Annotated in this window: 420 protein-coding genes, 4 tRNA genes and 4 pseudogenes (2 of these 428 cut by a window edge); 178 read left to right on the top strand and 250 right to left on the bottom strand. The window is 63.0% G+C overall.

All coding sequences use genetic code 11. From position 1 onward, the window contains the following. The 8 genes from KY494_RS22645 to KY494_RS22610 form a co-directional block, all read right to left on the bottom strand. Nucleotides 1–724, bottom strand: partial view of a zonular occludens toxin domain-containing protein gene (locus KY494_RS22645; RefSeq protein WP_219888316.1) — the 5' portion only. 431 nt of this gene lie to the left of the window's left edge; only the first 724 of its 1,155 coding nucleotides appear in the window; it begins with the start codon at nt 722–724; its stop codon lies off the left edge, out of view. Nucleotide 725: 1 nt separating this feature from the next. Continuing rightward, nucleotides 726–1,028: a hypothetical protein gene (locus KY494_RS22640; protein WP_070346274.1), complete on the bottom strand. Its 303-nt coding sequence runs from the start codon at nt 1,026–1,028 to the stop codon at nt 726–728. A 9-nt stretch (nt 1,029–1,037) separates the two neighbouring features. Further along, nucleotides 1,038–1,469 carry a hypothetical protein gene (locus tag KY494_RS22635; RefSeq protein ID WP_219888315.1) on the bottom strand — a complete coding sequence of 144 codons (432 nt, stop codon included), beginning with the start codon at nt 1,467–1,469 and terminating at the stop codon, nt 1,038–1,040. Between the two features lie 2 nt (nt 1,470–1,471). Next, nucleotides 1,472–3,001, bottom strand: coding sequence for a hypothetical protein (locus KY494_RS22630; protein ID WP_219888314.1), 1,530 nt, complete (start codon nt 2,999–3,001; stop codon nt 1,472–1,474). A 67-nt stretch (nt 3,002–3,068) separates the two neighbouring features. Then, nucleotides 3,069–3,284 carry a major coat protein gene (locus KY494_RS22625; RefSeq protein ID WP_070346272.1) on the bottom strand — a complete coding sequence of 72 codons (216 nt, stop codon included), beginning with the start codon at nt 3,282–3,284 and terminating at the stop codon, nt 3,069–3,071. Nucleotides 3,285–3,581: 297 nt separating this feature from the next. After that, nucleotides 3,582–3,668, bottom strand: a complete 87-nt coding sequence (locus KY494_RS30195; RefSeq protein ID WP_219891698.1) for a tail virion protein G7P-2 — start codon at nt 3,666–3,668, stop codon at nt 3,582–3,584. A gap of 195 nt (nt 3,669–3,863) precedes the next feature. Further along, the gene (locus KY494_RS22615; protein WP_070346270.1) at nt 3,864–4,199 is read right to left on the bottom strand and encodes a hypothetical protein; all 336 of its coding nucleotides are present in this window, start codon (nt 4,197–4,199) and stop codon (nt 3,864–3,866) included. A 29-nt stretch (nt 4,200–4,228) separates the two neighbouring features. Continuing rightward, nucleotides 4,229–5,626: a replication initiation factor domain-containing protein gene (locus KY494_RS22610; protein ID WP_258194371.1), complete on the bottom strand. Its 1,398-nt coding sequence runs from the start codon at nt 5,624–5,626 to the stop codon at nt 4,229–4,231. Nucleotides 5,627–5,976: 350 nt separating this feature from the next. Here KY494_RS22610 and KY494_RS22605 point away from each other — a divergent pair, with 350 nt between their 5' ends. Both KY494_RS22605 and KY494_RS22600 read left to right on the top strand, forming a co-directional pair. Further along, nucleotides 5,977–6,501 (top strand): hypothetical protein, encoded by a 525-nt coding sequence (locus KY494_RS22605; protein ID WP_219888313.1) that lies wholly within the window; start codon nt 5,977–5,979, stop codon nt 6,499–6,501. Continuing rightward, complete coding sequence (locus tag KY494_RS22600; protein ID WP_258194370.1) at nt 6,498–7,538, top strand: tyrosine-type recombinase/integrase; 1,041 nt, start codon at nt 6,498–6,500, stop codon at nt 7,536–7,538. Before KY494_RS22605 ends, KY494_RS22600 begins: the two co-directional genes overlap by 4 nt. 56 nt (nt 7,539–7,594) lie before the next feature. Here the strand turns inward: KY494_RS22600 and KY494_RS22595 are convergent. From KY494_RS22595 to ybiB, 8 genes are all read right to left on the bottom strand, one after another. Further along, nucleotides 7,595–7,673 (bottom strand) — tRNA-Ile (locus KY494_RS22595). Nucleotides 7,674–7,784: 111 nt separating this feature from the next. Next, the gene (gene rpoD, locus KY494_RS22590; protein WP_219888312.1) at nt 7,785–10,025 is read right to left on the bottom strand and encodes an RNA polymerase sigma factor RpoD; all 2,241 of its coding nucleotides are present in this window, start codon (nt 10,023–10,025) and stop codon (nt 7,785–7,787) included. Nucleotides 10,026–10,489: 464 nt separating this feature from the next. Further along, nucleotides 10,490–12,286, bottom strand: a complete 1,797-nt coding sequence (gene dnaG, locus KY494_RS22585; protein WP_096237713.1) for a DNA primase — start codon at nt 12,284–12,286, stop codon at nt 10,490–10,492. A gap of 130 nt (nt 12,287–12,416) precedes the next feature. After that, a complete protein-coding gene (locus tag KY494_RS22580) occupies nt 12,417–12,869 on the bottom strand; it encodes a GatB/YqeY domain-containing protein (RefSeq protein WP_219888311.1) in 453 nt (150 codons plus the stop codon). Between the two features lie 201 nt (nt 12,870–13,070). Beyond that, nucleotides 13,071–13,283, bottom strand: a complete 213-nt coding sequence (gene rpsU / locus KY494_RS22575; protein WP_008451879.1) for a 30S ribosomal protein S21 — start codon at nt 13,281–13,283, stop codon at nt 13,071–13,073. Between the two features lie 155 nt (nt 13,284–13,438). Further along, on the bottom strand, nt 13,439–14,044 hold the full coding sequence (locus tag KY494_RS22570) for an FxDxF family PEP-CTERM protein (RefSeq protein ID WP_219888310.1): 606 nt from the start codon (nt 14,042–14,044) through the stop codon (nt 13,439–13,441). A 150-nt stretch (nt 14,045–14,194) separates the two neighbouring features. Continuing rightward, nucleotides 14,195–15,409: an NAD(P)/FAD-dependent oxidoreductase gene (locus KY494_RS22565; RefSeq protein WP_219888309.1), complete on the bottom strand. Its 1,215-nt coding sequence runs from the start codon at nt 15,407–15,409 to the stop codon at nt 14,195–14,197. 56 nt (nt 15,410–15,465) lie between these two features. Beyond that, entirely contained in the window at nt 15,466–16,458 is a 993-nt protein-coding gene (gene ybiB / locus KY494_RS22560) for a DNA-binding protein YbiB (protein WP_219888308.1), read from the bottom strand. A 357-nt stretch (nt 16,459–16,815) separates the two neighbouring features. Here ybiB and KY494_RS22555 point away from each other — a divergent pair, with 357 nt between their 5' ends. After that, nucleotides 16,816–17,877: a 3-deoxy-7-phosphoheptulonate synthase gene (locus tag KY494_RS22555; protein WP_219888307.1), complete on the top strand. Its 1,062-nt coding sequence runs from the start codon at nt 16,816–16,818 to the stop codon at nt 17,875–17,877. A gap of 78 nt (nt 17,878–17,955) precedes the next feature. On the opposite strand, the gene KY494_RS22550 is transcribed toward KY494_RS22555, so the two are convergent. After that, on the bottom strand, nt 17,956–18,363 hold the full coding sequence (locus KY494_RS22550; protein ID WP_219888306.1) for a nitrite reductase (NAD(P)H) small subunit: 408 nt from the start codon (nt 18,361–18,363) through the stop codon (nt 17,956–17,958). A gap of 209 nt (nt 18,364–18,572) precedes the next feature. Between KY494_RS22550 and tsaD the strand changes: the two genes are divergently transcribed. Next, complete coding sequence (gene tsaD / locus KY494_RS22545) at nt 18,573–19,613, top strand: tRNA (adenosine(37)-N6)-threonylcarbamoyltransferase complex transferase subunit TsaD (protein ID WP_219888305.1); 1,041 nt, start codon at nt 18,573–18,575, stop codon at nt 19,611–19,613. Here the strand turns inward: tsaD and eutC are convergent, their stop codons facing one another. The 21 genes from eutC to ybaK all read right to left on the bottom strand — a co-directional run bounded on the left by eutC (nt 19,614) and on the right by ybaK (nt 40,820). Then, nucleotides 19,614–20,387 carry an ethanolamine ammonia-lyase subunit EutC gene (gene eutC, locus KY494_RS22540; protein ID WP_219888304.1) on the bottom strand — a complete coding sequence of 258 codons (774 nt, stop codon included), beginning with the start codon at nt 20,385–20,387 and terminating at the stop codon, nt 19,614–19,616. It abuts the gene before it with no gap. Between the two features lie 9 nt (nt 20,388–20,396). Next, a complete protein-coding gene (locus tag KY494_RS22535) occupies nt 20,397–21,785 on the bottom strand; it encodes an ethanolamine ammonia-lyase subunit EutB (protein WP_219888303.1) in 1,389 nt (462 codons plus the stop codon). A 36-nt stretch (nt 21,786–21,821) separates the two neighbouring features. Next, nucleotides 21,822–23,285, bottom strand: coding sequence for a TIGR01777 family oxidoreductase (locus KY494_RS22530; protein WP_219888302.1), 1,464 nt, complete (start codon nt 23,283–23,285; stop codon nt 21,822–21,824). After that, the gene (locus KY494_RS22525) at nt 23,282–23,926 is read right to left on the bottom strand and encodes a DUF4166 domain-containing protein (RefSeq protein WP_219888301.1); all 645 of its coding nucleotides are present in this window, start codon (nt 23,924–23,926) and stop codon (nt 23,282–23,284) included. The genes KY494_RS22530 and KY494_RS22525 overlap by 4 nt, the downstream gene beginning before the upstream one ends. After that, complete coding sequence (locus tag KY494_RS22520) at nt 23,923–24,477, bottom strand: GbsR/MarR family transcriptional regulator (RefSeq protein ID WP_219888300.1); 555 nt, start codon at nt 24,475–24,477, stop codon at nt 23,923–23,925. The genes KY494_RS22525 and KY494_RS22520 overlap by 4 nt, the downstream gene beginning before the upstream one ends. 67 nt (nt 24,478–24,544) lie before the next feature. After that, nucleotides 24,545–25,660: an acyl-CoA desaturase gene (locus tag KY494_RS22515; protein WP_258194369.1), complete on the bottom strand. Its 1,116-nt coding sequence runs from the start codon at nt 25,658–25,660 to the stop codon at nt 24,545–24,547. Beyond that, on the bottom strand, nt 25,657–26,772 hold the full coding sequence (locus KY494_RS22510) for a sterol desaturase family protein (protein ID WP_219888298.1): 1,116 nt from the start codon (nt 26,770–26,772) through the stop codon (nt 25,657–25,659). Before KY494_RS22510 ends, KY494_RS22515 begins: the two co-directional genes overlap by 4 nt. Then, nucleotides 26,769–27,392 carry a phosphatase PAP2 family protein gene (locus tag KY494_RS22505; protein ID WP_258194367.1) on the bottom strand — a complete coding sequence of 208 codons (624 nt, stop codon included), beginning with the start codon at nt 27,390–27,392 and terminating at the stop codon, nt 26,769–26,771. The genes KY494_RS22510 and KY494_RS22505 overlap by 4 nt, the downstream gene beginning before the upstream one ends. An 11-nt stretch (nt 27,393–27,403) precedes the next feature. Further along, a complete protein-coding gene (locus tag KY494_RS22500; protein ID WP_219888296.1) occupies nt 27,404–28,699 on the bottom strand; it encodes a F390 synthetase-related protein in 1,296 nt (431 codons plus the stop codon). Further along, nucleotides 28,696–29,526: an MBL fold metallo-hydrolase gene (locus KY494_RS22495; RefSeq protein ID WP_219888295.1), complete on the bottom strand. Its 831-nt coding sequence runs from the start codon at nt 29,524–29,526 to the stop codon at nt 28,696–28,698. Before KY494_RS22495 ends, KY494_RS22500 begins: the two co-directional genes overlap by 4 nt. Beyond that, a complete protein-coding gene (locus KY494_RS22490) occupies nt 29,519–30,556 on the bottom strand; it encodes an NAD(P)-dependent oxidoreductase (protein ID WP_219888294.1) in 1,038 nt (345 codons plus the stop codon). Before KY494_RS22490 ends, KY494_RS22495 begins: the two co-directional genes overlap by 8 nt. Nucleotides 30,557–30,566: 10 nt before the next feature. Further along, entirely contained in the window at nt 30,567–31,547 is a 981-nt protein-coding gene (locus KY494_RS22485) for a 3-oxoacyl-[acyl-carrier-protein] synthase III C-terminal domain-containing protein (RefSeq protein ID WP_219132845.1), read from the bottom strand. Between the two features lie 57 nt (nt 31,548–31,604). Further along, the gene (locus tag KY494_RS22480) at nt 31,605–32,513 is read right to left on the bottom strand and encodes an ion transporter (protein WP_219132844.1); all 909 of its coding nucleotides are present in this window, start codon (nt 32,511–32,513) and stop codon (nt 31,605–31,607) included. Nucleotides 32,514–32,605: 92 nt separating this feature from the next. Continuing rightward, complete coding sequence (locus tag KY494_RS22475) at nt 32,606–34,357, bottom strand: cation:proton antiporter (RefSeq protein ID WP_219132843.1); 1,752 nt, start codon at nt 34,355–34,357, stop codon at nt 32,606–32,608. A 110-nt stretch (nt 34,358–34,467) separates the two neighbouring features. Beyond that, entirely contained in the window at nt 34,468–35,700 is a 1,233-nt protein-coding gene (locus KY494_RS22470) for a metal-dependent hydrolase (RefSeq protein ID WP_219888293.1), read from the bottom strand. A 102-nt stretch (nt 35,701–35,802) separates the two neighbouring features. After that, nucleotides 35,803–37,464: a GDYXXLXY domain-containing protein gene (locus KY494_RS22465; RefSeq protein ID WP_219888292.1), complete on the bottom strand. Its 1,662-nt coding sequence runs from the start codon at nt 37,462–37,464 to the stop codon at nt 35,803–35,805. Next, on the bottom strand, nt 37,461–38,426 hold the full coding sequence (locus KY494_RS22460; RefSeq protein ID WP_219888291.1) for a DUF2157 domain-containing protein: 966 nt from the start codon (nt 38,424–38,426) through the stop codon (nt 37,461–37,463). Before KY494_RS22460 ends, KY494_RS22465 begins: the two co-directional genes overlap by 4 nt. A 37-nt stretch (nt 38,427–38,463) precedes the next feature. Further along, complete coding sequence (locus KY494_RS22455) at nt 38,464–38,754, bottom strand: DUF427 domain-containing protein (RefSeq protein ID WP_219132839.1); 291 nt, start codon at nt 38,752–38,754, stop codon at nt 38,464–38,466. Nucleotides 38,755–38,824: 70 nt separating this feature from the next. Beyond that, nucleotides 38,825–39,496: a DsbA family oxidoreductase gene (locus KY494_RS22450; protein ID WP_219888290.1), complete on the bottom strand. Its 672-nt coding sequence runs from the start codon at nt 39,494–39,496 to the stop codon at nt 38,825–38,827. A 90-nt stretch (nt 39,497–39,586) separates the two neighbouring features. Beyond that, on the bottom strand, nt 39,587–40,231 hold the full coding sequence (gene plsY, locus KY494_RS22445; protein WP_242428268.1) for a glycerol-3-phosphate 1-O-acyltransferase PlsY: 645 nt from the start codon (nt 40,229–40,231) through the stop codon (nt 39,587–39,589). Between the two features lie 97 nt (nt 40,232–40,328). Further along, nucleotides 40,329–40,820, bottom strand: coding sequence for a Cys-tRNA(Pro) deacylase (gene ybaK / locus KY494_RS22440; protein WP_219888289.1), 492 nt, complete (start codon nt 40,818–40,820; stop codon nt 40,329–40,331). A gap of 37 nt (nt 40,821–40,857) precedes the next feature. Here ybaK and KY494_RS22435 point away from each other — a divergent pair, with 37 nt between their 5' ends. Further along, nucleotides 40,858–41,820, top strand: coding sequence for an endonuclease/exonuclease/phosphatase family protein (locus tag KY494_RS22435; RefSeq protein ID WP_219888288.1), 963 nt, complete (start codon nt 40,858–40,860; stop codon nt 41,818–41,820). On the opposite strand, the gene KY494_RS22430 is transcribed toward KY494_RS22435, so the two are convergent. After that, a complete protein-coding gene (locus tag KY494_RS22430) occupies nt 41,817–44,351 on the bottom strand; it encodes an EAL domain-containing protein (RefSeq protein ID WP_219888287.1) in 2,535 nt (844 codons plus the stop codon). The two genes, KY494_RS22435 and KY494_RS22430, sit on opposite strands and share 4 nt — an antisense overlap. Nucleotides 44,352–44,746: 395 nt before the next feature. On the opposite strand from KY494_RS22430, the gene KY494_RS22425 reads away from it, so the two are divergent. The 4 genes from KY494_RS22425 (at nt 44,747) to KY494_RS22410 (ending at nt 50,500) form a co-directional block, all read left to right on the top strand. Beyond that, nucleotides 44,747–45,985, top strand: a complete 1,239-nt coding sequence (locus KY494_RS22425; RefSeq protein WP_219888286.1) for an efflux RND transporter periplasmic adaptor subunit — start codon at nt 44,747–44,749, stop codon at nt 45,983–45,985. Between the two features lie 3 nt (nt 45,986–45,988). Next, nucleotides 45,989–49,102: an efflux RND transporter permease subunit gene (locus KY494_RS22420; protein WP_219888285.1), complete on the top strand. Its 3,114-nt coding sequence runs from the start codon at nt 45,989–45,991 to the stop codon at nt 49,100–49,102. Between the two features lie 364 nt (nt 49,103–49,466). After that, on the top strand, nt 49,467–50,189 hold the full coding sequence (locus tag KY494_RS22415; protein WP_375143389.1) for an MgtC/SapB family protein: 723 nt from the start codon (nt 49,467–49,469) through the stop codon (nt 50,187–50,189). Then, nucleotides 50,189–50,500, top strand: a complete 312-nt coding sequence (locus KY494_RS22410; RefSeq protein ID WP_219132832.1) for a hypothetical protein — start codon at nt 50,189–50,191, stop codon at nt 50,498–50,500. The genes KY494_RS22415 and KY494_RS22410 overlap by 1 nt, the downstream gene beginning before the upstream one ends. On the opposite strand, the gene KY494_RS22405 is transcribed toward KY494_RS22410, so the two are convergent. Then, the gene (locus tag KY494_RS22405) at nt 50,492–51,889 is read right to left on the bottom strand and encodes a cell wall metabolism sensor histidine kinase WalK (protein WP_219888284.1); all 1,398 of its coding nucleotides are present in this window, start codon (nt 51,887–51,889) and stop codon (nt 50,492–50,494) included. The genes KY494_RS22410 and KY494_RS22405 overlap by 9 nt on opposite strands. After that, nucleotides 51,882–52,562 (bottom strand): response regulator transcription factor, encoded by a 681-nt coding sequence (locus tag KY494_RS22400; RefSeq protein WP_219888283.1) that lies wholly within the window; start codon nt 52,560–52,562, stop codon nt 51,882–51,884. The genes KY494_RS22405 and KY494_RS22400 overlap by 8 nt, the downstream gene beginning before the upstream one ends. Nucleotides 52,563–52,800: 238 nt before the next feature. Between KY494_RS22400 and KY494_RS22395 the strand changes: the two genes are divergently transcribed. From KY494_RS22395 to KY494_RS22385, 3 genes are read left to right on the top strand one after another with little or no spacing between them, the layout of a single operon-like run. Continuing rightward, complete coding sequence (locus tag KY494_RS22395; RefSeq protein WP_219132829.1) at nt 52,801–53,925, top strand: efflux RND transporter periplasmic adaptor subunit; 1,125 nt, start codon at nt 52,801–52,803, stop codon at nt 53,923–53,925. Then, nucleotides 53,918–57,022: an efflux RND transporter permease subunit gene (locus KY494_RS22390; protein ID WP_219888282.1), complete on the top strand. Its 3,105-nt coding sequence runs from the start codon at nt 53,918–53,920 to the stop codon at nt 57,020–57,022. Before KY494_RS22395 ends, KY494_RS22390 begins: the two co-directional genes overlap by 8 nt. After that, a complete protein-coding gene (locus KY494_RS22385) occupies nt 57,009–58,286 on the top strand; it encodes a TolC family protein (RefSeq protein ID WP_219888281.1) in 1,278 nt (425 codons plus the stop codon). Before KY494_RS22390 ends, KY494_RS22385 begins: the two co-directional genes overlap by 14 nt. Nucleotides 58,287–58,411: 125 nt before the next feature. Here KY494_RS22385 and KY494_RS22380 read toward each other — a convergent pair whose 3' ends face one another. From KY494_RS22380 to KY494_RS22350, 7 genes are all read right to left on the bottom strand, one after another. After that, complete coding sequence (locus KY494_RS22380; protein ID WP_219888280.1) at nt 58,412–59,497, bottom strand: acyltransferase; 1,086 nt, start codon at nt 59,495–59,497, stop codon at nt 58,412–58,414. A 358-nt stretch (nt 59,498–59,855) separates the two neighbouring features. Further along, entirely contained in the window at nt 59,856–60,062 is a 207-nt protein-coding gene (locus KY494_RS29870) for a hypothetical protein (RefSeq protein WP_071075595.1), read from the bottom strand. Between the two features lie 80 nt (nt 60,063–60,142). Next, entirely contained in the window at nt 60,143–61,060 is a 918-nt protein-coding gene (gene xerD, locus KY494_RS22370; RefSeq protein ID WP_375143388.1) for a site-specific tyrosine recombinase XerD, read from the bottom strand. Continuing rightward, nucleotides 61,057–61,557, bottom strand: a complete 501-nt coding sequence (locus tag KY494_RS22365) for a methylated-DNA--[protein]-cysteine S-methyltransferase (RefSeq protein ID WP_219888277.1) — start codon at nt 61,555–61,557, stop codon at nt 61,057–61,059. The genes xerD and KY494_RS22365 overlap by 4 nt, the downstream gene beginning before the upstream one ends. A 425-nt stretch (nt 61,558–61,982) precedes the next feature. Beyond that, nucleotides 61,983–63,263 carry a TRAP transporter large permease gene (locus KY494_RS22360; RefSeq protein ID WP_219132822.1) on the bottom strand — a complete coding sequence of 427 codons (1,281 nt, stop codon included), beginning with the start codon at nt 63,261–63,263 and terminating at the stop codon, nt 61,983–61,985. After that, on the bottom strand, nt 63,260–63,832 hold the full coding sequence (locus KY494_RS22355) for a TRAP transporter small permease (RefSeq protein ID WP_219132821.1): 573 nt from the start codon (nt 63,830–63,832) through the stop codon (nt 63,260–63,262). Before KY494_RS22355 ends, KY494_RS22360 begins: the two co-directional genes overlap by 4 nt. 115 nt (nt 63,833–63,947) lie before the next feature. Beyond that, a complete protein-coding gene (locus KY494_RS22350; protein ID WP_375143494.1) occupies nt 63,948–64,940 on the bottom strand; it encodes a TRAP transporter substrate-binding protein in 993 nt (330 codons plus the stop codon). A gap of 136 nt (nt 64,941–65,076) precedes the next feature. On the opposite strand from KY494_RS22350, the gene KY494_RS22345 reads away from it, so the two are divergent. The 3 genes from KY494_RS22345 to KY494_RS22335 all read left to right on the top strand — a co-directional run bounded on the left by KY494_RS22345 (nt 65,077) and on the right by KY494_RS22335 (nt 68,942). Then, on the top strand, nt 65,077–67,089 hold the full coding sequence (locus tag KY494_RS22345; protein WP_257571955.1) for a PAS domain S-box protein: 2,013 nt from the start codon (nt 65,077–65,079) through the stop codon (nt 67,087–67,089). 32 nt (nt 67,090–67,121) lie between these two features. Next, nucleotides 67,122–67,706 (top strand): response regulator transcription factor, encoded by a 585-nt coding sequence (locus KY494_RS22340; RefSeq protein ID WP_219132819.1) that lies wholly within the window; start codon nt 67,122–67,124, stop codon nt 67,704–67,706. A 228-nt stretch (nt 67,707–67,934) separates the two neighbouring features. After that, nucleotides 67,935–68,942, top strand: a complete 1,008-nt coding sequence (locus tag KY494_RS22335) for an IS110 family transposase (RefSeq protein ID WP_375143353.1) — start codon at nt 67,935–67,937, stop codon at nt 68,940–68,942. An 81-nt stretch (nt 68,943–69,023) separates the two neighbouring features. On the opposite strand, the gene KY494_RS22330 is transcribed toward KY494_RS22335, so the two are convergent. Together KY494_RS22330 and KY494_RS22325 are read right to left on the bottom strand one after the other, a co-directional pair. Continuing rightward, complete coding sequence (locus KY494_RS22330; RefSeq protein WP_219888275.1) at nt 69,024–69,851, bottom strand: siderophore-interacting protein; 828 nt, start codon at nt 69,849–69,851, stop codon at nt 69,024–69,026. A gap of 22 nt (nt 69,852–69,873) precedes the next feature. Further along, entirely contained in the window at nt 69,874–70,380 is a 507-nt protein-coding gene (locus tag KY494_RS22325) for a PadR family transcriptional regulator (protein ID WP_219888274.1), read from the bottom strand. On the opposite strand from KY494_RS22325, the gene KY494_RS22320 reads away from it, so the two are divergent. Together KY494_RS22320 and KY494_RS22315 are read left to right on the top strand one after the other, a co-directional pair. Next, nucleotides 70,372–70,512, top strand: coding sequence for a hypothetical protein (locus tag KY494_RS22320; RefSeq protein ID WP_219888273.1), 141 nt, complete (start codon nt 70,372–70,374; stop codon nt 70,510–70,512). The genes KY494_RS22325 and KY494_RS22320 overlap by 9 nt on opposite strands. A 122-nt stretch (nt 70,513–70,634) precedes the next feature. Further along, nucleotides 70,635–71,012 (top strand): DUF3052 family protein, encoded by a 378-nt coding sequence (locus KY494_RS22315; protein ID WP_219888272.1) that lies wholly within the window; start codon nt 70,635–70,637, stop codon nt 71,010–71,012. Between the two features lie 7 nt (nt 71,013–71,019). Here KY494_RS22315 and queG read toward each other — a convergent pair whose 3' ends face one another. Further along, nucleotides 71,020–72,111, bottom strand: coding sequence for a tRNA epoxyqueuosine(34) reductase QueG (gene queG, locus KY494_RS22310; RefSeq protein ID WP_219888271.1), 1,092 nt, complete (start codon nt 72,109–72,111; stop codon nt 71,020–71,022). A gap of 78 nt (nt 72,112–72,189) precedes the next feature. Here queG and tsaE point away from each other — a divergent pair, with 78 nt between their 5' ends. The 3 genes from tsaE to KY494_RS22295 are packed head-to-tail and all read left to right on the top strand — an operon-like array spanning nt 72,190 to nt 74,889. Further along, the gene (gene tsaE / locus KY494_RS22305; RefSeq protein ID WP_219132813.1) at nt 72,190–72,678 is read left to right on the top strand and encodes a tRNA (adenosine(37)-N6)-threonylcarbamoyltransferase complex ATPase subunit type 1 TsaE; all 489 of its coding nucleotides are present in this window, start codon (nt 72,190–72,192) and stop codon (nt 72,676–72,678) included. Then, nucleotides 72,642–74,039, top strand: a complete 1,398-nt coding sequence (locus KY494_RS22300) for an N-acetylmuramoyl-L-alanine amidase (protein WP_141170659.1) — start codon at nt 72,642–72,644, stop codon at nt 74,037–74,039. The genes tsaE and KY494_RS22300 overlap by 37 nt, the downstream gene beginning before the upstream one ends. A 13-nt stretch (nt 74,040–74,052) precedes the next feature. Further along, complete coding sequence (locus KY494_RS22295) at nt 74,053–74,889, top strand: D-hexose-6-phosphate mutarotase (protein WP_219888270.1); 837 nt, start codon at nt 74,053–74,055, stop codon at nt 74,887–74,889. Here the strand turns inward: KY494_RS22295 and KY494_RS22290 are convergent. Beyond that, nucleotides 74,886–75,875, bottom strand: a complete 990-nt coding sequence (locus KY494_RS22290; RefSeq protein WP_375143387.1) for a carbonic anhydrase — start codon at nt 75,873–75,875, stop codon at nt 74,886–74,888. The genes KY494_RS22295 and KY494_RS22290 overlap by 4 nt on opposite strands. A 206-nt stretch (nt 75,876–76,081) precedes the next feature. Beyond that, nucleotides 76,082–76,732 carry a VTT domain-containing protein gene (locus KY494_RS22285; protein WP_071075583.1) on the bottom strand — a complete coding sequence of 217 codons (651 nt, stop codon included), beginning with the start codon at nt 76,730–76,732 and terminating at the stop codon, nt 76,082–76,084. 248 nt (nt 76,733–76,980) lie between these two features. Here KY494_RS22285 and KY494_RS22280 point away from each other — a divergent pair, with 248 nt between their 5' ends. The 6 genes from KY494_RS22280 (at nt 76,981) to KY494_RS22255 (ending at nt 82,886) form a co-directional block, all read left to right on the top strand. Next, a complete protein-coding gene (locus KY494_RS22280) occupies nt 76,981–77,919 on the top strand; it encodes a peptidylprolyl isomerase (RefSeq protein WP_219888268.1) in 939 nt (312 codons plus the stop codon). A gap of 69 nt (nt 77,920–77,988) precedes the next feature. Then, a complete protein-coding gene (gene mutL / locus KY494_RS22275; protein ID WP_219888267.1) occupies nt 77,989–79,890 on the top strand; it encodes a DNA mismatch repair endonuclease MutL in 1,902 nt (633 codons plus the stop codon). A gap of 79 nt (nt 79,891–79,969) precedes the next feature. Beyond that, the gene (gene miaA / locus KY494_RS22270; protein ID WP_219888266.1) at nt 79,970–80,917 is read left to right on the top strand and encodes a tRNA (adenosine(37)-N6)-dimethylallyltransferase MiaA; all 948 of its coding nucleotides are present in this window, start codon (nt 79,970–79,972) and stop codon (nt 80,915–80,917) included. 91 nt (nt 80,918–81,008) lie between these two features. Next, nucleotides 81,009–81,085: transfer RNA gene (locus KY494_RS22265), tRNA-Met, on the top strand. A 59-nt stretch (nt 81,086–81,144) separates the two neighbouring features. Then, nucleotides 81,145–81,221 (top strand) — tRNA-Met (locus tag KY494_RS22260). Between the two features lie 471 nt (nt 81,222–81,692). Beyond that, nucleotides 81,693–82,886, top strand: coding sequence for a hypothetical protein (locus tag KY494_RS22255; protein ID WP_219888265.1), 1,194 nt, complete (start codon nt 81,693–81,695; stop codon nt 82,884–82,886). Nucleotides 82,887–83,154: 268 nt separating this feature from the next. Here KY494_RS22255 and KY494_RS22250 read toward each other — a convergent pair whose 3' ends face one another. Together KY494_RS22250 and KY494_RS22245 are read right to left on the bottom strand one after the other, a co-directional pair. Then, nucleotides 83,155–83,568: a hypothetical protein gene (locus KY494_RS22250; RefSeq protein WP_219888264.1), complete on the bottom strand. Its 414-nt coding sequence runs from the start codon at nt 83,566–83,568 to the stop codon at nt 83,155–83,157. 127 nt (nt 83,569–83,695) lie between these two features. Beyond that, complete coding sequence (locus tag KY494_RS22245; protein ID WP_219888263.1) at nt 83,696–84,349, bottom strand: hypothetical protein; 654 nt, start codon at nt 84,347–84,349, stop codon at nt 83,696–83,698. A 306-nt stretch (nt 84,350–84,655) separates the two neighbouring features. On the opposite strand from KY494_RS22245, the gene KY494_RS22240 reads away from it, so the two are divergent. The 4 genes from KY494_RS22240 (at nt 84,656) to KY494_RS22225 (ending at nt 90,412) form a co-directional block, all read left to right on the top strand. Then, entirely contained in the window at nt 84,656–85,183 is a 528-nt protein-coding gene (locus KY494_RS22240) for a sigma-70 family RNA polymerase sigma factor (protein WP_219888262.1), read from the top strand. Beyond that, nucleotides 85,180–86,172: a FecR domain-containing protein gene (locus KY494_RS22235; RefSeq protein WP_219888261.1), complete on the top strand. Its 993-nt coding sequence runs from the start codon at nt 85,180–85,182 to the stop codon at nt 86,170–86,172. Before KY494_RS22240 ends, KY494_RS22235 begins: the two co-directional genes overlap by 4 nt. Before the next feature lie 83 nt (nt 86,173–86,255). Then, the gene (locus KY494_RS22230; RefSeq protein ID WP_219888260.1) at nt 86,256–88,730 is read left to right on the top strand and encodes a TonB-dependent receptor; all 2,475 of its coding nucleotides are present in this window, start codon (nt 86,256–86,258) and stop codon (nt 88,728–88,730) included. A 110-nt stretch (nt 88,731–88,840) separates the two neighbouring features. Further along, nucleotides 88,841–90,412, top strand: coding sequence for a histidine-type phosphatase (locus tag KY494_RS22225; protein ID WP_219888259.1), 1,572 nt, complete (start codon nt 88,841–88,843; stop codon nt 90,410–90,412). 67 nt (nt 90,413–90,479) lie between these two features. Here KY494_RS22225 and KY494_RS22220 read toward each other — a convergent pair whose 3' ends face one another. From KY494_RS22220 to KY494_RS22195, 6 genes are all read right to left on the bottom strand, one after another. Beyond that, entirely contained in the window at nt 90,480–91,766 is a 1,287-nt protein-coding gene (locus KY494_RS22220; RefSeq protein ID WP_219888258.1) for an MFS transporter, read from the bottom strand. A gap of 556 nt (nt 91,767–92,322) precedes the next feature. Next, on the bottom strand, nt 92,323–92,643 hold the full coding sequence (locus KY494_RS22215) for a thioredoxin family protein (protein ID WP_375143493.1): 321 nt from the start codon (nt 92,641–92,643) through the stop codon (nt 92,323–92,325). 21 nt (nt 92,644–92,664) lie between these two features. Then, entirely contained in the window at nt 92,665–93,360 is a 696-nt protein-coding gene (locus KY494_RS22210) for a fumarylacetoacetate hydrolase family protein (RefSeq protein WP_219888256.1), read from the bottom strand. Nucleotides 93,361–93,451: 91 nt separating this feature from the next. Beyond that, nucleotides 93,452–94,654 carry a 3-oxoadipyl-CoA thiolase gene (pcaF, locus tag KY494_RS22205; protein WP_219888255.1) on the bottom strand — a complete coding sequence of 401 codons (1,203 nt, stop codon included), beginning with the start codon at nt 94,652–94,654 and terminating at the stop codon, nt 93,452–93,454. Nucleotides 94,655–94,698: 44 nt separating this feature from the next. Next, nucleotides 94,699–95,340, bottom strand: a complete 642-nt coding sequence (locus KY494_RS22200) for a 3-oxoacid CoA-transferase subunit B (protein ID WP_257571954.1) — start codon at nt 95,338–95,340, stop codon at nt 94,699–94,701. A 10-nt stretch (nt 95,341–95,350) separates the two neighbouring features. Continuing rightward, nucleotides 95,351–96,049, bottom strand: coding sequence for a 3-oxoacid CoA-transferase subunit A (locus tag KY494_RS22195; RefSeq protein WP_219132799.1), 699 nt, complete (start codon nt 96,047–96,049; stop codon nt 95,351–95,353). A 165-nt stretch (nt 96,050–96,214) separates the two neighbouring features. On the opposite strand from KY494_RS22195, the gene KY494_RS22190 reads away from it, so the two are divergent. After that, entirely contained in the window at nt 96,215–97,042 is an 828-nt protein-coding gene (locus KY494_RS22190; protein ID WP_219888254.1) for an IclR family transcriptional regulator C-terminal domain-containing protein, read from the top strand. Here the strand turns inward: KY494_RS22190 and KY494_RS22185 are convergent, their stop codons facing one another. Genes KY494_RS22185 through KY494_RS22170 form a run of 4 tightly spaced genes read right to left on the bottom strand, consistent with a single transcriptional unit; the run spans nt 97,043 to nt 99,158 of the window. Next, nucleotides 97,043–97,900, bottom strand: a complete 858-nt coding sequence (locus tag KY494_RS22185; protein ID WP_219888253.1) for a ChaN family lipoprotein — start codon at nt 97,898–97,900, stop codon at nt 97,043–97,045. Between the two features lie 42 nt (nt 97,901–97,942). After that, entirely contained in the window at nt 97,943–98,371 is a 429-nt protein-coding gene (locus tag KY494_RS22180) for a YeeE/YedE family protein (RefSeq protein WP_219132796.1), read from the bottom strand. After that, nucleotides 98,368–98,796 (bottom strand): YeeE/YedE family protein, encoded by a 429-nt coding sequence (locus KY494_RS22175; RefSeq protein WP_219888252.1) that lies wholly within the window; start codon nt 98,794–98,796, stop codon nt 98,368–98,370. The genes KY494_RS22180 and KY494_RS22175 overlap by 4 nt, the downstream gene beginning before the upstream one ends. An 8-nt stretch (nt 98,797–98,804) precedes the next feature. Beyond that, nucleotides 98,805–99,158, bottom strand: coding sequence for a helix-turn-helix transcriptional regulator (locus KY494_RS22170; protein WP_071075569.1), 354 nt, complete (start codon nt 99,156–99,158; stop codon nt 98,805–98,807). A gap of 331 nt (nt 99,159–99,489) precedes the next feature. On the opposite strand from KY494_RS22170, the gene KY494_RS22165 reads away from it, so the two are divergent. Next, a complete protein-coding gene (locus tag KY494_RS22165; RefSeq protein ID WP_219132794.1) occupies nt 99,490–99,867 on the top strand; it encodes a hypothetical protein in 378 nt (125 codons plus the stop codon). 61 nt (nt 99,868–99,928) lie between these two features. Here the strand turns inward: KY494_RS22165 and KY494_RS22160 are convergent, their stop codons facing one another. The 3 genes from KY494_RS22160 to KY494_RS22150 are packed head-to-tail and all read right to left on the bottom strand — an operon-like array spanning nt 99,929 to nt 102,290. Then, nucleotides 99,929–100,108: a hypothetical protein gene (locus KY494_RS22160; RefSeq protein ID WP_219132793.1), complete on the bottom strand. Its 180-nt coding sequence runs from the start codon at nt 100,106–100,108 to the stop codon at nt 99,929–99,931. 19 nt (nt 100,109–100,127) lie between these two features. Then, nucleotides 100,128–100,709, bottom strand: a complete 582-nt coding sequence (locus KY494_RS22155; protein WP_219888251.1) for a DUF1697 domain-containing protein — start codon at nt 100,707–100,709, stop codon at nt 100,128–100,130. 15 nt (nt 100,710–100,724) lie between these two features. After that, nucleotides 100,725–102,290, bottom strand: a complete 1,566-nt coding sequence (locus KY494_RS22150) for a sensor histidine kinase (protein WP_219132791.1) — start codon at nt 102,288–102,290, stop codon at nt 100,725–100,727. A gap of 207 nt (nt 102,291–102,497) precedes the next feature. Here KY494_RS22150 and KY494_RS22145 point away from each other — a divergent pair, with 207 nt between their 5' ends. Beyond that, entirely contained in the window at nt 102,498–102,836 is a 339-nt protein-coding gene (locus KY494_RS22145) for a hypothetical protein (protein WP_257571953.1), read from the top strand. Beyond that, nucleotides 102,833–103,678, top strand: coding sequence for an HDOD domain-containing protein (locus KY494_RS22140; protein ID WP_219132790.1), 846 nt, complete (start codon nt 102,833–102,835; stop codon nt 103,676–103,678). Before KY494_RS22145 ends, KY494_RS22140 begins: the two co-directional genes overlap by 4 nt. 141 nt (nt 103,679–103,819) lie before the next feature. Here KY494_RS22140 and KY494_RS22135 read toward each other — a convergent pair whose 3' ends face one another. Then, nucleotides 103,820–104,146: a hypothetical protein gene (locus tag KY494_RS22135; RefSeq protein ID WP_034746769.1), complete on the bottom strand. Its 327-nt coding sequence runs from the start codon at nt 104,144–104,146 to the stop codon at nt 103,820–103,822. 648 nt (nt 104,147–104,794) lie between these two features. Here KY494_RS22135 and miaB point away from each other — a divergent pair. The 11 genes from miaB (at nt 104,795) to KY494_RS22080 (ending at nt 116,388) form a co-directional block, all read left to right on the top strand. Then, a complete protein-coding gene (miaB, locus tag KY494_RS22130) occupies nt 104,795–106,162 on the top strand; it encodes a tRNA (N6-isopentenyl adenosine(37)-C2)-methylthiotransferase MiaB (protein ID WP_219888250.1) in 1,368 nt (455 codons plus the stop codon). Beyond that, on the top strand, nt 106,159–107,223 hold the full coding sequence (locus KY494_RS22125; RefSeq protein ID WP_219888249.1) for a PhoH family protein: 1,065 nt from the start codon (nt 106,159–106,161) through the stop codon (nt 107,221–107,223). The genes miaB and KY494_RS22125 overlap by 4 nt, the downstream gene beginning before the upstream one ends. After that, the gene (ybeY, locus tag KY494_RS22120) at nt 107,207–107,677 is read left to right on the top strand and encodes an rRNA maturation RNase YbeY (protein ID WP_219132788.1); all 471 of its coding nucleotides are present in this window, start codon (nt 107,207–107,209) and stop codon (nt 107,675–107,677) included. Before KY494_RS22125 ends, ybeY begins: the two co-directional genes overlap by 17 nt. A 171-nt stretch (nt 107,678–107,848) precedes the next feature. After that, nucleotides 107,849–108,268 carry a DUF4259 domain-containing protein gene (locus tag KY494_RS22115; protein ID WP_219132787.1) on the top strand — a complete coding sequence of 140 codons (420 nt, stop codon included), beginning with the start codon at nt 107,849–107,851 and terminating at the stop codon, nt 108,266–108,268. A 117-nt stretch (nt 108,269–108,385) separates the two neighbouring features. After that, nucleotides 108,386–109,264 carry an HlyC/CorC family transporter gene (locus KY494_RS22110; RefSeq protein WP_034746750.1) on the top strand — a complete coding sequence of 293 codons (879 nt, stop codon included), beginning with the start codon at nt 108,386–108,388 and terminating at the stop codon, nt 109,262–109,264. A gap of 79 nt (nt 109,265–109,343) precedes the next feature. Beyond that, complete coding sequence (gene lnt / locus KY494_RS22105; RefSeq protein ID WP_219888248.1) at nt 109,344–110,870, top strand: apolipoprotein N-acyltransferase; 1,527 nt, start codon at nt 109,344–109,346, stop codon at nt 110,868–110,870. A 146-nt stretch (nt 110,871–111,016) separates the two neighbouring features. After that, on the top strand, nt 111,017–111,934 hold the full coding sequence (gene glyQ, locus KY494_RS22100) for a glycine--tRNA ligase subunit alpha (RefSeq protein WP_099762190.1): 918 nt from the start codon (nt 111,017–111,019) through the stop codon (nt 111,932–111,934). Nucleotides 111,935–111,973: 39 nt separating this feature from the next. Then, the gene (gene glyS, locus KY494_RS22095; protein WP_219132785.1) at nt 111,974–114,076 is read left to right on the top strand and encodes a glycine--tRNA ligase subunit beta; all 2,103 of its coding nucleotides are present in this window, start codon (nt 111,974–111,976) and stop codon (nt 114,074–114,076) included. Further along, on the top strand, nt 114,076–114,663 hold the full coding sequence (gmhB, locus tag KY494_RS22090) for a D-glycero-beta-D-manno-heptose 1,7-bisphosphate 7-phosphatase (RefSeq protein ID WP_219888247.1): 588 nt from the start codon (nt 114,076–114,078) through the stop codon (nt 114,661–114,663). The genes glyS and gmhB overlap by 1 nt, the downstream gene beginning before the upstream one ends. A gap of 16 nt (nt 114,664–114,679) precedes the next feature. After that, nucleotides 114,680–115,420, top strand: coding sequence for a 1-acyl-sn-glycerol-3-phosphate acyltransferase (locus KY494_RS22085; RefSeq protein WP_096237795.1), 741 nt, complete (start codon nt 114,680–114,682; stop codon nt 115,418–115,420). Nucleotides 115,421–115,464: 44 nt separating this feature from the next. Beyond that, on the top strand, nt 115,465–116,388 hold the full coding sequence (locus KY494_RS22080) for a M48 family metallopeptidase (protein ID WP_219891694.1): 924 nt from the start codon (nt 115,465–115,467) through the stop codon (nt 116,386–116,388). Between the two features lie 136 nt (nt 116,389–116,524). Here KY494_RS22080 and waaA read toward each other — a convergent pair whose 3' ends face one another. The 4 genes from waaA to KY494_RS22060 all read right to left on the bottom strand — a co-directional run bounded on the left by waaA (nt 116,525) and on the right by KY494_RS22060 (nt 120,634). Further along, complete coding sequence (gene waaA, locus KY494_RS22075) at nt 116,525–117,799, bottom strand: lipid IV(A) 3-deoxy-D-manno-octulosonic acid transferase (protein ID WP_219888246.1); 1,275 nt, start codon at nt 117,797–117,799, stop codon at nt 116,525–116,527. Between the two features lie 17 nt (nt 117,800–117,816). Further along, nucleotides 117,817–118,839: a lipopolysaccharide heptosyltransferase I gene (waaC, locus tag KY494_RS22070; protein WP_219888245.1), complete on the bottom strand. Its 1,023-nt coding sequence runs from the start codon at nt 118,837–118,839 to the stop codon at nt 117,817–117,819. A 4-nt stretch (nt 118,840–118,843) separates the two neighbouring features. Further along, nucleotides 118,844–120,226, bottom strand: a complete 1,383-nt coding sequence (locus KY494_RS22065) for a phosphomannomutase/phosphoglucomutase (protein ID WP_219888244.1) — start codon at nt 120,224–120,226, stop codon at nt 118,844–118,846. 99 nt (nt 120,227–120,325) lie between these two features. Further along, nucleotides 120,326–120,634: an H-NS family nucleoid-associated regulatory protein gene (locus KY494_RS22060; RefSeq protein WP_219888243.1), complete on the bottom strand. Its 309-nt coding sequence runs from the start codon at nt 120,632–120,634 to the stop codon at nt 120,326–120,328. Between the two features lie 384 nt (nt 120,635–121,018). Between KY494_RS22060 and KY494_RS22055 the strand changes: the two genes are divergently transcribed. The 7 genes from KY494_RS22055 to KY494_RS22025 all read left to right on the top strand — a co-directional run bounded on the left by KY494_RS22055 (nt 121,019) and on the right by KY494_RS22025 (nt 127,445). Further along, nucleotides 121,019–121,858, top strand: coding sequence for a symmetrical bis(5'-nucleosyl)-tetraphosphatase (locus tag KY494_RS22055; RefSeq protein WP_219888242.1), 840 nt, complete (start codon nt 121,019–121,021; stop codon nt 121,856–121,858). A gap of 89 nt (nt 121,859–121,947) precedes the next feature. Then, complete coding sequence (locus KY494_RS22050; RefSeq protein WP_219888241.1) at nt 121,948–122,868, top strand: AraC family transcriptional regulator; 921 nt, start codon at nt 121,948–121,950, stop codon at nt 122,866–122,868. 118 nt (nt 122,869–122,986) lie between these two features. Next, entirely contained in the window at nt 122,987–123,541 is a 555-nt protein-coding gene (locus KY494_RS22045) for a carboxymuconolactone decarboxylase family protein (RefSeq protein WP_070222110.1), read from the top strand. 1 nt (nt 123,542) lies between these two features. After that, nucleotides 123,543–124,625 carry an acyl-CoA dehydrogenase family protein gene (locus tag KY494_RS22040; protein ID WP_219888240.1) on the top strand — a complete coding sequence of 361 codons (1,083 nt, stop codon included), beginning with the start codon at nt 123,543–123,545 and terminating at the stop codon, nt 124,623–124,625. Further along, nucleotides 124,622–125,416: an ABC transporter ATP-binding protein gene (locus tag KY494_RS22035; RefSeq protein WP_219132775.1), complete on the top strand. Its 795-nt coding sequence runs from the start codon at nt 124,622–124,624 to the stop codon at nt 125,414–125,416. Before KY494_RS22040 ends, KY494_RS22035 begins: the two co-directional genes overlap by 4 nt. A gap of 17 nt (nt 125,417–125,433) precedes the next feature. Next, nucleotides 125,434–126,678, top strand: a complete 1,245-nt coding sequence (locus KY494_RS22030; RefSeq protein ID WP_219132774.1) for an ABC transporter substrate-binding protein — start codon at nt 125,434–125,436, stop codon at nt 126,676–126,678. A gap of 2 nt (nt 126,679–126,680) precedes the next feature. Further along, nucleotides 126,681–127,445 carry an ABC transporter permease gene (locus KY494_RS22025; RefSeq protein WP_219888239.1) on the top strand — a complete coding sequence of 255 codons (765 nt, stop codon included), beginning with the start codon at nt 126,681–126,683 and terminating at the stop codon, nt 127,443–127,445. Here KY494_RS22025 and KY494_RS22020 read toward each other — a convergent pair. From KY494_RS22020 to KY494_RS21995, 6 genes are all read right to left on the bottom strand, one after another. After that, entirely contained in the window at nt 127,442–128,188 is a 747-nt protein-coding gene (locus KY494_RS22020) for a 1-acyl-sn-glycerol-3-phosphate acyltransferase (RefSeq protein ID WP_219132772.1), read from the bottom strand. The two genes, KY494_RS22025 and KY494_RS22020, sit on opposite strands and share 4 nt — an antisense overlap. A gap of 148 nt (nt 128,189–128,336) precedes the next feature. Then, nucleotides 128,337–129,638: a dihydroorotase gene (locus KY494_RS22015; RefSeq protein ID WP_099762175.1), complete on the bottom strand. Its 1,302-nt coding sequence runs from the start codon at nt 129,636–129,638 to the stop codon at nt 128,337–128,339. Between the two features lie 24 nt (nt 129,639–129,662). Further along, entirely contained in the window at nt 129,663–130,628 is a 966-nt protein-coding gene (locus tag KY494_RS22010; protein WP_034746695.1) for an aspartate carbamoyltransferase catalytic subunit, read from the bottom strand. Beyond that, on the bottom strand, nt 130,621–131,145 hold the full coding sequence (gene pyrR, locus KY494_RS22005; RefSeq protein WP_219888238.1) for a bifunctional pyr operon transcriptional regulator/uracil phosphoribosyltransferase PyrR: 525 nt from the start codon (nt 131,143–131,145) through the stop codon (nt 130,621–130,623). The genes KY494_RS22010 and pyrR overlap by 8 nt, the downstream gene beginning before the upstream one ends. A gap of 39 nt (nt 131,146–131,184) precedes the next feature. Further along, nucleotides 131,185–131,583: a Holliday junction resolvase RuvX gene (gene ruvX, locus KY494_RS22000; RefSeq protein WP_257571952.1), complete on the bottom strand. Its 399-nt coding sequence runs from the start codon at nt 131,581–131,583 to the stop codon at nt 131,185–131,187. After that, the gene (locus KY494_RS21995) at nt 131,580–132,182 is read right to left on the bottom strand and encodes a YqgE/AlgH family protein (protein ID WP_219891693.1); all 603 of its coding nucleotides are present in this window, start codon (nt 132,180–132,182) and stop codon (nt 131,580–131,582) included. Before KY494_RS21995 ends, ruvX begins: the two co-directional genes overlap by 4 nt. 386 nt (nt 132,183–132,568) lie before the next feature. Between KY494_RS21995 and KY494_RS21990 the strand changes: the two genes are divergently transcribed. Further along, a complete protein-coding gene (locus KY494_RS21990; protein ID WP_219888237.1) occupies nt 132,569–134,032 on the top strand; it encodes a deoxyribodipyrimidine photo-lyase in 1,464 nt (487 codons plus the stop codon). A 155-nt stretch (nt 134,033–134,187) separates the two neighbouring features. Here KY494_RS21990 and KY494_RS21985 read toward each other — a convergent pair whose 3' ends face one another. The 6 genes from KY494_RS21985 to KY494_RS21960 all read right to left on the bottom strand — a co-directional run bounded on the left by KY494_RS21985 (nt 134,188) and on the right by KY494_RS21960 (nt 143,456). After that, nucleotides 134,188–139,473: an Hpt domain-containing protein gene (locus KY494_RS21985; protein WP_219888236.1), complete on the bottom strand. Its 5,286-nt coding sequence runs from the start codon at nt 139,471–139,473 to the stop codon at nt 134,188–134,190. A gap of 40 nt (nt 139,474–139,513) precedes the next feature. After that, on the bottom strand, nt 139,514–141,751 hold the full coding sequence (locus tag KY494_RS21980) for a methyl-accepting chemotaxis protein (protein ID WP_219888235.1): 2,238 nt from the start codon (nt 141,749–141,751) through the stop codon (nt 139,514–139,516). Then, entirely contained in the window at nt 141,751–142,371 is a 621-nt protein-coding gene (locus KY494_RS21975) for a chemotaxis protein CheW (protein WP_306823173.1), read from the bottom strand. The genes KY494_RS21980 and KY494_RS21975 overlap by 1 nt, the downstream gene beginning before the upstream one ends. A gap of 11 nt (nt 142,372–142,382) precedes the next feature. Beyond that, a complete protein-coding gene (locus tag KY494_RS21970; protein ID WP_219132766.1) occupies nt 142,383–142,748 on the bottom strand; it encodes a response regulator transcription factor in 366 nt (121 codons plus the stop codon). Nucleotides 142,749–142,796: 48 nt separating this feature from the next. Continuing rightward, on the bottom strand, nt 142,797–143,219 hold the full coding sequence (locus tag KY494_RS21965; protein ID WP_306823172.1) for a response regulator: 423 nt from the start codon (nt 143,217–143,219) through the stop codon (nt 142,797–142,799). A gap of 84 nt (nt 143,220–143,303) precedes the next feature. Then, on the bottom strand, nt 143,304–143,456 hold the full coding sequence (locus tag KY494_RS21960) for a rubredoxin (protein WP_010401308.1): 153 nt from the start codon (nt 143,454–143,456) through the stop codon (nt 143,304–143,306). 96 nt (nt 143,457–143,552) lie between these two features. Between KY494_RS21960 and KY494_RS21955 the strand changes: the two genes are divergently transcribed. Both KY494_RS21955 and hemL read left to right on the top strand, forming a co-directional pair. After that, complete coding sequence (locus KY494_RS21955) at nt 143,553–144,410, top strand: hydroxymethylpyrimidine/phosphomethylpyrimidine kinase (protein WP_219132765.1); 858 nt, start codon at nt 143,553–143,555, stop codon at nt 144,408–144,410. A gap of 59 nt (nt 144,411–144,469) precedes the next feature. Next, the gene (gene hemL / locus KY494_RS21950; protein WP_219888234.1) at nt 144,470–145,759 is read left to right on the top strand and encodes a glutamate-1-semialdehyde 2,1-aminomutase; all 1,290 of its coding nucleotides are present in this window, start codon (nt 144,470–144,472) and stop codon (nt 145,757–145,759) included. Nucleotides 145,760–145,765: 6 nt separating this feature from the next. On the opposite strand, the gene KY494_RS21945 is transcribed toward hemL, so the two are convergent. From KY494_RS21945 to mpl, 9 genes are all read right to left on the bottom strand, one after another. Next, complete coding sequence (locus KY494_RS21945; RefSeq protein WP_219888233.1) at nt 145,766–146,482, bottom strand: HAD family phosphatase; 717 nt, start codon at nt 146,480–146,482, stop codon at nt 145,766–145,768. Between the two features lie 277 nt (nt 146,483–146,759). After that, a complete protein-coding gene (gene corA, locus KY494_RS21940) occupies nt 146,760–147,725 on the bottom strand; it encodes a magnesium/cobalt transporter CorA (RefSeq protein ID WP_034746658.1) in 966 nt (321 codons plus the stop codon). Nucleotides 147,726–147,946: 221 nt separating this feature from the next. Then, nucleotides 147,947–148,693 carry a monofunctional biosynthetic peptidoglycan transglycosylase gene (gene mtgA / locus KY494_RS21935; RefSeq protein ID WP_375143492.1) on the bottom strand — a complete coding sequence of 249 codons (747 nt, stop codon included), beginning with the start codon at nt 148,691–148,693 and terminating at the stop codon, nt 147,947–147,949. Further along, on the bottom strand, nt 148,675–149,502 hold the full coding sequence (aroE, locus tag KY494_RS21930) for a shikimate dehydrogenase (protein WP_219891692.1): 828 nt from the start codon (nt 149,500–149,502) through the stop codon (nt 148,675–148,677). Before aroE ends, mtgA begins: the two co-directional genes overlap by 19 nt. A gap of 11 nt (nt 149,503–149,513) precedes the next feature. Next, entirely contained in the window at nt 149,514–150,371 is an 858-nt protein-coding gene (locus tag KY494_RS21925; RefSeq protein ID WP_219132949.1) for an energy transducer TonB, read from the bottom strand. Nucleotides 150,372–150,508: 137 nt separating this feature from the next. Beyond that, the gene (locus KY494_RS21920; protein ID WP_219132762.1) at nt 150,509–152,578 is read right to left on the bottom strand and encodes a ribonuclease catalytic domain-containing protein; all 2,070 of its coding nucleotides are present in this window, start codon (nt 152,576–152,578) and stop codon (nt 150,509–150,511) included. Nucleotides 152,579–152,580: 2 nt separating this feature from the next. Then, nucleotides 152,581–153,195 carry a chorismate lyase gene (locus KY494_RS21915; protein ID WP_219888232.1) on the bottom strand — a complete coding sequence of 205 codons (615 nt, stop codon included), beginning with the start codon at nt 153,193–153,195 and terminating at the stop codon, nt 152,581–152,583. Then, complete coding sequence (locus tag KY494_RS21910; RefSeq protein ID WP_219888231.1) at nt 153,192–153,776, bottom strand: YqiA/YcfP family alpha/beta fold hydrolase; 585 nt, start codon at nt 153,774–153,776, stop codon at nt 153,192–153,194. The genes KY494_RS21915 and KY494_RS21910 overlap by 4 nt, the downstream gene beginning before the upstream one ends. Further along, on the bottom strand, nt 153,773–155,113 hold the full coding sequence (mpl, locus tag KY494_RS21905; protein ID WP_258194968.1) for a UDP-N-acetylmuramate:L-alanyl-gamma-D-glutamyl-meso-diaminopimelate ligase: 1,341 nt from the start codon (nt 155,111–155,113) through the stop codon (nt 153,773–153,775). Before mpl ends, KY494_RS21910 begins: the two co-directional genes overlap by 4 nt. Nucleotides 155,114–155,263: 150 nt before the next feature. Here mpl and KY494_RS21900 point away from each other — a divergent pair, with 150 nt between their 5' ends. The 8 genes from KY494_RS21900 (at nt 155,264) to KY494_RS21865 (ending at nt 162,182) form a co-directional block, all read left to right on the top strand. Further along, nucleotides 155,264–155,902, top strand: a complete 639-nt coding sequence (locus KY494_RS21900) for a hypothetical protein (RefSeq protein ID WP_219888230.1) — start codon at nt 155,264–155,266, stop codon at nt 155,900–155,902. A gap of 19 nt (nt 155,903–155,921) precedes the next feature. Then, nucleotides 155,922–156,476, top strand: a complete 555-nt coding sequence (locus tag KY494_RS21895; protein WP_219888229.1) for a TlpA disulfide reductase family protein — start codon at nt 155,922–155,924, stop codon at nt 156,474–156,476. 82 nt (nt 156,477–156,558) lie between these two features. Continuing rightward, complete coding sequence (gene aroQ / locus KY494_RS21890) at nt 156,559–156,996, top strand: type II 3-dehydroquinate dehydratase (protein WP_071075522.1); 438 nt, start codon at nt 156,559–156,561, stop codon at nt 156,994–156,996. A gap of 90 nt (nt 156,997–157,086) precedes the next feature. Beyond that, on the top strand, nt 157,087–157,545 hold the full coding sequence (gene accB / locus KY494_RS21885; RefSeq protein WP_096237829.1) for an acetyl-CoA carboxylase biotin carboxyl carrier protein: 459 nt from the start codon (nt 157,087–157,089) through the stop codon (nt 157,543–157,545). Between the two features lie 101 nt (nt 157,546–157,646). Then, nucleotides 157,647–159,062 (top strand): acetyl-CoA carboxylase biotin carboxylase subunit, encoded by a 1,416-nt coding sequence (gene accC, locus KY494_RS21880; protein WP_102119631.1) that lies wholly within the window; start codon nt 157,647–157,649, stop codon nt 159,060–159,062. Then, a complete protein-coding gene (gene prmA, locus KY494_RS21875; RefSeq protein WP_219888228.1) occupies nt 159,059–160,003 on the top strand; it encodes a 50S ribosomal protein L11 methyltransferase in 945 nt (314 codons plus the stop codon). The genes accC and prmA overlap by 4 nt, the downstream gene beginning before the upstream one ends. 8 nt (nt 160,004–160,011) lie before the next feature. Continuing rightward, nucleotides 160,012–161,232 carry a DUF3426 domain-containing protein gene (locus tag KY494_RS21870; protein ID WP_219888227.1) on the top strand — a complete coding sequence of 407 codons (1,221 nt, stop codon included), beginning with the start codon at nt 160,012–160,014 and terminating at the stop codon, nt 161,230–161,232. 11 nt (nt 161,233–161,243) lie between these two features. Further along, nucleotides 161,244–162,182, top strand: a complete 939-nt coding sequence (locus KY494_RS21865; protein ID WP_219888226.1) for a carbohydrate kinase family protein — start codon at nt 161,244–161,246, stop codon at nt 162,180–162,182. A 117-nt stretch (nt 162,183–162,299) separates the two neighbouring features. On the opposite strand, the gene KY494_RS21860 is transcribed toward KY494_RS21865, so the two are convergent. The 16 genes from KY494_RS21860 to KY494_RS21785 form a co-directional block, all read right to left on the bottom strand. Then, nucleotides 162,300–162,833 carry a YggT family protein gene (locus KY494_RS21860; RefSeq protein WP_227742044.1) on the bottom strand — a complete coding sequence of 178 codons (534 nt, stop codon included), beginning with the start codon at nt 162,831–162,833 and terminating at the stop codon, nt 162,300–162,302. An 83-nt stretch (nt 162,834–162,916) separates the two neighbouring features. Further along, the gene (locus KY494_RS21855; RefSeq protein WP_219888225.1) at nt 162,917–164,119 is read right to left on the bottom strand and encodes a hypothetical protein; all 1,203 of its coding nucleotides are present in this window, start codon (nt 164,117–164,119) and stop codon (nt 162,917–162,919) included. Nucleotides 164,120–164,857: 738 nt separating this feature from the next. Then, a complete protein-coding gene (locus KY494_RS21850; protein ID WP_100874451.1) occupies nt 164,858–166,009 on the bottom strand; it encodes a ribonucleotide-diphosphate reductase subunit beta in 1,152 nt (383 codons plus the stop codon). 118 nt (nt 166,010–166,127) lie between these two features. Next, nucleotides 166,128–169,082: a ribonucleoside-diphosphate reductase subunit alpha gene (locus KY494_RS21845; protein WP_219888224.1), complete on the bottom strand. Its 2,955-nt coding sequence runs from the start codon at nt 169,080–169,082 to the stop codon at nt 166,128–166,130. A 382-nt stretch (nt 169,083–169,464) separates the two neighbouring features. Beyond that, on the bottom strand, nt 169,465–170,076 hold the full coding sequence (gene ampD, locus KY494_RS21840; protein WP_219132948.1) for a 1,6-anhydro-N-acetylmuramyl-L-alanine amidase AmpD: 612 nt from the start codon (nt 170,074–170,076) through the stop codon (nt 169,465–169,467). After that, nucleotides 170,076–171,146, bottom strand: coding sequence for a sigma 54-interacting transcriptional regulator (locus KY494_RS21835; RefSeq protein WP_219888223.1), 1,071 nt, complete (start codon nt 171,144–171,146; stop codon nt 170,076–170,078). The genes ampD and KY494_RS21835 overlap by 1 nt, the downstream gene beginning before the upstream one ends. A gap of 118 nt (nt 171,147–171,264) precedes the next feature. Beyond that, a complete protein-coding gene (locus tag KY494_RS21830; RefSeq protein WP_219888222.1) occupies nt 171,265–171,522 on the bottom strand; it encodes a PP0621 family protein in 258 nt (85 codons plus the stop codon). Then, nucleotides 171,519–172,322 (bottom strand): inner membrane protein YpjD, encoded by an 804-nt coding sequence (locus tag KY494_RS21825; protein WP_219132750.1) that lies wholly within the window; start codon nt 172,320–172,322, stop codon nt 171,519–171,521. Before KY494_RS21825 ends, KY494_RS21830 begins: the two co-directional genes overlap by 4 nt. Nucleotides 172,323–172,553: 231 nt before the next feature. After that, nucleotides 172,554–173,543, bottom strand: a complete 990-nt coding sequence (locus tag KY494_RS21820; RefSeq protein ID WP_375143384.1) for an ABC transporter substrate-binding protein — start codon at nt 173,541–173,543, stop codon at nt 172,554–172,556. Between the two features lie 142 nt (nt 173,544–173,685). Beyond that, nucleotides 173,686–175,680: a MacB family efflux pump subunit gene (locus KY494_RS21815; protein WP_219888221.1), complete on the bottom strand. Its 1,995-nt coding sequence runs from the start codon at nt 175,678–175,680 to the stop codon at nt 173,686–173,688. 5 nt (nt 175,681–175,685) lie between these two features. Then, the gene (locus KY494_RS21810) at nt 175,686–176,873 is read right to left on the bottom strand and encodes an efflux RND transporter periplasmic adaptor subunit (RefSeq protein WP_219888220.1); all 1,188 of its coding nucleotides are present in this window, start codon (nt 176,871–176,873) and stop codon (nt 175,686–175,688) included. Nucleotides 176,874–176,964: 91 nt separating this feature from the next. Further along, nucleotides 176,965–177,306 carry a DUF3325 domain-containing protein gene (locus KY494_RS21805; RefSeq protein WP_219888219.1) on the bottom strand — a complete coding sequence of 114 codons (342 nt, stop codon included), beginning with the start codon at nt 177,304–177,306 and terminating at the stop codon, nt 176,965–176,967. Further along, nucleotides 177,303–179,006, bottom strand: coding sequence for a PepSY domain-containing protein (locus tag KY494_RS21800; protein ID WP_219888218.1), 1,704 nt, complete (start codon nt 179,004–179,006; stop codon nt 177,303–177,305). Before KY494_RS21800 ends, KY494_RS21805 begins: the two co-directional genes overlap by 4 nt. Beyond that, entirely contained in the window at nt 179,003–179,281 is a 279-nt protein-coding gene (locus KY494_RS21795) for a hypothetical protein (RefSeq protein WP_219888217.1), read from the bottom strand. Before KY494_RS21795 ends, KY494_RS21800 begins: the two co-directional genes overlap by 4 nt. A gap of 227 nt (nt 179,282–179,508) precedes the next feature. Then, nucleotides 179,509–180,501 carry a FecR domain-containing protein gene (locus tag KY494_RS21790; protein ID WP_219888216.1) on the bottom strand — a complete coding sequence of 331 codons (993 nt, stop codon included), beginning with the start codon at nt 180,499–180,501 and terminating at the stop codon, nt 179,509–179,511. Further along, nucleotides 180,498–181,007, bottom strand: coding sequence for a sigma-70 family RNA polymerase sigma factor (locus KY494_RS21785; RefSeq protein ID WP_219888215.1), 510 nt, complete (start codon nt 181,005–181,007; stop codon nt 180,498–180,500). The genes KY494_RS21790 and KY494_RS21785 overlap by 4 nt, the downstream gene beginning before the upstream one ends. 238 nt (nt 181,008–181,245) lie before the next feature. Here KY494_RS21785 and ffh point away from each other — a divergent pair, with 238 nt between their 5' ends. Beyond that, nucleotides 181,246–182,613 (top strand): signal recognition particle protein, encoded by a 1,368-nt coding sequence (gene ffh / locus KY494_RS21780; protein ID WP_096237853.1) that lies wholly within the window; start codon nt 181,246–181,248, stop codon nt 182,611–182,613. 436 nt (nt 182,614–183,049) lie between these two features. Next, on the top strand, nt 183,050–183,445 hold the full coding sequence (locus KY494_RS21775; RefSeq protein WP_099762133.1) for an SWIB/MDM2 domain-containing protein: 396 nt from the start codon (nt 183,050–183,052) through the stop codon (nt 183,443–183,445). 135 nt (nt 183,446–183,580) lie between these two features. Here the strand turns inward: KY494_RS21775 and KY494_RS21770 are convergent, their stop codons facing one another. Further along, entirely contained in the window at nt 183,581–184,207 is a 627-nt protein-coding gene (locus KY494_RS21770) for a lytic transglycosylase domain-containing protein (RefSeq protein ID WP_219888214.1), read from the bottom strand. Next, a complete protein-coding gene (locus tag KY494_RS21765) occupies nt 184,204–185,943 on the bottom strand; it encodes a proline--tRNA ligase (protein ID WP_219888213.1) in 1,740 nt (579 codons plus the stop codon). Before KY494_RS21765 ends, KY494_RS21770 begins: the two co-directional genes overlap by 4 nt. Before the next feature lie 204 nt (nt 185,944–186,147). On the opposite strand from KY494_RS21765, the gene KY494_RS21760 reads away from it, so the two are divergent. Further along, entirely contained in the window at nt 186,148–186,780 is a 633-nt protein-coding gene (locus tag KY494_RS21760) for an RNA pyrophosphohydrolase (protein ID WP_219888212.1), read from the top strand. A 99-nt stretch (nt 186,781–186,879) separates the two neighbouring features. On the opposite strand, the gene mqo is transcribed toward KY494_RS21760, so the two are convergent. Beyond that, nucleotides 186,880–188,469 carry a malate dehydrogenase (quinone) gene (gene mqo, locus KY494_RS21755; protein WP_375143381.1) on the bottom strand — a complete coding sequence of 530 codons (1,590 nt, stop codon included), beginning with the start codon at nt 188,467–188,469 and terminating at the stop codon, nt 186,880–186,882. Nucleotides 188,470–188,911: 442 nt separating this feature from the next. On the opposite strand from mqo, the gene KY494_RS21750 reads away from it, so the two are divergent. After that, nucleotides 188,912–189,334, top strand: coding sequence for a DUF1841 family protein (locus KY494_RS21750; RefSeq protein ID WP_034780276.1), 423 nt, complete (start codon nt 188,912–188,914; stop codon nt 189,332–189,334). A gap of 5 nt (nt 189,335–189,339) precedes the next feature. Here the strand turns inward: KY494_RS21750 and KY494_RS21745 are convergent, their stop codons facing one another. Genes KY494_RS21745 through nirK form a run of 3 tightly spaced genes read right to left on the bottom strand, consistent with a single transcriptional unit; the run spans nt 189,340 to nt 193,816 of the window. Further along, nucleotides 189,340–191,610: a nitric-oxide reductase large subunit gene (locus tag KY494_RS21745; protein WP_219888211.1), complete on the bottom strand. Its 2,271-nt coding sequence runs from the start codon at nt 191,608–191,610 to the stop codon at nt 189,340–189,342. Nucleotides 191,611–191,624: 14 nt separating this feature from the next. After that, on the bottom strand, nt 191,625–192,302 hold the full coding sequence (gene ytfE, locus KY494_RS21740) for an iron-sulfur cluster repair protein YtfE (protein ID WP_219888210.1): 678 nt from the start codon (nt 192,300–192,302) through the stop codon (nt 191,625–191,627). 29 nt (nt 192,303–192,331) lie between these two features. Continuing rightward, a complete protein-coding gene (nirK, locus tag KY494_RS21735; protein ID WP_219888209.1) occupies nt 192,332–193,816 on the bottom strand; it encodes a copper-containing nitrite reductase in 1,485 nt (494 codons plus the stop codon). Between the two features lie 150 nt (nt 193,817–193,966). Here nirK and norR point away from each other — a divergent pair, with 150 nt between their 5' ends. Beyond that, nucleotides 193,967–195,523: a nitric oxide reductase transcriptional regulator NorR gene (gene norR / locus KY494_RS21730; RefSeq protein ID WP_219888208.1), complete on the top strand. Its 1,557-nt coding sequence runs from the start codon at nt 193,967–193,969 to the stop codon at nt 195,521–195,523. A gap of 12 nt (nt 195,524–195,535) precedes the next feature. On the opposite strand, the gene KY494_RS21725 is transcribed toward norR, so the two are convergent. After that, nucleotides 195,536–195,877, bottom strand: coding sequence for a cytochrome c (locus KY494_RS21725; protein ID WP_071075485.1), 342 nt, complete (start codon nt 195,875–195,877; stop codon nt 195,536–195,538). Nucleotides 195,878–195,888: 11 nt separating this feature from the next. After that, nucleotides 195,889–196,218, bottom strand: coding sequence for a cytochrome c (locus tag KY494_RS21720; protein WP_092796428.1), 330 nt, complete (start codon nt 196,216–196,218; stop codon nt 195,889–195,891). 233 nt (nt 196,219–196,451) lie between these two features. Between KY494_RS21720 and KY494_RS21715 the strand changes: the two genes are divergently transcribed. From KY494_RS21715 to KY494_RS21685, 8 genes and pseudogenes are all read left to right on the top strand, one after another. Next, complete coding sequence (locus KY494_RS21715; protein ID WP_219888207.1) at nt 196,452–197,321, top strand: MoxR family ATPase; 870 nt, start codon at nt 196,452–196,454, stop codon at nt 197,319–197,321. A 9-nt stretch (nt 197,322–197,330) separates the two neighbouring features. Further along, entirely contained in the window at nt 197,331–197,981 is a 651-nt protein-coding gene (locus tag KY494_RS21710) for a GNAT family N-acetyltransferase (protein ID WP_219888206.1), read from the top strand. Beyond that, nucleotides 197,975–199,144 (top strand): VWA domain-containing protein, encoded by a 1,170-nt coding sequence (locus tag KY494_RS21705; protein ID WP_219888205.1) that lies wholly within the window; start codon nt 197,975–197,977, stop codon nt 199,142–199,144. The genes KY494_RS21710 and KY494_RS21705 overlap by 7 nt, the downstream gene beginning before the upstream one ends. Before the next feature lie 313 nt (nt 199,145–199,457). Then, nucleotides 199,458–200,645: a cation:proton antiporter gene (locus tag KY494_RS21700; RefSeq protein WP_219132729.1), complete on the top strand. Its 1,188-nt coding sequence runs from the start codon at nt 199,458–199,460 to the stop codon at nt 200,643–200,645. Beyond that, a complete protein-coding gene (locus KY494_RS21695; RefSeq protein ID WP_219888204.1) occupies nt 200,646–201,776 on the top strand; it encodes a YbdK family carboxylate-amine ligase in 1,131 nt (376 codons plus the stop codon). Between the two features lie 236 nt (nt 201,777–202,012). Beyond that, nucleotides 202,013–202,495, top strand: a pseudogene (locus tag KY494_RS29865) (sigma-70 family RNA polymerase sigma factor); the annotation flags it as partial. An 81-nt stretch (nt 202,496–202,576) separates the two neighbouring features. Beyond that, on the top strand, nt 202,577–203,329 hold the full coding sequence (locus tag KY494_RS29860) for a FecR family protein (protein ID WP_258194964.1): 753 nt from the start codon (nt 202,577–202,579) through the stop codon (nt 203,327–203,329). Between the two features lie 94 nt (nt 203,330–203,423). Then, nucleotides 203,424–205,895: a TonB-dependent receptor gene (locus KY494_RS21685; RefSeq protein WP_219888202.1), complete on the top strand. Its 2,472-nt coding sequence runs from the start codon at nt 203,424–203,426 to the stop codon at nt 205,893–205,895. Nucleotides 205,896–205,908: 13 nt separating this feature from the next. Here the strand turns inward: KY494_RS21685 and KY494_RS21680 are convergent, their stop codons facing one another. Continuing rightward, nucleotides 205,909–206,988 (bottom strand): alginate lyase family protein, encoded by a 1,080-nt coding sequence (locus KY494_RS21680; RefSeq protein WP_219888201.1) that lies wholly within the window; start codon nt 206,986–206,988, stop codon nt 205,909–205,911. Next, nucleotides 206,985–207,986: a gamma-glutamyl-gamma-aminobutyrate hydrolase family protein gene (locus tag KY494_RS21675; protein WP_219888200.1), complete on the bottom strand. Its 1,002-nt coding sequence runs from the start codon at nt 207,984–207,986 to the stop codon at nt 206,985–206,987. Before KY494_RS21675 ends, KY494_RS21680 begins: the two co-directional genes overlap by 4 nt. Nucleotides 207,987–208,206: 220 nt before the next feature. Between KY494_RS21675 and KY494_RS21670 the strand changes: the two genes are divergently transcribed. The 3 genes from KY494_RS21670 to KY494_RS21660 are packed head-to-tail and all read left to right on the top strand — an operon-like array spanning nt 208,207 to nt 210,063. Beyond that, nucleotides 208,207–208,515 (top strand): hypothetical protein, encoded by a 309-nt coding sequence (locus tag KY494_RS21670; RefSeq protein WP_243136064.1) that lies wholly within the window; start codon nt 208,207–208,209, stop codon nt 208,513–208,515. Next, nucleotides 208,512–209,543, top strand: a complete 1,032-nt coding sequence (gene dapA / locus KY494_RS21665) for a 4-hydroxy-tetrahydrodipicolinate synthase (RefSeq protein WP_219888199.1) — start codon at nt 208,512–208,514, stop codon at nt 209,541–209,543. Before KY494_RS21670 ends, dapA begins: the two co-directional genes overlap by 4 nt. Then, a complete protein-coding gene (locus KY494_RS21660) occupies nt 209,521–210,063 on the top strand; it encodes a ParA family protein (RefSeq protein WP_219888198.1) in 543 nt (180 codons plus the stop codon). Before dapA ends, KY494_RS21660 begins: the two co-directional genes overlap by 23 nt. Before the next feature lie 56 nt (nt 210,064–210,119). Here the strand turns inward: KY494_RS21660 and KY494_RS21655 are convergent, their stop codons facing one another. From KY494_RS21655 to kdpF, 7 genes are all read right to left on the bottom strand, one after another. Beyond that, nucleotides 210,120–210,866, bottom strand: coding sequence for a TorF family putative porin (locus KY494_RS21655; protein ID WP_219888197.1), 747 nt, complete (start codon nt 210,864–210,866; stop codon nt 210,120–210,122). 133 nt (nt 210,867–210,999) lie between these two features. After that, nucleotides 211,000–211,698, bottom strand: coding sequence for a two-component system response regulator KdpE (gene kdpE, locus KY494_RS21650; protein ID WP_071075474.1), 699 nt, complete (start codon nt 211,696–211,698; stop codon nt 211,000–211,002). Continuing rightward, complete coding sequence (locus KY494_RS21645) at nt 211,695–214,436, bottom strand: DUF4118 domain-containing protein (RefSeq protein WP_219888196.1); 2,742 nt, start codon at nt 214,434–214,436, stop codon at nt 211,695–211,697. Before KY494_RS21645 ends, kdpE begins: the two co-directional genes overlap by 4 nt. Nucleotides 214,437–214,615: 179 nt before the next feature. Further along, nucleotides 214,616–215,191: a potassium-transporting ATPase subunit KdpC gene (kdpC, locus tag KY494_RS21640; protein WP_219888195.1), complete on the bottom strand. Its 576-nt coding sequence runs from the start codon at nt 215,189–215,191 to the stop codon at nt 214,616–214,618. Nucleotides 215,192–215,201: 10 nt separating this feature from the next. After that, on the bottom strand, nt 215,202–217,280 hold the full coding sequence (gene kdpB / locus KY494_RS21635) for a potassium-transporting ATPase subunit KdpB (RefSeq protein WP_219132719.1): 2,079 nt from the start codon (nt 217,278–217,280) through the stop codon (nt 215,202–215,204). A gap of 9 nt (nt 217,281–217,289) precedes the next feature. Then, nucleotides 217,290–219,095: a potassium-transporting ATPase subunit KdpA gene (gene kdpA, locus KY494_RS21630; RefSeq protein WP_219888194.1), complete on the bottom strand. Its 1,806-nt coding sequence runs from the start codon at nt 219,093–219,095 to the stop codon at nt 217,290–217,292. Next, nucleotides 219,095–219,184 carry a K(+)-transporting ATPase subunit F gene (kdpF, locus tag KY494_RS21625; RefSeq protein ID WP_034746483.1) on the bottom strand — a complete coding sequence of 30 codons (90 nt, stop codon included), beginning with the start codon at nt 219,182–219,184 and terminating at the stop codon, nt 219,095–219,097. Before kdpF ends, kdpA begins: the two co-directional genes overlap by 1 nt. A gap of 463 nt (nt 219,185–219,647) precedes the next feature. Here kdpF and KY494_RS21620 point away from each other — a divergent pair, with 463 nt between their 5' ends. The 5 genes from KY494_RS21620 (at nt 219,648) to KY494_RS21600 (ending at nt 227,934) form a co-directional block, all read left to right on the top strand. Next, nucleotides 219,648–221,645, top strand: coding sequence for a DNA topoisomerase IV subunit B (locus KY494_RS21620; protein WP_219888193.1), 1,998 nt, complete (start codon nt 219,648–219,650; stop codon nt 221,643–221,645). Further along, on the top strand, nt 221,645–223,354 hold the full coding sequence (locus KY494_RS21615; RefSeq protein ID WP_308836392.1) for a molecular chaperone HscC: 1,710 nt from the start codon (nt 221,645–221,647) through the stop codon (nt 223,352–223,354). Before KY494_RS21620 ends, KY494_RS21615 begins: the two co-directional genes overlap by 1 nt. A 12-nt stretch (nt 223,355–223,366) precedes the next feature. Beyond that, entirely contained in the window at nt 223,367–225,157 is a 1,791-nt protein-coding gene (locus KY494_RS21610; protein ID WP_219888192.1) for a J domain-containing protein, read from the top strand. 48 nt (nt 225,158–225,205) lie between these two features. After that, on the top strand, nt 225,206–227,560 hold the full coding sequence (parC, locus tag KY494_RS21605; protein ID WP_219888191.1) for a DNA topoisomerase IV subunit A: 2,355 nt from the start codon (nt 225,206–225,208) through the stop codon (nt 227,558–227,560). A 185-nt stretch (nt 227,561–227,745) separates the two neighbouring features. Continuing rightward, the gene (locus KY494_RS21600) at nt 227,746–227,934 is read left to right on the top strand and encodes a helix-turn-helix transcriptional regulator (RefSeq protein WP_219888190.1); all 189 of its coding nucleotides are present in this window, start codon (nt 227,746–227,748) and stop codon (nt 227,932–227,934) included. Here the strand turns inward: KY494_RS21600 and KY494_RS21595 are convergent. The 13 genes from KY494_RS21595 to KY494_RS21535 form a co-directional block, all read right to left on the bottom strand. Then, on the bottom strand, nt 227,931–228,278 hold the full coding sequence (locus KY494_RS21595) for a hypothetical protein (RefSeq protein WP_219888189.1): 348 nt from the start codon (nt 228,276–228,278) through the stop codon (nt 227,931–227,933). The two genes, KY494_RS21600 and KY494_RS21595, sit on opposite strands and share 4 nt — an antisense overlap. 34 nt (nt 228,279–228,312) lie before the next feature. Beyond that, nucleotides 228,313–230,649 carry a M43 family zinc metalloprotease gene (locus tag KY494_RS21590; protein ID WP_219888188.1) on the bottom strand — a complete coding sequence of 779 codons (2,337 nt, stop codon included), beginning with the start codon at nt 230,647–230,649 and terminating at the stop codon, nt 228,313–228,315. Nucleotides 230,650–230,815: 166 nt separating this feature from the next. Next, entirely contained in the window at nt 230,816–231,292 is a 477-nt protein-coding gene (locus KY494_RS21585) for a hypothetical protein (protein ID WP_219132712.1), read from the bottom strand. Nucleotides 231,293–231,508: 216 nt separating this feature from the next. After that, nucleotides 231,509–232,729, bottom strand: coding sequence for an acetate/propionate family kinase (locus KY494_RS21580; protein ID WP_219888187.1), 1,221 nt, complete (start codon nt 232,727–232,729; stop codon nt 231,509–231,511). Further along, on the bottom strand, nt 232,726–234,141 hold the full coding sequence (locus KY494_RS21575) for a bifunctional enoyl-CoA hydratase/phosphate acetyltransferase (protein WP_219888186.1): 1,416 nt from the start codon (nt 234,139–234,141) through the stop codon (nt 232,726–232,728). The genes KY494_RS21580 and KY494_RS21575 overlap by 4 nt, the downstream gene beginning before the upstream one ends. Before the next feature lie 9 nt (nt 234,142–234,150). Next, complete coding sequence (locus KY494_RS21570) at nt 234,151–236,427, bottom strand: DUF3141 domain-containing protein (RefSeq protein ID WP_219888185.1); 2,277 nt, start codon at nt 236,425–236,427, stop codon at nt 234,151–234,153. A gap of 49 nt (nt 236,428–236,476) precedes the next feature. After that, complete coding sequence (locus KY494_RS21565) at nt 236,477–237,601, bottom strand: ABC transporter permease (protein ID WP_219132708.1); 1,125 nt, start codon at nt 237,599–237,601, stop codon at nt 236,477–236,479. A gap of 4 nt (nt 237,602–237,605) precedes the next feature. Continuing rightward, on the bottom strand, nt 237,606–240,350 hold the full coding sequence (gene rbbA, locus KY494_RS21560) for a ribosome-associated ATPase/putative transporter RbbA (protein ID WP_219132707.1): 2,745 nt from the start codon (nt 240,348–240,350) through the stop codon (nt 237,606–237,608). A gap of 2 nt (nt 240,351–240,352) precedes the next feature. After that, on the bottom strand, nt 240,353–241,426 hold the full coding sequence (locus KY494_RS21555) for an HlyD family secretion protein (protein ID WP_219132706.1): 1,074 nt from the start codon (nt 241,424–241,426) through the stop codon (nt 240,353–240,355). Between the two features lie 18 nt (nt 241,427–241,444). After that, nucleotides 241,445–242,896 (bottom strand): efflux transporter outer membrane subunit, encoded by a 1,452-nt coding sequence (locus KY494_RS21550; RefSeq protein WP_219888184.1) that lies wholly within the window; start codon nt 242,894–242,896, stop codon nt 241,445–241,447. Between the two features lie 13 nt (nt 242,897–242,909). Next, entirely contained in the window at nt 242,910–243,695 is a 786-nt protein-coding gene (fabI, locus tag KY494_RS21545) for an enoyl-ACP reductase FabI (protein WP_219132704.1), read from the bottom strand. Next, a complete protein-coding gene (locus KY494_RS21540; RefSeq protein WP_219888183.1) occupies nt 243,692–243,877 on the bottom strand; it encodes a hypothetical protein in 186 nt (61 codons plus the stop codon). Before KY494_RS21540 ends, fabI begins: the two co-directional genes overlap by 4 nt. A gap of 427 nt (nt 243,878–244,304) precedes the next feature. Beyond that, nucleotides 244,305–245,744 carry an IgA Peptidase M64 gene (locus tag KY494_RS21535; protein WP_219888182.1) on the bottom strand — a complete coding sequence of 480 codons (1,440 nt, stop codon included), beginning with the start codon at nt 245,742–245,744 and terminating at the stop codon, nt 244,305–244,307. Nucleotides 245,745–245,945: 201 nt separating this feature from the next. Here KY494_RS21535 and KY494_RS21530 point away from each other — a divergent pair, with 201 nt between their 5' ends. Next, nucleotides 245,946–246,548, top strand: coding sequence for a TetR/AcrR family transcriptional regulator (locus KY494_RS21530; protein ID WP_219888181.1), 603 nt, complete (start codon nt 245,946–245,948; stop codon nt 246,546–246,548). A gap of 8 nt (nt 246,549–246,556) precedes the next feature. After that, complete coding sequence (locus tag KY494_RS21525; RefSeq protein WP_258194364.1) at nt 246,557–247,765, top strand: DUF418 domain-containing protein; 1,209 nt, start codon at nt 246,557–246,559, stop codon at nt 247,763–247,765. Here the strand turns inward: KY494_RS21525 and KY494_RS21520 are convergent. The 3 genes from KY494_RS21520 to KY494_RS21510 form a co-directional block, all read right to left on the bottom strand. Beyond that, nucleotides 247,756–249,009 carry a cyanophycinase gene (locus KY494_RS21520; RefSeq protein WP_219132699.1) on the bottom strand — a complete coding sequence of 418 codons (1,254 nt, stop codon included), beginning with the start codon at nt 249,007–249,009 and terminating at the stop codon, nt 247,756–247,758. The genes KY494_RS21525 and KY494_RS21520 overlap by 10 nt on opposite strands. A 145-nt stretch (nt 249,010–249,154) precedes the next feature. Then, a complete protein-coding gene (locus KY494_RS21515) occupies nt 249,155–251,956 on the bottom strand; it encodes a TonB-dependent receptor (RefSeq protein ID WP_219888179.1) in 2,802 nt (933 codons plus the stop codon). Between the two features lie 35 nt (nt 251,957–251,991). Continuing rightward, the gene (locus tag KY494_RS21510) at nt 251,992–252,990 is read right to left on the bottom strand and encodes a MurR/RpiR family transcriptional regulator (protein ID WP_219888178.1); all 999 of its coding nucleotides are present in this window, start codon (nt 252,988–252,990) and stop codon (nt 251,992–251,994) included. 202 nt (nt 252,991–253,192) lie between these two features. Here KY494_RS21510 and KY494_RS21505 point away from each other — a divergent pair, with 202 nt between their 5' ends. Next, on the top strand, nt 253,193–254,329 hold the full coding sequence (locus KY494_RS21505) for a succinylglutamate desuccinylase/aspartoacylase family protein (protein ID WP_219888177.1): 1,137 nt from the start codon (nt 253,193–253,195) through the stop codon (nt 254,327–254,329). A 9-nt stretch (nt 254,330–254,338) separates the two neighbouring features. Then, nucleotides 254,339–255,727 carry a YfcC family protein gene (locus KY494_RS21500; RefSeq protein WP_258194363.1) on the top strand — a complete coding sequence of 463 codons (1,389 nt, stop codon included), beginning with the start codon at nt 254,339–254,341 and terminating at the stop codon, nt 255,725–255,727. A gap of 24 nt (nt 255,728–255,751) precedes the next feature. On the opposite strand, the gene KY494_RS21495 is transcribed toward KY494_RS21500, so the two are convergent. Both KY494_RS21495 and KY494_RS21490 read right to left on the bottom strand, forming a co-directional pair. After that, on the bottom strand, nt 255,752–256,177 hold the full coding sequence (locus KY494_RS21495) for a GNAT family N-acetyltransferase (RefSeq protein WP_219888175.1): 426 nt from the start codon (nt 256,175–256,177) through the stop codon (nt 255,752–255,754). Nucleotides 256,178–256,342: 165 nt separating this feature from the next. Then, on the bottom strand, nt 256,343–256,543 hold the full coding sequence (locus KY494_RS21490; protein WP_219888174.1) for a hypothetical protein: 201 nt from the start codon (nt 256,541–256,543) through the stop codon (nt 256,343–256,345). A gap of 265 nt (nt 256,544–256,808) precedes the next feature. Between KY494_RS21490 and argH the strand changes: the two genes are divergently transcribed. Further along, nucleotides 256,809–258,206 (top strand): argininosuccinate lyase, encoded by a 1,398-nt coding sequence (gene argH, locus KY494_RS21485; protein ID WP_219888173.1) that lies wholly within the window; start codon nt 256,809–256,811, stop codon nt 258,204–258,206. A gap of 52 nt (nt 258,207–258,258) precedes the next feature. Here the strand turns inward: argH and KY494_RS21480 are convergent, their stop codons facing one another. Beyond that, nucleotides 258,259–258,915 (bottom strand): hypothetical protein, encoded by a 657-nt coding sequence (locus KY494_RS21480; RefSeq protein ID WP_219132690.1) that lies wholly within the window; start codon nt 258,913–258,915, stop codon nt 258,259–258,261. A 672-nt stretch (nt 258,916–259,587) separates the two neighbouring features. Between KY494_RS21480 and KY494_RS21475 the strand changes: the two genes are divergently transcribed. From KY494_RS21475 to KY494_RS21420, 12 genes are all read left to right on the top strand, one after another. Beyond that, nucleotides 259,588–262,119, top strand: coding sequence for a M4 family metallopeptidase (locus KY494_RS21475; protein WP_219888172.1), 2,532 nt, complete (start codon nt 259,588–259,590; stop codon nt 262,117–262,119). A 248-nt stretch (nt 262,120–262,367) separates the two neighbouring features. Next, on the top strand, nt 262,368–263,561 hold the full coding sequence (locus KY494_RS21470) for a type II secretion system F family protein (RefSeq protein ID WP_219888171.1): 1,194 nt from the start codon (nt 262,368–262,370) through the stop codon (nt 263,559–263,561). Between the two features lie 10 nt (nt 263,562–263,571). Continuing rightward, the gene (locus tag KY494_RS21465; RefSeq protein ID WP_219888170.1) at nt 263,572–265,269 is read left to right on the top strand and encodes a GspE/PulE family protein; all 1,698 of its coding nucleotides are present in this window, start codon (nt 263,572–263,574) and stop codon (nt 265,267–265,269) included. After that, nucleotides 265,256–266,044 (top strand): hypothetical protein, encoded by a 789-nt coding sequence (locus KY494_RS21460; RefSeq protein WP_219888169.1) that lies wholly within the window; start codon nt 265,256–265,258, stop codon nt 266,042–266,044. The genes KY494_RS21465 and KY494_RS21460 overlap by 14 nt, the downstream gene beginning before the upstream one ends. Further along, a complete protein-coding gene (locus KY494_RS21455) occupies nt 266,035–266,577 on the top strand; it encodes a hypothetical protein (RefSeq protein WP_219132685.1) in 543 nt (180 codons plus the stop codon). The genes KY494_RS21460 and KY494_RS21455 overlap by 10 nt, the downstream gene beginning before the upstream one ends. Further along, nucleotides 266,565–267,185, top strand: a complete 621-nt coding sequence (pilO, locus tag KY494_RS21450; RefSeq protein ID WP_219888168.1) for a type 4a pilus biogenesis protein PilO — start codon at nt 266,565–266,567, stop codon at nt 267,183–267,185. The genes KY494_RS21455 and pilO overlap by 13 nt, the downstream gene beginning before the upstream one ends. Next, entirely contained in the window at nt 267,182–267,718 is a 537-nt protein-coding gene (locus KY494_RS21445) for a hypothetical protein (protein WP_219888167.1), read from the top strand. The genes pilO and KY494_RS21445 overlap by 4 nt, the downstream gene beginning before the upstream one ends. Before the next feature lie 17 nt (nt 267,719–267,735). Then, the gene (locus KY494_RS21440; protein WP_219888166.1) at nt 267,736–269,604 is read left to right on the top strand and encodes a general secretion pathway protein GspD; all 1,869 of its coding nucleotides are present in this window, start codon (nt 267,736–267,738) and stop codon (nt 269,602–269,604) included. A 29-nt stretch (nt 269,605–269,633) separates the two neighbouring features. Next, the gene (locus KY494_RS21435) at nt 269,634–270,071 is read left to right on the top strand and encodes a type IV pilin protein (protein ID WP_219891688.1); all 438 of its coding nucleotides are present in this window, start codon (nt 269,634–269,636) and stop codon (nt 270,069–270,071) included. Further along, a complete protein-coding gene (locus KY494_RS21430) occupies nt 270,071–270,460 on the top strand; it encodes a type IV pilin protein (RefSeq protein ID WP_375143379.1) in 390 nt (129 codons plus the stop codon). The genes KY494_RS21435 and KY494_RS21430 overlap by 1 nt, the downstream gene beginning before the upstream one ends. Then, a complete protein-coding gene (locus KY494_RS21425; RefSeq protein ID WP_257571941.1) occupies nt 270,447–270,983 on the top strand; it encodes a type II secretion system protein in 537 nt (178 codons plus the stop codon). Before KY494_RS21430 ends, KY494_RS21425 begins: the two co-directional genes overlap by 14 nt. Nucleotides 270,984–271,028: 45 nt before the next feature. Then, on the top strand, nt 271,029–272,252 hold the full coding sequence (locus KY494_RS21420) for a Xaa-Pro peptidase family protein (protein ID WP_219888164.1): 1,224 nt from the start codon (nt 271,029–271,031) through the stop codon (nt 272,250–272,252). An 88-nt stretch (nt 272,253–272,340) separates the two neighbouring features. On the opposite strand, the gene KY494_RS21415 is transcribed toward KY494_RS21420, so the two are convergent. From KY494_RS21415 to paaA, 20 genes are all read right to left on the bottom strand, one after another. Continuing rightward, a complete protein-coding gene (locus tag KY494_RS21415; protein ID WP_219888163.1) occupies nt 272,341–273,891 on the bottom strand; it encodes a methyl-accepting chemotaxis protein in 1,551 nt (516 codons plus the stop codon). Nucleotides 273,892–273,951: 60 nt separating this feature from the next. Continuing rightward, entirely contained in the window at nt 273,952–274,359 is a 408-nt protein-coding gene (locus KY494_RS21410; protein ID WP_219888162.1) for a hypothetical protein, read from the bottom strand. A gap of 10 nt (nt 274,360–274,369) precedes the next feature. Further along, nucleotides 274,370–275,632, bottom strand: coding sequence for a hypothetical protein (locus KY494_RS21405; RefSeq protein WP_219888161.1), 1,263 nt, complete (start codon nt 275,630–275,632; stop codon nt 274,370–274,372). A 413-nt stretch (nt 275,633–276,045) separates the two neighbouring features. Next, a complete protein-coding gene (paaZ, locus tag KY494_RS21400; protein WP_219888160.1) occupies nt 276,046–278,097 on the bottom strand; it encodes a phenylacetic acid degradation bifunctional protein PaaZ in 2,052 nt (683 codons plus the stop codon). A gap of 96 nt (nt 278,098–278,193) precedes the next feature. Further along, the gene (paaY, locus tag KY494_RS21395) at nt 278,194–278,808 is read right to left on the bottom strand and encodes a phenylacetic acid degradation protein PaaY (RefSeq protein ID WP_219888159.1); all 615 of its coding nucleotides are present in this window, start codon (nt 278,806–278,808) and stop codon (nt 278,194–278,196) included. 100 nt (nt 278,809–278,908) lie between these two features. Next, nucleotides 278,909–279,640, bottom strand: a complete 732-nt coding sequence (locus KY494_RS21390) for an ABC transporter ATP-binding protein (protein WP_258194961.1) — start codon at nt 279,638–279,640, stop codon at nt 278,909–278,911. Then, a complete protein-coding gene (locus KY494_RS21385) occupies nt 279,640–280,395 on the bottom strand; it encodes an ABC transporter ATP-binding protein (protein ID WP_086137156.1) in 756 nt (251 codons plus the stop codon). Before KY494_RS21385 ends, KY494_RS21390 begins: the two co-directional genes overlap by 1 nt. A gap of 1 nt (nt 280,396) precedes the next feature. Next, on the bottom strand, nt 280,397–281,380 hold the full coding sequence (locus tag KY494_RS21380; protein WP_219888158.1) for a branched-chain amino acid ABC transporter permease: 984 nt from the start codon (nt 281,378–281,380) through the stop codon (nt 280,397–280,399). Then, nucleotides 281,377–282,255: a branched-chain amino acid ABC transporter permease gene (locus KY494_RS21375; protein WP_219132674.1), complete on the bottom strand. Its 879-nt coding sequence runs from the start codon at nt 282,253–282,255 to the stop codon at nt 281,377–281,379. The genes KY494_RS21380 and KY494_RS21375 overlap by 4 nt, the downstream gene beginning before the upstream one ends. Before the next feature lie 72 nt (nt 282,256–282,327). Next, nucleotides 282,328–283,479 (bottom strand): ABC transporter substrate-binding protein, encoded by a 1,152-nt coding sequence (locus tag KY494_RS21370; protein WP_219132673.1) that lies wholly within the window; start codon nt 283,477–283,479, stop codon nt 282,328–282,330. A gap of 85 nt (nt 283,480–283,564) precedes the next feature. Continuing rightward, nucleotides 283,565–284,770 (bottom strand): 3-oxoadipyl-CoA thiolase, encoded by a 1,206-nt coding sequence (gene pcaF, locus KY494_RS21365; RefSeq protein WP_219888157.1) that lies wholly within the window; start codon nt 284,768–284,770, stop codon nt 283,565–283,567. A 22-nt stretch (nt 284,771–284,792) separates the two neighbouring features. Continuing rightward, complete coding sequence (paaK, locus tag KY494_RS21360) at nt 284,793–286,121, bottom strand: phenylacetate--CoA ligase PaaK (protein ID WP_219132940.1); 1,329 nt, start codon at nt 286,119–286,121, stop codon at nt 284,793–284,795. Nucleotides 286,122–286,189: 68 nt separating this feature from the next. After that, nucleotides 286,190–286,636 (bottom strand): hydroxyphenylacetyl-CoA thioesterase PaaI, encoded by a 447-nt coding sequence (paaI, locus tag KY494_RS21355; RefSeq protein WP_219888156.1) that lies wholly within the window; start codon nt 286,634–286,636, stop codon nt 286,190–286,192. Then, nucleotides 286,626–288,206 (bottom strand): 3-hydroxyacyl-CoA dehydrogenase PaaH, encoded by a 1,581-nt coding sequence (gene paaH / locus KY494_RS21350; protein ID WP_219888155.1) that lies wholly within the window; start codon nt 288,204–288,206, stop codon nt 286,626–286,628. The genes paaI and paaH overlap by 11 nt, the downstream gene beginning before the upstream one ends. Nucleotide 288,207: 1 nt before the next feature. Next, nucleotides 288,208–288,999: a 2-(1,2-epoxy-1,2-dihydrophenyl)acetyl-CoA isomerase PaaG gene (gene paaG, locus KY494_RS21345; protein ID WP_219888154.1), complete on the bottom strand. Its 792-nt coding sequence runs from the start codon at nt 288,997–288,999 to the stop codon at nt 288,208–288,210. A gap of 129 nt (nt 289,000–289,128) precedes the next feature. After that, nucleotides 289,129–290,208, bottom strand: coding sequence for a 1,2-phenylacetyl-CoA epoxidase subunit PaaE (gene paaE, locus KY494_RS21340; protein ID WP_219888153.1), 1,080 nt, complete (start codon nt 290,206–290,208; stop codon nt 289,129–289,131). Nucleotides 290,209–290,248: 40 nt separating this feature from the next. Further along, nucleotides 290,249–290,764 (bottom strand): 1,2-phenylacetyl-CoA epoxidase subunit PaaD, encoded by a 516-nt coding sequence (paaD, locus tag KY494_RS21335; RefSeq protein WP_219888152.1) that lies wholly within the window; start codon nt 290,762–290,764, stop codon nt 290,249–290,251. 11 nt (nt 290,765–290,775) lie between these two features. Next, nucleotides 290,776–291,528 (bottom strand): 1,2-phenylacetyl-CoA epoxidase subunit PaaC, encoded by a 753-nt coding sequence (gene paaC / locus KY494_RS21330; protein ID WP_219888151.1) that lies wholly within the window; start codon nt 291,526–291,528, stop codon nt 290,776–290,778. A 14-nt stretch (nt 291,529–291,542) separates the two neighbouring features. After that, complete coding sequence (gene paaB / locus KY494_RS21325) at nt 291,543–291,827, bottom strand: 1,2-phenylacetyl-CoA epoxidase subunit PaaB (RefSeq protein ID WP_034746356.1); 285 nt, start codon at nt 291,825–291,827, stop codon at nt 291,543–291,545. Between the two features lie 28 nt (nt 291,828–291,855). Further along, nucleotides 291,856–292,845 (bottom strand): 1,2-phenylacetyl-CoA epoxidase subunit PaaA, encoded by a 990-nt coding sequence (gene paaA / locus KY494_RS21320; RefSeq protein ID WP_219132666.1) that lies wholly within the window; start codon nt 292,843–292,845, stop codon nt 291,856–291,858. Nucleotides 292,846–293,112: 267 nt separating this feature from the next. On the opposite strand from paaA, the gene paaX reads away from it, so the two are divergent. Beyond that, nucleotides 293,113–294,042 (top strand): phenylacetic acid degradation operon negative regulatory protein PaaX, encoded by a 930-nt coding sequence (paaX, locus tag KY494_RS21315; RefSeq protein WP_219888150.1) that lies wholly within the window; start codon nt 293,113–293,115, stop codon nt 294,040–294,042. 97 nt (nt 294,043–294,139) lie between these two features. Here paaX and KY494_RS21310 read toward each other — a convergent pair whose 3' ends face one another. Further along, on the bottom strand, nt 294,140–294,394 hold the full coding sequence (locus KY494_RS21310) for a hypothetical protein (protein WP_219888149.1): 255 nt from the start codon (nt 294,392–294,394) through the stop codon (nt 294,140–294,142). Between the two features lie 141 nt (nt 294,395–294,535). On the opposite strand from KY494_RS21310, the gene KY494_RS21305 reads away from it, so the two are divergent. Continuing rightward, the gene (locus KY494_RS21305; protein WP_219132663.1) at nt 294,536–295,660 is read left to right on the top strand and encodes a M14-type cytosolic carboxypeptidase; all 1,125 of its coding nucleotides are present in this window, start codon (nt 294,536–294,538) and stop codon (nt 295,658–295,660) included. A 375-nt stretch (nt 295,661–296,035) separates the two neighbouring features. Then, entirely contained in the window at nt 296,036–297,745 is a 1,710-nt protein-coding gene (locus KY494_RS30050; protein ID WP_219888148.1) for a methyl-accepting chemotaxis protein, read from the top strand. Between the two features lie 40 nt (nt 297,746–297,785). On the opposite strand, the gene pmbA is transcribed toward KY494_RS30050, so the two are convergent. Next, nucleotides 297,786–299,138: a metalloprotease PmbA gene (pmbA, locus tag KY494_RS21295; RefSeq protein ID WP_219888147.1), complete on the bottom strand. Its 1,353-nt coding sequence runs from the start codon at nt 299,136–299,138 to the stop codon at nt 297,786–297,788. 92 nt (nt 299,139–299,230) lie between these two features. Here pmbA and yjgA point away from each other — a divergent pair, with 92 nt between their 5' ends. The 3 genes from yjgA to KY494_RS21280 all read left to right on the top strand — a co-directional run bounded on the left by yjgA (nt 299,231) and on the right by KY494_RS21280 (nt 301,244). Further along, nucleotides 299,231–299,830: a ribosome biogenesis factor YjgA gene (gene yjgA / locus KY494_RS21290; RefSeq protein WP_219888146.1), complete on the top strand. Its 600-nt coding sequence runs from the start codon at nt 299,231–299,233 to the stop codon at nt 299,828–299,830. Nucleotides 299,831–299,949: 119 nt separating this feature from the next. Next, a complete protein-coding gene (gene mog, locus KY494_RS21285; protein WP_219888145.1) occupies nt 299,950–300,579 on the top strand; it encodes a molybdopterin adenylyltransferase in 630 nt (209 codons plus the stop codon). Continuing rightward, entirely contained in the window at nt 300,576–301,244 is a 669-nt protein-coding gene (locus KY494_RS21280; RefSeq protein ID WP_219888144.1) for an alpha/beta hydrolase, read from the top strand. The genes mog and KY494_RS21280 overlap by 4 nt, the downstream gene beginning before the upstream one ends. Before the next feature lie 56 nt (nt 301,245–301,300). Here the strand turns inward: KY494_RS21280 and KY494_RS21275 are convergent, their stop codons facing one another. From KY494_RS21275 to KY494_RS21255, 5 genes are all read right to left on the bottom strand, one after another. Further along, nucleotides 301,301–302,860 carry a S1C family serine protease gene (locus KY494_RS21275; RefSeq protein ID WP_258194360.1) on the bottom strand — a complete coding sequence of 520 codons (1,560 nt, stop codon included), beginning with the start codon at nt 302,858–302,860 and terminating at the stop codon, nt 301,301–301,303. Nucleotides 302,861–302,951: 91 nt separating this feature from the next. Next, nucleotides 302,952–303,518 (bottom strand): carboxymuconolactone decarboxylase family protein, encoded by a 567-nt coding sequence (locus KY494_RS21270; protein WP_219132657.1) that lies wholly within the window; start codon nt 303,516–303,518, stop codon nt 302,952–302,954. Then, the gene (locus KY494_RS21265; RefSeq protein WP_096237933.1) at nt 303,518–304,366 is read right to left on the bottom strand and encodes a fumarylacetoacetate hydrolase family protein; all 849 of its coding nucleotides are present in this window, start codon (nt 304,364–304,366) and stop codon (nt 303,518–303,520) included. Before KY494_RS21265 ends, KY494_RS21270 begins: the two co-directional genes overlap by 1 nt. Further along, nucleotides 304,311–305,657, bottom strand: coding sequence for a nitrate/nitrite transporter (locus KY494_RS21260; RefSeq protein ID WP_219888143.1), 1,347 nt, complete (start codon nt 305,655–305,657; stop codon nt 304,311–304,313). Before KY494_RS21260 ends, KY494_RS21265 begins: the two co-directional genes overlap by 56 nt. Before the next feature lie 2 nt (nt 305,658–305,659). Continuing rightward, nucleotides 305,660–307,024, bottom strand: a complete 1,365-nt coding sequence (locus tag KY494_RS21255; protein ID WP_258194359.1) for a KamA family radical SAM protein — start codon at nt 307,022–307,024, stop codon at nt 305,660–305,662. A 283-nt stretch (nt 307,025–307,307) separates the two neighbouring features. Between KY494_RS21255 and KY494_RS21250 the strand changes: the two genes are divergently transcribed. Beyond that, on the top strand, nt 307,308–307,766 hold the full coding sequence (locus KY494_RS21250; protein WP_071075415.1) for a cache domain-containing protein: 459 nt from the start codon (nt 307,308–307,310) through the stop codon (nt 307,764–307,766). Between the two features lie 68 nt (nt 307,767–307,834). Beyond that, nucleotides 307,835–309,541 (top strand): methyl-accepting chemotaxis protein, encoded by a 1,707-nt coding sequence (locus tag KY494_RS21245; protein ID WP_219888142.1) that lies wholly within the window; start codon nt 307,835–307,837, stop codon nt 309,539–309,541. On the opposite strand, the gene KY494_RS21240 is transcribed toward KY494_RS21245, so the two are convergent. Then, a complete protein-coding gene (locus KY494_RS21240; RefSeq protein WP_219888141.1) occupies nt 309,538–310,116 on the bottom strand; it encodes a DNA-3-methyladenine glycosylase in 579 nt (192 codons plus the stop codon). The two genes, KY494_RS21245 and KY494_RS21240, sit on opposite strands and share 4 nt — an antisense overlap. A gap of 288 nt (nt 310,117–310,404) precedes the next feature. On the opposite strand from KY494_RS21240, the gene KY494_RS21235 reads away from it, so the two are divergent. After that, a complete protein-coding gene (locus KY494_RS21235) occupies nt 310,405–311,271 on the top strand; it encodes an HDOD domain-containing protein (RefSeq protein ID WP_100874542.1) in 867 nt (288 codons plus the stop codon). 106 nt (nt 311,272–311,377) lie between these two features. Then, nucleotides 311,378–312,586 carry a hypothetical protein gene (locus tag KY494_RS21230; RefSeq protein WP_258194358.1) on the top strand — a complete coding sequence of 403 codons (1,209 nt, stop codon included), beginning with the start codon at nt 311,378–311,380 and terminating at the stop codon, nt 312,584–312,586. A 14-nt stretch (nt 312,587–312,600) separates the two neighbouring features. On the opposite strand, the gene KY494_RS21225 is transcribed toward KY494_RS21230, so the two are convergent. Together KY494_RS21225 and KY494_RS21220 are read right to left on the bottom strand one after the other, a co-directional pair. After that, complete coding sequence (locus KY494_RS21225) at nt 312,601–313,113, bottom strand: DNA-deoxyinosine glycosylase (protein ID WP_219891683.1); 513 nt, start codon at nt 313,111–313,113, stop codon at nt 312,601–312,603. Between the two features lie 66 nt (nt 313,114–313,179). Continuing rightward, nucleotides 313,180–314,208, bottom strand: a complete 1,029-nt coding sequence (locus tag KY494_RS21220; protein WP_219888140.1) for a tellurite resistance TerB family protein — start codon at nt 314,206–314,208, stop codon at nt 313,180–313,182. Between KY494_RS21220 and KY494_RS21215 the strand changes: the two genes are divergently transcribed. From KY494_RS21215 to KY494_RS21200, 4 genes are all read left to right on the top strand, one after another. Next, the gene (locus KY494_RS21215) at nt 314,207–314,635 is read left to right on the top strand and encodes a DUF962 domain-containing protein (protein WP_219132651.1); all 429 of its coding nucleotides are present in this window, start codon (nt 314,207–314,209) and stop codon (nt 314,633–314,635) included. The two genes, KY494_RS21220 and KY494_RS21215, sit on opposite strands and share 2 nt — an antisense overlap. A 137-nt stretch (nt 314,636–314,772) precedes the next feature. Next, a complete protein-coding gene (locus tag KY494_RS21210; RefSeq protein WP_219888139.1) occupies nt 314,773–315,222 on the top strand; it encodes a glycine zipper domain-containing protein in 450 nt (149 codons plus the stop codon). Between the two features lie 320 nt (nt 315,223–315,542). After that, nucleotides 315,543–316,487 carry a DMT family transporter gene (locus KY494_RS21205; protein WP_219888138.1) on the top strand — a complete coding sequence of 315 codons (945 nt, stop codon included), beginning with the start codon at nt 315,543–315,545 and terminating at the stop codon, nt 316,485–316,487. Continuing rightward, the gene (locus tag KY494_RS21200) at nt 316,484–316,990 is read left to right on the top strand and encodes a GNAT family N-acetyltransferase (RefSeq protein WP_219888137.1); all 507 of its coding nucleotides are present in this window, start codon (nt 316,484–316,486) and stop codon (nt 316,988–316,990) included. Before KY494_RS21205 ends, KY494_RS21200 begins: the two co-directional genes overlap by 4 nt. A gap of 196 nt (nt 316,991–317,186) precedes the next feature. Here the strand turns inward: KY494_RS21200 and KY494_RS21195 are convergent, their stop codons facing one another. Both KY494_RS21195 and KY494_RS21190 read right to left on the bottom strand, forming a co-directional pair. Continuing rightward, on the bottom strand, nt 317,187–317,324 hold the full coding sequence (locus KY494_RS21195) for a hypothetical protein (protein WP_157751284.1): 138 nt from the start codon (nt 317,322–317,324) through the stop codon (nt 317,187–317,189). Nucleotides 317,325–317,352: 28 nt separating this feature from the next. Beyond that, nucleotides 317,353–317,541 carry a hypothetical protein gene (locus KY494_RS21190; RefSeq protein ID WP_219132648.1) on the bottom strand — a complete coding sequence of 63 codons (189 nt, stop codon included), beginning with the start codon at nt 317,539–317,541 and terminating at the stop codon, nt 317,353–317,355. A 14-nt stretch (nt 317,542–317,555) separates the two neighbouring features. Between KY494_RS21190 and KY494_RS21185 the strand changes: the two genes are divergently transcribed. After that, nucleotides 317,556–317,735, top strand: coding sequence for a hypothetical protein (locus tag KY494_RS21185; protein WP_034746290.1), 180 nt, complete (start codon nt 317,556–317,558; stop codon nt 317,733–317,735). 11 nt (nt 317,736–317,746) lie between these two features. Here KY494_RS21185 and KY494_RS21180 read toward each other — a convergent pair whose 3' ends face one another. The 9 genes and pseudogenes from KY494_RS21180 to KY494_RS21140 all read right to left on the bottom strand — a co-directional run bounded on the left by KY494_RS21180 (nt 317,747) and on the right by KY494_RS21140 (nt 329,033). Beyond that, nucleotides 317,747–319,192, bottom strand: a complete 1,446-nt coding sequence (locus KY494_RS21180; protein ID WP_219891682.1) for a glycine betaine ABC transporter substrate-binding protein — start codon at nt 319,190–319,192, stop codon at nt 317,747–317,749. A 117-nt stretch (nt 319,193–319,309) separates the two neighbouring features. Then, a pseudogene (hutI, locus tag KY494_RS21175) lies at nt 319,310–320,500 on the bottom strand (imidazolonepropionase); the annotation flags it as partial. 12 nt (nt 320,501–320,512) lie between these two features. Then, nucleotides 320,513–321,088, bottom strand: coding sequence for a HutD family protein (locus tag KY494_RS21170; protein ID WP_219888136.1), 576 nt, complete (start codon nt 321,086–321,088; stop codon nt 320,513–320,515). Beyond that, nucleotides 321,088–322,476, bottom strand: a complete 1,389-nt coding sequence (locus tag KY494_RS21165) for a formimidoylglutamate deiminase (protein ID WP_219888135.1) — start codon at nt 322,474–322,476, stop codon at nt 321,088–321,090. Before KY494_RS21165 ends, KY494_RS21170 begins: the two co-directional genes overlap by 1 nt. Then, nucleotides 322,461–323,249 carry an N-formylglutamate deformylase gene (gene hutG, locus KY494_RS21160; RefSeq protein ID WP_219888134.1) on the bottom strand — a complete coding sequence of 263 codons (789 nt, stop codon included), beginning with the start codon at nt 323,247–323,249 and terminating at the stop codon, nt 322,461–322,463. Before hutG ends, KY494_RS21165 begins: the two co-directional genes overlap by 16 nt. Before the next feature lie 20 nt (nt 323,250–323,269). Beyond that, nucleotides 323,270–324,829: a histidine ammonia-lyase gene (gene hutH / locus KY494_RS21155; RefSeq protein WP_219888133.1), complete on the bottom strand. Its 1,560-nt coding sequence runs from the start codon at nt 324,827–324,829 to the stop codon at nt 323,270–323,272. A 19-nt stretch (nt 324,830–324,848) separates the two neighbouring features. Next, a complete protein-coding gene (gene hutU / locus KY494_RS21150) occupies nt 324,849–326,552 on the bottom strand; it encodes a urocanate hydratase (protein ID WP_219888132.1) in 1,704 nt (567 codons plus the stop codon). Nucleotides 326,553–326,678: 126 nt separating this feature from the next. After that, on the bottom strand, nt 326,679–328,352 hold the full coding sequence (locus KY494_RS21145; RefSeq protein WP_219888131.1) for an amidohydrolase: 1,674 nt from the start codon (nt 328,350–328,352) through the stop codon (nt 326,679–326,681). Nucleotides 328,353–328,418: 66 nt separating this feature from the next. Continuing rightward, a complete protein-coding gene (locus KY494_RS21140) occupies nt 328,419–329,033 on the bottom strand; it encodes an N-acetyltransferase (RefSeq protein ID WP_219888130.1) in 615 nt (204 codons plus the stop codon). Between KY494_RS21140 and KY494_RS21135 the strand changes: the two genes are divergently transcribed. The 6 genes from KY494_RS21135 to KY494_RS21110 are packed head-to-tail and all read left to right on the top strand — an operon-like array spanning nt 329,021 to nt 332,740. Then, on the top strand, nt 329,021–330,220 hold the full coding sequence (locus tag KY494_RS21135) for a hypothetical protein (RefSeq protein WP_219888129.1): 1,200 nt from the start codon (nt 329,021–329,023) through the stop codon (nt 330,218–330,220). The two genes, KY494_RS21140 and KY494_RS21135, sit on opposite strands and share 13 nt — an antisense overlap. Then, nucleotides 330,162–330,674, top strand: a complete 513-nt coding sequence (locus KY494_RS21130; protein WP_219888128.1) for a hypothetical protein — start codon at nt 330,162–330,164, stop codon at nt 330,672–330,674. The genes KY494_RS21135 and KY494_RS21130 overlap by 59 nt, the downstream gene beginning before the upstream one ends. Before the next feature lie 13 nt (nt 330,675–330,687). Then, nucleotides 330,688–331,203, top strand: coding sequence for a hypothetical protein (locus KY494_RS21125; protein WP_219888127.1), 516 nt, complete (start codon nt 330,688–330,690; stop codon nt 331,201–331,203). Between the two features lie 26 nt (nt 331,204–331,229). Then, entirely contained in the window at nt 331,230–331,706 is a 477-nt protein-coding gene (locus KY494_RS21120; protein ID WP_219888126.1) for a hypothetical protein, read from the top strand. 7 nt (nt 331,707–331,713) lie between these two features. Continuing rightward, nucleotides 331,714–332,223 (top strand): hypothetical protein, encoded by a 510-nt coding sequence (locus KY494_RS21115; RefSeq protein WP_219888125.1) that lies wholly within the window; start codon nt 331,714–331,716, stop codon nt 332,221–332,223. 13 nt (nt 332,224–332,236) lie between these two features. Continuing rightward, on the top strand, nt 332,237–332,740 hold the full coding sequence (locus tag KY494_RS21110; protein WP_219888124.1) for a hypothetical protein: 504 nt from the start codon (nt 332,237–332,239) through the stop codon (nt 332,738–332,740). 42 nt (nt 332,741–332,782) lie between these two features. Here the strand turns inward: KY494_RS21110 and KY494_RS21105 are convergent, their stop codons facing one another. From KY494_RS21105 to ada, 3 genes are all read right to left on the bottom strand, one after another. Continuing rightward, nucleotides 332,783–334,462: a mechanosensitive ion channel family protein gene (locus KY494_RS21105; RefSeq protein WP_219888123.1), complete on the bottom strand. Its 1,680-nt coding sequence runs from the start codon at nt 334,460–334,462 to the stop codon at nt 332,783–332,785. Nucleotides 334,463–334,536: 74 nt separating this feature from the next. Next, nucleotides 334,537–335,226: a 2OG-Fe(II) oxygenase gene (locus KY494_RS21100; protein WP_219888122.1), complete on the bottom strand. Its 690-nt coding sequence runs from the start codon at nt 335,224–335,226 to the stop codon at nt 334,537–334,539. After that, entirely contained in the window at nt 335,223–336,278 is a 1,056-nt protein-coding gene (ada, locus tag KY494_RS21095) for a bifunctional DNA-binding transcriptional regulator/O6-methylguanine-DNA methyltransferase Ada (RefSeq protein WP_219888121.1), read from the bottom strand. The genes KY494_RS21100 and ada overlap by 4 nt, the downstream gene beginning before the upstream one ends. A 192-nt stretch (nt 336,279–336,470) precedes the next feature. On the opposite strand from ada, the gene hutC reads away from it, so the two are divergent. The 8 genes from hutC to KY494_RS21055 all read left to right on the top strand — a co-directional run bounded on the left by hutC (nt 336,471) and on the right by KY494_RS21055 (nt 347,026). Next, entirely contained in the window at nt 336,471–337,190 is a 720-nt protein-coding gene (hutC, locus tag KY494_RS21090) for a histidine utilization repressor (RefSeq protein ID WP_219132631.1), read from the top strand. A gap of 330 nt (nt 337,191–337,520) precedes the next feature. Next, nucleotides 337,521–340,844 carry a PAS domain-containing hybrid sensor histidine kinase/response regulator gene (locus tag KY494_RS21085; RefSeq protein ID WP_219888120.1) on the top strand — a complete coding sequence of 1,108 codons (3,324 nt, stop codon included), beginning with the start codon at nt 337,521–337,523 and terminating at the stop codon, nt 340,842–340,844. 72 nt (nt 340,845–340,916) lie between these two features. Beyond that, entirely contained in the window at nt 340,917–341,375 is a 459-nt protein-coding gene (locus KY494_RS21080; RefSeq protein WP_219132629.1) for a response regulator, read from the top strand. A gap of 302 nt (nt 341,376–341,677) precedes the next feature. Next, nucleotides 341,678–342,004 (top strand): thioredoxin TrxA, encoded by a 327-nt coding sequence (trxA, locus tag KY494_RS21075; protein WP_219132628.1) that lies wholly within the window; start codon nt 341,678–341,680, stop codon nt 342,002–342,004. Between the two features lie 156 nt (nt 342,005–342,160). After that, the gene (rho, locus tag KY494_RS21070) at nt 342,161–343,423 is read left to right on the top strand and encodes a transcription termination factor Rho (protein WP_034746249.1); all 1,263 of its coding nucleotides are present in this window, start codon (nt 342,161–342,163) and stop codon (nt 343,421–343,423) included. Nucleotides 343,424–343,703: 280 nt separating this feature from the next. Next, complete coding sequence (locus KY494_RS21065; protein ID WP_010401544.1) at nt 343,704–343,973, top strand: type B 50S ribosomal protein L31; 270 nt, start codon at nt 343,704–343,706, stop codon at nt 343,971–343,973. 152 nt (nt 343,974–344,125) lie between these two features. Continuing rightward, on the top strand, nt 344,126–345,850 hold the full coding sequence (locus KY494_RS21060) for a glycosyltransferase family 39 protein (RefSeq protein ID WP_219888119.1): 1,725 nt from the start codon (nt 344,126–344,128) through the stop codon (nt 345,848–345,850). A 195-nt stretch (nt 345,851–346,045) separates the two neighbouring features. Then, the gene (locus KY494_RS21055; RefSeq protein WP_219888118.1) at nt 346,046–347,026 is read left to right on the top strand and encodes a choice-of-anchor A family protein; all 981 of its coding nucleotides are present in this window, start codon (nt 346,046–346,048) and stop codon (nt 347,024–347,026) included. A gap of 75 nt (nt 347,027–347,101) precedes the next feature. Here the strand turns inward: KY494_RS21055 and KY494_RS21050 are convergent, their stop codons facing one another. Further along, on the bottom strand, nt 347,102–348,781 hold the full coding sequence (locus KY494_RS21050; protein ID WP_219888117.1) for an AMP-binding protein: 1,680 nt from the start codon (nt 348,779–348,781) through the stop codon (nt 347,102–347,104). Between the two features lie 133 nt (nt 348,782–348,914). On the opposite strand from KY494_RS21050, the gene KY494_RS21045 reads away from it, so the two are divergent. The 12 genes from KY494_RS21045 to KY494_RS20990 all read left to right on the top strand — a co-directional run bounded on the left by KY494_RS21045 (nt 348,915) and on the right by KY494_RS20990 (nt 361,610). Further along, entirely contained in the window at nt 348,915–351,278 is a 2,364-nt protein-coding gene (locus KY494_RS21045; protein ID WP_219888116.1) for a DNA polymerase II, read from the top strand. A gap of 260 nt (nt 351,279–351,538) precedes the next feature. Next, the gene (locus KY494_RS21040) at nt 351,539–352,855 is read left to right on the top strand and encodes an enoyl-acyl carrier protein reductase FabMG (protein WP_219132623.1); all 1,317 of its coding nucleotides are present in this window, start codon (nt 351,539–351,541) and stop codon (nt 352,853–352,855) included. A 315-nt stretch (nt 352,856–353,170) separates the two neighbouring features. After that, nucleotides 353,171–353,257: transfer RNA gene (locus KY494_RS21035), tRNA-Leu, on the top strand. Nucleotides 353,258–353,432: 175 nt separating this feature from the next. Beyond that, nucleotides 353,433–354,650 (top strand): integrase arm-type DNA-binding domain-containing protein, encoded by a 1,218-nt coding sequence (locus tag KY494_RS21030; protein ID WP_219888115.1) that lies wholly within the window; start codon nt 353,433–353,435, stop codon nt 354,648–354,650. Nucleotides 354,651–354,740: 90 nt separating this feature from the next. Continuing rightward, nucleotides 354,741–355,367 (top strand): hypothetical protein, encoded by a 627-nt coding sequence (locus KY494_RS21025; RefSeq protein WP_219888114.1) that lies wholly within the window; start codon nt 354,741–354,743, stop codon nt 355,365–355,367. Nucleotides 355,368–355,475: 108 nt separating this feature from the next. Then, on the top strand, nt 355,476–355,679 hold the full coding sequence (locus KY494_RS21020; protein WP_219888113.1) for an AlpA family transcriptional regulator: 204 nt from the start codon (nt 355,476–355,478) through the stop codon (nt 355,677–355,679). After that, complete coding sequence (locus KY494_RS21015; protein ID WP_219888112.1) at nt 355,676–356,263, top strand: hypothetical protein; 588 nt, start codon at nt 355,676–355,678, stop codon at nt 356,261–356,263. The genes KY494_RS21020 and KY494_RS21015 overlap by 4 nt, the downstream gene beginning before the upstream one ends. Then, entirely contained in the window at nt 356,260–356,913 is a 654-nt protein-coding gene (locus tag KY494_RS21010) for a hypothetical protein (RefSeq protein ID WP_219888111.1), read from the top strand. Before KY494_RS21015 ends, KY494_RS21010 begins: the two co-directional genes overlap by 4 nt. Then, nucleotides 356,910–359,363, top strand: coding sequence for an AAA family ATPase (locus KY494_RS21005; RefSeq protein ID WP_219888110.1), 2,454 nt, complete (start codon nt 356,910–356,912; stop codon nt 359,361–359,363). The genes KY494_RS21010 and KY494_RS21005 overlap by 4 nt, the downstream gene beginning before the upstream one ends. Next, nucleotides 359,360–359,872 carry a hypothetical protein gene (locus KY494_RS21000; protein WP_219888109.1) on the top strand — a complete coding sequence of 171 codons (513 nt, stop codon included), beginning with the start codon at nt 359,360–359,362 and terminating at the stop codon, nt 359,870–359,872. The genes KY494_RS21005 and KY494_RS21000 overlap by 4 nt, the downstream gene beginning before the upstream one ends. Beyond that, nucleotides 359,869–360,081, top strand: coding sequence for an AlpA family transcriptional regulator (locus KY494_RS20995; protein ID WP_219888108.1), 213 nt, complete (start codon nt 359,869–359,871; stop codon nt 360,079–360,081). The genes KY494_RS21000 and KY494_RS20995 overlap by 4 nt, the downstream gene beginning before the upstream one ends. A 92-nt stretch (nt 360,082–360,173) precedes the next feature. Then, nucleotides 360,174–361,610: a phage major capsid protein gene (locus KY494_RS20990; RefSeq protein ID WP_219888107.1), complete on the top strand. Its 1,437-nt coding sequence runs from the start codon at nt 360,174–360,176 to the stop codon at nt 361,608–361,610. A 1,069-nt stretch (nt 361,611–362,679) separates the two neighbouring features. Here KY494_RS20990 and KY494_RS20985 read toward each other — a convergent pair. From KY494_RS20985 to KY494_RS20975, 3 genes are all read right to left on the bottom strand, one after another. Then, a complete protein-coding gene (locus KY494_RS20985; protein ID WP_219888106.1) occupies nt 362,680–362,925 on the bottom strand; it encodes a hypothetical protein in 246 nt (81 codons plus the stop codon). A 384-nt stretch (nt 362,926–363,309) separates the two neighbouring features. Continuing rightward, complete coding sequence (locus tag KY494_RS20980) at nt 363,310–363,888, bottom strand: NnrU family protein (RefSeq protein ID WP_219888105.1); 579 nt, start codon at nt 363,886–363,888, stop codon at nt 363,310–363,312. Nucleotides 363,889–363,957: 69 nt separating this feature from the next. After that, complete coding sequence (locus KY494_RS20975; protein ID WP_219888104.1) at nt 363,958–364,350, bottom strand: Imm10 family immunity protein; 393 nt, start codon at nt 364,348–364,350, stop codon at nt 363,958–363,960. Between the two features lie 147 nt (nt 364,351–364,497). Between KY494_RS20975 and KY494_RS20970 the strand changes: the two genes are divergently transcribed. From KY494_RS20970 to KY494_RS20955, 4 genes are all read left to right on the top strand, one after another. After that, complete coding sequence (locus KY494_RS20970; protein ID WP_258194356.1) at nt 364,498–364,914, top strand: GNAT family N-acetyltransferase; 417 nt, start codon at nt 364,498–364,500, stop codon at nt 364,912–364,914. A gap of 7 nt (nt 364,915–364,921) precedes the next feature. After that, nucleotides 364,922–365,668 carry a M56 family metallopeptidase gene (locus KY494_RS20965; RefSeq protein ID WP_219888103.1) on the top strand — a complete coding sequence of 249 codons (747 nt, stop codon included), beginning with the start codon at nt 364,922–364,924 and terminating at the stop codon, nt 365,666–365,668. Between the two features lie 64 nt (nt 365,669–365,732). Beyond that, nucleotides 365,733–366,233, top strand: coding sequence for a hypothetical protein (locus KY494_RS20960; protein WP_141170825.1), 501 nt, complete (start codon nt 365,733–365,735; stop codon nt 366,231–366,233). Between the two features lie 309 nt (nt 366,234–366,542). Further along, nucleotides 366,543–367,379, top strand: a complete 837-nt coding sequence (locus tag KY494_RS20955) for a universal stress protein (protein ID WP_219888102.1) — start codon at nt 366,543–366,545, stop codon at nt 367,377–367,379. A 58-nt stretch (nt 367,380–367,437) separates the two neighbouring features. On the opposite strand, the gene KY494_RS20950 is transcribed toward KY494_RS20955, so the two are convergent. From KY494_RS20950 to KY494_RS20935, 4 genes are all read right to left on the bottom strand, one after another. Next, a complete protein-coding gene (locus KY494_RS20950; RefSeq protein WP_219132609.1) occupies nt 367,438–369,756 on the bottom strand; it encodes an NADP-dependent malic enzyme in 2,319 nt (772 codons plus the stop codon). Nucleotides 369,757–369,948: 192 nt separating this feature from the next. After that, nucleotides 369,949–370,308: a hypothetical protein gene (locus KY494_RS20945; RefSeq protein ID WP_219888101.1), complete on the bottom strand. Its 360-nt coding sequence runs from the start codon at nt 370,306–370,308 to the stop codon at nt 369,949–369,951. Beyond that, nucleotides 370,301–370,894: an SMI1/KNR4 family protein gene (locus tag KY494_RS20940; RefSeq protein WP_219888100.1), complete on the bottom strand. Its 594-nt coding sequence runs from the start codon at nt 370,892–370,894 to the stop codon at nt 370,301–370,303. Before KY494_RS20940 ends, KY494_RS20945 begins: the two co-directional genes overlap by 8 nt. A gap of 40 nt (nt 370,895–370,934) precedes the next feature. Next, on the bottom strand, nt 370,935–372,122 hold the full coding sequence (locus KY494_RS20935; protein WP_219888099.1) for an MFS transporter: 1,188 nt from the start codon (nt 372,120–372,122) through the stop codon (nt 370,935–370,937). A gap of 122 nt (nt 372,123–372,244) precedes the next feature. On the opposite strand from KY494_RS20935, the gene KY494_RS20930 reads away from it, so the two are divergent. After that, complete coding sequence (locus tag KY494_RS20930; RefSeq protein WP_219132606.1) at nt 372,245–372,766, top strand: MarR family winged helix-turn-helix transcriptional regulator; 522 nt, start codon at nt 372,245–372,247, stop codon at nt 372,764–372,766. Here KY494_RS20930 and KY494_RS20925 read toward each other — a convergent pair. Then, complete coding sequence (locus tag KY494_RS20925) at nt 372,763–373,371, bottom strand: hypothetical protein (protein ID WP_219888098.1); 609 nt, start codon at nt 373,369–373,371, stop codon at nt 372,763–372,765. The genes KY494_RS20930 and KY494_RS20925 overlap by 4 nt on opposite strands. An 89-nt stretch (nt 373,372–373,460) precedes the next feature. Here KY494_RS20925 and thiL point away from each other — a divergent pair, with 89 nt between their 5' ends. Beyond that, a complete protein-coding gene (gene thiL, locus KY494_RS20920; protein WP_219888097.1) occupies nt 373,461–374,441 on the top strand; it encodes a thiamine-phosphate kinase in 981 nt (326 codons plus the stop codon). 3 nt (nt 374,442–374,444) lie between these two features. Here the strand turns inward: thiL and KY494_RS20915 are convergent, their stop codons facing one another. From KY494_RS20915 to KY494_RS20905, 3 genes are read right to left on the bottom strand one after another with little or no spacing between them, the layout of a single operon-like run. After that, complete coding sequence (locus KY494_RS20915) at nt 374,445–377,021, bottom strand: EAL domain-containing protein (RefSeq protein ID WP_219888096.1); 2,577 nt, start codon at nt 377,019–377,021, stop codon at nt 374,445–374,447. Beyond that, nucleotides 377,018–379,048, bottom strand: coding sequence for an ATP-binding protein (locus KY494_RS20910; protein WP_219888095.1), 2,031 nt, complete (start codon nt 379,046–379,048; stop codon nt 377,018–377,020). Before KY494_RS20910 ends, KY494_RS20915 begins: the two co-directional genes overlap by 4 nt. A 2-nt stretch (nt 379,049–379,050) precedes the next feature. Then, the gene (locus tag KY494_RS20905; RefSeq protein WP_219132601.1) at nt 379,051–379,668 is read right to left on the bottom strand and encodes a YfiR family protein; all 618 of its coding nucleotides are present in this window, start codon (nt 379,666–379,668) and stop codon (nt 379,051–379,053) included. 222 nt (nt 379,669–379,890) lie between these two features. Between KY494_RS20905 and KY494_RS20900 the strand changes: the two genes are divergently transcribed. Beyond that, on the top strand, nt 379,891–380,373 hold the full coding sequence (locus KY494_RS20900) for a CinA family protein (protein ID WP_219888094.1): 483 nt from the start codon (nt 379,891–379,893) through the stop codon (nt 380,371–380,373). Here KY494_RS20900 and KY494_RS20895 read toward each other — a convergent pair. Continuing rightward, the gene (locus KY494_RS20895) at nt 380,363–382,135 is read right to left on the bottom strand and encodes a diguanylate cyclase (protein ID WP_258194354.1); all 1,773 of its coding nucleotides are present in this window, start codon (nt 382,133–382,135) and stop codon (nt 380,363–380,365) included. The two genes, KY494_RS20900 and KY494_RS20895, sit on opposite strands and share 11 nt — an antisense overlap. A 212-nt stretch (nt 382,136–382,347) precedes the next feature. Here KY494_RS20895 and KY494_RS20890 point away from each other — a divergent pair, with 212 nt between their 5' ends. From KY494_RS20890 to KY494_RS20880, 3 genes are all read left to right on the top strand, one after another. Then, on the top strand, nt 382,348–383,076 hold the full coding sequence (locus KY494_RS20890) for a hypothetical protein (protein ID WP_219132599.1): 729 nt from the start codon (nt 382,348–382,350) through the stop codon (nt 383,074–383,076). After that, a complete protein-coding gene (locus KY494_RS20885; RefSeq protein ID WP_219888093.1) occupies nt 383,077–383,445 on the top strand; it encodes a hypothetical protein in 369 nt (122 codons plus the stop codon). Between the two features lie 66 nt (nt 383,446–383,511). After that, nucleotides 383,512–386,340 carry a pitrilysin family protein gene (locus KY494_RS20880; RefSeq protein ID WP_219888092.1) on the top strand — a complete coding sequence of 943 codons (2,829 nt, stop codon included), beginning with the start codon at nt 383,512–383,514 and terminating at the stop codon, nt 386,338–386,340. Nucleotides 386,341–386,346: 6 nt separating this feature from the next. On the opposite strand, the gene KY494_RS20875 is transcribed toward KY494_RS20880, so the two are convergent. The 3 genes from KY494_RS20875 to KY494_RS20865 all read right to left on the bottom strand — a co-directional run bounded on the left by KY494_RS20875 (nt 386,347) and on the right by KY494_RS20865 (nt 388,401). Next, nucleotides 386,347–386,748 (bottom strand): DUF2809 domain-containing protein, encoded by a 402-nt coding sequence (locus tag KY494_RS20875; RefSeq protein WP_219888091.1) that lies wholly within the window; start codon nt 386,746–386,748, stop codon nt 386,347–386,349. A 171-nt stretch (nt 386,749–386,919) separates the two neighbouring features. Continuing rightward, complete coding sequence (gene cysK, locus KY494_RS20870; protein ID WP_219888090.1) at nt 386,920–387,852, bottom strand: cysteine synthase A; 933 nt, start codon at nt 387,850–387,852, stop codon at nt 386,920–386,922. Between the two features lie 84 nt (nt 387,853–387,936). Continuing rightward, nucleotides 387,937–388,401, bottom strand: a complete 465-nt coding sequence (locus KY494_RS20865) for an FKBP-type peptidyl-prolyl cis-trans isomerase (RefSeq protein ID WP_219132594.1) — start codon at nt 388,399–388,401, stop codon at nt 387,937–387,939. A gap of 94 nt (nt 388,402–388,495) precedes the next feature. Between KY494_RS20865 and thpR the strand changes: the two genes are divergently transcribed. Continuing rightward, nucleotides 388,496–389,014: an RNA 2',3'-cyclic phosphodiesterase gene (gene thpR / locus KY494_RS20860; RefSeq protein ID WP_219888089.1), complete on the top strand. Its 519-nt coding sequence runs from the start codon at nt 388,496–388,498 to the stop codon at nt 389,012–389,014. Here thpR and KY494_RS20855 read toward each other — a convergent pair. After that, complete coding sequence (locus KY494_RS20855) at nt 389,011–389,868, bottom strand: tRNA threonylcarbamoyladenosine dehydratase (RefSeq protein ID WP_258194353.1); 858 nt, start codon at nt 389,866–389,868, stop codon at nt 389,011–389,013. The two genes, thpR and KY494_RS20855, sit on opposite strands and share 4 nt — an antisense overlap. Before the next feature lie 113 nt (nt 389,869–389,981). On the opposite strand from KY494_RS20855, the gene pdxH reads away from it, so the two are divergent. Together pdxH and KY494_RS20845 are read left to right on the top strand one after the other, a co-directional pair. Then, on the top strand, nt 389,982–391,190 hold the full coding sequence (gene pdxH / locus KY494_RS20850) for a pyridoxamine 5'-phosphate oxidase (RefSeq protein ID WP_219888088.1): 1,209 nt from the start codon (nt 389,982–389,984) through the stop codon (nt 391,188–391,190). A 127-nt stretch (nt 391,191–391,317) separates the two neighbouring features. Beyond that, nucleotides 391,318–392,553 carry a cyclopropane-fatty-acyl-phospholipid synthase family protein gene (locus KY494_RS20845; protein WP_219888087.1) on the top strand — a complete coding sequence of 412 codons (1,236 nt, stop codon included), beginning with the start codon at nt 391,318–391,320 and terminating at the stop codon, nt 392,551–392,553. 18 nt (nt 392,554–392,571) lie between these two features. Here KY494_RS20845 and msrA read toward each other — a convergent pair whose 3' ends face one another. Beyond that, nucleotides 392,572–393,105 carry a peptide-methionine (S)-S-oxide reductase MsrA gene (msrA, locus tag KY494_RS20840; RefSeq protein ID WP_258194352.1) on the bottom strand — a complete coding sequence of 178 codons (534 nt, stop codon included), beginning with the start codon at nt 393,103–393,105 and terminating at the stop codon, nt 392,572–392,574. A 244-nt stretch (nt 393,106–393,349) separates the two neighbouring features. Between msrA and KY494_RS20835 the strand changes: the two genes are divergently transcribed. Then, the gene (locus tag KY494_RS20835) at nt 393,350–393,766 is read left to right on the top strand and encodes a hypothetical protein (RefSeq protein ID WP_219888086.1); all 417 of its coding nucleotides are present in this window, start codon (nt 393,350–393,352) and stop codon (nt 393,764–393,766) included. Between the two features lie 106 nt (nt 393,767–393,872). Continuing rightward, nucleotides 393,873–394,379 carry a flavin reductase family protein gene (locus KY494_RS20830; RefSeq protein ID WP_096237985.1) on the top strand — a complete coding sequence of 169 codons (507 nt, stop codon included), beginning with the start codon at nt 393,873–393,875 and terminating at the stop codon, nt 394,377–394,379. Between the two features lie 39 nt (nt 394,380–394,418). Here the strand turns inward: KY494_RS20830 and KY494_RS20825 are convergent, their stop codons facing one another. From KY494_RS20825 to KY494_RS20775, 11 genes are all read right to left on the bottom strand, one after another. Continuing rightward, nucleotides 394,419–395,105 (bottom strand): OmpW family protein, encoded by a 687-nt coding sequence (locus tag KY494_RS20825; RefSeq protein ID WP_219888085.1) that lies wholly within the window; start codon nt 395,103–395,105, stop codon nt 394,419–394,421. Nucleotides 395,106–395,198: 93 nt separating this feature from the next. Beyond that, nucleotides 395,199–396,614 (bottom strand): esterase, encoded by a 1,416-nt coding sequence (locus KY494_RS20820; protein WP_219132588.1) that lies wholly within the window; start codon nt 396,612–396,614, stop codon nt 395,199–395,201. Between the two features lie 242 nt (nt 396,615–396,856). Then, complete coding sequence (locus tag KY494_RS20815) at nt 396,857–397,876, bottom strand: L-threonylcarbamoyladenylate synthase (RefSeq protein WP_219888084.1); 1,020 nt, start codon at nt 397,874–397,876, stop codon at nt 396,857–396,859. Further along, complete coding sequence (locus KY494_RS20810; RefSeq protein ID WP_219888083.1) at nt 397,873–399,069, bottom strand: 5-(carboxyamino)imidazole ribonucleotide synthase; 1,197 nt, start codon at nt 399,067–399,069, stop codon at nt 397,873–397,875. Before KY494_RS20810 ends, KY494_RS20815 begins: the two co-directional genes overlap by 4 nt. Before the next feature lie 15 nt (nt 399,070–399,084). Beyond that, on the bottom strand, nt 399,085–399,582 hold the full coding sequence (gene purE, locus KY494_RS20805) for a 5-(carboxyamino)imidazole ribonucleotide mutase (protein WP_219132585.1): 498 nt from the start codon (nt 399,580–399,582) through the stop codon (nt 399,085–399,087). A 1-nt stretch (nt 399,583) separates the two neighbouring features. Further along, nucleotides 399,584–400,477, bottom strand: coding sequence for a phosphoribosylaminoimidazolesuccinocarboxamide synthase (locus tag KY494_RS20800; RefSeq protein ID WP_219888082.1), 894 nt, complete (start codon nt 400,475–400,477; stop codon nt 399,584–399,586). A 108-nt stretch (nt 400,478–400,585) separates the two neighbouring features. Beyond that, on the bottom strand, nt 400,586–401,650 hold the full coding sequence (fba, locus tag KY494_RS20795; protein WP_071075342.1) for a class II fructose-bisphosphate aldolase: 1,065 nt from the start codon (nt 401,648–401,650) through the stop codon (nt 400,586–400,588). Between the two features lie 79 nt (nt 401,651–401,729). Then, complete coding sequence (gene pyk / locus KY494_RS20790; RefSeq protein ID WP_219888081.1) at nt 401,730–403,178, bottom strand: pyruvate kinase; 1,449 nt, start codon at nt 403,176–403,178, stop codon at nt 401,730–401,732. Between the two features lie 110 nt (nt 403,179–403,288). Next, entirely contained in the window at nt 403,289–404,500 is a 1,212-nt protein-coding gene (locus KY494_RS20785; protein WP_219132584.1) for a phosphoglycerate kinase, read from the bottom strand. A 77-nt stretch (nt 404,501–404,577) separates the two neighbouring features. Further along, nucleotides 404,578–404,928 carry an AzlD domain-containing protein gene (locus tag KY494_RS20780; RefSeq protein WP_219888080.1) on the bottom strand — a complete coding sequence of 117 codons (351 nt, stop codon included), beginning with the start codon at nt 404,926–404,928 and terminating at the stop codon, nt 404,578–404,580. After that, entirely contained in the window at nt 404,921–405,667 is a 747-nt protein-coding gene (locus KY494_RS20775) for an AzlC family ABC transporter permease (protein WP_219888079.1), read from the bottom strand. The genes KY494_RS20780 and KY494_RS20775 overlap by 8 nt, the downstream gene beginning before the upstream one ends. A gap of 259 nt (nt 405,668–405,926) precedes the next feature. On the opposite strand from KY494_RS20775, the gene KY494_RS20770 reads away from it, so the two are divergent. Genes KY494_RS20770 through KY494_RS20755 form a run of 4 tightly spaced genes read left to right on the top strand, consistent with a single transcriptional unit; the run spans nt 405,927 to nt 408,213 of the window. Beyond that, a complete protein-coding gene (locus KY494_RS20770; protein ID WP_070220739.1) occupies nt 405,927–406,121 on the top strand; it encodes a zinc-finger domain-containing protein in 195 nt (64 codons plus the stop codon). A 58-nt stretch (nt 406,122–406,179) separates the two neighbouring features. Further along, nucleotides 406,180–406,605, top strand: coding sequence for a nuclear transport factor 2 family protein (locus KY494_RS20765; RefSeq protein WP_219888078.1), 426 nt, complete (start codon nt 406,180–406,182; stop codon nt 406,603–406,605). Continuing rightward, nucleotides 406,605–407,576, top strand: coding sequence for a YheT family hydrolase (locus KY494_RS20760; protein WP_219888077.1), 972 nt, complete (start codon nt 406,605–406,607; stop codon nt 407,574–407,576). Before KY494_RS20765 ends, KY494_RS20760 begins: the two co-directional genes overlap by 1 nt. Nucleotides 407,577–407,622: 46 nt before the next feature. After that, nucleotides 407,623–408,213, top strand: coding sequence for a DUF2946 family protein (locus KY494_RS20755; protein ID WP_219888076.1), 591 nt, complete (start codon nt 407,623–407,625; stop codon nt 408,211–408,213). A 3-nt stretch (nt 408,214–408,216) separates the two neighbouring features. Here the strand turns inward: KY494_RS20755 and KY494_RS20750 are convergent, their stop codons facing one another. Further along, complete coding sequence (locus tag KY494_RS20750) at nt 408,217–409,803, bottom strand: M48 family metalloprotease (protein WP_219888075.1); 1,587 nt, start codon at nt 409,801–409,803, stop codon at nt 408,217–408,219. A gap of 196 nt (nt 409,804–409,999) precedes the next feature. Here KY494_RS20750 and moaC point away from each other — a divergent pair, with 196 nt between their 5' ends. After that, on the top strand, nt 410,000–410,506 hold the full coding sequence (moaC, locus tag KY494_RS20745) for a cyclic pyranopterin monophosphate synthase MoaC (RefSeq protein WP_219888074.1): 507 nt from the start codon (nt 410,000–410,002) through the stop codon (nt 410,504–410,506). On the opposite strand, the gene KY494_RS20740 is transcribed toward moaC, so the two are convergent. Continuing rightward, the gene (locus tag KY494_RS20740; protein WP_219888073.1) at nt 410,507–410,887 is read right to left on the bottom strand and encodes a DUF6713 family protein; all 381 of its coding nucleotides are present in this window, start codon (nt 410,885–410,887) and stop codon (nt 410,507–410,509) included. It lies immediately after the preceding gene. Nucleotides 410,888–411,050: 163 nt separating this feature from the next. Here KY494_RS20740 and KY494_RS20735 point away from each other — a divergent pair, with 163 nt between their 5' ends. Continuing rightward, nucleotides 411,051–411,773 carry a flagellar brake protein gene (locus KY494_RS20735; protein ID WP_219132575.1) on the top strand — a complete coding sequence of 241 codons (723 nt, stop codon included), beginning with the start codon at nt 411,051–411,053 and terminating at the stop codon, nt 411,771–411,773. A gap of 21 nt (nt 411,774–411,794) precedes the next feature. Here KY494_RS20735 and KY494_RS20730 read toward each other — a convergent pair whose 3' ends face one another. From KY494_RS20730 to recA, 11 genes are all read right to left on the bottom strand, one after another. Then, the gene (locus tag KY494_RS20730) at nt 411,795–412,259 is read right to left on the bottom strand and encodes a pilin (protein WP_219888072.1); all 465 of its coding nucleotides are present in this window, start codon (nt 412,257–412,259) and stop codon (nt 411,795–411,797) included. 127 nt (nt 412,260–412,386) lie between these two features. Beyond that, nucleotides 412,387–415,479 (bottom strand): efflux RND transporter permease subunit, encoded by a 3,093-nt coding sequence (locus KY494_RS20725; RefSeq protein WP_219888071.1) that lies wholly within the window; start codon nt 415,477–415,479, stop codon nt 412,387–412,389. Continuing rightward, complete coding sequence (locus KY494_RS20720; protein WP_219888070.1) at nt 415,469–416,632, bottom strand: efflux RND transporter periplasmic adaptor subunit; 1,164 nt, start codon at nt 416,630–416,632, stop codon at nt 415,469–415,471. The genes KY494_RS20725 and KY494_RS20720 overlap by 11 nt, the downstream gene beginning before the upstream one ends. Next, nucleotides 416,629–417,930 carry a TolC family protein gene (locus KY494_RS20715; RefSeq protein ID WP_219132571.1) on the bottom strand — a complete coding sequence of 434 codons (1,302 nt, stop codon included), beginning with the start codon at nt 417,928–417,930 and terminating at the stop codon, nt 416,629–416,631. The genes KY494_RS20720 and KY494_RS20715 overlap by 4 nt, the downstream gene beginning before the upstream one ends. 34 nt (nt 417,931–417,964) lie before the next feature. Further along, on the bottom strand, nt 417,965–418,324 hold the full coding sequence (locus KY494_RS20710) for a hypothetical protein (protein WP_219888069.1): 360 nt from the start codon (nt 418,322–418,324) through the stop codon (nt 417,965–417,967). 259 nt (nt 418,325–418,583) lie between these two features. After that, the gene (gene sucD / locus KY494_RS20705; protein ID WP_065306949.1) at nt 418,584–419,465 is read right to left on the bottom strand and encodes a succinate--CoA ligase subunit alpha; all 882 of its coding nucleotides are present in this window, start codon (nt 419,463–419,465) and stop codon (nt 418,584–418,586) included. 13 nt (nt 419,466–419,478) lie between these two features. Next, nucleotides 419,479–420,648 (bottom strand): ADP-forming succinate--CoA ligase subunit beta, encoded by a 1,170-nt coding sequence (sucC, locus tag KY494_RS20700; protein ID WP_096238002.1) that lies wholly within the window; start codon nt 420,646–420,648, stop codon nt 419,479–419,481. A gap of 75 nt (nt 420,649–420,723) precedes the next feature. Continuing rightward, nucleotides 420,724–421,215 carry a DUF2889 domain-containing protein gene (locus tag KY494_RS20695; RefSeq protein WP_375143378.1) on the bottom strand — a complete coding sequence of 164 codons (492 nt, stop codon included), beginning with the start codon at nt 421,213–421,215 and terminating at the stop codon, nt 420,724–420,726. Between the two features lie 358 nt (nt 421,216–421,573). Beyond that, the gene (locus tag KY494_RS20690) at nt 421,574–423,103 is read right to left on the bottom strand and encodes a class I SAM-dependent methyltransferase (RefSeq protein ID WP_219888068.1); all 1,530 of its coding nucleotides are present in this window, start codon (nt 423,101–423,103) and stop codon (nt 421,574–421,576) included. A 95-nt stretch (nt 423,104–423,198) separates the two neighbouring features. Beyond that, on the bottom strand, nt 423,199–423,654 hold the full coding sequence (recX, locus tag KY494_RS20685) for a recombination regulator RecX (RefSeq protein WP_100874617.1): 456 nt from the start codon (nt 423,652–423,654) through the stop codon (nt 423,199–423,201). 203 nt (nt 423,655–423,857) lie between these two features. Next, complete coding sequence (gene recA / locus KY494_RS20680) at nt 423,858–424,967, bottom strand: recombinase RecA (protein ID WP_219132566.1); 1,110 nt, start codon at nt 424,965–424,967, stop codon at nt 423,858–423,860. A gap of 249 nt (nt 424,968–425,216) precedes the next feature. Between recA and KY494_RS20675 the strand changes: the two genes are divergently transcribed. From KY494_RS20675 to KY494_RS20645, 7 genes are all read left to right on the top strand, one after another. Further along, a complete protein-coding gene (locus tag KY494_RS20675; protein ID WP_219132565.1) occupies nt 425,217–425,951 on the top strand; it encodes a response regulator transcription factor in 735 nt (244 codons plus the stop codon). Continuing rightward, nucleotides 425,948–427,480: a sensor histidine kinase gene (locus tag KY494_RS20670; protein WP_258194351.1), complete on the top strand. Its 1,533-nt coding sequence runs from the start codon at nt 425,948–425,950 to the stop codon at nt 427,478–427,480. The genes KY494_RS20675 and KY494_RS20670 overlap by 4 nt, the downstream gene beginning before the upstream one ends. Then, on the top strand, nt 427,473–427,787 hold the full coding sequence (locus KY494_RS20665) for a DUF4212 domain-containing protein (protein WP_219888067.1): 315 nt from the start codon (nt 427,473–427,475) through the stop codon (nt 427,785–427,787). Before KY494_RS20670 ends, KY494_RS20665 begins: the two co-directional genes overlap by 8 nt. Next, nucleotides 427,784–429,832, top strand: coding sequence for a sodium:solute symporter family protein (locus tag KY494_RS20660; protein WP_219888066.1), 2,049 nt, complete (start codon nt 427,784–427,786; stop codon nt 429,830–429,832). Before KY494_RS20665 ends, KY494_RS20660 begins: the two co-directional genes overlap by 4 nt. Nucleotides 429,833–429,948: 116 nt before the next feature. Further along, on the top strand, nt 429,949–431,178 hold the full coding sequence (locus tag KY494_RS20655) for a 6-phosphofructokinase (protein WP_219888065.1): 1,230 nt from the start codon (nt 429,949–429,951) through the stop codon (nt 431,176–431,178). A gap of 100 nt (nt 431,179–431,278) precedes the next feature. Then, nucleotides 431,279–432,613 (top strand): AAA family ATPase, encoded by a 1,335-nt coding sequence (locus tag KY494_RS20650; protein WP_219888064.1) that lies wholly within the window; start codon nt 431,279–431,281, stop codon nt 432,611–432,613. Further along, nucleotides 432,613–432,891 (top strand): hypothetical protein, encoded by a 279-nt coding sequence (locus tag KY494_RS20645; protein ID WP_219888063.1) that lies wholly within the window; start codon nt 432,613–432,615, stop codon nt 432,889–432,891. Before KY494_RS20650 ends, KY494_RS20645 begins: the two co-directional genes overlap by 1 nt. Before the next feature lie 620 nt (nt 432,892–433,511). Here KY494_RS20645 and KY494_RS29845 read toward each other — a convergent pair. After that, nucleotides 433,512–433,965 (bottom strand): annotated as a pseudogene (locus KY494_RS29845) (IS3 family transposase); the annotation flags it as partial. A 233-nt stretch (nt 433,966–434,198) separates the two neighbouring features. Next, entirely contained in the window at nt 434,199–435,242 is a 1,044-nt protein-coding gene (purM, locus tag KY494_RS20635) for a phosphoribosylformylglycinamidine cyclo-ligase (protein ID WP_071075316.1), read from the bottom strand. 188 nt (nt 435,243–435,430) lie between these two features. On the opposite strand from purM, the gene KY494_RS20630 reads away from it, so the two are divergent. From KY494_RS20630 to panB, 6 genes are all read left to right on the top strand, one after another. After that, a complete protein-coding gene (locus KY494_RS20630) occupies nt 435,431–436,513 on the top strand; it encodes an AI-2E family transporter (protein ID WP_219888061.1) in 1,083 nt (360 codons plus the stop codon). Nucleotides 436,514–436,589: 76 nt separating this feature from the next. After that, nucleotides 436,590–437,258: a DnaA regulatory inactivator Hda gene (gene hda, locus KY494_RS20625; protein WP_034788687.1), complete on the top strand. Its 669-nt coding sequence runs from the start codon at nt 436,590–436,592 to the stop codon at nt 437,256–437,258. Then, a complete protein-coding gene (locus KY494_RS20620) occupies nt 437,258–437,929 on the top strand; it encodes an HAD family phosphatase (protein ID WP_219891674.1) in 672 nt (223 codons plus the stop codon). The genes hda and KY494_RS20620 overlap by 1 nt, the downstream gene beginning before the upstream one ends. Further along, nucleotides 437,922–439,295: a polynucleotide adenylyltransferase PcnB gene (gene pcnB / locus KY494_RS20615; protein WP_219888060.1), complete on the top strand. Its 1,374-nt coding sequence runs from the start codon at nt 437,922–437,924 to the stop codon at nt 439,293–439,295. The genes KY494_RS20620 and pcnB overlap by 8 nt, the downstream gene beginning before the upstream one ends. Then, nucleotides 439,295–439,771 (top strand): 2-amino-4-hydroxy-6-hydroxymethyldihydropteridine diphosphokinase, encoded by a 477-nt coding sequence (folK, locus tag KY494_RS20610; RefSeq protein ID WP_219888059.1) that lies wholly within the window; start codon nt 439,295–439,297, stop codon nt 439,769–439,771. Before pcnB ends, folK begins: the two co-directional genes overlap by 1 nt. Nucleotides 439,772–439,879: 108 nt before the next feature. Then, complete coding sequence (gene panB / locus KY494_RS20605; protein ID WP_219888058.1) at nt 439,880–440,755, top strand: 3-methyl-2-oxobutanoate hydroxymethyltransferase; 876 nt, start codon at nt 439,880–439,882, stop codon at nt 440,753–440,755. A 147-nt stretch (nt 440,756–440,902) separates the two neighbouring features. Here panB and KY494_RS20600 read toward each other — a convergent pair whose 3' ends face one another. The 7 genes from KY494_RS20600 to KY494_RS20570 all read right to left on the bottom strand — a co-directional run bounded on the left by KY494_RS20600 (nt 440,903) and on the right by KY494_RS20570 (nt 449,239). After that, nucleotides 440,903–442,390, bottom strand: coding sequence for an aldehyde dehydrogenase (locus KY494_RS20600; protein ID WP_219888057.1), 1,488 nt, complete (start codon nt 442,388–442,390; stop codon nt 440,903–440,905). 30 nt (nt 442,391–442,420) lie between these two features. Then, complete coding sequence (locus KY494_RS20595) at nt 442,421–443,272, bottom strand: ABC transporter permease (RefSeq protein ID WP_219888056.1); 852 nt, start codon at nt 443,270–443,272, stop codon at nt 442,421–442,423. Continuing rightward, nucleotides 443,269–444,198: an ABC transporter permease subunit gene (locus KY494_RS20590; protein WP_219888055.1), complete on the bottom strand. Its 930-nt coding sequence runs from the start codon at nt 444,196–444,198 to the stop codon at nt 443,269–443,271. Before KY494_RS20590 ends, KY494_RS20595 begins: the two co-directional genes overlap by 4 nt. A 7-nt stretch (nt 444,199–444,205) precedes the next feature. Next, on the bottom strand, nt 444,206–445,354 hold the full coding sequence (locus KY494_RS20585; protein WP_219132554.1) for an ABC transporter ATP-binding protein: 1,149 nt from the start codon (nt 445,352–445,354) through the stop codon (nt 444,206–444,208). Nucleotides 445,355–445,571: 217 nt separating this feature from the next. Then, complete coding sequence (locus KY494_RS20580) at nt 445,572–447,032, bottom strand: aspartate aminotransferase family protein (protein ID WP_219888054.1); 1,461 nt, start codon at nt 447,030–447,032, stop codon at nt 445,572–445,574. 11 nt (nt 447,033–447,043) lie between these two features. After that, entirely contained in the window at nt 447,044–448,414 is a 1,371-nt protein-coding gene (locus KY494_RS20575) for a glutamine synthetase family protein (RefSeq protein WP_219888053.1), read from the bottom strand. Nucleotides 448,415–448,474: 60 nt separating this feature from the next. Next, complete coding sequence (locus tag KY494_RS20570) at nt 448,475–449,239, bottom strand: gamma-glutamyl-gamma-aminobutyrate hydrolase family protein (RefSeq protein WP_219888052.1); 765 nt, start codon at nt 449,237–449,239, stop codon at nt 448,475–448,477. Nucleotides 449,240–449,524: 285 nt separating this feature from the next. Here KY494_RS20570 and KY494_RS20565 point away from each other — a divergent pair, with 285 nt between their 5' ends. Next, nucleotides 449,525–450,670, top strand: coding sequence for an MFS transporter (locus tag KY494_RS20565; protein ID WP_099761972.1), 1,146 nt, complete (start codon nt 449,525–449,527; stop codon nt 450,668–450,670). A 4-nt stretch (nt 450,671–450,674) separates the two neighbouring features. On the opposite strand, the gene KY494_RS20560 is transcribed toward KY494_RS20565, so the two are convergent. The 5 genes from KY494_RS20560 to KY494_RS20540 form a co-directional block, all read right to left on the bottom strand. Further along, nucleotides 450,675–451,481, bottom strand: a complete 807-nt coding sequence (locus tag KY494_RS20560; RefSeq protein ID WP_219888051.1) for a hypothetical protein — start codon at nt 451,479–451,481, stop codon at nt 450,675–450,677. Next, nucleotides 451,478–452,035: a sigma-70 family RNA polymerase sigma factor gene (locus tag KY494_RS20555; RefSeq protein ID WP_258194350.1), complete on the bottom strand. Its 558-nt coding sequence runs from the start codon at nt 452,033–452,035 to the stop codon at nt 451,478–451,480. Before KY494_RS20555 ends, KY494_RS20560 begins: the two co-directional genes overlap by 4 nt. Before the next feature lie 49 nt (nt 452,036–452,084). Then, complete coding sequence (locus KY494_RS20550) at nt 452,085–453,953, bottom strand: beta-propeller domain-containing protein (protein WP_219888050.1); 1,869 nt, start codon at nt 453,951–453,953, stop codon at nt 452,085–452,087. A 96-nt stretch (nt 453,954–454,049) separates the two neighbouring features. Next, nucleotides 454,050–454,673: a trimeric intracellular cation channel family protein gene (locus KY494_RS20545; protein ID WP_070220436.1), complete on the bottom strand. Its 624-nt coding sequence runs from the start codon at nt 454,671–454,673 to the stop codon at nt 454,050–454,052. A 4-nt stretch (nt 454,674–454,677) separates the two neighbouring features. After that, nucleotides 454,678–457,116, bottom strand: coding sequence for a penicillin-binding protein 1A (locus tag KY494_RS20540; protein ID WP_219888049.1), 2,439 nt, complete (start codon nt 457,114–457,116; stop codon nt 454,678–454,680). Nucleotides 457,117–457,254: 138 nt separating this feature from the next. Here KY494_RS20540 and KY494_RS20535 point away from each other — a divergent pair, with 138 nt between their 5' ends. Beyond that, on the top strand, nt 457,255–458,148 hold the full coding sequence (locus KY494_RS20535) for an HTH-type transcriptional regulator ArgP (protein WP_219888048.1): 894 nt from the start codon (nt 457,255–457,257) through the stop codon (nt 458,146–458,148). 3 nt (nt 458,149–458,151) lie between these two features. Here the strand turns inward: KY494_RS20535 and KY494_RS20530 are convergent. The 4 genes and pseudogenes from KY494_RS20530 to KY494_RS20515 form a co-directional block, all read right to left on the bottom strand. After that, nucleotides 458,152–459,021, bottom strand: a pseudogene (locus KY494_RS20530) (ABC transporter permease); the annotation flags it as partial. Then, the gene (locus KY494_RS20525) at nt 459,018–459,863 is read right to left on the bottom strand and encodes an ABC transporter ATP-binding protein (RefSeq protein ID WP_219888047.1); all 846 of its coding nucleotides are present in this window, start codon (nt 459,861–459,863) and stop codon (nt 459,018–459,020) included. The gene KY494_RS20525 and the pseudogene KY494_RS20530, both read right to left, overlap by 4 nt. Before the next feature lies 1 nt (nt 459,864). Continuing rightward, the gene (locus KY494_RS20520) at nt 459,865–460,878 is read right to left on the bottom strand and encodes an ABC transporter substrate-binding protein (protein ID WP_219888046.1); all 1,014 of its coding nucleotides are present in this window, start codon (nt 460,876–460,878) and stop codon (nt 459,865–459,867) included. Nucleotides 460,879–460,911: 33 nt separating this feature from the next. Beyond that, nucleotides 460,912–461,373 carry the 3' portion of a TauD/TfdA family dioxygenase gene (locus KY494_RS20515; RefSeq protein WP_219888045.1) on the bottom strand. Its footprint extends 423 nt past the window's final position, so the window shows 462 of its 885 coding nt (coding positions 424–885); its start codon lies beyond the right edge, outside the window; its stop codon occupies nt 460,912–460,914.

The raw sequence follows: 461,373 nt of genomic DNA, 5'->3' as shown, positions 1-461,373 counted from the left end.
CATGCGGGTAGCTATCACTGAACACCTGCGTGGTGTTGTAGACGTTATTGAGGTCGTCGCCGCGGAAGTGCCAACGGTCAGCGACGATGCCGTCAGGAGAACTACCCAGACGCACAACACCAATGTGCAAGCGCGGCATAGACCCATTGCTATAACCGGCTGTGAGTAGTTGGACACCTGCCGAAACGAAAGGGATTTTCATACGATCAAGGCGACTCATACGCACGACGTACTCAAATAACGACTGACGCAATTGTTTGTCGATCTGGTCAATATTCTGGCAAATAAAGTAGACATCCCAACCGTACTTACGGGCGTGAATACACCATTCCAGAATAGACTTGCGGCCCTTTTCCTGAAAGTCACGAGTGTTCAACCAGGACGCGCACTCATCAAGAAATAAGGCACCGTTGTGCGACTCATCGAAACCAACCAGCAGCTTGGGTGATGGTGGAACGTACTCGAAGACTTTGTCACACGATTTGACAATAGGCTCAAACTCAATGAAACGGTTGCCGGAACCAATAGCGTACAGATCGGCCACATCCGGCTTGTCGGGCATCCTTATAACAGTGGCACAGGACTGACCTGGCATCATGTGCTCAAGGAATACATCGCAATTTGTGGCAACCCGCTTACCTGAGCGCAAATAGTCACGTAGGAGCTTCATCGCGCCCTTACCCTTGCCGGAGCCGAGCTTACCGGTAATAGCGTAGACGGCCATATCAGACCAGCTTATCCAGGATGGTCTTCTTATACGTGTACAGGGCGCAGGCGGCCCACACGCTGCAATACACACTGGCGAGTGTGTATGTGACTGGATTAAACGCCAGGGACAGGCCCACAGCAAAGTTAGGATGCGACTGGCTGATGCTCTGAATGACGGGACCACAAACAACGTTTGCGCAGACCTGGCCCGCTGCCCACAAAGCAGCGACCATGGCTGTGAGCGTGGTGACAGCCCAAACGCGCATGCCAACTTTGGCGGTGTTCTCGAAGCCAAGATAACCAATGAGAGTTGCCCACATGATGTACTCCTAGTTGACGGCCAGTGCGGCCCGAATTTGCTGGACACAGCCCAGCAGACAGAAGAAAGCCAGGACGCCATTAATGAACGTCTGGAAGGTAGCAAGCGGCGAGCAGACATCCATCATCACTGCCCCGGAACCATTAGGGCTGTCGATCATGGGATTGACGCAAGCGGTGGTCGGAATTTTCGGTATGAACGACCAATTGAAGCGGTCCGATACGACATTAATTAGCGACTGCGAGGAGGTGTTTTTACTGCTGATGCTATCTGTGTAGTACCGTGTCAAATCAGTAGTAGCCTGATCGACAGGGGCAGTAATTTGGCATCGCGGTTGCGAGGAGCCACCGCATGCCGTGCTGGCGGTCTGCGCAGATGCAGGTGCTGGAAGAGCGGAGCACACCGCCCCCATTACCAGCAGAAAGGAAAGAGATCGTTTCATGGTCAGTCCCGAATGGCAGATTGAATCTGATTGACAGAACCATAGATACAAAAAACACTCAGAACAGCGTTAATAAAAAAGCTAAGGCGGCCGAACCACGTGCAAATGTCCATGTTCACGGTAACGTTACCGATAGGACTTTTAAGAGATGGATTCTTGCAAGATGCTGTGGGGATGGAAGGAATGAACGACCAGTCAAACTGACCTGAACTGATAGAATCAATCTTTCCCTTCATACCTGTGTCCGCTGTCCGGTTGGTCGAACTGGTGTCGTTCGACTTGATCCACGTCGGATTGTCCCCGCCCTCTTGAACGTTGCAAAGTCCTTGACCTGGACCACCACAGCCCATTCCACTATCAGAATTCGGAGGCGGTGTAATATTGACGTGAACAATCACATAACCGCCAGAACCCGGATCATAAACACCGGTATCTAGGCCAGTTTTACTGCCGTCCTGCTTGGTAATGCCAATGTCGAAACCATTACCAGCGTTCATGCCGACTTCGACCGTTTTAGAGCCATCTTTGGACGACAATGTGAGTTTTGCTGCATCAGTAATACCGTCACAGGAAGGATTAGCCCTATCCGTCATAAACAACTTTGTATCGGCATCAAACAGCACTTCGCACGTGGTGTCAGTGGGCTTTTTAACTAAGGCTGCGTTTGTAAGTACGCATCGCCGTTCGCCTGCGATACTGGCTCCACTTAATGCGTATCCGGGATCACAATTAATCGTCACATCCTTAGCTTGGTCATAAAAGATCACCATATATGTATAGCGCGAAACACCATCTACTTTAGGAGAGAGCCCCGACCTCTCATAGTAGTAACGCTGTGAGTTACCATAGGCCATTACATGTGCACGCGCCTGACTTTGTTGGTTGCTGCACGCGGCAACCTCTTCACGGGTATCACCAGTTAAAGGAAGTACGCATGTCACTGCCTCTGCAACGAAAGGAAACGCACGATCAGGATGCCCTGGCTGTTTAACAATAATCACACCCGCCACAAGCGCGCCACCACGAGCTGCCGACTGATCATAGGTCATCTGAAACGTATCATCTGATGTTGGTCCACCTTGTGTACTCAGTGGACTTTGCTCATATACTCCCACACTGAGCGGACCAGACGGTACAGGGGGTGGACCGATACCATCTGCGGGAAGCTCCTCCTTTGGGGTTACATCACGCTTTCCACGTGCGGGATCGTTAAACTTTTTCGGATTAGGATTCTCTCTCTTGGTATCAGGCTTGAGGCTGACCGTAATAGCAGGCTTCGGCTGCTGTGTAGAAGCAATAGGCGTCTTACTAGTACAAGGCGCACTCAAGGCAAACTTATTACAATCCCACCATAAGATCGCACTAATGATACCTGTCTGCCCTGCAACCAGGTCGCCGATCAGGATAGAGCCACCAGTCAATTCAAGTAGCCAAGCGGCAATAACTGGAACAATAGCCTGAGACCGCATAGGAATGATCACGAGTGCGGCAGAAACAAGAGTGACAGCGATAATTCTCGTAATAGACTTCATAAAATGGGGTCCATGAAAAACGGCCAGAGTCGTTAAACGCTGGCCGTAGGTGAAACGCGGAAAGGGGTTAACCAGCTTTACTGAAAGCTTTCTTCATCATCTTGATGCCCCAGAAGCCGCCAGCCACCAACACGGCGACGGCAAACGCAGCAGTGATGTAGGTTTGCGCTTGGGTAGACAGCGCAGTGATGGCGTCAACGCCTGGGTCACCAGCGGCGAAGGCTGCACCGGTAGCCGCCATTGCAGAGGTAGCGACCAAGGCTTTTTTGATAATTGCTTTCATGTGTATCTTTCTGAAAAATGCCATTGATGAAACCCCGGTTTGGCAATGCCGGGGAGTACTGCAAAATTTTTTGCGTGAACACTTACCTATTCCAGAGCCTCAATGGCCTGGCGAGCAATGCGCCGAATAGCGCCGCCTGCATAGCCAAGTCCGAAAGCGGTGAGACAGTAGCCAATTACCTGATAGATGCTCATTTATGATCCACAATGCGATGGATGATGTACTTGATGAGATAGACGACGACCACAAATAGTCCAGTCAGAAACAGCACCGGTCCGAGAGACTTAATCAAAGCAATCACCTTTGGCCCCCTGCAATCCATCCGAGTGCAAAGAGCACCACGACAGAGATGCTGATCAGTATTTCTGGCGTTACTGAATCCATTTACACACCTCAATGCATAGAACCTGTGACACAAAATATCCTTCGTGGCAGTTCACGGAGGCGGTATCGCAAGCTTCGTCGTACCCATCAAATTTTCCGGCTTCGTGAAGCCATCGAGTAAATCCAACGTCGCCATGGATAGGAAGCAAAAAGCATCCTGATTCCTTGTCCTGGACTACGAACTTAACCGCCGCCTCATGCGCTAGCATGCTTGGCACCCGGCGTAGCAGCCTTGGCTGCCTCAAGCGGGCGCAGCGAGTGAATTACAGTTTTTTGGAGCTTGCCGTTCGTGACGATTTCCATTTCGGCCGATGCCATGAAAGGAAACGCATCGGCGAGGTGCTTGTATTTCTGGTACTCGTCTGCTTTGCCCAAGCCATACTCTGCGCAAGCAGTTCCCATGGCAGAGTCCTTGCTGTTGTCCAGCGCCGTCTCGACATACACTTTGGTGCTGTCGTAAGACTGGCCGTTCTCCATGGTGCCCTTGCTGAACTTCATGCCAGTTACTTTGAGTGTTGAGCTAAATTTCATGTTTTATCCTAGATATTTTTTGAGACGGCCTACAGACGAGCCCGTTCCCCATTGAGGCCAAAAAATGGGGGGCTAGATGGAAAATGAGCGAAATCTGAAACGACTGGTTTTGCCTGCTTATGGATCGGGACAGGCCCTGAATCGTGAAAACTCAGGAACGGTTTCATACGCTTAGGAAATGCGTTTTCGTCTTTGTTAGTGATCAGGTCAAGCGTCTCCAGATCACCAAATAAGGCACGAAACACGCGAATGTATTTGCCAAATTGACGTTTTGTGATCGCAATCGAATCATCGACAGTAATGTGCTGTGCACGAGCTTTTACCGCCATACGTTCTGGCGTTTCCGTAGTACGGAAGGCGGTAAAGCATGGATATGCGCCGACGAAAAATTTGCTAGGATTTAGCAAAATCAGTGGGTTAATAACGGTATTGGTGTTCTTGAACTCCACTTCACAGCGACACCAACTCGATTCCTTATCGCCTTCTTTTTTACCTTTTTCATAGAAGCGACAAAACTTAGATGACACACGTTGACCAATGGTCAGCGTCCGCCCTTTTCCACTAGGGCGATCCCAGTTGCCAAGCTTCTGAATTTCAGGCGGACGACCGCCTTTTTTGAAGCTACAGCCGCCATCTCTCCATTGCTGGTAAGCCCAATCCACCGACAAGTACGAGCCGTCAAAGTCGTCATGTGCGAGGTCGATTCGAGAAATCGAGGGCCGGATGGCCACTTGAGTTATAAATTCATAAAGACGCTTTTCCCAGTCTGCAAGTGCATTCGTGCAGCCTTGTCCTGATAGCATGATCAACATGGTCCGGTTTTGCTTTCCGAAGCAGACAAAACCCATGCCATCGCCCAGGACCCACGAATCGGCATACCAGTTCAACTTCATACCTCTATGCGTGGTAACGCCGAAACCAAAAATTTTCTCAAGTTGGCGACTGGCCTCTTCGACATACTCTTCATCGGTAATTAGTGTTCGTCCTGCTGTCTTTGACCACGTGTCTTCTGATACTGTGAAATTTAACCAGTCAATCACGCAGCACTGAGCTGATGACGGAAGACGGACCAGCAAGGTCTTGGTTTCCCCCTTCCCAGTCAGCACCAGTTCCACCTCACCAAAATCTTCCTCACAAACGCTTTCCCAGTGCTCAGGTTGGGCGCCCACTAGGTTTTTCCCCATGTTATTAAAGGGGCAATATTCTGCGGCGCTTACATGCGCTATTTGCGGCACTAACTGGGCGTTTTCGGCACTCGCGCTGCTCCGCACCGGCAGCGCTGGCGCGCTGTCGGCACGGTCAGCGCGACCAGGAGAAGGTTCGCCGACGCCAGGTAATCCGGATTTCAAATTTCGAGCCGAAGACCGACCAGAAGCATCAATGTATGCCTGCACAGACGCATCAAAATTGCTGAACTTTGTGCTCATGAGAACTGAGCCTCAACACATCTTTGCTGAAGGAGCGCAATATTGATCAGTGACCGCTTACCGATCTTTATGCAAGGAAGATACCCTCGCGCGACCATCGCTTCTACAGTGTCTAAGGTAAGCCCAACCACTTGTGCAAACTGTCGACGATCCATTACGGGACAAAAAGCCACGGTCATTGGCGCCAGATTCTGAATGTTCGGGATGCTGCCCATATGCTAATTCCCTGCTCAACAAAGATGTTTTAATGGATAATCTTCACTGCACGCTCAATCATGCCGTTTGGCACTACTATTCGTGTCAATTGCTACGCACAATAGTTTCATTTGAGAAAAATGTCAAGGATTTCAATGTCAAAAATTACCGAACGCCTGAAGCACCTCATCGGCCACGTCACATCTGAAGCAAAAAAATTCAAAGAGCTTGAAGCTGCTACCGAGATAACAAGCGGGACATGGCGAAGTTGGTGGAACCGGAGTGGCTCTCCTAGCGGCGAGATGATTGAAGCGGTATCAACCGCTTGGCCTGAATATGCTTTTTGGCTAGCAACAGGCAATGACGATCCCATGCATGGGCATCATGCTCCTGGCTTGAATAAACACATTCGAACGAGGAGCGCAGCTAGGGACTTGTTCTTAGCTCAACAAGAACTCGGCAACTGGATCGCCATCAACAAGTTCGGGTACAACGAATTCGCAGAGACAGTCAAGCTTGATCAAAATTTGGACGACGAGAACAACCGCAAAGTAAGGGAGTTCAATAAACTGAGGATAAAGGTCGAAGCGCTAGAGTCGATCCGTAACGAGCAAGAGGCATCCCTACGCAAATTTGAAGAAGAAGAATTCATGAAAGAATTTTTCGGCTACACAGAATGACTGTGCGTAAGACAGCTGATGGCTGGATAGCCGACAGTCGGCCAGATGGCGCGAACGGGAAGCGATATCGCAAGACTTTTGATACGAAACGCGAAGCATTGGAGTATGAGGCATGGCTGAAGACAAACGCTACGCAAACACCCGGATGGCAACCAGCAAAGCGTGACGTTCGTAGGCTTCTTGAACTGATTGAAATTTGGCACAACCAGCATGGACGCCAACTGTCCTCTGGCGAAGATACCTACAGTCGCCTAAAGAAGATGGCAGAGGCAATGGGAAACCCTTATGCAGACAAAATGACAGGGGAGCTATTTGCGCAGTATCGTGCAGTTCGTATTGAGGCGGGTATTTCAGCAAGCAGCATGAACAGGGAGAAGAGTTACCTGCAAGCCATGTTCAATGAACTCGCTCGGCTGGACATATGGAAGGGAGAAAATCCGCTTCAAAAGGTCAGGTCATTTAAGATCCCGGAGCGAGAACTGTCCTTCCTCACATACGATCAGATCGACTTGCTATTTGCTGAGCTTAAGAAGGGTCGCAACGACCACGTGCACATGATTTCGCAAGTATGCCTGGCGACTGGTGCCAGGTGGAGCGAGGCCGAAACACTGAGACGTCCACAGGTGCGAAATGGACTGATTCAGTTTGCGCTAACAAAATCTAAAAAAGTCAGAGCAGTACCGATTGATGCGCATCTTGAGGCAGAACTTAACGGTCACTATCAGAAACACTCTTCAACAATTGGAGACGAGCGCTTCTTCAGTACAGCTTACTCAGCGTTTATTGAAGCATTGGACAGGACAAGCATAATCCTTCCAGCGGGACAGGCTACACACGTGATGCGGCATACCTTTGCCAGCCACTTTATGATCAACGGCGGCAACATCTTGGTCCTGCAAAAGATACTTGGTCACAGCTCATTGGCGATGACCATGAGGTATGCGCATCTGGCGCCGGACCATCTGAATGAAGCAAGAGCACTCAATCCACTGACGAAGTGGAGAAGTAATGGACAAAAAGTGGACAGTGCTTTGTAGGGAAGAAATGAAAAAGGGTTAGCGCGAAGCTAACCCTTTGTTTTTACTGCAAATTCTGGTGGGCCTCCCGTGAGTCGAACACGGCACCAACGGATTATGAGTCCGCTGCTCTAACCAAGCATGAGCTAGAGGCCCAAGGGGGACTGCGGCGTGGCGGCGCTGTTGATGCCCGCCTCGCGCGGCCGTTTTGGAAACGGACACGCGAGGATAGGGGTATCAGGGGCGTACGTCAAGCCCTATTGGCTTCTAGTTGCCTTCCAAGAAGCTTTTCAGCTTGTCGGAGCGCGATGGGTGGCGCAGCTTGCGCAGCGCCTTGGCTTCGATCTGGCGGATGCGCTCGCGCGTCACGTCAAATTGCTTGCCCACTTCTTCCAGCGTATGGTCGGTGGACATCTCGATGCCGAAACGCATGCGCAGCACTTTCGCTTCGCGTGGCGTCAGGGAATCGAGCACGTCCTTGACCACGCCCCGCATGGACGCGTGCAGCGCTGCGTCGGCCGGCGCCAGCGTATTGTTGTCCTCGATGAAGTCGCCCAGGTGGGAATCGTCGTCGTCGCCGATCGGCGTTTCCATCGAGATCGGTTCCTTGGCGATTTTCATGATCTTGCGGATCTTGTCCTCGGGCATTTCCATCTTGATCGCCAGGGTGGCCGGATCGGGTTCCGCGCCCGTTTCCTGCAGGATCTGGCGGGAAATCCGGTTCATCTTGTTGATCGTTTCGATCATGTGCACGGGAATGCGGATCGTGCGCGCCTGGTCGGCGATCGAGCGCGTGATGGCCTGGCGAATCCACCAAGTCGCATAGGTCGAGAACTTGTAGCCGCGGCGGTACTCGAACTTGTCGACGGCCTTCATCAGGCCAATATTGCCTTCCTGGATCAAATCGAGGAATTGCAGGCCCCGGTTCGTGTATTTCTTGGCGATCGAAATAACCAGGCGCAAGTTGGCCTCCGTCATTTCGCGCTTGGCCTTGCGCGCTTTCATTTCACCGGCCGCCATCTGGCGGTTGATGTTGCGCAAGTCCGGCAGCGGTAGCACGACGCGCGCCTGCAGGTCGATCAGGCGCTGCTGCAGTTCCTTGACGGTCGGAATGTTGCGGCCCAGGATGGCGCTGTACGCGTGTCCTGCGTTGACTTCGCCATCGACCCAGTCGAGGTTGGTTTCATTGCCGGGGAAGACCTTGATGAAGTGGGCGCGCGGCATGCCGCAGCGGTTCACGGCCACGTCGAGGATCTGTTTCTCGATATGGCGCACTTCGTCGACCTGGCCGCGCAGGGTGTCGCACAGTTTTTCCACCACCTTGGCCGTAAAGCGGATGCCCAGCAACTCTTGCGAAATGGCTTCCTGCGCCTTGGCGTAGGGCTTCGAGTTGTAGCCTTCCTTTTCGAAAGCGCGGCGCATCTTGTCGAACTGCTGCGAAATGACGGCAAATTTTTCCAGCGCCGTGCGTTTCAGCGTTTCCAGCTGCTCGGCGGAGAAGCCGGCAGCGCCAGAAGCGTTCGCCTCTTCCTCTTCTTCGACTTCCTCTTCTTCCGCTTCGCCTTCTTCCTCGTCTTCTTCGACGGGAGCGACCACGACAGGAGCGGCGGCGACCGGTTCGCTTTCATCGACGAGGCCGTCGACGATTTCGTCGATCTTGATCTCTTCGTTGGCGATGCGGTCGGCGGCGGCGATGATTTCGGCAATCGTCACGGGACAGGCCGAGATGGCCTGGATCATGTCTTTCAAGCCATCTTCGATGCGCTTGGCAATCTCGATCTCGCCTTCGCGCGTCAGCAGCTCGACCGAGCCCATTTCGCGCATGTACATGCGCACGGGGTCGGTGGTGCGGCCAAAGTCGGAGTCGACGGTCGACAATGCGGCCTCGGCCGCCGCTTCCGCCTCATCATCGCTGGTGACGACGGCAACGTTATCGGACAGCAACAACGTTTCCGCATCAGGCGCGTGTTCGTAGACGGCGATGCCCATGTCATTGAAGGTACCGATGATGCCTTCGATGGCTTCCGGATCGACGATGTTTTCGGGCAAGTGATCGTTGATTTCCGCGTAGGTCAGGAAACCGCGTTCCTTGCCGAACTTGATCAGGGTCTTGAGTTTCTGGCGCCGGCGCTCGAGTTCCTCCTCGCTCGCTTCCGTATCGGACGAGAAGGCGTCTTTCAGCAGCGCGCGCTCTTTCGCCTTGCGGTCTTTGGCCTTGGCCTTGTCGACGGCCTTCAGTTCGGCCCGCTCGACGGCGTTCAGGGCGGCGACTTCATCATTTTCTGGCTGGAATTCTTTTGGCTTGCGGCCGCGGCGGCCTGGCACTTTTACCGACGGCAAGACATAACCGGACGTATCGATGGCCGCCAGAGTGGCGGCGTCGGTGGTCTGGCTGACCACGGGCGCGCTGGTGACGCGCGCTTCTGGCCGATCGAGCGCCTTTTCGGCTTTCGTGGTAACTTTAGTGGGCTTTGCAGCCGCTTTGGATTCGGGTTTCTTGATTGGCACAGGCGCTTTCGATTACACAACGACTTGCTTTACGGTGGATTAGGATAAAGTTTGCTGCCAGTTCCCTGTCTACCTGCGGGAACCACCATCTTCGAACCTGCCGACAACGCAAATCCGACACTGTTACGTTACTTACACCTCATCGGCCACGATCCGCGGGAAGCGCAGCAATTCCTGTCCACCGGCTGTTGCCAGCCGCCTCGGCAAAAATTCCTGCATCGACCGCGTTGGGAGCGAGAGCCTGGCGCGGCTTGCCAGCGTCTGCGAGCCTTGCCCGCAACGCCGAAAACGCCAGTTGGCCCTGGCTGCCGACACGATCCACCGCGCCGATCAAGAGCCTAACTTACTGAAAACAAATACTATTTACGAAACAGAACTAGCTTGCCAAAGCACACAATACTTAGCATTTAATTATAGCACGCGAAAAATGTTTTTCCAGTGCGCGCCATACCCTCAGAGCAAGATTAGCGATTCACCAACTCGGCATCGCGTTCGCGCTCCAACTCGCCTTGCTCCTGCGTGATTTCGCGGTAGCGTACACCAATTTTCTCGGATGGCAAACCCGACGCAAACAATTGCTGCAATTCCGCCTTCAAGGCATTCAATTTGATCTCGCGGATGGTGCTCACCAGCCACGACAATTCGCTGTCGTAATCGGATTCCGTGCCGGCCGCGATCTCGCCGATGATCTCGTCGTATTCGCTGCCCAGCTCCTTCAATTGCTGCGCCAGCGCGGCAAAACTGCCATGCTCGCCCAGCGCCTGGCCCACAGCCACCAGCTGCCCCAGGCTGTGGGCCGCATCCGGCCCCAGGTGCTGGAAAGCGGTCAGGGCGGCCTCGTCGATGCGCAGGCTCAGGGGCGGATGCGCCACCAGCATGCGCATGATCTTCAATTCCAGTCCCACGGGCACGGGGCGGCCCGATTTCGGCGGCGCGCGGCGCGCCACGGCAACGGGCTTCGCCAGCTCGAACAGGGCTTCGATCTCGGCCGGCGTGGATTGCGTCAGCTGCGCCAGGCCACGCACGATCTGCAGGCGCAGGGACGACGGCGCCATCAGTTGCAGCAGGGGCTTGGCGTCGAACTGCACGCGGGCGCGCCCTTCCGGTTCCGACAGATCATGCTCGCCCGACACTTCTTTCAGCAAGAATTGCGACAGCGGCATGGCTTCATGCACTTGCTGTTCAAAACCTTCGGTGCCGAATTCGCGGATATAGCTGTCCGGATCATGTTCCGACGGCAAGAACAGGAATTTGATCGTCTTGTTATCCGACACGTGGGCCAGGCTCGCCTCCAGCGCGCGGCGCGCGGCGCGGCGGCCGGCCTTGTCACCGTCGAAGCTGAAAATCACGTTATCGGTCTGGCGCAGCAGTTTTTGCACATGGGTGGGCGTGCACGCCGTGCCCAGGGTGGCCACCGCTTGCGGGAAACCCATCTGCGCCAGCGCCACTACGTCCATGTAACCTTCCGTCACCAGCACATAGCCGGCGTCGCGGATGGCCTGGCGCGCCTCGAACAGCCCATATAGTTCGAAACCCTTGGAAAACAAGGGGGTTTCCGGCGAGTTCAGGTATTTCGGTTCACCATGGTCGAGCACGCGGCCGCCAAAGGCGATGACCTGGCCCTTGGTATTTCGAATCGGAAACATGATGCGCTCGCGGAAACGGTCGTAGCGCTTGCGGTTATTACCCTCTTCATCGACCTTGTCGATCACGAGACCGGCCTCGGCCAGGGCCGTCACGTCGTAATCGGGGAAGACGGAACGTAAATTGTCCCAGCCGCCGGGCGCAAAACCCATGCCGAAGCGAGCGGCCACTTCGCCCGTCAAGCCCCGGTTCTTCAGGTAGGCGATGGCTTCCGGTGCGTGGCGCAGCTGGCCACGGTAGTAATCGCAGGCCTGCGTCATGGCGTCGGACAGGGCCATGCTTTGCGCCTGGATCTGCGCGCGCTGTGCCGGCGGGATCTTGTCATCCGCTTCCGGCACGACCATGCCCACGTTCTGCGCCAGGTCCTTGACGGCATCGACAAAGCCCATGCCCGAGTACTCGATCAGGAAGCCGATCGAGGTGCCATGCGCGCCACAGCCGAAGCAGTGATAGAACTGCTTGGTGGGGCTGACGGTAAAGCTCGGCGATTTTTCACTGTGGAACGGGCACAAGCCCATGAAATTGGCGCCACCTTTTTTCAGTTGCACATAGCGGCCCACGACATCGACGATATCGACGCGGTTGAGCAAATCGGAAATGAAGGATTGAGGTATCACTGGCTAGGGCGGGTCTTGTTATAGGTCAGACTATACTACCGCACGTGGCCGGAGGTTGAGCCAGGTCAACGTGTGGGCGATTTGAGCGGCTGCCAGCATGGGCCGGCAGCCGATTACTACTATTGCATGCTTACGCTGCCGGCGTCAGGGCTTTCTTGACCAGGGCGGAAACCACCGTCATGTCGGCGCGACCGGCCAGCTTCGGCTTGACGATGGCCATGACCTTGCCCATGTCTTGCGGACCGGCGGCGCCCGAGGCGGCCACGGCGGCAGCCACTTCAGCCGCCACTTCTTCATCCGACAGGCCGGCAGGCATGTAGCCCGCCAGGTGCACCAGCTCGGCTTTTTCGATGTCGGCCAGGTCGGCACGGCCACCCGCTTCGAACTGGGTGATCGAATCCTTGCGCTGCTTGATCATTTTTTCCACGATGGCCGTCACGTGGGCATCCGTCAATTCGATGTGCTCGTCGACTTCCTTGCGCTTGATTTCCGCCAGCAACAGGCGAATCGTGCCCAGCTTGCCCGCTTCCTTGGCGCGCATGGCGTTTTTCATGTCTTCGGTAATTTGTTCTTTCAAGCTCATGGCAATCCTCGTGTTGGTAAGTGGTAATGGGGCTCGATGCTCGTGGGCGCAGGCTAAGCAGGCGGCCACAAAAGCGAAAACCCGCTGCGGCGAACCGGAGCGGGTATGCGACTCATCTGAAGTATCACTCCAGGCGAATCAAAACAAAACCCGTGGCGAACAATGCGCCGAACTACCCGGGTTGGTTCTGACTGAACAGTCTTAGAATAATTTTTTCGGCAGTTGTTGGCTGCGGATGCGTTTGTAATGACGCTTTACAGCAGCTGCCAGCTTGCGCTTGCGCTCAGCTGTTGGCTTTTCGTAGAATTCGCGTGCGCGCAATTCGGTCAGCAGACCCGTTTTTTCGATGGTGCGTTTGAAGCGACGCATTGCGACTTCGAACGGCTCGTTTTCTTTAAGGCGAATAGTGGTCATGTAAAATTCAAACCGTTGAGGTGGTGTATAGGAAGAGATAGATAGTAGCAGCTTTTATTCGGAAAGGGAAGCCCCGCCCCCACTTGCGTGCGGCTTGTCGTCTGAGATTGCCGCCCGGTTGTGGCGTAAACCACGCATCCGGACGGCAGCATCGCTTAAACGGCCATCTTGCGGCGGCGCGCCATGAAACCCAGCAAACCCAGGCCAGCCAGCAGCATGGCATACGTGCCGGGTTCGGGCACGGCGCTGACATTCATGCTGACGCCGTCCAGGAAGGCCGAGGTATCGCGGGCATTGCCCGGATTGGTGCCGGCAAAGCTCAAGGTATGGCTGCCTGCGCCGATATTGAGCGCATTCACATTGAAGCTGGTCCAGCCCGTGTTGCTCACGCCATACTGGCCCAGCTGCGTGCCGTCCAGGCTGACCGTCACGGACTGGCCCTGGTCGTAACCAGGGCGCAGCGCCAGGTTGAAGGCGAAGGTGTAATTGGCCGCGCCCGCGCTGACGAAGCTTTGCGAGATCGACGCCGTGTTTTGCAGGAACGCAAAGGCGTTGCCTTCCTGCGCCACGCCATTCCAGGCCGTGTAGCTGGCCGACACGCCGGCGCCACCGGTGAAACTCCAGCCCGGCGCCACGTCGCCATAGACATAGCCGCCACCGACGGTATTGTTTTCAAAACCGCCATTGCTCAGCACGGGCGTGCTGGCAAAGGCGCTGGTGCTGAGCAAGGCAACTGCAGCGGCGGCGATCAGGCGTTTCATGATGACTCCAGGGTAATGTTTATTTAATTGCCATCAGACACAGAAAATGTCTGGAAGTCAATTTACATGCCAAGTATTCAACACCGTTTCATTGAAGTCAAGAAAATTATCACCTGTGGTCACAAACTGCGGCCACGCAACAACCAAGTATTACTGTAAGGCAATTCCTGCCGCCACGCCCGAGGCCCAGGCCCACTGGAAGTTATAGCCGCCCAGCCAGCCCGTCACATCGACCGCTTCGCCGATGAAATACAGGCCCGGCACCTTGTTGGCCATCATGGTCTGCTGCGACAACTCGCGCGTGTCGATGCCGCCCCGTGTCACTTCGGCCTTGCGGTAGCCTTCGGAACCGTTCGGCACGATGGACCAGGCATTGATGGCCTGCCCCAGCTTGCGCAGCTGCGCGTCGGGCATGTCGGCGATGCGCGCATCGGGCGCCAGACCATTGACGGCCAGCAAGCAGTCCGCCAGGCGCTGCGGCAGCCATTGCGCGACGATATTGCCCAGCTGCTTCTTCAGGGTGCCCTTGCCTTCGATCAGGGTCTGCGCCACGTCCACTTCCGGCAGCAGATTGATGACGATGGGCTCGCCCGGCAGCCAGTAGCTGGAAATTTGCAACATCGCCGGACCGGACAGGCCGCGATGGGTAAACAGCAAATCTTCGCGGAAACGCGCACCCGTTGCCTTGCGGCCTTTCAGGCTGCCCGTTTCCACATCCACTTCCAGCGCGATGCCGGACAGTTCCGCGAACGGCGCCCAGTTGTCCGCATCGAACGTCAGCGGCACCAGGGCCGGACGCGGCTCGACCATCATCAGATTGAACTGTTTGGCGATGCGGTAGGCAAAATCCGTGGCGCCGATCTTCGGGATCGACAGGCCGCCCGTGGCGATGACGATGCTGGCCGTCTCGATGTCGCCGCCATCGGTCTGCAGCACGAAGCCGCCATCATCTTGCTGGACAACATTGTCGATCTTGCACGGCATGCGCCAGTGCACGCCGCCAGCGGCGCACTCGTCTTTGAGCATGTCGATGATCTGCTCGGCCGATTCATTGCAGAATTGCTGGCCCTTGTGCTTTTCGTGGTAGCCGATGCGGTATTTTTTCACCAGCGCGAGGAAATCCTGCGGCGTGTAGCGCGACAGCGCGCTTTTGCAGAAATGCGGGTTTTCCGAAAGGAAATTTTGCGGGGTGGCGTTAATATTCGTGAAATTACACCGCCCACCACCCGAGATGCGGATCTTTTCGGCCAGCTTGGCCGCGTGATCGATCAACACCACGCGCTTGCCTTGCTGGGCGGCAACAGCCGCACACATCATGCCGGCCGCGCCCGCGCCGATCACTGCCACATCAAATTGTTTTGCCATAAGAATTCCGGTCACCGCTGATTACAAAGACGCCATTGTAAACTGCGGCGACGCGGCTAGCGCGGCCGTGCTGCAATCTGCCGCGATGCCATCAGGCATTGCTCCACCTGCTCGGCGATCGACGGCGGCACGGGCACCTCGCCGCGCAGCACGGCGGCGATCCAGGCGGCCGTGGTGGCCGCGTCGCGCTCGGCTGGCAAATGTGGCAACGCTTCCACCAGCAACTGCTTTTCCACCAGCACCGTGCGCTCGCTCCCGTGAAACCAGTCGATCTGCTGCGCCTTGTTGGCATTGGCCACCGTCTCGCCTTCCGTGCCGCGCATCAGGAAAGCGTCGCCGCGCGCGGGATCAGAAGCGGTCAGGAAATATTCACCGAGCATTTCCAGGTATTCCGGGTGCGTGTACGACACCAGGCGCAGGGCCGGCCCCGCGAACGGCTGCATGATTTTTACGAGGGTATGCGTGGAATTGCGCACGCCCAGCACGCGCCGCAGCGACAGCATGTACGCCAGGCGCGGCGCCAGTGATGCTATGGGCAGGAAGGCGACTTCCCCGCGCGCCATGGCGGCCTCGGCTTGCGCATGATCGGGCGAGGCAGGCACGCCCAGCGCGGCCAGCACTTCGGCCGTCGTGATGCGGCCCGGGTCGCTCGTCACGCCATGCACGAGCACGGGGGCGCCCGCACGCGCCAGCAGCAGCGCCAGCAAGGCCGTCAGATTGGCCATCTTGCGCGCGCCGTTGTAGCTGGGAATGATGATCGGGGCAAATTCACCGGCCGGCGCGGCCAGCGGGGCGAACGAGGCTTCGGCAGCGTCGAGGAAACCGGCGATCTCGTCCACGGACTCACCCTTGATGCGCATCGACAACAAAATGCCGCCCAACTCCAGGTCCGACACGCGGCCCTCAAGCATGGCGCGGTACAGGGCGCGGGCATCCATGCGCGTCATGCTGCGCGCGCCGTTCTTGCCGCGTCCTATTTCTTTGATGAAACGTGCAGCTGGAAATGGCTCACCGGCCACATCGGTATGGGAGATGGAAACAGTCGTCATGGCGCCAGCTTACACGGATTGGCGCCGATGCAACAGCCGGGCAAGCGGAAGCGGGGGTGTGGTGACCTAAGTAGGGCGTAATAAATTATTGTGATTTCTGACTTCCATAACCGGCACTCTGCGGCGTTGCCCGCTGCTAGCAGTGCTCGCACTGCGTCGCAGCGGGCGCCTTGCAGAGCATCCGGTTCTGTTTGTCATAACTTCATAATAATTTCCCACGACCTACTTAGGAAGCGGCCAGCCTGCCACAATAACAACTCATCCGCTGCCATTTGGCGGCCAGCCACGCCGCCAGGCCGCATTTCCGCTACACTATTGCCTCTTAAAGTACGCAATAGCGAAAGCCGAGCCAGAATCATGAATACGCCAGACATCGAAAATATCAACGTCACCTCCTTCGCGCCCATGCCGACACCGGCCGAACTGCACGCCAAACTGCCGCTGTCGGAGAGTGCCTTCGACACCGTCAGCCGCGGCCGCGAAGCGCTGCGCAACATCATCGACCGCAAGGACCAGCGCCTGTTCGTCGTCGTCGGCCCGTGCTCGATCCACGATCCCGTCGCCGGCCTCGATTACGCGCGCCGCCTGAAAGCGCTGCAAGAGGAAGTCAAGGACACGATGCTGCTGGTGATGCGCGTGTATTTCGAAAAACCGCGTACCACCACGGGCTGGAAAGGCTATATCAACGACCCGTACATGGACGATTCGTTCAAGGTCAACGAAGGCATGGAAAAGGCGCGCCAGTTCCTGCTCGACGTGTGCGAACTGGGCATGCCTACCGCCACCGAAGCGCTGGACCCGATCTCGCCGCAGTACCTGGGCGACCTGATCGCCTGGACCGCCATCGGCGCGCGCACCACCGAATCGCAGACGCACCGTGAAATGTCGTCCGGCCTGTCGACGCCAGTCGGTTTCAAGAACGGCACCGATGGCGACATCAGCATTGCGGTGAACGCGATCCTGTCGTCGGCGCACCCGCACTCCTTCCTGGGCATTAACGCCGAAGGCAATGTCGCCATCGTGCGCACGCGCGGCAACGCGTATGGCCACGTGGTGCTGCGCGGCGGCGACGGTCGTCCGAACTACGATTCGGTCTCGATCGCCATCGCCGAACAGGCACTGGCCAAGGCCAAGCTGCCGGCCAACCTGGTGGTCGACTGCTCGCACGCGAACAGCTATAAAAAGCCGGAACTGCAGCCACTGGTGATGGCCGACGTGGTCAACCAGATCCGCCAGGGCAACCGCTCGCTGGTGGGCGTGATGATCGAATCGAACATCGTCAGCGGCAACCAGAAGATCCCGCAAGACCTGTCGCAACTGACCTACGGCTGCTCCGTCACCGACGGCTGCATCGACTGGGACACGACGGCGACCATGCTGCGCGATGCGCATGCGCATTTGTTGAACCGCCCAAAATAATGCCGGCGATGTTGTCGGATTACGGCGCTTTGCGCCTAATCCGACCTACGAATTGAGCCGACACCACCACGAGGCATATCACGCCATCAGCACATGCGGCAGCACGGCGTACGATCCGGCCAGCGCCTGCTCGGCCTTGCTGGCCGGGATATTGAGTTCATTGACGTCCAGGTAGATGCGCCCGTCCAGAATGCGCACGGCGTATCGGCGCGCCAGGCCCTGCACGGGCGCCACCAGGCGGCCCGAATCGAGCTCGATGATCCAGCTGTTCTTCGGCCCCATCAGATTTTTCTCCATCAGCACCCCGTGCGCCAGCGGGCCGCCCAGGCAAGGCACCGTGTCGAGCAGCGCGTACACCGTGTCGTCCGCCGCGCGAAACAGCGCCACGCCCGGCAAATCCTGCCACGCCAGTCCCCGCTGCACCATGCGCGCGCCCGCCAGCGGCATGTCCTTCAGGCGGCAAATCATTTTCCATTGTTCCGGCATTGCTAGCTCCTTGAAAAAGGCACACGCCTGTCTAAGCAAGAGCGGTGCCAGTGCCGTTCCCGGCGCAAAGCAGCCAGAATCCCGTGCAAAACCGCCCCGCGCCGCACTGCGCAAGTGCACACTGCCGCCGAAATGGTGCGCCGGCCGCACGGTGTAGTGCCCTGCTTTCCTTTACAATGGCGGATTACTCCTCCCTATTTAGCACCTTCATGATTGTTCTTGGCGTCGAATCCTCCTGTGACGAAACCGGCCTGGCCTTGTACGACACGCAACGCGGCCTGCTGTCGCACGCCCTCTATTCGCAAGTCGCCATGCACGAGCAATATGGCGGCGTAGTACCGGAACTGGCGTCGCGCGACCATATCCGCCGCGCCATCCCGCTGCTGGAAGAAACGCTGGCCAAGGCCGGCATCACCCTGCCCGAGATCGACGCCATCGCCTACACGCAAGGTCCGGGTCTCGCCGGCGCGCTGCTGGTCGGTTCCTCCGTGGCCTGCAGCCTGGGCCTGGCCATCAACAAGCCGGTGCTGGGCATCCACCACCTGGAAGGCCATTTGCTGTCGCCATTGCTGGCGTCCGAGCCGCCGGAATTCCCGTTCATCGCGCTGCTGGTGTCGGGCGGCCATACGCAGCTGATGCGCGTCGATGGCGTGGGCCAGTACACCATGCTGGGCGAAACGCTCGACGATGCGGCCGGCGAAGCGTTCGACAAGTCGGCCAAGCTGCTGGGCCTCGGTTATCCGGGCGGCCCCGCCATTTCGCGCCTGGCCGAATTCGGCGACCCGCTGGCGTATAAACTGCCACGCCCGATGCTGCACTCGAAGGATTTCAATTTCAGTTTCTCCGGTTTGAAGACGGCCGTGCTGACGGTGGTGAAGAACCATGAAGAAAAAGTCATCGCGAATATCTGCGAACAGGACAAGGCGAACATCGCGCGCGGCTTCGTCGACGCCATCGTCGACGTGCTGACGGCCAAATGCGTGGCGGCCCTCAAGCACACAGGATTGAAACGCCTGGTGATCGCCGGCGGCGTGGGCGCCAACGCGCAGCTGCGCGCCTCGCTCAACGCGGCCGCCGTCAAGAAACGCTTCAAGGTGTATTACCCGGAGCTGGAATTCTGTACCGACAACGGCGCCATGATCGCCTTTGCCGGCGCCATGCGCCTGCAGATCAACCCGGACGCCGCCAAACACGATTACTCGTTCAATGTGCGCCCGCGCTGGCCGCTGGACGAAATCCGCGAAGTCTGATCACGCCAGCAGGAAGTTGCGCGTGCCCGCCAGGGCCGCGCCCTCTTCCACCGTCTCATCCTTCAAGTCCACGCCCGACAACTGCCTGGTAAATGCCTGCGACAGCAGGTAGTGCAGCCGGTAGGCAGCCGGCGCATACGCCAGCCCCTCGGGGCGCACGTTCGAGATGCAGTTGCGGCGCTCGTCCAGCAAGCCGACTTTCGGCGCCCAGGTCAGGTACAGGCCCAGGCCGTCCGGAGAACTCAAGCCTGGCCGCTCGCCGATCAGTACCAGCACGGCCCGCGCTTTTATCAATTCCCCCACCGCGTCGCCGATGGCCACCCTCCCCTGCGCCACGACGTACACCGGCGACAGCGTCCAGGCTTCCAGCGCCAGCCGTGCGCGCAGGGCGGCCAGGAACGGCGCCGCGTGGCGTTGTATCGCCAGCGCCGACAGGCCATCGGCCGCCACCAGCGCCAGGTCGACTCCCGTAGCACCGGCCACCAGCCGCGCGCGTGAAACGTCGTCGAGCCGGCGCCCCAGGTCGGGGCGCTGCAGATACTCGGCGCGCGTGATGGCGGCGCTGTGCAGCTGCACGCAGTCTTGCCCTTGCGCGGCCAAGTCGCGCGCCAGGGCCTCGCCATCGAGCGCCAGGTGCACGGCGTCGCGCGCCTGCGCGTGCGCCAGCTGGAACGCCAGCTGCGCGCTGGTCGGCACGCTCACGCCGCAGCGTCCCAGCGCGATGCGCGCCGCCGTATGCGCGCGCAGCGCCTGCCACGGTTTTCTCTCGTCCATGTATCCTCCCTAACCGTCCAGGCGCAGCAGGGCCGCCTGGAAGGCCGGCGCCAGCGCCGTGTTCAGGTTCCCCTGCGCATCCGTGATGTGCATGCGCGCCAGCCAGGCCGCGAATTCGGGCGCGGGGCGCAAACCCAGCACGCGGCGCGCATACAGGGCGTCGTGGAACGAGGTGCTCTGGTAGCCGAGCATGATGTCGTCCGCGCCCGGCACGCCCATGATGAAATTGCAGCCGGCCACGCCCAGCATGGTCAGCAAGGCGTCCATGTCGTCCTGGTCCGCTTCCGCGTGGTTGGTGTAGCACACGTCGCAGCCCATGGGCAGCCCCAGCAGCTTGGCGCAGAAATGGTCTTCCAGCCCCGCGCGCAGGATCTGCTTACCGTCGTACAGGTACTCGGGGCCGATGAAACCCACCACCGAATTGACCAGCAGCGGCTGATATGCGCGCGCCACCGCATACGCGCGCGCCTCGCACGTTTGCTGGTCCATGCCGTGGTGAGCGCCGGCCGACAGGGCGCTGCCCTGGCCCGTCTCGAAATACATGACGTTGTTGCCCAGCGTGCCGCGCCCCAGCGACAGGGCCGCCGCCTGTCCCTCGGCCAGCAGGGACAAGTCGATGCCGAAGCTGCGATTGGCCGCCTGCGTGCCCGCCACCGACTGGAACACCAGATCGACGGGCGCGCCGCGGCGGATCGCCTCGATCGTGTTGGTGATGTGCGTGAGCACGCACGACTGCGTGGGAATCTGATATTGGTCAATGACGGCGTCGAGCAGGTGCAGCAGCGACACCACCTGCGCCACATTGTCGGTGGCGGGATTGATGCCGATCACGGCATCGCCGCTGCCCAGCATCAGGCCGTCGAGCATCGACGCCGCGATGCCCGTGGCGTCGTCCGTCGGGTGGTTCGGCTGCAATCGCGTGGACAGGCGGCCGTCCAGGCCCAGGGTATTGCGGAAAGCCGTGACGACACGGCACTTGCGGGCCACCAGCACCAGGTCCTGCAGGCGCATGATTTTTGAGACGGCGGCCGCCATTTCCGGCGTGATGCCGGCTGCGGCCTCGGACAGCGCTCGCGTATCCGTCGCGTCGTCCAGCAGCCAGTCGCGAAAGTCGCCCACGCACAGGTGCGCGATGGGGGAAAACGCGGCGCGCTCATGGCTATCGATGATCAGCCGCGTGACTTCATCGTCTTCATACGGCACCAGCGCCTCGTTGAGGAACAGCGATAGCGGCACTTCCGCCAGCGCCAGCTGCGCCGCCACCCGTTCCCGCGCGCTGGCGGCCGCCACACCGGCCAGCACGTCGCCCGAACGCAGCGGCGTGGCCTTTGCCAGCAGCTCCTTCAAGCTGGCGAACTGGTAAACATGGCTGTCTATCGTATGGCTGAAGCGGGGCATGGTTCGGTTCCTCCAAGGCCCTCATCTTACGCCAACTTATAAACTGCGCAGCGCCCCTTCCAGTTGCGGATAGCGGAAGACAAAACCGTCGGCCAGCAGGCGGCGCGGGGCGACCCTTTGACCTTCCACCAGCAAGTCGGCCTGCTCGCCCAGCAAGGCGCGCATGACGAAGGCTGGGGTGGGCATGACGCTGGGGCGGTGCAGCACGGCGCCCGCCACCTGGGCAAAGCGGCGCTGTTCGATCGCTTCCGGCGCGCAGAAGTTGTACGCGCCATTCACGGCTCCCTGTTCGCTGCGGCGCGCCAGATGGGCGATGCCGCGGAGGACGTCGCGCACGTGCACCCACGTGACCCACTGCTTGCCGCCACCGAGCGGGCCGCCCACGCCGAAGCGGATCGGCAGCAGCATCTGCGGCAGCGAACCCTGGTGGCCGAAGACGAGGCCGAAGCGCATGCAGCCCACCTGCACGCCAAATTTCTCCGCCTGGCGCGCGGCCGCTTCCCATTCCTGGCACAGCTGCGACATGAAGATGGCTTGCGGCGCGCTCTCCTCCGTCAATTCCGCCGCGTCGCCCTGCGGCTGCACGCCGTAATAGCCGATGGCCGACGCCGACAGCAGCACGCGCGGCTTGTGCTGCGCGCGGGCGATCCACGCCACCAGTTCCTGCGTCAGCGCCACCCTGCTGCGGCGCAAGGCCGCCTTGCGCGCGTCCGTCCAGCGCTTGCCGACGATGCGCGCGCCGGCCAGGTTGACCACCATGTCGATGCGCCGCGCATCCGCCAATTCATCGAAGGACTGGATGCAGCGCACCTGGCCGTCGAAGGTCCACGCGGCCTGCTTCGGCTGGCGCGTCAGCACTGTCACCGCGTGGCCGTCGGCCAGCAGGGCGCTGACCAGTTGCTGGCCGATGAAACCCGTGGCGCCCGTCACCAGCACGGATTGCGGCGCGGCGGCAAAGCGCAGGTGCTCTTCTTGCTCTGCCGTCTCTTGCACCTTGCGCCGTCCCAGCTGCCACACGGCGTACGCGTCGCGCAGGCCGGACAGGCCCACGCCCACGCCGCACAGGGCCAGGAAGACGCTGAGCCAGCCATACGGCTGCCACACGAGGGCCGTCGGCAGGCTCGCCCACTGGCTGCTGTTCAGGGCCAGCAGCGCGATGAAGGCGCCCGCGTTGATCGCCAGCACCGTGTGCGTGACCCGCTCCGTGGCGGGCAAGAGACGGGTCTGGTCCTCGACGACGAAGTCCCACAGGGTCAGCACGATTTCCACGCCAAACACGATCACCAGCACCCAGGCCCAGGCGCCATGCCATTCCCAGGCCGCCAGACCGACAAACAGCAGGCTGTAGATCAGCGCGCGCGTGGCGTGGATGGTCAGCTCCAGGCGCGCCGAGGCCTTTTGCGGCAGCGCTTCCGTGATTTCATGGTGGTAGATGGTGTCGAAGGCGCCCAGGCAGCCTTGCGCCGCCATCAGTTGCAGGGCCAGCAGATGCGTATTCATGGTGTCTCCTTGTGTAGGGCGGGCGCGGCGCTTTCGCGGAACACGCCGACCTGGGTAAACGTGGTGCCGAACAGGGCGTGGCGGATCTCGATGCGGATGTTGAACTGCTGCGGCGTGTCATTGCGGTGGCACAGATAGGTCTTGCCGGGCGTGAGCACGCCGGGCAGCGGCATCCGCCAGCCGAAAAGATCGAGAAAATAGCCGTCGCTGGTGAAGTGCAGGTTGCCATCCTCGACGTGCAACAGCAGCTTCATGCCCAGGCCCATGCCCACGTATTCGAGCACTTCGCCTTTTGCGCTTTCGGCCATGTAGGACGTGAAGCGGATCGGCGCGCGGCCATGCAGGCGGTAAGTGCGCTGCTTGAAGATGAAGGGGCAAGCGGGACGCGAATAGACTTCGATATCCACGGGGAAGTCATGATCGTCATACGGGATCAAGGCGCCATCGATGAAGGGGCGCGTCAGCCATCCCAGGACCTTGCCCAGGCGCGAGCTGGTGAGTTCACTGAGTTCGCCCCGGTAGTACAGGGGCTGGCCCGGCGCGGGATTTTTCTCGAAGCGGCGGCGGATATCCGGGTGCAGGGTGAGCCACTGCGCGCCCATCACCTTCCTGAACAGCTCTCCTTCGGACGGGCCGTTCATGATTTGCCGCGCTTGCCTGGTTTTTCTTCCGGGCTGAGGAACTTGGCCACCTTGCCGCCCATGGACAGCATGCGCTGCAGGGTCGCCGGCGGCAGGTTTTTATAGTCGCTGTAGGTGGCGCTGAGCATTTCCAGGAAGGCCAGCACTTCGCCCATGCGCGCCAGCGTTTCCGGCGGTATCGCCGCATCGTGTTCGCCCTCGATCGCGCATTCGCGCAGCACTGTCAGGGTGGGATCGATCTCGCGCCGCTTGCGCTCTTCCATGATGCCCCTGAAGATTTCCCACACATCCTGCAGGGCGACGAAATGGTCGCGCCGGTCGCCCATCACGTGCGTGATGCGCGCCAGGCCCCAGCTTTGCAATTCCTTCAGGCTGTTGCTGACATTCGAGCGGGCCACGTTCAGGCTGGCCGCGATGTCTTCCGCCGTCAAGGGTTCGTTGGCCAGGAACAGCAGTGCGTGGATCTGCGCCACGGTGCGGTTGACGCCCCAGCGGGTGCCCATCTCGCCCCAGTGCAGAATGTACTTCTGCGTCGTCGGACTCAGTTCCATGATTTTCTCTTATTTCTGTCGTTACAGAAATGTAAGACGAAACAGAATCCCAGTCAAGCGCGATTCGTCAGGACTGTGCCGGCGGCTGGCCCATGGCGCGCAGGAAGGCTTGCTGCGAGGCGTGCAGCTGGCCATAACCAAGTTCGCGGTAGACGAGGCCGTGGCGCGGCGCCAGCTCGGCGATGATGGACGCCAGCGCCGGGTAGTGGCGGTGGTTCCAGGTGGGGAACAGGTGGTGCGTGAGGTGCAGATTCAGGCCGCCGAGCCAGTAGCCGAGCCAGCGCAGGCGCCGCGGTTGCGGCGTCCAGTCGCAGGCCGTATAAAACGTGTGCTGGTACCAGTCGTGCGGCAGGGTGCCGTCCTGGCCCGGCTGGAAAAACTCCACTTCGGCCCAGTGCGTGCCGAGGATCAGCGCCACCAGCGCGCACGAGGCGAGCATCTGGCCCACGAAATACGCGCCCAGCACCACGCCCCAGCCGATGCCATGCTGCTGCAGCACCCACATGGGCAGCGCCAGCACCAGCGCCACGTGGCCCAGCTTCCAGCCCAGGAAAGACAGCCAGCCGCGCCAGCCCTGCAGGCGGCTGCGCGCGGCCACGGGCGTCTTGCCGAAGCGGTCCAGCCAGTCGCCATACCAGTTCAGATACGGCAGCGACAGGGCCGCCACCACGGGCCAGTACAGGTATTGATAGCGGTACTGGGGCGACCAGCGTTGGAACGGCGTCTGGCGCAAAAACGGATTCGGTTCCGTGTCGAGGTCATAGCCTTCCACGTTGGCATACGTGTGATGGAAGTGCACGTGGCGGATGGTCCAGAAATCCGTGTCCACGCCCACGGGCAAGCCCACCAGACGGATCAGCATGCGGTTCAGGCGTCCCTGACGGAAGACGGCGCTGTGGGCCGCATCGTGCAGGGTATTCATGGCCAGCACCATGGCCGCGACCAGGCAGGCGACATAGCTGGCGACAAACGGCCAGGTGCTGTCGGCGTTCAAGGCCAGCGCGTACAGCCCCACCGTCAGCACGGCCAGGAACACGGCTTTCGCATGCAGGCGCAGGTCGCCAAAGCGGTGTTTTCCCTCGCTGGCGAGGTAGGCATCGGCACGCGCGCGCAGTTCGCGGCGGAAGGCCGAATCGCGGGCTGGCTGGAAGCGCAGCGGCGGCAAAGGAGGCACAGGCGTCACGCGCGCGTCCCCGCAGTAGCCGGCCACCACAGGCGGCGCGCGCCATCGAGGCCGTGCGCCAGCAGCGCGGCCAAAAACACCATGCCCCACGCATCGCGGGGGCCATACCAGCCCAGATACAGGGCCGGCATGGCCAGCGCGATGGCGACCCAGGCGATGGCGCCCCAGCGCCGTGCATCGGACAGGCCGCCCAGCGCCAGCGTGCCGCCAAAAATCAGGGCGAACAGGATGGCCTGCTGCGCGCCGGCCAGCGCCGCTTCGTGGTTGACGTAATAGATCACCAGGCCAAACAAAATCACGCCGCCGCTACCGATGAACAGTTCGGGCACCTCGAAAGTGCCGCGCGACTGCCAGTGGGGAAAGCGCGCGCGCAGCCACTTGAACAGTTTGCCGTTGCTGGCCAACAGGGGGTTATGCGTGGGTGTCATGCCCTTCACGCCATAGCGCATTTCCACGCCATCGAGTTCGGGCTGGAAGCTGCCGAACAGCCTGTCCCACAGCAGCAGGGTGCCACCGAAATTGCGGTTGATGTAGCGCTTGTCGGTGCCGTGGTGCACGCGGTGGTGCGAGGGCGTGACCATGAACTTGTCCAGGATGCCGGACTTGTTCACCAGCGCATTGTGGTTATACAACTGCACCGTGTAATGCAGCGACGAGACGACGAGGAAGATTTCCAGCGGCACGCCCAGCACGGCCAGGATGGCGATGAACGGGAAATTCGTCAGCGACGAATACCAGGAATTGCGCACGCCCAGCGACAGGTTGAAATGCTCGCCCTGGTGATGCACCACGTGCACGGCCCACAGCAAAGGGATTTTGTGGTGCAGCCGGTGCATCCAGTAAAAGCACAGGTCCCAGGCAAAAAAAGCGAACACCCATTGCGCCACCACGGGCCACTGGTCGACGATGTGCAGGTTCACATGGCGCAGCAGCAGGGCAAACGCGGCCACTTCCACGCCGCGGAATACCCACATCAGGATATGGCCGGAATTGAGGTTGAAAATCACGTCTTTCCACGGCACGGGGGTCTTGCGCACCCATTTCAGGATCAGCAGTTCGGCCAGCACGAAGGCCAGCATGACAAGGAAAGACAGGGCAAAGGGGTTCATCATGATGCGGTTTCAGTGGAAATGGCGCGGCGAGCCGTCCAGAATACCTGCATTTTCGCCAACATGCCGCCCGCCACGCCCACGCCCAGGCCGGCGGCCAGGTCGATGCTCACGTGCCGGCGCAGCGCGATGATGGCGTAGCAGATGGCCACGCCCAGCAGCACGACCAGTGCGGAGCGCAGCAGGTGGCGTTTGTCGCACAAGGCCCACACACATAATAATGTCAGGGCGCCGTGCAGCGAGGGCAGGCAGTTTTGCGTGGAGTCCGCCGACTGCAGCATGCGCAGCGCCTGCGTGCTCCAGGCACTGCCGTCACCCACGGGCGGATACGCAAGCGTGGTCGGGTACAGCAGGAAGACCACGCCGCAAGCCAGCGCGGAAAGCGCCATGGCGCGCGCCAGCCAGCGCACTCTCGCCGCATCGGCCGCCAGGTAGGCGTACGGGATCAGGATGAAGAAGGACAGATACAGCCAGATGGCGGCATCCGTGTAGGGAATGGCGCGGTCCAGCGCCGTTTCCGGCAAGAGTACCCCCTGCCCTTGCAGCACATCGCTGGAAAAATACACGAGGCCGACGCTGCCCCAGCCGGCCAGCAGGTGCAGCAGGCGGCAAGGTAAAGTCATGGAAGAAGGGTTCATGCGCTCGCAAGGCGCCGGATGCGGCGCCGTTTCATGGTGGGGTCAAAGGGAGGCAGTTCGCCGCTCACCGTCCAGGCCAGGCCGTCGACGGCCACGCCCAGGCCGCGCAGCACCGTTGCCAGGTGATCGCGCAAGGCGGCCAGGCCGGCGGCGTCGAGGGACGCATGCAGCTGCAAGGCGCTGTCGCCCTGCTGCACCAGGCGGTAATCGGCGTCCGCCGGCAAGGCTTGCGCGAACGCGCGCGTCAGCACGTCGGCAAACACGGCGACGGGGGCGCCGCCGCGCACGGACGGTAGCAGCAGAAGGTCGTCGCAGCGCCCTTCGATGCCATCGATGGCGCGCGTGGCGCGGCCGCACGGGCATGGCGTGGCGCGCGCGATCAAAATATCGTCGAGGCGGTAGCGCACGATGGGCTGCGTCATGCGCGTGAAGTCCGTAATCACGGGCACGAAACGACGCTCTTCAGCGTCGAGCCATTGCGGTTCGATGTGCACGTATTCCTCGTTCAGGTGCAGCACACCGTGTTCGCAGCTGCTGGCAAGAAAACCCTCGGTGGCCTGGTAGATTTCATGCACGGCGCCGAACGCCTGCACGATCAGCGCGCGGTCCTGCGCTTCCAGCACTTCGGCCACCGAGATGACTTTTTTAGGCGCCAGCGCCAGGCTGCCATCGATGACGCGCAAGGCCAGCTGGCGCAGCACCTGGGCCGGCGCGACGATGACGGAAGGTTGATAGCGCGCCAGCTGCGCGCACAGGCTGTCGAACGGTGCGAACAGGTCGTAGAAGGAAAACGTGAGCCACGGCGAACGCACGGCCGTGTACAGATTGCTGTTCGCGCGCAGGAACAGGGCAACTCTTTCGCCGGAAAACAGGCCGTCAGGCAGCGCCTTGGCCAGCATCACGCCCGCCCATTGGGCCTTTTCGCGGGGGCTGACGGTAAATACGGCGCGCCGCGACGAGGTGCCCGACGACAGGCCCACCGTGATGTCGCCCACGGCGGGCGTAAAGTCGCGGCTATGCTCGGCCGCCATGGCCGCGTCCATCGCCTGCGCCAAGGTGACGCCCTCGGTGTTCATGGCGTCGAAATGCTCGAGCATCAGCGCCTTGTTCATGGTGGGCCACTGTGCCAGCGGCAGCGCGCGATAGGGAGCGAAATAGCGGCTGCGCGCGCACAGCACATCGATGAAACGCGCCAGCTGCTTGTGCTGGTAGGCGTCCAGCTGCGCGCGGCTTGTGAAACGCAGGCGGCGCGTGCGCCAGTACGACAGCAACAGCCAGAAAATTCGCTTCACGGGTGGCCCGCCACCGGCAAATAATCGTTGCTGTCTTCATGCGTGATGCGGATCTGCGCATTGCCCGACTGGTGCAACTGGTGCAGCCGCTTCAGGGTGGCGTAATACGGCGCGCGCTTGTGCTGGATGAGGAAGGACAGTTCCGACGGCCCGCGCAGCTGCTGAAAACTTTCCGGCACCCAGGCCGCGTCCGACGCCAGCAAGGTCCAGCCGCCATCCTGCAGCACGAAGGCACCCAGATGACCGACCGCGTGGCCGGGCAAGTCGACGATGTAGATTTCGCCCGTGCCGCTGACGTCGCGCCCGTGCGTGAATGGCAGCAGGGCTGCCGGCAAGGCCGTCTCGGGCACACTTTCGACGAAATCGAGGCGGTCGGCAATATCATTCGGCAGCAGCTCGGGCACGAAAGCCTGGCGCACGGCGGCCACGCCGGATAATCCCCGCACGGCGTCCCAGCCCGTTTTGGAAGCCATCAGCCGCGCGCCGGGAAAGTCGCGCAGGCCGGCGATATGGTCGGCGTGGAAGTGCGACAGCAGCAGGGTGTGGATGTCGCCGGGCGCCACGCCCTGCGCGCGCAACTGTCCCTGCAGCGATTCATTGTCGTCAAACGAAATCGGCGTCACCCACGCATACAGGCGGTACACGCCTTTCGACGTGGCGGCGCGGAAGTGCTCGGCGTAACCGGTGTCCCACAGGTACAGGCCCGCGCGCGTTTCGATCAGGTAGGCGCGCGAGGGGAAGCAGCGGCTGGCCAGCCCGCTGCCTTTCAAGACCATGCAAGAGGGATGCGTGCAATGGCCGACGCGAAACGCGGTGATGCTAGCCATTGCGCTCCTTGCCCACCTTGTGCGCCGCCGCTTCCTGGCGCATCCACTGCGCCGTCAGGGCGATGCCTTCCTGCAGGCTGACGATGGGACGGTAGCCGAGCACCTTGCGCGCCTTGGCGTTATCGAGCGTCATGTCGAAACTGAGCGCGCCGATGCTGTAGGGCGTGAGCGACGGTTCGCGGCGCGTAAAACGCGAAGCGAACTGCATCAGGCGCGCCGCCAGCGCCAGCACGCGATAGGGCACGCTGACGATCCGGAACGGCTGCTGCAGGTGCTCGCAAAACAAGGTACGCAAAATGTCGCACAGGCGCGCCGGTTCGCCATTCGTGATGTTGAAGGCGGCGCCAGACTGCACGGTCTTGTGCACGGTGGCCAGCCACATCGCATGCACGACGTTGTCGACATAGGTGACGTCGATGGTGACCGCGCCGCCGTTGGGCAGCGGCAGCTTGCCGCCGCGCTGTTCCAGCACGCGCGCCAGGCGCGGGATCAGCACCTGGTCGTGCGGGCCGAAGATGGCGCGCGGGCGCAGGATCACGCACGTCATGCCGCGATGGCGGTCGACCGACTCCTGCACCAGCTTTTCCGCCATCGCCTTGGAGCGCGCATAGGCGTTGACGAAAGCGTCGGGGCGGAAGGTTTCCGGCACGTCGTAGCGGTTGCGGTAATCGAAATACATGGCCGGCGTGGAGATGTGCACGAAGCGCGCCACGTGCTGGCTGGCGGCCGCGCGCAGCAGCTGGCCCGTGGCCGTGACGTTGGCGGCGATGAAGTCGCGCTCGGCGCCCCAGGGCGAAGACAGCGCGGCGCAGTGCCAGACGGTGTCCATACCGCGCACCAGCTCATCGACCTGGCGCGGCGATGCCTGTGCCAGATCGAGCGGCACGAATTGCGCGCCCATGCGCTCCAGTTCGCGGCCCACGGCAGCGTTGCGGCCCGTGGCGCGCACTTCCACGCCCTGCGCCAGCAGGGTGCGCACGGCATTGCGCCCCAAGCCCCCCGTCGCTCCCGTGACCAGTATCCGCCTCATCACACCACCTTCACAGGTCAAGAATCATGCCGCCGATGGTCAGGCCTGCGGCCGTGCCCATCATCAGCAAACGCTGGCCTGCCACGGCCCGCCCCGTCATCACCGCCTCGTGCAGAGCGGTGGGCAAGGAGGCGGCCACCTGGTTACCGTGCGTTTCAAAGATCTTGATGATTTTAGCATCGGGAACGTCGAGGATGCGCGCCGCATGCGCGAGCCCCAGCGGGCTGGCCTGGTGCGGCACGACCACATCGACTTTCTCCAAGCCGGCGCCCGATTCCTGCATGAGTTCCGCGAGGAAATCCGGCATCACCTTGACGGCCAGGCGGAACACGGCCTTGCCATCCATGCGGAACAGGTAATCGCCCGGTTCGCAGCCGTTGCGCGGATTGCGCTCGGTGCCGCCGCCGCGGATTTCGCAGTAGCGCCGCCCTTCCGGATACGTGCCCATCTTGTAGGCGCGGATGCCGGCGCTGCCGTCACCGCGCTCGACGATGACGGCGGCGGCGCCGTCGCCAAAGATCATCGACGCTTCCGGCTCGCTCCAGTCGACGCCGCGCGAAGCGAGGTCGGAGGAAACGATGGCGATGCGCCGGTAGGCGCCGCCGGCCAGCATCGAGGCGGCCACGCGGAAAGCGGCCATGAAACTGAGGCAGCTGGCATTGACGTCGAAGCTTTGCGTACCGGGCGGCAAGCCCGCGTGTTCGGCAACGAAGCAGGCCGTGTTCGGCAACGCTTGCTCGGGCACGCCGCAGGCGCAGATCAGCAGATCGATATCGGCCGGACGCAGGCTGGCGTTCTTCAGCGCGTCGAGCAGGGCGGCGGCGCCCAGCTGGCTTTGCGATTCATCGGGCGCGGCGACAAAGCGCGACAGCACGCCGCTCTTGCGCAGGGTGTAGCCAGCCGGATGGCCCAATTTCAGGTCCAGGCTGGCGGAGGTGACGCTGTGCGAGGGCACGGCTTTGCCCGTCGCGATCAGGCGAACTGGAATCATGTTTGCCTTTATGTAAATGTAAGTTAAATGCGAAAAAACACGGTTAATGGAGGCCGCTCAATCGAGTACCAGCGGCGGCAGCTTGACGCCGCAACTCTTGCAGAAACTGGCATCGTCATCGAGCCCTTCTTTCAGGCACGTGGGACAGGTACGCGTGGTGACCAGCTTGGAACTGCGCTGTACCGTCATTTCGGCACTGATAATGCCGGTAGGCACTGCCAGGATCCCCCAGCCGAGCAGCATCATCAGCGAAGCGATGGTGCGCCCGATGTCGGTGCGCGGCGTGATATCGCCGAAACCCACCGTGGTCATGGTGCTGATGGCCCAGTATATCGACGTCGGAATACTGCTAAAGCCGTTATCCGGCCCTTCCACGACATACATCACAGTACCCAACAGAAAGACCACCATCATGACAAAAGACAAGAAAATGAGGATCTTGCGCCGGCTGGCCAGCAAGGCCCGCCCCAGCACCGTGTATTCATGCACATAGGACGTGAGCTTGAGGATACGGAACATGCGCAGCAGGCGCAAAATGCGCACGTCGATCAGCACGTGCGCGCCCGGCAACAGCAAGCCGATGTAGGTCGGCACGATGGCCAGCAAGTCGATCACGCCGAAAAAACTCTTGGCGTAGCGCACCGGATGCTGCAGGCACGCCAGGCGGGCACAATATTCGATGGTAAACAAAATGGTGAAGAACCATTCCAGCGCCGTGAGCCAGGTGCCATAGCGCTCGGCCATGGAGGCGACACTGCTGAGCACGACCACCGTCACGCTGATCAGGATGGCGGCGATCAGCAACAGGTCGAAGGCGCGGCCCGTGCGTGTTTCCGCCTCGAAAATGACGGTGTACACTTGCTCGCGCCAGCCCCGCTCGGGCTTGCCAAATTTTTGCTGCGTTTCCTGTGCCGCCAATTGCTGCGGCGTCAAGGGTGCCGCGCCGCTCTTCGTCGCGGCTTTCATGTGGGTAGTGTGCTCATATATTATTATTGTATAGATAATTTACAAAGCACGGCGACACGCACGGTTGCGCTACAGCTTTCACTACAACAACACTACGACAGCTTTTTCGCCAGCAACACGGCATTACGCCGGTCGCGTTCGGCTTGCACGATGTCCGTCGTGCGCGCTTCCGAGATGCCCACCGTGTGCAGCACGGTGGCCGTCAGTTGCAGCGCCGACTCCAGCGCCTCGGGCACGACCAGGGTGGCGCCCGCCTGGATCAGGGCCACCGCATGCGCCTCGTCGCGGGCGCGCGCATACACGGGCAGCTGCGGATATTCACGGCGGATCGATTTCACGGCATGCAGCACGGAGGCCGCGTGGTCCATGGTCAGCACCACGGCGGCAGCCCGGTCCGCATTGACTTTTTGCAACAGTTCCGCGCGCGACGCATCGCCGAAATACACGGGAAAACCGCGCGGATGCAGGGTCGTCACCAGGCGCGCATCATTCTCGATCGCCACATACGCGATATCCTGTTCCGTCAGCACCTTGGCCAGCAACTGCCCCACGCGGCCAAAACCGGCGATGATGACGGTGCTGCCCTGCGGCGGCGGCGCGCCGTGCGCCAGGTCGGCCAGCTGATGGTGGTGGCGCTTTTCCCACCAGTTGCCGAACGCGCGCGCCGCCTTGGCCAGCGCCGGCGTGGCGAACAGGCTCAGGCCCACCACCAGCATGACGAACTGCGCCACCTGCGGGCCGATCAATTTCGTGCCCAGCGCATACGCGACGACGATGAAGGCGAATTCGCCGCCCTGCCCCAGCAGCACGCCCGTTTCCACGGCGCGCCCCCAGTGAAAGCCGCCGATGCGAAAAATCACGCTGATGACCAGGGTTTTCAGCGCAAACAGGCTCAGCACGGCCAAGGGGATCAAAATTGGCGACTTGAGGATTTCGCGCACGTCGATCTGCATGCCCACCGACATGAAGAACAGACCCATCAGCAAACCTTTGAAGGGCTCGATCGTCACTTCCACTTCGTGGCGAAATTCCGTCTCCGCCAGCAGCAAGCCGGCCAGCAAGGCGCCCAGCGCCATCGACAGGCCCGCCAGATACGTCAATCCCGCGATGCCCAGGGTGCTGAGCAAGGTCAGGGCCATGAACACGTCAGGCTGGCGTTTCTTGACGAAAAACTGGAACAGCGGACGGATCACGCGGCGCCCCAGCAGATAGATCAGCAGAATGGCGCCCGCCGATTTCACGGCCGCAAAGCTGAGCAGATACGCCAGGTCGTCGCTGCGCCCGCTGGCGAACACGTCGATCAGGATGAACAGCGGCACCACCATCAGATCCTGGAACATCAAAATGGAAAAGCCCGCCTGTCCGCTTGGGGTCTGCAGCGAGCGCTGGTCGGTCAGCAGTTGCATCACCACGGCCGTGGACGACAGCGACAGCACCAGGCCCAGCACGATGGACGCTTCCAGCGACAGGCCGAAGTAATACGCGACGCCGCCGATCAGGCAGGCGCTGACGGCCACCTGCCCCACGCCCGCGCCGAATACCCAGCGCCGCAGCGCCCACAGCCGTTCCGTCGACAGTTCCAGGCCGATCATGAACATCAAAAACATCACGCCCAGCTCGGCCAGTCCGCTGACTTGCTCGGCACGCACGAACGAGAAATACGTCAGCCACGTGAAATCACCGGCCCACAGGCCGAAGCCGAACGGGCCGAACAGGCAGCCGACGGCCAGGAAACCAAGCACCTGGTTGACTTTCAGGCGTTGCAATAGCGGAATAAAAATCCCGGCCAGGGCGAGAAACAGCAGGGTTTCCCGCAAATACGGTAAGGCGTGTTGCTCTTCCAAAATAGTCCTAACTAAATATCATTCTTGCTGAATTGGTAGTGTCGCATGCTGGGCCACGGCGAAGCAGACCCACACGCGATATTTTTTCCTAAGAGCAACACATCCGTTCTCTATTTCGGCGGCGCCAGCATATCGGCACGGGGGCGGTCCCAGCCCGGCACGTAGGCGGGACACGGGCGGCTGCGGAACTGCTGCAGTTCCACGGTGGTGAAATTGGGCAGCATGCCGGGATTGAAGCGCACGTCCGTCAGCTTGTCCGCATGCAAGCGGGGCATGCGGGCAAAGCGGAACCAGGCGTCGGCATAGCAATTGTCCGCCTGCAAGGTGCGCAAGGCGGCCAAGCTACCTGCCGCCTGCGCGGAGACGGCGATGCCGGGCGCCAGTTGCTGTTCCCGCTTGCCCGTCTCGGCCAGCCCGGCCGGGCAGGCAGCGGGCGCCAGCGAGGCGGGCAGCAGGCTCAGGGTGCCGCGCCGCAGGGTGTACACGTCTGTCTTGCTGTCGAGCGACACATAGATCCAGCACAATGGATTACTGGGAAACGCCGTCATCGCCACATCCCACACGCGCGTGCCGGGGTCCAGGCGCTGCACGGCCGCCTCGATGCGGCCGCGGCCGATGGACGAGGCCACGCCCTGCGTGCCGATGAAAGTGGCCGCCAGCGCGAAAGCCAGCAGCAGCGCTCCCCGCCCCCGCTCGCCGGCCCGCCCTTGCAGCACGGCCAGCACCACGCCCAGCCCCAGCAGAACCGCCAGCGAAGCCGGCGCCAGGTAGGTTTTATAAGTGAAGAAGCACAAAGCCGCCGCCAGCGCGGCCAGCAGCACGCCTTTGACGATGCCGTAGCGCAAGGACATGATCACGGGCACGCCCAGCAGCACCCAGAACATGGGTTCGACAATGAAGGCCATGTCGCCATACAGCCAGCGGCTGTCAAATGGATAAAACGGGTGCAAGCCATAGGAATTGAGGAAATCCATGCCCATGTGCAAGCAAAATCCCAGCAGCAGACAGGCCGCCAGGCCGATGCGGGCGGGCACGCTTTCCTTCAGCAGCCGGCGCGCGCCGGGCCATAGCAGCCACAGCAGGGCCAGCAACAGCAGCGCCTGCGGCAAGGCCAGCAGCAAGGTATGCGTATGGCCACGGTGGTGCAGCATGTAGCCAAACGGGCGCGGCAGCAGCCTGGTCAGCACCAGGTCCAGGTCGGGCGCATTGCTGGCAAACCAGGCCGTAAACAGAAACAGCGCACGCCGGGTGCGCTGGGCGGGGGCTTGCGGCTCGGGCGGCAGGCTGCGATGTAGCAGTTCACCGACCCCGAGGCCGATGACCGAATGCGTAATATTATCCATCGGGCAATTTTACAGGATGCGGCCACCCCAAGAGCAAAGGCTGGGGTCGTACCCTCAGGGTACGACCCCGGATTCTGCCATTGGGTTTGTTCAATCAAGCGGTTACAGTGCCTGTAAATCTTCCCCGCGCATGCCCACCAGCAAGGCGCGACCATCGGGCAGCACGCGGAACTCGCCATAGCGGGCCTTTTCCCAGCGCGCCGCCTCGCCCTCCTTGAAGAACCAGGCATCGCTGACCAGCACCCAGTTACCACCCTTCGGCGTCAGTTCGAGCAGGAATTCGCCGGGCGCCAGCACCTCTTTGGTGTACGGGCGCAGCAGTTCTGCCACGCCGCGCGCATCGCGCCTGGCCACCACGAGGGGCCGGCCCGGCGCCCTGTCCACGCTGGCCAGGGTGCTCAGGACGCCGAGGCCCTGGAAATTGAGGCGCATATAATCGCCCTGCATCAGCGAACGGGGATCGACGGGCGCCAGTTCCACGAACACAGGCTCGCCCTTGGCAATCAATTGCTCCTTTTGCCAGATGCCACCGTTGGCGACCAGCAACACCAGCAGCAAGCCGCCCAGCACGCCCAGGCGCACGGCGCGATGTTCGGCCGCCACGCCCGCCGGTTTGCTTTCCACCAGATGCAGCACGGCGCCGCGCGTAGCCAGCCACGACAATGCGCACAGCACGGCGCCGGCCACGGCCAGCAGCGCCGCCTTGCTGGCCAGCGGCCAGGCCAGCTGGTAATAAAAGCTGCCGATGATCCACGCCGCCGCCAGCGCGGCCGCCACGGCCACGCGCAAACGCGCGCTCGTCACACAATACGCGAGGATCAGCAGCACGGGACCGAGCGCCGGCATGAACCACGCCAGCACGACCAGCACCAGCGCCACGCCGATGGCGGGCAACTGGCGCAATGCCGGCCAGCGCCATCCCGTCCAGGCAGCGGCGGCCGTGGCCAGCACGAGCGAGACGCCATTCAAGGCCTGTGCATACCAGGCGCCGGCCTGGTGCCGGCTCACTTCGCGCGCCACCTCGCCCGTGAAGCCGCCACCCAGCGCACCGCCCAGCATGAAGGTCATGCCGGACCAGAAGACCAGTCCCAGCAAGATGGCCAATACCCACCCGGTCGACAGCGACTCCAGGAAGGCGGCGACGGGTGCGCCGCGGCCATCGTTGAAGGCCTGCTTCTGCAGCCAGTGGGCGGCCAGCCAGAGTGCCAGGGCCAGCATCCAGGCCAGATACAGTTGCGTGGGATCGTTCTCGAAAATCCAGTCGCGCGTGCTATCGATGATGCCCAGCGCCAGCAAACCGCAGGCGACCAGTCCCAGCAGCACGCGCAGCCAGTCGCGCGGCAAGGCGGCGGCCACCACCAGGCATACCAGGCACAGCAGCAGCGAGGCCGTCTGCGTGGAGCAATCGCGGAACAGGGCATAACCGAGCAAGCTGCCGCCCACCAGCAGGCAGGGCACGGCCAGCTGCTCGACAAACAGCGCCACGCCGCGCATGCGGATCAGCAGTACGGCCACCACCAGCACGATGGCGGCCACGATATACGCGCCGGGACCGTGGCGCACCACGCTTTCCAGGCCCACACCCAGCGCCAGGACCAGGGGGATGGCGGCCAGCCAGGCGCCGAAGGCCGTCATCAGCACCAGCGGCCACGGCCGGACATCCTGCACGGGCCGGCTGGCGTTGGGCGGCAACAAACCGGCGCGCGTGGCGTCGTCGATCAGGGCGGCGAGCGCATCGTCGCGCTGAGTGTTGATATTGCTCATGGTGCCTCCTGGCGCGTGCGCCACAAAATGCCTTGCACGGTCAGCGCCAGCAGCACGGCAGCGACCAGGCCCAGCATCACCAGCCTGCCGACGCCATCGCCATTGCCACCGCCATTGAACAGCATGTATCCCAGCCCCCACACCAGCAAGGTGTTGACGCCCAACGAGACGGCACTCAGGCCGAACACATCAAAGTAGCGGCGCGTGGCCAGCAGGACGCCGGCGACAGCCAGCAAGCCCAGCCCGGCCCAGTACGGCGATTCGACCTCGCTGCCGAACAGGGCGCTGACAGCCGTGCCCGTGATGAGGATGGTGGCCAGCACCAGGCCCAGGCGCAAGGCCCAGTTGCCCGCGCCCGTCCAGCGCGCCAGCAGGGGCGAGACAAACGCACAGGCCAGCAGCACGGCCAGCCAACCGCTGATGAAAATGCTCAGATCGGCCGAATTGATGCGCCAGCTGTGGTGCGCATGCGCCTGCATCCACAGGGCGGCGGCCGTCGAAAAAATTAGCATCCACGGCGTCCACAGCACGTCGCTGCGCGCCACCAGGCACAGGGGCAAGGCCAGCGCGGCCCACAGGGCGAACAGCTGCCACGGATCGGCGCCCGTCTGGTAGGTCTGGCCGAAATACGCGAACAGGCCGCCGATGGCCAGCAAGGCCATCAGCAACAGCGGTATGCGCGCCTTGGGTACGGCGAAGGCGCCCACGCAGGCGGCGGCCAACACGCCTTGCAGCAGGGCAAAGCGGCCCATGCGACCCAGGTCTTCCCAGTTGGCGGCGACCCAGCAGATCAGGCCCATGCCCAACAAGGCGGCGCCCAGCACGGCCACGCCGCGCGGCAGCCAGTAGGCCAGGCGCGCCGGTTCGCGCTGGAAGCCGGCCACTTCCTGCAACTGCCGGGTTTGTTGGGCATCGAGCGCATGGGCCGAGGCGAGTTGGTACACGGCGAGGCGTAAATCCATCGTCTGCTTTCTTTGTCAGGAAATAGGGGGAGTCAGGTCAGCGCTCGACGCTCACGCCGCGCCAGAAGGCGACGTGGCCGGCAATTTGCTTGGCGGCATCCTTGGGCTGGGGGTAATACCAGGCGGCGTTGGCATTCGTCTGGCCATCGACGACGACATCGTAATAGCTGGCCGTGCCCTTCCACGGGCAGATGCTGGTGTGACTGCTGGGACGCAGGTACTCCTGCGTCACCTTGGACAAAGGAAAATATATATTGTTTTCAACGACTTGCACCTGCGCATCGGTCGCTTGCGCGATGACGGCGCCATTCCAGCTGGCTGTTGGCATTTGACTATCCTCCTTCTGCGCCGAGTGTAGCGCAAAAAGTCTGCCATGGCGCGCGCCATTGGCGCCTGGCTTAAGCGCCGCTGATGATCTGGCGCAAGGCTTGCTCAAACACTTCAGGAGGCTGGCCGCCGGAAATCAGGTGGCGCTCGTTGATGATGACGGCAGGCACCGAGTTGATGCCGTTCTGCTGGTAGAACCGCTCCTGCGCGCGCACTTCGTCCGCATAGGCATCGGAGGCCAATACCTCGGCCGCTTTCGCGGTATCGAGACCGACGTCGCCCGCGACTTTCAGCAGCACCTCGTGCGAGGACGGATTCTGGCCCTGCGTGAAGTAGGCATCGAACAGCGCCATCTTGAGTGCCTTCTGGCGTCCTTCGATCCCGGCCCAATGCAGCAGCCGGTGCGCATCGAACGTGTTGTAGATGCGGCCGCGCTTGTCCATGGCGAAAGTAAAGCCCAGCTGCTCGCCGCGCGCGCGGATCGCTTCGCGCGACTGCGCCATCTGTTCCGGGGTGGAACCGTATTTGCGGGCGATGTGTTCGCCGATATCCTCGCCTTCGACCGGCATATTGGCGTTCAGCTCGAAGGGCTGGAAGTGGATCTCGGCCTGGACGGTGCCGTCCAGCTTGTCCAAGGCTTGCTCCAGCGATTTCAGGCCGATCACGCACCAGGGGCAGGAAACGTCGGAAACGAAGTCGATACGGAGGGGAACGGGTGTGGCGGAGGAGGTGGGGACAGTCATGGTGGGCAGCCTTTGCGCGAGTCGGTGGCGGCCGCACCGCGCGGCGCCGCAAGCACAGCATATGCGTGCGGGCCGCGGGAAATCAAGCGCCTACTTTTTCTTCACGGGCGCCTTGGCCCCATCCTTCTTGCCGCCGATCTTGCTTTCCTTGCCAGAGAGCAAGTTCGCGATGTTCTGGCTGTGGCGGTAAGCCAGCAGCACGCTCATGACGATGACAGCCAGCAAGATCGGATCGACGCCGAACAGCAAGCCATAGTAAAACGGCGCGAACAGGGCCGCCACCAGCGCTGCCAGCGAGGAATAGCGAAACGCGTAGGCGATGATCAGCCAGGTGGCCAGGGTCGCCAGGCCCAGCCAGGGATTAATCCCCAGCAATACGCCCAGGGCCGTGGCCACGCCCTTGCCGCCGACAAAGCGGAAGAACACGGGCCACAGATGGCCGAGGAAGACGGCGATGGCCACCAGCGCCACGGCCGTGTCGCCCACGCCCAGGGCGCTGGCAAAATGGTCGGCCAGGAACACGGCCAGCCAGCCCTTGGCGCCATCGCCCAGCAGCGTCATGACGGCCGCGCCCTTGTTGCCGCTGCGCAGCACGTTGGTGGCGCCCGGATTTTTCGAGCCATAGGTGCGCGGATCGGCAATGCCGTAGACCTTGCTCATCACCACGGCAAACGATATCGAGCCGAGCAAGTAAGCGGCCACTGTCATTGCCACGGTTGTGATTACTGGATTCATTTCTTCCCTTTATTATGTTTATTGCACCAGCGTCGAGGCTGGCGCAGCAGAATATACACCATGCTCCATGCCCCGCAACAGGCTTTGGACGATTTCCTTAATCCTGCAGCGCGCACTGCACCGGCTTGGCCTTGAGCAAATCAATGAGCACCTGCGGCGCCAGCGAGACGAGAAAACCGCGCCGCCCGCCATTGATATAGATGCGTTCGAGCGCCAGGATGGATTGCTCCACGTACACGGGCATGGCCTTCTTCGTGCCGAACGGCGAGGTGCCGCCGATCATGTAGCCGGAATGGCGCTGCGCCACTTCGGGCTTGCACGGCTCGACGGACTTGCAGCCGATGCCACGCGCCAAATTCTTGGTCGACACCTTGCAATCGCCATGCATGAGCACGATCAGCGGCTTGGCCGCCTCGTCCTGCATCACCAGGGTCTTGATCACCGCGTGCTCGGGCACCCCCAGCTCGCGCGCCGAGACGCTGGTGCCGCCGTGTTCTTCATACGGATACGGGTGTTCTTCAAAGGAAACGTGATGCTTGCGCAGCAGCTGCGTCGCCTGGGTTTCGGAAATATGCTCTTTTTTAGCCATGCGTGATACGCTGATCGTTCAGTGAGGAGTGCTAATTATGCAGCAAGAAATCCGCTTTGCCACATTCAATGTCTGCAACCTTGCCCCCGCCGGGGCGAAATTGTATGACAACCTGGAACCGTTGAGCCCGGCGCAATACGAGGCCAAGGCGGAATGGACGGCGCGGCAGATCGACCTGCTCGACGCCGACGTGATCGGTTTCCAGGAAATTTTCTCGCAAGCGGCCCTGCGCGACGTGCTGTCGCGCACGCGCCATTACCGCGCAGCCGCCCTGGCCGGACACGATGCGATGGACGCCGCCGGACGCATGCTGCCCACGGTGGCGCTCGTGTCGCGCCTGCCGCTGGCCGGCGCCGGAGTTGCCTGGACGAATTTCCCGGCCGGCGTGAGCGTGTCCGCCGATGACAATGTCTGCCGCTTCGCCCGCGCACCGCTGCACGTGCAGGTCATCTTTCCGGGAGGACAACTCACCGACGTGGTCGTGGTGCACTTGAAATCGCGCCGGCCCGACTACCGCCACGGCGACGGCAACGATGCCATCGCCTACGCACTGGCCAACCTGCGCTCGCTGCAGCGGCGCGGCGCGGAAGCGGTGGCCCTGCGCGTGCTGGCAAGCGAACTGTGCCACAGCAGCCGTCCCCGCATCGTGCTGGGCGACTTCAACGACATCGCCAATGCCGTCACCACGTCCATCGTCATGGGCGCGGGCGCACCGTGCGAACCAGGCATGGAAATGCGAGAACGCCTGTATGACGCCAACGCCATCGCCCTGCGCCAGGATGCGGCGCGCCACGCGGGCTACACGAACATCCACGACAGCGCCTACATGACGATCGACCATATCCTCGTATCCGAACATTTTCATCCCGCCTCGCCGCGCGCCATCGGCGTGCTGCAGGACGTGACTTATCTCAACGACCATTTGCTGCTGGGCCTGCCATATGCGTCCGACCATGGCCAGGTGCTGGCGCGCATCAAGCTGCTGGGAAACATTACCTAGTTCAATAACTTCGCCAGAACACTGCCCGCGACTTGCGCGCTGGCATAGCGCCCCTGGTATTGCTGGCAGCCCTGTGCCCGCAGATACGCCAGTTGCTGCGCCGTTTCCACGCCTTCGGCAATCACCGTCAATTGCAGCTCGCGCGCCATGGCGATGATGGTGGCGGCGACCATCGTGTCGGCTTCGCCTGCCGTGCCATCCGCCGCGGCGGGCAGGAAGGATGGGTCGATCTTGAGTTTATCCACCGGGTAATGGCGCAGATTGGCCAGGCGCGAATAGCCGGTGCCGAAATCGTCGATGGCCAGCCTGACGCCCAGCGCGCGCAGCTGCGCCAGCACGCCGGCCAGGCGCGCGCCGCCCTTCATCAGCAATGACTCCGTCACTTCCAGTTCCAGGCAGGCGGCGGGCAAACCCGACACGGCCAGCGCCTCTTGCACGCTGAGCAATAAATTATTGTGCAGGCATTGCGCCGGCGACAGGTTCACGGCCACGCGCCAGGCCTGGCCCGCATCGTGCCAGGCGCGCGCGCGTCGGCAAGCTTGCTGCAGCACCCAGTTGCCAATCGACACCATCAAGCCGCACTCCTCGGCCACGGCGATGAAGCGCTCGGGCGGCAGCACGCCCAGTTGCGGGTGGCGCCAGCGCAACAGCGCTTCGGCGCCGACGATTTGCCCGCTAGCAACATCGAGCGCGGGCTGGAACTCCAGCACGAATTCATCGCGACCCAGCGCGGCGCGCAAGCCCTGCTCCAGGCTGGCCCGCTCGATGATTTGCGCATTCATCTCGGCATTGAAAAACTGGAAATTGTTACGCCCGCCTTCCTTGGCATGGTACATGGCGATATCGGCGTTGTGCACGAGGGCCTCGATGCTGTCGCCATCGCTGGGAAAGATGGCCACGCCGATCGAGGTCGATACCTGCAGTTCGTATTCGCCCAGCTGATAGGGCTGCGTGACGGCATGCAGCAGACTCGACGCCACATGGGCCACCTGGTCGATGCCGCCCACCTCGGCCAGGATGATGACGAACTCGTCGCCGCCATGCCGGCTGACCGTGTCGACGCCGCGCACGCAGCGCACCAGGCGCCGCGCCACTTCCTTGAGCAGCAAATCGCCCACATGGTGGCCCATGCTGTCATTGATGTGCTTGAAATGATCGAGGTCCAGGTACAGGATGGCCAGCATGCTCAGCTTGCGCCGCGCGGTCGCCAGCGCCAGCGACAGCCGGTCCAGCAGCAGCACCCGGTTCGGCAAGTCGGTCAGGAAATCGTGCTCGGCCAGGTGGCGCGTGTGCTCCTCGTTTTTCTTGCGCTCGCTGATATCGTTGAGGATGGCCAGGTAATTGCTCAATTGCCCCTGGCTGTCGCGGATGGCCGTCAGCGACAGCCAGGCCGGGTAGCGCCCGCCCGCCTTGCGCTGGCCCGTGATATCGCCTTGCCAATAGCCGTTGGCCTCGACTTCGTCCCACACGTGGTCAAAAAACGCCGGCGCGTCCGGCTCCACGCCGTGCTGGACGAAAGGCTTGCCCAGCATGTCGTCCAGGCTGTAGCCGCTGATTTCGCTGTACGCGGGATTCATGCTGACGACGCGCTGCTGCGGGTCCATCACGACGATGGCCACACTGGCATGCTCGATGACCTGTACCGACAAATACAGGGCCCGCTCGGCCAGTTTGCGCGAGGAAATATCGCGGATCACGGCGTAAAACAGATAGGTGTGGTCGAGCGTGACGGAAGTGAGCAGCACTTCGCCCCAGAACAGCTGGCCCGCGCACGTCTGATAGCGCCAGTCGTAGCGGCAGTTGCCGTCGGCGTGGGCCTGTGCCGCCAGCTGCGTGCCGCGCAACGACGACAATTCGCCATCGGGCTGGCGCAGCGGCGAAAAGTCGCTGAGGCGGCGCCCCAGCAGCCGTGGCCGGTCTTCACATTGAAACAGGGTAATGGCGGCCGGATTCGCTTCGGCGATGTACTCGTCGCGCAGCAATACGATGGCGTCGGCGGACTTGTCGTACAGCTGGCGGAAATTGTCGCCCATCAGCAGCAAGGCACCCTGCGCGGCGCCATCCTGGCCGCTGGCCGTGATGTCGACATCGATGCACACCACTTGCCGCACACGTCCGGACTGCATGACGGGAAACACGGTGGAACAGATGCAGCGCGGCGCGGCGCCGTCGGCGTCCAGCTTCCACAGGCGCATGCCGCGCGCCTTGCCGCTCTCCCACACGGCGGCCAGTTCGCCGGCGACATCCTCGGCCAGGCTGGCGGCATCCGGCAGCGAAGCGGCCACCCTGGCCCACGGCTGGCCCAGCGCCAGCTCGGCCGCCACGCCGTACAGGCGCGCCGCGCCAGCGCTCCAGTAGCGCACGATGCCGTCGCGGTCGATGCCACGCACGGCCAGGCCAGGCGCCTGTTCGACGGCGGCAACAATGATGGACAGCAAGTCCAAGGCCTTGCCGGCCGGCCCCGCCTGCGGTTCGGCAGCGGCAAGCAAACGGCCCGGCGACGGCGCGGCTCCGACAATCCGATCAGACATCAGGCCCCCGTGGCGCGGCCGCGCGGCAACCGGCGGGCGTGTGGCCTGTCCGGTGGCGCAACCATCCCGACCATTCTTGCGCGCCGGCGAATCGGCTTCTTGAGGAGGCGCAAGCATCGTGACGTGCGCGGCGGGCATCCTTACTGTGGTCTCCGGTCGCCGTTTTTTGCATTCCAGCCCCGATTTTGTGCAATCTGTCGCATGGCGATGGCGGCCGGACTTGAATCTTCCTAAAGTGGCAACATGCGTATCGCCGTGAACGGCCGCAGCGGCAGGCGTGCTGCCTGCGGCCGCCACGGCGATGCGCTACCCGAATTCCCTCCCGGCCAGCGACAGGCCGGGTCCGCACCGAGACCTGGCGCCGAGCCCCTGCGCCGCTCCTGACTAAAAAACCTATGAAAAACGAGACCCTGCCCCCCGCCTCTCCCCTTGCCGCCACGCGCCGCCGGCGCTGGCGCACCCCCGTGCTGATCCTCGTCGTACTGGGTCTGGCCGGGGGCGGATGGACCGTCATGCAATCGAAGCAACAGGCGGCCAAGGCTGCCGAATTGCAAGCGAGCAAGAAGAAGGAGCAGGCAAAGTCCCCCGTGCATGAACTGGCGCAGGGCGACGTGGCCGCCATCGATGCGCGCGCGCTGACCATCAGCCTGCCCCTGTCCGGCTCGCTGGCGCCCGTGACCCAGGCCACCATCAAGGCCAAGGTCTCGGGCGTCATCCAGGAAACGACCTTGCAGGAAGGCCAGCAAGTGGCCAACGGGCAAATCCTCGTGCGCCTGGATGCGGCCGACCTGCGCGCCCGCCTGACACAGCAGCAAGCCATGCTGGACGAAGCGCAGGCGCGCCTGTCCATGGCGGCCAAGAACGAGGCGAACAGCCAGGCCCTGCTCAAGCAAAAATACATTTCGCAAACGGCCTACGACACGACGCAAAACTCGGTCGACCTGGCGCGCGCCAACGTCAAGTCCGCCGCCGCCATGGTCGATATCGCCCGCATCGCGCTGGCCGACACGGTGATCCGCGCACCGATGGCCGGCATCGTCAGCAAGCGCCACCTGCAGGCCGGCGAAAAAGTCTCGCCCGACATGCCCGTCTACACCATCGTCAACCTGGCCCAGCTGACCCTGGAAGCGCCCGTGCCCAGCGCGGAGATTCCCCGCATCAAGCTGGGGCAAGACGTGCACTTCAAGGTCGACGGCTTCGGCGCGCGCGACTTTGCCGGCAAGGTCACGCGCATCAACCCCACCACCGAGAGCGGCTCGCGCGCCATGCTGGTCTACATCGCCGTCGACAATGGCGATGGCGCGCTGCGCGGCGGCATGTTCGCCAAGGGCAGCATCGTCACCGAGCGATCAATCGTGGCGCCGCTGGTGCCGTTGACGGCCGTGCGCAATGAAAAGCAGGGCGCCGTCGTGTACGCGCTGGTGAACAACAAGGTGGTCGCCCAGCCCGTCACACTGGGACTGCGCAACGAGGATGAAGGCTATGCGGAAGTCACATCCGGCCTGGTGCCGGGCGCCAAAGTCATCATCGCCAGGCTCGATGGCGTGAAACCTGGCCACAGCGTGACCTTCGCCGCGCCCGCCACCGCACCCGCCCCAGCTGCACCGGCGGCCGTGCTGGCACGGAAGGACTGAGCCATGTGGATGACCAAAGTCAGTATTCAAAACCCCGTCTTCGCCACCATGGTCATGGTGGCGCTGGTGGTGCTCGGTATCTTCTCCTACCGGGGCCTGGGCGTGGAGAGCATGCCCAGCGTGCAGTTCCCGTTCGCCGCCATTGAAGTGAACTACCCGGGCGCCTCGCCGGAAGCCGTGGAAAACGACATCACGCGCCCCATCGAGGACGCCGTCAACACCGTCAGCGGCATCAAGACCATCCGCGCCAACTCGTGGGAAGGACGCGCCGGCGTCTACCTGGAATTCGAGCTGTCGACCAACATGGACAAGGCCATGCAGGACTTGCGCGACAAGGTGGCGCTGGTCCGTCCGCGCTTCCCGAAGGAAGCCAAGGACCCGTTCATCGCGCGCGCCGAAGGCGACAACGAACGCCCCATCGCCACCATCGTGCTCACATCCACCGGGCATGACCTGCGCTCGCTGTCGACCATGACGGAGCAGATCATCAGCAAGCGCTTCCAGGGCGTGGCCGGCGTGGGACAAGTCAAGCTGCGCGGCCTGCGCGCGCGCCAGATCCTCATCAGCATGAAGCCGATCGAGCTCAATGCCCAGGGCATCGGCGTCGATGAAGTCATCCGCGCCATCCAGGCGACGAATACCAATTTGCCGGCCGGCTCGATCAGCCATGGCGCGGCCGAACAGCTGGTGCGCGTGGAAGGCAAGATCAAGGATGCGCGCGAATTCGGCAAGATCATCGTCGCGCGCCGCGCCGTCGGCCCCGTCTACCTGGACCAGGTGGCCACCGTGGTCGACGGCGAGCAGGAAGAACTGTCGATTTCGCGCATGAACGGCCAGCAAGCCGTGACCATGGAAATCACCAAGGTGCAGGACGCCAACGTGGTCGAAGTGGGCACCGGCATCCTGAAAGTGGCGGCGGACCTGCAAAAGACGCTGCCGCCCGATATCAAGCTGCGCGTGCTCGACGACGAATCGGAACGCATGCAAAGCCAGCTCGATAACGTCAAGCGCACCATCATCGAAGGCGCCGTGCTGACCATGGTGATCGTCTTCCTGTTCCTGCACTCGTGGCGTTCGACCATCATCACGGGCTTGACCCTGCCGATCTCCGTGCTGGCCAGCTTCATCGCCATGAAGGCGTTTGGTTTTACGCTGAACTTTTTGACCCTGATGGCGCTGTCCTTGTGCATCGGCCTGTTGATCGATGACGCCATCGTGGTGCGCGAAAACATCGTGCGCCACCTGGGCATGGGCAAGAGCCACTACCAGGCGGCCAACGACGGCACCAATGAAATCGGCCTCGCCGTGATGGCCACCACGTTCGCCATCGTCGCCGTGTTCGTGCCGGTCGCCTTCATGGACGGCATCATCGGCCGCTTCTTCCTGCAGTTCGGCATCACCGTGGCCGTCGCCGTGCTCGTCTCGCTGTTCGTCAGCTTCACGCTCGACCCCATGCTGTCGTCCGTCTGGCGCGACCCCGTCAAGGACCGCTTCAAGTACGCGCCGTGGCTGGGCCGCTTCATGGCCTGGATCGAGACGGGCATCGACCGCCTGCACGTCTGGTACGGCAAGGTACTGGGTATTGCCCTGCGCTGGCGCAAGACGACCTTGGCCACGGCCTTCGCCCTGTTCGCGGGCAGCCTGATGCTCGTGCCCATGATCGGCGGCGAGATGTTCCCCGAGACGGACCAGGGCTGGGTCAACCTGCGCTTCAAGACGCCCGTCGGCTCCAGCCTCGAATACACGGACAGCAAAGTGCGCCAGATCGAAACGGCCTTGAAAGAATTTCCCGAGATCGACAGCCTGGTGGCCAATATCGGCACGCCCGATGGACGCAACGCGGCCGAAGTGAACCTGAAGCTGACGGACATCAAGACGCACAAGCGCCGCTCGCAGCAGGAACTGGAAAAACTGATCCGCGAACGCCTGGCGCCGATTGCCGGCATTACCCTGTCGGTCGGCAACCGCCCCATCTTCATCGCCATCCTGGGCACGGACGAAGGCAAGCTCGATGCGGTGGCACACCGCCTGATGGACAAGATGCGCACCATCAAGGGTCTGGCCGACATGGAGTACAGCCAGGAAGGCGCCAATCCGTCGACCACCGTGAAGATCAACAACGAACTGGCCAGCGACCTGGGACTGTCGGTGCAGCAGATCGGCAATGCCCTGCGTCCGTTCGTGGCGGGCGACACGGTCAGCCACTGGCTGGCGTCCGACGGGCAAAACTATGACGTCAACGTGCAGCTGCCCAAGTCAGGCCGGCAAAAGGTGGCCGACCTGGCCGACCTGTCGCTGGCATCCAGCAAGTTTGACGCGAACGGCAAGCCCATCATGATTCCGCTGCGCCAGGTGGTCGAATTCGTGCCCTCGTCCAGCCCGCAAGTGCTGAAACGCCAGGCCTTGCAGCGCCGCGTCGCCATCTATGCGGGCGTGCAGGGCCGCCCTGCCGGCGACGTCGACGCCGACGTGCAGAAAGCCATGAAATCCATCGACCTGCCGCCCGGCGTGCGCTTCGACGTGGCCGGCAATGCGCAGCAGATGGCCGAAACCATGGGCGGCGCGATGATGGCGCTGGGGATCGCCGTGATCTTCATCTACCTGGTGCTGGCGTCGCAGTTCGGCAGCTTTTTGCAGCCGATCGCCATCATGGTGTCGTTGCCGCTCTCCTTGATCGGCGTGCTGCTGGCCCTCCTCATGACGGGCAGCACCCTGAACATTTTCTCCGTGATCGGCTTCATCATGCTGATGGGCCTGGTCACCAAGAATGCGATTTTGCTGGTGGACTTCACCAACCAGCGCCAGCGCGAAGGCCTGGGGCAGTTTGAAGCGCTGATGGAAGCGGGGCAAGTGCGCTTGCGCCCCATCCTGATGACGACCCTGGCGATGGTCTTCGGCATGCTGCCGATGGCCATCGGCATGGGCGACGGCGGCGAATCGCAGGCGCCCATGGGCCGCGCCGTCATCGGCGGCGTCATCACCTCGACGCTATTGACGCTGGTGGTGGTGCCCGTCGCCTACACCTACCTCGACAGCCTGGGCAAGCGCGCCGCGCGCTTTTTCGGTGGCGGCGAGCATGCCCATGCCGACGCTGACCAGGCACCCGCAGCCCATTAAGTTTCCACCGGTCGCCTTCACCGTCCCCGCATTGGCGGGGACGACGCGGCGGCTTCCTGAAGAGAGCTTCAGTTGACTAAAGCGGCCCCACTGGCTAGACTGTCCCCCGTTATCAATGATATGGAGTGACTCGTGGGTGCTTGTTCCAGTGACAGTAGTCGATTGACCATCGGCGATCGGCCTTAGGCAAGACGCGCGCATTCCGCCCGCCTGGCCCATGGCAAGGTGCGGTTTTACCAGCGGCGATGTCCATTCGCCGCCACTTCCCTCCTCATCGTTCCACCGTTATCGTCTGCTGCCCCCTTTCGGGGCGAATTGTCTTCGCCCTTGCACTCGCCTGTTCCTCCCCAGCCGGGAGAAACTGATGGTGGTATTTGATTTTTCGCTGCGCGTTGCCGCGGCATTGACCCTGGGCGCCATGATCGGCGCCGAACGCCAGCTGCGCCAGCGCATGGCGGGCCTGCGCACGAACGCGCTGGTGTCCGTCGGCGCCTCGCTGTTCGTGATGGTTTCCGTACTCGAAGGCGATCCCGATGGCCACCTGCGCATCGCCGCGCAGGTGGTGTCGGGCATCGGCTTTCTCGGTGCCGGCGTCATCATGCGCGAGGGCATGACCGTGCGCGGCCTGAACACGGCCGCCACCCTGTGGTGCTCGGCCGCCATCGGCGTGCTGTGCGGACTCGGTTTCGCGCTGGAAGCGGCCATCGGCACGGGCTTCGTGCTGGTCGCCAACCTGGTGCTGCGCCACCTGGCGCAACGCATCAACGCCCACGGCAGCGAGGCGGGCATCGAGACGGAAAGCATCTACCGCGTGACGGCTGTGTGCGAGGCGGAGCAGGAAGTGCAGGTGCGCAAGCTGATGCTGCGCCTGATCAGCGGCATGCCGGCGCTGATGCTGCAATCCCTGCACAGCGAAGACGCGGCGCAGGCCGGGCGCATCGAAGTGCGCGCCGACCTGCTCACGCCCTTGTCCAGCCTGGGATTGCTGGAGCAGATCGTCAGCCAGGTCAGCCTGGAAGGCAGCGTCTCGGCCGTGCGCTGGGCGCTGGTGAACAACGCGGAATTTGTCGCCGAACGGGGAGTCTGATGATGAAAAAATGGATGCTGTGGTTCGTACAACGGGGGCCGGCCGTCGCCACCTACCGCCTGACCGTCACTTGTCCGGCGGCGCAGGCCGACCACGTGGTGCGCCTGCTGCTGGCCGAATTGAAAGGCGCGGGCCTGGCGCCGTCGCAGATGCTGCGCAGCTGGGACGAGGCCAGGCAGGTGGTGCAGCTGATCGCCACGGTGCTGTGCCTGGCCGTGCAGCGCGCCGTGCTGGTGCGCTTCGTCAACCGCGCGGGCGCCTGGCCGCAAGTGCGGCAGGTGCGCTGGGAAGGCGTCGCGCCTTCAGCTTGAAGCGGGCAGGCGCATGAGGAACAGCGCGCCGCCTTGCGGGCGGTTCCGCGCCTCGATACTGCCGCCATACGCGTGCACGATGGCTTGCGACAGGGCCAGGCCCAGGCCGAAGCCCGGCGCCTCGCCCGCGCGCGCCTGGGCGCCCCGGTAAAAACGCTCGAACAGATGCGGCAAGTCTTCCACGCCGATGCCCGGTCCCGCATCGGCCACGCCGACGATCGCATGTTCGCCATCGCGCGCCACGTACACGGTGATGACGCTGTCGGGCGGCGAAAACTTCACGGCGTTATCGAGCAGATTGGCCAGCACCAGGTCGACGGGGCCTGCCGCCACCCGGGCCTGCACGGCCATACTGTCATCAAAGACGATGCGGATGCCGCGCTGCGCCGCCGCCTTTTCCAGCCGCTGCGCGGCCGCCCGCGCGAGCGGATTGAGCGCGATGGTTTCCACGGCATTGCGCTCCTGGCCCACGTCCAGGCGCGTGAGCATCAGCAATTCTTCCACCAGGGTCGTCAACCGCTGCACTTCATCGAGGCAGGACGCCAGCGCATCGACATACTCGGGCGTGTCGCGCGGGCGGCGCAGGGTGATTTCGATTTCCGTGCGCAGGCGCGACAGGGGCGAGCGCAATTCATGCGAGGCGTCGGCCGTGAAGCGGCGCTGCGCGTCATAGCCGTGTTCCAGGCGCTCCAGCATGGCGTTCAGGGTATCGACCAGGCGGCCGATTTCATCGGGCGTGCCGGGATGCGGCAGGCGCCAGCCCAGGCTGGCCTCGCCGATGCAATGGGCTTGCCGCACCACGTCGTCGATGGCGCCCAGCACGCGACGCGTGAGCATTTCGCCGGCCAGCCCGACGGCGCCCAGCAAGGCCAGCGCCATGGCGCCAAACAGCACGGTGGCCGCAGCCAGCACGTGATTGACGTCATCGAGCGAACCGGCCACCTGCACCGCCAGGCGCAAGCCGGACGCGGGTACGGGGATGGAAACCATGCGCAGCGGCTCCTCGCCGAACTTGGGCAGGGTTTCGAAGACGGTCTCGCCGGCCGCCAGGCGCGCCAGCAGGATGGGTGACACCGGCAACTGCGCCGCCTCCAGGTTACGGCTGCGCGCCAGCACGCGGCCTTCGCCATCGATGATCTGCACCAGGCGGTCCAGCCGCATCAACGACGGCGGCGCCAGGCCCGACGCCACCTCGTGCACCTGCACGGGCTGGCGCGGGGCGGCCGGCAGCATGGCCATTTCCGTCTCGGCCAGCGCCAGCAGGGCCGCATCGAGCTGGCCATGCACGGCGCGCGACAAGCCCCAATAGCCGGCCAGCGCGGTACAGGCGACGATGGCAAGGATGACGGCCAGGTGCACCCGCAGCAGGCGCTTGCGGAAGCTAGCCACCGTTGTTTTCCGCCAGGCGGAAACCGCGTCCACGCACCGTGTGGATCAACGGCGGCAGGCCCGGCGCATCGACCTTGCCGCGCAAATTGCGCACGTGGACGTCGATCAGGTTGTCGATGCCGATCAGGTCCGCCTGCCAGATCTGCTCGGCCAGGCGCGCGCGGCTGACCACCTCGCCCGCCTGGCGCAGCAGGATCAACAGAATCGCGTATTCCTTGGGCGTGAGCACCAGCGGCGCGCCGGCCCGCGTCGCTTGGTGGCTGACGGGATCGAGCGTCAGGTCGGCCAGCGCCAGCACCAGCGGGCGGCTGATGTCGGAGCGGCGCAGCAGCGCGCGGATGCGCGCCAGCAGCTCCTCGAATTCAAACGGTTTGGTGAGGTAATCGTCGGCGCCCATGTTCAGGCCCGCCACGCGGTCGGCCGTGGCGTCGCGCGCGGTCAGCATCAGCACGGGCGTCTGGATGGCGCGCGCGCGCAAATCGCGGCAAAAGTCGATGCCCTGTTTGCCCGGCAACATCCAGTCGAGCACGATCAAGTCGTAAGCGACGGCATAGCTTTCGTCCTCGCCCTCTTCGGCGCTGTGCGCCACGTCGACGACGAAGCCCTCTTCCTGCAAGCCCCGCGCCAGCAGCCGCGCCGCCTTGCGGTCATCTTCCACCAGGAGGATTCTCATGCCTGCCTTTCCCATTGTGCTGCGTTTTCCCGCATTTTCCATCCTTGCATTTTACCGCGCCGTGGCCTGCGCGCACGGAACCTGAAGAATGATTCAGGCGTTCTTGGGAGCTTCTTCAGGACGACATTGCTATGCTTTTCCGGCGCTGTCATATCGCTGCCCGCGCTCCCCTCTGACCGCCCGCCTGGGCACGGCATCCACGCATGCCCCATCACCATCAATAACAAGGAAACACGGGATGAACACGACCACCCGCAACGCCCTGGGCGCCAGCTGCGCCCTCGCTCTCGCCTGCTCGGCCCTGGCCGGCTGCGCCAAACCGACGGCGGCGGCCACGCCGCCCGTCCAATCGATGCATCTGGACGACGGCACCATCACGGTGCCGAAAACGTCGCCACTGCGCCAGCGCCTGCAGATCGCGCCGGCGGAAGAACAGGATATCGCCACGCAGACCGATGCGCCGGGCAGCATCGAAGCGATGCCGGAAAAGCTGGTGAAAATCACGCCGCCCCTGTCGGGGCGCATTACGCGCCTGCAGCGCGCCCTGGGCGACAGCGTCAAGGCCGGCGATGCCCTGTTCACCCTCGATTCGGCGGAGCTGAGCGCCGCGCACGCGGACGATAGCAAGGCCAGGTCCGCCCTGCTGCAAGCGCGCCAGGAACTGCAGCGCCAAAAAACCCTGTTCGAGGCGGAGATCGCCGCGCACAAGGATTACGAGGCTGCCCAGGCGGCCTTCGACCAGGCCAATAGCGATGCGCATGCCAGCGCCGACAAGCTGGCACAGTACGGCGCCAGCGCCGGCGGCTCGCGCCGCGACTACGTCCTGCGCTCGCCGATCGCCGGCACCGTGATCGAGATGAGCGGCGCCCAAGGCGGCTACTGGAACGATATCAACGCGCCCATCATGACGGTGGCGGATCTCTCCACCGTGTGGCTGTCGGCCAACGTGGCCGAAAGGGACCTGGCGCAGGTGGCCGTCGGCCAGGCGGCCCGCATCACGCTCGACGCCTGGCCCGGCAAGGATTTTGAGGGCAAGGTCGCCTATGTGGGCGCCGTGCTCGATAGCGAGACGCGCACCGTCAAGGTACGCGTGGCCATCGACAACCGCACCGGCATTTTCAAGCCGGGCATGTTCGCCCACGCCGGTTTCGCCGGCGCCACCCGGCGCGGCCTGATGGTGCCTGCGGCGGCGCTGCTGCAAAGCGGTCTGGTGACGCGCGTGATGGTCGAACGCGGCCCGCTGCGTTTCGAACCGCGCGTGGTGCAGGTGGGCGCCAGCCGGGGCGACCAGGTGGAAATCGTCTCCGGCCTGAAGGCGGGCGAACGTATCGTCGTCAAGGAAGGAGTGCTGCTCAATGGTTGATCGTTTCATCGCCACCTGCTGCCAGCGGCGCGGCATCGTCTGGCTGGTACTGTTGTGCGTGACCCTGTACGGCGTCTATTGCTGGAAGCAGCTGCCCATCGAAGCCTATCCCGACATCGCCGACGTCACCTCGCAAATCGTCACACAGGTGCCGGGCCTGGGCGCCGAGGAAATCGAACAGCAGATCACGATACCGCTGGAGCGCGCCTTGCTGGGCACGCCCGGCATGCATGTGCTGCGCACGCGCAGCCTGTTCGCGCTGTCGCTGATCACGGTCGTATTCGAGGATGGCAGCGACGGCTACTTCACGCGCGAGCGGCTGCAGGAACGCCTGGCCAGCGTGAACCTGCCGTACGAGGCCAAGCCGGGGCTCGACCCCTACACTTCGCCCACGGGCGAGATCTACCGCTACACGCTGGAATCAAAAACACGCTCCCTGCGCGAACTGTCGGAGCTGCAGTTCTGGACGGTCATCCCGCGCCTGCAAAAGGTACGCGGCGTGGCCGACGTCAGCAATTTCGGCGGCCTGACGACGCAATTCATGCTGGAACTCGATCCCGCAAAACTGGACAGCTACGGCCTCTCGCTGGCGCAGGTGAAGGACGCCATCAACGCCAACAACATCAGTGGCGGCGGCAGCGTGATCGACCGCGGCCAGCAATCGTACGTGGTGCGCGGCGTGGGCTTGCTGCACTCGCTCGACGACATGGGCAACGTGGTCGTCAGCAGCAAGAATGGCGTACCCGTGCTGGTGAAGGACCTGGGCAAGCTCGCCTACGGCAACGTGGAGCGGCGCGGTATCCTGGGCAAGGACAACAATCCCGACACCATCGAGGGCATCACCCTGCTGCTGAAGGATTTCAATCCGTCCGAGGCGCTGGCGGGCATCCATGCGGCCGTCGATGACCTGAATGCCAACGTGCTGCCGAAGGACGTCAAGGTGGTCGCCTACCTGGATCGCAGCTCGCTGATCGACGCCACCCTGCACACGGTGGGATTTACCTTGGGCGAAGGCATGCTGCTGGTGGCCCTAGTGCTGCTGCTGTTCCTGGGCAGCCCGCGCGCGGCCGCCATCGTGGCGCTGACGATTCCGCTGGCCCTGCTGATCGCCTTCATCTTCATGCACCATTTTAAAATTCCCGCCAATTTGCTGTCGCTGGGCGCGATCGACTTCGGCATCCTCGTCGACGGCTCCGTAGTGGTGCTGGAAAACATGCTGCGCCGTCGCGAACGCGAGCAGGAGCGGCCGCTCACCATCGATGACGCGATCGAGGCGACCCTGCAGGTGGCGCGCCCCATCATGTTCGGCATGGCCGTCATCATCGCCGCCTACCTGCCCCTGTTCGCCTTCCAGCGCATCGAATACAAGCTGTTCTCGCCGATGGCGTATGCGGTCGGCGCGGCACTCGTGGGCGCGCTGGTGGTGGCGCTGGTGCTGATCCCTGGCCTGGCCTGGCTGGCATTGCGCAAGCCGCGCCGCACCTTCCATAACCGCGTGCTGGAACAACTGACGGCAGCATATGGCCGCTTCCTCGATCGCATGGTGGGCAAGAGGCGCTGGGTGGCCGCCGTCTGCGCCGCCTCGCTGGCAGGGTTGGCCCTGCTGGGCGGCAGCATCGGGCGCGACTTCCTGCCCTATCTCGATGAGGGCTCGCTGTGGCTGCAAGTGCAGATGCCGCCCGGGATCACCCTGGACAAGGCGTCCGAGATGGCCAGTGAACTGCGCCGCGCCGCGCTGGAGTTCCCGGAAGTGTCGACCATCGTCACGCAGACGGGGCGCAACGACGACGGCACCGACTACTGGACGCCGTCGCACATCGAGGCCAGCGTGGGCCTGCATCCCTATAAAAGCTGGAAGTCGGGCATGAACAAGCAGCAGCTGATCGCCAAGATGAGCGAGCGCTTCGCGCGCATGCCCGGCTACACGGTGGCCTTCATGCAGCCGATGATCGACGGCGTGCAGGATAAATTGTCGGGCGCGCACAGCGACCTGACGGTGAAGATCTTCGGCGACGACCTCGACGAAGTGCGCGGCATCGCCGGCAGGGTGGCGCAAGCGCTGAAAACAGTCCGTGGCGCCTCCGACGTGGCGGTGGACGTGGAGCCGCCGCTGCCCAACCTGAAGGTGGAACTGGACAGGGCAAAGGCGGCCCGCTACGGCATCAACGCGGCCGACGTGGCCGACCTGATCTCGACCGGCATCGGCGGCGCGCCCATCGGCCAGGTGTACGTGGGCGAGAAGAGCTACGACATCGCCGTGCGCTTCCCCACCGAGGTGCGTTCCAGCCCGGACGCCATCGCCAAACTGATGCTGACGGCCGCCAACGGCGCCAAGGTGCCGCTGGCGCAGGTGGCGCAGATCAGCACCACCTCGGGCGAAAGCGTGATCGTGCGCGAAATGGGACGGCGCCACATCATCGTACGCCTGAACGCCCGTGGACGTGACCTGGCCGGCTTCCTGGCCGAAGCGCGCCCGCTGGTGGCCAAGACCGTCGCCGACGAGCACCAGCGCATCGGCGTCGAATGGGGCGGCCAGTTTGAAAACCTGCAGCGCGCGGAAAGCCGCCTGGCCATCATCTTGCCGATGACCCTGGGCGCCATGTTCCTGCTGCTGTTCGGCCAGTTCCGCAACCTGCGCCAGCCGGCCCTGGTCTTGCTGGCCGTGCCGCTGGCCATGCTGGGCGGCCTGGCCGCGCTGCACCTGCGCGGCATGACCTTGAATGTCTCAAGCGCCGTCGGCTTCATCGCCCTGTTCGGCGTGGCCGTGCTGAACGCCGTGCTGATGCTGGCGCAGATCAACCGTTTGCGCGCCGACGAAGGCAAGAGCCTGCGCGATGCCGTGCTCGAAGGCGCGCGCGACCGCATGCGCCCCGTGCTGATGACGGCCACCGTGGCCGCGCTGGGCCTGACGCCGGCCATGCTGGCCACCGGCCTGGGCAGCGACGTGCAGCGCCCGCTGGCCACCGTGGTGGTGGGCGGCCTGGTGACGGCGACGGCGCTGACCCTGCTGCTGTTGCCGGCCCTGTATTACCTGATCGAGGCGCACGTACAACAACGCCGGATCGACACCGAAGGAGTAAACCATGACACGTTTTAATGTACTGCTGGCGGCCTGGCTGATGACGCCATGCGCCATAGCCGCGCCCCTGAGCTTCGACACCTACCTGAGCGCCGTGGAAACGCACAGCCTGGAGCTGAAAGCGCAGAACGAGAGCATCGGCTCGGCCAGGGCCGGCATCGGCATCGCCGGCCTGCGCCCCGATCCGGAATTGACGCTGGGCGCCGCGCGCGAAACGCCGCGTTCGATCGAACGCCGTCCCATCACCTGGACGCCAGCCATCAGCATGGCCATCGAGACGGGCGGCAAGCGCGCCGCGCGCCTGAAAGCGGCGCGCAGCAATGTCACCGTGGCCGAGGAAACGGTGGCCGGCTTCAGGAACGAACTGTACGCCACTGCGGCGGCAGCCTACACGGAAGCGTGCCGCACGCGCGAGGTACTCGTGCGCAAGGAGCACACCTTGGCGGCCCTGTCGAAAGTGGTCGAGGCGAACGTGGTGCGGCGCAAGGCGGGCGACGTGGGCGGCATCGAGCTGCTGCAGTCGCGCGTGGAACGCGACCAGTTCCAGGCCGAACTGGCGCAGGCACGCAGCGAGGCGCAGGGCGCCATGCTGGAACTGTCGCCGCCGCTGGGGCGCCAGCTCGATGCGCTGTTTCCCGACGCGCAGCTGGCATGCGACTTCACCGCCTTTGCGGGCGGCGAAACCGCCACCCTCGTGCCGCAGGCGCTGCGCGAGCGCAGCGATGTGCGCATCGCCCGCGCCACGCTCGACAATCTGCGCGATGGCGCCGCGCTGGTGCGCGCCAACCGCTCCGTTGATCCCACCGTGACGCTGGGCCTCTCCGCCGTGCGCGGCTACCACGACGGCATCGATGCCCATGGCGAACCGGTGGACGGCTCGCCCCGTTCGCGCGCGCTGTCCATCTCGCTGGCCATCCCCATCCCGCTGTCGCGGCGCGACAAGGGCGACGTGGTGCAGGCCGAGGCCGGCGTCACGCAAGCGATGCTGGCCTTGCGCCAGGCCGAGTTGAAAGCGGAAACGGACGTGCGCGCGGCGCAGCTGCATCTGCGCACGGCGCAGGAGCGGCTGGCGCGTTACCGCGACGGCGTGCTGCTCGATGCGCAAAAGGTCGTTGACGGCATCCGCCTGTCCTACTTCAGCGGTAATGCCTCGCTGCTGGAATGGCTGGCCGCGCAGCACTCGGCCGACGACGCCTACCAGGGCTATCTGCAGGCGCGCGCCGATGTGGCCATCGCCAGCACACAGCTGCAACTGGCCATCGGCCAGCGGCCCACCCTGTAGCGGAAGGTAGGCGTGACAGCCTCGAAGCCTGGAAGGCAACGTCTCGGCCGTGCGCTGGGCGTTGGTGAATAATGCGGAATTTGTCGCCGAGCGGGGGGTGTGATGACGTCCTTCAAATCGCCGTACTAGCCAAAGCTGAAACGCGTCCCGACGCGCAGCAGCACCTGCTTCGTCAGACGCTGCAGGGCCGGCTCGGCATGCACGGCCACCAGCCATGCGCCACACAGGGAAAAGAGCAGCGCGCCGCCCAGCGCGACCCAGCGCCCGGCACCGGCTTGCACCAGGCTGCTCATCAGTTGCGCGCCCGCCACCTGGTGCAGCAAGTACAAGGGAAATGTCATCATGCCGGCCGTTTTCAACCAACGCAAAAACCACTGCGGCAGCGCATGCACGCGATGATTCTTGCGCACGGAAAGCACCACCCAGACCAACGCCCCCAGCCAGAACAGCACTGGCGTCCAGGCTGAAAAGGCACTGCCCGTCGTCTGGTTCGTCGCCGCCGCAGTGAGGGCAATCTGCAGGCAGCCGGCGGCGCAAAAGAATACGCACCACAGCTGGTTTTCGCGGCTGCGGTGCTTGACCAGCGCCAGCCACAGAAAAATGCCGAGAGCAAAGAAGATACCGTGATGTACCAGCAACAACGCCAGGATTCTGGAGCGGCGCAATTGCTGCATCAGCTGGGCGAACGGCCCTGCGTCCCCAATGCTCGCCATCCATGCCATCAGCCAGAACAGGGCGCTGACCAGGCCGACAACAATGGCGAGGCGATTGATCCAGACAAATTTCCCGCGCAAGACCAGCAGGAAAACGAGCGAGTAAAAGACGATTTCGATGCCCAATGTCCAATAGGCGTAATCGATCCAGGGCGCGACCGGGATAAACAATACGCTATGCAAATAAGCCCGCAGCGTGTGGTAGACACTCCATTCGCCGCCGATCAGCACGGCCACAAGGGTCGCGCTAGCGCATATCCATACGCCGGGCCCGAGGCGCACCACACGACTGACCAGAAACGCATACGCGCCTGCCCGTTCGCCGGAAAACGCGATCACAAAGCCGGAAATGACAAAAAATATTTGCACGCCGACCCAGCCGAAATGGGTAGAAGAAAACAGTTCAGGGAAGGAAATCAGATTCTGCAGGCCGGGCGAGGAAACGGGCGACGGATCGACCCAGAACCAGAAACCGTAGTGGTAGGCCACCACCAGCATGGCGGCAATGAAGCGCAGCGCATCGAGTCCGATCACATGACGGGGATTAAGCTGGGTGCGAGTATTCATTAGCCGTGCATCTTATTGAAATATAGTACACGGATGGTAACATTACCACATGTCCGCCTGATTACAAATTGGATAACTGTTGTCCATGCGCCTCATCCTGCCTTCCAGCTGGCGCCAGCGCAAGCGCGACGATGTGTTGCAGACCGGAAACGGCGTCACGCCAGAGCTGCGGGCAGTGGCGACGATACCTGCCAAGGCAGGTTGCAGGCGCGCTTATAGCAGGAGGGGGAAAGGTAGAACGAAGAGATGCCGGCGCGGCGGTGCCGCACCGGTCATCAGGAACGGGCAATTACTGCGGCTGGGCGGGCGCGTCGCCTTCGGCCGCCGCATCTGCGGCGTCATCGGCATCGTCTGCATCTGCTTCTTCGCCTTCAGTGCCATCGGCAGCCTTGGGATTGTTTTTCGCTTCCAGCTTGCGCCTGGCTTTTTCCTCGGCTTTCTTCTTCTTTTCCAGCTCTTTTTGCCGTTTTTCGTATTGGAAATTTGTCTTGGCCATTTACTACCTCTTTAGTTTTTAGATGTTACAGATAAGCACATAAGGCACATTATGACGTAATTGGACCAAACACCAAATGTTTAGCCTCGCGGATGATGCTGCGCATGCAGCAGTTTCAGCCGTTCGCGGGCCACATGCGTGTAAATCTGCGTGGTGGAAATATCGGAGTGTCCCAGTAACAATTGCACAACACGCAAGTCCGCGCCATGGTTCAGCAAATGCGTGGCGAACGCATGGCGTAGCGTGTGCGGCGACAGCGGCGCCGTGAGGCCCGCGTTCAGCGCATGTTTCTTGATGATGACCCAGAACATTTGCCGCGTCATGGCGCCCCCGCGCCGCGTGACGAACAGCGCGTCGTCCATCTGGCCATCGAGGATGACGCCGCGTGCTTCCTTCAGGTAGCGCTCGATCCACAGCCGCGCCTGCTCACCGAACGGCACCAGCCGCGTCTTGCTGCCCTTGCCCGTGATGCGCAGCACGCCATCGTTCAGGCTCAGCTCCACGGATTTCAAGTCCACCAGTTCCGACACGCGCAAGCCGCTCGCATACATGAGTTCCAGCATGGTGCGCTCGCGCAGGCCCAGCGGCGTGCTCACGTCGGGCGCCGCCAGCAGCGCTTCCACCTGCGCTTCGCTCAGGGTATGCACGAAGCGCGCGGGCTGCCTGGCCGAGACCATCTTCAGGCACGGGTCAGCCGCGATATGCTTGTGCCGCAAGGCCAGTTGGTAAAAACGCTTGAGCACGGACAGCCGGCGGTTCGACGACGTCGCCTTGCTCTCGTCGTGGCGGGCGGCGAAATACGCCTCGATGTCGGCCGTGGATACCTCGTACAGGCCCTCGCGTCCGGGTCGCGCCACTTCCAGCCAGCGGGCGAACAGGCGCATGTCGCGCCGGTAGGCGTCCAGCGAGTTTTTCGACAGGCCGTCTTCCAGCCACAGGCTGTCGCAGAATTCATCGATCAGGGTCGTGTTGTCGGGCGTTAGCAGGCTGTTCATCATCGGTACGCTTCCACGCCTTCATGCGCCAGCAGCCAGCGCTTGACGCCCAGGTGAAAACCGCTGGCATCGTCGTGGTGGGCAAAGCCGCCCAGGCCGCCGGCAGCCGTGACGCGGTGACACGGTATGAGCACGGGATACCAGTTGGCGCCGCAGGCCTGGCCCACGGCGCGCGGCGCCGAGCCGATGAACCGCGCCACATCGCCATACGTGCGCACCTGGCCGCGCGGGATGCCCGCGATCGCCGCCCATACGCGTTGCTGGTAGGCGCTGCCCAGTTCGGCCAGCGGCAAATCAAAGACATGATCAGGGTCGCGGAAATAGCGCGCCAATTGCTGGCACGCTAGCTCGGAGACGGCATCCTGCGCCGCCTTTTCGGCGAAGTGCGGCGGCAGGTAGACCAGTTCGCGCAACTGGCCGTCCTGCGCGCGCACGCCCATGGCGCCGAACGGCGCGGCCACGATGGCACTGAACAGCTCACTTCCCTGTTGTTTTTTCATCTGCTGATCATTATTCAAGTGTGGCAAATATACAACCTGCAGGTACCCCATAGTGCATTCTGGCGATTATGCACCGTCTTCGGACAGGTGGGCGGACGTTTCCCGCACACGAAAAAAAAGCGCACCAGCCGGTGCGCTTCAAATATTGCTTCACGTTCCCGGTCGTTTGGGTCCGCCGGTGCCGACTTGTTGCGACAGACAGCGATGACTCAACAACTTCTGTGAAACGTGTGTCTCCTCAATATATCCCCGGTATCAATACCGTTTTTATAGACTACTCCCCCACCAACTTTGTTACCAATTCTGTCTTTCAGCCTTGCTACCAGGGCGTATAAGCATATACGTGTTTCCCCTTAAGGCTGCCCATCATAGCGCATTTATTCGGCCGGATCGACTTTTTTTGCAGCATGACGGGGACAACTGTTTTAGTTGTAAATTAAATTTGGCAGCCACAGCGAGATTTGTGGTACGTAGGTAATCAGCATCAGGAAGGCCAGCATCGTCAGCAGCCACGGCATCACGGCCACGGTCAGCTCCGAAATGCCCATCTTGGTGATGCCGGACGCCACGTACAGGTTCAGGCCCACGGGCGGATGGCACATGCCGACCTCCATATTGACCACGATCAAGATGCCGAAGTGCACAGGATCGATGCCCAGCTTCATGGCCACGGGGAACAAAATCGGCGCCATGATCAGCACGATCGACGATGGTTCCATGACGTTACCAGCCAACAACAGCAAGACGTTGACCACAAGCAAGAAGCTGATCACGCCCAGGCCCTTGCCCGTGATCCACTCGGCCATCGCTTGCGGGATGTTTTCGCTGGTCATCAGGAACGAGAACAGCACGGCATTGGTGATGATGTACAACAGCATCGCCGACATGGCGGCCGAATCGAGCAAGACCTTGCCCACTTGCTTGATCTTCAAGTCCTTGTAGACGAAGACGGCGATGATGAAGGCGTACACGGCAGCCATGGCGGCCGCTTCCGTGGGCGTAAACGCGCCCGAGTAGATGCCGCCCATGACGATGACGATCAGCAGCAGGCCCCAGGCGCTCTTCTTGAAGGTGACGAAGCGCTCGCCCCAGCTGGCCTTCTTCATGCGCGGATAGTTGTTCTTGCGCGCCAAAAACCACGTGGTCAGGCCCAGCAGCATGGCCAGCATCATGCCGGGAATTACACCCGCCATGAACAGCTTGCCCACCGAGGTATTCGTGCTGACGGAATACATCACCATCACGATCGACGGCGGAATCAAAATGCCCAGCGCGCCCGAGGTGGTGATGACGCCGGCACCGAAGCCGCGTGGATAGCCCTGCTTGACCATGGCCGGCAGGATGATGGAGCCGATCGCCACGACGGTGGCGGGGCTGGAGCCGGAAACGGCGGCAAACAGCGCGCACGCCATCACGCCGGCCAGCGCCAGGCCGCCATGCCAGTGGCCCACCATGGAGCTGGCAAAGTTGATCATGCGCCGCGCCACCCCGCCATGCGTGAGGAAATTGCCCGCCAAAATGAAGAAGGGGATGGCCATGATCTCGAATTTCTCGATGCCCGTGAAGATCTTCAGGGCCACCGATTCGATGGGCACGCTGGTCATGGTAAACAGGAACGTCAATACCGTCAGGCCCAGCGAGATGGAGATCGGCATGCCGGTCAGCATCAGCGCCAGCAGCAACACAAAAATGATCAGCGCGTTCATGCCTTGGCTCCTTTTTCTTCCGCCGTCAATTCCTCTTCCAGCCCCTCGACGTGCGAGTGGTCGTGTTTCGGCAAGGCGCCCGTCTTGATGAAGTGCACCATGACCTGCAGGAAGCGGAAGCACATCAGGTAAGAACCGAGCGGCACGGCCAGGTAAACCAGCCACATCGGCACTTCCATGTCGGCCGAAGTCTGCTCCGTGTGGCCGATCGACCACACGAAGCTGGCGCCCAAAGTACCCACGATGCCCGTAAACAGGGCGCCGGCGGCCAGGCCGAAGACGATGAAGCGGTCGCGCCAGCGCGGGTTCATGCGGTTGATCAAGACGTCGACGCCCACGTGGATGCCGGTGCGCACGCCATACGCGGCGCCGAACTTGGCCATCCAGACGAACATGTAGATGCACAGTTCCTGGGCCCAGCTGGTATTGATTTGAATCAGGAAGTCCTGCACGACCGGTATCGGCAAGCCTGCCAGGTAGCGGTGCACGACCGCGACGAAGATGATGAAGGTGGCTGCGCCCATCAGGGACGCGATCAGCCACTCTTCCAGGTGATCCAGAAATTTCATGGTGGACTTTCAAAGAATGCGGGTACGCTGGCACCCGCGCAGGACGCGCAGGTGCCGTTGCTACAGAAAGACAGGATGTCCCTGACAGCCGCGCCCGGTGGCGCGGCCAGCGCGATTACTTCGCGCTTTCCTTGTTGATGGCCGAGATCAGATCCTTGCCGATGCGCCCTTCCATGGCCTTCTGCACGGGCGCCAGCGCGCGGCGCCACTCGGCCTGTTCCTGCACCGTCAGGGTATAGATCTGCGTCTTGCCCGCTTTCTTGATGGCCTCGAGGGCCTGGTCGTTGTCGCGCTGGGCGATGGCCTTTTCAAACGTGGTCGCCTCGCGCATGGCTTTTTCCAGCTGGCCGCGGATATCGGGCGGCAAGCCATCCCAGAATTTCTTGTTGACGATGACGGCATAGCCCAGGTAACCGTGGTTCGATATGGTCACGTGCTTTTGCACTTCATGCATCTTTTGCGTGTACATATTCGATGGCGGATTTTCCGTGCCGTCGACCACGCCCGTCTGCAGTGCCTGATACACTTCCGAGAAGGCCAGCACTTGCGGATTGGCGCCCAGCGCGCGCATCTGCGCGTCGAGCACCTTGGACGACTGGATGCGCATCTTCAGGCCCTTGAAGTCGGCCGGATTGTGCAGCGGCTTGTTGGCCGACATCACCTTGAAGCCATTGTCCCAGTAAGCCAGGCCCGTGATACCCTTGGGTTCCAGTTTTTTCAGCAGGCTCTTGCCGATTTCGCCTTCGGTGACGTTGTACAGCGCCGTCTTGGTGGGGAAGATGTAGGGCAGGTCGAACGCTTCGAATTCCTTCACGCCCAGCGGGCCGAACTTGGCCAGCGACGGCGCCAGCATCTGCACGGCGCCCAGCTGCAGCGCTTCGAGTTCTTCCTTGTCCTTGTACAGCTGGCTGTTCGGGTACAGTTCGACCTTGACCTTGCCATTCGTGGCTTTTTCGGCCAGCTGCTTGAAACGTTCGGCGGCCTGGCCTTTTGGGGTGTCCGTGGCCACGACGTGGCTGAACTTGATGACGATGGGGGCTTGCGCGTAAGCGTGGACGCCGGCGGTGGCGCCGATGGCCGCGCACAGCGCGACGAGCGTGGTTTTCATCTGCATTCTTGTCTCCTGAGTGGTTTTTTTAAAAACTTTGTTATTTGTCTACTTGGATATTGTGCCAAAGAAACTGCCTCGGCTATTGTGGTTAACCACAATAGCCGCCTCCCGATAAGCCGCTACCCTGCCAGCCATGCCGACTCCCCCCACCCTTGCACGCCGCGTCAAGCTATCGAGCCCGATGCGCTGGCTGCTGCCCGTCATCCTGCTGCTGCTGTTCCTGTCCATCCTGTTCTGGCTGCCCTGGCAGGCGCGCCAGATGGAAAGCAACGAGCGCCAGGAACAATTGATCGCCGATACCCTGTGGGTGGAGCAGACCATCCGCTTCCAGCTGGCGCGCAACGAGGAAAGCCTGTTCAACCTGGGGGTGGACATCGCCAGCAGCTCCCTGTCGGCGGAAAAAGTGCACGAACGGCTGCAGCAGATGCTGCGCAATGGCCGCGAACTGCAGCGCGTGCTGTGGCTCGACACCAGCGGCAAGGTGCTGGCCAGCAGCGACAGCAATCTGCCGCATGCGCTGTCGTTTTCGCCCGCCTCGCTGACGGCGGCCGACAATGCGCGCCGCCTGCATCGGGGCCAGTACGCCCAGCCGTCGCAGCAAAGCGGCTTTCCCGACGCGCCGCCGGGCGCCATGCTGATGGATTACCACCAGCCCCTGTTCGATGGCCAGCGCTATGTGGGCAGCCTGGTGGCCACCTACCAGATCAGCAGCCTGCTCGATGAAATGGTGCCGTGGTGGTTCGCCCAGGATAACCAGATTTCGCTGATCGACCGCGACGACAAGGTGCTGGCACGGCGCGCCGCCGCCGGTCCCGGCCACGGCGTGTACACGCACAAGCGCGCGCTCGACGTGCCCGGCGCCACCATCACCCTGTTTACCGACAGCGTGAAAAGCCAGCCCAAGCTGCTGCCCAATTTGCTGGTCGGCTCCGTCATCGCCCTGTCGCTGGGTTTGCTGTGGAGCTTGCTGGCCCTGTGGCGGCACATCTCGCGCCGCCTGGTGGCCGAAGGGGCGCTGCGCCAGCAGATGCTGTTTCGCACGGCGATGGAAAACTCGCTGGTGACGGGCATGCGCGCGCGCGACCTGGAAGGCCGCGTCACGTACGTGAATCCCGCGTTCTGCCAGATCGTCGGCTATCCGGCCGAGGAAATCCTGGGCCGTTTGCCGCCCATGCCCTACTGGGTGCCGGAAGCACTGGAGGAATACCAGCAGCGCTTCGTCAAGGCGCTGGCCGGCAATCCCACGCCGCAGTTCGAAACCTATTTCCAGCGCCCGGACGGCACGCGCGTGGCCGTGCTGATCTTCGAAGCGCCGCTGGTGGACAAGAATGGCAAGCAGACAGGCTGGATGGGTTCCGTGCTCGATATCTCGGACCGCAAGCGGGTCGAGGAACTGAATCGCCAGCAGCAGGAAAAGCTGCAAACCAGTTCGCGCCTGGCCACCATGGGCGAGCTGGCTTCGATGCTGGCGCATGAACTGAACCAGCCGCTGGCGGCCATCTCCAGCTACACGACGGGCGCCTTGAATTTGATCCGCCGCGCCATCGAGCATGACGCGCCCGTCGATCCGAACACCCTGAAGCCGGCGCTGGAGCAGGCCGGCGCGCAAGCGCAGCGGGCCGGCCAGATCATCCGCAGCGTGCACGATTTCGTGCGCAAGAGCGAGCCGCAGCGCCAGGATATCGCCATCCGCACCCTGATCGACGGCATCCGCGCGCTGATCGACCTGCAGGCGCGCAAATACTATGTCACCATCCAGGAAGAAATCCCTGCCGACCTGCCGCTGCTGCGCGCCGACCCCGTGATGATCGAACAAGTACTGCTGAACCTGACGCGCAACGCCATCGAGGCCATGCAGGACGCGGCGCCGGGACGGCGTATCATGCGCCTGCGGGCCAGCCACGACGCGCAGCAGGGCATGGTGACGGTGGACGTGATCGACCATGGCCACGGCATTGCGCAAGATGTGGCCGAACGGCTGTTTTCGCCGTTTTTCTCGACCAAGTCCGAAGGCATGGGCATGGGCCTGAACATCTGCCGCACCGCCATCGAATTTCACGGCGGCGCACTGACCTTCGGCGCCAACCCCGCTGGCGGTACCATCTTTACATTCAGCGTGCCGGCCGCGCCGCGCACTAAGCACTAACCAATAACCAATAACGACGAGCCGGAGACACCATGCTACACATCATCGACGACGAAGAAGTCGTACGCGACTCGCTGTCCTGGCTGGCCGCCTCGCGCAGCATCGAGGCGCGCAGCTACGCCAGCGCCCAGCAATTTCTCGATAGCCTCGACGGCAACTTCGACGCCGCCGGCGACTGCGTGCTGCTCGACGTGCGCATGCCCGACATGAACGGCATCGCCCTGTTCGACCAGCTGGTCAAGCGCGACCTGACGGCGCGCCTGCCCGTGATTTTCCTTACCGGCCACGGCGACGTGCCGATGGCCGTCGACAGCCTGAAACGGGGCGCCTTCGATTTCTTTGAAAAGCCATTCAACGACAACGACCTGATGGACCGCGTGCAGCAGGGCCTGGCCAACTCGCGCCAGGCGGGCGAGCTGGCCGCCGTGCACGCGCGCCTGGCCACGCTGTCGACGCGCGAACGCGAAGTGCTGGACCTGATTTTGGCGGGCAAGATGAACAAGGTGGTGGCCGACAAGCTGGGCATCAGCATGCGCACCGTGGAAGTCCACCGCGCGCATATCTTCGACAAGATGCAGGTCAAGACGGCGGTGGAGCTGGCGGGGTTGTTGAAGTGATGCTGCGGGTGATGTCGGATTACGCTGCGCTAATCCGACCTTGTATTATTCCCCTCATGCCGTTCGTGGTATTGCGAACGGCATCGACCGCTGTCAAAATCTTGGTAGGCATATCAAGACCGGGTAACTGGATGCCGTATCCGCCCTTAGGCCCCGAGCCAGCTCCGTAGATCTCGCACCAGTTACCCATCCTCCATGTCAAGATCGGACAGTATCTTTGGCACCGGCATGCCGGTTAGCCCGCATTTGCAAGGTAGATCGCAAGAGGAACACAGCATGTTTAATTTAGGAATCGACGTTGCCAAGGCCAAGCTCGACTGCGCGCTGCGCCTACCCAACGGCAAGCATCGTAACAAGGTTGTCGAGAACAACCACACAGGATTCACTGCACTCAACGCATGGCTGCTGAAGCACGCTGCCGGCAACCCCAGGGTGTGCATGGAAGCGACTGGCACCTATTGGGAAGGGGTGGCCGAATATCTCGCTGGACTTGGCATGGTGGTCAGTGTCATCAATCCGGCCCAGATCAAGGCCTTCGGCGCTTCGCGCCTGGTGCGCACCAAGACCGACAAGGTCGACGCACAACTGATCGCCGACTTCGCCCACGAACGCCAGCCAGAGCCCTGGCTGGCGCCATCGCCCGCCGAGCAATCGCTGCGCGCGTTGGTGCTGCGCCTGGATGCCCTGCAGGCGATGCGCCTGCAGGAAAGCAACCGGCTTGAAGTCGCGCGCGCGGCGGTACGCCAGGGTATCGAGGATCATATTGTCTGGCTCGACGCCGAGATCAAGGCGCTGATCCTGGCGATCCGCCGTCATATCGATGACGACCCGGATTTACGCGACAAGCGCGAACTGCTCGATAGCATCCCTGGCCTGGGCGAGCGGACGATTCCGGTACTGCTGTCCTACTATGCCAATCCGGACCGCTTCGACAGCGCCAAGCAGGCGGTAGCGTTTGCGGGACTCGACCCGCGCCAGCACGAGTCGGGTTCCAGCGTGCGTGGCAAGCCACGCATGTCGAAGGTCGGCCACAGCTTCCTGCGCAAGGCACTGTACATGCCGGCCATGGTGGCAGTCCATAAGACGTCTTGGGGCAAGCGCTTCGGTCAGCGCCTGCGTGACGCCGGCAAGGCGCCCAAGCTGATCATCGGCGCCATGATGCGCAAGCTGGTGCATGTGGCATTTGGTGTGCTCAGGTCGGGAAAAATATTTGATCCGGCCTTGCATGCCGCTTGACGGGGATAACAGTATCTACGATCTCATTCGCAGCGTAGGTCGGGTTAGCGCAAAGCGCGTAACCCGACACCACCACCAGCATCACTCATCGTGATGCTCATGGTGCTCCGCCGCCCCATGCTTCCAGTAACTGGCCACATGCAGGTGCTGCTTCGGCACCCCGGCTTCAATGAAATGCCCGCGCAAGCCCTGTACCTGCGCATGCTCGCACGCCACCCACACGTAGCCGTCGCCCTCTGACGGCAGCGCGATCTGGCGCAAGGCGTCCAGCAGCAGCGGCCCCTTGCGGCCATTGCGCGCCACCCAGCGCACGTCCAGCTGCGCCGCGCTATCGAGCGCGATCTGTTCGCCGTCTTCGACGATCTCGATCACGGCAATCGCCCGCGCCGTGGCCGGCAACTGCTCCAGGCGGCGGGCGATCGCCGGCAGTGCCGTCTGGTCGCCCACCAGCACATACCAGTCGAAGTCGAGCGGCACCAGCATCGAGCCGCGCGGACCACCGACGCCCAGGGTCTGCCCCGGCGCAGCTTGCGCCGCCCACAGCGATGCAGGCCCGTCGCCATGCAGCACGAAGTCGATTTCCAGCTCGAGCCGTTCGGCGTCATGACGGCGCGGCGTGTAGTTGCGGGCGATGGGACGCGCCCCCTCGGCATACTGGATGGGATTGGCGCCATTGCCCAGCACGGGAAACACGGGGGTAGTCTGCCCCGGGGCGGGGAAGAACAGTTTCACGTGATCGTCGTGCGCGGGCGAGACAAAGCCGTCCAGATCGTCGCCGGCCAAGGTGATGCGGCGCATGTGCGGCGTCAGCTGCTCGGTGCGCACGACGGTGAGCACGCGCAGTTTCAATTCATGCCGCACGCGCTCGATGGCATGCGGGCGTGGTGTTGCTGGTGATGCGTTAGTCATTGCTGATCCTTGTAAAGTGGGCTCAGTGGCCGTCGACGATGGCGTTTGCCGCCTGTTCCAGCACGGCGGACACGCGTTCGGCTTCCGCCTCGCTCCAGTTGGTCTTGTTCAGTAACAGCGCATGCTTGAGGGTGTGCATGGCCTGGTGCACGCGCTCGGGCAAGGCCTTGCGGGCCTGGACGCGGGCGAACATGTCGAGGCGGGCCAGGATGCCGTCCACCTGGGCGCGGTTCTCGTCGAGATAGGCGCGCCCCAGGTCCGTGATCGTGTAGAGCTTCTTGCCGCTGGCGCTTTCGGAGGACGTCACATGGTCCTGCTCTTCCAGCAAGGTCAAGGTCGGATACACGGCGCCGGGGCTGGGGGCGTAGGCGCCGCCGCAACGCTCTTCGATGGCCTTGATGATTTCATAGCCGTGGCGGGGGCTGATTTCGATCAGCGCCAGCACGATCAGCGGCAAGTCGCCGCGACCGAAGACGCGCTCGGCCCGTTCGCCGCGCCCGCCCCTGCCACCGGGGCCGCCATGACCCATGCCGTCGCCGCGCTCGTCGAAGCCGCGTGGGCCACGGCCGTGCATGAAGTGTTCAGGGTTGTGTTCGTGGCGATGCTCGCCGTGATGGTGGTGGTGATGTTGGCCGCAATGGCCGTGTTCTGCGTGGTGTGAGTTTCTCATGTTTTCCCTTTAAAGATATATCGTTAGTAGATATCGCTAGTTTATAACGATATATCGATAAGTCAAGGGGAAATTTGTTATGCTCGTCTTTTCCCAATCGACACGCCCATGCCATGCCTGAACAAACCGTTGCAGAAAAGATGTACGTGAAAAATGCCAGGGCCCTGGCCGTGCTCAATGACGGCGGCGAGCATGCGCCCCTGCTGGCGCAGTTGCCGCCAGAGCGGCGGGTGAGTGAAGGGGAAAGCGCCGACTGGATACTGCTGTTCGCGCGCAGCCGCGCGGAACTGGAGCAGTACCTGCCGACGGCGCGGGCGCGCCTGGCGCCCGGCGGCGCGGTCTGGGTGGCGTACCGCAAGGGTGGCATAAAAGCGGGCAGCGACATCCACCGCGACGATATCCGCAGTTTTGCGCCAACAATAGGACTCGACAGCGTGGCGATGATCGCCATCGATAGTGAGTGGTCGGCGCTGCGCCTGAAGCAGGTTTGAGGACTGTCTAAGCGATGCCGTGCAGCGCCAGCGCCCATTCGACGTGCTCGCGCACGATGGCCGACGGGTGCGCGCGGCGCGACAGCAGGGCCGCGACGATATCGGCCTGGCCACGGGCCTTTGTCGCCGCGTTGCCCATGCCGACGGCCAGGTTGCGCAGCCAGCGTTCGTGGCCGATGCGGCGAATGGCGCTGCCTTCCATGCGGCGGTTGAACTCCTCTTCCGTCCAGGCGAACAGCTCCACCATGCCGGCGCGGCCCAGGCTGTGGCGCTCGTCGAAGTCGGGCACGACGGCGCGCTGGGCGAACTTGTTCCACGGGCAGACGGTCTGGCAATCGTCGCAGCCGTACACCTTGTTGCCGATCAGGGGGCGCATCTCGACGGGAATCGCGCCTTTCAGCTCAATCGTCAGGTAGGAGATGCAGCGGCGCGCGTCGAGCTGGTACGGCCCCAGGATCGCTTGCGTCGGGCACACCGTGATGCACGCCGAGCACTGGCCGCAGCGCGGGGTCTCCGGCGGATCGACGGGCAGCGGCACGTCGATGAGGATCTCGCCGAGAAAAAAGAAGGAACCGCCCTGGCGGTTGATCAGCAAGGTGTGCTTGCCGCGCCAGCCCAGCCCTCCCTTTTGCGCCAGCTCGACTTCCATCACGGGCGCCGAGTCGCTGAAGACGCGGTAGCCGAAGTCGCCGATCTCGCCCTTGATGCGCTCGGCCAGCTGCTGCAGGCGCGAGCGCATCACCTTGTGGTAGTCGCGGCCCCGCGCATACACGGAAATGACGGCCGCCGACGGATCGGCGTCGCGCGCCGCCTCGTGCGCGCGCCAGTCGGGGCCCAGCGCAGGCGGCAAATAATTCATGCGCGCGCTGATGGCGCGCACCGTGCCCGGCACCAGTTCGGCCGGGCGGGCGCGCTTCATGCCGTGACTGGCCATGTAATCCATTTCGCCGTGATACCCTGCAGCTAGCCACGCTTGCAAGGGCGCTTCCATGTGCGACAGGTCCACGTCGGCGATGCGCACCTCGGCAAAACCCAGCTCGCGCCCCCATTCTTTAATGGTGCGCGCCAGGACGGCGAGATCGGTGACGGTGGCGGACATAGGGAACTTTACGGAAAACGGCAGGCGCGCGGGCGGTTACAATGACAGCAGCCTCCATTTTATGCGATACCGAAGATCATGACCGAACACTTCAAAGCCCACCTCCACGACGAAGCCGGCACCGCCGCGCTGGGCGCCGCGCTGGCGCGCGCACTGGCGCCCGGCCTGGCGATCTATCTGCACGGCGACCTGGGGGCCGGCAAGACAGCCCTCACGCGCGCGCTGCTGCACGCGGCCGGCCATGCGGGCCACGTGAAAAGCCCCACCTATACCTTGTCCGAACCGTACACGGTGCAACTCGATGGCCAGAGCGTCAACGTCATCCACTTCGACCTGTACCGCATGGGCAGTGCCGAGGAATTTCTCGATGCCGGTTTTCGCGAAGACTTCGACGGGCGCAATATCTGCATCGTCGAATGGCCCGAGAAAGCCGACCCGGTGCTGCCACCGGCCGACCTGAATATTTATTTGAACGTTGCGGGTACAGGACGTGATGTAGAATTGCAAGCGTCTTCTGAATTGGGTCTGTCATGCCTTCACCGTCTCAAATTCGCCCCGAACCTTTGATTTCCTCGCCCATCACCCGGCGCACGGTACTCAAGGCCGGCGGCACCCTGCTGTTGTCCGTGTTCGCGCCCATGTCGGCGATGGCGGCGCAAATTCTCGCCGTGCGCGTCTGGCCGGCCGAGGACTACACGCGCGTCACCCTGGAAAACGACAGCATCCTCAAGGCGACCCACTTCATCGTCAAGGACCCGGAACGGCTGGTGGTCGACATCGAAGGACTCGAGCTCAATCCCACCTTGAAGGGCCTGGTGGCGAAGATCCAGTCGAACGACCCGTACATCAAGCAGGTGCGCGTGGGCCAGAACCGGCCCAACGTGGTGCGCCTGGTGTTCGACCTGAAAGAAGAAGTCACGCCGCAGCTGTTTACCCTGCCGCCGGCCGGCTCCTACAACCACCGCCTGATCTTCGACCTGTATCCCGTGCACGAGCCGGACCTGATCGCGCAGATGATCGAAAAGGGCGACTGGTCGAGCGATCCCGCCAAGCCCTTGATGTCCGACACGCATACGCCGCCGCCCGCGCTGCCCCTGCCCGACAGCGGCAAGCCGCCCGTGGCCGTCGCGCCGCCGGTGGCGTCCATCGTGCCGCCCGTGCCAGATATCCGCCCGGAACAGCGCCCCGAAGCGCGCCCGCTGCCGGGCCAGAAAGTGGTGCGCATGATTACCATCGCGCTCGACCCTGGCCACGGCGGCGAAGACCCGGGCGCCATGGGCAGCCGCGGCAGCCGCGAAAAAGACGTGGTGCTGGCCATTGCCAAGCGCCTCAAGACCAAGCTGGAACTGCAACCGAACATGCGCGTCATGCTCACGCGCGACGCCGATTTCTTCGTCCCGCTGGGCATGCGCGTGGAAAAGGCGCGCAAGGTGCAGGCCGACCTGTTCGTCTCCATCCACGCCGATGCGTTCATCCAGCCGACGGCGCGCGGCTCGTCCGTCTTCGTGCTGTCCGAAAAGGGTGCCACCTCGACGGCCGCGCGCTGGCTGGCCAACAAGGAAAACCAGGCCGACCTGATCGGCGGCGTGAACGTGAAAAACCACGACAAGCAACTGGCCAGCGTGCTGCTCGATCTGTCGACGACGGCGCAGATCAATGACAGCATGAAGCTGGGCAAGGCCGTGCTGCGCGAAATCGGCGGCATCAACCGCCTGCACAAGGGCTCCGTCGAGCAGGCCGGCTTCGCCGTGCTGAAAGCGCCCGACATCCCGTCCATCCTGATCGAGACAGCCTTCATCTCGAATCCGGAAGAAGAAGCCAAGCTGACCGACAATGGCTACCAGGACCAGATGGCCGACGCCATCGTCACGGGCATCAAGAATTACTTCGCCAAGAATCCGCCGCTGGCGAAAAGCCGTCTGACCTGACAGGGACATCCGCATGAACAAGAGTACTTTTGGCCAATTGCCGGCCGTGACCATCCGCGCCTCCGATGGCGCGCAGGCCACCGTCACCCTGTACGGCGGCCACCTGGTCGCGTGGCAGACCAGCGATGGCCAGGAGCGCCTGTTCTGCAGCCGCGATTCCGCGCTCGACGGCAGCCGCGCCATCCGTGGCGGCGTACCCGTGATCTTCCCCCAGTTCGGCGCGCGCGGCACGGGCATGCGCCACGGCTTTGCGCGCGTGGCGACCTGGCAGCTGGAATCGACGGGCGACGCCGATGGCGCCGCATGGGCGCAATTCATCCTGCATCACACGGACCTGCCGGACGCCATCGCCACCACTTGGCCCTGGGCCTTCACCCTGCGCCTGCGCGTGGCCGTCAAGGCGCGGTCGCTGGAGTTGAACCTGTCCGTGCACAACACGGGCGAGCAGGCGTTTCCGTTCTCGGCCGCCCTGCACAGCTATTTTGCGATCGATCAATTGAGCGAAGCGCGCATCAAAGGCCTGCAGCGCGTGCGCTATTCGGACGAGACGCCGCAAGATGCCTTGCAGGCGGAAGAGGAGCTGCAATTTTCGGACAAGCTGGACCGCATCTATTACCAGCTGCCGGGCGCCTTGCACCTGCAGTCTGGCGGCCACACCTTGCGCCTGGAGCAGCAGGGTTTTACGGATGCCGTCGTGTGGAACCCCGGCGCGCAGGACGCGGCCGCCCTGCCCGACCTGGCCGACGACGAATACCAGCGCTTCATCTGCATCGAACCTGCGCTGATCCAGCCCGATATGCTGGCCGCCGGCGCCGCATGGAGCGGCCGCCAGCGCCTGAAATTCGTTTAATTCGATTCCTTGATGATGCGTCCATTACCGGCTTGCACCGGACGCGCATTGAGCGGATACAAACGGCTGAACAACGCCATCTGCGCCGGCGACGCCTGCACCGGCTGCTTCATCACCAGCCACAGCACGCCCTCGCTGCACGGCGGCGAAGTCAGCGACCCCATATACGTGTAGTAATCGCGCCGCGCCGGCAGCATCTCGGCCGGATCGAGCAGGATGGTCGGTTGCATGGTCTCGAATTTTTCCAGCGGCAGGTTATTCCACACCGTCTGGATGGTCGCTTGCGGCGCACCGCGTTCCAGCAGCAGGGCCAGCACGGCCAGCCGGCCTTCCGCATCGCGGTGCACCAGGTGCACCACCATCTCGAATGCCTTGCCATTGATGCGCTCTTCGGACGGGCGATGGAAATGGAATTGCTGCAGCTCGAACATGCGGTTCTGCACCGTGATGTAATTGCCGCCACTCACGCCCACCTGCACCGTGTGGCCATTGTCGACCACATTGAACGATGACGGGTGGTAGTCAAAGCTGATCTGCTCGAGTTCCACTTTCATGCCATCGCGGATATCGATCGGCGACTGGCGGCTGCCATTGCCGCACTTGGCCCAGTCGACATTGATCTTGCTCCAGTTGACCGGGCCGCTGTCGCCCTCGTACGACCAGTGCGTGCCGCGCGCCACAGGAAGTGGTGGTGGTGGCGCGGCCTTCACCACCGCGGCGCGCTTGGCGCGGGCGGCGGCGCGGGCCGCCTGGGTGGCGCGCATTTCCGCCAGGCGCACCGCGATACGTTCGGACAGGTCGACTTCAGCCGCTTCTTCCTTCTCGCGCGCCGTAGGCGCGACGACGACAGGCGCCTTGACCTCCTTGCCCTCCTTCCCCTTCACCGATTCGGTCAGGGTTTTCATGGCGGCCGCGCGCGCCGACGCCGACATCGGCGCGGATGCGCTGGCGCTCGCCGCAGCGGGGGCATCTTTGGCGCTTGCCATGGCCGTCATCGCGGCAAGGCTGCAAGCTAACAGGGCGCTCAAATGTCGCATGGAAATCCAGAAAGTGAGAATACCCTCTTGTTTACGGCTGGTAAGCAAGAAAACTTGAATCAGCGGGGGAGTAAAACAGAAATGCGGAGAAGAAAGTTAATCCAGGGCCAGCTGCGGACGGCGCCGCAGCGTGCTTGCCCTGGATCGACGCAGCGTCAGGCCGACTTGCCGACCATGCGCTTGTAGAGTTTCCACATGCCGCCCAGTACCACCGGCACCACGGCGGCGCCGACACCGATCAGCACGATCAAGGTCAGGTGGTCGCGGATCCACGGGATATTGCCGAAGAAGTAGCCCGCCGTCACCAGACCGACCACCCATAACAGGGCGCCCGTCACGTTGTACATCTGGAAGCGCGCATGCGTCATGTCGGAAATGCCGGCCACGAAGGGGGCGAAGGTGCGCACCACCGGCACGAAACGGGCCAGGATGATGGTCTTGCCGCCATGCTTTTCAAAGAATTCATGCGTGCGGCGCATGGCATCCTTGTTGATCCAGCGGTAATCATGGGTAAACACCCTTTGCCCGATGGCCTCGCCTATCCAGTAATTGAGCGTGTTGCCCGTCACGGCGGCCGTCACCAGCAAGGCGATCAGCAAGCCCAGGTGCATCTGTCCCGTCGCACAAAACGCGCCGGCGATAAACAACAAGGTATCCCCAGGGAAGAAGAACAGCACCACGAGGCCTGTCTCGCAAAAAATAATGGCAAACAGCACTGCATACACGAGGGTACCGTACTGCTCGATCAAGAGACCCAGCGTCTTGTCGACATGCACGATCATGTCGAGGAATTGCACAAAATCCATATATTTTTCCCTAAAGGTAGCGGCGGAATCATACACCACCCGGCCAGCGCAACGGCAGTCCCCGGCCCGATATTTCAGGATTAATTATGTGCCGCCCTTGCGCGCGTGGCAATTTAAGTAAAGGTTAAGGAAACGCCGCAGTGGCGGGCTACTCTCAGGATTACGATGTGCAATGTTTTTCCAACGAAATATTGCCATTCCGGTATACACTTTCTGACCGGTGCAATCCGCGCCGACCAGGAGAGAATATGTATTTGCATTCACTGAGCGGCCTGACCCTGGCCACCGTGCTGGGCCTTGCCCAGCTGTCCGTCCACGCGGCGCCTGTCCAGATCAAGGCGCCCGCCGAACTGCCCCCCAAGGCGACCTTGGCCGACGTGATCAAGGCCTCGAAACCGTCCGACTGGCGTGCGCTGGACCCGGACAACACCCTGTACATGGACATCCCCTCAGGCCGCGTGGTGATCGAACTGGCGCCCGACTTCGCGCCGAAGCACGTGGCCAATATCAAGGCCCTGGTCGCCGAACAGTATTACGACGGCCTGGCCATCACGCGCGCGCAGGACAACTGGGTGGCGCAGTGGGGCGATCCGAACGAGAAAAATCCCAAGCCGATCCGGCATGCCCGGCGCACCCTGCCCGGCGAATTCACGGTCCCTTTGACAAACATCAAGAGCTTCACGCGCCTGCCGGACGTCGATGGCTATGCGCCGCAAGTGGGCCATTCGAACGGCTTCCCGTCCGCGCGCGATCCGAAAACCGGCACGGCCTGGCTCACGCATTGCTATGCCACCGTCGGCGTAGGCCGCGACAGTGCCAGCGACAGCGGCGGCGGCACCGAGCTGTATGCCGTCATCGGCCAGTCGCCGCGCCACCTGGACCGCGACATCACCGTCGTCGGCCGGGTCGTCGCCGGCATGCCATTGCTGTCGACCCTGCCACGCGGCACGGCTCCCATGGGTTTTTATGACAGCCCCGAGAAAAACGTGCCGATCAAGGCCATCCGTCTGGCCGCCAGCGTGCCGCCCGAGCAGCGCGCGAACCTGGAAGTGATGCGCACCGACAGCGCCGCCTACCAGGCCGTGCTGGAAGCCCAGCGTCACCGCGGCGGCCCGTGGAGCAAGGTCACGGCCGGCCACGTCGACCTGTGCAATGCGCCGATACCGGTGCGGGAGGTGGGGAAGTAGGCCAACTTTTAGCCCAAGAACAAGGGCTGGGGTCAGACCCGACGGGTCTGACCCCGGTATAATTACCGCATGAACGCTCCCATCACGCCCCACCGCCCGATCCAGGCCCTGCCTGACCAGTTGATTTCGCAAATCGCCGCCGGCGAGGTGGTCGAGCGGCCATCGGCCGTGGTCAAGGAGCTGCTGGAAAACGCGCTCGATTCGGGCGCCACGCAGATCACCGTGCGGCTGGAAGAAGGGGGCGTGAAACGCATCGCCATCACCGACAACGGGCGCGGCATCGATAAAGACCAGCTGCCGCTGGCCCTGGCGCGCCACGCCACCTCGAAGATCACGTCATTAAGCGACCTGGAAAACGTGGGCACCCTGGGCTTTCGCGGCGAGGCGCTGGCCTCGATCGCCTCGGTGGCCGCCGTCACCTTGACCTCGCGCACGGCGGACGCCGCCCATGCGTGGGAAATCGTCGGCTCGCACAACGGCAGCGTCTCGCCGTCGTCGGGCGCGCACGGCACCACGGTCGACGTGCAAGACCTGTATTTCAACACGCCCGCGCGGCGCAAGTTCCTCAAATCCGAGCAGACGGAATACGGCCACTGCGCCGAAGTCGTGCGCCGCATCGCCCTGGCGCGACCGGACGTGTCGTTCTCGCTGTCGCACAACGGCCGCACCATCGACCAGTGGAATATCTGCGAACTGGCCAAGCGCAGCGCCCACATCCTCGGCAATGACTTCGCCGAGGCGCGCCTGGCGCTGGACGAGTCGGCCGGCACGCTGCGCATTCACGGCTTTGCCGGCTTGCCGACGGCCTCCAAGGCGCGCGCCGATGGCCAGTTCTTCTACGTCAATGGCCGCTTCGTGCGCGACAAGCTGCTCGTGCATGCCGTGCGCATGGCGTATCAAGACGTGCTGCACGGCGACCGCTTCCCATCCTACGTGCTGGCGCTCGACCTCGACCCGGCCCTGGTGGACGTCAACGTGCACCCGTCGAAGATCGAAGTGCGCTTCCGCGACAGCCGCTCCGTGCACCAGTTCGTCTTCCATGCGGTGCAGCGCGCGCTGGCGCAAACCTCGGCCACGGCCTTCGGCAGCGTGCCGGCACCGCTGCCGGCCGCCTCCACCCTGAGTGGCGACAGCGGCTCGGGCACGGGCAGCCCAGGCATCTGGCGCCGCGAACAGACGCAAACCTCGTTCGGCGCGCAATTCACGAATACCTTTGCACCAGCCTCGCCCGGCGCGGCCCGCCCCTTCTTTGCCGACGCGCCCGGCGTGGGGCAAGACACGGCGGCCTACGGCGCCCTGTTCGGCGGCGGCGCCAGTTCTCCGGTCACGCAGGTGGAGCCCTACATCGCCTCGCCCGAAGCGATGGCGCGCGAAGAATATCCGCTGGGCTTTGCCCTGGCCCAGCTGCACGGCATCTACATCCTGGCGCAAAACACCAAGGGCCTGGTGCTGGTCGACATGCACGCCGCGCACGAGCGCATCCTGTACGAACAACTGAAGAACGCGCTGCAGGCGCAGGTCTCGGGCCAGGACATGCAGGTGCAATCCTTGCTGATCCCCGTGACGTTTTATGCCGATGCCATCGAGGTGTCGACGGCAAATGAAAACCAGGACACCTTGAAAGCGCTGGGCTTCGACATCGCCGCCCTGTCGCCCACCACCCTGGCCGTGCGCTCCGTGCCGACCCTGCTGAAAAACGCCGACGCGCAAACCCTGGCGCGCGACGTGCTGCGCGACGTGCGCGAATACGGCGGCTCGCGCGTGCTGATCGAGCGCCAGAACGAATTGCTGGGCACCCTGGCCTGCCACACGGCCGTGCGCGCCAACCGCATTCTGTCGGTGCAGGAAATGAACGCCCTGCTGCGCCAGATGGAGAGCACCGAACGCGCCGACCAGTGCAACCATGGCCGACCGACCTGGGTGCAGGTCGAGATCAACGCGCTCGATAAACTGTTCCTGCGCGGGCAATAAAATTCCGGGGTCAGACCCGCCGGGTCTGACCCCAGCCTTTGCCTTGGGGTCCCCATCGCAAGCACATCAAAAAAGCATCATGACAAATACCCATACCCTCCCCCTGGCCGTCGCCATCATGGGCCCCACGGCCAGCGGCAAGACGGCCAGTGCGCTGGCCATCGCGCAAGCCATTCCGTCCGAGATCATCTCCGTCGATTCCGCCCTCGTCTACCGGGGCATGGATATCGGCACGGCCAAGCCGTCACAAGAAGAACTGGCCCAGGTACCGCATCACCTGATCGACATCATCGACCCGCTCGATGCGTATTCCGTGGCGCAGTTCCGCAACGATACCTTGCGCCTGGTGAGCGAGATCACGGCGCGCGGCAAGCTGCCGCTGCTGGTCGGCGGCACCATGCTGTACTTCAAGGGCCTGGCCGATGGCCTCGACGATTTGCCCGGCGCCGATCCCGTGCTGCGCGCCCAGCTGGAAGAAGACGCGGCCGCCATCGGCTGGCCCGCCATGCATGCGCGCCTGGCGCAACAAGATCCCATCACGGCCGCGCGCCTGGCGCCGCAGGACGCGCAGCGCATCGGCCGCGCGCTGGAAATCATCGCCCTGTCCGGCCAGCCCATGTCGGCCCTGCTGGACCGCCGCGAAAAAACCGTGCTACCGTTCCGGCTGCAGTCGTTCGCGCTGGAACCGTCCGACCGCGCCGTGCTGCATGCGCGCATCGCCACGCGTTTCGACCTCATGCTGAAGAACGACGCCCTGCTCGATGAAGTGGAGCAGCTGCGCCGGCGCGGCGACCTGCATCCGGGCCTGCCCTCGATGCGCTGCGTGGGCTATCGCCAGGCCTGGGAATACCTCGATGGCCGCATCGACCGCGCCGCCTTGCGCGAGACGGGCATCATCGCCACGCGCCAGCTGGCCAAGCGGCAGCTCACCTGGTTACGCTCGATGCCGGAGCGCAGCGTCGTCGATTGCCTGGGACGTGACCCGGCCGCGGCCATGCTGGCGCAGATCCAAGCGTTGCTGAAATAGTCACGTCAACAATCCACCACGAAAAAACCGCACATTTTTTTGCGCCAGCATTGACAAGGAAATGCGAAGACTGGATAATGCTCGGCTGTTGGGTGATATAGCTCAGTTGGTTAGAGCACAGCATTCATAATGCTGGGGTCGGTGGTTCAAGTCCACCTATCACCACCAAAGAACATCGATCAGGTTTCGCCTGGTCAAAACCAGCATCCGGTCTGACCGGTCTGTTTGGTGATATAGCTCAGTTGGTTAGAGCACAGCATTCATAATGCTGGGGTCGGTGGTTCAAGTCCACCTATCACCACCAAGAATTATTCTTCCAGCTTATTCGGAAGTTAAGAAAACCGCAGCTCTCTGTTCGAGGCTGCGGTTTTTTTGTACGCACAGATTTTTCCAGTTTTCGTTGATGTCTGACTTTTTTGGACACACACCATGCTGACACCAAAGGCAGCGACCGGATGGCTCCACAATATCCAACTTCGGCTCACCTTTCCTGCTGACCTCGGCACTAAAAGCGAAAGCGCAGGAGAAATCACACAAGCTGCGACGATAGCAGCCTCTACCTCGCGGCAACGCTCATCGGACAGCATACGCTGATATCGCATCCCATATGCGCAACGGCGGCAAGCAGAAGTCGATGATCACTCTTTCCGAACTACCACAACAGCAATCTCCATCCTTAGGACGTGAGCGCTTCTTACATTTTCTACGACATCGCTAGATTACGTGATAGTTTACTCAGAACTATCCAATAAGAAACTCACACTGAGGTTGAAAAATGATTGAGAAAAAGTTACCAGAAGCTTCTAAGCCAGCCGAAGAAGTCACGCCAAAGGCGGCAAAAAAAGTCAGGAAGCCAGCTACTAAACGAACCATATTGAAAACACAAAGTGCGTCGAAATCACGATCAAGCAAAGCGCCTGCAAACAAGTCTGCGCCCGCAAAACAAACAAGGGCGAAGAAACCGTTCCCAACAGTTACATTAGAAGAAGCAGTCCTGATTCCACAAAAAATTAAGGAACTCAATGGCGGAAATCCTTGGCGCCCTGCTGATGTTGCAAAGTCGATTGGAAGAAGCGAGAAAACTAGTGCCTTCTTCTATCTAGCTGCTGGAGCCAGAGACTATGGACTTACCGATGGAACTCGTGACACAGAGAAAATTTCCATTGCACCTATTGGGCGTGAATTCGTATATGCGGGTAACCGAGACGAAGAAAGGGAGAGTCTGCAAAAAGCTTTTTTTAACGTCGGAATATTTAAAGACGTATACAACCACTACAAAGGCTCCACCTTACCTGAGCTAAAATACTTGGGAAATACTCTAATTTCAGAATTTGGTTTAAATTCCGAGTTTCATGAAGACTTCCATCGTTTATTTCAGGAAAACTGCCGTTTCATTCAAAAATACGGCGATCTTTCTGATAACGAAAATTTCTCAAAAAAGGCAAATCAAAGTGAAAAGGAAATTAATGGAGTTATTACTTTGGCGACACCGACAAAAGCCACAAAATTGCGGATTTTTGTAGCCCTTCCATTTTCAGAAAAACGAGGAAACTTCCCCAAGGGATTTTTTAGTGAAGTCCTTAATGCACTTATTACTCCCGCAGGCGTTAATGCTGGATTCCGAGTTGAAACAGCACGAAAGGAAGGTTCCGACATCATTCAAGCAACAATTGTTAATGATCTATTAAATTCAGACTTAGTGGTAGCTGATCTTACTGATCATAATCCGAACGTCCTTTTTGAGCTTGGCATGCGAATGGCATTTGACAAACCGGTTGCGCTTATACGAGCTGAAGGAACTGGGCCAATTTTTGATGTCGACAGTATGTTAAGGGTATGGGAATATAGTCCTAATCTATGGAGATCTTCACTAGAGAGCGACATTCCAGCTTTAACACTTCACATCAAAGGAGCCTGGGAGGCAAGAAATTCTGCGAAGAGCTATCTTACGCTTCTCAAAGAGCAATAGACCGAAAAGCAATACAGCGGGTAGCTCGCACAACTCCCAAAGTTTAGAATTTTCCACTCTATACCCGTGAACTAGTCCCTGCTGAGTTCTCAATGGGGCAACTGGTGAAGCTACGCAATGCCATGGACTTAAACGCCCCGTCCGAATCAGATGGGCGTCCTGACAATTCGAGATGAAAAGTGGACGAAAAGGCTGTCAGCCGGGTTAATAAATGGCCGGCCTGATACACTACTCTACGACTACAATTGAAAAACCGATCAAACAGACTCTACCTTTTAGCGCCGGAATTAGTTTTATTTACCTTATTCTCCGCAGCCCTCATGCGCTTAATTAGTTCTAGTTGTTCTGACATTGCCGAAATCGACTTTTTCCGATCATCAGTAAATTTTTCCTCTAGAGCAATACGGTCAGAGTGAGCCGATTCTGACATTGCAGTGAACTGCATTCTTTGCTCTTTCGCCAGTAGATCAAGCTGTTCCGCTGTTGGAGAAAGCTTGGCGTAGTAAATAGAAAACCCACCAGCAATCACTGCAATAAATATACTAAAGACTGCAACCCACATGGATCGTCGCGCATGTCGCTCAGCCTGAGCGGAATTATCGTTAGCAAATGTTTGTGCTGCCAATGTAGTATCGGTTAGCGTCTGAATTAGTTCTGCTGCCCGAATGATCGTAGGCTGCATTGCCTCTGTATAAGACTGCTGCTTTCGAAGCAATTTATTCGTTTCCAAAATTGGATTAGGCTGAATATGTGGCGGCTCAAACGTTATAGCCAGAGGCTCTACCGGCATCGCAAAACTATTTGTACCATTATTCGATGCCCGTAGGGCAGCGATCGCCCCCCCCTAGATTGTCCGATGCGTTTACAGTCCTGAGCGCAGCTTCCAATACCGATTCTTTAAGCGTATGACGCTGCAACTGCTCAGCAATAGTTGAGCCCGAGCGAAAACCTTTCACGGCATCGCCGATGGCACTTTTACCAATAGCATCAAATGCAGTTCTACCTAAAATACTACTTCGAGCCTGACCAAGGAATCTTTCCATCTGAGCGCGTTGAGAATCCGTATGAGCAATGATCGCTGGGCCAAGGCCAGCACAGCCAGTCATTATCGATTCTTGGTGGTGATTGCCCTGCTTCGAGTCGTGTCGCGAATCTATACTTACCCTAAGCCTCAGTGTTACGAATTTATCACAAAAATCATCTAACTCGGACTTTGAAATTAACGATACTTCACTCTCTATTATAGATGGGCCGCCTGCTATTGCATCCACATCGGCATCTCCAGTCAATTTATGGCCAATGGCCAAAACCAATGCGCGCGCTAACTCCGCGCCATCCACTTCGCCGCGGGCCATCTTGTCAAATTTTGATAATTCATTGTCCAGAGGGCCACAGCGAAGCTCTCCTAAAGCATTGGTATTAAAGTTGAAGTCACCAACGTGAGCCAGCGATTGAAAATCCATAGTTGACGTGTCCGTTATGATTGCAATTATGAAATTATATTTCAGATAACTTCATTTCTAACAGCAATTTTTAGCTTGCCGAATTAGAGCATTGTAGGTCTTTGGTTAGCCAACATGTTCTATACCACCAACCATATGGTTCCCGCCAATCCTAAAGTCGCGAAATTTTCGGCTAACGTACATGGCCCGTGCAGCGCCACGCAACATCTGTGCAACAACTACAACTACTTCCGGCATAGGGGATTGTGGCAAAGCATAACTGTGGCTTAAAATGAGAATAATTCTCATTTATATTATTCATCCCCCATGTCCACCATTCAATCCAGCCTGCAACAGCAAGTGCAGTCGCTCTACAGCGAGCATCACGGCTGGCTGGTCGGCTGGCTGCGCAAGAAACTCAGCTGCCCGCATGGCGCGGCCGATGTGGCGCAAGATACATTCGTGCGCATCATCGCCTCGCGCGACGCGTTGTTCGGCATGCGCGAGCCGCGCGCCTATCTGTCGACGACGGCGAAGCGCTTGCTGCTCGACCGCGCGCGCCGCCAGATACTCGAGCGCAGCTACCTGGCGGAACTGGCCCTGCTGGCCGACAGCCTGCCCGGCGCGCCGTCGCCGGACGAGATCCTGATGGCCGTGCAGGCGCTCGATCAGATCGCCATGGCGCTGGCCGGCTTGTCCGCCAAGGCACGCGATGCCTTTTTGCTGCACTACCTGGACGAGCAGCCGCAGGCCGCCGTCGCCGCGCGACTGAACGTCTCGACGCGCATGGTGCAAAAATACCTGGCGCAAGCCTTGCTGGCCTGCCGCCACGCCTGTCCGGCCATGGCGGCATGAATCGCCCCCGCACCGATATCGCCGCCGAGCAGGCCGCGCACTGGATCGTGCGCCTGAGCGCCGACGACCCGGCCGAGCGCGACACCGCGCAGGCCGGCTTCGCCGCATGGAAAGCGGCCGACCCGCTGCACGCGACAGCGGCCGCCGGCATGGAAAACCTGCTGCGTCAGTTGCACGCCGTGCGCGAGCCGGCCGGCGGCGACCATCGGCCCGCGCGCGCCGCCCTGGCCGCCATCGCCCCCAAGCGTCCCCGCCCGCGCCTGCGCCAGCTGGCCGCGGCCAGCGCCGTCGCCGTGCTGGTGCTGACAACTGCCATGCTGGCCAACGAACGCCCCGCCTATCTGCTGGCCGACCTGCGCAGCCCCACGGGGCAATGGCAGTCACACACTCTGGCCGATGGCAGCCGGATTACCCTGGCCGGCGACAGCGCCGTCAATGTGCATTTCAATGCGGGCGAGCGGCATGTGGAGCTGGTACGTGGCGACATCCTCGTCGACGTGGCCAAGGATGCGCAGCGCCCCTTCATCGTCGACAGCGGCCAGGCGGCGATCCGCGCGCTGGGCACGCGTTTTACCGTGCGCAGGGACGATGGCGCCACCATCCTGAGCATGCTGGAATCCAAAGTGCTGGCGCAGGTGCCGCAACATCCGGCCGTCGTGGTGCAGGCGGGCCAGCGCGCACGCATCACGGACGATGGCGTCGGACCGCTAACAAGCATCGATGCGGCCAGCGTGCGGGATGCGTGGCGCGCGCGCCAGCTGGTGGTCGACGACTTGCCGCTGGCCGAGGTGCTCGACGAGCTGGCGCGCCACCGCCCTGGCCAGCTGCATTACGACCGCGCGCAGATCGCGGGCATCCGCGTGGCCGCCGTGCTGCCGCTGGACGACACGGACAAGGCGCTGCAGCTACTCATCGACAATTTCCCGCAGCTGCGCATCCGCATGCTGACGCGCTATCTGGTGATGGTGGACGCTCCGGCCAGAAAATAGTGCGAATTATTTTGCGTGCGCGGTTCCACTTTGCGCATCTCGTGCGTCAAGGCAGCTGAGATCATTCAAAAAAGGCTGTCACCATGTCCGTTCAAGTCCTTGCCGTTTCATCCCCGAACACCGTGCGCACGCGGCTGCGCCCGCTGGCCCTGGCGGCCATGCTGCTGGCCGGCGCCGGCCTGCATGTCCAGGCTACCGCCCAGGCTGCACCGGGCGTCGCCAGCTACGCCATCCCCGCCGGTCCGCTGGCCGGCGCCCTGAACCGCTATGCCCAGCAGGCGGGCGTCTCCATCGCCATCGACGCTGCCAAGGTGCAGGGTTTGACCAGTGCCGGCCTGCAGGGCAGCTACGCCATCGATGACGGTTTCGCCGCGCTGCTGCGCGGCAGCGGCTACGCCATCGGCAAGACGTCCACCGGCTATGTGCTGGTGGCCGCGCCGGCGTCCACGCCCACGGCGGCGGCCAGTGCCGCCTCGGCATCCGAGCGCACCATGCCCTCGATTACCATCGTCGGCCAGGCCGAGCAAGGCGCCGCCACGGAAGGCAGCGGTTCCTACACGGCGCGCAAGATCAGCATCGGCAAGGGCGAGCAAGCGATGAAGGACATTCCGCAATCGGTCAGCGTGCTGACGCGCCAGCGCCTGGACGACCAGGGCATCACGGACTTGCGTGTCGCCGTCAACAACGTCACCGGCGTGGTGGGCGTGCATGGCGTGGGGCCGGGCGTGGTGATCACGGCGCGCGGCTTCCAGATCGATCAATGGCAGTACGACGGCGTGCCGATCGACCGCAACACCTATGCGCTGGGTAACTGGGGCCAGGAAAACATGGTCATCTACGACCGCCTGGAAGTGCTGCGCGGCGCCTCCGGCATGCTGGTCGGCACGGGTAGCCCCGGCGGTTCCGTCAGCCTGGTGCGCAAGCGCCCGACCGCCACGCGCAGTGTCAGCATGACGGCGCGCGCCGGCTCGTGGGACCATGTTGGCGCCCAGCTCGACGTCAGCAGCCCCTTGAACGCGGACGCCAGCCTGCGCGGACGCGTGATTGTCGATGAAGACGATACCCACTCCTTCGTCGACCGGGTGTGGAGCAAGAACCGCACCCTGTACGCGGCGCTCGACTATGACCTGGGACCGGCCACCACCCTGGGTCTGGCCGTCAGCAACGTCAATGACCATGGCCGCCCCACCTTCATCGGCCTGCCCCGCTATGCGGACGGCAGCGCGCTGAACCTGCCCCGCTCCACCTTCACGGGCGCCGACTGGAACCGCAGCGAAGCCAGGCAAACCAACGTGTATCTCGACCTGGAACACCATCTCAACAGCCAGTGGAGCCTGAAGGCATCGGCCGTGAGCATGAAAGAAAACACCAGCTCCGTGCACCAGCGCGTGGCCATGCCCATCAATCCCGACGGCAGCGGCGCGCGCTATGGCGACTTTGGCATGGATTTCGACAACCGCAAGCGCGGCATCGATGCCTACGTGCGCGGCAAATTCGACGGCCTGGGCATGGCGCAGGAAGTCCTCGTGGGCGCCAGCTATGTCACGCTGGCGTCGGACGACGTCTATGCCCGCGCCTGGGAATCCGGTGCGGACGTCTTCAACATCAGGCATAACCGCCCATGGCAAGATATCGACAGCATCGCCGCGCGCGGCGTGCGGCCCGTCAGCACCTACGAAATACGCCAGAAGGGTCTGTATGGCAGCTGGAACGGCCAGTTGACCGGCAAGCTGAAAGCCGTGCTGGGCGGACGTTTCAGCTGGTATGACTTCGTATACGCGACGCCCACAGGTCCCGAAGAGCAGCTCAACGCCAGCGCCAGGTTCACGCCATCGGCGGCACTGATCTACGCGCTCGATCCGCAATGGTCGGCCTACGCCAGCTATGCCGACATCTTTACGCCGCAAAGCATCCGCGATGCGCAAGACAAGGTACTCAAACCCGTCACGGGCACAAACTACGAGGCGGGCATCAAGGGTGAGCTGATGGATGGCAAGGTGAACACCTCGCTGGCCGTGTTCCGCTACGACCACAAGAACCGTGCCGTCACCGACTATGAGGCGGGCATGGTGTGCCCCGACGGGTACTGCTCGCGCGCCTCGGGCAAGGTGCGCAGCCAGGGCCTGGAAGCGGAAGTGTCCGGCGAAGTGGCGCGCGGCCTGCAGCTGTCGGCCGGCTACGCCTACACGACGACGACGTATCTGAACGACCCGGACAATCAGGGCAAGGTCTTTTCCACCTGGACGCCGAAACACATGCTGCGCGTGTGGTCCAGCTACACGTTGCCCGGCGCCTGGGACAAGTTCAGCGTGGGCGCCGGCGTCAACACGCAAAGCCATACGCTCGATACCGCGTACAAATTCAAGGTTGCCGGCTTCTCGCTCTGGAACGCGCGCCTGGCCTGGCAAGCCACGCCGCAGGTGGCCCTGTCGGTCAACGTCAACAATGTGCTCGACAAGCGCTATATCATCCCGGCCTACAACACCACCGGTTCGAACAATTACTATGGCGACCCACGCAACGTGCAGTTCACCTTGAAGTACACGCCGAAGTGGTAGGCTGACGCGCTGCGCTGACAGCACAGGCGGGCCGGCATTCAGCCGTGCCCGCCTTTTTTTTCGTTCAGTGCTAGGCTTGTATTCGAGAAATTATCCACCGAGAAAAAACCATGTCGCCACCGTTTCCCCTGTCCCGCATGCTGCTGGCCCTGGCCTGCTGCGCCAGTCCTGCCCTCGCCTTCGACGGCGACTATCAAACCAAGACGCCGTACGCGCCGCAGCAGGACCCGGCCACGTATGCCGCGCCGCCGGCCGGCTTCCAGCCCATCTTCACGCAACTGGTGGCGCGCCACGGTTCGCGCGGGCTGACCGGCATGAAGGGCGACGCGGCCCTGTACGCGATGTGGCGGCAGGCGGCCGCGCAGGATGCCCTGACGCCGCTGGGACGCGAACTGGGTGCCGATATCCTGGCCCTGATGCGGGCCAACGCCCTGCTCGGCCATGGCGTGGCCGGCATCGAATCACCCGGCTATGGCAACCTGACGCAGACGGGCATCGACGAGCACCGGCAACTGGCCGCGCGCCTGCTGGCGCGCCTGCCCACCCTGTTCGCGCAAGTGGGACAGGATGCGGCCACGGCGCCGCGCCAGCTCGTCACCATCCATTCCGGCGTGGACCGCGCACGCGACAGTGCGCGCTTCTTCACGCAATCGCTGCTCGAACACGCACCCGCGCTGGCACCCTTGCTGACCCTGCCGCCCGCGCCGGCGCCGTACCCGCAGGGTCGCACGCCCGCAGTACAGCCGATATTACAAGCGGATGGCGTCAACCGTTTCCTGCTGTACGCGCACAAGCTGGCGCCGCGGATGGATCTGGTCGCCGATCGCGCCAACCCGTATTTCACCACCTATGCCGCCAGCCAGGCTTACCAGCGCTACGAACGGACCAAACAGCTGCATGCGCTGATGGACGCTCCGGCCAGGGAACCGGCAGCGGCCGCGCATGCGCGCCATGTACTCGAACGGCTGTTCACACCGGCCTTCCTGGCGCAGTTTAACGGCGGCGCCACCAGCTACGCGGACACGGGAAGCTACACTTTCACCAGCGCGGACGGCAAACTCACGCGCACCATCACGGGCAGCGGCAAGACCGTCATCCGCAGCCCGAATGCCGCCGCGACGAAATTGTATGAGCTCTACGCGATCGCCGCCGGCATGCGGCATGAGGTGCCGGCCGATTTCAGCCGCTACATGCCGGCCGAGGATGCGCGCTATTACGCGTCTGTCGCCGACCACGAGGATTTTTATCAGAAGGGACCGGCCACCACGGAAAGCAGCGGCGTGACCTGGCGCTTCGCGCTGGCCTTGCGCGAGGATTTTTTCAATGAAGTCGATGCGCTGGCGGCTGGTGACCTGCGCCACGCGGCCAAGCTGCGCTTCACGCACGCCGAGATGATCATCCCGCTCGCTTCGGCCATGGGCTTGCAGCAGCCGCTGCCGGCTTCGGCCAGCTATAGTTATGACACTAATCCATGGCGTGGCGAGAGCGTCTCGCCGCTGGCGGCCAACATGCAGTGGGACGTGTACCGCAACGGCGATGCTCAGCTCATCGTGCGCCTGCTGTACAACGAAAAGGAAACACCGTTCCAGCCAGCGTGCGACAGCGCCCGCATCGCGCCGGGCAGCGTCTTCTACGACTACACGGGGCTCAAGGCCTGCTACGGCCACGCGGCGGCGCAATAAAAAAAGCCGCCAGCTGGGCAGCTGGCGGCTTGTGGGGCACTCAGATGGTGCGTGCGCGTTGACTCGTTTATTCCCAGGCTTCCTTGCCTGCGCGTGGCTTGCCCACCATCAGCAGCGCGCCCAGGGTCAGCACGGCCGCCAGCGACAGGTAATAGCCCACGTATTGCAAGCCATGGTTGGTGGCCAGCCAGGTGGCGATGTACGGCGCCAGCGAGGCGCCCAGAATACCCGCCAGGTTGAACGTCAGCGAGGCGCCCGTGTAACGCACTTCGGGCGGGAACAGCTCGGACAGCATGGTGCCCAGCGGTCCGTAAGTCATTCCCATCAGGCCCAGGCCGACAGCCATGAAGACGGTCACTTCCCACGTCACGCCCGAGCCGAACATGGGCGCGAGCACCAGGCCGAAGACGGCGATGGCGACGGAGACCCAGATCATGGTGGCGCGGCGGCCGCGGCGGTCGGCCAGCACGGCCGAAAACGGAATCGTCAGGGCGAAGAACAGCACGGCAAACAGTTGCACGACGAGGAATTCCTTGCGCGTGAAGCCCAGCTTGGTCGTACCCCAGCTCAAGGCAAACACCGTCATCAGGTAGAACAGCACGAAGGTGGCCAGGGCGATGATGGTGCCCAGGAACAGCATGCGGCCATGCTGGCGGAACACGGTGGCGACGGGCAGTTTGACGACTTCGTTCTTGTCGATGACTTTCTGGAAGTCCGGCGTTTCCGTGATCTTCAGGCGCACATACAGGCCGACGATGACCAGCAGCGCGCTGGCCAGGAAGGGGATGCGCCAGCCGTAGCTGAAGAATTGCTCATCGGTCAGGGTTTCGCTGAGCAGCAGGAAGATGCCGCCCGACAGGAAGAAGCCGATCGGCGCCCCCAGCTGCGGGAACATGCCGTACCAGGCGCGTTTGCCCGGTGGCGCGTTCTCGGTTGCCAGCAGCACCGCGCCGCCCCATTCGCCGCCCAGGCCCAGGCCTTGGCCGAAACGGCACAACGCCAGCAGCAGCGGCGCCAGGGTGCCGATGGCGGCATAGGTCGGCAGCAAGCCGATGATGACGGTGGAGATACCCATGGTCAGCAAGGCCGCCACGAGGGTGGCCTTGCGGCCGATGCGGTCGCCGAAGTGGCCGAACACGGCCGAACCGATGGGGCGGGCGAAGAAGGCGATGGCGAACGTGGCCAGCGACTGCAGCACGGCGGCCGACGGGTCGCCGGCGGGGAAGAACAGTTTCGGGAACACCAGCACGGCGGCGGTGGCGTAAATATAAAAGTCAAAGAACTCGATGGTGGTGCCGATCAGGCTGGCGAACAGCACCGTGCCGGGGGAATTTTTCTTGGGGGGGATGCTCATTTACTGCGCTCCTTGGGGAGGGTGTCTAAAGGCCATTCTCTGGATGTTTTTTCAGGCAGCAGCACAGCACGTTGTCTCCGTGTCGTTCGCATATCATAGCCGTGCGCGAGGGCATTTGCCGCGCATTTGCTATTAAATTTACAAACAAAAAACAACGGTTTTTGTTGCCGTAGCGAACTGCCGGCAACGCGCGCTAACACGCCGTGATCGGTGCTGATTTAGAGAAACAACGGTCGTGCGCCATCCGGTTACCCGGGGCACGGCAGGAAAGGCGTCAGGGGATGGGCGACGTGTATCAGGCCCGGCGTATCGCCAGGCATTCCGTACCAGACCCGCGCGTCGGCATCGCGGCATCGGTCATTTGTGGTGAATCCTTGCCTGCGGCCCCTCCGGGTGGAGCGGGCCGGCGATGATCGCGCTGCATCACGAAGGATGCGGTTGATCTTGCTGTAAGCGGCTTATCATACGCGCAGTGGTGCGGTGCGGCAAGAAGTTGTGATGGTGCATGCCTTGCGGTGGTGTCGGCTTACGCTGCGCTAAGCCGACCTACGCCGATCTACGCATCAATCAATACAAAAGTCTGCTCGATCTCGCGACTATCGAGCGGGCGCACGAGGCGCGCCACTTCCTGGCCATCTTTCAAAAAGATCAGGGTCGGCCACAGCTTCACGCGGAACGAGCGTCCCAGGGCACGGCCGGGGCCGTCTTCCACGCGCAGGTGCGACACCCCGGGGTGCTGCGCCAACGCGGCGGCCAGCGGCGCCTCGGTGGCGCGGCAATGGCCGCACCAGCCCGTGCCGAATTCCAGCAGGGCCGGCCCCGCCAGGGCGTCGATCTCGGCGCGCGTGGGTTGCGCTACAGCATAAGTATCGCTCATCATGCCAGTCTCCTTGTCAGCTCAGACCACTTTCACGCGCAAGGTGCCCAGGCCATCGATGGCTCCCAGCAGCTCGTCGCCGCGCTGCACGGCCGCCACGCCGGCCGGCGTGCCCGTGTAGATCAGGTCGCCTGGCTGCAAGGTGAAATAGGTCGACAGGTCGGCGATGGTTTCGGCCACGTTCCAGATCAGCATGTCGACGCTGCTGCCTTGACGCAACGCACCGTTCACGTGCAGGGTGATGGCGGCATGGCTGACGTCGCCCGCCAGCGCGGCCGGCGTGATGGGGCCGATGGGCGCCGAGTGCTCGAATGCCTTGCCCGTTTCCCACGGGCGGCCCTGCTTTTTCGCCGCGCCCTGCACATCGCGGCGCGTCATGTCCAGGCCGATCGCATAACCCCACACGTGGCTCAGCGCATCGGCCACGCCGATATCGCTGCCACCCTTGCCGATGGCCACCACCAGTTCCATCTCGTGCTGGAAATCCTGCGTTTGCGCCGGATACGGCAACTCGCCCGTCGTGCCGGCTGGCACGGGCAGCACGGCGTCGTTTGGCTTCATGAAGAAAAACGGCGCCTCGCGGCCCGAGTGGCCCATTTCCTTGGCGTGGTCGACATAGTTGCGGCCCACGCAATAGATACGGTGGACCGGGAAAGTATCAACGCTGCCGGTGACGGGAACGCTGGGCTGGATGGCTGCGGGAATGACATACGACATGAAGACTCCTGATCGGCACGATAAAAAGGCGGTGATGAAAAAGGGGACACCGCAGTGTCCCCCATTTTACGGTAACTTTATTTCAGCAGGGTCAGACGCGTTCCAGCACCAGCGCGATGCCCTGCCCCACGCCGATGCACATGGTGCAGAGCGCATAGCGCCCGCCCGTGCGGTGCAGCTGGTTGACGGCCGTCATGGCCAGGCGCGCACCCGAGGCACCCAGCGGATGACCGAGGGCGATGGCGCCGCCGTTCGGGTTGACGCGCGCATCGTCGTCGCGCACTCCCAGCTGGCGCAGCACGGCCAGGCCCTGTGCGGCAAACGCTTCGTTCAGTTCGATGACGTCGAAGTCGGCCAGGGTCAACCCCGTCATGGCCAGCACTTTCAGGGTGGCGGGCGCGGGGCCCATGCCCATGATGCGCGGCGCCACGCCGGCCGTCGCCATGGCCACCACGCGGGCGCGCGGCGTCAGGCCAAAGCGGGCCGCGTTCGCCTCGTCGGCCAGCAGCAGGGCCGCCGCGCCATCGTTGACGCCGGAAGCGTTGCCGGCCGTAATCGTGCCATCCGCGCGCACGACGGGTTTCAATTTGGCCAGGGTGTCCAGCGTGGTGGCGCGCGGATGCTCGTCGCGGGAGACGACGATGGGCTCGCCCTTCTTTTGCGCGATGCTGACGGGACAGATTTCGCTGTCGAACACGCCTGCCTGCTGCGCCGCCAGCGCCTTGACCTGGCTGGCCAGGGCGAACGCATCCTGGTCCGCGCGGCTGATGCCAAAATCGCTGGCCACGTTTTCCGCCGTTTCCGGCATCGAATCGACGCCGTACTGCGCCTTCATGAGGGGATTGATGAAGCGCCAGCCGATGGTCGTGTCTTCCATTTTCATGCCGCGCGCAAAGGGGCTGTCCGCCTTGCCCATGACAAACGGTGCGCGGCTCATGCTTTCCACGCCGCCGGCGATCAGCAAGCCCGCCTCGCCGCTCTTGATGAAGCGCGCGGCGCTGCCGATGGCGTCCAGGCCCGAGCCGCACAAACGGTTCAGGGTGACGCCCGGCACGCTGTCGGGCAATCCCGCCAGCAAGGCGGCCATGCGCGCCACGTTGCGGTTGTCCTCGCCCGCCTGGTTGGCGCAGCCGTACAGCACGTCCGTAACAGCAGTCCAGTCGACGTGCGGGTTGCGCGCCATCAAGGCACGGATGGGCACGGCGCCCAGGTCGTCGGCGCGCACGCCGGACAGGCTGCCGCCGTAGCGGCCAAAGGGCGTACGCTGGGCGTCGCAGATAAACGCTGCAGTCATATTGTTTTCCTCCAAGAAATATTTATGTGAACATTGCTGGCTTGCTAACGTCCGTCCAGCAGTGAAACCGGCGTCAACGCTTGCAGCTGCGCAAAACTCAAGCCATCGGCCAGCTCGACGACGGTAGCGCCAGCCGGTCCCAGGTCGAGCACGGCCAGGTCGCTGTAGATGCGGCTGACGCACCCGATGCCCGTCAGCGGATACGTGCAGGCCTGCACCAGCTTGCTTTCACCCGTCTTGGTCAGCAATTCCATCATGACCCAGGTTTTTTTCGCGCCGATGGCCAGGTCCATGGCCCCGCCCACGGCGGGAATGGCGTCCGGGGCGCCCGTGTGCCAGTTGGCCAGGTCGCCCGTGGCGGACACTTGAAACGCGCCCAGCACGCAGATGTCCAGGTGGCCGCCGCGCATCATGGCGAAGCTGTCGGCGTGGTGAAAATAGCTGCCGCCGGGCAGCAAGGTGACGGGCTGCTTGCCCGCGTTGATCAGGTCGTAGTCTTCCTCGCCTGGCGCCGGTGCGGGGCCCATGCCGATGACGCCGTTCTCGCTGTGCAGGATGATCTCCGCGCCGGCCGGCAAGTGATTCGCCACCAGGGTCGGCAAGCCGATGCCCAGGTTCACGACAGCGCCTTCATGAATGTCGGCAGCCACCTTGGCCGCCATTTGATCTCGATTCCATTTGTTCACTTGATACTCCTCAGGCAACTTTGAAGCCGGCGGGGCCGGTGGCCGTGCGCGGCACTTGCACGATGCGCTGCACGAACAGGCCCGGCGTGATGACGTGTTCAGGGTCGATGCTGCCCAGCTCAGCAACTTCATGCACGGAAGCAATGCTGACTTTCGCGGCCATGGCCATGATGGGACCGAAGTTGCGCGCCGTCTTGCGGTAGGTCAGGTTGCCCCAGCGGTCGCCCTGCTCCGCCTTGATCAGCGCGAAATCGGCGTGGATCGGCGACTCGAACACATACATGCGGCCGTCGATCTCGCGTGTTTCCTTGCCCTTGGCCAAGTCCGTGCCATAGCCCGTGGGCGTGAAAAAGCCGCCGATGCCGGCGCCGGCGGCGCGGATGCGCTCGGCCAGGTTGCCCTGCGGCACCAGTTCCAGCTCCAGCTTGCCCGCGCGGTACAGCGCGTCGAAGACGTGGGAATCGGCCTGGCGCGGAAACGAGCAGATGATCTTGCGCACTTGCCCGTTTTTCAGCAGGGCGGCCAGGCCCGTATCGCCATTGCCCGCATTGTTGTTGACGATGACGAGGTCGCGCGCGCCTTGGGCGATCAAGCCGTCGATCAGCTCGGCCGGCTGGCCCGCGCCGCCGAAGCCGCCAATCATGACGGTGGCGCCATCGTGGATATCGGCCAGCGCATCAAGCACGCTGGAACGCAGTTTGTCGATCATTGCTGTCTCCTCCCAATCAAATTCATCAGTCATTTGTTCGTATGCAGAACAAATATTCGTATTTAGAACTTATTCGTGAGAATATGCCTGATCGGGGCGCTTGTCAATTTGCCGTTTTCACCAGCGCCATGGCTATAATTGCCACCTTGACCCATTGGAATCACCATGACCGACCGCCGCAGCACGCCCGTTTCCGCCGAAGAACTCCCTGATGCCGATGGCGCGCCCCGTCCCGGCGACAGCTATGTGCAATCGTTCGCACGGGGCCTGGCCGTGCTGCGCAGCTTTGGCGCGGAGGCGCCGCAACAGACCTTGAGCGACGTGGCGGAACGGGCGCAGCTGACGCGCGCGGGCGCGCGGCGCATCCTGCTCACCCTGCTGCATCTCGGTTATGTGGAAGCGGACGGGCGCTTGTTCCGTTTGACGCCCAAGGTGCTCGACCTGGGCTACGCGTATTTATCGTCCTTGCCCGTGTGGACGCAGGCGCAACCGCTGCTGGAAGAATTGATGCAGACCTTGCGCCAGTCGTGCTCGGCCACCGTGCTCGATGGCGACGACATCGTGTACGTCGTGCGCCTGTCCGCGCACCGCACCATGTCGATCAACCTGGGCATCGGCAGCCGCCTGCCCGCCTACTGCACCTCGATGGGACGTGTCTTGCTGTCGGGCCTGGCGCCCGAGGCGCTGCGCGAACGGCTGTCGAAGATGGCATTGCTGAAAATCACGCCGGCGACCAAGGTCGATATCGAGGTCTTGATGGAAGAGATTGCGCAAGTGCGGCGCCAGGGCTGGTGCCTGGTGCAGGAAGAGCTGGAACAGGGCTTGATCGCCCTGGCCGCGCCCGTGTTCGACCGGGCGGGCAAGGTGGTGGCGGCGATCAATGTCAGCGGCCAGACGGCGGGACCGTCCGTGGCGCATTTGCTGGAACACAGCCTGCCGAAACTGCTCGATACGGCAAGCCGGGTCAGCGCCCTGGTGCGGGTGCAGCAGTGATTACTTGTTAAACTTCGCGCACGGGTCCGGGCGCGGCTGCGCCGGCATCGTTTGCGTCAGGTCGAACGTACCCTGGTAGCCGCTGCCGCCCTGCTCCAGGTAGCCGATGCTGCGCACATTCAGTTGCGGGTCGGCCAGCTTCAGCCAGCGGGGCACGCCGATATCCTTGCGCACATGCTCATTGCCGGCGATCAGCACCACGTCGCGCGGCGCCTGGTCGCGGATCAGCTTGGCCATCCAGATATCGCGCGCCACCTGGGCATTGACGACACCGCTCACCATCATGTCGGGCAGCATATTGCAGCGGGCCGCCTGCACTTCCTTCTGTTGCCCTTCCAGAATGTCGGCCGGCACGGGCGCGGCCAGGTAAGTGGCGACCATGGCGGGCGGCATCGCCCATTGGATGCCGTCGCGCACGATGCGCGACGCGTCGGCCGGCGACAGGTTGCCAGCGACCAGGGTCAGCTGGTAGCTGATGACGAGGTCGAGCACGGGCCGGTACAAGCTCCAGTCCCAGCGCGGCTGCTCCATCACGCGGATGATGCAATCGGGGTCGGCGCAATCGCGCGCGGCGCGCGTCAGCAAGGCCTGGTTTTCGCGATCGAATTGCTCCATGACGATCACGGGACGCCAGCCAGCCGCCAGGCGGCGGCGCAATTCCTCGACGCGCAGGCGCTGGCCTTGCGCATTGTCATGCACTTCACCGAGCAGTAATACTTGCGGATTGGGCAAGGCGTCGGCCACGGGCGCGGGAGGGGGCGGTGCTTCCTTCTTCAGCAAGCCGCCGCAGGCGGCCAAGGCCAGCACGCTGCACAGCAGGGCGGCGCGCGCGCCGGCGCGGAAAATCACGGTCTTCATGTAAGCAGTATCCAAAGTGGCGATGCGCCAGATTGTACCGTCTCAGGCCGGCGCAGGCAGCTTGCGGCGCTCCAGCACTTCAAAGAGAAGCATGCCGGCCAGCATGGCGCCGACAAACAGCCACGCCTTCGGCTGGCCCGCCAGCAGCGAGACGAGGGCGGGACCAGGACAAAAACCGGCGATGCCCCAGCCTGCGCCAAAGGCCAGGCTGCCCAGCAGCAAGCGCCGGTCGATGCGCCGCGACGTGGGCAATTGCATGGGCTCGCCCAGCAGCGCCGTGCCGCGCCGGCGCGCCAGCCAGAAGGCGGGCATGGCCACGCCGATGGCGCCGCCCATCACCAGTGCCAGCGACGGATCCCAGGCGCCGGCCAGGTCGAGGAAACCGAGCACCTTGGCCGGGTTGCTCATGCCGGAAACGATCAGGCCCAGGCCAAAGACGAGGCCGCTCAACAGGGAAAACAGGATTTTCATGATAGGTGGCGCAACAGATACACGGTGAGGAAACCGGCCGCCATGAAGACACACGTGGCGGCCAGCGAACGCGGTGACAGGCGCGACAGGCCGCACACGCCGTGGCCGCTGGTGCAGCCGGCGCCATAGCGCACGCCCACGCCCACCAGCAAGCCCGCCACGAGCAGGGCCAACGTACCCGCCTCAATCTGCACGGGCGGCAAGACTTGCCACAACTGCCACAGCAGGGGCGTGCCGATCAGGCCGGCAAGAAAGGCGATGCGCCAGCCCAGGTCGCCCTGGCGCGGGCGCAGCAAGCCGCCGACAATGCCGCTGATGCCGGCGATCCGGCCATTGAACAAAATCAGCAGCGCAGCGGCCAGGCCGATCAGCATGCCGCCCGCCAGCGAGGCCCAAGGCGTGAAGTGCTGCCAAGCAATCGTCATGGTCGGCCTCAGTCCGCTTCGTCGTTGAACGGCAGACGCGGCGCGCAGAATTGCGCGTACAGCACTTGCAGCACGGCCAGCACGGGCGCGCTGGCGACGCGATAATAAATCTGCTTGCCATCGCGCCGCGTGGCCACCAGCATCTCTTCGCGCAGCACACCCAGCTGCTGCGACAGGGTCGGCTGGCCGATGCCCACTTTTTGTTCGAGGTCGCTGACGCAATGCTCGCCCTGCGATAGCTGGCACAGCAGCATCAAACGGTCGGCATTGCCCATGGCCTTGAGCAGCGAGCTGGCCTTGTAGGCCGAGCCACGCATGGCGTCGAGGTTGTATTCGGCGTGTTGTGTTGCAACTGTCTCCATCTTGCCCTCCCACAGGCGGTCATATTGATCATCATGCGATAAACAATATACTAATCAATATATTGTTTTCCTGCTGGCGATTCGCACCAAAAAACAACAGTATTTTTCAGTGATAGCGTGCTCATGCCAAGTGTGCGGCAGCGATAGCCTTCATGCTATCAAAATGATAAATATTCGTAATTTAAAGCAAATATACGTAGCAAAATTGCCACGATTTGTGCTGTAATAAGACCTCATCAGAAAAATTGTGATACGCCCCCGTACAGGCGCATTATCCGTCCAGGCGCAGGCCGGTTTCGGCCACGCCGCACGGTGAACCAGGGAGTCAACGATGAAGATCTTTCAGCCGCTATGTGTGGCCGTGCTGGCGCTGTCGGCGTATGCCGGCAATGTGGCCGCCAGCGCGCCTGTCGTGAGCGACGACAGTCTCGGTTTCACCAGCACCAGCGACAATCTCGGCTGGGAAACACCGGACTTGCCGTATGCGCGCCTGCTGACGCAGGCCTCGACACTCAATGCGGCCCCGCGCTGGCGCAGCGCCGGTGTGCGCCACGGCGCACTGCCCGCAGCCGCCACCGCCCCTGCGGTACAGCTGGTGAACGTGCCGCCGCCCGTGCCCGAAGCGAGCATGGTCTCGATGCTGCTGGTCGGACTGGGTTTGCTGGTCGTGAGCATGCATGGTGAAAAACAGGAAAAATTCGATAGCTGACCTTACTTCGGCGGCCGATGCCGTTGCATAAAAAAAAATTCCGCCTTGCGCGGAATTTTTTTTACTTGTCCAGCAAACGGCACACCCTTTCGATATTGCCCACCGGAATACCCGACTTCAGGGCGCGCGCGATGCAGCCCGCCTTGTCAGGGCCCGAGGCGGACATGAGCACGAAGGCCGTGCCCAGGGCGCCGACGGCGAGCAGCAGGATCAGCACGCCCTTGACGATATCCCAGTTCATGGCGTCTCGATGACAGGCATCAGTGCTCCTTGGCCGATGTGGCTGCCGCTTCGGGCCCGCTCAGCAGTGCCTGTAATTTTTGCATGGTGGCCCAGTTGCGCGAGGTGACGCCATCACCCAGCAGTACACCCAGTGACGCCACCACCTTGCTGGCCAGCACGCCATCGGGACACCAGGCATACGCGGCCCATTGCCCCAGCGCCAGCGCTTCCGGCTGCCACGGCCGCTGCAACAGCGGCGCCAGGCGCTGGACATCGGCCGGATTGTTCAGCACCAGAGTCAGCAGACGGGCCGCATCGGCCGTCGGCGCCAGGGTGTTTTGTTCGATCACCTGGGCAAACTGACTGGCCGACAGCACCGTCACCCGGGCCGCTACGCCCAGTTTCAGCACCAGCGCTTCCTCGATGCGGGCAGCGGCCTCGGCCGGCGCCACCGCCCCCCCGTCATACACGACGTTGCCGCTGTTGAGTACCGTGCGTACCTGCGCAAAACCCAGGTCGCCCAGCAGCTTGCGCAGATCGGCCATGGCCACGCGCTTGGCGCGGCCCACATTGATCCCGCGCAAAAGCGCCACTTGCTGACTGTTTTCTAGCTGTGCCATGTCTCTTCTCCTTGCCTATGCCGGGCTGCTGGTGCTGTCCGGCAACGGCGTCACCGTGGGCAGGCGCAGCAGGAATGTCGCGCCCTGTCCCAAGGTGCTGCTGACCGTGATGGTGCCGCCAAACTGCTTGGCAATCAAGTTGAACACGATATTCAAGCCCAGGCCCGTGCCGCCCTGTCCCCGCCGCGTGGTGACAAACGGGTCAAACACGCGGTCGAGCATGTCGGGCGCGATGCCGCGGCCGTTATCGCGCACCTGCATGGCGATCCACTCGCCGTCGCGACGCACGCCGATATGGATGTTGCCGACCGTGTCCGCATCGAAGGCGTGCTCGACACAGTTCAACACCAGGTTGGTCAGCACCTGCGCCAGCGCCCCTGGATAGCTGTCGAGCATGATGTCAGGCGGGCAATCGATATCGATGCTGATGCGCGTCTTTTTCAGGGTCGGCTGCAGGCTCGATATGACTTCCCCGATATAGTCGCGCAATTCGAACAAACGGCGCGCCTCGCTGACCTGGTCCACGGCGATCTGCTTGAAGCTGTGGATCAGGTGCGCGGCGCGATAGGCATTGTTCATGATCAGCCGCGCGCTCTCGCCGGCCGTTTCCAGGTAGCGCACGATATCGGTCTTCTTCACGCTGCCGCCGGCCACCGCCGCGCTGATGTGATCGGTCGCTTCCTTCAGCACCGAGGCACTGGTCAGCGCGATGCCGACCGGGGTGTTGATTTCATGCGCCACGCCGGCCACCAGGCTGCCCAGCGAGGCCAGGCGTTCCGACTGCAGCAACGATTCCTGCGCGCGGCGCAGCTCGTCCATCGCCTGCGCCGTCTCCTGCTGCGAGCGGCGCGCCATGTCTTCCGCCTCGCGGCTGCCCTCGATGATGGACTTGAGCTTGCGCTGCACGGCATTGAAGCCGCGGATCACGTCGCCCAGTTCGTCGCGCCGGTTTTCCGGCAGTTCTTCGACCTCGTCGCTGCCGCGCGTGGCCAGGTCGATCAAGCCGTCGCGCAACTGTTTCAAGGGCCCGAAGACGATGCGCAGGCTCAGCGCCAGGGCACCCACCAGGATGATGTCAAGCAGTAATACTTCCAGCACCTTGCGCCGCACTTCGCCGCGCAGGGCCGCATCGATCTGCGCGCGGCTGAAATTGACGATGACCTTGCCGACGATCACCGGCTTGCCGCCCGTGGCCGCCGCCACGGCGTCGCGGAACACGAGCGGCGCCTCGACGGGAGTGCCGCCCATGGCCACGTCGGAGGTCAAAGGCACCAGGGTGCCGGCCGCGTCGCGCACTTCGCCGGCGAACAGACCCACGGAAGCGTCGTAGACGCGGATGCCGACCAGTTCCGGCGGCAGCATTTCGGCCGCGACAATGCTGTCAACCTTGGATTTGTCGAGATCCCACAGGGCCGAAGGCAAGCTGGTCTGCAAGCGCGTGAGCACGCCGCTGCGCAGGCGCGCGCTGCCCGATTCAAGTTCCTGGCTCAGTGTATATTGGGTATAGCTGCCAGAAATGCCCAGCACCAAGGTGACGATCACGACAAAAAGCAGGGTCAGCCGGACTTGGATACTCACCATCGATCAACACTCCCCGGGCCAGGCCAGCCGCCGGCCCGCGGCGCGGGCACAGATACGTCAGCAATGCAACAGCCTGAAGCAAATGTACGGTATGACATGCTTATTGGCAAGATTTACAGCGCCCCCGTTTTCGACAGGGGCCTTGATACAGGTTGAGACATTGCGTCATGGCAATGGTAATATCCCGCAATCATCTAAGGAGTCGTCATGGCGGTCATACATCAACATCTACCCCTGGAACAAGTGCGTCCTGGCATGGTCTTGTCGGATGTCTTGCTCGACGCGCATGGACAAGTGCTGTTGCCGCAAGGTGCGGTACTGACGGAAAACATGCTGTCCCTGATGCCGCGCCACGGCATCACCATGCTGCCGATCCAGGCGCCGCCCCCTTCGCCAGAGGTAGTGGCCGCGCAGCAGGCGGCCGATAGCGAACGGCTCGATTACCTGTTCCGCAAGCATGATCCGGACGATCCCGAAGATGCGGCCACCACCTTGCTGCGCAGCTATGTCACGGCGTATCGTCTGGGCACGGGAGAGCCAGCATGAGCACCCAGCTGACGCTCGACGATATCGTCGCCCACCTCGATGACCTGCCTTCGCTGCCCGCCGTCGTCATGGAGCTGCTCAACAGCATAGACCAGGAAGACGTCGATATTTCCGTGCTGGCGAAAAAAGTCTCATACGACCAGGCGCTGACGGCGAAAACCCTGCGCCTGGCCAACTCCTCGCAATATGGCTTGCAAGTGAAGGCCACCACCATCCAGCAGGCGATCACCTATCTGGGTTTCCAGACCACGCGCAGCCTGATCACCTCGGCCGCCATCACGGGCTGCTTCCCGGAAGGTCGCTGCCCCGGTTTCGACGACAAGGCCTTCTGGCGCCATTCGGTAGCGACTGCCGCCTGCGCCAAGGTGCTGGCGCGGCAGATCCGCTTCAACCAGGATTACGCCTTCACGGCCGGCTTGCTGCATAACATCGGCCGTCTGGTGCTGGTCAGCAGCTTTCCCGCGCAGTATGCGCAAGTCATCGCGCACCAGGCGGCGCACGATTGCAGCCTGCTCGAAGCGGAACAGGCCGTGCTGGGCGTGGACCACGTGCAAGCAGGCGTGGCACTGGCCGAGCACTGGAATTTTTCCGACACCATGCGTCTGGCGCTGGGCAATTACTTGCAGCCGGAAACGCCGGGAGCCGGTTTCCTGGCGGCACTGATCCATGTGGCCAATGCCATCGTCTGTGCGCTCGACCTGGCGCAGGCGGGCGACGACATGGTGCCGCGCGTCTCGCCGGTGGCCTGGGATGCGCTGGGCCTGAGCGAAGAAACGTATCTGCAACTGTTCCGCGAAACGGAGTTGCGCTACGATGAAATCACCTCGGCACTGCTGAGCTAAACGCCCCGCCAAATGCCAACGGCTCTCGCCGCGAAGCGAAAGCCGTTATGGGTACTGCGGTGTATCCATGCCGCCCGGTCCACACCAGCCTGTTGCCGCCAGCAGTGAAGCAAGCGGCACAGTCAGCGTGCAACCGCCACATCAGTGCGCGTAATTCGATTCTTGCGCATCGCCGCGGTCTTCCGCTTTTGGACGGCCCTGGGCGTCGGACAGACGATATTTGGTGCGGCGGTCGCCCATCAAATCGCGCAGGTCACGGATGCTCATGCCCGTCACTTCGTGCATGCGGATCAGCAGCGAGGCGCCGACCGGCAAGCGGTGATGGCGGATCTTGCTGATGACGGGCGGCGCCACTTCGAGCAAGCGCGACAGGGCTGCGTCGTTTTTCAGCTGCATCTTGCTCAGCAGAATATCCAGCAGGTGATTCGGGTTGTAACTCTCTTGCGATGCTAATGCATGATGTGCCATGATTTTTCCTCGTCTAGTGAATGTTGAAAGAATGCCGATACGAACTTAAGGCTGGCTTAGAGTGTTTAAATAAACGTCTTTCCATCGGATTCAGCCCCCCTCCGCCTTCCCTCCTTGTCGCACTGCCTGCACAGGACTCGCACAAGCAACGTGCGCAGCTTGCCGCGTGAGTAAAAGCACTGCAACCCATCGAAATGAATTGCATATAAAACAATATACTAGTCCAAACAGGCCGCATCTGCGCCTCGCGCAAACTTCCTGATTGTTAAATATCAATCAAGCTGCTAGTTGGCTTGCCAACGATGCTATTTCAACACATTAGGATGCCAGCGGCCGCACACAAGGCTTTGCAGCAACTTGTTACAAATCAATGGTGTCGCACGGCAATAAATGCTCTGCGGCATCGCCGTGCCGGGCGCCGTATTCACGCTGCAATCTTGTCGGCATGCTCGGCACAACATGGCCCGTCCCGGCGATTTACGCTAAACTATGGCCTGAACTTGCAGCGAACCTGCCACCGGGCAGCCAGAGGCACCCGGCCGGTGATCCACCGCCTCCCGCCCCGGGCGGCGCACGGCGCAAGCCCTGCCCGGCTTATTTGCCGCCACACTTGTTTGCCGCCACATTTACCGATAAGCATCCGACTCCATGCAGAAAAAAGTATTCATTAAAACCTTCGGCTGCCAGATGAACGAGTACGACTCGGACAAGATGGCCGACGTGCTGGGCGCTTCCGACGGCCTGGTGCGCACCGACACGCCGGAAGATGCCGATGTGATCCTGCTCAACACTTGCTCCGTGCGCGAAAAGGCGCAGGAAAAAGTGTTTTCCGACCTGGGCCGTCTGCGTGAGCTGAAACTGGCCAAGCCGCACCTCTTGATCGGCGTGGGCGGCTGCGTGGCCTCGCAGGAAGGCGACGCCATCGTCAAGCGCGCGCCGTATGTCGACATGGTGTTCGGCCCGCAAACCCTGCACCGCCTGCCGCAGATGATCGAGTTGCGCCGCTCCAGCGGCGCCCCGCAGGTGGACATCAGCTTCCCGGAAATCGAAAAGTTCGACCACATGCCGCCGGCCAAGGTGGACGGCGCGTCGGCGTTCGTTTCCATCATGGAAGGCTGCAGCAAATATTGCAGCTATTGCGTCGTGCCCTACACGCGCGGCGAGGAAGTGTCGCGCCGCTTCGAGGACGTACTGACGGAAGTGGCTGGCCTGGCCGCCCAGGGCGTCAAGGAAATCACGCTGCTGGGGCAGAACGTGAACGCCTACCGTGGCGCGATGGAAGGCGGAGACATTGCCGACTTCGCCCTGCTGCTCGAATACGTGGCCGACATTCCCGGCATCGCGCGCATGCGCTTCGTCACCAGCCACCCGAAGGAATTCACGCAGCGCCTGATCGACGCCTATGCGAAGATCCCGCAGCTGGTCGACCATTTGTACCTGCCGGCGCAGCACGGTTCCGACAAGATCCTGGGCGCCATGAAGCGCGGCTACACAGGCCTCGAATACAAGTCCATCATCCGCCGCATCCGCGCCGTGCGCCCGAACATGGCCATTTCGTCCGACTTCATCGTGGGATTTCCCGGCGAGACGCAAGCCGACTTCGACGCCATGATGAAGCTGATCGCCGACGTGGGGTTTGACAACAGCTACAGCTTCATCTTCAGCAAGCGCCCCGGCACGCCGGCCGCCAGCCTGGCGGACGATACGCCGCATGAAGTGAAACTGGCCCGGCTGCAGCAGTTGCAGGCGGCCATCGACGCCAACACGCGCAAATACAGCCTGGCCATGGTGGGCAGCGTGCAAACCATCCTCGTCGAAGGCCGTTCGAAGAAGGACACCGATGACAGTGAACTGCAAGGCCGCACGGAAAACAACCGCGTCGTCAATTTCGACGCCGGCCCGGACGGCTTGCAACTGATCGGCCAGTTGGTCGACGTGCGCATCACCGAAAGCCATTCCTACACCCTGCGCGGCGAACTCGTCGCCAGCGCCCCCGCATTGAAAAGAGCCAGTTGAAAACCAAAGCCCCGATACAGCCGCATTACTTCATCCCCGAGCCGCTGGACAACACGCGCCTGGCGCATCTGTGCGGGCCGCTCGATGAAAACCTGCGCCAGATTTCCGCCGCCCTCGACGTGACGATCTTCCGCCGCGGCGAGAAATTCATCGTCGGCGGCAGCAATGCCGAACGGGCCGTGGAAATCCTCGACCAGTTCTACGCCATCGCCAACAAGGTCGTGCCGCTGGAAGAAGTGCAGCTGGCCCTGGTGGAGCAGCGCGCGGGACTGTCCGCCGCCTCGGAACACCATGTCAACGCCCCCATCAGCACCTTCGTCGAGCCGGACATCGCCAGCCCCGTGCTGAAAACGCGGCGCACCGACCTGCGCGGGCGCACGCCGCACCAGATCGCCTACCTGCGCGACATCCTCGAACACGACATCAGCTTCGGCGTGGGTCCGGCCGGCACCGGCAAGACGTATCTCGCCGTCGCCTGCGCCGTCGACGCGCTCGAACGCGACGCCGTCAAGCGCATCATCCTGACGCGCCCCGCCGTCGAAGCGGGCGAGCGCCTGGGCTTTTTGCCGGGCGACCTGGCGCAAAAGGTCGACCCGTATCTGCGTCCCCTGTACGATGCGCTGTACGATTTGCTGGGCTTTGACCGCACGCAAAAGCTGTTTGAAAAACAGGTGATCGAGATCGCCCCGCTGGCCTATATGCGCGGACGCACCCTGAACCACGCCTTCGTCATCCTCGATGAAGCGCAAAACACCACCGTCGAACAGATGAAGATGTTTTTGACGCGCATCGGCTTCGGCAGCAAGGCCGTGGTGACGGGCGACGTGACGCAAGTCGACCTGCACAAGAGCCAGACAAGCGGCCTGATCGACGCCGTGCACGTGCTGAAAGACGTGCGCGGCATCGGCTTTACGCAATTTAACAGCACCGACGTGGTGCGCCATCCGCTCGTCGCGCGCATCGTCGATGCCTATGAAACGGCGCAGGCGGCCGGCGCCAACGCCGCCCAGTTACTGCCCTTATTGAAACCAGCTGCCGCCAAAAATGTCCGAAAAAAATAAACTGTCCTTGTCCGTGCAATATCCGGACGCCCGCCTGGAAAGCCTGATCACGCGCCCCAAAGTGCGCCGCTGGGTCAAGGCGGCCCTGTTCGCGCCCGCCGAATTGACCATCCGCTTCGTCGACGCGGAGGAAGGCCGTACCTTGAACCGCGACTACCGCGAAAAGGACTACGCCACCAACGTGCTGACCTTTGCCTACAACGAAGGCGAAGAGTTGGCTGAGGACGAGCCGACGCGCGCCGACATCATCCTGTGCACGGACGTGCTGGAAAAGGAAGCGGCGGAGCAAAAGAAAAGCGTGGAAGAGCACACGGCCCACCTGATCGTGCACGGCGTGCTGCATGCGCAGGGCTACGACCACATGGATGACGAGGAAGCCACCGAGATGGAGGGCCTGGAAACGGAGATCCTCGCCAAACTCGGCATTACCGACCCGTACGCGGACCCCAAATAAACCGCGCAGATCGGGTAGGTCGGGTAGGTCGGGTTAGCCCGCAGGGCGTAACCCGACAACACCCAACAACGTAAGCGGAGTCGTAGGTCGGGTTAGGCGATACGCCGTAACCCGACAATACCCCACATGCCACAATAGCGCCATCAACCACACACGTAACAAGGACACATTATGGGCACTTGGGCCACTGACGCCTTCGGCAACGACTACGCCATGGATTGGGCGCAGGACTTGCACGAATATAAAACCCTGGAACTGGTCGAGACGACGCTCGACAACGTCATCGACAGCCAGGAAACGGAGCTGGAAGCGCCGTTCGCCGCCGAGGCGCTGGCCGCGCTGGAAGTGATCGCGCGCCTGCAAGGCAAGCCGGGCGAGGACGACCCGGCCACGGCGGAAGTGGACGAATGGGTGGCCGCCTGCAAGAAGAAAGTCACGCCGCCGCTGCTGGAAAAGGCGCGCCTGGCCTTCGACCGCATCATGACGGAGTCGTCGGAACTGCGCCAGCTGTGGCAGGACAGCGAGCATTTTACGGACTGGCAGGCGGACGTGGCGGCCTTGCGCGCGCGCGTGCTGGGCCAGGACGCCTGAAACGTCGGGCAACGGCGCACTTCAACGTATTAAATTTGCATCAAAAGCGGGGAATTCCGGTATTGCCCCACTTTTGGTGTATCCTATATCCCTTCGCAACAACGGCTCACGCCTCCTATGCCCGAGCATCCTAGTGGCGTCAGAACTGACGTCAAGCCCCACCGGTCACTGTTTGAACGCCTGACCGCACTCATATCCCCCGAGCCAGAGAACCGTGCAGAATTGCTCGAAGTTCTACACGATGCGCATGAACGCAAGCTGATCGACGCCGACGCCCTGTCGATGATCGAAGGCGTGTTTCAGGTATCGGATCTCTGTGCGCGCGACATCATGATTCCCCGTTCGCAAATGGATGTCATCGACATCAGCAAGCCGATCGAGGAATGGATGCCGGAAGTCCTGTCCACCGCCCACTCGCGCTTCCCCGCGATCGAAGGCGAGCGCGACAAGGTCATCGGCATCCTGCTGGCGAAAGACTTGCTGCGTTATTACGCAGAAGAGACTTTCGACGTGCGCGACATGCTGCGCCCCGCCATCTTCATCCCCGAATCGAAACGCCTGAATGTGCTGCTGCGCGATTTCCGCGCCAACCACAATCACATGGCCATCGTCGTCGATGAATACAGCGGCGTCGCCGGCCTGATCACCATCGAAGACGTGCTGGAACAGATCGTCGGCGATATCGAGGACGAATACGACTTCGACGAAGCCGAGGACAACATCCTCTCGCTCAAGGAAGGCCAGTTCGGCCCCCGCTGGCGCGTCAAGGCGCTGACCGAGATCGAACAGTTCAACGAGGAAGTGGGCAGCCACCTGGTGGACGACGACGTCGACACCATCGGCGGCCTGGTCTCGAAGTACCTGGGCCGCATGGCGCACAAGGGCGATATTTTCGACCTGGGCAATCTGCGCTTCGAGGTGCTGCGCGCCGATGCGCGCCAGGTGCACGTGCTGCTCGTCGAGCGCCTGCCCAACGTGCCGGAACTGGAACTCTGACATGCGCGTGCTGTAGATGCGTTTCAGACGCTTAGATCCCAACGCCCCCGCCAAACCGCCCCGCAGCACGTGGGCGCGCATGCTGACTGCCGCCATCGCCGGCGCCGTCGCGGTGCTGGCGTTCGCCCCTTTCGGCTACTGGCCGCTGCAAATCCTCAGCCTGGGCGTGCTGTTCTACCAGGTGCTGCGCGCGGCGAACGTCAAGGCCGGCGCGCTGATCGGCTGGGCCTACGGCTTCGGCTGGTGCGCGGCCGGCACGCACTGGCTGTACATCTCGATGCACCGCTATGGCGACATGGCCGCGCCGATCGCCGCCATCGCCGTGGCCTTGCTGGCCCTCTTGATGGCCATTTACGTGGCCCTGGCCATGGGCGCGGCGGCCTGGCTGCGCCAGCGCTGGGTGCTGTCCCTGCCCGCCATGACCCTGCTGGTGCTGCCCGCCACGTGGACGCTGTTCGAATGGACGCGCGGCTGGCTGTTTACGGGTTTCCCGTGGCTGGCCACCGGTTACGCCCACAATGCCAGCCCGTTGGGCGGCTTTGCCCCCATCGTCGGCGCGTATGGCCTGGGCTGGCTGGCGGCGCTGTCGGCCGGCGCCCTGCTCTTGCTAGTCCACCCCCTGCACCGCACGCGCTGGTTTGCGCTGGGCGGCGTCATCGCGCTGTACGCGGCCGGCATCGGCTTGCAATATGTGAACTGGACCCATCCGGTCGGGCGCCCCATCACCGTGCGCCTGTTGCAGGGCAATGTGCCGCAACAGCAGAAATTCGACCCCGGCTTCGTGCTGGGCGCCCTGCAGATGTACCAGAGCGCCATCACCAGTGCCCCGGCCGACCTGATCGCCACGCCGGAAACGGCCGTCACCGTGCTGCCGCACCAGCTGCCGCCCGGCTATCTGGATAGCCTGGGCACGTATGCGCAGCAGACAGGCAGCACGATTTTGCTCGGCATGCCCGTGCTCGACGAGCAGCAGCGCTTCTACAATGCGGCCGTGGGCATCACGCCCAACGGCACGCCGGGACCGTACTACCAGTACCGCAAGCACCATCTGGTGCCGTTCGGCGAATTCGTGCCGCCCGGCCTGCACTGGTTCGTCGCCATGATGGCCATCCCGCTGGGCGACATGGGCCGCGGCGCGGAAGTACAAGCGCCTTTGCCCGTGCGCGACCAGCTGGTGCTGCCGAATATCTGCTACGAAGATTTGTTTGGCGAAGAAATCGCGGGCCAGCTGGCCAGCGCCCACCGCCATGGCAAGCAATCGGCCTCGGTGCTGCTGAATATCTCGAACCTGGCCTGGTTTGGCGACTCGATCGCCATCCCGCAGCATCTGCAGATTTCGCAGATGCGCAGCCTGGAAACGGGCCGCCCCATGCTGCGCTCGACGAATACGGGCGCCACCGCCGTCATCGACGGCAAGGGCGTGGTGCAAAGCCTGCTGCCGCCGGAACAGCAAGCCACGCTGGCGGCCAAGGTGCAAGGCATGGGCGGCATGACGCCGTACATTCTGTATGGCAATAAACTGGTGCTGGCCCTGGCCGCGCTGGCCTTGCTGACGGCTTTCCTGCTGTCGCGCGCCGCGCGCCGTGGCCGCGCCGTGCAGCAATAAGCGGCCGATATTGCCCGAAGAGTCACAGTGGGCCCGTAAAAACCGCTAAAATTAGCAAAATCCCGGCCCGGACGCACTTGTTGGCAGCGTGCGGGCTTCAAGCAAACCTTAACAAAGCGCAGCCTCCCGCGCGGCGAACTCATACGATGCTCACATTTCAACAAATTATCCTGACCTTGCAAACCTATTGGGACAAGCAAGGTTGCGCCCTGCTCCAGCCTTACGACATGGAAGTCGGCGCCGGCACTTTCCACACCGGCACCTTCCTGCGCGCGATCGGCCCGGAACCCTGGCGCGCCGCGTATGTGCAGCCGTCGCGCCGTCCGAAGGATGGCCGCTATGGCGAAAATCCGAACCGCATGCAGCACTACTACCAATACCAGGTGGTCTTGAAGCCGGCGCCGGAAAACATCCTCGACCTGTATCTGGGTTCGCTGGCCGCCCTGGGCCTGGACTTGCAGCAGAATGACGTGCGCTTCGTCGAAGACGACTGGGAAAGCCCGACCCTGGGCGCCTGGGGCCTGGGCTGGGAAGTCTGGCTGAACGGCATGGAAGTGACCCAATTTACCTACTTCCAGCAAGTGGGCGGCCTCGATTGCAAGCCCGTGCTGGGCGAAATCACCTACGGCATCGAACGCCTGGCCATGTATTTGCAAGGCGTGGAAAACGTGTATGACCTGGTGTGGACCGAGTGGGAAGAGAATGGAGTCACGAAAAAACTGACCTACGGCGACGTCTTCCACCAGAACGAAGTGGAGCAATCGACCTACAACTTCGAGCATGCGAATACGGACCTGCTGTTCGAACAGTTCGGCAACTACGAAGCGGAAGCGAAGCGTTTGATCGAGCTGCAACTGACCCTGCCCGCCTACGAGAAAATCATGAAGGCTTCGCACAGCTTCAACATGTTAGATGCGCGTGGCGCCATCTCGGTGACGGAACGCGCCGCCTACATCGGCCGCGTGCGCACCCTGTCGCGCCTGGTGGCGCAAGCGTATTACGACTCGCGCGAGCGCCTCGGTTTCCCGATGCTGCCCGCCGCAGACCAACCCGCCGCCGCTTGATCGCCTAGCTCACACACCGCCGTACCAGACAAGAACACCATGAACCAAACACTGCTCATCGAACTGCTGACCGAAGAACTGCCGCCGAAAGCGCTGGCCAAACTGGGCGCCGCCTTCACCGCCGGCATCGTCAATGGCCTGAAAGCGCGCGACTTCCTGGAAGCCGACAGCGTCGCCACCAGCTACGCCTCGCCGCGCCGCCTGGCCGTCTCCATCACCAATGTGCGCGAAGTCTCGCCCGATAAATCCATCCGCGAAAAAGTCCTGCCCGTCTCCGTGGCGCTGGACGCGAACGGCAACGGCACGCCGCCGCTGGCCAAGAAACTGGCCGCGCTGGGCTTCCCCGACCTGACGCTGGCCGAACTGGAACGCGCCGTCGACGGCAAGGCGGAAAGCTTCTTCTACACCTACACGGCGCCCGGCAGCCAGCTCGCCAGCGGCGCGCAGGCGGCATTGACGGAATCGGCCGCCAAGCTGCCGATTCCAAAACTGATGAGCTATCAGCGCCCGGACGGCACCACCGTGCAATTCGTGCGCCCGGCCCACAGCCTGCTCGCCCTGCATGGCATCAATATCCTGCCTCTGACCCTGCTGGGCTTGACGGCCGGCCGCACCACGCTGGGCCACCGCTTCCTCACCGACGGTACGCCGATCACCATCGCGCACGCGGAAAACTATGCGCCGTCACTGATCCTCAACGCCAGCGTCATCGCCAGCAACGAGGAGCGCAAGGAGCGCATCCGCGCCCAGCTGCTGGACAAGGCCGGTGCCGACCAGGTGCTGATGCCCGAAGCGCTGCTCGATGAAGTGACGGCCCTGGTCGAATGGCCGGTCGTGTATGAATGCCACTTCGAGGAAGAATTCCTGGCCGTGCCGCAGGAATGCCTGATCCTCACCATGCAGACGAACCAGAAGTATTTTGCGCTGACCGACAGCGAAGGCAAGCTGCGCTCGCGCTTCCTGATCGTCTCCAACATCGAGACGGACACGCCAGAACACATCATCGGCGGCAACGAGCGCGTCGTGCGCCCGCGGCTGTCCGACGCCAAGTTCTTCTTCGAGCAAGACAAGAAGAAGACGCTGGCATCGCGCTTGCCGCTGCTGGCCAACGTGGTCTACCACAACAAGCTGGGCACGCAAGCGGCCCGCACAGAGCGCGTCAAGTCGCTGGCCGGCGCCATCGCCGCCAAGCTGCAATATGACGTCGCTCTGGCCGAACGTGGCGCCCTGCTGGCCAAGGCCGACCTGCTGACCGACATGGTGGGCGAATTCCCTGAGCTGCAAGGCATCATGGGCACGTATTATGCGCGCCATGACGGCGAGCCGGAAGAAGTGGCGCTGGCCGCCTCCGAACACTACCAGCCGCGTTTTGCCGGCGACAGCCTGCCGTCGACCGCCACCGGCACCGCCGTGGCCCTGGCCGACAAGCTCGAAACGCTGGTCGGCATCTGGGCTATCGGCCTGGCGCCGACGGGCGACAAGGACCCGTTCGCGCTGCGCCGCCACGCGCTGGGCGTGCTGCGCATGCTGCTGGAAAAACGCCTGCCATTGTCGATCCGGGGCTTGCTGGCGGATGCCGCCGCGCAGTTCGCGTCGGTGCCCGGCTTCAAGGACCCCGTCGCGGATGTGACCACCTTCATGCTCGACCGCCTGCGCGGCATCCTGCGCGAGCGCGGTTTCTCGCCGAATGAAATCGAAGCCGTCGTGGCGCAAAACCCGGACCGTCTGGACGACATCGTGCAGCGCCTGGAAGCCGTGCAGGCGTTTGCCGCCCTGCCGGAAAGCGCCTCGCTGGCCGCCGCCAACAAGCGCATCACGAACATCCTGAAAAAGAACGAGGAGGCGGTCAGCCTGGTCGCCGCCGGCGGCGTCAACGTGGCGCTGCTGCAGGACGAAGCGGAGAAAAAACTCGCCGCCGCCGTCTCGCGCGTGCAGCCGGAAGTCGATGCGGCCTTCGCCAAGGGCGACTTCACCAGCACCCTGCAAACCCTGGCGCAGCTGCGCGACGACGTCGACGGCTTCTTCAACGACGTGATGGTGATGGCCGAGGATGTCGCCCTGCGCAACAACCGCCTGGCCTTGCTGTCGTCGCTGCACGGCATGATGAACCGCGTGGCCGACATTTCCAAGCTGGCGGCATAATGGGCACTCCGGCGCTGAAACTGATTATTCTCGACCGCGACGGCGTCATTAATCATGACTCGCCGGATTTCATCAAGTCGCCGGCCGAATGGCTGCCGATCCCCGGCTCGCTCGAAGCGATCGCCCGCCTGAACCAGGCCGGCTATCGCGTCGTCGTCGCCTCGAACCAGTCGGGCATCGCGCGCGAATACTTCGACATGACGGTGCTCAACGCGATCCACCAGAAGATGCATACCCTGGCGCAGCAGGTGGGCGCCGACATCGACGCCATCTTCTTCTGCCCGCACGCGGGCGCGGACAATTGCGACTGCCGCAAGCCGAAACCGGGCATGTTCCATGAAATCTCGAAGCGCTACAACACCAGCCTGAAAGGCGTGCCCACCGTTGGCGATTCGCTGCGCGACCTGCAGGCAGGTTTCATCAGCGGCTGCGTGCCCTACCTGGTCTTGACGGGCAAGGGCAAAAAAACCAATGAAACGGGTGGCCTGCCACCCGGCACCCAGGTCTTCCCCGACCTGGCCGCCGTGGTCAGCCACCTGCTCAAGGCGCCAGCGGCGCCAGCGCCCACCGTGGCATTCAGTATCTAATTTTCGGAGAACCGCATTGCGTAATATTTCCCTGTTCCTGCGATCCCTGCTGTTCATGACCATCATGATCGTGGCCACCATCGTCTGGGCCTGCGTGTGTTTTTTTGCCGCGCCATTGAGCTACAACAAGCGCTATTGGGTCACCTCGCGCTGGAACGTGTTTATCCTGTGGTGTGCCAAGGTCATTTGCGGCATCCGCTATGAAGTCAAGGGCGCCGAGAATTTCCCCGACGCGCCGGCCATCGTGCTGTCAAAGCACCAGTCGGCATGGGAAACCATCTTTCTGCTGCCCAGCCTTCCCCGTCCGCTGGTGTATGTGTTCAAGAAGGAGATTCTGTACATCCCGTTCTTTGGCTGGGCCATGGCGCTGCTGCGCATGATTCCCATCGACCGCAAGCAGGGCAAGCACGCGTTCAAGAGCGTGGTCGCGCATGGCAAACGCCGCCTGGCCGACGGCCAATGGATTATCATGTTCCCGGAAGGCACCCGCATCCCGGTGGGCCAGGCGGGCAAGTACAAGAGCGGGGGCACGCGCCTGGCCATCGCCACGGGCGCCGTGGTGGTGCCGATTGCGCATAATTCAGGCGAATGCTGGCCCAAGCAGTCATTCCTCAAACGCCCGGGACTGATCACCGTCTCGATAGGCAAACCGATTTCGCCGGAAGGGCACACCCCGGACAGCATGATGCAACAGGTGGAAAATTGGATAGAATCAGAAATGCGCGTCATTTCGCCTCACGCCTACAACGCTGGCTAGACGGCATCAGCGCGGTCATCCAGGAGCCGACCCTGCGCCAGCAGATGAAGACCATCAAGGTCGGCGACCAGCAACTGGATTTGTTCGCGCATGACGTCTCGACCAGCACGCCCCCGGCGGTGCGCCCCACGGCACCGCCAGCGCCGCCCGTGGCGCCACCGCCAGTGGCACCCGCGCCCCCCATCGTTCGCCCCGCCCCTTTGCCCCTGCCGTCCCCGCCGCGCCCTGCCGATGGCCCTCCGCTGCGCCAGCTGCAGCTGGGCAGCCACCTGGTCGAATTCGCCCTGCGCCGCTCCACGCGCCGTTCCATCGGCTTCATGATCGACGATAACGGCTTGCGCGTGACCGCGCCCAAGCGCGTCACCCTGGCCGAGATCGACAACGCCATCCGCGCCAAGCAAGGCTGGATCGTCTCGAAGCTGCTGGAACGGGGCGAGCGCAAGGTGCAGCGCCAGCAGCGCCCGCCCGTGGCATGGGTCGATGGCGCCGCGCTGCCCTACCTCGGTGGCGAAATCACCCTGCGCCTGCACCAGGCGCCGCGCCACCGCGCCAGCTTCCAGCGCGAGACAAATGAGCTGCACGTATGGGTCACGCCCACGGGCAGCGAACAGCAGTTGAAGGACAAAGTGAAGGGCTGGTTCCAGCACGAGGCGCGCCAGCTGTTCGAAGCGCGGCTGGATTTGTATGCGCAAAAGCTGGGCGTAAGCTACGATTCGCTGTCGCTGTCGTCGGCCGGCACGCGCTGGGGCAGCTGCACCATCGAGCGCAAGATCCGCCTGAACTGGCGCCTGATCCACTTCGCCCTGCCGCTGATCGACTACGTGGTGGCGCACGAGCTGTCGCACCTGCTGGAAATGAACCACAGCCCCCGCTTCTGGGCCACCGTGGAATCGATCTATCCCGATTACGATGGCGCCAAGCAGGCGCTGAGAAAACGCTCGCAGGAGCTGCCGGTGTTGTTCGCGTAAACAATATTGTTGGCGGCTGTCGGATTACGCGCTAGCGCGCTAATCCGACCTACCTCAATCACGGCAGTAGGTCGGATTAGGCGGGGCCGCCGAGGCCGCAGGCCGTAATCCGACAACATTGTTGGCCGCGCTGCCGTCACCGCAGCAACGGTTGAATCGCCGCGATGGTCCGCGGCGTAGCGCCACGGTGCTGCGCCGCAAACGCCAGCGCCTTTTGTCCCATCGACGATAAACGCGCCGAATCCTGCAGCAGCGCCGAAGCTTGCGCCATCAGCGCATCGGCGTCCGCCACCCGCGCGGCGCCGCCGGCGGCAATCGCCTGTTCGGTCACCAGCGCGAAATTGAAGGTGTGCGGGCCGATCAGCACGGGCTTACCCAGGGCCGCCGGCTCGATCAGGTTTTGTCCGCCCAGTGGCAGCAGGCTGCCGCCGACAAAGGCGCAATCGCAGGCCGCGTAATACGCAAACATCTCGCCCATCGAGTCGCCCAGCAGCACCTGCGTGCCCGCCGCCACAACATCGTCCTGCGCCAGGCCAGACCTGCGCTGCACGGTCAGGCCGTGCGTCAGCACCAGTTTTTCCACCTCGTCGAAGCGCTGCGGATGGCGTGGCACGAGCAGCAGCAGAACACCATCGGGCAAGCTGGCGCGGATATAGGCATCGAGGAGCAGCTGCTCCTCGCCTTCGCGCGTACTGGCGCACAGCAGCACGGGACGCGCACCGATGGCGGCGCGCAGCGCCGCCCCTGTCGCCAGCGCCGCCGCGGGCACGACGACATCGAACTTGATGCTGCCCGTGACGACCACATCCCGCACGCCCAGCAGGCGCACGCGCTCGGCGTCATCCTGCGTCTGCGCCGCCACCAGGGTGATGCCGCGCGCCGCATCGGTGATGAGCTTGCCCAGGCGCTGCGCCTTGCCCAGCGAACGCTGTGACAGGCGCGCGTTGGCCAGCACCACCGGCACTTTGTAGCGATTGCATTGGTGGATCAGATTCGGCCACACTTCCGTCTCCATCAGGATGCAGATGCGTGGCGCGAAATGGCGGATGAAACGGGCCGGCATGGCGCCCGTGTCGTACGGCAGATAGCTTTGCACCAGACGCGCACCATGTTTGGCGAACAGGGTTTTACCGGTCGCGCGTCCCGTGGGCGTCATGTGCGTGAGGACGATACGGCAAGCGGGCCATGCAGCCAGCAACGCATCGATCAGTGGTTCGGCCGCGCGCGTCTCGCCGACGGAGACGGCGTGCAGCCAGAGCGTGTCAGGAGCAGTGTCGGCCTGGCGTCCGTACCAGCCCAGGCGCTCGCCCCAGTGCTGGCGGTAGCCCGGTTCCTGGCGTCCGCGCAACCACAACCGCGCCAGTACCAGGGGCAAGGCCAGCCACCAGGCAAGGGTATAAAGAAGTCGCATGATTGTTTAACGTGACGTCAGGCGGGAGTATGGTCGGCCAGCAGGCGCTGTGCCGCGGCCAGCACTTCCGGCACGCCGGGCGGCGCGCCCTTGTCGCCCAGGTTGATGATTTTCGGCGACCAGTTGCCTTCCGTTTTCCACAGCGGCGAATCGGCATAGATTTCCACCGTCGGACGCACGAAGGCGGCGGCGATATGCGTCAGGCCCGTATCGACGCCGATCACCAGCGCCGCGTGGCGCGCCAGCAGCGTGGCATCGCCCATCGACAGCTTCGGCAGCACGCGCGCATTCGGCAGGCCGGCCGCCAGCACTTCCGCTTCCGCCTTTTCCTTGGGCGAGCCCCAGGGCAGCAAAATCGGCATGGGCGCGAGCGCATGGCCCAGGGCGATCCAGTTTTCCGGCGCCCATTTCTTGGCGTCGCGCGCCGTGCCGTGGAAATACACGCAGTATGGCGCCTCGCCCATCCAGTCCGGGCGCGGCTCGCTGCCTGACACTTCCGGCAAGCCGAAATCGGCCGGCGTATCGAGCGTGTAGCCGAGTGCCGCGGCGGCCACCATGCGGCCGCGCGCTACCGCATGCGTGCGTGGATCGAGCGGAATGCTTTTCGTGTGAAAGATGCGCGAGATAGCTTCGTAGCCCGAGCCTTCGCTGCCATTGGCCAGGCCGACCTTCTGTCCGCCCGGCGCCAGCCGCGCGGCGCCCATGATGATGCCCGTCTTGAGCAAACCCTGGGTATCGAACACATAATCGTAGCGCGTCTGGCGCAGGCTGCGGAAAAAGGCGGCGATTTCCGCGCGCGTCTCCTTCTTGCCCAGGCTCTTGCGCCAGCGCCGCAGCGCGAACGGGAAGATGGCGCCCACGCGCGGATTCAGGCGCACCAGGCTGGTGTAACCCTCTTCAACCACCCAGTCGATGGTCGCATCCGGATAATGGCGGGCGATGTCCGCCACCATCGGCAAGTTATGCAGCACGTCGCCCAGTGACGATACCCGCACCAGCAGGATTTTCAAGGGCGCCTGTGCGCCAGGTTGACCGGCCATGCTGTCAGAACGGCAGAACGGCGTCAGGCTTGGCGGCCAGGATCACGCTCTTGAACTGGCCCTGGATACGCGCCAGCGCTTCCGGCGTTTCCGCCTCGAAGCGCATCACGATCACCGGCGTGGTGTTCGACGAACGGGCCAGGCCGAAGCCGTCCGCGTACTCCACGCGCAGGCCGTCGATGGTGATGACCTGTTCATTGCCGGGAAAGACGGCGTCGCGGCGCAGCATGTCCATCAGCGCGACGTTCTCGCCTTCCTGCAGTTCCAGATGCAGTTCCGGCGTGCTGTCGGACTGCGGCAGGGAATTGAGCAGGCTTGAGGGATCGGCCTCGCGCGTCAGGATTTCCAACAGGCGCGCGGCCGAATACATGCCGTCGTCGAAACCGTACCAGCGGTCCTTGAAGAAGATATGGCCGCTCATTTCGCCGCCCAGCGGCGCGCCCGTTTCGCGCAGCTTGGCTTTTACCAGCGAGTGGCCGGTCTTGTACATCAGCGGCACGCCGCCATGCTTGCTGATCCACGGCGCCAGGTGGCGCGTGCATTTCACGTCGTACAGGATTTGCGCGCCCGGATGGCGCGTCAGCACGTCGGCGGCGAACAGCATCATCTGGCGATCAGGGTAGATGATCTGGCCATCCTTGGTGACCACGCCCAGGCGGTCGCCATCGCCATCGAAGGCGATGCCGATTTCGGCATCCGTCTCGGCCAGGCAGCGGATCAGGTCTTGCAGGTTTTCCGGATGTGCAGGATCGGGGTGGTGATTGGGGAAATTGCCATCGACTTCGCAGAACAGTTCGATGACCTCGCAGCCCATGCCGCGGAACAGGTCGCCCGCGAACGCGCCGGCCACGCCATTGCCGCAATCGACGGCGATCTTGATCGGCCGCGCCAGCTTGACGTCGCCCAGGATACGCTGCAGGTAGGCGGCGCGGATATCGTGCGTGGCATAGCTACCCGGCGTGCTGCTGGCGCTGCCGTCGTGCGCGACGATGCTGTGGTACAGCGCCTGGATCGCTTCGCCGTGGATCGCTTCGCCCGCCAGCACCATCTTGAAACCATTGTAGTCAGGCGGATTGTGACTGCCCGTGACCATGATGCCGGAGCGCGTGTCGAGCACATTCGTGCCGAAGTACACCATCGGCGTGGCCACCACGCCCAGGTCGATCACGTCGACGCCTGCGGCCTGCAAGCCCTGCGCCAGCGCCGCCGTCAGTTCAGGCCCCGACAGCCGGCCATCGCGGCCGATCACGACCCGCTGCTCACCCTTGGCCAGGGCGGCCTGGCCAAATGCCTGACCGATCTTGTAGGCCACGCTGGCATCGAGGGTTTTAGCAATGATGCCGCGAATATCGTAGGCCTTGAAGATCGTTCTGGACAATGGAAGCATGGTATGGGCGGTATAAGTATAAGTAAGGGTATCGATAAGGTGCCTGGCAAGGTACAGCGCGTGGCTGGCAGCTTGCCACTGCGCCAAGAGTATACCGAATTATACGCGCAGCAGATCGATGGACTTGCCCGATTCCACCCATTGCTTGACCCACAGCGGCTGGCGACCACGGCCTGTCCATTGTTGAGTAGCATTGTCAGGATGGCGGTAACGTACCGCGACTTTTCCCGTGCGCGGGTGCAAGCCGTCGAGTATCAGCTGTTTCAGCGGAATGCCCGCTTGCTGCGCGATGGCCATGATCTGTTCGCGCGCCTTGTTCAAATCTTCACGCTCGCGGCTGTTTAATTCCTGCTTCACATTATCTTCCAGCTTGCGCAATTCCAGCATCGTCATCATTGACAGATCCATCCCGTTTATCCTTTACATTCAATTAAATAATAAAATCACGTGGAATATACTACATTGCATAAAAATGCGCGCACCGTAGCGTAATCGCTCGTCGCTTGAATGACAGAGCTCGATTTATTTACCGGTTCAACATTAAGATTAAATGAAGAATATGTCGAAACCACGCGCGGAAACATGAATAAACATGAATAAAATGACATTCTGGCTGGTATGGCACGGTCACCGATTCCAGCAAGTATGGCAGGGAATGATTATCTCTATAAAACAGCGAAATATTCAGCTAAATAATCCTCAGGAAATTAAGAAGACGCTCACTACCGGGATATGCTCCAAAGGCAGCCATGCTTATAATGCATGCGCGTAGTTCACTTCACCCTGGCACATATGAAAACTTACTTTATCGGCGATCTGCAAGGCTGCCATGCCCAAACCGTCGAACTGATCGAACGGATCCAGGCGGCGGCGGATGGCCCGTACCGCCTGCTGTTCGCGGGCGACTTGATCAACCGCGGCCCGGCCTCGCTGGCCACCCTGCGCCACGTGCATGCGCTGGCGCGGCAAGGCCTGGCCGACAGTGTCCTGGGCAACCATGACTTGCATTTGCTGGCCGTGGCCAACGGCATCCGGCCCGAGCATGCGTCCGACACCCTCGCAGAAATCCTCGATGCGCCCGACCGCGAAGAACTGCTGGCCTGGCTGCGCCAGCGTCCGCTCGCCTTGCGGCACCAGGGGCATGTGCTCGTGCATGCGGGCTTGCTGCCGCAATGGAGCGCGACCCAGGCTTTGTCCCTGGGCGAGGAAGTGTCGAGCATGCTGCGCAGCGATGACTGGGTGGCGTTCCTGCGCAGCATGTACGGCAACGAGCCGGCCGCCTGGCGCGACGACCTGCGGGGCGCCGACCGGCTGCGCTGTATCGTCAACGCCATGACGCGGCTGCGCTTTTGCACGCCGAACGGCGTGATGGACTTCAAGATGAAGGAGAGCGGCAGCCCGCCGCCAGGCTCCGGTCTGCTGCCGTGGTTCGACGTGCCGGGCCGGCGCAGCGCGGGCGACACTGTCGTCTTCGGCCATTGGTCGGCGCTGGGACTGCAGTTGCGGCCCGACCTGATCGGCCTCGATAGCGGCTGCGTCTGGGGCGGAAAACTGTCGGCCGTGTGCCTGGAAGACCGCTCGCTGCTGCAAGTCGACTGTCCCGCCTTCCAGCAGCACAGTGGCAAGCAGTAAGCAGTACCGCGCGCATATGCTTAGTCGAAATCGGTCGTTGGCCCTGGCGCGCCTGCGCCGTATGATGCAGCTTTTGCCTGTGCCATCCCATGCATCCTGATACCGACAGACTGGCGCGCTGGCTGCTCGGCAGCCTGGAACTCGACACCGCCGTCCTGCATGTGGGCCAGTACTGCGGCCGCTGGCGCGCTTCCACGGCGGGCCGGGAACTGGGCAGCTTTCACCTGGTGCTCGATGGCCACTGCTATTTGCACATCGATGGCGCGGCGCCGATAGCGCTTGGCCCGCGCGACGGCGTCTTCCTGCTGCGCGACTTGCCGCATTTCCTCAGTCCCCACAGCGATCCGCTGCAGGCGGTCAGCGCGCAAGCCATGCTGCCGCTGCAAATACCCACGCAGCAGCCGGCGACGGCGCTGGCCTGCGGCTTCTTTCAATTTCGCGGTGCCCTTTCCGCGCTGATCGTCGACTCGTTTCCGCCGTACCTGCTGATACGCGGCGACGCGCCCGCCTTCAGCGCCGCCGCAGCGCTGTTCGACCTGATCCTGCTTGAAGCGGGTGGCGATCCGCAGCAACCGTCGCCGCTCATCGCGCGCCTGGTCGAACTGCTGTTCTTTTACCTGATCCGCCATGTGGCACAGGGCGAGCAGGTGGCGGCCGGCCTGCTGTCGCTGCTGCACCAGCCCGCATTTTCGCCGCTGCTCGAACGCATGCTCGACGCCCCCGCCGCCGACTGGTCGATCGAGAACATGGCCAAGGCGGCGTGCATGTCGCGCGCCAGCTTCTGCAAGCATTTCGCCAGCGCCAGCGGCCACTCGCCGGCCCAGTTCCTGCTCCTGCTGCGCATGAAGATCGCCGCGCGCCGGCTGCACGACGGCGTCTCCGTCGAACGCGCGGCCGAACTGGTGGGTTACCGCTCGCACGCCGCCTTTACGCGCGCCTTCAAGCGGGTCACGGGCGAGCAACCGGGCGCCTACCGGCGCGACCAGAGATTGCGCCAGCTGGCCAGCTGACATCAAGGTTTGCGCAATCAAAGACGAACGAGCACAAAAGGACGACGCTGACGTCTGTTGCGTGCGCGATATGGCCGATATAATGCCCGGGTGACTTACCAACTTAGCAAGGTACCCCATGTCCCGTCTGACGCTGCACACTCTCGATACCGCCCCGGCCGATAGCCGCCCCTTCGTGGAAAAGGCCATCGCCAACAACGGCTTCCTGCCCAACCTGATCGGCGTGCTGGCCAATGCCCCGCTGGCGCTGGAAACCTATCTGACCGTCTCCGGCATCAATGCGCGCGCCAGCCTGACGTTGATGGAACGCGAAGTGGTGCAAATCACGGCCGCGCGCATCCACGGCTGCGATTTCTGCATCGCCGGCCATAGCGCCATTTCGCTGAAAAAAGCGGGCCAGACACCGGATACGGTGCGCGCCCTGCAGCATGGCCAGCCGACGGGCGATACGAAGCTCGACGCCGTCGCCGCCTTCGCCACGGCCGTCATCGCCACGCGCGGCGCCGTCAGCGACGCCGAATATCAAGCCTTCCTGGCAGCCGGCTACAACGAGCAGCAGGCGCTGGAAGTCGTGCTGGGCATCAGCCTGGCCACCCTGTGCAATTTTTCCAACAGCCTGGCCGGCACGCCCGTCAATCCGCAATTGACGCCCTACCTGCCTGGCGCCGTCTGACATGGCCAAGCTCACTGACTGGCTGCACGCGCATGCCGACCAGCTCGACCAATCGTCAGCACTGGCTGAAACCGTTTTGCCGGCCCTCGCCGGCGACCAGCTGCTGGCCATCGGCGTGCCGCAGGAGCACGGCGGCGCGGGCGGCGACGTGCGCGACGCCATCAACGCCATCGCCAACGTCGCCGAGCAATCGGTAACGGCGGCCTTTGTCTTCTGGGGCCAGCGCTGCTTCATCGAATTCCTGCTGCAAAGCGAGAATCGCGCGCTGGCCGAGCGCCGCTTGCCCGGCCTGCTGGCTGGCACGCAGGCGGGCGCCAGCGGCCTGTCGAACGCCATGAAATTCTTGTCCGGCATCGAGCAGCTGCAAATCACGGGCGTGCGCCAGGATGACGGCTTGCTGGTCGACGGCGGCCTGGCCTGGGTGACGAACTTGCGCAAGGCGGGATTTGTCGCGGCCGCCGCCGTGGCGCCGAACGACGGCGCGCCACCGGCCATCGTCGCCTTCGACAGCGGCACGCCAGGCGTGCAGCGCGGCGACGACCTGGACCTGATCGCCCTGCGCGGCAGCAATACGGCCTCCGTCAAGCTGACGCAGGTGCACATCCCCGCCGCGGACATCATCAGCGACAATGCGCCAGCCTGGCTGCCGCAGGTACGCCCCTCGTTCCTCGGCATGCAGTGCGGCCTGTCGATCGGCCTGGCGCGCGCCAGCCTGGCAAAGGCGGCGCAGATCTCGGCCGGCTCGCGCAACGCGCTCACGCCGCGCATCGAAGCGCTGCAAGCGACCCTGGAGGCGGCTGTTGCCACCTTGCTGGCCGGCGTGCACGATGGCCGCTTCAAGACGCAGGCGCCGGCCATGTTCCGCCTGCGCATACAGCTGGCCGACGTGCTGCAACAAGCGCTGATGCTGGAACTGCAGGCGATGGGCGGGCGCGCCTACCTGAACGCGGAACAGCAGGGCTTTGCCCGCCGCTGGCGCGAATCGTCGTTCATCCCCATCGTCACCCCGAGCCTGATGCAATTGCAGGCAGCCTTGCAGCTGTTCGACAGCCAGCAGGCGGCCAAGGCGGGAGCGTCGGCATGAGCGTTGCTGATTGGGCCTTGCAGGCGCAGGATCTCAGCTACGCCTATCCTGGCACGGCACCCGTGTTCCAGCACGTCTCGCTGGGCGTGCGCAAGCGCGAAATCGTCTGCCTGCTGGGCGGCAGCGGCTGCGGCAAATCGAGCCTGCTGCGCGTGCTGGCCGGCTTGCAGCCGCCGTCCACGGGCGCGATCCAGTTCCTCGACTCTCCCATGCGCGAACCGGACCCGCGCAGCGCCCTCGTCTTCCAGCAAGCCAGTTTGCTACCCTGGCTGAACGTCACGGGCAATGCCGGCTTCGGCCTGGACTTCAAGCACCAGCCGCAGCTCACGCGCGCAGCGCACCAGGCGCGCGTGGCGCAAGCCATCGAAGCGGTCGGCCTGAAGGGCCGCGAAAAGCTGTATCCGTCCGCGCTGTCGGGCGGCATGGCGCAGCGCGTGGCCCTGGCCCGCGCGCTGGCGCGCGAACCGGAACTACTGTTCGCCGACGAACCGTTTTCCGCGCTCGACGCCATCACGCGCGCCGAGATGCAGTCGCTGCTGGTCGACGTGGTGCACCGCTGGCATACGGCCGTGCTGCTCGTCACGCACGATATCGATGAAGCGATCCTCGTGGCCGACCGCATCTTGCTGATGGGCGGCAAGCCGGGCAACATCGTGCGCGAATGGCCCGTCGCCATCACCCAGCCGCGCATCGGCCACAGCGCCGACGTGATCGCCCTCAAGATGGACATCCTCGACGCCCTGCAAAAACTGCAAACGCAGGACCAGCAAGCATCGCTCGCTCCCCTTTAATTGACCGGAACACTCTCATGTCCCTCCAAGCAGATAACAAACCCCTGCACATCTGTGCCTCCTCCGATTGCGACTGCGGCCTGACGCGGCGCGACTTCCTGCGCATGTCGGCCCTGGCCACGGCCAGCGTCGCTTCGCCGCTGCTGTTCGCCGGCGACGCCATGGCCCAGCAAGGTCCGAAAGGCGACGACCAGCCGGTGAAGATCGGCTACCTGCCGATCACCGACGCCACCCCGCTGCTCGTCGCCCACGCCCGCAAGCTGTTCGAGGCGGAAGGCTTGCAGGCGGAAACGCCGCGCCTGTTCCGCAGCTGGGCACAGATCATCGAAGCCTTCGTCGCCGGCCAGGTCAACGTCATCCATCTGCTGTCGCCGGCCACCCTGTGGGTGCGCTACGGCGCCAAGTTCCCGGCCAAGGTCGTCGCCTGGAACCACGTCAACGGCTCCGCGCTGACGGTGGCCAACGAGATCAACAAGGTCTCCGAGCTGGGCGGACGCACGGTCGCGATTCCATTCTGGTACTCGATCCACAACATCCTGCTGCAGCAAATCCTGTCCTCCAACGGCCTGACCCCGGTCACGCGCGCGCGCAACGCCACCATCAAATCGAATGAAGTCAACCTGATCGTGCTGGCACCGGCTGAAATGGTCTCGGCACTGGCCAGCAAGTCGATCGCCGGCTACATCGTGGCCGAGCCGTTCAATGCGGCGGCGGAAAACGCCGGTATCGGCAAGATCCTGCGCTTCTCGGGCGACGTGTGGAAAAACCATGCATGCTGCGTCACTTTCTTGTCCGAGCGCGACATCAACACGCGTCCCGAATGGGCGCAGAAGGTCACCAACGCCATCGTCAAGGCGCAGCTGTGGACGCGCTCGAACCAGGTCGATACGGCCAAGCTGCTGTCGAACGTGGGCGAGCACCGCTACACGCCGCATCCGCTGCAGGTGCTGACCAAGGTGCTGGCCACCACCGATTACGCGAGCTATGAAAAGCAGGGCCTGATCGTGCACAAGAACTGGCAGCAGCGCCGCATCGACTTCCAGCCCTATCCATTCGCCTCGTACACGGAAGAACTGGTGCGTGCCATCGGCCGCACCAAGGTCGAAGGCGATACGCGCTTCCTGGCCAATCTCGATCCGAAATTCGCCGCGCGCGACCTGGTCGATGACCGCTTCGTGCGCAAGGCCATCACGGCAGTCGGTGGCCCGGCCGCCTTCGGCTTGCCGGCCAACCTGCTGCGCAGCGAAACCGTGGCGGTCTGACGATGGCAAAGAAGTTGTTCACGAAGTTCGGCCTGCCCCTGGTGGGGCTGGCCTGTGCCTTGCTGTTGTGGTCCATGGGCGTGACGGCGCTGGAGAAATCCACGCCGATCGCCACCGCCTTCGCGCCGCTGCCCACGGCGCTGGCGTTCCGGGAAATGCTGAGTGGTTCGGATATCTGGCTGCACGTGGTACTGAGCCTGCAAAGGGTAGCTGTCGGCCTGGGGCTGGCGATCATCATCGGCGTGCCGCTGGGCGTGCTGGTGGCCATGTCGAAAAGTTTTTCCGGCGCGGCCATGCCGCTGTTCCAGCTGCTGCGCATGATTTCGCCGCTGTCGTGGATGCCGATTGCCGTGATGGTGCTGGGTGTCGGCGACGCGCCCGTGTACTTCCTGCTGGCGTTTGCGGCCGTCTGGCCTATCCTGCTCAATACGGCGGCCGGCGTGGCGCGCCTCGATCCGAACTGGCTGCTGCTGGCGCGCAGCCTGTCGGCCACGCGCAGCGAGATCGTCTTCAAGGTGATTTTGCCGGGCATTACGGCCGATATTCTGACGGGCGTGCGCCTGGCCATCGGCATCATCTGGATCGTGCTGGTACCGGCCGAAATGCTCGGCGTGTCGGCCGGCCTCGGCTACTTCATCCTCGATACGCGCGACCGCCTGGCGTACTCGGAACTGATGGCCGCCATCGTGCTGATCGGGATTTTAGGGTTTATGCTCGACTACCTGGCCCGCGCCGCGCACGCGCGCTGGCTGCACGTGAAGAACTAAGCGGCTTTTTCCAGCGGCAGCGCAGCGGCCACCGCCGCCTGCGTTGCCGCCGCCAGCTCACGCCGGTGCGCGTCGGCCGTACCGACGGAAGCCAGACAGGTCAGGCGCGCCGTGATCGGTGGACCGCTCAGGATCGCCACCATGCTTTGCGCAAAGCTCATGTCGCCGATGAAGTCGACGGCGTGATGCAAGGCCCCCTTGTCATCCACATACACGAGCGCGAACGGTTGCACCGGCACTTGCGCGTCGATGGCCGCCTCGAACAGATTCGCGTGAAACGGCAGGATCTGTCCTTGCGCGGCGGTCGTGCCTTCGGGGAAGAACGCAATGCGCTCGCCCGCCGTCAACTTATCCACCAGGCCCTGGAAGATCAGGCGCAGGTCACGCTTGCTGCCGCGCGAAATGAAGATGGTGCCGGCGCGCCCCGCCAGCCAGCCGAGGATCGGCCAGGCGCGGATTTCCGCCTTGGCGACGAAACGGCAAGGGTGGATGGCATTGATGACGAAGATGTCGAGCCACGAGACGTGGTTCGCCACCACCATCGCATGGTCGAGTGCCGGCACGCTGTCGGCCGGCAGCGCCACGTGCACGCCGCAGATGTCGAGCAACTGCGTCGACCAGCGGCGGATGCGCCGGTTGCGCCCCTCCAGGTCCAGCCAGGGGAACAGCACCGCGCTCTTGGCCATGCCGCAGCTCAGGTGAATGGCGATACGCGCGAGGCGGTAGGTAAGCAGAAGTTTCAAATGACACCAAGGTTGGAAGCAAATCCATACAGCCGCGTAGGTCGGCTTAGCTGCGCCGGTAAGGCGCTGCGTAAGCCGACAGGAGCCGCCATGGACTTGTCGGATTACGCGTACCGCTAATCCGACCTACGGCTCCGATACAAAAAATTTAACGCTGAAACGCCACCCGTCCAGCCACGATGGTCGCCTTGACGATGCCGCTCAGCTCATAGCCGAGGAAAGGCGTGTGCTTGCCCTGGCTGGCCAGCGACGCCGACGACACGGTCCAGCGCGCGGCGGGATCGAAGACGCAGATGTCGGCCGCTTCGCCCACGGCCAGGCTGCCGGCTGGGATGCCGGCGACACGGGCCGCGTCGGACGTGACCTTGGCCACGGCGCGCGCCAGTGGACGGGCACCCGCTTGCGGCTGGTTCAAGGCATAGTCGTCGGCCCATTTCAGGGCCAGCGACAGCAGCAGTTCCAGACCCGTGGCACCGGGCGACGCTTCGCCGAACGGCAGCAGTTTTTCATCGTCGTCAACGGGCGTATGGTCCGAGCACATGGCGTCGACCGTGCCATCCAGCAGGCCGGCGCGGATCGCATCGCGGTCGCGCTGGCTGCGGAACGGCGGCGTGACGCGCGCGTTCGAGTCGAAAAAGCCGATGTCGGCGTCCGTCAGGTGCACATGGTGCACGCCCACGTCGCAGGTGACGGGCAAGCCTTCGGCCTTGGCAGCGCGGATCAGTTCCAGGCCCGCCGCCGACGAAATGCGGCACAGGTGCACGCGCGCGCGGCTGGCGCGCATCAATTCAAAGATCGTGTGCAGGGCGATGGTTTCGGACATCACGGGCACGCCGGACAGGCCCAGGCGCGACGCCAGCGGACCACTGTGGGCGATGCCGCCACGGCCGATATGCGGATCTTGCGGGCGCAACCAGACCGTGTAGCCGAAGGTATTCGCGTACTGCATCGCGCGCAACAGCACGGTGGTGTCTTCGATCGGCTCTTCCGCCTGCGCGAAGCCGATGCAGCCCGCTTCCGTCAGTTCCGCCATTTCCGTCAGCGACTTGCCTTTCAAGCCCATGGTCAGCGCGCCCAGCGGGTGCACGTGGGCCTTGTTCTGCGTCTTGGCGCGGTATTTCAGCATCTCCACCAGACCCGGCTCATCTAACACCGGGTCGGTGTCGGGCGGGCAGACCAGGCTCGTGACGCCGCCTTGCAAGGCCGCCTGCAGTTCCGATTCCAGCGTCGCCTTGTATTCATAGCCCGGCTCGCGCAGGCGCGCAGACAGGTCGACCAGGCCGGGGGAAACCACCAGGCCGGCCGCATCAAACGTGGTGTCAGCCTTGAAACCGGCCGGGGCGCTGCCCACGGCCAGCACTTTTCCATCGGCGATAAACAGGTCTTGCAAGCCATCGATGCCGTTGGCAGGGTCGATCAGGTGGCCGTTCTTGATATGTAGTGTCGTCATGCTCGCTTACTCGTCCTTGGGCTATCAGCCCTGATTACCAGCCAAAATACTCATCACCGCCATGCGCACAGCGATACCGAACGTCACCTGCGGCAGGATCACCGCCTGCGGACCGTCGGCCACGGCCGAATCGATCTCCACGCCGCGGTTCATCGGCCCCGGATGCATGACGATGGCGTCCGGTTTCGCCAGCGCCAGGCGCTCGGGCGTCAGGCCGTAGCTCTTGAAATATTCCTGCGCCGAGGGCAGCAGCGCGCCGCTCATGCGTTCGTTCTGCAGGCGCAGCATGATGATCACGTCCACGCCTTTCAAGCCTTCATCCATGTTGGTGAAGGTGCGCACGCCCATTTGTTCCAGGCCGCCCGGCAGCAAAGTGTGCGGGCCGATGGCGCGCACTTCCGGCACGCCCAGGGTGGTCAGCGCGTGGATGTCGGAACGGGCCACGCGGCTGTGCAGGATGTCGCCCACGATGGCCACCGTCAGGTTCGTGAAATCCTTCTTGTAGTGGCGGATCGTGTACATGTCGAGCAGTCCCTGGGTCGGGTGCGCGTGGCGTCCGTCGCCCGCGTTGACGACGTGGACGTGCGGCTGCTTGGTGTCGATCAGGTGCTTGGCGATCAGGTAGGGCGCGCCCGACTGCGCGTGGCGCACGACGAACATGTCGGCATGCATGGCCGACAGGTTGTCGATGGTGTCGAGCAGGGACTCGCCCTTGCTGGCCGACGAAGCCTGGATGTTCAGGTTGATGACATCGGCCGACAGGCGCTTCGAGGCGATCTCGAAGGTGGTGCGGGTGCGCGTGGAGTTTTCAAAGAACAGGTTGAAAACGCTCTTGCCGCGCATCAGCGGCACCTTTTTCACATCGCGGTCGGAGATGCCGACGAACGAGGAAGCGGTATCGAGGATGTGGTTGACGATAGACTTCGGCAAGCCTTCGATCGTCAGCAGATGTTGCAGTTCGCCGTGTTTATTCAGTTGCGGATTAAGCATGGTGGGTATCTATGGTGAGCGTGAATTTTCCATCGTCGGCTTGCTTCAGGACCAGGGCCTGGCCCGCCGGCACGGCAGTGAAGGCAGCCACGAAATCGGCGGCCACCGGCAACTGGCGCTCGCCGCGGTCGACCAGGGCGGCCAGCATGATCTTGGCCGGACGGCCATAGTCGAACAATTCATTAATGGCCGCGCGCGTGGTGCGGCCCGTGTACAGCACGTCGTCGACCAGCAGGATGGTGGCGCCGGCCACGTCGAAGGCGATCTGCGTCGGCTTGACGTCGGCATGCAGGCCTTTCTGCGCGAAGTCGTCGCGGTAGAACGACACGTCGAGCACGCCCAGGCGGTCGAGCAGGTTCAGGTCGCGCGCCAGGCGTTCGGCCAGCCAGGCGCCACCCGAATGGATGCCGACGATGGCCACGTTGGGGATGCCCGCCAGGCCGCTCTGCACCTGCTGCAGCAAGACAGCGTACAGGGCCTCGGCGTCGAGTTGGGAAGGATTCGTAAGATGCGGCATAGAGTTCTTAATCATTCAGGATTGGAGGCTAAGGTCAGATTAATAATTCGCGTCGAAATACTGTTGCAGGATGATGGCGGCGGCGCGGTCGTCGATGACTTCGCCGCGCTTGGCGGCGATGACGGCCGAGGAATAGCGCTCGTCGACCAGTTCCACCGGCAGGTTGAAGCGGCCATGCACCTGGTTGGCGAAACGGCGGCAACGCGCGCTCATCTCGTGTTCCGTGCCATCGGGATGGCTGGGCAGGCCCACCACGATGCGGCTGGCGCCCCACTCCCTGATCAGGCTATCGATGGCGGCAAACTTCGGCTCATTCGCCGTGGCCGTGATCACGCTGAGCGGCTTGGCCTGGCAAATCATGCTATTGCCGATGGCCACGCCGATGCGTTTCAAGCCGAAATCGAAGGCGAGGATGGTGTCGATGGCGTCACCGCTCATGCGTGTCCGGCTTCCGATGCCAGCATGAGGGGGTCGATGCCCAGCAATTTGATGGCCGCCACGTAACGCTGCTCGATGGGGAAGTCAAACAGGATGTCGGCCGAGGCACCCACCGTCAGCCAGCCGTTGCGGCCGATCTCGTCTTCCAGCTGGCCCGGGCTCCAGCCCGAATAGCCGATCGAGACGAGCAGGCGCTCGGGACCATCACCCTTGGCGACGGCTTCGAGCACGTCGATCGAGGTGGTAAACGCGATTTCATCGGTCACCGTCAGCGACGAGGAATAGTGCGCGCCCGGCGTATGCAGCACGAAGCCGCGGTCGTCCTGCACGGGGCCGCCGAACATGATCGGTTCATTGATGATGGGTGTGTCGCTGCCGGCCGCCAGTTTCAGGTCGATGCGGTCGAACAGCACTTCCATGGTCATGTCGGTGGGTTTGTTGATGACGACGCCCAGCACGCCGTTTTCATTATGTTCACAAACGTAGACGACCGTGCCGCCGAAGATCGGATCTTGCATGGCCGGCATCGCAATCAGGAAATGGTTGGCCAGATTCAAGGTGGAGAAACCTGTCGCGGCCGGCTCTCCCACACCCTGCATCAAACGATGCCCTGGTAGAGTCTGGTCGATTTTACTCTTTTTCATACGCGATGCTCTCTCTGTGGGCTTGCTGGCAAGTCTCGCTTACCCCGCTATCGTACGCCTGGCGCAAGCGGCCGCGAATGCTGGGCGGCGCGCACCGTGTTGCCAGGCGCTATTCTTGTTATGTTGTAAATTAATGGTCAATTCGCTTTGCCTGCCGACGCATTTCAATGCCAATTGTAAAATTGACTGCACAATCGCTGTCGCACATAAACCACCACGAACATACCCGCTAGTTTACACTGAATTGCCGCCGCAGCGACGCCAAAGGCACGACGCGCGCGGCCATAAAGCCCTGTTGGCGGCAAAAAATGGCCTATCTTTGACCCTGAACACGCAAAATAATGACAATTAAGACTTCCCTGGTGTGGTTCCGGCGCGATCTGCGCGCATTTGACCATGCTGCATTGCATCACGCCCTGCGCCAGAGCCAGGCCGTGCATTGTGTCTTCGTATACGACACCGCCATCCTGGCAGCGCTGCCGCGCCGCGACCGGCGGGTCGATTTCATCCATGCCAGCGTGGCCGAACTGGCCGACGAGCTGCGCCAGCTGGGCGGCGACCTGATCGTGCTGCACGCGGACGCCGCCGAAGCCATCCCGCGCCTGGCCGCCGAGCTGAACGCCGACGCCGTGTTTGCCAACCACGACTACGAACCGCAAGCGATCGCCCGCGACCGCAGGGTAGCGGCCGCGCTCACGCACGAGACGCGCCTGTGGTTCAGTTTCAAGGACCAGGTGATCTTTGAAAAAGACGAGGTATTGACGCTCTCGGCCAAACCCTACACCGTCTACACGCCGTATAAAAATGCCTGGCTGAAGAAAATGCGCGCCGAACCCGGCTGCCTGGCGCCGTTCGCTATCGAACCGCACGCGGCCAGCCTGGCGCCGCCGCGCAGCGGCACGCCGGCCCCGCTGCCCACCTTGGGGGAGCTGGGTTTCGAGGCCAGCAACCTGGCCGAACTGGCCATTCCCACCGGCATGTCGGGCGCCAGCACGCTGTTCGAGGATTTCCTGCCACGCCTGGCCCGCTATGACGTGGCGCGCGATTTTCCTGCCCTGAAGGGGCCGTCGTATTTGTCCATGCATCTGCGCTTCGGCACCGTGTCGCTGCGCTACCTGGTGCGCAGCGTGGTCGACCTGATGGACCGGGGCGGTGGCGGCGACGGCGCGCCCGTGTGGCTGGCCGAACTGATCTGGCGCGATTTCTACGCCATGATTTTGTACCAGAACCCGCATGTGGAAGGCGGCGCCTTCAAGCCGGCCTACGATGCGATCGCCTGGGAAAGCGGCCCCGAAGCCGATGCCGCCTTTGCGGCCTGGTGCGAGGGACGCACCGGCTATCCGCTGGTGGACGCGGCCATGGCACAGCTGAACCAGACCGGCTATATGCACAACCGGCTGCGCATGGTCACGGCCTGCTTTTTGATCAAGGATCTGGGCATCGACTGGCGCCGCGGCGAAGCATATTTCGCGCTGCACCTGAATGACTTCGACCTGGCGTCGAACAACGGCGGCTGGCAATGGGCTTCGTCGTCCGGTTGCGATGCGCAGCCCTACTTCCGCATCTTCAATCCCATCACGCAGTCGGAAAAATTCGATGCGAACGGGCGCTTCATCCGCCGCTACCTGCCGCAGCTGAAGGCGCTGGGCGACAAGGAAATCCACGCGCCCTGGCTGGTGCCGCGCATGCTGCTCGAGCAAAAAAACATCGTGCTGGGACGCGACTATCCTGAACCCATCGTGCAGCACGACGAGGCGCGCAAGGAGACGCTGGAGCGCTATGCGGTGGTGAAGGTGGCGGGGTAAGCAGGTAATTGATTGGCATTGCGGTGATGTCGGGTTACGCGCTGCGCGCTAACCCGACCCACCCGACATGCGCCGTCGTGCAAGAGCGTAGGTCGGATTAGCGGGGCAAGGCCCCGCTAATCCGACAACATGGTTGGCGTTAGCGTTGGCGTCGATTACGCCACGTCACCGCCCAGCAAGCACCCCACTTCCACCAGCAATTCCTCTTCCTGGAACGGCTTGCCGAAATACGCATTCACGCCCAGCTCGAACGCGTGCGCGCGGTGCTTGTCGGCGCTGCGCGAGGTGACCATGATGATGGGGATGGCACGTGTCTTGTCATCGCTGCGCACATTGCGCGTCAGGTCGAAACCGTCCATGCGCGGCATTTCCACGTCGACCAGCAGCACGGCCGGCATGGCAGCCGGTTCCAGCGCATGCAACTGCTCCAGCGCATCGAGGCCATCCTTGGCCAGCAGCACCTGATAGCCTTCGCGCTCGAACAAACGCTGCATCACGCGGCGCACCGTCAGCGAATCGTCGACCACCATCACGCGCACGGCCGGCACAGCCAGTGCGCTGGAGGCGGCGTGCTGTTCGCTGCTGGCCAGCGCATACTGCGACAGCAGTTCCGGGTGATGCTCGAGGTGCTGCGCCAGCGCCACCGGATTGAGAATCAGCACGATGTCGCCCGTGCCCAGCACCGTGGCGCCGGCGATGCCCGGCATGCGCGCCAGTTGCGGGCCCACATGCTTGACCACGACCTCGCGGTTGCCCACCACGTCATCAACCTGCAAGGCCAGCCTGTCATTGCCATTCCTCAGCAGCAGCACGGGCGCATGGCGCTGCGTGGCCTGCGCCGCTGGCGTCTCGCCCAACATGGCCGACAGGTGGTGCAGCGCCAGCGACTGCCCGTGCGACTCGATGCGCCCGGCCGCCCGCACCTGCTCCAGCTGCTCGCCTTTCAGGTGCAGCACCTGCTCCACCAGTACCGATGGCAAGGCATACGTCTTGCCGTTCGCCGCCAGCAGCACCACTTGCGTGACGGCCAGGGTCAGCGGCAGGTGGATGGTGAAGCGCATGCCCAGGCCCGCCTGCGTCAGCGTTTCCACGCGCCCGCCGAGGGCCAGCGCTTCGGAGCGCACGATGTCCATGCCAAAACCGCGCCCTGCCAGTTCCGTCAGGCTGTCGGCGGTGGAAAAACCGGGCGTAAAAATCAGTTCGGCCGCCTGCGCGTCGCTCAAAGGCGCGTCCGTCGCCACCAGGCCGGCGCCGTGCGCCTTGGCGCGGATGCGTTCCAGGTCCAGTCCCGCGCCGTCGTCGGAAAAGGCGATCGCCACTTCATTGCCCTGCTGGCTGACCTGCACCAGCAGCTCGCCCGTCTCGCTCTTGCCTGCTTCCAGGCGCGCGGCGCGCGGCTCGACGCCGTGCACGATGGCGTTGCGCAGCAGGTGCTCGAACAGTGCCGCCATGCGTTCGAGCACGCTGCGGTCGATTTCCACGCCGCCGCCGCGGATGTCGAGGTTGACGCGCTTGTCGACTTCCTTGGCGCTTTGCCGCGCCACGCGGAACAGCCGTTCGGCGATGCTGGCAAACGGCACCATGCGGATCTGCATCAGGTCGCGCTGCAGCTCGCGCGTCAGCCGCGCCTGCAGCACCAGGTCGTCCGTCACCGCGTCGACACTGAGGCTGAGGTTTTCATGGAACGAGGCCACGTCGTTGACGCTTTCGGCCATCATGCGCGTGAGTTCCTGCAGGCGCGTAAAGCGGTCGAATTCGAGCGGGTCGAATTCGCGCTCGCTGCCGACGGCCATGCGCGAGGCAATCTGCGATTCGGCCTGCATTTCCACTTCGCGCAGCTGGCGCCGCAGGCGCGCCAGGTTGTCGGAAAATTCGGATAGCGAAGCGCCCAGCACGCCAACTTCATTTTCCATTTTAGAACGCGTGATCGACACTTCGCCGGCCTGGTTCACCAGGCGGTCGAGGATATCGGCGCGCACGCGCACCAGCGCCGCCTTCGGTTCGGCGGCCGGCGTGTCTTCCATGCCCGGCAAGGGCAGCAAGGGTTGCTGCAGCTGTTCGAACAGGTGCAGCGCATGGTCGTAATGGGCCAGCAATTCCTCGAAGGCCTGCGGCGTGGCGGTGCCCGCGTGCAGCATGTTTTCGATATGCGTCTCGATTTCATGCGCATGCTGGCCCAGGCGCATGGCGCCGGCCATGCGCGCGCTGCCCTTGACCGTATGCAGGGTGCGCAGCAGCATCTGCGCCTGGCCGCTGTCGTGCGGCTGCTGCTGCCAGCTGCGCAGCGCCTCGCCGATCTGCGGCAGCAGGTCGGCACCCTCTTCCAGGAAGACGGACAATAAATCGAGGTCGAGTTCATCGCTGATGCCGGCGCTCGCCGCCAGCAGCGCGGCCGCATCGGCCGGCATGATGGCGGGCGCCGGCGCTTCCGGCGCCGCGTGCTCCAACGACGGCGCGTGCTCGAAGCCGGCGTCGAACAGGTCGTCGCTGGCGCCGCTGTCCTGCACCGGCGCTGGTGCCGGCACTTCAGCCGCAACGGGTTGCAGCGCGTCGGCGACGATGCTCGCATACGTCGCCTCGAACAAGGTCTCGAGCTGCGGCAGAGGGACTTCGGCGAGTGGCTCGGCAGCTTGCGCCGGCGCGCCGACGATGCTGGCGTAGGCGGCCGCAAACAGGGCGTCGAGCCGCGCTTCCTGGCTCTCGCCGGACGGCGCCGTCAGGGCGCGCCACAGGGTATTGAGCGCTTCGATCATGTCCGGCTGCGTTGGCGCCAGGTCGCCCAGCGCGAACGCCTGCAGCATTTGCGCGATGCGCTGCGTGGCCTGTTCCAGCACGTCGTGCTGTTCGGCGCGCAGGCCGGCCAGCGGCGGCACCACCGTCTCGATCACCGTTTCCAGCGCGTGCGCCATGTCGCGCAGGGACTGGAAACCCACCGTGCCCGACGTTCCCGCCAAGGTATGCACGGCTTGCAGCGCGTCCGCGCTGACGGCACGCTGTTCATGGCGCCATTCGCCAAAGTCGCGCGTGAGCACGCGCAGCAATTCATCCGTCTCGGCCAGGTAAATGTTGTACAAGGGGAGGCTGACGCGCAGTTCACCGACGTGCTTGAGGTTATCGTCAGGCGCTTCGTGGGCGGCGGGCGCCGTGGCGGACGGAAAGCCGATCACATTGCCGTTGCCGGCCAGCGGTGCGGCCGATGCCGGGCGAGGCTTGCGCAGTTCGAACGGACCGCCTTCGCGCACGCGCTCGGCCGCCGCCAGCAGCATGCCGGCCTCGCGCTCGCGCCCCGCGCCGCCTTCCAGTTCCGCCACCCATTCGCTGAGCTGGTACCAGCCGTAATTGAGCAGGGTGAACAGATCATCGCTGACAGGGCGCGCTTCGGCCAGCCAGATATTCATCACGCGTTCGATGGCGCCGGCCGCCTCGGCGAACTGCGCCAGGCCGATCATGCGGCTGCTGCCTTTCAAGGTGTGGAACGAGCGGCGCAGCATGGCCAGGTGCTCGCCGCTGGCGGCCTGCTCGCGCGGCAGGGCCAGGGTGGTGTCGACAAAGGCCAGCACTTCGCGCGCTTCGGCGATGAAGATGTCGAGCATCTGCGCATCGACATCGGTCACTGCCGGCGCGGCATCCATGCCGGCGGGCGCGGCGGGCGCCAGGGCCTGGTCGAGCAAGGGCACCGGTACGGCACCGGCGGCGGCGACTTTTTCAAATGGCAGCGCGCGGAAGGTGCCGGCGGCGGCATCAAAATGGAAACGCCCGCTGGCCGCTTGCGCGTTGCGGCCCAGCATATCGACAAAAAATCCCAGCGCGCTGACATTTTGCGCGATCTCGTCGAGCGCCCCGGCGTGGGCCTCCGCCTTGGCGTCCGCATTGGCGTCGCCAGCGGCCAGCTGCCGCACGGCCGCATCGACCTGCAGCACGGCGGCGCGCGCGTCTTCCTGTCCCAGCCCGGCCAGCTGCTGCTGCAACTGTTCCAGCACGGGGGCGACGCCGTCGAGTGCCGCTTCCCGCGAGGCATCCGCGTAATACGCATTGAGCGCCTTTTCCACCTGGCGCAGACCCGTCTTCATGTCCTCGGCCAGCGCGGCCACCGTCTGGCCCTGCTCGATCTGGCGCGACAGCTCGCCCGCCGTGACGGGTGGCGGCGCTTCACCAGCCAACAGCGCCTGCAGGCGCGCGGCGATGGTTTCCGCATTGCCAGCAAAATCGTCGGGCAGGCGGCGCACCTGCTCCAGCCCCGTGTCGGCAAACAGCAGCGCCATGCCGATTTCATTTTCCAGCGCCGCGCTGCGCCCGCTGGCCACGGCTAGCCGCGCCACGGCCGCGCATTCGCGCAGCAGGCTGGCCAGGGCCGGCTGCTTCAGGATGTCGGTCTGTGCCGCCACCTGCTGCAAGGACTGTTCGAATGCGTCGCCCAGGGCAGGATCGAGGTCGGCTTGCGCCAGACGACTCCAGCTGGCGCGCGCCTGCGCCAGGGCCGCGCGTGCGCCTTGCAAGGCCTCCTGGTCGACCTGGCCGTAACGCCGCGTTTCCAGGTCGGCGGGCACCATGCCTTCCAGCGCGAAGGCGGCGCGCAGCTGACGTGCCTCAGATGTGGGCTCGGGTGCCGCGGCGATGAAGAACAGGGCGTCGCGCAACATCGCTTCGGGCAGGCTGGCCGTGCCCTGCGCCAGGCGGCGCAATTGCAGGTTGATCAGGCCGAACAACTGTTTGACGTTGAGCGTGCCCATGCCCTCGCCGCTGGCCGCCAGTCCCGCAAACGCCTGCATGGCGAACCAGAAGGTACGCGCCGGCGCTTCCTGCTGCGCGTCGGCCACCAGGGTCAAGGTGGCATGCAAGTCGCTGGCGTGCTGGCGCCGCGCCGCATCATTCTGCGCTTTCAGAAAGGGCAGCAAAGACTTTTCAAAGCGCCCGCGCCAGGCAGGGTAATCGGCTGCCGGCGGCGCCTCCGCCAGCGCGATGGCATGCCCTTCCAGCATCGATGCAGGCGGAAAAAACAGGTCGGCCGGGTGGATGCGCTCGGCGCCCAGCATGGTTTGCAGGTCGCGGTAGTAGGGGAACAAACGCGTCGGCTGCGGCGGCGTGCCGGCCACCAGGTCTTCCAGGTACTCGGTCAGGGCCTGATACAGTGCGGCGACGATCTGCGCATGGTCGAGCGTATATTCGAGGCTGCCGTCGCGCAAGCGCGCCAGCGCCTGTTCCGCGCCATCCGTCAGCAGGCTGGCGCCAACCACGTCCACCATCACCAGCGCGCCATGCGCCTGGTGCAGATGCGAGCGTGCATGCTGCAGGGCCGTGGCGCGTTCCTCGCGCTCGCGGCCGCCCGCCTCGAACAGCGCCGTTTTCGAGCGGCCCAGCGCCTCGCGGATTTCCACCATCACCCACGACAAAGGTTCGCTGTCGAACGGCTTGGACTGCTGCGGACTATCAGGTGTGCTCATGCATGCCTCGGTAAGGAAATCGCCTGGACTGGCGCGGCGTTCAGGCGGCGACGCGGAAGCGCGACACCGAGTTTTTCAGTTCCTGCGCCAGCATCGACAACTTGTGGATCGACTGCGCCGTTTGCTGCGTGCCATCCTGGGTCTGCTCCGTCACGCTCAGGATATGCTGGATATTCAAGGCCACGCCGCTGGCCGAACCGGCCTGCGTGCCGGTGGCAAACGAGATGCCCTGAATCAGTTCGGCCAGGTGTTTCGACACCTGGCTGATGTCGTTCAAGGCCGCGCCGGCCGCGTCGGACAGGCGTGCGCCCTCGACCACGCCGTGCGTGGATTTTTCCATCGCGCGGGTGGCGTCCTGGGTATCGGCCTGGATGGTGCGCACCAGCGCGCCGATCTGCTTGGCGGCGGCGGCCGAGCGTTCGGCCAGGCGCTGCACTTCCTCGGCGACGACGGAAAAGCCGCGCCCCGCTTCGCCGGCCGACGCGGCCTGGATGGCGGCGTTCAGCGCCAGCACGTTGGTCTGCTCGGTGATGTCGGAAATGAGCTCGGTGATTTCGCCGATTTCCTGCGACGATTCGCCCAGGCGCTTGATGCGCTTGGAGGTATCCTGGATCTGCTCGCGGATTTCATGCATGCCCTTGATGGCGTTTTCCACCGCCGTCGAACCCTGCTGCGCCGCCGCCACCGACTGGCGCGCCACGTCGGCCGAGACGCTGGCCGACTTCGACACGTCGGTAATCGCATTGGCCATCTTGACCACGGTGGCGCTGACGCCCTGGATTTCGCGCGACTGCTGCTGCGACGCGATCAGCAGCTTGCTGGAGATGCTTTGCGCCTGCGTCGAGGCGCGGTTGACCTGTTCGGCCGTCGCCGTCACCCGCCCCACCAGGCCGCGCAATTCCTCGACCGTGTAGTTGACGGAATCGGCGATGGCGCCAGTGATGTCTTCCGACACGGTGGCCTGCACCGTCAGGTCGCCATCGGCGACCTTCTGCAATTCGTTCATCAGGCGCAGGATGGCCGCCTGGTTCTGCTCATTCCTGGCCTTCGCCTCTTCCTCTTTTCCCTGCGACAGCAGGCGCAGGATTTCCGCTTCCTGGCGCCGCCGCTCGGCGTCGCGCGTGCGGTTGACGGAGTCCTGCAGCAGCACGCGGCCGATGCCGGCCGCCGCGATCAGGGTCAGCAACACGCCGCCGACCATCATCCAGAAGGCGATGCCCAGCGTTTCCTGGTTCACGTGGTACATCTGCTGCAGCAGGGTCAAACGCTGGCGCAGGTCTTCGTTCTCGTTGAAGATCAGCTGTTCGGCGCTTTTCGCGGCACTGAATTTATCCAGGCGGTCGAGTATCGACGACACCAGCTTCTGGTAATTATCGAAACTGGCTTTCAGCGCCACCAGCCGGTCGCGCAGTTCGGCGTCGCGCGTGGGCGCCAGTTGCAGCGACACGCTGCCATTGAGCAGGCCTTCGACGGCGGTGCGGAAATACGTCGTGTCGCGCCCCAGCGAAAACGCCGTTTCCGAGCTGATGCTGCCCGACGACAGGAACTCGCTGGCACTGCGGCTCATGCGCTGGCTCAGCATCATCAGGCGGCCGATGACGGCCAGGTCGCGCGCGTTGCCGCCGCGCTGCACCTTGAGTGCCGCGACTTCCTCCGTTTGCGCCAGCAGCGCCGGCGACAGCGCGTTCAATTGCTGCAAGGTCTTGTCGAATTCGCCCAGCTCGGTTTTCAGGCGCAAGATGGTACTGGCCGCGCGGTCGCTGCTGGCCCACTTCTTGCGCGCGTCGGCCACCGCCGCCAGCAGGCCGGAACGCGACTCGCCGATATCGCGGCCGTGATACGTCCCGCCGCGCAGCATCAGGCGGAAATCCTGGTTCAGTTCATTGCGGCTTTCCTCAAGCTGGCGGAAGGCTTCCGGATTGCCTTGCACGGCGTTCGGCGCGGCCTTGCCGATGCGCTGCGAATGCATCAGCGCGTCGCTGGCCAGCTGCGTCTGCGCCGAAGCGATATTGCCGCTGCGCGTGTTGAGGCCGACGAACAGCAGGCTGGCGGCCAGGCTCAGGGCCATCACCGTCGAGAGGATGCTCAGCTGCTTTTGCAGCGGCAAATGGCCGATCAGCGGCAGCTTCAAGTCGCTGACGGGTGCCTTGGCCAGCGACTTGCGCCGCCCCAGCGCGTCGCGCAGGCGCAGCGGCAGGTCGGCCGCCGCTGCCGGCTCGCCGGCAGCATGCTCCGCTTCGGGCATGCCGGCCGCCAGGATAGGAGAATTGGCACCCATCAGCAAATATCCTTGTGGTCGAATAGCCCGCCAAAGCCGGCGTCGAGGAAGCGCTCCGCCTGCGCCAGCTGCGCCAGGTCCAGGCGCAGCCACTGCTGCCCTTCGCTGTCGCGCAGCGCCTGCGCCGCCCAGGACGGCGGCGCATCCGGCACGGATACGGGCTGCATCGTGCGCAGCTGGCGCAAGCCCAGCACGCGTTCGACCAGCACAGCGCAATTGAGACCCAGGCGGGGAGAAAACGTGATGATGCGGCAGTGATTGCCAGGCGTGCAGGCCGGCTCGCCCATGTAGCGGGCCAGGTCGACGACCCCCGTCAGGCGTCCGCGCATGGCCGCCAGGCCCAGGTACCAGTCCTGCGCCAGCGGCACGCCCTGGATCTGCACCCCGGCGGCGATGACGATTTCACCGAGCTGCGTCAGGTCGAGCAGGCACGGCCGGCCACCAAGCATCACGCCCAATTCCTTGCGCGCTGCCAGCGCGCCGCTGCGCGCGGCCTGTATCCGCTCGATCAATTGCAGCTGATACTGGCGCAAGCGCCCCTGCCGCGCGCCCGTCTCGAAGGATGGCATGGCGGCAGCGGCAGGCGAAAAGGCCGCGGTGGACTCGCCGTTCCCTGACATCGTGTACATTCTCAGGAAAGCGCGGCGATCTTGGCCAGCAGCTCGGCTTCGACCACCGGCTTGACCAGATAATCGCGCGCGCCCTGGCGCAAGCCCCAGATGCGGTCCGTTTCCTGGCTCTTGCTGGAGCAGATAATCACCGGCACGTCCTGCAGTTCGGGATCGCGCGCAATCGCGCGCGTGATCTGGAAGCCATTCGCACCGGGCATCACCACATCCATCAGGATCAGGTCGGGCCTGGCCTGCTTCAGTTGCGCCAGCGCGTCGGCGCCGTCCTGCGCCGTAAAGACGGCATAACCGGCACGCACCAGCATCTCGCTCAGGTAGTAGCGTTCTGTCGGCGAGTCATCGACGATCAGAATTGTGTGTATGGCCATCTGCTTCCTTGCTGCGTTGTCAATCAATAAACCACTTAGAATAGGCTCTTACTCAAAATGCCTGGCCAGGTGCAGCCGCACGGCCTCCAGCAGCGCCTCGCGCGCCAGCGGCTTGACCAGGCAGGCGCTGGCGCCTGCCATGGCGCCGCGCGCGCGGTCGAACAAGCCCTCCTTCGACGACAGCATCAGCACCGGCGTGGCGTGATGCGCCGCGCTGGCCTTGATCAGCGCACAGGTGCGGTAGCCGTCCAGGCGCGGCATCACGATGTCGCACACGATCAGCGCCGGCTGGCAATCGGCGATCTTGGCCAGGGCCTCGAAGCCGTTTTCCGCCACCACCACGCGATAACCGGCCTCGCCCAGGATGTTCGCGGCCGCGCTGCGTATCGTCGCGCTGTCGTCGATGACGAGGATCGTGGCACTGGCGCACGCGGCCTCGGACGGCATCTCGGGCAAAAAGGGACGCGTCATGTGATTATTCGACAATCTTTCATACCATAGCACAGGCTGCCGCGATACTGCGTGCGGCAGCACCATCCCGGGGAACTCGATGAATTACAGCGCCACCATCTCGAAATCATCCTTGCGCGCACCGCATTCAGGACAGGTCCAGTTCATCGGAACATCGGCCCAACGCGTGCCGGGAGCGATGTCTTCGTCGGGCAGACCGGCCGCTTCATCATAAACCCAGCCGCAAATGAGACACATCCACGTTTGGAATTGCTGCGTTGTTTCGTTGCTACTCACGTTCTGCCACCCTTCAATCAAGTAAAATGCTGAATTAGGTATCTTAATCTACCCGCCGTGCAAAACCAAACTTCTCCCCTCATATTAAGCTTCGGCGTGTCCGATCCGGTCGGTGCGATCGGCATCCAGGCCGACCTGGCCACATTTTCAGCCTTCGGCTGCCATGGCCTGTCGGTCACCACGGGCCTCTTGATCAGCGATACGGCGCGCGTGGAAGACGTGCAGGCGGTCGACCCGGACTGGGTTTCCGACCAGGCGCGCGTGCTGCTGGAAGACATGTCCGTCTCGGCCATCAAGATCGGCGCGCTGGGCAGCGTGGAAAACGTCACGGCCATCGCCGAAATCGTCTCCGACTATCCGAACGTGCCGCTGATCCTCGATCCCTTCATTTCGGCGCTGCCGGAACAGGGCATGGACGACGAAGACATCCTCACCGCCGTGCGCCAGCTGCTGATCCCGCAAACGACCTTGCTGGTGCTCTCGCCGGTGGAGCTGGAGCGCCTGGCCGAGACCTGGCGCGACGCCGATCCGGACGACACCCTGCAAAACGACGTCGATTACCTGGTGGCCCTGGGCTGCGAATACGTGCTCGTCACCGGCATGCCGGCCGACGCCAGCAAGTCCGGCACGGGCGAAGGCAAGTTGCGCGCCAATACCCTGTTCGGCGAGGACGGCGTGGTGCGCCACGACGAATGGCAGCACCTGCCAGGCATCTTCAACGGCGCCGGCAGCACCCTGTCGGCGGCCGCCACCGCCCTGCTGGCCCTGGCGGAAAACGAAGACGATGTGCCGCAGGTCGTCGTGGCGGCGCAGGAATTTACCACCGGCGCGCTGGCCCACGCGCAGCGCCACGGCATGGGCAAGCTGGTGCCGAACCGGTTGTTCCGGCAGCAGCGCCAGCGCGGCGCCCAATAATCCCGTCCAGACAAACACAGACAACACAGACAACGATCCACTCTCAAGGCACGATTATCATGACGACGACTTCACAGAACGACATCCTGTTTGCCCGCGCACAAAAAACCACGCCAGGCGGCGTCAATTCGCCCGTGCGCGCCTTCCGCTCCGTCGGCGGCACGCCGCGCTTCATCACGCGCGCCGAAGGCCCGTACTTCTGGGATGCGGACGGCAAACGCTATATCGACTACATCGGCTCCTGGGGCCCGGCCATCGTCGGCCACGCCCACCCGGAAGTGGTGAAAGCGGTGCAGGATGCGGCCGCGCTGGGCCTGTCGTTCGGCGCGCCGACCGAAGGCGAAGTGCTGATGGCCGAGGAAATCACGCGTCTGGTGCCATCAATCGAGCAGGTACGCCTGGTGTCGTCGGGCACGGAAGCGACCATGAGCGCCCTGCGCCTGGCGCGCGGCGCCACGGGACGCGACAAGATCGTCAAGTTCGAAGGCTGCTACCACGGCCACGCCGACTCGCTGCTGGTGAAAGCGGGCAGCGGCCTGCTCACCTTCGGCAACCCGACGTCGGCCGGCGTGCCCGAAGATTTCGTCAAGCACACCCTGGTGCTCGACTATAACAACGTGGAGCAGCTGAAGGACGCCTTCGACAGCTTCGGCGCGGAAATCGCCTGCGTCATCGTCGAACCGGTGGCCGGCAACATGAACCTGGTGAAAGCCACGCCGCAATTCCTGCAAGCGATGCGCGAGCTGTGCACGCAGCACGGCGCCCTGCTCATTTTCGATGAAGTCATGTGCGGCTTGCGCGTGGCCCTGGGCGGCGCGCAAGCGCTGTACGGCATCAAGCCCGACCTCACCGCGCTGGGCAAGGTGATCGGCGGCGGCATGCCGGTGGCGGCCTTCGGCGGCAGCGCGGCGCTGATGCACCACATGGCGCCGCTGGGCGCCGTCTACCAGGCCGGCACCTTGTCCGGCAACCCGGTCGCCGTGGCGGCCGGCATGGCCACCTTGAAACTGATCCAGCAACCGGGCTTCTACGAGCAGCTGGGCGCCACGGCCAAGCGCCTGGCCGAAGGCTTGACAAGCGCGGCGAAGGACGCGGGCGTGGTCTTCTGCGCCGACTACATCGGCGGCATGTTCGGCATCTATTTCAGCGCCACCCCACCGACCAGTTACGCGGAAATGATGGCGGGCGACCGCAGCAAGTTCAACGCCTTCTTCCACGCCATGCTGGACGAAGGCGTGTACTTCGCGCCCGCCGCCTTCGAGGCGGGCTTCGTCTCGGCACAGCACGATGATGCCGTCATCGACGCCACCATCGACGCCGCGCGCAAGGTGTTTGCTAAATTAGCATAAGCACAGTCAGACGGTCGCGGTATCCATCACCGCGGCCACCAGCGCCGGCAGGCTGGCCATGTCGCTGAACACGACATGCGCGCCGGCCGCTTTCAACCTATCTTCCTGGCCGGCGGCGATATGCCCGCCGCCGATGAATCCCAATACCGTCATGCCCGCCGCCACGGCGGCCGTCACGCCCGTGACGCTGTCTTCCAGCACCAGACACTGACCCGGCGGCACGCCAAACGCGGCCGCTGCCGCCAGGTACACGCCCGGATGCGGCTTGGCATGGCCGACCAGGTCCGGCGTGAAGACGCGCTTGTCGAACAGCGGCGCCATGCCAGTGCGCTCAAGCGCCGACAACACGCGCGCGCTGACGCTGTTCGAGGCCACGGCCTTGGGCAGCGCAATGGCGGCCAGCGCCTGCGCCACGCCCGGTACGGCGCGCAATTGCGCATCGCAGGCCGCATCGACGGCGTTGCCGATGGCCATGATCTCGTCGGCCGGCAATTGCGGCAGTCCCAGTTCCTTGTAGATATCCTGCATCAGCGGCACCAGGCGCTGGCCCAGGCGCGGCTCGATCAAGCCTTGCACGGTGACACCCTGGGGCAGGTTCGGCAGGCGCGGTGCCAGCAATTCCAGCAGCGCTTGCAGGGCCACGGCTTCGCTGTCGATCAGCACGCCATCGCAGTCGCTGATCAGATGGGTAAAGCGCGGTGGGGTGGTGGCGGTATCAGGCATGGACTCTCCAGAAGACAACGGTGACGGGAAATGCGGCAGCTGGCCAACAAGGCCGGCTTCGCAACGATCATAGGTGGAACAGGCGGACGCTGCCACGCAGAAAACGTCTGAATGACGATACTTTTCTGCAAAAGGCAGACTACGGGGGAAAGACTGGCTTAACACAGACAACGTAGATACCAATTCAATACCACGCAATACCAATGATTATCGCTGATTTTTGAAATTGCTGCGCTTGCCTTGAAACCGGGACGCGGACGCGCCCCGGCGATGCGGTTTACTTCAGCCAGCCACGGTGGCGGAAGTACAGGAACGGTGCGATGGCGCTGGTGATCATCAAGCCCCAGGCCCAAGGATAACCGAACGACCATTCCAGTTCCGGCATCAGCTTGAAGTTCATGCCGTACACGCTGGCGATCAGCGTCGGCGGCAGGAAGGCCACGCTGGCCACCGAGAAGATCTTGATGATCTTGTTCTGGTTGATGTTGATGAAACCGACGGTGGCATCCATCAGGAAGTTGATCTTGTCGAACAGGAAAGAGGTATGGCCGTCCAGCGATTCGATGTCGCGCAAAATCTGCCGCGCTTCCTCGAACTGCTCGGAATTGAGCAAGCGGCCGCGCATCAAAAAGCTCACGGCGCGGCGCGTATCCATCATGTTGCGGCGGATACGGCCATTCAAATCTTCTTCGTGGGCAATCGCGTTCAGCGCTTCGGCCGCGTGCGCATCGGTAAATTCCTTTTGCAGCACGCGCGTGCTGACTTCTTCCAGGTTCTGGTAGATGCCTTCGAGCACGTCGGCCGAATATTCGGCATCGGTGGCGTACAGGTCGAGCAGCACGTCCATGTAGTCGGCGATCGAGCCTGGCCGCGAGCGGGCGCGCATGCGCACCAGGCGGAACACGGGCAGGTCGTCCGTATGCATGGAAAACAGGATCTTGCGCGCCAGGATGAAGGCCACGGTGATGACGCGCGAAGGACCGTCGTCTTCTTCACGCAGGAAGTCGGTGCGCAGATGCAAGTCGCCATTTTCCGCTTCGTAATAGCGGGCCGACGCTTCAATATCCTTGACTTCGTCCTCGCCCGGCAGCGTGACGTTGTAGATGGCCTTGACCCAGGCCCGTTCATCATCGGTGGGGTCGGTCAGGTCGACCCACACCGGTTCGGCATTTTCGAGGTCTGCGCGGCTGTCGATCGGCACCTGGTTGAGCCGGCCATTCTGTAATACAAAGACATTGATCATGCGCGCTCTCAGCCGGATGTGGGGTTATCGTGATGTGCTGGCGCTGGCGCCAAAAATGAAAACAGCGCAAGTGTACCCGCAAAGGCCTTTTCACGACCACCCCCGGCACCGCTTTTTCACGGAAAAAGTACGGCGTTGCACCAAGGGAGACGATTAAGATGCTGCGCCGCAATAGTGCCAATCAGGCAGCTTTGATTTTATGCAAATAAAGCCGGCTGCCATCAAGGCAATTCCGCCGCCCCCATGCGGCGCAGGATGACACTGGTGCGCCGGTTCAGATAGCCCGTATCGCGGTGACGGTCATAAAAGCGGGGATTTGGCAGCATCACGGCCAGTTTCGCCGCCTGCGCCGCGCTCAAGCCCGCCGCGCTGACATGGTAATAGTGGCGCGCGGCCGCTTCGGCGCCGAAGATACCCGTGCCAAATTCCACCACGTTCAAATAGATTTCAAAGATGCGCTGCTTCTCCATCAGGCTTTCCAGCATGTACGTGATGATCAGTTCCTGGCCCTTGCGCACATAGCTGCGCGAACCGGACAGGAACAGATTCTTCGCCAGTTGCTGCGTGATGGTCGAACCGCCCGCCACAACCTTTTGTTTTTTGCTATTTTTCTCATAAGCCTTTTGCAAGGCTTCCCAGTCCACGCCTTCGTGCTCGGAAAAATTCGCGTCTTCCGAGGCGATGATGGCCCGTTTCAGATTGTTCGAGATGCGGTTGTATGGCACCCACGTCTGCTGGATGGTCGCATTCGGATTCTTGTCCTGCAAGACGGACAACTGTTCGCGCATGAAAGCCGTGCTGGACGGGTTGTGGTCGACCCACCACCAGATTTGCAGGAAGAAATACAGTTGCACGACGATAAAGGCCAGCACGGGCACGATGAACAGCCACTTGATCCAGCCGTAGCGGCGGCCGCCACCACCTTTGCGCGCGCCCTTCTTGCCGCCGCTCACAGGCTGCCCCGCAATTGCGCCAGCAAGTCCTGCGTCCGCGGCCGCACGCCGCGCCACACGTCAAACGCTTCGGCCGCCTGCTCCACCAGCATGCCCAGGCCGTCGCGCACCTGCGCGCCATGCTGGGCGGCAAAGTCCATGAAGACGGTGGGCTGGGCGCCATACATCATGTCCAGCGCCAGCGTGTGGCTGCCGAAGATACCCGCTGGCACGGGCGGCAAGTCGCCCGCCAGGCTGGCCGAGGTGGCATTGATGACGATATCGAATACGCCGTCGGGCTGCGTGTAGCCGCCGGCGCGCAGCTGGGCAGCGTGACGCGCCGCGTCCGCAAACTGCGCCACCAGCGCCTCGGCCGTGGCCACGGTGCGGTTGGCAATAAAAATTTCCTGCGGTCCCTGTTCCAGCAAGGGCAGCACCACGCCGCGCGCCGCGCCGCCCGCGCCCAGCAGCAGGACGCGCTTGCCGGCGATGGCCACACCTGCGTTGCGCATGATGTCGGCCACCAGGCCCGCGCCATCGGTATTGTCGCCAAGAATGGTGGCGCCATCGAAACGCAGGGTATTGACGGCGCCGGCCGCTTGCGCGCGCGGCGTCAGGACGGTGGCCAGCGCACACGCATCGAGTTTGAAGGGCACCGTCACGTTCGCGCCCTTGCCGCCCTCGGCGGCAAACGTGCGAGCGGCCAGGGCAAAGCCATCGAGCGGCGCCAGCCGGCGATCGTAGACGATGGGCTCGCCCGTCTGCAAGGCAAACGCGGCGTGGATCAGGGGGGACTTGCTGTGGGCGATGGGATTGCCGAAGACGCAATATTGATCGGGATTCATTTCTTGCTTGTTCAATTGCTGCCGCCAGTCAGGTTAGCTTCCATTTTTTCTTCGCGCGTAAATTTGAAACGGGTGATGACGACCCACAGGTCATCTTTATCACTTGACAACATATTCGGTGGGAAACGGCCGAACGGTGCCGCGCGGCGCACGATGGCCAGGGCGGCCGCGTCCAGCTCTGGGTTGCCCGAGCTTTTTTCCACGCGGGCGCCGCCTTCCTTCTGGTAAATCGTGCCGTCCTGGAAGATGGGGATGTAGACGACCAGTTCGCCATATATCTTGCGGCCATTCTTTTGCGGGAAATTCAGGGTGCCGATTTCCTCGATGCGCTTTTGCAGGGTCTTGTAATACATGGCATAGCCGACCTCCTGCGTGCTGGGCGTAATGAAAGTCTTGCGCGGACGTTTATTCTGGTCTTCCACGGTCTGGCTGATCTCGGCCGCCATGCGCGCGATGGCCTTGCTGCTTTCCATCAAGTCCGAACCGGACGCCAGCGGATTCGGTTTGTCCTTTTCCGTGACGGGCGCGGCGCTGTAGGGCGTCGGCTTGGCCGCCTGTGTCAGCAATTCCTGCTGTTTTTGTTCCAGTTCGGCAATGCGCCGGGCGCTGGCCTTGACGCTGTCGCCCTCTTCCACTTTGCGCATGTCGGGCAAGGGCGACTTGGCGCGGCCCTTGTCGGCCTGGCCACCGCCATCGAGGTTGGCTTGCGCCAGAGCATCGGCCTTCAGCGGTTTGTTCGCATGCTTGGCGTTGACCAGGATCACTTCCAGGCCGGGGTCGGTGGCGACGGCCCGCTGCGGCGCCGGGGCGACAAAATGCATCGCCAGCAAGGCGCCATGCGCCAGCAGCGATACCGCCACGGCAATCATCAGGAAACGATTCTCTCGGAAAGACTTCACGCGCAACCCAGTTCCTTACAACACAAGATACAAGATGGCTGAATTCTACGTCAAAGGGCGATGCCGGCAACAGTTTTCAGCACCGCCTTGATGGCCGCACCGAGGCCTTACTTGACCTCGGGCTCGCTGACCACGTCTTCGCTGACCAGTTCCGCCACTTCCGCCTCGGCGTCGCTGACCTGGTTCGCCGCTTCCGGCGCTACTTCCTCCGCGCCGTCGTCGCCCGATTCTTCCTCGTAGTCGAGCTCGGCGTTAGCCGCCGCATCGGGCACGGCGGCGATTTCCAGCAGGCGCGCTTCAATGCTCAGGTCGACTTCATCCCAGCGCAGCAAGTCCAGTTTCACCTGGGCGCCGCGCGCCACCGATGGCATGCCCGGCAGCTTGATGACCAGCGGAATGTCGACCAGGCGCAAAATCTCGTCTTTCAGGACGACGGCATCGACCTGACGCGCGTTTTCCTGGTGCAGCCAGCGCAAGCACCAGTAGCGTTCCATGTTCGACTGGAAATCGCCATACGCGGCATACGCGGCGTCGAACGCCGAAACGATGGCGAACAAATTCGCATCACGGGGCTTGAACGGGGCCACCAGCGGCGCCGTCACGCCATGCTCGGCGCAGGCGATGATTTGCCACTGGTTCACCAGATCCGTGTAGCGGCGCAACGGTGATGTGCTCCATGCGTATTGATCCACGCCCAGGCCCTGGTGCGGCGCCGCATGGGTGACCATGCGTACCTGCATCTTTGCCGCCCAGCTATTGCCGCTGCCGCCGCCCTGGCTGCGGTAGATGCCCGGCACGCCATGGTCGTGCAGCATCTTGCCCCAGGTACTGTTGGCGAAAATCATCAATTCGGCGACGATCTTGTCCAGCGGCGCGCCACGCTTGCGGCGCGCCACGGTGACGATATCGTTTTCCACATAAAAGTTGAAATCGACGCGGTTGTTCTGTTCCGGCTTCAGGCCAAACGCTTCGCGCTTCTTCATGCGGCCCTGCTCCAGCTGCTGCGCCCATTGCCACAGCACGGCAAAATCAGCCTTGTGCGGGTACTCGCCTTCGCCGCTGGCCAGGGTTTCCTCGTTGACCAGGTCGTCGAGCTGGTTGTGGCGCAAATTGCTGGCGATCGGCACCAGCTCGGCGCGCGTCTGCGTGCTGATGACCGCCCAGTCGGCTTTCGGGTCCAGGGTGGCATACAGCGACAAGGCCGGGCACGTCGTGCCTTCCGCCAGGGTAAACGCATTGACGATTTCGTCCGGCAACATGGTGATCTTGTCGCCCGGCATGTAGACGGTCGACATGCGCTGGCGCGCCATCTTGTCGATCACGTCTTCCGGGCGGATGCCCAGGCCCGGCGCGGCGATGTGTATACCCACTTTCACGGTGCCATCGGGCAGCGGCTGCACCGAGAAGGCATCGTCGATCTCGGTGGTGGTCACGTCGTCGATCGAGAAGGCGGCCACATCGGCCAGCGGCAGCTTGGCCGTCACGGCGGGCACGGGCACGCTGGGGAAACCGGCGCCTTTCGGGAAATTCTCGAAAAGAAATTTCGACAGGTGCAGGTCTTTCGGCGAAGCAATACCGCCGACAGCCAGCATCAAACGCGGCGGCGTCGTGTGCAATTCCGTGCACGCCGCTTCCAGCGCCTTGTATTCAATCGTGTTCTTGTCCGGCTTGAACAGCAGTTGCAACACCATGGGCTGCATCGAGGCGGGCAAGCGGTTCTGTTTCAGCTCTTCCACATAGCTTGCCTGCACCAGCGCCTGCTGCTTTTTCTTTTCGATGCCGGCCAGGGCCGCCTTCAGCGACGCTTCCGGCGCCGCCTTGTAGCGGCCACGGCCCTTCTTGTAGAAATACACGGGCGCCGAATGCAAGGCCAGGATCAGGCCGGCCGCTTCCGGCGGCAGCGGTGCGTGGCCGAAATATTCGGCGCCCAGCTCGGCAAAGCCGAACTCGTCTTCGCCCGCCACTTCCCACAGGAAATCGAGGTCGATCTCGGCGGCAATGCTCTTGGCTTGTTCCAGCAGTTCGGCCGGGGCCGGCTTTTCATACTGCAACAACACATCCTTGACCTTGACCTTGGTGCGCTTGCCGCTGGCCATTTCCACTTGATACGCTTCACCCGCTTGCGACAGGACCGTGCCGACCTTGAAATCGCCGGATTCTTCAAAAAATAGATTCATTGTTATGCTTTGTTTATTAATGTGTCGGTTGTAACGGTGCGAGTGAGGGACGTCAACTCCAGCACCGCCGGCAAAAATACTTCGGTTACCAGCAGCAAGCCCTGGTGACGCTGATACAGGCAGCGGCGGGCAAAAAACAGCACCTGTTCGTCGACGCGCCGCCCTTCCCTTGCCAGCGCCGCCTGCGCCCGCTGCACCAGCGGGTGGCCGGCGCGCAAGCGCGCAAATTCCAGTGCACCGCGCCGTACCATGCGGTCACCGAACAGGGTCGTGCCCAGCGAGCGCTCGCCCAGCGCGGAAAACAGGGGCCAGTCCGTGGCCGTCGCCTGCATGGGCACGACGGTATGGCCAAACACGGCCGGTTTGTTATCACAACGCAACAGCACTTCGCGTTCCCATACCCGGCCCGCGCGGTGCAAACCAATGATGGCCGCCTCATCGTTCAGACAACGTGCCGTTTCCTGATGCAAACATTGCACGCGAAATGTCTGGCTATGCGCTTTCAGCTTGGCCGTCAGCGAACCGCCACCCGTCAGCCAGTGGCGCAAGGCCAGTGGCGCATTGACGGCATTCACGTGCGCATGCCATTGCGCCTGGCGCAGCGAACCCGGCCTCACTGGGCGGCGTCCGCATCGATGCCGCAAAAGGCCAGCACGGGCGCCAGGTAGTCGGCAAATTCGCTGATGCCATGGTCGCTGCCGTCGATGACGCACTGTTGCGCCCCCTGATAATGCGCCAGCATATCGCGGTAGTCGAGCACTTCATCGCCGGTGGCGGCAATCAGAAAGTAACGTTGCGGCTCAGTAATTTTCGCTACGGCAAACGCGCGCAGTTCGTCGATATACTCGCGCTTGAACTCGAATGGCTGGTCCGAATGGAACTCGGTCGTCACGCCCACATGCTGTTCCAGGTCGATCAGCGGCACGATGGCGGGATTGAGCAGCACGGCGCGGCAACCGAGCCGCTCGGCCAGCCAGGTGGCGTAATAGCCGCCCAAGGACGAGCCGATGATGGTCAGGTCGGCCGGCGCCACGTCTTTCACTAATGACAGGGCCAGCTCAATGGCCAGCTTGGGCGAGGCCGGCAATTGCGGACACAGCCACTCTGCCTCGCGGCCCAGCGCCTGCATCTGCGCGGCCAGCAGGCGCGACTTCATCGACAGGGGCGACGAGCGGAATCCATGCAGGTACAGAATCATCGGCCCAGGGCCTCCAGCAATTTCTGGTGCACGCCGCCAAAGCCGCCGTTGCTCATGACCACGATCTGGTCGCCGGGACGGGCGGCAGCCGCCACGGCGGCCACCAGGGTATCGATGTCTTCATAGGCGCTGGCAATCTTGCCCAGCGGCGCCAGCGCGTCGCCCAGACTCCAGCCCAGCGCCGCATGGCTGCCGAAACCGAAGACCAAGTCCGCATCCTTCAGGCTGCCGGGCAGCGCATCTTTCATGGCGCCCAGCTTCATGGTGTTCGAACGCGGTTCCAGCACGGCCAGGATGCGGCCGGCGTTACCAATCTTCTGGCGCAAGCCGCCCACGGTGGTGGCAATGGCCGTCGGGTGATGCGCGAAATCGTCGTACACGGTGATGCCGTTGACGACGCCGCGCACTTCCATGCGGCGCTTGACGCTGTCGAACGTGGCCAGCGAGGCACACGCCTGGGCAATGGGCACGCCCACATGGCGCGCGGCGGCAATCGCCGCCAGCGCATTGCTGCGGTTGTGCTTGCCCGTCAGGGCCCACGCCACATGGCCTTCCTGCTGGCCATTGAAGAACACGTCGAAGCTGCCATCGGCCTGCTCTTGCAGTTGCCAGTTAGCATCTTGACCAAAACTTTCCTTTTCACTCCAGCAACCACGCGCCAGCACGCGCTGCAGCGACGCTTCGTCGCCATTGAACACGAGGCGGCCGATGCCAGGCACCGTGCGCACCAGATGGTGGAATTGCGTCTCGATCGCGTGCAGATCGGGGAAGATGTCGGCGTGATCGTATTCCAGGTTATTCATGATGGCCGTCTTCGCGTGGTAATGCACGAACTTGCTGCGCTTGTCGAAGAAGGCCGTATCGTATTCATCGGCTTCGATGACGAAGAAGTCCGAATCGGCGCTCTTGCCATCGATCTTGCCGCTGAGGCGGGCGGAAATGCCAAAGTTCATCGGCACGCCGCCGATCAGGAAACCCGGCGCGTAGCCCGCGTCTTCAAGTATCCAGGCCAGCATGGCCGAGGTGGTCGTCTTGCCATGCGTGCCGGCCACGGCCAGCACCCACTTGTTGCGCAAGATGTGTTCGCCGATCCACTGCGGGCCGGACACGTACGGCAGGCTGCGGTTGAGGATTTCTTCCACCAGCGGGTTGCCGCGCGAAACGACATTGCCAATCACATACAAATCCGGGTTCAGCTTGGTTTGTTCGGGATCAAAGCCCTGGATCAGTTCGATTCCCTGCGATTCCAGCTGGGTGCTCATCGGCGGATACACGTTGGCATCGCAACCGGTGACTTTATGGCCGGCTTCCTTGGCCAGCACGGCCAGGCCGCCCATGAAGGTACCGCAAATGCCGAGAATATGAATATGCATGTGATCAGTGCGAAGGTGCACGCTTAAGTAAGTAAGACGGTGAGATAAAAAAGAGCAAGTGTGGGATTTTACCTGACGCCATGACTTTTTCCGCTTCGGAGTATCATCTCGCTCATGACGAACGATGCATTTGACGATAGCGCGCAGTTGCGCCAGGAAATCGCCGCCGCTGCCGCGCGCCTCGTGGCGCAGGATGGCGCCGACTATGGCAGCGCCAAGCGCAAGGCGGCGCGGCAAGTCCTCGGCGACGCGCCGAACCGGGCCAATATACTGCCCGATAACGACATGATCGAGGAACAGGTACGGCAATACAATGCCCTGTTCCTGGCCGACAGCCAGCCGGCGCGCCTGTTCCAGCTGCGCACGATCGCGCTGCAAGTGATGGAAGCGTTGCAACAATTTCATCCCCTGCTCAGCGGCCCCGTGCTCAATGGCACGGCCGGCCCCCACGACGAGATCTATTTGCAGCTGTTTGCCGAGAGCGCCAAGGACATCCACATCTTCCTGCTGAATAAAAATGTCGTGCTCGACATGTCGGAAAGCCCGCATTTCAAGGGAGCGCGTTATGATGCGGTCGAGACAGCCAGTTTCTTGTGGAAAAACGAAGGCGTGCACGCAGCCATGTATGAGCTCGACGATATGCGCGGCGCACTGAAAGCCAAGGCGGACGGCAAAGTGCTGCGCACCGACATCACGGGGCTGCGCAGCCTGCTGGCCGCCAGCCTCGCCGATGGCGTGCCGGCTGCCGACTAACATTGATATAGATAAAGTTATGACAAAAAAGAATTGGATCGGCTGCGCCATCGTGGCGCTGATGTTCGGCGCCATGGGCGCTTACGTGGGCTTGAGCAAGGAAAAAGCGAAAGCAGCGGGCCCGCTGACGACCACCATCGCGCCCGGCGCGACCGGCCCCGTCAACGAACTGTATGCGCTGTCCCTGCCGGATGCGGCGGGTGCCACGCAAGCCTTGTCGCAATGGAAAGGCAAGAATTTGCTGGTGAATTTCTGGGCGCCGTGGTGCCCGCCTTGCGTGGAAGAAATGCCGGAGTTATCCGAAGTGCAAGGTCACTATGCGGCGAAAAACCTGCAGGTGATCGGTATCGGCATCGATTCAGCCAGCAATATTGCCACTTTTGCCAGCAAGGTCAAGATCGCCTATCCCGTGTATGTGTCCGGCATGAGCGGCACCGACCTGTCGCGTCATTTTGGTAATGCCACGGGCGGTTTGCCCTTTACGGTGCTGATCGGCGCCGATGGCGAAGTCAAAAAGACCTATCTGGGCCGCTTGAAATTTGATCAGTTGCGCACCGATCTGGATAAATTGTAAATTCGGAGCGTGCTTTTTTCTCTTGCCAATGCGTATCTTTGGCGGCAAAATGCGGAACTTTCGCTAAAACGGTCTTCCATACATGGCAAAAAACCTCCTTCTGCTCAACGGTCCCAACCTGAATTTGCTGGGAACGCGCGAGCCTGAGGTCTACGGCGCCAGCACCTTGGCCGATATCGAGCAGGCAGCAATGGCGCAAGCCATGGCGGCCGGTGCCGACCTGATCTGCTTTCAAAGCAACCATGAAGGCGCACTGATCGACCGCATCCATGCCGCGCGAGCGGAAGGGATCGATGCCATCGTCATCAATCCGGGCGGCCTGACCCATACCAGCGTTGCCTTGCGCGATGCGCTGGCCGGGGTCGCCATCCCGTTCGTGGAAGTCCATATCTCGAATATTTATCAACGCGAAACGTTTCGACATCACTCATTTCTCAGCGCGATCGCGCAGGGGACGATCTGCGGGCTAGGTATCGATGGATATCGGCTTGCCATCGACTTTGCGCTTAAAAAACGTTAATCTACGCGATCTGCACGTATTTAGCGCGGCGATAGGTTCTGGACATCACCGCATCACTCATAAAACAAACTACATTCCTAGGGGTTTTACATGGATCTACGAAAACTCAAGACCTTGATCGACCTGGTCGCCGAATCGGATATCGCAGAGCTGGAAGTGACCGAAGGCGAAAGCAAGGTTCGCATCGTCAAATCGTCGGCCATGCCGCAAAACCAGATGGTCATGATGCAGCCGCAAGGCATGCAAGCCCACTACCAGCCAGCCGCACCAGCCGCGCCTGCGCCGGCGGCCGCAGTCGTCGCCGCCGAGCCTACGGGCTATGTGGTCAAGTCGCCGATGGTTGGCACCTTCTACCGCTCCTCCGCTCCTGGCAGCGCCGCCTATGTTGAAGTGGGCTCGGCCGTCAAGGAAGGTGATACCCTGTGCATCATCGAAGCGATGAAGCTGCTGAATGAAATCGACTCCGATAAAGCCGGCGTCGTGACCCAGATCCTGGTCGAAAACGGCCAACCGGTCGAATTCGGTCAACCCTTGTTTGTGATCGGCTAAAACCCAGTCCACACGGCCGGCAACGGCCGTTTGCAGTTTTAGCCCCTCACACTTGTTGTTTCGCCGGCTCGCCGGCTCTCACAGACATACGCGAACCTACCATGTTTGAAAAAATCCTGATTGCCAACCGTGGTGAAATTGCCCTCCGTATTCAGCGCGCCTGCCGCGAAATGGGCATCAAAACGGTTGTAGTCCACTCCGAAGCCGACAAGGACGCGAAATACGTCAAGCTGGCCGACGAATCCGTTTGTATCGGCCCGGCCCAGTCGTCCCTGAGCTACCTGAACATGCCCGCCATCATCAGCGCCGCTGAAGTGACGGATGCACAAGCGATTCACCCAGGCTATGGCTTCCTGTCGGAAAACGCCGACTTTGCCGAACGCGTCGAGAAGTCGGGCTTCGTCTTCATCGGCCCCCGCTCCGAATCGATCCGTTTGATGGGCGATAAAGTGTCGGCCAAGCAAACCATGATCAAGGCCGGCGTGCCGTGCGTGCCCGGCTCCGAAGGCGCGTTGCCGGACGATCCGAAAGCGATCGTGCAAATTGCCCGCAAGGTCGGCTACCCGGTCATCATCAAGGCTGCCGGCGGCGGTGGCGGACGCGGCATGCGCGTGGTGCACACGGAAGCTGCCCTGATCAACGCCGTGTCGATGACCAAGACGGAAGCCGGCACGGCTTTCGGCAACCCTGAAGTGTATATGGAGAAGTACCTGGAAAATCCGCGCCACGTGGAAATCCAGATCCTCGCCGACGAACACAAGAACGCCGTCTGGCTGGGCGAGCGCGACTGCTCCATGCAGCGCCGCCACCAGAAAGTGATCGAAGAAGCACCAGCACCGGGCATCCCGCGCAAACTCATCGAGAAAATTGGCGACCGTTGCGCCGAAGCCTGCCGCAAGATCGGCTACCGCGGCGCCGGCACGTTTGAATTCCTGTACGAAAACGGCGAGTTCTATTTCATTGAAATGAATACACGCGTGCAAGTGGAACATCCCGTCACCGAGATGATCACCGGCATCGACATCGTGCAAGAGCAGATCCGCATCGCCGCTGGCGAAAAACTGCGTTTCCGCCAGCGCGACGTCTTGCTGTCGGGCCACGCCATCGAGTGCCGCATCAATGCCGAAGACCCGTTCAAGTTCACGCCATCGCCAGGCAAGATCGTCTCGTGGCATGCGCCGGGCGGCCCTGGCATCCGCGTCGACTCGCACGCCTACGCCGGTTACTATGTGCCGCCGCACTACGACTCGATGATCGGCAAAGTGATCGCTTACGGCGCCACGCGCGAGCAAGCGATCCGCCGCATGCAGATCGCTCTGTCCGAAATGGTGGTCGAAGGCATCAACACGAATATCGCCCTGCATCGCGAACTGATGATCGACGCGCGCTTCATCGAAGGCGGCACCAACATTCACTATCTGGAACAGAAACTGGCCGACATGCCGGACCTGGGCAAGAACCTGAATAGCGGCAGCCCCAGCATCGCCAAGAAATCCGAAATCAAGGCGGGCGCATGAGCTGGACGGAAATCGTCATCGAAATCGCCCGTGACAACGCCGAGGCCATGTCCGACGCCTTGATGGAAGCGGGTGCCCTGTCGGTCTCGGTGGAAGACGCCGATGAAGGCACGGATGCCGAGCAGCCCCTGTTTGGCGAGCCCGGCATGGAACCGAAGGAAGCGGCGTGGGAACGCAGCCGCGTGGTGGCGCTGACCGACGTCGACGCCGACCAGGCCGCCATCGTGGCCGCCGCAGCCGAAGCGGTCGGCATGGTGGAAGTGCCCGCCTTTAGCATGCGCCCCGTGGAAGAGCAGGACTGGGTGCGCCTGACCCAGTCGCAATTCGCCCCGATTCACATCGGCAAGAATATCTGGGTCGTGCCCAGCTGGCACGAGGCACCGGATCCTGACGGCCTGATCCTGGAACTGGACCCGGGCCTGGCCTTCGGCACGGGCAGCCATCCGACCACGCGTTTGTGCATGGAATGGCTGGAAGCCCATCCCGCCCCCGGCAAGAGCGTGCTCGACTACGGTTGCGGTTCCGGCATCCTGGCCATGGTGGCCAAGAAGCTCGGCGCGCAAACCGTGGTCGGCGTCGATATCGACCCGCAAGCGATCGAATCGGCTGGCTTGAATGCCGAACGCAACCAGTGCGAGATCGAATATTTCTTGCCAGACACGTTTGCCACGTCGGCACACGCCACGGCCAAGTTTGACATCGTCGTCGCCAACATCCTGTCGAGCCCATTGAAGGTGATGGCGCCCATGCTGTCGGGCAGAGTCGCCGCCGGCGGCGCCCTGATCCTGTCCGGCGTGCTGGCACGCCAGGCGGAAGAAGTGGCCGCGGCCTACGCACCGTTCATCGAACTGGGCGTGTGGGCCGAGCAAGATGGCTGGGTGGCCCTGCATGGCCGCCTGGGCAGCACGCAAGCGCCTGCGCCCCGCGCGGAAGGTGCATAAGCACAGCAATGGCCCTCGCCACCAAATGCCCCCATTGCAACACGATATTTCGGGTCGCTGCTGACCAGTTGAAGTTACGTGGGGGCATCGTGCGCTGCGGCACGTGCAGGGAAGTCTTTGACGGCAATGCCGCGCTGGTCGATCCAGCCGCGGCATCGCCGTTTTTAACGTCCGGCCCCGGCGCTGACGCCCCGCTGTCGACCACGTATCCGGCCGACAACAGCCTGCCGTCCGCCACGGACGACGAACCCATCTATTCTCTCGACTTCGACACCTCGTTCGACCCGTTTGGCATCTTGCCGGCAACGGCGCAGCTCAAGGAAGACCACGGCGACCACATCGAGCTGGACCTCGACGTCAGCCTGCCCGACGAGGCGCTGGCCGACGCGCCTGTCGCCGCCCCTGTCATGGCACCGGCCGAAGCACCGGAAGCGCCGCTGCCCCAGCCGATGGCACCGTTCAAGCGCCGCCAGGTCGATGACGCGCCCGCCTTCGCCACGTATCTGCGCGACAGCCGCCGCGAACCGAGCCTGGAAGCCGAGGCCGCCCCGGCGTTGCCTGCCATCGACAAAGTCAGCCTGGACAAACCCGTGCCCGCGCGCCGGGAACCGACGCTGGCCGACCACGCTTTCGAAGCGCTGCCTGCCGCCCCCGTTGCGCCGGAGCCAGCCGAAGAGCAGGACGAACCCGTCCTGCCGCCGGCCGACGACGAACCGGCCTTTGTGACCCAGGGCCGGCGCCGCGAACAGAGCGGCAAGGCCGTGCGCGCGGCCATGGCCATCGGCTCGGCGGTGCTGCTGTTCTTGTTATTGCTGCAAGTGATGACCACCTTCCGCAATCCGCTGGCGGCGCAGTTCCCGCAGTGGAAGCCGACCCTGGTCGCGCTGTGCAAGCTCAGTGGCTGCCAGGTCGACTTGCCGGCGCAGATCGAAGCGCTGTCCATCGAACAGGGTGAATTGCAAACCCTGAAGGAACAGACGTTTTCCTATGTCTCGCTGCTGCGCAACCAGAGCCGCAGCGTGCAAGCCTGGCCCAGCATCGAACTGATACTCAACGACGCCAACGACAAGCCGCTCTTGCGCCGTGTCATTGCGCCGCGCGACTACCTGCCAGCCACTATCGATGTGAGCAAGGGTTTTGCGGCGCGCTCGGAACAAACCATCAAACTGTACTTTGCATTAGACCAGCTCACGGCGTCTGGCTACCATATCGCCATCTTTTACCCTTAACCGACACTATCATGACCAACACATCGCTGATCTGCGGCTCGCTCGCCACCGACACCATCATGCAATTCCCCGGCCGCTTCGGCGAATCGCTGCTGGCCGACCAATTGCACAAGGTGAACGTGTCCTTCCTCGTGCCCACCATGCGCACGGAGTTCGGCGGCTGCTCGGGCAACATCGCCTACAGCCTGAAAATGCTGGGCGGCGACCCGCGCATCGTCGGCGTCATGGGCCAGGACAGCGCCGCCTACCTGGAACGCCTGCAAAAGCTGGGCATTTCCACCGCCAACATCCTGATCAAGGCCGACAGCTACAACGCGCAGTGCTTCGTCACGGCCGATGCGGACAATAACCAGATCAATGCCTTCCACCCGGGTGCCATGTCGTTCGCGCATGAAAACCCGGTCGCCAATGCGGGCCCGGCCAAGGTTGCCATCATTTCGCCCGACGGCGACCTTGGCATGCTCAAGCACGCCGCCGACCTGGCCGAGCTGGGCATCCCCTTCATGTTCGACCCGGGTCAACAGTTGCCACGCTTCAATGGCGAACAGTTGATCGACTTCATCGACAAAGCCACGTATGTATCGGCCAACGATTATGAGATGGAAATGTTGATGGAACGTACGGGCTTGACCCTGCCGGACATCGCCAGCCGCCTGGACGCGCTGATCGTCACGCGTGGCGAAAAAGGTTCGGAAATCTATACGGACGGCAAGCGCATCGACATTCCTGTCGTGACCGCCAAGGAAGTGCTGGACCCGACCGGTTGCGGCGACGCTTACCGTGCTGGCTTGCTGTTCGGCATCACCAACGACCTGGGCTGGGAAACCAGCGGCCGCCTGGCCAGCCTGCTGGGCGCGATCAAAATCGCCACGCAGGGCGCGCAAAACCATGTGTTTACGCCCGAAAGCATCGCCGAGCAGTTTGAAGCGGCGTTCGGTTACCGCTATTAATATGTAGGTCGTAGGTCGGATTAGCGGGGCGCAGCCACGCGTAATCCGACAACATCATTGGCATGGCGGGTGACGTCGGGTTACGCTACGCTAACCCGACCTACGCCACCATCACCGTCATCGCAGCACAATAATCATCCCCACCAGCACTTGCGCGATCTGCAACAGAATCAGCGCCACCAGCAGCGACAAGTCCAGGCTGCCGACCAGCGGCACGACCTTGCGGATCGGACGCAGCAGCGGCTCGTTCAGGGCGCGAACAAACGGCGCCAGCGGCGCATGCGGGTTGACCCAGCTGAAGATGGCTTCGATGATCAGCAGGGCCATGAAACCGTAGAGTATCCATTGCAGGAAGCGTTGCAGCGACTTGAGCAGCACCACTTCGACGGGAGCGCCTGAAATAAACAGCACCGAACTGGCCAGCAGCACGATCAGGAAGGCGCCGATCAGGCTGGCCCAGTCATACCCGCCCACGCCCGGCACCACGCGGCGCAGGGGGCGCACCAGCCAGTCGGACAATTGAAACGTGAATTGCGCCACCGATGAAGGGGGCCGCACGCGCACCGCCTGCATCCAGAAGCGCAGCAGCAATACGCCGCCCAGCAAGGTGGCAATGGTATCAACGATCAATGTAAGGATAACGATCAGCACGACTAATTCTCCAAAAAAAAACCGCTGTGTGATTGAGTCACACAGCGGCGTGTTGCCTCATCCAGGCACCCGTATCGTCGAAATTACGATGGGCGGGTGCTGGTTGGGAATGGCCAGGCTGCAGCCGGTGCCAACACGGTTTTTGCTACAGGTGCGATAGGTGCCGATGGCTTGGCGACAGGCGCTGCCTTCTTCGGTGCGGCCTTTTTAGGCGCGGCCTTCTTGGCGGCTGGCTTGGCGACCACGGCGGCAGGTGCCGCTGCTGCCGCTGCCACGACTGGCGCCGCGGCTGGCTTGGCGGCAGGTTTCGCTGCGGCTTTCGCTGCTGGCTTGGCTGCTACCTTGGCCGCTGGCTTGGCTGCAGGTTTCGCTGCAACCTTGGCGGCAGGTTTCGCTGCTGCTTTGGCGACCGGTTTGGCGGCCACTTTAGCTGCTGGCTTGGCGGCAACTTTCGCTACCGGCTTGGCTGCTACCTTGGCCGCTGGCTTGGCTGCAGCTTTGGCTGCCGGCTTCGCTGCTACCTTGGCGGCTGGCTTGGCGACGACTTTTTTCGCTGCTGGCTTCGCTACTGCTTTGGCGGCAGGTTTCGCTGCGGCTTTCGCTGCTGGCTTGGCTGCTGCTTTGACGACCGGCTTGGCAACGACTTTTTTCGCTGCTGCCTTGGCGGCTGGCTTGGCTGCCGCTTTTGCTGCCGGCTTTGCTGCTGCCTTGGCCGCTGGCTTGGCTGCAGCTTTTGCTGCTGGCTTCGCTGCTGCTTTGGCGGCCGGCTTGGCTGCTGCCTTGGCGACGACTTTTTTCGCTGCTGGCTTGGCTGCTGCCTTGGCGACCGGTTTGGCGGCAGGTTTCGCTGCGGCTTTTTTCACTGCTGGCTTGGCTGCTGGTTTTGCTGCCGCTTTGGCCGCTGGTTTTGCCGCGGCTTTTGCTGCTGGCTTGGCAACGGCTTTTTTCACGACAGGCTTGGCGGCTGCCTTGGCGGCAGGTTTCGCTGCCACTTTCGCGGCTGGCTTGGCTACCAGCTTGGCTGCCGGCTTAGCTGCTGCCTTGGCCGCTGGTTTCGCTGCGGCTTTCGCTACTGGCTTGGCTGCCACTTTTGCTGCCGGCTTGGCGGCCACTTTTGCTGCAGGCTTGGCTGCGGCTTTGGCGACTGGTTTGGCGGCTGGTTTCGCTGCGGCTTTGGCAGCTGGTTTAGCGGCAACCGTCTTGACTGCGGCTGCCGGCTTCTTCGCGGCAGGAGCAGCCTTGGCGGCTGGTTTCTTTACTTCTGATTTCTTAGCGGCTGTTGCCATTTGTCTCTCCTTCATCTGAGATGAGAAATTTAAGCTACAAGATTTAAACCCGTCCGACCCACCACAGGGATAGGCCAGGCGAATTATTCATCGGCACAAACGGTCGTTTGCGCTAATGAATTCGGCACCAGCTGAACTGCTGCAACTCCTCACGTTTGCAGCACTTCAGCCATCGTCGGTGCCACCCTGCTTTATCTCGCAGCTGGTGGCAAAGTCTGAATTCGGTCATTCGTTTTCGATGCCGTGCGTTTTTTCGCTCCTCGCATCGCGCTCGCCACAACACCCATGCGTCAAATAAAAAACCGCCATGCCTGAAAAAATTCGGGCACGGCGGCAGACGAAAACGGTGTGGTTTTGTGCATATCCGTGTAAATCTGTATCCCTGTTTTGCGAGCTTTTTTCGCTACCGCGCTGGTTATAAAACCCCGCATTCTAACGCTCGCATTTGCAATCTCATAAAGTACACGAAAACCTTGTCAATGCGCAACCGGCACGACACGTTTTCAGGCGCTTTTTTGCACGTTACGCGTGCTATCGCACAATCGCGCGGCAAATGCCGCCGCCAGCGTGTCCTGAAATGATTTTTTGGGCCCGCCATGCCTCCATGCGCGGCATCCGAAAATCCAGGCGCAAGCCTCGTCGCATCGCCGATTGAAGCATGCATTTTGCCGCCGCCATGCACGCGAAAAAAAAGCGCCGTCACGATGACGGCGCTTCCTGGCGTAGCCTGAAAAACGCTTATTCCCAGTTCAACGCACCACCGGTTTGATACTCGGTCACGCGCGTCTCGAAGAAGTTGCGTTCCTTCTTCATGTCGATCATTTCGCTCATCCACGGGAACGGATTTTCCTCTTGCGCGAACAGCGGCTCGAGGCCGATCTGCTGCGCGCGGCGGTTGGCGATGAAGCGCAGATAGCCCTTGAACATCGGCGCGTTCAGACCCAGAACGCCGCGTGGCATGGTGTCTTCCGCGTACGCGTATTCCAGTTCCACGGCTTGCATGAACAGCACTTTGATCTCTTCGCGGAATTCGGCCGTCCACAGCTGCGGGTTTTCCATCTTGATCGTGTTGATCAAGTCGATGCCGAAGTTGCAGTGCATCGATTCGTCGCGCAGGATGTACTGGTACTGCTCGGCGGCGCCCATCATCTTGTTCTGGCGGCCCAGCGCCAGGATCTGCGTGAAGCCGACGTAGAAGAACAAACCCTCCATCAGGCAGGCAAACACGATCAGGGACTTCAGCAGCTTCTGGTCGTTTTCCACCGTGCCGGTGACAAACGCGGGGTCGGTCAGCGTATTGATGAACGGGATCAGGAATTCATCCTTGTCGCGGATCGACTTGACTTCGTTGTAGGCGTTAAAGATCTCGCCTTCATCCAGGCCCAGCGACTCGACGATGTACTGGTAGGCGTGCGTGTGGATCGCTTCCTCGAACGCCTGGCGCAGCAGGTACTGGCGGCACTCGGGCGCCGTGATGTGGCGGTAGGTGCCCAGCACGATGTTGTTGGCGGCCAGCGAGTCGGCCGTCACGAAGAAACCCAGGTTGCGCTTGACCAGGCGGCGCTCGTCGTCCGTCAGGCCGTTCGGGTTTTTCCACAGCTCGATATCGCGCTGCATGTTCACTTCCTGCGGCATCCAGTGGTTGGCGCAGCCGGCCAGGTATTTGTCCCACGCCCACTTGTACTTGAACGGCACCAGCTGGTTGACGTCCGTCTTGCCGTTGATGATGCGCTTGTCGTCGGCATTCACGCGGCGCGCCACTTGCTCGGCGTTCGCTTCGGACGGCTCGGCACCGGCCGGCAGGTTCAATTCGGTATTTCCCAATGGCGCTTGCTGCGCCGGACGCGGCACAGCTGCCGACGTGGTTTCATCATCCCAGGACAACGACATAATCTTCTTCCTTTCCATGCCGGCGAGCCGGCGATCCGCAACAGGCCCGTTGTATCGGACAATGCGGACATTAACAACATTGAATCAGCCCAGAAGTACTGGGCTGACAACTAAAATTTTACTGGCAGGCTTCGCATTCCTCAAAGCCGTCATCTCCCGGACGCAGGTAGCAGGCTTCGCCATCGGCGTCGTCCGCCGCAGCTGCCACCACGGGCGCCACCACGGCGGCAGCGGCTGCCGCCAGGACCGCAGCCTGGGCGCTCTGGGCGCTGGCCGACATGCCGCCATCGACTGCCACGGCGTTCAGGGCACCCGTCTTGGAGGTCGATTTCTCCATGTGGGTAGCGGCGATGGTGCGCAGGTAGTAGGTGGTTTTCAGGCCACGCAGCCATGCCAGCTTGTAGGTCTCGTCGAGCTTCTTGCCCGACGCGCCAGCCATGTAGATGTTCAGCGACTGGGCCTGGTCGATCCACTTCTGGCGACGCGAAGCCGCTTCCACCAGCCAGCTTGGCGACACTTCAAAGGCGGTGGCGTAGATGTCGCGCAAGTCTTGCGGGATGCGGTCGATCTTCACCAGCGAACCGTCGAAGTACTTCAGGTCGGAGATCATGACTTCATCCCACAGGTCGCGCGCCTTCAGGTCGCGCACCAGGTAGCCGTTGATCTCGGTGAATTCGCCCGACAGGTTCGATTTCACATACAGGTTCTGGAACGTCGGCTCGATACAGGCCGACACGCCGATGATGTTCGAAATCGTCGCCGTCGGGGCGATCGCCACGCAGTTCGAGTTGCGCATGCCGAACTTGGCGATGCGTTCGCGCACCGGGGTCCAGTCCATGGCCGACGAGGAATCGACTTCCAGGTAGCCGCCGCGCTCCTCGGCCAGCAGTTTGACCGAGTCCTGTGGCAGGATGCCGCGGTCCCACAGCGAACCGGCATACGATTCATAGCGGCCGCGCTCTTCGGCCAGTTCCGTCGACGCCAGGTAGGCGTAGTAGCAGACGGCTTCCATCGAGGTGTCGGCGAAGCTGACCGCTGCGTCCGAGGCGAACGGGATGCGCATCATGTGCAGGCAATCCTGGAAGCCCATCACGCCCATGCCGACCGGACGGTGGCGCATGTTCGAATTGCGCGCCTTCTCGACCGCGTAGTAATTGATGTCGATGACGTTGTCGAGCATGCGCATGGCGGTGCGCACGGTCTTGGCCAGCTTGACGTGATCGAGCTTGCCTTCCTTCATGTGCGCCGGCATGTTGACGGAACCGAGGTTGCAGACGGCGATTTCGTCAGGGCCCGTGTTCAGCGTGATTTCCGTGCACAGGTTCGAGCTGTGCACGACGCCGACGTGCGACTGCGGGCTGCGGATGTTGCAAGGATCCTTGAACGTGATCCATGGGTGGCCCGTTTCAAACAGCATCGACAGCATCTTGCGCCACAGGTCCAGCGCGGCGATCTTCTTGAACGAGCGGATTTCGCCGGCGGCTGCCTTGGCTTCGTAGCCCAGGTAAGCCTTTTCAAAGGCCTTGCCGACCAGGTCGTGCAAATCCGGCGTTTCCGATGGCGAGAACAGGGTCCACTCGCCTTTTTCCATGACGCGCTTCATGAACATGTCGGGAATCCAGTTCGCCGTGTTCATGTCGTGCGTGCGGCGGCGGTCGTCGCCCGTGTTCTTGCGCAGGTCGAGGAATTCCTCGATGTCCATGTGCCAGGTTTCCAGGTAGGCGCAGACGGCGCCCTTGCGCTTGCCGCCCTGGTTGACTGCCACGGCCGTGTCGTTGACCACTTTCAGGAACGGCACCACGCCTTGCGACTTGCCGTTGGTGCCCTTGATGTGGGCGCCCAGGGCGCGCACTGGCGTCCAGTCGTTACCCAGGCCGCCGGCGTACTTGGCCAGCAGCGCGTTGTCCTTGATGGCGTCGTAGATGCCTTCCAGGTCGTCCGAGACGGTGCTCAGGTAGCACGACGACAGTTGCGAACGCAGGGTACCGGAGTTGAACAGGGTCGGCGTCGAGCTCATGAAGTCGAACGAGGACAGCAGATTGTAGAACTCGATGGTGCGCGCTTCGCGGTCCGCCTCGTTCAGCGACAGGCCCATGGCCACGCGCATGTAGAACGCCTGCGGCATTTCGATGCGCACGTCATGGATGTGCAGGAAGTAGCGGTCATACAGCGTTTGCAGGCCGATGTAGCCGAATTGCAAGTCGCGGTCGGCAACGATGGCCTTGGCCAGGCGTTCCAGGTCGAAACTGGCAAGTACCGGGTTCAGCAGGTCGTTGGCGATGCCCTTGGCGATATATTGCGGGAAATACGTCAGGTACTCGGCGGCAGCGGCCGCTTGCGGCACTTCCTTGCCGAACACTTCCTTGCGCACCGTGTGCAGCAGGATGCGGGCCGTGACCTGGCTGTAGGCCGGATCTTTTTCCATCAGCGCGCGCGCCGCCAGGATGGCCGACTTGTGCAGCTCTTCGACGGGCACGCCGTCGTACAGGTTTTTCACGGTTTCAGCCAGGATGGCGTCGGCATCGACGTGCTTTTCCAGGCCGGCGCAGGCGGCGTTGATCAGGTCGCGCACTTCCTGCATGTCCAGCAGGCGGCGCACGCCGTTGTCGGTGACGTTCAGTTGGGGGGCGGTCACTTGCGCGGAAGCGCCCAGCGCCTCCTTCTGCAAGCGGCGCTCTTCCATGTGCTTGGCGCGGTACAGCACGTAGGCACGCGCCACGTCGTGCTCGCCCGAACGCATCAGCGACAGTTCCACCTGGTCTTGCACGTCTTCGATATGGAAGGTGCCGCCACCCGGATGGCGGCGCACCAGCGCGGCGACGACGCCGTCGGTCAGTTGCTCCACCAGTTCGCGCACGCGTGCCGAAGCGGCGCCCTGGCCGCCGTTAACGGCCAAAAACGCCTTGGTCATGGCGATGGCGATCTTCGAAGGCTCAAATGCCACCACCGCGCCGTTGCGACGGATGATGCGATAGTCGCCCAATGCCGCGCCCGTGCTCGCCACGCTATTGGCCGCGCCTGGCGCTGGCGATACTGGCGTTGGATGGATGGAAATATCTTGTGGTGATTGCATTGAAGCTCCCGTTGTCAGCTAAAGTCAGCCTGCAGTTTTGCTGCCGCGTGTGTTGTTGAATAGAACGCCCGATGGTCAGGGTTTCTTCAGGTATTTGTTGCTAAATAGTAAATAATATACAGCCAAAAATCATACGGCCAACCTGTACAGCCCGGCTGGCGCGAAACACGATCAAGGGTGATGAAACGCCAGTTCCCGTTGCCATATCAACAAACAGGGTAGCTTTGGTAATAATTCTGAAAACGTCTGTGATGGCACTACATATAGTCTTTAAATCCAAGTTATGCACTAATTGTAGTGCCCATCGAAAGCCGATGCAATAGTTTTCCGGCATCCGCCAGCGTAATTTTTTGTATTTTCATATACGATTTCGGTTGACTTTTCAGGGCACGGATGGAAAGCCCAATCCCCGCGTAGTAAGCGCTAACGCAGGCTGCCCGCGCATAGTTTCCAGCCAGCATTTTTGATAAAAATGCCAGTCAAAAAACGGCCCCGGATCCGTCTTCCTCCCCGGCGCAATGTGCTCGTGGCCGCGCACCTGGGACAGCCCGTAGCGCGCCACCAGTGCCGCCGTCAGCGCCGCCAGCACATGGTATTGCCGCCGCTGGAAGGGCACATCGTCCGCGCCTTCCATTTCGACACCGATGGAATAGCCATTGCACTGCGGGCGTCCTTCGAACATGGACGCGCCGGCATGCCAGGCACGTTGATCAGTAGAAACATATTGCAACAGCGCACCATCGCGCCGCACAAAAAAGTGCGCCGACACCTGCAAGCCACGCAGGTCGGCGAAAGAAGGATCGGCATTATAGTCTACCCGGCCGGTAAACAAGTCCGACACATGCGGTCCGCCGAAGTGGCCGCCCGGCAAGCTGATGTTATGGATCACCAGCAAATCGACTTGCGCACCGTCCGGGCGCGCATCGTGGTACGGCGAGTCATAGCGCAGCGCGCCGTCGCACCAGCCGTCTTCATCTATCGTCCATGCTGTCATCAAGGTAGCGCTTCCTGTATCGTCAATTTCTGCATGCGGTAACGCAGCTGGCGCACGCTCAGGCCCAGCTGGCGCGCCGCCCGTGCGCGGTGATAGCGCGCCTGCAGCAGCGCCTGCATGATCATGTCGCGCTCGGCCTGGCGTAAATACATGTCCAGCGGCAAGACGGGCGGCACGCCATATGCCGCCATGCCGGGCAGGCACAGCTGCCGCTCCGGCGCGGCCGGCGGTTCCGGCGCCGCCCGCAACGGCATGCTGCCCGCCGCGCACGGCAAGGCCAGCGCGTCGAGGGCAATCACGCCGCCGTCGGCAAAGGCCAGTGCCCGCTCCAGCAGGTTTTCCAGTTCGCGCACATTGCCGGGAAACGCATACGCGGCCAGAGCCGCCAGCACGGGCGGCGCCAGGCTCACGGCCTGGCGTGGCGCCAGACGCGCCAGGATCACCTCACATAATACCTGCAGATCGCCGCGCCGCTCGCGCAGCGGCGGCAGCGCCAGCTCGATCACCTGGAGGCGGTAAAACAGATCCTGGCGAAACGTGCCGGCGGCCACGCCGCGCGCCAGGCCATGCTGGCTGGCGCACAGGATGCGCACGTCGACGGCCTCGTCAGCACTACCGCCCAGCTTGCGCACGCGGCGCTCCTGCAGCACGCGCAACAGCTTGACCTGCATGGCCAGCGGCAGATCGTCGACTTCATCGAGCAGCAAACTGCCGCCATGGGCCGCCTGGAACAATCCCTGGCGCTCATGCAGCGCACCCGTATAGGCGCCTTGGCGGCAGCCGAAGAATTCGGCCTCCATCAACGCTTCGGGAATCGCGCCGCAGTTGACGGCAATAAAAGGGAAGCTGGCGCGCGCACCCTGCGCATGGATGGCGCGCGCCGCCAGTTCCTTGCCCGTACCCGATTCGCCGCGGATGGCCACTGGCGCGCCACAGCGGGCGATACGGGCGATCTGCGCACGCAGCGCCTGCATGGGCAGGGAGTTGCCGCTCAGTTGAGGCGCCGGTGGCATGCCGGCGGCGGTCACGGCATGCGGGCTAGGACTGGGGCTGGGGCTGGGGCTGGACATGGGACGCGCCTTTCTGCAATGGCGGCGACGAAGCGCCTGCTGCAGATGCTACGCCGGACGCAGGCCGGAGGACGTTACGATACGGATGAGCAACGCGAGCGAATCTGCCGGCCGGCCCTTACAGCGTGGCGTGCGCGTGGCTGCAGTAATCGTGGCCCTTGGCCTGCACGTTTTCCGAGGCCGGGTAATATACGCCGCAATGGGCGCAGCACAGCATCAGCTCGGCATCGGGCAATTCTTGCGGCCGCACCGGCGACGCATACGGATTCGGCTGCTGCTGTTGCGCGCGGGCCCGTTGCTGCATGCCACGAATCTTGCTGCGGATAGCAAACAGCACCAGGAACAGCAGCGCCAGCCAGAATAAAACACGTGTCATGCGAATCCTCGGTGTAAAACCACTTCCAGTACAAAACGGCTGCCGACATAGGCCAGCAACAAGGTGGCGAAACCGGCCAGGGTAAAACTCAGGGCCGTCTTGCCGCGCCAGCCGCGAAAGCGCCGGCCTGCCAGCAGCGCGGCAAACAACAGCCACGACAGCATGGTAAACACCGACTTGTGATCCCAGGTCAAGGCCTTGCCAAATAATTGCTCTGAAAACACGATGCCTGACAGCACGGTCAGGCTCAGCAGGATGAAGCCCAGGCCAATCATGCGAAACAGCAACTTTTCCATCGTCAGCAGGGCCGGCAACTGGTCCAGCGCGCTGCCGATGAAGCCGCGGCTTTCGCTGCGCGTATGCAAACGCGATTCCTGCAGCGCCATCAGTACGGCGTGAAAGGCGGCAATCGTCAGGGTGCTGTAAGCGAGCACGGCCACGGCAATATGCCAGCCGAAGACGGCCGACTTGCCTTCCATGCTGACCTGGCTGCCAGGAAAGGCCCAGGCCAGGCCGATGGCGATGACGGCGCTGGGCATGACCATGCGGCGCAGTCCATCCAGGCTGAAATTGCGGTTCTCTATCCAGTAGGCGCCCACCGATACCCACAGCGCGGCCGACAGCATGGCGGAAAAGCCGAAGCGCAAGGTGCCCGGCGCCATCAGGTCGAACCACAGGGTGGCGGCGTGCGCCAGCCAGGCAACGCCGGTCAGGCCGGCAATGAGCCGGGCACGGGATGAGGGAAGCACCGCGCACGCCGCGTACAACAGGGCGGCGATAAGAAAGAAATAGATCTGCATAGTTTAAGTTTACACCATAGCCGACAAGCGCGATTCAAGCGACAGCATGGGTGGCGGGCAATATGCCACCGACCGAGGCTGCAAGCCTGCCATGATATCGCGCCTGAGGCGTGACGGGGTGGCGCACCCTCAAGATTTCGACAATCTTTCGCGCCGCCCACCTATATATATGTGTGCCACAAAAAATGATGGCCCGCTCAAGCGGGCCATCGGGCACTGCCCATCTCCGGTTTACTTCACGTTCAGGCTCTTTTTCGCCTGCTCCAGCAAGTCCGTCTTGACCCAGTCCTTGGCCACGGGCGGCTTCGTCATGCGGCCCACGCCCGTTTTCACCATCACATCGGTAGTCACCTGGATATGCTCGGGCGAGATGTCGTACGAATACGGCGAATTGCTGATCGCGTCGTCGAAGTCATCCTTCGTGATCTGGCCGCGGAACACGACTTCGCGCACGTACTTTTCCGCCGTCGCCTTGTTATCGATAAAGGTTTTCGTCGCTTCGACGAAGCAGCGCATGAATTTTTCCGCCACCGGACGGCGTTCTTTGTAGAACTTTTCCGTCATCACCATGGTCCGCACGGGCTCGCCGATCGGCGTGTCGTACGGTTTCAGGATTTCCGTACCAAAACCTTTGTTGATCGCCTGCGACGATTGCGGTTCCGACTGCATCATGGCGTCGATATTCTTGCCCATCAGCGCCTGGTTCAAGTCGGCGTACGCGAGGAACACCAGTTGCACATCCTTGCCCTTGGTGTCGGCATACGTCAGGCCCGCTTGCGCCAGCTCGGCCAGCAGCAGCACTTCCTGGATGCCGCCGCGCGTCACGCCCACGCGCTTGCCCTTCAGATCCTTCACGTTGGCAATCTTTTGCCCGGCGCCCGCCACCAGGCGCGCGCCGCCCTTGGCAAAACCGGCCACCACATAGATGGGCGCACCGCCGGCACGGCCGGAAATGGCCGCTTCGGACGCCGTCGCGCCCACGTCCAGCTCGCCCGCGATGATCGCCTGCATCACATCGAGTCCCTTGGCGAAGATATGCTCTTCGACCTTGATGCCGCACTTGGGCGCGATTTCCTTGATGTACGACACGGCGCCGTAATGGGCGAATTTCAAATTCCCCAGGCGCACGACTTCCTGTGCCTGGGCCTGCCCGGCGCCCATGCCGAACGCCAGCATGAGGGCGGCGGCGATACCAGTCTTCAAGGTTGATTTCTTCTGCATCGGGTTCTCCTGTGGTGGTTGGTGTGTGCCCGCAAGGGCATAAAACACAGCTTTTCTTATATTATGGGGAGATAGTACCGTGTGTTGGAGCCAGGGCAACATTTTTTTGCCGGCAGCGTGGCTGCCGGCATCGTGACGACACCTACTGTCCCGCCAGCGCCACCACCGGATCGAGTCCCGACGCCTTGCGCGCCGGCATGAAGCCGAATACCAGTCCCGTCACCACGGCGCAGGCAAACGCGCCGGCGATGGCGCTCAGGGAAAAGATCACCGGCACGTCCCACACCAGCAGCAAGCCGGCCACCGTCACGCCGACCACGATGCCGGCCACGCCGCCCACCACCGACACCAGCACGGCTTCGGTGAGGAACTGGCGCAGGATGTCGCGCCGGCGCGCGCCCGTCGCCATGCGGATGCCGATTTCGCGCGTGCGCTCGCGCACCGTCATCAGCATCACGTTCATGACGCCGATGCCGCCCACCACCAGCGAGACGGCGGCGATCAGGCTGAGCATCATGGTCATGTTGTCCTGCGTCTTCGCTTCGGCGGCGATCGACGCGGCCGCGTTGCTGATGCCATAGTCGCGGATGCGGTGGCGCTCGAACATGGTGGCGTCGACCGCCGCCTCCACTTCCGTCACGCGCTTGACGTCGGCCACCGCCAAGACCGTGTACGTCGGCTCGCGCTGGCCGAAGACGCGGATGCCGGCCGTGGAAAACGGCGGCAGCAGCACGTCGTCTTCATCCTTCTCGCCCGTCAGCGCGCCCTTCGCGCTCATCACGCCGATCACCTGGAACGGCACGTTGCCGATCAGGATGCTCTGCCCCACGGGGTTGGGCACGTCGGGCATCAGCTTTTCCGCCAGGTGCGCGCCCAGCACGGCCACGGTGGCCATCTCGCGTTCGTCCTCGTCGGTAAAGAAGCCGCCCTTGGCCACCGGCCAGGTCTGGATCTGCGGCAGGGCCGGCCCCGTGCCGCGCACATAGGTCTGCACGTCGAGGTTACCGTGGCGTATCACCTTGTTGCCCGTGACATTCGGCAGCACGTGGGTGATGCCCGGCACATCCTTGAGCGCATCGAGATCGGCCAGGGTGATGCTGCGCCCGGGGATGCGCGAGCTTTCGCCGCGCGACGCCATGTACAGCAGGTTCGAGCCGAACGCGCCCAATTGGGCCATCACTTGCTGGCGCGTGCCCAGGCCGATGGCCAGCATGACGATCACGGAAGCGACGCCGATGACGATGCCGAGCAGGGTCAATCCCGTGCGGAAGCGGTTGATCCACAGCACGCGCCAGGCGGCGCGCGCCGCGTCGAGCAATTCCGTGCCCAGCGACGCGCCTGTATCGTGGGCGGCGCGCGACATGTCCAGCGGCGGCAGAGCCGTCGACGTGGCGGGAATGGCGATGGCGCCCGAGTCTGCGATGATTTCGCCATCGCTGATCTCGATCACGCGGCGCGCCTGGGCCGCCACCTTGCGGTCATGCGTAATGAGGATGATGGTGTGGCCCGCGTCGGCCAGTTCACCCAGCAAGGCCATGACTTCGGCGCCGCTGCCGCTGTCGAGCGCCCCCGTCGGTTCATCAGCGAGGATGATGCGCCCGCCATTCATCAGCGCGCGCGCGATCGACACGCGCTGCTGCTGCCCGCCCGATAATTGATTTGGCCGGTGATCGAGCCGCTCGCCCAGGCCCAGGCGCTTGAGCAGCGCTTCCGAGCGGGCGTGACGGGCCGCTGCCGGCATGCCCGCGTACAGGGCCGGCACTTCCACGTTCTCGCGCGCCGATTCGGTGGCGATCAGGTGATAACCCTGGAAGACGAAGCCGAACGCTTCGCGCCGCAGCCATGCCAGTTCATCGGGATTCAGGCTGGCCACATCCTGGCCGGCGAAGCGGTAGGTGCCGTCGCTGGGCCGGTCCAGGCATCCCAGCAGATGCATCAGGGTCGATTTGCCGGAACCGGACGCGCCCACGATGGCGACGAATTCGCCGGCGCCGATGGACAAGGTCAGGCCGCGCAGCACTTCCACGGCCGGCGCGCCGTCATGGCCGCCGTAGCGCTTGCGGATGCCGGCAAGTTCAATCAGTGGCGCTGGCTGGCCAGGTTCTCCGGCTTGCCCCAGCGACGCGGCCTCGCTCATGGCGCTCACAGCTGGAACCTGCTGGCGCCGCTGCTGGCCGGCTGCTCGCCCGTGACCAGCAATTCACCTTCGCGCAAGCCTTGCAGCACTTCCGCGCTGAGGCGGTTGCGCACGCCCACGGTGACGGCGCGCGTATCGACCTTGCCGTCGGCATCCATCACGCGGGCCGTGAACTGCCCCGGCTTGGCGCCTTCCTCGGTCGATGGCTTCAGGGCCGGCAAGGGCACGGCCAGCACATTGTTTGCCGCTGCCGTGACAAACACCACCTGCGCCGTCATCTGCGGCATCAATTCGCCATCGGCGTTATCCACGTCGAACAGCACGGTATATAAAATCACCTTGCTGGTCGACGGCGCCAGGGCCGTGCCGGCGGCGGAACCACCAGGCACCGGCGGGGCCGGCAGCACTTGCCGCACCTTGCCGCTCCAGCGCCGCTGGTCGCCACCGAGGGTGGTGAAGTACACGGGCATGTCCGGGCGCACGCGGCGCACGTCCGCTTCCGACACTTCCGTCCACACCGTCATGGCCGACAGATCGGCGATGCGCAGGATGTTCGGCGTCTGGTACGTGGCGTTCAGGGTCTGCCCTTCCTTGGCATCGAGGCCCACCACCTTGCCGGCCATCGGCGCGTAGATGCGCGTATAGCCGAGGCGCGCCTCGTCCGCCTTCAGGCTGGCCTGCGTCTGGTCGATCTGCGCCTTCAGGTGGTCGATCTTGGCGCCGGCCGAGGCCAGCGTGGCTTCGGCCGTTTCCAGGTCGGCCAAAGGCGTGGAATCAAACTTGGCCATCTGCTTCTGGCGGCCATGCTGCTGGCCCGCCAGGCGGTGCTGCGCCTGCTGGTCGGCCAGTTGCGCGCGCAAGCCCGCCAAGGCGGCGCGGCCCGCGTCGACCGTGGCTTGCTGCACGCTGGGGTCGATCTCGGCCAGCAACTGGCCTTTTTCCACGGCGCTGCCCGGTTGCACGTGCAGGCGCGTGATCTGGCCCGACACCTGCGCGCCCACGTCGACATAGGTTTGCGGCTGCAGGGTGCCGATGGCCGTGACGCTGGCTTCGATATTGCCGCGCTTGACGGGCGCCGTGTCGAACACGGTGGCCGGGCCGCGCGTGACCCACAGTGCACCGGCGCCTAACAGCGCCAGCAAGACCGCGCCACCCAGGATGCGGGCACGGCGGGAAGGCAGGCGGGCCGCCATCAGGAAGCCGCCTTCAATACATTCAAAACATCAATCGGTGTCGCCAGGCGTGAAAAATGCATCAGTCTATCCTTGAAAATGGCGGTGATCATCACCGCAGGAACGTCACAAGCCCTGCCAGCGCGGCGACGGCTGCCAGCAGGGAACTACGCAACAGCAAGCGGGGGGCATACGACAGCAGCAGGGCCACCAGCAGCGCGCCCGCCCCAATGAATCCCAGCCAGGCGACCACGCCGACGGTGGCGCTCCAGCCGGCCACGCAAGGCCAGATGGCCAGCGCCAGCAGGATGGCGCCGGCCAGCTGCAGCGCGCGCCGCACGTTCGGCGCCGCGTCCCTGCCCCAGACCTGGCCATGGTGGCGGTCCATCGCCAGCGAGAGGCTGGCCATGCCCGCATACGACAGGCCCAGCGCGCAAAGGATGGTGTTGATCATGACTGTCCTTCCGTATTGACTTGCAGGCTGGCCGCGGGCGCAGCGTTTTCTCTGGCGGCGGTTTTTTTAAGCGGCTTTTCCTTGCGCTTGTGGACTTTCCACGCGCCCCAGGCGGCCAGCAGGCCAAAGGCCATGCTGCACAGTTCCACGCCCGCGCTTTCCCAGTCGCCACGTGCCACCTGCGCCACCAGGTTGTCGCCCGTGCTCAGGAGATTCAGGGCGGGCAGCAGCAGGCACAGGGCGGCCAGCAAGCCCAGTTGCTCGATCCACGCGCGCTTTTCCGCGCGCAGGCAGGCGTGCACCAGCATCAGGAACCACACGCCGAAGAAGGCGCGCACTTCCCAGCCGGCACGGTGCTCGAGGCCGACGGGGATCAGACGATTGGCCCACAGGAAGCCCACGCAGGCGATGGACAGGCCGGCAATCGCCGCCACGTTCAGGCAGGCGATGACGCGGTACACGCGCTGCGTATAGGCGCCGAACTCGCCGCCGGACTTCTGGCGCCGCTTGACCATGAACATGATCGCGCCCGTGCCCATCATGGCCGTGCCGGCCAGGCCGCAAAAGAAGTACAGCCAGCGCATGGGCGTGCCGCCGAAACCCACCATGTGCAGGTTCGACATGACGGAGCGCGTCAGGCCCGCGCCGCCCGTGTCGGACTCGCCTGGCAGGCGCAAGGCAACCTGCTCGCCCGTGGCCAGCGCATAGCAGGCCCTGCCCGAATTGGCGCTGAGGCGAGTGAGCAGTTCCGTGTCTTCATTCCAGCCGTACATGCACACGCGCATGGAGGCATCGTTCGGATTGTCCAGCACCACGGCGCGGATTTCCTGGCCGATGGCCTGCTCGGCGCGCTGCGCGAACGACTCCAGCGCGGGAATGGCCAGCGGCTGGCCCGAGCGCGCAGGCTTGCCCGCATCGTTCCAGTCGGCCAGAAAGGCCCGCTTGGGGTTTTCCATGCCGTATTGCGCCACCACGGGGGCCGGCACATAGTCATCGCTGAAAAATGCCAGGCCCGTGTAGGCGATCATGAACTGGAACGGCAACGTCAGCACGGCCACCGCGTTGTGCGCGTCGAGCCACGAACGCTGACCCTTGGCCGGGCGGAAGGTGAAGAAATCCTTGAAGATACGCTTGTGCGTGATGACGCCGCTCACCAGCGCCACCAGCATGATCATGGTGGTGATGCCGACGATCCAGACGCCGATGCGTCCCGTGTGCAGCTCGTAGTGGAAATCGACGAAATGGTGGCCGCCGATGGTTTCGCGCTCCGTCACCTCGCGCGCATGTTCGATGACGGCGCCCGTCAGCGGATCGAGATCCGCCGAGCCATAGCCGCCGCTGGGCTGGAACCAGTAGGCGGACAAGCCATGGCCGGGACGCTGCACCGGCCAGATTTCCCACATGTCCGCCTGCGGGTGTTCCTTCGCCATGAAGTCGAGCGCCAGTTCCAGGCGGTGCGCGCGGTCCGTGACCTTTGGCAGCGGCGGATCGTTCGCATGCGCCGCCTCTTCCAGGGCGTGTTCGGGCGTCATCCAGTGGCCGATCGGGTCGTCGAAGACGGCCAGGGTGCCGGTCAGGAAGATGGCGAACAGCAGCCAGGAAATCCACAGGCCGCTCCACGTATGCAGCCAGGCCATGGCCTGGCGCAAGCCGCCCTGCTGCGGCGTTTTGACCACTTTGTCTACCTTGACGGCGTTCATGCGGCACCTCGCGACAGCAGCAGGCCCAGGCCGCCGCATAGAATCGCCGGCAGCAGCATGCCGAGCCAGGCGCGGCGCAGGTCTTGCACGGCAAAGACCCAGATCACGGCGCAGGTATACACGACGAAGGCGCTCAGGGTCGCCGTCAGCACGGCTTCGGCGCGCGACAGCGGCAGCACGGCCGACAGCAGCACAGCCACGCCGGACGTCAGCGCATAGCCGCCAAAGATGGCGGCGAGCACGCGCGAGAACAACAGCATATTGGCAGATTTCATCGTTGCGGCACCCCAGACAACTGCTGTTGCGCCGGGTGGCAGACCATATACATCAGATGCATCACACTGCGTCCTTCCATCAAAGTTGATTATGGCGGCGGCACGCAGCGGCATGAAACCGCGCAACGTGGCGCCTTGAATGGGTACTTGAAATTACGTCTCTCAACTACAGGTGCCGCGAGAATTGAAAACGGGCAGCCCGATTGAAGAATATTTTTTGCGGGGTACTATGGTGCCGGTTCGACCGTCACCCAGTACCGCGTGCGGCTGCGCACCTGCACCGGCAGCGAGTTGGGCAGCATGTTCAGGATGCGCTGGGTATCGGCCAGCGGGAACACGCCCGACAGGCGCAACTGGGCCACTGCCGGCGCGCAGTCGATTACGCCCGGACGGTAGCGGGCCAGGTCGGCCAGGAAGTCGCCCAGGGTCACATCGTCGACGATCAGCTGCCCGCGCGACCAGGCATCGGCATACGCATCGATGGCGTGCGGCGCGTCCGGCGCATGGCGGGAAAAGGCCACGCCACGCCCGGCCGCCAGCAGCAAGGGCGCGCCAGCGCTGTCGCGCGGGCGGATTTCAACGGCGCTTTCAAACACCTCCACGGTGCTGACGCCATCCTGCTGGCGCACGACGAAGCGCGTGCCCAGCGCGCGCACCAGGCCTTCGCGCGTAGCCACCACCAACGGCGCGGCGCTGCCGGCACCGTGGCCGCTGGTGACGAGGATTTCGCCGGCCAGCAACTCGATCAGGCGGCGGCTGGCGTCGAAACGCACGTTCACGGCCGATCCCGTATTCAGGCTGAGCACACTGCCATCGTCCAGCACCACCTCGCGCCGCTCGCCCGTGGCCGTGCGGTAGTCGGCGCGCAGGGCGCGCACGCCATCCCAGGTGCCCGTCTGCGCGGCCAGCAAGCCGCCGCCAGCGGCCACGCCCAGCCATGCCAGCAACTGGCGCCGCTTGCCATTGACGGCTTGTTGCCGCGTGCCGGCCAGCGCCTGCGCGGCCGCACCGCGGTGCAAGCCGTTGAAGCGCCGCGACACCGCGTCGATATGCTGCCAGGCCCGTTCATGTTCCGGGTCGGCCCCGCGCCAGCGCTGCCAGGCGGCGTGCTGCGCTTCGCTGGCCTCGTCCGACATCAATACAGTCAGCCACTCGGCCGCCTGCTGCTGCACGTCCTCGCCGATGGCCGCCGGGGCCACGGGTTCTGCCAGCTTGCTCATGCCGGCAGGGAGAAAAACACCTGGCGGTTGGCACGCGTCAGGTATTGCTTGACCGAGCTGGCCGACACGTTCAGGCGCGCGGCGATCTCGGCATAGCTGAGGCCTTCCAGCTGCGCCAGCAAAAACGCCGTGCGCACGGGCGCGGGCAAGCCATCGAGGGCCGCATCGATTTCCTGCAAGGCTTCCAGCGCCAGCAGCCGTTCTTCCGGCGCGGGCGCCACCTCGGGCGGCAGGCAGGCCAGCGCCTGCAGATACGCGTCTTCCAGCACTTGCCGGCGGTAGCGGTGCGCCACCAGGCGCCGCGCGATGGTGGCGAGAAAAGGCCGCGCTTCGCGGATCTGCGGTGCCGTGCCATTGGTCAGCACGCTGACAAAGGTGTCTTGCGCCAGGTCCGCCGCGTCGCCCGCACTGCCCAGCTTATGCCGCAGCCAGCCCTGCAGCCAGCCGTGATGGCTGCTGTAGAGTGCGTGCAGGTCTTGTTGCTGGGCAAAATCGGCGGCCGACATGGCATCCCTTTCGGCTCAGGCGTGCGGCACCCGAGAATGTAAATAAGAATTATTCTCATTCTAACCGCGCAATGCCTTTGATGCAATCGCGGCATTGGCAGAAATACCAACTAATTCAAAAGCCGGCCAACCGCCAGGCACTGCAGCGCAAGACCGCCAGCCACCCGCGATGGGGTAAAATGGCGCCCATCGTCCGGCTTTCGCCGCCCACTCCCAAGCTTTTCATTGCAGGTTCATCATGCTAGATAATCTCACCCAACGGCTTGCCAAAGTCGTCAAGACCATGCGCGGCGAGGCGCGCCTGACCGAAGCGAACACCGCCGACATGCTGCGCGAAGTGCGCCTGGCGCTGCTCGAAGCCGACGTCGCCCTGCCCGCCGTGCGCGAATTCATCGCCAAAGTCAAAGAAAAAGCCATGGGCGAGGATGTCATTTCCTCGCTCACGCCAGGCCAGGCCCTGGTCGGCGTGGTGCAGCGCGAGCTGGCCGCCCTGATGGGCGCCGACCTGGGACCGGAAGCGTCGCAGATCAGCTTTGCGCAGCAACCGCCCGCCATCATCCTGATGGCCGGTCTGCAGGGCGTGGGTAAGACCACCACCGTCGGCAAGCTGGCGAAGTACCTGAAAGAAGAAAAGAAGAAGAAAGTACTGACCGTTTCGGCCGACGTGTACCGCCCTGCCGCGATCGCCCAGCTGCAATCGGTCACCGCCCAGGTGGGCGCCGACTTCTTCCCGTCCGCCAGCACGGACAAGCCGGTCGATATCGCGCTGGCCGCGCTGGATTGGGCGAAAAAGCATTACCACGACGTGCTGATCATCGATACGGCGGGTCGCCTCGGTATCGACGAAGAGATGATGCGCGAAATCGCCGCCATCCACGGCGCCGTGAAACCGATCGAAACCCTGTTTGTCGTCGACGCGATGCTGGGCCAGGACGCCATCAATACGGCGAAAGCCTTCAACGATGCGCTGCCGCTGACCGGTATCGTGCTGACCAAGCTCGATGGCGACGCGCGCGGCGGTGCCGCCCTGTCGGTGCGCCACATCACGGGCAAACCGATCAAGTTTGCCGGCGTCTCGGAAAAACTCGACGGCCTGGAAGCGTTCGACCCGACCCGCATGGCCAACCGCATCCTGGGCATGGGCGACATCCTCGCGCTGGTGGAAGAAGCGCGCAAGGGCGTCGACAGCAAGGCAGCGGCCGACCTGGCGCAAAAGATCAAGGTCGGCGGCAAGTTCGACATGAACGACTTCAAGGCGCAACTGGGGCAAATGAAGAAAATGGGCGGCATGGCCAACCTGATGGACAAGCTGCCGGCCCAGTTCCAGCAGGCGGCCGGTGGCAAGAACATGGATCAAGCCGATAAACAGGTGCGCCGCATGTGCGGCATCATCGATTCGATGACGCCGCAGGAGCGCGCCAAGCCTGAACTGATCAAGGCCACGCGCAAGCGCCGCATCGCCGCTGGCGCCGGCGTGCAGGTACAGGAAGTGAACCGCATGCTGACGCAATTCGAGCAAATGCAGACGATGATGAAGAAATTGTCGGGCGGCGGCATGATGAAGATGATGCGTTCCATGAAGGGCATGATGCCTGGCATGAGGTAGTGGAAGGCTTCAAAATCCGCTGCGCGGGGCGCCTTGCGGCCGGCGATGCTCACCGTACTAAAGTACGGTTGCGCTTCTCGGCCACAAATCATCCCCGCTCGCTGTGATTTTGAAGGCCTTTTTTACGCCGCGTATCCAAGCACAATACGCTGAAAACACTGTTATAAAATAATGCCGGATTGCATTTTCATGTGTCCAGCATCACTGTTCCCTCCCTCCGCAGTGCCCCTCCCCGCATAGCCAGCAACCATGCCCTTTACGGGTAAAAACGCCGTTCTGTGCCCCCAAGCGGTGCGCCCGGGCGACAGCATCGCCATTTCCCTGCTTTTTCCTCGTGAAAACGTGAAAAACACTTGCATACAAGGTAAATCCACACCAATATTAGCCGTGCGATTAATTGCGCAATTTCCCATGTGTTTGTTAAGGAGGCTCGAAGATGGCAACAGCCAAAAAAACCCCAGTAGCAGCGCCAGCCAAAGCAGCAGCAGCCAAGCCTGCAGCCGCCAAAAAAGCAGCACCCGCAGCCAAAGCAGCAGCTAAACCAGCAGCGGTGAAGAAAGCGGCAGCACCGGCAACACCACGCAAGCCAAACGCAGCATTCATGAAAGCAATGACGCCATCGAAAGATCTGGCCGCCGTTGTTGGCGCAGCACCACTGCCGCGCACGGAAGTGACCAAAAAGGTATGGGATTACATCAAGAAACTCGATCTGCAAGATCCGGCCAACCGCCGCATGATCAATGCGGACGACAAGCTGAAAGCTGTTTTCGGCGGCAAAGCCCAAGTCTCCATGTTTGAAATGACGAAACTGATCTCCGATCATTTGAAATAATCAGATACGCACAGGGCGTTCCGCGCCGTGTGAGTGCCCCGCCGCATGACTGCGAGCGGGGCATTTTTTTGGCTGCAAACGCCAACAATGTTGTCGGATTACGGTCTTGCAGACCTAATCCGACCTACGTCCGACCTACCCGGCCGGCTTGAATTCCCACTGGCTCCACGCCGCGCGCACCGCATTCGGATACTCGGCCCGCCCCCGGCTGCCGTTATACCGCCCCAGCGCCAGGTACAAATCCCCGCGTTCCATATCCAGGTACATGCGCAGGATCGCGCAGCCATAGCGCAAATTCGTTTGCATGTGGAACAGCTTGCTGCGGTCATGGTCGCCGATGACGCCCGTCCAGAACGGCATCACCTGCATGTAGCCGCGCGCGCCGGCCAGCGAGACGGCATATTTTCGGTAGGCCGACTCCACCTGGATCAGGCCCAGCACCAGGGCCGGCTCCAGGCCCGCGCGGCGCGCTTCGTACCAGACGGTTTCCAGGAATTCCGTGCGCAGCTGGGCGTCCGGCAGCTTGCGCTGCAGGCGTTGCGACATCTGCGCCAGCCATTGCTGGTAGCGCTGCAGTTCGATGGGGGTGGCAAATTTGGGTTGCGGCGGGCGTTCATCGCGGATCGCGTGCGACAGGGCCAGACGGACGGAGTCGGCCAGCGCCTCCTCTTTCTGGTTGCCGGCCTGCGCCGGGAAAGCGCAGGCCAGGCCGGTGGCCAGCGCGAGCGCGCCAGCCACCTTGCTTACTGATGGACGCTTCACTGCGCCATTTTGCCCTGGATGAAGGCGACGATCTCGTCCGGCGCAACACCAGTGGCTTCCGCATCGCGGCGGCCCTGGTATTCCAGCTTGCCTTCTTTCAGGCCACGCTCGCCGATGACGATGCGGTGCGGCACGCCAATCAGTTCCCAGTCAGCAAACATGGCGCCAGGGCGCAAGCCGCGGTCGTCGACGATGACATCCACGCCAGCGCCTTGCAGGGCCGCGTACAGCTTCTCCGTCTCTTCCTTGACCAGTTCGCTGCGGTCCATGCCCATCGGGCACAGCACGACCTCGAATGGCGCGATCGACGCCGGCCAGATGATGCCCTTGTCATCGAAGTTCTGTTCGATGGCGGCGCCCAGGATGCGCGTCACGCCGATGCCGTAGCAACCCATCTGCAGCGGCGCAGGCTTGCCGTTCTCGTCGAGGAAGGTGGCTTTCATGCTTTCCGAGTACGCCGTACCCAGCTGGAACACGTGGCCCACTTCGATGCCGCGCTCGATGGCGAGTGCGCCCTGGCCGTCCGGCGAAGCGTCGCCGGCGACGACATTGCGCAAGTCGGCCACGATGGCTGGCTCGGCCACGTCGCGGCCCCAATTGGCGCCCGTGTAATGGAAACCGGCCTCATTCGCGCCGCAGACGAAATCGCTCATGTGCGCGACCGTGCGATCCGCCACCACGGTGACGGGAGCTTTGGTGCCGATCGGGCCCAGGTAGCCAGGGATGGTGCCGTAGACTTCCAGGATTTCCGCTTCCGTCGAGAAACGGTGACCGGCCAGGCCGGCAACCTTGCCCACCTTGATCTCGTTCAATTCATGGTCGCCGCGCAGCAGCAGCATGAAATGCTGTTGCGTGACTTTGTCATCCTTGCCCGTCGTGTCCACCGTCAGGGCGATGGTTTTCACGGTTTGCGACAGCTCCAGGCCCAGCAAGGCGGCCACGGTTTCGCACTTGACGGTGTCCGGCGTGGCCGTTTTCGTCAGCGCCTGGGTGGCGGCCGGGCGCTCGCCCGCTGGCGGCAGCGCTTCGGCCGCTTCCATGTTGGCCGCGTAGTCGGACGTCGGGCAGTACACGAGCGCGTCTTCACCCGTGTGGGCGATGACGTGGAATTCATGCGAACCGGAACCGCCGATGGCGCCGTTGTCGGCGGCCACGGCGCGGAATTTCAGGCCGAAACGCGTGAAGATGCGCGTGTAGGCGTCAAACATGACCTTGTACGACGCTTGCATGCCGGCCAGGTCGCGGTCGAACGAATACGCGTCCTTCATGGTGAATTCGCGGCCGCGCATCAGGCCAAAGCGGGGACGGCGTTCGTCGCGGAACTTGGTCTGGATATGATAAAAGTTCAGCGGCAACTGGCGGTAGGACTTGATTTCCGTGCGCACGACGTCGGTGATGACTTCTTCCGACGTGGGCTGGATCGCGTATTCGCGGCCGTGGCGGTCTTTCACGCGCATCAGTTCGTCGCCCATCTTGGTCCAGCGGCCCGTCTCCTGCCACAGTTCAGCCGGCTGCACGAGCGGCATCAGCAGTTCAATACCGGCGGCTTTGTTCATCTCGTCACGGATGATGGCTTCCACCTTGCGGATCACGCGCAAGCCCATCGGCATGTAGGTATAGATGCCGGAACCGAGGCGTTTGATCATGCCTGCACGCATCATCAATTGGTGGCTGACGATTTCCGCGTCAGAAGGTGCATCTTTAAGTGTGGAAATAAAAAAACGGGAGGCGCGCATAACGGTGAATTCTTTTTAAAAAGAGAGGGTTATAATCAACCTAATTTTAAAGGATTAGCTGGCTGATGCGTCCATACTTTACACAAATGCGCTCAATTGGTGCGATTCCGGCGCTTTTCGCACCCCGAAAAGGTCACCGGCTTGCGAAGTTGTGGGTAATTATGTAAAAAAGGACGCTCGGTCGCAGAAAGTTTGAGGTGCATTATGCTCGACCGTGAAGGGTTTCGGCCCAACGTCGGCATCATCCTGCTAAACGCCCAGAACGAGGTGTGGTGGGGCAAGCGGGTGCGCGAGCACTCATGGCAGTTTCCGCAAGGCGGTATCAAATATGGCGAAACACCGGAACAAGCCATGTTTCGCGAACTTGAAGAGGAAATCGGACTCAGACAGGAACACGTCAAAATTGTCGGCCGCACCCGCGACTGGCTGCGCTATGAAGTGCCAGACCACTTCATCAAGCGCGAGATTCGCGGCCATTACCGTGGCCAGAAGCAGATTTGGTTTCTGCTGAGAATGTGCGCGCGCGATAACGACGTCAATCTGCGCCTGACCGACCATCCCGAGTTCGACGCCTGGCGCTGGCATGAATATTGGGTCCCGCTCGATGTCATCATTGAATTTAAACGCGATGTGTACCAGCGCGCCTTGCAGGAGCTGTCCCGCTTCCTGACCTGGCCCGTGCATGGCAACGCACAGCAAGCGCAGCGCCACACCTCGCGCTACCTGCGCCAACCCCATGCGCCACGCCCGCAGGACGGCGCGGCACTGGCCAAGCCTTGCGACGGCATTGCCGCCGAAGGGTGTACACCGGAGCTGATCTTGCCGGACAAGGGGTAGTCCACCGCAATGAACGCACTTCCCACGCAAAAGGGGCAGCCTGACCAGGCTGCCCCTTTTTACATACCGGCAGGAAACTTCCCCGCCGGTCAGGCTGATTTAATTTGCCGCAGGCGCTGCCGGCACGTCCAGCGTGATCGCTTTCAGACCCAGGATATTGCTGCTGTAATGGCGGATCTTGTTGGCCAGGGCCGGGTCATTGTTCAGCTTTTGACCGTACGACGGCACCATTTCCACCATCTTCGCCTGCCATTCCGGCGTCGCCAGACGGCTCTTGAATGCCGTTTGCAGCACCTTGATCATGATCGGCGGCGCGGTCGAGGCGCCTGGCGAGGCGCCCAGCAGGGCAACGATGCTGCCATCGGCGGCGCCGACGACTTCCGTGCCGAACTGCAGCAAGCCGCCTTTGACGGGGTCATCCTTGACGATCTGCACGCGCTGGCCAGCGTTTTGCAGGGTCCAGTCTTCCATCTTGGCGTTCGGCAAGTATTCGCGCAGGGTCTTCAGGCGGTCTTCCGGCGTGTTCATGACTTGCTCGACCAGGTATTTCGTCAGCGGAATATTGTCGTAGCCGGCTTGCAGCATCGGTTTCACATTGCCCGTGCCGATCGAGGCAGGCAGGTCGATCCAGGAACCGTTTTTCAGGAACTTCGTCGAGAAGGTGGCAAACGGACCAAACAGCAGGGCTTTCTTGCCATCGATGATGCGCGTATCGAGATGCGGCACGGACATCGGCGGCGAACCGACGGACGCCTTGCCGTACACCTTGGCCGCATGCGCCGCCACCAGTTCAGGATTGGTGGTCACCAGCCATTGGCCGCCGACCGGCACGCCGCCGTAGCCCTTGGCTTCAGGAATGCCCGATTTTTCCAGCAGCGGCAGCGAACCGCCGCCGGCACCGATGAAGACGAACTTGGCGCGCATGGTCTTCTCTTTGCCACTGTTCAAGTCTTTCACCGTCACGTTCCACACGCCATCGGCGCCGCGCTGGATGTTTTCCACCTGGTGGCGCAGGTGCAGGACCATGCCGTGACTGTCCGTCAGGTAGCTCACCAACCCGCGCGTGAGGTTGCCGAAATTGACGTCGGTACCGATCTCCATGCGCGTCGCCGCCACTTTCTGGCCCTGGTCGCGCCCTTGCATGACCAGCGGCGCCCATTGCGCGATCTGCGCCGGGTCTTCCGAGAACAGCATGCCCTTGAACAGGTTTTCCTTTTGCAGCGCGGCGTAGCGCTTCTTCAAAAAGGCAATATTGTCGTCTCCCCACACAAAGGCCATGTGCGGCACATTGTTGATGAAGGTCTGCGGGGCGCCCAGGTGCTTGTTGGCGACCTGATAGGCCCAGAATTGCTTGGAAATTTCGAATTGCTCGTTGATGGCAACGGCTTTCTTGGTCTCGATGCTGCCATCGGCCGCTTCCGGCGTGTAGTTCAGTTCGGCGAATGCCGAGTGGCCCGTGCCCGCGTTGTTCATCGCGTCCGAGCTTTCGGCGGCGACAGAATCGAGGCGCTCGACCATTTCCATCGTCAGCGACGGATCGAGTTCCTTGAGCATGCTGCCCAGGGTGGCGCTCATGGTGCCGGCGCCGATCAGCAGCACGTCGATCGGTTTTTCGGACGAGGCCGGCGGGGTCTTGTTACATGCCGCCAGGATCAGGCACGACATCAAAAGTAATAGCGATTTACGCATTCGTAACTCCATTTTTGGATACTGAAGGATGATTCTTGCGCGCCACCGGGGCGGCACCATCGCTGTGTTGAATGAAAACAGCCAGCCATCGGGAACGCCAGGGCGGCCGGACAGGTCAAGGTTGATGGTGATAGGCATGCTGCCGCGCTCCGGGACAAGCCAGGAGCGAGATCCGGTGGCAAAGGTGCGGGCAATGGAAGCACGCAATGGCAATAAAATCGCCATCGTGTCCAGAGCAAATATCAAGAGCGGCGATTTTATCACCGTTATTTGGCGCCGCCGGGCCGTGGCGGTAGTGGATAATACTTACTGCAGGGTATTAAATTGCGGTGACTATCGGGTCATGCAAGCAGGTGCCAGACGGCAAAAAGGGCATCCCCGATGCCCTTGGTTGATGTACGCGGTACAATGCCGGCTGCCCTTTAGCCATAGTCCTTCAGCCATGTTCAACCCCTCTTCCGACGATGTGCGCCGCTTCTTTTGCGAAACATTACGCAAGCACCGCGCCCATGAGATCCTCACGCCGATGGAAGCCATCGCGCTCGACTGGATCCTCGAACACCCCGAGTATGAAAACGAGCTCTCCGATGTCGAAGCGGCACTGGCGCGCGACTATTCCGTCGAAGGCGGACAAGCCAATCCTTTCCTGCACCTGTCCATGCATCTGTCGATCACGGAGCAGGTGCAGGTGGACCAGCCGCGCGGCATCCGCCCGGCCGTGCAGCAACTCACGCAGCGCCTCGATTCGGCCCATGCGGCCCAGCACGAAGTGATGGAATGCCTGGGCCAGATGATCTGGGCTTCGCAGCGTTCGGGCTTGCCGCCGGACACGGACGCGTATATCGACTGCGTGCGCAGACGTTAACCGGGCTACACCGCCTGTGGCTGCAGTACAGCTGCCTTCGGCGCCTTGCCCAGCAACCCCAGCACCACCTGCAGCGCCATGGCCACCGCGCCGACGATGAACACCACGTCGCCGAAGGTACGTATCCAGCGCAGGTTCTGCAACAGCGGCTGCTGCATGAATGCCTCGCTGCGCGCATACCACAGGCCTTCCGTCACGCTGGCGTGGAACTGGATGATGCCAATCGGCAGCAAGCTGGTAAAGAGCATCAGCACCAGGCCCGCGTTCAAGCCCCAGAACGCCGTCTTCATCAAGGCAGGGCTGAAACGGTAGTCGGGCCGCAAGTAGCGCAGCACCAGCAAGGTAAAGCCCAGCGCCAGGAAACCGTACACGCCGAACAGCGCGGCATGCGCATGCGTCGCGGTGGTGTTGAGTCCCTGGATGTAATACAGCGCCACGGGCGGGTTGATCATGAAGCCGAAGACACCGGCGCCCAGCATGTTCCAGAAGGCGACGGCGACAAAGCACATCATCGGCCAGCGCAACTGCTCCATCCACGGTGCGCGCGCTTTCAGGCGCCAGTTCTCCCAGGCCTCGTGGCCCAGCACGATCAGCGGTACCACTTCGAGCGCGCTGAAGCTCGCGCCGATGGCCATCACGGGCGTGGTGGTGCCGGAAAAGTACAGGTGGTGGAAGGTGCCGGGTATGCCGCCCAGCATGAACAGCGAGGCCGACGCCAGGCTGGCCGTCGTGGCCATGCGCACTGACACCAGGCCCAGGGTCGAGAAGATGAAGGCCAGCGCCGTGGTGGCGAACACTTCAAAGAAGCCTTCCACCCACAGGTGCACCACCCACCAGCGCCAGTACTCCATCACCGACAGGTGCGTGCGTTCGCCGTAGAACAGGCCGGCGCCATAGAACAGGCCGATGGCGCCGACGGACGCGGTCAGCAGCGCCAGCAGGTTCCTGTCGCCGCCCGGCTGGCGCAGGGCCGGCACGACGCCGCGCAGCATCAGCACGAGCCACAGCAGGATACCGACAAACTTGCCGATCTGCCACAAACGTCCCAGGTCCACATATTCATAGCCCTGGTGGCCGAGCCAGAAATTCCACTCGGGCGGCATCACTTGCGCAATCGCCAGGTAATTGCCGATAAACGAGCCGACGACGACCAGCACCAGCGCCCAGAACAGCACATCGACGCCCAGGCGCTGCCACTTGGGATCCTTGCCGCCATTGATCAGCGGTGCCAGGAACAGGCCGGCGGCCAGGAAGCCCGTGGCGATCCAGAACAGCGCGGCCTGGATATGCCAGGTGCGCGTGAGCGCATACGGGAACCAGCGCGACACGTCGATGCCGTAGAACTGCTGCCCTTCCACCGTGTAGTGCGCCGTGAAGCCGCCGATGAAGACCTGGAAGATGAACAGCGCCACCACCAGGAACAGATATTTTCCCAGTCCCCGCTGCGAGGGAGTCAGCGCAAACGTGCTCAAAGGATCGCGCGCGCCGGGCGTCGGCAGCGCTTCGTCATGGTCGCGCAAAAAGGCCCAGCCCCAGACGAGGAAGCCCACGCCGGCCAGCAGCACCACCACGCTGGCGACCGACCAGACGAGGTTTTCGCCGCTGGGCTGGTTGCCGATCAGCGGTTCATGCGGCCAGTTGTTCGTATAGGTCACTTTCTGGCCCGGACGTTCGGTGGCGGCGGCCCACGCCGTCCAGAAGAAGAACTGCGTCATCTGCGCGCGCCGCTCGGCGCTGGGCAGGGTATTTTCCTTCATCGCGAAATGCTCGCGGCTGGCGTGCAGCGCAGGCGCGTCGGAGAACAGCTGGTCGTAATAGTGCGCCGTGTTGGCGATCGCTTGCACGCGGCGCGCCGACAGGTGCAGCACTTGCGCCTCATCGACCCGGTTGGCGCGGTACTCCATCTTGAGCGCTTCGCGCAGCGCCGCCTGCGCGGGGCCGTCGAGCGCCGCGTACGCCTTGCCATGCTGCTCTTGCGCGGCCAGTTCCAGCCAGGCCGTCAGTTCGCGGTGCAGCCAGTCGGCCGTCCAGTCGGGCGCCTGGTAGGCGCCGTGGCCCCAGATGGAGCCCAGCTGCATGCCGCCCACCGATTGCCAGGCCGTCTGGCCGTCGAGGATGCCCTCGCGGTCGAACAGTTGCCGGCCATCCTGCGCCAGCACTTGCGCGGGAATCGGCGGCGCCTGCCGGTAGACTTCCGTGCCGTAGTAGCCGAGCAGCGAAAACGTCACGATCAGCACACCGATCAGGGTGAACCAGAGTTTTTTGTAGGGACCCATGGGTCTTTCCTTTGTCAGTGCACCACGGCCGGCGCAAAGCGCTCGAACAGGATATTGTTTTCAGTATGGATATGCGCCATCAGATCCTCGCGGAAGGTGCGCAAGCCCGTGTACAGCGCGCGCCAGGTGGTGCAGGCGCCGGCCGGCGCGGTGATATCGTTCGTCATCGCCTCCATCGCGCGCAGGGCCACGCCATGGTCGTCGTGCTCCATGCGCATCACGTTGATGGGTGCGCCGGCCCGGGGGCCCTGGCCGCGCACGATCATCGGGAACAGCACGTCTTCTTCCTTGCGCATATGGCTTTCCAGTTCCTGCGCCATGGCCGACAGGTGTTGCGCCAGCCCGTGCGGACAGTCGGCGCGGTCGCCATGCACCTGCTCGACCTTGCGCGCCAGGCGTATCAGCTCGGGCAACTGCTCGCGGTGCACGGCGTGGTAGCGCGCCAGGATGTGTTCCACCAGCGCGGTGGCCGGGGCGTCCTGCCAGTCACGCGCGCCGCTGGTATCAGCGCGCTCTGCCAGCAGCCGCAGTTCCGCGACGATGGGCGCCGTGTCCACGCCGGCCGCTGCGGCCGCCGCGCGCAGGGTCTTGTTGCCGCCGCAGCAGAAATCCAGGCGGTGCGCATCGAACAGGCGCGTGGCGCCAGGGATGCGGCGGGCCAGCTGGCCCAGGGATAGCTCGATCATTTCCATAACAGTTCCTTGAGGATGAATAGGTAGATTTATTGCACGGCGCCCGCGTGGTAGACGCCCGGCACGGGCTCGCCCGTCACTTCCAGCACGCCGACGGCGCCCTTGCCGGCGCGCGACAAGGCATGGTCGACCAGCAGATAGCTGCCCGGGTGCTGCACCTTGAGTTCGACGATGGTCGCGCCGCCCGGTGCCAAGAGGGTGGTTTGCACGTCGTGTTTCGGACTGCTGATGGAGCCTTCGCTATATACCTTGTCGAAAATCTCGCCGATGATGTGGAAGGACGAAATCTTGTTCGGGCCGCCCACGCCAAAATAGATGCGCACCGTCTCGCCGACCTTCGCCTGCAATTTATGCGTCTTGCTCAGGGCACCCACTTCGCCGTTGAAGACGTAGTAGTCGGGCAGCTCATTGGCCATTTTTTCCAGGTTCGGTTCCTGGTGCACGGGCGCGCCGTGCGGACGGCCCGTGTACATCTCGCCCTGCATCACGTAATACTCGCGGTCGACCTTCGACAAGCCGCCTTCCGGTTCGACGAGGATCATGCCGTACATGCCGGCCGCGATATGCTGCGGCACCAGCGGCGTGGCGCAGTGGTAGACGAACAGGCCCGGATTGAGCGCCTTGAAGGTGACCGTCTTTTCCTGCCCCGGCGCGACCTGCGTGTGCTGTCCGCCGCCATGGCCGCCCGTCACGGCGTGCAAATCAATCGAGTGGATCATCTTGCTGTCCTTCGCATTGAACAGGGTCAGTTCCACCGTGTCGCCCACCTTCGCGCGCAACATCGGGCCGGGCACTTGCCGGTTGAAGGTCCAGTACGTAAAAGTGGTGCCGTCATCGAGCTTGCCCGGCAATTCCACCGTCTCCATGCGGTACTTGAGCAACTGCGGCGCGCGCGCGCCGATGGCGACGGGCACCTGCGCCGGGTTGGCCGCCACGCTGACGGCGGACGGATCGGGACCGCGCATCGGCGACGGCGCGGGCGTGTACAAGGCCAGCGCGGCGGCCTGGCTCGATTCGCTGGCAGCGCTGCCGGCGGCGGCAGCCTTCGGTGCCCCGGCTTCGGCCAGCGATGTGCCGGTCACTTCCAGCTTGCCTTCCATGCCGATCTGGCGGTGGCCGGGGATCGAGCAGTAATAGGTGAACGTGCCGGCGCGCGTGACCTTGAAGCGCACGCTGGTGCTGCCGCTATTGGCGCTGAACTTGGCGGATGCGACGTTCAGTTCCGGGATCAGCAAATCGTGCTCGGCGCCTTCGCCGCTTTTCAGCACCAGTTCCACCGTGTCGCCCACCTTGGCCGCCAGCACGGGGTTGACCTGGCCCTTGGCGTCGATGAAGACCATCTTGCCGTCGACGATATTGGTTTGCAGTTCATAGCGCTTGAGCGTCGCCGGCGCGGCTTTGGCCGCAGTGGCGGCGGCGCTGGCCGGCAGGCTCGCCTGGGCTTGCACGGACAGGGGCATGGCCAGGACGCAGACGGCAGCGGCGATGGCGCGGAGGGAGGGGGTCGTTTTCATCAGGCTTTCCTTGGTCTTGTATGCCGGTTCGGCACACTTATCTAGGCAAACCGTGTGCCAGGAAAAACTTGTTTTAAATCAACGATTTGAAAAATGCAGGGTCGCTATGACCCTTGTTTGCCGTGGTTCGTTGTACCCTGCGTGGTACTTATGACCACCACTGCCATCCACCTGCTGTTACTCACCGACCTGGTCGCCGACCTGCCCGTGGTCGTGCGCCTGCAGCGCCTGGTGGGCAGCCTGCGCGCGCACTTCGGCTGCGAGGCCGTGGCCTTGCTCAAGCTCGATGGCGAGCACCTGCGCCCTGTGGCGATGGCCGGCCTGGCCAGCGACGCGCTGGGACGCCGCTTCGCCATCGCCGACCATCCGCGCCTGGCCGCCATCCTGCAGCGGCGCGGCGTGCTGTGCTTCCATCACGACAGCTCCCTGCCCGATCCTTACGATGGTCTGATCGCCGAGCGGGCCGGCGAGCCGCTGCCCGTGCACGACTGCATGGGCATGGCGCTGGACCTGGAAGGTGAACGCTGGGGCGTGATCACGCTCGACGCGCTGCGGGTGGGCACCTTCGATACGCAAGCGCAGCGCGACCTGGGCGAACTGGCCTGCGCCATCGAGGCGGCCGTGCGCGTGACCCGCCTGGAGACGGAAATCCGCGCCCTGCGCCTGTCGGGCGGCGCCATGCTCGCCGATGCGCAGGCGCCGCGCGAGGAACACGACTTCGTCGGCCAGAGCAGCGCCATCACGCAGCTGCTGCACGAGCTGCAGGTGGTCGCCGAATCGGACCTGCCCGTGCTGTTGCTGGGAGAGACGGGCGTCGGCAAGGAATTGTGCGCGCACCGCCTGCACCGCTTGTCGCGCCGCGCGGGCAAGCCCCTGATCCACGTCAATTGCGCGGCCTTGCCCGAGTCCCTGGCCGAAAGCGAATTATTCGGCCATGTGCGCGGTGCGTTTTCCGGTGCCGTCAGCGACCGGCCTGGCCGCTTCGAGGCGGCCGAGGGGGGCACCCTGTTTCTCGATGAAGTGGGCGAATTGCCGCTATCGATACAGGCCAAGCTGCTGCGCACCCTGCAAAATGGTGAAATCCAGCGCCTGGGCGCGGACCGGCCACGCCGGGTCAACGTGCGCGTGATCGCCGCCACCAACCGCAGCCTGCGCGAGCATGTGCGCGACGGCACGTTCCGCGCCGACCTGTATCACCGTTTATCGGTCTATCCCGTGCCGATTCCGCCGCTGCGCGAGCGGGGCAATGACGTGTTGCTGCTGGCCGGTGGTTTCCTGGAACTGAACCGCGCGCGCCTGGGCTTGCGCAGCCTGCGCCTGTCCGCCGCGGCGGAAAACGCCTTATGCCATTACCGCTGGCCGGGCAATGTGCGCGAACTCGAACATGTGATCAGCCGGGCCGCGCTGAAAGCGGTGATCCGCGGCGCGGACCGCAAAGAGATAGTAACGCTGGAAACGGATATGCTCGACCTCGATGCGCTGGAAGCGCCGGCCGGCACGGATGCGCTGCCGCCAGTGCCAGGCGCGTGCGGCACGCCGGCGGCGCCGCTGCTGTCGATGCATCAGATCGTCGAAGCGAGCCAGCGCCAGGCCATCCGGCAAGCGCTGGCCCTGCATCAGGATAACTGGGCCGCCGCCGCGCGCCATCTGGGGCTGGACGCCAGCAATTTACATAAGCTGGCGCGCCGGGTGGGGCTGAAAGCCTGAGCCGGGTAAAGCTCAGCGGTGGATCACCAGGGTGGTTGGCAGGCTGTGCAGGTAGGCGGCCAGGTCCTTGATGTCCTGGTTGCTCAGCGGTTTCACCTGGCCCGTCATGATGGCGTTGTTGCGGCCGTTGGCCTTGTCGCCCCGTTTATATGCCGTCAAGGCGTGTTCCAGGTAATCCTTGTGCTGGCCCGCCAGTTTCGGGTACGACGGGTCGATGGGCGAACCGTAATCCTTGCCGTGGCAGGTGGCGCAGCTGTATTTTTCGGCCAGGGCCTTGCCCGTGTTGATATTGCCGGCGGCACTGGCGCCGAACGAGACGGTGGCGCAAACGAGGGCGGCGAGTAGTGTTTTCATCTGGCTGATCCTCAGTTCGGCTTGGCTTGTTGCGCATAATACGCGGCGACATCGGCGATATCCTGATCCGACAGGCTGCTGGCAATGCCCTTCATGCTGGGGTGCTTGCGATCGCCCTTCTTGTAGGCCTGCAGCGCATTTTCGATATATTTTGCCGGCTGGCCGCCGATCATCGGCACCTGGAACACTTCGGGGAAGGTCGCCTTGTAACCGGGGATGCCGTGGCAACCGATACACATTTCCACCTTGGCAGTCGCTGCCTTGGCGTTTCCTACAATGTCAGCCGCTGTGACGGCATTTGCTATGCCGGCAAGCACGAGAAGTGCAAATATTTTTTTCATAGTGGCAATGTGAACAAAGGTAATCGGAGAAACGCCAGAGCTGGTTTTTTTTGATCTTATGTGTTGACAATTAAGGTTGACAATTAATCTGCTGCTTGCCGATTCTAGCCAAGATATTCTTGCAAGTCCACCTATAAAACCCGCATTGTAGGCAGGCGGGCACAGGCCGTCCGCGTGGCGGTGCGCCACAGTTCTGTTTATACTCACCGTTTCCCCACTTTGGCAGACCGCTCATGCAAGCACAGCACCCCCAGCAAGGCCAACGCTTCGAAGGTTCCGACAGCTATGTCGCCACCGCCGACCTGAAACTGGCCGTGAATGCGGCGCTGACCCTGCAACGCCCGCTGCTGATCAAGGGCGAGCCGGGCACGGGCAAGACCATGCTGGCCGAGGAAGTGGCGGCCGCGCTGAACATGCCGCTGATGCAATGGCATATCAAATCGACCACCAAGGCGCAGCAGGGCCTGTACGAATACGACGCCGTGTCGCGCCTGCGCGATTCGCAGCTGGGCGACGAGCGCGTGCGCGACATCCAGAACTACATCGTCAAGGGCGTGCTGTGGCAGGCGTTCACGGCGCCCGAACCGGTGGTGCTGCTGATCGACGAGATCGACAAGGCCGATATCGAATTCCCGAACGACCTGCTGCGCGAACTGGACCGCATGGAATTCTATGTCTACGAAACGCGCGAAATGGTCACGGCGCGCCATCGTCCGCTGGTCATCATCACCTCGAACAACGAGAAGGAATTGCCGGATGCCTTCTTGCGCCGCTGCTTCTTCCATTACATCAAATTCCCGGACAAGGACACGATGGAGCAGATCGTCGCCGTCCACTACCCGCACCTGAAACAGGAATTGCTGGCGCAGGCGCTGCAAACCTTCTATGAAGTGCGCGACGTGCCGGGCCTGAAGAAAAAACCGTCGACGTCGGAATTTCTCGACTGGCTCAAGCTCCTGCTGGCCGAAGACATCCCTGCCGAGGCGCTGCGCAGCAAGGATAATAAAGCCGTCGTGCCGCCGCTGCACGGCGCGCTGCTGAAAAACGAGCAGGACGTGCACCTGTTCGAGCGCCTGATGTTCATGTCGCGCACCAACCGCTAAGGAGCGCCGGTGAACGACATCAGCCCCGACAAGGTCTTCGTCCCCCTGGAACTGCACGGCATCCGCCTCGAAGCGCTGGCGCCGCACCACGCGCCCGGCTTGCGCGCGGCGGCCACGGATGGCGAACTGTGGAATCTGCGCGTTACCTCCGTGCCCGAACCGGAGCAGGTGGAGCAGTATATTTTCAAGGGCATCGAGATGCGCCCCGCGCGCTTCGCCTTTGCCGTCATCGACGTGGCCAGCGGCGAGGTAATCGGCACCACCAGCTACCACGACGTGGTGCCCGAAATCAAACGCCTGGAAATCGGCTACACCTGGTATGCGCAGCGCTGCCAGCGCAGCCACGTCAACACCACCTGCAAATTGCTGCTGCTGGCGCACGCCTTCGATACCCTCGGCTGCGCGCTGGTGGGTCTGCGCACCGACAATTTCAACCATGCCTCGCAGGCGGCCATCGAGCGCCTGGGCGCGAAAAAGGACGGCGTGCTGCGCCACCATGCGCTGCGCCGCGACGGCACCGTGCGCGACACCGTCATGTACAGCATCACGCGCGGCGAGTGGCCGGAAATTGCCGCCCATCTGCGCTACAAGCTGGCGCAGCGCCCCATCGCCGCACTGCCTCCCGCAGGACACGCAGGAACACAGGCATCGCCATGCTGATCGATTTCTTCTTCACACTCAAGGATGCGAAGATTCCCGTCTCGATCAAGGAATTTCTGACCCTGCTTGAAGCGCTGCAAAAGAACGTCATCGACGCCTCGATGGACGATTTTTACTATCTGGCGCGCCTGACCCTGGTCAAGGATGAAGCCCATTTCGACAAGTTCGACCGCGCGTTTGCGCAGTACTTCAAGGGCGTCAATGCGGCCTTCGACACGAACGCGGCGATTCCGCTCGACTGGCTGCTGAAACGCATGCAGCGCGAACTGTCCGAGGAGCAGAAGGCGCAGCTGGAAAAATTCGGCTACGACAAGCTGATGGACCGCCTGAACGAGCTGCTGAAGGAGCAGAAGGAGCGCCACGAGGGCGGCAGCAAGTGGATCGGCACGGGCGGCACCTCGCCATTCGGCAATGGCGGCACGAATCCGGAAGGCATCCGCATCGGCGGCAAGGGCGGCAGCCGCACGGCGGTGAAAGTGTGGGAAGCGCGCAGCTACAAGGATTACGACACCGAGCGCGAACTGGGCACGCGCAACATCAAGGTGGCCTTGCGCCGCCTGCGCAAGTTCGCGCGCGAAGGCGCGGAAGACGAACTGGCGCTCGACGCCACCATCGCCGCCACAGCGAACAACGCGGGTTATCTGGACATCCGGATGCGGCCCGAGCGCAAGAACCGCATCAAGGTGCTGATGCTGTTCGACGTGGGCGGCAGCATGGACGACCATATCGAACGCACCGAGGAACTGTTCTCGGCGGCGAAGACGGAATTCAAGAACATGGAATTCTTTTACTTCCATAACTGCGTCTACGACACCCTGTGGAAGAACAACCGGCGCCGCAACGCCGAGCGCTTCCCCACCTGGGACGTGCTGCGCAAATACCCGCCCGACACCAAGCTGATTTTTGTCGGCGACGCCACCATGAGCCCCTATGAAATCCTGCAACCGGGCGGCAGCGTCGAATACAACAACGAAGAAGCGGGATCGACGTGGCTGGCGCGCTTTACCCAGGCGTTCCCGAAGTTCATCTGGCTCAATCCCGAGGCGGAGGGATTGTGGCAGTACCGCCAGTCGATCGGCGTGATGCGTCAATTGATGAACAACCGCATGTTCCCCCTGTCGATCGACGGGCTGGAATGGGGCATGCGTCTGCTCAGTAAATAAAGTCGCGCAACAAAAAGTCCATGGCGGCATGCCGCCGCCATGCCGTACACTGCGGTACAAAACTACCGTGCGGAGCATCTCCGCTGCGGGCGGGTACCATACGCTGACACCAGCCCTGCCCCACCCTGCTGCATCCCGTGCGCGGCCGCCATGGCCGCGACACTGTTCGATTGCGCACATCGTGCGCGCCTTCTGCTCCGGTAGAATCGGCGCATCGCTCTGCGCAAACCATGCACCATCGCTGCACCACGACATTGCCGCGCCAGCCTCCGTGCTGCCGGCCGGTACCAGCGCCATTTTCAAAGGAATGAGCATGCAAAGTCTGATCTCGATCGCCGCCGACCTGTCCTGGCCGTTCGCCATTACCCTGGCCTGGGTAGTGGGCGAATTCGGTCACCGCTGGACGGGTCTGCCGCGCATCAGTTTTTACGGCGTGATCGGTTTCGTCCTGGCGCAGACGCAGGTAGGCGTGCTGCCGCAGACGGACGCCGGCCCCATGCTGGTGCTGGCCGACGTGGCCTTCGGCCTGATCCTGTTCGAGGTGGGCTACCGCATCAACCTGCGCTGGCTGAAGAACAACCCGTGGATCGCCGTCACGGGCCTGGTCGAATCCCTGCTGACCTTTGCCGTCGTCTACTTCATCGGCATCGAATTCGGCAGCACCTCGATGACGGCGCTGCTGCTGGCGTCCCTGGCCATGTCCACCTCGCCGGCCACCATCATGCGCGTCATCAACGAGGAACGCAGCTCGGGCCAGGTGACGGAACGCATCGTCCACCTCACCGCCCTCAACTGCGTGCTGGCCGTCTTCACGTTCAACATCATCGTCGGTTTCTGGATGTTCCAGAGCTCCACCGACCTGATCGAGGCAAGCAGCAGCAGCGCCGCCGTGCTGGCCGCCTCGGTGGGCGCCGGCACCGTCTTTGGCATCGTCGTGCCGGCCATGCTGCGCCGCCTGGGCAACATGGCGCAGGATGCCACCGTCGCCTTCGCGCTGTCGGTGATGCTGCTCGTCGCCCTGACCTACACCACCAGCCTGTCGCCGCTGCTGGCCACCCTCACCTTCGGCCTGGTGGCCCGCCACCGCCGCGTGGCCTTCAGCCAGGCGCAGCGCAATTTCGGCGCATTGGGCGAGCTGCTGACGGTGCTGCTGTTCGTGTATGCCGCCTCGACCCTGGAATGGGCCAGCGTGACGGCCGGCGCGGGCCTGGCCCTGGCCGTCGTCGGCGGACGATTGCTGACGAAAGTCGCCGGCGTGGCCGCGTTCTCGCATGTGAGCGGCATTTCCTGGCGCAAGGGTGTGCTGACGGGCGTGGCACTGACGCCCGTCTCCGTCTTCATCATCCTGCTGCTCGAACACGCGCGCCAGCACGGCGTGAACTTCGGCGACGAATTGAACGCCCTGGCCGCCATCACCCTGGGCCTGGAACTGATCGGCCCCGTGCTGGTGCAGCGCGTGCTGATGCTGGCCAAAGAAACCCACGAAATCAAGGAGCGCTAAATGCCGCTGGAACCCTTTGGCCAATCGGCCGCGCTGACCTTCGGCGTCGAACTCGAACTGCAACTGGTGAACCTGTCGGACTACGACTTGACGGCCGCCAGCCCCGACCTGCTGCATCTGCTGAACAAAAAACCGTTCCCCGGCAACGTCACGCCGGAAATCACCGAGAGCATGATCGAGATCAACTCGAGCGTGCACACGCACCACGGCCCCCTGCTGGAGCAGCTGCAGGAAATCCGCGACACCTTGATCACGGCCGGCGACAAGCTCAATATCGGCATCGCGGGCGGCGGCACGCACCCGTTCCAGCAATGGTCGTCGCAAAAGATCTTTTCCAAGCCCCGCTTCCAGGAGATTTCGGAACTGTACGGCTACCTGGCCAAGCAGTTCACCATCTTCGGCCAGCACGTGCACATCGGCTGCGCCTCGGGCGACGACGCCATGTTCCTGCTGCATTCGCTGAACCGCTACATCCCCCACTTCATCGCCCTGTCGGCTTCCTCGCCCTATGTGCAGGGCCGCGATACCCTGTTCGATTCGGCCCGTTTGAACTCCGTGTTCGCCTTTCCCATGAGCGGACGCGCGCCGTTTACGCTGAGCTGGGAGCAGTTCTCCAACGAGTATTTCGCCAAGATGGAGAACACGGGCATCATCAAGAGCATGAAGGATTTTTACTGGGATATCCGTCCCAAGCCGGAATTTGGCACCATCGAACTGCGCGTGTGCGACACGCCGCTGACGGTGGAGCGGGCCGCCGCGCTGGCCGCCTACCTGCAGGCCCTGTGCCGCTACCTGCTCGAACGCAAGGAGGTGCCACCAGTGGAAGACGATTATCTCGTATATAACTACAACCGCTTCCAGGCCTGCCGCTTCGGCCTCGATGGCGCCATCACGCATCCGAAAACCTACGAAACGATGTCGCTGCGCGAAGACATCATGACCACCCTGCGCAAGATGGAACCGCACGCCGAGGCGATGGGCAGCACGCCGGCCCTGAAACACCTGTCGGACGTGGCCAAGCAATGGAGCGACGCGCAATACCTGCGCAAGCAGCACAGCCTGCAGGGCAGCGCCGAGGGCATGGTCGATTCGGCGATCCGCTGCTTCCGTGGCGAACCGATGAACTATTGACGCTGCACAGCATGAAAACGTAGGTCGGATTAGCGGCGTAGCCGCGTAATCCGACAGCACCACCGGCCGGGCCAACAATGTTGTCGGATTACGGTCCTTCGGACCTAATCCGACCTACCCGCTCCTCAACCCAAAAAACCACACCCCATCTCCCCGTCATTTACAGCCGCCTCCCCCGCTTGTTACAATAAGTGAGAATGATTCTTATTATTGTTTAAAAATGCAAAGGGAATGCGATGCCGCTGGCAGAGCCGCTACAACGCCAGGACATCGCGACACTGTATGCCGACCACCACGGCTGGCTGCAGGGCTGGTTGCGTAAAAAACTCGGCAGCACGGCCTGCGCGGCCGATGTGGCGCAGGACACCTTCATGCGCCTGCTCGACCGCGAAGACGCCGTCGCCGCGCGCGAGCCGCGCGCCTTGCTCGCCACCGTGGCGCAGCGCGTGCTGTTCAACCATTACCGTCGCCAGAAACTGGAACAGGCCTACCTCGATGTGCTGGCGCAGCTGCCACCCTCGCATGCGCCATCGCCCGAGGAACGCGCGCTGCTGCTGGCCACCGTGTCTGAACTGGACCGCATGCTCGACGGCTTGCCGCCCCCCGTCAAACGGGCCTTCCTGCTGCGCCAGCTCGACGAACTGCCGCAGGAAGACATCGCGCGCCAGCTCGGCATCTCGTTGGCGACAGTAAAACGCCATCTGCAGCGGGCCGGCAGCGCCACGCAGGCGTGGCAACAGCTGCAAACGCAGCATGAACACCTGCCGCCCGCGGCGCACGCGAGCCTGCTGCGCGCCTGCGTGCAAGCCAACACCCCGCGCCGCCATGCCGTCAAGACCCTGGCCCTGCTGCTGGCCTGCGGCGCCTCGCTGTATGCATTCGAACGCCGCAGCCCCTGGCGCAGCTGGACGGCCGACTACCGCACGGGCGTCAACCAGCGCCGCGTCGTGACCCTTGATGACGGCACGCAGCTCACGCTCAACACCAGCAGCGCCGTGAATGTCGTTTACAACGGCGCGCAGCGCCGTATTGAACTGCTGGCCGGTGAAATCTTCATCGCCACCGGCAAGGATGCGGCACAACGACCGTTCTTCGTCGGCACGCCGCATGGCAGCCTGCAGGCGCTGGGCACGCGCTTCACCGTGCGCCTGCACCAGCAATACGCCAGCGCCGGCGTGCTCGAAGGGGCCGTCGCCGTGCTGGCCGGCGATGGCGCACAGCGCCTGGTGCTGCATCCCGGCGAAGGCGCGCATTTCGACGGCACGAACTGCCACCGCCAGGCGCTTGCGCCGTATGGCGGCGCATGGCTCGATGGCATGCTGGTGGCGCGCGACATGCGCCTGGCCGATTTCCTCGCCGAGCTGTCGCGCTACAGCGACCATCCGCTGGGCTGTACGCCCGCCGTCGCCAGCCTGCGCGTGTCCGGTTCCTACCCGCTGGCCGATGTGGGCGCCATCCTCGACGCCGTCAGCGCCAGCCTGCAACTGCGGCGCAATACCGTCACGCGCTTCTGGGGCCATCAAGTCGTCAGGATCGAACTGGCGGCGCGCTGAATATATTTTCTGCAAAGTGAGCTGTTTCAGCGTGCTCGCGTGACTTGGTAGACAGGTAGTCTCCATCTTGCGCATCCACGAAAGGTTTTATTCCATGCACCACGCTTCGCGTTCCCTCCTTACCCGCACCGTCCTGGCCTGCGCCCTGTCGCAGATCGGCATGGCCCTGGCCCTGCCGGCGCCAGCGCTGGCACAAAGCCAGCAAGTGCGCGTCTATGGCATCCCGGCCGGCGCGCTCGGTGACGTGCTGACGCGCTTCGGCAGCGACAGCGCCATTCTATTGTCGTTCTCCAGCGAGGCCACGCAAGGCTTGCGCAGCACCGGCCTGCAAGGCAGCTACAGCTTGCAGGAGGGCTTCCGCGTGCTGCTGGCCGGCAGCGGCCTGCAAGCCGTGCCGCAATCGAATGGCGGCTACCTGCTGCAAAAGATCCCCGCCAGCGCCAGCGCACCCACGGCGGACAGCCGCGGCGTGGCCGTCATGAGCGGCGTCACCGTAGTGGCGGCGGCCGAGCGCAGCGCCGCCACCAGCGGCACGGACAGCTACACGGGCGGGCCAGCCAGCGGCGCCACGGGCCTGGTCCTGACGCAGCGCGAAACGCCACAGTCGCTGACCATCGTCACGCGCCAGCAGATGGATGACCACAACAGCAACGCTGTCTCCGACGTCATGAAAAACGTCAATGGCGTGAGCGTGCAAAACTATGACAGCGACCGCTGGAGCTTCCAGGCGCGCGGCTTTGCCGTCACCAATTTCCAGTACGACGGCGTGTCGGCCATCTATGACGGCGTGTACGACTGGGGCACGACCAACAGCGACATGGCCATCTATGACCGCATCGAAGTACTGAAGGGCGCGACGGGCTTGATGAGCGGCTCGGGCGACCCGTCGGCCACCGTCAACATGGTGCGCAAGCGCCCCACCGCCAGCTTCGAGGGTTCGGCCACCCTGGGCGCGGGATCGTGGGACAACTACCGCGGCGAAGCCGATATCTCCGGCCCCCTGAACGAAAGCCGCACGGTACGCGGCCGCCTGGTGGGCGCCTACCAGGACAAGCACTCGTACCTGGACCGCTACAAGCAGCAAAAATCCGTCGCCTACGGCATCATCGAGGCGGACCTGACACCTGTCACCCTGCTGACGGCCGGCTTCACGCACCAGGATTACAAGCCGCGCGGCTCGACCTGGACGGGCTTCCCCGTGCTGTTTTCCGATGGCAGCTGCACGGATTTCCCCACTTCGTGGAATCCGGCCACCGACTGGAGCCGCCGCGACATGCGGAACACCACGCTGTTCACGTCGCTCGAACATAGCTTCGCCAACGAGTGGAAACTGAAATTGAGCGCCAACCAGCTGCGCAGCAAGCATGACAGCGTGCTCGGTTCTGCCAGCGGCGGCAATCCCGATCCTGTCACAGGCGCAGGCACGTTTTTCTTCATGGGCAAATACAAGGGCGACCGCCGCCAGAGCACCGTCAACGTCGACGCCAGCGGCCCATTTACGGCCTTCGGCCGTCGGCATGAAGCGATGATCGGCTACTCCCATTCCAGCGCGAAGCAGGATGGCCCCGTCTACGAATCGGTCTATCCGCCCCTGGACGGCAGTTACTTTGACTGGCGCGGCCAGTATGCGGAACCCGCTTTTACCCGCCTGGGCAACGACAACGACAGCACGCGCCAGAGCGGCCTGTATGGCGCCGTGCGCCTGCGGCCAGCCGATGCCTTGTCCCTTATCGTCGGCGCGCGCGTCAGCAACTACAAGCAGGAGCAGGAGCGCAGCTTCTTCGCCCCCAAGACCGCGCGCATCACCTCGCGCATCGAGGAAAATAACGTCATCACGCCGTATGCGGGCGTCGTGTATGACCTCGACAAGACCTATTCCGTGTTCGGCAGCTACACCATCATCTTCGCGCCGCAGAGCAACCGCGACGTGAACCGCAACTTTCTGTCGCCCGTGCGCGGCAAGGGTGTTGAAGCAGGCGTGAAGGCAGAATATTTGGATGGCAAGGTCAATGCCAGCGCGTCCCTGTTCCAGATCCGTCAAAGCAACGTGGCCAGCTCTGTGGGCGAAGTCAACGGCGAAGAAGCGTATACAGCCATCGACGGCGTCACCAGCCGCGGCGTGGAAATGGAGGTGACGGGCGAAGTGATGAAGGATGTGAAGCTGAGCGCCGGCTATACCTACACCCACGTGCGCGACGCGGATGGCAAGGATGTCTTTTCCACCATGCTGCAAACGACGCAGCCGGCCCACCTGGTGCGTGTACAGGGCACATGGCGCCTGCCGGCCAGCCTGGACAAGCTGACCGTCGGTGGCGGCATCAACTGGCAAAGCAGCTACTACGGCAATATCTGGAACCCCGCCATCGTGGACTATTCGCGCATCAAGCAGGGCAGCTATGCGCTGGTCAACCTGATGGCGCGCTACGAAATCAGCAAGAACGTCACGGCCAGCCTCAACGTGAACAACCTGCTCGACAAGAAGTACTTCACGGGACTGGGCCTGTTCCAGACGGGCTTCTACGGCGAACCGCGCAATGTGATGTTCACCGTGCGCACGAAGTTTTAACGCGAAGTTCTGACTAAGTTCCGTACAGCGCCAGCGCCCAGGCTGGCGGGCGCAACTCCAGCGCCAGCGGCAGGTAAGCGGGGTCGAAGCGCGCCGCCAGCAGGTACACATTGGCGGCGCCCCTGGGCTCCCAATTCCCCGTAAATCCTTTTTCGCCGGCCGCCACGCGCTTGCGGTCGAAGGGCACGGCGCTTTTCGCGAATTCCTCGTGCGTCTTTCTGCCCTGCGCATACGGCGCCAGCCAGGCCAGCGCCTCGGCTAGGCGCCGAGCTTCCGGCGCGCCATACCAGTCGTCGCCATGCGCCTGCGCCATCAGGGCCGTCGTCAACAACGGCTCCAGGCTGTAGGTGGTGTAATGCAGGGCGTCGCGCTGCTCGAAGTCGAAGGGCACGCCGCCGGCGCCGATATTGCGCGGCACGTGCGCCAGGAAGCGCTCCTTCGCGCGCGCGATCAGCAAGGCGTCGCCCGTGACATACGCGGCGGCCGTGCCGATCTTGATGCGGTGGCTATGCCAGTTGTTGCGCGCCGTGGACGGGCCGCCCACCTTGACGGGATCACTCAGATACCCGTGCGCCAGGGTGCGGCAAAACGCCTGTACCTGCTCGCGCTCGACGCCGCTCAAGCGCTCCTGTACCAGATCAAAGCCCATCAGCAGGCTGGCCAGCTCCGTCTCGTCGACAGGGCTGAACGAGGGTGCATAGCTGCCGCTCCAGGCCAGCAGCAGCTGACGCGCCGCTTCGAAATGCGGCATTTCTCCCGACAAGCGCCAGGCCAGCGCCTGCAGGCGCGCCTGGCGCCAGTCTTCCTGCGCCTGCTGGCTGGTCTCGCGTCCGCCTTCTCCCTTCAGCAAGCCGCCCGTGCGCACTTCGGCCATCAGGTGCACGGGCCGCGCCGCATCCTTGCGCGCCGCCTTGACCACCTGCTCGGCAATGGCCGGCGCCACCCGCGCCTTGAGCGTGCGGGCGCGCGCAGCGGACGTCAGCGCAAACGGCAGCGCCCCCTCATGCGGGCGCGGCGCCGCGCGCAAGCCGGCCAGGGGCAGCGCCAGCAGGCCGGCCAGCAAGGTGCGCCGGCGGATCAGATGCGTACTCAAAACCGCGTCTCCCGCGCCGCGCGCAAAAAATTATCAAGGATGGGGGTGCAATCGAGCAGTTCGACGCCGCCCGCCGAATGGAATTCCGGGTGCCACTGCAAGCCCATGACGAAGCGCGCCCGCTGGTAGCGGATGGCTTCGACGATATTGTCGCCCTGCGAATACGCTTCCACGGTGATATCGCGCCCCAGGTCCTTGACCGACTGGTGGTGGATGGAATTGACGAGCGCCTCGCCCGTCTTCGGAAACATGCCCGCCAGCGACGAGCCTTTCGGGAAGACGATGGTATGGCGGTGGCGGTCATACAGGTCGTTGACGTGAGAAGTCGCGCCTGCCACGTCCGAGGCGATGTCCTGGTACAGGGTGCCGCCAAAGCCCACGTTGATCAGTTGGCAGCCGCGGCAAATACCCAGCACGGGTTTGCCCGCATCGACGAATTCGTGCAGCAGTTCCAGTTCGTACAGGTCGCGCGCGCGGTCGCCGCTCCATTCGGGCCGCGTGGCCGCCTCGGAATACGTCTGCGGCGAGACGTCGGCGCCGCCCTGCAGCACCAGGCCATCGAGGTGGCGCGCATAGTGGCGCAAGGTGATATTGCTCGGGTGTAGCTGGCCACTGGTATTGACGGTCGGGATCATGAACACCAGCACGTCGCGCGACATGACCCACTGCGCGATGGACTCTTCCAGGTATTGCAGGTTCTTGCTGCGCAGGCCAGTGGCGCCCGGCTCCGGGTGAAAAATGCGCGCCGAGATGCCGATGCGCAGGGTGCGCCGCATGAAGTCGCGGCTGGCCTTGTCGCGCATGGAGCGGTAGCGCGACGAGATCACGCGCCAGGCCAGCGCCAGCGGCGTGTCGTTATCCTTCAGGTAACGGGGCGCCGCATCGCGCGCGCGGTGCTCATCATCGGGCGCCCGGCGGCCCACGCGGTCAGGCCTTGACGGCGCTGGCGCCGCGGAATCGGTGAAAGGGGGATGCTGTGGATCTTTTTCGTCTGACATGGCAAGGCTGACTGAAGGCGGAGACGCTTTCAATATAAACCCCTGCCTCCCAAAGCACGATTCAATTTTGTAACAAAAGCACAGGCGCGGCGCATCCACGCAACACGCCGGCTGTAAAACTGCATACAGTCCGTTTACACCAAAGGCCCGGCTTTTTAGAGAATCTTTACGCCCCCGCTGCTAATCTTGAACGTACCTCAACCACCGCTGCAAAGCCACCATGGAACCCCATTCACGCCTGCAAACGCATCAAGCGCATCAAGCACTGCCGCACCGCCATCCCCGCCTGCCCACTTTCCTCATGCATATCACGGTCGACAAGTCCTGCCTGGCCGAGCTGCGCCAGCTGGTCGTCAGGACGTGCGGCGGCATGCTGTCGTTCATGCGCGTCGAGGCGGTCGACCACGCCGAACGCATGAAGGTCTGGCTGTGCGTGACGGAACCGGCCTTGCGCCTGACCATGGATGCCGTCATGCGCCTGCTGCCGGCGGCGGAATTTGGCCGCATCAGCCAGGGGAAATCGCTATGAACCAGTATGCCTGCGAGCAGGCGATGTCTTCATCGCGCATCACCGCGCACTTCCAGGGCATCTGGGTGCCGATGGTCACGCCATTCCGTGACGGCGAACTCGATCTCGACGCCGCCCAGCAGCTCGCTTGCGAGCTGGCCGCCAGCGGCGTCGATGGCCTGGTCGTGTGCGGCACCACGGGCGAAGCGGCCATGCTGAGCGCCGCGGAACACACCATGCTGCTCGATAGCGTGCTCGAAGCCATCGGTCCCCGCTTCCCCGTCGTGATGGGGATCGGTGGCAGCGATACGCGCAGCGTCGTCGCCACGGTACAGCGCTATCACGACCATCCGCTGGCCGGTCTGCTGATCTCGGCACCGTCCTATGTACGCCCTTCGCAGGACGGCATCGTGCGCCACTTCGAGGCCATCGCCGCCGCCACCGACCAGTCCATCGTGCTGTACAACGTGCCGGCCCGCACGGGGGTCAATATCGAACCGCAGACGGCGGCGCTGCTGGCGCGCGACTCGCACTTCGTCGCCATCAAGGAAGCGGGCGGCAAGCTGCAGCAACTGGGCGAACTGCTGCTCGACACGCGCCTGGACGTGCTGTGCGGCGACGATGCGCTGCTGCTGGCCAGCCTGTCCATGGGCGGCCATGGCGCCATGTCGGCCGCCGCCCAGATACGCCCCGACCTGTATGCGCAGCTGTACCACCTGGTCAGGCAGGGCCGCCACGGCGCCGCCGGTGCCCTGTTCAAGGTCATGCTGCCCGTCATCCGCCTGCTGTTTGCCGAACCCAATCCTGGCCCCGTGAAGGCGGCGCTGGCCATGCAGGGCAAGGTGCGCGACGAGCTGCGCCTGCCGATGACGCCGATGTCGTCCGCCGGCCAGCACAAGCTGGCCGAAGCACTCGAACCCCTGATGGAACTGCCCGTATGGACAGCCGGCGACAGGGACGTGCCGCGCGAAGGCTGTCTGCTGCAGCTGGTCTCCGCCGCCAACATCATGCCAGCCGTGCGCCAAGATGATCATCGCCATCACGGATGAACGCGGGGGGATGGAGAAATCCATCCTGGCCGGACGGCTGGCCGCCTCGCGCGCGCTGGCCGGACGCAAAGTATTGCTGCTCGATGCCGATCCGCGCCAGGGAGCCATGGAGCAGGCCAGGAATATGCACGATGGGGCCAAACATGGCAGCCTGACGCGGCCGCGCCTGATGGCGCGCGCCATCAGCGCCAAGGGCTTGCAGCCGGAGCTGGAACACCTGGTGCACTGCTACCACGACATCGTCATCGACAGCGAAGGCCGCGACTCCATGGGCAGCCGTTCGGCCCTGATCGCCGCGCGCGTACTGGTGGTGCCGCTCGACGGCGTCGTGGACGGCGCCGCGCAGGCTGGCCTGGCGCGCCGCATCGCGCACGCGCGCAGCGTCAATCCGGACCTGCGCGTCCTGCTGGCAACGGACACGCAGGCGCCCCCCGCCCATGCCCTGGCCGCACAGATTCCGGCCGCGCGCGTGGTCAGCCTGGGACAGCTGTATTGCGCCGTCTTTAACCTGCCAGCCTAGCTCGGCATGCAAAAAAAAGGCGGCGCATGCGCCGCCTCTCCTCTGATCTCCGTCAATTAAAACGTCTTGCTGACCGTCAGCTGCAGCGCCGTCTTGCCCATGAATTTGCCATTCACTGGCGAGGCATAGGCCGACTTGCCCGCGTTCGTGCCGATCACGGCCAGCGCGCCCGTCACGACACCGAAATCGCGCGTGACGCCCACTTTCCAGTCCGTGTAGCTAGCCGCATCATTGTTTTTGACCTTCTGGTGGCCCGCGTGCAGGTTGCCGGTCCAGCCATTCGTCAGGTCGATATTCGCGCCGATGTCCAGGTAGCCGCTGTTCTTGCTGTTGACGATACCGAACAGGTTGGAGACCGCGTGCGAATACTTGATATAGGCGGGGCCGTACGACAGCTGGCCGTAGACTTCCTGCGTGTCCGCGTTGGCCAGGCCGATATTCTTCAAGCCGTTGTCCGCATACACATACGCCAGCACGCCCACGTCGTAACCGATATCACTGGTCAGCTGGCCGCGCTTGCCCGCATACAGGTCCACTTCCACGTCGCCGCTGCCGCCCGCATCCTTGGTCCACTTGATGGTGGAAGCCCAGGCACCCGCATACAGGCCGGTCGGATTGTTGACATAGTCGACGCCGCCCTGCAGCGCTGGCTTCAGGCGCGTCTGCGAGATGCCGCGATAGCGGTAGTCGGACACGCCGGCCACGTTGAAACTGACTTCGTTGTCAGGCTTGGCCTCTTCCGCGTGGACCAGGCTGCCCGTAAAGGCGGTCGCGACGGCAAGTGCAAGTAGCATTTTATTCATGGTTTTTTCTTCTTCATGGGTGGTATGGGCCTTTGCCAACATGGCGCAGCTGGCCCGCCGCTGCAAAAATTTAAAGTAAAGCGTCCCCCCGGCGCGCGCGGCGCCTGTTTTCAAACAGGGGAAATAACAGGTGTTAGAGCGGCAGCAGCAGCCGGTAGCCGACGGCCGTTTCCGTCAGCAGGTACTGCGGCTGGGCCGGATCGGCTTCCAGCTTCTGGCGCAGATGGCCCATGTAGATGCGCAGGTAGTGGCCGTTTTCGCTGTTCGACGGCCCCCACACTTCGCGCAGCAGCTGCGGATTGGTGACCACCCTGCCAGCGTTCTTCACGAGCACCGAGAGCAAGCGAAATTCCGTCGGCGTCATGTGCACCAGTTGCTTGTTGCGCGTCACCAGGCGGTCCTTCAGGTCAACCCGCACGTCGCCGAACTGCACCACGCCATCGTCGCTGGCGGCGGGCTGGCGCTGGCGGCGCAGGGTGGCCCGTACGCGGGCCAGCAGCTCGCCCACGCCGAACGGCTTGGTGAGATAGTCGTCGGCGCCCGCGTCCAGTGCGCGGATCTTGTCCTCTTCGTCGACCCGCGCCGACAGCACGATGATGGGCACGGCCGACCATTTGCGGATGTCGGCGATGAAGTCGATTCCGTCGCCGTCGGGCAAGCCCAGGTCCAGCACGATCAGGTCGGGCCGGCGCGTGCCGGCATCGATCAAGCCCCGCTGCATGGTGGCGGACTCGAAAATCTGCCAGCCCTCGTCTTCCAGCGCGGCGCGCACGAAGCGGCGGATTTGCGGTTCATCCTCGACCAGCAAGGCGGTGGCGGAAGGTTCGTTCATGATGGTTTTCCTGTTTCATGGTCGTTGGCGTCATCGAGCTCGATCTCTGGAGGCGCAGGGGGCGTGCCCAGCGGCAGGCTGAAGACGATGGCGGCGCCCTGTCCCGGCGCGTGCGGCTGCGCGTGGATGGTGCCGCCGTGGGCTTCGACGATGGCGCGGCAAATGGCCAGCCCCAGTCCGACGCCCGGCTTGTTCGATTCGCGCTCGCCGCGTGTGAATTTTTCAAAGATGGCCTCTTCGCGGCCGGGCGGCAGGCCCGGGCCATCATCAGCCACCCTCACCTGCAAAAACTGGCCGTGCACCCCGGCCGCGACCGTGATGGTGCTGCCGGGCGGCGTGTACTTGGCCGCGTTTTCCAGCAGGTTGCACAGCACGCGCTCGATCAGCACGGCGTCGTAGCGCACCAGCGGCAAATCCGGCGCCAGCTGCGTCTGCACGGCATGCTGCAGCAATTGCGGGCCGCTGGCGCGCAGCGCGCTGCCCACCACTTCTTCCAGTGCCTGCCATTGCAGGTTCAGGCGCACCTGCCCGCTTTCGATGCGCGCCATGTCCAGCAAGTTCGCCACCAGGGCGCTCATGCGCACGGTTTCGGACTGCAGCGAGCGCGCCATGTCCAGCTGCGCGGGCGACAACGCGGGCCTGGACAGGGCCAGCGACTCGGCCAGTCCCACCAGCGACGTCAATGGCGTGCGCAAGTCGTGCGACAGGGCAGCCAGCAGCGAATTGCGCAGCCGCTCTGACTCCATCTGCAGCAGCGCGCCCTGGGCCACGTCGATGTAGTGCACGCGTTCGAGGGCGATGGCCGCCAGGGCGGCAAAGGTATCGAGGTGCTGGCGCTGTTCCGGCACCAGCAGCCAGCGCCCGTGCGTTGGCGCCTCCAGCGGCAACAGCGCCAACACGCCCCGCGTGCGCATCGGCGCGATCAGCGGCAGGTAGAAAATGGGCGAAGCCGGCAAGGTATCCGTGCCCGTCCCCGCCGCCTGCGCATGGTCGAAGGCCCACTGCGCGATGCCGATGTCGAGCGGTTCGCCGCCGTTCGGGGTCTGCAAACTGCCCTCGTCATCAGGCAAAAGCAAGGTGGCGCGCGCGCGAAAAGCCCGCTCGATGGCGCTTTTCGTGATGTCGAAAATCTGCTCCGTCTGCAGCACGCCGGACAATTCACGCGAAAACTCATACAGGGCGCGGGCGCGCGCTTCACGGTGCGAGGCCACGCGCGCCTGGAAACGCAGGCCGGCCGTCAGGTGGCCCGTGATCAGGCCCACGGCCAGCATCACGCCAAAGGTGATCACGTACTGAAAATCGCCTACGGCAAACGAGAAACGGGGCGGCACGAAGATGAAATCGAAGCAGGCCACGCCCACCAGGCTGGCCAGCGCCGCCGGTCCGCGTCCCAGGCGCACGGCCACCAGCACCACCGTCAACAACGACAGCATGGCGATATTGGCCAGGTCCAGGTAGGGTTGCAGGGGCACCGAGGCGAGGGCCGTGCCCAGGCTGGCACCGGCGGCCAGCAGGTAACGCCAATGGCGCGATGGCCGGCGCGGCGCCTGCGCATCGTCGCCCGCCGCGCGCCGCAGCGCCGCATCGGCTGGTGGCAAGCCGACCTCGATCAAATCGATATCGGGCGCCAGACTGGCCATGCGCACGGACGGCGGCGCCTGCCACAGGCGCGCCAGTACGCTGGCGCGGCCACGGCCCACGATGACTTTCGAGATATTCGCATTGCGCGCATACTCGACGACGGCGCCGGCGATGTCGGCGGACGGCACAATGGCCGTGCGCGCGCCCAGGTCCTGCGCCAGTTTCAGCGTTTTCAGGATGCGTTCGCGCTCGCGTGCCGGCAGGTGCTGCAGGCGTGGTGTTTCCACGTACAGTGCGTGCCATTCCGCGTTCAGCTGGCTGGCCAGGCGCGCCGTGCTGCGGATCACGTGTTCGCCCCCCGCGTGCGGTCCCACGCAGGCCAGCAGCGCGGCGCCCGTCTTCCACACGGGATTGATGGATTTCTCGACGCGGTATGCCTGCACGTCGTCCTGCACCCGGTCCGCCGTGCGGCGCAAGGCCAGTTCGCGCAGGGCGATCAGGTTACCCTTGCGGAAAAAATGCTGCGACGCCCGCTCGGCCTGCAGCGGCTGGTATACCTTGCCCTGCTTCAGGCGGCGCAGCAGTTCGTCGGCGGGGATATCGACCAGCACCACTTCATCGGCGCGGTCGAACACCGTGTCGGGCAGGGTCTCGGCCACGCGCACGCCGGTAATCCCCCCCACCACATCATTGAGGCTTTCCAGGTGCTGCACATTCACGGTCGACAGCACATCGATGCCGGCCGCCAGCAATTCCTCGACATCCTGCCAGCGCTTCGGATGGCGCGATCCCGCCACGTTCGAATGGGCCAGTTCATCCATCAGTATCAGCGACGGCACGCGCAACAGGGCCTCGTCCAGGTCGAACTCGAACAAGGTCTTGCCCCGGTACTCGATGGCCTTCAGGGGCAGCACGGGCAAGCCGTCCAGCTGGGCCGCCGTATCCTGGCGCCCATGCGTCTCCACCACGCCCACCAGCAGATCCTGGCCATCGGCCAGCAGTTTGCGGGCGGCCGCCAGCATCGCATAGGTCTTGCCGACGCCGGCCGAGGCGCCGAAGTAAATGCGCAGCCGGCCGCGCGCGGCTTTCTTTTCCTGCGCCTGCACTTGCGCCAGCAGGGCATCAGGGTCGGGGCGTTGGCTGTCGTTGGGGAGCATGTTGTATTTTAATCTTCTTGGGCATTGTAGGTCGGATTAGCGCGTCCGAAGGGCGCGCGTAATCCGACGACATTGTTGGCCTGGCTGGTGGTGGTGTCGGCTTACGCTGCGCTAAGCCGACCTACGCCGACCTACGCCGATCCAGGCCAACGTTTGCTGGCCTACGCACCGTTGCCAGCTTACTTTGCCATGGCATCGAGCGCCAGATTCAGTTCCAGCACATTCACCCGCGGTTCGCCGAAAAAGCCGATATACGCGGTTTTCTGCACCTTGGCGATGGCGTTTTCCACCTGCGCCAGCGGCACGGCGCGCACGCGGGCCACGCGCGGCGCCTGGTACAGGGCTGCCGCCAGGCTGATTTCCGGGTCCAGGCCGCTGCTCGACGCCGTCACCAGGTCGACGGGAATGGCGCGCGTATTGCCGGGATCAGCTTCCTTCAGGGCGGCGATGCGCGCCTTGACGGCGTCCACCAGGGCCGGATTGGTCGGACCCTGGTTCGAGCCGCCCGAACCGGCGCCGTTATTGGCCATCGGCGCGGTGGCCGATGGCCGGCCCCAAAAATACTTGGGCGAGGTGAAGGACTGGCCGATCAGCATCGAGCCGACGGGCTTGCCACCACGCTCGACGATGCTGCCGTTGGCTTCATCGTTGAAAGCCAGCTGTCCGATGCCGGCCGTGGCAAACGGATAAACGACGCCGCAGATCACGGTCAGCGCGGCAAACAGGACCAGGGCGGGACGTACGATAGAGCTCATGATGGTTCCTTTAGACTAAATTGAGTGCGGACAGCAGCATGTCGATCAGCTTGATCCCGATGAAGGGCAGGATGATGCCGCCCAGGCCGTAGATCAGCAGATTGCGACGCAACAGGCTGGCCGCGCCGATGGCCCGGTACTGCACGCCTTTCAGCGCCAGCGGGATCAGCACGACGATGATCAAGGCATTGAAGATCACGGCCGACATGATGGCCGACGCGGGGCTGGACAAGTGCATGATGTCGAGCGCCTTCAACTGCGGATAGGTGCCCACGAACGCCGCCGGGATGATGGCGAAGTACTTGGCGATGTCGTTCGAAATCGAGAACGTCGTCAGCGAACCGCGCGTCATCAGCATCTGCTTGCCGATTTCAACGATTTCCAGCAGCTTGGTCGGATTCGAATCGAGGTCGACCATATTGCCCGCCTCTTTCGCCGCCTGCGTGCCCGAGTTCATGGCCACGGCCACGTCGGCCTGCGCCAGCGCCGGGGCATCGTTGGTGCCGTCGCCCGTCATCGCCACCAGGCGGCCTTCGGACTGGTAGCTGCGGATGAGTTTCAGCTTGTCTTCCGGCGTCGCTTCGGCAAGAAAATCGTCCACGCCAGCCTCGGCGGCGATGGCCGCAGCCGTCAGCTTGTTGTCTCCCGTGATCATGACGGTCTTGATGCCCATGCGGCGCAGTTCCGCAAAACGCTCCTTGATGCCGCCCTTGACGATATCCTTCAGTTCCACGACACCCATGACGCGGCCATCATCGACCACCACCAGCGGCGTGCTGCCGCGGCGCGCGATATCGTCGACGGCGCGCGCCACCTCGGCCGGATACGGCTGGCCCAGCGCTTCCACATACTTTTTCATGGAATCGGCCGCGCCCTTGCGCAACTGGCGCACCAGCTGATCGCCAGGGATATCCACGCCGCTCATGCGCGTTTGCGCCGTGAAGGGCACGAAGGTGGCGTGCAGGCTGGCCATCTCGCGTTCGCGGATGTTGAACTTCTGCTTGGCCAGCACGACGATGCTGCGACCTTCCGGCGTTTCATCGGCCAGCGAGGCCAGTTGCGCCGCGTCGGCCAGCTGCTGCTCCGTCACGCCGGGCGCCGGCACAAAGGTCGAGGCCTGACGGTTGCCCAGGGTGATGGTGCCCGTTTTATCGAGCAGCAGCACGTCCACGTCACCGGCCGCTTCCACGGCGCGGCCCGAGGTGGCGATCACATTGGCCTGCATCATGCGGCTCATGCCGGCCACGCCGATGGCGGACAGCAAACCGCCGATGGTGGTCGGAATCAGACACACGAGCAGCGCGATCAGCACGGTGATGGTGACCGGCGTGCCGCTGCCGGCCGCCGCCACGGAAAACAGCGAATACGGCAGCAAGGTCACGGTGACGATCAGGAACACGATCGACAAGGCCACGAGCAGGATCGTCAGGGCGATCTCGTTCGGCGTCTTCTGGCGCTTGGCGCCTTCGACCATGGCGATCATGCGGTCGATAAAGGCTTCGCCGGGGTTGACGGAAACGCGCACCAGCAACCAGTCCGACAGCACGCGGGTGCCGCCCGTGACGGCCGAAAAGTCGCCGCCCGATTCGCGGATCACCGGCGCCGATTCGCCCGTGATGGCGCTTTCGTCGACGGAGGCCACGCCGGCCGTCACTTCGCCGTCGGCGGGAATCACGTCACCCGCCTCGACCAGCACCGTCATGCCCTTGCGCAGGTCGGTGGCCGGCGTCGGCAGCCAGGAAGTGCCGTACTTCGGCGTTTGCATTTTCTTTGCCATCACCGTCTGCTTCAGGGCGCGCAGCGAGGCCGCCTGGGCCTTGCTGCGGCCTTCGGCCAGCGCTTCGGCGAAGTTCGCAAACAGCACGGTAAACCACAGCCACACGGCGACGGCGATGATGAAGCCGAACGGCGCTTCACCCTGGCCGTTCAGGGCCTGGATGGCCAGCAGCGTCGTGATGATGCTGCCGACATAGACGACGAACATCACGGGGCTGCGCCACTGCGTGCGGGGGTCAAGTTTTTTGAACGCATCGACGATGGCGGGGCCAATCAATGCGGAATCGAACAAGGTCAGGCTTGTGCGTGACATGGTAGCCTCTTATTTTGTAAAAAGTTGCAGGTGTTCGACGATCGGGCCCAGGGCCAGCGCGGGAACGTAATTGAGCACGCCGACCAGCACCACCACGCCGATCAGCAGGCCGATGAACATGGGGCCGTGCGTGGGCATGGTGCCGGCGTTGGCCGTCAGGCGCTGCTTGGCCGCCAGCGAACCGGCCACCGCCAGCACGGGCACGATCACGCCGAAGCGGCCGAACCACATGGCGATCGCCAGCATCACGTTGTAGAACGGCGTGTTGGCGGACAGGCCGGCAAACGCGCTGCCGTTGTTGTTGGCCGCCGACGTGAAGGCGTACAGGATCTCCGAGAAACCGTGCGCGCCCGGATTGGCCACGCCGATCTTGCCCGGTTCGACCATCACGGCGATCGCCGTGCCCGTCAATACCAGGGCTGGCGTAATCAGGATGGCCAGCGACACCATCTTCATTTCATAGGCCTGGATTTTCTTGCCCAGGTATTCAGGCGTGCGGCCTATCATCAGGCCGGCGATGAAGACGGCCAGGATGGCGAACATCAGCATGCCGTACAGGCCCGTGCCCACGCCGCCGAAAATCACTTCGCCGAATTGCATCAGCAGCAGCGGCACCATGCCGCCCAGGGGCATGTAGGAGTCGTGCATGGAATTGACGGCGCCGCACGATGCCGCCGTCGTCACCGCCGCGAACAGGGTCGAGGAGCTGATGCCGAAGCGCGTTTCCTTGCCTTCCATATTGCCGCCCGATTGCAGGCTGCTGGCCTGCTGGTCCACGCCCAGCGCCTGCAACGCCGGATTGGCTTGCTGCTCGGCGCTCATCACGCCGGCCGTCATGACGACAAAGATCAGGGTCATGGCGGCCAGCACGGCCCAGCCCTGGCGCAGGTCGCCCACCATGCGGCCAAAGGTGAAGCACAGGCCGGCGGGAATGATGAAGATGGCCAGCATCTGCAGGAAGTTCGACAGCACGGTCGGATTTTCATACGGATGCGAGGAATTGGCATTGAAGAAGCCGCCGCCATTCGTGCCCAGCAGCTTGATCGATTCCTGCGAAGCGACGGGACCCATGGCGATCGTCTGCGTGGTTGCCACTTGCGCTTCCATCACGGGTTTGCCGGCCGTATCCAGCACTGGCTGGCCGTCGGCCGTCACTTTCGGCGTTTCATACGCCACGTGGTCGAGCAGGGTCACTTCCTTGTAAGCGGAAAAATTCTGGATCATGCCTTCGCCCATGAAGACGACGGACAGGGCCAGCGACAGCGGCAGCAGGATGTACAGCGTGGAACGCACCAGGTCGACCCAGAAATTGCCGATCGACTTGCCCGAGCGCGAGGCGAAACCGCGCACCAGCGCGAAGATCACGGCGATGCCGGTGGCCGCCGAAAAGAAGTTCTGGCATGCCATGCCCAGCATCTGGGTCAGGTAGCTCATGGTCTGCTCGCCGCCGTAGCCCTGCCAGTTGGTATTGGCGACGAAGCTGACGGTGGTATTGAACGAGGAATCGGGGCTGACGGCGCCCAGGCCCTGTGGATTGAGGGGCAAGAAGCCCTGCAGGCGCTGCAGGCCGTACACGAAAACGGCGCCCACCGTGTTAAACACGATCAGGGCGATGGCATAGCTTTTCCAGCCCATGGCCTTGTCGGCGGGCAGGCCGGACCAGCGGTACAGCAGGTTTTCCAGCTTTTGCAGCCAGCCCAGGCCGCGCACGGGGCCGTCGCCGGCCACCCTGGCCATATACAGGCCCAGCGGATAGCCGGCGGCCAGCAGTACGGCCAGGAAGGCCACCAGCAGCAATATCGATTGCGTCGTCATCACAGTTCCTCCGCCTTCAGCAGCGCCACCAGCAGGTACACGAGCAGGCCAGCCGAGACCACGGCGCCCAGCACATAAAACGCGTTCATTTGACGCTCCCTAATTTGTCGCAGGCGACGGCAAAGGCGGCCGCCACGACGAAAAAAACGGCAATCAAGCCGAGATACACGATATCCATTCCCACCCTCATTCAGGTTTGTTTTGATAGTGAGCAGATTAGCCAAAAGGGTCTAAAAAATTCGTAAAGACTGGGGAGGTGCTTGTAAACAAGATGTAAAAACGGCGGCTTTACCGCATAAAATCGTCCACAATGGGCGCCAAACCACGCGCACGGCGCACTGTTGTTGCCCTGGAGTAGCGCTATTGCTCGCTGGACAAGATAGAATGCGCGAGCGTCCGCACAAGGACGCCAAGCCTGCCGCACTGCCCTCTGCCAGTGACGCTGGACGGAATATACTGTATATTCATACAGTTATCGCCGCCGTTGTCACTGCGCCCCGCAGTGCCCTGGCCTGGCGTTCCAACCACTGTCTTTACTTAGCTTGAACACGTATGGCCACTAAAAAACCAGCATCCGACTACAGCGAATCATCCATCCGTGTCCTGAAAGGACTGGAACCCGTCAAGCAGCGCCCGGGGATGTACACCCGCACTGAAAATCCGCTGCACATCATTCAGGAAGTGATCGACAATGCCTCCGATGAGGCGCTGGGCGGTCATTGCACGCATATCGCCGTCACGCAAAATACGGATGGCAGCATCACCGTCGAAGACAATGGCCGCGGCATTCCCGTCGGCATCCACCCGGAAGAAGGCGTACCGACGGTGGAGATCGTGTTTACAAGGCTGCACGCGGGCGGCAAGTTCGACAAGGGTTCGGGCGGCGCCTACGCGTTCTCGGGCGGCTTGCACGGCGTCGGCGTGTCCGTCACCAATGCGCTGTCGACGCGCCTGGAAATCACCGTCTGGCGCAAGGAAAGCGACGGCAACGGCTTGCATCACATGGTGTTTGCGAATGGCGACGTGATCGAGCCATTGAGTTCCCGCCCCGCCCCGCGCGACGGGAAAAAATCCGGCACGCGCGTCACCGCCTGGCCCGACGCGAAATATTTTGATTCGCCGAATATCTCGCAAACGGAACTGCAACGCCTGCTGCGCTCGAAAGCCGTGCTGCTGCCCGGCGTCACCGTCACCTTGACCAACGCGAAGACGGGCGATACGCAGACCTGGCAGTACGCGGAAGGCTTGCGCGGCTACCTGACCGAAACGCTGGCGCAGGTATCGAATGGCGAAACCCTGATTCCCCTGTTCGAAGGCGCGCAGTACGCTGGCCCGGATTCGGAAGGCTTTGCCGAAGGCGAAGGCGCGGCCTGGGTGGTGGCGTGGACGGAAGAAGGCGCCATCGTGCGCGAATCGTATGTCAACCTGATTCCCACCTCGAATGGCGGCACGCACGAATCGGGTTTGCGCGACGGCCTGTTTGGCGCCGTGAAAAACTTCGTCGAAATGCACTCGCTGCTGCCGAAAGGCGTCAAATTGCTGCCCGAAGACGTGTTTGCGCGCGCCTCGTTCGTGTTGTCGGCCAAGGTACTGGACCCGCAATTCCAGGGCCAGATCAAGGAGCGCCTGAACTCGCGCGACGCCGTGCGCCTGGTCTCGACCTTCACCAAGCCGCCGCTGGAACTGTGGCTGAACCAGCACGTCGACTACGGCAAGAAGCTGGCCGACCTGGTGATCAAGCAGGCGCAATCGCGCCAGCGCTCGCTGCAAAAAGTGGAAAAGAAAAAATCCTCGGGCGTCGCCGTCCTGCCGGGCAAGCTGACCGACTGCGAATCGTCGGACATCACGCGCAATGAACTGTTCCTCGTCGAGGGCGACTCGGCGGGCGGTTCGGCCAAGATGGGCCGCGACAAGGAATTCCAGGCGATCTTGCCGCTGCGCGGCAAGGTGTTGAATTCGTGGGAGACGGACCGCGACCGCCTGTTCGCGAATAACGAGATCCACGACATCGCGGTGGCCATCGGCGTCGATCCGCACGGCGTGGGCGACTCGCCCGATCTGTCCGGCCTGCGCTACGGCAAGATCTGCATCCTGTCGGATGCGGACGTGGACGGCTCGCACATCCAGGTACTGCTGCTGACGCTCTTCTTCAAGCACTTCCCGGCCCTGATCAACAAGGGCCATATCTGCATCGCCCGCCCGCCCCTGTACCGCGTGGACGCGCCGGCGCGCGGCAAGAAGCCGATGCAGAAAATCTATGCGCTCGACGACGGCGAACTGGTCGCCATCGAGGACAAGCTGCGCAAGGAAGGCGTGAAACAGGGCGCCTGGTCGATCTCGCGCTTCAAGGGCCTGGGCGAGATGAACGCCGAGCAGCTGTGGGAAACGACGATGAACCCGGACACGCGCCGCCTGCTGCCCGTGACTCTGGGCGAAATCGACCACATGACTTCCTCCGCGCGCTTCAACATGTTGATGGGCAAGGGCGAAGCGGCAGGACGCCGCGCCTGGATCGAGGAACACGGCAATGAGGCGGAGGCGGATATCTGATGATCATCGGTATCGACCTGGGCACCACCAACAGCCTGGTCGCCATCTGGCGCGACGGCAAGGCTGCCATCATCCCGAATGCACTGGGCGAGCACCTGACACCGTCGTGCGTCAGCATCGATGACGACGGCAGCGTGCTGGTGGGCCGCGCCGCGCGCGAACGCCTGCAGACGCACCCGCAGCTGACGGCGGCCGTCTTCAAGCGCTACATGGGCAGCGAAAAGAAGATCACCCTCGGCACGCAGCAATTCCGTCCGGAAGAGCTGTCGTCGATGGTGCTGCGCGCGCTGAAGGAAGATGCCGAAGCCTTTTTGGGCCATAAGGTCGAGGAAGCCATCATCACCGTGCCCGCGTATTTCAGCGATGCGCAGCGCAAGGCCACGCGCATCGCCGGCCAGCTGGCGGGCCTGCGCGTGGAGCGGCTGCTGAACGAGCCGACGGCCGCCGCGCTGGCCTACGGCATCCGCGACAAGGAACAGGAAAGCAAATTCCTCGTCTTCGACCTGGGCGGCGGCACGTTTGACGTGTCGATCCTGGAACTGTTCGAAGGCGTGATGGAAGTGCGCGCCTCGGCCGGCGACAATTTTTTGGGCGGCGAAGACTTCGTCACCGTGCTGGTCGACGCCTTCCTGGAAGGCAGCGGCTTGCGCGACGCGGCCGGCAGCCGTTTGTTCGACCCGCGCCAGCAGCAACTGCTGCGCGATGAAGCCGAACGCGTCAAGCGCCTGCTGTCGGAGCAGCCATCCGTGCGCATGGCCACGCGCTACCAGGACAAGGAATACAGCTGGGAGATCGGCGAAGACAGACTGGCGCAGCTGTGCGAACCGCTGCTGGCCCGCCTGCGCCTGCCCGTGGAACGGGCGCTGCGCGACGCCACCATTCGCGCCGCGGAACTCGATGAAGTGGTGCTGGCCGGCGGCGCCACGCGCATGCCGCTGGTGCGCAAACTCGTCTCGCGCATGTTCGGCCGCTTCCCCGCCATCCACCTGGACCCGGACGAAGCCGTGGCGCTGGGCGCCGCCGTGCAGGCGGGCCTGAAGATGCGCGACGCGGCCCTCGACGAAGTGGTCATGACGGACGTGGCGCCGTATTCGCTGGGCATTTCGATTTCGCGCCAGGTCGGCGCGAACCAGTATGAGGGCGGGCATTACCTGCCCATCATCGAGCGCAACTCCGTGGTGCCCGTCTCGCGCACGGAAAACATCACCACCATCCACGACAACCAGAAGGAAATCAACGTGGCGATCTTCCAGGGCGAGTCGCGCCTGGTGGCCGACAACGTCTTCCTCGGCAAGATCAGCTTTCCGATACCCGCAAAAAAAGCGGGCGAGATCGGCATCGACGTGCGCTTCACCTACGACGTCAGCGGCGTGCTGGAAGCGGAAGTGACGGTGCTGGCCACGCAGGAACGCCACAAGATGATCATCAGCGACAATGCGGGCGTGATGACGCCGGAACAGATCGAGCAGCGCTTTGCGGAACTGGCCGACCTGAAGATCCACCCGCGCGAACAGATGGAAAACCGCACCCTGGTCACGCGCGCCGACCGCCTGTATGAACAGTCGCTGGGCGACGTGCGCCAGTACCTGGCGGCGCACACGGCCAATTTCCAGGCCGCGCTGGAAACGCAGGACCCGAACACCATCCGCAAGGCCCGCCAGGCGCTCGACGAAGTGTTGCGTCAGGTCGAGAGTGAGAGCTTCCTGTAAATGGACGGCGGCATGCACAACGGACAGCGCAGCCTGTGGGCAATCCTGGATACGGAGCCGACCTGCGACGAGCGCGCCCTCAAGCGCGCGTATGCGAAGCGCCTGAAGGTGACGCGACCCGAAGACGATCCGGCCGCCTTCCAGGAGCTGCGCGAAGCGTATGAGTACGCGCTGCGCCATGCGCACCTGTTTGCCGAGGAACTGCCGGAAGCGCAAACGGCCGAAGCACCAGAAGCGCGGCCCATGGAACCGGCCGACCTGTGGGGCGTCATCGACGAACCCGCACAGGAGCCGTCCGCGGAACTGTGGGGCGTCATAGCCCAGGAGCCCGCAGCGCCGCCGGAACTATGGGGCGTGGTCGCCGTCGATCCCGTCCAGGAAGCGGCCAGCCTGTGGCAGGCATTCCTGGAGCAGTCGCGACGCCGCAACGGGGCCGCCCTGCTGCCCGGCTTCCTCGAGCGCGAAGAATTGCTGAACCTCGACGTGCGCGAGGAATTCGAGCTGTGCGCGCTGCGCTATTGCGCCGGCGCCGGCTATGACCAGTCGCTGCGCCAGGCCCTGTTCGAGCAACTGGGCTGGGACCGCGATTTTTCCTACCTGGCGCGCAGCCACGCGGATCTGGTGCGCAGCGCCGTGCAGCGCTACCGGGCCGACCGCTCGTTCGCCCATTTCAGCGACAACCGCGACAGCTACCCGGGCCTGGACTGCATCATGTCGCAGCAGGCACCGTCGGCCTATGCGCGCCAGCTGTTCGACCAAAAATTCAACCTGCAGCTGCGCGAACTGCTGCAGACGATACGCTGGCAGCATGCTGAAATGCTGGCGTATAAACTCGATACGGATCTATTCGCGCAATGGGAGCAGGCGATCCTCTCCAAACGCTACTTCAAGCAGACGGCGCTCGCCTCGTTTGGCCTGGGATTCGTACTGCACTTCATGCTCGCGGGTGTGCTCGATGCGGCCGGCTTCAAGCTCGGCGACGCAGCCGCCTATGCCAGCCTGCTGGGATTCCAGGCACTAGCCTTTGCCCTGCTTGCCATGCACGCCCTGCGCTGGCCCGCACCGCTGTTCACGCAGCTGGAGTCGCTGCAGGAAACGCTGCAGCGGCGCCTGCCCGTGCTGCAAGCGCGTCCCGGCCTGCTGCACCTGGCCTGGATCGCCCCCTATCTGCTGCTGGCCTTGCTGCTCTTCCTGCCAGCATGGCATGACAGCGTGCGCCTCATCACCTCGGCCGGTCTGTGCGCGTCGGCTCTGATCGCTTATGCGATGAACCGCCAGCTGATGAATGGCATGCTGATGGTCCTGACGGTGATCGCGTCGCTGTTCTTCGGCATGTTTTTGAGCGGCGCAGGCTCCGCCGCCCTCGCCATCGGCAATAGCGCGCCGCTGATGTTCTGCCTGATCATGCTAGCCCTGCGCACCGCCACCGGCCTGTATGGCGATTGCGGCTGGCCGGAGGCGCTCTTGCCCCGCCTGCGCGCGGCATGGCTGATCGGCTGCGCGGGCTTGCTGTCGCTACTGTATGTGCAGCAGCTGCCGGCCGCCCTCGTCGGCGCCGCGCTGTATGCCTGGTCGTGTGCCGGCTTGCTGTTTTCCCCCACCGATTTCAAATGGAAGACGATCTGGCCGGTGGTGCTGGTGCCGTCCCTTGCCAGCTTCGTGCTGGCCGGCCACGCCCCGTCCATCCGCGCCATGCCGATGATGCATAACAGCGTCGAGCTGGCCGTGGCCGTGCTGTATCTGACCTTGCGCTATATGTATCTGACGTACGGCAAGTCCTTTTCCAAGTCCAGGCTGTCATAATCAGCCCCACGAATTCAACCGCAACCACTTAACACCGAAACAAGCGCCATGTCCACACAAACCAATTTATTTGACGATGCCCAGCCTGAGCCTATCGAGCCGGATGAACCGGTATTCGACGGCGAAGCGCTGACCCTGTCCACCTTTGCCGAGCGCGCCTATCTCGATTACGCCATCTCCGTCGTCAAGGGCCGCGCCCTGCCCGACGTGTGCGACGGCCAGAAGCCCGTGCAGCGCCGCATCCTGTATGCGATGAATGAGCTGGGCTTGAATTCCACGGCGAAGCCGCGCAAATCGGCGGCCGTGGTCGGCGACGTGCTCGGTAAATTGCATCCGCACGGCGACCAGTCCGTGTACGACGCGCTGGTGCGCATGGCGCAGGATTTCTCGCTGCGCTACCCGCTGATCGATGGCCAGGGCAACTTCGGCTCGCGCGACGGCGACGGCGCCGCGGCCATGCGCTACACGGAAGCGCGTCTGACGCCGATCGCCAAGCTGCTGATGGATGAAATCGGCATGGGCACGGTGGATTTCCAGCCCAACTACGACGGTTCGACGGAAGAACCGAAGCTGCTGCCGGCGCGCCTGCCGATGGTGCTGCTGAACGGCGCCTCCGGCATCGCCGTGGGCCTGGCGACGGAAATCCCGTCGCACAATCTGGCGGAGGTGGCGAAAGCGGCTGTCGCCATGATCCGCGATCCGAAGATGACGCACGCCGAGCTGATGGCCATCATTCCCGGCCCCGACTTCCCCGGGGGCGGCCAGATCATCACGCCGCCATCGCAGATCGCCGACATGTATGCGAGCGGCCGTGGCAGCATGAAGGTGCGCGCGCGCTGGAAGATTGAGGAGCTGGCGCGCGGCCAATGGCAAGCCGTCGTGACGGAACTGCCGCCCGGCACCTCCTCGCAAAAGGTGCTGGAAGAAATCGAGGAGCTGACGAATCCGAAGATCAAGCTGGGCAAGAAGGCGCTGTCGCCGGACCAGGTGGCCCTGAAAGCGCTGATCCTCAATTCGCTCGACACCATCCGCGATGAATCGGGCCGCGCCGCGCCCGTGCGCCTGGTGTTCGAGCCGAAGTCGAAGAACCAGGACCAGACGGAATTCATGCTGATGCTGCTGGCGCACACCTCGCTGGAATCGTCGACCTCGATCAACCTGGTGATGATAGGCGGCGATGGCCGTCCGCGCCAAAAAGGCCTGGGCGACATCCTGCGCGAGTGGATCGATTTCCGCTTCGAGACCGTCACGCGCCGCACCGGCTACAAACTGGGCAAGGTCAAGGACCGCATCCATATCCTGGAAGGACGCGAAGCGATCCTGCTCAATATCGACAAGGTGATCCAGATCATCCGCAATTCGGATGAACCGAAGACGGCCCTGATCGACGCATTCAAGTTGTCCGAGCGCCAGGCCGACGATATCCTGGAAATCCGCTTGCGCCAGCTGGCGCGCCTGGAAACGATCAAGATCCAGCAGGAGCTGGCCGAGCTGCGCAAGGAAGAAAAGTCGCTGCAAGATCTGCTCGACAACCCGGGCTCGATGAAGCGCGCCATCATCCGCGAAATCGAAGCGGACGCCAAGCAGTTCGGCGACGCGCGCCGCACCCTGATCGAGGAAGCGCAAAAAGCCGTGGCCGAACAGAAGGTGGTCGATGAACCGGTCACTGTCATCATTTCCGAAAAAGGCTGGGTGCGCGCGCGCACCGGCATCGGCCACGATGCGGCGCAATTCACCTTCAAGGCGGGCGACACGCTGCATGGCGCCTTCGAATGCCGCACGGTCGATACCTTGCTGGGCTTTGGCAACAACGGCAAGATTTACTCGGTTCCCGTCTCGGCGCTGCCCAACGCGCGCGGCGACGGCGTACCGATCACGACCTTGAGCGACCTGAGCGGCGGCACGCCCGGCAACGCCGTGCGCATCCTGCACTACTTCGCGGGCAATGGCGCCACCAATTTGCTGCTGGCGTCGAGCGCCGGCTACGGCTTCATCGCCAAGGCGGGCGACATGAGCAGCCGCCTGAAAGGCGGCAAGGCCTTCATCACCCTGGACGATGGCGACGTGCCTCTGGCGCCGAAAGTCATCCCCGAGGCGGCCAGCGCCCTGGCCTGCCTGACGGAAGGCGCGCGCCTGCTGGTATTCGGCCTCGACGAAATGAAAACCCTGTCCAAGGGCGGCACCGGCGTCAAGCTGATCGACCTCGATGCCAAGGACAAGCTGCTGGCCGTGCAGCCGATCACCCAGCGCGGCGTGGTGGTCTCGGGCATCGGCCGCGCGTCGAAGCCGCAGGATGCGTCGCTCGGCGCCACGGCCCTGACCGAGCATTTCGGCAAGCGCGCGAAGAAGGGCAAGGCGCTGGCGGCCAAGCTGAAACCGGTGTCCATGGCGGCCATCGGCTAAGCGTCATCGATCCATACGAAAAGACAGGTTCGCCTGTCTTTTTTTTCGTCCGTCGCACCTGGCGGCAGGGCAAAATAATTTTACAGATAGGCGCCGTGCTCCCGTTATCCCTGCAGGCATGCCACCGGCATGCCGCACACGGACAGGAGAGCAGGTATGACAAACACCGTTTCAGGCAGGCCGCCATGCAGCGCCTGACCCCGGCCGAGCGGCTGGTGGCGGCCATGGCAGCCGAAGGCTTGCCGTATAAAAGCATCGCCAGGGAATTGGGCAAGTCGCCGGCCACCGTGCGCAACCAGCTGCATGCGATTTACCAGAAACTCGGCGTGGACAACCGCACGGCGCTCGCCTGCAAACTGCGCGGCCAGCCTTAACGCCGCGCCAGGCGCAGCACGTCGGGCGTGGCTTCGACGATATCGATCACGTCCCGCGCCCCGCTGGCATCACCGAACGCATAGCGGCCCATGCCCAGGGGCACCAGCCGGGTAACGGGACCGGCGCGGGGACGGTCGTCGGGGCCGGGCGCCATGGACGTCAATGTCGCCTCCCCTTGCGCCATGGCGCCGGCGGGCGCGCCGAACTCCAGCACATTGCGCCCCTTGCGGCTAGGAGGAAAGGCGAAGGTGGCCGTGGGCCGGTACACCTCGATACCGTCCGCATCCTCCTCGAAGGAATGCGTCCAGCTACCGCTGGGCAATGCCGTTGTCATGCCGTGCATGCCGCCTCCCGTTTAACGCATTGACGCATTGACGTCAGAAACACGATACCACGCCGCCCAGGCTTTCATAGCCGCTCACGGAGGGCGACCAGGCCGTGCCGTTCCACGCCTTGTGGAACAGGGCGCCATTCGTGCCCGTGACAAACACGTCGAGGCGGTTGGCCGCCCAGGCCGTGGCGCGCGGACGCGAGGTACACACGCCGCCCAGGTTGTCAAAGCCCGTCAGCGACGGACTCCAGGCGCTGCCGTTCCAGGCCTTGTGGTACAGGGCGCTATCGGTGCCGATGACGAACAGGTCGAGCCGGTTGGCCGCCCACGACACGGCCTCCACCTCGCCCACGCAAATGCCGCCCAGGCGCTCGAAGCCATCGATGGACGGCCCCCATTTCGCGCCATCCCACCACTTGTGGTACAGCGCGCCATCGGTACCGGTGACAAACACATCAAGCCGGTTCGGTCCCCATGCCACGGCCTTCGGCGACGAGGTGCAAATGCCCCCCAGGCGCTCGTAGCCCGTCAGCGACGGTCCCCAGGCCGTGCCGTTCCACCACTTGTGGTACAGGGCCCGGTCCGTGCCGATGACGAACACGTCCAGGCGGTTCGGTCCCCACGCCACCGCTTCCGGCTGGCCCAGGCACAGACCGCCTATGGCTTCATAGCCCGTCAAGGATGGCCCCCAGGCGGAGCCGTTCCACCACTTGTGATACAGGCCACGGTCCGTACCGACGACAAACACGTCGATGCGATTCGGTCCCCAGGCCACGGCGCGCGGGTCACCCACGCACAAGCCGCCCATCGCTTCATAACCGGTCAGGGACGGCGCCCACGCCGTGCCATTCCACGATTTGTGAAACAGACCGCTGTCGGTGCCCGTGACGAACACATCGAGCCGGTTCGGCGCCCACGAGACCACTTGCGGCGCACTGGTACAAATACCACCCTGCCCTTCATAGCCGGTGACCGATGGCGCCCAGGCCGAGCCATTCCAGGCCTTGTGATACAGCGCGCGGTCCGTGCCCACCACGAAGACGTCGAGGCGGTTCGCGCCCCAGGCCACGACGGGCGAGGAACTCTGGCGCGGCGTGGCGCCCGTGCCGCCCGTTCCCGTGCCGATGCTGGCGCGCGGACCATCGAGGCAGGCCTGCATGCGCGCCACCTGGCCCGCCGTGAACATGAACATGGCGGGATCGTCGACATAATCCATGTAGTTCATGAACATGTCGCCATTCGGTCCGTTGCTGCAGGAAATATGCGGAAATGAAGGCTGGCCCGTGTTCGGCCCGCCCTGGTTCGGCGTGTCGGCGACATTGTCCGTGCCCGAGCACCCGGTGCCGTCGTCACCCCATATATGGTTCAGGTTCAGCCAGTGGCCGATTTCATGCGTGGCCGTGCGCCCCAGGTGGAACGGCGGCGCCGCCGTGCCGGTCGTGCCGAAGGCCGATTGCAGGATCACCACGCCGTCGGTGGCGGCCGGGCCGCCGGGGAACTGCGCGTAACCGAGCAAGCCGCCGCCCAGCTGGCACACCCAGATATTCAGGTAACTGTCTGCCGGCCAGGCGTCCATGCCGCCCGTTGCCTGCGACTTGACGGCATCATCCGCGCCAAACGAGGCCACCGCCGTCTGGCGCCGCTCGATGCCGCTGCTAGCCGCACCGTTCGGATCGGTGGTGGCCAGCGCGAATTCCACGCGCGCATCGGACGTCAGCGGCAGGAACGGTGCCGGCGTGCTGTTCACATCCGGGTTGACGCGCCGGAAATCGCGGTTCAGCACATCGATCTGGCTGGCGATCTGCGCATCCGATATATTCTGCGCGGCCGTGTTCCACACCACATGCACCACCACCGGTATCTGCGTCACGCCGGAACGGCCGGCGATGCCGCTGTCTCCCTCGTACAGTCCGGCCAGGTTTTCGATATCGGCGCGTACGTTCGCATAGGAGGGATCTTCGGTCAGCAGGCGGCGATGCACGTCCATCGTGGCGCAGGTGCGCACTTGCGGCGTGCCGCCGCCCTGCTCACCTCCACCGCCCATGCCACCTGCACCGCCTCCGCCCCCTCCGTCGTCGCGGTCGCCCCCCATGCCGCCGCCATCGCCCACGTGCATGCAACTGGCGCCTGCCATGCCCTGCGATGCCTGCTGCATGCCGCCGCCCGGCATGTCGCCGGCATGCGCGGCGGCCGCGCCCTGGGTGAGCGCCGCCTGATCCGCGTACGACACGCCCAGACGCGGCCCTGGCATGGCGTCGCCGCCGGCCGCATCGGCGTCGGCCTGCACGTCGCCTTCGACCGGCATGGACTGCATGGCGGACATGGCTGGCGCGCCTTCCGCTGAACCGGTGGCCGGTGATTTTTTCGTTTTAGCGGTGCTCATGATGTCTCCCTTCGTCTGTTTGCCAGTTCACTATGGCACGGCGAAAAGAGGAGCATTTGCGCCAGATCAAGACTGGCAAGCGGTGCCAAAGAAAAGTGGCGGACGAAAAAAAAAGACAGCCGAAGCTGTCTTTGGGGCTTGCAGGCCGTGGCCCGCAAACGGGGAATTACTTGGCGGCGGCGGCCTTGACTTCAGCGTCGGCTTTGGCCTTGGTTTCTGCCGTCTTGGTGGCGGCGAGGGCTTTATCGGCGTTCGCTTCCACTTTTTCCTTGGCGACCTTGGCGTTCGCTTTCACGGCCGTCTTGGTGGCTTTCGCATCGGCCTTGGCATCGGTTTTATCGGCCTTGGCTTCCGCTTTCAGCTTGTCTTCCGCATCGGCGCTGACGACTTTGTCGTGAGCCTTGGCCTTGGTTTTATTGGCCTTGTGATGGGCGTCGGCTTTCTTTTCGTCAGCCTTCATTTCAGCCTTGGCGACGTTGGCGTCAGCCTTGGCATCGACTTTGGCTTCCGAAGCGGCAGCCTTGTTGACATCTTTTTGCGCGGAAGCCTGGGCTTTCACGACAGCTTCGGTAGCCGGCGCGGTTTGAGCGAAGGCGGCGGTAGCAAACAGGGTGGCGATCAGGGCGGCGAGTAATTTGTTCATGATGAGACCTTTCAATATGGTTTAATTTTATTCTTACTAAAGGCGGGCAAAATGTTCAAAGTTTGCCAGGCATCGCGCTGTTTCTTGATGTAGCGCAATGGCATGACTTCATAGTAAAGATAATTGGCAAACCACACAGTGCGGTAGCGCACTCAACGAGAAATATGTGCAATTCGGCAAAATTTCTCATCGAGCGCCGCCTGCCGCTTCAGATCCTCATGCGCCCACGGCCAGCGCCGCATGGCGCGCCGCCACCCACTCCTCATTTGCCGGTTCCACGCCCACCACGATGCGGCTGGCATCGGTGGAAATACGGCTGGCGTTGCGCGCATTGGCCTGCGCATCGAGCACGGGGCCGATGAAACCGAGCTCGGCGCAGATGCGCTGGCGCAGTTCGGCGCTATGCTCGCCGATACCGGCCGTAAACACCAGCATGTCCAGCCCACCGAGCACGGCCGTCAGGGCGCCGATTTCACGCACGATGCGGCGGATATACAGGGCCAGCGCGGCGCGGATGCGCTCACCCGTGGCATCCTGCCGGTCCTGCTGCGCCAGCAGCACCGGCGGATCGGCCGACACGCCCGACACGCCCAGCAAGCCCGACTCGTGGTACAGCACATGCGCCACTTTTTCCAGCGACAGTTTTTCGATTTCCATCAGGTAGATCACGGCGCCCGGATCGAGCGAACCGCAGCGCGTGCCCATCATCAGACCATCGAGCGCGGAAAAGCCCATGGTGGTGGCCACGCTTTGCAGGTGCTCCATGGCGCACAGACTGGCGCCGCTACCCAGGTGGGCCACGATGACCTTGCCGCGCGCGACAGCGCCAAAACGCTGCTCCAGCACCAGCGACTGGTATTCGTACGACAGACCGTGGAAGCCGTAGCGGCGCAAGCCCCGCTCCCACGCATCGTAAGGCAGGGCCAGCATCTGCTCGACCTGCGGCACCGTGTGGTGGAAGGCCGTGTCGAAGCACGCCACCTGGGCGATGTCGGGCCGTGATTCGAGCAGCACCTCGATCGCCTCCAGCGCGAACGGCTGGTGCAGCGGCGCGAGCGGCACAAAACTTTTCAGGTCCGCCAGCACCTTGGCATCGATGCGCACGGGAGCAAAATACTTGCTGCCGCCATGCACCACGCGATGCGCCACGGCGCGCAGCGGACGCCCGTCCAGCTGCGCCACCACTTGCGCGCGGATGTATTCGAGGGCCGCGTGATGCGGCTGCTGCGCATCGAGCTGCAAGGCGACCGCCGGCAGGCCGCCGGCGCGGTACGTGGCGTTTTCGCGGCCGATACCTTCGACCTTGCCACCCCATTGCGCCTGCTGCGGCAGCATGCCGTCCGCTTGCTCGAACAGGGCGAACTTGATGCTCGACGAGCCGCAATTGAGCACCAGGATCAGGGCGCCATCGGCGGCATGTTGGACGGGTGCGTTCATGGCGGCGTGCTCCGGTAATGATTGGCCAGCATCACGGCGATGGCGCACGAGGCGATGCGGCTGGCGCGCGAATCGGCGCGGCTGGTGAGGATGACGGGGATTTTCGCGCCCAGCACGATGCCGGCGCTGTCCGCATCACCCATGTATTCAAGCTGCTTGGCCAGCATGTTGCCGCTCTCCAGGTCGGGTACCAGCAAAATATCGGCGCGGCCCGCCACCTCGGAGACGATGCCCTTGACGGTGGCGGCGGCGATCGAGACGGCGTTGTCGAAGGCCAGCGGGCCATCGAGGATCGCCCCCGTGATCTGGCCGCGGTCGGCCATCTTGCACAGGGCGGCCGCGTCCAGCGTGGCCGGCATGTCCGCGTTCACGGTTTCCACGGCGGCCAGGATGGCCACGCGCGGGCAGGCCACGCCAATCACGTGCGCCAGGTCGATGGCGTTGCGCACGATGTCGGCCTTCATCGCCAGGTTCGGCGCGATATTGATGGCCGCATCCGTGATGATGAAAGGACGCGGATAGGCGGGCGTCTGCATCAGGAAGCAGTGGCTGATGCGGCGCTTGGTGCGCAGGCCGGCGCTGGCGGCCAGCACGGCCGACATCAGTTCATCCGTGTGCAGGCTGCCCTTCATCAGCGCCTCCACTTCGCCCTTGCCCGCCAGTTCGGCGCCGCGCGCGGCGGCCGCATGGCTATGTTCGACGTCCTCGATGGCGATGCCTTCCAGGCTCAGGCCCGCTTCGGCCGCCACCGCTTCCAGGCGCGCGCGCGGCGCCACCAGAACGGGCGTAATCAGGCCGGCCGCATGGGCATCGAGCGCGCCCGCCAGGCTCAGTTCATCGCACGGGTGGATCACGGCGACCCGGATCGGACCCAGCGTGCGCGCGTGTTCCAGCAGGCGCCGCGTGCCGTCGCCGTTATGCAGGCGCACTTCGGGCAGAGTGGCGCGCTTGCGTTCGATCTGTTCGGCGGGCGCGATCACCTGCGCTTCGCCGTCGAGCACCACGGCGCCATGCTGGTTGACGCAGCGGCAGGCCAGGGTCACGTGGCGGTTGTGCGGCTCGCGCGCGGTGACGGTGACGCTGATGGCCAGCGTATCGCCCACGCGCACGGGCTGCAGGAAACGCAGGGTCTGGCCCGTGTAGACGGTGCCGGCGCCGGGCAGGCGCGTGCCCAGCACGGCCGAAATGAGGGCCGCGCCCCACATGCCGTGCGCGATGACGCCCTGGTAGCGGCTGGAGGCGGCAAATTCGGCATCCAGGTGCTGCGGGTTGTCATCGCCCGACATCACCGCGAACAGGGCGATATCGTCCATGCTCAGGGTGCGCGTGATGCTGGCGGTGTCGCCGATGGCGATCTGGTCGAAGGTGCGGTTACGCACGATATGCAAATCATCGTCTTGGGTAGTAGTCATCGTGGTCTTCTAGGCAGAGGTAGTGTTTTTGGCAGGTTTGGCCTGGACAGCAGGCTGGGACGCAGTTTGAGATGCATGCGCGGCCGGTGGCAGCGCCTTCGCGTGCGCCTTGATCGCACGCTCGAATACCGCCAGCATTTGCTGCAGGCTCGCTTCCTCGTCCGGCGTCGGCGCTTCGGGCACTTGCAGCACTTGCTGCAGCCATTCGCCCAGCGCGCCGATGGCATCCGGCTCCGCACGCGACAGCAAAGTCGGCAAGGCGGCGATGGCGGCATCGAAATCATGCAGCATCAAACGCGCCTGCTGGCGCACGATGCCGCGGAATTCTTCCATGCTGAAGCCCTGCGTGTACTGCGGCTTGACCAATTTGAGGGCCAGGTTGACGCGGCGCTCGTCGGCGATCATGCGGAAGCGGTAGATGTAGAACAGCGCGCGCACGGCCGCCTCCACCAGGCCCCCATGCTGCATGTCCTCGTCCATCTTGCGCGTTTCGCAACGCACGTATTCGCAATGCTCGGGCGAGATACCGGGATGCGGGCGCGGCGGCGTGGTGTCGCCGAGGGCTTGTCCCGTCAGCGCCTGCACCAGGGGTGAGCCATAAATCATGTCGAAAGTGGTTTCCTGCACCGTATCGCGCCAGTCGCGCCAGCTGTTCAAGCCGGCCGTGATGGCGCCGGAGATGGCTTCCTGCATGGCCAGCAGCGGGTTGTCCGGCGCCACCGGCTGGCGCTGAGCGCGCACTTTTTCCGCCTCCTTGGCCACCAGCTTGGCCAGCGGATTGTGGTCCGTCCAGCGCTCGTACGAGACGCGCAGCGGATGCGTGAGCTGCAGCAAGCGCGCCGACTGCGGCGTGACCATGGCGCGCACCCACGGCTGCGCAAACGTGCGGTACAAAGCCAGGTTCACTTCGGACACGCGCGCGACAGCGGCGAATTTGCGGTCATTTTCCACGCTGGGCTGCACGATGGCGCGCACATCCTCGATGCCGCGATGCTCGACCTGCAGCACGTAGTCGCCGCTGGCCAGGTCCGCGTTCGGCGTATCGGGCGTCTTGTCGACGATCCGCGCTTCGTAGATGCCGGCCGGCAGCAGGTTGATCAGGTCGATATTGCTGGCGAATTTCTGGTGTTCCTTGTGCCCCACCTTGGCCGAGACGAAAATGCCCAGGTGGCCAATGCTGTCATGCACGGCATACACGATGGTCTGGTCGTGCAGCAGCACATCGTTGTCGTCGCGGTACAGGTCCGTGATCCAGCCCAGCGCCTGCGGCGGCGGCGTGATGTTGTCGCCGTTCGAGCAGAATACGACGATGGGCGAACGGATATTGCGCAAGTCCAGACGCACGCCATCGGAAGTGATCAACTCCGCCGTGGCCAGGCGGTTGCCGATGAACAGATTGTCGACGATGTACTGCATCTCGACGTCGTTGAGGAACACGTGGCCGCCCCAGTATTTTTCAAATTCCAGATAACGGGGCGCTTCCGTATCGATGTTCGCGTACAGGTTGTACTGCTTGCTCCACAGGGTGTTGGCCGGGTTCAGCTTCTCGAAATTCTGCACCAGGCTGGCGCCGTCGAAACGGCCCTTGCCCAGGTCGCCCGCCAGCGCCGTGGCCCAGCTGCCACCCATCAGGCCACCCGCATAGCGCATCGGGTTGCGGCCATGCCAGCCGGCCCAGTACGACACGGGCGCGCCGGCCACGATGATGGGGCCGAACAGCTCCGGGCGCATGGCCGCCGTCATGAGGATTTGCCAGCCCGCCTGGCAATTGCCGATGACGACGGGCTTGCCCTCGCTGAGCGGATGCAGGGCGATGACTTTTTCCAGGAAGGCCGCCTCGGCGTGCATCACGTCTTCCACCGTCTGTCCCGGCACGGGATCGGGCAGGAAGCCGATGAAGTAGCACGGATGGCCGGCGCGCAGGGCCACGCCGATTTCGCTCTCGGCCTTGAAGCCGCCGATGCCGGGACCGTGGCCAGCGCGCGGGTCGACGACGACGAATGGCCGCTTGCCTGGATCTGGCTGCGGTGTATCGGGCGTCAATATGCGCGCCAGGCCGTAGTTGACGGGGCGCGCCAGCTCCAGGCCGGACATCACCAGTTCGGCGGGGAAGTCCAGCACGTTCGGCACTTCCTCGGCCAGATGCTCCTGGTACTGGTTGCCGCGCCGGCGCATCACGTCCGCGTACAGCACGATGCGCTGCCACGAGTCGCGCGCATAGTCGCCCAGCACGCCCAGCGACGGCAAGCCGCCGGTGGAGAAAAATGGTGCAGTTTCGATCTTCATGGCTATCCTTTTCATGCAAAAAAACGCCGGACCATTCCGGCGCGGGGGGCTACGCCATCTGGCTGATGGTCTTGCGAAAGCGCGCCAGCGCGAAGGTAAACAGGGCCGTGCCGATGGCCAGCAGGGCCAGGAACGGTTTCCATACCACGTCGATGCCGGCGCCCCGGTACAGGATCGCCTGGCTCAGTTCGACGAAATGCGTGGTCGGTGCGATCAGCATGATGTTCTGCACCAGTTCGGGCATGCTTTCGCGCGGCGTGCTGCCGCCCGAGAGCATCTGCAGCGGCAGCAGCACGAGGATCAGCAGCATGCCGAACTGCGGCATGCTGCGCGCCACGGTGGCGAGAAAAATGCCCATCGAGGTGGTGGCAAACAGGTGCAGGGCCGCGCCGCACAGGAACAGCGCGATCGAGCCTTCGATCGGCACGTGCAGCATGCCGCGCACCACCAGGTTCAGCGACAGGGCGGCGGCCAGCAGCACCACCAGGCCCATCGACCAGACCTTGCCCAGCATGATTTCGGCCGGCGTCACGGGCATCACCAGCAAATGCTCGATGGTGCCGTGTTCGCGCTCGCGGATCAGCGCCGCCCCCGTCAAAATGATCGACAGCATCGTCACCTGGTTGATGAGCTCCATCAGCGAGCCAAACCACGCCTGGCTCAGCGATGGGTTGAAGCGCGCGCGCATCACCAGCTCCACCGGCGAGACCGTCGCGCCGCGATAGCGTTTGGCGAATTCGGATATTTCACCGGCGACGATCTGCTGGATGTAGCCGCTGCCGCTGAAGGCCTGGCTCATGCGCGTGGCGTCCACGTTCAGTTGCAGCTCCGCCTGGCGCCCGCCCAGCACGTCCGCCTGCAGCTTGGGCGGTATCGTCAGCACGAAGGTGTACCGGCCCGCGTCCAGGCCCGCATCGACCTGGCTCTGGTTGATCATGGCCGGCGGCGTGAACTGCGGCGGGAAGAAGGCCGAGGCGATGCGCCCGGACAGCGGCGAGCCATCCTCGTCGACGATGGCGATCGAGGCCATGTGCAGGGTTTCCGGCTTGGCCGTGGCGGCCACGTAGATGGCCAAAGTGAAGGTGTAGAGGATCAGGATCAGCATCATCGGATCGCGGATCAGGCTCCAGATTTCCTTCACGCCCAGGCGGTAGATATTTTCAAGATGGCGCATACGCTTACGACTCCTGTTTCTTCAGCAGCGCCACCGTCACGCCGAGGATCACGGGGATCGCCACGAGCAGGGGCCAGAACGAGGCGTGCAAGTCGCCAAAGCCCAGCGCCTTGTTGAACACGCCCCTGCTGATATTGAGCATGTGCGTGGCCGGGTACATCAGGCCGATCGCCTTGCCCACGCCTTCCATCGACGAGACGGGATTGAGCAGGCCGGAAAACTGGATGGCCGGGATCATGGTGCCGATCATGGTCACGAACAGGGCCGCGATCTGGCTGCGCGTAAACGTCGAGGCGAACAGCCCGATGCCGGTGGCGCAGATATTGAAGATGAAGGTGGCGCCGATCAAGGTCAGCAAGCTGCCCTTGACCGGCACGCCGAAGGCGGTGACCGCCAGCAGCGCCATGAGGGCGAAGTTGAACATGGCCAGCACGACGTACGGCACCTGCTTGCCGAGCAAGAATTCCAGGCGCGTGACGGGCGTCACGTACAGGTTGATGATGGACCCGAGTTCCTTTTCACGCACCACGGACAGCGCCGCCAGCATGGCCGGCAGCATCAGCAGCAGCAAGGGAATCACGGCCGGCACCATGGCCGGCAGGCTTTTCACGTCCGGGTTGTAGCGGTAGCGCGTCTGGATGGCGACGGGATTGTTCATCTTGATGCCATAGCGGTGCAGGGCCTGGTCGGCCAGCCACAGCTGATGCATGCCCTGCACGTAGCCCTGCACGGTTTCGGCGCGCATCGGCATGGCGCCGTCGATCCAGGCGCCCACCTGGGCCGGCGCGCCGCGCTGCACGTCGCGCGCAAAGCCGGGCGGAATCTCGATGGCCAGCGACAGTTCGCCGCTGCGCATGCGCTTGTCGATATCGGCATAGTCGCGCAGCGGCGGGCGCTCGACGAAGTAGCGCGAACCGGCCAGGTTGTTCGTGTAATTCTGGCTCAGGGTGGTCTGGTCGTGGTCGAGCACCGCATAACTGAGGTCTTCCACATCCAGGCTGATGCCGAAGCCGATGACGAACAGCAGCAGCACGGAGCCGCCCAGCGCCAGGGTCAGGCGCACGGGGTCGCGCCGCAATTCCAGCGTTTCGCGCCACATGTAGCTGAGCATGCGCCCAAGACTGAAGCGGCTGCGCCGGTGTTCCTGCTGCGGTGCGGCCACTTCAGCCTTCTGCGCGGGCACCTCGCTTTCCTGCTCCGCCGGCGCCGTGCCGCCGCCCGCCTCTTCCAGGTAGGCGATGAAGGCCGCTTCCAGCGACGGTGCCCCCTTCTTGCGTACCAGTTCGGCCGGTGCATCGCTGACCAGCACTTTACCCGCGTGCATCAGCGAGATGCGGTCGCAGCGCTCGGCCTCGTTCATGAAGTGGGTGGAGATAAAGATGGTGACGCGGTCGCGCCGCGCCAGCTCGATCATCAAGCGCCAGAAATTGTCGCGCGCGATCGGGTCGACGCCGGACGTGGGCTCGTCGAGGATCAGCATTTCCGGCTTGTGCACCATGGCCACGGCCAGCGACAAACGCTGGCGTATGCCCAACGGCAGGCTGTCGGGCAGGTCGTCCATCACTTCGCGCAAGTCGAAGCGCTGCGCCATTTCGTCGATGCGCGCGGCGATTTCCGCTTCCGGCACGTGGAACAGGCGCGCATGCAGCACCAGGTTCTGGCGCACCGTCAGTTCGCTGTACAGGGAAAATGCCTGCGACATGTAACCGACCCTGCGGCGCGTGTCGATATCGCTGGAATCGACTTCCTTGCCGAACAGCCAGGCCTTGCCTTCCGTTGCCGGCAGCAGGCCCGTGAGCATCTTCATGGTGGTCGACTTGCCGCAGCCATTCGAGCCGAGAAAGCCGAAGATCTCGCCGCGACCGATGCGGAAATTCACATGGTCGACGGCCGTGAAATCGCCGAAGCGCATGGTCAGATCTTTCGCCTCGATGGCGACGTCCTGCGCGCTGGCCGCGTCCAGCGGCGTGATGACCACGGGCTGGTGGCCTGCGCGCTTGGCTTCCGGCAGCAGCTTGATGAAGGCCGCCTCCAGGTTGTCGCTTTGCGTGCGCGCCAGCAGTTCGGCCGGCGTGCCCGTATCGAGCACCTTGCCATCATCCATGGCGACCAGCCAGTCGAAGCGCTGTGCCTCATCCATGTAGGCGGTGGCGACCATCACGCTCATTTGCGGGCGCTGCACGCGAATGCCGGCGATCAGGTCCCAGAACTGGGCGCGCGCCAGCGGATCGACGCCGGTGGTCGGCTCATCGAGAATGAGCAGGTCGGGATCGTGGATCAGCGCGCAGCACAGGCCCAGTTTCTGCTTCATGCCGCCCGACAGCTTGCCCGCCGGGCGCGCCAGGAACGGGTGCAAGCCCGTGCTGCGGGTCAGCTGGTCGATGCGGCGCCGGCGTTCGGCGGCATCGTGGCCGAACAGGCGCGCGAAAAACTGCAGGTTTTCCTCGACAGACAAAGTCGGATACAGATTCTTGCCCAGGCCTTGCGGCATGTAGGCGATGCGCGGACAGACATCGTCGCGATGGCGCGCATCGCGCATGTCGCCGCCCAGCGCCATCACGCTGCCCTGCTGCACGGCGCGCGCGCCGGCCACCAGCGACAGCAGGCTCGATTTGCCCACGCCATCGGGCCCGATCAAGCCCACCATGCAGCCGGCCGGCACATCGAGGTCGATGGCGTCGAGCGCCACCGTCTTGCCGTAATGCTGGCTGACGCCCTTGATACTGACGACAAATGGGGTCACGTCCATGGTCACTGCGGGACCTTGGCCGTCAGTTCAGCCGGCCATGCCTGCTTTGCATCGAGACGCACCCAGGCTACGCCGGGCAAGCCCACTTTTACCAAAGCCAGATGCTTTTGCAGCAGCTCGCGGCTGATCTGCGCTTTCACGCGGAACATCAGCTTCTGGCGCTCGCTGGCCGTTTCCACCGTCTTCGGCGTGAACTGCGCGCTGGCGGCGACAAACGAGATCGTCGCCGGAATCACGTAATTGGGCGCCGCATCGAGGATGATGCGCACTTCGCCGCCCATCGCCACCTTGCCGGCCGCCGTCTCGGGCAGGAAAAAGGTCATGTAGACGTCCGACAGGTCGACCAGGTTGAGCACCTTGCCGCCACCAGCCAGCACTTCGCCCTGCTGCGCCACCAGGTATTGCACGCGGCCGTCGCGCGGCGCCGCCAGCTGGCCATCGGCCAGGTCGGCGTCGATGCGCGCGGTGGTCGCCTCGGCGGCCGTCACGGCCGAACGCGAACCCACCACTTGCGCCTTGGCCGCGTCGATGGCCGCCTGCGCCGCAGTCACCTGCGCCTTGGCCGCATTCAGGGCGGCGGCCACGCTGCGCACGCGGGCGCGGTCGTCGTCGAGTTCCTGCACCGAAGAAGCGCCCTCTTTCGACAAGGTTTCCGAGCGGGCCAGGCGGCGGCGGGCCGCATCGAGTTCGCTTTCACGCTGCGCCACCAGGGCCAGCGCGGCCGCCTTGTCGCTCTCGCGCACGGCCACCTGCGCCTGCGCGCCGACCACCGCGTCGGACGCCTGCTGCTGGCGCGCGCGCGCCTCGTCGCGCTGGGCCGTCAGCGAGTCCACCTGCATGGTGGCCAGCGGCTGCCCCGCCTTGACGAAGTCGCCCTCGCGCACGAGGATCTCCTTGACGCGGCCGGCCAGCTTGGTGGCGACGTCGATTTCCGTCGCTTCGATGCGGCCATTGCCGCTGACAAAACCCTCACCGGGGCCGGTGGGACGCATTTTTTGCCAGGCCACATAGCCCAGCACGAGAACGGCCACGACGAGCGCCGCGGGGATGAGTTTTTTCTTCAGTTGTGGAGTCATGGTATCGGGGCGATCAAATTAGTGGGTGGAAGCGGCGGCAGAGGCGGCGGGTGCGCCGCCGCCCAGGGCCGCATACAGGCTGACCTGGCTGGAGAGCAGCGCGCGGCGCGTCTGCACCAGTTGCTGCTCGACCGTCAGCAGGTCGCGCTGCGCATCGAGCACTTCCAGGTAGGGCGCGGCGCCATTGTCATAGCGCAGCTTGGCCAGGCGCGCGCGTTCGCTCTGCGCGGCCAGCGTGGTCTTGCCGATGTCGACCTGCAGCGCCAGCCAGCGCCGGTTCGACAACGCGTCGGCCACTTCGCGAAACGCGCCCTGCACGCTCTTTTCATAATTGGCCACGGCCACGTCGCGGCGTACCTCGGCCAGGTCCATGTTGGCGCGGATGCGGCCCGCGTCAAAGATCGGCAGCACCAGGCGCGGCGCGAAACTCCAGGCGCCGCTGCCCGAGTCGAACAGGCCGCTCAATTCCGCGCTGGCCGTGCCGTAAGCGGCCGTCAGCGAAATGGTGGGAAAGAAGGCGGCGCGCGCGGCGCCGATATTGGCTTGCGCGGCGCGCAGTTGATGCTCGGCCGCCATCAGGTCGGGACGCTGCGTGAGCAAGGCCGAGGGCAGGCCCGCATGCAGCGGCTGCAGCACGCTGGCGTCGTCGAAGCGGCGCGTGTCCGGAGTCAGGTCGACCGGGCCGCCCACCAGCTGGGCCAGCGCGTGCGCCTGCACGGCGCGCGCCTGCTCCAGCTGCGCCGACAGCGAGAGGGCCTGGCTGAGCAGGGTTTCCACCTGCGTCAGGTCCAGTTTGGAAATCGACCCGACCTCGAAGCGACGCGTAAAGATGCGCAGCGACTCGGCGCGGCTGTCGACCGTGGCGCGCGCCAGTGCCACCCGTTCATCGAGTTCGCGCAGGCCCAGGTAGCCATTGGCCACCTGCGCCACCAGGGCCACGCTGACGGCGCGGCGCGCCTCGTCACTGGCCAGCAGGGTTTGCAGCGCGCTGTCCTTCAGGCTGCGCACGCGGCCCCAGAAATCGAGCTCCCAGGCGCTCACGTTCAAGCCCGTCTGGTACTGCGCGCTCGTCATGGGGCGGCCCGTCACACTCAGGTCACCGGGCACGCGCGCACGGCTGCCGGAGGCGCCCAGCGCAATGGTGGGGAATTGTTCCGCGCGCTGGATGCCATACGCGGCGCGCGCCTCTTCCACGCGCAGGGCGGCGATGCGAATATCGCGGTTGCTGGCAAGCGCCTGCGCAATCAGCGCCTGCAGGCGCGCATCGGCAAAGTAGGCTTGCCAGGCGATGTCCGCCGCGTGCGCGCCGGCGGGATCGGTTTCCGGATACTGCGCCGCCACGGGCAGCGGCGGTGGCGCATACGGCGGCGCCATCGAGGCGCAGCCGGCCAGGGCCAGCGTGGTGGCCAGTGCAGTGGCCAGCGCGGCCATCCTGGCGCACGCAGATAAAGCGGGAACAGGCATGATCATCTTCTTCTTCCAGTCAATTCAGAATGTTGTAGCCGCCATCGACATACAAGGTGCCGCCCGTGATGGCGCGCGCGCCGTCGCCGGCGAGGAAGGCGCACAGCGCGCCCACGTCCTCGATGGTGGCCAGGCAGCGCATGGGCGAGCGTTCGATGGCGTCGGCCATCAGGCGGTCGAAATGGGCAATGCCGGAAGCGGCCCGCGTTTCCAGGGGCCCCGGCGAGATGGCATTGACGCGGATGCCTTGCGGGCCCAGTTCCGCCGCCAGGTAGCGCACCGATGCTTCCAGCGCCGCCTTCACTGGCCCCATCAGGCCATAGTCGGCGATGACTTCCTCGGCGCCCAGGTAACTCATGGTCATCAGGCTGCCGCCGTCCGGCATCAGCGGTTCGGCCAGCTTCGCCATGCGCATGAAGGAGTGGCAGGAGATATCCATCGCCTGCGCGAAGCCGTCAGCCGAACTGTCCGTGACGCGGCCATGCAAGTCCTGTTTGGGCGCGTAAGCGATGGAATGGACGACGAAATCGAGCCTCCCCCACTGCCGCTCGATCTGCGCAAACAGCGCTTCGAGCTGGCCTGGCACGGCCACGTCGAGCGGCGCCATGATGGCCGCCTGCACTTGCTGCGCCAGCGGTTCCACATGCGGACGCGCCTTGTCATTGAGCCAGGTCACGGCCAGTTCGGCGCCGGCCGCGCGCAATGCGCTGGCGCAGCCCCAGGCGATGCTTTGCGCGTTGGCGATGCCCACCACCAGGCCCCGCTTGCCCTGCAAAGGCAAGTGTGGGCGCAAGTCGGCCGTCATGCCTGGACTGGACGCAGGGCGGGCCACGGCGTGGCCGCACGCACGCAGCGCACCGCGCCGGCGCGCATGGCGGCCGCGCTCATGGCCAGGGTCACGCCGCCTGCGCGCGCGTACGGCAAGGCAATCGGTGTGTGGGGATGGAGGGTATTGCACGCGTCAGGCGCGGGGGTCTGCATCTTCATGAATCGGCTTCCGTCACTGAAATTCGAGGCCGGCACCAGTGCATTCTCAGGGAACTGGTACGGGGCGAAAATTACTCTACAGCATTTAGATACGTGATTCGCGATGAGTCCGGTCCGCATGCTTATCGTTTTGAGCTAGGTCAACTATAAGTGCGATTGCGGCAATGCAACATTGATACACATCAAATTCTACATCAATATTATTTAAATGGACTAATTGATAAGCAATCGAATCGCGGTGCTTATTTGATAATATCGCGGGGCTGGCGCATAAAAAAGCGGCCGTACAAAAGAAGGGGAGATTGCCTGAAACACAAGCTGCGCGGCGCCGTGGCGCGAGGCGCAAGGCGGGGAACGATAAAACTGGGGACCATGCTATTGCGTTGCAACATGGCCCACCATGCCTTGCGGCACTGCGCTGAAAGGATTATTGGCGCGGCGCCGCGGGACGCGAATACAAGTCGATGATGGTGCTGATGCCATCCTGGCATACGGAGCAGAAGGTCTCGCTGCGGTCGAACATGATGCATTGCATCTCGGGCCGGTAGTAGCCGGACGACTCGTAGTTCGCGCCTTCGAAGGCGCCCACAGCATGGCGCTGCGGCGCCTTCGAGAACAGCTGCTGCGTGTACGCCAGGTCGGCCTTGAACAAATCGCTCATCTCGCTTTCCGGGCGGTTGGCCGCGCGCAGGGCCGCGCGCTGCTTCTGGTACTCGCGCGCATGGCTGTCGTAGGCTTCCTTCGGCCATGGCGTCGGCAGCGGCGTGCCCGCCTTGACGTGGCTCTGCCATTTCAGTTTGGACGGATCGCGCAGCGCCGTGGCGTTCGACTCCCACGGTTCCTGCCGCTCGCCATTCGACTGATAGGCCACGGGCGAAGTGTAGTACTCATCGGCCAGGCCGGCGAAATGGTGGCCGAATTCATGCACGAACAGGTAATTGGCCCAGTCGTTGTTGGCTGCCGCCGTGCTGAACTGGCCGAAGATGCCGCCACCGCCGTAGGTGTCGTTGTTGACGAGGATTTCGATGAATTCATACGGCGCATACTGCGCCAGGTCGCGCAGGGCGCGGTTGTCCGTCGTCAGCACATAACGCTCGCTGCCGAAAATATCGTAGCGCGTGCCCAGCGGCGACGCATGGTGCACGCCCGTCGATGGACGCGACACGCCCGACTCCTGCGTCGGCGCGGCCATGGCCCACACGTTGAAGTCATTGGCCCGCTCGCGGAACGGCGAGACCGTAAACAGGTGTTCGGCCAATTTCCGCGCCGTCGCTTCGAACTTGCCCATTTCGGCGGCCGTGTAGCCGTCGCCCATGATCAGCAGGTCGACCTTCCCGGACGAGGGGCCACTGATGCGGATCGGGATCGGCTTGACCGGCGCGGGCGGCTGCTTGCGGATCACCTCCTGCGCCGCCGGGTCGACATCGGTGCTCCACACAATGGAAAACAGGCCGCGTTCGTCGCGCTTGAGAATGCGCACGCGCACGGGGTGCTCGGGCTGCGGGAAACGCACGGATTCCTGGAACGCGCGCGTGGTGGTTTTCGCTTCGTCGGTGCTGGCCCATTCACCGAAAATGGTGGAGAAGCCGCGCGAATACAGCACCTTGCCCGACTGGATATCGACCACTTCCAGCAGGTTGTTGCCGCGGTTGCTGTCATCGATGGGACGCGCCAGATTGCCCGGCCATGGCAAGGGTTCGACCAGCACGCGCTCGACCGCATAATGCTCGCCCAGCGCATTGCCGCTGTGCTGGTAATCGAGGCGCATGGTGGCCGGCTGGGCGGCACCGGCAGCCTGCGCGGCAGGGACGATGCCGGCGGCCAGCGCCAGCGCGCAGAGGAAGGATCGAATCGGGGTCTGCTGCATTTCATTCCTGACACGGTAGAAAAACGGGTAAAAGAAGCGGTTTTCCAAACAAACAGCGGCGCCAGCGGCGGGCATGGAAAAATCCGGTGCGGCATATTGTAGCGACAGGAATACGCACTGCAAAGCACCCGTTTGACCGCGCCACGCAATCCATTTATATTAGACTGACTAGTCGATTAATTAAAAGGGGAGCAAAACGCCATGCGCACCATCGATCCCGGCAAACACGCGGCCCGTCGCGACGCCATTCTCGCCGCCGCGCGCAGCTGCTTCGCGCGCAAGGGCTTTCACCAGACCAGCACCGCCGCCATCTGCGCGCAAGCGGGCATGAGTCCCGGCAACCTGTTTCATTACTTCCCCACCAAGCAAGCCATCATCGCCGCCATCGTCGACCAGGAAGGCGGCGAGACGGCCGCCTATTTTGCCGGCGTGCAAGGCAGCGCCGATGCGTACGGCGCCCTGCTCGATTTCATGGACCTGGTGCTGGCGCTGGCGGCCGACGGGGATTTTGCGGGACTGGCGCTGGACATTGCCGCCGAAGCGATGCGCGATCCGGATATCGCGGCCAGGGTGGCGCGCAACGATGCCGTGCTGCGCGCCGGCGTGCAGGCGCTGCTGGAAAGCGCTGCGGCACAAGGTCAGGTTGACGCCGCGCTCGACCCCGCGCAAACGGCCGGCTGGATCGCCGCGCTGATCGACGGCATCTTCAACCGGGTCGCCGTCGATCCCGATTACGCACCGCTGGCGCAGCGCGCCAGCCTGCACCTGTTATTGGCGCGCTTCCTGCGCCCTGCCCTGGCATGAGCACCGCCATGCAAACCCAGCCCACGCGCATCGCCGATGTCGACGCCCTGCGCGGCTGCGCCCTGTTCGGCATTTTGGTCGTCAATATCGGCGCCTTCGCCACGCCGTGGTTCGGCCTGGGTCTGACCGATCCCGCCTTTCACGGCGGCGTCGACCGCGCCACGCATTTTCTCGTCGCGCTGCTGTTCGAGACCAAGTTCTATCTGCTGTTTTCCTTTTTGTTCGGCTACAGCTTTACCTTGCAGATGCAGGCGGCCGCGCGCGCCGACGCACCATTCGTGCCGCGCATGCTGCGCCGGCAAGCGGGCCTGTGGCTGATCGGCGCCCTGCATGCCGTGTTCCTGTTTCATGGCGACATACTCACCACTTACGCCCTGCTGGGCATCGTGCTGCTGGCGCTGCACCGCTGCGGCGAACGCCAGGCACTGTCCCTGGCCTTGATGCTCGTCACCGTCTGCGTGGGGTTCTGGGCCGGCATGGCCTGGCTGCAAAGCCTGCAGCCGGCGGGCGACGCGGCGGACAACGCCGTGGCGATGGCGCAGAAGGCGGCAAGCGCGCTGGCCGCCTACCGCGCCACCCCGGCCACCGTCGTCCATCAGCACCTGCGCGAACTGAGCGACATCTGGATCGTCCTGCTGCTGGTACAGGCGCCGTGCGCGCTGGCCATGTTCCTGTGCGGCCTGGCCGCAGGCAAGCGCGAGATGCTGCTGCACGCCAGCGATTACCTGCCGCTGCGCCGCCGCCTGCTGTGGGCCGGGGCGCTGGTGGGACTGCCCGGCGCCGCCTTGTATGCGTGGACCTCCGTATATGCGCAAAGCCAGGCATGGCAGGTGGCGGGACTGGCCGCGGGACTGGCAAGCGCGCCGCTGCTGGCCGGCGCCTACCTGGCATTGGCGCTGGCCCTGTTCGAGCGCCTGCGCGACGGCACGCTGTTTTCTCTGCTGGCCGATACGGGCCGCATGGCGCTGTCGAACTACCTGCTGCAGTCGGCCATCTGCGCCTGGCTGTTCCTCGCGTATGGCGCGCGCTTGATGGGCAGCGTCTCGCCGCTCGGTGCGCTGGCGCTGGCGCTGGCTGTCATCATCTTCAGCCTGCAGCTGCCCCTGAGCCGCTGGTGGCTGCGCGGCCACGCGTATGGCCCCGTCGAGTGGCTGCTGCGGGCCTTGACGATCGCCGCGTGGCCTCGCTGGCGGCGCAGCGGCGCCGCTTACTTGTAGCGGTACAGCGGCTGGCGCAGCTGGATCGGGCGGATGTCGAGGCGCAGCTTCAGCACCGAATACGCTTCCGCCTCGGTCGAACTGTAGCCGACGCTGTTGACCGTTTTACTGAAGCGGAACTCGAAGCCCAGGTCCGGGTACGGGTCGCGCGGGTTGCCGAAGGCGATGCCGATGGCTTCCTGCTGCGCGTTGTCGATCAGGTTGCCCATCAGGTCGAGCACGGCGTTGTTGCCGAGGATATCGTTGGTAAACACGGGTTCGCGCATGTCGGGCTGGTTCGGATCGAGCTTGTTGTCGGCCTTGTCCGGCGAGGGCGTAAACACGCGTGTGACGAGGTTGAACTTGTCGCCCCGGTCCAGGTAGCTGATGGCCGCGTTGCTGATATTGAAATTTTTCACGCCACGGTCGCTGATGGCGCCCGACAGGTCGATCAGCAAGGCGCCGCTGTAGCCGATGACTTCCACGTCGCGCATGGCGTCGACCACCATGGCGCTGTTTTCATCGATACCCAGTCCCAGGTGATAGCCTTTTTTCAGCATCACGGGAATCATGCGCGCAAAGCGCCCGCGCACCAGCAGATGCTGGTCCACGAAGACATCGCTGCCGATGAAGCCCAGGCCCGGCGCAATCTCGCGCCCGTCCGTGACGCCCATCTTGAGCATGTCGAGCACGGGCTTGGCATCGTAGAACATGGTGGTGCTCATGATGGCCGCGCCGGCGCTGGAACCGGCGATCACGCCGCCGTTGCGGTAGACCGACCAGATGGCTTCCAGCGCGGCCGTGCGGCTACCGTCCGGGCGCAGCAAGGCTTGCGTGATGCGCCCCTGGTCGCCGCCGGCAAAATAGATGCCGGTGGCCGACTTGATCTGCGTGACGATGGCCGGATCTTCGGCCGCCTTGCGGTAATCGCGATTGGCCAGCTTGACGGCCAGCGGCACGAAAAAGGCATCGGCGCCATATTGATTGAGTTTTTTGATGATGCTTTCACCCGATTTTTCCGGGTTCATCGCGGCCGAGGCCAGCACGGCGATGCGCGCGCCCGGTCCGCCCGACAACTTGACGATGCGCTGCCAGACTTCGGCATTGTCGGCGCGCAGGCCGCCGCCGATGATGACGAGGGTGCCCTGCGGGGCGCTGCCGATGGCACTGCCGCCAGGCGCCGCCACGGCATGGAAGCTGCACAATGCCAGCGCGAACAGCAGCGCGGCGCGGAAGGTGTGATACAGGCTTGACGATGATTTCATGGTGCCTCTCGAATACATGGAAAGGGGCACGCGCCTGGCGCGCGCCCTTGCTGCCAATACTGCTGCTTGCAACCCAACGCCATCGAGCTACGATACTACCCGCTGCGTGTGACAGCCGTATTGCGGTATCTCCTGCTTTGCCGCCTTATTTGAAGCTGTAATTGGCGCTGGCATAGAAGCGCCGGCCGCGCGGGTCCGAATAAGTAGGGTCATAGCCGGACAGGAAGAAGTACGCCTGGTTCGAGTACGGCGGGCTGGTATTGAACAGATTCTGTATGCCCGCGCGCAGCTTGAACTGCTTGCTGACCGCATAAGCACCCGACATGTCCCACAGCGTGTAGGCCTTCACCCGGTTCGGCTTGACCACGCTGCCATCGTCCGTATTGATGGCCGAGTTCTGGTCATCGTAGCCGCTCGAATACGTGTTCGACAGGCTGGCCGAATACGGGCCATTGTCCCAGTCGAGCGTGATCGTATGGCGCCAGCGCTGCACCACGCCGTCCGTGACGAATTTATTCAAGTTACTGATAAACACGTCTCCAGGGCTGGTCTGGATTTTCGAGTCGAGCACGTAGGTGCCGCTCAGGTGGCCGCCAAAACGCCCCCACGCCGTTTTCACGCCATGCAGGTCGGCCGTGATATCGATGCCCGCAGCTTTTTGCGCGCCGCGGTTTTCCTTGCGCAGCTCGATGTAGCGGATTTCATTGTCTTCGTCGCGGTGCACCAGGTTGCCGTACTTGGACAGGTTGCCCAGGATGATGTCGTCGCCGATCTCGCTGATCAGGTCCGTGCGCTTGATGTTCCAGTAGTCGGCACTGAAGGTCCAGTGCTGGCTCGGTTCGAGCACCAGGCCGGCCGTGAACTGGCGGCTGCGTTCCGGTTTCAGCTTGTCGTTGCTGTAGCGGCGCGTGTCCCAGTTTTGCGCGCAATCGGCATAATTGTTGTCCACGGTGGCGCACAGCACGGGATCGGGCAAGGTCGCCGTGCTGCTGTAGACGGTGGGGCGGTGCAGGTCCGACATCGACGGTGCGCGGAAACCCTTGCCGGCCGAGGCGCGCATCAGCACCTGCTTGCTGGGCATGTAGGTCAGGCCCACCTTGGGGCTTAGGGCGCCGCCCACCTGCTCGTAATGGTCATAACGGCCAGACAACTGTGCCTGCCATTGCTTGGTAAACGGCAGCAGCAGTTCGCCGTAGATGGCTTGCACATTGCGGCTGTCGCTGGTGCCCTTGCCGCCCTCCGGTGCCGCATCGTTGTTGATATTGTCACTCATCAGCAATGCCGATGGACGGAACTCGGTGCGTTCGCGCCGCACTTCGCCGCCCAGGGCCAGCGCCATGTCGCCGCCGCCCAGGGCCATCAGTGCGCGCGAAGCCTTGAAGTCCAGCCCATCCATGGTGCCGCGCGCATGGCGCACCTCGTCGTCAACCTGGATGCTGTCGAGCAGCGCCCGGCCTTTCGCGCTGGACGGGCCGAAAGGATTGATGTCGCCAGCGGCGATACCCGCGAGCAGCTTGTCGTACAGGACGTAACCATGCGTATCGCGGTCCCTGACGGTATTGACGCTATGGTTCAGGCCCACGTCGTAATCCCAGCCGGCGAGCGTGCCGGTGGCGCCCACCACGATACGCTGGCTTTCGCTGGTCAGTTGGCTGGTGCGCATGCCCGCCTCGTTCAGTCGCATGCGCAGTTCCAGTTCGCGCCCTACCGGGTCGCCATCTGCATCGACCGCCGTATCGAAGCCGGCATTGGCCAGCTGCGGCACCTTGCTGTAATCGAGGTAGCCAATCACGCGCGCCGACGAGCCCACGTAATAGCTGCGTGAGCGGCTCAGTGCCACTTCCGCGTACAGCTGGTGGTCGTTATTCAGTTTCAGCACGCCGCGCGTGAGCAGGTTCTGCTTGTCCGTCTTCGGATAGAGCTCCGTGTCGCCCATATAATCGTAGGTACAGGCGTCGACGCCGCCCGTGCCCGCCGGCAAATACAGATTGGCCGGCGGCGCGCAGTTCGGGATCGAGAGATTGATCTGCCGGTTGGTGATCGGCTGGCCATTGAGCTGGAAGCCATTCTCCTGCAAGTGCGCGCGCTGGGCGTTGGACAGGCGGATATTCGCCGGGCTGGTAAAGTTCGACAGCAGATGCCCCAACCGCTGCGGAATCTGCAGGTTCGGGATGAACTTGCGCTGCGAGGAGCTGAGGCGGTCGGTTTTTTGCAGGTCGACCACGGCAAAGATATTGTAGCCATCCGTCGCCAGGTCACCCGTGCCGGCCGTGATGCTGGCCGTGCGCTTGCCGGCACCGCCTTCCTGCGTGCCGCTGCCGTAGACGTTCAGCTCCACGCCCTGGTAATCCTTGCGCGTAATAAAATTGATGACGCCGCCGATGGCGTCCGTGCCGTACAGGGCCGAGGCACCGTCGAGCAATACTTCCACGCGCTGCAGGGCGGCGGCGGGAATGTTATTCAGGTCCACGCCCGCATCGTCGCCGGGCGAGGCAAAGTTCGCCATGCGCCGGCCATTGAGCAGCACCAGGGTCGATGAGGTGCCCACGCCGCGCAGGTTGGCGCTGTTGAAGCCGCGCTGGTCACCGCCCACGTTGATACTGGCGCCATCGGTCAGGCCGCCCACGTTGGCCGACACGCGCGCCATCAGTTCGGCCGCCGTCGTCACGCCCGCCTTCTCGATATCGGCGCGCGTGATGACCTGCACCGGCAGCGCCGTTTCCGATTCCAGCCGCTTGATGGCCGACCCCGTGATCTCCACGCGCTGCATTTTTTTCGGCGCCGGCTCCCCGTCCCGCGCCTGCTCCTGTTCCTGCGCCTGCGCGCCGCCGGCCAGCATGCCCAGCGCCGCCGATACGCTCAAGGCGCCCAGCGCCAGGCGCACGCCTTGCGCCAGCAGCGACTCGCGTGGCAATACGGAACCGCCATCCTGTCTTTTCATGTACATTGCAACTCTCCCCGATGGTATATATCTAATTTTTATCATGATTTTTTCACTGCCTTGCGCTGCCTGGATACTGCTTTCCGGGGCCCTGGCACGCCATGCTCGCCGCCGTACAGATAGGCAGAAATGACTTCGCTCAGGCGGGCCGCTTTTTCAACGTTCTTCTTGTTCGACACCATCAGCGCCACGGCCAGCGCCTCGATCATGGCCAGTGCCGTGCTGGCGCTGCTGGGCAGGACGGGATGCGTGCTTTGCGCATACAAGGCATGATCGGCCAGTTCGGCCAGGGGGGATGCGGGAGAGTCGGTGAGCGCCACGACGCAGGCGCCGCGGTCGCGCGCGAAGCTGGCCAGGCCGATGCAATCGAGCGTGTAACGGGGGAACGAGATCACCACCAGCACGTCGTGCGCCGTCAGATTAACCAGATGCCCAGCCGCCACTTCCGAACCGCCGATGCCCACCACTTCCACCACATGCGGGCAAAACGGCTGCAGATGCTGCACCAGCATGCCTGCCAGGTTGGCCGACAGGCCGAATCCCATCACATACACTACCTTGGCGCGCGTCAGGCGCCGCACCACGGCCTGCATGGCCGGCGGCGACAGAGCATCGGAGGTGGCGACGATGTTCGCGGCCGCATACTCCAGGCTTTCCGTGACGGGTGATGTGGCGCGCGCGCGCCGTTCTATCGTGCGGCGCAATTTGTCGACTGGCTGCAACAGCGATTGCAGGGTTTCTGCCATGGCGCTGCGCATGGCCGAATAATTCTTCTGGCCGATGTCGCGCGCGAAGCGGCTGATGGTGGCCGTCGATACCTGGCAGCTGTCGGCCAGTTCCTCGATGCCCAGCGCCGTCACGCGCATCTGGTTGCGCAGCAGGTAATCGGCGATCTGCCGCTGCGAGGCCGAGCCGCTTGCCAGCACGTGCATCAGCGTTTGCCCCAACGGCGATTGCGCGAAGGCGGCATCGGGCGACGACAGGGCGGCGGCCACTGGCGTGCGGGAGCTGTTACGGGCAGGACTGGCGGATGATTTCATATCACTGGCGGCCTGTGTTCTTGTGCATGGCGGATGACGGATAAAAAGGCGAAAACGGGTCGCTGGAACTTACTCTACTCATATCAAAAAGAAAACTCAACAAATATTTGTAAAAGGATTTTCATTGATTTACTTCGTGAAAATAATGCTACATAATCGACCGAAATCCATCAACCGCGCCCCGTTTTGGGGCGAATTCACCATGCAAGTACAACAGCACTCCATCTCCAGCGCGCACGCCAGCGTATCGTGCCAGTTGAGCAGCTTTCACTTTGGCACGGCGGCGGCCGGCAGCCGCAGCGGCAAGAAAGTCTACATCCAGGCGGCGCTGCACGCGGATGAAGTGCCGGGCATGCTGGTATCGCAATTTTTGCGCCGCGAACTGCTGGCGCTGGAGGCGGCGGGCAAGATCCACGGCGAAGTGATCCTGGTGCCGGCCGCCAATCCCATCGGCCTGGCGCAAGCCATCCATGGCGCGCCGTTCGGCCGCTTCGACCTGACCACCGGCATCAACTTCAACCGCGCCTACCGCCACGTGGCCGATGAACTGAAAACCACGCTCGATGGCAAGCTGGGGCAGGATGCGCAAGCCAACGTGGCGCTGATACGCCAGCATGCGCGCGACGCCGTCGCCGCCTGGCGGCCGTCCACGGATGCGGAGACGCTGAAAAAGACGCTGCTGGGCATGGCCATCGATGCCGACATCGTGCTCGACCTGCATTGCGATAACGAGGCGGCCCTGCATATCTATACAGGCACGCCGTTGGCGGCGCAGATCGCGCCCCTGTCCGCGCTCTTGGGCGCGCGCGCCGTGCTGCTGGAACTGGCGGCCGGCGAAGAGCCGTTCGACGAAGCCTGCAGCCGCCTGTGGTGGGACCTCGACGCGCACTTCAATGGACGCTATCCGATTCCCGCCGCCTGCCTGTCGACCACCGTCGAATTGCGCGGCGAAGTGGAAGTGAGCTACGCCCTGGCAGAGCGCGACGCCACCGCCCTGCTGCGCTTTCTTGCCATCGAGGGCGTGCTGGAGATCGCCGGCGCCGGCGACGACCTGCCCGCACCGCAATGCCAGCCCACGCCGCTGGCCGGCGTGGAACCGATCCTCGCGCCGCATCACGGCGTGCTGGTGTATCTGCGCGAAATGGGCGACGTACTGGCCGCCGGCGATGCGCTGGCCGACCTGATCGATCCCGTCAGCGGCGAGACGACGACCTTGCGCTGCAGCGTCGCCGGTGTCTTCTTTGCGCGCAGCGCCCACCGCCACGTCTTGCGCGGCATGAACGTCGGCAAGGTCGCCGGCGCCATCGCCTTCCGCGGCGGCAGCCTGCTGAGCCAATAAATGTCACCCATGAAAAAATTCAAGCTGCCCAATACCTTCGTCCTGCTGTGCGCCATCCTGGCCATGATCGCGCTGGCGACCTGGCTGGTGCCGGGCGGGAAATTCGACACGCAACTGGTGAACGGCAAGCAGCTGATCATTCCCGGCACGTTTCACTATGTGGACAACAAGCCGCAGGGACTAGCCGCGCTGATGATGGCGCCCATCAAGGGCTTCGTCGACGCCAGCCTGATCATCGGCTTCATCCTGATCGTCGGCGGCGCCTTCGCCGTGCTGCAAAAGACCGAAGCCTTCGATTCGCTGATCAAGGCCATCGCCAAGGCGCATACCAGTTCACGCTTCGTGCGCGCCGCCATCATTCCCGTCTTCTTCACCATGTTCTCGCTGGGCGGCGCCACCTTCGGCATGAACGAGGAAGCCATTCCCTTCATCCTGATCTTCGTGCCGCTGGCGCTGGCCTTGGGCTATGACACCATCACGGGCGTGTCGATTCCCTTCATCGGCTCGCAGGTGGGCTTTTCCGCCGCCTTCCTGAACCCATTCAACGTCGGCATCGCGCAGGGCATCGCCGGCGTGCCGATCTTTTCCGGCATCGGCTACCGCCTGATCGTGTGGGCCATCGCCACGGCCGTCAGCATCGTGTTCCTGATGTGGTACGCGGCGCGCATCAAGCGCCATCCGGAAAAAAGCCCGACCTATCTTCTCGATATCGAAAAGCGCAGCGAGCATTCGATGGACCTCGACAGCTTTGCCGGCATGACGCGCACGCACCGCGCGGTGCTGTGGATTTTCATGGCGACCTTGCTGACGATGGTCGTCGGCGTCGTCAAGTACGACTGGTTCATCGATGAAATCGCCGCGCTGTTCCTGGTGATGGCCATCGTCGTCGGCCTGGTCGGCCGGCTCGATATGGACAGCCTGGTGGCGTCCTTCGTGCAGGGCGCGCGCGACATGGTCAGCGTGGCACTGGTGATCGCGCTGGCGCGCGGCACCATGATCCTGGCGCGCGATGCGCAGATCATCGACACCATGCTGCATGCATTGACGCCCCTGGTGGCGTCGTCAAGCCCCGTCTTTGCCGCGCAAAAGATGTTCTTCATGCAGTCGGTGATCAACTTCTTCATCCATTCGGGCAGCGGCCAGGCGGCGCTGACCATGCCCATCATGGCGCCGCTGGCCGACCTGGTGGGCGTGACGCGCCAGACGGCCATTCTGGCTTTCCAGTTCGGCGAATTCACCACGCCGATGATCCCCACCTCCGGCATCACCGTCGGCGTGCTGGCGCTGGCGCGCGTGCCGTGGATTACCTGGGCCAAGTGGATGATCCCGCTGCAGCTGATCTACCTGGTACTGGCGCTGCTTCTATTGATTCCGCCGTGCCTGATGCACTGGCAGTGAGCGCCAGCCTGGCTGCTCAGGCAATCAACGCGGGTAGATATCCGGCACATACCGCTCCATCAGCGTCTCCGGCCTGAGCGGCGCCGTAAAGCCACACCGCGCATACAAACCATGTGCCGTGCTGGTGGCCAGCATGAAACGGCGCAAGCCCTGCAAGTCGGGATGTGCCATCACGGCTTCCATCAGGCGCTTGCTATAGCCGCGGCCCCGGTACTCTTCCAGTACATACACGTCGACCAGATAGGCAAACGTGGCGTAGTCGCTGACCACGCGGGCGAACGCCACCTGGCGGCCGTCAAGCGTGCCGCCAAAGCATAGAGAATGGTCGATGGCGCGCCGTACTGTAGCCAGCGGGATGCCGACGGCCCATGTCGATTGCGTGCTGAGAAAATGGTGGATGGCTGGAACGTCGAGTTCCGCCTTGTCGGTGCTGATCATCAAATGTGACATCGCGCAGGCCCTGCTATCGTTAAAAGCACGATCATCGACCTTTTTGCTGCGGCTGTCACCAGGGCTGGATAGAACCGGGGGCGCCGCCCGTTCTGCCTGTCCGTGATGCGGTGTTGCTGTTTGCTGCGGATGCTTCTTGTGCTGCCGGCAATGCCATCGCCGCGCTTACAGGGCGGCTTTTTCTTCTGCGCTCAGACGCTTGGCGCTGACATACACGGTGTGCATGGTGGCTTGATCGGCGCTGGCGGCGATGGGGGCGGGCGCGGCGCGGAATTTCGGCACGGCGGCGGTGGCCAGGCTGGTGGCGGCGGCGGCGATGGCGATGATGGCAACGAAGATGGCTTCCATGTTTTTAGCGATGTTCATGATGGTGTCCTTTGAGTGGCTGGTTGTGTGTTGCGATGATTGAACTGTAGGCCGATCGCCCTTGAACTGCCATCGGATTGCGACCAAACGCACGATTCGCGGGACAGAATACAAAAAGCCCGGATGGAACGCACAACATGTCCTCACCGTGGCATTTGACGCGTGCCAGCCCCATTCCCGGCCATTTCAGCGCCCTGCAAGCCCCTAAAAGCCCTAACGCAGGCCAACCTTGTTTATAATCGCCCTACACTAAAGGACTTCTTTCATGACTGATCAATTCTCCAAAAAGGGCGAAGCCTGGTCGGCCCGGTTTTCCGAACCGGTCTCGGACCTCGTCAAGCGCTACACAGCTTCTGTATTTTTTGACAAGCGCCTGGCGCTGTTCGACATCGAAGGTTCGCTGGCCCATGCGGAAATGCTGCATGCGCAAGCCATCATCAGCCCGGCCGACTACGCTGAAATCGTGCGCGGCATGGCGCAAATCTCGCAGGAAATCGCCGCCGGCCAGTTCGAATGGCTGCTGGACCTGGAAGATGTCCACCTGAATATCGAAAAGCGCCTGACCGAACTGGTAGGCGATGCGGGCAAGCGCTTGCACACGGGCCGTTCACGCAACGACCAGGTGGCCACCGACATCCGCCTGTACGTGCGTTCCGCCATCGACGACATCACCGCCCTGCTGGCGACGTTCCGCAGCGCGCTGACGGACCTGGCCGAACAGCATGCCGACACCATCATGCCGGGCTTTACCCACATGCAGGTGGCCCAGCCGATCACCTTCGGCCACCACATGCTGGCGTATGTCGAAATGTTCGGCCGCGATGCCGAGCGCATGGCCGATTGCCGCAAGCGCGTCAACCGCCTGCCGCTGGGTGCCGCCGCCCTGGCCGGCACCACCTTCCCCATCGACCGCCTGCGCGTGGCAAAAACGCTGGGCTTCGACGACGTCTGCCACAACTCGCTCGACGCCGTGTCGGACCGCGACTTCGCCATCGAATTTTGCGCCGCTGCCGCCGTGCTGATGATGCACGTGTCGCGCATGGCCGAGGAACTGGTGATCTGGATGAGCCCACGCATCGGCTTCATCGACATCGCCGACCGCTTCTGCACTGGCTCGTCGATCATGCCGCAAAAGAAAAACCCGGACGTACCGGAACTGGCGCGTGGCAAGACCGGTCGCGTGTATGGCCACCTGATTGGCCTGCTGACCCTGATGAAAGGCCAGCCACTGGCCTACAACAAGGACAACCAGGAAGACAAGGAACCGCTGTTCGACACGGTCGACACCGTCATCGATACCTTGCGCATCTTCGCCGACATGGCCGGCGGCATCACGGTGAAACCGGAAGCGATGCGCGCGGCAGCCCTGCAGGGTTATGCCACGGCGACCGACCTGGCCGACTACCTGGTCAAGAAGGGCTTGCCGTTCCGCGACGCCCATGAAGCGGTGGCCCTGGCCGTGCGCGCCTGCGTCGACGCCGGTTGCGACCTGGCCGACCTGTCGCTGGAGCAGTTGCGCGCGTTTTCCCCGCTGACCGGTGAAGACGTATTCGAGGTGCTGACGCTGGAAGGCTCCGTCGCCGCGCGCGACCACGTGGGCGGCACCGCGCCGCGCCAGGTGCGCGAAGCGATCGCCCGCGTGCGCACGCAGCTGGAAAAATAAACCGCGCTTGCGCGCTCAGGCGCCCCGCTGCAGCGATGCAGCGGGGCGTTTTTCATTGCGCGACGATTTTCGACAGCACGGAAAATGCGGCCCCCGTCTGCGATGCTTCCAGCAGCAAGGTCAGCTCCGTATACGTGCAGATGATATTGATCAGGTTGATGCGCTCCCAGGCCAGGCGCTTGAGGATGGCGTGATACACGCCCGGCGTATAGCAGGTTTCGGGCGCCAGATGCAGGGTCACGGCCGTTACCCGTTCCAGGCGCGCCAGTTCCTGCTCTTCGCCAAAGACCTCTTCCACCAGCGTATGCAGCGAACGGCTGCAGATCACCATCACCTCGTTGACGCCGCGCGTGACTGTGATGAACGTGCCCCGCTGGGGCGCTGCCAGCGCCAGCAACTGGCGCTGGCAGGCATACGTCTGGTCGGAATAGCGGTAGGTAACAACCATCAATTCGCTGCGCGTGGACAGTTCGCCCGCGCGGTGCGCCAGCACGATCTCGCCGCTTTTCTGCTGCGGCATCCGCTCGGCCAGGCGGCGCAGCGCCATCACCACGGCGGCCTGCCCCACCGGTTTCCATAAGTCGGTCTGCAATTGCGGCTGCAGCTGGCGCGCCAGTTCCGACAGGTTGAGCAAGCCCCGGCCCAGCCCCTCGCTGAGAAACGCCGATTCCATCACGATCTGTTCCACTTTGGTCGCTATCGAAAGCATAGTTCTTCGGGCCGGTGATTCCGGTGCACGCACCAGGAGCCGGCAACCCTTCCTGAAAAAGAGAATGCACTGCGCCAGCGGCCACGCCGGGCGGCGCGGTCGGACTCACGAAAAGCCCCCGTCGCAGGGGGAGGAGCCGGATAGCGGCGGCTAGGAAGGCGGATGCAGCATGCAGGCCGCTCCAGAGGGGAAATGGCTGAAACCAACAGCAGAAAACAGAATTGATGTCATGTGAAACTCCCGATTTTTTCCCGATGCGCTGTATCTGGACGCGGTCATTGCCGCGTGCGCTTTTTTTGTCTTCGCGTGCGCCACTGCGGACAACGCGAAGACCTAGTGTAGATCGCAACATTTAGAAAACGCAACAGTGTTTTTCCAACAGAACACGTCATTGAGGGAATGGGGCCAAAACAAAATTTGCAGCTTGCGATACATCAAACTTTGCGACGATACAGCGCCGATAAATGTTCAATTCTTAACAAAAATTCGCGTAGTGACCCATTTCTTGAATTTTTTGACATGGCGATCTCGACAAGTTTAGTGTCCCCTTACCCGACGTCATGCCACCACAAAACGGCAGGCTATCCGCTCGCCGCCAGGCACGCCGGGGTGGCCATCAGACATCGCGGCCAGCTCATTCACCATTTCCTTAACCGATACCATGGAGCAGAAATGAATTTACGTTTGACGATAGTTGCCGCATCCATCGCCGCCCTGCCGCTGATGGCCACCACGGCCGATGCCGCCACGCCGCTGCCACAGACCCTGATGGCCGCGCCGGTCGCCCTGGCGTCTCCACAAGAGACCGCCAGCCTGGTCAACAAGCTGGCCGCACAGGCGCGCAGCCGCGGCTTGAATACCGAACATGGCTTTGCCGTCGGCGCCCAGCATCCGGGCGTCAGCGGCACCCGCGTGAGCCGCGTACAGCACACCTACAAGGGCTTGCCCGTCTTCGGTTCCGAGACGGTAGTGGTCAGCAACAGCGCCGGCGACATCGTCAGCGAATCCGTGTCGGACCGCGCGTCGGGCCTCGGTAGCGGCGGCGTCAATGCCGTCACCCGCAGCGCCACCACCGATATCGATACCACGCCGGCCGTCAGCGCCGCCGCCGCCATCGCCGCCGCCGTGAAAAGCATCGGCGTGCCGGCCGTCGACCATGTGCCGCCGCATGCGCAATTGCTGATCTACCCCGTGATGAAAACGGTGCGCGTGGCTGGCGCCGAGAACAAATCGGAAGCGGCACTGAACGCCCTCGACGTGCAGGACGTGGTCGACCACTACGAGTTGGCCTACCTGGTGCAGACGCGCATGATCAGCGGCAACAAGCCCGTCTACTACGACACCATCGTCAGCGCCAAGGACGGCCGCATCCTGCGCCAGTGGAAAGCCCTGAAAACCGTCGCCGGCATCGGCAACAGCCAGTACAACGGCCAGGTGCCGCTCAACACCACGCTCACGGGCAGCACCTACACCATGAAGGATCCCGGCCGCGGCACGGGCGGCAGCTTCGGCGGCATGGCCATCACGAATGCCAACCACGGCACCACCTCGGGCAGCGTGTACAGCAGCACCAGCAATACCTGGGGCGACGGCCAGCAATACATCAGCGGCGGCAGCACCACCAACGCCAATGGCCAGACGGCGGCCGTGAACGCCATGTGGGGCCTGATGAACACCTACGACACGCACAAGAATGTGCTGGGCTGGTCCAGCCTGGACGGCAACAACACGGCTACCCACATCGCCGCCCACGTCAACACGGCTTACGACAACGCCTATTACGACAGCAACTGCAAATGCATGTACATCGGCGACGGCGGCAGCTCGTTCAACAACCTCGGCTCCATCGACGTGATCGGCCATGAGATGGGCCACGGCATCACGGATGCCACCTCGGGCCTGATCTACTCGCAGGAGTCGGGCGGCTTGAACGAATCGAGTTCGGACATCGCCGGTGAAATGGTGGAAGCGTATGAGCGTGCCGGCGGCACGGGCACCAGCATTCCCAATACGGGCAACGATTGGATGACGGGCAAGGAAATCGCCAAGAATGGCCAGCCGCTGCGCTGGCTGTATAAGCCGAGCAAGGATGGCAGCAGCCCGAATGCGTGGAGCAGCACCATCAAGAACCTCGACGTCCACTACAGCAGCGGCCCGAACAACCGCATGTTCTACTTCCTGTCGCAAGGCTCGAACTCCACCGCCAGCAGCGACTACTACAGCTCCTACCTGAACAAAAGCCCGCTGGCTATGACCGGTATCGGCAGCGACAAGGCTTACCGCATCTGGTTCAAGGCCGCCACCACCAAGTTCACTTCGTCGACCAACTATGCCGACGCGCGCAACAAGGTGCTGCTGGCCGCCGAGGAACTGTATGGCGTGGGCAGCGCCGAATCGATCGCCGTCAAGCGCGCGTATGCGGCCATCAACGTGGGCACCGACGTCGATGAATCGACGACGGGCGGCGCGGTGAGCATCACCAGCCAGCCGGCCAGCATCACCGTCGCACCAGGCGCCACCGCCTCGTTCGCCGTGGGCGCGGGCGGCGGCACGGCGCCGTACACCTACAAGTGGTACCGCAACGGCGCCGTGATCAGCGGCGCCACGTCGCCGGCCTACAGCTTCACGGCCGTGGCGACCGACAGCGGCGCCGTCTTCAAGGCGACGGTGACGGATTCCTCGTCGCCCGCCGTGACGGCCACGTCGAACAACGCCACGCTGACGGTCGGCACCAGCAGCGCCACCGAACGCGTGAGCAATGGCGGCTTTGAAGCGGGCGCCACGGGCTGGAGCGGCACCACGGGCGCCATCGGCACGTTTACGGGGCAAGTGGCGTATGAAGGCACGCAGTACGCCTGGCTGGGCGGCAATGGCGCCACGGCCAGCGAATCGCTGACGCAAAGCGTGGCCATTCCGGCCACGGCCACCTCCGCCAGCTTGAGCTTTGCGCTGCATATCGACACGGCGGAAACGGGCAATACCGCGTACGACAAGCTGGTCGTCACCGTGAAGAACAGCGCCGGCACGGTGCTGGGTACCCTGGCCACCTACTCGAACGTGAACAAGGCGGCCGGCTATCAGATCCGCACCTTCGACCTGATCGCCTACAAGGGCCAGACCGTGCAGATCTCGTTTGCCGCAACCGAGGACGCGTCGCTGCAAACCTCGTTCGTGATCGATAAGGTCAGCCTGATCACCCAGTAAGCGGCTGAACATGCGGGCAAGCCATCGATACAAGGGCTTGCCCGCGCATGCAACACCGCACGATTGATTTTCTGGCAATTCCAGTCTACCCTGAAGCAACTCATTGCCTCTTGCTGCTGCCGGTACCCGCGACAAATTGAACTTTTTTTTGGATGGTTCCCGACCGATGCCTACTTTGACCGCACGCACCTTCCCTCATAGCAGCCTGTTCCTGTCCGCTTCCGTCGCCATGCTCGCCTGAGCCGACGATGCAGTTCCACCTCCAGGTGCAGGGCCCGGCGGGCAGCCGGGCGCTGTCCATCGACGCCGCCAGCGAGGCCGAGGCGATCCGCGCGGCCGTGCGCGGCGGCTGGCGCGTGCTGGCCGTCGACGCTGGCGCCGCGCCGGACGCGGGTGTCGCGCTGCGCCCGGGCAAACAGGGCCTGCCCCTGCTGCAATTCAGCCAGGAGCTGCTGGCCCTGCTCGAAGCGGGCCTGAACCTGGGCGAGGCCATGGTCACCCTGCACAACAAGGAAACGCGCCCTGGCGCCAGGGCCACCTTGGCCGCCATCGTGCTCACCCTGCAGCAAGGCCAGAGCTTTTCCGACACACTGGCCGGTTTCCCCGATATCTTCCCCGACATTTATATCGCCACCGTGCATGCGGCCGAACGCTCGGGCAACCTGCCCGAGGCGCTGGCGCGCTTTGTCGGCTACCAGCTGCAATTCGACGCCATCCGCAAAAAACTCATTTCCGCCGCCATCTACCCGTGCATGCTGCTCGTCGTCGGCGGCCTGGTGACCCTGTTCCTGCTCGGCTACGTGGTGCCCAAATTCAGCGTCGTCTACGAAAGCTCGGGCCGCGAGATTCCCTGGATGTCGCAAATGCTGCTGGGCTTTGGCCAAACGCTGGCCGCGCATCCGCTGCTGTGCGCTAGTGCGCTGGCCGCTGCGGTGGCCGCCGTGGTCTTTGGCCTTGCCAATGCCGGCGCGCGCCAGGCCCTGGTCTTGCGCCTGCTGCGCCTGCCCGTGCTGGCCGACAAGGCGGCGGAATTTCGCCTGGCGCGCTTCTACCGCGCCCTGAGCCTGCTGCTGCACGCGGGCATCCCGCTGCACAAGGCGCTGGCCATGGTCGCGCCCATGCTGCTTCCGGCGCAGCAGGAACAGCTGGCGCAGGCGCGCCGCGCGGTACAGGAAGGCATGCCGTTTTCCACCGCGCTGGAACACGCCGGCATGGCCACGCCGGTGGCGCAATCGCTGCTGAAAGTGGGAGAAAACACGGGCCGCCTGGGCGACATGCTGGAACGCTCGGCCAAGTTCCACGACGAGGAATTCGCCCGCTGGGTGGACTGGGCGTCTCGCCTGCTCGAGCCGCTCTTGATGACCATCATCGGCGTGGTGATCGGCGGCGTGGTGGTGCTGATGTACATGCCGATCTTTGAACTGGCGGGGAGCTTATCTTGAAGGTCATGTCATGAACGCACGCGACGAAGAACGGGCCGTGCTCGATGCGGCCATGCTGCGCCGGGCCCACGCCAGCGCGCTGGAACAGGGCCGCCCGCAGATGGCCGTGCTGCAGGAAACGGCGGCCCTGCCGCCCGAAGTCTTTTTGCGTCAGCTGGCCGCCCTGTTCCGCTATCCGGCGTGGACGATGGCCGAGCTGCAGGCCGCCTTGCCCGCCTTTGCCCTGCTGCCCTACACCGATTGCGCCCAGCGCGACTGCGTGCTGCTGCACCCAAGCGCTCCCGGCGCGCCGCCCGTGCTTGTCATCGGCAACCCATTTGCGGAAGACCTGCTGCAGTGGGCCGACTTCACCCTGTCCACGCCCTTCACGGTGGCGCTGGCGCACCCGGACGACCTGGCCGCCTATCTGCTGCAGCAGGAAAGCGTGCAGCAGGCGATGCAGGAAATGCAGCACGGGGATGACATTCCAGGACTCGACCAGAGCATCGAAGACATCTCGCTGATCCGCATCAGCGAGGACAGCAGCCCGGTCGTGAAACTGGTGAACTCCACCATCTACGACGCCCTGAAATTCCAGGCCAGCGACATCCACCTCGAATGCGACGTGGCCAGCCTGGTCATCAAGTACCGCGTCGACGGCGTGCTGGTGCAGGCGGGCCAGGTGCAGGGGCTGGCGATGGCCGAACAGATCATCTCGCGCATCAAGGTCATGGCCGATCTCGACATCGCCGAACGGCGCATCCCGCAGGATGGCCGCTTCAAGGTGCGCGTCAAGGGGGCGGAAATCGATTTCCGCGTCTCCATCATGCCGAATATTTTTGGCGAGGACGCCGTGCTGCGCCTGCTGGACCGGCGCGCGCTGACGGAGGCGGCGCAGGCGCTGCGCCTGGAAAGCCTGGGCCTGAACGAAGATGCCATCGAGCAGATCCGCCGCCTGGCCGCCAAGCCGCACGGCATGCTGCTGGTGACAGGCCCCACGGGTTCCGGCAAGACCACCACCCTGTACGCGGCCATCACGGAAATCAATACGGGGCGCGACAAGATCGTCACCATCGAAGACCCCGTCGAATACCGCTTGCCGCGCGTGCTGCAAATTCCCGTCAATGAAAAAAAGGGACTGACGTTCGCGCGCGGCCTGCGCTCCATCCTGCGCCACGATCCCGACAAGATCATGATCGGCGAAATCCGCGACGACGAAACGGCGCAGATCGCCGTGCAAGCGGCGCTCACGGGCCACCTGGTATTTACCACCGTGCACGCGAATAATGTGTTCGATGTGGTGGGCCGCTTCCTGCACATGGGCGTCGATGCCTACAGCTTTGCGGCGGCCCTGAACGGCATCGTGGCGCAGCGCCTGCTGCGCCTCAATTGCGTCCATTGCGCCGTCGACGCCAGTGCCGAAGTGCTGGCCGATGCGCAGCAATTGCGCGACAGCGGCCTGGCCCTGCATCAGGTGCAGGACTGGCAATTCATGGCCGGCAAGGGCTGCGGCCATTGCCGCGGCACCGGCTACAAGGGCCGCAAGGCCGTTGCCGAAGTGCTGATGCTCAGCGATGCCATGCGCGAAATGATCTGCACGCGCGCGCCCCTGAGCCAGATGAAGGAAGAAGCGGCGCGCAACGGTTTTCGCCTGGCGCGCGAAGCGGGCCTGGACCTGGTGCGGCGCGGTGAAACCACTTTAGCGGAGCTCAATCGTGTCACTTATTGAACGCGTTACCCGCGCCACCGTGTGCCTGCACCTGGCGCCGCACGGATTGGACGGCGTGCTGCGCCGCGCCGGCCGTCCCTTGCCCGACAGCGCCTTCCACCTGCCGATCCTGAACCCCGACGCCAGCTGGGAAGTGGCGCTGGGCGCCCTGCGCGGCTGGCTCGAACAGGATGGCGGCAAAAAACTGCCGCTCGCCGTCAGCCTGGCCAGCCGCTGGTGCGCCATGCTGATGCTGCCGTGGAGCGGCGCCTTGCTCGACCAAACCAGCGCACAGCGCTTCCTGCATAGCCAGTTCGCTGCCGTGTATGGCGATGGCGCGCGCGCCTGGCGCCTGGCGACCGACGATGCGCCTTACGGCAAGCCGCGCCTGGCCTGCGGCATCGATGCGGCCCTGCTGCAAGGCGTGCAGGATGCGGCGGCCGCGCATGGCCGGCGCTGCCTGTCCATCGAACCCATCGTCGGACCGGCCTGGCGCAGCATCGCCGGTAGCAAACCTGCCGCCTTCGCCCTGGTGGAAGCGGGACGGCTGCTGCTGGCGACAAGCAGCGGCGGGCGCATCACGGCCCTGCACAGCCAGTCCTGCGGCGCCGCCTGGGGCGAGGAACTGGATAGCGCGTGGCGGCGCTGGAACTTGCGCGCGCCGCAGCTCGACGCCATCGAACACGTGACGCTGATCGACTTGAGCGGCGTGCCGCAGGAGGATCTGACTGGGCGCTTCCAGCCCGTTCCCGTGGCCGGCGCCGCCCACCTGATGCGGGAGGCCGCATGGGCCTGAGCCGCCTGGAATTCCTGCCGCCCGGAGCAAGGCAGACCTTCAAGGGCTGGCGCCTGGCCCTGTGCCTGGCGGGCAGCCTGATGCTGCTGCCGGCCGCCGTGTACTGGCTGGTGCAGGCGCAGGAAATGCGGCGCCTGGAAGCCCAACTGGCGCAGCTGCAGCCCGCGCGTCCCGTGCGCGCGCCCCTTTCGGCAAGCCAGCAGCGCGAGCGCGACCTCGAACTGAAACAGGTGGCCGCCGCCGTGCGCCAGCTCAACCTGCCCATCACGCGCCTGGTCAGGACGGTGCAGGCGCCGCGCGACGTGCGCGTGGCCCTCTTGGGGCTGGACCTGAACGCGCAGCAGGGACAGGATGGCGCCAGCGTGCTGAAAATCGCCGCCGAAGCGGAAACGCCGCAGGACATGCTCAACTACCTGGCCTTCCTGAACCAGCAGCCCATGTTCAGCTCCGTGTATCTGCTCAAGCACGAGATGCACGCCAACGCCCCCGAACACCCTTACCGTTTTCAGCTGGAGGCGCAATGGCGGCAATAAAACCGGCACTAAAAGCCAGCGCGCCCGCGGCCCGCCCGCGCCCGCAGCTGCGCCTGCCGCCGCGCCTGGCATGGGAAGCGGCGCGTCTGTGGCATACCCTGGGCTGGCCCAGCGCCATCGGTGCGGCCTGCCTGGCGCTGGCCGCCTTCGCCGTGCAGCAAGGCGACGCGCTGGCCGCACACCAGCAGCAATTGACGGCACAACTGGCCGCTGCTGCCAGACAGTCGGCGCTGCCGTCGGCCGCCGTCACACTCGATGCCGATGCCGACAGCCTGGCCGCCTTTCACGCCTACCTGCCCGCGCATGACAGCATTCCCGAGCAGTTGAAGGCCTTGCTGGAAGTGGCGCAAAAGAGCGGCGTCACCCTTGCCAAGGCCGACTACAAGCCGCAGGAAGACGGTAACACGGCCTTTTTGCGCTACCAGATCACCCTGCCCGTGAAGGCCGAATACGCGCAGCTGCAAACCTTTATCGTCGACGCCCTGCAGACGCTGCCCACGCTGACGCTCGACTCCGTCCTCTTCAAGCGCGAGCAGATCGAAGCGGGCGAGATCGACGCGCGCATCCAGTTCATCCTGCTGGTGAAAAAGGCGGAGGTACGCCGATGAAAAAAGCCGTACTCGGAGGCGCCGCCGTGGCGACCTTGCTGGCCGCCCTCTTCGCCCCCGAGGATGAAGGCAGCATCGTGGGGCCGGCCACGGCCACGCCGCGCCAGGTGGAACGGGTGGCGGTCGCGCCGCTCGCTGCAGTCGCCGCGCCGCAGACCAATCGCGCGCTGGCCATCCATCCGCGCCGGGCGCTGGAAGACGAGGAAGCGGCCACCCTGTTCGCCAAGCAAAGCTGGCAACCGGAGACGCCGAAAAAGATCATGCTCGACCAGCAGGCCGCGCAGGCCACGCGCACTGTCGCCGACGTCGACGCGAACGCGCCGCCACCGCTGCCCTTTCAATTCCTTGGCCGCTTTGTCGACGAAGGCAAGGCCGCCTACTTCCTGCAGGCGGGCGAACGCAACGTGGTGGCGCGGCCCGGCGATACACTGGAAGAGCGCTACCGCTTCGATGGCGTGGTGCAGGGCGCCCTGCAATTTACCTATCTGCCGCTCAACCTGAAACAGACACTCGCCGTAGGGGACCTCAATTGAAACGACGCGCCGCACGTATGTCTCGTACTATCCTCACCCTGCTCCCGGTGCTGTCCCTGCTGGCCGCCTGCGCCGGCAACCAGGCCTACAACGATGGCCAGGCCATGCTGGGCGCGGGCCGCACGGAACAGGGCCTGGCCTTGCTGGAGCAGGCGGCGCAGGCCGAACCGACCAACGCCAAGTACCGCATCGCCGTCACGAATGGCCGGATGCGCGCGCTGAACAACCTCAATGGCCGCGCCGAGGCGCTGCGCCAGCAGGGCAAGCTGCCCGAAGCACAAGCGCTGTACCAGCAGGCGCTGGCGCTGGACGCCAGCAACGACGTGGCACAGCGTGGCCTGGCCGGCGTGGCGCAGGATGAACGGCACCGCAAGCTGGTGCAGGAAGCGCAGGCCAGCTACCAGCGCGGCGGCGAAGCGAATGTCGCGCAAGCGCAGGAAGCCTTGCGCCAGGTGCTGCAAGAGCGTCCCGCACAGCGCGAGGCGCTGGCCCTGAAAAGCCGCATCGGCGACGAGCAGGCCAAAAGCCGGCCGGCCGGCGGCAAGCTGGCGGCCGCCTACCGCAAACCCGTGACCCTCGAATTTCGCGACGCGCCCCTGCGCTCCGTGTTCGACTTCATCAGCAAGGTGTCGGGACTGAACTTCGTCTTCGACAAGGAAGTCGACCCCGCCCTGCGCGCCACCATTTCCGTGCGCGACACCAGCATCAAAGAGGCGATTGCCATGCTGCTGGGCGCCAACCAGCTGGAGCAAAGCGTCACCAGCGACAAGTCGATCACGATCTACCCGAACACGCCGCAAAAGGTGAAGGATTACCAGCAACTGGTCGTACGCACTTTTTTCCTCGCCAACGCGGACGTCAAGACGGTGGCGTTTTCCATCAAGACCCTGCTCAAGGCCAAGGACGTCGTCACCGATGAGCGCCTGGGCATCATCATGCTGCGCGATACGCCGGAAATGGTGCGCATGGCCGAGCGCATCATCAACGTGCAGGACCTGGCCGACCCGGAAGTGATGCTGGAAGTGGAGGTTCTGGAAGTCAAGCGCACGCGCCTGATGGAACTGGGCGTGCGCTGGCCGGACCAGGCCAACCTGACACTGGCCGGCATCGGCAGCGGCTTGGGTGGCCTGAAGGTGGCCGACCTGCACCGCATCAATGGCGACAATATCAACCTGGGCATCGGCGGCGTCACCCTGAACGCCAACAAGACCGATAGCGACAGCAATATCCTCGCCAACCCGCGCATCCGCGTACGCAACAAGGAAAAGGCCAAGATCCTCATCGGCGACCGCGTGCCCGTCATTACCGTCACGACGAACAACGGCGTCAGTTCCGACAGCGTCAACTACATCGAGGTGGGACTGAAGCTCGACGTGGAGCCGAACGTCTACCTGGACGACGAGGTGGCCATCAAGATCAACCTGGAAGTGTCGAACGTCGTCAAGGAAGTGATCAGCAAAACGGGCACGCAGGCTTACCAGATCGGCACGCGCAGCGCTTCCACCGTGCTGCGCCTGAAGGATGGCGAGACGCAGGTGCTGGCAGGCCTGATCAGCGACGAAGACCGGGGCACGGCCAACAAAGTGCCCGGCGTGGGCGAGCTGCCCGTGTTAAACCGTCTGTTCGGCAGCCAGAAGGACGACGCCATGCGCAGCGAGATCGTGCTGTCGATCACGCCGCGCCTGCTGCGCAGCATCCGCCGCCCGGACCTGATGACGGCCGAGTTCAACTCGGGCACCGAGGCATCCGTGGGCGGCCGCGCCAGCGTCGGCGGTACGCTTGACGCCATCGTCACGCCAGAGCAGGCCGCGCCGCGCACCGGCTCGCCCATGACGGGCGGCGACGAGGCGCCCGCCGCCGACAAGACAAGCAAAGGTGGCCAGTGAAGCATAAAGGCTTTACCTTCATCGAACTGATGATCACCCTGGCCATCATGGCGACCCTGGCCACGGTGGCCGTGCCGATGGCGCAGGTGGCCTTGCAACGGGCGAAGGAGCAGGAATTGCGCAGCGCCCTGATCGAGATACGCGAAGCCATCGATACCTACAAGCGCGCCTCGGACAATGGCCGCATCAAGCTGTCGCTGGGCGCCTCCGGCTATCCGAAAAAACTTGAGGAACTGGTCGAGGGCGTGCCCGACCAGCGCAGTCCCTCGAAGCAGAACATCTATTTTTTGCGCCGCCTGCCGCGCGACCCATTCCAGCCCAGGGAAGAAGGCAGCGCCGCCGACAGTTGGAGCAAGCGCGCCTATGCCTCGCCGCCAGACAATCCCAGCGAAGGCGAGGACGTATTCGACGTCGCCTCGCGCTCGACCAAGGTGGGCCTGAACGGCGTGCCGCTCAAGGAATGGTGATGTCGATGCCCTGCTCTACTCCGCGCCGCGGTTTTACCCTGGTCGAATTGCTGGTGGTGCTGGCGATCATCTCGCTGCTGCTGACGATTGCCATTCCCCGCTATTTCGGCTCGGTGGAAAAATCAAAGGAAGTCGCGCTGAAGGAAAACCTGCAAGTGCTCAGGAGCGGCCTCGATAAATACTACGCCGACAAGGGAGAATATCCGGCCGCGCTGGCCGACCTCGTGACCCACCATTACTTCCGCAGCGTACCGCTGGACCCCGTCACGGAGTCCGCCGCCACCTGGCAGTTGATCCCTTCTCCGAATGGCGAGATCAGCGGCGTGGCCGACGTGCGCAGCGGCGCCAAGGGCAAGACGCGCGAGGGCATCCCCTTTGAGCAGCTCTAGTTTTCGACGCCGCGCGCGGGGCTTCGCGTATATCTGGACCCTGATGCTGGTGGCCTTCATGGGTGTCGGCCTGGTGTTGGCCAGCGAATTGCATGCCACGGCCGCGCGGCGCGAGAAGGAGCGCGAGCTGCTGTTCATCGGCCATGAATTCCGCAATGCGCTGGGCCGTTACTACGACAGCACGCCGGGCGACGGGCGGCCCCGCTACCCCTTGACGTTGCAGGAGCTGCTGCGCGATCCGCGCTTTGCCAACGCCCGGCGGCACTTGCGCCGCCTGTATGCGGACCCGGTCACTGGGAAGGCAGAGTGGGGCGTGCTGCGGCAGGAGGGACGCATCGTCGGCATCCATTCGCTCTCGCCGCAGATCCCCATCAAGCAGGACAACTTCCTCGACGAAGATGCCAGCCTGCGCCGCAAGCAGCGCTACGCGGACTGGCATTTTACCTATCCGCACGACCTGATGCTGGCCCAGCCCGATGCCGCTGGCGGCGCGCCGGGACTCAAGCCGAAAGGCGCAAACTGATATCATGCGTCCTTTCCGTATCACGCATCGAACAAAGGAGCAGGCATGAGCATAGGTGGCACTTCCATCGAACAGGCATTGGCATCGTTGTCGGACATGACGGGCGGCATGGTCGCCATCGGCAAGGCCGAACATGCGCAACGTATCGCCAGGGCGCAAGCGTTCATGCGCGACCAGGGCATCACCGCGATCTACCTGAACGCGGGCGCCAACCTCACCTATTTCACGGGTACCAAATGGTATGCCAGCGAACGCATGGTGGGCGCCATCCTGCCGGCCAGCGGCGAGATCGAATACATTGCCCCAGCCTTCGAGGAAAGCACCTTGACGGGCTTCATGCTCATCGAGGGCAAGGTCAATTGCTGGGAAGAGCATGAAAGCCCGTACCAGCTGTTCGTCGACGTGCTGGCGCGCATGGGGATAGCCCAGGATGTGGCTGCGCCGCCGCGCGTGGGCATCTGCGAAAGCGCCGCCTTCTTCATCTATGACGGCATCCAGCCGCTGGCTCCCGGCTACGCGCTGGAAAACGCACGCGCCGTCACGGCGTACTGCCGCAGCCGCAAATCAGCCGCCGAAATCGCCCTGATGCAGCGCGTGATGGACATGACCCTGGCCGTGCACGTGGCCACGGCCAGCATGCTGGTCGAAGGCATCACGACGGTGGAAGTGGAGGAATTCATCCAGCGCGCGCACCGCAAGGTGGGAGCGCCACGCTCGTATTTTTGCATCGTGCTGTTCGGCGAAGCGACCGCCTACCCGCATGGCGTCAACTATGTGCAGACCTTGAAGCCGGGCGACACGGTGTTGATCGACACGGGTTGCCAGGTGATGAACTACATCTCCGACATCACGCGCACTTACGTGTTTGGGGCCATCAGCGAACGCCAGCGCAGCGTGTGGAACAGCGAAAAGGCGGCCCAGGCAGCCGCATTCGCCGCTGCCCAGTTGGGCGTACCGTGCGGCGACGTGGACCGCGCCGCGCGCGTGTCGCTGGAGGCAGACGGCTTCGGCCCCGGCTACAAGCTGCCGGGCCTGCCGCACCGCACCGGCCACGGCATCGGCCTCGATATCCACGAATGGCCTTACCTGGTGGGCAACGACACGACGCCGCTCGACGTGGGCATGTGCTTCTCGAACGAGCCGATGATCTGCATCCCCGGCGAATTCGGCATCCGCCACGAAGACCATTTCTACATGACGCAAGACGGTCCGCGCTGGTTCACGCAGCCGGCGCACAGCATCGACGATCCGTTCGGGCTGCAGCGCTAAGCCGGGTGTTGGATTACGCTGCGCTAATCCAACCTACGCCATGCCATGCAGGTCAAGCTGGTATCACCGCAATGCCAGGTAGGTCGGATTAGCGCCCTGCGCGTAATCCGACACAGCGCCCCCCCTGCGCCAGCTTGAACACGGCCAGCGCCACGCCCAGTTGCACGGCCTGCTCCTGCAGCGATTCGGCCGCCGCTGACGCCTCTTCCACCAGCGCGGAGTTTTGCTGCGTCATCTGGTCCATGCTGCCGATGGCCACGCCGATATCGCCGATGCCGACGCTCTGCGCCTGGCTCGCAGCGCTGATTTCGGCCATGATGTCGGCCACTTTTTTCACCGAGTCGACGATCTGGCACATGGTCAGCCCCGCCTCGTCGACCAGCTTCGAACCTACGTTCACCCTGGCCACCGAATCGCCGATCAATTGCTTGATCTCGCGCGCCGCTGCCGCGCTGCGCTGCGCCAGGTTGCGCACTTCGGATGCCACCACGGCAAAGCCGCGTCCCTGTTCGCCCGCGCGCGCCGCTTCCACGGCCGCGTTCAAGGCCAGGATATTCGTCTGGAAAGCGATGCCGTCGATCACGCCGATGATGTCGACGATGCGTTTCGATGAATCGTTGATCTCGCCCATGGTGGTGACCACCTGGCTGACCACTTGCCCGCCCTTCACGGCAACCGAGGAGGCCGACACCACCAGTGCATGCGCCTGCCCCGCATTGGCGGCGTTGTCGCGCACGGTAGAAGTCAGGCTATCCATGCTGCGCGCCGTCTGATCCAGGCTGCCCGCCTGCGATTCCGTGCGCGCGGCCAGGTCCGCATTGCCCTGCGCGATTTCAGCGCTGGCCACCTGAATGGTTTCAGCCGATGCTTTGATGTCGGAGACCATGCCACCGAGCTTGGCGCGCATGTCCTTCAGCGCCGCCAGCAAGCTGGCCTGGTCGCCCGCTTCGGTCTCGATGTGCATCGAGAGGTCGCCATCGGCCACGGCGCGCGCGATCTGGCGCGCATATTCGGGTTCGCCGCCCAGCTGCTGCCAGATGGCGCGCACGACGAAATGCGACACGGCCACCAGGCAGACGATCACGGCCAGCGCCACGGCGATGCTGGTATTGAGCGCATTGCGCACGTTGGCCGCGCTGCGCTCGATGCCCTGCTTGAACTGCAATTGCGCCTGCTCGTTGGTCTTTGCCAGGTCCGTATTGAGCACCGCCAGCGCACCCTGCATGCGCGCCACGGTCGCTTGCGGGTCGCCCTCTTCCATTTCCAGCATGATGCGCGCCGCGCTCAGCGCCGGCGCATAGTAGGCATCGAATTCCTTTGCCAGGCGCAGGCCCTGTTCGCGCTGGCCCGGGATCGCCGCAAAGGCGTCCAGCTTGGCGCGCAGCTTGACGGCCTGGCCGCCGACTTGCCCGATGCGCTCCTTGTCGCCTTCGCTGACGGCATCGCGCAGGGCGTCGCCGACGGCTGCCACGTCCAGGGTCAGCGACTTGGCCATGTCGAGCACGGGATAGTCGGCACTTTCGGTAGCGTGGATGGAATTGAGCGTGGCCGTGGACAGATAGGCACTGACGGCCAGTCCCAGCCCGAAAATCACGGCCGAGACGACGGGCAGCGCCCATATCTTGCGTTTGATGCTCATTGCTGTCTCCTGATTTGATGAATTATCGGGCCGCCGCATGACGCGCGGCCCGAACCGGCTTTATGGCGCCGTCAGCACCACTTTGACGGTGCCGTCGACGGCACTCTTTTCGATATAGCCGATGGCTTTCGGATCGGCCGCCACGGCCTTCTTCACGTCGGCGCTATTGGCCACTTCCTTCGGCAAGGTCGCCTTGCCCGTGAAAACCAGCTTGGACCACAGGGCCTTCGCTTGCGACGGTTCCTTGTCCGTCACCTTCTTGTAGAACTCGGCGCGCACGGGGGCGCTTTCCGGCTGGTCGATCGGCGTCATGGCCGTCGATTTACCGAGGAAAAATTGCGCCACCTGTTCGTTCGTCATGGCGCCGGCGGCGCTCTTGGCATTGACCACCACGACCACTTCGGCCATGACGGGCACGCTCATCGACAAGGCCAGCAAGGCAGCCACATTCACAATCAATGGTTTCATGCGGCACTCCTTAGAAAACGAAATCGATGGCGGCGGCAGCCACCGTGACAGGGCCATGGAAGCCTGGCTTGGCTTGCACGAACAGGCCCGGGCCATTCTTCGGCCTGATGCGGTCGATCTGCACTTTCAGCGCGGCCGAACGGTGGAAATCCCAGCGCACGCCGATGCTGTCCGTCGATTGCTCGAGCTGGTTGCGCATATAAGCGAGGGTGTCGACGCCGGCCGACAGGGCGCGCAGGGTCGGCGTGCAGGCGGCCGGATAGCCGGCAGGGCAGGATGCGGGCACGGTGTTGTTCACGCGGCCATCGGCCTTCAGGCTGGCGTGGCTGTAGTACGGCAGGAAGGCGCCGATGCGATAACCTCCCATCACGTACCACGAGGTGCTGTCGCTGACATAGCTGTCCGTCTTGCGCTTCGCATATTCGGACTGCAGCAGCACATTGTTCCAGTCCAGGCCCAGGCCCACGGACGTGAAGGACGCCTTCTTGTCCTTGACTTCCAGCGCATCGGCCAGGGCGCCCAGCTGGGCGATCTTGTAGCCGCCGCCGGCCGCGCGCAAGCTGCCCATCAGGGTGTTCAGGCTGGGCGAATCGTTGATCGTCAGCTTGGTCTCGGCGCGGCCGAAACGCACGGTGAGGGGGCCATGTTCGGCCACCACGTTGAGGGCGACGATGGACTTGCCTTCCACCTGCACGGTCGAAGCGGGACCCGTGGCCAGGGTGGCCTTGGTGCGGCCCAGCGCCAGCTGCGTGGTGATGCTGGTGTCGCCCGCGCTGAACTGGTAGGTGGCGTCGATGCCGTCGATGCTGTTCAGCGGTACCTGCGAATACATTTCTCCCGGTGGGCGCAGCATGGTGTTGGCATAGCCCACGTTACGGTAATCGGAAATCATGAAGACGGGCAGACCCATGCGGCCAACGCGCACACTGAAGCTGTCCGACACCTTGGCCTTGGCAAAAGCCCAGGCAAGTTCGGCGCCAAAATCATCCTCGCCATCCTTGCGCGCCAGGCCTTGCACGGTGGCCGACAGCCAGGGGTTGACGGTGACATTAGCTTGCAAGCCCAGGTTGGAATCGATGCCCGTGCGGCCAGTGCGGCCGGCACCGGCGGCCTGGTTCGGACGCGCGAACTGCGCGTTGTCGGTATCGGCCAAGGTCAGCGCGGCGGTGCCGTAACCGCTGATCTTGACCGCGGGGCCAGCGGCCTCTTCGGCGTAGGCATGACTGATGGCCAGGGGCATGACCATCAGGAAAATCAGGACGTGTTTATTCATAGTAATTAAATACCCGTAGCGGTGAACATTAATCGTGGAGTGGACTCGAGGTCGATGGCTCACCAGCCGTAAAAGGCCGGGTCCGTTTTTTTCGCGCCACCATCGCCTTGGGTGTGCATGGCGGCGTGACCAGTGAGTAAAACCATGCTACAGAGAAAAGGTTTTACGTTGGAAAGTTTTCTTGAGGCAATGAGCGAATTGCCCCATTTTCACGAAAAAAGCACGCGTTCTAGAGGGGTTTATCTAAATAGCACGCCGTGCAAAACCACACTTTCGCTATATTTTTCATACACTTATGAATAATTCAAGAGAAAAATAATTAGCCTGCACCTGAACCGTGTGGCGCCCATAAAAAAACGCCACCCGCGCGAAGATCGCGGGCGGCGCCGTTCAATGTCGTACTGCAGAAACGTTTATTCGCGCTTCGATACCAGGGTCAGAATATCGTAGCTGGCCACCAGTTCTTCGTTCTGGTTCGTCACCTGCACGTCCCACGCCACCACGCCCTGGCCCACGCCGAAGACGTCCTTGCGGTTGCGGTCGACCTTGCGCTTGCACGTGAGGCGGGCGCGGATGGTGTCGCCGATGGCGACGGGGGCGACGAAGCGCAGGTTGTCCAGACCGTAGTTGGCCAGCACGGGACCGACGCCAGGCGAGACGAACAGGCCGGCGGCGGCCGACAGCACGAAGTAGCCGTGGGCGATGCGCTTGCCGAACTGCGATTCCTTGGCCGCGATTTCGTCGAAGTGCATGTAGAAGAAGTCGCCTGAAATACCGCCGAAAGCGACGATGTCCGCTTCGCTGACCGTGCGGCGGTGCGTGAGCAGCGAATCGCCCGTCTTCAGGTCCTCGAAGTGCTTGCGGAACGGGTGGATCGGACTTTCGTTGACATCCGCGCCGCGCACGTATTCGCCCGTGATCGCCGCCAGCATGGTCGGCGAGCCTTGCACGGCCGCCCGTTGCAGGTAGTGGCGCACGGCGCGCACGCCGCCCAGTTCCTCGCCGCCGCCCGCGCGGCCAGGGCCGCCGTGCTTCAGTTGCGGCAGGGGCGAGCCATGGCCCGTCGAATCGACGGACGCCACGCGATCGAGCACGTGCACGCGGCCGTGCGTGGCCGCCACTTGCGGCACCACGCGCGCGGCGATCTTCGGATCGCGCGTCACCAGGGTGCTCACCAGGCTGCCCTTGCCGCGCGCGGCCAGGGCCAGCGCTTCATCGATGTCCTTGTAGCCCATCATGGTGCTGACGGGGCCAAACGCTTCCACATCATGCACGGCATCGTTGCCGAAGGCGTCGCGGCACAGCAGCAAGGTCGGCGAGAAGAAGCTGCCGTCCTGCGCGCCATCGCCCAGGGGATTGAAACCGTCGGCCGCGCCGAACACCACTTCGTTACCCTGCGACAGGGTGGCGACCCGTTCGGCCACGTCATTTTGCTGTTCCTTCGACGCCAGCGCGCCCATGCGCACGCCTTCGATGGACGGGTCGCCCACCACCACCTTGGCCAGGCGTTCGCGCAAGCGCGTGCCGACGGCGTCCATCAGGTGCTCGGGCACGATGATGCGGCGAATCGCCGTGCACTTCTGGCCCGACTTGCCTGTCATTTCGCGTACGACTTCCTTGACGAACAGGTCGAATTCCACATCGTCGGGCGTGACGTCCGGCGCCAGGATGGCGCAGTTGAGCGAGTCGGCTTCGCCGTTGAAGGGCACGGACTGGGCGATCAGGTTGGAATTCGTGCGCAGCTTGGCGGCCGTGGCGGCCGACCCTGTAAACGTGACGAAATCCTGGCCATTCAGGCGGTCCAGCAAGTCGCCCGTGGAACCGATCACCAGTTGCAGGCTGCCAGCCGGCAGCAAGCCCGATTCATGCATCATGCGCACGACGGCTTGCGTCAGATAGCTCGTCGCCGTGGCCGGCTTGGCGATGCAGGGCATGGCCGCCAGGAAGCTCGGTGCAAATTTTTCCAGCAGACCCCAGATGGGGAAATTGAAGGCGTTGATGTGCACGGCCAGGCCGCCGCGCGGCACCAGGATGTGCGTGCCGGCGAAGCCGCCTTTTTTACCGAGGGCGATGGCCGGGCCTTCGTGCAGCACGTTCGACGACGGCAGCTCGTTGCTGCCCATGCTGGCGTAGGCGAACAGCGTGCCCGTGCCGCCTTCGATATCGACCCAGCTATCGGCGCGCGTGGCGCCCGACAGGTGCGAGATCGCATACAGCTCTTCCTTGCGCTCGACCAGGTACAGGGCCAATGCCTTCAGGCGCGCGGCGCGCTGCTGGAAATCCAGCGCCATCAGGCCCGGCACGCCCGTCTTGCGCGCATACGTGACGGCTTCGTCGAAGTCGATCTTTTCCGCATGCGTGTGATAGATGACGCGGTTGTTCAAGGCGCTATGCAGGGGCACGGCGGCGCTTTCGCCCAGCCAGCGGCCGGCGATCAGGCTTTGCAAAGTGGATATGTGAGCCATGTGGTTTCTCCGTAAAACGAGGGTGTTGGTGACGTTGGTGGTGGTGTCGGATTACGCGGGGCGCTGCCCCGCTAATCCGACCTACGCCCATATTATTTATTGCGCGGCGGCGTTCTTGTGCAAGTGCAGCGGCAACGCGGAATCGAAATTCAGACGCTGGCGGTTCGCCTCGACTTCCGTCAAGGCGTCCACCTCGCGCATCGTCTGCATCGAGCGCACGGCCAGTTCGTGGTACTGGCCCGTGCCCGAGCTTTTCCATTTGATTTCATCGTCGGTGAGCGACCGTATCACCTTGGCCGGCGTGCCGACCACCATGCTGCGCGGCGCGACGATCATGCCCGCCTTGACGAAACTCATGGCGGCGACGATGGATTCCTCGCCGATGATGGCGTTGTCCATCACCACGGCGTTCATGCCGACGAGCGCATTGCGGCCGATGCGGCAGCCATGCAGCACGGCGCCGTGGCCGATATGACCATCGACTTCGACCACCGTGTCGCAGCCGGGAAAACCGTGCATGACGCAGGTGTCCTGCAGATTCGCGCCCTCTTCCAGGATCAATCGGCCGAAGTCGCCGCGGATCGAGGCCAGCGGACCGATATAGCAGCGCGGGCCGACGATCACATCGCCGATCAGCACGGCCGACGGGTGCACGTAGGCGCTGGGGTGGACGACGGGGGTGACGCCGTTGATTTCGTAGACTTTGACCATAAAAACTCCTATATGCCTTGAGATAAAGCGTGCTTTCAGCCCAAGACCTCAACTGCCGGGGTCGGCCCCTCAGGGTCCGACCCCAGTCTCTGCTCTTGGGTTACATGCCCAGATAGGCACTTTGTACCTGCTCGTTATGCAGCAATTCGGAACCGGGACCGGACAAGGTGATGGCGCCCGTCTCGATCACATAGCCGACGTCGGCGATCGACAGGGCCGCGTGCGCGTTCTGCTCGACGAGGAAGATGGTGATGCCCTGGTCGCGCAGCTCGGCCACGATGCGGAAAATTTCCGCGATCAGGAGCGGCGCCAGGCCCATGCTCGGTTCATCGAGCAGCAGCAGTTGCGGACGGCCCATCAGCGCGCGCGCCATGGCCAGCATCTGCTGCTGTCCGCCGGACAGCGTACCGGCCAGCAGCAAGCGCTTTTCCTTCAGGATCGGGAACAGCCCATACATGCGCTCCATGTCGCCGGCCACGTCCTGCGCGGGGCGCGTAAAGGCGCCCAGGCGCAGATTGTCTTCCACCGTCATGGGGCCGAACACTTGGCGCCCTTCCGGCACCTGGCAAATGCCGCTGCGCACGCGCTTGTCGGCGCTCATGCGGCTGACGTCCTGGCCGGCGAAGGCGATGCTGCCCGCGCTGATCGGCTGCACGCCGGAAATGGCGCGCAGCAGGGTCGTCTTGCCAGCGCCATTCGCGCCCACCAGCGCCACCAGCTGGCCCTGGCGCACTTGCAGGTCGATGCCGTGCAGGGCCTGGATGCGGCCGTAATGGCTGGTCAGGCCGGCGATATCGAGCACCAGCGGTGTCTGAGGTTTTTCCATCTTCATCATGCCGCCACTCCCAGGTATGCCGCCACCACGTCGGGATTGGCGCGCACTTCGGCGGCGGTCCCTTCGGCCAGCTTCTTGCCATAGTCGAGCACCAGGATATGGTCCGACAGATTCATCACCAGTTTCATGTCATGCTCGACCAGCACCACCGTCACGCCCGATTGCGCCACCTTGCGTATCAAGGCTTCGATCTCGCCCGTCTCCGTGTGGTTCAGGCCAGCCGCCGGCTCATCGAGCAGCAGCACCTTCGGCTTGGCCGCCAGCGCGCGCGCGATTTCCAGGCGTTTTAATGCGCCATACGACATCTGTCCCGCCTCGTCGTCGATATGCCGGCCCACGCCGACAAACTCCATCAGGCCCGCGGCCTCGTCGCGACAGGCCGCGTCGGCACGGCGCACGGACGGCAAACGCAACATGGAGGCGAACAGGTTCTGGTTCAGGCGCAGGTGCGCGCCCACCATCACATTGTCGATGGCCGTCATGTTCATGCACACCTGCAGGTTCTGGAAGGTACGGCTCATGCCGCGCCGCGCCAGCGCGTCGGGCGGCATGGCGGCCACGTTTTCGCCATTCAGCAGAATCTCGCCCCGGGTCGGCGTGTACACACCCGTGATCAAATTGAACAAGGTCGTCTTGCCGGCGCCGTTCGGCCCGATCACGGAATGGATATTGCCTTCCTTGACAGTGAAGCTCACGTCCTGCACCGCGTGCACGCCGCCGAAGCTCTTGCTCAAGTTGTTAATCGTCAGCATCTCACACCTCCTGTGCCGGTTTGGCGGGCGCCTTGGGCACCCCTGCCCGCTTGCGCGAACGGCTGGCCAGGCTCGGTACGAGGCCCTTGGGCATGAAGATCATGGTGGCCATCAGGATCACGCCAAACACCACCGTCTCCCAGCCTTCAAAACTGGACAGCAGTTGCGGCAGGATCGTCAACAGCGCGGCACCGATGATGGAACCGAAGATCGACGCCATGCCGCCCACCACCACCATCGTCACCAGCTCGATCGAGTGGAAGAAGCCGGCCAGGTTGGGGGTGATGAAACCGATGTAATGGGCGCTGATGCTGCCCGCGATGCTGGCAATGACGGCCGACAGCACGAACACGCGCACCTTGAAGCGGGTCGTATCGACGCCGACCACGCGGGCCGCCACTTCCGAGCCGTGGATCGCCTGCAGCGCGCGGCCGACGGGCGAATCGATCAGGTTCAGCGCCAGCCAGGTGACCAGCAACAGCAGCACGGCGCACACCAGGTACCACGATTTTTCACCGGCGATTTCCAGGCCGGCGACACTGAAGGCGGACACGCCGATGCCATCGGGGCCGCCCGTCCATTGCGTCTCGTTGTTGATGACGATGGAAATGATGATGCCCAGGCCCAGAGTCGCCATGGCCAGGGTATGGCCCTTGAGTTTCAATACGGGGCGGGCCAGCAGCAAGGCCAGCAAGCCCGTGGCGACGGCGCCGGCGGCCAGGGCGGCCAGCGGCGGCCAGCCGTAGTGCGTGGTCAGCACGGCCGATGCATACGCACCCAGGCCATAGAAACCCGCGTGACCGAGGCTGATCTGGCCCGTGTAGCCCATCAAGAGGTTCAGGCCGATGACGACGATGGCGTTCAGGGCGATGCGGATCGCCACGTCATAATAGAACGCATTGGTGAGGAACAGCGGCAGGATGGCCAGCACCAGGGCCAGCACCAGCAAGCCACCATGGCGCGAGCGTGTCAAAAAGTTGGTCATACACGCTCCGAATTTTTAGCGCCAAACAAGCCTTGCGGCAGGAAGAACAGGATCAACAAGATCAGCACGAACGGCACGGCGTCCTTGTAGGCCGAGGAGATGTAGCCGGCCGTCATGGCTTCGGCGATGCCGAGGATCAGGCCACCGGCAATCGCACCCGCGCCGCCACCGAGGCCACCGAGGACGGCAGCGACAAAGCCTTTCAGGCCCAGCATGATGCCCGCGTCATACGAGGTATACGTGATCGGCGCGACGAGGATGCCGCCCGCCGCGCCCAGCAAGGCCGACAGGCCGAACGAAAACAGCAGCACCTTGCGCGTGTTGATGCCCACCAGTTGCGCAGCCAGCTTGTTGTGCGAGGTGGCCAGCATGGCCTTGCCCATCAGGGTGCGACCGAAGAACCAGCCCAGCACCAGCACGATGACAATGGTCACGCCCAGCACCCACAGGCTTTGCGGCAGCAGGCTGGCGCCCAAAAATTCGATCGGCGTATCGCCGGAAAAGGCGGGCAGTGTATGCGTATCCTTGCCCAGCCAGATTTGCACCAGGCCGCGCAGCACCAGCGAGGCGCCGATGGTGATGATCAACAGGGTGATGACCTGCGCATTTTGCGCCGGTTCGATCACGGTTTTTTCCATCAGCAGGCCAACCAGGCCCGTTGCGATGACGGCCAGGATGATGGCCAGCGGCAGCGGCACGCCGGCGGCCGACATCACGGCGGCCAGCATCCCGCCCAGCATGATGAATTCGCCTTGCGCGAAATTGATCACGCCGCTGGTGTTGTAGATGATGGTAAAGCCCAGCGCCGCCAGCGCGTAGGCGGAACCGACCGTCATCCCGGAATACAGAAATTGTAGAAATTGAGCGACTTCCATGGTGTCTCCATTATGTTCGGCTACGCGCGGACCGCCTTCGAGGGCAGTCCGCGCAGGTACTTCTGGCTTACATTATTTCGACAATTGCCATTCGCCGTTCTTCACTTCCACCATGCGGAACGCCGACAGGTCCAGGCCCATATGGTCTTTGGCCGACATGTTGAAGACACCGGTGGTGCCGACAAAACCCTTGGTCTGTTCCAGTGCCGTGCGCACTTTTTCGCGGTCCGTGCCGCCGGCGCGCTTGATGGCGTCCACCGACAGGTTCAGGGCATCGAGCGCATAGCCGCCAAAGGTCGACGGATCGATCTTGTAGCGCTCTTTATACGTCTTGTCGTAGCCGACCACGATGGCCTTCTGCGCGTCGCTGTCGGGCAGCATGGCGCCGATCAGCAGGGCTGGCGTCGGCAGGCGCACGCCTTCGGCGGCTTTGCCCGACAGCTTCAGATACTCGTCCGACGCCACGCCGTGCGACTGGTACAACGGCAGCGCGGACATGCCCAGCTGGCCGTAGTTCTTGGTCACCACGGCCGGCCCCTGGCCCAGGCCAAAGACGAATACGGCTTGCACGCCGGCCGTATTCTTGATGCGCGTGAGCTGCGCCGTGATGTCCGTGTCTTTCGGACCGTAGGTTTCATCGGCCACCAGGGTGATGCCATATTTGGAGGCGACGATCTGCGATTCCTTGCGGCCCGAGGCGCCGAAGCCGCTCGTTTCCGACAGCAGGCCGACCTTGCTGATGCCGCGCTTCTTCATGTCCTCGAACACCTTCTCGGCTGCCATGCGGTCCGTATGCGGCGTCTTGAACACCCATTTCTTCACGGGATCGATGATGACCACGGCGCCCGCCAGCGAAATGAACGGCATGCTGGCACGCTCCACCAGCGGCGCCATCGCCATCGTCGCACCGGTGGTGGTGCCGCCGATCAGTACATCGACCTTGTCCGACTCGATCAGGCGCTTGGTAAAGCCGTTGGCCTTGGCCGCATCGCTGCCGTCATCGTAGTGCACCAGTTCCAGCTTGCGCCCCAGCACACCGCCGGCCGCATTGATTTTCTCGATATACAGCTGCAGGGTTTTCAGTTCGGGGTCGCCCAGAAAGGCGGCAGGTCCCGTGACGGACAGCACGGAACCGATCTTGATGTTCTCGGCCGCATACGCGCCCGCGGCGGACATGGCCAGCACGCCGGCGATCAGGGTTTTCTTGAAAATATTGGCAATCATTGTGGTCTCCACCAGGTTGGCACTACGGTCAATTATGGTTGGCGCTTTTTTGCAAGCCTGCGCCTTTTTTTTTGTTTTTACTCGTTTATACGCGTTCAATGACGACAGCAATACCCTGCCCCACGCCGATGCACATGGTGCACAGCGCATAGCGCCCGCCCGTGCGTTCCAGCTGATTCAGAGCAGCCATCACCAGGCGCGCGCCCGATGCGCCCAATGGATGGCCGATGGCGATCGCGCCGCCATTCGGATTCACGTGGGCCGCGTCGTCGGCCAGGCCCAGGTCGCGCGTGACGGCCAGCGCCTGCGCCGCAAACGCTTCATTGAGTTCGATGACGTCCATCTGTTCGATGGTCAATCCTGTCTGCGCCAGCACCTTGCGCGACGCCGGCGAAGGCCCAAAACCCATGATGCGCGGCGCCAGGCCGGCCGTGGCCATGCCCAGCACCTTTGCGCGCGGCGTCAATTTGTATTTATCCACGGCGGCGGCGGACGCCAGCAGGATGGCGCAGGCGCCGTCGTTCAAGCCCGAGGCGTTGCCGGCCGTGACCGTGCCGTCGGCCTTGACTACGCCTTTCAGTTTCGCCAGCATCTCCAGCGAGGTATCCGGGCGCGGATGCTCATCCATCGTCACCATCTTCGGCTCGCCCTTTTTCTGCGGCACGGCGACGGGCACGATTTCGCGATCGAAGACGCCAGCCGCGTTGGCGGCGGCCCAGCGCTGCTGGCTGCGCAAGGCCAGACCATCCTGGTCAGCGCGGCTGATGCCAAATTCCACGGCCACGTTTTCCGCCGTTTCCGGCATGGTGTCGATGCCGTACTGCGTTTTCATCTTGCCGTTGACGAAGCGCCAGCCCAGGGTCGTGTCTTCAATTTTCGCCGCGCGCGAGAACGCGCTGTCAGCCTTGCCCATCACGAATGGCGCGCGCGTCATGCTTTCCACGCCGCCGGCAATGATCAGCTCCGCCTCGCCCGCTTTGATGGAGCGGGCGGCCATGCCCACGGCGTCCAGGCTGGAGCCGCACAGGCGGTTGATGGTATTGGCCGGTACTGCCGCCGGCAAACCGGCCAGCAGCGCGGCCATGCGGCCCACGTTGCGGTTGTCTTCGCCCGCCTGGTTGGCGCAGCCGTAGAACACATCGTCGATGGCGGACCAATCGACGGAAGGATTGCGGGCGATCAGCGCGGCAATCGGCAGCGCGCCCAGGTCGTCCGCGCGCACGCTGGAGAGTGCACCGCCATAGCGGCCAAACGGGGTGCGTACGGCGTCACAGATAAAGGCTTCGTTCATGTTTGCTTCCTTGTTCGGGCTATCAGGAGAAAATCTTCGGGCGCTGGTCAACCACGCGGCGGGCTTTGCCCGTCAGGGTGCGTTCGATGCCGGCGGCGGCCACCAGGCGCACGCGCGTGCTCACGCCCACATGCGTCTTGATGCGGTGTTCCAGCTCGCGCGCCAGGCCATCAGTCTCGCTGGCCGAAAGGGTGGCAGTAAGATCGATACGCAGCTCGGCGATCACTTCCAGTTTGTCGAGGTGGCCGTCGCGCGTGACCACCAGCTGGTATTGCGGCGCCAGCTTCGGCATTTTGAGGATCAGCTCTTCGATCTGCGTGGGGAAGACGTTCACGCCGCGGATGATCAGCATGTCGTCGGAGCGGCCCGTGATCTTGCCGATGCGGCGCATGGCCCGCGAGGTCGGCGGCAGCAAGCGGGTCAGGTCGCGCGTGCGGTAGCGGATGATGGGCAGCGCCTCTTTCGACAAGGAGGTAAACACCAGTTCGCCCTCTTCGCCGTCCGGCAGCACTTCGCCCGTTTCCGGATCGATGATCTCGGGATAAAAATGGTCTTCCCAGATGACGGGACCGTCCTTGCTTTCGATGCATTCGGACGCCACGCCAGGCCCCATCACTTCGGACAGGCCGTAGATGTCGACGGCGTCAATGCCGGCGCGCGCCTCGATTTCCGAACGCATGGCGTCCGTCCACGGTTCGGCGCCGAAGATGCCCACCTTCAGCGACGATTCAGCCGGATCGAGACCCTGGCGCGTGAATTCCTCGATGATGTTGAGCATGTACGACGGCGTGACCATGATGATCGATGGTTTGAAATCCTGGATCAGTTGCACCTGCTTTTCCGTCTGGCCGCCCGACATCGGGATGACCGTGCAGCCCAGGCGTTCGGCGCCATAGTGCGCGCCCAGGCCGCCCGTGAACAGGCCGTAGCCGTAGGAGATATGCACCATGTCGCCCGCGCGGCCGCCGCCGGCGCGGATCGAGCGCGCCACCACGTTGGCCCAGGTATCGATGTCGTTCTGCGTGTAGCCGACCACCGTGGCCTTGCCCGTGGTGCCGCTCGACGCGTGGATGCGCACCACTTGCTCGCGCGGTACGGCAAACAGGCCAAACGGGTAATTGTCGCGCAAGACTTTTTTGTCCGTGAACGGGAATTTGGCCAGGTCGGACAAGGATTTGAGATCGTCCGGATGCACGCCCGCTGCGTCAAAAGCGGCGCGGTAATGGGGCACGTTGTCATACGCGTGCTTGAGCGTCCATTTCATGCGTTCGAGCTGCAGCGCCTGCAGTTCATCCTTGCTGGCGCGCTCGATCGGCTCGAGGTCATTCGGGGCGGGAATTCGTTGGACCATCATTGTCTCCTAATTGGTTCTTTAACTATTTAAAGCTGCGGCGGCAGTTCAAGCCTGCTCTTGTATCTTCAATCGCTAATGACTTCACCCGCCACGCGGATCGACTTGCCTCGGAAGAGCGCGATGGCGCGGCCATCCTGGTTGCTGACCTTGACGTCGTAGACACCGCTCTTTCCCGCCAGCGCCTGCTCGACGGCGTGCGCCGTGAGCACGTCGCCTTCACGTCCCGGCGCCAGGTAATCGATGGTGCAGCCGGCGCCCACGGTATTCATGTTGTAGCTGTTGCAGGCAAACGCGAAGGCACTGTCGGCCAGGGCAAAGATAAAGCCGCCGTGGCAGGTCTGGTGGCCATTGAGCATGTCTGGGCGCACCGTCATCGTCATGCGCGCATGGCCGGGCCCCACGTCGGCCAGGGCGATGCCCATGGCGGCGGTGGCGTTATCGCGCGACAGCATGGAGGCGGCGGCCGCTTCGGCCAATGCCTGTGCCGTCATGTTGTGGTCTTCATTCGGCATGAAACGTCGCTCCAGTGGCAAGTTTGCGGCGCAGCAGCGGCGAGACCCGGTAGCGGTCTTCGCCATAGCCTTGCGCCAGGTGGTGCAGCACGGTCACGATGTGCTGGGCGCCGACGGCATCGGCCCAGGCCAGCGGTCCGCGCGGATAGTTGACGCCCTTCTGCATGGCGATATCGACGGCAGCCACCGTGCACACGCCCTGGTTGACGGCGTCGGCCGCCTCGTTGGCCAGCATGGCGACCGTGCGCATGACGGCCAGGCCAGGCACGTCGTCCAGGCGCGTGACGATGAAACCGGCCGCCTGGAACAGGCCGACAGTAGCCGCGTAGGCGGCATCGCTGCACTGGTCGGCACGGGCCACGGCAATGCGTTTGGCACCGGCGTAGTCGAGCGCCAGGTCGAACAGCACCGTGTCCGGATGCTGGTTGTCGTGCGCGCGCTGGGTGGCGCTGCGACCGTCGGTCAGATAAATCGCGGCGCCGTTGCAATGCAGGGCAGGTGCCTCGTCATGCGTCTGGCCTTCCTGCGTCACGCGGCGGCTGACGGTGATGCCCGCCTGCTCCAGCCGCTGCACCAGGCTGCGAATGACGCCGCTGTGGCCACGGCCATCGCCGCCGATGGCAGCCGACAGGGCGACGAATTCCGGGGTCGCTTGCGCGCTTTCCGCCTGCGCCACAGGGGCAGCGGCGCCTTCGCCGTACAGATAAAAGCCACGGCCCGATTTGCGGCCAAGGAATCCGGCGTTGACCATTTCCTGCTGCAGCACGGACGGCGTGAAGCGCGGGTCGTTGAAGTAGGCGCCGAATACGGATTGCGTGACGGAGAAATTCACGTCGTGGCCGATCAGGTCCATCAACTCGAATGGGCCCATGCGGAAACCGCCCGCTTCGCGCAGCACCGCATCGATGGTGGCGGGGTCACCCGCCTGCTCGTTCAACAGGCGCCAGCCTTCCGCATAAAACGGACGGGCGACACGGTTGACGATGAAGCCCGGCGTCGATTTCGCATGCACGGGGTTCTTGCCCCAGGCGATCGAGGTGTCGTAGACGGTGGCGGCGACCTGCTCGCTGGTGGCCAGGCCACTGATCACTTCGACCAGCGCCATCAGGGGAACGGGATTAAAGAAATGCATGCCGACCAGGCGTTCCGGATGGCGCAGCTTGGCGGCGATGGCCGTCACGGAAATCGACGAGGTATTCGTCGCCAGGATGCAGTCGTCGCTGACTAACGCTTCGAGTTCGGCGAACAGGCCGCGCTTGACGTCGAGGTTTTCCACGATGGCTTCCACCACCAGAGACGCGTCGCTCACGTCGGCCAGGCTGCCGGCCGCCTGCAGGCGCGCCGTGGCGGCCGTGGCTTCGTCAGCCGTCATACGGCCCTTTTCGGCCAGCTTCGCATACATCTTGCCGATATCGAGCAAAGCCTTGCTGACCGCTTCCGCGCGCGTGTCGTACAGTTTGACTGTGTAACCGGCGGCGGCTGCCACCTGCGCGATGCCGGCGCCCATGGCGCCGCTGCCGATGACGGCGACGATACTGTTGTTTGCCAGTTTGTTTGCCAATTCGGTCATATCAGTGTCCCTTGAATTGCGGTGCGCGCTTTTCCATGAAGGCGGCCACGCCTTCGCGGTAATCGTCGCTGTTACCGAGATCGCTCATCATGCGCGCTTCCAGCGCCAGCTGCTGCGGCAGGGTATTCGCACCGCTGGCGGCCAGCGCCTGCTTGGTGTAGGCCAGGCCCTTGGTCGGCGCACTGGCAAAATGCACGGCCAGCTTGCGCGTTTCATCCGCCAGCTGCGCATCGTCCACGCATTTCCAGATCAGGCCCCAATCTTCCGCTTTTTCGGCCGTCAGTTTTTCGCCGAGCATGGCCAGGCCCATGGCGCGCGCGGAACCGATCAAGCGAGGCAGGAAGAAGGTGCCGCCCGTGTCCGGAATCAGGCCCAATTTGCAGAATACTTCCACGAAGCTGGCCGACTTGCCGGCGATGACGATGTCGCACGCCAGTGCCAGGTTGGCGCCCGCGCCGGCGGCCACGCCGTTGACGGCGCAGATCACGGGCATAGCCAAGGCTTTCAAGGCCAGCACCAGCGGCGCATAGTTTTTTTCTACCGACTCGCCCAGATCCACGCCCTTCGAACCGGGTTCCACGGCGCGGTCGGACAGATCCTGGCCCGCGCAAAAGCCGCGGCCCGCACCCGTCAGCACGAACACGCGCACGGAACTGTCGGCATTGACTTTCGCAAGCGCGTCGCGCACTTCCTCGTGCATGGCTTGCGTAAAACTATTGAGCTTGTCGGGACGGTTCAGGGTGAGCGTCGCGATACCCTGCTCGATGGTGAAGAGGATGTTTTGGTAGGTCATGGCGTGTCTCGTATACGTTTATTTTTAACCCAGGGACAAGTAAGGTCGGTTCCTGCGGAATCGTCATTCGCCCCCAATGGGCCGAATTACCCTTAAGGTCCGACCCCGGATGTTGTTTGGGGTTTGCGACTATTCAGCCTGGTCGAAGTCGACCACCACCTTGTCGGTCAGCGGAAAACTCTGGCAACTGAGGACGAAGCCGCGCGCCACTTCGTAGTCTTCCAGCGCGTAGTTGACGTCCATTTCGACCTTGCCGTCGAGGATCTTGCAGCGGCAGGTCGAACACACGCCACCCTTGCATGAGTAGCGCATGTCCAGCCCCGCTCGCAGGCCCGCGTCGAGGATGGATTCCTTGTCCTTGTCCATCGTGAAGGTGGTGTGGTTGCCATCCATGATGACGGTCACTTCCGTTTCCCGCACCGCATCCGCAGCCAGCTGCGCACGCGGCTTATGAAAGTTTTTCGGGATGCTGGCGGCGAACAGTTCGATCTTGATGTTCTGCTTGGGCATGCCGGCCGCCTGCAGGGCGGCGGAAACACCGAGCATCATGTCTTCCGGGCCGCAAATAAACGCGTTGTCGTAGTCTTCGACACGTATCCAGTGCTGCAGGAATTGCTCGCATTTTTCCTGCGTGATGCGGCCGTTGAACAGCTCAATATCCTGCTGCTCGCGGCTCATCACGTAGACCAGGTTCAAACGCTCCAGGTACACATCCTTCAAGTCCGTCAATTCTTCCTTGAAGATGACGGAAGACGAAGCGCGGTTACCGTAGAACACAGTAAAACGGCTCAGGGGTTCCGTCAGCAGTGTCGTCTTGATGATGGAGAGGATGGGCGTGATGCCGCTGCCGGCCGCAAAGGCCAGGTAGTGCTTGCGGTTGACGCAGTCGAGCGGCACGTTGAAGTGGCCCATGGGCGGCATCACCTCGATGGTGGCGCCGGCTTTCAGTGTGTCGTTCGCCCAGGTCGAAAAGGCGCCGCCCGGTGTGCGCTTGATGGCCACGCGCAGCGTGCCGTCCTGCACCGCCGAACAGATGGAATACGAGCGGCGCACGTCTTCCGCATTGATATTGGCGCGCAGGGTCAGGTGCTGCCCCTGCTGGAAGCGGAACTGCTGCTGCAGTTCCGCTGGCACGTCGAACGTGACGGCGATGGTGTCGCGCGTTTCATTGCGCACGTTCGATACGCACAGCGGATAAAATTTACTCATGCTTCATCTCCAGTTTCTTCGGAACGTGTGCCTGATTTTTTTAGTGGCACTTGAAGTAGTCAAACGGTTCGCGGCAAGCCAGGCATTTGTACAGGGCCTTGCACGGCGTGGAGCCAAACTGGCTGGTCAGCTGCGTATGCGTGGAACCGCAGTTCGGGCAGATCACCTCCAGCGTCGGCATGGGCTGGCGCTTGACACCACCTTTCAAACCACTGATGTCGATCACCTGCTGCTGCGGCGGGGCGATGCCATAGCCTTTCAGCTTGGCCTTGCCCGCCTCGCTCATCCAGTCCGTGGTCCAGGCGGGCGCCAGCTGGTTCACCAGCGTTACCTTGGCCACGCCATGGCTGCGCAAGGCATCCGTGACGGCATCGGCGATCACCTGCATGGCCGGGCAGCCCGAATAGGTGGGCGTGATCGTCACGATGCACTCTTCGCTGCTGACCACATCGACGGCGCGCACGATGCCCAGGTCCACCACCGAAATGACGGGAATTTCCGGGTCCGGCACATCGCCCAGCCAGGCCCAGACCTGGGCGGCGTCCAGCGTTGCCATGGGCGTGTTCACTACCACTCCGCCCCGGGATAGGCGCGCTGCAGGAACTGCATCTCGGCCAGAATAAAACCCAGGTGTTCCGTGTGCGTGCCCTGCTTGCCGCCCTTTTGCATCCACGCGTCGGGCGCCGGCATGCTCAAGGTGGCTTCGGCGAAGATCTCGGCCACGTGTTCGAGGAAGGCCTGGCGCAACACGTCCGATGGCGGCGCGATGCCGGCGGCAAGCATGGCCTGGTCGACGGCGTCGTACTTGAACATCTCGCCCGTGTACATCCACAGCTTGTCGGCCGCCGCCTGCGTCTTGGCATGGCTGTCCGCCGTGCCGTCGCCGAGACGCACAATCAGGTCGCCGCTGCGGCGCAGGTGATACGTCACTTCCTTGATCGACTTCTGCGCCACTTCGACGATGCGTGGATCGCTGCATTTCGCCAGTTCCAGCAACTGGAAGTAGTGCCAGCTGTCGAAGAAGAACTGGCGCATCATGGTGTCGGCGTAATTGCCGTTCGGCTGCTCCAGCAGCAAGCAATTCTTGAAGTCGTGGGCGTCGCGCAAGAAGGCGATGTCATCCTCGTCGCGGCCCGCATTTTCCAGTTCGGCCGCATAGCTGAACCACAAGCGCGTCTGGCCCAGCAGGTCGAGCGCCACGTTGGTCAGCGCCATGTCTTCTTCCAGCGCCGGCCCCTTGCCGCACAGCTGCGACAGTTGCTGGCTGAGGATCAGGGCGTTGTCGCCCAGGCGCAGCAAGTAGTTAATCTTGTCATCCATTACAGGCGCTCCCATCACAGGTTCTTGACTTCTTCCGGCATCGGGAAGAAGGTGGGATGGCGGTACACCTTGCTGTTCGACGGTTCGAACAGGGCGCCCTTGTCGCCAGGGCTGCTGGCGACGATATCGGCCGCGCGCACCACCCAGATGCTCACGCCTTCATTGCGGCGCGTGTAGACGTCGCGCGCATGGTTGACCGCCATGGTGGCGTCGGAGGCGTGCAGGCTGCCCACATGCTTGTGCGCCAGGCCGTGCTGGCTGCGGATGAAAACTTCCCACAATGGCCATTCTTTGCTCATGTTGCTCTCCCCTATCTGTCTTATGTAATTACGCTGCTGCTTTATTAGCGGCTTGCTTGTCTGCATACGCGAGCAAGGCATCGCGGAACCATGCGCCGTCTTCATACGCTTTGACCCGCGTTTGCAGGCGCTCGCGGTTGCACGGGCCATTGCCCTTCAGGACATTGTTGAACTCGGACCAGTCGATCTCGCCGAATTCATAGTGGCCTGTTTCGGCATTGAACTTCAGGTCGGGATCGGGCACGGTCAGGCCCAGGTATTCGATTTGCGGCACGGTCTGGTCGACCATGCGCTGGCGCAATTCGTCGTTCGAGAACAGCTTGATGCGCCATTGCGCCGATTGGGCGCTGTTGACGGAGGCGGCGTCGGACGGGCCGAACATCATCAGCGATGGCCACCACCAGCGGTTCAGGGCATCCTGCGCCATGGCTTTCTGCTCTGGCGTACCCTTGCACAGCGACATCATGATGTCGTAGCCCTGGCGTGCATGGAAGGATTCTTCCTTGCAGACGCGGATCATGGCGCGCGCATACGGACCATACGAGCAGCGGCACAGGGGAATCTGGTTGATGATGGCGGAGCCGTCGACCAGCCAGCCGATGGCGCCCATGTCGGCCCACGACAGGGTGGGATAGTTGAAGATGCTGGAATACTTGGCTTTGCCCGAGTGCAAGGCAGCGAGCAGATCGTCGCGCGACACGCCCAGGGTTTCCGCGGCGCTGTACAGGTACAGGCCGTGACCGGCTTCGTCCTGGATCTTCGCCAGCAGGATGGACTTGCGTTTCAGGGTCGGTGCGCGCGTGACCCAGTTACCTTCGGGCAATTGACCGACGATTTCCGAGTGCGCATGCTGCGAAATCTGGCGGATCAGGGTCTTGCGGTAAGCGTCCGGCATCCAATCCTTGGCCTCGATCTTGATGCCTTCGTCGATGCGCGCCTGAAAAGCGCGCTCTTCCTGGCCCATGTCGTCGATGGAGCGGACGTTCTTGAGGCCGGTTTCAACCATTTGTGCGTACATGATCTGTCTCCCATGTCTTTGATTTTGCGCAGCAACGCGGTGCGATGAACAGATAATACGATACAAAAAACGATTTGCATACACTTGATGTGAGTCATTTTAAAAATTCGTATCTTGTGCAGCTTTTTTGTGCGTATGATATTGCTTATGAGAAAACACTACGAAGTGCCACCAGCGCTTCCGGCAAATTATTGACGCGCTACCCGCGCAGCCAAGTAAACTGCTGCTTTTATTGAATCGACCGCAACACGGCCAGACCGGAACCACATGAAGAACACCCGCTGCACGGCATGGATAGCCGATTTCCTGGAAAGCGACCCACCGCGCTCAAAGTCCCTGGTGATGACGATTTTCGGCGACGCCATCGTGCCGCGCGGCGGCGCCATCTGGCTGGGCAGCCTGATCGACCTGCTGGCACCGTTTGGCGTGAATGACCGCTTGCTGCGCACCAGCGTGTTCCGCCTGGCGCAGGAGGGCTGGCTCAGCTCGCAACGCGACGGCCGCCGCAGCGCCTATACGATACGCCCGGAAGCGCTGGCCCGCTTCGAACGCGCCTATCGCCGCATCTATGCGCCGCTGGTCGTGCACTGGGATGGCAGCTGGACCCTGGTGATCGGGCCGGCCGGCAGCATCGGCGCCGCCGAGCGGGGGGCGCTGCGCAAGGAATTATTGTGGGCTGGCTATGGCTTGATCTCTCCCGGCATCTTTGGCCATCCAGCCAGCAACTCGGAGGCGCTGGAAGACATCCTCGTGCGCAACGAGGTACAGGGCAAGCTGTATGTTTGCCACACGACAGAGTTGCCGGATGTCAGCACACGCCCGCTGCGCGACATGGTGGGCGAATGCTGGGACTTGTCGGAAGTGATGGCCGGCTACGAAAAATTCATCGCCAGCTTCCAGCCCCTGCTGACCTTGCTCCAGCAGGAACCCGTGTTCGATGCGGAGCAAGCGTTTGTCATCCGCTCGCTGCTGACGCACGCCTACCGCCGCGTGCAATTGCACGACCCGCAACTGCCCGTCGAACTGCTGCCCGAACCGTGGCCCGGCACGCAAGCGTATGCGCTGGCGCGCGACCTGTACCGCCTCACCCATGCGGCGGCCGAGGAACATATCCTGGCCACCCTGCGGCGCGAGGATGAGCAGGCGCCGGACGTGGAGCCGTGGTTCTACGAACGTTTTGGCGGCCTGACTAATTAAACGCCTGAAAAATGTTCAGGGCCAGGCGCGTGGCCGCAGGCAGTACGACTAGTACGCCAAGGCAACGCAACGCCGCCATGGACATTTTCTCAGACGTTCACTGCTTCGCCACCACCTGCTTCGCCCCTGCCAGCAAATCCTGCCCCAGCTTTTCCAGCGCATTGGCCTGCACCAGCATGGTGTCGAGGATGGCGACGTTGAAGGTGAACTCGGCCGGCGTGGTATAGCCGGGAAAACGTATGATGCGCAGCAATTCCTGCAAAGTCGTGCCCTTGCCCAGGTGCGCCAAGGCGTCGCTGAGGGCGCTGATTTTCTTTTCCAGGTCGCGTATGTGGTTGCTATGGTCGTCCATGATGCTCTCCCCGTGTTGGAGCTATCACGTTAGCAAAGCATGTCCCGCGTCGTTTGCGCCAGCACAAAGGCGCGACTAAAACAGGTATCATCGCGCCATTGCACACGATGCAAAACCCATATGTTTTTATCAGGAACACTCATGACCATTAAAATCAGCCAGCAATTCGACGCCGGCGCGATCGAGGTGCTGCGCGCCGACGATGCCCAATCCATCGAGCTGAACATCCGCAAGGATTCCCACGCCGACATCACGCAGTGGTTTTATTTCCGCCTGCAAGGCGCGCAAGGCGAGGCGTGCACGATCCGCTTCATGAATGCAGGCAAGTCGGCCTACCCGGACGGCTGGAAAGACTACCAGGCCGTCGCCAGCTATGACCGCGAAACCTGGTTCCGCGTGCCAACCAGCTTTGACGGCACGGTGATGACCATCGCACACACCCCCGAGGAAGAAAGCGTGTACTACGCCTACTTCGAGCCATACCCATGGGATCGCCACCTGGCCCTGATCGACAGCGCGCAAGCGTCGCCGCTGGTGCGCCTGATCGACCTGGGCAGCACGGTGGAAGGGCGCGACATGAACCTGCTGGTGGTCGGCGACGCCGATGCCGAGAAGAAAGTCTGGGTCATCGCGCGTCAGCATCCGGGCGAAACGATGGCGGAATGGTTTGTCGAGGGCATGCTCGAAGCATTGCTGGACCAGGCCAATCCGTTTGCCCGCCAATGCCTGCAAGACGCCGTCTTCTACGTGGTGCCGAACATGAACCCGGACGGTTCCGTGCATGGCAACCTGCGCACCAACGCGGCCGGCGCTAACCTGAACCGTGAATGGATGACGCCGACGATGGAACGCAGCCCGGAAGTATTCCTGGTGAAACAGAAAATGCATGAAATCGGCTGCGATCTGTTCCTCGACGTACATGGCGACGAAGGTCTGCCTTACGTGTTCGTCGCCGGCAGCGATGCGCTGGAAAATTTCACGCCAGCACAAAAGGCAGAGCAAGACCGCTTCATCGCCGACTTCAAGGTGGCCAGCCCCGACTTCCAGGATGAGCACGGCTATGAAGACGGTCCGTTCACGCCGGAAGTGCTGACCATGGGTTCGCCCCACATCACGCACGCCTTCGGCTGCCTGGCACTGACCCTGGAACTGCCGTTCAAGGACAATGCCAACGATCCCGACCCACAAACGGGCTGGAGCGGCGCCCGCAGCGCCGCCCTGGGCGCGGCCGTACTGCAGCCTATCCTGTCCACCTTGCGCGCCTGAGCATCAGGGCCGGACCGGCCCGCGTAAGCCCGATGCCCCGCACGCCGGGGCATTTTTATGCCCGCACTGCAAGCGTTGCTGAGCGAACGATTTTTTTTCAGAACGTCTTGCCTAGTAGAAATTATCGTCCTACACTCAACAACAGAATCAGACCGTGCCACGCTGCGCGGCCCCGCAAGAATACGCCACCGGGTGGGTCGCCATGACTTCCCGGCCACCAGAAATACGCATCCACGGCCCCATACCTGCCGAGCTAGCTCTCTGTAAGAAAAAACGACCGCATCGGCATCGTGCCGCAGCGCGCCTGCCCATCTGGCGGGTGCGTGTACACATGCTGCCGGGCGCTTCCCGCATGTCGCCGAGGATGGATTACCTATGTCCAAGCTTAAAATCAGTACCTGTCTGGCCTTCAGTTTCGGCCTGATCATTGTCCTGCTTGCCATGGTGGCATTTGTTTCCGTGAGCCGCATCCGCAACATCAATGCCTCGACGGAAAAAATCCTCAATGACCGCTATGTCAAGGTCATGCTGTCGAATACGATACAGTCCGAGATCAATATCCAGGCCCGCCTGCTGGGCAACGCGATCATCGGCGCCAACGATGCCGACGAAGTCAGCAGTGCCGTGGCCAAGATTCAGGCATCGGTCAAAAAGAACCTGGAACTGCTGGCGCGCCTGAAAACCCTGATCAACACGTCCAAGGGCCAGGAACTGCTCCAGGCCGTGATGACCAGCCGCGAAAGCTATGCCAGGACGCGCGATGCGAATATCAAATTGTTGCAAGAGGGAAAAACCGAAACGGCCGGCATCTTCCTGCTGACGCAGCTGCGCTATCCACAAGAAAAATTCCTGACGGCGCTGGCGGCCATGGCCGGCTTCCAGGAATCGCTGATGGCAGCCGAAGGCAAGCAAGCTCTCGCCGACGGGCGTCTGGCCATCATCCTGTCCCTGTCCCTGTCGCTCGCCGCGACGGCCATTGCCATCGCGCTGGCCGTCCTGATCAGCCGCTCGATCAGTCGGCCCATCGCCGAAGCCGTCAAGGTGGCGCAACGCGTGGCATCTGGCGACCTGTCGGGCAGCATCGACGCGCGCGGCAATGATGAAACGGGCCTGCTGCTGCGCGCCCTGAAAGAAATGAACGACAATCTGCAAGGCATCGTGGCCCGCGTGCGCCATGGCACGGATGCCATCGCCCATGGCTCGCGTGAAATCGCCTCCGGCAATATGGACTTGTCCTCGCGCACGGAACAACAAGCCAGCTCGCTGGAAGAAACGGCCTCGTCGATGGAAGAACTGACGTCGACCGTCAAGCAGAATGGCGAAAACGCACGCCAGGCCAACCAGATGGCGCAATCGGCCTCCAGCGTGGCCAGCAAGGGCGGCCAGGTGGTGGCGGAAGTGATCACGACCATGGATTCGATCAATGCCTCGTCGAAGAAAATCGTCGACATCATCGGTGTTATCGACGGTATTGCCTTCCAGACCAATATCCTGGCCCTGAATGCGGCCGTGGAGGCGGCCAGGGCGGGCGAACAGGGTCGCGGCTTTGCCGTGGTGGCCACGGAAGTGCGCAACCTGGCGCACCGCTCCGCCGCCGCCGCCAAGGAAATCAAGATCCTCATCGACGACTCCGTGCAGCAGGTTAATCTCGGCAGCAACCTGGTGAACCAGGCGGGCAGTACCATGGAAGAGATCGTCAGCAGCGTGCGCCGCGTCACGGACATCATGGCCGAGATCACGTCCGCCAGCAACGAGCAGGAAGCGGGGATTGAACAGATCAACCAGGCCATCACGGAAATGGATGCCGTGACACAGCAAAATGCCGCCCTCGTGGAAGAAGCCGCCGCCGCGTCAGAAGCGTTGCAGGATCAGGCCGGCATCCTGGCCGAAGCCGTCAGCGTGTTCAAGCTCGACGGCACGCAGGCGCTGCCGCCGGTTCCGGTTCCGGTTCCGGCCCCAGCCATCCGCGCACCAGCGAAGCCTGCCGCCGCGCCACGCGTCACGGTCACTGCCACTGCCGCCAGGAAAGCAGGCAAGGTGGTCGCGCATGCCGCAGTCACCGAGACCGAGTGGGAAGAGTACTGAGGCACCGCTTGCAGCAGGCGCACCGCCATAGGCCTGCGCCTCAGCCGCCCGCCACCACCATGCTCTCGATGAGGATGGAACCGGTCTCTTTGGTGCCACGGCGCAGCACGTCGGCGCCCACGGCGACGATGTTGCGCAGCATGTCCTTCATGTTGCCGGCGATGGTGATTTCTTCCACCGGATACTGAATCACGCCATTTTCCACCCAGAAACCGGAGGCGCCGCGCGAATAGTCGCCCGTCACGTAATTGGTTCCTTGCCCCATCAGTTCCGTCACCAGCAAGCCCGTGCCGAGTTTTTTCAGCATGGCACTAAAATCGTCGCTAGCGGCCGTCTGGGACGAGGTCAGGTACAGATTGTGCGAGCCGCCCGCGTTGCCCGTCGTCTGCATGCCCAGCTTGCGGGCCGTGTAAGTCGACAGGAAATAGCCTTGCACCACGCCATCCTTGACGACGTCTCGGCTGACGGTTTTCACGCCTTCCTCGTCGAATGGCGCGGAACCGACGCCACCGATCACGTGCGGATCTTCAAAGATCTGCACGTGCGAGGGCAGCACTTGCGTACCCAGGGAATCGATCAGGAAAGTGGATTTGCGGTACAGGGCGCCGCCCGAGGTCGCTTGCACATAGGTACCCAGCAAACCGGCCGCCAGCGGCGCCTCGAACAGCACGGGACAGGTGCGCGTGCCCAGCTTGCGCGCATTCAGGCGCGACAGGGCGCGTTCGGCGGCGTAGCGGCCGATGGCTTCCGGACTCGACATTTTCGAGGCGTCGCGCACGGACGAATACCAGTCGTCGCGCTGCATCTTGGCGCCCTTGCCCGCGATGGGCGCCACGGACAGGGTGTGACGGGAAAACGGGTAGCCGCCGATGAAGCCGCGCGAATTGGCGGAAACAAAGTGCGATTGCTGCACATGCACGCCCGCGCCTTCGCTGTTCGTGATGCGCGGGTCGACGGCAAACGCGGCCGCTTCTGCCCGCTGGGCCAGCACGACGGCTTCCTCGGCGGAAATCAGCCAGGGATAGAACAGTTGCAAGTCGCGGGGGGACATTTCCAGCATGTCGGCGTCGGCCAGGCCCGCGCAATCGTCCTCGGCCGTGAAGCGGGCGATATTGTAGGCGGCGTCCACCGTGGCGCGCAGGGCGGACGGCGAAAAGTCGGAGGTGCTGGCATTGCCGCGTTTCTTGCCGACAAACACGGTCACGCCCATGCCCTTGTCCTTGTTTTGCTCGATCGTCTCGATCTTGCCTTTTCGTACAGACACGGACAGGCCACCGCCTTCGCTAACTTCAACGGCTGCGTCGGTGCCGCCCGCTTCCCGCGCAAAAGACAACACATCACGGGCCAGTTGCTGCAATTGCTCTTGACTATGGGTAAATACGGAGTCGTTCATGCGCTGTTTTCTTCGGAAAGCCGCTAAAAAGGGTATCATAGCAGTCGTTTACAGTTTACAGGTGCGGCCTACGCGGCCAATCCCGCCTTATCATGCCAAATCCAAACCGGGGAGCTTGCGGCTTCCAATCCACCGAATTCGAACAGGAATATGAACGTCCGTCGAAGTCGGAACTCAAGCGTCAGATGACCGTCCTGCAAAAGATGGGGGAAGAACTCGTCAATGAAGCACGCGACCGCGTCAAGCGCGTCCCAATGCCGGAAGACGTGCGCGACGCCATCCTCGAATGCCAGATGATCCGCGATCACGAAGGCCGCCGCCGCCAGCTGCAATACGTGGGCAAGAAAATGCGCACCCTGGATGAAGAAGAAGTTGCCGCCATCCAACGCACCATCGATAGCTGGAAAGGCTTGTCTAAAGCCGACACGGCCAATATGCACGCGATGGAACGCCGCCGCGACAAGCTGTTGACGGACGACAAGGCGCTGACCGTCTTGCTGTCGGAAAACCCGGAACTGGACGTGCAGCACCTGCGCACCCTGATCCGCAATGCCCGCAAGGAGCAGGCCGAGAACAAGCCGCCAAAAGCCTACCGTGAAATCTTCCAGATCTTGAAAGAGATCGCCAAGAAGAAAAACGGCGGCAAGAAAGATGCCGACGAAGATGGCGTTGAAGGCGAAGACGACGAGTAAACCCCACATGCAAAAGCCGGGGTCGGACCCTCAGGGTCCGACCCCAGTCTTTGCTTAGGGTTGGGAAAAAACCGGGAGCCAACCCGGTTTTTTGGTTTTTACGACATAACAGGTACCGCATGACCACTCTCGAAGACGAATTGATTATCGGCCTCGTGTCGATCTCGGACCGCGCCAGCGGCGGCGTGTATGAAGACCAGGGCATCCCGGCCCTGGAAAGCTGGCTGGCCGCCGCCATCCGTACGCCTTTCCGCCTGGAAAAACGGCTGATCCCGGACGAGCGCTCGCAAATTGAAAACACCCTGATCGACATGGTCGACCTGAGCCACTGCCATCTGATCCTGACGACGGGCGGCACGGGCCCGGCGCGGCGCGATGTGACGCCGGACGCGACCTTGTCCGTCGGGACCAAGGAAATGCCCGGTTTCGGCGAACAGATGCGCCAGATCAGCCTGCAATTCGTGCCGACGGCGATCTTGTCGCGCCAGGTGGCCGTGATCCGCGAGACGCCCGAGCGCGCTTGCCTGATCATGAACTTGCCGGGCCAGCCGAAAGCCATCAAGGAAACCCTGGAAGGCTTGAAAGACGCCGCTGGCGTGCAACTGGTCAACGGCATCTTTGCCGCCGTGCCGTATTGCATCGACCTCATCGGAGGTCCCTACATGGAAACCGACCCGGCCCTCTGCAAGGCCTTCCGTCCCAAATCGGCGCTGCGTCCGGCGCAACCCCTACCTGAGGAAAATACATGAGCACCTTGCTGGAAACCATACAACTCGACAGCGCACCGAACCCCACCGTTTCCATCATCTGGATGCACGGCCTGGGCGCCGACGGCAACGACTTCGTGCCCCTGGTGAAGGAACTCGATTTGCGCGGCTGCCCCGCCATCCGCTTCATCTTCCCCAGCGCCGGCACCATGCCCGTCACCATCAACAACGGCTACGTGATGCGCGCCTGGTACGACATCCGCGAAAATGACCTGGTGCGCCGCGAAGACGAAGGCGGCTTGCGCGCCTCGCAGGCACAAGTCGAAGCGCTGATCGCGCGCGAAAAGGCGCGCGGCATTCCCGCCAGCCGCATCATCCTGGCCGGTTTCTCGCAAGGCTGCGCCATGACCCTGCAAACGGGCTTGCGCCACGCGGAACCGCTGGCTGGCCTGATGTGCCTGTCCGGCTACCTGCCGCTGGCCGACAAGACGGCGCTTGAACGCACGCCAGCCAGCCTGGAAACACCGATCTTCATGGCGCACGGCACGGCCGACCCCGTGGTGCCGATCGCCCGCGCGCAGCAGTCGCGCGATTTGCTCACAGGCATGGGTTACAAGGTGGAATGGCACGAGTACATGATGCAGCACTCGCTGTGCCAGGAAGAGATCGACGCGATTGGCGCGTGGCTGAAAAAAGTATTGGCTTAAAGTAAAACAGGCGCGGTGTGCGCCGCGCCTGTTGTCAAACGGAACGCCGGGAACGATCAGTTCGCCGGCGTTTTTGCATTCCATATTTTCAACATGTCGGCCGATGCTTCCGAACGGATGCCGTTGTCCGTCAGCACCGATTCCGTCGCCGCCAGCATATCCTTGCGGGGTACGACGACCATTTCCGCATCGCGCTGCTGGAAGCGGAACGTCAGCAATTCATCCGTCTGGTCGCGCAGCAAGGTCACCAGGTGCGCCAGGCTGCGCACGCGCACGCCATTGACGGAATCGACGACCGAGAAGAAACGGGTACTGTAACCATTCATCAGCTTGTGCGGGAAGAACGGCGCGGCGATCACCACCAGCTCTTCGCGTTCGCTATCGGGCGCATCGCCGCGCCGCGTGACCAGCGGGTTGCCGGCAAAACTCATGCCGCCCAACATTGCCGGGTTGCTATTTGGCGCAGCCATGAATTCCGTGCTGGCGCGCGAAAACACCATCGGGCCGAAAATGAAATAGGATGGGTAATTGCCCTGCAAGCCGCTGATGAGCATCGGGTGCGCCGCCGAGACGGGTACCTTGATTTTCACGGGCGCGCCCTGGCGCACCACCGTCAACGGCAATTCGCCGTCTTTCGCCAGTTGCTGCACCCGGTACTGGAAGCGTACGCGGCTGTTGGCATTCAGCTTGACCATGCCCTGGTTGTCGATAGGAAAATCACCGATATGCGTGATGACATCCCACTCCTTGAGCGGATAGGCGGCATCCTTGCTGGCCGGCGTCATCACGACGGCGCCCTCGACACCCTTGGCCAGCTTCAGGTAGGTGCGCAGCGCGGGATTTTCCAGCGTTTGCGTCACGTCGCGCATGGCCGGCTTGCCCTTGGGCGCGCCGCTTTCCTGGTCGCGCAGGAACAGCTCGATTTCCTCGTTGGGGATGATGTAGCCGATGTTTTGCGCATTGAGCATGCCGGCAAAGGCCAGGCCGATCATCTTGTCGCCCGCAATCACGGGGCCGCCGCTATTGCCCGGGTTGATGGCAGCATCGATCTGGATGCGCAGGCCGGACACGGGGAAGTTATAGCGCACGAATTCGATGCGCGACACGATGCCCTTGGTGATCGACAGCGAGGTGCCGCCCGTCGGATAGCCATACGCCAGCACGGCATCGCGCACGTCCGGCAAGACGTTGGCGCGCGGCACCGCTTTGTGGCTGGCGAAAAAACTGTCATCGTCGATTTTCAGCAAGGCCAGGTCCATGCCGCGCGAAATGGCCAGCACGGTCGCCGGTATCTTGTCGCCCGCGCCATTGGCCTGGATCTGCACCTGGCTGGCATAGCCGACCACGTGCGCATTGGTGAGGATGCGGCGGCCTTCGATGACGACGCCGGAGCCTGTCACCTCTTGCGGCGCGGCCTTGCTCCAGGGTTTATAGGGGTCCGGCCCGCGCAGGGTGGAAAACACCTTGACGACGGAATTTTCCAGCGCGGAAGCGCTGGCGCTAGCCGTAGCGGCGGTCTCTGCGGCCAGCGCCCGCAGCGTCATCAAGGGACAAAAAGAAAGGGCCAGCGCCAGGAAGGCGCGGCCCATCAGGGTGAAGCACGGACGAGTTTTCATTGAGCTTGTTGGCAATGGAAGGGAAGCAAAATTATATATTGAATAATTGCAACTTCATTACACTTTGTCCATCTTTGCCCGAAGAACTCTTCTAATCGGGCAAAGGCGTGACGCCCAAGGCTGGCACCGCCGTCTGCGCCCCGTTCATCACCATGGCGAGGAAAGTGTAATAGCCATTGATACCCATCAAGTCGACCACGCCGTGCTCGCCGAACAGCGCCAGCGCACGCGCATACGTGGCGTCGCTGACGCGCTTGTTCTGCTGCAACTCGATGCAAAAGTCGTGCACGGCTTGCTCGTCTTCCTTCAGGGAAAGCGGCGCGCGGCGCGCCGCGATGGCGTCCACGGCCGCCTGCGCGATGCCGTTCTGCACGGCCAGCGGCGCGTGGATGGCCCACTCGACTTGCTGGTCCCACTGGCGCGCCGTCACCAGGATCGCCAGCTCGGACAGGCGCGTGCCGATGGCGCTGCGGTAGCGCAAATACTCGCCCATGCGCTGCGCCGTTTCCATCAGCTCCGGGCTGCGGATCAGCGGCACGAAGGGGCCGTACAGCGCGCCGCGCGGACCATCGATGATGGCTTGCGCGGCGGCGCGCTGCTGCGGGTCGAGCCGGTCCAGCGGCAGCGCGGGCAAGCGGTCGATATCGCTACCGGCCATCAGGCAGTCCAGGCGACCACGTCCTGCTGCTGTTCACCGAGGCCGGGGATGCCCAGGCGCATGCTGTCGCCTTTTTTGAGGAAGCGCTGCGGCTTGCGGCCCTGGCCCACGCCCGGCGGCGTGCCCGTGGCGATGACGTCGCCCGGTTCCAGGGTCATGAATTGCGACAGGTAGCTGACGATCTGCGCCACCGTGAAGATCATGGTTTGCGTATTGCCGGTCTGCATGCGCTTGCCGTTCACTTCCAGGTACAAGTCCAGGTCTTGCTCGTCGATGACTTCATCGCGCGTCACCAGCCACGGGCCGATGGGGCCGAAGGTGTCGCAGCCCTTGCCCTTATCCCATTGACCGCCCCGCTCCAGCTGGAACGAGCGCTCGGAAATATCGTTGACGACGCAATAGCCGGCCACGTATTTCAAGGCGTCCTCTTCGCTCACGTACTGTGCGCGCGTGCCGATGACGACGCCCAGTTCCACTTCCCAGTCCGTCTTTTTCGAGCCTTTCGGCAACACGACATTGTCGTCCGGACCGTTCAGGCAAGTAATCGCCTTCATGAAGACGATCGGTTCGGCGGGAATCGGCATGCCCGATTCGGCCGCGTGATCCGCGTAATTGAGGCCGATGCCGATGAATTTGCCGACCTTGGCCAGCGGCACGCCGAAGCGTGGATTGCCGCGCACCAGGGGCAAGGTCTTTTCGTCGAGCTTGGCCAGCTTGCGCAAGGCCTTGTCGGACAGTTGTGCGCCGTCAATATCGGCAATCACGCCGGACAGGTCGCGCAGTTTGCCTTCTTCATCGATCAGGCCCGGTTTTTCCTTGCCTGGACGTCCATAACGAACGAGTTTCATAGTCTTCCTTGGAGTTGATCATTGCCGCTGTGCAGGCCGCCATTTTACCGGATGGCCCGGCGCGCCTGTAGCGGTGAATGAAAAACATCACAAGTCCCGGCAGTTGCAAGGCCGCCAGCACGCCAAACGCCACCTGGTACGCTTGCGGCGGGTACTGCTGCAAGCTGTTCAGGGGCCAGCAGCCGAGGAGCAGGCCAAAGCCCGCCTGCACCAGGAAGGCGCCCGTAAAAATGAGCAGATTCAAACAGGTGGCCGCCGTGCCCGTCAGGCTGGCCGGCATGCTTTGCGCGACGATCGCATACTCGAGGCCCGTCACCGTGCCCAGCAAGGTAAACAGCACGGACAGCATGGGCAGGCTGGGCACGACGTTACACGCCATCGCCACTTGCACGGCGACAAACAGGACGATACCGGCGGCCGCCACTTGCATGGGCGCAATGCCGCGCCGCCCGGCCCACTCCGTCAGCATGCCCATGCCGATGGCGCCGAAGATGACGGCCGCCATGCCCAGGTACAACAAATACGCGACATTGTCATCGGACAAGCCGCCCACGTCGGCCAGCCAGCGCCCCACCCATAGACCCTGCACGCCAAAGAACACCGTGTGCGGCAGCAGGATCAGCGCGATGGTGCGGCGAAAGCCGGGATCGCGGTACACGCTCCAGACGCTGACCTTGCTCACCGGGTGCGCGGTGGCGGGCGTGGGCATGGCCGGCGACAGCAGGCGGATCAGCAAGCCGACGGCCAGCACCGCCAGCGCCAGGCCCAGGAACACGCCGCGCCAGTCCGTGTAGTGCAGGGCCAGCTTGACGGGCGTGGTGGCCGTGGCCGCGCCCAGGCCGCCCACGGCGATCAGGTAACCATGCACGGAAGGCAGGCGAGCTGGCGCGATGGCGCACGAGATCGCTTTCACGGCGGCCATGAAACAGCCGCCCAGGCCTGCCCCCATCAGGGCGCGTGCCCACATCAGCTCGGCAAAGCTGTGACCGCGACTGAACAGCCATACACCCAGGGCCGCCAGCGCCAGCAGCCACAGTTGCACCGTGCGGGAACCGTAGCGGTCGAGCGCCATGCCGATCGGTAGTTGCACCAGCGCAAAGGCGAGAAAAAAGGCGCTGGTCAGCAGGCCCAGCTGCGCTGGCGTCAGGGCAATGGCACCCAGCAATTGCGCCGTCAGCACGGCATTCACGCCGCGCAGCAGGCACGACAGGTAATGCCCGAGCGCGAACGGCAGGAACACCAGGCAAAACACGGCTACGCCGGAACGGGAAGAGGCGCCGGCGCCGTGCATGCTCAGGCGGCCTGTGCCAGGCGGATGATTTTGTGCGGCAACTGCGGCACAGGTTCATCCGTCTCGAAGAAGAATTTATCGTGGCCGAACGCGGGCTTTAAATCGTCCATCCACGTCGCTTCCGCATCGAACTTCGCATAAAACGGCCGGCGCACCCAATCCGGATTGCGCGCCTGCAAAAATTGCAGGGCAAACAGTTTTTCGCCATTGATGCTGACGATGCCATCGATGACGATCTTGCCGGGAAACGCGCTCATGGAGGGCCCGCGCACCGTGCGCGACAGGCCGGACACCATCTGGTAGGCGGCCTGGAAAATCTCGTGCGCCTTCGCCAGCGGTAACTCGAAATAGCCGCGCGGCCCCGTGTCCCGTTCGACAAACATGTAATACGGAATCGCTCCCAGGCGCGTGCCCGTCTGCCACAGCTCGGCCCAGCTAGCCGGGTCTTCATTGATATGGCGGATCAGCGGCCCCTGCATGCGCAAGGTGGCGCCCGTGGAGACGATGCGTTTCACCGCTTGCTGCGCGATGTCCTGGCGCAACTCGACGGCGTGGCTGTAATGGCCCATCACGGCCAGGTTCTTGCCCGCCTTGACGATGCGCTCGAACAGGCGCAGCAAATCATCCGCATCGCGGTCGGAAACAAAACGCTGCGGCCAATACGCCACCGCCTTGGTGCCGATGCGAATGTTCTGGATGTGTTCCAGGCCCGGCGCCAGCAGCGGCTCCAGGTAGGCAGCCAGTTGCCGCGTGTTCATGATCATCGGGTCGCCGCCCGTGATCAGCACATCCGTCACTTCCGGATGCAGTTTCAGGTAGGCGGCCAGCTCATGCGACTCGCGCGCATCGAATTTCATGTCGTCCATGCCGACGAACTGGGGCCAGCGGAAGCAGAAGGTGCAATACGCGTGGCACGTCTGGCCTGCGCTGGGGAAAAACAGCACCGTCTGCGCATACTTATGCTGCAAGCCGCGCACGGGCGCATCGTTGACCTTCGGCACGTTATGCGTCATCTGGCCGGCCGGATGGGGATTCATGCCCAAGCGCAAGCCATGCACATAGGCATCGATGGCCGCCTTGTCCCGCTGCACCAGCACCAGGTCGCGCAAGTGCGCGTACTGCTCGGGCGGCAGCATATCGCGGTGGGGAAAGACGAGGCGGTAGATGGGGTCGTCAGGGATGTTGTTCCAGTCGATCAACTGGTCAAGCACATAGGCATTGGTGCGAAACGGCAAGACGTGCGACACCACCTGCACGGCTTCGCGTTGCTCTTCCGGCAGCCATTCCCACTGCCGCGCCTGATGAATGGTTTGCCGCGTATACGGCTTGAACTTGGGTGAAAACGGCTCGGTAATGAGTGCGGACACGATCGGCTCCTTGCCAGTAAATAGCGATAACTTTCATGAAATTGACCGTATATCGGCCAATTCCAGCCTCTTCCCCCCACAGGCCATGCCAGCTCGGCATGCTGTGAAAGTCATCATAGTTCTTGCCACCTGGAACCAAATTGCTACACATCAACAAGCATTCCGATACGTTGTTCGCTGCCTACAAGCAACACCTTAGTTTGTTCCATCGCAATTTGATGGGTCCGTCGACGACGTAAATTACGGCTTGGCAATACATCCCTCGATATCACAAGGAGCTGTCATGAAACGCTTATTCACGGGTAGCCTGCTGTGCCTGGCATTTGCCGGCGGCAGCGTCAATGCCGCCGTCGAACCAACGGAAAAAGACGCCATCGCCATGGCCGAACGGGGCGCCGCCTTCATGAAGGCGCATGGCAAGGAAGAAATGATGAAGAAAATCACGGCGAAAGACCCCGACTTCGTGCAGGGCTCGCTGTATGTGGACATGCGTGACATCAAGACGGGCATCGTGCTGGCCCACCCCATCAATCCATCCATCGTGGGCAAGGATTTGACGGATGTGCCTGATGCGAATGGCAAGAAATATCGCCGTGAAATCATTGAGCTGGCACAAAAGCAGGGCAAGGGCTGGGTCGACTACCAGTACAAAAATCCTACCAGCGGCAAGATCGAGCCGAAGACCACGTACATCCTGCGCGTCAACGACGTGGTGCTGGAAGCGGGGATCTACAAAAAATAAGGCAACGGCGGCGTACACGAACGCTGTGCGCCGCCAGTGCCTGGAACAGCCATAGCCAGGAGTCAAGCATGCTCAATCAATTACGCATCGGACCAAAATTATTGCTGGCGCCCGCCCTGGTCTTGCTGCTGCTGATACTCAGCTCGAGCGGCGCCTGGTATGGCATGGTGCGGCAAAATGCCTCGCTGGAAAACATGGTGCTGGTGCGCATCGCGCATCTGAAAGCGGCCGCCGACGTCGTCGGCGAGGTCAAACATGTGCATGGCAATATGTACCAATTGCTGTCGTGGACGAATGGCAGTTTCGCCAAGGCCCGCATCGACGCGCTGGAACAACAGATCAAGGCGCGTCACGCGGCCATCGGTACCCAGCTGGCCACACTGCGGTCCACCGCCACGGGTGCCGAACGCACCTTGGTCGATGCCGCCATCACGGCCCTGGCCGGCTATCGCAAGGCCGTGCTGGAAACCATGGAAATGGCACAGATGGACCAGTCGATCGCCACCAATTCCATGCTCAAGGCGGAAACGCAATTCGGCCAGTTCAATACGCAGCTGGCGCAGCTGTCGGCCCTGGAAACGACGCTCAGCAGCCAGGCCCATGCGACGGCCAGCGCCGAGTTTCGCAGCCTGGGCTGGAGCCTGCTGCTGACCGTCATGCTCTCCATCCTGGCCTCCATCGTGGTGACCATGCTGGTGCGGCGCGCCATGCTGGTGGAAATCCGCGGCATCGCCGACGCCGTGCAAGACTTGGCGGCGGGCAAGCTGATCGCCGGTGCGCCCAAGCAAGGCAATGACGAGATCGCCGCCACCTCGCGCGTGCTGGACCAGACCATCGCCCACCTGAACCAGACCTTGCGCACCATCATGGACGCTGTGCAATCGATCGACACGGCGTCGCGCGAAATTGCCACCGGCAATCTGGATCTGTCGGCGCGCACCGAAATGCAAGCCAGTTCGCTGGAAGAAACGTCGAGCGCCATGGAAGCGCTGACGCAAGCCGTCAATGACAACGCCGACAACGCCCAGCTGGCCTGCGAGCTGGCGGGGCAAGCCTCTACCTTGGCCGTGCAAGGGGGAAAGTCGATGCAGCAGGCGGTGACGACGATGGCGACGATACGCGCCAATTCGCGCCAGATCGTGGATATTATCGGCGTGATCGACGGTATTTCGTTTCAGACCAATATCCTCGCGCTGAACGCCGCGGTGGAGGCGGCGCGCGCGGGCGAGCAAGGCCGCGGCTTTGCCGTGGTGGCGTCCGAAGTGCGCACCCTGGCGCAACGCTCGGCGCAGGCGGCCAGGGAAATCAAGACCCTGATCGCCACCTCGGTCACCACCATCGATGGCGGCAGCGTGGCCGTGCAGCAAGCGGGTGACAGCATGGGCGCCATCGTGGCCTCGGTGCAGCAAGTCAATGAAATCATCCAGCGCGTCAAAGAGGCCAGCGCCGAGCAGGCGTCGGGCATCACGGAAGTCAACCAGGCCGTCACGCAAATGGATGACGTCACCCAGCAAAATGCGGCCCTGGTGGAACAGGCAGCGGCAGCGGCGGCCAGTTTGCAGGACCAGGCTGTCAAATTGTCGGCGGCCGTGGCCGTGTTCACCCTGGACGAGCGCCCCGCTACGCCGGCCGGCCACAGCGGAGACGAGGCATTCCAGCATCCAGCCAGCCCCGTCAAGGGAGAAGGCAAGGACAGGCGGGCTCTGCACAGTCCGCTGCGCGGCATGCCCGGCCTGCGCGGCGCCAAGGATGCGTCCCAGCGCCGGCGCGGCTAGCTGACAGGCGCGCGCATCGGCTTGCTCAGATAACGAGAACCGGCCAGCACGAAGCGCCACGGCGTCTCCATCGCCCTGGAAATGCCGATGCGCGGGCCCGCCTGCACAGCAAACTCTTCCTCGCGGGCCAGCAGGGTGAACGGTGGCGCATCGAGCGCCAGCCGGTTCTGCAGGTGGCTCACGCCCAGCGCCTGGCACACCTTGCCCGGGCCCGAGCACAGCAGCCGCGGTTCCTCGACGCCGCGCCGCTCGCGCATGGCATCGATGCCCGCCAGCGGCTCGATGGCGCGGATCAGCACGCCCGCCCCATGGCCCGCTTCGCGGCACACAAAGTTCAAACACCAGTGGATGCCGTAGGAACGGTAGACATAGGCGTGCGCGGGCGGGCCGAACATGGCGGCGTTGCGCGGCGTCAAGCCGGCATACGTGTGCGAAGCGGGGTCCAGCCGGTCATACGCTTCCGTTTCCACGATGCGCCCGCCCACGCCGTCGACCAGCACGGTCACGCCGATCAGCTGGCGCGCCACGCTGCTGGAATCGTCCGCAAAATCGATACCGGCCAGGAGTTTTTTCATGCAGCAATTGTACTGCCGCACTTCCCGCCGCACGCCTTGCCCCATCTTAAAAAAAAGTAAAACTTGATTTTTCGGTCATGGAAACCGGGGTGGACAGCGTCGTAAAATGTGGGAAATAGCGTATGGACCAGGTCAAAACGGGGATTTTTTCCAGAATATATTGTCGAGATGAACTATTGCCACGCATAAACAGCGATAATCGTTGGGCACTGCGCCAGACGCTCATGAAGCGGGCAGCGGCAGCGCGACAGAATAAGCACCGGGCACAAAAATGATGATGAAAGCGTGATGATGAGAGCTGCAGCGCAAAAGCAGGTAGTGCAGGAAGATCCGGTTGACGCCTTGATGCGTTCCATCCGTATTCCGCCGCGTCCCAGCCTGCTGGTCGACCTGCAGCGCGAACTGGCGGAACAGGACCCGTCGCCGCGCCGCATCGCGCGCATCATCGCCGACGATGTCGGCATGTCCGGCGCCCTGCTGAAATTGGCCAATTCACCGTTCTACGGCGCCGCGCGCAAGGCAAAATCCGTCGAGCAAGGCATCAACTTTCTCGGCATCAACCAGTGCAGCGCCATGATGACGGGCTTGCTGGCGCGCCAGGCGCTGGAAGCGGAAGGCGTGGAACTGACCAACTTCTGGGATGTGTCGGCCAAGCGCGCACGCGCCCTGGTGTTTACCTCGCGCAAGCTGCGCATCGCCCCGCCCGACATCGCCCATACCTTCGGCCTGTTCTGCGATATCGGCGTGCCTTTGCTGATGAACCGCTTTCCCGACTACGTCAAGACGTACGCGGCGGCGGCAAACGACGCGCACAATTGCTTTACCAGCCTGGAAGACGCGCGCCACCAGACCAACCACGCGGCTATCGGCTGCTTGCTGGCGCGCAACTGGGGCCTGTCCTCCGATGTGTCCTGGGCCATTTTGCACCACCACGACTACACGGTGCTGGCGGACCCGTCCACGGACGACGCCATCCGTTCGCTCGTCGCCCTGTCGCTGCTGGCCGAAAAGGGCATTCAGCGCTACCATGGCAACAGTACCTCGCTGGAGTGGGACAAGGGCGGCGAACTTGCCTGCCAGCATCTTGGCCTGTCGCAGGAAGAAGCGGCCGACCTGCTCGACGAATTGCACGAGATGTTCGATACCGACCATTGATGTATCAGGCGGCCGCGTCCGCCTGTATGATCCGTCCCGGCGCCTGGCGAAGCCATGGCGCCCGTTTCCGTTTGCCTGACCTGTATTTCTTAACCTGTTGATCGCCATGCCCAAAAATAAGCGCCCTGTCCCCCGTAAATCCGCCAACACGCCTGAAGACAAGGATGAGTCCGTCACGCGCATGCTGTGCACGATGGCCCTGAACCTGGCGGAGCAGGAAGACAGCGAATCGCAGGGCACGGTGCTGGCCGAGCAAGCGGTCGAGTTCGGCCGCCTGATCCGCAAGGCCTTGAATCAAAAGAAGGATGAAATCCTGTACGACGCCATCGAGCGCGCCAAGTACGAAGACGTGGGCGCCTACCAGTACCTGCGCAGCCATATCGAGGAAGCCGCGTCCGTCGTGACGATCCGCCGCGAGAATGCCCCGGTCATGGAAATCAACGCCTTCGTCGTGCCGCTGCTGGTGCAAAGCACGGGCGGCCTGAAGGAAGCGGACAGTTTCCAGGACCAGGACGCCTTCGAAGCGCTGGTGAAAAGTTTCCAGCAGGCACAACTGGAAAGCGCCAAGGCCAAGGTGGTCTTGATGAGCCATGCCTACGACCTCGATGAAATCGACCGCATCACGTATAGCCATTTGCACGAGATGGTGCGCGATGCATACTCGTCGATGACAGACAAGAAAATCGTCGCCACGCCGGGCCTGGAAGGCAGCATCGTCGGCTGGAGCGAGACGGCCTTCGGCCCGCAGGACACGGCCATCGAACTGCGCTTCCTGCTGGGCTTTGCCCTCAAGCGCGTGGACGACCCGTTCTATGCGGAACCGAAGGATGAAGCGGCACTCGACGCCTGGTTCGACGCGCGCCTGGCCCGCTACCAGCAGTGGACGACGGAAGTGGGCGACCTGGTGAAACGCTGCCTGGCGCCGGCCGGCAGCGCGCTGGAAGTGAGCTTCTTGTACCAGGATCTGTTCCACGGTGGTAAGGAACAAGGCATGAGCGAGTATGCGATGCTGCAGATGATGTCGGGCATCAACCATGCGCTGGCGGAAAACAACATTGATGCGGGCGACGTCTCGGTGGTCGTCGGCCCGGCCGATGAACACGGCGAAATGCTGTTGCGCGTCAATGTCAGCACGGCGGGCGGCGAGCTGCTGCACAGCGCCGACAAGCCGCTGGACCTGGCTGCCGACCTGCAGGAAGAAGTCGACGACATCTGCGATGCGCTGGCCACCATCGGCGTGACGCAATTGTCCGTGGCGCTGAAATTCGACGCCAAGGGACAGCCGGTGGAAGCGCAGCCGTACGCGCCGGCGTAAAACCGGCGACATAATCAGTGCGCGGCCGGCTCCTGTTGGCCACGCAGCGACAGCCATGCCTGCAATTTCTGCGCATACGCCAAGGTGTAGGCGGGGCTGCTCGACGGCAAGCTGACGATGCGGTAGCGCTGCGCATGTTCGCCCAGCACCTTGACGCCCAGCTTCGCCGCCGTGCCGCCGTTGAAGGCGATCGTGTGCAGCCGTGGCAGGCTGGCGGCCAGAGCCACCAGGTCGTTGTCGTCGCGGCAGCGGATATTGCTGTCCAGGCTGCCCGCGCGCTGTGCCTGCGCCACCACGTCCCACAGGCCCACGCCGTGCGCCAGCAAGGTGGCCAGACGCTCTTCATAAGGCAGGCTCTTCAGCTCCACGCCCAGCACCTCGCCCAGCAGCATCCAGAATTTGTTTTGCGGATGCGCATAGTACTGGCTGTGCGCCAGCGATTTTTCGCCGGGCAGGCTGCCCAGTATCAGCAAGCGCGTATTGGCGTCGACGACGGGATCGAAACAGCGCTTGCGCGGGTCCGGCATGGCCGGTTCAACAGACAATAAGCGGATCAAAAGCGGCATCCTGCAGGAGTGGGGGTAGCGCCTATTTTACTGGGGCCATTGCACGGGCACGGACATGATGCCCTTGTCATCCCACACCAGCACCTGTGCCGTATAAAATCTGCCTTGCGGTGTGACGGCATTGCCGATGCCATTGACATGGTATTGGTAGCCCGATCCATAGCGCTGCGCCACTATCGTGCGCGCCTGCCGCGCCGTCTCGCCATGCAAGGTCGCCAACCCGATGCCAACGCTGCTGATCCCCAGGATTAGCCCGAGAATGGCAGGTATGCGCAGATCCCGCCGCCTGTATCCCCTGGCATCGCAGGCGGCCATGACAGCTGGCATCCCCAGTTGACGGTACAAGTAATGCATGGTCCACAGCGACAGCACGGTTTCCAGCACCAGCCAGCCATGACGGACAGGCGCCAGCTTGAACTGCGTGACGGTCAGCGACAGCGGTTGCATGAACAGGAAATCGAGCACCAGCACGGTGGGGAGCACCAAGAGAACAATCAGCCAGCGCAGCCATCTCGCCGCGCGCAGGTTGCCACGCAACAAGAAGATGCCAAAGATCAGCAACTCGATACCGCCAACAAAATACATCCGACTCTCCGCCAGCGCGATTTCAGACCAGGCACTGACGGTCAACACGACCCACGTGAACAGCAGCACATAGCCGGCCGACTGCAAGTGGGGCTTGGCCGCTTGCGCGAGTGCGGCAGTAGCGGGATCGAGCGGCTTGTCCTGCGGCCGCGCTACCCATTGGCGCTGTTCTGCCGCCTGGTCATCCAGCTGGCGCTGGGCAATTTCCGCTTCGATGCGCTGGCGCCGTGCCGCATCGGCGCCGTCGGCGCCGGACAGGGCTTGCTGCAGGGACGCCATGGAATAGCGCTGGTAATCAGGGAGGCTGGCGGGCGATGTCACGGATGTCTTTGAGATGAACGGAAATATTTCCAACGGGAAATAATAACGCGAAATTAGCAATTGAGCAATTCCACCACAGAACACTGCGTTCGGCGGCTGGTGTTCCGGTGTAGAATTTCCAGCCAGAACATCACACAAGAGACCGCCCATGCGCACCATCGATACCCTGCTGGCCCAGTATGGCGAAAGCCACCGCAACCACGTCAATGAATGGGTGCACATCGTGTGCGTGCCGCTGATCGTTTTCAGTCTGCTGGGGCTGCTGTGGAGCGCGCATCCCAGCGTGGCGCTGCTCGGCGGTATTCTCGCCTTATACTATTATTACAAGCTGTCGCGTCCGTTTGCGGCAGGCATGCTGCTGATGCTGGCCATCATGCTGGGCCTGCTGCTACTCATGCCGGCGCTGACCATTCTGCCCGTGTCGCTGGCGCTATTCGTGCTGGCCTGGATAGGCCAGTTCATCGGCCACCAGATCGAAGGCAAGAAACCGTCGTTCCTCGACGATGTGCGCTTTTTGCTCGTGGGTCCGCTGTTCGTGCTGGGATTTTTATACCGGCGCCTGCGGCTGGCGTACTGAGCGGCAAGACGTCACGCGTAACCGGTAACAGATTTTTACTATTCGCAACTAGTTATCTGATGCAAGTGTCCTTATGATAAGTCATCATCTGCCGGTCAATGTAATCGGCAACTAACTTTTGTCCAAGGGAGTCCTACATGAAAGCACCAATTATTGCAGTGGCATTGCTCGCCACCCTGGCCGGCTGCGCCGTACAACCGAACTCGGCGAATGTGTACAACGCGCGCCAGGCACAGAATGAACAATCGGTTCGCATGGGCACGGTTGAATCCGTGCGCCAGGTCACCATCGACAAGGGCGAAACGGGCACGGGCGTGCTGGCTGGCGCGGCACTGGGCGGCGTGGCCGGTTCCGCAGTCGGCGGCGGCAAGGGCGCCATCGCGGCCAGCATCCTCGGCGCGGTTGCCGGCGGCATGGCCGGCAAGAGCATCGAAGAGAATGCCTCGAACAAGGCCGGCCTGGAAATCACCGTGCGCCTGGACAATGGCGACATGCGCGCCATCGTGCAGGACGCGGACGAACTGTTCCGCCCGGGCGAGCGCGTGCGCCTGCTGTCCGATGGCCGCAAGACCCGCGTCACGCATTGATCTGCTTGCCGGCGCATGCGCTCAGCCGAATGCGCCGGCAGCGAGCAAGGCAGACGGGTGCAGCCAGATGGCAATTACGGCGGTCACAACGACATACACAAGCAGGCTCCAGACTTTGATCTGCAGTGAGGCTGGCATGGCGGTCTCCTTCAAAGATGCAATTCAGAAAATATTTACTTGATAATAAAGTAAATATTTTCATAAATTCAACATTTTCCAGAAGCACTGCGCTGGCTCAATGCCCGGGTGTCTGCTGACCGCTCTTTGAGCAAGCTCGACCAAGACTCGCCATCCCCGCGCGATCCCCGTATACTTGCGCGATGTCCTCTCCTCTCCTGTTCATCATTGCCTGCCTGATCTGGGGCTCCACCTTCTGGGCCATCACCTTGCAGCTGGGCGATGTCGCCCCCGCCGTGTCCGTCGTCTACCGCTTCGGCCTGGCGTCCGCCACCCTGTTCGCCTGGTGCGCGCTGCGCGGCGACACCCTGCGCCTGCCCTGGCGCGCGCAAAAATGGATGCTGCTGCAAGGCCTGGCATCGTTTGCCCTCAGCTATGTGTGCACCTACAGCTCGGAGCAATACCTGGTCTCGGCCCTCGTCAGCGTGCTGTTCGCGCTGATGGTGTTCTGGACGCCCTTGCTCAACCGCATCGCCTTCGGCACGCCGATTACCTGGAGCACCTGCTGCGCCGCGTTCGTTGCCATCTGCGGCATCGTGCTGCTGTTTTACCAGTCCATCGGCGCGGCGCTACACGATATTCTCGGCGGCGGCAATGGTCATTTCCTGCTCGGCTTTATCCTGGCGCTGGTGGCCACCATTTCCAGTACGGCCGGCAATGCCCTCGTCATGAAAGTGCGCGAACAGTCCGGCAATGTGATGCTGACCATGGCGTGGACCATGCTGTGGGGCACCTTGATGGTGGCCTGCTGGGCCAGCGCCACGGGCCAGTCCTGGCAATTGCCCACGCGCCCCAGTTACTGGATGGGATTGCTGTACCTGGCCATCTTCGGCTCGGTGATCGCCTTCAGCGCGTATTTCACTTTAATCGCCCGCATCGGCACGCAAAAGACCGTGTACATCGGCGTCGTCACGCCCGTCATTTCCGTGCTGCTGTCGGTGCAATTCGAACACTACCGGCCCGCTCCCATCGAATGGGTGGGCATGCTGCTATGCCTGTCCAGCGTGGCCTGGGCCCTGACCTCGGGCGCGCGCAAGACGGCTGCCGTCGCCTCCATTTCCACCACTCCATCAGCAAAGGCAACATGAGCACCTCTTCCTCCCTCGCCATCCGTCCCGCCCAGGAAACCGACGTGGCCGCCATCTTCGGCATGATCCATGAACTGGCCGTGTTTGAAAAACTTGAACACATGATGATCGCCAAAGTATCCATGCTGCACGACAGCCTGTTCGGCAAGCACCCCGCGTGCGAAGCGCTGGTCGGCGAGGAAGATGGCGAGGTGGTGACGTTCGCTCTGTTCTTCCATAATTTTTCCACCTTCCTGTGCCGCAAAGGGCTGTACCTGGAAGACCTGTATGTGAAGCAATCGGTGCGCGGCAAAGGCTATGGCAAGCAGATGCTGGTGGCGCTGGCGCAACTGGCCGTCGAACGCGATTGCGGCCGCTTCGAATGGTCAGTGCTGGACTGGAATGAAAACGCGATCAACTTCTACCAGGGCATGGGCGCGGACGTGATGCCGGACTGGCGCATCTGCCGGGTCGCTGGTGATGCCTTGACGCAATTGTCGGCAGGCACTCCGAAACCAGCATAAACCTTTACCCCAAAAAAATCCCCGCGGGCTAGCGGCACCGCGGGGTGAACCCATTGTCAAGTGGGAGGGGGAGAATGCAATCAACGGTTATCAATATAAACGCTACGACTGGTCACCGCGTCGACCTTTACATTTGCTTACCGGGCCTTACATTTGACTTAAATCCGCTAAGCAAGTGTCGCTCGGATGGCACTGATTATTTCCGTGGTTCAATCAACGTGCCGTGCAAGCCGATATGTTGTTGCGCAACCCCACTGCCACCCTGCGCATTTTTATAGATTTGGTACACTGTCAGGCAGGCGATGCAGCCAGCAACCACGGCAAAAATGACCATGCGACGCTCCTTGAGTTTTTTGTAGGAATCAGGAAAAACAGAGCCTGCGGCCGATGATGGCCAGGCAGGGAAGATTCAGTGTGGCATCTTCTGCTGGTGGGGCATTGCGCAATATCAAACGCGTCAAAGTGACGGCGCGCTGGCGTTTGATGCGACGCAAAATGGCGGCAATACGCTCACACACAATGGACGAATCAATGAACGAATCGTTACGCATACGGGAGCCACATCATGAATGTCTCTGCCAAACCGCTCGTCATGAAAATCTACCGCGCCTACCTGCGTTCCCGCCTGGAACGCTACACGCGCGACTTGCAAGCCATCGCCGAACAGCGCGAGAACGACTTCCAGGCCGAACGCATCCTGCACCAGGCCGTCGTCTCGGTGCGCTCGAAACTGCACTCGCTGTAACCGTGATGCCGTCAGCGCTGCCGGCCGGCCACGGCCCAGCGCTCCACCAGCTCGAACAAGCCTTGCGTCAGCAGGGCCAGCACGGCGGCGGGAATCGCACCGGCCAGCAGCATGTCGTTGTCGTTCAGCGCCAGGCCGATGGTGATGCGTTCGCCATAGCCGCCCGCGCCGATGAAGGCGGCGATGGTGGCCGTGCCCACGCTCATCACGGCCGCCGTTTTCACGCCCGCCAGCATCACCGGCAAGGCCAGTGGCAAGTCCACGTGCAGCAGGCGGTCACGCCGGCTCAAGCCCAGCGCCAGCGCCGCCATGCGCAAGCCTTGCGGCACCTGCAAGATGCCCGTGCACGTGTTGCGCACGATGGGCAGCAAGGCGTACACGAATAGGGCCACCAGCGCCGGCACGGTGCCGATCATGCCCAGCACGGGGATCAAGATCGCCAGCAGGGCCAGCGACGGCACCGTCTGCAGCACGCCGACGAAGGCCAGCACCGTTTGCCGCAGCGGTGCCGAAAACGCCGCCAGCACGCCCAGCGGAATGCCGATCAGGCAGGCCAGCGCCACCGACAGCAACACCAGGGTCACATGCTGGCGCGTCAGGGTCCACAGATCGTCGCCGATGATTTTATCGAGCAGCTTGCTGCGCGCGGCGCCCGGTTTGCTCGCCTGCGTGCCGGAGGCCAGCCACTGGTGCGCCACGTCAGAAAAACGCTTGCCATCGATTTCCACGGCCGCATTCATGGCGATCATGTCGCCCTCGCTGATGCGCCCCTGCAGCGCTTGCAAGGCTTGCCAGGCGGCGGGAAAACGCGGCGGCAGGTCGAGCCGGTACAAGAGCATGGCGTCGTAGCGGGGAAAGTACTGCCGCGTGTCGGCCAGCACGCGCAAGCCGTACTGGCGGATCTTCGCGTCCGTCGAATAAATGTCGATCACGTCCACCTGATGCTGCGCCAGCGCTTCATAGGCGATGCCGTGATCGAGTCCGCGCGGGCGCTGCGGCAAGCCATAGCGCGCGGCCAGGCCCGGCCAGCCATCGACGCGGCCGATGAATTCATGCGACAGGCCGAATGTCAGGGCCGGGTGCTGCGCCAGTTGCGCCAGGCTGGCGATGCGCGTTTCATCACCGCGCATGGCCAGCGCATAGGTATTGTTAAAGCCCAGCGGCACGGCCACGCCCAAGCCCAGCGCCGCCAGTTCGCGCCGCATCTGTTCCAGATCAATCGGTTTGTCGTGCTTGAGGATTTCGCTGGCGATGGTGCCCATGTATTCGGCATACACGTCGATGCTGCCCGCCTGCAGTGCGGCCAGCACGATGGCCGTATTGCCCAGTCCCTGGCGGTGTTCCACCGCGACGTGCGGCGCGGCGCTCTGCTTGACGATTTCACCGAGAATATACGATTCCGTGAAGCGCTTCGAGCCCACCTTCAGGGTGCCGCCATCCATGGCAAGGGAGGACATGGGCACGGCGGCGAAGACTAGCAAGAACAGCAAGTAAAACGGCAAATAAGCAGCACGCACGCGGCGCTCCAGGGCGGATGAACAATCCGGCAAGCTTACCACCGGCGCGCGCCAGACACCGCCGTACACCACGCCCGCGCACGGGTTCAGGCCCAGCGCATACGCCAGGTCGGCCGGACGCGCGATGCGCCACAGGGCGAAATCGGCGCGCTTGCCCACCGCCAGGCTGCCCGTTTCATGCTGCAAGCCCAGCGCGCGCGCCGCATGGCACGTAACACCGGCCAGCGCTTCCTGCGGCGTCAGCCGCCACAAGGTGCACGCCATGTTCATCGCCAGCAGCAAGGACGTCATGGGCGAGGTACCCGGATTGCAATCGGTGGACACGGCCATCGGCACGCCGGCCGCGCGCAATGCCGCGACAGGCGGCGGCTGCGTCTCGCGCAAAAAATAATACGCGCCCGGCAGCAGCACGGCCACCGTGCCATGCTGCGCCATGGCGGCGACGCCCTCTTCCGACAGGAACTCCAGATGGTCGGCCGACAGGCCGCCGTAACTGGCCACCAGGGCCGCGCCACCCAGGTCCGACAGCTGCTCCGCATGCAATTTGACGGGTAAGCCCAGCGCCCGCGCCGCCTCGAACACCCGCTGCGTTTGTGCCGGCGTAAAGCCGATGCGTTCGCAAAACGCGTCGACGGCGTCAACCAGGCCATCGCCGGCCAGCCGGGGCAGCATCTGCGCGTACAGCAGCTCGATATACGCGTCAGGCTGGCCCGCATACTCGGGCGGCAGCGCGTGCGCGCCGAGGAAGGTGGTGCGCACGGATACGGGTAGCTGTTCGCCTATCCTGCGCGCCACGCGCAGCATCTTCGCCTCGCTGTCCGCATCCAGGCCGTAGCCGGACTTGATCTCCAGGGTGGTCACACCCTCGGCCAGCAGCGCCAGCACGCGGGGCAGGCTTTGCCGCAGCAACTCGTCGTCGCTGGCCGCGCGCGTGGCGCGCACGGTGGACATGATGCCGCCGCCGGCGCGGCTGATGTCTTCATAGCTGGTGCCATTCAGGCGCGCCTCGAATTCGTCGCTGCGGTTGCCCGCGTGGACGATATGCGTGTGGCAGTCGATCAGGCCGGGCGTCAGCCAGCAGCCCTGGCCGTCAATCAGCACCGCGCCGCTGGCCGGCAGCTCGTCGCCGGGGCCGAACCAGGCGATGCGCCCATCCTTGACGGCGATGGCCGCGTCGAGCAGTTCGCCGTAGCCGTGTTCCATGGTGGCCAGGTGGACGTTGTGGATGACCATATCCCAGTCTTGCATGGCTTTTCTCTCCTAGGTAAACAGGTCGACGCACAACACGACCGTGCGCTGCAAGGCGTCGAGCCGCCATTCCTGCGCATCGTCGGCGTCCAGCAGCAAGGCGTCGTAGCGGGCCAGCGCGAACTGCTGCTCGCCACCGCGCGCCAGCACGGCACCCTCGCCGGCGACGAACAGCAAGGTCGCCGCGCTGCGCCGCGCCAGCCTGCCCGGCGCCGTGATTTTTTCCAACTGGTGGCGGCAGCGGTCGCGCCGCGTCATCACATTGAAATCCGTCGTCGGTCCCTTGACCTGCGCCTCCACGGCGGCCTCGCCGGGAAACCACAGCATCGGTTGCGCCGCGCTCAAGATTACCTTGCGCGTGCCCTCAAACGTCAGCTGCACGCTGTCGCCATCGACCAGCATCAGGCTGCGGTCGATGCCAGGAAAGCTGGAAAACGGCCCGCTGGCCGTGATCGTCGCCAGGCTGATACGCCAGTCGAATTCCATCAGGCTGGCGCCCGCTGGCGAAATGGCGATTTCCGTCGTGCTGCCGCCGCCGTTTTTCCACGGCGCGGCGCGCAGGTATTCCTGTGGGATGAAGGTCGCCATCAGAGCGCCCTCAGTTGCGCCAGGGTGCGCTTGTAGGCGGTGGCGATGGCGTCCTGCGCCATGTGGCGCCCGCCGCGCACCTGCCACCGGCCGCCGCACAGCACGTCGCGCACCAGCGTGTCGTTGCCGCAAAAGATAAAACTGCCCAGCACATCGGCGATGGTCACGCCGCACAGGTTCACGTGCGCGTCGTCGAGCACCAGCAGGTCGGCGCGGCAGCCCGGCGCCAGGGCGCCAAGCTTGCGTCCGGACGCCTGCGCGCCGCCCTGCAAGGCGGCCTGCCACAGATAGTCGCCCACATGGCGCTCATGCGGCGTGGCGGCCACATTGCGCTGCTGGCGCTGCAAGCGCTGGCCGTATTCGAGCCAGCGCAATTCTTCCACGGGCGACTGCGACACGTGACTGTCGCTGCCGACGCCGAAACGCCCGCCGGCGGCGATGAATTCGGCCAGCGGAAACAGGCCGTCGCCCAGGTTCGCTTCCGTCGTCGGGCACAGGCCCGCCACGGCGCCGCTGGCGGCCATCTGCGCCACCTCGTCGGGCTGCACATGCGTCGCATGCACGAGGCACCAGCGCGCATCGACGTCGACCTGATCGTACAAATACTGCACCGGACGCCGGCCGCTATAGTCAACACATTGGCGCACTTCGCCCTGCTGCTCGGCGATATGGATATGGATGGGGCGGCCCGCTGGCAGCGCTTGCGCCACTGCGCGGATCTGCGCCACGCCGGCCGCGCGCAGCGAATGGGGCGCGAAGCCCACTTCCACCTGCCCGCCGCGCTGCGGCGCCAGCGCCTCGATAATGCGCAAGACGTCGTCGGCGTCCGTGCGAAAGCGCGCCTGCTCCGGCTTCAACGGCTGCTCGCCGAAGCCCGCATGGCTGTACAGCACGGGCAGCATGGTCATGCCGATGCCGCTGATGCGCGCCGCCGCCAGCACCCGCTCCGCCGTCTCGGCGGGACGCGCATACAGCGCGCCGGCCATATTGCGCTGCAGGTAGTGAAATTCGCAGACGGACGTGTAACCATGGCGCAGGCATTCCGCAAACAGCTGCGCGGCGATGGCCTCCATCTGCTCCGGCGTGATGTGGCGCGCAAAGCGGTACATCAGCTCGCGCCAGGTCCAGAAGCTATCCGCTACATGATTAACCTCGTCACCCGCAACCTCCGTCATGCCGCCCAGGGCCCGCTGGAACGCATGCGAATGCAGGTTGACCATGCCGGGCAAGACATACTCGGCCACTTCCACGCCGTTCGACGGCGCAGCATTGTCGGTCACCGCCGTCAAATCGCCGGCCGCGTCCCATTCCAGCAGCACGTCGCGGCGCCAGCCCTGCGGCAGCAGCGCATGGCGCGCGAACAGACAGGTACTCAATGCGCCACCCATGCCACGGCCGCTTCCATCATCTGACGCAGCAGCGGCTGCACCTTTGTCGCCAGGTCGGGCCGGTAGCCGAACGGCACCGTCTCGTCCATGTACACACATTGGCACATCTCCAGCTGGATCGCCTGCACGCGCTTGTCCGGCTGGCCGTAATGGCGCGTGATATGGCCGCCCTTGAAGCGGCCGTTCAAGGCCACCGTAAACTGTTCCTGCGCGCGCGCGATGTCGACCACGGCGGACGTCAGACCCGCATCGCAGCTGGCGCCATCGGCCGTGCCGAAGTTCAGGTCAGGCAGCTTGCCGTCGAAGAAGCGCGGCACGTGGGAAGCGATGGAATGGGCATCCCACAGCACCACAGCGCCATGCACGCGCAGCAGGCGGTCCAGTTCCGCGCGCAGTTGCGCATGATACGGCGCCCAGTAGCGCTGCAACCGGTGCTGCACGTCGGTCGCATCGGGTTCGCGGCCGGCCAGGTACAGCGGCTCGCGGTGAAACGTATCGTTGGGCAGCAAGCCCGTCGTATCCTGGCCTGGATACAGATTCGTGTCTTCCTGCGGGCGGTTCAAGTCGATGGTGTAGCGCGACCAGCGCGCCGACAGCACGGACGCATCCATCTCGTGCAAAAAACCATACAGCTCGCGCAAATGCCAGTCCGTGTCGGCCTTGATCAAGGCCTGCGGCGTCATGCGCGCGGCGATATCGTCCGGTATGTCGGTGCCCACGTGGGGCATCGACACGAGCAGCGGGATGCTGCCTTCGTTGAAGCGGAAATCCATGCTTGTCTCCTTGCGCCCGCTCAAGCGTACAGCGGGGCGAACAAATTCTTGCACGTGCTGCTCAACTCACCGTGCAGCACCATCTGCTTGGCCGCTTCGATATCGGGCGCGAAGAAGCGGTCGGCATCGAAGAACGGCACCTTCTGGCGCAGCTGGTGATGCACATGTTCGAGGTGCGGCGAGGTTTTCAGCGGGCGGTGGAAATCGATGCCCTGCGCGGCGGCCAGCAGCTCGATGCCGACGATGACGGCCGTGTTGTGCGCCATGTCGTCCAGGCGGCGCCCGGCGAACGTGGCCATGCTCACGTGGTCTTCCTGGTTGGCGGACGTGGGCAGGCTGTCGACGCTGGCCGGATGCGCGAGCGACTTGTTTTCCGACGCCAGCGCGGCGGCCGTCACATGGGCGATCATGAAGCCGGAATTGACGCCCGGATCGCGCACGAGGAAGGGCGGCAGGCCCGAGAGCGTGGCGTCGATCAGCAGCGCGATGCGGCGCTCGGCCAGCGCGCCGATTTCGGCGATCGCCAGCGCCAGCGTGTCGGCCGCAAAGGCGACAGGTTCGGCGTGGAAGTTCCCGCCCGAGACGATTTCCGCCTGGCCGTTGGGACCGTCCTGGAAGATCAGCGGATTGTCCGTGACGGCATTGGCTTCGATCAGCAGGGTGCGGCCCACATTGCCGATCAGATCGAGGCAAGCGCCCATGACTTGCGGCTGGCAGCGCAGGCTGTACGGGTCTTGCACGCGCTCGTCGCCTTCCAGGTGCGAGGCGCGGATCGCACTGTGCGCCACCAGCTGGCGGTACATCTGCGCGGCCAGGATCTGTCCCGGCTGTCCACGCACGGCATGCACGCGCGCGTCGAACGGCGCATCGCTGCCCTTGGCCGCGTCAAGCGACAGCGCGCCCGTGACCATGGCCGCTTCCAGCAGGCGTTCGGCCATGAACAGGCCATGCAGCGTCAGCGCGTTCGACACCTGCGTGCCGTTGATCAGCGCCAGGCCCTCTTTTGCCGCCAGCACCACGGGTGCGATGCCCGCCTGCGCCAGCGCCTCGGGGGCCGGCATCAATTCGCCGTTGACGCGCACGTCGCCCACGCCCAGCATGGCCAGCGTCATGTGCGACAACGGAGCCAGGTCGCCCGAGGCGCCGACGGAGCCCTTGGCGGGAATGGCCGGCATGATGCCCGCGTTGTACAGCGCGATCAGGGTGTCGACGATCAGCGGGCGCACGCCGGAATAGCCGCGCGCCAGGCTGCCGATCTTCATCAGCATGATCAGGCGCACGACGGCGTCCGACAGCAGCTCACCCGTGCCGACGGAGTGCGACAGGATCAGGTTGCGCTGCAATTGCTCCAGCTTTGCATCGGGGATGCGCGTCTTGGCAAGCAGGCCGAAGCCCGTGTTGATGCCGTAGGCCGCATCGCCCTTGGCGACGATGGCTTGCACGGCGGCGGCCGACGCCTCGATGACGGGATACGCCTCGGCGGCGAGGATCAGTTTCGCGGGCGCGGCCCAGACGGCGCGCAAATCGGCCAGGGTCATCGCGCCGGGTTTTAACGTCCAACTTTTGAAGTGCTGTGTCATAGTCATTCGAGTCAAGGTCTCAAGGAAGCATTGGAAGAATCAGGCCGTTGCGCTTGGCGCAGGCGGCCGCTGTTTCGTAGCCGGCATCGGCATGGCGCATCACGCCCGAACCGCTGTCGTTGACCAGCACCCTGGCCAGGCGTTTCGCCGCGCTTGCCGTGCCATCGGCCACGATGACCATGCCCGCATGCTGAGAATACCCCATTCCCACGCCGCCGCCATGGTGCAGCGAAACCCAGGTGGCGCCGCCGGCCGTGTTCAGCATGGCGTTGAGCAGCGGCCAGTCGGAAACGGCGTCCGTACCATCCTTCATGCTTTCCGTCTCGCGGTTCGGGCTGGCGACGGAACCCGTATCGAGGTGGTCGCGGCCGATGACGATGGGCGCCTTCAGCTCGCCCGTGCGCACCATCTCGTTGAAGGCCAGGCCGGCGATATGGCGCTCGCCCAGTCCCAGCCAGCAGATGCGCGCCGGCAGGCCCTGGAAGGCGATGCGCTCGCGCGCCATGTCCAGCCAGTGGTGCACCTGTTTATGATGCGGGAACAGCTCCTTGATCTTTGCATCCGTTTTATAGATGTCTTCCGGGTCGCCCGACAAGGCCACCCAGCGGAACGGCCCCCGCCCTTCGCAGAACTGCGGGCGGATGTAGGCTGGCACGAAACCGGGAAAGTCGAAGGCGTTGTTCACGCCCTGGTCGAACGCCACCTGGCGGATGTTGTTGCCGTAATCGACCGTATGCACGCCCATGGCGTGGAAATCGAGCATGGCTTGCACATGGGCGGCGCAGGAATCGGCGGCGGCCACCGTCAGGCGCGCATGGCGCTGCGGGTCCTGCTGCGCCGCCTTCCAGTCCGACACGCTCCAGCCGCGCGGCAGATAGCCGTTGACCAGGTCATGCGCGGACGTCTGGTCCGTCACCAGGTCCGGCAGCATGCCGCCCGCTTTCGCGCGACGCACCAGTTCCGGCAGCACTTCGGCCGCGTTGCCCAGGAGGCCAATGGAAATGGCTTCCTTGCGCTCGGTGTGGTATTTGACCAGTTCCAGGGCTTCGTCCAGGCTGGCCGCCTGCTTGTCCAGGTAGCGCGTGCGCAAACGGAAATCGATGCTGCTTTGCTGGCATTCGATATTGAGCGACACGGCGCCGGCCATGGTGGCGGCCAGCGGCTGCGCGCCGCCCATGCCGCCCAGGCCCGCCGTCAAAATCCAGCGCCCGCCCCAGTCGCCGCCAAGGTGCTGGCGGCCCGCTTCGGCGAAGGTTTCATAGGTGCCCTGCACGATGCCCTGCGTGCCGATATAGATCCAGCTGCCGGCCGTCATCTGGCCGTACATGAACAGGCCCTGGCGATCGAGTTCGTTGAAGTGTTCCCAGTTCGCCCATTTCGGCACCAGGTTGGAGTTGGCAATCAGCACGCGCGGCGCGTCCGCGTGCGTCTGGAACACGCCCACCGGCTTGCCGGACTGGATCAGCAAGGTCTGGTCATCTTCCAGTTCGCGCAGAGAAGCGAGGATCTGGTCGAAACAGGCCCAGTTGCGGGCGGCGCGGCCGATGCCGCCGTAGACGACCAGATGCTGCGGATTTTCCGCCACTTCCGGGTCCAGGTTGTTTTGCAACATGCGGTAGGCCGCCTCGGCCTGCCAACTCTTGCAAGCCATGACCGTGCCGCGCGGGGCGCGGATGGTACGGCTGGCATCAAAGCGTGGATCGGTGTCCATTGTGCTGTTCATGCTGTCTCCTCGTAGGGTGCGAGCGGGCGTATTTAGCCCGCTCTTGTGCTCCCAGCATAGGTTGTCTATACAACCAAGTCAACAGGTTTTCTTTGGGGGCAGACCCGGCGGGTCTGACCCCAGCCCTCATTTTTTCTCGAACACGCGCTTGCCCGCCACCCACGTCTGCAGCACCTGCGTCTTGCCGATGGCCTTGGGGGCGACGGTAAACAGGTCCTGGTCGACGACGATGAAGTCCGCCCATTTTCCCACTTCCAGGGTGCCGATGACCTTTTCCTGGTGCGCCGCCCAGGCCGCGTCCAGGGTGAAGCAGCGCAAGGCCTCGGTGACCGTCATCGCTTGCTGCGGATACCAGCCGCCGTTTGGTACGCCCTCACTGTTCTGCCGCGTGACGGCCGCGTGGATGCCCTCGAACGGATTCGGCGACTCGATGGGGAAGTCCGATCCGCAGGCGATGCGCGAACCTTGCTTGAGGAAGGTGCGCCACGCATACGCGCCCTTGATGCGCTCGTGGCCCACGCGCTGCTCCGCCATGTTCTGGTCGGACGTCGCGTGCGTGGGCTGCATCGACGGCACGATGCCGAGGGCCTTGAAACGGGGGATGTCGCTCAATTGCACCACCTGCGCATGCTCCATGCGGTGGCGCAGGCCCGCGCCGCGGTACTGCGCGATCAAGGCTGTATAGCCGTCGAGGATCTGATGGTTGCCCGCGTCGCCGATGGCGTGCACGTTCACCTGATAGCCGGCGCGCATGGCTTTTTCCATCTTCGCGCGCATGGCGTCATCTTTGAAGAACAGCAGGCCGCTGGTGGTCGGATCGTCGCTGTACGGCGCCAGCAGGGCCGCGCCGCGGCTGCCCAGGGCGCCGTCGGACAGCAGTTTGACGGCGCGCAAGGCGTACATGTCGCGCGCATAGTTGGTCAAAGGGCCATTTTTCGACAGCGCGTCGAAGTCCTCCGTCGTGTCGGCGATCATGCCGTACACGCGCACCGTCAGCTTGCCGTGATCCGCATAGTCGCGGAACAGCCGGTCCTGCATCTGGCCGATGCCCGCATCGTGCACGCTGGTCAGACCCACTTGCGACAGCTGCGCCAGCGCGCCATCGAGGGCGGCGCGGTTTTCCACGTCACCGGGCTTGGGCAGCACGGCGTCCATCAAGTCCATGGCGCTGTCGACCAGCACGCCGGTGGCGTTGCCGTCCGCATCGCGGACTATCTTGCCGCCCGCCGGGTCTGGCGTGGCGCGCGTGATGCCGGCCAGCGCCAGCGCGCGGCTGTTGGCCCAGCCCGCGTGGCCATCGACCCGGCGCAGCCACACGGGCCGCGCGCTTTCCGCCGCATCGAGCTCAAAGGCCGTGGGAAAGCGCCCCAGCTTCCAGATTTCCTGGTTCCAGCCATTGCCGACGACCCAGTTGCGTTCCGGATGCGCACGGGCGAAGTCCCCCACGGCCTGCACGGCGGCCGGCAGCGACGACGAACCGTACAGCATCACGCCGCTGGCGATCGTCCCCAGGCCGAACACGTGGCCGTGCGCGTCGATCAGGCCAGGCAGCACGGTCTTGCCCTGCACGTCGACGTGCTTGGCGCCCTTGGCCACCTTGCGTTTCACCTGCGCGGCACTGCCGACGGCGAGCAGCTTGCCAGAGTCGTCAAACGCCAGCGCCGTGAAGCGCACTACCTTGCCGTTTGCGTCGAGCGTGTAGCCGTTGGCATTGTCGATGACGGTATCGGCGTGGGCGTGGGCCAGCGTGCCAAGGCAGGCGAGAACGAGCAGGGTGCGGCGCAGTGGCAGGGTCGGCATTTCCATCTCCAGGTCTTAAGTCAATGAACGAAAAGACGAGTGTATAGAAATTGGCAAAATGGTCAATCAGGCAGCGTGCGGCTGCCTTACCATCAGCCAGTAATCGCAGCCCGTGACGGCTTCCGCGTAACGCCCCGCCACCGCGAAGCCCATCCGGGCATAGAACGGCAGGCTGCGCTCATTGTAGGTCTCCAGGAAGCAGGCGGTGCCCGCCGCATCGACGGCCGCCAGGCCAGGCGCCAGCACGGATGCGCCCAATCCCCGGCCCTGCGCGTCCGGGTAGATGCCGGCGATCGACAGGTACCACGCATCCTGCAGACCATGTGGCGCCAGCGCGTGCTCCATGTTCGCGACGATGGCCGTGAAATGCGCGAAGCCGCGCTCCCCCAGCAAGTTGCGCAAGGCGGCTTCGCGCTGCGCATACGCGGCCTGGCGCCGGGCCGCCGGCGTATCCGTCGTCCAGATCGCGGCGCCATTACCCCCGTCATCAGCCAGGTCGACGCGGCCCGCCTGCTCGCCCTCGTCCAGCGCCAGCGCGAAGTACGCTTCCAGCATGGCCAGCCGCGCCGCTTCGTCCTCGCCGCATGCCACTGTGACGGCGCGGTAAAACGGGTCGCCGATCAGGGCGGCGGCCAGGCTGCGGGCGGTGCGGGAGGCTTCGGTGTGAGATGGGCTGGACATGGGATCTCTTTCTTTTCATGAAAACGCCCGGCATCTTAACGCAAGCGCCCAAGCCTTGCGCCTGGTCAATACTTCCCCGCCGCCGCTGGCCTACGCTGGCGTTTTATCGCGGAGTTTCCATGGCCAGGCACCATGTCATCAGCACCACCGCTTGCGACGTGTTCTTCAAGCTCGTGGCCCACCAAAAGAGCAGCCTGGGTGCGCACTTCGACAGCATGATCGTCACCTTCAGCGCCGACGGTCGGCCCGTGCTGGGCGCCACCCTGCGCAACGCGACAAGCGGCTGCGAACTGCACCGCCTGGCCGGCCAGCCCGACGAATGCTGGTGCTGCGGCTACGACGAGCAGCTGGAATTCGTCTCGCCAACCAGCGTGCCGCTGGCGCACGCCGACTACCGGCTCACCTTGAGCAATGGCGAAACGTGGACAGGGACGACGGATGCCAGGGGGCGCACGGGGCGCGTCACCAGCAAGCGGGAAGAACAAATAACGATGGTGGAGTTTTTCCCACAAGAAGACAGCCTTCCCTGCTGCTCCGCTGCACCTGCCCCTGTGGCGCCAACGGCGATCATAGTGGAGCTACAAGACGTAAAAACAACCGACAAGGATATCGATACATCAGTAAAACAGGTAAAAATCGATAGCATGGCTCGCCCGCTTACCCAGGGTGAAATAGACATGGCATGGATGATCTTTGAAGATGCCATCGACTATAGTAAAGTCAAAATTCACAAGAAGCCTTATCTGTGGCTGTTCCAACCAAAAAACACTGCCATGACGCCCAATGGGGAAATGTATTTTCATGAGTCGAGATTTCTGGACGATTTTTCCAGTGCAGATAACACCGAGCGTCATTGGTTCATTCATGAAATGGTCCATGTTTGGCAATATCAACTCAAATATCCGGTCGCAATGCGTGGAGCATTCAGAATAGGACTGGACTACAAGTACGTATTGTCATCCAAAAGAAAGTTGGCCGACTACAACATGGAGGCACAAGGAGACTTGGTAGCCGACTACTACGCGTTGAAATACTTAAAGGATTCCTCCGCAATGCGCCAGGAAAAATATGCCAATGACCAAGCACTTTATGAACAGGTACTCATTGATTTTTTCACCGACAGAAAAAGTGAAAAGAATTTACCTGGCGGCAACATCGAGCGCACTCCTCTCGTCGATATACCTTGATGCGGGTGCAACATCACGCATCGCCGATGCTGAAATCAGTTCAGTGAATGGCACCCCCTGCTTCACAATCTCGCAGACGGAAGAGCAGCGTAACGGTCAGCCACTTCTGGGAGCACTCAGTATTTCAGACCTGTCAGTAAAACCCGCTACAAAAGTGTGGAGCTTTGTGATGAGCGGAGGAAGAAAAGTTCCACTTTCATCAAAAATCTGTCTTCTCTATGGCGACATTCCACAGGGCGCAAATGGTATGCCAGCCCCTGAACTGCAAACAGGACGGGTTTACAGCATCTTCTTGAATGGGCGTCCAGATGATCCTTCCGACCCGACTTATGGCTATAGAGGGAAATTCTGTATCGTTGCCACGTCCACTGGTGAACGAAAAATCATCGCCATTGGCAGCGACACGCCAGCATGGAAACAGGATAATTGCCCGGAGCATTCGCTCATCAGATAGTGCGGGGATCGCCATGCCATATCGTCACACACTGCTATTCCTGCTTGCCACGCTGACGACTATCAATGTCTCGGCGTGGTCACGCATCGCTGATGCCTTCATTCACTCTGTCAAAGGCATGCCGTGCTTTTCCATTACAAAAAAAGAAGAGGCACGCAATGGCACACCAATGCTCGGGGCATTGATCGTTTCCGATCTATCCGTTCAACCCGTCAAGAAGGTATGGTCTTTCTCTACACCTCCAGATTGGCCTATTCCAATCCATGCAGATTCGTGCATTCGTTATGGAGATTTACCCCCTACTGCTACAGGAATCAAACCAAAAAGTCTTGTTCCAGGACATTTCTATAGCGTATTTCTGAATGGCCGCCCTAAAGATCCGTCCGATCCAACCTATGGTTACCAAGGAAAATTCTGCGTGAGAGCTACGGCGGATGGCGGCCAGCAAGTCATCCCCATCAACAGCGACATGCAGGCCTGGATCGATAAAGTTTGTCCAGCAAACATCCAAGCACAAAAGGGCCAATAATGCCCATCTGCCACAAGACCCAATTGATGCTTATCTTTCTGACCAGCATGAGTGCCTCGGCCACCTCCCGCATGGCATACGCGGAAGTACGGCTAAAAAATGGCACTCCCTGTTTCACCATTTCGCAAAAAGAAGAAGCACGCAACGGGCTTCCTCGGATTAGTGCGATCGTACTGACAGATGTATCCGTCAAGCCTGCAGTCAAAGTATGGTCTTTTCTTTTACCGGGCACAGCAACTATCCCTGTGCATGCCAAGTCCTGCCTTTTGTATGGGCTTGCTCCAGCAACGGCAGAGGTCAAGCCGCCCAAAGCGCCGCCGCTGAAAACGGGGCGCATGTATGACGTCTTCCTGAACGGTAGACCAGCCGATCCTTCAGATCCTACTCGCGGTTACGTAGGCAAGTTTTGCTTAATGACAGGCATCTCCGGGGAGCGCAAGATTCTTCGTATCGACAGCGATAGCCAAGCCTGGATAGATGAAATCTGTCCCGTTCAGAAATAGGAAAAACATGATCTCCTTGCAGCAGAATGCCCTGTTCATACTGCTCATGTTCCTCGGCCTGCATGCCTGTGCAACATCACGCATCGCCGATGCTGACATCAGTTCAGTGAATGGCACACCCTGCTTCACCATCTCGCAGAAGGAAGAAAAACGTAACGGCCAGCCACTCCTGGGAGCACTCAGCATTTCAGACCTGTCAGAAAAGCCCGCCGTTGGTGTGTGGAATTTTTATATGACTGGTGGAAAAAAAGTACCGCTCTCGTCAAAAAGCTGCCTTCGGTATGGTGATCTTCCTCAGGGAGCGAACGGCATGCCCGCCCCTGAACTGCAAACAGGACGGGTCTACAGCATTTTCCTCAATGGAAGACCAAATGATCCTTCCGACCCCACCTATGGCTACATGGGGAAATTTTGCATAGTTGCCACGGCCACTGGTGAACGAAATATCATCGCCATTGGCAGCGACACGCCAGCGTGGAAACAGGATAGTTGCCCGGAGCATTCGCTCATCAGATAGTGCAAGGATCGCCATGCCATATCGTCACACACTGTTATTCCTGCTTGCCGCCTTGACGAACGTCAATGCCTCTGCATGGTCGCGCATGGGCACAGCCGCCGTCATGACTGAGGCTGGCCTTCCTTGCTTCAAGATTGCCAGCGAAGAGGAACGCTCAAGGGGGCCAGTCAGCCTGAAGATGCTGACGATCAGCACACCTGGGCCGAATGGCTGGAACAATGTATGGACGGTCATGTTTCCCAATGCCTCATTTGGCGACCCTAGCTATCGTCTGCCAAACAAGGGATGCGTGCGCTACGGCAAGGCTCCCGAGGGGGCCGAGAGCAGCGATGCCGCACCGCTGGTTACGGGAAAAGTGTATGGCGTATCCTTCCTGGGAAGGCCGCCCTCCGCGTCCGATCCCACTTCGCGCTACTCGGCAGACTTCTGCCTGCTCACGGCACCCGCCGGGGGATTCCAGGTGATTCAGCTGACAAATGGCAAGAATACCTGCGCTCCAGAGGAAAAACCAAGATAGCGCGTGTCATTGCCTCCATCACGCACCAACCGCTCCGGGCATTCAAGGCTTCGGAGGCACCACTTGACTCGTCTCTTCCTCCCCCCGCTTCGCCGGCGCCCTGAACCATTCACCGGGCGGCACCACGTGCGACTCTTTCGGGTCATCGATGTAGTGCGGCGAAGTGATCTGCACGTCGAATTCGTTGAAGACGTCGATGATGTTCTGGTGCAAGCGGTTCAGCACTTCGGCGCGCTGGCGGGGGACTTCGGCGCTGGCGTAGGCGACGAGGCGGTATTGCACGTAGTAATCCTGCAGCGCCAGCTGCATCACGTACGGTTTTGGCGTGGTCGACAGTTCCGTCGTGCGCGATGCGGCCAGTTCCAGCATGGCGTGCACTTGCCGCCAAGGCGTGGCGTAGCCGATGGTGACGGTGGAGTCGAGCACGAAGCCGCCGCCGGGCTGGGCGCGTGAATAGTTTTTCGTCGTTTGCGACATGACCCACGCGTTCGGCAAGGCAACTTCCTCGCCCAGGCCCGTGCGCAGGCGCGTCTCGAACATGCCCACATCGACCACCGTGCCTTCGCTGTCGCCCACGCGCACATATTCTCCTTTGCGCAGGGCGCGCGTGTACATGAGGATCAGGCCGCTGGCGCCCTGGCCCACGATGCTCGACGCGCCGATCGACACCATCAAACCGACCAGCACGGACAGGCCCTGGAAGGCGGCCGTGTGCGAGCCGGGCAGATACGGATACGCCATGGCCAGTGCGAACAGCCAGATCACCACGCTGGCGATGCGGCGCGTGGGCAGGGCCGTGTCCTTGTCGAGCCAGCCGATCTGCAATTCGCCGCTTTCCACGCGCTTGAACAGCGAGGCGGCCGTGGCGGCGATCAGGCGCGCGATGGCGAAGATCACGCACACCAGCACCAGCCCCGGCAAGGCGCCGATGATGGCGTGGAAGACGTCGGCCGCCACGTCGAACAAATAGCCGCTCAGGCTTTCGCCCCAGGAGCGCGTGTAGGGCAGCCGGCCCAGCACGAAGGCGGCCCACAGATAGGTGGCCATCAGGCGCAAGCCCCACAGCACGGCGCTCAGCAGTTGATACGCGAAGGCGATGTAGTGCTCGGCGTCGAGCACGCGCACGTTTTTCAGGCGCACGTCGCGCAGGCGAGAAGCGAGCAGGATGCCGCTGCGGCGCTTGGCCCAGCGGTACAAACGCGTCAAGCCCATCCACACCAGCCAGAACACGAGCGTGGCGACCGCGCACACGGCGGCGGCGATCGCCAGATAACGCCAGCTGCTCTGTTCACGATAGTCAAACACGGCCTTGCGCAATTCCTCGGCGGCCGTTTTCGCCACGCTTTCCGTCGTGTCGCCGGCCAGCAAGTTGACGTCGCCGGGCACGACGACGAACAGTTGCACGCCATCGAGCAGCACTTGCGTGCCTTCGGGAATCATGCGCGTGCTCGCCTGCAAGGGACCGTTTTTCGCCAGCACGCTTTCCAGGCGACGCTGCGCGCCGATGGCCCGTTCATCGGGCGGATAGCCGGCCAGCGCGGCGCGGAAGACGAATACCTTGCGGTTGGCGAACATCAGCGGCGCCGTCTTGACGGCGGCGGCCTGCGACGGCGCGATGGCGGTCGCGGCTTCCGCAACGAGCGAGGATGCGCCATCGTCCGCATGGGCTGCGGGCAACAGGAAAATGATCAACAGGCACAACAGGCGGAGCAACGCGGACATGGCAGAAATGAAAGAGTGACAAGAATAGCCATCATGCCATGTAATCCCGGAAACTCAAGCGTCGCAGCTACCGTTCAACTTGCATCATGGAAAATGATGCCCAGGGTGTGGCGCATGCCCGAGCGCAGGCGCGACACGCCATGGCGCATGTTGACGCGGTAGCTGCCGCGCGTGCCGTTGACGGGGCGCTGCGCCACGGGAAAGAGGACGGCGTCGCCCTGCGCCAGCGGCACCACCTCGGCGCGCGACTGCATGCGCGGGCGCTGCTCCGTCAGCACGAACTCGCCGCCCGTGAAATCATCTTGCGGGCGCGACAGCAGCACGGCCACTTGCAGCGGAAACACGTGCTCGCCATATACATTCTGGTGCAGGCAGTTGTAATCGCCTTCGCGGTAGCGCAGCAGCAAGGGCGTGGGCCGCGTCTGCCCGGCCGCATGGCAGCGCGCGAGGAAGTCCGCGTGGTCCAATGGGAAGCGGCTATCGAGCCCCATGCTGGCGTGCCAGCGGTTGGCGATCACCGCCAGGGGCGAATACAAGCGCGTGCGCAGATCGGCGACTACGTCGGGCAGCGGATACGCCCAGTACTGGTACTCGCCCTGCCCAAAACCGTGGCGCTGCATCACCACCTTGCTGCGAAAGCGCGACGCATCGTCATACTGCGCCGCCAGCGCGGCGCACTGCGCAGGATTGAGCAAGCGCGGCACGACGGCGCAGCCGTATTGATTCAGCGCATCCTCGATCTGCGGCCAGTCCAGCGCCCTCACCGTTCACCCTCGCGCTCGAGCAGCGCCTGCTTGCGCTCCACGCCCCAGCGGTAGCCGGACAAGGCGCCATCGTTGCGCACCACGCGGTGACAGGGGATGGCGACGGCCAGCGCATTGGCGGCGCAGGCACCCGCCACGGCCCGCGCACCGTTCGGGGCGCCGATGCGGCGGGCCAACTCGGCATAGCTGACCGTGCTGCCGGCGGGAATCTCGCGCAACGCTTGCCACACGCGCTGCTGGAACACGGTGCCGCGCACGTCGAGCGGCAAGTCCAGGCCGATCGCTGGCGCCTCGACCAGGCCCACCACCTGCGCCACCGTCTGTTCATAGTCCGCTTCCGCGCCACGCAGTTCGGCTTGCGGAAAACGGTCCTGCAAGTCGCGCAGCAGCACTTCCGGGTCGTCGTCGATCAAAATCGCGCAGATGCCCTTGTCCGTGCTGGCCACCAGGATGGCGCCCAGCGAACAGGCGCCGATGGCGAAGCGGATCACGGCGCCGCTGCCGCCGGCACGGAATGCGCCAGGCGTCATGCCCAGCAAGCCCGGCGTGGCGGCGTACAGGCGGCCGCTGGAATTGAAACCGGCCGCGTACAGGGTCTCGGTGACGTTCGCCGCGCCCTGCAAGCCGGCCTTCAGGCGCTCGCCGCGCCGCGCCGCCGCGTACGCTTTCGGCGTGATGCCCGTGTGCGCCTTGAAGACGCGGTGGAAGTGAAAGCGGCTCATGCCGGCCGCATGCGCCAGGCTGTCCAGGTCTGGCAACTCGTCGCTGGCGTCGATCAGGCGGCAGATATCGGCCACGATGGCCGCCTGGCGCTGGGCCAGCGGCGGCAAGTCCGGTTTGCAACGCAGGCAGGGGCGGAAACCGGCCGCCTCCGCCTGCTCGCACGTGGCGTGAAACGCCACGTTGCGGCGCAAGGCGGGGCGCGCCGCGCAGGAAGGGCGGCAATACACGCCCGTCGTGCGCACCGAGTAATAAAAAACGCCATCGGCGTCGGGCGCGCGCCGCTGCAGGGCATCCCAGCGTGCATCGTCAGTCAGGTAAGCGTGTTCCATGGCGAACTCCGTGCAGGTCAATGGTAAGCAATAGTAAGTCCGCAGCATAACCAGCACCCGCGCGCGCCACACTCCGGCGCTTGCTTTTGAATTCAAAAAAAAGGCTGGCGGCAGGCAGCGTGCTCGGTGCTAAAATCGGCCATCGCGCCTCCAGCCGGCGGCGCGCCCTGCCTGCGCCCCGGAGAAACCGCATTGGACGATCATACTACCCAGGAAAATACGCCCATTTTCCAGCGCATCAAGGATTTTCTGCTGGCCGGCATCGCCGCAGGACGCTGGAAGGAAGGCGACGTGATTCCCTCCGAGCAAGCATTGGTGAAACAATTCGGCGTCTCGCGCATGACGGTCAACCGCGCCGTGCGCGAACTGACCAGCGAGCAAATACTGACGCGGCGCCAGGGTTCCGGCACCTACGTGGCGCAGCAAAAATACCAGGCGACCTTGTTGGAAATCAAGAGTATCGCCGATGAAGTGCGCGCGCGCGGGCATATCCACCGCAGCAGCTTGCAATTACTCGAACGCACCAAGGCCTCCGATTTGCTGGCCAAGCAATTCGGCTTGCCGCCCGAGCACCCGCTGTTTCATTCGCTGATCGTGCATTTTGAAAACGGCGTGCCGATCCAGGTGGAAGACCGCTGGGTCAATCCCGAGTGCGCGCCCGACTACATGACGCAGGATTTTTCCAGCATCACGCCGAACGAATACCTGATGGCCGCCGCCCCCCTGCAAGGCGCCACCTACAGCATCGAAGCGCTGTCGGCGCCGCGCGACATCGCCGAAATGCTGGCCATCGACACCAAACAGCCATGCCTGGTGCTGCGCCGCCAGACGCGCTCGGGCGGCAAGATCGCCTCGATCGCCACCATGTGGCATCCCGGACACCGCTATCAGTTCGCCGGAAGTTTCACCTGAGGCTATCGCCTCGATTGAATAGCACGATTTTGCGCCAACTTTCTCACGAATTCTCACCAAATCACAAAAAAAACAGCCATTCCGGGGCAAAAAAAATCCCGTTCTGGCTGTTTCAGAACTTAACTACTGCGACTAAATATTCGATGCTATAGTTGCCGCCAGAAAGCGCCGCAGGCGTTTATTTGAGCGCGCAGCATGCACTGCCAGCCCAGCCCAATCACGCCCCAGAAAGGGATGCATTTGTCGTATTGCAGCCACACGAGTTTCAGCGCACCACCCCGACGGCGCCCTGCGCTGCGCCGGCTCGCTCGCATGATACTGGCGGCAGGCATGACACTCTCGCTGCCGGTGCAGGCGGCGGTACATGGCATGGCGCCGACACTGCTGTGGCCGTACGCCGCCGCCAGCGCCACCGCCCTGGCGGGACTGGCTTGCTGGCAAGCCTGGCGGCTGCGGCAACAACTGCGCCACCTGCTCCTGCCCGCACATGCCCTGAGCGAACAGGATGCCGGGCAAGCCTTGCGCGGCGCGGCCCTGACTGGCTGGATCTGGCGGCGCCAGTCCGACCGCCTGCAGTTCGCGCCCCAGTACCAGGACGTGCTGGGCGACAAGAGCGCCAGGCTCGACCATACACTGGCCGACTGGCTGGCCGAAGTGCACCGCGACGACCGCGCGCGCCTGAGTCTTACATTTCGACAACATCTGGATGGCCAGGCGCACGGCACCTTCAATTGCGAATTCCGTTTGCGCCACAGCGACGGCCACTGGCGCTGGCTGCTGGCGCGCGGCGCCGTGCTGGCACGCGCCTCGGATGGGGCCGCCACTCACGCCAGCGGCATCGTCTGCGATATCAGCGAACGCAAGCAGGACGAGCAATCGCGCATGCGTTCCATGCTGGAAGCGGCGCCCGAAGCCATGCTGGTGGCCGACGTCGAGGGCAAGGTGCATTACGCCAACCAGATCGGCGCGCGCTGTTTCGGCTATCCGCTGGCCGAATTGACGGGCATGTCACTGGAACAACTGGTGCCGGAAAGCACGGCCAACCACTCCGTGGTCGACCCGCAAGCGCGGCACAGCCTGCCGGGCCGGGTGATGATGGCGCGCCGCCGCGACGGCACGCACTTCCCCGCCAAGGTCAGCCTGTCGCCGCTGCGCATGGCCGGGCAAGTGTTTTCCATCGTCTCGCTGCGCGACATGACGCAGCGCCAGCGCGCCGAAGAAGCCTTGCACGCCAGTTCGGAACGCTACCGCCTGATCGTGCAGACGGCGGCCGAAGGCATCTGGATGACGGATGCGGACGGCAAAACCACGTTCGTCAACCCGAAGATGGCGCACATGCTGGGCTATACGGTGCAGGAAATGCTGGGCCGTCCCATGCTCGACTTCATGGACCGCGACAGCCAGTTGCTGATGCAGCGGCGCCTGGCCAGCCACGGCAGCTTCGCCAGCCAGCCGGACCAGGTTGACTTCCGCTTCTTCCGCAAGGACTTGTCCAGCCTGTGGGGCTTGCTGTCGAGCACCAGTATCCAGTCGGACAATGGCGAGCCGGGCGGCACGCTGGCGATGATTACCGACATCACGGAACGGCGCCAGGCGTCGATCGCCCTGTCGAATTCCAGCCAGCGCATGGCCTCCGTGTTCGGCGCCGTGACGAATGGCCTGGTGGTGCAGGACAGCCACGGCCACATCCTGGAAAGCAACGCCGCCGCCGAGCGCATGCTGGCGGCCAATCAGACCAACCGCAGCCTGTGGCAAGCCATCCGCGAAGACGGCTCCGCCTTCGACCAGCGCAGCCATCCCGTGCACATCACCCTGTCGACGGGTGTCGCCATGCGCGACGTGCTGATGGGGGTGCAGCAGCCCGATGGCAGCCTGTCGTGGCTGTCCGTGAATACCGAGGCCATCCGCGATGAATACGGCAAGGTGGGCATGGTGGTGGCCAGTCTGACGGACATCACGTATCACAAGCGCAGCGAGAGCGCCTTGCGCGAACTCAATGAACACCTGGAAGAGCGCGTGGCGCAGCGCACGGAACAGCTGGACCAGGCCAAGCAGGTGGCGGAGGAAGCGAGCCTGGCGAAGGGCCAATTCCTGGCCAACATGAGCCATGAAATCCGCACGCCGATGAATGGCGTGATCGGCATGGCGTATCTGGCCCTCAAAACAGACCTGGAACCGCGCCAGCGCGATTACCTGGAAAAAATCCGCTTCGCCGGCGAGCATTTGCTGGGCATCATCGACGATATCCTCGACATCTCGAAAATCGAGGCGGGCAAGCTGGAAATCGAGCGCGTCAATTTCAGTTTCGACCACGTGGTGCAAACCCTGATGACGGTGGTGGCGCCGCGCGCCGCCGGCAAGAACCTGGAACTGCTGTTCGAAATCGACCCGCAATTGCCGGCCGTGCTGGTGGGCGACCCGCTGCGCCTGGGGCAAGTACTGATCAACTACGCCAATAACGCCATCAAGTTCAGCGAACAGGGCAGCATTACCGTGAAAGTGCGCAAGGTGGTGGCGGACGCCAGGCACTGCCTGGTGCGCTTCGAAGTGTGCGACCACGGCATCGGCCTGTCGCAGGACGAGATGAGTAAACTGTTCCAGTCCTTCCAGCAAGCCGACACCTCCACCACGCGCGAATATGGCGGCACGGGCCTGGGCCTGGCCATCTGCAAGCAGCTGGCCCAGCTGATGGGTGGCGACGTGGGCGTCGACAGCCGTCCCGGCGCCGGCAGCACCTTCTGGTTCACGGCCAACCTGGGCATTTCCGACCAGGCGGCGCCGGCCATGCTCGACAGCATGGCGCAGACGGCAGCGGCCATGCGCGCCAGCGCCGACGCCGCCCTGGTCCTGCGCACGCTCAAGCATGCGCGCATCCTGCTGGTGGAAGACAACACCTTCAACCAGCAAGTGGCGCTGGAATTGCTGGAAGAAGCGGGCGCCTCCGTCTGCCTGGCCAACAATGGCGAAGAGGCGCTCGACCTGCTGCGCCAGACGCAGTTCGACTGCGTGCTGATGGACGTGCAGATGCCGCTGATGGACGGCTTGCAGGCGACGCGCCACATCCGCGCCGACCCGCAGCTGGCGCATCTGCGCGTGCTGGCCATGACGGCCACGGCCACCAGTGAAGACCGCGTGCGCTGCCTGGAGGCGGGCATGGACGATTTCATTTCCAAGCCGATCCAGCCGGCCATGATGTACCAGACCATCGCCAGCTGGCTGCCGGCGCGCGAGACCCCGCCGCCGCCCGCGCGCAGCCGCGCCGCGCCCGCCTTCAAGACCACCCTGGCCGGCGACCCGCAAGTGATCGACCTGTCCATCCTGGCCAAGTTGCTGGGTTACAACCCGGAAAAAGTGCGCAAATTTGCCTTCAAGTTCCTGCAGACCACGCAGGATGGCTTTGGCGACATCGATGCGGCCCTGGCGCGCGGCGACGTGCACCAGGTACGCGAACTGGGGCACCGCATCAAGTCGTCGGCGCGCACCGTGGGGGCCCTGGGGCTGGCCGACCTGTGCCACAACCTGGAAACCCTGGCGCCGGGCGAACCGGCCGACGAGGCTGAGCGGGCACAACGCATCGTGGCGCGCCTGTGGCCCCTGCTGGAACTGATTACCGAACAAATCATGAATAACACCAGCTTTGCCAATGACGATTAGCTACCGCCAAATCACCTTACGGCAAGGTATCGGCATCGACAACGATGCAGCATATCAATAGGAAGACGGACGATGAATACTGTATCAAACCAAGCAAGCCGGGAACACAACGAAGCAGGCCTGGCGCCGTTGCGCGTGCTGCTGCTGGACGACGATGTCTTCATGCTCGACGTGCTCAGCGACATGCTCGAACAAATGGGCCCGTTCGACATCCGCTGCGAATCGCACAGCGAACAGGCGCTGGCGACCCTGAAGCAGCACCAGCCCGACCTGCTGATCTGCGACCTGTCCATGCCTGACATCGACGGCATCGAATTTTTGCGCATGGCGGCGGAGAATGGCTTCCGCGGCGGCGTGGTCCTGCTGTCGGGCCTGCATTCGGCCGTGCGCCTGGCGGCCGAACGCCTGGCCATGGCCAATGGCCTGCATATATTAGGCACCTTCCGCAAGCCAATGGAAAGCGCGGAATTGCAGCTCATGGTGAACTTGCAACTGCAGCACACGGCCCGCCAGGCCAGCGTACAGGCCTGAACGCGGAGGATGGCCACAGGGCGGGCACGGCGCTGCGGACCAGCAGGCATGCGGCTTTGCCGCCCTGCCGGCACGCGCGGTGGCGATATGCCTCAAGTTTTTCTGCAATAATCGCCACGCTTTGAAAAAATGGGTTATTATTTCAGCCATCCCCGCCTGCATACCTCTGGTCGCACCTTCCAAGAATATTGAATTTGTGCCCATTGCCCCCATCTGCTAGCTGCATTCCAGGAAGCATGGATGGCGAACCAGCGTATGGTTAATCCCAGGCATTATTGATCCCACCCTCATTTGAGGAAAATATGAGCGAAAATATCAAACACATTAGCGATGCATCTTTTGAAGCAGACGTCCTGAAATCCGACTTGCCCGTCCTGGTGGACTTCTGGGCTGAGTGGTGCGGTCCCTGCAAGGCCATCGCCCCGATCCTGGAAGAAGTGGCCAAGGAATACGCCGGCCGCATCGTGATCGCCAAGATGGACGTGGACGCCAACCAGGCAGTGCCTGCCAAGTTCGGCATCCGCGGCATTCCGACCCTGATCCTGTTCAAGGATGGTGCTGCAGCTGCTCAAAAAGTGGGCGCCATGGCCAAGGGCCAGTTGACCGCTTTCGTCGACAGCAACATTTAATGTATGATAGGCAGCGCTGCGCCCGCAGCGCCGCCTGACTGGAACCACCGGGAAGCAGCTTTGCCCTCATTCGTGCACAGCCTTCCCCACTGATTAATCAACGCCACGCAGTCCCCTCCCCTACCTTTACATCCCGTCTCGGGACACTCAACACATATGCATTTATCCGAACTAAAGGCCCTACACGTATCCGCCCTGCTTGAGATGGCGATCGGTCTTGACATTGACAACGCAGCCCGCTTGCGCAAACAGGAGCTGATGTTCGCTATCCTGAAAAAACGCGCCAAGTCCGGCGAACAGATTTTTGGCGACGGCGCCCTGGAAGTGCTGCCAGACGGCTTCGGCTTCCTGCGCTCGCCTGACGCCAGCTACATGGCGTCCACCGACGACATTTACATCTCCCCTTCGCAAATCCGCCGCTTCAATCTGCACACCGGCGATTCGATCGAGGGCGAGGTACGGACCCCGAAAGATGGCGAACGCTATTTCGCATTGGTCAAAGTCGACAAGGTCAACGGCGAATCGCCGGAGATGTCGAAACACCGCATCCTGTTTGAAAACCTGACGCCGCTGCATCCGAACGAGCCGCTGCGCCTGGAACGTGAAATGAATGGCCAGGAAAACATCACCGGCCGCATCATCGACCTGATCGCCCCGATCGGCAAAGGCCAGCGCGGCTTGCTGGTGGCATCGCCGAAATCCGGTAAATCCGTGATCCTGCAGCACATCGCGCATGCGATCACGGCCAATCACCCGGATATCACGCTGATCGTGCTGCTGATCGACGAACGTCCGGAAGAAGTGACCGAAATGCAACGCTCCGTGCGCGGTGAAGTCGTCGCCTCGACCTTCGACGAGCCGGCCACGCGCCACGTGCAAGTGGCCGAGATGGTGCTGGAAAAAGCCAAGCGCCTGGTCGAAATGAAAAAAGACGTGGTGATCCTGCTCGACTCGATCACCCGTCTGGCCCGTGCCTACAACACCGTCATCCCTGCCTCGGGCAAGGTCCTGACCGGTGGTGTCGACGCGAACGCGCTGCAACGTCCAAAACGCTTCTTCGGCGCCGCGCGCAATATCGAAGAAGGCGGTTCGCTGACCATCATCGCCACGGCGCTGATCGAAACGGGTTCGCGCATGGATGACGTGATCTTTGAAGAATTCAAGGGTACCGGCAACATGGAAGTGCATCTGGAACGCCGTTTGGCTGAAAAACGCGTCTATCCGGCAATTAACCTGAACAAATCGGGTACCCGCCGCGAAGAACTGCTGATCAAGCCGAACGAACTGCAAAAAATCTGGATCCTGCGCAAGTTGCTGTACTCGATGGACGAGATCGAGGCGATGGAGTTCATTCTCGACAAGATGAAGGCGACCAAAAACAACGCCGAATTCTTCGACATGATGCGCCGCGGTGGCTAACACCGGCCAGCAGCGTAGGTCGGATTAGGCCGCAGGCCGTAATCCGACACCACCACTGGCCGCCGCGCCAACAATGTTGTCGGATTACGCGCTTTGCGCTAATCCGACCTACGCGATCATGCAAGCCGCTCCCTGAGCGGCTTTTTTATTGCCTGCAGCCCGAAAGCGCTATATAATCGACGGTTGCATTATTTTAAACCCTGGCAAGTGATCGGCAATCGGGTCAAGAAGCAAGACGACCGACGAAGTGCTGTTTGGCTACCTACTTAGAGAGAATCCCATGAAAGTCGATACCCATCCAGAATACCGCGAAGTTGTTTTCCACGATCTGTCGTGCGATTTCAAATTCGTTACCCGCTCGACCATCCAAACCCGCGAAAAAATCACCCACGACGGTAAAGAATACCCACTGGTGAAGATCGAGGTTTCGGCTGAATCGCACCCATTCTTCACGGGCAAGCATAAAATCGTCGATACCGCTGGTCGCGTCGAGAAGTTCCGTCAGAAGTTCGGTACTGTTGGTTCGAAAACCGCAGTCGCAGCAGGCTGATTTTTGCCGCTTGGCGGCAAAAAAGGGCAGCTTCGGCTCCCAGAAAAAAGGCAGCCACGGCTGCCTTTTTTGTCTTTGGCCGCTTTACTTTATACTCGCGCATACCCGACGCCATTCGTCGCGTCTTGCCACTATTCTGATACCGATTATCGATGAAGCCAGTCCGCCTTCCCGCCGCTGCCACACTCGCGCTGCCACGATGGGCCTTGTTTGCGCTTGGCCTGCTGTACATCCTGCCTGGCCTGATCGGCCGCGAACCGTGGAAGAACGATGATGCCGCCAGTTTCGGCATCATGTGGACCATGGCACATGGCGGCCTGAACGACTGGCTATGGCCCAACGTGGCCGGCTTGTCGCTGCCGGATGAAGGCCCGCTGGCCTTCTGGCTGGGCGCCATTTTCATCAAACTGTTCGGCTGGATCGACGGCGACGTCTTCGGCGCGCGCATGTCGACCATCGGCATCTTCGTCGTCAGCACCCTGTCCGTCTGGTACACCGCCTTCAACCTGGGCCGCCGCAATGACGCCCAGCCGCTGCGCCTGGCCTTCGGCGGCCAGCCCGAGCCGGACGATTTCGGCCGCACCCTGGCCGATGCCGCCGTGCTGATCTACCTGGGCTGCCTGGGCTTGCTGCAGCACAGCCACGACATCACGGCCGAAGCGCTGCATGTGTCGCTGATGGCCTATTTGCTGTACCGCGCCGTGCGCTATGTGGAAGGCCCGTCCATGCGCAATGCCGCGCTGCTGGGCCTGGCGCTGGGCGGCCTGACCCTCACGCGCGGCTGGATCACGCCGGCGGCGCTGAGCATGGCCCTGCTGCTGTGCACCGTCTTCCTGCGCCTGCCGCTGCTGCGCAGCGTGCGCCACCTGGCGCTGGCCGTGCTCGTGGCCATCGCACTGGCCCTGGTCTGGCTGCTGCCGGGCGAACTGCTGCAGCCATACGGCCATTCGCCGCTGCAGGCATGGATGGAGTGGAATGGCCGCCAGTTCAGCGCCCCGAGCCTGAAAAGCCTGCAATATTTCTTGCGTGTCGGCATCTGGTTCTTCTGGCCCGCCTGGCCATTCGCCGCCTGGGCCGTGTATGCCTGGCGCCGCCAGCACCACGTGCTGCACATCGTCGTGCCGCTGACCTTTGTCGCCATGCTGGCCATCCTGGGCCTGTGCCACCCCGATCCCGAACCGAGCCAGCTGTTGCCCCTGCTGCCGCCGCTGGCCGTGATGGCCGCGTTCGGCCTGCTGACCATGAAACGGGGCGCCATCAACGCCATCGACTGGTTCTCCGTGATGGTGCTGACCATCTGCGCCCTCGTACTGTGGCTGTTCTGGTTCGCCATCCTGACGGGCTGGCCGCCGCAACAGGCCCACAATGCACTGAAACTCGTGCCAGGATTCAAGCCCGAGCTGGAACTGGTGGCCTTCTTCGTGGCCGCTGGCGTCACAGCCGGCTGGATCGCCCTGGTGCACTGGCGCATCTCGCGCCAGCCTGCCGTGCTGTGGCGCGCCGTGGTGCTGTCGTCCGGCGGCCTGATCCTGATCTGGGTCCTGATCATGACGCTGTTCCTGCCGCCGCTGAACTACAGCAAGAGCTACGCCAGCGTGGCGCACCAGATTTCCATCCACCTGCCGCCAGGCAGCAAGTGCATCAACAGCAACGTCGGCGCCGCCCAGCGCGCCTCGTTCGCCTACTACGGCCACCTGCCGTTTGCCGGCGTGGAGCAGCAGCAATGCGATGTGTTCTTGTTGCAAGACAGCATCAAGGTTCCTGACAGCAAGGAACAGCTGCCCGAGCATCACGGCGCGGACTGGATCAAGCTATGGGAGGGCCGCCGCCCCACCGACAACGTGGAGCGCTTCCGCCTGTACCAGCGCATCAGGTAACACACGAAAAAACCGGGCATGTCCCGGTTTTTTCTTGCCCGCCAGAGCAGCGTTAAGAACACACAAAATGTTGCCTTTAAGTATAGTCAATTAGCTAAAATGAACGACAATTGTTTTTTATATTATAATGTCGGCCAGCGCGATGGCGGTGTACTTGCTTTCCCGCCCTTCCGTCCCTATTACTAGAGAATATTTATGACATTTTTTGCCTCACGCACCTTGCCGCTCATCAGCGCCGCCCTGTTCGCTTTTTCCTTCAGCGCCTCGGCCCAGGCGACCGTGATTGACCTCGGCGTCGCCAACGGCTACTCGGCCTTCATCTTCGGCAACATCGGCAGCAGCAACGCCAGCGGCTTCACCAGCGTCAGCGGCAGCCTGGCCGCTGGCGGCAGTATCTACCTGGACGGCTACAGCGTCGGCACGAACAAGAAGCCGGGCAGCGCCGCCAACACGCTGGTTGCCGGTAGCAACCTGAACATCGGCGGCGGCAGCATCAACGGCACGGGCGTCTACGGCGTGAGCAATGCCAACGGCAGCGTGACAGCGCCATCGTGGTACCCGACGGGCACCTTCAGCAAGGGCAATGCCTCCACCCTGGACTTTACAGCTGCCCAGCAGCAACTGACGACCCTGTCGGGCGATGTGGCCAAGCTGCAATCGAACGGCACCGTGATCTCCCAATACGGCGGCTTCAAGCTGGTGGGCGACGTCAACGCCGACGTGAATGTCTTCACGATCGATGCGGACAACCTGCATAACCTGATCCTGGACGTATCGTCGCTGAAAAGCACGGCAAGCATCATCATCAACGGCACGGCCACCAAAATCACCATGAGCGGCGGCTTCGACAATTTCGCCAGTTTCGCCGATCGCACGCTGTTCAACTTCGCCAACGCCACCACCACCAGCCTGCAGAACGTCGGCATCAACGGCAGCATCCTGGCGCCGAACAGCGCTTTCTCGGGTTCGGGCAATATGAACGGCACCCTGATCGCCAATTCGGTCAGCTCGATCAATTATGGCCACGTCTCGATGAACGGCTCCGGCTTCAACACGGTCAACGTGTCGGCCGTACCGGAACCAGGCACCTGGGCCATGCTGCTGGCCGGCCTGGGCTTGCTCGCCTTCGTACGCCGCCGCACGCCAGCGCGCGCGCCGCAAGCGCAACTGGCCTGAGCTTTACGCTGAATCAATAAGAAAACACCGGGCCGCGCCAGCGTCCCGGTGTTTTTTTATGTGCTGGCGAAAAGCTTAGTCCGCGCTCAGCCCCAGATCCGTCGCGACTTGCTGGCGCAACAAATATTTCTGGATCTTGCCCGTCACCGTCATGGGGAATTCCTCGACGAAGCGCACATAGCGGGGAATCTTGTAATAGGCGATCTGCCCGTCGCAAAAGGCGCGGATATCCTCGCTGGTGGCCTGCGTGCCCGGCCGCAGGATGATGCAGGCGCACAACTCCTCGCCATACTTGGCATCGGGCACGCCCACGCATTGCACATCGAGCACGCTCGGGTGGCGGTACAGGAATTCCTCGACTTCGCGCGGATAGATGTTTTCGCCACCGCGTATCACCATGTCCTTTGAGCGGCCGACGATGCTGCAAAAGCCGTTCTCGTCGATGACGGCCAGGTCGCCCGTGTGCATCCAGCGCGCCGTGTCGATGGCCTCATTTGTTTTTTCCGGGTCGCCCCAGTAGCCCTGCATCACCGAATAACCGCGCGTAAGCAATTCGCCCTTCTCGCCGCGCGCCACGATCCGCCCTTCCGCATCGACGATTTTCACTTCCAGGTGCGGATGGACGCGGCCGATGGACGAGACGCGCATCTCGCGCGGGTCTTCGATCGACGTCTGGAAGCTGACGGGCGATGTTTCCGTCATGCCATACGCAATCGTGATTTCCGCCATGTGCATCAATTCGATGACCCTCGTCATGACTTCCATCGGGCAGGGTGAGCCGGCCATGATGCCGGTGCGCAAGTTCGACAAATCGTATTGTTTGAAATCAGGATGGTCGAGGATGGCGATGAACATGGTGGGCACGCCATGCAGCGCCGTGCAGCGCTCGGCCTGCACGGTTTCCAGCACGGCCTTCGAATCGAAACCTTCGCCCGGGAACACCATGGCTGCACCATGCGTGACGCACGCCAGGTTGCCCAGCACCATGCCGAAACAGTGGTACAGGGGCACGGGAATGCACAAGCGGTCCTGTTGCGTCAGGCGCATGGCCTCGCCGATGAAAAAGCCGTTGTTCAGGATATTGTGGTGCGTCAAGGTGGCGCCCTTCGGCGCGCCCGTGGTGCCGGAAGTGAACTGAATGTTGACGGCGTCGTCAAACTGCAAGGTGGCGCTGACGTCTGCCAGGTGCGCCAGGTCGGCGTCCGTGATGCCCTCCATCACCGCGTCGAAGTTATGCATGCCTGGCGTGGCGGCCGCGCCCAGGCGGATGACGTGGCGCAATTGCGGCAGGCGTGGCGATTGCAGGGCGCCCGCGCGCGAACGGGCGATTTCCGGCACCACGTCCTGCACGATGGCCAGGTAATCGCTGGACTTGAAGCTGGGCGACAGGATCAGCGCGCTGCATTGCACCTTGTCGAGCACGTATTCGAGTTCCGAACGCCGGTAAGCGGGGTTGATGTTGACCATGATCAAACCGGCTTTCGCCGTGGCAAACTGGGTCAGCACCCATTCCGCGCAATTTTGCGACCAGATGCCGATCCGGTCGCCCGGCTGCAAGCCCAGCTTCAGCAAGCCTGCGGCCAGCCGGTGCACGCGCCGCTGGAATTCCAGATACGTCCAGCGCACGTTCTGGTGCGCCACGATCAGGGCATCGTGCTGGCCGTAGCGGGCGGCGACGCCGTCCAGGTAAGCGCCTATCGTTTCGCCGATCAACGGCGTCTCGTGGGCGCCATGTACATAACTCATTGCTTGCATGCTATCTCCAGGGTGTGTGGCGCGACGCGCTCTTGTTATCGTCTTCGATGCAGAAAATTATAGCCGCAAGCGCCCCCGCCCTGCATCGGCTTGCTGTAATGTGCAGGCCAGCACACCAGACACTCACGGCACCATGACAGGCAACGCGCAGCATCCGCCCGAACAGGGCTTTATTTTGACCCGCCACTGGCGCGACACGCGCGACGGCACGGAGGTCGATTTCTGGCTGGCAACAGACGCCGGGCCACGCCACGTGCGCCTGCCCGTGCAGACGGCCGTCGCCTTCCTTCCCATGGAGCAGCGCGAGCAGGCGGAGCTGTTGCTGCGCGGCGAGCGCCGCGCCGAGTTGCGGCCCCTGTCGCTGTGCGATTTTCACCAGCGCCCCGTGCTGGGGCTGTACTGCAAGCAATACCGGCATTTGCTGAAGCTGGAAAAGCAGCTGCGCGCGCACGGCATCGATGTGTACGAAGCCGACATCCGCCCGCCCGAGCGCTATCTGATGGAGCGTTTCATTACAGCGCCAGTAACGTTCAGCGGAGAAACCGGGCAGGAAGTGCAGCTGAGGCCGTCGCCCGGCTACCGCCCCACATTAAAACTGGCATCGCTCGATATCGAGACGACGGCGCACGGCGAGCTGTATTCGCTGGCCCTGGAAGGCTGCGGCCAGCGCCAGGTCTACATGCTGGGGCCGCAAAACGGCGGCGACGAGACACTCGACTTCGACCTCGAATACTGCGACACGCGCGCACACATCCTCGAACGCCTGAACACGTGGATGGAACGCCACGACCCCGACGCCATCATCGGCTGGAACCTGGTGCAGTTCGACTTGCGCGTGCTCAAGGAACATGCCGAGCGCTATCAAATTCCCTTGCGGCTGGGACGCGGCGGCGCCGTGATGGAATGGCGCGAGCATGGCGGCAAGCAGGAACACTATTTTGCCGCCGCGGCGGGACGCCTGATCATCGACGGCATCGAAGCATTAAAATCGGCGACGTGGAATTTTTCCTCTTTCAGCCTGGAAAACGTGGCGCAAACGCTGTTGGGCGAAGGCAAGTCCATCGACAATCCCTACCAGCGCATGGCCGAGATCGACCGGCGTTTCCGTGAGGATAAACCCGCACTGGCGCGCTACAACCTCAAGGACTGCGAACTGGTCACGCGCATCTTCGCCAAGACCGAATTGCTGACGTTTTTGCTGGAACGCGCCAGCGTGACGGGCCTGGCGGCCGACCGCAGCGGCGGCTCCGTGGCCGCCTTCGAACATTTGTACTTGCCGCTGATGCACCGGCAGGGTTATGTGGCGCCCAACCTGGGCGATATCTCCGGCGAAAACAGCCCGGGCGGCTTCGTCATGGATTCCCAGTCGGGCCTGTACGATTCCGTGCTGGTTCTCGACTACAAAAGCCTGTACCCGTCCATCATCCGCACTTTCCTCATCGATCCCGTGGGGCTGGTGGTGGGCACCAGCGGCGATGAGGCCGATACCGTTCCCGGCTACCGGGGCGCGCAGTTTTCGCGCGTCAAACACTGCCTGCCCGCCATCGTGCAACAGGTGTGGCAAGGGCGCGAGATGGCCAAGCGCGAGCGCAATGCGCCGCTGTCGCAAGCGTTAAAAATCATCATGAATGCGTTCTACGGCGTATTGGGGTCAAATGGCTGCCGCTTCTTCGACCCGCGCCTGGCCTCGTCGATCACCCTGCGTGGCCACGACATCATGCACCGCACGCGCGAACTGATCACCGAACAGGGGTATCAGGTGATCTATGGCGACACGGATTCCACGTTTGTGTGGCTGAAAACGGCGCATACGGATGAAGAGGCGGGCAAGATCGGCCGCGCGCTGGTGACGCACGTCAACGCCTGGTGGGAAGCACATCTGCGCGAGGAATTCGGCCTGGAGAATGCGCTGGAGCTGGAATTCGAGACGCATTACCGGCGCTTCCTGATGCCCACCATCCGCGGCTCGGAAGAAGGCAGCAAGAAGCGCTATGCTGGCCTGGTGGGCAAGCCGGACGGCAGCGAACAGATGGTCTACAAGGGCCTGGAAACGGTGCGCAGCGACTGGACGCCGCTGGCGCAGCAATTCCAGCAAGAGCTATACCGGCGCATTTTCCAGCGCGCCGCCTACCAGGATTATGTGCGCGACTACGTGGCGCGCACCGTGCGCGGCGAATGCGACGCTTTATTGGTCTACCGCAAGCGCTTGCGCCGCCCGCTCGGCGATTACCAGCGCAACGTGCCGCCCCATGTGCGCGCGGCGCGCACGGCCGACGCCTACAACCTGGCGCAGGGCCGGCCGCTGCAATACCAGAACGGCGGCTGGATCAGTTATGTCATCACGGTGGCGGGGCCGGAACCGCTGGAAACGCAGCGCTCGCCCATCGACTACCATCACTACCTGACGCGCCAGCTGCAGCCGGTGGCCGACGCCATACTCCCCTTCCTGGGCGACGACTTTTCGCGCCTTGTGTCCGGGCAGCAGGATTTGTTTTAGGTCAATTTTACTGACCGGCATGGCCAAGCTGAGGTAATATCGGCGCCTGCCAGGCCAGTCCGCGGGCGCTGTGCGCCGGGGCAGCGTAAAATACGCCATGGCGAAAGAATAAGAGCTGCATGAAGAAGATGCCATTCCAGACGAGAATCGTTCGCAACATGATTTCCCCGGCTGAAATGGCGCATCATTTAACACTATGTTGAACCAGCGGGCAGTCGCACCAGCCATCTGCCTTGCTAATTTTTGAATGAATTGACACCATGACCGAGATTACGTCCTTAAGAGACATCCCGCAAAAAAATATCTTCCGCAAGGGCGACACCTTTGTGCTGTTCGGCGAGCTGTTCGGCCGCGGCTATGTGAATGGCTTGCTGGACGAAGCGCGCAAGGCGGGCATGAATATCGTCGGCATGACGGTGGGCCGCCGCGATGAAAACATGGCGCTGCGCCCATTGAACGCGGAAGAGCTGGCCGAAGCCGAAGCCAACCTGGGCGGCCGCATCATCAATGTGCCGCTGATGGCCGGTTTCGACCTCGACGCGCCAGCCGGCGAACCGACGCCGACGGCCCTGCTGGCCGACATGACCCTGAAAAGCTGGCAAGAAGACAAGCTGGACTGGGCGCAGATCGAACGCTGCCGCGAAGCCGGCATCGCCCGCTTCAGCGCTTCCGTGGCGAAAGCCATGGCCGAACTGGACAGCCTGATTCCTGACGCCAGCAATGTGTATTTCGCCCACACCATGGCGGGCGGCATTCCGAAGGTCAAAGTCTTCCTGGCCATCGCCAACCGCATCTACAAAGGCCGCGGCGAGCGCTTCATGTCCTCGCGCGCCCTGCTCGACAGCGACCTGGGTAAATTGATCCTGATGAACTTCGACGAAGTCACGGCCAACACCCTGCAACACCTGATCGACGGCAGCGCCGCCATCCGCGCGCGCATCGAGCAAACAGGCGGCCAGGTGCGCTATAGCGCCTACGGCTACCACGGCACCGAGATCTTGATCGACGGCAAGTACCAGTGGCAAACCTACAGCAACTACACGCAGGGCCTGGCCAAGATGCGCCTGGAAAACGTGGCCAAGGCCGCGTGGGAAAAAGGCATCAAGGCGACCGTCTTCAACTGCCCGGAAATCCGCACGAATTCGTCCGACATTTTCGTCGGCGTGGAACTGTCCTTGTTCCCCCTGCTCGACGCGCTGAAAAAAGAAGGCGGCGGCGCCTGGGCCGAAGAGCAATGGAAAATCTGCCAGGGCTTGCTGGAAGACGGCGTCTCGCTGCAAGACTTGCTCGACCGTATCGCCACCTACAACGGCGACGCCACCAGCGTGCAGTTCCGCAACTTCGCCGCCTGGCCGATGGACAACACGCCAGAACTGGCCGACGTCATGATCGGTACCTCGGACGACATCACCAAGCTGCACAAGGAGCGCAAGGAACTGATCACCGACCACCTGAGCTCGCTGGTGCTGGAAGGCACGGGCCCGCTGATGTTCCACACCATGTCGGAACCGCCAGCGCCCGTCATCTGGCTCAACCACGACATCATCGCGCGCCAGCTGAACTCGGTTCACAACTGAGCTTGATGTAGCGCAAGGTAAGCTGCACCACACCGACGGCCCGGCTCATCCCGGGCCGTCGGCGTTTCCGGCACAGCGTTGATGTCCACACGATGGATACGCCGCCATCGCAGGCAGTTGCTACTTGGCCACCAGGAAGGCACTGGGGAGATTGGTATCGATGCCCGCGCACCGCTAGGACGGCTGGCCAGGCGCGGCACTCCGTTTCTTGCGCTGGAATCGGCGCATTCAAGGATGCTCAATGCTGGTGTAAAACACACGCCAAGCATAAAACTTGCCAGATTGTGACAAATCAGTGATAATGCGTCTCGCGTTGCCGGGATGGCGGAATAGGTAGACGCACGGGACTCAAAATCCCGCGCTGGAAACAGCGTGCCGGTTCGATTCCGGCTCCCGGCACCAAAAGATCATGTTATACCGTATTAAGTAGTATTGGAACCCGCCCTTCTCATAGGAGGCGCGGGTTTTTTGTTGTCTTGTGTCGTCTTACAACGTAGCATGAAAGCGTAAAGATTTGACGGTACTTCTGACGGTACTTTTAGATACCGTCAAAAAAAGTACCGTCACGGGAGAAGACATGGCGCTGACAGACACATTCATAAAACAGGTGAAGGCAAGCAAGCCGGCCGGCGACAAGCATGCAGACGGCGGCGGCCTGTATTTGCTGGTAAAGCCAGCTGGCAAATACTGGCGCATGGATTACCGCTACCTGGACAAGCGCAAGACGCTGGCCCTGGGCGTGTATCCGGCGATATCACTCGCAGGCGCCCGCAAGCGGCGCGACGAGGCGCGCAAGCTGCTGGCCGAGGGCATCGACCCCAGCCAGGCCAAGCGCGACGACCACCACGCCAAGACGGCAGCTGCTGGCCACACCTTCGAGGCCATGGCGCGGCAGTGGCTGCGCAACACGCAAGCCGAGCGCGCCGAGAGTACCCAACACAAGAACACGTCCTGGCTGGAAAAAAATATCTTCCCAGAGATCGGGGCGATGCAGATCGCGGCCATCAAGCCCCGCGACGTGCTGGCCGCCCTGCGCAAGATCGAGGCGCGCGGCGCCATCGAATCCGCCCACAAGATCAAGCAGCTATGCGGCCAGGTGTTCCGGTTTGCTGTCGCCTCTGGCCTGGCCGAGCGCGATGTCACCGCCGATCTACGCGATGCACTGGCGGCCGTGCCAGGCACGCACTATGCCGCTATCACCGAACCCAAGCAGGCAGGCGGCCTGCTGCGCTCAATCTTCGACTACAGCGGCCATCCTTACGCCGTGGCGGCGCTCAAGCTGGCGCCGCTGCTATTTGTGCGCCCTGGCGAGCTGCGCGCGGCCGAATGGGCGGAAATCGATATGGACGACGCACTGTGGCGCATCCCGGCCAGCAAGATGAAGATGAACTTTGATCACCTGGTGCCGCTGTCGGCCCAGGCGGTTGTCCTGCTGCGCGGCGTGCATGCAATGAGCGGTACCGGCCGGTACGTTTTCCCGAGCATTCGCACGGCGGATCGCTGCATGAGCGAAAACACCGTCAACGCGGCGCTGCGTGCCATGGGCTACCCGAAGGAGGCAATGACCGGGCATGGTTTCCGCGCCATGGCCAGAACGATCATGGATGAGGTGCTGGGCGAGCGTGTCGACCTGATCGAGCACCAGCTGGCGCATGCCGTCAAGGACGTGAACGGCCGGGCCTACAACCGAACCAGTCACCTGCCGGCCAGGCGGGAAATGATGCAGCGCTGGGCGGATTACCTGGACAAGCTGCGCATCGGGGCCGATGTGATACCTCTGCACGCAAAGAATTGACGATCCATGCCGGCCATAGGCCGATCCCCAAAAACTCGCTCCCTGGCGAGCTGGGCCGGCACCTTATTTCAGGGGCATTAAGGGAATGCAATGAACGACAGACCAGCAAGAGAAGAACGCACATCATTTACAGAGGCCTGTTACGTATCTGACGGTTTGGCAAGCGCATGGGAATTGTTCGGCCTCGAATCCCATTATGCTTTTTTCGATTTTATTTTTAAAGAAATGTGGGACTGCGAAAGCACAAGTGGAGATGGAAAGTATAAAGTTTTAAAAGAAACGGAAAACTTGACCGAGTGGGACGGAAAGCCAATCACATCAAAAGTTAAGTCTGCCCTTATACAAATAGCCATTATTGAGGTCGCTTGCGCATTTGCAATTCAGTCATTAAAAACCAAAAAGAACAGCAAGTTAGCATGGTCTTATGCCTGCGAGGCAAACTTATGGCTTGGGCTGTTAAAGGGAACGATGACAGGCTACGCACAAGCACCTGATGACTCATCAAAATTTGCAAAAGCTGGCGCCGCTGCGAGACATGCTGAAAACCATCAAATGAAGGCTGAAATAATTAAATGGTGGTCGGAAAATAGAAATAATTATAAAAGTATGGATGCGGCGGCAGAACAAGCTGCTGGAAAAATAGCGCCAGTTGCTTTTAGAACGGCTCGAAAATGGATTGGCGACCACAATAAAAAGCAGCGTGCCGGCACAGCGTAATTCCTGCCTGGATGCAATACACTCCTCCGGGATAAGGTCTTCACTGAAATAAGTAAAAATTGCAAAGTACACCCCATTGCCTTACGGCGTATTTACAAGGGGTGTATCATGGCGCAAAGAATTATCCGGCTCGCTGAACTGGCGAGCACAAAGGGCAAACCAGGCAAATTGCCTGTCTCTCCTGACACCATCTGGCGCTGGGTGCGCGGCGGGAAATTTCCCGCTCCGTTCAAGCTCAGCGCCCGCGTCACCGTCTGGGATCTCGACCAGGTGGAAGCCTTCATCGCGCAGCGCGCCGGCGGTGCAGCATGATGCTAAGCCATAACCTCCATAAAAAACCAGTTGACGCATCGCTGATGCCCGCCTATCCTGACTACGTTCCCGAAAAAGAGGGAACCGGGATTGGCGTCCTGCAACTACAAGGCGCGAAGCCTTCAAACATTGATGGCTTTTTTTTCGCGCAACGCATTGGCTTTTCTCCTATGGAGGGCCGTGTGAGGGGGCAGCAATGCCCACTGGTTACTTGTGGCCAGCACGCCAACCTTACACGGTCTTCCACCCCGATTGGCGTCGGGATGGTTGATTTTCAGATCAATCACAAGGAGCACAGCATGGCTAATTCTGCCCGCACGTCCGCACCAATCCCCACAACATTCAAAGCCGGCGCCCTGTCCGTCGATCAGCTTTTCCAAACCGCTTTTTACAACGGCCGCACACCGCGTAGCACGGAATACCAGACCGGCACCCGAGCAGCCCTCGCCTTCCGCATTGAGCGCAAGGATATCGATCCGCCATACCAGGCCGGCACAGCCGCCGCTGACGCATACTTTGCAGGCCTCGCCGAGGGACATGCTCTGTGGCGCACTGCTATGGCCAAGATCGGCGGTGTGGCATGAACAGCGCACTCGATCTCAGTCCGAGCTGTGCTGTCAGCGAACCGCGCTACAACATTCTCACTGAGCAATATGAACTCTTGCATTGCATGCTTACACGCGGCGATGTAAATCGCGTCATCGACGAGCGCCAGTCCATGCCTGAGCAATACCCAAAGTGGCAGTGCACACTGATTGTGAAGCGGGTAATGCCTGCAGCCGAGGAATCTAGCTATCGCGTCGCATTGCGCCGTCATGCTTGGCCAGACGTTATGCCGAACCCCGCTTCCGATGCGAATCTGCCGACGATTTACTGGCTTGGCGATAATCTTGGCTTAGCTTCTGAATGCCTTTTTATTACGGTCGAATGCGGCGATTGGCGTGGCGACATTTGCCTCGAAGAAGCGCTGTTTAACATCGACCGTTTTACTGACGGTGGGCAGCAACGCATTTTGAAGTCCCTGCCGTACCATTTCGATATGACGGACATGAGCCGCACAACGACAACCCCAGGTTGGGGCGTGTCGTTCGCCGGCACGGTGATCCCGTTCGCTACCAAATCGGAGGCCAAGCGCTTCATCCGCGACAGTAACAAAGACGTGGCAGATCGCCGCGGCGGCACCTTCAAGGCTGTCATCGTCCGCATCCCGGCACCGAAGGAGGCTACCCATTGAACGCGCCGCTTTCAAACATCGAGGCACAATTTGCCATCGCCATGGCCGCCTACGACCTGGCGCCGCCCGATATCATCGCCGATGGTCAGCGCCACCGCTTCGATGCGCCAGATGACAAGAAGGGCAAGAAATCGGCCTGGTACATCCTGCACAGCGACGGCGTGCCGGCCGGCGCCTTCGGCAACTGGAAAACAGACCTGTCGGAAAAGTGGTGCGGCAAGTCGGACCAGGTGCTGACGCAAGCCGAGCGCGCCGAATATCGCGCGCGCATCGACAAGGCCAAGCAGGATGCCGAGTTCACGCGCCTGCAGATGGAAGGCGAGGCGGCCGCCGTATGCGCCCGCATGCTGGCCGGCGCGCGCGACGCCACCGACGACAATCCGTATTGCGTCCGCAAGGGCATCAAGCCGTATGGACTGAAAGAGTTCAAGGACAAACGCACCTTGATCGTGCCGATACGCGATGCCGCCGGCACCGTCACCAGCGCACAATTCATCTATGAGGATGGCAGCAAGCGCCTCAAGTCGCACGGCAAGGTCAAGGGCTGCTATTACAGCTTCGGTGGCAAGCCCGTCGACACGCTGCTGGTCTGCGAAGGCTTCGCTACTGGCGCCAGCTTGTACGCCGTGACGGGCTACCCGGTGGCCGTGGCCTTCAACGCCGGCAACCTGGAGCCGGTGGCCAGGGTACTGCGCGGCAAGCTGCCAGGCATCCGGATTATCGTGTGCGCCGATGATGACCGATTCAAGGATACCGGCAATACGGGTTTGATCTGCGCGACTGCGGCGGCCACTGCCGTGGGCGGCTGGCTGGCGGTACCTGTGTTCCAGTCCGACGAGGGCCAGCCCACCGACTTCAACGACCTGCACACCCGCGAGGGGGACCAGGTCGTGACGGCGGTAATCAGCGCGGCCGCGCCAATGGACGGTGCCGATACTGCGCCCGTGCTGCTGGCTGCGCCGTCCGTACCCGCTGTAAGCCTCACCACAGATCGGTCGATGATCCCAGCGGCCGACACGCGCACCGTGAAAATCCGCTGTGCCTCCGATATCAAGCCGCAGCCGATTACCTGGCTGTGGCCTGGCTGGGTACCGGCCGGCAAGCTGACCATCCTGGCGGGCGCGGCAGGCACAGGCAAGACCACCTTGGCGCTGGGCCTGGCCGCCGTGCTGACAGCGGGCGGCACCTGGCCGGACGGTAGCGCGTGCAAGCGCAAAGGCAACGTGCTTATCTGGTCGTCCGAGGACGTGGCCGACGATACGCTTGTTCCGCGCCTCATTGCATCCGGCGCCGACCTGAGCCGCTGCCACTTCATCGAGGGCATCACGGAAAACGGCGAGAGCGTGCCTTTCGACCCGGCCCAGGATATTCCCGATCTGCACCGCGCGGTGGCCGCCATCGGAGGCGTGAGCCTGCTGCTGATCGACCCTATCGTGTCCGCCGTGGCCGGCGACATGCACCGGGCCAATGATGTGCGCCGCAGCTTGCAAGCCGTGGTGGACTTCGCCGAGGCCCACCAGTGCGCCGTGATCGGCATCACCCACTTCGCCAAGGGCGGCGCCGGCAAGGCCCCCCAGGACCGGGTGATCGGCTCCCAGGCATTCGGCGCGCTGGCCCGCATGGTGCTGGTGACGGCGAAGGAAGAAGACGGAGCGCGCCGCGTGCTGGCGCGCGCCAAGTCGAACATCGCGCCGGATGACGGTGGAGTGTCATACAGCCTGGGCATGAGAACGATCGGCGGCGGCATCGAGGCCACCCATGCGGTGTGGGAAGGCGTCATTGAAGGGACTGCTCGGGAAATCTTGGGCGAAGTCGAGCATGACGAGGATAGTGACGGCGGGGAAAAGTCAGATGCCGAGCAATTCCTTAAAGACCTATTGGCGGACGGGCCTGTATCGACGAAGCAAGTGAAAGCTGACGCGGCCGGCGCCGGGTATTCATGGCGCACAATCGAGCGGGCAAAACGCGACCTTGGCATCGAAGCATCGAAAGCAGGAATGAAGGACGGCTGGCAGTGGATTTTGCCGAAGACCGCCAAAAATAGCGAAGACCGCCACACAAATTCAGTGGCGGTCTTCGGAAAAAGTGGCGGTCTTCGTGACGGTCTTCGGGGTGAAGGGTACCGCGAGGCGACCGACAACAATCCACAAGAAACACAACAATCCGCAGAAATTGAGTGTGTTTCTTGTGTTTCTTGTCCAGATTCTTGTCCTACTTTGGGTGATAACGGCAGGCCGAAGGCGCTCAATAATGCCGAAGATGCTCACACAAATTCTATGAGCACCTTCGGAAAAAGTGAGCACCTTCGAGCGTCGGCTCAAGGCCACATTGACAACATCGAAGACCGAAGGGAGCGCGAAGGGAGCGAAGGGAGCGCAGAAAAAACAGTGCTCCCTTCGCTCCCTTCGGGAAATTCAATCGATAGCACGACAATCGAGGTGACATTATGACGCCCGCATATCTGCTGGCCGAGTGTCAAAAATCCGGCGTATTGGTCGAGCTGGCAGCCGGCGTGCTCAAACTGAAAGGCCAGCCCGACGCGGTGCAGATCGCCGCCGATAAGCTGCGCCCGTTCAAAGGCGACCTGGTGCGATACCTTGATCGACTGGCCGCCGAACAGTTCCTCAACACGGGGGAATTTCGTCAAGTATCGCGCACAGCGGCGGCCGTCGACAATGTCATCGGTATCCGGCTGGCACTGTTCCATGATCGAGGCTTGAATCGGGCGGCCGCAATCGCACTGGCGGATCGGCTGACGGTGCGCGACCAGCAGCACGACGAGCGGCGGGTATGTCTGGAATGCGTACACATGGCCGGCACGGTCCACGCCAGGCGCTGCGGTGAGTGGCGCAAGATCGGAAAGAGTGGCTCACCCATGCCGGCCGACCTGGTGGACATATTGCAGCGCTGCCGTGGCTTCAAGGCGCACCCGAACCAAGACAACGAAGGAGCACCATGACAACCACCGCAATCAGCCAATACATGCGGCGCAAGCTGGTGGCGCACGAACTGGGCATCAGCCGGCACACGCTGGCCAGGATGATCGAGCGCGACGCCACCTTTCCGCGCTTCTTTGAAATCACGCCAGGTATCACGGTTATCGCGCGCGCCGACTTCGATCACTGGCTGCGCGCAAAACGCCTTGCCAGCCTCACAGCGACACGCTGATACCAAGCGCACCACGTTGCCACCGTTTGCACAATTGCGGCGCGTGGTGCCGCTGAACGATCCTTGTGGCCTCACTCATTGAAAGGAAACACATGGATCGCCTCGCAGAACTTCAAGCGGAAAACACAGCAATCCTGGCACGCGCCAAGGTCATGCTGGCCGAATACCCCGGCAGCAGCTGGGGCACGACGCACCAGGCAGAATGGAATGCCAACATGCACCGCATGACGCAAATTGACAGCGAAATCGCCAGCCTGACCAACGCCGACAAACCTACCGCACCCGCATTGAAAAACGGCGGCCCGGTCCCGCGCGGCATCGTGTCCGTACAGGCGGAAGCCGACCCTTCCGATATCGCCGGGCTTGTCGAGGGCGTCAATGCTGCCTTCGGCGAATTCAAAACCAAACAGGACACCCGTGTGGCCGCCATCGAGCAGACCCTCGACGGCCTGACAGCCAACGCGACAGCGGCGCAGATGAATGGCACAAGCCCCGCCGCCCTGCGCGAAATGGCGGCGCCAGTCATCGGCCCCAAGGCCATGCATAATTACGGCGAGTTCAAGGCCCACTTCGCATCCAAGGACGACAGCACCGAACAAGTGAGCGTGACCGAGTTCCTGCGTGGCGTGGCCGGCATGCAAACCACCGCAGCAGTGCATGCCGCTCTGTCTGTCGGCACCAACAACGCCGGCGGCTATAGCGTGCCGGCCAAGACCATGCCGCTGATCCTGGGCGCGCTGTCTTCGGTATCGAGCCTGATGCTGGCCGGCGCCGGTATCGTGCCGATGGACGAGGGCGCGAAGAGCGTGACCACTGCCGTAGTGGATAAGGTCCCTACCGCATCCTGGCGCCTGGAGCGTGGCGCCGTGGTCGAGAGCGATCCTGTCTTCCGTGGCGTGCTGGCCGCACCGCAAAGCCTGGCCTTCTATTTCAAGGTCAGCCGCGAACTGCTGGCAGATGGCCAGGGTATCGAGGCAGCCCTGCAGATCGCCATCGGCCAGGCGTTCGCCCAGGCTCTCGACTATGCGGGCCTGCGTGGCTCTGGCACGGCACCAGAGCCGCGCGGCATCCGCAACACTGAGGGCGTCACCCAGCTGACCTACACGCCAAACGGTGAGACGCCACCGAACTACAGCTGCTTCCTGAATGGCATTGAGGCCATGCTCAATGCCAATGCCCCGATGCCTACCGCCTCGATCATGGCACCGCGCACGCTCATCCAGTTGAGCGGCCTGACCGATACCACCAACCAGCCATTGCGCAAGCCTGAGCTGTTGGCCACCCTGCCCATGATCGCAACGCCGCAGATCCCGACCAACTTGGTAGTAGGCACGCGCAAGAACAACACCGAGATTTACCTGGGCGACTTCACCAAAATGTATTTCCTGATGCGCGAGAGCCTGAGCATCCAGCTGCTGCGCGAAGCCTTCGCCACCACCGGCGAGATTGGCTTCCTGTGCCATGTGCGTGCTGATGTCGTTATCACCCATCCCGCCGCCTTCGTCGTCGTCAACGATGTGCATCCGTAAGCACTGAGCAGTACCGGCAACACCGAGGCCCAGCCCATGCGCTGGGCTTTTTTACGTGTGTACGAATTGAAGTGATGGCGAGAAAGTGGCGAGCACCACCCCGCAGAGCCGCATTTTTCCTCATAGTCATGATTATTGAGAGTCATCGGTTAGACGCTGCCAGCGCGCCCGCAAATCCAGCGCGTTACAGTAACGTTACTGTGTGCAGCCTGTGGGCATTGAAGGGGCTTGTAAGGGCAGAACGCCACAGCGCCGCGCTCGAACACCCCGCTTCGGGGTTCTCGGGCAGCGCCCACAGGCCCGCCAAGACGCCGATCGCCATCGATAGGCCCAACGGCACCAGTTGGTACAGCTTGACAGCGTGGCGGCCTGGTCCTGCGCCGTAATGCACGGTTGCCAGGCCGCTGGACTGGCCGCGTGGGCAGGCAGGAGGCCGAACCAGAGGGGCAAACCGAAATGATGCATAGGAGCAACATCAACCGGGAGGGGGGGAGGAAAAGTCTGGCAAGGTCGCCCGACCTAGACCGCGTCCTCTCCCACGCGCAGAATTTATTTCCCTTTTGAGGATTTTGTTAAAGCGGTTTAACATGCTGCTGAGAGCGCTGCCATAGGGGAAATGGTTAAAAAAGATCAATTGCCGACTGTTAAAATGTTAAAGCCTGTCAACGCCTTTTCACGTCAACTAGCAGGCGCCCAGGAGCACCACATAGGGAACACTTTTCCTTTTGACGGTACTTTTGACGGTATCTAAGTGGCACAACGGCGTAAAGTCGGCCGCCTATGCGGGTTTCATGGCGAAATTCGATTCCGGCTCCCGCACCACCAGACACATCGAAGAAGTACCGATAAAGCCATTAAATCCAATAAAATCAAGGATTTAGTGGCTTTTTTCTTGTCCGCTCATTCCGAACACCAGCGTTTATTCCCGATAGAGCTGCACATTACGCCCAAGAAGTCGCCGCTTGGGCGGTCGAACGGGAAGCGCTACTGCGCTGCAGCGAGGCGAGCTATGAGCCGCAGCGGGGCATTGCCGCCGCGTCACTGGATAGCGGCCGACGATTCCTTGCCATCATGAGTAGCTCATTTCCAGACCGGCCATCCTGACAACGAAGAAGGTGACGATCCCCAAGGCCAGGAGCAACAGCATGAAGACTGCGACCACCTTGCCGCTTGCGCGCAGCACCGCGCGGTTCTGCTTCGCCTTATCCTTATCCTTCTTCCCTTGATCGTAATGCCACTTGATGGCGAAGAACATGCCCGTGCAGAGCACGAAAGCCTTGAATGTCACGAAGACTATGGGGGTCCAATCGATCATTTTGCGTATTTCCAGTCTATTACTTGACACTATCTATCGTGAGGAGCACTGCCTCAAAACGCTGCGTCAGCAGCTTCTGTGCAAACCATCCCCCCAGACATCCTGTTTGACTCTTTCATTATATCTACCTATGAAATAACAATGGCATCGGGCGCAGTGATTGGCCGAATGCGGATGAGAGAGGAGAAAACGTCAGCGACTGCCATGCAAGGATGCTGCCGCACGTGTTGAAGCATACTACTTCAAAACAATTTCCATACATTGAGACAAAATGTCCCAGTTGAAAACCATGCAAGATGATCATTTGGCTATCTGCTTGCCGTGATTGGCCGGGAACAAGGGAGCGGGCACAGCAGCAGGGAAGCTGCTGCCTAAGGCTAGTACTTAACCAAACGGCCGCACGCCAAACAGCACGCCATGCAGCCAGAACGCCAGCAGCAGCCACAGCGCGACCCCAGCGCCGATGGCGATCAGGGTGCCTTGCATGGTGCCGCCCGGGTACGCCACGCCGGCCGCGCGGTCGCGCCGCACTGCGGCATACAGATCCACCGACGACCAGACGAGGAAGCCGCCGAACAGCAGCACGTCGGCCACGCTGCCGTTGGCCAGCAGATGCGCCACGGCCCAGAGTTGCGTGCCCAGCAACATGGGGTGGTGCACCCAGGTCTTGATGCGGTTGCGCGGCACATTGGCCGCCGCCAATAAAATCAGCGAGAACAGCATCAGCAGGGCGCTGGTGTGGCGCAAGCCCATGGGCGGCGTCCACAGCACCAGCGCGTGCTGGCGCGCCAGGGCATAGCCCCAGATGATCAGGCCCAGCCCGGCAAACGCCACGAGCGAATACAGCCCCTTCCAGCGCTTTTCGCCGAGACGCGCCAGTTGGGCGCTGCGCCAGCCATCGGCGACGATGCGCACCGAGTGCAAGCCCAGGAACAGCAGCAAACCGAGTATCAGCACCGTCATCGTCTTCTCCCGCAGTCAATAGCAGCTACCGAGCATAGACGACGCCATGGCCGGCGTCGTCCGCGCAGATCAACGTTCCTCGCGATAGTAGTCGCAGCCCTCGAACGTGGTGCGCAGCGCCTGCTGCAGCTGGGCGTAGCGCTCCGGCGTCAAATTGAAACGCACGTCGATCTGGCCGTCGTCATCCATCTGCATGGCCGCCTCGGCATCCATCGGCACGGACAAGCGGTTCGGATGCAGGATGACGGCGTGCATGTGGCCATACCAGGCAAATTCCTGGCCGCAGTATTCAATATACGGTTCGTCCATGCCCATGGCGACGTCCTGCTCGTCATACTCGTCCGCGCGCTGCAACATCAGGTAGACGGGCTCGCCTTTGTCGGCCGGCGCGGCCAGGGTGGTAATCAGGGCGTCGTCTTCATTCATGACAGACAACTCGGTGGCGGTAAATCCTGCGGACATGGCGTGCTTTCAACAAATAGAGGGATGACGCCACCATAGCGCAAAAGCGGCGCGCACGACATAGGCACGGGCGAATAAAGCGTGCCGCCCCGCAAGCCCATCGCCGCCTATAATTGCTGCTCCAAACTATTTCCACAGGAGAGCGCCTTGACCGCAGCATCGCCCTACACCACCCGCCTGGCCATCCCCTCCATCGCCACCTACCAGCAGCTGCGCGTGGCCGCCGGCATGAGCGCGAAAAGCACGGACGCGGCGGCCAAGGGCTTGCCGAACTCCCTGTTTGCCGTGCAAATCCTGCATGGCGACGCCGTGGTGGGCATGGGCCGCATCATTGGCGATGGCGGCTGCTTCTTCCAGGTGACCGATATCGCCGTGCTGCCCGCGCACCAAGGCAAGGGCCTGGGCAAGCGCATCATGCGCGAGATCATGCAATTCATCGAGACGGCGGTGCCGGAAAGCGCGTATGTCAGCCTGATCGCCGATGGCCAGGCGCAAGACCTGTACGCGCAATTCGGCTTCCAGCACACGGCGCCCGCCTCGGTCGGCATGGCGCTGAAGCGCTAGGCGCCCGATGCCTGTCTGGCTGCTATGCAGCATGGCGCTGGCACTGCTGTTGAGCGCCGCCGCCTGGCGCGCCGAACGCGCGCGGCAGCGGTGCGGGCGCCCGACGCGCTGGCTGTGGCTGGCGGCCATCGCCGCGTCCGTCATCGTGCCCCTGGCATGGCTGCCCGGCGTGCTGGCAGCCATGCCGGCGGAGCAGGCACAGCTGAAACTGGGCTGGTTTGTCTTATCGAGCGGCATGCTCTTGATGTTGGCGCTGCGCAGCATCTGGCTGCTGTCGCACCAGCGCCGCTGGCAAAAGAGCTCCTTGCTGGGCACGCCCGTGTACTTGAGTGGCGGCATCGGCCCCTGCGTGGCGGGGCTGCTGCGACCGCGTATCGTGATGCCCGTCTGGCTGCAACTGATTCCGTCCCAGCAACAGGCGCTGCTGCTGGCTCACGCACAATGCCGGCTGGCCGCGCGCGACCCGCTGCTGCTGGCCCTGGCGTACGCCTTGATCGTGCTCATGCCGTGGAACCTGCCCCTGTGGTGGCAGTTGCACCGGCTGCGCTTTGCCATCGAAGTCGATTGCGACGCGCGCATGCTGGCGCATGGCCACGCGTGGCGCGACTATGCCACGGTGCTGCGTCGGCACGGCCAGTATTATTCGGGCCTGACGGGCGCCGCGCCCATCGTGCTGAACGACCCGCGCGCGCTGCGCCGGCGCCGCCATCTGATGGCCAGATTTACCGGGAAGCAGGCGGCGAACTTGCTATAGTAGCGGCAACGCCGCGCGGCGCGCCCGCGTTCCCGGCTCCCCCCTTAGAAATCAGAGAGATACCATGCTTTACCTGCTTGCCATCGTGATCGTCATCGCCCTGCTGTACTACGTCTTCAGCGGCCGCACGCCCGTCAAACCGCTGCACAAGCCACTCGTCTCGGTGCGCCAGTACGTGCCGGCGATTCCCGCGGGCGCACCGGCGCACCACTGGAACGACGAGGGGCGCTTTGCGTCGGAAGTGGAAAACGAAGCGATGTACCAGAGCGCCATCGCCAAACTGGCCGGCGAACACGGTCCCGGCAACGCGGAAGAAAAATGCCTGGCCCTGCTCGTCTGCGACGATGCCAATCCGTTCCAGGACAAGGCCATCGCCGTCTTCATCGATGGCCAGCTGGTCGGTTACCTGTCGCACAACGACGCCCTGCGCCTGCGCCGCAACCTGGGCCGCATGGACCTGGTGGGCCAGCTGACCTCGTGCGACGCCGTCATCCGTGGCGGCGGCCTGTGGAACGGCAAGCGCCTGTCGTATGCCGTGTGGCTGGACTTGCAGCCCTACAATTAAGTGAACTCCCGCCACGGCCAGCGTTGTTGCGTCACACAAAGCAGTGCCGGACAGATGGCGCCGGCGCCGATGCAGACCACTGGAAGGGCAAGGAGTTCGATGCCATTATCGCCGGCAGTGGGCCAGGCATTTTGATGCACATCAAACAGCTCGCAATTTCCTGGCCGTCGCCTTGCGCAAGGCCACGGCCCGTGTTTTCTTGACCCACGTCAAGCACAGCATAAGAAAATCCCTGGCCACTACGGCAATGCTGGACTTGCCCACGTTGTCGTTCTAGCCTTGTTGCCATCCTGACTAGCGAATGACACCATGGCTTATAAATCCATCCTCGTCCACGCCGACCTGTCGCGCCATGCGCCGCAGCGCATCGCCATCGCGGCGCGGCTGGCGCACGCGCACCAGGCGCACCTGATCGGCGCGGCGATGACGGGCGTGTCGCGCTTTACCCTGGAAAACAACCGCGGCATGCGCGGCGGCGCCGTGGCGGCGCAGATCAACGCCCTGCATGGGCAGGCGGAACAGGCGCTGGACCAGTTTGAAACGCTCGCGCGCCAGGCCGGCGCCGTCTCGCTCGAACGGCGTCTGATCGAAGACGATGAAGATGGCGGCATGGCCGTCAGCGCCCGCTACAACGACTTGACAGTGCTCAGCCAGCACGACGACAGCGAAGCACTGCCCGGCGCCATGAGCGACCTGGTGCCCTACGTGATGCTGAACGCGGCGCGTCCCGTGCTGATCGTGCCGCGCAGCGGCCAGTTTGCGGAAGTCAGCAACACCGTGGTGGTGGCCTGGGATGGCAGCATGGAAGCGACGCGCGCCATCGGCCACGCCCTGCCGCTCTTGCGCGCGGCGCGCCTGGTGGTGCTGGCCCTGCTGCATCCGCCGGCCGGCCATGCGCAGCCGGCCCGCCATCCGGGCGCCGACATCGCCGCCTACCTGAGCCGCCATGGCGTGCCCGTCGAGGTACGCCCGGCCGTCGCCACAGGCGACGTCGGCGCGGCGCTGCTGGCCATGGCCGCCGAAGTGCATGCGAACCTGCTGGTGATGGGCGGCTACGGCCACGCGCGCTTCCGCGAAATTTTGCTGGGAGGCGTGACGGAAACCGTGCTGCGCCAGATGACATTACCCGTGCTGATGGCGCACTGACGTAAAAAAGCCGCGCCACCCTTGCGGATGGCGCGGCTTTCAATTGACAGCGACAGCCTTAGACCTTGCGTTGCGCTACGGCATCAACCACGCACAAGGCCGTCATGTTGACGATGCGGCGCACGGTGGCCGATGGCGTCAAAATGTGCACGGGCTTGGCGCAGCCGAGCAGGATCGGACCCACGGCGATGCCGTTGCCGGCGGCCGTTTTCACCAGGTTGTAGGCGATGTTGGCCGATTCGATGTTCGGCATGACCAGCAGGTTGGCATCGTGCTTCAGTGCCGAATTCGGCATGATTTTTTGACGCAGCTTGCTGTCGAGGGCCGTATCGCCGTGCATTTCGCCGTCGATTTCCAGGTCCGGCGCGCGTTCCTTGATGATGGCCAGCGCGGCGCGCATCTTTTGCGCCGAGGCGCTGTCGCTGGAACCGAAGTTCGAATGCGACAGCAGCGCCGCGCGCGGCGACAGGCCGAAGCGGGTCATCTCTTCGGCGGCCATGATGGTGATCTCGGCCAATTGCCCGGCGTCCGGGTTTTCGTTGACGTGCGTGTCGACCATCACCAGCTGGCGCTCCGGCATGATCAAGACGTTCATGGCCGCGTAGACATTGCTGCCGGCGCGCTTGCCCAGCACCTGATCAATGTATTTCAGGTGCAGCTGGGTGGTGCCGAAGGTGCCGCAGATCATGCCGTCGGCGTCGCCCTTGTGGATCATCATCGAACCGATCAGGGTGTGGCGGCGGCGCATTTCCAGCTTCGCGTATTCCTCGGTGACGCCCTTGCGGCTGGTCATCGCGTAATACGTGTTCCAGTAATCGCGATAGCGCTCGTCGAAGTCCGGGTTGATGACGTCGAAATCGACGCCTTGCTTCAGGCGCAGGCCGAACTTCTGGATGCGCGCTTCGAGCACGGGCGGACGGCCCACCAGGATGGGGCGCGCCAGTTTTTCATCGACCACCACTTGCACGGCGCGCAGCACGCGCTCTTCTTCGCCTTCGGCGTAGACGATGCGTTTGAGTTCGGCCGGCGTGGACTTGGCCATCAGGAACAGCGGCTTCATGAAAGTGCCGCTGCGGTAGACGAATTGCTGCAGGCTGTCCGCATACGCCTGCAAATCCTTGATCGGACGCGTGGCGACGCCCGATTCCTCGGCTGCCTTGGCCACCGCTGGCGCGATCTTGATCAGCAAGCGCGGGTCGAACGGCATCGGGATCAGGTATTCAGGACCGAACGACAGGTTGCTGATGCCGTAGGTGGTGGCGACGATGTCCGACTGCTCGGCATGCGCCAGGTCGGCGATCGCGTGCACCACGGCGATTTCCATTTCGCGCGTGATCGTCGTCGCGCCGCAATCGAGGGCGCCGCGGAAGATGTACGGGAAGCACAGCACGTTGTTGACCTGGTTCGGATAGTCCGAACGGCCCGTGGCGATGATGGCGTCGCTGCGCACGGCCTTGACTTCTTCCGGCAGGATTTCCGGATTCGGATTGGCCAGCGCCAGGATCAGCGGGTTCGGCGCCATCTTGCGCACCATGTCCTGTTTCAGCACGCCGCCGGCGGACACGCCGAGGAAGATGTCGGCGTCCGGGATGATCTCGGCCAGGGTGCGCAGCGGCGTGTCTTGCGCGAAGCGTTCCTTGTCCGGGTCCATCAGTTCCGCGCGGCCCTTGTAGACCACGCCGGCCAGGTCGGTGACGTAGATGTTTTTGAGCGGGAAGCCCAGGTCGACGATCAGGTCCAGGCAGGCCAGCGCCGCGGCGCCCGCGCCCGACACGACCAGCTTGCAGTCCTCGATTTTCTTGCCGACGGCTTTCAGGCCGTTCAGGATGGCCGCGCCGACGATGATGGCGGTGCCGTGCTGGTCGTCATGGAAGACGGGAATCTTCATGCGGCTGCGCAACTGGCGCTCGATGTAGAAACACTCGGGCGCCTTGATGTCTTCCAGGTTCACGCCGCCGAAGGTCGGTTCCAGCGAAGCGATGATGTCGACCAGCTTGTCCGGGTCCATTTCGTTGATTTCGATGTCGAAGACGTCGATGCCGGCGAATTTCTTGAACAGCACGCCCTTGCCTTCCATCACCGGCTTGGCTGCCAGCGGGCCGATATTGCCCAGTCCCAGCACGGCCGTGCCGTTGGTGATGACGGCCACCAGGTTGCCGCGCGCCGTATATTTATAGGCATTCGCCGGATCGATGACGATTTCTTCGCACGGTGCCGCCACGCCTGGCGAGTAGGCCAGCGCCAGGTCGCGCTGGTTGGTCAGTTGTTTGGTGGGCGTCACGCTGATTTTGCCGGGGCGCGGGCACTCGTGATATTCGAGTGCGGCCAAGCGCAATTGTTGACGCAATTCTTCTTTTTTATCAGATGACGAATCCATGCTGTGCAGCCTTCCTGTTTGGTCGATCGGGTGTTCCGGATTTTATCAGACCGATTCTTTCAATTAGCTAGGTATTTTCCGCTAGCCACAGTCTGATATCACGAAAACGCATAACCTAGCATTGTAAGGCCGTCCGGCGGCACAAACGTGCTGAGCAGGAAAAACTATCAAATTTTATATTTCAATTAGTTTTTATGATAGACCGCCGGGAGCGCGCCACAGCGGCAGCGCCTCGACGGCGCGCTCGATATCGTCCATCTCGTCGTCGCCAAGGGCGGTGTCGAACGGCGCGGACAGGATGCTGCGCATCAGCGCCAGGCGCGTCGTCGCTTGCTCCTCGTCGATGAAGCGCGTCGTCTCCGCGCAATACTGCGCGCGCCGCAAGGCATCGGCGCCATCATCGTCGCCGTCGGGATAATAGTGGCGGCCGATGTGATGCAGCGACTGCAGCAGGAATTCGATCTCTTGCAGGATGCGCAGCGCATCTTCGCCGGACAGCACGATGCGGCGGTTGGCGGGCAGCAGGGACGGCGGCGCGGCCGGACTATTCAAAATTGTCCTCGATCAGGAAACCGTAGTCGTCATCGATCAGCATTTGCAGGTAGGCATCGAAACTGTCGGCGATGACCTGGTAGTTGTCGGGATCGTGCAGGAAGCGCACGACCTGCCCCACCTTGCCCGACGCCGTCGGCGTGAAATCGACATACAGCCGCGAGGAACCGCCATTGTTCATGCAATGCGAAAAACACAGCCTCTGGCCCTGTTGGATGCCCGTATCAATGCGGGCGTCGACGATGCCGGGGTCGTCTTCCAGGTAATGGCCGTAGATATCGGCGATGCTGCGCTGGTTCGCCTGCCGGTCTTCCAGGATCTGTGCGACGGAACTCAGGTAATACGGATATTCGAACACGTCCGAACCCAGCATGTACACCAGCACCGTGCCGCCCGCATATTCCTCGTAATAGGTGCCGTTGTAGTGGCCCAGCAGGCGCAGCAGGCTGTCCGGGCACAGCGGATAGGCCTGGCGCAAGCTGTCCAGTTGCGCCGCGCTGGCGCCGCTGGCCAGCGCCAGTTCCGCCAGCGGCTCCGGCGGCATTGCCTGGCGCAATCCTTCTAAATAGTGGTCGACGATGTTCATAGCCTCAATATATCAGCTGCCAGCACACGCCATGCGCACGCTAGCGCGACTGGGCCAGCCTGCCTCCCGGCGCGAAGCGCACGGCGATCAGCAATAACAGCACCACGCCGCCCGCCATCACCATCCACGCCTGGGCCAGGCTGGATGAATGCTGGCGGATCAGCCCGGCAATGAACGGCATGCTGCTGGCGATGATGTAGCCGCCGCCCTGCACAAAGCCCAGCAGGGCGCCGGCGCCGGCCGGGTCCGTCACGTGGTCCATGCTGACGATCAGCGACAGGGGGAACAGGGAACCGATGCCGCAGCCCAGCAGGATCACGGCGGGCAACGCCAGTTGCGCCGGCGCCACGATCAGGCAGGCCAGGCCGCCCAGTACGCACAACAGGACGGACAGCAGCAGGATGCGGCGGTCGGGAAAGCGGTGGATGATGCTGGAAATCACCAGTCCCGCCAGCACTTCCACCAGAGTCAGGGCGCCCAGCAGCAAGCCGCTGTCGGCCGCGCTCCAGCCCAGTTCCGTATAAAACGGCGGCAGCCAGGCCAGCACCAGCGTGTACGCGCCCGTGCCGATGCCGAAAAACACCATCAGCAGCCAGGCGCGGCCACTGCCCACGGGCAGGCTGGCGCCCGCGCCGCCGGACACGTCCACGCGCGCAGCGGCGGCGCGGCGCCACAGCAGGGCGGCGGCCACGGCGGGCAGCGCCCACAGGGCCAGCAGCGCGTTCCAGCCCCAGCTTTGCGCCAGCGGTGAAGCGGACGCGGCGGCAATGGCCGCGCCGCCCATGATGCCCGTCGTATAAAAGCCCATCAACTGGCCCGCCCGCGCGGGGAAATGGCGCTTGATGAAGGCTGGCAGCAAGGCTTGCACCAGCGCGATGCCCAGGCCGCCCAAGGCTGCCGTGGCGATCAGGCCGCTGCTGCCATGCAAGGGCCAGCGCAGCGCGCAGGCGGCAGCGATGATGGCGATGCCCAGCGAGATGCCACGCGCCACGCCCAGGCGGCGCTGCAGCTGGGCGCCCGCCAGCGCACACACGCCCATGGCGAACACGGGCACGGTGGTCAGCAAGCCCGCGTCGGCATTGCTGATGCCCGTGCTGGCCTGGATGCTGTCGAGCAAGGGTCCGATGGCGGCCAGGATGGGCCGCAAGTTCAAGCCCAGCAGGATGATGGCGGCCACCAGCAGGGCGGACGAGGGCAGCGGGGAAGATACGGGGCGTTCAGCAGGCATGGCAGAGTTGTCCTTGCCTCGCAGGGAGGCACATGGTTTAATGCGTCACATAATAACTTGATGGAAAGTATCTTAGCATAAAGATAGAAATCTATCTTGATGTCGAGATAGATGCATACACCATGACGGATACCCCGCAAGAACACACGCGCGCGCAATTTGCCGCCGCACAATGGCAGCGCGAATTGCCGCAGATGGATACGCATGCCATGCAACTGGTGGGCCAGCTGGGCACGGTGGCGCAGCTGATGGCGCGCGACTGGCTCAACCCGCTGTTTGCCGAACATGGCTTGCAACCGGGCGAATTCGACGTGCTGGCGACCTTGCGCCGCTCGGGCGCGCCCTATGCCCTGACGCCGACGGCCCTGTACGAGGCGGCCATGCTGTCCTCGGGCGGCATGACCAACCGCATCGACCGGCTGGAAGCGGCCGGCCTGATCGAACGCCAGAAGCACCCGACGGACCGGCGCGGCGTGCTGGTGGCCCTGACGCCGAAGGGATTGGCACTGATTGAAAAGCTGGTGCTGCTGCACGTGGAGAACGAACGCGCCATGCTGTCGGCACTGAGCGCGGACGAGCAGCGCCAGCTCGACCAGTTGCTGGCCAAGCTGCTGCAGGGCATGGCGCAGGCGAAGAAAGTTTAAGGAGCGAGCAGCTGCGCCAGCTCGCGCAGCGCCGCATTGCCGCGCCGTGCCAGGCGCCGCAGGTCGGCGGGGTCGCGGCTGTCGTACAGGGCCTGGACATGGCCCACGCTGGCCGCGTGCAAGTCGATATCGCTGTCGCGGTCGGGAAGCTGGGCCTCGGCCACGTGCCCCTCGACCAGGGTCAGATAGTAATGACGGGGCTTGCCGCGCAAATTGGCGGCAAACTGCAGCACCAGGCCGCTGTCGAACAGCAGGGCGCCGCTGCGCCCGCCCTGTTCCAGCAGCACGCGAAACGCCGGCAAGGGCTGCCGCGCCGCGCGCAGAAAACCGGCCAGGTGCACCTGATAACCGAGGTCCAGGCCATTCGCGCCCAGCTGGCCGCGCTGCAGATACGCCTTGAACGATGCCAGCACCGGACGCTGGCCCCTGCGGAACAGGCGCTCGTCCTCGTACAAGCACAGCTGGCCGCCGTCGCTGATGGCGTCGAAGCCCCACGCCACCAGTTCCTGCGCCTCAAAAGTATTCAAGCCGACGGCTTGCGGGTCGCGCAGCCAGCCATGGTCGAGCCAGGATTGCAATAAGACGTGAATATCGAGAATGGGCATGGCAAGTTGCTCGGCAGTGGAAAAGACCCGTATTGTAGGCCAGCCTATAATAGCCGGGCCACACCATCACTCAACGCACAGACTACGCCATGGCCCCACACGACGCGCTTTCCGAATTCGACCTGATCAAACACTATTTCGTGCGCCAGCGCCCCGGCCGCGCCACCCTGGGCATCGGCGACGATTGCGCGCTGATGACGCCCGGCGCGGGCAAGCAGATCGCCATCTCGTCGGACATGCTGGTCGAGGACCGGCACTTCTTTGCCGGCGCCGACGCCCGCATGCTCGGTCATAAAAGCCTGGCCGTGAATCTGTCCGACCTGGCCGCCATGGGCGCGCGTCCCGTGGCATTTACCCTGGCCCTGTCGCTGCCGCAAGCGGAGCGCAGCTGGCTGGCCGGCTTTGCCGAAGGCCTGTTTGCGCTGGCCGACGCCTTTGATTGCGAACTCATCGGCGGCGACACCACCAAGGGGCCTTTGAATATCTGCATCACCGTATTCGGCGAACTGACACCGGGCCAGGCCCTGCGCCGCAGCGCTGCCGTGGCGGGCGACGATATCTGGGTCAGCGGCACCCTGGGCGACGCGCGCCTGGCGCTGGCAGGCTACCGCGTGGAACAGGAACTGGCGCCAGCCGACCTGCTGACGGCCGCCGCGCGCATGCACACGCCCACGCCGCGCGTGGCGCTCGGCTGCGCCCTGGCCGAAGCGGGCCTGGCGCATGCGGCCATCGACATTTCCGACGGCCTGGTCGGAGACCTCGGTCACATCTTGAAAGCGTCGCAAGTGGGCGCCACCCTCGACGTCGACGCCCTGCCGGCCGGGCCCGTGCTGGCGCGGCAGGAAACCAGCTTGCGCCGCCGCTACACGGCCGCCGGCGGCGACGATTATGAGCTGTGCTTCACGGCGCCCCCATCGTCGCGCGAGGCCATCGCCGCGCTGGCGCTCAGCTGCGGCACGCCCGTCACGCGCGTGGGCCGTATCGAGGCGGATAGCGGCTTGCGGCTGGTCGATGCGGCCGGGCAGCCGCTCGATCTGGCCTTGAGTTCTTTCGACCACTTCAGCGAGTAACTTCTAGCGCACCGCCACGCGCGCCAGCCCCGGCTGGTTCACCATCCAGTAGTGCTGGAAGGCCAGGCGGATGTTGTCGCGCAGCTGGGTGTCGTCCCACGGTTTCGTATAAAAACGGTAGATGGCGCCGCGGTTGAGCGAGTCGAGCACGGCTTCCAGGCCCGTGTAGCCGGACAGGATGATGCGGATGGTTTCCGGGTACAGCTCTTTCACTTTGCTCAAGAATTCCGTGCCGCTCATGCTGGGCATGCGCTGGTCGCAGACGATCACGTGGGCCCTGTGCAGGGCGAGCATTTCAAACCCTTCGGCCGGCGTGCTGGCCGTGAGAATCTGGTAGCCCTCGGGACGGAACAGGCGGTGCAAGGACGACAGTACGTTGACGTCGTCGTCGACGATGAGCAGGGTTTGCGCCGGCTGGGCAGCGGGATCGTGGCCGGGCGGCAGGCCGGCGCCGGCGGCGATCATCTGCCCCAGTTCCAGCGCCGGCAGGGCGCGGCTGAAATAAAAGCCCTGGATCTCGTCGCAGCGGTTGCGCCGCAGGTACTCGAGCTGCGGGCGCGATTCCACGCCCTCGGCCACCACGCTCAGTTTCAGGCTGTGCGCCATGCTGACGATGGCCAGCGCGATGGCCGCGTCGTTCGGATTGCTGGTGATGTTGCGCACGAAGGCGATGTCGATTTTCAGCTTGTCGATGGGGAAGCGCTGCAAATACGCGAGGCTGGAATAGCCGGTGCCGAAATCGTCGATGGCCACCTTCACGCCGATTTTCTTCAATTTTCCCAGCACGACGATGGTGCGCTCGGCGTTCGACATCAGCGCCGTTTCCGTCAGTTCCAGTTCCAGCAATTCCGGCGCCACGCCGTGCCGCGCCAGCGCGCGCGTCACTTCGCCTTCCAGGTCGCCTTCGGCGAACTGGCGGCTCGACACGTTCACGGCCACGCGCACGGGTCCCACTTCGCTGTCGCGCCACTCGGCGATCTGGCGGCAGGCGGCCTGGATCACCCAGGCGCCCACGCGCACGATCAGGCCCGTGTCTTCCAGCACCGGCACGAATTCGGCCGGCGCCACCAGGCCGTAGCCGGGACGGCGCCAGCGCAGCAGCGCTTCCACGCCGCTGATGCGGCCCGTGCGCAAGTCCACCTTCGGCTGGTAGTACAGGATGAACTGGTCGTGTTCGAGCGCATGGCGCAACGCCAGTTCCAGGTCCAGGCGCGCCAGCACCTGCACGTTCATGCCGGCCGTGAAAAAGCGGTAGCCGTCGCGCCCCGCCTGCTTGGCGCCGCCCATGGCCGTATTCGCGTATTTGATCAGTGTTTCCGGGTCGGTGGCGTCGTCCGGATACATGGCGATGCCGATGCTGGCCGTCAGGGTGGCCGCGTGGCCGCGCAAGTCGAACGGCGCGCGCAAGGCTTCGCGCACCTGGTTCGCTACCGCCACGGCTTCCTGCTGGTTGCGGCTCATGGTGAGTATCAGCGCGAATTCGTCGTTGCCCAGGCGCCCAACCGTGTCGCGCAGGCGCACGCATTCGACCAGGCGGTTGCTGAACTGGCGCAATAGCTCGTCGCCCAGCGCCGCGCCCAGGGTGTCGTTGATGCTTTTGAAGCGGTCGAGCGCGATGAACAGCACCACGATGCGCCAGCTTTTTTCCTGCGCCAGTTCGACCGCCTGCGCCAGCGTCTGGTAAAACAGGCTGCGGTTCGGCAGCCCCGTCAAGCCATCGTAATGGGCCAGGTGCTTCAGCCGCTCCTGCGTCTGGCGCCGTTCGCTGATGTCGCGCGCCACGGCGATCAGCAGCAGGCCACCCGTGGCATGGCCGCCGGCCACGGGCGCCTGCGCATACCAGTGCCAGCCCAGTTCCACGGGCACCAGGCTCAGGTCGCGCCGCACCAGTTCGCATTCCGTCACTTCCGTGGCCAGGTGGCCCGGACCACCCGGCAGCGCGGCCAGGGGCGGGGCCGGCGGCGATGGCAGCAAGGTGCCGGGCGCCAGCGCCAGCAGTTCGGCGCGCGCATAGCCGAGCAGGCGGCACGCGCCATCGTTGACGTCGACCAGGGTCATGCCCAGCACGTCGACGAGGAAGATGGCGTCGGTGGTGGCGTCCATGGCGCCGCGAAAGCGCTGCAGTTCGGCCGTGCGCTGGCCCACCGTGCGTTCGAGCAAGGTGTTGTAGTGGCGCGCGGCGCGGTGCAGCAGCCGCACTTCAAGCATGTTGCGGATGCGCGTGAGCACTTCGAGCGCGTCGAAGGGCTTGCTGATGAAGTCGCGCGCGCCCGCTTCCAGCGCGGCCAGCTTGGCATCCGGGTCGGCGGCGATCACCAGCACGGGCAGGTAGCCTTCCAGCTCTAGCGGGCGCAAGGCATCCATCACGTCGTAGCCGCTCATGCCGGGCATCACCAGGTCGAGGATGATCAGGTCGAACTGCTGGCGCTGGTGCAGGCCGGCCACGGCGTGCGCGTCGAGGGTGCTGCTGATGGCCGTGTAGCCGCCGCTTTCCAGCAAATGCGCGAGCAGGCGCAAATTGACTTCCTGGTCGTCGACGATGAGAATTTTCGCCGCATAGATATCGGCCTGGCTGATCATGGCGCGCCTGTTCCCTTTTGCCGGCGCTGCCGCGCCACATAGGCCAGGGTGCTGTTGATCGCCTCGGTAAATTCATCGAGGTTGATCGGCTTGGTCAGGTAGCGGTAAAAGCCCAGCGCCATGCTGCGCTCCACGTCGCCCGGCATGGCGTTGGCCGTCAGGGCGATGACGGGGATGTGCGCCGTGCGCGGATCGGCGCGCAGCAGTTTCAGCGCGTCCGTGCCGTTCACATGGGGCAGGTTGATGTCCATCAAGATGAGCTGCGGCAAATGCGTGCGCGCCATCTCCACGCCCAGGCGACCATCCGTGGCCGTCAGCAGCTGCAATTGCGGGCAGTAGCGGACGATTTCCTCGACCAGGGTCAGGTTGGCGGGATTGTCTTCCACGTACAGCAAGGTCACGGGGGCGCTGTGCTCGAGCAGCGCGCCGGCCAGGTCCGGCCGCGGCAAGACCGGGGCCACGGGAATGGGCACGGCGTCGACCACGCGCAGCTCGATCCAGAAAGTGCTGCCCTCGCCGGGCGCACTGGCCACGCCAATGTTGCCGTCCATCAATTCCACCAGGCGCTTGGTGACCACCAGGCCGATGCCGCTGCCCTCCTCCGTGCCGCCCTCCTGCCCCAGCCGGTTGAAGGGCTGGAACAGCAGCGCCAGCTGTTCGGCATCGAGACCCACGCCCGTGTCGCGCACGCTGATGCGCACCCGTCCGCCAGCGTGCGGCGCGCAATCGATGGCCACCTGCCCCTGCTCGCGGTTGTACTTGAGCGCATTCGACAGCAGGTTCAACAGAATTTGCTTGAGGCGCGTGCGGTCGGCCAGCACGTTCAGGGGACAGGCATCGGGAAAAGCCATGCCGATGCCGCGCTGGCTGGCCAGCGGCGCGATCATGTCGCGGCATTCCTGCAAGATGGCGTCCAGGCCCACCGGTTCCAGCGACAGGCTGACCGTGCCCGACTCCACCTTCGCCAGGTCGAGGATTTCATTGATCAAGGTCAACAAATGGCGGCCCGATTTGAGGATATGGCCGGCGAATTCCTTCTTTTGCTCCAGGGTCGACGGCAGGCGGTCGGAACTGAGGATTTGCGCGAAGCCCAGGATGGCGTTCAGCGGCGTGCGCAATTCATGGCTCATCGACGACAGGAAGGCCGACTTGGCATAGTTGGCGCTGCGCGCCTCCTCCATCGCCATGGCCAGTTCGCCATTCGTCATTTCCAGCTGCATCGTGCGCTCGTGCACGCGCACTTCCAGTTCCTGGTTCAGGCGCATGACTTCCTGCTGCGCCTGGGTGCGCTGCTCGCCTTCGCGCGCCAGTTCGCCATTCGAGCGTTCCAGCGCGTGCGTGCGCAGCTCGATCTCGGCCAGCATCTTGTTGAAGGAATCGACCAGCTGCGCCACTTCGTCGTCGCTGAGCTTGCGCGCGCGGCGCGAGTAGTCGCCCGTCTCGATCACTTCGCGCGCCACGTCGGCGATATCGAGGATGGGCTGCGTGATGACGAAATCGAGGCGGCGCAGCAACAGCAAAGCCACCAGCAGCGCCAGCACCGTCACGCCCAGCGCGATGGCCAGGTAGTCGGCCGTGCGGCCGGCCAGCTCATAATCGGCGCGCAGATACACGGTGCCCAGCAGCTCGCCATTGTCGACGATGGGCTTGAACAATTCCACCGAGCTGCCGGCGATGCTTTCGCCTTCCTTGCCCACCTTCGCCGGCAGCGCGCCCACGCGCTCGTTCGCGCGGTAGCTGGCAAACAGGCTGCCGTCGGCCTTGTACAGGGCGCCGGCCGTCACGCGCGGGCGGATGCGCATCAGGTTCAGGTTTTCCAGCGCCAGACGTTCGTCGTCGAAGGCCAGCGCGGCCGAACTCATGTGCCCCAGCAGCTCGGCCTGGGTACTGATGTCGGCCACCAGGTTGCGGTGATAGGCGCGCAAGTCGTAGACGACGATGGTGCCCAGCGAAATGACGAGCGCCACCAGGGTGGTCAGCAAGACCACCGACATCAGCTTGTGGCGGATGGAACGCAGTCGCAGCATGGTCAGGCGCCCCCCGTCTGCACGCGATAGGCGGCCAGCAGCATGCGCGCGCTGATGCGGATATGCGCCAGCGCCACGGGTTTCAAGGCCACGTCGAAGCGCACCTTGTCTTCGGCCATCACAAAATTGATCATGCTGCCCATCGCGTAGACCTCATCCGAATCGGACACCGTCAACAACGCCAGGCCACGGCTGGCGGCCAGCATCTCCTGCAGCGCCGTTTTTTCCAGCGCGCCCAGGTACAGCACGTGCAGCCCGGCCAGCGCTTCGCCGCGGCGCACTTTTTTCACCTGCACGGCGCGGCCGTTGACGCTGTGCCCGGCCACGCTCAGTTCGAGCTGCTCGGCCAGCGCATCGGCGCCCGCCACGCCGATCACCAGCGGAGAGTCGGGCCGGGCAAAGCTGCCGTCCGGCCACTCGACAAAGCCGGCAAACTTGTACAGATACGCGGCCTTGACCTGGCGTTCCAGTTCACCTGGCACCTGCGCCCGCACGTCGGCGCACAGCACGCCCAGGAACAGCAATAGCCAGCCCCAGCGAAGAGGGCGGCGGCCGGCGCCGCGCGCGGGGCGGCGTAGGGGGCCAGCATGACGCCACCAGGTCCAGTTCAGAATTGCCATGACAACCGAGTAAGATAATGCATACGAAGGCGCGGCACCATGCCGCTTGCCGGTTCGGGCGATGCGCACCAGGGTGGCGCAGCGACAGAGCGCCTGCCGGCCCGAAGTGGTAGCAAATGTATAAAAGAGTGTACGCATTTTCGCTGTTACCGGGGAAAGTTTCTTTTACCGTTGGCCATGCTACAGTCTCGCCACCCTTACCACCGCATGCAGGAGTCCTCCATGAGCAACGCACTCGCCTCCCTCTCCACCGCCGTCGGCCTGGCCTTGCAGGCGAAGGGCCTGCTGCTGGCCACGGCCGAATCGTGCACGGGCGGCGGCGTGGCCCAGGCCGTCACCGACATCAGCGGGTCGAGCGCCTGGTTCGATCGGGGCTTCGTCACCTATTCCAACGGGGCCAAGAGCGGCATGCTGGGCGTGCCCGCCGAGCTGATCGCCGCCCACGGCGCCGTCAGCGAGGAAGTGGCCGCCGCCATGGCGCAGGGAGCGCTGGCGCACAGCGATGCTCAGGTGGCGGTCTCGACCACGGGCATCGCCGGCCCCACGGGCGGCGTGCCCGGCAAGCCCGTCGGCACCGTCTGCTTCGGCTGGGCCATGGACGGGCGCGTGCAGACGCAGCGGCTGGTGTTTGCGGGCGACCGGCAAGCCGTGCGCGAACAGGCCATTCTGCATGCCCTGCAGGAGCTCTTGCGCTTTATCCAGTAGCCCCGGCGATGCAGGCGCGGTCGCGGCCCGCCTGCTTGGCCGCATACAGGGCGCTGTCGGCGCGCAGCAGCAACTCGTGGCGGCCGGCGCCATGGCGCGGATACTCGGCGATGCCCGCCGAAAAGGTGCAGCCCGTCAAGCTGTGCGGCGCCTGCCGGATCAGCAACTGGCGGTAGCGCGCGGCGATATCGTCGATCTTGTGCGCGGCGATGACGCTGTCGGCTTCGCGCAACAGCAGGCAGAATTCCTCGCCGCCATAGCGGCACACCATGTCGCTGCCGCGCAACTGGCTCTCCACCAGGCGCGCGAACTGGATCAGCACTTCATCGCCAAAGTTATGCCCATACGTGTCGTTGACGCGCTTGAAGAAATCCAGGTCGATGATGGCGATGGCCACGGGCGCGTCCGCATCGGCCGCGTGCAGGATGGCATTGAGGCAAGTTTCAAAATGGCGGCGGTTGTACAAGCCCGTCAGGTGGTCGCGCATGGCCTGTTCCTTCAGGCTGTCCTGCAGCGAATTGACGTGCAGGATCTGGTGCGCCAGTTCGCGGTTCAGGTGTTCGAGCTTGACGTTTTCCGTCTCGCGCGCCGCCTGCAGCTCCAGCGCCTTGTCGCGCTCGGCTTTCAGGCTGTGCATTTCCTTTTCCAGGTTGCGCATCAGGCTGCGCGAGGCGCGCGCCGACTTGCTGCTGGCCTCGAACACGGCCTGGTATTGCTGCAGGAAGCCGTACGCCGCCTGCCATTCGCCCAGCTGGGCATTGATCTCGGCCAATCCCCGCAAAATCTGTTGCTGGTGAAAGGGATTGCGCGTCCAGCTCAGCAGGCTGTGCGCCTGCGTCAGCGAGGCCAGCGCCTGCGCCGTCTGGCCCGCGTGCAGGTCCAGCTTGCCGCGCACCAGCCACGCGTGCATCTGCTCTTCCAGGTCCTGGCCGCGGCGCGCATAGTCTTCGGCGCGCAGCAGCAGTTGCAGCGCGCTGTCGGGCCGCTGCAGCAAGATGGCGGCGTGCGCGGCGATGCAGAACAAAAAGGCGCGCACGGCCAGGTCTTCTTCCGGCCACTCGTAAAACGGTTCCACCAGCGCCAGCGCCTCGGCCGGCTTGCCTGTGGCTAATAAACACATGGCCAGGTTGGCCGAGACGATGGTTTGCTGGTATTTAAGCTTTTGCGTGCCGATGATCCCGAGCGCCTCGGCCAGCAGGGGAATCGCGTCTTCATCGTTGCCCAGGTCATGCTGCGACGACGCCAGGTTCGACAGGCTGTTGACGCGGTGCGCGGGGCTGCCGAAGCGCTCGGCGATGTCCAGCGCCAGCAGAAAATTGCGCGGGCCGTCCTGCGTATCGCCACGGTTCAGGGCATCGACGCCCAGGCGCGCGTACAGCATGAACTTGTGCAAGGAATCGGGTATCTGCGCGGCCTGGCTGCGCGCTTGCAAGAAATGCTGCTCGGCATCGGCAAAGTCGCCGCGCCGGCTCGCATACGCGCCCTGCAGCGCGGCCACTTCCATGCCCCCTTCCAGGTCGCCGCTGTGCTGGAAATACGCGTGCAGGCGCTCGCACGACGGTTCAGCCTCGCCCGCGTAATACGCCAGCCAGCAATGATTCAGTTCCGCATACGCGCCACCACGCGCATACTGTTGTCGTTGCGCCGCCGCCAGCGCCATCTGCGCCAGCCGGCGCGCCTGGCGGCGGTTGCCGACCAGGCAAGACAGGGCTTGCTGATTCAAACGGTCAATGTCGGCTTTATCGAGACTGGAGATCGGCACTGCGTCCTCGTTCACACTCTGGGGTGGATTTTTCACACAAAACTTGCTCTGTATCAATGGTATCCTGATTAACATCATAACCAGATTCGCTGTTCCGCATGGCATATTTGCAAAGGATTGTGGTAAAAATGCCAGTCGTGGCCTGGCCTGGCGCCCGCGCCGCTGTCACGGATCTTTGATTGTCACTGACGCAACAACTTGGAGTAGTCGCAATGCAAAACACGGTACATTTCATCCTGCAGGGCAAGGGCGGCATCGGCAAGACCCTGGTCTCGACCCTGCTGGCCCAGTGGATAGGCGGCAAGGACGACACGCCCTTGCGCTGCTATGACACCGATCAGGAAAACGCCACGTTCTCGCGCTACAAGGCGATGCAGGTCAAGCATGTGCCCGTGATGACGGATGCGCGCAACATCGACCCGAAACGCTTCGACGCGCTGATGATCGACATCCTCGAAACAGACGGCAACTGCGTGATCGACAATGGCGCGAATACCTTTTCGCCGCTGATGGGCTATCTGCTGGAAAACGATTGTTTCTCGCTGCTGGAAGAATCGGGCCGCAAGGTGTACATCCACACCATCGTCGGCGGCGGCGACACCTTGCACGATACGGCCACGGGCTTTGTCGCCACGGCGCAAGCGACGAAAGTGCCGCTGGTGCTGTGGCAAAACGAACACTTCGGCCTGCTGCAATCGGCGTCCGGCAAGCAGTTTGTCGAATCGCAGTCGTATGCCGACAACCGCGCGCGCGTGAAAGGCAGCATCACCTTGAGCCAGCGCAATCCCGACACCTTCGGCGCGGATGTGAAAAAAATGAACACGGCACGCCTGACGATGCAGGAAGTGATGCAGAACGACAAGTTCAACATCATGGAAAAACAGCGCATCAAGGTCGTCTACCGCGACATCTTCGAACAACTCGACAAGGTGCAATGGTAGATGGACCAGCACAAACTGCGCAGCCATGTGTTCGACAAGACGGGCATCAAGATCGACGTCGATGACCCGATATTCGCCCTGGTGGCGCTGAACGAAGCGGTGCTGGCGGAAACCGTCGAGCGCCAGCTGGCCCTGCTGAACTCTGCCACGCAAGCGCTGGCGGCGCAGGCGCGCGTGGCGGGCGGCTTGCCAGCCGAACCGGCGCCAGCCATGCCCCAGCCCGCGCCGCAAGCGCCTGCACCATCGCCATCGCCATCGCCGGCCGGCTTTACGCCGCGCGAATGGCGTTTGCTGGGCGCGGCCGCCATCGTCTCCGTCGCCTGCGCGCTGCTGGTGCTGGGCGGCGCGACCCTGCTGTATAAACTGTAGTACCGTCGCGCTGGGCCCGCCACGAGCGGGCCGCAGCGTCTTCCCCACCCTAGCCTGGAAGCATGCATGAAACCGATCAAATTGCTGGCCATACCCGCCCTGATGCTGTCGCTGTACGGCGCCCCCCTGAGCCTCGCCCACGCCGCCGGTGCGGCCGCCGCGACGGCAGCCACGAGCGTGCCAAATGTTGCCTACGAAAAATACACGCTGCCGAATGGCCTCGACGTGATCCTCGTGGAAGACCATAAATTGCCCGTCACGGCCGTCAATGTCTGGTATCACGTGGGTCCCGCGAACGAAGCGCCGGGCCTGACGGGCTTTGCCCACTTGTTCGAACACATGATGTTTGCCGCCACCAAGCACGTGCCGCGCGGCATGGCCGACCAGTTGCTGGAAGGCGCAGGCGCCACCGATTCGAACGGCAGCACGGATTTCGACCGCACCAATTATTTCGACACGGTGCCGTCGAACCAGCTGGAACTGGCCCTGTGGGCCCATTCCGACCGCATGGGCTACCTGCTCGACGTGCTCGACCAGACGGCGCTGACGAACCAGCAGGACGTGGTGCGCAACGAGCGCCGCCAGAGCGTGGAAAACGCACCGTACGGCATCGTGCAGGAAGCCCTGTACCACCAGCTGTTTCCGAAGACCCACCCGTATTACGCCAGCGTCATCGGTTCGCATGCGGACATCCAGAACGCGAAGCTGGCCGACATCAAGGAATTCTTTACCAAATACTATGGTCCCAACAATGCCAGCCTGGTGATCGCCGGCGACATCGACAAGGCGAAGACCAAGGAACTGGTCAATAAATACTTCGGCAGCTTCAAGAGCGGCCCCGCCGTGGCCAAGCCCGATGTGGTGACGCCGCCCATCACGCAGGAGCGCCGCATCGTGGTGCAGGACAGGGTCGAGTTGCCGCGCGTCTTCATGGCCTGGCTGACGCCGTCCGCCTACGCCAAGGATGACGCGGAATTGTCGATGGCGGCGCAAATCCTGGCCGGCGGCAAGTCCAGCCGCCTGTACAAGTCCCTGGTGTACGACAAGCAGATCGCGCAGGACGTGGGCGCGAACCAGAGCTCGAACGCCCTCACCTCCGTGTTTACCATCGACGTGACGGCCCGCCCCGGCCACCAGCCCGAGGAAATCGAGCAAGCCATGCAGGCGGAGCTGGAGCAATTGCGCACCCAGGGGCCTAGCGAGAAGGAACTCGAACGGGCCCGCAACAGCATCGAGACGAGCATGCTGAGCCAGGTGGAAAAAGTGGGCGGCAACGCCAACATGATGAACCAGTACAACCAGTACCTGGGCGACCCCGGCTACCTGGGCAAGGATATCGAACGCTACCGCCAGGTGACGGCGGCCGGCGTGCAGCGCGCCGTCGACACCTACCTGAAAAATCAGGCGCGCGTGGTCGTGTATGGCGTGCCGGGCACGCCGGACCTGGGTCCGGAAGTGGCGACGCCGGCGCCGGGCAAGGTCAAGTCGGCGCCAGGCACGGCCATCAATGCGGACGAGCCATGGCGTAACAAGGTGCCGGCCGCCGGTCCCGCGCCGACAATCGTGCTGCCGCAAGCGACGTCCTTCACCTTGAGCAATGGCTTGACCGTGATCCACAATTACAACCCGGCCGTGCCGCTGGTATCGACCCAACTGGTGGTGAAAAGCGGTTCGGGCGCCAATCCGCTGGCGCAGCCGGGTTTGTCGGGCTTTACGGCGCAACTGCTGCAGGAAGGAACCAGTACGCGCAGCGCGCCGCAGATCGCCGATGACGTGGCGCAACTCGGTGCTTTCCTCGGCACGGGTTCCGGCGCGGATGCCTCGTTCGCCCAGCTGACGTCGCTGAAAACCACCTTCCCGCAAGCGCTCGACGTGCTGGCCGACGTGGTGCAGCACCCGCAATTCCCCGCGGCCGAAGTGGAGCGCCAGCGCGCCAGCCGTATCGGCGAACTGGCGCAGCAGCGCGAAAACGCGGGAGCCGTGGCGGCCCGCGTGGAAGCGGCAGCCCTGTACGGCCCGCAACATCCGTACGGGTATATCCAGCTGGGCACGGAAGCGGCCCTGAAAGCCACCAGCCGCGCCGACCTGCAGGCGTTCTGGCAGCAGCATTATGTGCCGAACAATGCGGCCCTGATCGTCTCGGGCGACATCGACGCAGCGCAATTGAAGAGCCTGGCCGAAGCCAAGTTTGGCAGCTGGAAGGCGGGCGCGGTGGCGCCGTCCGTGACGGCGGCGCCGGCCACGACAAAAGCAAAACTGATCCTCGTCGACAAGCCGGGCGCGCCGCAGACGGCCGTGCGCCTGTCGACCATCGCCGTGGCCCGCACGACGCCCGATTATGCGCCGCTGCAAGTGATGAACGCGGCGCTGGGCGGCTTGTTTACGAGCCGGCTGAGCAATAACCTGCGTGAAGAGAAGGGCTACACCTATGGCGTGCGCTCGCAATTCCAGTACCGCAGCCAGCCGGGACCGTTCTCCATCGCGGCCGGCGTGCGCACGGACGTGACGGGCCCGGCCGTGTCGGAAACCTTCAAGGAAATCCGCGCCATGATCGCCAAGCCACTGACGGCCAGGGAATTGTCGAATGCGCGCAATTCGCAGGTGCTGTCGCTGCCGGGCCAGTTCGAGACGAATGCCAGCATCAGCGCCAGCATGGCCAACGTATATATCTACGGCCTGGGCCTCGACTACTACGCGACCCTGCCACAGCGCTTTGCCAGCGTGACGGACAAGCAGGTGCAGCAGGTGGCAAAAAAATACCTGCAGCCGGAAAAGCTGATCGTCATCGGCGTGGGCGACCAGGCGAAGATCGCCCCGCAATTATCCAAGCTGAAACTGGCGCCCGTGGAACTGCGCGATGCCGAGGGTAACCTCAAGGAGGGTAACGTCAAGTAAGCGGGACTAGCGGCGCTTGAACAGCGCCGCTTTATCCACCAGCGCCGCAATCGCCACACCGGCCGTGTAGGCGATCAAGTCGCCCCAGCCGAAGGTGGAACCGAGCACCAGGTGCCCCAGCGGATGCGCGCGCAGCGCGACGAGCCAGGGCGTCTGGAGCAGTTGGCCGAATTCCACGGCAAAGCAGATCAGCAGAGACCACAATGCCAGCTGCCAGGTGCGCATGCGCGTGGCGATGATGCCCAGCGCAAAGACGATCATCATGGCCCACAGGGCGTCGCCCGGATACTTGCCGAGCGCGGCGGGAAGGAATTGGGGATAAGCGCGCGAGGCCAGGCCCAGCGCGATGACAGCCACGGTTGCGCCCACCTGCAGCAGGCGGCGGCGTTCAGGTTTTACCAGGAACATATTTCCATTCAAAGGCACAATACGGACCGAACCATTGCGGCCCGTCCGATATTGTACTGCGCCTGCCCTGCCTGCCTGGCGCATATTTCGGCATGGCAAGTTCAACCGGCGCCCTTGCACGGCGCCGGTCAAGCGGCGCTACCTTCGCAGCCCCGCCGGACGGATCGGCTCTTAGTCGCCCAAGCCGGCGTACAAGGCCGTGCTCAGGTAGCGTTCGCCGAACGACGGGATGATGGTGACGATGGTCTTGCCCGCGTTTTCCGGACGGCGCGCCACTTGCAGGGCGGCCCACAGGGCGGCGCCCGACGAGATGCCAACCAGCAAGCCTTCATCGCTGGCGGCCAGGCGCGCCGTGGCGAACGCGTCGTCGTTCTTCACGCAGATGATTTCGTCGTAGATGGCCGTGTTCAGTATCTGCGGCACGAAACCGGCGCCGATGCCCTGGATCGGGTGCGGCCCCTTGGTGCCTTTCGACAGCATCGGCGACGCTTCCGGTTCCACGGCGATCACTTGGACGCCGGGCTTGCGTTCCTTCAACACTTCGCCGATGCCGGTGATCGTGCCGCCCGTGCCCACGCCGGCGATGACGATGTCGACTTGTCCATCCGTATCGCGCCAGATTTCCTCGGCCGTCGTGGCGCGGTGGATGGCGGGATTGGCCGGATTGTTAAATTGCTGCAGCATCAGGTAGCGCGGCTCGGCCGCCACCATGTCCTCGGCCTTGCGGATGGCGCCCAGCATGCCTTCGCTACCGGGCGTGAGCACCAGCTCGGCGCCGTAGGCGCGCAGAAGGATGCGCCGTTCGCGGCTCATGGTGTCGGGCATGACGAGGGTGCAGCGGTAGCCGCGCGCGGCGCAGACCATGGCCAGCGCAATGCCCGTGTTGCCGCTGGTGGGCTCGACGATGACGGTATCGGCATGAATCTTGCCAGCAGCTTCCGCGGCGACGATCATGGACAGGCCGATGCGGTCCTTGACGCTGTGCGCGGGATTGTAGAATTCGAGTTTGGCCAGGATGGTGGCCACACTGCCGGCGGCGATGCGGTTGATGCGCACCAGGGGCGTGTTGCCGATCAGTTCAGTGACGTCGTTGGCGATGTTCATGGGAGTCTCCACAGCTATATCAGAAAATCCCAGTCTACCGCTTTTTCACGGCAGCGCACGTGGTGCGCTGCCGAAACTGAACAATTACTTCACGTCCAGCAATTCCACGTCGAAGATCAGTGCCGAGTTCGGCGGAATGTCGCCATTGCCGGCGCCGCGCGGACCATAGGCCAGTTCGCCTGGAATGATCAGGGTGCGCTTGCCGCCCACTTTCATGCCGGCCACGCCCTGGTCCCAGCCCTTGATGACCATGCCCTTGCCGAGCGGGAAGTCAAACGGGCCACGGCCCACGGAGCTGTCGAACTTCTTGCCGCGCGAATCTTTCGCCATGGGACGGTACAGCCAGCCCGTGTAGTGCACGGTGACGTTATTGCCGGCGGACGCTTCCTTGCCGGTGCCGACCTTGTTGTCGATCACGATCAGTTTATCGGCGACAGGGCCGGGGCTCAGCGAGACGGCGGAGGCGGGAACAGGCGCTGGCGCCTGTGCCTGCGCCAGCGACGCGGCGACGGAGCAGATCAGGGCAAACAAAACGGAGCTACGCGTCATGATGTATTCTTTCAGTGAGTTTCGGTGAGATCCCTGCCAATGCAAGAGGCAGGGAACGCCAATCATAGCAAACCGCCGCAACGATAGGAAAAACTTGTCGCCTGATACCCATTGCCCCCGCCTGTTTTACGCGCTGTGGCCCGATGCGGCCACGCGCACGGCCCTGCTCGCCTGGCAGGCGCGCTTGCAAGGCAAGCCCGTGCGCGCCGAGAAACTGCACCTGACGCTGGCCTTCCTGGGCCAGCGCCCGGCCAGCGAGCTGCCGGCCCTGCAAGATATCCTGGCGCACTTGCCGGCGCATCCCATACCCTTGCTGTTCGATCACGCCAGCCACTTTGCGCAGCTGGCGCTGGCCTGGGCCGCCCTGGCGCAGCCCTCGCCCGCCCTGCTGGACTTGCGCGCGGCCTGCATGCATGAGCTGGCGCAACAGGGCCTCGCGCCCCGCTTCGAGCACGACCGCTTTACACCGCACGTGACGCTGGCGCGCCAGGCGCCGCCGCCGGCCAACCAGGACTTCGCGCCCATCGCCTGGCTGGCGGACGAACTGGTGCTGGTGGAATCGCTGAAAAGCAGCGGCGATTACCGCATCCTGGCCAGCAGGAAATTAAGCTAGGCGGCGTCCGGCATTAACACCGGCACCTCGGCCAGTTTGTCCTGGCGCAAGCTTTTCAGCGCATGGGCGGCCGCCACCATGCCGAAGCTGGCCGTCACCACCACGCTGGAACCGAAGCCGGCACAGTTCAAGCCCGTGACGCCGGCGGGCGCGCTGCCATCGATGGCGCACGCTTCGGCGCTCTCGGGCGCGCTCAACGGCTCCATGGAAAACACGGCGTCGACATTGAATTTGTTTTTCACGCCACGGGGAAAACCATATTCGGTGCGCAACAGTTTTCGTACCCGCTTGAGCAGCGGTTCCTGCTCCGTTTTCGACAAATCGCGCACGGCGATCAGGGTCGGGTCCGTCTGCCCGCCCGCGCTGCCGATGGTCAGCATGGGAATGTTGCGCGCACGGCAATACGCGATCACGGCAGCTTTCGCCTTGGCATTGTCGATGGCGTCGATCAGGTAGTCGAAATCGCGCCCGCCCAGCAATAGCTCCAGGTTATCGGGAGCAATAAAATCCTCGATCTGCGTGACCTGGCACAAGGGGTTGATCAGTTCGATGCGTTCGGCCAGGGCCGTGATCTTGGCCTTGCCGATGGTGTCGCTCATGGCCTGGATCTGGCGATTGATATTCGATTCGGCAACATTGTCGAGGTCGATCAGGGTCAGGCGGCCGATGGCGCTGCGCGCCAGCGCTTCGACGATCCAGGAACCGACACCGCCCACGCCGATCACACACACATGGGCGGCACGGAAGCGTGCCAACGCGGGGGGGCCGTACAGGCGGGCAATGCCGCCGAAACGCCGTTCAAAATCGATCTCGGTCAAGTCCATGGAAATTAGTTCATTGGTGGAGGTATGCATGGCGCCATTTTAACGGACACTGCGCTGGCGGATATTCTAAAATAGCCGAATTGACACAGCGACAAGCTCCGTTTGTCGCCGCGCCCCCACACCGCCCACCACGAGAACTCGCCATGACCTCTCCCCTGTTCGACTCCGTTCCCGGCTTTGACCAGCCCATCGCCGTGCTCAAGCATTGCCACGACAAGATCCGCAAGCAGCTGACGACCCTGCAAAACCTGCTGGGCCACCTGGGACAGAACGGCAACACGCCGGAAGCGCAACAGGCGGCCAAGGCGGTGTTGCAGTATTTCAATAAGGCCGCCCATCTGCATCATGATGATGAAGAGCAAGACCTGATGCCCATGCTGCAGGCCACGGCCACGGGCGAGGACGCGGCCCTGCTGGCCACCCTGGTGCCGGAAATCCTGGCCGACCACCAGCGCATGGACCAGGCCTGGCTGACCCTGCGCCCGGAACTGGACGCCATTGCCGCCGGCACGGACTCGCAGCTGTCGCACGATGGCGTGCGCGACTATGTCGCCGCCTACCAGGCCCACATGGCCAAGGAAGAAGGACAACTGGCACCGATGGCCAAGCGCCTGTTCAGCGCGCAGCAGATGGAGCAGCTGGGCACGGCCATGCAGCGCCGCCGCGGCATCGCGCCCGATGCGCCGGAAACTCCCGCAGTGCCGGACGCGGCCGCCGTGCTGGCGGCCATGCGCACCGATTACGTGCAATCGCGCCTGAGCGAGACGGATGTGCTGGCCGATCCCATCGCGCAGTTCCAGAAATGGTTTGCCGAAGCCGTCAAGGCCCAGGTGATGGAGCCGAACGCGATGGACTTGTCCACCGTCAGTCCCGACGGCAAGCCCAGCTCGCGCATCGTGCTGATCAAGCAGTTCAACGAGCGCGGCTTTACCTGGTACACGAATTACAACAGCGACAAGGGCCAGCAGCTGGAACACAACCCGCACGCGGCCCTGCTGTTCTTCTGGCGCGAGCTGGAACGGCAAGTGCGCATCGAAGGCACGGTGGTGAAAACCACGGCGGCCGAGAGCGACGAGTATTTCAATGTGCGCCCCCTGCAAAGCCGCTTGTCGGCGATTGCCTCGCAGCAAAGCGCCCCCATCGCCGACCGTGCCACGCTGGAAAGCCATTACGAGGCCGTGGCCGCAGCCCTTGGCGACGCGCAACCGCCACGCCCGGCCCACTGGGGCGGCTACCGTTTGCAGCCGGAGCGCATCGAATTCTGGCAGGGACGCCGTTCGCGCTTCCACGACCGCATCGTGTTTACGCGCGGTGCCGACGGGCAATGGAGCATGCAACGCTTGCAACCCTGAGCAAGCTGGTCAAGGCGGCGCAAAGCAAGCTGGTCAATATAGGTGTAGGCTATGAAGGTAGAAGTTACTAAATAACATTGATTCTCAATTTGCGGCCCCAACTGGGGCCGCTGCATTGGAGGCCATTTTGTTTGTACAAAACCAACTCAAGTCCTGGATCGCCAGCATACGCAGCAAGACCGCCCTGCCGCTGCGCATCGAATTGTGGAACGGCCAGCATGTCGACCTGTCCAGCGAAACGCCCAGAGTCACCATCCGCCTGCCGACCGTCGCCTCGGCCCGCTATCTGCTGAACCCCTCGCTGGCCAATCTGGGCTCGGCCTATGTGGAAGGCAATATCGAGGTCAAGGGCACGGCGATGGACATGATTTCCATCTGCAATGCCCTGGCCCGTAACACCTTGAAACCGGAAGGCAAGCTGGCCCGCATCGTGCGCAGCTTTACGCACGACAAGAGCAAGGATGCCGAAGCCATCCGCTACCACTACGACGTGTCAAACGCGTTTTATGAACAATTTCTCGACCCCGCTCTCGTGTATTCCTGTGCCTATTTCGAACATGGCGATGAAACCCTGGCGCAGGCGCAAGTCAAGAAGATCGACCATATCCTGAAGAAAATCCAGCTGCAGCCGGGCCAGACCCTGCTCGACATCGGCTGCGGCTGGGGTGCGCTCGTCATTCGTGCCGCACAGCAATATGGCGCCCGCTGCGTGGGCGTGACCCTGTCGGAAAACCAGTACGCGCTGGCGCGCGAGCGCGTGGCGGCAGCCGGACTCTCACACCTGATCGAGATCCGCCTGCAAGACTACCGCGACGTGACGGGCCAGTTCGACCGCATCACCAGCGTGGGCATGTTCGAGCACGTGGGCTTGAAGCACTTGCCCGACTACTTTTCCATCATCAACAAGCTGCTGGCGCCCGATGGCATGGCGATGAACCACGGCATCACCTCCACCGACCCGGAGAATGGCGAAACGCCGTATGGCGGCGGCGAATTCATCGAAAAATATGTGTTTCCGCACGGCGAGCTGGCGCACATCGGCAATGTCCTGAAAACCATGCAGCAAGGGGGGCTGGAAGTGCTGGACGTGGAAAACCTGCGGCGCCACTATGCGCGCACCTGCGCCCTGTGGACGGAAAATTTCGAAGCCAACGCCGAGCAGATACGCCCGCTGGCGGGCGAGCGGCGCTTCCGCATCTGGCACGTCTACCTGGCCGGCTGCGCCTATGCCTTCGAGCAAGATTTGATCAGCCTGTACCAGATCGTCTGCGTGAAGGGGGGCCGGCGCTCCGCCACCCTGCCCTGGTCGCGCAACTACATGTATGCGCAGGAGACAAGGCCGTCACCCGTGCTCACGCCCTGACAGGCGCGCGCGGGGTGCCTACTTCAGGCGTCCCGCGTACATGGCGCGGAATTTCTCCACCTTGGGCGCGACGACCAGCGCGCAATAGCCCTGCAAGGGATGCTGGGCGACATAATTCTGGTGGTAATCCTCGGCCGCGTAAAAGACTTGCGCCGGCGCCAGCTGCGTGACGATGGGCGCATCCCACACGCCGGCCATCTCGGCCAGCACCTTGCGCGCCACGCTTTCCTGTTCCGCCGACTGGTAATAGATGACGGAACGGTATTGCGTGCCGACATCGTTACCCTGGCGATTCAGGGTGGTGGGGTCGTGCAGCGTGAAAAAGATTTCCAGCAAGTCGTGGTAAGCGATGACGGCCGGGTCGAATTCCAGGCGCACCACTTCCGCGTGGTCCGTGTCGCCCGCGCATACCTGTTCATACGTGGGATCGGGCACGCCGCCGCCCGTGTAGCCGGACACGACGCGCGTCACGCCGCGCACTTCCCCATACACGGCGGCCAGGCACCAGAAACAGCCGCCGCCCAGTACCGCCACTTCCATTTCCGCACGCATCTTGTACTCCCTTCTCCCAATTGGCCATGAAGGCAATATTGCTACTTAAATTACTATAAACCAAACCGCCAGCGGCTGCATTGCAGCCTGCATGCTGCGGGCTGATACGGTCATCGCATGGAACATTTTGTCATTTGACCATCAAACACGGGCGCTGCTATACTGGATTAAATATTTCCCATAAGCAACAAAACATTACGGATGCCATATCACGAATGTTTCATCTCTCACTCCAAGGCAAAACATGAAGGAATATACTGGCGACTATCTGGAAATCGGCCCGAGCAAACCAAGTGGGAAATGGCGTAAGTACACGTATATCAAGATCGGTACCGAGATCATCAAGAATGTCTACATCGACGAACGCCTCAGCATTATCTTGCGTGATCAAATGAAACGCGAGGGGCCTGCGAAATTGTGGATCATCCAATGGGCATTCCGGCCTTTGATTATCGGCATTACCCAAAATGACGGGCAAACCTTCCGGCAGAGTCTTTTCACACAATACGGTTTTGCCGGCATATGCCTTGCCATTGCGACTGGCACGCTGATGGCATGGGAAATAGGGAAATTCATTCTGCCTTTGGCGATTCTCGGCGCCTGGCTTAACATCGGACTGATCAGCAAAATCAAGAAAATTCCGGCTGACCATATTTATTGATGTCGCCGACGCATGCTCTAGCTTCATTTCGCTTCGGGCCTTCATGACGGGAAAGTACTCGCAAGGCCATTTTTTGGCATAATGGAGACAAACAGACAGGTCTCCCATGAACACACGCTCTCCCCGCGCGCCCGCGCAAGAATTCGATACGACACATTTCCGTCAGGCATTGTCGCAGTTTGCCACCGGCGTGACGGTCATCACCACGCGCCTGGCCGACGGCAGTTTCCGCGGCTTGACGGCCAGTTCCTTCAATTCCGTTTCGCTGTCGCCGCCCCTGGTGCTGTGGAGCCTCGGTTCCGTGGCGAACAGCATGCCCATTTTCAGCGGCAACTCGCATTACGTCATCAATGTGCTGGGCGCCGAGCAGGCGGAACTGGCGCAGCGCTTTGCACGCCGCACGCCGAATCCCTTCGACGACGTCGAATACGAACTGTCGCGCACGGGCCAGCCCATCCTGAAAGGCGCGTCGGCCTGGTTCGAATGCCACAACCGCAGCCGCTATCCGGAAGGCGACCACGTCATTTTCGTGGGCGAAGTGGAACAATGCGCGTTTGCCGCGCAACCACCCTTGATCTTCCACAATGGAAAGTTCAATACACCGCCAGCCTGAGCGGGACAAAAAAAAATCCGCCGAGGCGGATTTTTTGTTTTACAGGGTAAAGTTGTACCCGATGCTGATACTCACGGCAACCGGGTCGAGCTTGATGTCCTGCGTCTGCCCCGTCGAGAATTTCGCCTTGGTTTTCAGGTAGGTCTTGACCACGGCCACGTCGGCAAACCAGCGCTCGTTGATGGCCACGGTGCTGCCGAGCACCAGGCTGCCTGTCAGCTTGTTGTCCATGCGGTAGGTGACTGGTTTTCCACCCGGATCCAGCAGGGCCGTCATCTGACCCGAGCCGGTTTCCTTCTGGAAATATGCATACGTCAAGCCCGCGCCCACGTAAGGGCGGATCATCGCATTGGGCTGGAAGAAACGGTACTGGATGAAGGCCGTCGGCGGCAACACTTCTGCCGTGCCCAGCTTGCCCGTGCCCTTGATCGAACCATCACCCACCAGGTCGTGCTTGTACGGCACGCCCAGGATCATTTCAGCGGAAAAATTGTCTGTGAGCATGTAGGCAAAGCTCAGGATGGGCTTGGTATCGGCCTTGACATCGGCTTTCGTGCCCGGCAGTGCCGGTGCGGAAATGTCGCCACTGTCCACGTGCGGCGTGATCTTGTTGATGCCAGCCTTGACCATCCAGGTGCCTGCGCTTTGCGCCGAAGCGCCCGTCGCCATGGCCATCGCGGCAGCTGCAGCCAGCACGCGTACAGCGGTATTCAAACGATTCTTCATCTTGTCTCCTGATTCATTATGTGCGGAGTGTTCCGCTATCGAGTCTTGTCGCTGCCGGCCGCGCCTCCCAGGCACAGCCGGTACGGCCATCCCTTACAGCCAGCCCCGCACGACCATGTCCTTGGCCACGTAGCGGGCCAGCAACAGGTTATTGAACGGCGTAGGATGCACATCGTCGGCATACGCATAGTGGCTGACGTCGCCCGCTTTCAGGTTCGTGCCATTGCACACCAGCGAGCTGCCCAGAATATTGCCTGGCGCGCTCAGGTCGCATGCCGTTTCCGTGACGTTGGTCAAGCCATACGGGCCGGGATTGACGCCCTGGTCATGGCTGACGGCAAACACGTCGACCAGCAAGACTTTCGCATTACCCGTCAAGCCCGCCTTGATTTCGCCATTGAAGGTGCTGACCATGGCATTGATGAGCGCCTTGGTATTGGCATCCTTGCCCAGGCCCGATGGCGTACCGGCCACGTCAGGCAGATTGTTGACGATGACATAGTTGGCGCCCTTGGCAATGATCTGGTCCTTCACCAGCGCTACCAGTTCGGTGCCAGCCTGTTTCATGGCGCCAACCAGTGCAGGTCCATTCGCTGCGGCGTAATCGGCACCGGCCTTGGCACCTGCAGCGGCGCCGGCGGCGTTACCGGTAACGGTGGCATCGGCTTGCGCCTTGGCCACCAGCGGGCCATACACGGCTTGCGAAGATATTCCCGGATCACCGGCAATAACGGCAGCTTGCACGGCAGCACCCACGATCGATGCGGAGGTGGCGCCTGGCGCTGCGGCGGCAGCCGCCACGGCGGCGCCGATGGCTTGCGCCGCCGTGGCAGGATTGGCGGCGTGAGCAGCGAAGGCCGCGACCAAATTGGTGGCAAAGGCTTTCGCGCCAGCAGCGGCACCAGCAGTAGCGCCTGCCGCCTGACCAGCAGCGGTGGCCTTCGCTTGCAAATCACCCAGCAAGAACAGCACGTCGTTACCGCCGGCCATCACGAACACGGCTTCCGTGCCGCTGAACTTGCCGCCGGACACGGCCAGGTGGTTCGCGATCTGCGTCACCACGGGCACGGTCAGGGCACCCAGCTCGCTGCCCGTCGCCTTGTTGTTCGGGCCAACCGGATTGGTCACGCGCGAACCGCCCATGGCGTAGCCGTAGCAACCAGCATGCTTGACGCGTGGCACGGCCAAGCCCTTCAACGCATTGCCTTCCAGGCCAGTCTCGGCGGCGCATGGCGCGGCCAGGCTGAATTGCGCGGCCAGGTGCTCGGTCCAGTTCTTGCCCGTCAGTTCAGGATTGATCTTGGTATTGTCGCCATTGATGGTGAACTTGCCGCCACCTTTCGCCAGCACCGTGCCGACGGCATACGAACCGACATCGGACAGGCTGTCGCCGAACGACACCTGCGCCGTGTATTTGACTTTCAAGGTTTGATCACCGCCACTGGCGCCACCGCAACCTGCCAGGACAGCCGCAGCCAGCACGGCCAGCGCGAATTTTGTTTGATGCATTTTGTCTCCTCGGTCTTTTTTCTGGTTTCTAAACGAACGGGCGTGCTATTCGCTACCCAACTAATATGCCATCGTTCCTCAGGCTTGTATAGAAAATATGTTTTAAAAATCAACGAAATAACAACACCGCCGGCGCCCTGTCATGACCGGGCGATCAGCTGAATTATGGAGGATATAAGATGTTTCGTGGCAAGCATCGCTATTGCGCTGCATCAAGAAAAAGCCCCTTGCGGGGCTTTTCATTATGCGGATAGAAACTGCTGCAAGATACCACTTGAGCCGAACGCGGCGCGCCGCAAACGGTCATTCACGCCCAGCCACGCGGGGCCGGTGGGCGGTGCTTCGACGAGTATCAGCTCGGCGCCGACCTGATCCATCGTGCGCAGCGAGGCATACAGCGCATGTGCGTAATTTTCCGGGGTCGCGGCCAGGCGCACGCTGGCGCTGGCCGGCGGCAGATCCGAGTAGTGGATCAGGGCCACGCGACGCCCGTCATTGAGCAGGCGGTTCAAGATGGCGCGCACGTCGTCGCTGTGCTGCATCGCAACAGGCGTGTGCGGTGCGTAATGCGATTCCAGCGTGCCCGAGGCGCGCGGCGCGGCCGCGTCCGCCACGGCCGGTGCGCGGCCGATGACGGCGGCGATTTGCCCGCTGCTGATATGGCCGGGACGCAAGAGCACGGGACCGTGCGTGGCCAGGCGCGACAGGTCGACGATGGTCGACTCGATACCGACCTCGCTCTGGCCGCCATCGAGGATCTGGCCCAGCAAGCCGCTGCCCAGTTCCGCCGCGAACTCATCGCGCACGTGCTGCGCCGTGGTGGGGCTGACATTGCCGAATTTGTTCGCCGACGGCGCCGCCAGGCCACCCTTGCCGCCCTTGAAGGCGCGGAGCAATGCGATCGCCACCGGATGCGACGGGCAGCGCAGGCCCACCGTATCCTGGCCGCCGGATACAGCGTCGGGAATATGCGCGGCGCGCCTGACGATCAGGGTCAGCGGGCCGGGCCAGAAGGCGGCCACCAGCTGCTGCGCCTCGGGCGGGAGATCATCGGACCAGTGCGCCAAATCGGCACCGGGCGCCACGTGCACGATCACAGGGTGGTCCGATGGCCGGCCCTTGGCTTCGTAGATGCGCGCCACAGCGGCCGGGTTTTCCGCATCGGCGCCCAGGCCATATACTGTTTCCGTCGGGAAAGCGACGAGGCCGCCCGCTTCCAGCACGGCGACGGCCGCCGCCAGGTCTTGCGCGGGCACGCTCACGGCGCGATTCCCAGAATCAGACAAGCATCGCGCAGGCGCTGCTGCGCCTCTGGCAAGCTGGCCGCGATGAAGGTCAGGTGACCCATCTTGCGGCCACGGCGCGGATCGTCCTTGCCATACAGATGCAAACAGGCGCCCGGCAGCGCCAGCACCTGGTCCCACGCCGGTTCGCAGGCAGCATCGCTGCCGTCGGCAAACCAGGCGTCGCCCAGTATGTTGAGCATCACGGCCGGCGAATGCTGGCGCACGTCGCCCAGCGGCAAGCGCGCCATGGCCCGCACCTGCTGCGCGAACTGGCTGGTGACGCAGGCATCCATCGTGTAGTGGCCGCTGTTGTGCGGACGCGGCGCCATTTCATTGACCACCAGGCTGCCGTCTGTGAGCACGAAAAATTCGATGCACAGCACGCCGACATAGCCGAGTTCGGCAACCATCGCTTGCGCCGCCCGCTGCGCCCTGGCGGCGCAGTCGTCGGACACGTTCGGACCCGGCACCGTGGTGGTAAACAGCACGCCGTCGCGGTGCACGTTTTCGGCGATCGGGTACACGACCGATGCACCGTCCACGCCGCGCGCCGTCAGCACGGACACTTCATACGCCAGCGGCAGCATCTTTTCCAACAGGCAAGTTACTTCGCCCATTTCCGCAAACGCGGCACGCACCTCGTCGCGCGTGCGCACGCGGTACTGGCCCTTGCCGTCATAGCCCATGCGCACGGTTTTCAGTATGCCTGGCAGCAAGTCGTCGCTGATGGCATCGATGTCAAGCTGCGTGGCAATCACCGTATGTGGCGCCGGCAGCACGCCCGATTTCGAGGCGCAGGCGACAAAGAAACGTTTTTCGGCGATGCGGTCCTGCGCCACCGACACGCCGTGGGCGTTGGGGGCGACAAACACGCTTTCGGCCAGGCGCGACAGACTGTCGGCCGGCACGTTTTCGAATTCGGTGGTGACGGCCAGGCATTGCGCGGCCAGCGCGTCAAGCCCGGCCGCATCGCTGTAGCCGGCATTCACCAGACGCTGCGCCACCTGCCCCGCAGGGCAGGCGTCCGATGGTTCCAGTACGGCAACCTGATAGCCCATGCTCTGGGCGGCCTGCGCAAACATGCGGCCGAGCTGGCCGCCGCCCATCACGCCCAGCCACGCCGGTGGGTTGGCGGCGGGCAGCAATGGGGAAGTCGATTTACTATTCATTATTTTTCAAACACATTATTCAGGCAAGACCATGGCCTTGGCGGCGGCCGTTTGCGTGGTGCGGAAAGCTTCGAGCTGGTCGGCCAGGGCGTCGTCGTTGGCGGCAAGCATCGCCACCGCCGTCAACGCCGCATTCGCCGCGCCCGCTTCGCCGATGGCGAAGGTGGCCACGGGCACGCCCTTGGGCATTTGCAGGATGGACAGCATGGAATCTTCGCCGCGCAAGTATTTCGACGGCACGGGCACGCCCAGCACGGGCACGATGGTCATCGCCGCCACCATGCCAGGCAGGTGGGCGGCGCCACCGGCGCCGGCGATGATGGCGCGCAAGCCGCGCGCGCGCGCGCTTTTCGCGTACGCATACATCTCGTCGGGCATGCGGTGGGCGGAAATGACTTGCGCTTCGTACGGCACGCCAAACTGTTTCAGGATGGCAACCGCGTTCTGCATCACTTCCCAGTCCGAGGACGAGCCCATGATGACGCCGACCAGCGGCTTATTCTGCTCTGTCATCTTATGCCTTCAGCTTCTCGCCCGTCAGGCATTCGATGGCTTCGAAGTACTTGGCCTGGGTTTTTTCGATGACGTCGGCCGGCAGCGCGGGCGCCGGTGCGGTCTTGCCCCAGGTCAGCGTTTCCAGGTAGTCGCGCACGAATTGCTTGTCGAACGACGGCGGCGAAATGCCAGGCTGATAGGAATCGGCGGGCCAGAAGCGCGACGAGTCGGCCGTCAGCACTTCATCCATCAGATGCATGACGCCGTTGTCGTCCAGGCCGAATTCGAACTTGGTGTCGGCGATGATGATGCCGCGCGTGGCCGCGTACTCGGCGGCCGTCTTGTACAGGGCAATGGCCACGTCGCGCATCTTGGCGGCCAGTTCGGCGCCGATGCGCTCTTCCATTTCAGCAAAGCTGATGTTTTCGTCATGCTCGCCCAGCTCGGCCTTGGCCGCCGGGGTGAAGATCGGTTCCGGCAGTTTTTCCGCCTGTTGCAGGCCGGCTGGCAACTTGATGCCGCAGATGCTGCCTGTATCTTGATAGTCTTTCCAGCCCGAACCGATGATGTAGCCGCGCACGACCGCCTCGACCATGATGGGCTTCAAGCGCTTGGCCACCACGGCGCGGCCCTTGACTTGCTCCACTTCATCCGGCGCCACCACGGATTCCGGCGCCACGCCGGTCAGGTGATTCGGCACGATGTGGCCCAGTTTCTCGAACCAGAAGTCGCTCATCTGGTTGAGGACCTTGCCCTTGCCGGGGATAGGCTCGTTCATGACGACATCGAAGGCCGACAGGCGGTCCGTGGTGACGATCAGGATCTTGTCGTCGCCGACGGCGTAATTGTCGCGGACCTTGCCGTGGCCCAGCAATGGCAGGGAGTGGATGGAAGTCTGATAGAGGCTGTTCATAGCGGGGGGAATAGTTGGATGAAACGAAACCGGCAGGCAGGGAAGACGCCCGCCGGTCGAGAAAATCGGGCACGGAGATGCAGCTTCCGGCCCGTTCCAGACAGAATTTTACTTCACAATTTGCGACAGCTCGCCGGCCTTGTAGCGCTCGGCCATTTTTTCCATCGTGATGACCTTGATTTTCGACGCCTGGCCTTCGCAACCGAATGCCTGCATGCGGGCGCGCACGATTTGCTCTGCAGCAAGACGGGCTGGCTTCAGGTAGTCGCGCGGGTCGAATTTCGATGGATTTTCAAACAGGTATTTGCGGATCGCGGCCGTCATCGCCAGGCGGATATCGGTGTCGATGTTGATCTTGCGCACGCCGTGACGGATGCCTTCCTGGATTTCCTCGACTGGCACGCCGTAGGTTTCCTTCATGTCGCCGCCGAATTCGCGGATGATGGCCAGCAATTCCTGCGGCACCGACGAGGAACCGTGCATCACCAGATGGGTGTTCGGGATGCGCGCGTGGATTTCCTTGATGCGGTCGATGGCCAGGATGTCGCCCGTTGGCTTGCGCGTGAATTTATACGCGCCGTGCGAGGTGCCGATGGCGATCGCCAGCGCGTCGCACTGGGTGCGCTGCACGAAGTCGGCAGCCTGCGCCACGTCCGTCAGCAGTTGCTCGCGCGTCATGGTGCCGTCGGCGCCGTGGCCGTCTTCCTTGTCGCCCTTCATGGTTTCCAGCGAACCGAGCACGCCCAGTTCCGCTTCCACCGTCACGCCGATGGCGTGCGAGAATTTCACCACTTCACGCGACACTTCCACGTTGTATTCGTAGGAAGCGACCGACTTGCCGTCCGCTTCCAGCGAACCGTCCATCATCACGGAAGTAAAACCCGAGCGAATGGCGGCCATGCAGACGGCCGGCGACTGGCCGTGATCCTGGTGCATGACGACGGGAATGTGCGGATACGCTTCGACGGCGGCGTCGATCAGGTGACGCAGGAAGGCTTCACCGGCGTACTTGCGCGCGCCAGCGGACGCTTGCATGATCACCGGGCTGTTGAGCGCATCGGCGGCGGCCATGATGGCTTGCACTTGCTCCAGGTTATTGACGTTGAAAGCAGGAATGCCATAACCGTTTTCGGCGGCATGGTCCAGCAGTTGACGCATGGATACGAGAGACATGGTAATACTCCAGAGAACAATAGAAACCGTTGCGGCGCTTCGCGGCTAATTGCCGCGCCAGCGCCTGAATTCTTAGCTATTAATCAAACTCGCCGACTGTGACAATCTTTAATGCATTCGTGCCACCCACCTGGCCCATCGGCTCGCCCCACGTGACGACGATCATGTCACCCTTTTTGACGATGCCCTGCGCCACCAGCAGCTCTTCCGCCTGCTTCAGCACTTGCGCGCTGGGGGCGTTCTGCATCAGATGATACGCCCGAACATTGCGGTACAGCGCGGCTTTGCGCAAAGTCGTGACGCTGGGCGTGAGCGCGTAGATCGGCGTGTCGATGCTGTGGCGGCTCATCCACAAGGCGGTGGAACCGGATTCCGTCAGCGCCACGATGGCTTTTACGCGCAGGTGATGGGCGGTAAACAACGCGCCATACGCGATCGACTGGTCGATGCGGGTAAACGTGACGTTGAGGAAATCGGCATCGAGCTTGTTGTATTCGGACTGTTCCGCTTCGACGCAGATGGCGGCCATCATTTCCACCGTCTCGATCGGGTATTTGCCCGAGGCCGTTTCCGCCGAGGTCATGACGGCGTCCGTGCCGTCGAGCACGGCATTGGCCACGTCGGACACTTCCGCGCGGGTCGGCACGGCGTTGACGATCATCGATTCCATCATCTGCGTGGCCGTGATCGCCAGTTTATTCGACGCGCGCGCCATCTTGATCATGCGCTTCTGCAAGGCCGGCACGGCCGCATTGCCCACTTCCACGGCCAGATCGCCACGCGCCACCATGATGCCGTCGGACGCGTCGAGAATTTCTTGCAGGGCAGGAATGGCTTCGGCGCGTTCGATCTTGGCGATCATCATCGGCTTGTGGTGGTACGCTTCGCCGGCGATATTGGCCAGCTGGCGCGCCATTTCCATGTCGGTCGCGCATTTCGGGAAGGAAATGGCCAGATAGTCGGCCTGGAAACTCATGGCCGTCTTGATGTCTTCCATATCCTTGGCCGTCAGCGCGGGGGCGGACAGGCCGCCACCCTGGCGGTTGATGCCCTTGTTGTTCGACAACTCGCCGCCAATCTTGACGGTGGTGTGGATTTCGCTACCGTGGATGCGCTCGACGATCAGCACGATGAGGCCGTCGTTCAGCAGCAGCACGTCGCCCTTGTGCAGGTCGCGCGGCAAAGCCTTGTAGTCGAGGCCGACCCGTTCCTGGTTGCCCAGTTCGCCATTCTCGCCCCACTTGGCGTCGAGGATGAAGCGCTCGCCCTGCTCCAGCTGAATGCGGGTGTTTTCGAACTTGCCGACGCGAATCTTCGGACCCTGCATGTCGGCCATGATGGCCACTTCGCGGCCGCACTCGGCCGCCGCCAGGCGCACCAGCGCGGCGCGGTCGATATGGTCTTGCGCCTTGCCGTGGGAAAAATTCAAGCGCACCACGTCGACGCCCGCGCGTATCATTTTGACCAGGATATCGAAGTCCGTGGAGGCGGGGCCGATTGTTGCTACGATTTTTGTACCACGTGGCATAGGAATCCTTGTGCGCGAGCGAAGGTGAGCAAGGCCGGTTTGAGACAGCAGCCGGCAAGGTAAAAGCGCAGCGGTCAGGCTGCGCTTGGTGGCACTACAGTCAGGCTGGATCAGCCTGCGCGTTGCATCAGGATCTCTACGGCGGGTAAAGTCTTGCCTTCCAGGAACTCCAGGAAAGCGCCACCGCCCGTCGAGATATAGCTGATTTTATCGGTAATATCGTATTTGGCAATCGCCGCCAGGGTGTCGCCACCGCCGGCGATCGAGAATGCTTTCGACTCGGCAATGGCCAGCGCCAGGGTCCTGGTGCCGTGGCCGAACTGGTCGAACTCGAACACGCCGACCGGGCCGTTCCACACGATGGTGCCGGCGGCGGCGATCTGCTGCGCCAGCAGGGCCGCCGTTTTCGGGCCGATATCGAGGATCATGTCGTCGTCCGCCACGTCGGCCACGTCCTTGACCGTGGCGGCGGCCGTAGGCGAAAACTGCTTGGCGCATACGACATCGACGGGAATCGGCACTTGCGCGCCGCGCTTGGCCATGATCTCGATGATGGCCTTGGCTTCTTCGACGAGTTCCGCTTCCACCAGCGACTTGCCGACGTTCAAGCCAACGGCCTTCATGAAGGTGTTGGCGATGCCGCCGCCGACGATCAGGTTATCGACCTTGTCGGACAGGGCTTTCAGGATGGTCAGCTTGCTCGATACTTTCGAACCGGCGACGATGGCCAGCAGCGGGCGGGCGGGCGCGTGCAAAGCTTTGCCCAGCGCATCGAGTTCGGCGGCCAGCAGCGGGCCGGCGCAGGCGACGGGCGCAAACTTGGCGATGCCGTGCGTGGATGCTTCGGCGCGGTGGGCCGTACCGAACGCGTCATTGACGTAGATATCGCACAATTTCGCCATTTTTTGCGCCAGCTCATCGCTGTTTTTCTTTTCGCCCTTGTTGACGCGCACGTTTTCCAGCAGGACCACCTGGCCTGGGGCCAGGTTTTCCAGGCCGGCACCGTCGATCCAATTTTGTTTCAGTGCAACTTCCTGGCCCAGCAGCTCGGACAAACGGGCGGCCACGGGCGCCAGGCTGTCAGCCGGCTTGAACTCGCCTTCCGTCGGACGGCCCAGGTGCGACGTCACCATGACGGCGGCGCCAGCGTCGAGGGCGGCGCGGATGGCCGGCACCGAGGCGCGGATGCGCGTATCTTCGGTGATCTTGCCACTGTCATCTTGCGGGACGTTCAGGTCGGCGCGGATAAACACGCGCTTGCCTTGCAGTGCATTTTGGGCGATCAAATCTTGCAGACGGATGAAGTTGAGAACAGCTGACATGGCGATCCAGATGACGAGTGGAAGGAAGTGCGCTATTTTACCGCAATGACCAGACCAAATCCCCGATTTGTCCTGCTTTACTGAAAAACATGCAACAGTCGCAAGCCCGTGAAAACCAGCATGCCAAACACGATGGTTTGCAGCATATTGCGGCGCATCACGAAAAAGAGCGTGGCGGCAATACCGGATAACAGTTTCAAATTGGACAATTCAAAGTGCAGCTGCTGCCCCTCCATCAGCAGGTCGGGCGCGATGATGGCCGCCAGCGCGCAGGCCGGCGCATAGCGCAGCATCTCACCCACGCGGCGCGGAATGGTGATGTGATGGCCGACCAGCCAGAAGGTGCTGCGCGTGGCGGCCGTGGCCACCACCAGCACGGCGATGGCGATCCACACATCGGCTTTGCCCCAGTCTATGCCGTCAAACATGGCGTTTTGTCCATTTTTCTGTCAATTCTTCCACGGCCATGGCGCTGACCATGCCCACCACCACGGCCACCAGCAAGCCCAGTTTATACGGCAGGCTGAAGGCCAGCACGGCCACCATGCCCGCCACCAGCACGCCGCACAGGGCGGCACGGCTGAGGATCAGCGGCACCGTCACGCACAGGATCGCCAGCGTGCCGGCAAAGCCCAGTCCCCATTCGGCCGGCACGACGGCGCCCAGCACGATGCCGATGAAGGAACCGATTTGCCAGGCCAGCCAGTTCGGGTAAATCAGCCCCTTGAGGAAGGGCAGCTTGGCCGGGTCCGGCGTTTCATGGGGGTAGCGCTGCAGGAACAGGCCCACGGTGATGTCGCCGGCCACATAGCCGAGCGCAAAGCGCTGGCGCCACGGCAGATGGGAAAAATGCGGGGCCAGCAACACGGAAAAGATGACAAAACGCAAATTGACGACGAGCGCCGTGGCGAAGATCACCCACACGGGCGCTTGCGCGGCCAGCAGGGGCAGGGAGGCGAGCTGGGCCGAGCCGGCAAACACGAACAGGGTCATCGCCCCCGCCTGCGCTACCGTCAAACCGCTTTTCACCATGGCCACGCCCACCACCATGCCCCAGGCGGCGATGCCCAGCAGGGTGGGCGCGCCCAGGTTCAGGCCGGCGCGCCAGGCGTCTTTCAGCAGGGCCTCGTCCTTGTCGGCCATGACGGCGCTCACGCGGGTGTTCATGCGCACCCCCGACAAGCGGAGTGTGGTAACTGCACAACAATGGTGCGCGCAGTAGCGCTACGCAACGGTGATACCGGCAAGGCGAATCCAGTCAGTGTGGCGCTGCAGCTGCCATATTTCCGCAAAAAACCCGCGCCGCAGCCGCAGATGATCGAGCCGCCATTTTAGCCATGATTTTTGCTGTCTGCCTGAATCCGTTAAAATCGTACTTTTGGCAGCAGCCGACTTCCTTCCATACAGCCTCACGGAGCATGACAAGATGACAAAAACCACCCAGCCAGCGGTCGAACTCGACGGTAAAGACTTGCCAGCCCACTGCCCTAACCCGGCCATGCCGCTGTGGTCGTCGCATCCGCGCGTGTTTCTGGAATTCAACAAAGACGGTATCGCCAAGTGCCCGTACTGCGGCACGGCGTATACCCTGAAGGAAGGCGCCAGCGCCGGCCATCATTAAACTGCCCAGCGGCGCGCCCCCAGCGCGCCGTTTTTATTTGCACCAGCCCGGAGTCGTCATGAAACGTCTGAAAGAACTCAATGGCAGCGCCGCCGAAGTCGAAGCGGCGTTCTACGATGCCTTGCACCGCGCCGACCTCGAAGCGCTGATGGCGCTGTGGGCCGACGACGAGGAAATCGTCTGCATCCACCCGGGCGGCGCGCGCCTGATCGGCCATGCCGCCATCCGCGCCTCGTGGGAAACCATTTTGACGGCCGGCGGCCTGCACATCGTGCCGGCGCAGCTGCATGAAACGCACAACCTGATGAGTTCAGTGCACACCGTCATCGAAGGCGTGACCCAGGAAGAAGGCGGCCCGGCACATCTGCTGGCCACGAATGTGTATGTCAAAACGCCGCGCGGCTGGCGCATCGTGCTGCACCACGCCTCCATCGCCCCCGGTGGCGCGCCGGCCGACGCCACGGGAACGCAGATCCTGCACTGATGTCCTTGTCTCTTTCCTACACCGCGCCGCTCTGGCTGCCTGGCGGCCACGCGCAGACGATTTATCCGGCCGTGTGCCTCGCCAAGCCGGCCGTGGCTTTCCGCCGCGAACGCTGGCAGGCGCCCGATGGCGACTTCGTCGACGTCGACCTGGTCGACGGCCAGCCGGGCCAGCCCTTCGTGTTGCTGTTCCACGGCCTGGAAGGCTCGTCGAACAGCCATTACGCGCGCGCCCTGATGGCCGAGGTGGCCGCGCGCGGCTGGTCGGGCGCCGTGCCGCACTTTCGCGGCTGCTCGGGCGAAGCCAATCTGGCGCCGCGCTTTTACCATTCGGGCGATGCGCAGGAAGTGGACTGGATCGTGCAGCGCCTGCGCCCGCGCGCGACGGGTAAATTTTACGCGGCTGGCGTCTCGCTGGGCGGCAACGCCCTGCTGTGCTGGCTGGGCCAGTCGCAGCACCAGGCCGATTTCATCGATGCGGCCGCCGCCGTGTCCGCTCCGCTGGACCTGGCGCAAGGGGGCAAAGCCCTGTCGTCCGGCGCCAACCGCCTCTACACGCGCATGTTCCTGAACACGCTCAAACCGAAGTGCCTGGCCAAGCTGGAACAGTTTCCCGGCCTGTTCGCGCGCGACGCCATGCTGGCCGCGCGCGACTTGCACGCCTTCGACAATGTCGTCACGGCGCCGCTGCACGGCTACCGCGACGCCGACGATTATTGGCACCGCGCCAGCGCCAAGCACGTCTTGCAGGACATCACCGTGCCGACCCTGGTGCTCAATGCCCAGAACGATCCTTTCCTGCCCGGGCGCTACTTGCCGCGCAGCGCCGCGCCGCAGGTCACGCTCGAATATCCACGCCACGGCGGCCACGTCGGCTTTGCCGCTGGCAAGTTACCAGGAAGCACACGCTGGTTGCCGCAGCGCCTGATCCATTTTTTTGAAGGCGGCAACACGGCGCCATCGGCACCATAAAGCTGTCACGCTGGCAGTTCGCAAACGCACACGGAAAACGCTACACATGGATGAACTCGTCAAACAGGCGCTGGCCAAATGGCCGAACGTGCCGCACTGCTACGGCTGGCTGGGCCTCGATGCGCGCGGCCACTGGCGCATGCGCGACCAGCAGGCGCAACAGCAGCAACTGCCCGGCGACAAGATAGCCCATGCAGCCCTGTTGGGATTTATCAACCGCAATTACGACCATGACGAGCGCGGTTGCTGGTTTTTCCAGAATGGCCCGCAGCGCGTCTACCTGAACCTGGAAGCGACGCCCTACATCGCCCGCAGCGATCCGCGGCACGGTTTTATCCTGCAGACAGGCGCGCCGCTGGCGGCAATCGATGCGGCGTATCTGTGCGACAACGGCGCGCTGATCTTGCGCAACGATCATATCGTGGCGCAGGTGGACGACCGCGACATGGCGCAGGTGCTGCCTGCGTTGCGCCTCGATGGCCAGCTTGTCGGCGACGAGGCCCTGCTGGCCTGGCTGGAAAATGGGCAGGGAAACTTGGTGTTATTGCATGACGGCAAGGAGATCGCCGTGCAGCCGCTGCGCTACGATGCCGTGCCGACAACCTTCGGCTTCCAGCGCGCGCCGCAAGCCGAATAAGGCTTAACCCTTCTGGTCTTTCAGCTGTTCGCGGCGCTTTTCCTGCAATTCGCGCTCGCGCGCATCGATCACGGCCTGGTCATAAAAAGTCGCGTCCGTCGACTTGCGGGCGATGGTCAGCTGGTCCAGCGCGGCCATGGTGGCGCCCTGCAACACATAGGATTCGGCCAGCGCCATGTGCTGCAAAGTCATCTTGCCCTGGTCCGCATAGGATTTCGCCAGTAAATCATACAGTTCCGGCTCTTCCTTGTAGAGCTGCACCTGGTCGCGCAGATACAAGGTAGCCTGCTCCAGCTTGCCTGCAGCCATCAGTGCTTCCGCATACTGATGGGCAATGCCGCGCGAGAGGGGGAACTGCTGGCGCGCCGCATCCGCCGCCTTCAGGGCTTGCTGCGCCACTTCCTTCTTCTGCGCCGGCATCAACAGCACTTCCAGCCCCATCGCCGCCAGCAGCGAGTTCGGCGCCTGCGTGCCGCCCGAGGTAAACACATTCGGCCCGGCCGGCTGGTGCAGGGCGGCATTGGCGGCATCGAGTTCCTTCTGCGCCTCCGCCGGCTTGCCCTGCTTGACGGCGACAAAGGACAGGCCGTAATGGGCGGCCACCACCTGGAAACGGCTTTGCTGCTCCAGCTGCGTCTTGAAGACGGCCGTGGCGTTCAACAGGCCTTGCACGCTTTCATCCTGCAGCACGCGGGCACGCGCGCGGGCCAGGTGAAAGCTCAGGCTGTCCGGACGCTGCTTGTACGGTTGCTCGCGGATACGCGCCTGGATATCGGCGATGCGTTCCGTCGTCAGCGGGTGGGTCTGCAGATAGGCGGGCACCAGGTCGCTGTACGAGCGGCTGGCCGCCTGCATGCGGCCGAAGAAGGCCACCATGCCGGTGGTGTCGAAACCGGCTTCGCCCATGATCTGGAAGCCGATGCGGTCGGCCTCGCGCTCGGCATCGCGGCCAAAATTGAGCTGGCGCTGGATGGCCAGGCCCTGGCCGGCGGCAAACACGCCCAGCGCCACGTCGCCGCCCGCGCGCGACGCCAGCGCCGCCAGCAACATGGCCGCCAGCGGCATCAGGGCATCCTGGCGCTGCTGGCCCAGCATGCGCGCGATATGGCGCTGCGCCACGTGGCCGATCTCGTGCGACAGCACAGACGCCAGTTCCGCCTCCGTTTGCGCCGCCAGCACCAGCGCCGAATGCACGCCGATGAAGCCGCCCGGCAAGGCAAACGCGTTCAACTGGGGATCGCGCACGGCAAAGAAGAAATAGTCGTAATTCGTTTCGCCGCGCACGCTGGGGCGCGCCGCCACGAGGGCGTTGCCGAAAGTGTTCAGGTATTCCAGCAGCGGGGCGTCATCGAGGTAATCGCGGTCGCCGCGGATGCCGCGCATGATTTCCTCGCCGATCTTGCGCTCCATCGCCGGCGACAGGTCTACGCGCGAGGTATCGCCCAGGTTCGGCAGGTTCGGCGCCGGCGGCACGGCCAGCGGCGTCCAGCTGCTGGCCGTGGTCGCCGTGATGGCGGCCGGCGCCGCCGGTGCGGACGTATAGATTTGCGCCAGCGCACATGGCGCCGCCAGCCAGAATGCAGCCAGCATGGATGCGCGCCGGGAGCGGCGCAGCCATGCCGCAGCGGCGTTTTCAAGGACGATAGGAAGGGGAGTTTTTGAATTCACGGGTGCTATCATACCTTGTTAGCGGCGCCCATTCTCACGCGACAAGCATGCACCATGCCAGTGCTATGACGCCGTGGCCGGGCGTGCCGCATCTCCACTCCTTACCTATTTTGACGCCATGACAACAGCAGACAAGCAAGCCCCCGCCGGAGAACTGACCCATTTTGACGCCACGGGCCAGGCCCATATGGTCGATGTGGGCAGCAAGGAAGACACGCGCCGCAGCGCCGTGGCCGCCGGCACCATCCGCATGCAGCCCGCCACCCTGGCATTGATCATTTCCGGCCATGCGAAAAAGGGCGACGTGCTGGGCATCGCCCGCATCGCCGCCATCATGGGCGCCAAGCGCACCAGCGACCTGATTCCCCTGTGCCACCCGCTGGCCCTCACGCGCGTCACCGTCGACTTCGAAGTGGATGAAGCGGCCAACAGCGTGCACTGCCGCGCCCAGGTCGATACCACCGGCAAGACGGGCGTGGAAATGGAAGCGCTCACTTCCGTGCAAATCGGCTTGCTGACGATTTACGACATGTGCAAGGCCGTCGACCGGGGCATGGTCATGACGAATGTGCGCGTGCTGGAAAAGCATGGCGGCAAGTCGGGCGACTGGCACGCCGAGCTGTAACTATGCTGGCTGGCGCGCCAGCTGGCCCAAAACGCGGCGCACGTCGCACAGCAGCCAGACGGCACTGGCCAGGCACAGCACGATGAGGGCCACGGACAGGGGCAAGTGGAATTGTTCCAGCCCTGCCAGCGCAAAGCCGGCATGGATCAGGCAGGTTCCCACGCCCAGCGCGGCACACACACAAGCGTACAGGGCCGCCCGCGAGGTGGCCAGCAGCACGTGCCGGTAACCGACCAGTACCAGCGCAATCGCCGCCAGGTTAAACACCAGGAAACCCTGTATGCCGCCCGGCACATGGAACATTTCCCATTCGCGCCAGTACGCCGCATCGACCTGATGCAGGATCAACAACAACATCGTCCAGAAATAGCTGCGTGCCATAAGATTTACATTCGTCAATATTGACGCAATTGTAAAGCCAGAACCGCGCACCGGCACGCGTCCATGGCATTTTTCCATGCGAATATGAATTTCATTGATATGAGTGCTTTTTCATCAAGAAATCATGCATACTGCGATTCGACCATATCGAGATGAGCATCGCATGACAAGCAACAAGCCCGCCGCGGAAAGCAAGCTCCAGGACTTCGAATTCGAGGCGATGAATCTGCAGGTGGGCGGACGCATCCAGTTCATCACGCACCGCACCATCAAGCCCATCCAGCATTTCTCGACCCTGATCGGCTATGTAAAAGACGAGTACCTGATCGTCAAGATTCCCATGGAAAACGGCACCGCCATCGTGCTCAACGAGGGCGACAAGCTGACCATCCGCGTGTTTTCCGGCGTCACCGTGTGTTCGTTTGCCTGCAGCGTGCTGCGCATCTTTGGCCGCCCGCTCAATTATGTGCACCTGAGCTTTCCCGACGCCATCCAGGGCACCAGCCTGCGCACGGCCATGCGCGTGAAAGTGGACATTCCGGCGCAGCTGAGCTACCGCGACGTGGCGGCCGTGCCCGTGTTCATCGTCAACCTCAGCGTCTCGGGGGCGCTGATCGAGGCGCCCAGCATGCTCACGCCGGACGACGAGGGCGTCGCGCTCAGCTTTACCCTGCTGGTGCAGCCGAACAAGCATCAGATGCGCGTCAATACGCGCGCGCGCATCCAGAACGTCAGCGTGGGCAAGCCGTCGAATGGCAATGCGGCCGACGTCGCCGAAATCTATACGTATGGCGTGCAATTCATCGACCTGGAACCGACCCACTACACCCTGCTGCAAAACCTCACGTATGAAGCGCTGATCGCGGACCGGCAAAAAATCGTCTGACACTGGCACGGCAGGCAGCGCTCACTGCGTCGCCACCACCTTGGGAATATTGTTCCTGGTAATGGCTTCCTTCGCCGCCGCATTCGTCACGCTGGTGCTGTTAAACCAGCTCAGGCTGCTGGTGCCGACCTGCAACTCCATGCTCACCGTCTGGCCACCCATGCCACTACCCAAGTCGCCTGCCAGGGTCAGCTCGATATTGCCCTTGTCGACCTTGGCGCCGGCCACTTCGCGCGTCGGGCTGAACAGTGGAATCGCGCTGGGCGCGGCCTCGGTGGGCGTGCTGCAAGCGGTCGCCAGTCCCCCGTTTTCCTGCACGCACAGGGCCACGGCCGTTTTCAACGGGGCAGCGGCGGCCAGCACGTTGCTGACCTTGGCCCGCATCGTATAGTCGCCATACTGGGGAATGGCCACGGCCGCCAGGATGCCGGCGATGGCCACCACGATCATCAGTTCTATCAGGGTAAATCCGCTCTGCGCGCGCATCGTCGCCTCCCATGGTGCCTTGTGCACGCCAGGTACGGTGCAAGCGCCATGCCAGCGACGCGCCCGGGCAACGGCGGTGCACGTGGAAAGAAAAGCGACACTTTTTGGCATACGCGGCCCAACTGCGTCAGGCGGCGTCCTCGGACAGTCCTTTCTTTTCCGCAAAATAGGGATAGGCCAGAGGCAACAGCAGCAAGGTAAAGAAGGTAGCCGACACGATGCCGCCCACGATCACCACGGCGAACGGGCGCTGGGTTTCCGAGCCGATACCATGCGACAGCGCCGCCGGCAGCAAGCCCAGACCTGCCATCAATGCCGTCATCAGGATGGGCCGCAAGCGCGCCACGGCGCCGGCGATGGCACTATCGACGGCACTCGCGTTGTGCCGGGCTATCTCGACGATCTGCTCGACCATGATGACGCCGTTCTGCACCGATATACCGGCCACGGCAATGAAGCCAACGGCCGCCGAGACGGAAAAATGCAGGCCGACCAGCGCCAGGCCCAGGATGCCGCCGATCATGGTAAATGGCACGATGGACAGGATCAGCATGGCCTTGCGCACGGACCGGAAGGCCCAGAACAGCAGCGAAAATATCATCAGCGCGGTGATCGGCACGATCACTTCCAGGCGCTTCACGGCGCGCTGCTGGTTTTCGAACTGCCCGCCCCAGGTGATCTGGTAGCCCGGCGGCAGGTGCACGAGGCGCGCCACTTTTTCTTGAGCCTCCGCAACGAAACTGCCCTGGTCGCGGCCCAGCAGATTGGCCTTGACGGACGCATTGCGCCCGCCCGCTTCGCGGCTGATGCGGGCCGCGCCCTGGCGCACCTCGATGTGCGCCAGCTCGGCCAGCGCCACCGTGCCGGTGGCGCCCGGCAAATTGACCGGCAGGGCGCCGACGGCATCGACGGAGTCGCGCGCCGCTTCCTTCAGGCGCACGGTAATGTCGAAACGCCGGTCGCCCTCGAAATACGCGTTGACGACGTTGCCCGCCAGCGCCGTCTGGATCGCCGTGTTGACATCGGCCACGTTGACGCCCAGGCGGGCGATGCGCTCGCGGTCGATAACGATGTCGAGTTCGCTCTGTCCGCCGATTTTTACGGCGCCCACGTCGGCCGCACCCGCAATGCCGCTCAGGATGCCGGCGATCTGCTCGCTCTTTTGCGTCAGCACGTCCAGGTCGGGACCGTAAATCTTCACGGCAATTTCGCCCTTCACGCCTGACAGCGCCTCTTCCACATTGTCCTCGATGACTTGCGAAAAGTTCGTCGGCACGCCGGGCAAGGTGCGTATCTTCGCCGACATATCGGCCACCAACGCCTCCTTGTCCGCAAAGCGCCAGCTGCCGCGCGGTTTCAGGTCCGCCAGGATTTCCATGTTGTTGCTGCCCTTGGGATCGGTACCGTCGTCGGGCCGGCCCACGTGCGAGATGACATTGCCCACTTCCGGGTAGGACAGGATGATGGCGCGTACCTGCTGCTCGACGGCGCGCGTCTTTTCCAGCGAACTGGAGGTCGGCAGGCTGACCGTCAGCCACAGGTTGCCTTCGTCGAGCTTGGGCAGGAACTCGCTGCCGAGCAGCGGTGCCAGCGCCAGGGTCACCACCAGCGCCAGCACCGAGGCGAGCATGACGAAATTGCGCTGGCGCTGCGCCGCCGCCAGCAGGCGGCCGTAACCGTCCTGGATGCGCTGCAGCCAGGCGCTGTGCTTTTCCGCCATCGGGTGGCGGCGCATGGTCCAGGCCAGCAAGGTAGGCACCAGCGTCATGGTCAGGATGATGGCGCCCAGCATGGCAAAGCTCAGCGTGAACGCCACGGGCGAGAAGATCTTGCCTTCCACGCGCTGGAAGGTGTAGATGGGAATGAAGGCGACAATAATGATGGCCTTGGCAAACAGGATGGGGTGACCCAGGTCGACCACCGTCTGCTTCAGGGTGCGCTCGCGCAGGGAGGCATCATGCCGCCCCTGCTCGCCCAGCAGGGCCAGCCGTACCAGCAATGCTTCGACCAGCACCACGGCGCTGTCGATGATGATGCCGAAGTCGACCGCGCCCAACGAAATCAGGTTGGCGGGAATGCCGCGCGCATCAAGCATGATGAAGGCGAACAGCAACGACAGGGGAATCACGGCCGCGACGATCAGGGCGGCGCGCCAGTTGCCCAGGAAAATCACCAGGATGGCGATCACCAGCGCCGCGCCCAGGAGCAGGTTTTCCGCCACCGTGTGCACCGTGTGGCCGATCAGTTCCGTGCGGTCGTAGATCGTGCGCAAATGCACGCCTTTCGGCAGGCGCGCATCGAGGCCGGCGATGGCCAGCTTGACGTCGGCCACTACCTTGGCGGCGTTGCTGCCCTTGCTCATCTGCACGATGCCTTCCACCACGCTGTTTTCACGGTTGAAGGCCACCACGCCGGAACGGGGGCGATTGCCCACAGTCACTTCGGCCAGGTCCGACACGAGCACCGTGCGCCCGCCCTTGGCGCTGACGATGACGCGGCCGATATCGTCGATGCTGCCAAAGATACCGATGCCGCGCACCACCAGCGCCTCGTCGCCGCGGCGCACCAGGCCGCCACCCACATTGGCGCTGTTATTGTTCAAGGCCGCGCTGAGCTGGTCGATGGTGACGCCATAGCGCTGCAGGGCGGCCGGGTCGACCTGCACCTGGTATTCCTTGACAGTGCCGCCGAAGCTGACGACATCGGCCACGCCGGGTACGATGCGCAGCGCAGGCCGCACGACCCAGTCCTGCAAGGCCCGCACTTCGTTCGCATCCATGCCCGGCGGTGCCTCGATCACATAGCGGAAGATTTCACCGACCGCCGTCGACAAGGGCGCCAGGCTCGCCTGCACGCCCGTGGGCAGCGTGACGTTCTGCAATTTTTCCAGCACTTGCTGGCGCGCAAAATAATCGTCCGTGCCATCGGCAAAGGTCAGGGTCACCACGGACAGGCCGGTAATCGTCACGGAACGCAGCTGCGTCTGCTGCGGCACGCCACTCATTTCGCGTTCGATGGGCAAGGTGACGTTGCGTTCGACTTCCTCCGGCGCCTGGCCCAAATACTGCGTGACGATCTGCACCTGCACGTCCTGCACGTCGGGAAAGGCTTCGATGGGCAGGTTGCTCAGCGCGCGGTAGCCGAAGACGGCCAGCGCCGCCGTCAGGATCAGCACGAAAACGCGCTGCGCCAGGACAAAATCGATCAGCTTAGCGAGCATTGGTAGCCACCTCGGCGTTGAGCAGGAAGGCGCCTTCCGTGACGACCCGTTCGCCGGCGCTCACGCCCGCATCGACAAAGCTGCTGTCGCGTCCCTTGATGCGCACGTTCACGCGGCGTTTTTCAAACGTGCCTGGCTGTTTTTCCACGAAGACATAGCTGTACACGCCTTCTGCGAACAGGCTGGTATTGGGCAAGGCCACGGCCAGGACGCCGCCATCGCCGGCCAGGAAGGAGGCGCGCGCGAACATTTCCGGCTTCAGGGCGCCATCGGCGTTGTCCAGCGTGCAACGCACCTGGATGCGCCGCGTCTGCGGGTCCAGCACCGGCGCCACATGCGCCACCGTGGCGCTGAAGCGGCGCCCCGGGTAGGCATCCGTCTCGACACTGACCGCCTGTCCCTGGCGCACGCTGGCGAGGGCGCTTTCCGGCACGTCGACCAGCAGCCACAGACGGCGCAAGTCGCTGATGACGAACAGGGGCGCGGGCGCGTCGGGACGCACTTCCTGGCCCGGGTTGATCTGGCGGTCGGCGATAGTGCCGGCCAGCGGCGCGCGCAGCGTGTAGCGGCCATTGCCGCTGCCGACCGCGTTCAGGCTATGCATGCGCAAGGCCGCACGCCGCGTTTCCGCGCGTGCCTGCTGGAAATCGGCATCGGCCGACTCATAATCCTTGCGCGCCAGCACCTCTCCGCGGAACAGTGTGTCGGCGCGCTGATAGGCCAGTTGCTTGCGCACTTCGTCGGCCTGGGCTTTGCGCCAGTCGGCCTCGGCACTGGCCATGTCGGGAGAATCGAGGTCGGCCAGCAAGGCGCCGCGCGCCACGCGCTCGCCACTATCGGCATGCAACGCCAGCACGCGGCCCGGCACGGGCGAACTGACGCGCGTGGTGACGTTTTCATCGTAGGCGATGCGTCCGTTCAGGGCGGCGCTGGCCGGCAGCGGCACCGCACTCACTGCGGCGATTTTCAGCGTCGCCATCTGCGGCGCATTCGCGGCAAAATGCAGCACGCCGGGCGCGGCAACGCTGCTGGCCACGGCGACGGCAGGCAAAGCGGCGGCGTGCGCCCGTTGCAGATACTGCACGCCCGCGGCGGACCCGCCGCACAGCAGGACGAACAGGGCGCCATAAGTCAAAGTACTGCGCGATATCATGGTGTCGTACTTTCAAGAGATGCGGTGGGAAAGGATGCCTGCCAGGCGGCCAGCGCCTTGGCGTAGTCACTGCGGGCGGCCAGTGCGTCAAGCTGCACGGCGCGGTAGCTGCGCCGCACATCGAGTACATCGGCGATCGGCAGGGCGCCATGCTGGTAAGCGAATTCCGCCGCCTGGGCCGACTTTTGCGCGGCCGGCAGCAAGCTGTCGTCGATGCGTTGCAAGCGCTCGCCATTGCTGCGCATGTCGAGTACAGAACGGCTCAGCTCCGCCCTGGCCAGGATGCGCGCCTGCTCGAGGTTTTCCTGCGCCAGGTCCAGCGCCACCTGGGCACTACGGATCTCGCCGTCATACTGGTAGCGCAGAAAGAGCGGTACCTGCAGGGAAATACCGAAGCTGTTGCCGCTGCCTTGTGGATTGCTGGCGCTGGTCGGGTAATGTTCAGCCTGCACGCCGATGGAAACGTCACGCGTGCGCGAGGCAAGCGCCAGCTTGTGTGCCGACAAGGCCGCGGCCACCCTCGCCTGCGCCGCCATCACATCGGGGCGATGCGCAATGGCTGCCTCGGCCGGATCGGCCTGCGCCAGGGTGGTGGCTGCGACTGCGGGCCAGCCATCGGCAAGCGGCAGCTGCGCCTGGCGGTTGTCGATACCGGTCAGCAAGGCCAGCGCCAGGCGCGTACGCGCGACATCGCTGCGCGCCTGCGCCGTATCGTTGCTGGCGCGCAGCGCTTCAACTTGCAGCCGCGCCACGTCAGCCGGCGACACATCACCCGCCTGTCGCTTCTTCTGCGCCACCTCGACGGTGCGCTGGTACAACTGCGCCGTATCATTGAGGATGGTCAGGCGCTCGCCCGCCGCCAGCGCATCGTAATAAGCCTGGCTGACAGCGAGACGCAACTGGCGCCGCGCCTCGCGCACGTCTTCGCGTGCGCCCTCTTCCTGATGCAGTGCACCGTCGCGGCGCAGGCCGCGCTTGCCGCCCCGCTCCAGCAACTGGTCGATGCGCACGCTGCTGTCGACGGTCTTGCTGCGCAAGCTGCCTGCGCCCACGCCAAGGCCGGGGTTGATGTTCATCGTCTGCACCGTCAACATGGGATTGGGCGCGGCGGCGGCGCTGGTCACGGCAGCGGCGGCACTGTCAAGCGCCAGTGCCGACACGCGTACGTCGTGGTTGCGTTCGAGCGCAACGCGCTGCAACTGCTCCAGCCCCAGGCTGTCCTCCAGCGGGGTCTGCGCATGCAGGATCAGTGGCAGGAACAACGGCAACAACGCCGCTGGCCACCGTAAACATTTCATGGACATGATGTTTGCTTTCACATTCTCTTGGAATTTAATCGCTGTCAGCGGGCAATAATCTGGACATGCGCGACAAATGACCCCTCCCGCAATCCTCTGGCCACAACTCGACCTGCACGCCAGGCCTGGCGTCGATCTCCGGCGGCACCTCGGCTACCGCCGTGCGCATGACGCGCACATGGTGGTAGCGCAACTCGACAAAATGGCGGCTCGCCAATTCGGCGTCGGACAAGCGCGCCAGACAGGCTGGCAAATCGGCGGTGCGTCCGGGTGCGTACGCAGCGACGACCCAGGCGCGCTTTGCGCCCTGCCGCCAGTCCACCTTGGGCGCCTCGGCACAGGCGCACAACAGCAACAGGCATAGCGCGGCCACGCCCGGTTTCATGGCATCCATAGGGTAGTTTTCCGATGTAGAAAGTAGGCACGCACGCGGCGCGCGAAGGTGAAGCTGACAGGCCGAATCATAGGCGCGCGGTGCACCGAACGGTGTTACAAGTTGGTAATGTCACATGCCTGTCATGGCCCACGCGAGCGGGCACGTAGACGGTAAGGAGGTGTCGCGGGATAGGGCGAGCGGTTGGCAGGAAGGGGGATGCAAAGGACAAAAAAAGGAGCCGAAGCTCCTTTTTTGTATTGCGTGAACCAGGCTGGAATTACAGCATGGCTTTCAGCAGACGCGCCATTTCCGACGGGTTTTTGGTCACGGTGATGCCGCAAGCTTCCATGATTTCCAGCTTGGCTTGTGCCGTATCGGCACCGCCCGAGATCAGCGCGCCGGCGTGGCCCATGCGCTTGCCTGGAGGAGCGGTGACGCCAGCGATGAAGCCGACGACCGGTTTTTTCATGTTGTCTTTGATCCAATAAGCCGCGTTGGCTTCGTCCGGACCGCCGATTTCGCCGATCATGATGACCGCGTCGGTATCTGGATCATCATTGAACATCTTCATGATGTCGATGTGCTTCAGACCGTTGATCGGGTCGCCGCCGATGCCGACTGCCGACGATTGGCCCAGGCCCAGTGCGGTCAGCTGACCCACTGCTTCATAGGTCAGGGTACCCGAACGCGATACCACGCCGATGCGGCCTTTTTTATGGATGTGACCTGGCATGATGCCGATCTTGATTTCGTCTGGCGTGATCAGGCCTGGGCAGTTAGGGCCCAGCAGCAAGGTTTTGCTGCCCGACTTGGCCATACGGTCTTTCAAGGCCATCATGTCACGGACAGGAATGCCTTCGGTGATGCAAATGGCCAGATCCATTTCAGCTTCGACAGCTTCCCAGATCGCCGCTGCCGCGCCTGCTGGCGGCACGTAGATCACGGAAACGTTGGCGCCGGTTTCTTTTTTCGCTTCGGTGACGCTAGCGAAAATAGGAATGCCTTCGAAGTCTTCGCCGGCTTTCTTCGGGTTCACGCCTGCCACGAAGGCAGCTTTGCCGTTCGCGTAGTCGCGGCAACCGCGGGTGTGGAACTGGCCGGTCTTGCCGGTGATCCCTTGGGTTACGACTTTGGTATCTTTATTGATCAGAATGGACATGTTGATTCCTTAATTAAGCTTGACCGGCAGCAGCGGCAACGACGCTCTTGGCTGCATCTTCCATGGTGTCGGCTGCGATGATAGGCAGACCGGAATCGGCCAGCATCTTTTTGCCCAGATCTTCGTTGGTGCCCTTCATGCGCACCACCAGCGGTACGTTCAGCGAAACGGCTTTCACCGCGGCGATGACGCCTTCGGCGATCACGTCGCAACGCATGATGCCGCCGAAAATGTTCACCAGAATGGCTTTCAGGCCTGGGTTTTTCAGCATGATCTTGAACGCTTCGGTCACTTTTTCTGCCGTCGCACCGCCGCCGACGTCCAGGAAGTTGGCTGGCTCGCCGCCGAACAGTTTGATCGTGTCCATGGTGGCCATGGCCAGGCCGGCGCCGTTCACCAGGCAACCGATGTTGCCGTCGAGCGAAATGTAGGCCAGGTCGAATTTCGACGCTTCGATTTCAGCTGGATCTTCTTCGTCCAGATCGCGCAGGGCGACGATTTCCGGATGACGGAACAGGGCGTTCGGGTCAAAGTTGAACTTGGCGTCCAGGGCGATGACTTTGCCGCTGCCGGTGACGATCAGCGGATTGATTTCGGCCAGCGAGCAGTCGGTTTCCCAGTACGCTTTGTACAGGCCTTGCAGGTTGACGCGGGCGTCGACGATGGAACCGGCAGGCACGCCGATTTTGGTCGCGATGTCGTCTGCCTGGGCATCGGTCAGGCCAACGCTAGGCTCGATGGTGACGTGGTGGATCTTCTCAGGGTGGCTCTCGGCCACTTCTTCAATGTCCATGCCGCCTTCGGACGAAGCCATCAGGACGATTTTCTGGGTGACGCGGTCGGTGACCAGCGAAACGTACAGTTCCTGTTTGATGTCGGCGCCTTCTTCCACCAGCAGGCGGTTGACTTTCTGGCCTTCGGCGCTGGTCTGGTGCGTGATCAGCTGCATGCCCATGATCTGGTCAGCGTATTCTTTGACCTGTTCGATCGATTTTGCCACTTTCACGCCGCCGCCCTTGCCGCGGCCACCTGCGTGGATCTGCGCCTTGACGACCCATACCGGGCCGCCCAGGGTTTCCGCAGCCTTGACGGCTTCGTCGACGGACATGCACGGAATGCCGCGTGGTACCGTCACTCCATACTGCCGGAGGATTTCTTTGGCTTGATACTCATGGATTTTCATGCTGGCTTCCCTTCTGATACTGATTTGTAAAAATACGGTTAGTGGTGCAAAAAAACAGGAAATACAGCGCCGGGGTCACGCTTTGGCTACCCAGCGCGGGTAGTACTGTGCAACTGCCCCGCCATCGGTGCGCAAGGCGTGACACTTGTCGAGTTGAAACGGCTTTTCATGCGACAAATCAGCATTCTCACCGTCACGGGTCGACCAGACATCGCCGGCAAATGCCTGAACCGTCGCAGTCGGCAAGACTTGCGCCAGTTCGGTCAAATGGGTACAGCCGGCGATTCCCGCCAGGCGCTGTTTCAAGTCGCGGCGGAAATTCTTCAATAAATTCAAACCGATCAGCGCCCTGTAAGCGGGGCCGATGGTATCGCAAAAACCGGGATAGGGCACGGCATCGGAGGCGGCTTCGGCCTCGACAATGGTCAGTTCGCGATCGACGGTAATGCGTAAATGGAGGTCATGCAGGGGAGTGCCGGCGGGACGGGGGCCGGAAGCCAGGGTCGCGTCATAGCTTTTGATATCGGTGATACGGGCGTCGATATCCCACAGGCCGTCGTCGCGCATATACGCTTGGACGTCGATAACGCGGGAGTGCCGTAGGGCGCGCCGGGATACGGGAGTTGACAGGGGCATAAGACCGATGCCGCTTGCGCGGCCAAAATTTAGTAAGCAGCCATGTGCCTAAAGCACTCTGTTCGCAGCTTCTACGAACAGCAACCGCACCTGCGGCGCCGCAAAAACCCTAAAAGTGTAGCACATTGGACGCAGGTTGCGCCGCAACATAATTTTTCATTGCTTCGTTAAAAACATTTCAAATTATAAATAGAAAACAGTGATTTTCATGAAGTCATTCACAAACCGAATGATTGATATCATAAAAATCACTGTCATTGCCATGACACGAGATGCGTCGGCATCAGCCTCAATCGGCCACGCCCAGTGCCTGCAGGATGGGCAGCACGGTGACGCGGAAGCTTTCCGCCTGCACGGCCAGTTCAGCCAGGTTGTCTTCTTCCGTCGTCAGCACCGTGCCATTGCGCACCATGGTTTGCTGCAGTGCGCGGAAAGCCTGCCAGGCAAATGCCGCCCAGGTGTCGGCCTCCTGATGCCCTTCCAGTCTGGCCAGCAGGAACAACTGTTGCATATGCAACACACCCACGCCGCCGCCCGTCACCGGACTGGCCAACGCGGCCAGGTCGGTGCGGCCCAGGGCCTTTTCCAGCAAATGCCGGTTCAGCCTGGCCGTAGCCGGCCGCGCCAGTGCGATCGCCGCGTCATCCTGCACTGGCGATATGCAGGCTTTATGTGCCAGCACCAGCAACATCTGCAGCAGGCTGCCCAGGTCGGCCAGCAAACGCTGTTGCAGTTCGGCTATGGTATGGGGCTTGCAGTCACCGAGCAGTTCCAGCAGGGGGCCATACACGGCCGGGTCCAGATCGGCCTCGCCCAAGGCGCCCGTCACCTTCATGGCGATCTGCTCGACCGGCGCCACCAGCAGGATGCGTACGGCGCGCAGTGCGGCAGCCTGTTCATGGGCGCTCAGCTTGCGGCTGCCCTTGACCCAGTAATCCTGGCGAAACTGCCGGTTCAGCATGAAATCAGCGGTGTTCTCGCGGAACGTGGCATCCGGAATCTGCGCCAGGAAAGCCAGGTGTTCGGGCGAGAAATTGAGCGGGGCAACATGATCGGGGTAGGCGGCCGAACCGGCAAACTCGAGCTTGGCCGCGGCCAGCACCGGCTTGATGGCCGAAAACGATACCGGTTGCCAGTAATGATTGAAGTACTCGTGGGACAGGTAGTTCGGATCCTGCTCACTAATCTGTTGCAGCCGCAGGGCGATGCTGGGATTGGCCAGCAGGTAGCGCGGCTTGGTCTCCATCAGGCGGTTGACGAAGGAGAGCGCGCTGCCCACGCGCGTCAGCGAATCCTGCCCCGGCGCGCTCAGCACGCGGCTGTGCTGCTCCATCAGGTCGCGGATCGGCGCCATCGCAGCCCAGCCCGCCTGCGTGTTGTAACTGATGTACAGCACGCCACCCGGCTTGAGCTTGCGCGCCAGGAAATCGGCGATATGCGCCTGGTTTTCCGGCGAGATCCAGCTCCAGATACCGTGCAGGGCGATGAAATCGAAGTCAGGCAGGTCGGTGCGGGCGCAAAAATCCTGGAACGCTTGCTCCGACAGCACGGCGCCATTGCCGGAGACCTCGGCCAGTTCCTGCGCAAAGGCGGTCTGGGCCGGATTGAAATCGGTGCCATACCAGCGTGTGCGGGACGCCGCGGCATGGATATTGACGGTCATGCCCTGACCAAACCCGAGTTCGCATGCGGTGCTGACCTTCGGCGGCTGTATGCCCCAGCTCAGTAGCAACAACTGTATGCGCAAGGGGTTCAATTCCGTGTAATAGCCGTAGGTGTATGCGGTTTCGGCCGTGTAGCCGGCATGCCAATTGCTCATCAGGTGTCCCGTATATCAAGTAAAAAAGCTGGGACGCAACATGCGCAGCAGCAATTGGGCAGAATAACTGATCCTTGCTGTCAAGTTAACAAATATTACTCGTCTTCGGGCTCCAGGCCTTTCAAGGCCACCTGCACGGCGCGCTGCGAAAAGCCGCGCTGCATCAGGAAGCGCACCTGCTTGTTGCGCTGTTCGGCATCCTGCGCCACTGCACCGAATTTGCGGCGCCACACTTCGCAGGCGCGCGCGGTCTCGCCTTCGGCCAGGCCCGCCTTGAGTTCCTGCAGCGCCTCGCCGCCTATGCCATGGCTTTGCAATTCCGCCATGATGCGGCTATTGCCGAAACGCGCCGAGCGGCGGTGGATCAGCGACTCGGAAAAGCGCTCCTGCGACAGCCAGTTGGCCTGCTCCAGGCTGTCGAGCAAGGCTTCCACATCATCGCCTTCCTGCGCATGCCGCTGCAGCTTGCGCCGCAATTCCATGCGGCTATGCTCGCGCATCGACAGAAAGCGTAGCGCCCTGCCCTTCAGGCTTAGTTGTACTGCAGCCATACACCCACCTTGTCTTTCATTCCACGATCAGACCACCCAAACACAATCGCCGCCCGGCGCAACAGCGCGGGACGGCGATCATGGTCCTACCTTGCGGCAAGCCATGCGTAGGTCGGATTAGGCCCCTTGGGCCGTAATCCGACAACATTGTTGACGTCTGTGGTGTTGTCGGATTACGCGCGGCTTTGCCGCGCTAATCCGACCTACTCTGGCTTGGCTTCCGCCTTGGCAGCCTTGTCGGCGGCTTTATCGGCTTTATCGGCTTTTTCCGGCTTTTCAGCAGCCAGCGGCGGCAGTTCACGCACGCCCAGCGAAGCGCGGACCTTGTTTTCGATCTCGCGGGCCAGCGCCGGACGCTCTTGCAGGAAGGCGCGGGCGTTGTCCTTGCCCTGGCCGATGCGTTCGCCGTTGTAGCTGTACCACGAACCGGATTTTTCGACGATCTTGGCATCCGAGCCCAGGTCCAGGATTTCGCCTTCGCGCGAGGTGCCGGCGCCGTACAGGATGTCGAAGTGCGCTTCCTTGAACGGTGGCGCGATCTTGTTCTTGACGACCTTGACCTTGGTTTCGTTGCCGATCACTTCATCGCCGGACTTGATCGAGCCGGTGCGGCGGATGTCCAGACGCACGGAAGCGTAGAATTTCAGCGCATTGCCGCCGGTGGTGGTTTCCGGACTGCCGAACATCACGCCGATCTTCATGCGGATCTGGTTGATGAAGATGACCAGGGTATTCGTGCGGTTGATGGAACCGGTCAATTTACGCAGGGCTTGCGACATCAGGCGCGCTTGCAAGCCTGGCAGGGAATCGCCCATGTCGCCTTCGATCTCGGCGCGAGGCGTCAGTGCGGCCACGGAGTCGATGACGACCAGGTCGACGCTGCCCGAACGCACGAGGGCGTCGCAGATTTCCAGCGCCTGCTCGCCCGTATCCGGTTGCGAGATCAGCAATTCGTGCAGGTTCACACCCAGCTTTTGCGCGTAGCCGACGTCGAGCGCGTGCTCGGCATCGATAAAGGCGCACGTGCCGCCCAGTTTTTGCATTTCAGCAATGGTTTGCAGGGTCAGCGTGGTTTTACCCGACGATTCAGGACCGTAGATTTCCACCACGCGGCCGCGCGGCAAGCCGCCCACGCCCAGCGCGATATCGAGGCCGAGCGAACCGGTCGACACGACTTGCACTTCTTCGATCACCGCGCTGGCATCCATGCGCATGACCGAACCTTTGCCAAACTGCTTCTCGATCTGCGCCAGTGCGGCGGCGAGCGCCTTGGCTTTTTCCGATGCGGGTACTACAGCTTTTTTATCGTCCATATGTTCTTTCAGCCGTTCTACAGTTGCGGACTCAGTGGAATCCGGCAGCCTGCGATAGCGCCAGTGGGTTAAATTCTTTACACAGACAGTACTGTATAAAAAAACAGTGATCAATGCAAGCGGAACGTGGATTTGTTTTGAAACAGATCAATACAAGCCTGGTTTTTCACAAAAACTATCCACCTTGCGGAAAATGAAACACAATACACACTTCAGATGTCCTGATGTTGCAAGCATAGGAAGTGCACCATGCGTATTTTACTTGCCGAAGATGACAGCGTGCTGGCCGATGGCCTGACCCGCTCGCTGCGCCAGTCCGGTTATGCAATCGACTACGTCAAGACCGGCCAGGAGGCCGATACGGCCCTGTCCACCCAGGAATTCGACCTGCTGATCCTCGACCTGGGCCTGCCGAAGATGTCCGGCCTGGAGGTGCTGCGCCGCCTGCGCGCGCGCGCCTCGCTGCTGCCGGTGCTGATCCTGACGGCCGCCGATTCCATCGAACAACGCGTAAATGGCCTCGACCTCGGTGCCGATGATTATATGGCCAAGCCGTTCGCCCTGTCGGAACTGGAGGCAAGAGTGCGCGCCCTGACGCGCCGCGGCGCCGGCGGCGGCGCCACCGTCATCAAGCACGGCCCCCTCAGCTACGACCAGGTGGGGCGCAGCGCCTACATCAACGACCAGATGCTCGACCTGTCGGCACGCGAACTGGGCTTGCTGGAAATCCTGCTGGGTCGCACCGGCCGCCTCGTCTCGAAAGAGCAGCTGGTCGACCACCTGTGCGAATGGGGCGAAGAAGTGTCGAACAACGCCATCGAGGTGTATGTGCACCGCCTGCGCAAGAAGATCGAGGTGGGCGGCGTGCGCATCGCCACCGTGCGCGGCCTCGGCTATTGCCTGGAAAAATACTCGGAAGCGGCGCGCCTGAACGCCGAAGCGGGCGAGGCGGCAGTCCCGGCCAGCGGACCCGCCAGCAAGTGAAGGCGCGCGAAGCGCCAGCGGACGAGGTGGACGACGACGACTGGTTCGAGCCGCCCACCACGGAGCAGGATGACACCATCGAGCATTCGCTGTTTGGCGAAATCCTCGACTGGATGCTGGCGCCCTTGCTGCTGCTGTGGCCGATGAGCATCGCCATCACCTACCTGGTGGCCAAGGGCATCGCCAATCAACCGTTCGACCATGCGCTGGAAGACAGCGTGACGGTGCTGACGCAACAGGTCAAGCAAGCCGACGGCACGCTGCTGCGCCGCGTGCCGGACAAGAACAGCAGCGGCCGCGACTTTCTGCGCGGCGACGATGTCGACACCCTGTATTACCTGGTGGTGGGCGGGCGCGGCGAATACCTCGACGGCGACCGCGACTTGCCGCCGCCGCAAGACCCCGACAAATACCGCAGCGGCATGGTGCTGTTTCGCAACGACACCATCCACGGCACGCCCGTGCGCGTGGCGTTTACCTATCTCGACATGCCGTCCGGCAGCGATGACGAACCGCGCCGCACGCTGGTGCAAGTGGCCGAGACGCTGGAAAAGCGCGCCCAGCTGGCCAATGAAATCATCAAGGGCGTGATCTTGCCGCAGTTCATCATCCTGCCCGTGATCCTGGCCCTGGTCTGGTTTGCCCTGGCGCGCGGCCTGTCGCCGCTGGCACAATTGCAGGAGCGCATACGCGCGCGGCCGCCCGACGATTTGAGCCCCATCGAATCGGGCCAGGTGCCCGAGGAAATCACGCCACTGGTCGGTTCGCTCAACGAGATGCTGGCGCGGCTATCGCTGTCGATCGACATGCAGAAACGCTTCATCGCCGATGCGGCGCACCAGATGAAAACGCCGCTGGCCGGCATGCGCATGCAATCCGAGCTGGCCCTGCGCCAGACCGACCACGACGAGATTCACCGCTCGCTGCTGCAACTGGCGAAAAGTTCGGAAGCGGCCACGCGGCTGGTCAACCAGCTGCTGGCCCTGGCGCGCGCGGAAAACCAGCCGCAGGCGGGCACGGCGTTCGAACCGATCGAGCTGAGCGAACTGGCGCGCGGCGTGGTGCAGGACTGGGTGCAAGCGTCGTTTGCCCAGCATATCGACCTGGGCTTCGAGCAGCCCGCGTATTCGATCATGATTTCCGGCAATGCCATGATGCTGCGTGAACTGCTGAGTAATCTGATCGACAATGCCCTGCGCTACACGCCGCTTGGGGGCAGCGTCACGGTGCGCGTGCGCAGCACCCTGGAACTGGCCATCCTGGAAGTGGAGGATACGGGCCCCGGCATACCGCAGGCCGAGCGGGCGCACGTGTTCGAACGCTTTTACCGCATTCTCGGCAGCAATGTCGATGGCAGCGGTCTGGGCCTGGCCATCGTGCGCGAGATTGCCCAGCAGCATGGCGCCGAAGTCGATATTTTTAACAATCTGCGCGCGCAGTCGCCGAAGCTGCCGGGCACCCTGCTGCGCCTGAGCATCGCCCTGTTGTTGCCGGACGCGCCAGAAGAGGATGACATCACGTATGGATAAGCCCAGCCTTCCCGCGGCGCCGCTGCGGCCGGCGCGCACGCCCGGCCCCGAGCTGCAGGCGCGCCTCGACGTGCACTGGCACAAGACGCGGCGCCTGACGGCCATCCTGCTGCTGATCTGGCTGCTGACGGGCTTCCTGACCGTGTTTTATGCGCGCGAACTGTTGCACCTGAACCTGTTCGGCTGGCCGCTGCCCTTCTATATGGCGGCCCAGGGCGCCTCGCTGGTGTATCTGGCCATCATCGCCGTCTATGCCTGGCGCATGCGACGCCTGGACCGGGATTTTCATGCCGAGGAGCAAACATGAGCGGCCAGCGCAGCTTCTTTGCGCGGCTGTGCCGCTACTACCTGCTGTTTACCGCCGGTTTCGCCGCCTTCCTGCTGGCCCTGTCGGTGCTGGAACAGGAAGGCATGCCGCGCGCCTGGATCGGCTACCTGTTCATGCTGGTCACCATCACCCTGTACGCCACCATCGGCGTCATCAGCCGCACTTCGAACGTCACCGAATACTATGTGGCGGGGCGCAGGGTGCCGGCCATGTTCAACGGCATGGCCACGGCCGCCGACTGGATTTCGGCCGCCAGCTTCATCAGCCTGGCCGGCGGCCTGTACCTGAACGGCTTCGACGGCCTGGCCTTCATCATGGGCTGGACGGGTGGCTATTGCCTGGTGGCGCTATTGATCGCGCCCTACCTGCGCAAGTTCAGCCAGTACACGATTCCCGACTTCCTCGCCGCCCGCTACGCCAGCGGTACCGACAAACGGGGCGCCAGCGTGCGCGTGGTGGCCGTCGCCGCCACCATCATCGTCTCGTTTACGTATGTGGTGGCGCAGATCTACGCCGTCGGCCTGATCGCCTCGCGCTTCACGGGCGTGGATTTTTCCGTCGGCATCTTTCTGGGCCTGGCCAGCATCCTCGTCTGCTCCTTTCTGGGCGGCATGCGCGCCATCACCTGGACGCAGGTGGCGCAGTACATCATCATCCTCGTCGCCTTCCTGATTCCCGCCATGTGGCTGTCGGTCAAGCATGCGGACAATCCCGTGCCGCAGATCGCCTACGGCAAGGTGTTGCCGCAACTGAGCGCGCGCGAACACGTGCTGGAAACGGACCCGAAAGAAAACGAAGTGCGCGCCATCTTCCGCCAGCGCGCGCAAAGCTACCAGGCGCGCATCGCCGGCTTGCCCGGTTCCTGGGAGCAAGGCCGGCTGGCGGCCCAGCGCCAGCTCGATCATTTGCGCCAGCGCAATACCTCGCTGTTCGACATCCGCAACGCGGAGCGCTACCTGGTCGCCTATCCGAAAAGCCCGGACGAGGCACGCGTGCTGTGGCAGGCGGCGCAGGCGCAGAATCAGAAACGCGCCGAACCGATCATTCCGCACGCGCAGCCGTTTCCCGCCGCGGACCGCGAGCAGTCCGACATCAAGCGCAACAATTTCCTGGCCCTCGTGTTTTGCATGATGCTGGGCACGGCCGCCCTGCCGCATATCCTCATGCGATCCTACACCACGCCCTCCGTGCACGAAACGCGCGTGTCCGTGTTCTGGGCCCTGTTTTTCATCTTGTTGATCTATCTCACGATTCCCGCGCTGGCCGTGCTGGTCAAGTACGATATTTACTCGGCGCTGGTCGGCACGCAATACACGAACCTGCCCACCTGGGTGTCGTACTGGGCCAATGTGGACAAGCTCAGTCCCCTGATCAGCATCGTCGACGTCAACCGCGACGGCATCGTGCAACTGGCGGAAATTTCCATCGACGCCGACGTGCTGGTGCTGGCCACGCCCGAGATCGCCGGCCTGCCCTACGTGATTTCCGGCCTGGTGGCGGCCGGCGGCCTGGCCGCCGCCCTGTCGACGGCGGACGGCTTGTTGCTGGCCATTTCAAATGCCCTGTCGCACGACATCTATTACAAGGTGGTCGATCCCAGCGCCTCGACGCAAAAGCGCGTGACGATTTCCAAATTGCTGCTGCTGGCCGTGGCCTTCATCGCCGCCTATGCGGCCTCGCAAAAGCCGGCCGATATCCTGTCGCTGGTGGGCGTGGCGTTCTCCCTGGCCGCCTCGACCCTGTTCCCGCCGCTGGTGCTGGGCATCTTCTGGCAACGCGCCAATTACCAGGGGGCGCTGGCCGGCATGTTCACGGGCTTTGGCGTCTGTCTCTACTACATGCTGCACACGAGCACCATGCTGGGTGGCAATGCCAGCGGACAATGGTTCCATATCGCCCCCATTTCCGCCGGCATCTTCGGCGTGCCGGCCGGCCTGGCCGCCGCCATCCTCGTCAGCTGGCTGACACCGGCGCCGGGACGGCGCAGCACGGGGCTGGTCGAGCATATCCGGGCGCCGGAATGACAACGCGGCAAGGACTGGGCAAGGTGGAAGAATTCCTCGACAGAACTATCGGAAAAGACAGCGCCCCGGCAAAAAAGGAGTAGGCTGGAGGGCCGCTCCATTTACGAGGAAATCCCATGCCGTCTGGAAAAATTCTTGTTGCCCAGGGAGGCGGCCCCACCGCCGTCATCAACCAGTCGCTGGTGGGCGTGGTGCTCGAATCGCGGCGTTTTCAGCATGTCACGCGCGTGTATGGCGCGCTGCACGGCGTGCGCGGCATCGTCAATGAAGAATTCGTCGATCTGACGCAGGAAACCAGCCACAACCTGGAACTGGTGGCCGCCACGCCCTCGTCGGCCCTCGGCTCCACGCGCGACAAGCCCGATATTGCCTACTGCCAGCAAATCTTCGAAGTCTTGCGCGCGCACGAAATCGAACACTTCTTTTATATCGGCGGCAACGACTCGTCCGACACGGTGCGCATCGTCAGCGAGGAAGCGCACAAGGCCGGCTATCCGCTGCGCTGCATCCACATCCCGAAAACCATCGACAACGACCTGGTCGGCAGCGACCACACGCCCGGTTTTCCCTCGGCCGCGCGCTTCGTCGCGCAGGCATTCGCCGGCGCCAACCTCGACAACGCAGCCTTGCCCGGCGTCTACGTGGGCGTGGTGATGGGCCGCCACGCGGGCTTTTTGACGGCCGCCTCGGCGCTGGGCAAGAAGTTCCCCGACGATGGCCCGCACCTGATCTACCTGCCCGAGCGCGTCTTCGTGCTGGAGAAATTCCTGGCCGACGTGAAGGCCACGTATGAAAAATACGGCCGCTGCGTGATCGCCGTCTCGGAAGGCATCCACGACGCCTCGGGCGAACCGATCGCCAGCCTGCTGGCCAAACAGGTGGGCAATGAAGTAGAACGCGATGCGCACGGCAATGTGCAATTGTCGGGCACGGGTGCGCTGGCCGACCTGCTGTGCGACGAAATCAAGGCCAAACTGGGCATCAAGCGCGTGCGCGGCGATACCTTCGGCTATTTGCAACGCTCCTTCATCGGCTGCGTCTCCGACGTCGATCAACGCGAAGCGCGCGAAGTGGGCGAAAAAGCCGTACAGTTCGCCATGTGGGGCGACCGTGACGGCTCCGTCGCCATCAAGCGCACGGGCTTTTATTCCGTCGATTACGAGCTGCTGCCCTTGTCAGACGTGGCGGGCAAGACGCGCACCATGGAAGACGAATTCATCAGCGCCAGCGGCACGGACGTGACCGATGCTTTCCGGCTGTATCTGCGCCCGCTGTTAGGTTCGAAGATGCCCGATGCATGGCGTCTTAGGGTCGTGAAGGTGACAAAAATACTTAAGCACTTATAATAGCACCTAAAATCAAGACTTCATCAGAAAATCTTCTGAATTCTATAAAAAATAATAATATATATTTATATCATAATAATTTTACTCCGGTAAGGAAAAAATGAAAATCAACATAAAGAACGTCGGAAGTATAAATGACTTCCAATATGAATTGAGAAATGGGATAACTTTATTTTGCGGACCTAACAATACAGGAAAAACCTATGCTGCCTATACAATCTACAGCATATTAAAAGGATTTGGGAAAACCTCTGCCGAATGGATAAGTCAACATGATTTTAAAAATTTGATTGCCAAAGGTGTACTGACAATAAATCCACTTAAATTATCAGCCAAGTTTAGCAACGATATAAATAGCTTACTGAAAAAAAATTTAGACGCTGATTTTGATGCGCCCAACTCCTTCTTTGCTCGAAGTTCTTTAAAAATAGAACTTACAAAAAAAACAGCAAAGTCAGCAAGACCAAATGCAAAGCGAAAACTAGTTGTTGGAAAGTTAGAATTCGAATATTTCATTGAAAATGACTTAATTAGCATTATTTTTGCAACAAAGGAAAACTCCGATAGAGATGAAATTCCTCAACATATAATCAAAGACTTTTTAAATCAATCGATATCCGAACTATATGCGGAGAACTTTCTTGGTAGAGTTTTTGTTTTTACTGCAGAAAGATCTGCGATAAATTTATTTAGCAGAGAGCTTTCATCCTCTAGAAACATGCTGGTGGATCAGCTTTTATCGCTAAACAATGGAGAAAAGAAAAAAGAGATTAATTTTCTTAATTTTTTGGGCGCAAAGACAAAACGTTACTCCTTACCAATCAGAGATGGACTAGAAATTGCTGAAGATTTAAAAGAAATTTCAAAAGAAATCGGCCCTCTATCCCATCTGGCTTCTCGCCTGGAAAAAGAAATACTTGGCGGGGAACTAAAAATTGGCGAGAGTGGAGAATTAATTTATACACCAGAAAACTCCAGTGGATTAAGAATAAATCTCAGTGCTTCTTTAGTAAAATCTCTGTCTAGTCTAGTAGTTTACCTTAGGCACCAAGCTCGCAAGGGTGACTTAATTATAATTGATGAACCAGAAATGAATCTTCATCCAGACAATCAACGAAAAATAGCTAGATTTTTATGTGAATTGACAAATTCAGGGGTCGATGTATTAGTAAGTACGCATAGCGATTATATAATTCGAGAAATCAACAACTCTATTATTTTAAAAAATCCAAAATTGAATAAAATAAAAGAAAAATATTCATTTTCGGATATGGAGCTAATTGAACACTCGAAAGTTTCTGTGGTTTTATTTTGCAAAGAAGAATCACCCACCCATGTAGAAGTTAACGAGCTGGGGTTTTCAATAGAAAGTATAGATGATGTAATTAATTCATTGAATCAATTATCAGAAGAGATAATGATGGAGCTTGAATAATGATCAAGGAAATAAAAGAGCTTTTGAATATTTCTTACTTGGAAGGAGATATTGATGAAAATGGATATCTTGTTTTAAAAGAAGAAAGCAACAGGGATGAAGCTCTTCTACTATCAAAAATACAACTGAGGTTACATAACGTACATGAATATGCTTGTTATAAGTTTGATCAAAAAGTACATATTAAAGGTACTGAATTTGAAACCTGCTTTCCATTTCTTTCCGATCAAAAAAAGTCCGCAGCATGTGCGACTTCATTATATTTTACTCCACAATAAAATCACCAGGAAAAATTAATGCATGGGTAACAAATTTAAAAAGTTCTAACGCTGGAAATAATATTTCACAATTAAAATCTGGCTCAAGAATGAGTCATTTTATACTTGGAAAAATGAAAGATCTGTATCCAAAAGTAAGTATTGGAAAGATAAATTATGTCCTATTTTCAACTACATTGATTTATAAATCAACCACAAACCCTTTGAAAAATAAATCATTCGCACCATCTTCAGGAAGTGGGTCTCTGATCTCACCAAAAAATTTCATCAAGGGCAAACATCCGCTTTTAGAGCCAATAATTTAAGTGATTGTTCAAGGTGGGCAAGAACAGCAATAACCCAAACCAGCCACCCTCTTCCGATGGCTTGCGCAAGACCAAGTCGTTGCACGAGTTGCCGGGTCCATCGAATGCAGCACGAATGGCAACGGCGAGCTAGACAGCGACATGGGTGATAGCGTATGAAAATGCCCGCGCCATCGCTGACAAAATCCTATGCCCGTTTGTTTGCCTGAGCATGCAAGGGTGTCCAGTCCTAAAATAGGTTGACAGTATTTATTGCTGTAGAAACGCCCGATGCACCGCATCGGGCGTTTTGTATTGCAGGGCCGTATGCTGACGGCGCTGGTAATAGGCTTGGCGGCTGATGCCGACACAGCGGCAGGCCCGCTCGACGCTTAATCCTTCGACTTGCTTGCGCGCGATGACCTGCCCAAAGGCTTTTTTACCGGCACCCCGTACTCGTCACGCAGGACGTCGAGAACCGCTTCGAACAGTGCGGATTTCTGTCTTTCTTCCTTGAGTTGACGCTCCAACTCCTTGATGCGTTGCTCTGGCGTCAGTGGCTTGCTCGGCTTGTCTGTCATCATCGCGCTCCGTTGGCTTCAGCCCCTTGGATGCGTCCAATCCTGCAGGTCGTGTTTGCGACACCATACCAAAACTGTCGGCCGACCCTGTATTCCGTAGCGCAGTTGCGCCTGCCTGTACGTCATCTCGCCTTTTCCACCTGCTCGACAACGTTCAATTTAAAAGCCAGACTGTAATCGCGCTGGCTGCGCCTAAACCCTTGTTCCATTTGACACTCCTTCTCTGCATCGAAAAAGTGTCAACTTATTCCAGGATGTGTCATAGGCGTAAAAAAGCAGGCTCTCAAAGAGGCCTGCTTTTTTCTTTTTCAACAACGTCACAGCGCCTGACAACACCGTAGCGAGCGCCAGTGATTTGTGGCTAAGAAGCGCAACCGTACTCTAGTACGGTGAGCATCGCAGGCCGCAAAGCGCGCCGCGCAGTAGGTTTGGTCAGGTGCAATCAGATAACGATGGTTTGATGCTCGTCGCCGTTACGCGCGCGGATGGTGCCGATGCGCGAAACGCTTTCGCCGGCCGCTTGCAATTGCGCGATGGCGGCGTCCGCGTTTTCCTGCGAGACGATGACGGTCATGCCGATGCCGCAGTTGAAGACGCGGTGCATTTCGGCGTCAGCCACGCCGCCATGCTGTTGCAGCCACGTGAACAGCGGCGGCATGGTCCATGCCTTCGAGTCCAGCTCGGCCACCAGGCCAGGCTGCAGCACGCGCGGGATGTTTTCCACCAGGCCGCCACCGGTGATGTGCACCATGCCTTTGACTTCCATGGCGTCCATCAGCGCCAGCAGCGGCTTGACGTAGATGCGCGTCGGCTGCATCAGCACGTCGGCCAGCTTGCGGCCGTGGAAGTCGCCTTCCAGGTCCGGTTTCGCCACTTCGATGATCTTGCGCACCAGCGAGTAACCGTTCGAGTGCACGCCCGACGAGGCCAGGCCCAGCACCACGTCGCCCGGGGCGATCTTGGTGCCGTCGATGATTTTCGATTTTTCCACGGCGCCGACGGCAAAACCTGCCAGGTCGTATTCGCCGGCCGGGTACATGCTCGGCATTTCCGCCGTTTCGCCGCCGATCAGCGCGCAACCCGCTTGTTCGCAACCCTGGGCGATGCCCTTGATGACGTCGGTGGCAATGGCCACGTCCAGCTTGCCGCAGGCAAAATAGTCGAGGAAGAACAGCGGTTCGGCGCCTTGCACCAGGATATCGTTGACGCTCATGGCGACCAGGTCGATGCCGACCGTGTCATGGCGGTTCAGTTCGAACGCCAGGCGCAATTTGGTGCCGACGCCGTCGGTGCCCGAGACCAGCACTGGTTCCTTGTACTTCTTGCTGATTTCGAACATGGCGCCAAAACCGCCCAGGCCGCCCATCACGCCTTCGCGCAGGGTGCGCTTGGCAAACGGCTTGATTGCTTCGACTAAAGCGTCGCCTGCGTCGATATCGACGCCAGCGTCACGGTAGGAAAGGGAAACATTAGAAGTCTGGTTCATGGTGTGGTGGCAGCGGAGGCGGTAAAATAGAAGGCGGATACCCGCCGGCACGCGCGCGCAAGCATGTTTTTCAACATCGTGCGGCAGGACGCCAGCGGGTGAATTCGGTCGATCAAGTCGCTATTTTATCAAACTGCCCCGCCATTTCGTAATTAACTGCCTTTTTTTAACGCAACAGCACAAACTACATGCCATTCGCCATCACCGCCGAGCAGAAGCAAACAGCATTTTGGATCGCGGTCTGGCTGGCATTCTTGCTGCTGCTCGTCAGCCTGGGCCCCATCCTGACGCCCTTCCTGGCCGCCGCCATCCTCGCCTACGTGCTCAATCCCGGCGTGGACCGCTTGCAACGCCTGCATTACAAGCGTTTTTACGTGCCCCGTCCGCTGGCCGTGCTGGTCGTCGTGGTGTTGTTTTTCCTCGCGATCACGGCGCTGGTGCTGATCGTCGTGCCGGTATTGCAAAAGGAAATCCCCTTGCTGCAAGCGCAGATCCCGCAGTTTCTGAACAAGGCGAATGATTTCCTGGCGCCGAAACTGCGCGACCTGGGCATCCGGGTACGGCTCGACGGCACGGGCATCAAACGCATGCTGGGTCAGCAGATGGCCACCAGTGGCGATGAAATCTGGAGCACCGTGCTGGCCTCGGCGCGCATCGGCGGCACGGCCGTGCTGGGCTGGCTGGCCACCGTGGTGCTCATTCCCGTGGTGTTGTTCTACCTGTTGCTGGACTGGCATCCGATGCTGGCACGCATCGCCGGCGCCGTGCCGCGCCGCTGGGTGGGCCGCACGGTGGGCATGGCGCAGGAAGTCGATACCCTGCTGGCGCAATACCTGCGCGGCCAACTGCTCGTCATGCTGGTGCTGGCCACGTATTACTCGGTGGCGCTGGCCATCGCCGGTTTTGAGGTGGCATTGCCTGTCGGCATCATTACGGGCTTGCTGGTGTTCATCCCCTACCTGGGCTTCGGCCTGGGACTGATGCTGGCCATGATCGCCGCCCTGCTGCAGTTTGCCGACTGGAGCGGCGTGATCGCCGTGGCCGTCATCTACGGCTGCGGCCAGGTCATCGAAGGCTTTTTCCTCACGCCGCGCCTGGTGGGCGAACGCATCGGTCTGAACCCGCTGGCCGTCATTTTTGCTTTATTGGCTTTCGGACAACTGTTCGGTTTCGTCGGCGTTTTGCTCGCTTTACCCGCTTCTGCCGTGTTGATGGTCGCTTTTAAGCATCTAAGACGCCACTACCTCTCCAGCAGCTTCTATAATACCTAGTAAAAGCGGATATCATATCAACCTGGCAATACCACGATGCACATGCAGTAATGAAAAACAGGACAAGGCGTACGCCATGAAACAACTGGTGCTCGATTTAGGCACAGACCAGGCGCACAGCCTCGATACCTTCGAGGTGGGACAGAATGCCGAAGTGGCGCAGCTGATGCGCCAGTTCGCCGCGCGCACGTCGCGCGAACATTTTGCCTACCTGTGGGGCGAACTGGCCGCCGGCAAGAGCCATCTGCTCAAGGCCCTGGCCAGCACCGAGCGCGCTCGCTACATTTCGCCGTTCTCGATCGAGTCCGAATTCGTGTATTCGCCTGACGTCGACCTGTACCTGCTCGACGACTGCGAAAAACTGTCGCCGCTGGCGCAGATCGACGCCTTTGCCCTGTTCAATGAAATCCGCGCCAACAAGGCCTACATGGTGTGCAGCGGCGCCGTGCCACCGGCCGTGCTGCCCGTGCGCGAAGACTTGCGCACGCGCATGGGCTGGGGCCTGATCTATCAGATCCACGGCTTGACCGACGATGAAAAAATCGCCGCCCTGACCCAGGCGGCCACCACCCGCGGCTTGACCTTGTCGCCGGGCGTGTTACCCTATCTGCTGTCCCATTTCCGGCGCGACATGCGTTCGCTGTCGACGATGCTGGACTCTCTCGACCTCTACTCCCTTGAAACCCAACGCCCGATCACCTTGCCATTGTTGCGCGAGTTGCTGCAGGCGGAAGCGAAAGAATGATGAATCTGGCCCTGTTTGACCTCGACCACACACTGCTGCCCATCGACTCGGATCACGAGTGGGGCGAATTCCTGGTACGCATCGGTGCCGTGGACGCCGCCGAATTCACCCGTCGCAACGACGAATTTTTCGCGCAGTACCAGGCCGGCACCCTGGACCCGGTGGAATACCTGGAATTCTCGCTGGGCACACTGGCGCAGTTTCCGCGCGAACGCCTGGAAGCGCTGCACCGGCAATTCATGGCCGAAGTGGTCTTGCCGTCCATCCGCCCCGAAGTCGTGGCCCTGCTCAAGCAGCACCAGGATGCGGGCGATTTGCTGGCGATCGTCACGGCCACCAACCATTTCATCACCAAACCCATCGCCGATGCGCTGGGCGTCGAGCACCTGCTGGCCGCCATGCCCGAATATGACGCTGCAGGCAACGTCACGGGCAAGCTGCTGGGCACGCCGACCCTCGGCGCGGGCAAGCTGACCCACACCCACGCCTGGCTGGAAAAGATGGGTAAGGAACTGGGGCAGTTCGAGCGCAGCTATTTTTACAGCGATTCCCACAACGACATTCCCTTGCTGTCGGTCGTGACCCACCCTGTCGCGACCAATCCCAACACCGCTTTGAGCGCACACGCATCCCTCCACGGCTGGCCATCACTCCACTTATTCAATGATTAAAAAATTCATCCGCAAGATCCTCGGCGTTAAAAAAGAGGCAGCGCGCGACACCACGACACCCATCGTGTTCGGTCCCGCGCAACACGGAATCGACCCGAAACTGGTGTCGTCGAATGCCATCCGCGTCACCAGCAGCCTGCAGGAAGCGGGCTTCGAGGCCTTTGTCGTCGGCGGCGCAGTGCGCGACCTGCTGCTGGGCGTCAAACCCAAGGACTTCGACATCGCCACCAACGCCACGCCGGAACAGGTCAAGCGATTGTTCCGCCGCGCCTTCATCATCGGCAAGCGCTTCCAGATCGTGCACGTGATGTTCGGCCAGGATTTGCTGGAAGTGACGACCTTCCGCGGCGCCGGCGCCGACTCCGCGCCCAAGGATGAACATGGCCGCGTCCTGCGCGACAACACCTTCGGCTTGCAGCACGAAGATGCGCTGCGCCGCGACTTCACCATCAACGCCATGTACTACAACCCGGCCACGCAGGAAGTGCTCGATTACCACGGCGGCGTGGAAGATATCCGCGCCCAGACCTTGCGCATGATCGGCAAGCCCGAAGAACGCTACCGCGAAGACCCCGTGCGCATGCTGCGCGTGGTGCGCTTCGCCGCCAAGCTGAAATTCACTATCGAGCCGCACACGGCCGCGCCGATTCCCATCATGGCGCCGCTGATCAACAATGTGCCCGCGCCACGCGTGTTCGACGAGATGCTGAAACTGCTGATGAGCGGCCACGCACTGGCCTGCCTGCAGCAGTTGCGCAAGGAAGGCTTGCACCACGGCTTGCTGCCGCTGCTCGATGTGGTGCTGGAGCAGCCGCTGGGCGCGAAATTCGTCACCCTGGCGCTGGACGCCACGGATCAACGCATCGCCGCCGGCAAGACCGTCTCGCCAGGCTTCCTGTTTGCCTCGCTGCTGTGGCACCAGGTGCTGGAAAAATGGACGGCCTACCGCGCCGCTGGCGAGTCGACCATCCCCGCGCTGCACCTGGCGGCCGACGACGTGCTCGATTCGCAGACGGAAAAACTGGCCCTGCAGCGCAAGATCGGCTCGGACATGCGCGACATCTGGTCGATGCAGCCGCGCTTCGAGCGCAGAGTCGGCAAGGCGCCGCATAAACTGCTGGAACACCTGCGCTTCCGCGCCGGCTACGACTTCCTGCTGCTGCGCTGCGCCTCGGGCGAGATCGACATGGAGATCGGCGAGTGGTGGACCGCCTTTTATGAGGGCGACGAGGAAACGCGCGAAGCGCTGCTCGTCAGCGCGAATGCCGCGCCTGGCGCCGTCAAGAAGAAGCGCCCGCCACGCCGCAGCACGCGCAGCAAGACGGGTACAGGCGGCTCGACCACCGGCAGCAGCAGCGACGAATAATGGTCGTCACTGCTTACATCGGTATCGGTGCCAACCTGGGCGACGCGCGCGCGAATGTACAGGATGCGCTTGCGCGCCTGGCGCGCCTGCCCGGCGCCAGCTTGCTGGACGCCTCGTCCAGCTACCGCACGGCGCCCATCGATTCGAGCGGTGACGACTACATCAACGCCGTGGCGCGCATCACGACCACCCTGCCGGCCGAAGAGCTGCTGCTGGCGCTGCACGCCATCGAGGCGGCGCACGGGCGCGAGCGGCCTTACCGCAACGCCCCGCGCACGCTGGACCTGGACTTGCTGCTGTACGGCGATGAACGCATCGCCAGCGCCAGCCTGACGGTGCCGCATCCACGCATCACCGAGCGCGCCTTCGTGCTGGTGCCGCTGCTCGAACTGGCGCCCGCCGTCGTCGTGCCCGGCCTCGGGGCAGCGCAGGACTACCTGGCAAGCGTCGCTGACCAGGCTATCAGCCAGCTGTGAGCGCCACGCGGCATTGCTCTACAATGCCGCCCCTGCACGCCGCCATATAAAGTACTACACTAGCGGCGTCGCAATAGCATCACCCCCCTTTCACTCTAGAGAATACCTATGTCCGCTTATTTGCAAGGAACAGATCTGGCCGCAAAAGACAAGGCCGCCACACCGGCGCCGGCGCCATCCAAGCCTGTCGCCAACAAGGCCGTGACCATCCATACCCTGGCCACGCTGCGCGCCGCCGGCGAAAAGATCACCATGCTGACCTGCTATGACGCCAGCTTCGCGTCGCTGATGGACCGCTGCGGCGTGGAGATCCTGCTGATCGGCGATTCGCTCGGCATGGTCTGCAACGGCCTCAACTCCACCCTGCCCGTCACCGTGGCCGAACTGGCTTACCACACGGCTTCCGTGGCGCGCGGCAGCAAGTCGGCCATGATCCTGTCCGACCTGCCGTTCGGCGCGTACGGCACGCCTGAAACGGCTTACGCCAATGCCGTCATCCTGATGCAGGCTGGCGCGCACATGATCAAGATCGAAGGCGGCGCCTGGCTGGCCGAGACCGTCCGTTTCCTCACCGAGCGCGGCATCCCCATCTGCGCCCACATCGGCCTGACGCCGCAATTCGTGCATCAGCTGGGCGGCTATAAAGTACAGGGCAAGAGCACGGAAAGCGCCGCCGAACTGAAAAACGACGCGCTGGCGCTGCAAAACGCGGGCGCCGCCATCGTGCTGATGGAAGCCGTGCCATCGCAGCTGGGCAAGGAAGTGACCGACATGCTGACGATCCCCACCATCGGCATCGGCGCAGGTCCCGACTGCTCGGGCCAGGTGCTCGTCATGCACGACATGCTGGGCGTCTTCCCAGGCCGCAAGGCGCGCTTCGTGCGCAACTTCATGGAAGGCGCGGCCAGCATCGACGACGCCGTCACCGGCTACGTCAAAGCCGTCAAGGATGGCAGCTTCCCGGCGCTGGAACACTGCTTCTGATGTAGTGTGTTTTACGTCCAAGTCGGCTTACGCGCTGCGCGCTAAGCCGACCTACGAAACCATCCACGCTATAGGTCGGGTAGGTCGGATTAGGCGGGGCCGCCGAGGCCGCAGGCCGTAATCCGACAACACCACAGGCGCAACTCCCTACCCCACCTGTATCCACGTCGTCTTCAATTCCGTGTACTTGTCCAGTGCGTGCAATGACTTGTCGCGCCCGTTGCCCGACTGTTTGTAGCCGCCGAACGGCACGGTGATGTCGTCGCCGTCGTACTGGTTGACGTGCACGGTGCCCGCGCGCAGGGCACGCGCCGTCTGGATGGCCTTGGTGATGTCGGAGGTCCATACGGCCGCCTGCAAGCCGTACGGCGTGGCGTTGGCCTGTTCGATGGCTTCGGCGATATCCGTAAAGCCCAGCACGGACAGCACGGGGCCGAAGATCTCTTCGCGCGTGATCGTCATGCCGGCGTCCACGCCGAAGATGGTCGGCTGCACGTAATAGCCGCCCGTATCAAGGCGCACGGCCTCGCCGCCACCGAGCAGCTGTGCGCCTTCCTGCTTGCCGGCCGCGATATAGCCCATCACCGTGTTCATCTGCGTGGCGTCGACGATGGCGCCCATGACGGTGGCTTCATCGAGCGGGTCGCCGGGCTGGAAGCGGGGCAGCATGGCCAATGCCCTGGCGACAAATTCTTCCTTGATCGACTCTTCCACGAACAGCCGCGATGGCGCGTTGCAGCTTTCGCCCTGGTTGAAAAAGATGGAGCCGACGGCGGCCGCCACGGCCTTGTCCAGGTCCGGGCAATCGGCGCAAACGATGTTGGCGGACTTGCCGCCCAGTTCCGTCCACGCCCGTTTCAGGTTCGACTGCCCCGCCATCTGCACGATCAATTTCCCTGTGCGCGTGGAACCCGTAAAGCCGATGCAATCGACATCCATGTGCAGCGCCAGCGCGGCGCCGGCCTCATTGCCGTAGCCTGGCAACACGTTGAAGACGCCCGCCGGCACGCCCGCCTCCAGTGCGATGTCGGCCAGGCGCAGCGCCGTCAACGGCGATTTTTCCGACGGTTTCAATATCACGCTGTTGCCGGCCGCGAGGGCGGGCGCGATCTTCCAGGCGGCCATGATCATCGGGTAATTCCACGGCACGATGGCGGCGACGACGCCGACCGGTTCGCGCGTGATCAGGGCCAGGCTGTTGGCCGGGGTCGGGGCGATTTCATCGTAGACCTTGTCGATCGCCTCGCCATACCAGCGCAGGCAATTGGCCGTGGCGCCCACGTCCACGCTCTGGCTGTACTTGATCGGTTTACCCATGTCCAGGGTTTCCAGCAGGGCCAGCTCGGGGCCGTATTTCTGCACCAGGTCGGCGAGCTTGATCAATATCCGCTTGCGCTGCGCGGGCGACTTGCCTGCCCAGCGGCGGTCGTCAAAGGCGGCGCGCGCGGCCTGCACGGCCGCGTCCACGTCGGCGGTGTCGCAGCGCGCCACCTGCCCCAGCAAACGCCCATCGATGGGCGACAGATTGTCGAAGGTCTGGCCGGACCTGGCCGCGACCCGCTCGCCGTTGATGAAGGCGCGTCCATCGATCTTGATCTCTGCGGCCCGTGCGTGCCAGCTGGTGTTTTCCGTCATGGTCGTCTCCTGTGTCAGTGTAAGAGCAGCTTACTCCTGGTCTGCCGAATACGCCGCGGACATCTGCTTGCGGCGCTGCCGTTCGGCGCGCGCCAGCAGCACGGCATACACGATCACGGCGAGCGTCACGACAAGAATCGTCAGTGCGGCGATGGCATTGACGCGCGGGTCGAGCCCCAGGCGCGCGCGCGAGAAGATCACCAGCGGCATGGTCGTCGAACCGGGACCGGAAAGGAAGGCCGACAGCACCACGTCGTCCAGCGACAGGGTAAATGTCAGCAGCCAGGCCGAGGCCAATGCCTGCGTGATGTTCGGTAGCGTCACGAGGAAGAACACCTGGTGCGCGCGGCAGCCCAGGTCCATGGCCGCTTCCGCCAGCGATTTGCTCATTTCCTGCAGGCGCGACTGCACCACCACGGCCGCATACGCCATGCCCAGCAAGGTATGCCCCAGCCAGATGGTCAGCACGCCCCGCTCGGGGAAACCGAAGACCTTTTGCATGGACACCAGCATCAGCAGCAGCGACAGGCCGATGATCACTTCCGGCATCACCAACGGCGCGCTGACCATGGACGAGAACAAGGTACGGCCACGGAAGCGCTGGTAATTGGTCAGCGCGAAGGCGGCGAACGTGCCCAGGATGACGGACGAGGTGGCCGACATGAAGGCGATTTTTAATGACAGGCCGAAGCCCGAGATGATTTCCGTATCGCTCATCAACTCGCTGTACCAGCGCAGCGAAAAGCCGCTCCACACCATGTCCTGGCGCGAGCTGTTGAACGAGAAGACGATCAGCACGATGATGGGCAGGTAGAGGAACAGATAACCGAGCGAGAGCCAGCCGCGCCCGAACCAGCGCTGCAGGAAAGTACGTCCGTTCATGTGCGCTCCTCCGCGTCCTGGTCCGTCTTGTACTTGTTAAAAATGGCCATCGGCACGAGGATCAGCAAGACCACCAGCACCGTCACGGACGAAGCCATGGCCCAGTCGTTATTGGTGAAATATTCATCCCACAGCACGCGGCCGATCATCAGGGTTTCCGGGCCGCCCAGCAACTCGGGAATCACGTATTCGCCCACGGACGGAATGAACACCAGCATGGCGCCGGCGATGATGCCCGATTTCGACAGGGGCACGGTGATGCGCCAGAACGCCTGCAACGGCGTGGCGCCCAGGTCGGCCGCCGCTTCCAGGTAGCGCATGTCCATTTTGACCAGGTTCGCATACAGGGGCAAAATCATGAACGGCAAATAGGCATACACCATGCCGACCACCAGCGAGAATGAGGTGTTCATCATGTGCAGCGGTTCCTGCACCACGCCCAGCGCGATCAAGAGATCGTTGAGCAAGCCGTGGTTGGCCAGGATGCCCTTCCACGCATACACGCGCAGCAGGAACGAGGTCCAGAACGGCAGCATCACCAGCATCATCAGCACGGGCCGGATCGATGGCCTGGCGCGCGCCATGAAGTAGGCGAACGGGTAGCCGATGAACAGACAGATGGCCGTGGTGATGGCCGCGTACTTGATGGAACTGAGGTAGGTGAGCAGATACAGCTCATCGGCGGCAATGAACAGGTAGTTGGCGATTTTCACCTTCAGCACGACGATGCCGTCGACGTACGACAGCAAGCCGCCGAACGGGCTGCCCGCCGTGTCCATATCGGACAGGCTGATGCGCAGCACGATCAGGAACGGTACCAGAAAGGCGGCCGTCAGGAACAGCGACGGCACGGCGATGACGGCGTTGCGGCCAGTGACCCAACGCAGGGTGACCATGCTGCGCAGCGATTGCAGGAGGGAAGTCATGGTAGCCTCAGCTGGTCAGCACGACGATGTCGGCGCCATCCCACCACACCCACACGCGCTGTTCGCGCTCCAGGCGCGCGGCGTCGTGGCGGGCCGCGTTGGTGCGCGAGACTTTCACCACCGTGCCGCTGTCGAGGCGCACGTGGTAGCTGGTTTCATTGCCAAAATACGCCATGGCGACGATCACGCCCTGGGCGCAGTTGTAGCCGTGTTCGGCCGGCGACGCCCGCTCTTCCAAAGCGGGTGGCGCGATCTGGATGCCGATTTTCTCGGGGCGCACGGCCACCGAGACATCCATGCCCAGGTTACCCGTGATGCCGTGCGAGACATAGTGCTCGCCATCGGGCGTGTCGATGACCACGTGATCGGGTTCATCTTCCGTGATGCGTCCGTCGAACAGGTTGACGCTGCCGATGAAGTCGGCGACGAAGCGGCAATTTGGCGTTTCATAGATTTCACCGGGCGCGCCCACTTGCAGGATGCGCCCCTCGCTCATGACGGCGATGCGCGTGGCCATGCTCATCGCCTCGTCCTGGTCATGCGTGACCATCACGCAGGTGACGCCCACCTGCTCGATGATGTTGACCAGTTCCATCTGCGTGCGTTCGCGCAGTTTTTTATCCAGCGCACCGAGCGGCTCGTCGAGCAGCAGCAACTGCGGACGCTTGGCCAGGCTGCGCGCCAGCGCCACGCGCTGCTGCTGGCCGCCCGACAGCTGGTGCGGCTTGCGTTTCGCGTATTGCCCCAGTTGCACCAGCGCCAGCATCTGCTCGACCCGCGCCGCCACTTCCGCTTTCGGCAAGCCGTCGCGGCGCAGGCCGAAGGCGATGTTGTCCCACACGGACAGGTGGGGGAACAGCGCATACGACTGGAACATCATGTTGATGGGACGCTGGTGCGGCGGCACGTCGACGATGCTGTTGCCCGCCAGGGCGATGCGCCCCGATGTCGGCGTCTCGAAGCCGGCCAGCATGCGCAGCAGGGTCGACTTGCCGCAACCTGAACTGCCGAGCAGGGCGAAGATCTCGCCCTTGTTGATCGTCACGGAAATCGCATCGACGGCGCGCACGCCGTCGAATTCCTTGACCAGCTGATCAATCAGCAAGAAAGGCGCTGGGGCGTCGCTGGCCGACGCGGCAGGTGTTGCTATCGTCATGTGTGGGTGGCTTCTGGGTAAGAGGGTATCAAAATGAAAAACTGGCCACTACAAGAGCGGCCAGGATGGAAGTTTAGCGGAACTGCCGCGATTCTGGTCCAAAAAAACTTGAGTTAGCGTCTATTTGGGTGAAAAACTGACACCAACCCAAGAGCAAACCCCGGGGTCGTACCCTGAGGGTACGACCCCGGCCCTTGCGTTTGGGTTCAGCCAGACCCTACACCCAGCCCTTCGCCTTCACCTCGTCATACGTCTTGTCCAGGCACAGCCGTATCAGCGCCACCATCTCATCGATCTGCACGCGCGTCATGACCAGGGGCGGGGCGACGATCATGCGCTCGCCCACGGCGCGCATGATGACGCCGTTGTCGAACATGTGGCCGCGGCAGATCATGCCCACACCCTGGTCCTCGTCAAACAGCTCGTTCTCGTGCACGGTGGCGCCCTTCTTGCGCACCAGGTTCAGGCCCGCGACCAGGCCGCAGCTGTCCGCGTAGCCGACCAGCGGATGCTCGCCCAGGCTGGCGAAGCACTGCTTCAGGTACGGCCCCGTATCCTCGGCCACCTTCGCCACCAGCTGTTCTTCCTCGATGATGCGGATGTTTTCCAGCGCCGCCGCGCAGGCCACTGGGTGGCCGGAATACGTAAAACCGTGCGTGAATTCGCCGCCCTGCTCGATCAGCACCTTGGCCACCCTGTCGCCCACCAGCACCCCGCCCAGCGGCACGTAGCCCGAGGTGATGCCCTTGGCAAACGTGATCAGGTCGGGCTTGATGCCGAACAGTTCGGAGCCGAACCAGCGGCCCAGACGGCCGAAGCCGCAAATGACTTCATCGGCGATGAGCAAGATGCCGTACTTGTCGCAGATGCGCTGGATTTCGGGCCAGTAGGTCGATGGCGGGATGATGACGCCGCCCGCGCCCTGCACCGGTTCGCCGATGAAGGCGGCCACCTTGTCGGCGCCGATTTCCAGTATCTTGTCTTCCAGCCAGCCAGCGGCCTTCAGGCCGAAGGCTTCCGGCGTCAAGCCGTGACCCGACTCCAGGTAATTGGGCTGGCCGATATGCGCGATGCCCGGTATCGGCAAGCCGCCCTGCGCATGCATGCCATCCATGCCGCCCAGCGATGCTCCCGCCACCGTGCTGCCGTGATACGCGTTGTGGCGGCTGATGATGGTGTGCCGTTCCTTGTAACCGAGGATGTCCCAGTAGCGGCGCACCATGCGCAAATTCGTGTCGTTGCCTTCGGAGCCGGAACTGGTGAAGAACACGTGCTGGAACTGCGGCGGCGATATCTGCGCCAGCTTGGCCGCCAGTTGCGCGGCCGGCACGTTGGTCGTGCCAAAGAAGCTGTTATAGAAGGGCAGCGTCTCCATCTGCTTGTACACGGCTTGCGAAATCGACGTGCGGCCATAGCCCACGTTGACGCACCACAGGCCCGACATGCCGTCGACGATTTTCTTGCCCTGGCTATCCCACAGGTAGACACCGTCGCCGCGCACGATCACCCTGGCACCCTTGCTTGCCAGGTCCTGGAAATCGGTAAATGGGTGCAGGTAATGGGCCGTATCCATTTTCTGGATGGCGGCCGTGTCATATACCTGTGGCGCCGCGTTCTTTTGCGCCACGGAGGAGACAAAAGCGGCGCTCGGCGCCAGCGGATTGTTTGTTGTGCTCATGCGTGTTCCTTTTAAACGTGTAATAACAGGTGTTCGCGCTCCCACGGACTGATGACGGTCATGAATTCCTGGTGCTCCAGGTCCTTGATGGCCGCATACACGTCGATGAAGCGCTCGCCCAGCACCGTGCGCAGCTTGTCTTCCGCGAGCAGCAGCTGCAAGGCCTCGGGCAAGCCTTGCGGCAGCTCGAACTTCATGTCGTAGGCGCTGCCCACCATCATCGGCGTCGCTTCCAGCTGCTCCGTCATGCCCAGATAGCCGCAGGCCAGGGTGACGGCCAGCGCCAGGTAGGGATTCGCGTCGGCGCCGATGATGCGGTTTTCCACGCGCCGGTCCTGCACGCCCGACTCTGGCACGCGGAAGCCCACCGTGCGGTTGTCCAGGCCCCACTGGATGTTGATCGGCGCGGCCGTGTGGCGCACGATGCGGCGGTAGGAATTCACGTAGGGCGCGACGATGGCCATGGCCGACGGCATGTAGCGCTGCAGCCCCGCGATGTAATGCTTGAAGATGGGCGCGGCAGAACCATCGTCGTTGCTGAAGATGTTCAGGCCCGTCTTCGCGTCGACGACGCTCTGGTGCACATGCATGGCGGACCCCGGTTCGCCGGCCATGGGCTTGGCCATGAAGGTGGCGTACATATCGTGCTTCAGGGCCGCTTCGCGCAGGGTGCGCTTGAAGAAGAAGACCTTGTCGGCCAGGCCTAATGGGTCGCCGTGCAGGAAGTTGATTTCCATCTGCCCCGCGCCGATCTCATGGATCAAAGTGTCGACGTCAAGGTTCATCAGTTCGCAGTAATCGTAGATATCCTCGAACAGCGGGTCGAATTCATTGACGGCGTCGATGCTGTACACCTGGCGGCTGGTCTCGGCCCGGCCGCTGCGGCCGATGGGCGGCTTCAGCGGCAAGTCGGGGTCCGTGTTTTTCGCCGTCAGGTAGAACTCCAGCTCCGGCGCCACCACGGGTTTCCAGCCCTTGTCCGCATACAGTTTCAGCACGCGCCGCAACACGGATCTTGGAGCAAAATCGACCAGCATGCCATCGGAAAAATAGCAGTCGTGGATGACCTGCGCGGTGGGATCGGTAGCCCACGGCACCATGGTGATGGTGGTGGGATCGGCTTTCAGAATCATGTCGCGGTCGGTGCTGGAAATGGCGCGGTCGTAGCCGCCATCGTCGACCGGATAATTGCCCGTCACGGTCATGCCCAGTACCGCCTCCGGGATGCGCATGCCGCGCTCCTGGGTGAATTTCCCGCGCGGCAGGATCTTCCCGCGCGCCACGCCCGTCAAGTCGGGCACCAGGCATTCGATTTCCGTGACGCGCTTTTCATTGAGCCACAAATCCATATCCGTATAGGTGAAATTTTCGCGTATTGCCATGCTTCCCTCTCGCTGGTCTTGATCAAACGCCACATACTGCGGGCGGCGCGCCTGTCGTCATTATTTCTTCCTGTGCTGCTGTTCCTGGTAATCGCGGCATGCCTGGCCAAAGGCGCCGAACAACCGCATCGACTGCGGATTGTCTTCCACCTGCCATTCCGGGTGCCATTGCACGGCCAGCGTAAAACCGGTGGCGCTGGCCACCGTATAGGCTTCCACCAGACCGTCGTCGGCCAGGGCATCCACCAGCAAGCCATCGGCCAGCCGGGCGATGCCCTGGCCATGCAGGGAATTGACCATCATTTCGCTCTCGCCGCCCAGCAGCCGTGACAGCAGGCCGTCCGGCATCAACTTGATGCGGTGCGCGGGAGCGTACTGGCGCGCCAGGGGATCGAGCACGTTCTCGCGGTGGTCCATCATGCCCGGCACCGCATGCACGGCCTGGTGCAGGCTGCCGCCCAGGGCCACGTTGACTTCCTGGAAGCCGCGGCAGATGGCGAGCAAGGGCAGCTGGCGCGCCAGCGCGGCGCGGATCAGGGGCAAGGTGGTGGCGTCGCGCGCAGGATCTTGCGGCAGGTCGGGGTGGAGAATTGCTTCGCCGTACAGGCGAGCGTCGACGTTCGAGGCGGAACCGGTCAGCATGACGCCATCGGCGATCCGCAGCGCCGCTTCCAGGTCGGCGTCGGCGCCCAGCGCGGGCAGCAGCAGCGGCATGCAGCCGGCGCCGCGCAGCACGGCGTGCAGGTATTTGTCCTGCGCCATGTGCCAGGCGTGACTGCCGAGCTGGCGCTGGCAGGCGGGGACGAGAACGATGGGACGGCGCATAGAGTGCTACCTCGCTGGCGTGACGATCCAATGAGAGCGCCATGACAGCGCTGCCGCTCGCTACACTGTACAGCAGAGCCAGTAGAGGCGGCCACACGGATGGACGTGGCCAGCGGCGGCACACATCGCCTACACTACGGCCTTGCAATCTTGCCTTTATTAAAATCATCATATGCCCGTCCGGCGCCAAACACCAGCGCCACCGGCAAAGTCCCCTTACTTTCCCATGCACTCACACCGCTTTCCAGCCTTCCGAAACTCCTTTTTCACCCTGCGGGGGCAGCCATGAAGCACATGCCATGGCGTGACTTCTTTGCCCTCGTGGTCAGCATCGGCGTGGTCGGCCTGGGCCTGGGCGCAACCATGCCGTTGACGGCGCTGACCCTGCACCAGCGCGGCGTGGGCACGGACATCATCGGCATGATCACGGCCGTCAGCGCGCTCGGCATCCTGGCCGCCTCGCCATTCGTCTCGCGCTGGGTGGGACGCTTCGGCGCGCGCGCCACCATGCTGGGCGCCGTGTGGGTGGCGTCGCTGGCGACGATCGCCATGCAGTTCACCGATCATCTGCTGGCGTGGAGCGTGCTGCGTTTCCTGTTCGGCGGCGCCATGGGCGTGCTGTTTACCATCGGCGAGGCGTGGGTGAACCGCCTGGCGCCCGACAATTCGCGCGGACGGGTGGTGGCCATGTACACCACTAGTTTTACCTTCTTCCAGCTGATCGGCCCGGCCCTCGTCGCGCTGTTCAACGACAAGATCAGCTGGAGCTTCGCCGCCTGCGGCCTGCTGTTCCTGCTGGCCGTGCCGGGGCTGATGCTGATCTCGAACAGTGGTCCAGCACGCGAACCGGAAGAACACGGCGTGAAGTGGACCTTGATCTTGCCGCGCATGCCGATGATCGTGCTCGGCGCCGCCTTCTTTGCCCTGTTCGACACGCTGGCCTTGAGCCTGTTGCCCCTGTATGCGATGGAGCACGGCATCAGCACGGACCTGGCCCTGCTGTCGGCCACCGTGGTGCTGGTGGGCGACACGGGCCTGCAATTCGCGCTGGGATGGATGGCCGACCGCTTCGGCCGCGCCAAAGTCCACGCGGCCTGCGGCGTGGCCGTGTGCCTGCTGCTGCCGCTGCTGCCGTTCGCCGTCGGCACGCCGTGGCTGTGGTGGACCTTGCTGCTGTTGCTGGGTGCGGCGGCGGGCGGCATCTACATGCTGGCGCTGGTGGCCTGCGGCGAGCGCTTTACGGGACTGTCGCTGACCAGCGCCAGCGCCATCGTCAACGCCACCTGGGGTGTCACCAGCGGCGGCGGTCCCCTGCTGACGGGCGTGCTGATGCAATCGGTGGGCGTGAACGCCCTGCCGGCCGTGATGTGGGTGTGCTGCGCCATTTTCGTCGGCAGCGCCGTGTGGGAACGCAGGAAGGGGATCGTGTAACGCGCTACTTTTTTTCCAGCCGCTGCAGCAGCTCCTCGGCCACCGGATAGTCGGGATACGCCTGCCGGAACGCCGTCCACTCCTCGTGCGCCAGCGTGCCCTCACCGGCCTTGAGCAGGGCGTCGATCTTCACCAGCCACACGGAAGCGTCGAGCTTTGCCGGCGGCGGCAACGGCGCCGACTTTGCCGCGATGGGAGCGGGCATGGCCAGCGCGCGCTGCACCGGCGCCTGGCGCAGCAGGCTCGATTCGGCCTGCATGGCCGCTTGCTGCTCCATCGCCTCCCGCATCGCCGGAGGAGGTGGCGGGGCCGGTGGCGCAGGCGCGGGTACGGACACGGGTGCTGGCGCCGGCTCGGCTTGCGCCGGCGGCCTCGGTGCCGCCTTGGCCATGGCGCGCGGTGCTGGCGATAGTGGCGCAAACTCAGTCGCAGGTGCAGCGGCCAGTGCAATGACCGGTGCGGCTTCCTGCATCACCTCCTGCGTGACTGGTTCCCCCACCACGGGAAATTGCGCCGGCTTCGAGCCGAACCAGTCGACGCCGATCAGGTTTACCGTCAGCAGCACGGCCGCCGCCAGTCCCAGCGGAATGCGCCAGCGCTGCAGGTAGTCGGGCGCCTTCTTGACGGGCAAGGTGCGCAGCACGCCATCGGCGCTGTCGTTGGCCGCCGCCGGCTGGTGCAAGGCTTTTTCCGCGTCCGCCAGGATGGCCGCATCGAGCGCGCTCGAAGGCGCGGGCTGCGGCAGGCTGGCCAGCAGTGCCGTCAATTCCTCGTCATTCGGTTCGTCGTGATCTTGATCGTGCGTATTCATGCCTGTCCTCCCGTGCTGTCCAAGCCCGCGCGCAACTTCTGCATGGCGTAGCGCAGCCGGCTCTTGACGGTTTCCGCTTCCGCCCCCGTCACCACGGCGATATCCTGGATGCTCATGCCGCTGAACTGCTGCAGCACCAGCGCCTCCTTTTGTTCCACGGGCAGCGCGGCGATGGCCGCATGCAGCAGCGCATGCTGCTGTTTCTGCTCCAGCGACTGCGGCGGCGAGGCGCCCTCGTCCACCAGTTCGCCCGCGTCCTCGTGTTGCTGCCCTTCCCGCTGGCGCAGGAGATCGATCAGGCGGTTGCGCGCGATCTGGTACAGATAGGTGCGAAATGCCGCCTGCGGCTGGTAGCCCGTGCGCGCCGCATGCAGGCTGGCCCACGCATCCTGCACAATCTCGTCGACCCACGCGCGCCGGGGCGAACGCCATGCCACGAAGCGGTACAGGCCCTGGCTATGGCGCCGGTACAATTCGCGAAACGACGGCAGGTCGCCGGCGCTGTAGCGAAGCATCAGGTCTTCATCCGTCGCGGTAATCAGGGTGTCGGGCATGCGGAGCAGTGTAGCCGAACTGCGCGACAGCGGCAATTTCCCTACGCCGTCAGCGTACAGTGGGCGCAACGGGCGCATAACTGACGCGGCGTACTTCGCGGATCTGTCCCTCCTTGAGCGCCCCTTCCACCAGTTCATAGCCAAGCAGGGCGAAGACGCGGCCCAGCAGGAACAGGGGCCGCGCATTGCCATACCAGTCCACGCAGGATGCGCGGCAGCCATCGTCCGGTGCTGGATCTGGACGCGCGGCCAGCGCACCCAGTTCCGTCAATGTCAAACCGCTGTTGCGCAGGTACAGGACGGAGGCGGCCGGCCGGCTGAATCCTGGCCGCTCGTCCGCACCCAGGATGGGCAGCCCGATCACGCCCTCGCTGGCCGTGTGCGGCTTGTAGAAAAAGCCGTGACTGCGCGACTCGCCCTGCGCCGCGTCGGCGCGGATGTAGCGCGTGGCAATCGCCGCCTGCGCCCCCAGGCGGATGCTGCTGAAGTGCAGATCCTTGCCCTGCGCGCCGATCACCACGGCGTCATTGCCCAGCGCTTCGATGCGCTCCACGCCGTGCGGCAGCGACAAGGCTTGCACGCTGCCCGCATCGGCCCAGCGCACGGCATACAGGGGCTGGCGCGGCCAGGCCTGGTCCGCCTTGCGGCGCCCCGCATTGCCCGGATTGCCGTACAACAGATACGGCCCCACGTAGCGGTTCTGCAGCCCGTAGCCGCCACCACCGGGCAACGCCCTGTAGCTGCTGGCCGGCGCACTGTCGCGGCCATCGGAAAATGACGTCAATGGCACGCGCAGCAGGGCCATGTCGCCACGCCCCCTTGTACCATCCCACATGGCGTCGCCCTGGCCCTCGGCGCGCAGCAGGACGTTCAGGTAGCCGTCGCCGCTTTCGAGGAACGAGAACTGGTCGACGGGCGCGCCCGCCACCTTCAGGGCGCTGGGCGCCGTGCCATCGAGGGGAATGCGGAACACGCCCGAGTCGCTGCCGCGGCGCGTGCTCCACACGAAAACGGATTCGCCCGACACATAAAACACGCGGCCCTGCGGCCCCATCACGGCAGTCGCTTCGCAGCGCATGTCGCGCTGCGCCAGGTCGCACACGGTGACCGTATGCAGAGTCAGACCAAAGCCCGGTTCGGGCTCTTCATCGGTGCGGTAGATGCGCGTGGCAGGGGCGATGCGCTTGAAGTCGGACGGCACGGCGTCGGGACGCCAGCGGCGCAGCGCCGGGAAGCCGCCAAACGGGTCGCCCCGGCGCAGGTTCAGCGACAAGGGCGAATAGAACACCAGTTTGCCGCCGATCAGGCGGCTGGCGTAATTGCGCGAGGAATAATAATCGTTGGAGCGCAAATGGTAAGTCGAGCGGTAGGCCAGCTTGCCATCCGCATCGATGTCGAACAGGCCGATTTCCGTGCCGCCCCGGCTGTAGCTGTAGCCGATCACCACCAGCGTATCGCCATCGATCAGCATCTCGTCATACCAGCTGCCCGAGGGGGCGCTGCCCGGCGCGTACGCGTCGAGCGAGGACACCGGCTGCAAGGCATTGCCTCCCACCTGCACCGTGAACAGCTTGCCGCGCCGGAGCATCACCAGGTGCTTGCCGTGCAGCTTGACGATGCCTCCTTCGTCCACGCCCGCCGTCTGCACATTGGTGACGGATTCGGCCGCCTCTGCCGATGCTGCCGGCGCGGCTTTCGCCACCATCGGCGCCGACATGGACTGCGCCGTGGCGCGCTGCAGTTTCTGCTGCTCCCGTTGCAGCGCCGCCTGGCGTGCCTGCAGTTGCTGCAGGTAGCTGCTCAAGGCTTGCTCGCTGGCGAAGGCAGGCAAGGTTTTTCCTGGCGCCGTGTCGGCGGCATGGCTGCCTGCCGACAGCAGCAGGGACAGTATCAATGTGATCTTGAGGACGCTGGACATCGCTTCTTCTCCGCTTGGCTGGGGTGTCCTACATGAAACGCAGCGGCGCAGAAAAAGGGGTTAAAGGCGCGTGAAAATATTTACGCGGCGGCTGCCCTACTCAAACCCGCGTATGCGGTCGCCGTTGAAATTCGGCAGGCGCCACTCGAAGTGCAAGGCCAGAAAGCGGAACAAAAAGCCCGCGCCGATGGACGACAGCTGCGCCACGGAGCTGTCGACCTTGAAGTGCAACAGGCCGACATACAGGGCGCCCGTGAACAGGGCCACGGTGGCATACACTTCGCGTTGCAGCACGAGGGGAATCTGGTTGCACAGGATATCGCGCAGCAGGCCGCCGAAGACGCCCGTGATCATCCCCGCCAGCACCACGATGGCCGGGTGCATCTTGGCCGACATGGCGATGTCGCAGCCGATCACGCAAAACGCCACCAGGCCCAGTCCATCGACCAGCAGGAAAATGGCGCGCAGATGGTGCAGGTAGCGCGCCACAAAGGCCGTGACGATGGCCGCGCCGATGGTAAACAGCAGGTATTCGGGATGCGCGATCCAGCCCAGCGGATAGTGCCCCAGCAGCACGTCGCGCACGGTGCCGCCACCGAGCGCCGTGACGGTGCCGATCATGCAGATGCCGAACAAATCCATGCCGCGCCGCATGCCCATGATGGCGCCGGACATCGCTTCGGCGACAATCGCCACCAGGTAAATCGTATATAGCAGCATGCTCTTACTCTTCCGAAAATGATTTGAGAATTTGTTCGCGTTCGCGCGCTTCGCTCAGGGTGCGCGCTTCATTCGTGCCCGTGCTGGAGCCGCCATCGCCGCCAGCGCCAGCGTCACCGCGTGCCATGCGCGTATCGGCACCGCCGCTGCCGCAGCTGACGCTGCTGTGGATAAAGGCAAAGTTATCCTTCAGACAGTCACCGGCCAGGTATTCGGCATACACGTAATCGCCGTCGAGCAGGGCCAGGCCTGGTGGTTCGGCCAGCACCTGTTCGCGCCGGCCCTGCACGGCCACCTGCATGTAATCGCGCCAGACGGGCAGCGCCAACGTCCCCCCCGTGGCATTGCCCAGGCTCTTGGGTTGGTCGTAGCCGAGCCAGACGACGGACACCAGGCCCGAGGAGTAGCCGGCAAACCAGGCGTCGTACGCATTGTTCGACGTGCCCGTCTTGCCGGCCGCATCGCCGCGCCCCAGCGCCAGCGCGCCGCGTCCCGTGCCGCTCTTGACGACGTCGCGCAGCATGCTGTCCATGACGTAGGCATTGCGCGTGGAGATGACCTGCGTGCCCCGTGCCGGCTCGCCCTTGGCGCGTGGCGCCGCATCGCTGAACAGCACTTCTCCGCTGCGGCTGCGCACTTCCTTGATCAATTTGGGCGGCATCTGCATGCCGCCGTTGGCGAACACCGCATACGATTGCGCCAGCTGCAGCGGCGTGACGGCGCCCGCGCCCAGCGCCAGCGGCAGGGAGACGGGATTGCGCGCGCCCTCGAAGCCGAAGCGCGTGGCGTAGTGCTGCACGTAGGCGGGACCAGCCGCCTGCATCAGGCTGACGGCGACCAGGTTTTTCGAGCGCACGAGGCCGCGTCTCACGCTGATGAAACCTTCATAGTTGTTGCCGTAATTGCGCGGACGCCACTGCCGCGCGCCCGTTTCCTGCGGCAGCAGCAAACGCTGCGTATCGTCCACGGCAGTACCGGGGAAATATCCCTTTTCCAGCGCCGCCGAGTACACGAAGGGCTTGAAACTGGAGCCAGGCTGGCGGTAGGCCTGCATGGCGTGGTTGTAGTGGTTGCGGTAGAAATCGAAGCCGCCCGCCATGGCGACGATTTCGCCGCTGCGCGCCTCGACGGAAATGAGCGCGCCTTCCATCTCGGGCAGCTGGCTCACCAGCCAACGCTTTTTCGCCGCGTCGTGCACCACGCGGATCACGCTGCCCTCGACGATGGCGCGCTTGCCATCCCACTGCAGCTTGCCGCCCAGGCGCGCATCCGAGGCCGTCAGCACGATCTGGTCGCCATTGCGCAGCTGCGCCGTCAACTGGCGCTTGCCGGCAGTATCTGCCTTGCGCACCAGCGCGGCGCGCAGTTCACCGCTGTCCGGATAGGCGGCCAGCTGGCGCGCCACGCTGTCTGCGGAGGGGGCCAGGCGCGCTTCCGGGCCACGGTAGCCGCGCCGCGCCTGCGCGTTCAACAAGCCGTCGCGCAGCGACTTGTCGGCTGCGATTTGCGGTGCCATGCGGATGGTCGTCGTCACGTCCAGGCCCATGCTGTAGGCGCCTTCGGGATAGCTTTGCAAGATCAATTGACGCGCTTCCTCGACCGCATATGCGGCCGCGTGCACGGAGCTGTTGCGATCCTTGTTCAGGGCCAGCTTTTCCGCCACGGCCGCGTCGTATTCGGCCGGCGTGATGTAACCGAGTTCGCGCATGCGCTGCAGGATGTAGTGCTGGCGCACGGTGGCGCGCTGCGGATTGGCGACGGGGTTGTAGGCCGATGGCGCTTTCGGCAAGCCGGCCAGCATGGCCGCTTCGGCGATGCTCACTTCCGCCAGCGGCTTGTCGAAATAAATGTTCGAGGCGGCGGAAAATCCGTAGGAGCGCTCGCCCAGGTAAATCTGGTTCATGTACAGCTCCAGCAGCTTGTCCTTGCCGTAATGCTGTTCCAGCTTGTAGGCGAGCAGCATCTCCGTCAGCTTGCGCTGCACGGTCTTTTCGCGCGACAGGAAAAAGTCGCGCGCCACCTGCATGGTGATGGTGCTGGCGCCCTGTACGTGGTGGCCGGTGACGATGTTGGCCAGCGTGGCGCGCGTCAAGCCATAAAAGTCGACGGCGCCGTGTTCATAAAAGCGCGCATCCTCGATGGCCAGCAAGGCCTGGCGCATGCGCAGCGGGATCTCCTTCAGCGGCAGGAATTCGCGGCGCTCTTCGCCGTATTCGGCCAGCAGCTCGCCTTCGCTGGAGAAAATACGCAGCGGCAGCGCGGGTTTGTACTGGGCCAGGTGCTCGACGGCCGGCAAATCCTGCCATGCCTGGCGCAGCCACCAACCGCCCGCCAGGGCTGCGGACAAGCCCAGGCCCAGGGTCAGTCCCAGGCCGAATTTCAGATTGCGCGCCAGCTTCGACTGGGGCTTGCGGGCAGGTGTGTCGTTCGCTTGTGCTTCCATGGTGGTATTCCCTTGCTGCCAGGAGGCCGCGCGCTGGCGCGCGGCACTCCATCAAAGAGGCATTGTGCACTGCAACACACCCATCCTTATGAAAAGTAAGTATTATTTAGTATTGATAAATTTTTCTTATGTTAGGCAGTGGTCATGGATCTCAATCCCAAGCACACGGAAGCGTTCCGCGCCGTCGTCGAAACGGGCAGTTTCGAGCAGGCGGCGCTGCGGCTGCACCTGACGTCGCCGGCCATTTCGCAACGGGTACGGGCGCTGGAAAGCCAGCTGGGCAACGCGCTGATCGTGCGCAGCCGTCCTGCGCGCGCCACGCGCATGGGCCAGCGCCTGATGCAGTACCTGAAACGCGCCAAGCTGCTGGAAGCGGACTTGCAGGCGGAACTGGCGGTGCAGCAGGACGCCCCGCTGACCCTGGTGCTGGCGCTGAACGCCGATTCGATGGGCACCTGGTTTTTCCCCGCCCTGTCCGAGGTGCTGATACGCGAGCGCGTGCTGCTGGACCTGACCGTGGAAGACCAGGACCACACGTACACCTTGCTGGAAACGGGCATGGCGATCGGCTGCATCAGCACAGAGCCAAAACCCATGCGTGGCTGCACGGCCGAGCCGCTGGGCGTGATGCGCTACTGGCTGGTGGCCACGCCCGCGTTCCGCCAGCAGTGGTTTGCGCACGGCCTGACGCGCAAGGCGGCGCGCACGGCGCCCGTCGTCGCCTACACGCGCAAGGACACTTTACAGTCATCGTTCCTGCAAGAGGCGCTGGGGCTGCCCGAGGGCGCCTACCCCTGCCATTACGTGCCGGGCGCCACCTCGCACTTCAACGCCATCCGCTATGGCCTCGGCTACGGCATGGTGCCGGAGCTGCTGCTGAAGGCGAATACGGATGGCGAACTGGTGGAAATGCTGACGCCCAAGACGCCGGCCGACGTGGCCCTGTACTGGCACACGTGGAAGGTGCAGTCGCCGCGCATGGAGCAACTGTCGCGGCAAATCATCGCGGCGGCGCGCAGCATGCTGAAATGACTTCCGCTGCATGCCCCAGCGCTTGAGTGTTACACGCTCCAGGCTGCGAAAGCCAAGATTTTCGACGATTAAACCGATGACGATGACGGCCGCCAGGCCCGCGAACACCTTGTCCGTGTACAGCTCGTTGCGGTTCTGGAAAATGTACCAGCCCAGGCCGCCCTGTCCCGAGGTGGTGCCGAAGACCAGCTCGGCCGCGATCAGGGTGCGCCAGGCAAACGCCCAGCCGATTTTCAAGCCGGAGACGATGGAGGGCAAGGCGCCCGGCACGAGGATGTGCAATACCAGGCGCAAGCCGTTCAGCCCATAGTTGCGGCCCGCCATGCGCAGGGTCTCGGGCACGCCCTGGAAGCCCGCATAGGTGTTCAGGGCCAGCGGCCACATCACGGAATGGACGATGACAAAGATCAAACTGGCGCGCCCCAGGCCGAACCACAGCAAGGCCAGCGGCAACAGGGCGATGGCGGGCAAGGGATTCAACATGGCCGTCAGGGTTTCCAGCAGGTCGCGTCCGATGCGGCTGGACACGGCCAGCAAGGTCAGCACGAAGGCGGCCAGCACGCCCACCGCATAGCCTTGCAGCAAGACGATCAGGGAAGCCGCCGTGCGCGTCAGCAATTCTCCGCTGGCGATACCGCCGATAAACGCCTGCGCCGTCTGTAAAAAACCGGGCAAGAGTAAATCGTTGTTTGTCCAGCGCGCCGCGCCTTCCCACAGCAGGGCCAGGCTGAGCAAAATCAAGGCCTTGCGCCACAGCGCGTGCTGGCTCAGACGCTGCCAGCGCGACAGTGGCTGCTCGACGGTGACGCCGGCCGGCGGCGGTGCCGCATACACGAATTCCTGGCGAATGGGCGGCTCCAGCAACACGTTCATACGGCCTCCCGCTGCGCGCCAGTTGCTTGCGGAACAGGAACCACTTCCTCATCGAACAGCAGGCCGTGGATGCGGCTGCTGGCAGCCTGGAATTCCGCGCTGCCCGCGCTGTGCAAACCGAACTGATGGCTGTTGAGTTCGGCGCGCACCCTGCCCGGATGGGGCGACAGCAGCAGGATACGGTTGCCCACCACCAAAGCTTCCTCGATCGAATGCGTGACGAAAACGAGGGTAAAACGCAACTCGTCGCACAGGCGGCTCAGCTCTTCCTGCATCTTGCGCCGCGTCAAGGCATCGAGGGCGGCGAACGGCTCATCCATCAGCAGCACTTCCGGCTGCATGGCCAAGGCACGGGCGATGGCCACGCGTTGCTTCATGCCGCCCGACAAGGTATGTGGATGGGCATCCTCGAAGCCGGCCAGGCCCACCTTGGCGATCCAGTGATGGGCGCGCTCGCGCGCCGCCTGCTTGTCGAGACGCTTGCTGGCCAGCAAGGGGAACATGACGTTTTCCAGCACCGTCTTCCACGGTGGCAACTGGTCGAATTCCTGGAACACGACCACCCGGTCCGGTCCCGGTTGATGAATGGGCTGGCCCTGCATGGCGATGCTGCCCGCGCGCGGCGCGATGAAACCGGCCACGGCTTTCAGCAAGGACGACTTGCCGCAGCCCGATGGCCCCAGCAAGACAAAACGGTCGCCGCGGAACACGTCGAAACTGACGTCGTGCGTGGCGCGCACGGTGCGCTGCTCCGTGCGGTATTCCAGGCTGACATTTTTGACGCTGAGTAATGGCGCCACTGTGACCGGAGGACGTACCAGGTGAAAAGTGGGTGCGTTCATGTCAGCCTCCTTGCGTGATGGCAGGGTCGTCAAAGAAATAATCGCGCCAGCTGTCGGGCAAGTTGCGGATGGCGCTCACGCGGTGCAGGAATTGCGCCAGGCCATAGGTGTTTTGCGGCGCGATCTTGAATTGCACTTGCGGATTGGCAAAGATTTTCAACAGCAGATTGCGGTCCACCTTGCTTTTATTCACCTTGATATAAATGTCGGCCGCGCCCTGTGGATTGCTGCTCGCATACTGCGCCGCTTCCGCCAGCGCGGCGATGAAGGCGCGATAGGTTTTCGGATTGTCCTTGCGGTATTTTTCTGCCGCATACAGCAGGGTCGACGAGCTGGGCCCGCCTTGTACATCGTAGGAATTGAGGAGGATATGGGCGTTCGGGTTTTGCGCCAGTTCCTGCTCCTGGAACGGTGAATTGCCGAAGTGACCAGTCAACTCCGTGCCGCCGGCGATGATGGCGGCGGCCGCATCCGGGTGCGGCAAGGTTTGCGTGATTTTATCCAGGCGGGCAAATTCCTTGTCGCCCCACTGCTTCGCCACGGCCATCTGCAAGATGCGCGCCTGCACGGAGACGGACACGGCCGGCAAGGCGATGCGGTCCTTGTCCGTCAAGTCCGCCAGGGTTTTCACCTTCGGGTTGTTGCTGATCAAATAGTAGGGGAAATTGCCGAGCGAAGCCACGCCGCGCACGTTCTGCCGGCCTTTGGTGCGGTCCCATATCGTCAACAGCGGCCCCAGGCCGGCGCCGGCAATGTCGATATTGCCCGACAACAAGGCGTCGTTGATGGCAGGGCCGCCAGACAGGGTGATCCACTCGACTTTCACGTCGACGCCCTGCTGCTTGCCATGCTTTTCGATCAGCTTTTGTTCCTGCGCAATATTGAGCAGCAAGAAGGTGATGCCATGCTGGCCCGCGATGCGGATCTGCCCTTCGGCCCGGGCCATGGGCATGGCCATGCACAGCACGGCAATGGTGGCGAGCAGGCGGCGGGAAAAGGTAAAGATCGGCAACATGGACACTCCTTGGGTCAGGCTTACAGGAAAAAATCAGTACGGCGCATCGCCTTCGATGGTGGTGCGGTAGAGTTTGCGGCGCTGCTCGGGCGGACACCCCGTCGCCAGGTGCATCAGCGAACGGTTGTCCCAGAACACCAGGTCGTGCGGCTGCCAGCGGTGCACATATAAATGCTCGGGGCGCACGCTGTGCACGAACAATTCGTCGAGCAGGGCGCGGCTTTCATCCTCGGGCAAGCCGACGATGCGCGTGGTGAAATGTTCGCTGACAAACAGGGCGCGGCGTCCCGTTTCCGGATGCACGCGTACCACGGGGTGCGTCACAGGTGTGACTTCATCGATCTGCGCCTGCGTCAGTGCGGGACGCCAGGGATTGCGGCGGCGCAATTCCTCATACTGGCTCAGGTAACTGTGTTCGGCACGGGCGCCGCGCACGGCGTGGCGCAGCGCGGCCGGCAAGCTTTCCCAGGCCAGGTGCATGTTGGCAAACACGGT

Source organism: Janthinobacterium sp. PAMC25594, from assembly GCF_019443505.1.
GTDB lineage: Bacteria > Pseudomonadota > Gammaproteobacteria > Burkholderiales > Burkholderiaceae_D > Janthinobacterium.
Note: the sequence above shows the minus strand (reverse complement) of the source record. Positions and strands in the feature narration are given on the sequence as shown.

Coding starts and splice junctions, on each gene's coding strand:
- KY494_RS22055 (WP_219888242.1), top strand. CDS start 121,019: ATGAAAACTTACTTTATCGGCGATCTGCAAGGCTGCCATGCCCAAACC.
- KY494_RS22630 (WP_219888314.1), bottom strand. CDS start 3,001: ATGAAGTCTATTACGAGAATTATCGCTGTCACTCTTGTTTCTGCCGCA.
- KY494_RS21385 (WP_086137156.1), bottom strand. CDS start 280,395: ATGCTGACGATTAACAACTTGAGCAAGAGCTTCGGCGGCGTGCACGCG.
- KY494_RS20925 (WP_219888098.1), bottom strand. CDS start 373,371: ATGCCCATTCTCGATATTCACGTCTTATTGCAATCCTGGCTCGACCAT.
- KY494_RS21405 (WP_219888161.1), bottom strand. CDS start 275,632: ATGAATAAACACGTCCTGATTTTCCTGATGGTCATGCCCCTGGCCATC.
- KY494_RS21745 (WP_219888211.1), bottom strand. CDS start 191,610: ATGGGTCCCTACAAAAAACTCTGGTTCACCCTGATCGGTGTGCTGATC.
- KY494_RS21695 (WP_219888204.1), top strand. CDS start 200,646: ATGCCGCTGGAACCCTTTGGCCAATCGGCCGCGCTGACCTTCGGCGTC.
- KY494_RS20690 (WP_219888068.1), bottom strand. CDS start 423,103: ATGAGCAATTGGCATGCCGGCTACACGGCCGAAACCGCATACACCTAC.
- KY494_RS21275 (WP_258194360.1), bottom strand. CDS start 302,860: ATGAAAACTCGTCCGTGCTTCACCCTGATGGGCCGCGCCTTCCTGGCG.
- kdpC (WP_219888195.1), bottom strand. CDS start 215,191: ATGAGCTCTATCGTACGTCCCGCCCTGGTCCTGTTTGCCGCGCTGACC.
- KY494_RS21850 (WP_100874451.1), bottom strand. CDS start 166,009: ATGTCGTTGTCCTGGGATGATGAAACCACGTCGGCAGCTGTGCCGCGT.
- KY494_RS21675 (WP_219888200.1), bottom strand. CDS start 207,986: ATGTCAGACGAAAAAGATCCACAGCATCCCCCTTTCACCGATTCCGCG.
- KY494_RS22230 (WP_219888260.1), top strand. CDS start 86,256: ATGTCCGTTCAAGTCCTTGCCGTTTCATCCCCGAACACCGTGCGCACG.
- KY494_RS20645 (WP_219888063.1), top strand. CDS start 432,613: ATGATCAAGGAAATAAAAGAGCTTTTGAATATTTCTTACTTGGAAGGA.
- KY494_RS22465 (WP_219888292.1), bottom strand. CDS start 37,464: ATGAGCAATATCAACACTCAGCGCGACGATGCGCTCGCCGCCCTGATC.
- aroQ (WP_071075522.1), top strand. CDS start 156,559: ATGGCAAAAAACCTCCTTCTGCTCAACGGTCCCAACCTGAATTTGCTG.
- KY494_RS22505 (WP_258194367.1), bottom strand. CDS start 27,392: ATGACTTTACCTTGCCGCCTGCTGCACCTGCTGGCCGGCTGGGGCAGC.
- KY494_RS20590 (WP_219888055.1), bottom strand. CDS start 444,198: ATGACTTCCCTCCTGCAATCGCTGCGCAGCATGGTCACCCTGCGTTGG.
- KY494_RS20875 (WP_219888091.1), bottom strand. CDS start 386,748: ATGTTCCTGGTAAAACCTGAACGCCGCCGCCTGCTGCAGGTGGGCGCA.
- ampD (WP_219132948.1), bottom strand. CDS start 170,076: ATGACAGCATGGACGATAGATGAAGACGGCTGGTGCGACGGCGCGCTG.
- KY494_RS21805 (WP_219888219.1), bottom strand. CDS start 177,306: ATGATCAACACCATCCTTTGCGCGCTGGGCCTGTCGTATGCGGGCATG.
- KY494_RS21975 (WP_306823173.1), bottom strand. CDS start 142,371: ATGTCAGGGAACGGCGAGTCCACCGCGGCCTTTTCGCCTGCCGCTGCC.
- KY494_RS22635 (WP_219888315.1), bottom strand. CDS start 1,469: ATGAAACGATCTCTTTCCTTTCTGCTGGTAATGGGGGCGGTGTGCTCC.
- KY494_RS20595 (WP_219888056.1), bottom strand. CDS start 443,272: ATGAACGGACGTACTTTCCTGCAGCGCTGGTTCGGGCGCGGCTGGCTC.
- KY494_RS22015 (WP_099762175.1), bottom strand. CDS start 129,638: ATGACGACACTACATATCAAGAACGGCCACCTGATCGACCCTGCCAAC.
- KY494_RS21685 (WP_219888202.1), top strand. CDS start 203,424: ATGCACCACGCTTCGCGTTCCCTCCTTACCCGCACCGTCCTGGCCTGC.
- KY494_RS20580 (WP_219888054.1), bottom strand. CDS start 447,032: ATGAGCACAACAAACAATCCGCTGGCGCCGAGCGCCGCTTTTGTCTCC.
- KY494_RS20935 (WP_219888099.1), bottom strand. CDS start 372,122: ATGCCTGCTGAACGCCCCGTATCTTCCCCGCTGCCCTCGTCCGCCCTG.
- hutU (WP_219888132.1), bottom strand. CDS start 326,552: ATGAACAGCACAATGGACACCGATCCACGCTTTGATGCCAGCCGTACC.
- KY494_RS22355 (WP_219132821.1), bottom strand. CDS start 63,832: ATGAAATTTCTGGATCACCTGGAAGAGTGGCTGATCGCGTCCCTGATG.
- sucD (WP_065306949.1), bottom strand. CDS start 419,465: ATGTCCATTCTGATCAATAAAGATACCAAAGTCGTAACCCAAGGGATC.
- paaY (WP_219888159.1), bottom strand. CDS start 278,808: ATGGTCAAAGTCTACGAAATCAACGGCGTCACCCCCGTCGTCCACCCC.
- KY494_RS21215 (WP_219132651.1), top strand. CDS start 314,207: ATGCGCACCATCGATACCCTGCTGGCCCAGTATGGCGAAAGCCACCGC.
- KY494_RS22025 (WP_219888239.1), top strand. CDS start 126,681: ATGGCAAAGAAGTTGTTCACGAAGTTCGGCCTGCCCCTGGTGGGGCTG.
- KY494_RS21615 (WP_308836392.1), top strand. CDS start 221,645: ATGATCATCGGTATCGACCTGGGCACCACCAACAGCCTGGTCGCCATC.
- KY494_RS21200 (WP_219888137.1), top strand. CDS start 316,484: ATGAGCACCTCTTCCTCCCTCGCCATCCGTCCCGCCCAGGAAACCGAC.
- aroE (WP_219891692.1), bottom strand. CDS start 149,502: ATGAATCCCGATCAATATTGCGTCTTCGGCAATCCCATCGCCCACAGC.
- KY494_RS22030 (WP_219132774.1), top strand. CDS start 125,434: ATGTCCCTCCAAGCAGATAACAAACCCCTGCACATCTGTGCCTCCTCC.
- rho (WP_034746249.1), top strand. CDS start 342,161: ATGCATTTATCCGAACTAAAGGCCCTACACGTATCCGCCCTGCTTGAG.
- paaA (WP_219132666.1), bottom strand. CDS start 292,845: ATGTACGCACAAATGGTTGAAACCGGCCTCAAGAACGTCCGCTCCATC.
- KY494_RS21205 (WP_219888138.1), top strand. CDS start 315,543: ATGTCCTCTCCTCTCCTGTTCATCATTGCCTGCCTGATCTGGGGCTCC.
- KY494_RS22060 (WP_219888243.1), bottom strand. CDS start 120,634: ATGGATCTGTCAATGATGACGATGCTGGAATTGCGCAAGCTGGAAGAT.
- KY494_RS22480 (WP_219132844.1), bottom strand. CDS start 32,513: ATGAAAGCCGCGACGAAGAGCGGCGCGGCACCCTTGACGCCGCAGCAA.
- KY494_RS21180 (WP_219891682.1), bottom strand. CDS start 319,192: ATGTCCTCCCTTGCCATGGATGGCGGCACCCTGAAGGTGGGCTCGAAG.
- KY494_RS20825 (WP_219888085.1), bottom strand. CDS start 395,105: ATGAAGAATCGTTTGAATACCGCTGTACGCGTGCTGGCTGCAGCTGCC.
- KY494_RS21565 (WP_219132708.1), bottom strand. CDS start 237,601: ATGCGCCATCTTGAAAATATCTACCGCCTGGGCGTGAAGGAAATCTGG.
- KY494_RS20910 (WP_219888095.1), bottom strand. CDS start 379,048: ATGCTGCGACTGCGTTCCATCCGCCACAAGCTGATGTCGGTGGTCTTG.
- KY494_RS22215 (WP_375143493.1), bottom strand. CDS start 92,643: ATGAGCGATACTTATGCTGTAGCGCAACCCACGCGCGCCGAGATCGAC.
- KY494_RS20890 (WP_219132599.1), top strand. CDS start 382,348: ATGCAAAACACGGTACATTTCATCCTGCAGGGCAAGGGCGGCATCGGC.
- KY494_RS22110 (WP_034746750.1), top strand. CDS start 108,386: ATGCCCGAGCATCCTAGTGGCGTCAGAACTGACGTCAAGCCCCACCGG.
- KY494_RS21470 (WP_219888171.1), top strand. CDS start 262,368: ATGCAGTTCCACCTCCAGGTGCAGGGCCCGGCGGGCAGCCGGGCGCTG.
- paaH (WP_219888155.1), bottom strand. CDS start 288,206: ATGACCGAATTGGCAAACAAACTGGCAAACAACAGTATCGTCGCCGTC.
- KY494_RS22335 (WP_375143353.1), top strand. CDS start 67,935: ATGCCGGTTAGCCCGCATTTGCAAGGTAGATCGCAAGAGGAACACAGC.
- KY494_RS20740 (WP_219888073.1), bottom strand. CDS start 410,887: ATGGCACGCAGCTATTTCTGGACGATGTTGTTGTTGATCCTGCATCAG.
- KY494_RS20800 (WP_219888082.1), bottom strand. CDS start 400,477: ATGAACAGCCTCTATCAGACTTCCATCCACTCCCTGCCATTGCTGGGC.
- KY494_RS21375 (WP_219132674.1), bottom strand. CDS start 282,255: ATGGAAGTCGCTCAATTTCTACAATTTCTGTATTCCGGGATGACGGTC.
- corA (WP_034746658.1), bottom strand. CDS start 147,725: ATGATCAATGTCTTTGTATTACAGAATGGCCGGCTCAACCAGGTGCCG.
- KY494_RS22300 (WP_141170659.1), top strand. CDS start 72,642: ATGCCTTCACCGTCTCAAATTCGCCCCGAACCTTTGATTTCCTCGCCC.
- KY494_RS21135 (WP_219888129.1), top strand. CDS start 329,021: ATGGGCTGGACATGGGATCTCTTTCTTTTCATGAAAACGCCCGGCATC.
- KY494_RS21185 (WP_034746290.1), top strand. CDS start 317,556: ATGAATGTCTCTGCCAAACCGCTCGTCATGAAAATCTACCGCGCCTAC.
- hda (WP_034788687.1), top strand. CDS start 436,590: ATGAAACAACTGGTGCTCGATTTAGGCACAGACCAGGCGCACAGCCTC.
- KY494_RS21670 (WP_243136064.1), top strand. CDS start 208,207: ATGGAACCCCATTCACGCCTGCAAACGCATCAAGCGCATCAAGCACTG.
- plsY (WP_242428268.1), bottom strand. CDS start 40,231: ATGAATCCAGTAATCACAACCGTGGCAATGACAGTGGCCGCTTACTTG.
- KY494_RS22340 (WP_219132819.1), top strand. CDS start 67,122: ATGCTACACATCATCGACGACGAAGAAGTCGTACGCGACTCGCTGTCC.
- KY494_RS20695 (WP_375143378.1), bottom strand. CDS start 421,215: ATGCGCGACGACGGCCTGTGGGATATCGACGCCCGTATCACCGATATC.
- KY494_RS21555 (WP_219132706.1), bottom strand. CDS start 241,426: ATGACTCCACAACTGAAGAAAAAACTCATCCCCGCGGCGCTCGTCGTG.
- folK (WP_219888059.1), top strand. CDS start 439,295: ATGGTCGTCACTGCTTACATCGGTATCGGTGCCAACCTGGGCGACGCG.
- KY494_RS22460 (WP_219888291.1), bottom strand. CDS start 38,426: ATGGATTTACGCCTCGCCGTGTACCAACTCGCCTCGGCCCATGCGCTC.
- KY494_RS21065 (WP_010401544.1), top strand. CDS start 343,704: ATGAAAGTCGATACCCATCCAGAATACCGCGAAGTTGTTTTCCACGAT.
- KY494_RS22510 (WP_219888298.1), bottom strand. CDS start 26,772: ATGATGAACCCCTTTGCCCTGTCTTTCCTTGTCATGCTGGCCTTCGTG.
- recA (WP_219132566.1), bottom strand. CDS start 424,967: ATGGACGATAAAAAAGCTGTAGTACCCGCATCGGAAAAAGCCAAGGCG.
- KY494_RS20820 (WP_219132588.1), bottom strand. CDS start 396,614: ATGCATCAAACAAAATTCGCGCTGGCCGTGCTGGCTGCGGCTGTCCTG.
- KY494_RS22600 (WP_258194370.1), top strand. CDS start 6,498: ATGACTGTGCGTAAGACAGCTGATGGCTGGATAGCCGACAGTCGGCCA.
- KY494_RS21390 (WP_258194961.1), bottom strand. CDS start 279,640: ATGAAGATGGAAAAACCTCAGACACCGCTGGTGCTCGATATCGCCGGC.
- KY494_RS22165 (WP_219132794.1), top strand. CDS start 99,490: ATGAAGATCTTTCAGCCGCTATGTGTGGCCGTGCTGGCGCTGTCGGCG.
- KY494_RS21725 (WP_071075485.1), bottom strand. CDS start 195,877: ATGAAAACACTACTCGCCGCCCTCGTTTGCGCCACCGTCTCGTTCGGC.
- KY494_RS21960 (WP_010401308.1), bottom strand. CDS start 143,456: ATGTGTCTCATTTGCGGCTGGGTTTATGATGAAGCGGCCGGTCTGCCC.
- KY494_RS20555 (WP_258194350.1), bottom strand. CDS start 452,035: ATGCCCGACACCCTGATTACCGCGACGGATGAAGACCTGATGCTTCGC.
- KY494_RS20630 (WP_219888061.1), top strand. CDS start 435,431: ATGCCATTCGCCATCACCGCCGAGCAGAAGCAAACAGCATTTTGGATC.
- KY494_RS21865 (WP_219888226.1), top strand. CDS start 161,244: ATGACCAACACATCGCTGATCTGCGGCTCGCTCGCCACCGACACCATC.
- KY494_RS20660 (WP_219888066.1), top strand. CDS start 427,784: ATGAGCGGCCAGCGCAGCTTCTTTGCGCGGCTGTGCCGCTACTACCTG.
- KY494_RS22565 (WP_219888309.1), bottom strand. CDS start 15,409: ATGGCAAAACAATTTGATGTGGCAGTGATCGGCGCGGGCGCGGCCGGC.
- KY494_RS22535 (WP_219888303.1), bottom strand. CDS start 21,785: ATGCCCCGCTTCAGCCATACGATAGACAGCCATGTTTACCAGTTCGCC.
- KY494_RS20710 (WP_219888069.1), bottom strand. CDS start 418,324: ATGGATGCCATGAAACCGGGCGTGGCCGCGCTATGCCTGTTGCTGTTG.
- KY494_RS21125 (WP_219888127.1), top strand. CDS start 330,688: ATGCCATATCGTCACACACTGCTATTCCTGCTTGCCACGCTGACGACT.
- KY494_RS22155 (WP_219888251.1), bottom strand. CDS start 100,709: ATGGCACAGCTAGAAAACAGTCAGCAAGTGGCGCTTTTGCGCGGGATC.
- moaC (WP_219888074.1), top strand. CDS start 410,000: ATGACAACAGCAGACAAGCAAGCCCCCGCCGGAGAACTGACCCATTTT.
- KY494_RS21795 (WP_219888217.1), bottom strand. CDS start 179,281: ATGAAATCTGCCAATATGCTGTTGTTCTCGCGCGTGCTCGCCGCCATC.
- kdpA (WP_219888194.1), bottom strand. CDS start 219,095: ATGACGACGCAATCGATATTGCTGCTGGTGGCCTTCCTGGCCGTACTG.
- mutL (WP_219888267.1), top strand. CDS start 77,989: ATGAACGCTCCCATCACGCCCCACCGCCCGATCCAGGCCCTGCCTGAC.
- KY494_RS21825 (WP_219132750.1), bottom strand. CDS start 172,322: ATGCAGATCTATTTCTTTCTTATCGCCGCCCTGTTGTACGCGGCGTGC.
- KY494_RS21115 (WP_219888125.1), top strand. CDS start 331,714: ATGATCTCCTTGCAGCAGAATGCCCTGTTCATACTGCTCATGTTCCTC.
- KY494_RS21985 (WP_219888236.1), bottom strand. CDS start 139,473: ATGAGCACACCTGATAGTCCGCAGCAGTCCAAGCCGTTCGACAGCGAA.
- miaA (WP_219888266.1), top strand. CDS start 79,970: ATGACAAATACCCATACCCTCCCCCTGGCCGTCGCCATCATGGGCCCC.
- KY494_RS22345 (WP_257571955.1), top strand. CDS start 65,077: ATGCCGACTCCCCCCACCCTTGCACGCCGCGTCAAGCTATCGAGCCCG.
- paaG (WP_219888154.1), bottom strand. CDS start 288,999: ATGACCTACCAAAACATCCTCTTCACCATCGAGCAGGGTATCGCGACG.
- KY494_RS21990 (WP_219888237.1), top strand. CDS start 132,569: ATGACAATTAAGACTTCCCTGGTGTGGTTCCGGCGCGATCTGCGCGCA.
- norR (WP_219888208.1), top strand. CDS start 193,967: ATGACCACCACTGCCATCCACCTGCTGTTACTCACCGACCTGGTCGCC.
- KY494_RS21165 (WP_219888135.1), bottom strand. CDS start 322,476: ATGGGTGGCGCATTGAGTACCTGTCTGTTCGCGCGCCATGCGCTGCTG.
- KY494_RS21505 (WP_219888177.1), top strand. CDS start 253,193: ATGCAAGTACAACAGCACTCCATCTCCAGCGCGCACGCCAGCGTATCG.
- KY494_RS22610 (WP_258194371.1), bottom strand. CDS start 5,626: ATGAGCACAAAGTTCAGCAATTTTGATGCGTCTGTGCAGGCATACATT.
- purM (WP_071075316.1), bottom strand. CDS start 435,242: ATGAACCAGACTTCTAATGTTTCCCTTTCCTACCGTGACGCTGGCGTC.
- KY494_RS22450 (WP_219888290.1), bottom strand. CDS start 39,496: ATGACTGTCCCCACCTCCTCCGCCACACCCGTTCCCCTCCGTATCGAC.
- KY494_RS20915 (WP_219888096.1), bottom strand. CDS start 377,021: ATGATCAGCCAGGCCGATATCTATGCGGCGAAAATTCTCATCGTCGAC.
- paaB (WP_034746356.1), bottom strand. CDS start 291,827: ATGAGCAAAGAATGGCCATTGTGGGAAGTTTTCATCCGCAGCCAGCAC.
- msrA (WP_258194352.1), bottom strand. CDS start 393,105: ATGCGTGCGGAAATGGAAGTGGCGGTACTGGGCGGCGGCTGTTTCTGG.
- KY494_RS20965 (WP_219888103.1), top strand. CDS start 364,922: ATGCCTGTCTGGCTGCTATGCAGCATGGCGCTGGCACTGCTGTTGAGC.
- KY494_RS21415 (WP_219888163.1), bottom strand. CDS start 273,891: ATGAGCATCAAACGCAAGATATGGGCGCTGCCCGTCGTCTCGGCCGTG.
- KY494_RS29870 (WP_071075595.1), bottom strand. CDS start 60,062: ATGGCCAAGACAAATTTCCAATACGAAAAACGGCAAAAAGAGCTGGAA.
- KY494_RS21500 (WP_258194363.1), top strand. CDS start 254,339: ATGAAAAAATTCAAGCTGCCCAATACCTTCGTCCTGCTGTGCGCCATC.
- KY494_RS21145 (WP_219888131.1), bottom strand. CDS start 328,352: ATGCCGACCCTGCCACTGCGCCGCACCCTGCTCGTTCTCGCCTGCCTT.
- KY494_RS21380 (WP_219888158.1), bottom strand. CDS start 281,380: ATGACCAACTTTTTGACACGCTCGCGCCATGGTGGCTTGCTGGTGCTG.
- paaK (WP_219132940.1), bottom strand. CDS start 286,121: ATGGTCCAACGAATTCCCGCCCCGAATGACCTCGAGCCGATCGAGCGC.
- KY494_RS21660 (WP_219888198.1), top strand. CDS start 209,521: ATGATCATCGCCATCACGGATGAACGCGGGGGGATGGAGAAATCCATC.
- KY494_RS20540 (WP_219888049.1), bottom strand. CDS start 457,116: ATGGAAGCACAAGCGAACGACACACCTGCCCGCAAGCCCCAGTCGAAG.
- KY494_RS21590 (WP_219888188.1), bottom strand. CDS start 230,649: ATGAGCACCGCTAAAACGAAAAAATCACCGGCCACCGGTTCAGCGGAA.
- KY494_RS20770 (WP_070220739.1), top strand. CDS start 405,927: ATGACAAAAACCACCCAGCCAGCGGTCGAACTCGACGGTAAAGACTTG.
- hutH (WP_219888133.1), bottom strand. CDS start 324,829: ATGACACAGCACTTCAAAAGTTGGACGTTAAAACCCGGCGCGATGACC.
- KY494_RS21775 (WP_099762133.1), top strand. CDS start 183,050: ATGGCAACAGCCAAAAAAACCCCAGTAGCAGCGCCAGCCAAAGCAGCA.
- KY494_RS20885 (WP_219888093.1), top strand. CDS start 383,077: ATGGACCAGCACAAACTGCGCAGCCATGTGTTCGACAAGACGGGCATC.
- KY494_RS20650 (WP_219888064.1), top strand. CDS start 431,279: ATGAAAATCAACATAAAGAACGTCGGAAGTATAAATGACTTCCAATAT.
- KY494_RS20565 (WP_099761972.1), top strand. CDS start 449,525: ATGAAGCACATGCCATGGCGTGACTTCTTTGCCCTCGTGGTCAGCATC.
- KY494_RS22495 (WP_219888295.1), bottom strand. CDS start 29,526: ATGGCTAGCATCACCGCGTTTCGCGTCGGCCATTGCACGCATCCCTCT.
- KY494_RS20775 (WP_219888079.1), bottom strand. CDS start 405,667: ATGAACACCCGCGTGAGCGCCGTCATGGCCGACAAGGACGAGGCCCTG.
- KY494_RS21870 (WP_219888227.1), top strand. CDS start 160,012: ATGGCCCTCGCCACCAAATGCCCCCATTGCAACACGATATTTCGGGTC.
- queG (WP_219888271.1), bottom strand. CDS start 72,111: ATGTCCGCCACCGTCACCGATCTCGCCGTCCTGGCGCGCACCATTAAA.
- KY494_RS21270 (WP_219132657.1), bottom strand. CDS start 303,518: ATGGCCGGTAGCGATATCGACCGCTTGCCCGCGCTGCCGCTGGACCGG.
- KY494_RS22330 (WP_219888275.1), bottom strand. CDS start 69,851: ATGACTAACGCATCACCAGCAACACCACGCCCGCATGCCATCGAGCGC.
- KY494_RS21280 (WP_219888144.1), top strand. CDS start 300,576: ATGAGCACCTTGCTGGAAACCATACAACTCGACAGCGCACCGAACCCC.
- KY494_RS22325 (WP_219888274.1), bottom strand. CDS start 70,380: ATGGGTCATGGCGGCCCCGGTGGCAGGGGCGGGCGCGGCGAACGGGCC.
- KY494_RS21120 (WP_219888126.1), top strand. CDS start 331,230: ATGCTTATCTTTCTGACCAGCATGAGTGCCTCGGCCACCTCCCGCATG.
- kdpB (WP_219132719.1), bottom strand. CDS start 217,280: ATGTCACGCACAAGCCTGACCTTGTTCGATTCCGCATTGATTGGCCCC.
- KY494_RS22520 (WP_219888300.1), bottom strand. CDS start 24,477: ATGGAACTGAGTCCGACGACGCAGAAGTACATTCTGCACTGGGGCGAG.
- tsaD (WP_219888305.1), top strand. CDS start 18,573: ATGATTGTTCTTGGCGTCGAATCCTCCTGTGACGAAACCGGCCTGGCC.
- mog (WP_219888145.1), top strand. CDS start 299,950: ATGACCACTCTCGAAGACGAATTGATTATCGGCCTCGTGTCGATCTCG.
- KY494_RS22400 (WP_219888283.1), bottom strand. CDS start 52,562: ATGAGAATCCTCCTGGTGGAAGATGACCGCAAGGCGGCGCGGCTGCTG.
- KY494_RS21910 (WP_219888231.1), bottom strand. CDS start 153,776: ATGATTCTGTACCTGCATGGATTCCGCTCGTCGCCCCTGTCGATGAAG.
- KY494_RS20900 (WP_219888094.1), top strand. CDS start 379,891: ATGAGCAACGCACTCGCCTCCCTCTCCACCGCCGTCGGCCTGGCCTTG.
- KY494_RS21015 (WP_219888112.1), top strand. CDS start 355,676: ATGATGCTAAGCCATAACCTCCATAAAAAACCAGTTGACGCATCGCTG.
- KY494_RS20990 (WP_219888107.1), top strand. CDS start 360,174: ATGGATCGCCTCGCAGAACTTCAAGCGGAAAACACAGCAATCCTGGCA.
- KY494_RS20755 (WP_219888076.1), top strand. CDS start 407,623: ATGGATGAACTCGTCAAACAGGCGCTGGCCAAATGGCCGAACGTGCCG.
- KY494_RS21040 (WP_219132623.1), top strand. CDS start 351,539: ATGACCGAGATTACGTCCTTAAGAGACATCCCGCAAAAAAATATCTTC.
- KY494_RS20765 (WP_219888078.1), top strand. CDS start 406,180: ATGAAACGTCTGAAAGAACTCAATGGCAGCGCCGCCGAAGTCGAAGCG.
- KY494_RS20600 (WP_219888057.1), bottom strand. CDS start 442,390: ATGACGGAAAACACCAGCTGGCACGCACGGGCCGCAGAGATCAAGATC.
- KY494_RS21265 (WP_096237933.1), bottom strand. CDS start 304,366: ATGAAACTCGTTCGTTATGGACGTCCAGGCAAGGAAAAACCGGGCCTG.
- KY494_RS21250 (WP_071075415.1), top strand. CDS start 307,308: ATGAAACGCTTATTCACGGGTAGCCTGCTGTGCCTGGCATTTGCCGGC.
- eutC (WP_219888304.1), bottom strand. CDS start 20,387: ATGGACGAGAGAAAACCGTGGCAGGCGCTGCGCGCGCATACGGCGGCG.
- KY494_RS21595 (WP_219888189.1), bottom strand. CDS start 228,278: ATGCACGGCATGACAACGGCATTGCCCAGCGGTAGCTGGACGCATTCC.
- KY494_RS21055 (WP_219888118.1), top strand. CDS start 346,046: ATGACATTTTTTGCCTCACGCACCTTGCCGCTCATCAGCGCCGCCCTG.
- paaZ (WP_219888160.1), bottom strand. CDS start 278,097: ATGGCTCACATATCCACTTTGCAAAGCCTGATCGCCGGCCGCTGGCTG.
- KY494_RS22315 (WP_219888272.1), top strand. CDS start 70,635: ATGCCTGAACAAACCGTTGCAGAAAAGATGTACGTGAAAAATGCCAGG.
- KY494_RS20865 (WP_219132594.1), bottom strand. CDS start 388,401: ATGACGCGTAGCTCCGTTTTGTTTGCCCTGATCTGCTCCGTCGCCGCG.
- KY494_RS21025 (WP_219888114.1), top strand. CDS start 354,741: ATGAACGACAGACCAGCAAGAGAAGAACGCACATCATTTACAGAGGCC.
- sucC (WP_096238002.1), bottom strand. CDS start 420,648: ATGAAAATCCATGAGTATCAAGCCAAAGAAATCCTCCGGCAGTATGGA.
- KY494_RS22470 (WP_219888293.1), bottom strand. CDS start 35,700: ATGGATAATATTACGCATTCGGTCATCGGCCTCGGGGTCGGTGAACTG.
- KY494_RS21510 (WP_219888178.1), bottom strand. CDS start 252,990: ATGAAATCATCCGCCAGTCCTGCCCGTAACAGCTCCCGCACGCCAGTG.
- KY494_RS21210 (WP_219888139.1), top strand. CDS start 314,773: ATGAAAGCACCAATTATTGCAGTGGCATTGCTCGCCACCCTGGCCGGC.
- pyk (WP_219888081.1), bottom strand. CDS start 403,178: ATGCCACGTGGTACAAAAATCGTAGCAACAATCGGCCCCGCCTCCACG.
- KY494_RS22240 (WP_219888262.1), top strand. CDS start 84,656: ATGTCCACCATTCAATCCAGCCTGCAACAGCAAGTGCAGTCGCTCTAC.
- KY494_RS20785 (WP_219132584.1), bottom strand. CDS start 404,500: ATGTCAGCTGTTCTCAACTTCATCCGTCTGCAAGATTTGATCGCCCAA.
- KY494_RS20980 (WP_219888105.1), bottom strand. CDS start 363,888: ATGACGGTGCTGATACTCGGTTTGCTGCTGTTCCTGGGCTTGCACTCG.
- KY494_RS21410 (WP_219888162.1), bottom strand. CDS start 274,359: ATGAAACCATTGATTGTGAATGTGGCTGCCTTGCTGGCCTTGTCGATG.
- KY494_RS21140 (WP_219888130.1), bottom strand. CDS start 329,033: ATGTCCAGCCCATCTCACACCGAAGCCTCCCGCACCGCCCGCAGCCTG.
- KY494_RS21945 (WP_219888233.1), bottom strand. CDS start 146,482: ATGCCTGATACCGCCACCACCCCACCGCGCTTTACCCATCTGATCAGC.
- KY494_RS22080 (WP_219891694.1), top strand. CDS start 115,465: ATGAAGACCATCAAGGTCGGCGACCAGCAACTGGATTTGTTCGCGCAT.
- pcaF (WP_219888157.1), bottom strand. CDS start 284,770: ATGAACGAAGCCTTTATCTGTGACGCCGTACGCACCCCGTTTGGCCGC.
- KY494_RS20550 (WP_219888050.1), bottom strand. CDS start 453,953: ATGTCCAGCGTCCTCAAGATCACATTGATACTGTCCCTGCTGCTGTCG.
- KY494_RS22195 (WP_219132799.1), bottom strand. CDS start 96,049: ATGATCGACAAACTGCGTTCCAGCGTGCTTGATGCGCTGGCCGATATC.
- panB (WP_219888058.1), top strand. CDS start 439,880: ATGTCCGCTTATTTGCAAGGAACAGATCTGGCCGCAAAAGACAAGGCC.
- KY494_RS21965 (WP_306823172.1), bottom strand. CDS start 143,219: ATGACGCGTCCCTTTTTGCCCGAGATGCCGTCCGAGGCCGCGTGCGCC.
- KY494_RS21050 (WP_219888117.1), bottom strand. CDS start 348,781: ATGCAAGCAATGAGTTATGTACATGGCGCCCACGAGACGCCGTTGATC.
- KY494_RS21655 (WP_219888197.1), bottom strand. CDS start 210,866: ATGAATAAAATGCTACTTGCACTTGCCGTCGCGACCGCCTTTACGGGC.
- KY494_RS21430 (WP_375143379.1), top strand. CDS start 270,071: ATGTCGATGCCCTGCTCTACTCCGCGCCGCGGTTTTACCCTGGTCGAA.
- KY494_RS21760 (WP_219888212.1), top strand. CDS start 186,148: ATGCTCGACCGTGAAGGGTTTCGGCCCAACGTCGGCATCATCCTGCTA.
- KY494_RS21310 (WP_219888149.1), bottom strand. CDS start 294,394: ATGGACGACCATAGCAACCACATACGCGACCTGGAAAAGAAAATCAGC.
- KY494_RS21245 (WP_219888142.1), top strand. CDS start 307,835: ATGCTCAATCAATTACGCATCGGACCAAAATTATTGCTGGCGCCCGCC.
- accB (WP_096237829.1), top strand. CDS start 157,087: ATGGATCTACGAAAACTCAAGACCTTGATCGACCTGGTCGCCGAATCG.
- KY494_RS22415 (WP_375143389.1), top strand. CDS start 49,467: ATGGTGGTATTTGATTTTTCGCTGCGCGTTGCCGCGGCATTGACCCTG.
- KY494_RS21925 (WP_219132949.1), bottom strand. CDS start 150,371: ATGATTGCCGTGGCGGTATCGCTGCTGGCGCATGGCGCCTTGCTGGCG.
- KY494_RS22550 (WP_219888306.1), bottom strand. CDS start 18,363: ATGCCGGAACAATGGAAAATGATTTGCCGCCTGAAGGACATGCCGCTG.
- ruvX (WP_257571952.1), bottom strand. CDS start 131,583: ATGAGCGGTGACGCCATCGACACCATCCTCGCCTTCGATTTCGGCTTG.
- dapA (WP_219888199.1), top strand. CDS start 208,512: ATGAACCAGTATGCCTGCGAGCAGGCGATGTCTTCATCGCGCATCACC.
- KY494_RS22555 (WP_219888307.1), top strand. CDS start 16,816: ATGAATACGCCAGACATCGAAAATATCAACGTCACCTCCTTCGCGCCC.
- KY494_RS21705 (WP_219888205.1), top strand. CDS start 197,975: ATGCTGATCGATTTCTTCTTCACACTCAAGGATGCGAAGATTCCCGTC.
- KY494_RS22045 (WP_070222110.1), top strand. CDS start 122,987: ATGTCCCGTCTGACGCTGCACACTCTCGATACCGCCCCGGCCGATAGC.
- KY494_RS20985 (WP_219888106.1), bottom strand. CDS start 362,925: ATGATCGATTGGACCCCCATAGTCTTCGTGACATTCAAGGCTTTCGTG.
- KY494_RS22175 (WP_219888252.1), bottom strand. CDS start 98,796: ATGACGATTGCTTGGCAGCACTTCACGCCTTGGGCCTCGCTGGCGGGC.
- KY494_RS21980 (WP_219888235.1), bottom strand. CDS start 141,751: ATGGGTGCCAATTCTCCTATCCTGGCGGCCGGCATGCCCGAAGCGGAG.
- KY494_RS21030 (WP_219888115.1), top strand. CDS start 353,433: ATGGCGCTGACAGACACATTCATAAAACAGGTGAAGGCAAGCAAGCCG.
- KY494_RS30195 (WP_219891698.1), bottom strand. CDS start 3,668: ATGGATTCAGTAACGCCAGAAATACTGATCAGCATCTCTGTCGTGGTG.
- KY494_RS21045 (WP_219888116.1), top strand. CDS start 348,915: ATGACAGGCAACGCGCAGCATCCGCCCGAACAGGGCTTTATTTTGACC.
- rbbA (WP_219132707.1), bottom strand. CDS start 240,350: ATGGACGTGACCCCATTTGTCGTCAGTATCAAGGGCGTCAGCCAGCAT.
- KY494_RS21445 (WP_219888167.1), top strand. CDS start 267,182: ATGAAAAAAGCCGTACTCGGAGGCGCCGCCGTGGCGACCTTGCTGGCC.
- pcnB (WP_219888060.1), top strand. CDS start 437,922: ATGATTAAAAAATTCATCCGCAAGATCCTCGGCGTTAAAAAAGAGGCA.
- KY494_RS21240 (WP_219888141.1), bottom strand. CDS start 310,116: ATGAAAAAACTCCTGGCCGGTATCGATTTTGCGGACGATTCCAGCAGC.
- rpsU (WP_008451879.1), bottom strand. CDS start 13,283: ATGACCACTATTCGCCTTAAAGAAAACGAGCCGTTCGAAGTCGCAATG.
- KY494_RS22250 (WP_219888264.1), bottom strand. CDS start 83,568: ATGCAGCCTACGATCATTCGGGCAGCAGAACTAATTCAGACGCTAACC.
- KY494_RS21815 (WP_219888221.1), bottom strand. CDS start 175,680: ATGAGCGAGGCCGCGTCGCTGGGGCAAGCCGGAGAACCTGGCCAGCCA.
- paaC (WP_219888151.1), bottom strand. CDS start 291,528: ATGGATGACAAGATTAACTACTTGCTGCGCCTGGGCGACAACGCCCTG.
- KY494_RS20905 (WP_219132601.1), bottom strand. CDS start 379,668: ATGGCAATTCTGAACTGGACCTGGTGGCGTCATGCTGGCCCCCTACGC.
- KY494_RS21520 (WP_219132699.1), bottom strand. CDS start 249,009: ATGAAATCATCGTCAAGCCTGTATCACACCTTCCGCGCCGCGCTGCTG.
- pcaF (WP_219888255.1), bottom strand. CDS start 94,654: ATGACTGCAGCGTTTATCTGCGACGCCCAGCGTACGCCCTTTGGCCGC.
- KY494_RS22420 (WP_219888285.1), top strand. CDS start 45,989: ATGTGGATGACCAAAGTCAGTATTCAAAACCCCGTCTTCGCCACCATG.
- miaB (WP_219888250.1), top strand. CDS start 104,795: ATGCAGAAAAAAGTATTCATTAAAACCTTCGGCTGCCAGATGAACGAG.
- KY494_RS22145 (WP_257571953.1), top strand. CDS start 102,498: ATGGCGGTCATACATCAACATCTACCCCTGGAACAAGTGCGTCCTGGC.
- fba (WP_071075342.1), bottom strand. CDS start 401,650: ATGTCTCTCGTATCCATGCGTCAACTGCTGGACCATGCCGCCGAAAAC.
- KY494_RS20735 (WP_219132575.1), top strand. CDS start 411,051: ATGACAAGCAACAAGCCCGCCGCGGAAAGCAAGCTCCAGGACTTCGAA.
- KY494_RS21645 (WP_219888196.1), bottom strand. CDS start 214,436: ATGCTCCCCAACGACAGCCAACGCCCCGACCCTGATGCCCTGCTGGCG.
- KY494_RS22040 (WP_219888240.1), top strand. CDS start 123,543: ATGGCCAAGCTCACTGACTGGCTGCACGCGCATGCCGACCAGCTCGAC.
- KY494_RS20750 (WP_219888075.1), bottom strand. CDS start 409,803: ATGCTGGCTGCATTCTGGCTGGCGGCGCCATGTGCGCTGGCGCAAATC.
- KY494_RS21495 (WP_219888175.1), bottom strand. CDS start 256,177: ATGTCACATTTGATGATCAGCACCGACAAGGCGGAACTCGACGTTCCA.
- KY494_RS20525 (WP_219888047.1), bottom strand. CDS start 459,863: ATGAACGCACCCACTTTTCACCTGGTACGTCCTCCGGTCACAGTGGCG.
- KY494_RS20940 (WP_219888100.1), bottom strand. CDS start 370,894: ATGAACATCGTCGACCACTATTTAGAAGGATTGCGCCAGGCAATGCCG.
- pyrR (WP_219888238.1), bottom strand. CDS start 131,145: ATGCCGCATCTTACGAATCCTTCCCAACTCGACGCCGAGGCCCTGTAC.
- KY494_RS21465 (WP_219888170.1), top strand. CDS start 263,572: ATGAACGCACGCGACGAAGAACGGGCCGTGCTCGATGCGGCCATGCTG.
- paaD (WP_219888152.1), bottom strand. CDS start 290,764: ATGGCAACGCTGGACGCCGCCCAGGTCTGGGCCTGGCTGGGCGATGTG.
- parC (WP_219888191.1), top strand. CDS start 225,206: ATGTCCACACAAACCAATTTATTTGACGATGCCCAGCCTGAGCCTATC.
- KY494_RS21110 (WP_219888124.1), top strand. CDS start 332,237: ATGCCATATCGTCACACACTGTTATTCCTGCTTGCCGCCTTGACGAAC.
- KY494_RS22285 (WP_071075583.1), bottom strand. CDS start 76,732: ATGGATTTTGTGCAATTCCTCGACATGATCGTGCATGTCGACAAGACG.
- KY494_RS22235 (WP_219888261.1), top strand. CDS start 85,180: ATGAATCGCCCCCGCACCGATATCGCCGCCGAGCAGGCCGCGCACTGG.
- KY494_RS21260 (WP_219888143.1), bottom strand. CDS start 305,657: ATGCACGGCGCCGGCGCCTCTTCCCGTTCCGGCGTAGCCGTGTTTTGC.
- KY494_RS22225 (WP_219888259.1), top strand. CDS start 88,841: ATGTCGCCACCGTTTCCCCTGTCCCGCATGCTGCTGGCCCTGGCCTGC.
- KY494_RS22525 (WP_219888301.1), bottom strand. CDS start 23,926: ATGAACGGCCCGTCCGAAGGAGAGCTGTTCAGGAAGGTGATGGGCGCG.
- KY494_RS22135 (WP_034746769.1), bottom strand. CDS start 104,146: ATGGCACATCATGCATTAGCATCGCAAGAGAGTTACAACCCGAATCAC.
- KY494_RS20835 (WP_219888086.1), top strand. CDS start 393,350: ATGAAGGAATATACTGGCGACTATCTGGAAATCGGCCCGAGCAAACCA.
- KY494_RS21570 (WP_219888185.1), bottom strand. CDS start 236,427: ATGAAGATCGAAACTGCACCATTTTTCTCCACCGGCGGCTTGCCGTCG.
- KY494_RS21190 (WP_219132648.1), bottom strand. CDS start 317,541: ATGCGTAACGATTCGTTCATTGATTCGTCCATTGTGTGTGAGCGTATT.
- KY494_RS20975 (WP_219888104.1), bottom strand. CDS start 364,350: ATGTCCGCAGGATTTACCGCCACCGAGTTGTCTGTCATGAATGAAGAC.
- KY494_RS20780 (WP_219888080.1), bottom strand. CDS start 404,928: ATGTTTGACGGCATAGACTGGGGCAAAGCCGATGTGTGGATCGCCATC.
- paaI (WP_219888156.1), bottom strand. CDS start 286,636: ATGCCGAATGAAGACCACAACATGACGGCACAGGCATTGGCCGAAGCG.
- KY494_RS21305 (WP_219132663.1), top strand. CDS start 294,536: ATGACCATTAAAATCAGCCAGCAATTCGACGCCGGCGCGATCGAGGTG.
- KY494_RS22140 (WP_219132790.1), top strand. CDS start 102,833: ATGAGCACCCAGCTGACGCTCGACGATATCGTCGCCCACCTCGATGAC.
- glyQ (WP_099762190.1), top strand. CDS start 111,017: ATGCTCACATTTCAACAAATTATCCTGACCTTGCAAACCTATTGGGAC.
- mpl (WP_258194968.1), bottom strand. CDS start 155,113: ATGGGCGGCCTGGCCGTGCTGGCCAAGGAAGCCGGCCATAAAGTCACC.
- mqo (WP_375143381.1), bottom strand. CDS start 188,469: ATGCGTAAATCGCTATTACTTTTGATGTCGTGCCTGATCCTGGCGGCA.
- KY494_RS22615 (WP_070346270.1), bottom strand. CDS start 4,199: ATGAAATTTAGCTCAACACTCAAAGTAACTGGCATGAAGTTCAGCAAG.
- KY494_RS21490 (WP_219888174.1), bottom strand. CDS start 256,543: ATGAACATCGCTAAAAACATGGAAGCCATCTTCGTTGCCATCATCGCC.
- KY494_RS20665 (WP_219888067.1), top strand. CDS start 427,473: ATGGATAAGCCCAGCCTTCCCGCGGCGCCGCTGCGGCCGGCGCGCACG.
- KY494_RS21455 (WP_219132685.1), top strand. CDS start 266,035: ATGGGCCTGAGCCGCCTGGAATTCCTGCCGCCCGGAGCAAGGCAGACC.
- KY494_RS20560 (WP_219888051.1), bottom strand. CDS start 451,481: ATGAATACGCACGATCAAGATCACGACGAACCGAATGACGAGGAATTG.
- KY494_RS21995 (WP_219891693.1), bottom strand. CDS start 132,182: ATGCAGGGTGTGGGAGAGCCGGCCGCGACAGGTTTCTCCACCTTGAAT.
- KY494_RS21475 (WP_219888172.1), top strand. CDS start 259,588: ATGAATTTACGTTTGACGATAGTTGCCGCATCCATCGCCGCCCTGCCG.
- ada (WP_219888121.1), bottom strand. CDS start 336,278: ATGGAACACGCTTACCTGACTGACGATGCACGCTGGGATGCCCTGCAG.
- KY494_RS20950 (WP_219132609.1), bottom strand. CDS start 369,756: ATGGATTCGTCATCTGATAAAAAAGAAGAATTGCGTCAACAATTGCGC.
- KY494_RS22210 (WP_219888256.1), bottom strand. CDS start 93,360: ATGTCGTATGTCATTCCCGCAGCCATCCAGCCCAGCGTTCCCGTCACC.
- KY494_RS20620 (WP_219891674.1), top strand. CDS start 437,258: ATGAATCTGGCCCTGTTTGACCTCGACCACACACTGCTGCCCATCGAC.
- KY494_RS22350 (WP_375143494.1), bottom strand. CDS start 64,940: ATGAAAACCACGCTCGTCGCGCTGTGCGCGGCCATCGGCGCCACCGCC.
- KY494_RS20570 (WP_219888052.1), bottom strand. CDS start 449,239: ATGCGCCGTCCCATCGTTCTCGTCCCCGCCTGCCAGCGCCAGCTCGGC.
- KY494_RS22580 (WP_219888311.1), bottom strand. CDS start 12,869: ATGAGCTTGAAAGAACAAATTACCGAAGACATGAAAAACGCCATGCGC.
- KY494_RS20810 (WP_219888083.1), bottom strand. CDS start 399,069: ATGAATAGTAAATCGACTTCCCCATTGCTGCCCGCCGCCAACCCACCG.
- KY494_RS21535 (WP_219888182.1), bottom strand. CDS start 245,744: ATGCAGCAGACCCCGATTCGATCCTTCCTCTGCGCGCTGGCGCTGGCC.
- hutG (WP_219888134.1), bottom strand. CDS start 323,249: ATGGATTTCCGCTTCAACGAAGGCAGCATCCCGCTGCTCGTGTCGATG.
- KY494_RS21970 (WP_219132766.1), bottom strand. CDS start 142,748: ATGGCCATACACACAATTCTGATCGTCGATGACTCGCCGACAGAACGC.
- KY494_RS20955 (WP_219888102.1), top strand. CDS start 366,543: ATGGCTTATAAATCCATCCTCGTCCACGCCGACCTGTCGCGCCATGCG.
- accC (WP_102119631.1), top strand. CDS start 157,647: ATGTTTGAAAAAATCCTGATTGCCAACCGTGGTGAAATTGCCCTCCGT.
- kdpF (WP_034746483.1), bottom strand. CDS start 219,184: ATGAACGCGTTTTATGTGCTGGGCGCCGTGGTCTCGGCTGGCCTGCTC.
- KY494_RS22365 (WP_219888277.1), bottom strand. CDS start 61,557: ATGAAAAAACAACAGGGAAGTGAGCTGTTCAGTGCCATCGTGGCCGCG.
- KY494_RS21610 (WP_219888192.1), top strand. CDS start 223,367: ATGCACAACGGACAGCGCAGCCTGTGGGCAATCCTGGATACGGAGCCG.
- KY494_RS21020 (WP_219888113.1), top strand. CDS start 355,476: ATGGCGCAAAGAATTATCCGGCTCGCTGAACTGGCGAGCACAAAGGGC.
- pdxH (WP_219888088.1), top strand. CDS start 389,982: ATGACCTCTCCCCTGTTCGACTCCGTTCCCGGCTTTGACCAGCCCATC.
- ybaK (WP_219888289.1), bottom strand. CDS start 40,820: ATGGCTAAAAAAGAGCATATTTCCGAAACCCAGGCGACGCAGCTGCTG.
- KY494_RS20715 (WP_219132571.1), bottom strand. CDS start 417,930: ATGAAATGTTTACGGTGGCCAGCGGCGTTGTTGCCGTTGTTCCTGCCA.
- KY494_RS21195 (WP_157751284.1), bottom strand. CDS start 317,324: ATGGTCATTTTTGCCGTGGTTGCTGGCTGCATCGCCTGCCTGACAGTG.
- KY494_RS21230 (WP_258194358.1), top strand. CDS start 311,378: ATGCCCAAAAATAAGCGCCCTGTCCCCCGTAAATCCGCCAACACGCCT.
- ffh (WP_096237853.1), top strand. CDS start 181,246: ATGCTAGATAATCTCACCCAACGGCTTGCCAAAGTCGTCAAGACCATG.
- KY494_RS22245 (WP_219888263.1), bottom strand. CDS start 84,349: ATGGATTTTCAATCGCTGGCTCACGTTGGTGACTTCAACTTTAATACC.
- KY494_RS21080 (WP_219132629.1), top strand. CDS start 340,917: ATGAATACTGTATCAAACCAAGCAAGCCGGGAACACAACGAAGCAGGC.
- pilO (WP_219888168.1), top strand. CDS start 266,565: ATGGCGGCAATAAAACCGGCACTAAAAGCCAGCGCGCCCGCGGCCCGC.
- KY494_RS22050 (WP_219888241.1), top strand. CDS start 121,948: ATGCATCCTGATACCGACAGACTGGCGCGCTGGCTGCTCGGCAGCCTG.
- purE (WP_219132585.1), bottom strand. CDS start 399,582: ATGACAGAGCAGAATAAGCCGCTGGTCGGCGTCATCATGGGCTCGTCC.
- KY494_RS21225 (WP_219891683.1), bottom strand. CDS start 313,113: ATGCCGGACCCGCGCAAGCGCTGTTTCGATCCCGTCGTCGACGCCAAT.
- KY494_RS20575 (WP_219888053.1), bottom strand. CDS start 448,414: ATGGCAATACGCGAAAATTTCACCTATACGGATATGGATTTGTGGCTC.
- KY494_RS21370 (WP_219132673.1), bottom strand. CDS start 283,479: ATGATTGCCAATATTTTCAAGAAAACCCTGATCGCCGGCGTGCTGGCC.
- KY494_RS20760 (WP_219888077.1), top strand. CDS start 406,605: ATGTCCTTGTCTCTTTCCTACACCGCGCCGCTCTGGCTGCCTGGCGGC.
- KY494_RS20720 (WP_219888070.1), bottom strand. CDS start 416,632: ATGATATCGCGCAGTACTTTGACTTATGGCGCCCTGTTCGTCCTGCTG.
- KY494_RS20730 (WP_219888072.1), bottom strand. CDS start 412,259: ATGCGCGCGCAGAGCGGATTTACCCTGATAGAACTGATGATCGTGGTG.
- KY494_RS22385 (WP_219888281.1), top strand. CDS start 57,009: ATGACACGTTTTAATGTACTGCTGGCGGCCTGGCTGATGACGCCATGC.
- KY494_RS22395 (WP_219132829.1), top strand. CDS start 52,801: ATGAACACGACCACCCGCAACGCCCTGGGCGCCAGCTGCGCCCTCGCT.
- KY494_RS22170 (WP_071075569.1), bottom strand. CDS start 99,158: ATGGAGACAGTTGCAACACAACACGCCGAATACAACCTCGACGCCATG.
- KY494_RS21895 (WP_219888229.1), top strand. CDS start 155,922: ATGACAAAAAAGAATTGGATCGGCTGCGCCATCGTGGCGCTGATGTTC.
- hemL (WP_219888234.1), top strand. CDS start 144,470: ATGACGACGACTTCACAGAACGACATCCTGTTTGCCCGCGCACAAAAA.
- KY494_RS22295 (WP_219888270.1), top strand. CDS start 74,053: ATGAACAAGAGTACTTTTGGCCAATTGCCGGCCGTGACCATCCGCGCC.
- KY494_RS22530 (WP_219888302.1), bottom strand. CDS start 23,285: ATGAATACGCATCTGCTGGCCCTGCAACTGATGGCGGCGCAAGGCTGC.
- KY494_RS21920 (WP_219132762.1), bottom strand. CDS start 152,578: ATGAATCTATTTTTTGAAGAATCCGGCGATTTCAAGGTCGGCACGGTC.
- gmhB (WP_219888247.1), top strand. CDS start 114,076: ATGGGCACTCCGGCGCTGAAACTGATTATTCTCGACCGCGACGGCGTC.
- KY494_RS21800 (WP_219888218.1), bottom strand. CDS start 179,006: ATGAACGCCGTCAAGGTAGACAAAGTGGTCAAAACGCCGCAGCAGGGC.
- KY494_RS21715 (WP_219888207.1), top strand. CDS start 196,452: ATGCAAGCACAGCACCCCCAGCAAGGCCAACGCTTCGAAGGTTCCGAC.
- KY494_RS20725 (WP_219888071.1), bottom strand. CDS start 415,479: ATGCTCGCTAAGCTGATCGATTTTGTCCTGGCGCAGCGCGTTTTCGTG.
- KY494_RS21845 (WP_219888224.1), bottom strand. CDS start 169,082: ATGCAATCACCACAAGATATTTCCATCCATCCAACGCCAGTATCGCCA.
- KY494_RS21170 (WP_219888136.1), bottom strand. CDS start 321,088: ATGGCGACCTTCATCCCACAGGAATACCTGCGCGCCGCGCCGTGGAAA.
- KY494_RS21440 (WP_219888166.1), top strand. CDS start 267,736: ATGTCTCGTACTATCCTCACCCTGCTCCCGGTGCTGTCCCTGCTGGCC.
- KY494_RS21835 (WP_219888223.1), bottom strand. CDS start 171,146: ATGTCCAGCCCCAGCCCCAGCCCCAGTCCTAGCCCGCATGCCGTGACC.
- KY494_RS22035 (WP_219132775.1), top strand. CDS start 124,622: ATGAGCGTTGCTGATTGGGCCTTGCAGGCGCAGGATCTCAGCTACGCC.
- KY494_RS22160 (WP_219132793.1), bottom strand. CDS start 100,108: ATGAACTGGGATATCGTCAAGGGCGTGCTGATCCTGCTGCTCGCCGTC.
- KY494_RS22485 (WP_219132845.1), bottom strand. CDS start 31,547: ATGATTCCAGTTCGCCTGATCGCGACGGGCAAAGCCGTGCCCTCGCAC.
- yjgA (WP_219888146.1), top strand. CDS start 299,231: ATGCCAAATCCAAACCGGGGAGCTTGCGGCTTCCAATCCACCGAATTC.
- KY494_RS22490 (WP_219888294.1), bottom strand. CDS start 30,556: ATGAGGCGGATACTGGTCACGGGAGCGACGGGGGGCTTGGGGCGCAAT.
- KY494_RS22180 (WP_219132796.1), bottom strand. CDS start 98,371: ATGAAAATCCTGTTTTCCCTGTTGAGCGGCCTCGTCTTTGGCCTGGGC.
- KY494_RS22255 (WP_219888265.1), top strand. CDS start 81,693: ATGATTGAGAAAAAGTTACCAGAAGCTTCTAAGCCAGCCGAAGAAGTC.
- KY494_RS22320 (WP_219888273.1), top strand. CDS start 70,372: ATGACCCATGCCGTCGCCGCGCTCGTCGAAGCCGCGTGGGCCACGGCC.
- KY494_RS22380 (WP_219888280.1), bottom strand. CDS start 59,497: ATGCTGGTGGTGGCCTACCACTACGGTTTCTGGTTCTGGGTCGATCCG.
- KY494_RS21700 (WP_219132729.1), top strand. CDS start 199,458: ATGCAAAGTCTGATCTCGATCGCCGCCGACCTGTCCTGGCCGTTCGCC.
- KY494_RS22190 (WP_219888254.1), top strand. CDS start 96,215: ATGACCGACCGCCGCAGCACGCCCGTTTCCGCCGAAGAACTCCCTGAT.
- KY494_RS21435 (WP_219891688.1), top strand. CDS start 269,634: ATGATCACCCTGGCCATCATGGCGACCCTGGCCACGGTGGCCGTGCCG.
- xerD (WP_375143388.1), bottom strand. CDS start 61,060: ATGATGAACAGCCTGCTAACGCCCGACAACACGACCCTGATCGATGAA.
- KY494_RS20855 (WP_258194353.1), bottom strand. CDS start 389,868: ATGCATACCTCCACCAATGAACTAATTTCCATGGACTTGACCGAGATC.
- KY494_RS22605 (WP_219888313.1), top strand. CDS start 5,977: ATGTCAAAAATTACCGAACGCCTGAAGCACCTCATCGGCCACGTCACA.
- KY494_RS21785 (WP_219888215.1), bottom strand. CDS start 181,007: ATGTCGGCCGCCGATTTTGCCCAGCAACAAGACCTGCACGCACTCTAC.
- KY494_RS20995 (WP_219888108.1), top strand. CDS start 359,869: ATGACAACCACCGCAATCAGCCAATACATGCGGCGCAAGCTGGTGGCG.
- waaA (WP_219888246.1), bottom strand. CDS start 117,799: ATGCGACTTCTTTATACCCTTGCCTGGTGGCTGGCCTTGCCCCTGGTA.
- KY494_RS22010 (WP_034746695.1), bottom strand. CDS start 130,628: ATGCTTAATCCGCAACTGAATAAACACGGCGAACTGCAACATCTGCTG.
- KY494_RS22390 (WP_219888282.1), top strand. CDS start 53,918: ATGGTTGATCGTTTCATCGCCACCTGCTGCCAGCGGCGCGGCATCGTC.
- KY494_RS21575 (WP_219888186.1), bottom strand. CDS start 234,141: ATGACTACTACCCAAGACGATGATTTGCATATCGTGCGTAACCGCACC.
- trxA (WP_219132628.1), top strand. CDS start 341,678: ATGAGCGAAAATATCAAACACATTAGCGATGCATCTTTTGAAGCAGAC.
- KY494_RS22360 (WP_219132822.1), bottom strand. CDS start 63,263: ATGAACGCGCTGATCATTTTTGTGTTGCTGCTGGCGCTGATGCTGACC.
- KY494_RS21580 (WP_219888187.1), bottom strand. CDS start 232,729: ATGAACGCACCCGTCCAACATGCCGCCGATGGCGCCCTGATCCTGGTG.
- KY494_RS20930 (WP_219132606.1), top strand. CDS start 372,245: ATGACGGATACCCCGCAAGAACACACGCGCGCGCAATTTGCCGCCGCA.
- KY494_RS21750 (WP_034780276.1), top strand. CDS start 188,912: ATGTTCAACCCCTCTTCCGACGATGTGCGCCGCTTCTTTTGCGAAACA.
- kdpE (WP_071075474.1), bottom strand. CDS start 211,698: ATGAACGAACCTTCCGCCACCGCCTTGCTGGTCGAGGATGAACCGCAA.
- KY494_RS21515 (WP_219888179.1), bottom strand. CDS start 251,956: ATGTACATGAAAAGACAGGATGGCGGTTCCGTATTGCCACGCGAGTCG.
- KY494_RS21220 (WP_219888140.1), bottom strand. CDS start 314,208: ATGGGCGGTCTCTTGTGTGATGTTCTGGCTGGAAATTCTACACCGGAA.
- KY494_RS21620 (WP_219888193.1), top strand. CDS start 219,648: ATGGCCACTAAAAAACCAGCATCCGACTACAGCGAATCATCCATCCGT.
- KY494_RS21820 (WP_375143384.1), bottom strand. CDS start 173,543: ATGCAGAAGAAATCAACCTTGAAGACTGGTATCGCCGCCGCCCTCATG.
- KY494_RS21900 (WP_219888230.1), top strand. CDS start 155,264: ATGACGAACGATGCATTTGACGATAGCGCGCAGTTGCGCCAGGAAATC.
- KY494_RS30050 (WP_219888148.1), top strand. CDS start 296,036: ATGTCCAAGCTTAAAATCAGTACCTGTCTGGCCTTCAGTTTCGGCCTG.
- KY494_RS20830 (WP_096237985.1), top strand. CDS start 393,873: ATGAACACACGCTCTCCCCGCGCGCCCGCGCAAGAATTCGATACGACA.
- KY494_RS20585 (WP_219132554.1), bottom strand. CDS start 445,354: ATGACGATAGCAACACCTGCCGCGTCGGCCAGCGACGCCCCAGCGCCT.
- KY494_RS22280 (WP_219888268.1), top strand. CDS start 76,981: ATGTATTTGCATTCACTGAGCGGCCTGACCCTGGCCACCGTGCTGGGC.
- KY494_RS21010 (WP_219888111.1), top strand. CDS start 356,260: ATGAACAGCGCACTCGATCTCAGTCCGAGCTGTGCTGTCAGCGAACCG.
- glyS (WP_219132785.1), top strand. CDS start 111,974: ATGAACCAAACACTGCTCATCGAACTGCTGACCGAAGAACTGCCGCCG.
- fabI (WP_219132704.1), bottom strand. CDS start 243,695: ATGACGGCCGACTTGCGCCCACACTTGCCTTTGCAGGGCAAGCGGGGC.
- thiL (WP_219888097.1), top strand. CDS start 373,461: ATGGCCCCACACGACGCGCTTTCCGAATTCGACCTGATCAAACACTAT.
- KY494_RS20675 (WP_219132565.1), top strand. CDS start 425,217: ATGCGTATTTTACTTGCCGAAGATGACAGCGTGCTGGCCGATGGCCTG.
- argH (WP_219888173.1), top strand. CDS start 256,809: ATGACTGATCAATTCTCCAAAAAGGGCGAAGCCTGGTCGGCCCGGTTT.
- ybiB (WP_219888308.1), bottom strand. CDS start 16,458: ATGACGACTGTTTCCATCTCCCATACCGATGTGGCCGGTGAGCCATTT.
- KY494_RS22115 (WP_219132787.1), top strand. CDS start 107,849: ATGGGCACTTGGGCCACTGACGCCTTCGGCAACGACTACGCCATGGAT.
- KY494_RS22640 (WP_070346274.1), bottom strand. CDS start 1,028: ATGTGGGCAACTCTCATTGGTTATCTTGGCTTCGAGAACACCGCCAAA.
- KY494_RS21790 (WP_219888216.1), bottom strand. CDS start 180,501: ATGAGCAAGCTGGCAGAACCCGTGGCCCCGGCGGCCATCGGCGAGGAC.
- KY494_RS21000 (WP_219888109.1), top strand. CDS start 359,360: ATGACGCCCGCATATCTGCTGGCCGAGTGTCAAAAATCCGGCGTATTG.
- KY494_RS20520 (WP_219888046.1), bottom strand. CDS start 460,878: ATGTTGCCGATCTTTACCTTTTCCCGCCGCCTGCTCGCCACCATTGCC.
- KY494_RS20545 (WP_070220436.1), bottom strand. CDS start 454,673: ATGCTGCTATATACGATTTACCTGGTGGCGATTGTCGCCGAAGCGATG.
- KY494_RS21540 (WP_219888183.1), bottom strand. CDS start 243,877: ATGAAGATGCAGACCCCCGCGCCTGACGCGTGCAATACCCTCCATCCC.
- KY494_RS21420 (WP_219888164.1), top strand. CDS start 271,029: ATGAGCATAGGTGGCACTTCCATCGAACAGGCATTGGCATCGTTGTCG.
- KY494_RS22455 (WP_219132839.1), bottom strand. CDS start 38,754: ATGCCAACAGCCAGCTGGAATGGCGCCGTCATCGCGCAAGCGACCGAT.
- ytfE (WP_219888210.1), bottom strand. CDS start 192,302: ATGGAAATGATCGAGCTATCCCTGGGCCAGCTGGCCCGCCGCATCCCT.
- tsaE (WP_219132813.1), top strand. CDS start 72,190: ATGACCGAACACTTCAAAGCCCACCTCCACGACGAAGCCGGCACCGCC.
- KY494_RS21085 (WP_219888120.1), top strand. CDS start 337,521: ATGACACTCTCGCTGCCGGTGCAGGCGGCGGTACATGGCATGGCGCCG.
- KY494_RS21060 (WP_219888119.1), top strand. CDS start 344,126: ATGAAGCCAGTCCGCCTTCCCGCCGCTGCCACACTCGCGCTGCCACGA.
- KY494_RS22065 (WP_219888244.1), bottom strand. CDS start 120,226: ATGCTTCCATTGTCCAGAACGATCTTCAAGGCCTACGATATTCGCGGC.
- pmbA (WP_219888147.1), bottom strand. CDS start 299,138: ATGAACGACTCCGTATTTACCCATAGTCAAGAGCAATTGCAGCAACTG.
- KY494_RS22625 (WP_070346272.1), bottom strand. CDS start 3,284: ATGAAAGCAATTATCAAAAAAGCCTTGGTCGCTACCTCTGCAATGGCG.
- KY494_RS21585 (WP_219132712.1), bottom strand. CDS start 231,292: ATGAACAAATTACTCGCCGCCCTGATCGCCACCCTGTTTGCTACCGCC.
- KY494_RS21600 (WP_219888190.1), top strand. CDS start 227,746: ATGCAGCGCCTGACCCCGGCCGAGCGGCTGGTGGCGGCCATGGCAGCC.
- cysK (WP_219888090.1), bottom strand. CDS start 387,852: ATGAACATCGCCAACGACGTCACTGAACTGATCGGCAACACGCCCCTG.
- KY494_RS21550 (WP_219888184.1), bottom strand. CDS start 242,896: ATGATCATGCCTGTTCCCGCTTTATCTGCGTGCGCCAGGATGGCCGCG.
- lnt (WP_219888248.1), top strand. CDS start 109,344: ATGCTGACTGCCGCCATCGCCGGCGCCGTCGCGGTGCTGGCGTTCGCC.
- recX (WP_100874617.1), bottom strand. CDS start 423,654: ATGGCTGCAGTACAACTAAGCCTGAAGGGCAGGGCGCTACGCTTTCTG.
- KY494_RS21855 (WP_219888225.1), bottom strand. CDS start 164,119: ATGGCAACAGCCGCTAAGAAATCAGAAGTAAAGAAACCAGCCGCCAAG.
- KY494_RS22290 (WP_375143387.1), bottom strand. CDS start 75,875: ATGGCAAGCGCCAAAGATGCCCCCGCTGCGGCGAGCGCCAGCGCATCC.
- KY494_RS22150 (WP_219132791.1), bottom strand. CDS start 102,290: ATGGTGAGTATCCAAGTCCGGCTGACCCTGCTTTTTGTCGTGATCGTC.
- KY494_RS22570 (WP_219888310.1), bottom strand. CDS start 14,044: ATGAAACGCCTGATCGCCGCCGCTGCAGTTGCCTTGCTCAGCACCAGC.
- KY494_RS20960 (WP_141170825.1), top strand. CDS start 365,733: ATGCTTTACCTGCTTGCCATCGTGATCGTCATCGCCCTGCTGTACTAC.
- prmA (WP_219888228.1), top strand. CDS start 159,059: ATGAGCTGGACGGAAATCGTCATCGAAATCGCCCGTGACAACGCCGAG.
- KY494_RS22435 (WP_219888288.1), top strand. CDS start 40,858: ATGCAGCAAGAAATCCGCTTTGCCACATTCAATGTCTGCAACCTTGCC.
- waaC (WP_219888245.1), bottom strand. CDS start 118,839: ATGGCCGGTCAACCTGGCGCACAGGCGCCCTTGAAAATCCTGCTGGTG.
- KY494_RS21105 (WP_219888123.1), bottom strand. CDS start 334,462: ATGTCCGCGTTGCTCCGCCTGTTGTGCCTGTTGATCATTTTCCTGTTG.
- KY494_RS21525 (WP_258194364.1), top strand. CDS start 246,557: ATGCAAACCCAGCCCACGCGCATCGCCGATGTCGACGCCCTGCGCGGC.
- KY494_RS21830 (WP_219888222.1), bottom strand. CDS start 171,522: ATGACACGTGTTTTATTCTGGCTGGCGCTGCTGTTCCTGGTGCTGTTT.
- KY494_RS21765 (WP_219888213.1), bottom strand. CDS start 185,943: ATGCGCGCCTCCCGTTTTTTTATTTCCACACTTAAAGATGCACCTTCT.
- KY494_RS22220 (WP_219888258.1), bottom strand. CDS start 91,766: ATGAGCATCCCCCCCAAGAAAAATTCCCCCGGCACGGTGCTGTTCGCC.
- KY494_RS21235 (WP_100874542.1), top strand. CDS start 310,405: ATGATGAGAGCTGCAGCGCAAAAGCAGGTAGTGCAGGAAGATCCGGTT.
- ybeY (WP_219132788.1), top strand. CDS start 107,207: ATGTCCGAAAAAAATAAACTGTCCTTGTCCGTGCAATATCCGGACGCC.
- KY494_RS21530 (WP_219888181.1), top strand. CDS start 245,946: ATGCGCACCATCGATCCCGGCAAACACGCGGCCCGTCGCGACGCCATT.
- KY494_RS22410 (WP_219132832.1), top strand. CDS start 50,189: ATGATGAAAAAATGGATGCTGTGGTTCGTACAACGGGGGCCGGCCGTC.
- KY494_RS22425 (WP_219888286.1), top strand. CDS start 44,747: ATGAAAAACGAGACCCTGCCCCCCGCCTCTCCCCTTGCCGCCACGCGC.
- KY494_RS22430 (WP_219888287.1), bottom strand. CDS start 44,351: ATGTCTGATCGGATTGTCGGAGCCGCGCCGTCGCCGGGCCGTTTGCTT.
- KY494_RS20655 (WP_219888065.1), top strand. CDS start 429,949: ATGCCGTCTGGAAAAATTCTTGTTGCCCAGGGAGGCGGCCCCACCGCC.
- KY494_RS21480 (WP_219132690.1), bottom strand. CDS start 258,915: ATGCTTTCGATAGCGACCAAAGTGGAACAGATCGTGATGGAATCGGCG.
- nirK (WP_219888209.1), bottom strand. CDS start 193,816: ATGAAAACGACCCCCTCCCTCCGCGCCATCGCCGCTGCCGTCTGCGTC.
- KY494_RS22185 (WP_219888253.1), bottom strand. CDS start 97,900: ATGAAGACCGTGATTTTCCGCGCCGGCGCGCGCGCCGCCCTGCTGTGC.
- KY494_RS21810 (WP_219888220.1), bottom strand. CDS start 176,873: ATGGCGGCCCGCCTGCCTTCCCGCCGTGCCCGCATCCTGGGTGGCGCG.
- KY494_RS21720 (WP_092796428.1), bottom strand. CDS start 196,218: ATGAAAAAAATATTTGCACTTCTCGTGCTTGCCGGCATAGCAAATGCC.
- paaE (WP_219888153.1), bottom strand. CDS start 290,208: ATGAGTAAATTTTATCCGCTGTGCGTATCGAACGTGCGCAATGAAACG.
- KY494_RS20880 (WP_219888092.1), top strand. CDS start 383,512: ATGAAACCGATCAAATTGCTGGCCATACCCGCCCTGATGCTGTCGCTG.
- paaX (WP_219888150.1), top strand. CDS start 293,113: ATGAAGAACACCCGCTGCACGGCATGGATAGCCGATTTCCTGGAAAGC.